Below are 421,886 nucleotides of genomic sequence, written 5' to 3' on the forward strand. Positions count from 1 at the left end.
CCCCCCCCCCCCCCACGAATACCTCGTGAAGGTGGCCGCTCAACGTCGGCTCGCCCCGCTGATATTGAAGGGCGCCAAGCTTCTGCCGGACATCTGCCCGTCGCCTCATTGGCAGCGCATCCAAGTCCGACAAATGCTCACGGATCCTCATTCACAATAAGGTCACGCTCTCGCTCGAAGATTGGATACACCGTAAGATCTCGATCATAAAATGCTTCGAAGAAGCCCGATTCTTGCCACGCTGCTGGCGCAATGCTGATCGTCCCATTCACATTTATTCTGGAACGCCAGTTCGACGGCACCGTCGTGCTTACGAACTCAAAACACTCCGCTTGGTGCGCCCCCATGTTTGGCCATTCTCCCGCCCTCTCGGACGTCACTAGCCCGTAACGACGCTTTCCATCAGCGTCAATCTCGACGCTCATTACATGGTAGATACGCCCGAGTGTCAGCCATGGAGAGGACTGTACCTCGCGACCGAACGCGTCAAGTAAGCGAATGCACTTAACTTTCATGGCTTTTTGGGTACGCCGGACATATTGTTGAAGATCGCCTTGTAGGCCACTACACACAGCATGGCGCCCGTGTTCCGGCGGGCGATTCGCAAGACCTTGCCGTTCAGCACGATCACGAAGGTGACGCCATGCTAATCGATGAAGGCCTGCTGGACTTGAGATGGCGATCGAGCTCCGCCCAGCGAAAGCGCGCGCTCGCGATCTTGAGAATCACGTTGGCACGACGCATTCCTCGAATTCTCGTTCAAGGCCGTGAGACGCACGCGCTCGCCTGCAATTGCGCCATCGCGCCCTCCAAACGGTCCCGGAGATTCCGCCGTTTATATTGACGAATTCAATCTTGCACGAACGCCTCACTAGCAGGTTATCAGACCTCTATCGTTTCTCGGTCTGATCGAGTACCGCCTGGATCTCTGCTATCAAACACTCTACTTTGGCTCGTCGGGCACCAATCCGTGTTTCGAATTCGAACACATCGATACCATTGCAAACCTCGTTAAGAGCCGCGTTGAGCACGAGTAACTCCTCGAGACTTACCTCCATCTCGACGTAGTCGGTGATCCTGTTGAGCCTCATAGTTACCTCAAGTTATTAAAATAGGACTTCCCATTCATCGGCTTAAACGCCGTTCCGCCATCAGCCGCTTTGGGGTTCCGAATCACAACCATACCGGATGCATCGTCCCAATATGCAGAACGCCCGTTGCTCAGCGGCTTCGTTGCCGAGGGGTTGTTCAGTATATTTTCGATCTGGCTAGCAAACTGCTGTTGCGTCGTAATAGTGCCACCAAACTCATTCTGCTCGATCACGTGCTTGCCAAACGCATGACCGTTAGCGATCTCCTCCGCCGCGAGTTGGTTGTTCAACCGCACGCCGTTAGCTGCATTGGCCGCGCTCTGAGTCGACATTACAAATCGATTTCACGTCGAGGCACAATGAAGGCGTCCGATCAACCCCGCTCCTCATGTCCTCTACATCGACGAACACGCCGCTCACCGTCATCCACCTGAACGGCCCGATCAACAGCGGCAAGACGACGATCGGTCGCGCACTCGCATGCGTGCTGCCCGAAGCGCGCTTCATCGACGGCGACGATCACGATGCGCCCGAAGATGCGCCGTTCGACGTGCAATGGGCCATCGCGCTGGAGCGGCTGGTCACGCAGATCGCGCAAGCGCGCGAACGCCACCTCGTGATCGCCTATCCGATCGGCGAAGCGGAATTCGAGCGGCTGCGCGCGGCATGCAACGCGCGCGATGCGCGATTGTTCGTCGTGACGCTCGCGCCACCCGAAGCGGTTGCAGCGTCGAACCGCGGCACGCGTGCACTGACGGACTGGGAACGGCGACGGATCGCCGAGATGTATCGGGAAGGATATGCGTCGCGCGCGTTCAGCGATTGCGTGATCGATACGTCGAACGCGTCGCCTGACATGTGCGCGACGGAGATCGCTCGACGCGCGGTGCTGCCCGCGCATTGACGCGGCTGCTTCGGTCGCACGCGGCCGTCAGCGCATCGCATGGACGTCCGGATGCATGACCGCGGATGCGCGCCGCTCTTAATGATGCTGCTGCACGCCCGGCACGACCTGCTCGCGCGCCGCCTTCCGGCTCAACATCAGCGTAACCACCGCCGACACCGCGAGCGTCCCTGCGACCACGTAGAGCCCCGCCGCATACCCGCCCGTCGCGTGCTTCAGCCAGCCGATCGCGAACGGTCCGACGAACCCGCCGAGATTGCCGATCGAGTTGATCATCGCGATCCCCGCGGCCGCGCCGGCGCCGGACAGGAACGCGCTCGGCATCGCCCACAACGGCGCCTTCGCGGCACTGATCCCGATGTTGACGACGACCAGCGCGAGCACGGTCAGCAGCGCGGTACTCGCCTGCCCCGCGAACACGAAGCCGATGCACGCGAGCACACACGGAATCACGACGTGCCATGTACGCTCTCCGGTGCGATCCGAATGCCGCGCCCAGACGATCATCGCGACGACGGCGGCGACGCTCGGGATGCCGGTGAGCAAGCCCGTCTGCAGCGCGGTGAAGCCGAACTGCTTGACCATCAGCGGCGCCCACAGGCCGAGCGTATACAGCCCCGCCGACGTGCCGAAGTAGATCAGCGCGAGCGCCAGCACGCGCGGATCGCGCAGCGCCTGCCACGCGCCGGCCGTGTGCCCGGCATGCGTGTGGCGCACGTCGGCTTCGACTTTCAGCTTCGCGATCAGCCAGTCGCGCTCGTCCGCCTGCAGCCACGCGGCCTTCGACGGCGAATCGGTCATGCACCTGAGCACGACGAAGCCGAGCACGACCGCCGGCAACGCTTCGACGATGTACAGCATCTGCCAGTCGGCGAGGCCGAACATCGGCGGCATCTGCATGATCGCGCCCGACAGCGGCGAACCGATCGCGGTCGAGATCGGCGCGGCCGCCATGAACCACGCGGCGGCCACCGCGCGCTGCTTCGCGGGGAACCATAGGCTCAGGTACAGGATGATGCCGGGGAAGAAGCCGGCTTCGGCCGCGCCGAGCAGAAAGCGCAGCACGTAGAAGCTGGTGGGCCCGGCCGCAAACGCGGATACGGCCGACACGATGCCCCACGTGATCATCACGCGCGCGATCCAGATGCGCGCGCCGACGCGATGGAGAATCAGGTTGCTTGGCACTTCGAATAGAAAGTAGCCGATGAAGAACAGGCCGCCGCCGAACCCGAACGCGGTCGGTGACAGGCCGATCGCCTTGTTCATCGTCATCGCCGCGAAGCCGACGTTGACGCGATCGAGAAAGCTGACGAAATAAAGCAGCATCACGAACGGAATGATGCGCCACATCAGCTTCCGTGCGACGCGGGTTTCCAGATCCGTCTGCATGTGTCTCCTCCTTCGAGGTCGGGCCTGCGCCGTCGGTCGGTGGACCTCGAGCGCCGGCCGGCGCCCGGCTCGCGTCGCATGCGCGAGTCCCGGGCTGAAAATCCGTGAGTGAAGCGAGCGAGCGGCGCTCGGCCGCGCACACGCGCGACCGTCACCGCGTCACCGCTTCGCCGCCGTCAGGCCACGACCGCCGCGTTCGCGACGCGCGCGCAGACGGCCGCCGTCACTTGCGCGGTCGTCGCGCTGCCGCCGAGGTCGCGCGTGTGCAGCGACGGGTCGGCCGTCACGGCCTCGATCGCCTGCATCACGCGCGCGGCGGCATCCGCCTCGCCGAGATGTTCGAGCAGCATCACGACCGACCAGAACGTGCCGACCGGATTCGCGAGCCCCTTGCCCATGATGTCGAATGCGGAGCCGTGGATCGGCTCGAACATCGACGGATAGCGGCGCTCGGGATCGATGTTGCCGGTCGGCGCGATGCCGAGGCTGCCCGCGAGCGCGGCGGCGAGATCGCTGAGGATGTCCGCGTGCAGGTTGGTGGCGACGATCGTGTCGAGCGACGCCGGGCGGTTGACCATGCGCGCGGTCGCCGCATCGACGAGTTCCTTGTCCCACGTCACGTCGGGAAATTCGTGCGAGACCTGCTTCGCGATCTCGTCCCACATCACCATTGCGTGACGCTGCGCGTTGCTCTTCGTGATCACGGTCAGCAGCTTGCGGGGCCGCGACTGCGCAAGTCGGAACGCGAAACGCATGATGCGTTCGACGCCGGCGCGCGTGAGGATCGACACGTCGGTCGCGGCCTCGATCGGATGGCCCTGGTGCACGCGGCCGCCGACGCCCGCGTATTCGCCTTCCGAGTTCTCGCGGACGATCACCCAGTTCAGGTCGTCCGGCCCGCAGCGCTTCAGCGGCACGTCGATGCCCGGCAGGATGCGCGTCGGGCGCACGTTCGCATACTGGTCGAAGCCCTGGCAGATCTTCAGGCGCAGCCCCCACAGCGTCACGTGGTCGGGCACGTCCGGGTCGCCCGCGGAGCCGAACAGGATCGCGTCCTTGCGGCGCAGCGCGTCGAGGCCGTCGGCCGGCATCATCGCGCCGTGCCGGCGGTAGTAGTCGGCGCCCCAGTCGAAATCCTCGAACTCGAACGCAAAGCGGTCGCTGCCGCGGGCCAGCGCTTCCAGCACCTGCTTGCCGGCCGGCACCACTTCCTTGCCGATGCCGTCGCCGGGAATCGTTGCGATACGGTAGGTCTTCATGCGGACATCCTCGATTGATCGTGAGCGTGAACGCACTTTACCGAACCAGAAGTGCAGAAGCCGTGGCTATACTCAAAGCATCTTTAACTTAAATTCATGAATCCCGTCATGACGGATACCGTCCAGCCGGCCGATCTCGGCTTTTTCTCGACGCTGGCCGCCTCGGGCAGCCTGAGCGCGGCCGCGCGCGAACTCGGACTGACCGCGGCGGCTGTCAGCAAGCGGCTCACGCAGATGGAGCGGCGCGCGGGCGTGACGCTCGTCAATCGCACGACGCGCCGGATGATGCTGACGCCCGAAGGCGACGTGTACCTCGACTACGCGCGCCGGATCCTCGACCAGATGGACGAACTCGGCGAACTGCTCGGCAGCGCGAAGCAGCGGCCGAAAGGCCTGCTGCGTGTGAACGCGACGCTCGGTTTCGGGCGCAGCCACGTCGGCCCGGCGATCTCGCGCTTCGTCGCGCGCTATCCGGAGGTGTCGGTGCAGTTGCAGTTGTCGGTGATGCCGCCGCCGCTCACCGACGACGCGTTCGACGTGTGCATCCGCTTCGGCGAACCGCCCGACACGCGCGTCGTCGCGCGGCGGCTCGCGCCGAACCGCCGGCTGCTGTGCGCGGCACCGGCGTATCTCGCGCGGCACGGGACGCCCGGCACGCCGCACGACCTGACGCGGCACAACTGCATCGGCATCCGGCAGGGCGACGAAGGTTACGGCGTGTGGCGCCTGACGAGCCGGCGCGGCGCGGCCAGCCATACGGAAGCCGTGCGGATCAACGGCAACCTGACGACGAACGACGGCGAGATCGCGGTGAAGTGGGCGCTCGACGGGCACGGCATCCTGATGCGCGCGGAATGGGACCTGCGCGACTATCTCGCCGACGGGCGGCTGGTTGTCGTGCTGCCCGGTCATGAAACGCCGAGCGCCGATATCTACGCGGTGTATGCGCAGCGCCACCAGATGTCCACGCGGATTCGCGCGTTCGTCGATTTTCTGGCTGAGGATTTCGGGCGGCTGAAGGCGACGTAGGGTGTCGCTCACCGACGCATGGCAGCGTCAGGCACGGTACGCGGGCTGCGAGCGAGCGTACCGTGTCGGCTCGCGGGGTATGGTCGCACGGATGTTCACCCGACATGCGAGGAAAATATTCCGGCAAGCTTCGTGCGAAATCGCCAAAATATTGACATTCTTCGATACGGATCGGATGGCCGGCGCATTCCGCCTCGCAACCGCTTGAGGGCTTGCCGTCGGCATTCCGCTTTCAGGCCACCGCTACCAGCCCGCCGTAGCGATCGCCGGTAGCGGCTGCACCCGGCAGCGCCGGCCGCCACCCCACCGCCCCCGCCGCCGCCAGCCCTTCCTGCTCATACCCGGCCTGCACGAAACGCTCGGCGATCCAGTCGACGAACGCGCGCACGCCGGGCGACACATGCGGTCGCTTCACGTAGACGGCCGACACGGCCAGCGCATCGGGTTGCCAGCCCGACAGCACTTCCCGCAACCGCCCCGCCTCGATCAGCGGCTGCGCGGCGACACGCGTCGGCTGGATCAGCCCGAGGCCGTGCACGCCGCATGCGAGATACGCCTGCTCGTCGTCCACGCCGACGATGCCGTCGAGCCGCACCTTGCGCACCGCGTCGCCCACCACGAACTCGAGCTCGGCCGGACGCTGGCCGAATACGTGCGACCCGCCTACCGCGCGATGCGCGCCCAGCTCGTCGGGCGTGCGCGGCACGCCGAAGCGGTCGAGATACGCGGGGCTCGCGCACGTCACGCGCTCGAGCGAGCCGAGCCGGCGCGCGACGAGCGACGAATCGGGCAACGTACCGAGCCGGATGCTGCAATCGATCGCGTCGCCGATGCGATCGACCGCGCGCCCGGCCACGGCGAGCATCAGCTCGAGATCGGGATGCCGTGCGTGAAATTCGCCGAGCGCCGGCAACACGATCGCGCCCGCCACCGACGCCGGCAATTCGACGCGCAGTGGCCCGCTCGGATGCAGCGCGGCGCCGCGGATGCTGGCTTCGAGCTCGTCGACGTCCGCCGTGATGCTGACGCAGCGCCGGTAGTACGCGTCGCCTTCGGGCGTCGCCCGCAACGCGCGCGTCGTGCGCACCAGCAACGGCATGCCGAGCGCCGCTTCGAGCTCCTGTACGGTGCGCGTCGCGGTGGCGCGCGAAATGCCGAGCGCCTGCGCCGCGCGCGTAAAGCTGTTCATTTCGACGATGCGCGTGAAGATGCGCATCGCGCGGATCGGATTGTCCACCCCACACCTCTGCGTGGTTGCGATATGCCGCGGCGCGCGTTCGCGCACCGTGCGGCGTGTCGATGTCGATGTCGACGCAAGCCGCGCGACCCGCGCGGCCGTCGCTCAGGCGTTCGCCGCCGCGACGCTGCGCGCCGGCTCGGCGAGCAGCCGTTGCGCGAGCGCCAGCGCGTCGTCGCGGCTCGCCGCCGCATTCAGCGGATACCCCCAGACCTTCTCGAAGGCGCCCGAAAAGGCATTGAGCGCCACGCGCCGCGCCGCATTGGGCTCGATCGCGATCATCCCGGGAATCCATTCGCGCGACAGCGCGCGGTTGGCCTTGCTCCACTTCGCGAGCTGCCTGCGTATCTCGTGATCGTTGTCGGCGCGATCGTCGCTGGACGGCGCATCGTCGGTCAGAAGAACGAAGCGTTCGCGGCGCGCCAGCAGCGCGTCGAGTTCGGCAATCAGGCGGGTGGGATCGGTGTGAATCGAGCCGCTGTAACGCAGCCAGACGAACGGGAATTCAGTCGTGACGATTTGCATGTCGACCTCCAGATGAGAGCGATTCTCATTTTATGGATCGACACCCAATGCGTCATTTCTCATCCCGGCCAACTGATTTTTCAATCCGGCCAAACGGTGCGCGGGCGCGCACTCCGGCCGTTCAGCGTTGCCGGTCGGTCAGGAATTGCGTCGGCGACTTGCCGGTCGCCTTGCGGAACATCGTGACGAAGCTGCTCGCGCTCTCGTAGCCGAGATCGATCGCGATCTGGTGCACGCGGCGGCCGGTCGTCAGCATCCGCAGCGACAGCGCGACGTGCAGCCGCCGGCGCCAGTCGCCGAGGCTCATCCCGAGTTCCTTCGTCGCGAGGCGCGTCAGGCTGCGCTCGCTGATGCCCGCGCGCCGGGCGAGTTCGGGCAGCGGCGACTTGTCGGCCGGATCGTCGAGCAGATGGTCGATCAGCTTGCGCAGCCGGCGGTCGGCCGGCATCGGCAGGTACAAGTCCTCGACCGGCGCCGCGACGAGTTCGTCGAGCAAGGTCGCCACCAGCCGCCCTTGCGGCCCGTCGACGTCGTACAGGTTCGGGAAGCTGGCCGCCTTCAGCAGCAGCTCGCGCAACAGCGGCGACGTGGCCAGCGTGCAACAGCGCGTAGGGAGCTCGAGCGCCGCGTCGGGTTCGACCAGTACCGCGTAGAAGGTCGCGCCGGCCGAGCCGCGCGCCGCATGCGGGACGTCGCCCGGAATCCAGACCGTGCATTGCGGCGGCGCGCTCCACACGCCGCCGTCGATCTCGCAATAGACGACGCCGCTCAGCGTGTAGAGCAGTTGCGCCTGACGATGGCTGTGCCGCTCCAGCCGCCATTCGGGCTCGACGACCGAGCCGCCGAACACCACGAGCGGACGCGGCACGTGATAGACGTCGGCGTCCGCGGCGGGATCGGTAATCGGTGGAAGGTCGCGCATGGAACGACGGGCTGTGGAAAAGGCCGGACGCCGGCGCGTCCTTTCGTGCTTATACCAGAAAGGTGCCGGCGCGGCCGCGCCATTCGACGAGGCGTCTGCGGCCGTGCGCCGAACCGAATACAATGCGCCGATCCCCTGCCGCTGCGCCAACCTGCCGGAGCCGCCATGTTCGACCTGACCACGCTGACCACCTTCACGGCCGTCGTTCTGGGCCTGTTCCTGATCCCCGGGCCCGCCGTGCTGCTCGTGCTGAGCCGCACCGTGCAGGGCGGGCGCAAGACCGGCATCCTGACCGGCCTCGGCGTTGCGAGCGGCGACTTCGTGCATACGCTGTTCGCGGCCGTCGGGTTGTCCGCGCTGCTGATGACGTCGGCGCTCGCATTCAACGTCGTGAAGCTGGCCGGCGCCGCGTACCTGATCTATCTCGGCGTGCGCGCGCTGCTGGAGAAGGCTGCCGATCCGTCGCTGCCGCAGGTGTCGCCCGTGACGCCGTTCAAGGCATACCTGCAGGCGATTCCCGCCGAAGTGCTGAATCCGAAAACCGCGCTGTTCTTTCTCGCGTTCATGCCGCAGTTCGTGCATCCGGAGCGCGGCTCGACGTTCGTGCAGTTCGCGGTGCTCGGGCTGATCTTCGTTGTGCTGAGCTCGCTCTACACGACGCTGCTCGCATGCTCGATCCGCCCGCTCGGCCGCATCGTGAAGCGGCTCACGTGGCTCACGCGCTGGCAGGGCAAGATCATCGGCTCGATCTTCATCGCGCTCGGGCTGCGCGTGGCCGTGCAGCAGCGCTGATGCGCGCGGCCGCATGACGCGCGCCGGCGCGGACCTGCTCTACACCGACCCGCGCCTCGTCGCGGTGTACGACCTGTTCAACGCGGGCGATCGGGACTTCGCGTTCTACGCCGCCGCGATCGGCGCCGCGCCGCAACGCATCCTCGATCTCGGCTGCGGCACCGGCACGTTCGCACGACGGCTCGCGGCGGCCGGGCATGACGTCGTCGCGATCGATCCCGCGCCGGCAATGATCGATTACGCGCGACTCCAGCCGGGCGCCGACGCCGTGCGCTGGTTCGCTTGCGGGCTCGGCGGCCTGCCGCCCGGTGCGCCCTTCGATGCGGTCGTGATGACCGGGCATGCGTTCCAGTGCTTGCTGAGCGACGACGACATCGACGCGACGCTGCACGGCGTGCGACACGTGCTCGCCGACCGCGGCCGCTTCCTGTTCGACACCCGCAACCCGCGCACCGAACCATGGCGAGCATGGACGCCCGCGCAGTCGGCACGCAGCGTCGAATCGCGCGCATTCAGCATCGTCGATCTCCATCACGCGGTGCGGGCGATCGACGGCGCGATCGTGACGTTCGACACGCACTACTGCTTCCGCCGCGACGATACGGAGTTGACGAATACGAGCCGGCTGCGTTTCATCGCTCAATCCGAATTGCAGGCCCGCGTGACGGCGGCCGGTTTCGCGTCGGCCGACTGGTGCGGCGACTGGCAGCATGCGCCGTTCGACGAGGCGACCAGCGCGGAGATCATCGCGATCTGCCGCGCGTGAGCGCGCCTGAATGCGCGCGCATCGATTGCGTCAGCCGGCGGCCGGCAGCGTGTCCACCGCATACGCATACCGGATCGTGCGGCGCTGCGCGGCGCGGTGCAGGTGCAGGTGCAGGTGCATCGCGCCGCTTGCGCGTCGATCGGCGGCGTGCATGCTCGCCCACCGATTCGTCACATCGATCATCCCCGCGGCAGCGGTATACTGGATGCCGTTCGCGCCACTGCACTCGACCTGCACCGCTTGCTGACGATGCGCTTGCAGTCCGGCATCTTCCGCCCGCTTTCTCCCAGTCGATCCGAACCGCCATGTCGCACCGTTTTTCGCTCGCCCTCGCCGCCCTCCTCGCCGCTTCCCCGATCATCACGCAGGCCCGTCCGCTCGCGCGGCCGCCGGTCGAGCGCGATTTCAAGAGCTGGTCGGTTGTCTGCGACAACGGCAATCGCTGTATCGCGGAAAGTCACGCCGACGATATCGACGATGCACGTCCCACCCTCATCCTGCGCGTGACGCGCGATGCCGGCCCGGACGCGCAACCGTCGCTCGACCTCTACGCATCGGCGCCGATCGACTTGCGCACCGCACGCGTCGATGGCCGGCCGTTCGATGCGATGCCGGCGCAATGGCATGCTTTCGGCGACACGGCCGACGACGAAGCGCACCCGTTCCGGGTCCGGACCAACGATCCGGCCACGGTGGCCGCGTGGCTCGCCGCGGCGCGCAATGCACAACTGCTGAGCTTTGGCGATCCGGCGTCGGCGCACACCGCGCGGACGCCGTTGGCGGGGTTGAATGCCGCGCTGCTGCTGATCGACGACACGCAGGGTCGCGTCGGCACGGTCACGGCGCTGTTGCGCCCCGGCACCCGGCCTGCGTCGTCGGTGCCGACCGCGCCCGCACTGCCGCCCGCGGTCACGCCCGCGCCGCCGGCCGCCTCGACCCTGTCGATCGCCGAACAGCGTCCGCTCGTCGACGCGGTCCTCGCGAAATTCGGCGCCGACGTTAAGCAATGTGCGGCCGATGTCGAAGACGAAATGTCGGCGAGCGACCGCAGGAAAGCGTCGAGAGCCGTCGCGATTTCGTCCGACGAGGCGCTCGTCGCGATTCCGTGCCAGACCAGCAGCCTGTATAACCACACCGACCTGTGGTATCGCGTGCGCCGCAGCGCTCCGTACATGCCGGCCGCGATGAATTTCGGCGAGAACGCGAGCGCGGGCCTCGATTCGGCGTCGTTCGCGAACGAGCTGACCGACGCCGGCTACGATTCCGCCAGCGCGACGCTGTCGAGCACGGTCCGGTTGCGCAGCGCCGGCGATTGCGGCTCGACCGCGTCGTGGGTGTTCGACGGCCGGCGCTTCGTGCTCGACGACCTCGCGACGCACGGCACCTGCAACGGTCTGTTCCAGGCTCAATGGCCGCGCCTGTATCGCCGGGCCGATGCGGCCGACAGCCCGCACTGACGCGTCACGTCACGCGGCGCCGACGATCGAGATCGAGAATCCGTCCCAGCCCTTCTGCCCGACCGTCTGCACGGCGGTCGTCATGAGCGCCGGCTCGGCCGCGAGGCGCGCGAATCCGTCGCGCACGCCGACCACGTCCGGCTCGCGATTGCCGGGATCGGCCACGCGCCCGTTCCGCACGACGTTGTCGACGACGATCACCGTGCCGGGCCGCGACAACTTCAGCGCCGCGTCGAGATAAACGGCGTTGTTGTCCTTGTCCGCATCGATGAAGATGAAATCGAACGGCGCCTCGCCGGCATCGACGAGCCGCGCGAGGCTCTCCTTCGCGCTGCCGACCACCACCGACACGACCGCCGCGAACCCCGCACGCGCGATGTTCTGCGTCGCGACCTTCGCGTGTGCGGGGTTCAGCTCGAGCGTCACGAGCGAGCCGCCCGGCGGCAACGCGCGCGCCAGCCAGATCGTGCTGTAGCCGCCGAGCGTGCCGACTTCGAGGATCCGCCGCGCGCCGCGGATCGTCGCGAGCAACTGCAACAGCTTGCCCTGGTTCGGCGCGACGTTGATCGCCGGCAGCCCGGCCGCGTCGCTCGCCGCCAGCGCGGCGTCGAGCGCGGCGTCGGACGGCACGAGCGTCGCCGAGAAATACGCATCCACCTGGTTCCACCGATCCTGATCCATCGCACACCTTTCGTCCGCGGAAAAAGGCATTCTATGCGCCGCGCCGCGATAAGCAACACACCATTCGTTCTAAGAGCAGCCATACACGTGCTCCTATAATCGCCGGACGGCAGGACCCTCGACCTTCACAACAACAAACGGAGCACCCATGACCGATCAGGCCAATCCGAACTGGCGCCTCGAAACCATCGCCGTGCACGGCGGTTATCGTCCCGATCCGACCACGCGCGCGGTCGCCGTCCCGATCTACCAGACCGTTGCGTACGCATTCGACGACACGCAGCACGGCGCCGACCTGTTCGACCTGAAGGTCCAGGGCAACATCTACACGCGGATCATGAACCCGACGACGGACGTGCTCGAGCAGCGGATCGCCGCGCTCGAGGGCGGCATCGGCGCGCTCGCGCTCGCGTCGGGGCAATCCGCCGTCACGTACGCGATCCAGACGATCGCCGAAGCCGGCGACAACATCGTGTCCGCGAGTTCGCTGTATGGCGGCACCTACAACCTGTTCGCGCATACGCTGCCGCAATACGGGATCACCACGCGCTTCGCCGATCCGCGCGATCCCGCATCGTTCGCACCGCTGATCGATTCGCGCACGAAGGCGATCTTCGCGGAATCGGTCGGCAACCCGCTCGGCAACGTCACCGACATCGCAGCGCTCGCCGAGATCGCGCATCGCCACGGCATCCCGCTGATCGTCGACAACACGGTGCCGTCGCCGTACCTGCTGCGCCCGTTCGAACACGGCGCGGACATCGTCGTGCATTCGCTGACGAAGTATCTCGGCGGGCACGGCACGAGCCTCGGCGGCGCGATCGTCGATTCGGGCAAGTTCCCGTGGGCCGAACATGCGGACCGCTTCAAGCGGCTGAACGAGCCGGACGTCAGCTATCACGGCGTCGTCTATACCGACGCATTCGGAGCGGCCGCCTATATCGGCCGCGCCCGCGTGGTGCCGCTGCGCAACATGGGCGCGGCGATCTCCCCATTCAACGCATTCCAGATCCTGCAGGGGATCGAGACGCTCGCACTGCGTATCGAGCGGATCAGCGACAACGCGCTGAAGATCGCGCAGCACCTCGCGCGCCACGAGCACGTCGAATGGGTGAACTATGCGGGCCTGCCCGATCACCCCGATCATCCGCTCGTCGCGCGCTACCTGTCGGGCCGCGCGCCGGGCATCCTGACGTTCGGCGTGAAGGGCGGCCGCGACGGCGGCGCGAAGTTCCAGGATGCGCTGAAGCTGTTCACGCGGCTCGTCAATATCGGCGACACCAAGTCGCTCGCGACGCACCCGGCGTCGACCACGCACCGCCAGCTGTCGCCGGCCGAGCTCGCGAAGGCCGGCGTGAAGGAAGAAACGGTGCGGCTGTCGATCGGCATCGAGCATATCGACGACCTGCTCGCCGATCTCGACCAGGCGCTCGCGCAGCTTTGACCGGAACGGGCGCGCCGGCATGCCGGTGCGCCCGCATCAAACCGCTTGACCCTGGAGCGGCTTCAAGGTGTTCAATCCCCGGTTGATGCCGGGGCGGCGCCCGGCGCGGACGATCGTGCCACGCAGCCTTCGCTGCGACACGCCAACCGCCGAGAGGCTATCCGCCTATTCCCCAGAATCAGGCAAGCCCTTGCTTCGCGCGCCGCCGCTGCACGAGCCAGTCGAGCAGTTGTCGCCCGTCGCGCTCGCCGAACCAGCGCGCGTGCCCGATCAGGTAGCCGTCGTACGCGATGTCGACGATCGCCGGCGCATCGATGATGCAACCGAAATACGCGACTTCCGACAGCGCGAACTCCGTATGCACGATCGGCAGCAGCGCGACCAGCGCCGCATACGCGTCGTCGCTCAGCGGTTCGAGCGATTCGTAACCGTCGAGCAGTGCGTCGATCTGGTCGTATTCGATGCGCCGCGCATCGGCCGGCGCCATCCAGTCGACCGTATTGCGCTCGATCGCGAGCGCGAGGTCCATCACCGCGCAGGTGCGGTCCGACAAGCCGAAATCGAGCACGGTCCGGACCTGCGCACCAGGCCCCGCATCGGTCCACAACAGGTTCGACGCGTGCCAGTCGCCGTGCGTCCACAGCGGCGGCAACGCGGGCAGCAGCGGCACGAGGCGAGCGTGATACGGGCCGATCGCGTCGGCCACGTCGCCACGCCAGTCGCGCGAGCCGAGCGCGCGCACGAGCAGCGGCTGCGCGTCGACCCAGCGTTCGAGCGCGCCCGCCAGATCGGCGGACGACAGCACGCGAAAGCTCGACAGCAGCGTGCGCACGGGCCGCGCGGGCGCATCGTAGCCGGCCGACGCGCGATGCAGTTCGGCGAGCGCGCGGCCCGCCGCATACGCATGCGAAGGATGCGTGAACGGCTGCCACGACATCACGCCGCGATACGGATCGACGCCGGGCGCGAGCACGTGCACCTCGTACGTCCATTCGCCGGACGCAAACGCGGTCGCACCGTTGCGATCGGCCAGCACGTCCACCACCGGAACGCCGCGTGCGCGCAGATGCGCGATGAAGCGATGCTCTTCCTCGAGCCCCGCGACATCGCGCAGGCTCGCGTGATGACGCTTGACGAACAACCCGCGCCCGTCCGCCATCCGCACCAGCACGGCCGCCGCGAACTGCCGCGGGCTGTGCCACGTCAGCCGCACCGGCTCGCCCGCGCCGTCGATCCGCGCGAGCACGGCCGCCACTTCATCGTGCGTCATCAGCGGCCAGTCGCGTTCGGCCTGCTCGCCGTCCACGCCGAATTGCGGCGGCGCGACGTCGCGCGACAGGGGGCCGTCCGGCTCGAGGGGGAATGACATGAACGGCGTTGCTCCGTAGTTGAATCAGCGCGCGCCGCCGCCCGATGCGAGCGGGCCGGCGGCGGCCGCGCGCAATGCGGTGGCCGTCCGGCTCCAGTCGCGCCAGCCGACGACAGCCAGCCCGATGAACAGCGCATAGAGTCCGGCCGTCAGATACAGTTCCTTGAACACGAACATCCCGACGTACACGACATTCACGACGATCCACAGCCCCCACGACGCGATGTAGCGCCGCGCGGTCCAGTATTGCGCGACGAGACTGAACGCGGTCAGCGACGCATCGACGAACGGCAGCGCCGCATCGGTCCAGCGGGCCATCATCCCGCCGAGCAGCGCGCTGCCGACGACGGCCGCGATCAGGTCGGGCAGCATCTGCCGTGGCCGCACGCCGGTCACGGGCGCGACATCGCCGGCTGGCGCCGCCTCGCCGTCGGCACCGCCGGCGGCCTCGCTCGCGCGCTGCGCGAGCCAGCGCTGCCAGCCGTACACCTGCAGCACCGCGAACGCGCCCTGCAGCAGCATGTCGGAATACAGCTTCGCGTCGAAGAAGATCCAGCCGTACAGCGCGACCGATGCGAGGCCGACCGGCCAGCACAGCATGCGTCGTTTCGCGGTCAGCCAGATCGCGAGCGCGCTGACGATCACGCCGGCGATTTCGAGTGGGGACATCGTCTGTGCTCTCCTGATGGGCTGCCGGGGCCGCGCGTCACGCAGCCGATTCCGGTCGGTCAGAAATCATAGGTCAACGACACGCGCGCGGTGCGCGGCGCACCCGGGAACAGGTACGCATCGCCCTGCTGCTCGCCTGCGTCGCGCCAGTAGAACTTGTTGAACAGATTGTCCACCGACACGCGCAACACCGTGCGATGGCCGCCGATCTTCGTCGTATAACGCGCCCCAAGATTGAACACGAACCACGACGGCACGCGCGCGGTGCCTTCCTCGTTCGCGTTGCGCGCCGCGCTGTATTCCACGCCGCCGAGCACGTTCAGGCCCGCGACGCCCGGCACCGCGTAGTCCGCATACAGCGACGCGCGCAGCGCGGGCACGTTGATGATCTGGTGCCCTTCGTAGGCCGGCGAGCCCGAATCGACCGCGCGGGCGCGGATCGCCGCGACGCTGGCCGTCAACCCCAGCCGCTCGGTCACGCGACCGGCCGCGCCGAGCTCGATTCCCTGGTGCCGCTGCGTGCCGCGCTGCACGAACGTGTAGGTCGTGCCCGACGCGTCCGGGTCGGCGAACTGGAACGGCTTGCTGATCGAGAACACGGCCGCCGTGAGGCTCAATCGGTCGAGCCAGTCGTATTTCGCGCCGACCTCGAACTGGTGCGATTCGACGGGCGGCAGGAACGCATACGCGTTGGTCGCGCGCACGGGCGCCTGGTCGCCGAGCGACAGCGCCTTGCTGTACGACGCATACAGCGACAGCACGTTCACCGGCTTGTAGACGAGCGCGACCTGCGGCAGGAACACCGAGCGGTCGGTATGCGTCGTGTCGCCGTCGGCGCTGCTCCAGCTGCGCTGGCGCAGCAGCACTTCCTTGCCGCCCGCGAGCACTTGCCAGTGTTCGCCGATGCTGATGCGGTCGAGCCCGAACACGCCGTACTGCCACGCGTCGAGGCGCGGATACGACGGCCCGGGCGAATTCGGCGACGGCGAGAAGGTCAGGTCGGGCCCGTAGACGTTCTCGCTGCCCACGTAGTCGTACACCGCGTCGGCCATGTGCACGACGCGGCGCTGCACGCTCACGCCGAGCGTCAGCTCGTGCCGCAGCGGCCCCGTCGCGAACTTTCCGGTCGTGACCGCGCGCAGATCGTCGTTGCGCCGGTATTCGCCGGGGCTGCGGAAATCGTATACGTCGTAGTCGCCGTTCGCGCCGAAGAAGAACGGCGACGTCGCGCCGGCCGCGCAGCTTGCCGCATACGAGCAGCCGTACGCGAACGCGCTGTTGTCGTCGATCATCGTGCGACTGCGCCCGGCGGCGACGTAGGCCTTCCAGTCGTCGTTGAACTGATAGTCGAAACGCGCGTTCAGGTTCAGCGCATCGGTCGTCACCGGTTTCGCCCACGGCTGCGTGCCGAGCGCCTTCGACGTCGTCTTGACCGACGGCACGACGGTGCCGCCGAGCAACTGATAACCGGGCGCGGAACGCTGGATCCACTGCTGGAATTCGGCATTGAGCTGCAGGCTCGCGCGCGGACCGATGTCCCAGTCGGCGGCGATCGAGCCGAACGTGCGCCGCCCGTTCGTGCCGTCGATATAGGAGTGCATGTTCTCCTTCGCCGCATTGATCCGGAACCCGAACTGATGGTCGGGACCGAAGCGGCGGCCGAGATCGACGGCCGCCGACGTCGAGCCGCGGCTGTCGACGCCGCCCGTCACGCTCGCGACGTTCGCCGAGCGCTTGGTCACGAAGTTGATCACGCCGCCCGGCGCGACGACGCCGCTGTCGATGCCCGCCAGCCCTTTCAGGATCTCGACGCGCTCCTTGTTCTCGAGCGGCACGTTCTGCTCGCCGGACACCGTCAGCCCGTCGATCCGGATCGCGCTCGCGAGATCGACCGGAAAGCCGCGAATCGCGAAGCCTTCGAAATAGCCGACCGGCGCATAGTCGTTGACGACCGATGCATCGTTGCGCACGACGTCGCTCAAGCGCTTCGCCTGCTGATCGTCGATCAGCGCGCGCGTGACGACGTTCACCGACGCCGGCGTGTCGCGCAGCGGCGCGTCGTCGAGCCCCGCGACCGACGCTTCGCGCGCCCGCAGCGGGTGGCCGCGCTCACCGCTCACCGTGATCGCGGGCAGCGTCGCGTTGCCGGTCGCGTCTGCGCCCGGTGCGGGCGTGTCGCCCGGTGCCGCCGCGGCCTGCGCCGCGAAAAGCGTGACGCCGAGGCCGACACCGAGCCCGACCTTCGCGCGCCGCCGCCGTGCGGGCGCCGCTGTTGTTCTATTCACCGTCATCGTTCTGGAAGGAAAACTCGCCACTCGACCCTGTCGAAACCCGTTGGAAGCTGCGAAGCGTACGCCCGCGGACGCTGCCGCGCTCGTCACCGCACGCGTGCGTCGACACGATATTCATCGGACGAACCGGACCATGCGGCGTGCAAGCGGGCCGACCGGTCGGAACAACGCAGGATGGGACATCGGATTCGGAGGACGCGCCGGAAACGACGCAGCGGCCGACGGGTTCGTCGGGTGCCTGTCGTGCGGCCGGCTGCCTCGCACGGTCGTGTCATGCGGGGGACGCTTCGAACGCCCCGGTGCAGGCGGCGGGCATGCGCGCCGGCCGTTCATCGGAACGGCGGCCTGCCCGGCGCGCGACATCGCGGCGTGGCGCGCATTTTACCCCGGGCGGGGCGAAGGGCCGCGGAATCGGGCGCAACGGGAAACGGAGAAGGCGGGAACGGGAACAAGCGGCGCGGGCGGCGCGACAACGGCAGCGGCAGCGATAACCACAACGGCAACGATGCGCTCACGATCCGCATCGTGCGCGCTGGCCTCCGACCCCGGCGTCATGGTGCTCCGGGCAGAACGCGTGGAACCGGAGCGAAAATAGCGGCCCGCTACCGGTTCATCGGCCGTTCGCTCAGAACCCTTGCATCGTCACGGTTGGATCGACGACCAGATGCACGACGCCGTAAATGACCGCGCCGACCGGCAGCGCGAGCAGCATCGCCACGAACGGCAGCAGCGTGAAGTTGGCGTTCGCGAGATCGGTCGCGTGCGCCTAGCTGTTGCGCACACCAAAGAAACTCCACTGGACCAGGTGGACCATGCCGAGCAGTTTCATGATGGGCACTTTTATCGAATCGGTTGACGCTATCGTCGAGCCGGACGGCATCCGAAAAAAGAAGCAGTTGCGCGCGCTTTTCGCGCAGCAGGCCAGCCGCGGCCGCATGTCGCACGCGCGTCAGCGGTCGAGCACGAGCGGCTCCGTGGCCCCTTGCACGGGCCGCGCGACGCACAGCAGCGCGCAGCCGGGTGCGACCGGCGCATCGGGCGTCTGCTCGTAGTCGAGCGCACCGGACAGCACGCGCGTCGCGCACGTGCCGCACGAACCGGAGCGGCATTCGGACGGCACGGCCACGCGCTGCCCTTCCGCGAATTCGAGCAGCGTGCCGTCGGCGGGTGTCCATGCGGCTTCGCGCCCCGTGCGCCGGAATACGACCGGCACGCTGGCCGCCGTGGGCGCGGCAGCCGCGCGGGTCGCACTGCGCGAGACGCTCGACGGCCCGAACGCCTCGAAACGGATACGCTCGTCCGGCACGTTCAGCGCGCGCAGCCCGTCGTACAGGTCGCGCATGAACGCCGCCGGCCCGCACAGGTAGAAGTCGTAGTCGTCGAACGACAGGATCCGCTTCAGTTGCGCGATGTCGATGCGGCCTGCCCGCGCTGCCGTCCCTTCTTCAGGATGACTGTCGAACCAGTGAAGCGACAGGCGCTCATCGGCGGCCGCGATGCGCGCCAGTTCCGCGGCAAACGGCCGCTCGGCTGCTTCGCGTGCGCCGTGCACGAACACGACACGACGCGATGGCGTGTCGTCGGCCAGCGCCCGGCGCAGCATCGCGACCATCGGCGTGATGCCGATGCCGGCCGACACGAGCACGGCCGGGCGCGGGCTCGCGAGATCGAACGCGAAGCGGCCGCGCGGCATCTGCGCGTCGAGCGCCATGCCCGTCCGCGCATGATCGTGCAGCCACGCCGATACACGCCCCTCGCGCTTCACGGTGATCCGGTAATGCGCGCTGCCCGGTGCATCGGACAGCGTGTAGCTGCGAATCGACGGCGCGTCGCTGCCCGGCAGCGCGATGCGCAACGTCAGGTGTTGACCGGCTTCGTACGCAGGCAATGCGCCGCCATCCGCCGGTTCGAAATGGAACGACCGGATCGCACGCGCTTCGTCGACGATCTTCGCGATGCGCAGCGGCCGCCATGCGGGCGCCGATGCCGGCGCGGCCGCGGACGGCACGGGTCCGGCCGTTGCCGCCGCGCCGCCCGACGACGCTGCCATCGCCGCGAATTGCGGTGCGCGCTCGACCGCCGACCACCGGAACGGCAGCACCGCCCGCACGCGCCGCACTTCCCGCACATGAAAGCGCACGACGCGCTGCGCGCCGTCGAACGACGCGACGACCGGCCCGTCCCACACGATCTCCGCGTGCGCGGCGACATACAGCACATCGCCGCTGTCGAAATCGACGAACAGCAGCCCCGCGCGCGGATCGTGCTGCAGGTTGCCGAGCGTATTGAAGAACCGGTTGCCGCTGAAATCGGGCGTCGTCAGCGTGCGTGCATCGTCGACGCGCACGAAGCCCGGCATCCCGCCGCGATGCGACACGTCCGCGCCGCGCGCCGCGCCCGCGTCGGGCGACGTGTTGGCACTCGCGACGAAGAACGTATCGGCCTGCGCGAGCAGTGCGCGGTCCGCGTCGCTCAGCGCGTCGGACACGTCGGGCGCGACGGATGCGTCGACGTCCCGTGCGACGAAGGTCGGCTTGCGGCCCTGGATGTATTTCGCGCAATTGCCGAAGCTCTGCTCGACCGCGATCGTCAGCGCATCACCGCCCGCCGCGCGCACGACGCCGTTCACGCGATTGCGCCGCCGCGTATCGAATTCGATCCCGAGCCCGCCGAACGGCGCGCCCGCCTGCCACGTGCCGGCCAGCGGGTCGCCCGGCAGCGCGCGCGCCGCGATGCGCAGCGTGCGGGCGTCCGGCGACGTGACGAAACCCGGCGCACCGGCCCGCAGCGTCGCCCATGGCTGGCCGTGCGCATCGACGCCGCCGAGCACGAAGAACGGCAGTTGCGCGAAAAAAGTCCGGTGCTGGTCCGGCATGAAACGCCGGATGCCGCGCCGGCCGGCCGCGCCCGCCGCGTCCATCACGCCTGCGCGCTGCTGCACGGCAAGCTCGCCCGCGTGAAACGGCGCGGTGTCGAGTTCCCAGCCCGGTACGACGGTGCTCGGCGCATTCATTGCGTTCTCCTGACAGGCGCGGTGGCCGTGAGCGTCAAGCGGCGAGCAGGCCCGCGCGCGTCGTCGGCATCGCGACGAAGCCCGGCAACGCCTCGATACGCGCCAGCCACGCGCGCACGTGCGGATACGGTTCGAGCGACACACCGCCTTCCGGTGCGTGCGCGATGTACGTGTACGCGGCGATGTCCGCGATCGTCGGCTGCGCGCCGGCCGCGAACGGCTTGCCGGCCAGCTCGCGATCGATCACGTCGAGCACCTTCGCGGCCGTGCGCTTGGCCGCTTCCGGGTCGAGCTGTGCGCCGAACACGGTCACGAGCCGTGCGGCGGCCGGGCCGGATGCGATCGGGCCGGCCGCGTACGACAGCCAGCGCTGCACGACGGCCGCGCCGACCGGATCGTCGGGCAGCCAGTGCGCGTCGCCGTAGCGCTTCGCGAGGTACACGAGGATCGCGTTCGAGTCGGCGATCACGGTGCCGCCGTCGTCGATCACCGGCACCTGCCCGAGCGGATTGAGCGCGAGAAACGCCGGTTCGCGCTGCGCGCCGGCCGCGAGATCGACGTCGATGGTCCTGGACGGCAGCCCGAGCAGCGACAGAAACAGCCGGACACGGTGCGCGTGCCCGGACAACAGGAACGAATAAACGCGGATCGGCGAAGCAGGCTTGCTGGCGACAGACATGGAAACACTCCGGAAGCTCGCGCCGCCGGGGATCGGCGACGAACGGCTCCAGCGTAGCGCTCGCCGTTCGTCGCCAGAAGACGGATAATCGAGGAAACATTATCCGCTTCCATAGGACAATCGACGATGGCCGATCTGCGCGACGTGAACCTGAACCGGCTGGCGATCTTCGTCGCGGTGGTCGAGGCCGGCTCGCTGACGGCCGCGGCCGAGCGGCTCGGCCTCGCGAAGACGGTCGTCAGCACGCACATGCAGCGCCTCGAATCGGAGGTCGGCGCGAACCTGCTGGTACGCACGACGCGGCGGCTGAGCGTAACCGATGCCGGGCGCGTGTTCTACGACGCGTGCCGCGACATCGTGCGCGCCACCGAAGCCGCGCTCGACGCGGTGTCGTCCGACGCCGGGCCGCTGCGCGGCACGCTGCGCGTGAGCGTGCCGATCGACTATGGCGCACTGGTCGTCGCGCCGGCCGTCGTCGCGCTGCGCGACCGGCATCCGGCGCTCGCCGTCGAACTCGTCGCGAACGACCGCGTCGTCGATCTCGTCGCGGACAACCTCGACGTCGCGATCCGCATCGGCCGCCTCGCCGATTCGAACCATCGCGCGGTGCAGCTCGGCACCTACGAGAAATGGCTGGTCGCCAGCCCGGCGTTCGTCGCGCGACACGGGTTGCCCCGCGATCCGGAGGCGCTCGCCGCGCTGCCGTTCGTGATGTTGTCGTCGCTGCCGCGCCCGCATACGCTCGAACTCGACGACGCGCGCGGCGGCCATGCGTCGGTGCGCTGCGTCGCGCCGGTGGTGTCGAACACCGCGACCGCCTGCCGCGCGATCGTGCTCGCGGGCGGCGGTTTCGGGCTACTGACGGATTTCTCGACCGCGGACGACGTCGCGGCCGGCCGGCTCGTGCGGCTGCTGCCCGGTTGGCGCACCGCGCCGGCCGGGATCCATGCGGTGTATCCGTCCACACGGCTGCCGTCGCCGAAGGTGCGGGCGTTCATCGATGCGATGAAGGCGCGGCTCGGGCAAACGCCGGTCGCGCCCACGACGAGGCGCTCACGTTCGAACTAGCGGAAAAATGAAGAAACGCGAAGGTCGGCGCTCAATACGCCTGCATGAGCCGTCTCATCAGCAACGACTTCAGATCCCGGCGCGTATCACACACGATATGCACATGGATCGTGTCGCCGCGCACGTCGTAAATGATGCGATTCATTCCCGCAACGACTTCGCGATACTGACTGAGGTCGATATGCGCCAGCTCGTCGGGAATCCTGCCCTGAGCCGGAAAAGCACGGATCGACGCGATGGCGTCCTTGATCTGGCGATAGCTGACTTGCCAGGTTTCCGAGCCGAAGTTCGACAGAAGATAACGCTTCAACGCCTTCAAATCTTCTTCCGCGGAGCGAAGAACGACAACGCGTAACGTCATTGATCGTCGTCCTTGTCGAGGTCGGCAAAGACCTCCTCGACGGGACGAAAGTGCCCCTGGTCGATCTCGCGATTGCCCAGCGCAAGCAGCTTCAGCAGCGCGAGTGTCTCTTCATGCTCCTCATACGACTTGACGTCCATGACCACGAGCTTCGCCTCGCCGTTCTGGGTGATGAGCATCGGCTCGCGGCTCTCCGAGATGTCCTTGACGATCTCGGCCGCGTGGCTCTTGAGATAGCTGATCGGCTTGACTTGAGTCGAGAATTTCATGGAACGCGTCCTTTGCCAGACACCGGATGAGACTGATTATAGTCTGAATTCAGTCTCGCGCGAGATGGGATAGTCGACCGCTCCCGACGTCCTTACCCGCCCGCTTCCCCCAACGTCCCCAGCAGCACCTTCCTGCAACTCGCGACCACCTGCGCCTCCGGATCGCGGTATTCGGTGAGCAGCCATGCGGCGCCGACGTTCGTCATCGCGCCCACCAGCGCGAGCCCGATCAGCCGCTGCTCGGTGCGCTCCGCCGGCGTCACGGGCTCGCGCGGCACGCCGATCGCCATGATCAGCTTGCCGAAGTCGATCAGCATGCGCTGATACGTCATGTCGGTATCCGCACTCACGCCCATCACCTCGAGCAGCAACACCCGCGCCGCGCACGGGTCGCGCAGAAACGCGAAGAACGCGGCGAGCCCCGCGTCAACGCGTTCGCGCAGCTCGCCGCCGCGCGCGGCGACTGCCTGCGCGACCGCGTCATGTAGTTGCTGCGCGTGATGCAGATAGGTGCAGCGCAACAGATCCTCGGTGCTGTCGAACGCCGCATAGAAATAGCGATCGTTCAGCTTCGCTTCCTGGCAGATCGACCGGACGGTCGCCTTGCGAAAACCCACCGTGCCGAACACGCGCGTCGCCGCGCGGATCAATGCGTCGCGCCGCTCGGCGGCCCGTACCTCGGGCGCCACGCCGCCATACGACCGGCCTCTTTTTTCCGTTTCGAGTGCTTTCTCCATTCCGCTATTTGACATCAGGACACCCGAAAACTAAAGTGGTGACGACAAACACCACAATAGACGCGCCGCCGATACAGCGCAAGCGGAACGGGAGGAACGACGGATGAAGGGGTTTTCCGGCAAGGTCGCCGCGATCACGGGCGCCGGTTCGGGCATGGGCCGCAGCCTCGCGGTCGAGCTCGCACGGCGCGGCTGCGAGGTCGCGCTCGCCGACGTCAACGATGCCGGTCTCGCCGGCACGGCGGCCGCGTGTACGTGGCACGGCGTACGCGTGAGCACGCGCCGGCTCGACGTCGCCGACCGCGACGCCGTGTTCGCGTGGGCCGACTTCGTCCGCGCCGAACACGGCAAGGTCAACCTGATCTTCAACAACGCGGGCGTGTCGCTGGCCGCCAGCGCCGAAACCGCGCGCATCGCCGATCTCGAATGGATCGTCGGCATCAATTTCTGGGGCGTCGTGCACGGCACGCAGGCGTTCCTGCCGCATCTGCGCGCGTCGGGCGACGGCCACGTGGTCAACACGTCGAGCCTGTTCGGGCTCGTCGCGATGCCGACGCAAAGCGCGTACAACGCGACCAAGTTCGCGGTGCGCGGCTTCACCGAGGCGCTGCGGATGGAACTCGAACTCGACGGCGCGCCGGTGAGCGCGACCTGCGTGCATCCGGGCGGCGTCGCGACGAACATCGTCGACGCGGGCCGCGTCGATACCAGCATCCACGCACTGACGGGGCAGGACGAAGCGACCCATCGCCGCCAGGCCAACCGCCTGATCAACGCGACGACGGCCGACGAGGCCGCCCGGCAGATCCTCGCGGGCATCGAGCGCAATGCGCGCCGCGTGCTGGTCGGCGCCGACGCGCGCCGGCTCGACAGGATCGCGCGGCTGCTCGGCGCCGGTTACCAGTGGCTGATGCTGCGCCACGTGCGCCGCGCCCGCGAACGCAACCTTCGCCCGAAGGAAGTCCCCGTGGGAGAACGCGCCCACGCCCCGGCCGCGCGCCCCACCACGCCGACCAAGGACCCCGCATGAGCTCGACGACGACCGACCGGCGCGACGCGCCGCCCGCCCCCAGCGCTCGCCGCGACCATGGTGATGGCAACGACCTCGACGTGCTGATCGTCGGCGCCGGCCTGTCCGGCATCGGCGCCGCGTATCACCTGAAGCAGCGCTGCCCGCATGCGAGCGTGGCGATCGTCGAGGCGCGCGACGCGATCGGCGGCACCTGGGACCTGTTCCGCTATCCGGGCGTTCGTTCGGATTCCGACATGTTCACGCTCGGCTACAGCTTCCGGCCGTGGCACAGCGACAAGGCGATCTCCGACGGGCAGACGATCCTCGACTACATCCGCGACACCGCGCGCACCTACGGCATCGACGAGACGATCCGCTACGGCCAGAAGGTCGTCGCGGCCGACTGGGATTCGAACCGCGCGCGCTGGACGGTGCGCATCGAACGCACGCAAAACGGCGCGACTGACACGCTCGTCTACACCTGCCGCTTCCTGTTCATGTGCAGCGGCTACTACGACTACGACGCCGGCTATCTGCCCGACTGGGCAGGCATGGACACGTTCGAGGGCCAGCTCGTGCATCCGCAGCACTGGCCGAAGGATCTGTCGTACGCGAACCGGCGCGTGGTCGTGATCGGCAGCGGCGCGACGGCCGTCACGCTCGTGCCGTCGATGGCGGCCGATGCGCGGCACGTGACGATGCTGCAGCGCTCGCCGACCTACATCGTGTCGCTGCCCGCGCGAGACAAGATCGCGAATGCGCTGCGCCGCGTGCTGCCGTCGCGGCTCGCGCACCGGCTGGTACGCGTGAAGAACGTCCTGCTGACGATGTACCTGTACAACGTGTCGCGCCGCAAGCCCGACCGGACGAAGCAATTCATCATCCGCGCGGCCAGCAGGCAGCTCGGCCCCGACTTCGACGTCGCGAAGCACCTGACGCCGCGCTACATGCCGTGGGACCAGCGCGTGTGCCTCGTGCCGAACGGCGACCTGTTCAAGGCGATTCGCGCGGGCCGTGCCTCGATCGTCACCGACGAGATCGAGCGCTTCACGCCGACCGGCCTCAAGTTGAAGAGCGGCCAGCAGCTCGACGCGGACGTGATCGTCACCGCGACTGGGCTGAAGGTTAAGATGCTCGGCGGTGCGCGGGTCACGGTCGACGGCCGCGCGGTCGATTTGCCGGAGACGGTGTCGTACAAGGGGATGATGTACAGCGACGTGCCGAACCTCGCGTCGTCGTTCGGCTACACGAATGCGTCGTGGACGCTGAAAGCCGAGCTGATCGCGCGCTACGTGTGCCGGCTGCTCAATCACATGCGCGCAAACGGGTACGACACGTGCGTGCCGCGGCTCGGCGCCGGCGATCTCGGCGACGTGCCGGCCGTCAACCTGAGTTCGGGTTACATCCAGCGCGCGGCCGGCATCCTGCCGAAGCAGGGGCACCGCAAGCCGTGGAAATTCCACCAGAACTACGTGCTCGATCTCGCGTCGCTGAAGTTCAGCGCGCTCGCCGATTCCGCGATGCATTTCGAGCGCCGCGCCAAAACCGGCCCGGCCGCCACCGCGCCGGCTGCCGAACCCGCACTCGAAACCCGCTGAGGCCGACATGACTCCTGTGCTCCATCTGATCCAGAACGTGCTGCTCGGCGTCGTCGCGGTGCTCGCCGCGCTCGCGCTGTTTTCCGGTTACGTGGCCCGTCGCGTGACGCGCGCGTTTCCGCCCGAAGGGCGCATCGTCGACATCGACGGCGACCGCATCCACTACGTCGAATACGGCAATGGCCCGCCGATCGTGTTCGTCCACGGGCTCGCGGGGCAATGGCGCAATTTCGCGTACCTGCCGCTCACACGGCTCGCGCAGCGGCATCGCGTGATCCTGCTCGACCGACCGGGAGCCGGCCGCTCGCTGCGCGGCGCGGCCTCGCAGGCGAACGTGTTCGCGCAGGCTCGCACGGTCGCCGCATTCATCGACGCGCTGAAGCTCGACAAGCCGGTGCTGGTCGGCCACTCGCTCGGCGGCGCGATCGCGCTCGCGGTCGGCCTCAACCATGCGGACCGCGTGAGCCGGCTCGCGCTGATCGCGCCGCTGTCGCACGAGCAGACCGAACCGCCCGCGCCGTTCAAGCCGCTGATGCTGCCGTCGCCGCTCGTGCGCCGTTTCGTGTCGTGGACCTTCGCGATCCCGCTGACGATCCTGACGGGCCGCAAGGCCGTGCGTCAGGTGTTCGCGCCGGAGGACGTGCCGCGCGACTTCCCGGTCAAGGGCGGCGGCCTGCTCGGGATGCGCCCGCACGTGTTCTACGCGACGGCGACGGACCTGCTGTCGGCGCCCGTCGACCTGCCCGCGATGGAGCGGCGCTATGCGGAGCTCGCGCTGCCGGTCGACGTGCTGTACGGGCGCGCCGATCCGATCCTGAACTGGCGCGAGCACGGCGACGCGCTCGCGAAGAAATCGGCGCGCGTGCGGCTGAAGGTCGTCGAGGGCGGGCACATGCTGCCGGTCACGATTCCCGAAGCGACGGCCGACTGGCTGCTCGAAATCGCCGCCGCGCCGGTCGACGTCGCCGCGCAGCCAGTACGCATCGCGTAGATCGCGGCAATGAGCCGGGCCTGATTCCGTGCCGGGCAGCCGGCGCCGCGACGGAATCAGGCTTCGTCGTCGGGGATCGACAAGCCGAGATCCGAGAGCACCTCGCGCGCGCTGCGGAATGCCTCGACCGCGGCCGGCGCGCCGGCGTACAGCGCGCTGTGCAGCAAGACCTCGCGGATCTCGACGAGGCTCGCGCCGTTGTTGAGCGCGCCGCGAATATGCCCCTTCAGCTCCGTGCCGCGGCCGAGCGCCGCCAGCATCGCGCACGTGCACAGGCTGCGCGTCTTCAGGTCGATCCCGCCGCGCTGCCACGTGCTGCCCCACGCATGTTCGTTCAGCCAGTCCTGCAGCGGACGCGAGAATCCGTCGAGGTCGCGCATCGCGCGCTCGACGAACGCCTCGCCCATCACGTCGATCCGCCGCGCCTTGCCGTATTCCCTGTCCTGTTCGCTCATGTCCATGTCCTGGTTGGGTCGGGGCCGCTTCGGCGTCGCCGGCAGCCGAGAGATGTCCTGCCATGTTCATGCGCGCGGCGGGGTTTCGTCAAAGATGCGGCGCTCGGTTCGCAGCCGTTCGCGTCGCGGACGGCCGAACGCTACGTAACATCCGGCCGCGCGTTACGGCGCCTTACGGGAACATCGCAGCCGGGACGTTCACGCACCGCGCGCGCCTGCCGCGCGAAACCGCCATTCCTCCGTTTAAATCGCATCGATATTCCCTATTTCCGCAACAAATCGCGACATCGTTTCGCGAAACCTGTCATGGCGCGGAATTTGCAGTGAAGGCTTGGACACACTTCCAATGTCGAGGCCAACATGCACACTTTCTTCAAGAAGACGACGGTAACGATGGCCGTCTCGTCACTCCTCGCGCTGTACGGCTGCGGCTCGGTCGATGGACCGACGACCCCGCCGACGATCAAGCCGAGCACGTCGGGGACGGGCGGTAGTTCGGGGACTTCGGGTACTTCGGGCAGCGGTAGTTCGGGGTCGTCGGGTACATCTGGTACGTCGGGCAGCACGTCGGGTAGTACGTCTGGCAGTACCTCCGGCAGCACCTCCGGCAGTACCTCCGGCAGCACGTCCGGCAGCACGTCGGGCAGCACCTCCGGCAGTACGTCGGGCAGTACGTCGGGCAGTACGTCCGGCAGCACCTCCGGCAGCACCTCCGGCAGTACCTCCGGCAGCACGTCCGGCAGTACCTCCGGCAGTACCTCCGGCAGTACCTCCGGCAGTACCTCCGGCAGCACCTCCGGCAGCACGTCGGGCAGCACCTCCGGCAGCACGTCGGGCAGCACCTCCGGCAGCACGTCGGGCAGCACGTCGGGCAGCACCTCCGGCAGCACGTCGGGCAGCACCTCCGGCAGCACGTCGGGCAGCACCTCCGGCAGCACGTCGGGCAGCACCTCCGGCAGTACGTCCGGCAGCACCTCGGGTACCTCGGGCACCTCCGGCACCAGCGTCACCCCCCTGGGCAATGTCCTGCAGAAATCCGGCAACCTCGTGACGGCGCTCGGCACGACGGTCGTGAACGGCGGCGCTCAGATCGGCGGCGTGCAGATTCCCGGCACGAACCCGACCACGGCCACCAGCATCGGCAACGCTGTCGGCAGCCTCGGCAGCGGCGTGCAATCGCTCGGCAACGGCGTCGCGGCCGGCCTCGGCTCGATCGGCGTGTCGGCGAACCCGCTCGGACCGACGCTGACGTCGACCACCGGCCTGCTGACCGGCGCCGGCGGTGCGGTCAACAACCTCGGCAATGCGGTGACGAGCCTCGGCACCGGTCCGCTGTCGCCGCTCGCGCCGGCGACGACCCTGGTCGGCAGCCTCGTCAACACGGTCGGCACCGCGGTCAATTCGACCGCATCGGCGCTGAACACGGCGCTGAACAGCTCGCCGGTCCAGCAGCTCGAAACGCAGCTCGGCAAGGTGATCAACCCGATCACGAACACGCTGACCGGCGGCGCCACGACGCCGGGCGTCACGCAGACGCTCGGTGGCGCGACGCTGCTCGGCACGCCGCTGAACGGCCTGCTGGGCACGCTCGGCAGCGGCCTCGCGCTCGCGGGCACGAAGGTCGGCGGCGCGACCGACAACCCGGTCGGCACGGGCCTCGGCGGCGTCGTGGGGCAACTCGGCAACACGGTGACGTCGACGGGTGGCCTCGTCAACGCCAACAACGCGGGCAGTTCCAGCAGCGGCACGGGCGGCAGCAATCCGCTCGCCCCGATCACGGGCCTGCTCGGCACGTTGACGGGTGGTCTCGGCGGCGGCAGCTCGAGCGGTTCGGGCGGCACCAGCGGAACGAGCGGCACCAGCGGCGGCCCGCTCGCGCCGATCACCGGCCTGCTCGGGACGGTGACGGGCGCACTCGGCGGCATCGGTTCGAGCGGCACCAGCGGCACGGGCGGAACGAGCGGGACCGGAGGCACCAGCGGCACCGGTGGCGCGGGCCTCGGCGGCCTGCTGGCGCCGGTCACCAACCTCGTCAACTCGCTGACGCCGCTCGGCGCGAGCCTCACCGGCACCGTCACGACGCCGGGCGGCAACCTGTCCGGCACGCTCGGCGGGTTGCTGACGAGCGGCCCGGTCGGCACGCTCACGGGTGCGCTGGGAACGCCGGCCGGCTCGGCCGGCGCCACCGGCACGGTCAGCCCCGGCGGCGCGGCCGGCACCGTGACGACGCCGAGCGGCAGCGGCTCCGTGGTGACCGGCCTGACCGGCAGCACGGGCGGCGCCACCGCAGGCGGCACCGGCAACCTGCTGTCGCCGGTGACCAACCTGCTCGGCGGTCTGCTGGGCGGCGGCACCAAGAAGTAAGCTTCAACGCATCACGTATCAGAACGACAGGCCAATGGCCGGGCGCGCATCCATAAACAGCCCGGCCGACGGCCGGCGCCACCCGCCAAGCGGGGGCGCCGGCCCTCATCCCCACGAGGATCCGATCATGAATTCCACGCTCGACGGCGTCGTCGCTGCCCCGGACCGCCCACCCCGCTCCGCCACGCCCTTGCGCGCCGGCCTGCTCGGCATCACGGCTGGACTCTTCGCGCTGTGGATCACGCGCGACCACCCGGCCCTCGACGCGGCCACCCGCGCGGTCATCGCGAGCCTCGCGATCATCGGCACGATCGCGCTGCACGAGCTCTTCATCTCGCGTGTCTACCTGCGCCCGAGCGCGGGGCTGTCGCGGCAGGCCGTCCGGCCGCTCGGCATCGCGCGCGTGGCGACACGGCTCGGCGCGCTGACGTCGATCTATGCGGGCATCGGCCTCCTCTACTGGCTGCTGCCCGAATACCACGGCGCGTTCTACCTGCCGTTCTGGTCGCTGCTGCGCTCGCTCGCGCCGTACGTGATCGTCGCCGCGCCGTTCTACTTCGCGTGGATGGACCGCCACCAGCGCGAGACGGACGACGCGTACCTGCTGTGGGGCCTCTTCCTGTTCCGCCGCGAGCAGCCCGCGAGCTGGAAGCCGGTGCGCGAAATGCTGGCCGGCTGGGGCGTGAAGGCGTTCTTCCTGCCGCTGATGACCGTCTACCTGTCGAAGGACGCCGATCACCTGAGCGCGTCGCTCGCGAACGCGATGCATGCGCCGATGACGATCGCGACCTTCGTGTTCATGTACGACCTGTCGTTCACGATGGACCTGATGTTCGGCACCGTCGGATACCTGTGCACGTTCCGCATCCTCGACAGCCACGTGCGCACCGTCGAGCCGACGACGCTCGGCTGGGTGGCTGCATTGATCTGCTATCAGCCGTTCTGGTCGCTGATCTCGAACAACTACATCCGCTACGAAGGCTCGGTGTTCTGGGACAACTGGCTGCTGTCGGCGCCGACGCTGCGCGTGATCTGGGGCGCGACGATCATCCTGCTGCTGCTGACCTACGCGCTGTGCACGATCTCGTTCGGGCTGCGGTTCTCGAACCTCACCCACCGCGGGATCATCACGTCGGGCCCGTATCGCCTCACGAAGCATCCGGCCTACATCACGAAGAACCTGTCGTACTGGATGGTGTCGGTGCCGTTCGTCGAGCCGCTCGGCTGGCAGATCGGGCTCATGCACTGCGCGGGGCTCGTCGCGGTCAACCTGATTTACTACACGCGTGCGAAGACGGAAGAGCGTCACCTGATGCGCGATCCCGACTATCGCGCGTATGCCGAATGGATCGCGCAACACGGGTTGTTCGCGCGGATCCGGCAGGCGTTCGGCGCTCGGCAGGCGGTGTGACGGAGCGAGCGGAGCGGCCATTCATGCCGCTCCGGTCCTCGCGTGGGTGTCGACCTGCCTGTCGCGGGCGTCGCACCCGCGACGACACCTTTCCGCCAACGCCTTCCGGCGCTTGACGACGCGCTTGCGCATGGACTTCCTGACGTTTCGACCCGTCCCATGCGGCCAATTGTCGCGAAACACCGCGATTCCGCGCTTTTCGTCGCCGTTCTCCGTCAGTCCGATTGCCTGCCTCCGACGCGTCGCGTATGGTGCTGGCCGTCCGCGTCCGATCCGTCGCCGGACACCCGACCGTCGTCCCGCACGACGGCCGTGCGGGCCGTGCCCGCCGCTCACCGTCTCCGCGACGCCGCCCGCCGGCGCCGCGCATTCATGAGGAAAGAGGCGTGATCCACAAAGTCCTGATCCTGTTCGCACTCTGCATCGCGGGCCTCGCCGCGATCGCCGCCGGTTTCCAGCACATCCCCAGCTGATTCGCGGCCCCGGCTCGCTTCGCCGAGCCCGGGGGCCGCACCCGCTTCCGTTCCCTTTTGCGATGAACCTCTTTCCCGAACCGCCCGGGACGGGCGGCTTTTGCCATGCGTATCGACGTACAGCATTCCCAGCACGACATCGACGACGAACTCGACACCCTTTATGAACGCCTCCACCAGCCGGGCCATCGCCTGTACGGGCTGCCGGCCGTCGCGCTCGGCCGCTCGGGCCTGATCGTCCGCCATCGCGAAGCGGACGGCGAATACTTCCTGTATGTCGAGGAGCCGGCCGCGCGCCAGCTCGCCGGTTATACGGTGTTCAACCGCCTGCCCGAAATCCCGCGTCGCGCCGACCGCTACCTGCGCGCACCGCATACGCGGCTGCGCGGCTCGGCACAACGCCAGGGTCTCGCGACGATGCTGTACCGCTGGGGACTCGACGCTGGCCTGTGCCTGATCAGCGGCGCGCGCCAGTCGGTCGGCGCCGCGCGGTTGTGGACGGCGCTCGCGCAGGATTACCGGCATGGCTTCGTCGATGTCGAAGGCCGTGCGCTGCGTTATCTCGGCGAAACCGTTGCCGACGACGTGCACGGTGCGCTGCATACGCGGCGGCTGTTGCTCGGCAGCGGGTGGGGAATCGGTGAATTCGCGCGTGCGGCCGGAATGAGCGATGCGGCCCGCACGCCGATGCGATAATCCGTCGAACCCGCGCGACGCGCCAGTTCAACCCGCCAATCGAAACGCCCTTCGATGACCATCGATCCCCGAACCGATGTCACCCGCCCACTCGACATCGTCGCGCTGTGCGGCAGCCTCCGCGCGCAGTCGTACAACGCGGCGCTCCTCGATGCGGCCGCGCTCGTCGCCCCGCGCGGCATGCGCATCGCACGCTTCGATCGTCTCGGCGAATTCCCGCTGTTCAATCCCGATGCCGAATACCCGACGCCCGCCGCGGTGCGCGATCTGATCGACCGCCTGAACGCAGCCGACGGCGTGCTGATCGCCAGCCCGGAATACGCGCACGGCGTAACCGGCGTGATGAAGAACGCGCTGGATTGGGTCGTGGGATGCGAGGCCGTCGTGTACAAGCCCGTGGCCGTGTTGAACGCGTCGCCGCGCGCGACGCATGCGGACGCGGCGCTGCGCGAAACGCTGTCGGTGATGTCGGCGCGCATCGTCGAGCCCGCATCGATCGCGCTGCCGATCCTCGGGAGCCGGCTCGACGCGGCGGGCATCGCCGCGTATCCACCGTTCTCGTCGGCGCTCGTCGAAGCATTGCACGCGCTGCGCACGGCGATCGACGATCCGGCGCCGGCGCTCGGCAACCCGCACGCCTGAGCGCACGGCGTGGCGTTATCGCGCCTTCGCGCGCGTCGCCTTCTTCGCGGGCCGGGCCGCCTTCGCGCGCGGCGCTTCCTTCTCGGGCTGCGCACCGCCGCCGGCGAGATCCTCGAGCCATGCGAGCGCATCGACGTACGACAGGAACTGCTGCAGATAGTCTGGCGACAGCTCGCGCATCGTCGCGAGCGAGCGGTGCACGAGGCTGTTCGAATTGAGCGGCCCCGCGTTGCGCGGCACCTGGTCGAGCGACTGGCGGTATTGCTGTTCCGTGCGGACTTTCGACCACATCGTGCGGAAGTAGTCGACCAGTTCGGGATCGAGACCGCGCCGATCGGCCTGCGCATCGCGCGCGAGCCCTTCGACGAGCGCGGCAAGCGCGCCGCGCGCGGGCGCACCCGCCGTGGCTTCCACCGTGTCGCGCGTGGTATCGGCGTCATCGGCGCGCGCGACGACCTCCGCAAAGCCTTCGATCAGCGTCGCCAGCCGCGCGTCGAGCAGCGCGCGTGCGGCGCCGTCGAGCACGGCCGCGCGCCGTTCGAGCGCGTCGATCCGGTGAAAGCGCACGGGATCGAGCCGATCGGCGCCCTGCTCGCGCCACGCGTCGAGCGTCGCGCGCACGTGCGTCGCGTCGCCCGTCACTTTGCCTTTCCTCCGTTCGACGCCGATTTGCGCGGCACCGGCGCGATTTCCACGCGGCGGTTCTTCGCGCGGCCTTCATCGTCCGCATTCGAGCTGACCGGCTGTTCGGAACCGAACGCGGCCGCGAACACCGACGACGCAGGCACGCCGGCATCGATCAGCGCGCGCGTGACCGTCAACGCGCGCTTGGCCGACAGTTCCCAGTTGTCCGCGAACAGGCGGTTGCCGGCGTGCACCTGCTGGTCGTCCGCGAAGCCGCTGATCATCAGGATCTCGTCGCGCGTCTTCAGGTACGTGGCCAGCGGGCTGGCCAGCGTCTTCAGCAGGTCGCGGCCCGCGGGCTGCAACTGGTCGGAGTTCAGCGCGAACAGCACGCTGCCGCTGATCCCGATGCGCCCGTTCACGAGCGTCACGCGGCCGGCCGCGAGCGGCCCGGCGAGCGCCTGTTCGAGCGACTTGCGCTGCTGCGCCTCGAGCTGGCGCGCACGCACCGCTTCCTCGAGCTTCGACGTGAGCTGAAGCTGCATGCCGATCACGCCGACGAGGATCAGCACGAACGCGCCGAGCAGCACCGACATCAGGTCGGCGAACGCGGGCCACACCGGCGCCGATTGCGCGCCGCCGTCGATTTCGTCGTGCATGCGTTACGCTCCGACGGGCGCCCGCCGGCCGGCGAGCTGCTGCAGGTCTTCGACGATCTGCTTCTGCGACATCACGCTCAGGTCGATCACTTCGCGCGCCTGCGCGACGTAGTACTCGAGCTGTTCGTCGCTGCGCGCGAGCGATTTCTCGAGCGCGGCCTCGATGCGCTGCAGATGGGTCAGCAACTTGTCGTTCGATTCGCCGAACACCTGCACGGCCATCCCGAACGCGTCGCCGAGGCTCGCCACTTCGACGGCGCCGGCCGTGACCTGCGCGGCCACCGAATCGAGCTTGCGCGTCTCGGTGTCGACGGTATCGTTGAAGCGCGCGCCGACGCGGTCGAGCAGATCGGCCGACGCGCTGACGAGCGCGTCGATCGCGGCGCGCTGTTCCGTCGACGCGTGATTGACCGCGCCGAGCAGCGTCTCCAGCGTCGCGAGCAGGCGGCTGCGTTCCTCCAGCGTCGCGGTGTCGCGCACCATGCTGTCGGACAGGCGCTGGCGCAGCTCGGCGACGACGTCGGCCGCAGCCTTCGGCGCCTCCGACGCGGCCTGCACGAGACGCGCGATTTCGTTGATCGTGTCGCTCGCGTGAACCTGCGCCTGCGCGGTGATGTCGTTCGCGGTGCGGGCCAGCGTGTCGCAGATGTCCTGCTGGCGCGCGGCGGCCTGCGCGCTCGTCTGCGCCCATTCGTCGCGCAGCGCGGCCGCCATCGCCGCGAGCGAATCGTTCCAGGCGGACAGGCGGGCTTCGTCGCGTGCGGCCAGTTGCGATTGCAGGCCGGCGTGCGACTCGCGGATCGTCGTCAGCAGATCGTTCGAGCGCTGTTCGAACGTCGACGCCTGTGCGGCGAGATCGCGCGTCGTTTGCGCCAATGCGTCGCAGACTTCCTGCTGGCGGCCGGCGCTGTGCACGCCCGCGCGCTGCCATTCTTCGCCGAGCTTCGCGGCCATCGCGGTCAGCGAACCGTTCCATGCCGACAGACGCTCTTCGTCGCGCGCAGCCAGCTGCGTTTGCAGACCGGTGTGCGAATCGCGAATCGTCGACAGCAGATCGTTCGCGCGTTGTTCGAACATCGAAGCTTGGGCGGTGAGGTCGCGCGTCGTTTGCGCGAGGGCGTCGCAGATTTCCTGCTGGCGGCCGGCGCTGTGCACGCCTGCACGCTGCCATTCTTCGCCGAGCTTCGCAGCCATCGCGGCCAGCGAGTCGTTCCACGCCGCCAGACGTTCTTCGTCGCGGGCCGCCAGTTGCGATTGCAGGCCGGTGTGCGAATCGCGGATCGTCGACAGCAATTCGTTCGAGCGTTGCTCGAACGTCGAAGCCTGTGCGGTAAGGTCGCGCGTCGTTTGCGCCAAGGCATCGCAGATTTCCTGCTGGCGGCCGGCGCTATGCACGCCCGCGCGCTGCCATTCTTCGCCGAGCTTCGCAGCCATCGCGGCGAGCGAATCGTTCCACGCCGACAAGCGTTCTTCGTCGCGGGCCGCCAGTTGCGTCTGCAAACCGGCGTGCGATTCGCGCATCGCGGCGAGCGTCGCACTCGAATGGCGTTCGAACGTCGCGGCGGCTTCGCCCAGCGCGCACGCATGCTGGCCGGCCAGCGTCTCGCCGACCTGCTCCTGGCGCGAGAGCGCATCGCGCCACGCGTCCGACAGGCGGCCTTCGGTCGATTCGAGGCGCGTCGCGACGCCGTCGAGCAGATCCGACGAACGCTGCGCGAACGTCTCGGTGAACTGGCCGAGCGTCGTCTGCAACTGCTGCGCGACGGCGTCGCCCTCGCGGCGCTGTTCGTCGAGCGCGCGGTTCCACACGGCCGTCACGTTGGCGGTGGTCTTCTCGAAGCCGTCCGTCAGCCCGTCGAGCTGACGCTGCACCGCGCCCGTCACGGTGTCGCGCAGCGCGGCCATCTCCTGCGCGAGCCCCGTCATCGTCGCGGCGACGACCGGCTGCAGCGCCGCACCGGCCACGCGCGCGCTTTCGGCGGCGCTTTCCTTCAGCGCGTCGCCGACGTTCGACGCAAGGCCCGCGTACGCCCGCTCGGTCCGATCGAAAAACGCCTGCTGACTGTCGAGCTGGCGATCGTGCAACGCGACGCTGCGCGCCTCGAGCGTCGTCATCATCGTCTGCAGCCGGTCGACCAGCGCCGGCATCACGTCGGCCTGGCGCTGCAGCAGTCGGAACGATTCGTCGCGCTGGTGCGCGGAAGAATGCACGCGCAGCGTCGTCGCGATCTTCGCGTCGAGCTGCTGGGCCGCATCGATCCGCTCGCGGCGCACGAGCGCGGACAGCAGGCCGAGCATCGCGGACGTCGCGACACCGGCGATCGACGTGCCGAACGCGAACCCGAGCCCCTTCACCGGCGCGATCAGCGACGCGCGGAGCGCATCGAGATCGGTCGCGCTCTCGAGCGCGGCGCCCGTGCCCTTCAGCGTGACGACCATCCCGAGCAGCGTGCCGAGCATGCCGAGCAGCACCAGCAGGCCGACGAGGTAAGGCGTGAGCGCCGGGCCCGGCAGCGCGACGCGCGCGCCTTCGACCCGTGCGCGCACCGCGCCGCGCAGGCCCGGATGCAGCGTATCGAGCCACGTGTCGAGCTTCGCGGGCGGCTCGGTCAGGCCGCCAACCGCGCGCGACAGCGTGGCGGTCGCCTGCCGGTAGCGCAGCAGCTCCCATGCGCCGGCGACGTAGCACGCGCCGATCAGCAGCGTGACGGCCGCCGCCAGCGGGTTCGACGCGACATAGCCGGCACCGATCCAGCCCACTGCGAGCAGACCGGCGACGAAGACAACGAGATCAAGGCGAATTCTGGACATAGCGTGTTGATTAGCAGGTGCGAAGGGCCGCGAGCAGCCCGTCTACCGTTTGAAACCGGACTTCGAGTTCGGCAAGCAGGATGCTTTGCATCTCGTCGCGAAACGTATCGAGCCATGCGCCGGGCACGAGCGCCGCGACGGTCGGGGTGTCGGCCACCGTGCCTTCGGCGGCAGGCACATCGGCAGCAGCGGCCGTCGCGGCCGAGGATTCGGCCTCGGCCAGCGCCTGCCGCTCCGCTTCGCGCAGCCGCGCGAAGCGCGTGCCGAGCAGCGCGGGCACGGCCGACAGCAGGCTGCGCTCGCGCGCGCCGAGCACGCGCTCCATGATCGTGTCGAGCGTCGCGAGCCGCGCCATCCCGGACGAGCGCGCGGCGAGCGCGACCCGCAGGCGGCCGCGCAACTGGCCGATCGCCGTTTCCATGTCCTGCTGCAGGGTCAGATAACGCTGGCGAAAGTCCGCGAAATCGGCCGTGTCGGCGGCCGGCGGCGGCAGGTCGCCCGGCCGGCGCCGCGCCCGCGGCCGGGTGGCCGTGATCGCCTGCGCGAGGTCGTGGCGCACGCGGGCGCAGTCGCGCTCCGCGTCGTAGCCGCGCACGCCGGCCGCGACGCCCGGCGGGCTCGCATTCAGCGCGGACGACAGCGTGATCGCGTCGGTCCAGCCGAGCCACTGGCTCAGCCGGTCGGACAACGTTTGCCGGGATTCCGCGACGTCGGCATCGGCCAGGCGCGCGAGCAGCCGGACGAGCGTCGGACCGCTCAACGCCGGGCGCGGAGATGCGTGCACCATGCTGCAAACCGTCAAAAAAGGCAGCAGTTTACACGTCGTCGGGCCGTCGGCCGCCAGAATCGGGGAAGCGGCGGCGCCCGGCGCGCCGTGCGACCGACGCGAACGCCCGTCGCGCAAGGCTCGACGGGCGACGACGAGGGTGGGAAACATGCCCGGAGGCGGCCCGCATGCGGCCGCGCCATCGGGAAGCCATGCGTTCGCGAGACGCCGACGCGCGCTCGGGCGAGCGTCCCGGCCGGTTCGTGCCGGCAGCCGGCGCCGATACGGATCGGAAATGAAAGCGCTCAGATCCCCGCTTTCGGCGCATTCAGGATCAGCCGCAGTCCGAGCAGCGTGATCGCGCCGGCCGCGATGCGGTCGACCCATTTCTTCGCGCGCAGGTAGAGTTCACGCGGCCGGCGCGTCGAGAAGCACAGCGCGACGAGCGTGTACCAGCCGAATTCGACCGCGAACACGAGCGGCGGCAGCACGAGGTAGCACCACAGCGGCGGATGCTGCGGAAGCAGCGCCGCGAAGATGCTGCCGTACCAGATCGCCGTCTTCGGGTTGCTGAGCTGGGTCGTGAGGCCGGTCAGGAACGACTTGCGCGCGCTGCCGCCGGCCATTGCCTGCGGATCGTCCATCGCGATCGGCCGGTCGGCGCCGCGCCAGATCTTCGACGCCATGTAGATCAGGTAAGCGCCGCCCGCGATCTTGAGGCCCACGTACAGCCATTCGACGGCCTGCAGCAGCGTGTAGAGCCCGGCCAGCGCGACGCCGCCGAACACGATGCCGCCGATGCCCATGCCGAGCGCGGTGGCGAGCCCGTCGCGACGCGACAGCCCGATCGAATTGCGGGCCACCAGTACGAAGCTCGGGCCGGGAATCATCGCGCCGAGAAACAGCGCAGCCAGGATGGCGAGTACGGCAGCCGATGCGGTCATCGAAGTCTCCTTGGTCAGCGACGCCGCTGCGCCGGCGCCTGCGTGTCGTTTCCGACGGTCGAGCCGCTGATTCTGGCACGCTTCGCGCGTAGCCGAAAGCGGTCGTGCGCTGCTATGCTGGCCCTCTTTCCCGTCACTGCGCGCCGCCCCATGATCGAGACTCGCGTCGCCCGCCATCCCGCCGCTGCAGTTGCCGTCGAAGCAATCTCGCGCGAGGACGACGCGCGCCCGACCGTCGGCATCGAATTCGACGGCGACGCGCCCGGAAATTCGACGCCCGGCACCGAGTTTCCCGGGCGCGATCGGTCACCCCGCGCGGCTCGTCCCCTTTTTCTTCCTTCGACCGAACCTCCCGCCATGCGCGCTCTTCGCCTTTCCGCCCTGCTGCTCCCGCTGCTCGCCGCACTCCCGCTCGGCGCCCGCGCCGACGGCCTGCCGAAGTCGATCGCCGCGCAATTGCCACCCGGCTACCAGCCGCTGCTCGCGCACGCCGGCCCCGATCTCGACAACGGGCGACACAGCTTTCTCGTCGTCGTGCATCGCGCGGTCGATACGCGCGAACAGCCGTCGCCGCGCCCGCTGCTGATCTACGAGGAGCAGGCCGATCGCACGTATCGGCTCGCCGCACGCAACGATCAGGTCGTGCTGCGCGCGAACGACGGCGGCCAGTGCGATCCGTTCGACCCCGACGATGCCGCCGACAACGGCTTTTCGGTGAAGGGCCGCTATTTCACCGTGCAGAATTTCGTCGCGTGCGGGCAGCACTGGACCGACTACATCACGTTCCGCTACGACCCGCGCACGCACGGCTGGCTCTTTTCGAACCAGATCGTCACCGAATCGTTTCCGCTCGAGGGCAAGCCCGACCACGTCACCGTCACGCGCGCCGACCCGCATCGGCCGGTGTCGTTCGGGCAGTGGACGCCCAAGGACTAGACGCTGCGCGCAGCGGCGCCCGCGGCGGTGCCGTTTTTCAATGCGGCGCGTCGCCCGCCCGCCGCTCGCGACAGCCGGCCAACGGGTCTACCATAGGCGCTCGTCGCCCGCGGGCGACCGCCGGCACGGCATGCGGCTTGCGCCTGCCCCTTTCCTCGTTGCACCCGCACAGGAGGACGTCATGACGCAACACTTCGATGCGATCGTCATCGGCACCGGCCAGGCCGGACCGCCGCTCGCCGCGCGGCTCGCCGGCGCCGGCATGAAAGTCGCGATCGTCGAGCGCGGCCGCTTCGGCGGCACCTGCGTGAACACCGGCTGCATCCCGACCAAGACGCTGATCGCGAGCGCGTACGCCGCGCAGCTCGCCCGGCGCGCCAGCGAATACGGCGTGTCGATCGGCGGCCCCGTCACCGTCGACATGAAGGCGGTGAAGGCCCGCAAGGACCAGATCTCCGGCCGCTCGAACCACGGCGTCGAGCAATGGGTGCGCGGCCTCGACAACACGACCGTCTTTCAGGGTCATGCCCGATTCGAACGCGCGAACGCGGTGCGCGTGGGCGATGAAGTGCTCGAAGCCGAACGCATCTTCATCAACGTCGGCGGGCGCGCGCAGGTGCCCTCGATGCCGGGCCTCGACACGGTGCCGTACCTGACCAACTCGACGATGATGGACGTCGACTTCCTGCCCGACCATCTCGTGATCGTCGGCGGCAGCTACGTCGGGCTCGAATTCGGCCAGATGTACCGCCGCTTCGGCTCGAAGGTCACGATCGTCGAGAAGGGCTCGCGCCTGATCGGCCGCGAGGACGAGGACGTGTCGCAGGCCGTGCGCGAGATCCTCGAAAACGAAGGGATCGACGTGCAGCTCGACGCGAACTGCCTGAGCGCGCGCCGCGACGGCGACGGCATCGTGGTCGGCCTCGACTGCGCGGGCGGCGGCCGCGAGGTCGCGGGCTCGCACCTGCTGCTCGCGGTCGGGCGCGTGCCGAACACCGACGATCTGGGGCTCGACCGCGCGGGCATCGACACCGACACGCGCGGCTACATCACCGTCGACGACCAGTTGCGCACCAACGTGCCCGGCATCTGGGCGCTCGGCGACTGCAACGGGCGCGGCGCGTTCACGCACACCGCGTACAACGACTACGAGATCGTCGCGGCCAACCTGCTCGACGACGATCCGCGCAAGGTGTCCGACCGTGTCACGGCCTACGCGATGTACATCGATCCGCCGCTCGGCCGCGTCGGCATGACGCTCGCGCAAGCGAAGCAGACGGGCCGCCGGCTGCTGGTCGGCACGCGCCCGATGACGCGCGTCGGCCGGGCGGTCGAGAAAGGCGAAAGCCAGGGCTTCATGAAGGTGATCGTCGACGCGGACAGCCACGCGATCCTCGGCGCGTCGATCCTCGGCGTGACCGGCGACGAAGTCGTGCACGGGATGCTCGACGTGATGACCGCCGGCGCGCCTTACACGACGATCAGCCGCGCGATGCACATCCACCCGACCGTGTCGGAGCTCGTGCCGACGCTGCTGCAGGATCTGCATCCGGTCGAATGACGCACGGCAGGCGGGCGACCGCGCACCGCGCCGCGGCGGTATGCGAAGATGGCCGCTCGCCACGCCATCCGGAAACGCCATGGACCGCCTGCAAACGATGCAGATCTACGTACAGATCGTCGAACGCGGCAACTTCACGCAGGCCGCCGACGCGCTGCAACTGCATCGGCCGGCCGTCACGAAAGCCGTGCAGCAGCTCGAACAGGAACTCGGCGTCCGGCTGCTGAACCGCAGCACGCGCCGCGTCAGCGTGACGGCCGAGGGCGAGGCGTTCCATGCGCGCTGCGTGCAGCTGCTCGGCAGCATCGACGAGGCGTTCGCGTCGTTTCCCAAGCAACGCGCGGTGCCGAAGGGCCGGCTGCGGATCGACATCGCGCTCGCGCTCGCGAAGACGGTCGTGATTCCGGCACTGCCCGACTTCCAGCAGCGTTATCCGCAGATCGAGCTCGTGCTCGGCGCGAGCGATCAGCCGGCCGACCTGATCGGCGAAGGCATCGACTGCGTGGTGCGGGTCGGGACGCTGAAGGATTCGAGCATGGTCGCGCGCACCGTCGGCGCGGTGCCGATGGCCACGTGTGCGTCGCCGGCCTATATCGCACGCCACGGTTTGCCGCGCACCCTCGACGATCTGCGTACGCATCGCGCGGTCAACTTCTTCACCGGCCGCAATCGCCGCGTGCTTGACTGGACGTTCCGCGCGCACGGCGAAACCGTCGCGGTGAAGCTCGCGAGCAGCCTGCTCACCGACAACTCGGAAGCGCTGCTGTCGTGCGGGCTCGCCGGCCTCGGCATCGTGCACGCGTTGCGGCCCGCGCTGCAGCCGAGCATCGACTCGGGTCAGTTGATCGAGCTGCTGCCCGGCGTGCCGGCCGTGCCGAAGCCGGTGTCGGTGCTGTACCCGAACCGCGCGCATCTGCCCGACAAGGTGCGCGCATTCATCGACTGGCTGACCGAGCTGTTCGCGCGGCGTTATCCGGCGTAACACGGGTCCGCGTCGATTGTTATTCGTCAAATAACAATCAATGATCGGGCCGCGCGTTTATCCGGCGCGGGCGCCCGCCTACGATGCTGCTTCATCGACACCCGTTCATCGAAGGAGCGCTCCATGACCCGCATCGTTCGTTTCCACCGCATCGGCGGCCCCGAAGTCCTGCAGATCGACACCGTCGACGTGCCCGCGCCGGGCCCCGACGACATCCAGCTACGCGTGAAGGCGCTCGGCCTCAATCGCGCGGAAGTCATGTTCCGCAGCGGCGAATACACGTTCACGCCGCGCTTTCCGGCGTCGCTCGGCTACGAGGCGTCGGGCGTGGTCGCGGCGGTCGGCCGCAACGTGACGGCGTTCGCCGAAGGCGACGCGGTGAGCGTCGTGCCCGCATTCTCGTTCGCCGACTACGGGATGTACGGCGAGGTGGTCAACGTGCCCGCGCATGCGGTGGTCAAGCATCCGGACAGCCTGTCGTTCGAGGAGGCGGCCGCGACGTGGATGATGTTCGTCACGGCCTACGGCGCGCTGATCGAACTCGGCGGCCTCGAGCGCGGCGATGCGGTGCTGGTCGGCGCCGCGTCGAGCAGCGTCGGGCAGGCCGCGATCCAGGTGGCGAACCATGTCGGCGCGATGCCGATCGCGCTGACGCGCCGCGAATCGAAGCGTCAGGCGCTGCTCGACGCGGGCGCGAAACACGTGATCGTCGGCAGCCCCGCCGACCTGGCGCAGCAGGTGGCCGAGATCACGGGCGGCACCGGCGCGCGTATCGTGTTCGACCCGGTCGGCGGCCCCGACGCGGCGAACCTGCTGCGCGCGCTGGCCACCAACGGCACGTTCTTCCAGTACGGCGCGCTCGATACGCGCGACATCCCGGTGCCGGTGATGGACCTGCTCGCGCGCCACCTGACGCTGCGCGGCTACGAGCTGTTCGAGATCACCGGCAACGCGCAACGGCTCGAACGCGCGAAGCGCTTCATCGTCGACGGGCTCGCGGCCGGCACGCTGAAGCCGCGAATCGATCGTACGTTCGCGTTCGACGACATCGTGGATGCGCACCGCTACATGGAAGCCGGCGCGCAAGTCGGAAAGATCGTCGTCACGGTCTGAGCCGCCCCCGCGGCGAGCGGCTCGCGCCGCTCGTCAGCTTTCGAAATACCGCGGCCGATCGATATCGGCCAGCAGCCGAGGCTGGGTCGGCGCCCAGTCGAGCGATGCCCGCGTGCGCTCGCTGGTTGCCGGCGCATCCATCCCGGCAAACATCGCGAACCAGCCGAAGTGCTCGCCGGCTTCGGCCGCCGACTTCGCGACCACCGGCACGTTCAGCCGGCGGCCGATCACGTCGGCGATCTCGCGAAACGGCACGCCCGTATCGTCGACCGCGTGATAGCGCGCGCCGGCCGCGCCGTGTTCGATCGCGAGCCGGTACACGCGCGCCGCGTCGAGCCGGTGCACGGCCGGCCAGCGGTTCGCGCCGTCGCCGACGAACGCCGATGCCCCCTTCTCCCTCGCAAACGCGATCAGGCGCGGCACGAAGCCGTGATCGCCGTCGCCATGCACGGACGGCGGCAGGCGGACGACCGACGCGTGCACGCCGCGCGCTTCCAGCGCGACCGCGGTCGCTTCGGACGCACGCGGATAGCTCGCCGACACCGGCACGTGCGGATCGTCCTCCGTCGCCGCGCGGCCGGGCGCGACGAGCGCGAGGCCCGACGTGACGACCAGCGGCCGCGCCGAGCCGGCGAGCACCGCGCCGATCGTCTCGATCGCGCGACGATCGAGTTCGCAGTTCTGCGCGAAGCGCGAGAAGTCGTGATTGAATCCCGTGTGGATCACCGCATCGGCGGCCTCGGCGCCGCGCGTCAGGCTGTCGAGATCCTCCAGCGACCCGCGATGGACGTCGGCGCCGGCGGCGGCAACCGACGCCGCGGCCGCATCGGACCGCGCCAGCCCGAGCACCGAGTGCCCGGCGCCCACGAGTTCGGCGACGACGGCCGAGCCGACGAATCCCGATGCTCCCGTAACAAAGACACGCATGTTCAGCACCTCCGGATGAAATGGAGGCTTACTATCTGCCGATGGCCGCTCGCGGTGAAGTCGTGACGGTTTACCGGTAAACGAACTAACAGGATATGGCTGACGCCCCCGACAACCTGCTCGGCGCGTACCTGCGGGACCGCCGCGAGAAACTCGACCCGGCCGCGCTCGGGCTGCCGGCCACGCGCCGCCGCACGCCGGGCCTGCGGCGCGAGGAAGTCGCGCAGCGCGCGCACGTGAGCGCCGCCTGGTACACGTGGCTCGAACAGGGGCGCGGCGGCGCGCCGTCGGCCGACGTGCTCAACCGGCTCGCCCGCGCGCTGATGCTCAACGAGGCCGAACGCGAGCACCTGTTCCTGATCGGCGTCGGCCATCCGCCCGAGGTGCGCTATCACGCGCCGGCCGGCGTGACGCCGCGCCTGCAGCACGTGCTCGATTCGCTCGACGCAAGCCCGGCGATCATCCGCACGGCGACGTGGGACGTCGTCGCGTGGAACGACGCGGCGGCCGCGACGCTGACCGACTACGCGACGCTGCCGCCGGCCGCGCGCAACGTCCTGCGGCTGATCTTCGTCGACTCGCGCGTGCGCGCCGCGCAGCCGAACTGGGAGCGCATCGCGCGGTTCGCGGTCGGCGCGTTTCGTGCGGACGTCGCGCGCAGCGGCGCGACGCAGGCCGTGCAGGCGTTCGTCGACGAGATGCGCGCGACGAGCGCCGAATTCGACGCGATGTGGCGGGACCACGATATCCATTCGCATCACGAAGGCACGAAGGAGATCCGCCATCCGCAGGCCGGCCGGATCGCGTTCGACTATTCGGCGTTCTCGGTCACCGGCCGCCCGGACCTGAGCCTCGTGGTCTTCACGCCGGCGACGCCGGCCGACCGCGCGCTGATCCGCGCGCTCGTCGCGGCCCGCGAAGAGGCCGGCCGGACACCGGCACCGGTGCCGACCACGTGACCACGCACGAATTTTTTGCGAGCCTAATTCAGAACGGCACGTATCGGCGGATCGCGCAGCAGTACTTGTCGTTCGATATCCATCACTGACGAACGCGGGCGGAAAACGCAAAGGGGCGCCGCGCGCGAACGCGCGACGCCCTTCGTTCATTCACGGAAAAGTGCCGACTATGCCGCGCGCTGCAGCACGTCCGTCGCGAAAGACTTCGCATGCGCGACGGCTTCCTGCGCGTCGCCGAATACGCCGAGCTGATCCCAGTGCTCTTCGGCCGCGTAGGTGCCTTTCACGGCGAGCGCCCGCTGGACACTCAACTGCGCCGCGTATCGGCCATCGTCCAGCGGCCGGGCCGTCGCGACGACCTTGTGCGGCGGGCTGGCCCGCTCCGGCTGAACCAGCTCGACAGGGCCGCTGGCCGTGCCGATATTCATCAACTCGTTTCTGGCGTTGCAGTCGGGGCAGTAGAAGCACCAGCCCGCGCCCTCCTGATGGGGCCTGACCTGCCCGCGAGCCAGCACGGCACGACATTCAACGTTTTCGCAGATGAACGGCATCGCAGTCTCCGGAGTTGTTTGACGGAAATCCTAGCATGTCCGCCGGCCGTCAACCATCGGCATCCGCATGATTGCCGTATCGGCGATTTCGGTTCGTGACGGAGCTCCGACCGGGCGAATGTCGCCGCCTTTCGCTGCACTGCAAAATCGGCGTTTTTTAACCGGGTCGGAAAATTGCATACGCGGCCACGCACCGGATCGTGCTCCGCGTATTCCCGGAGAATCGTGCAAGAAATGCGGACTCGCGAGATAACGGTCGCGCCTGCTTCCGCGCGATGCTGTCGGTTCTTCATCCCGAACCGAGGAACGGATATGACGAGCCACAACATTGAACGGAAAGTGATCCTGATCAGCGGCGCGAGCAGCGGTATCGGCGAAGCCACCGCCCGCTATCTGGGCGCGCGCGGCGCGCGGCTGATGCTCGGCGCGCGCCGCACCGAACGCCTTGCCGCGCTCGCCGACGACATTCGCGCCGATGGCGGCACCGCGGCCTGGCGTGCGCTCGACGTCACGCAGCGCGACGACAGCGTCGCCTTCGTCGACGCCGCGCTCGCCGAGTACGGGCAGATCGACGTCATCGTCAACAACGCGGGCGTCATGCCGCTGTCTCCGATGGCATCGCTGAAGGTCGACGAGTGGGACCGCATGGTCGACGTCAACATCAAGGGCGTGCTGTACGGCATCGCGGCCGCCCTGCCGGTGATGAACCGGCAGGGTTTCGGCCAGATCGTCAACGTATCGTCGATCGGCGGATTGCGGGTATCGCCGACGGCCGCCGTCTATTGCGCGACGAAGTACGCGGTACGTGCGATCTCCGACGGCTTGCGGCAGGAGAACGACAAGCTGCGCATCACGAGCATCTGCCCGGGTGTCGTCACGTCCGAGCTGGCCGACACGATTACCGACCCGGTCGCCGCCGAAGCGATGACGCGGTACCGCAGCATCGCGCTCGAACCCGACGCGATCGCGGCGGCCATTGCGTATGCGATCGCGCAGCCTGCCGATGTCGACGTGAGCGAGATCGTCGTGCGTCCGACCGCGACGGTCACGGGCTAGCGCGTGGGAATGCGTCTGCTCGATGTCCCCCGGGATAAACTGTCGGCCCGACACCGAACCGAGAGATGCTCAATGTTGATCCGCGTTGCGACACTGGCCGATGCCGTCCCGCTTGCCGAATTGAAGCGCGATACGTTTCGCGAAACCTTTCTGCACGACGGGTTTGGTATCGATTACCCGCCGGACGATCTGGCCGAGTACGAAGCCCGGACGTACTCGGTCGCAGCGATCACCGAGCAGCTAGGCGACCCGCAGTGCCGGACGTGGGTCGCGGAAGGCGACGACGGCACGCTGGTCGGATACGCGCATGCGGGGCCGTGCAAGCTTCCCCACCCGGAAGTGACGGACGGCGCGGGCGAGATCCATCAACTCTACCTTCGACGCGGCACGCAGGGAACCGGCGCCGGACGCGCGTTGTTCGACGCCGCGCTCCAGTATCTCGCCGCGACGCGCCCCGGCCCGGTATGGCTGGGCGTGTGGTCGGGCAATGCGAAGGCCATCGCGTTCTACGAAAAGGCGGGCTTCAAGCGTGTCGGCACGTACGATTTCAAGGTCGGCGAATCGACCGATCTCGAGTTCATCTACCGTCGCTGACCGTCGCTTCCTGTCGGCATCGCGTAAGCGCGGCGCAAACCGGTACAGTCGATCGATGACGGCGTAAACGTCGTTTTTCCCTCGTTTCGAGCCAATTGGCACGATCCGAGGGTTCCCGGTAAAATTCGCCATTCCGTCGTTATCGACTCATTGCTTCGTCATGCATCGAATTGGATTCTTCGTCTGCCACGGCTACGACGCGCTCGATCTTGGCGGGCCGCTGTCGGCCTTCAATCAGGTGGCCACGGCCGCCGGCCATACGCCATACGATCTTCACGTCGTCTCGCCCGCCGGCGGCCCGATTCCCGGCAATACCGGCCTTTCGATCGACACGAAACCGATCGGCAGGCGCGCGTTCGACACCGTCGTGTTCGTCGGCGGCGACATCGCGCCGATGCAGACATCGGAAAATATCGCCGCGGCCAGCAAGCTGGCCGCCAAGGCGTCGCGGGTGGCCAGCGTGTGTACGGGCGCATTTCTGCTTGCGGAAACCGGTTCGCTGGACGGTTTGAGAGCGGCGACACACTGGCGCTACGCCGCGCAATTGCAGTCGCGCTTCCCTCGCACACGGGTGGACGGCGACAGTATCTATGTCGTCGATGGCCATGTCTGGACGTCCGCGGGCATCGCCTCCGGCATCGACCTGGCGCTCGGCATGATCGAACGGGATATGAGTACGGAGATCGCGCGCGAGGTCTCCCGGCTTCTGGTCGTTCCGTATCGGCGCCCCGGCGGGCAGTCGCAATTCTCCGCGATGTCGCAAATGGAGCCGGAATCGGATCGCATCCGCATCGCGCTGAATTTCGCCCGGGAACATCTGGCCGAAGCGCTGCCGGTCGAGCGGCTCGCCGATGCCGCCCGCTTGAGTTTGCGACAGTTCGGGCGCGCGTTTCGCCGGGAAACCGGTGAAACACCGGCCCGCGCCGTCGAGCGTTTACGCGTCGAAGCAGCGAGGCTGCGCCTTCAGGGTGGCAGCGAACCGATCGAACAGATTGCGCTGGCGGTAGGGTTCACCGATCCGGAACGGATGCGCCGGGCGTTCATCAAGCTGCATGGGCACCCGCCGCAAGCGATTCGACGCGAGAGCAGGTCGAACGCAGCGCGCTGATCGACCGCCTGCCGATCGGCACGCCGCATGGTCGACGTCGCGCTAACGGATGATCGGCGCGTGGGTACGCAACGCGCCAATTCGCCGCGCGTCGATAATCGTCAATCCTTGACGGGCGGATAAGCGTTCCACATGTCGCGATGCAGCTTCCACGTGCCGCCCTGCTTCAGGAAGACGAGCGTCTGCTTGGCGCGGATCTTGAGCTTTCCGTCACCGTCGCGAACCTCCACATCCGATACCTCCGTCGCGACCCGGTCGTTACCGTAGAACTCGTCGTTGCTGAACGATACGGTGCCGGGTTTCGATCCGGCATACCCGTCGGTGAAGTACTCGGTGATCGCGCGGCGCCCGGTGACTTTGTCACCCCCGGGCGGCAAGAGCGCGCCGTCGTCGGTATAGAGACGGCCTATCGCGTCGTAGTCCCCTCGCGCAAAGGCATCCGCCCATCGCGCGTTCTCGGCCTTGATGGCCGCTTCGGGCAAACGTTGCGAACCGCCGGCGATAGCCGGCGCCGTGAATGCAAAAAAGGACAAGCATGCTGCGAGCGCAGCAGTACGAAGATGAATCTGTCGCATCGAGTGAGTTCCGAATCGGGTTTGAATTGAAGAGGTGGCGACCTGCATGCGTGGCCGGCAAGCGTGTCAGCGAACGCCGGGAACGCGAGCGAGCCCCTTTGACGCGCCGGGCAGCTTCTTGTCGACCATCGCGACGAGTTCGGGCCGCGCATCTCTCGGATGACCGGAGTGGAACGGCGGAGCGGGATCGTATTCGATCACGAGTTGCGTGAACTCGGCCGCCTGCTGGCCGCGCAGTTTCGCCGCCACGCGCAGCGCGAAGTCGATGCCGGCCGTCACACCGCCGCCGCTCATGAAGCGGCCGTTGTCGTCTTCGACGAAGCGATCGGGAACGGGAATCGCGCCGTACTCGGACAGCTTGTTGACGAAGGCCCAGTGACACGCGCTGCGCTTGCCGTTGAGCACGCCCGTCGCGGCGAGCACGAGCGAGCCGTTGCACACCGACGTCACGTGTTTGGCGCTTTCCGCGAGGCGCCGGATCTGCGCCTGATACGCCGGCCGCATCGGCGCCGACAAATCGGACCCGCCGGGCACGAGGATCAGGTCGGTCTTGTCGATGTCGGCCAGCCGTTCGGTCTTGCCGTACACGACGCCGAATTCGAGCGTCACGTTGCCGCCATCGAGGCTCGCGTAGCGAACGTTCGTATTCGGCAGCCGGTGGAAGATCTCGCTGGGGCCCGCGAAGTCGAGCAGCGTGCCGCCGTCGTAATTGACGATCAGAATGTCGAGCGGCTCGTTCGGCGCGAGCAGCCCCGCGCCGCCGGTCTCCGCACGCGCTGGCGTGGCGCGCCCGAGCAACGCGCCACCGCCCAGCACGGCGCCGAGGGTGGCGGCGCTGCCGAACTTCAGGACATCGCGGCGCGAACGGCCTGCCCGCGTGAGGTGCCCGGCCGGGACAGGGTTATCGCTACTGTCGGTCATGATGATTGCTCCTTGCACTTTGGCCCATGGGCGAGCGCAACCCCGCCGGGCCGGATGAAATAACCGCCACGGCGAACGGCGTGGCGGACGTGAAATCGGGATGGGAATGAGTCGCGATGACGTGCCGGGCTCGGAAAGCGTGAAGCGCAGGCTTTAAAGCTGCGACGCACCGCCATCGACCACCAGCTCGGTGCCGACGACGAAGGACGATTCGTCGCTGGCGAGATAGAGCGCCGCGTACGCGATGTCGTCGGCGTTGCCCATGCGACCCACCGGAATCGCTTCGGCGAATTCGGCCTTGCGATCGCGCACCCATTCGTCGGGCATGCCCCACTTGGAGAGCAGAGGCGTATCGATCGCGCCAGGCGCGATCGCGTTGAAGCGGATTTTCCGGTCGAGAAACTCGTACGACCAGCTGCGGGCCAGCGACCGCACGGCGGCCTTCGCCGCCGCGGTCAACGAGATGCCGTGCTTGCCGGTCTGCGCGACGAACGATGTATTGAGGATTACCGATGAACCTTCGCGCAAGTACGGCAGCGCTGCTTGAAGCGTGTACACCACGCCCTTGACGTTGACGTCCATGATGGCGTCATAGAGCGTCTCGTCGATGTCGTTGACGGCGGACGGGAACGCCCAGCCGGCATTGGCGAACACGACATCGAGACCGCCAAACGTCTCGTTGACTCCCGCGGCGATCGCGCGCATGTCGTCGAGCGAACGCACGTCGCCCTTGAGCACGACCGCATGCTCGCCGAGCTCCGCCTTCACGCGCTCGAATACGGTCTCGTCGCGCCCCGTCACCGCGACGCGCGCCCCTTCTGCAATGAACAGCTTCGCGGTGGCAAGACCGATACCACTGGTGCCACCCGTGATCAACGCCGATTTGTTCTCGAGTCTCATCTTCCGTTCCTTTTCATGTGGTGACTGACCAGGCCGGATACGCGACACGTGATGGCGTTCGCGTGCTTGTTCCGGCTTGATCGTTCACGTGAAGTATGGAGCGGGAGGCAGATGGCGCAAAGGTCTTATAACCCTTGAAAAACGCCATCCGATGCGAACGGGCGCCGACGAAACGGTAACGCCCGAACTGCTATACGGTTTTTGCCGATAGCCCGAGCATCGGCCGCCGCAACGCGGCGTCGAACGGATTGGTGCGCGGGCCGATCGCGTCGGCCTGGCGCCGCAGCAGTTCGACGACCATCGGCATCCGGTCGTCGCCGAGGCGGGACACGAGCGTGCCGACGCTCAGCGCGCCGACCGGATAACCGGTGCGATCGAGGATCGGCACCGCGACGCCGGCCATCCCGTCGAGCACGCCGCTGTTGCGGCCGGCGTAGCCGAGTTGCCGCACGCGTTCGATCTCGGTGCGCAGATACACCTCGTCGAGCACGCCGTAGCCGCGGATGCGCGGCACGTTGAAGCGGATCACCTCCTCGCGTTCGGCTTCGGGCAGGAACGCGAGGATCGCGAGGCTGCCCTGACCGACGCCGAGCGCGATGCGTCCGCCGATGTCGCCGGTAAACGACCGGATCGGAAACGGCCCTTCGCACAGGTCGAGACACACGGCGTCGAAGCCGCTCTTCACGAGCAGGAAGATGGTTTCGCCGAGGCTCGCGCACAGCCGCAGCAGTGCGGGACGGCACAGCGTGCGCATGCTGCTCGGGTTGCCGGCCTGCGCGGCGAGCGCGAAGAAGTCGACGCTCAGCCGGTACAGCTTCGACTGCTCGTCCTGTTCGACCATCCCTTCGGCGATCAGCGATTGCAGAATCCGGTGCGCGGTGCCCTGCGTGAGGCCGACGGCCTTCGCGAGATGCGTGACGCGCACGCCGTCCTGCTGCATGCCGGCCAGCGCGCGCAGGATCGCGAACGCACGCTGCAGCATGCCGGTGCCGGGCGCGCCGGCGGAATCGGACACGACGTCCTCGTCCGGGTGCGGCATGCGCGCGGCCGGCGACAATCCGGGCGAATGGGGTTCCTGCATGCCGGCTCTCCTCGACGATTTCATTGAACGGAATACGATAGCCGCCATTGTCGTCCGGCCGAAAATCCGCGGGCATCCGGGTGTGCACGGGATTGACGCGCGCGTTTCGCGGTTCGGCCGCGCTTCATCCACCGGAACGATTTGCGGGTGATTTATCGATTCGTTCCGCTGAACGGAATTTTTTCGAAATTCATCCCGTTCAGCAGAATTCGAAATTGACGCTCCGAAATATGGCTGGCTAGAGTCCGCGTCATCGGCGCACCGTCCATGCGGTGTGCGAACCCGGAGCTCTCCATGTCGTTTCTCACGCTTACGGATCTGACGAAAACCTTCGGCGAGCTCACCGCCGTCGCGGACGTCAACCTGTCGGTCGAGCAAGGCGAATTCGTGTCGCTGCTCGGCCCGTCCGGCTGCGGCAAGACCACCACGCTGCAGATGATCGCCGGCTTTGTCGACGTCACGCGCGGCCGCATCGCGCTCGACGGGCAGGACATCACGCACCTGAAGCCGAACCGCCGCGGACTCGGCATCGTGTTCCAGAGCTATGCGCTGTTTCCGCACATGAGCGTCGCGGAGAACGTCGGCTTCGGCCTCGACATGCGCGGCGTGGACAAGGCCGAGCGCGCCGAACGCATCCGTGCGGCGCTCGCGCTCGTACGGCTCGACGCGCTCGCGCACCGCTTTCCGCGCGAACTGTCGGGCGGCCAGCGACAGCGCGTGGCGATCGCTCGCGCGGTCGTGATCGAGCCGCCCGTGCTGCTGCTCGACGAGCCGATGTCGAATCTCGACGCGAAGCTGCGCGAGGAGATGCAGTTCGAGCTGCGCGCGATCCAGCGCAAGATCGGCACGACGACGATCATGGTCACGCACGATCAGTCGGAAGCGCTGTCGATCAGCGACCGCGTGGTCGTGATGGAAGCCGGCCGCATCACGCAAACCGATACGCCGTACCGCGCGTACGAGCGCCCGGAAAACCACTTCGTATCGCAGTTCATCGGCAAGGCGAATCTGCTGCCCGGCACGATCGTCGCGCATGACGGCGATGCGATCCGCATCGACCTCGGGCACGATCTCGCCGAGACGGGCCGCGCCGCGCAGCTGCCGCCGCGCGAGCGCGACATGCGCGTGGGCGATGCAGTATCGGTGTGCATTCGTCCGGAGAAGCTGCGGCTGTGCGCGCCCGATGCCGGCCGCTTCGCCGCCACCGTCACGAGCCGCTTCTTCCTCGGCAGTCAGTGGCTGTACCGCGTCGACAGCGCGCTCGGCGAAGTGCTCGTGTGCTGCCAGAACGAAGGCGCGGAGCCGCTCGCGGAAGGCGCGCCGGTCGGCATCGACTGGCACAGCGATGCGGTGCGCGTGATGCGCCGGGAGGCCTGAATGAGGCAGCCTTCCCGCCCGCTGTCGAGCGACGGCGCACCGGCCGGGCTCGCGCAATCGGGGGCGACCGCGCCCGCCGGGGCGGCCGCCGATGCAGTGTCGCCCCGCGCCGTCGGCGCCCACGCGCCGCGCGCGAGCTGGCGCGCCTACGCGCCGCCGTGGTTGATGTGCGCGCCCGCCTTCGCATTGTTCGCCGCGCTCGTGCTCGTGCCGCTCGCGATGACGTTCATCCTGACGTTCTATCGCTTCGACCCGGCCACCGGCTCGATCGCCGCGTTCCAGTTCGGCAACTACGCGGAAGTGCTCGGTTCGTCGTATTTCCACACGATCTTCGCGCGCACGTTCGGGATCGCCGCGCTGACGACGGCGATCTGCGTCGCGATCGGTACGCCGGAAGCGTACGTGCTGTCGAAGATGCGCGACCCGTGGCGCTCGCTGTTCCTGCTCGCGATCCTCGCGCCGCTGCTCGTGTCGGTGGTCGTACGCGCGTTCGGCTGGAGCATGCTGCTGAACACCAGCGGGCTCGTGAACCAGGCGTTCGGGCTCGTCGGCCTCGGCCCCTACAAACTCGAATACACGACCTTCGCGATCGTCATCGCGCTGGTGCATGTGATGCTGCCGTTCATGGTGATTCCCGTGTGGACCGCGCTGCAGCGGCTCGATCCGCAGACCGAACACGCGGCGCTGTCGCTCGGCGCGTCGCCGTTCACGACGCTGCACCGCATCGTCATGCCGCAACTGATGCCAGGCGTGCTGTCGGGCAGCCTGATGGTGTTCGGTCTGTCGGCGAGCGCGTTCGCGATTCCCGGCCTGCTCGGCGGACGCCGACTGAAAGTCGCGGCTACCGCCGTCTACGACGAATTCCTCGGCTCGCTGAACTGGCCGCTCGGCGCGACGATCGCGGTGCTGCTGCTCGTCGCGAACCTCGTCGTGATGCTCACCTACTACCGCGTGCTCGAACGCCGCTACGCACGCAGCCTCGGAGGCGCATCGCGATGAGAAAGAACGGCCCCTTCGCCCTCGCGTTCCACACGCTCGTGATCCTGTTCGTGCTCGCGCCGCTCGTGATCGTCGTGCTCGTCGCGTTCACACCCGACGAAACGCTGACGCTGCCGACCCACGGCGTGTCGCTGCGCTGGTTCCGCGCGATCCTGGACTATCCCGACTTCGTCACCGCATTTCTCAACAGCGTGAAGCTCGCGTTCGCGTCGGCGACGCTGTCGCTCGCGATCGCGCTGCCGGCGGGCCTCGCGATCGGCCGCGCGGCCTTTCCCGGCCGTGCGTTCCTGAACGGCTTGCTGCTGTCGCCGCTCGTGATTCCCGGCCTCGTGCTCGGCATCGCGCTGCTGCGCTTCTTCGCGCTGATCGGCGCGACCGGCTCGTTCGCGTGGCTCGTGCTCGCGCACATGATCGTCATCACGCCGTTCGTGATGCGGCTCGTGCTCGCGTCCGTCGCCGGCCTCGACCGCAGCATCGAGCAGGCCGCGTGCTCGCTCGGCGCGGACCCGTGGACGACGTTCCGCCGCATCACGCTGCCGATGATCGTGCCCGGCATCACGGGCGGCTGGCTGCTCGCGTTCATCAACAGCTTCGACGAGCTGACGATGTCGATCTTCGTCACGTCGCCGCAGACGGTCACGCTGCCCGTGCGCATGTACATGTACGCGACCGAATCGATCGACCCGATGATGGCGTCGGTGTCGGCGCTCGTCATCTTCATCACCGCCGGCGCGATGCTGCTGCTCGATCGCGTGTACGGCCTGAACCGCATCCTGATCGGCCAACATTGATGACGACTCCCGTTTCCCGTTCCACCGGCCGCGCGGAAGACGGCGCGCAGTTCGTGCGCGTCGCCGAACGCGAGCGCGCCGCCGTCGCGTTCACGCTCGACGGCCGGCCCACGCAGGCGCTGGCCGGCGACACCGTGCTCACCGCGATTCTGGTCGCGCAGCGTCGCGTGCGCGTCAGCGAATTCAGCGGGCAGCCGCGCGCGGGTTTCTGCCTGATCGGCGCATGCCAGGACTGCTGGGTGCGCACCGAAGCTGGCGCACGCGTGCGCGCGTGCTCGACGCCGATCGCCGAAGGCATGCGGATTCTCACGGCCGCCTGGCCGGCCGCGACCGGAGACGCATCGTGAGCGCCGTACTGCAACCGGTGATCGTCGGCGCGGGGCCGGCCGGCGTGCGCGCGGCCGAGGCGCTGGCCGATGCGGGGCTGCGCCCGGTCGTGATCGACGAGAACGCGCGCTGGGGCGGACAGATCTATCGTCAACCGCCCGCCGACGGCGCTTTCGCGCGCGGCAAGCGCACGCTGTACGGGTTCGAGGCCGCGAAGGCCGACGCCGTGCACCGAACGATGGCCGCCCTGCTGCCGCACGTCGACTATCGGCCAGACACGCTTGCGTGGTCGTGCGGCGCGGGCCGCGTCGACACGCTGCAGGACGGCCGCGAAGTGACGGTGCCGTACTCGCACCTGATCGTCGCGAGCGGCGCGACCGACCGCATGCTGCCCGTGCCGGGATGGACGCTCGCGGGCGTCTATACGCTCGGCGGCGCGCAGGTCGCGCTGAAGGCGCAGGGCTGCGCGATCGGCCGGCGCATCGTGTTCGCCGGCACGGGGCCGCTGCTTTACCTCGTCGCTTACCAGTATGCGAAGGCCGGCGCGAACGTCGCGGCCGTACTCGACACCAGCCCGCTGCGCCGCCAGGCGGCCGCCGCGCCCACGCTGCTGCGCATGCCGTCGATCTTCGCGAAGGGGCTCTACATGATCGGCTGGCTGCGCGCGCATGGCGTGGCAATCGAAACGGGCGTCACGCTCGAGCGCGTGCTCGGCGATCAACACGTGACGGGGCTCGCATGGCGTGCCGCAGGCGACGATGCACGGGCCGCGGCGCCGCGCCTGCTCGACTGCGATGCGCTCGGCCTCGGCTTCGGCCTGCGTTCCGAAACGCAGCTCGCCGATCTCGCCGGCTGCCGGTTCGGCTTCGACCCGCTCAATCGCGCCTGGCTGCCCGAACGCGACGCGGCCGGGCGCACGTCGGTGCGCGGCATCTACGTCGCCGGTGACGGCGCGGGCATCGCGGGCGCCGACGCGGCCGAAGCATCGGGCCGACGCGCGGCGCTCGCGTTGCTCGACGATGCCGGCATCGCGTCGCGCTCGCCGTCCGGCAAACCCGACGCGGCGGCGCTCGACCGTACGCTCGCACGCATCGGCGCATTCCGCGAGGGCCTCGAAACGGCGTTCGCACCGCCGGCCGACCAGGCTGCCCGCTGCCCCGACGACACGATCGTGTGCCGCTGCGAGGAAATCGACGCGGGCACGCTGCGCCGCTGCATCCGCGGCGGCGAAGCGACCGAGCTGAACCGACTGAAGGCGCTGACGCGCGTCGGCATGGGCCGCTGCCAGGGCCGCATGTGCGGCGACGCGGCCGCGCTCGTGCTGGCCGCCGAAACCGGTCGCCCGCTCGCCGACGGCGGCCGGTTGCGCGCGCAACCGCCGGTGAAGCCGTTCCCGATCTCGGCCGCGCTCGCGGGCGACGCCGTCGCGGCGATTCCCGACGAGGCGCGCGATGAGTGAGAGCCGGCATTACGACGTCGCGATCGTCGGCGGCGGCCTCGTCGGCGCATCGGCCGCGCTGGCGCTGACGCGCCGCGGGCTGCGCGCCGGGCTGTTCGAGCGGCGCGACTGCGGAGCGCAGGCGAGCGGCGTGAACTACGGCGGCGTGCGCTGCCAGGGCCGCCCGGCCGAGCAATTGCCGCTCGCGCTGCGGGCGCGGTGCATCTGGGATCGGCTGCCCGAGCTGATCGGCATCGACGGCGAATTCGTCGTGTCCGGCCACTTGCGGCTCGCGCGCAGCGACGCCGATCTCGACGCGCTCGACGCATACGCCGCGCTCGCCGGCGAACACGGCTTGCCGCTGCAGGTGATGCGCGGCGACGCATTCCGCCGCCGCTACCCGTGGCTCGGCCGCGCGGCGCTCGGCGGCTCGCTATGCGAGACCGACGGCCACGCCAACCCGCGCCTCGTGTCGCCCGCGTTCGCGCGCGCGGCCCGCGCGGCTGGCGCGGACGTGTTCGAGCACACGCCCATCGACGAGGCTCACCACGACGGCACGCGCTTCCACTTGCAGGCGGGCGGGCGCACGCACACCGCGACGTGGCTGATCAATTCGGCCGGCGCCTGGGCGAACACGATCGCCGAACGCTTCGGCGAAGCCGTACCGATGGAGCCGATCTACCCGAACATGTGGGTGACCGAGCCGTTGCCGCCGTTCATCGCGCACAACCTCGGCGTCTACGGCGGCGGCGTGTATGCGCGCCAGGTCGCGCGCGGCAATTGCGTGATCGGCGGCGGGCGCGGGCGCGGCGACGGCGAATTCGGCCAGCCGTCGGTCGATACGACGCGCGCGGTGATGCGCGACGCGTGCGCGCTGCTACCCGCCTTGCGCGACGCGCTGCTGATCCGCACCTGGAGCGGCGTCGAAGGCTGCACGCCCGACCACAACCCGATCATCGGCGCGAGCGGCACGACGCCGAATCTGCTGCACGCGTTCGGTTTTTCCGGCGGCGGGTTCCTGCTCGCGCCCGGTGTCGGCGACGTGCTCGCCGATCTCGTCACGATCGGCGAAACCGCCACACCACTCGATGCATTCTCGATCGGCCGCTTCGCACCGCAAACCGCGCCGACCGCCCCTGTCCGTCAAGAGGAAACCTAACGATGAAACTGCTCGGAACGATCGCGGCGGCTGCCGCCCTCTGCATCGCAGGCGCCGGTGCGCCCGCGTTCGCACAAACGAAGACGATCTACGTCGGCATGAACGGCGGCCCCATGGAAAAGGCCTATACGAGCCAGGTGCTGCCCGACTTCGAAAAGGCCAACAACGTGAAGGTGGTCGTCGTGCCCGGCACGTCGTCGGACGTGCTCGCGAAACTGCTCGCGAACCGCAACAAGCCGCAGATCCACGTCGCGTTCCTCGACGATGGCGTGATGGCGCGCGCGGTGAGCCTCGGCGTGTGCCAGAAGCTCGACGATTCGCCGGTGCTCAAGGAGCTGTATCCGTTCGCGCGGATGAAGGACGACGTCGGCGCGGGCGTGCAGCTCGGCATGACCGGCATCGCATACAACAAGAAGCTGTTCACCGAGAAAGGCTGGGCGGCGCCGACGTCGTGGATGGATTTCGCCGATCCGAAATACAAGGGCAAGGTCGTGTTCCAGTCGGCGTCGAGCAGCACGTTCGGGCTGCACGGCTTCCTCGCGATCAACCGGCTGCTCGGCGGCAGCGAGCAGAACGTCGAGCCCGGTTTCAGCAAGTGGGCGAGCACGGTCGGGCCGAACGTCGTCGAGTACATCCCGAACTCGGCGAAGATCTCCGAGATGGTGCAGACCGGCGAGGCCGGCCTGTTCCCCCTCACGCCGACCGCCGTCGGCGACCTGCAGGACAAGGGCATCCCCGTCGCCTATGCGAACCCGAAGGAAGGCCCGGTGCTGCTGCTCGTCGACCTGTGCGTGGTCGCGAACAACCCCGATCCGCAACTGGCGCAGAAGCTCGCGCAGTTCCTGCTGTCCGCGCCCGCGCAGATGAAGGCGGCCGAGGCCGGCAAGCAGATCCCGACCAACCGCCTCGCGAAGATGCCGGCCGGGATGCAGCAAAGCCTCGGCAACGTCGACGATCTGGTGCGAAAGGTCACGGTGGTCGACTGGACCGCGATCAACGCGCGCCGCGCACAGTGGGATACGCGCTGGAACCGGCAGATCGAGCGGTGACGGGCCCCGGCGCGCGCGGGCACGGCCACGCGCGCCGCGACCATCATTTGCGGGAGTGATGACACTCCCCTTTTTCTGCGGATTTGACCGGGGAGACGCGGGCCGACAACACTAGCCCGCAGTGCTGCAAAGACGGCACGCACCCGCCCCCATCAGAGCCCGCCATGTACCCGACCGACACCGTGCAATCCCCGAGCGCCGCCCGGCCGCTCGCCGACCGGCAACTGCGCCGGATCGTCATCGCCTCCGTCGCCGGCAACGCGATGGAGTGGTACGACTTCTTCGTGTACGGCACGGCCGCGGCGCTGGTGTTCGGCCACGTGTTCTTTCCGCCCGGCGCATCGCCGCTCGCCGGCAGTCTCGCCGCGTTCGCGGCATTCGCGCTCGGCTTCGTCGCGCGGCCGCTCGGCGGGATCGTGTTCGGCCACGTCGGCGACCGCTACGGGCGCAAGGCGTCGCTCGTGTGGACGCTGCTGATCATGGGCGCGTCGACCTTCGCGATCGGCCTGCTGCCGACCTACGCGCAGGCCGGCCTGTGGGCGCCGGCCGCGCTCGTCGTGCTGCGCCTGCTGCAGGGCATCGCGTCCGGCGGCGAATGGGGCGGCGGCGTGCTGATGATCAGCGAGAACGCGCCGCCCGAACAGCGCGGCTATTACGCGGCGTGGAGCCAGCTCGGCGTGGGCGGCGGCTTCGTGCTGTCGTCGGCCGCGTTTCTCGCCGCGCAGGCGCTGCCGGACGACATGTTCCGCGCGTGGGGCTGGCGGCTGCCGTTCCTCGCGAGCATCGCGATCTTCGCGATCGGCATCTATATCCGCCGCCATCTGCCGGAAAGCCGCGACTTCGAGCAGGCCGGCAAGCGCGGCGCGCACACGCATCTGCCGATCGTCGAGTGCATTCGCCGCCATCCGAAGGAAATCCTGCTCGCGATGGGGCTGCGTGTGGCCGAGAACGGCGGCGCGTACATCTTCCTCGCGTTCTCGCTCGTCTATGGCAAATACGTCGGCATCCCGAACGGCACGATGCTGACCGGCGTGATGATCGCGATGATCGTCGAGATGGGCGCGATGCTCGCATGGGGCCGGCTGTCCGACCGGATCGGCCGCAAGCCCGTGTATCTGATCGGCGCGCTGAGCCTCGTCGCGTGCGCGTTTCCGTTCTTCTGGCTGCTCGACACGCGCGCGACACCGCTCGTGTGGCTCGCGCTGACGGTCGGCACGGCGGTGAGCCACGGCGCGATGATCGGTACGCTGCCCGCGCTCGTCGGCGAGCTGTTCAGCACCGAGGTGCGTTACTCGGGCGTCGCGCTCGGCCACGAAGTCGCGTCGATCTTCGCGGGCGGGATGTCGCCGTTGATCGCGACCGCGCTGCTCGCGCGTTATCACGCGTCGTGGCCGGTGTCGCTGTTCCTCGTCGCGCTCGGCCTCGTGACCGTCGCGACGCTGTGCGTGATGCGCGAGACGCGCACCACGCCCGCCCACGCTTCGCGCGACGACCCGGCATGACCGCGCGACGCTCAGCGCCCGGCGTCGCGCCGGGCGCTCTCGAACGCCGGCGCCAGCCCGAGATGATCGAGCAGCCGCGCGAATTCGCCGAGCCGCTGCCGCATGTACGCAGGCACGTCCACCGCCGCATAGTCGTGGAAGCCGGCGCCCGTGCGGACGCCGTCGCGGCCGGCTTCCATGTTGCGCACGACGCTCGCGGCCGGTGCGAAGCGCGGGCCGATCTCGCCGGCCAGGTACGTCGACGCGTAGTACAGGATGTCGCAGCCGCCCCAGTCGATGAATTCGAGCAGCCCGAGCACCGCGAAGCGCGGGCCGAAGCCGGTGCGGATCGCCGTGTCGATGTCCGCGGCGCTCGCCACGCCTTCCTCGACCATCCGCGCCGCCTCGTTCATCGCGAGCGCCTGGATGCGCGGCACGATATAGCCGGGCGCCGGCCCGCAGATCACCGGCTTCTTGCCCACGCGTTCGAGCAGCGCCGCGAGCGCGTCGACGACGGCCTGATCGGTCGCATCGCTGCGGCTGACCTCGGCGAGCGGCATCAGCAGCGCGGGATTCAGCCAGTGCGCGTTGAGCATTCGCGCCGGGTGCGCGACATGGCGCTGCAGTTCGGTGACGACGAACGTCGACGTGGTCGACGCGATCGTTGTGTGCGCATCGACGTGTTCGCCGAGCCAGCGCAGCGCGTCGGCCTTTGCTTCGAGCACTTCGGGCAGCGCTTCGAACACGATATCGGCGTCGCGCGCCGCGGCCGCGGCGCCGTCCCGCGCCACGAGCGCGATGCGCGCGACGACGGCGTCGGCCTGCGCGGCATCGATGCGGCCCAGCGCGACCTGCGCATGCAGGGGCCGGGCGATCTCGTCGCGCGTGCGTTCGTCGAATGCGCGCGAGCCGGCCGCATCGCGCGGCTTGAAGTCAATCAGCGTCACGTCGAGGCCCGCGAACGCGAATACGAGCGCGATGCCCTGCCCCATGCGTCCCGCGCCGAGCACGTGGACGCGCGTCACATCGGCGGCCGCCTTCATGCCGCGTACCCCGCGTCGAGCAGCGCGCGCAGCGCGTCCTTCGACAGCGCCGCGAGTCCCAGCCGCTCCAGCGTACGGCCTTCCGCATACAGGTCACGCACCGCGACCGCACTCGCGATGCTCAGCAGCCCTTGCGCGACGGGCGTCGGCACGCCGGCCCAGCGCCCGCACGACACGATGAACGACAGCCCGAGCCGGGTGTCCTCGAGCATGTAGCGATGTGTGCGCAGATCGATCTTCTCGCGCCAGTCGCCGCTATCGGTCAGCTTGCCGTGCGCGCCGCGCCCGTACATCCACTCGTCGCCCTCGGCCGCGTAATGATCGGCGAGCGGGAAATGCGGCGCGCGGTAGCCGAGCGCTTCGCGCACCGCGATGCGCTCGGCGTCGAGCGCGTTCGTCACGCGGCGGATCGACGGCTGCGTGCCTTCGTTGTGGATGTCCCACGCATCGAAGTGTTCGAGCGGCCCGGCGTTCATCAGGATCAGCGGCGGGTGAATCACCGGGCCTGCGTTCATCAGCGCGCCGGACAGCGCATCCTCCACCGGCTCGACCGACGGATAGCCGGCCCGCAGCACGTCGAACGCCCAGCCGGCCGCGTTCGCGGGAAACACGCCGGTCGGCAGGCGCGTCGCGTACGCGCTGATCACGACCTCGTTGTCGCCATGCTTGCGCACCAGGTACGGCAGCGTGCCCGTTTCGGCGAACGCGACGTGCGAACGGTTGCCGGCGTCGGCCGCCGCGCGGGCGAACACGACGCTGCCGAACGTGCCGGGCGGCAGAAAGACGACCTGGCCGTCCTCCAGCAGCGGCGCGACCTGCGCGGCGAGCGCGTCGTGCGACGTGGCCGGCAGCGGCACCACGACGAGCCGTGCGCCACGCAGCGCGGCGGCGAGATCGTCGGTCGGGCGGATCGCGCCCGGCCCATCGCCGAGCGGCACCACCCGCTTGCCGCGATAGTCGGTGACGTTCAGCACGCCCAGCGCGCGCAGCCGCGCATGCGGCTCGCGATCGCGCCGCCACCACGTCACGTCGTGGCCTTTTTCGAGCAGGTCGATGGCCGCCGCATGGCAGCCGTGGCCGCCGCCCAGAACACATACCTTCATCGTCTTCTCCTGGTGATCGAGTCCGTCCGAGACTACGCGGCCGCCCGCGCCGCGTCGCTTCGAAACGCGCAACGACGCGCCCGTTCACGCAACGCATTCGCAAGGCTGCGCATGCCGTCGCGCCCCCGCATCCGCCACGAGGTCCACGAATGCACATCGCCCTTTCCCGCCATGCGCCGAACCGGCTCGGCACGCTACAGGCGCCCGACGAAGTCGAACGTGCGGTCGCGCACCGGCTCGGGCCGCACCGGATGGCCGCGTCCGGCCGCGATCCGTTTCATGCGGAGCTGTACGAGGTGCCGCTGCATCACGGCGCGCTGCTCGAACTCTGCTACGGCCGCGAAACGCGCATCGATTTCGGCGACGACGCCGATCACTTCCTGTTCCGGCTGACGCTCGCCGGTGCGTGCGAGTTGCAGGCCGGCAGCGTCGTCACGCGCGCCGGCCCCGGCGAGCTGACCGTGTCGTCGCCCGCGCTCGCGAGCCGCCTGCGCACGAGCCCCGATTGCCGCAACCTCGTGCTGCGGCTCGAACGCGGCGCGCTCGAACGCAAGTTGCAGGACATGCTGCAGGCAACGCTCACGCGGCCGCTGCAATTCGACCTCGCATCCGGCCGCGCCGGCGCCGGCGCCGGCGCGGACGCGGCGATCGTGGCGCCGACCTTCGAGTACCTGTGCCGGCTCGGCGCGCAGCCGGGCATCGGCACGGCCTCGCCGGCGTTCGGCGCCGACCTCACCGCGTGGCTGATGTCGCTGCTGCTCACGCACCTGCCGCACGCGTACAGCGACGCGCTGCTGCGTAGCACGCCGCCGCTGCCCGCCCACGTGCGGCGCGCCTGCGCTCACGTCGATGCGCACCTCGGCGAGCCGCTCGCGCTCGCCGCGCTGGCGGCCGTCGCCGGGGTCGCGCCGCGCACGCTGCAGCATGCGTTCCGCGCGTTCCTGCACACCACGCCGGCCGCATACGTCCGCGAGCGCCGGCTCGCCGCCGTGCACGCGGCGCTGCAACGCGGCGACGCGCGCAGCGTGACCGACGTGCTGATCGCGCACGGCATCCATGGCTTCGGCCATTTCGCGAAGGCGTATGCGCAGCGTTACGGCCATGCGCCTTCGGTCACCGCGAGGCAAGCTCGATGACGCACTCCGCCCCCGGCCGGCCGCCGGCCCGCTCCGACCCTGCGCCGCACGACGCGGACGCATCCGACGGCCTGCGCGTGCAGGATCTCGATCTCAACCTGTTGAAGACGTTTCGCGCGGTGTATGAAGAGCGGCACGTCGGCCGCGCGGCGTTGCGGCTCGGCGTCACGCAGCCGTCCGTCAGCTACGCGCTCGGCCGGCTGCGGCTGATGTTTCGCGACGCGCTGTTCGTGCGCACCGGTACCGGCGTCGAGCCGACCCCGCGCGCGCAACGGCTCGCGATCTCGGTCGACAAGGCGCTCGCGATCCTGCAGGACGTGCTCGACGAAGGCTCGCGCTTCACGCCCGACAGCACGCAGCGCGTGTTCCGCCTGCACATGAGCGATTTCGCGGCGAGCGCGTTCCTGCCGACGCTGCTCGCCGCGTTCGACCGGCGTGCGCCGGGCGCGGTGATCGAGACGCTGCACGTCGACGAATGCCAGCTCAACGTCGCGCTCGAATCGGGGCGCATCGACTTCGCGCTCGGGCATTTCGCCGATGCGTCGAGCCACTTCCAGCGCACCGCGCTGCTGCACGAGCGCTGCGTGCTGCTGATGCCGCGGCGCACCGCACAGCGCGCCGGGTTGCCCGACGATTTCGTACTCGACGGCGCGGCGCCCGACGCGCTGCGCTTCGTCGCGGTCTCGTCGCATCCGCAATCGATGCAGTTGCTCGAGCGGCACGAACTGATGCCGCGCGTGCGCGCGGCGCTGCCCGATTTCATGGTGGTGCCGGCGTTGCTGCAGGACGGCGATTACGCGCTGATCCTGCCGGAGACGATCGCGATCACGTTCGCCGCACGCCAGCCGTGCGTGCTGTACGAGATCGCCGGCGCCGCCGAATGGGCCGTCAACGCGTACTGGCATCGCCGCTTCGACGCGGATCCCGGCCATCGCTGGCTGCGTGCGCTGCTGCTCGAACTGTTCAATATCGGCGAGCAGGCGCCGTTCGACGCATGGCTCGCGCCGCAGCCGCCCGCCTGCGCGTAGCGGCGCAAGCGGGGCCGCCGAAACGGTCAGAACGACGTGAGGATACCCGCGACGAGCGAGCTCGCGGTCGCGCCGGGCTTCGCCACCGCGACGCCGCCGCCCGCCGCGCCGTTGACGACGAAGCGTGCATGCGCGCCGTTGCGCACCATCGCGGCGCCCGTGTACAGCACCGTGCGCTTCGACAGCGGATAGTCGAAGCGGATGCCGTACGAATCGGCGTTGCCGTCGCTGTCGGCCACCTTCCGGTAATGGCCGACGCTCAGCAACAGCGACGCGCGCCCGATCGGCACCGTCGCGCTGAGTTCCATGATGTCGCTGTGCGGATAGGCGCTCTGGCTGTCGATCGCGGTCGCCACGTCGGGGCCGCCGCGATGGCGCATGTACAGCGCGGCCACCTTCACGACGTTGAAGTCGTACGAAATCGCGCCGAGCGTGTAGTTGCCGTTCGCGGCCGGGCTCGTGTTGCCGAGCGCGGACGCCGCGACCGGGCTGAACTTCTGCTGCATGTAGTCGACGTCGACCGACAGGCCGCCGTGCACGTAGTTGAGCCCCGCGCCGTACGTGTCGCCCAACGTCGCCGGCTGCCCGGCCGCGCCGTTCGTGCCGCGCGCGGCCATCGCGCGCAGCATGAAGCCCGCGTAGCGCGGCGACGTGTAGCGCATCGAATTGCGCACGCGCAGGAACGCGGGCCCGACGAAGTTGTTGGTCGCGTTGCCCCAGGCGAGCCCCGCGCCGAGCCCGGGCAGGCTGTACGTGACGAGCGTCGTATGCACGATCGTGTAGAGCTCGCCGAACTGCACGCCGCCGAACGGCCCGGTGATGCCGACCCACGCTTCGCGGCCGAACAGCGCGCTGCTGTTCGACAGTGCACCGCTCGCCGCGTTGAAACCGTCCTCGAGCTTGAAGATCGTCGCGTAGCCGCCGCCGAGATCCTCGACCCCCTTCAGCCCCCACTGCGACGCCCACAGGTTGCCGCTGCCCATGCGGGCCACGTGGTTCGGCCCGGCGTTCGCGTATTCGATCGCGGTGTCGATGCGGCCGTAGAGCGTCACGCTCGATTGCGCGACGGCAGGCAGCGTCATGCACGCGAGCAGCGCGGCAAGCGGTACGGCAAGCCGGTCGGCCCGCCCGTTCGGTTGGTTCATGTTCGTCGTCCCGTAGAAGTGGCGGCGCCGGTCGGCCACGCGCCGCGCGGTGTGAAGCGCGTTCGCCGCGAGCGGCCAACGCTGCCGATAAAAAACCGGCCGAGTCTAGGAACGACAATTTCGGACGTCGACGCAATGCGCTCTATAACGCTTATAGATGCGCCGCATGAAGCGCAGGCTCCCCGCCGCACGCGCGCTGCGCGGCGGCCCGCGCGCACGGCCTCGGTGTTTTCTTTATCCGGGTCGGTAAATGTCCGTGTGGCGCGGCTGTCACTCCGGCTATGGCGACCGAATTTGGCCGACTACGCTGCGTCTCCGATCGTGTCACCCGCACGCTTTCGCGCCGCGACGGCGCCCGGCCCGCCGGGCCGATGCCGCGCTTTTCCACCGCCCGCTCCTGGAGAACCCGCATGTCCGCATCCACGGCCCGCGCTGCCGACGGCAAGCGCTATACGTACGAATGGTATGTCGTCGTCATCTGCATGCTCGCGTACGTCTTTTCGTTCGTCGACCGCCAGGTCCTCGTGCTGATGATCGAACCGATCAAGCGCGACCTGCACCTGTCCGATACGCAGTTCAGTCTGCTCAACGGCTTCGCGTTTTCGCTGTTCTATGCGGTGATGGGGCTGCCCGTCGCATATCTCGCCGACCGCTATGCGCGCCCGCGCATCATCTCGCTCGGCATCGCACTGTGGAGCGTCGCAACCGCCGCGTGCGGACTCAGCCAGCATTTCGTGCAGATGTTCGTCGCGCGGATGGGCGTCGGCGTCGGCGAGGCCGCGCTGTCGCCCGGCGCGTATTCGATGCTCGCCGACTACTTCCCGAAGGAGAAGCTCGGGCGCGCGGTCGCCGTGTATTCGCTCGGCTCGTTCATCGGCGGCGGCATCGCGTTCCTGATCGGCGGTTACGTGATCGCGCTGCTCAAGCATGCGAGCGCATTCACGCTGCCGGTCGTCGGACAGGTGCATGCGTGGCAGGTTACGTTCCTGATCGTCGGGCTGCCGGGGATCGTCGTTGCGCTGCTGTTCGCCGCGACCGTGCGCGACCCCCAGCGCAAGGGACTCGCGCAGGATCGCTCGGGTGCCGTGCGGCGCGTGTCGATGCGCGATTCGCTGCGCTTCGTCGGCGCCCACCGGCCGACCTTCTCGTGCCACTACCTCGGCTTCTCGTTCTACGCGATGACGCTGTACTGCCTGCTGAGCTGGACACCCGCGTTCTATATCCGCCGCTTCGGAATGACGGCCGTCGAAGCCGGCTACACGCTCGGCATCGTGCTGCTGGTCGCCAACACGGCCGGTGTGTTCTGCGGCGGCTGGCTCAACGACTGGCTGCTGCGGCGCGGCCGCGGCGATGCGCCGATGCGTGCCGGTGCGATCGGCGCCGCCTGCATGGTGATCCCCGCGACGCTTTTCACGCAGTTCGACAGCCTGCCGGCGTCGCTCGCGATGCTGGTCGTCGCGATGTTCTTCGCGTCGTTCCCGATGCCGACGTCGACCGCCGCGATGCAGACGCTCGCACCGAACCAGATGCGCGCGCAGATCTCCGCGCTGTTCCTGCTCGTGTCGAACCTGATCGCGCTCGGAATCGGCACGACCGTCGTCGCGCTGTTCACCGATCGCGTGTTCGGTGCGCCGGCCGCGGTCGGCCATTCGATGTCGATCGTCAACGTCGCGGCGGCCACGCTGGCCGCGCTGCTGCTCGCCGTCGGCTGCCGCCACTATCGCCGCAGCCTCGATCGCGAACGCGGTCACGCATCGGCCGCGGCGCCGCAGGCGGCCGACGCTAGCGCCGCGGTCGCCGTGCGCTGAGACGCCGAGCACGATAGAGCGCCCTGGAATTATCCATCCCACTGATTCCGGCATCGCTTTTTAATCGATTTGATTTATGCGAGGCCCATCCCTATTCTCGATCGCATGACGGCGCGGGGCTCTGCCGCGCCGCTTTCCTCGACCCCTCGGAATTTCCCATGCAAGCGAACCGCCACCAGGTCCGGATCGACGCGTTGATCGACGCGGCGCAGGACATCCGCTGTTTCCGGATCTCGCGCGTCGACGGCCAGCCGTTCGACGCGTACGAACCGGGCGCCCATATCGACGTCACCGCGCCGTCCGGCATCACGCGACAATACTCGCTGTGCGGCAACCCCGACGAACGCGGCAGCTATCTCTTCGCGGTGAAGAAGGAAGCGCGGTCGCGCGGCGGCTCGCGTTCGCTGCACGACGACGTGAGCGTCGGCGCCGAATTGTCGATCGGCACGCCGCGCAACCTGTTTCGTCTGACGGATGACGCGAGCGAGCACGTGCTCGTCGCGGCCGGTATCGGCATCACACCGCTGCTGTCGATGGCGTATGCGCTGAACCAACGCGGTGCGCGCTACCGGTTGCATTACTTCGCGCGCAGCCGCGACCACGCCGCCTTCGTCGACGAACTGTCGGCCGAACCGTTCGCATCGCACGTGACGTTCCACTACGGCGTCGAGCCCGACGCGCTCGCGGCCGAACTCGGCGGCTGCGTCGCGTCGATCGATGCGCACGCACATGTCTATACGTGCGGCCCGGGGCCGTTCATGGACGCGGTCGTCGCCGCGGCCGCCACACGCGTTCCCGACGAGGCGATCCATCTCGAACGCTTCGCGGCGGAACCCGCAACCGCCGATGCGAATGGAGACGTCGACGCGGGCACCGGCCCGGCCGACGGTTTCGAAGTACGCTTGCAACGCAGCGGGCAATCGGTACGCGTGACGCCCGATACGTCGATCGTTGACGCGCTCGCGCGCATCGGCATCGAGGTCGATACGTCATGCGGCGAAGGCGTGTGCGGCACCTGCATGGTGCCCGTCGTCGACGGCGAGCCCGATCATCGCGACCACTGCCTCAGCAAGGCCGAACGCGCGAGCAATGCGGTGATCTGCTGCTGCGTGTCGCGCGCGCGCTCCGCCGTGCTCGTGCTCGATCTCTGAATGACGCATCCGGCGCGCGCCGGCCACGTCACGCGTCGTCGAAACGCTCGACGATCTCGGCGAGCAGCGCGCGCATCCATGCGTTGCCCTCGTCCTCGTGAAAGTGCTCGTGCCAGTGCATCGTCACCGGCGCAGGCGGCAGCGTGACCGGCAGGTCGTACAGGCGGAATGCGTTGTCGCGGTTCAGGATCTGCGCGAGCCGCTTCGGCAGCGTCGCATAGAGATCGGTGACCGACAGTACGCTCGGCAGCGCGACGAAGTGCGGCACCTCGAGCGCGATGTTGCGGCCCACGCCCTGCGCGCGCAACGCGTCGTCGAGCGCGTGGTGGCTGTGCTCGACCGACTTCACGTTGACGTGCGCGGCGCGCACGAATTGTTCGAGATTCAGCGCGGCGGTCGTCGGCAGCCCGCGCCGGCGCCCGGTCATGCACACGTAGGTTTCCTCGAACAGCACTTGATGACGCGTGCGTGGCATCAGCTCCGGCAGGTTGCCGATCGCGAAATCGAGCCGGCTCGCGCGCAGCGCTTCCTCGATCTCTTCCACCGGCAGCGGCTGCACGCTCAGCGTCACGCGCGGCGCACGGTCGCGCAGCGCCTGGCAGATCGCCGGCAGGTACGCCATCTCGCCCGCATCCGACAGCGATAGCCGGAACGTGCGCGTGCTGGTGGCCGGATCGAAGCGCTCCGCGTAGCGCAGCGCGACGCGCACCATGTCGAGCGCCTTGCCGACGATGCCCGCGAGTTCGAGCGCCACTGGCGTCGGCTGCATGCCCGAACGCGTACGCACGAACAGCGGATCGTCGAACAGCGTGCGCAGCCGGCCGAGCGAATAGCTGACCGCCGGCTGCGACAGCGCGAGCCGCTCGCCGGCCTTCGTCAGGCTGCGTTCCTCGACGATCGCCTGGAACACACGCAACAGGTTCAGATCGAGATGATCGACCGACGTCATGACCGCCTCCACTATTCGTCGAATTGATGCGTGAACGCATTCTAAATCAGTGACGCGGATTTTTACGAACGTGCGTGCGGCCTTGCCGTCACGCTTGCGGCCGATGGAACATCTCGTGGATCACGCCACGCAGCCACGCGATGCCCGGATCCGCCGCGAACTGCACATGGGTGTGCATCTGGATCTCGATCGGCGGCAGCACGAACGGCAGCGGAAAGATCCGGAACGCGCGGCCGCGGTTGAAACGCTCGGCGACGCTGCGCGGAAAGATGATCGCCAGGTCGGTGTGCTGCACGATCTCCGGCGCGACGATGAAGTGCGGCAGGCGCAGCACGACGGTGCGCTCGACGTGCAGTTCGTCGAGCCACTTCTCGACCATCCGGTGGCCGGTCGCGTTGCTGCTCGCGTAGACGTAGCGCAGCGCGGTCAGGTCTTCCTGCGTCGGCGCGCGCTTGCGCAGCGGATGGCCCGCCCGCACCATGCACACGTGCTCGTCGGAGAACAGCGTCTCGCTCACGCACCCCGGGCCCGGGTCGGGCACATAGCCGAGCGCGAGATCGATCTCGCCGCCGCGCATCGCGGCGCCGACCGCATCGACCGCCGCGCTCGCGATGTCGACGCGAATGCCCGGCGCGGCTTGCGCGAGCTTCGCGAGCAATGGCGGCAGGAAATAGAACTCCGACATGTCGGACATCGACAGGCGGAACGTGCGGCTGGCGGTGGCCGGATCGAAATGCGCGACCTGCTGCACCGCGAGATCGATGATGCCGAACGCGCGCGTCAGCGGGCCGTGCAACTGGCGCGCCGCATCGGTCGGCGCCATGCCGGCGGGCGTGCGCACGAACAGCGGATCGTCGAACAGGTTGCGCAAGCGCCGCAATGCATGGCTGACGGCCGGCTGCGTGAGCCCGAGCCGCTCGCCGGCCGCGGTGAGGCTGCGCAACTCCGAGATCGCGAGGAACACCCGCAACAGGTTGAGGTCGGTGACGACCGGACGGGATTTGGTCATGGCGCGCTCGTGAGCCGCGGCGGGGGCACGTCGACACGACCGGCAAGCGGTCGCACGACGCGGCGCAGACTACTCGACCGATGTTATCTCAAAACTTTCGCTGGCCATCGGGAAATGCGGCGTGGCGCCGGTAAACGGCGGCAAGGCGTCGAAATCCCTGCGCATCAGCATGCGGACCGGCGACGCCAGCGCGTGCACCAGCGCGTCGGCATCGTCGAACACGACCTTGTTGCGCTGCATCGCCTTCGCACGCGGCACCCGCAGCGCGCTCCGGTAATCGACGCGCGTATAGATCTCGATCGCGCGGATGCCCGGCAACTGCGCCATCAGCGGCGGATGATGATCGAGGTAATGCGACAGCCACGCGTTCGGATCCTCGGCTTCACCCTCATAGCTGACGAGATAGGTGCAGCTTTGCGCAGCCGCGCCGGAGCCGGGCAGCGAAACCCGGCGCACGGCCATCGCCTGCTGCACGACACGCCGCCCCGCCGCCTGCCATCGCATCGCGCACGCATGCGCGGCACCGGTCGGCGCGAGCATCGCCTCGAGCGTGTCGAGTTCGCGGAAATAGCCTTGCAGCACGCACGCGGGCGATGGCGGACGCGCGATGGGGTCCGCATGGTCGGCCGCCGCCGCGACGGGCCGATGCACGACCAGCCGCTTCAGCCCGGGCGCCACACGAAGCGCCGCCACTGCATCGTCGATGCCGGGTAGCGGCCGCTCCGCATCATCGTCGCCGCCATGGTCGACGATCAGGAACAGGCAAACTTCCATCCGTCACCCCGCCTGCGCGGCCAGCGGGTGCGCGAGCCGATGGAACGCGCGGCCGAAATAGATCAGCCCGTCGGCGGCCGCATGCAGCGCGATGTGGTCTACCTCGACGAACATCACCGAATGCGAGCCGACCGACTTGCTGTCGATGATGCGCCCTTCGAGGCTGACGTTCGCATCGGCCAGCACCGGCACGCCGGTTTTGCCGTCCCGCCAGCGCGTGTCGTCGAAGCGCGCGTCGCCCGGCGCCGGCGTCATGCCGGCGAACGTCGTCGCGACTTCCTGGCACGCGGAGGGCAACAGATTGATCGCGACGCGCCCGTTGCCGCGCATGATGTCGTGCGCGCGGCTGCCGCGGTTGATGCACACCAGCATCGTCGGCGGCGTGTCCGTCACCGAGCAGACGGCGCTCGCGGTGATGCCCCAGCGGCCATGCGCGCCGTCGGTGGTAATGACGTTGACGCCGGCCGGCAGGCGCGACATCGCCTCGCGAAAATCCCGGCGGACGTCGTCGTGAAGCGTTGCATCGTTCATCTCATACTCCTGCTGCGAGGAATCGGTGTGGCGGCCGATCACGGATACGGCGTGACGGGTGCGATGCCGGCGAACACGGCGCCGGAGCCGTCGTAGGTCGCTTCGCCGAGAAACGCGTGCTGCGTGACCACGATCGAATCGCGCACCAGTTGCTGCAGACGGTTCTCGCGATAGATCGCGGCCGTCCCGGCCAGTTGGTATGCCTGCATCACGACCTTCGCGCATACCTGCGCGGCATGCGTCGCGCTCAGCCGCAACAGGTTCGCCTGCTGCGACGACACCGGCCGGCCGGCGGCCAGCGACGCCCACGCCGCCTCCGCCGTCTCGTAGAAGAACGCGCGCGCGCTGCGCCAGTCGGCCTCGGCCTTCGCGAGCCCTTCGCGGTAGTACGGGCGATCGGCGAGGCGAGGCGCGCCGGTGGTCGTCTTCGTCGCGCCCGACATCGCGGTAAGCAGGTCGAGCGCGGCCCGCGCGATGCCGACGTTCACGGCCGCATGCACCTGGGCCTGGTATGCAACGGCCGGATAGTGGTACAACGGCTCGTCGACGTTAGGCTCGCCGCCGCGCACGAAGGTCCATGCGTCGGCGACGAACCGGTCGTCCAGCGCTAGATCGTGACTGCCGGTGCCCTGCATGCCGACCACGCGCCAGTTCTCGACGATCTCGACGTCGGCGGCCCGAAACACGGCCGTGAACGGCTTGCCCGGCGCGCCGCCGTCGCCCGGCGCACCGCCGATGCCGACGCCGATCCAGTCCGCGCCCTTGCAGCCGCTCGCGAAGCGCCAGCGGCCCGTCACGCGGTAGCCGCCCGGCACGCGCCGCGCCGGTTGCAGCGGATAAAGCCCGCCCGCGAACACCTGGTCGGGGCCGTCCGCGTAGATCGTGCGCTGCGTGTCGAGCGGCAGCGCGGCGAGATAGGTATTGGCCGAGCCGAACGCCGCGACCCACGCCGCCGACCCGTCGGCGATCGCGATCCGTTCAAGCATCGCGAGGAACACGTGCGGCGGCAGCGCGTCGCCGCCGAAGCGCGCCGGTGTGCCGGCGCGGAAGATGCCCGCGCGCTTCATCATCGCGATCACGTCGCGCGGCACGTGCGACAGCCGGTCGAATTCGTCGCGCCTGCGCTCGACCTCGGCGATCACTGCATCGAGCGGCAGCGGCGAACGGTCGACCGGTTGCGGCGGAACGGGCGCGTCGCCGGACACGACGGCGCGGATGGCGGAGTTGGCTTGCATGATGACTTCCTGAAAGGACGAAGGGTCCGAAGCAAGGACGGTGCGACGCTCAGCGCGATCGGGCCGCATCGCGCATCGCCTTCGGATGGGTTTCCGGCGCGAGGCAGGTCGCGACGACCGTGATCGCGCCGAGGATCACGAGATAGATGACGATCGGCGTCGCGCTGCGGTAGTGCGCGAGCAGCGCGGTCGCGATCACCGGTGACAGTCCGCCGCCGAGCACCGACGCGATCTCGCGGCCGATGCCGAGCCCCGAGAAGCGCAGGTGCACGGGCAGCAGCTCGCTGATGAACGCCGGCTGCGCACCTTCGAGGATGCCGATCGCGACGCTGTTGGCGAGGATCAGCGCGACGATCACGTGCGAGAACGTGTGCGACTGCAGCAGCGTGAAATACGGATACGCGACCAGCACGACGGCCACGGCGCCGAGCAGATAGACGGGCTTGCGGCCGATCCGGTCTGTCAGGCGGCCCGCGAGCAGCGTCACCGGAATCATCAGCAGCATCGAGATCACGAGCCCGCTCAGCAGCCACGATGCGTCGAGGCCGATGAACTTGCCGTATGCGAGCGAGAACGCGAAGAACAGGTAGGACACCGCGCCTTCGCCGAAGCGCAGCCCGAACACGGTCAGCACTTCGCGCGGGCATTCGCGCAGCACGTCGACGAGCGGCGTCGCGCTGGCCTGCTGCGTCGAGCGCGCTTCGGCGAACGCAGCGCTTTCGCCGATCGAGCGGCGCATCCACAGGCCGAAGCCGACCAGCACGATGCTCGCGAGGAACGGGATGCGCCAGCCCCAGCGCTCGATGTCGGCCGCCGGCAACTGCTGCACGAGCAGGAACGCGGCGGTCGACAGCACGAAGCCGAACGCCGCGCCGCACGGGCTCCACGCGGCCAGCGCGCCTCGCCGGTCGGCCGGTGCGTTCTCGTGGATCAGCAGGATGCTGCCGCTCCATTCGCCGCCGGCGGCGAGCCCCTGCAGCACGCGCAGCAGCACGAGCGCAACGGGCGCGGCGACGCCGATCTCGCGATAGGTCGGCAACAGCCCCATCCCGACGGTCGCCGCGCCCATCGTCAACATGGTCAGCATCATCACGGTCTTGCGGCCGTAGCGATCGCCGATGTGCCCGCACAGCAGGCCGCCGATCGGACGCGCGACGAAGCCGACCGTGAAGCCGCCGAACGCGGCGATCGTGCCGGTCAGCGGATCGCTGCCGACCGGAAAGAACAGCTTGCCGAACAGCAGCGCGGCGGCCGTCCCGTACAGGAAGAAGTCGTACCATTCGAGTGCCTGCCCGAGCACGGCGGTCGTGACCGCACGTCGGACCGAGCTGGTGCCGCGGGAAACGGGCAACGTAACCGCTGACAGGGGCGCTGGTGAGTTCATGGGGAGCCGGGAATAAGTTCAGTTGTCCTGCCTGTCCGGTGTCGGGCGGCAGGTCCGCGATCGAATCCGTTCACTGCGTCCGAACCACGATAAGAGCGCAGCCGGATGCGGTCAAATTCCCGCCAAAAATGGCGCTCATGAATCGCATTCATGCGCACGCCACGCCGCGAGTCGCCCGTCTAATTATCCATACCGCTTATTTGATCGCCTTTTTTAGATCAATTTGACGGATGTAATCGCGACGGCGAAACTGGTTCCGCTATCCGCACGAGGTCCGCCCGACCGGGCCTTGCACTTCCTCGCGACTCTTTCCCCACGACGACGATGAGCGACATTCCCTACCAGACGATCGACACCCGCGCGTTGCATGGTCTCGCGCAGCCCGACCGCATCGCGCCCGCGATGTATCACGATCCCGCGCTGTTCGAAGCCGAGCTCGACCGCATCTTCTACCGCACCTGGATCTGGGTCGCGCACGAGAGCGAACTGCCGAACCCGGGCGACTTCATCACGACGACGATCGGCCGCCAGCCGGTGATCGTCGTGCGCGACAAGACCGGCGAGATCAACGTGCTGCAGAACCGCTGCCGCCATCGCGGCGCGACCGTGTGCGAAGCGCACAAGGGCAACGCGAAGGGCTTCACGTGTCCGTATCACAGCTGGTCGTACGCGCTCGACGGCACGCTGCGCGCGCTGCCGTACGGCGACGGCTACGAAGGCGTGTGCGAGAAAGGCGATCTGCCGCTCGTGAAGCTGCGCGTCGGCGTGTATCAGGGGCTGATTTTCGCGAGCTTCGACGATGCGATCGAGCCGCTCGAGGAATTCCTCGGCGGCGCGAAGCCGTGGATCGACCTGTTCATGAAACAGGGCGCCGGCTACCCGATCAAGGCGAACGGCGAGCACAAGTTCAAGTTCAAGGGCAACTGGAAGATCCAGCTCGAGAACACCACCGACCTCTACCACTTCCCGGTCGTGCACAAGTCGTGGATGAAGTCGATCGACGACGAGACGGCCGCCGCGATCACGAGCTTCATGACGAGCGAGGACGCGTTTTGCCGCGCGCTCGGCAACGGCCACAGCCTCGCGGTGCTGATGCCCGAGCTGATCGATCTCGACGAGGACGACGGCGCGCCGCTGCCCGAGCGCTTCGCACCGCTCGCCGCGAAGCTCGCCGAGCGCCATTCGCCGGACGAAGTGCGCCGCATCGTGCGCTCGCTGATGGGCGTCGGCTTCAATCTGAACCTGTTCCCGAACCTCGCGCTGTCGATGGCGTTCTTCCGCGTGCTGCGGCCGATCTCCGCGAACGAAACCGAGATCCGCCACGTCGCGCTCGCAATGGACGGCGGCCCGGACGAAGCGAACCGCGAGCGGCTTCGCATCCATGAACACTTCCAGGGCCCGTTCGGCTTCGGCAGCCCTGACGACGCGGAAGCCTGGGAACGCGTGCAGCGCGGCGCGCACGCGGGCCCCGACGTGCCGATCCTCGTGAATCGCGGGCTGAACCGCGAGACGACCGCCGCGAACGGCGAAAAGACCGCGCACGCGACCGACGAAACCGGCATGCGCGAGGCCTACCGGCAATGGCACAACATGATGGAGCAGCAATGATGGACGACCGCAACGCTCTCTTTTCCGAGCAGACCTTCGCCCGCGCGGTCGAATTCGTGTGGCGCGAAGCCGAGATGCTCGACCGCCGCGACTACCGCGCGTGGCTCGACCTGTGGGATCCGGCCGGGCACTACGTGGTGCCGATCGATCCCGACACGACCGATTTCGCGGCGACGCTGAACTACGTGTTCGACGACCGGGACATGCGCGAGAAGCGCGTGCAGCGGATGGTGTCCGGCTATTCGGCGTCGGCCGTCGACGCGGCGCGCACGGTGCGCACCGTGTCGCGCTTCACGCTGGAAAGCAGCGGCGCCGACACCGTCGAGCTGAAATCGGCTCAGGTCGTCGTCGCATACAAGCGCGGCGTCGCGACGCTGTTCGCGGCCGACGTCACGCACAAGCTGCATGTCGATGCCGACAGCGAGATACGGATTGCCGAGAAAGTCGTGCGCCTGATCGACTCGACCGAAGCGCTCAGCGCGATCGGCTTCCTGCTGTAAGCCGTGACCGGTTCACCGCTGCACGTGCAAAGGTGAACCGGTCACCTTCACCTTTCCGGACCCTCATGCCCACACTCGAAGTTTTCCTGCCGGCCGGTCATGACGACGCGCGCAAGGCCGAGCTGATCGCCAGGCTGACCGGTGCGACCGTCGACGCGATCGGCGCACCGGTCGAATCGGTGCGCGTGCTGCTCACCGAACTGCCCGCGACGCATATCGGCCTCGGCGGTCGCAGCGCCGCGGACGGCGCGCCGCCATCGCTGCCGGTGATCGTCGCGATCCTGATCGCCGGGCGCACCGACGAACAGAAACGCGCGCTGATCGCCGCGCTGTCCGACGCAGGCGCGAACGTGCTCGACGCGCCGCTGCACGCGACGCGCGTGATCATCAAGGACATTCCGAACACGGACTTCGGCATCGGCGGCCGGACCGCGCGGGCGCTGGGGCGCTGACCATGCGCCGCGCATCGCCGCCCCGCCGTGATGCGACGCAGCCGCTAGGCGGGTGCGTCGGCGAGCGGCAGCGTCACGCGGCAGTCGAGCCCGCCGCCCGCGGCCGGGCTCGCGGCAATTCGCCCGCCGTGGCGCGTGACGATGCTCTTGCACAGCGACAATCCGATCCCGTTGCCGCCCACCTTAGACGACGAGAAGCCGTCGAACAGCTGCTCGTGCGCACCGGCTTCGATGCCCGGTCCATCGTCGATCGCCCGCAACTCCGCATGGCCGGCCACGTTCGCGGTGCCGAGCGTCAGCGTGCGCGGCATGCGCTCGCAGCTGGCGAACGCCTCGATCGCATTGAACGCGAGATTCAGGATCACCTGCCCGATCAGCACGCGCTCGCAGCGGATCGGCAGCGGCGCATCGGCCTGCACGATCGCGACCGTCACGCCGGCCTCCTTCGCGCGCAGCTCGATGAAGTACGCGACGTCCGCGAGGATGTCGCGCAGGTCGGCCCGCGCCACGGCCGGCTCGCGCTTCACGATGAATTCGCGCACGCTCTTGATGATCAGTGCCGCATGTTCGGCCTGCCGGTCCGCGCTGCGCAGCCCCCAGATCGCGTCGTCGACGGCGCCGTTGCCGTTCAGCCGCCGCACCGCGCCTTCGATGAAATTGCGCACGGCCGCGAGCGGCTGGCTCAGTTCGTGCGCGATCACGGTCGCCATCTCGCCCATCGCGTTGTAGCGGCCCGCGTATTCGAGCATCCGCGCCTCGGCGCGCCGCGCGTCCTCGATCGCGACTTCGTCGCTCACGTCGCGGAACTGCACGAGCAGCCCGTCGAGATCGTCCTCGATCTCGACCTGCCGGCACAGGATGCGCAGCCAGCATGCCGAGCCGTCGCGCCGCACGATCCGGTAGCGCTGCGGCGCGGACGGGTGCGCCGACGGTGCATCGCGCAACTGCGCGACGAGCCGGTCGCGATCTGCCGCGCAGCAGTAGTCGAGCACCTCGCCGGGCGGATCGTCGGGCGCGAGCCCGAGCAGGCGGCGGCCCGACTCGCTGATGAACTGCACACCGCCGTGCGGCGTCACGACCGCGATGCCTTCGTCGAGATCCTGCATGAACTCGCGCAGCCGCGCCTCGTAGCGGCGCAACTGCTGGCGAACCGCCTCTTCCGCGCTGATGTCGCGGAACTGCACCATCACGACGTCGCGCCCGCGCAGCGGCACGTAGGTCGCGGTGGCCTCGGACAGCATGTCGACGCCCGTACGCGATCGATAGCACCATTCGTACACCTGCGGCCCATCCACGAGCGCACGATCCCAAGCACTGACCGCGATTTCGCGGCGGTACTTCGGCTCGGGGCGCGTCATGTCCGGCGCCTTCAGCGGCAGCAGTTCCTCGACGGAAAAGCCGAGCGCGATGCACGCGGCGCGATTCGCCCACACGATCGCCCTGGTGCGCGCGTCGTGCAGCAGCACGCAAGTGGTCAGCGCGTCGAGCAGCCGGTGGAAATCGTCTTCGTCGGGAAAACTCATGATCGGATTCGAAGGAAGGCGCGCGGCATCGCGCGGCCGGAAACCCAACATAGCACCGGCGCGCGCCGATCGCATCTGAAGATTTCTTTAGGCCGGCACGGAGCGTCACCAGTCGCGCGGCCCAACGCACCAATTGCCGCGTGTTTTCGGCGTTTCTAGACTGATTGCATCGTCTTTGCATCGTCTTGCCCCTGCAACCGACACCGACATCGCCCCATCCCCAGGAGACTTTCATGCCGCAAGCCGCCCTCGCCATCGAATCCGCGCCGACCTCGCCGCCAGCGGCAAGTCCCGCGGCCGGGCAGTTGTCGCCGCTCGACGCGGTGATCGAAACCGTCGCCGCGCGCCGCGAGGAATTCGACCGGCTGTCGCACGTGCCGCGCGACGTCGTCGCCCTGTTCAAGCAGGCCGGCATCTATCGCGCGGGCACGCCGCGCCGCTTCGGCGGCGACGCGCTCGCACCGACCGCGTTCCTCGACATGATCGAACGGATCGCGACCGCCGACGGCTCGGCCGCGTGGGTCGCGAGCTTCGGCTCCGCGAACGTCTACCTCGCTGCACTGCCGCTCGAGATCCAGGCCGAGCTGTACGCGAGCGGCCCCGATCAGGTGTTCGCGGGCGGCCTGTTCCCGGTGCAGCCCGCGCTCGCCGCACCGGGCGGCTGGCGCGTGAACGGCACATGGAAATTCGCGAGCGGCTGCAAGGGCGCCGACTGGCTCGGCGTCGGCATCGCCGTGCCGGGCGCGCAGGACGCCGCACCGAACAAGCCGCGCACGGCGGTGTTCCGCGCCGCCGACGTCGAGATCGTCGAGAACTGGAGCGTGGTCGGCATGCAGGGCACCGGCAGCCACGACCTGCGCGTGAACGACCGCTTCGTGCCCGAGGCGTGGACCTTCGTACGCGGCGGCGAGCCGACCGTCGACGAGCCGCTGTACCGCTACCCGACCGTCGCGTACGCGGCGCAGGTGCTGGCCGTCGTCAATCTCGGCCTCGCACGCGCGGCGCTCGACGTCGTGAACCGCATGTCCGGCGGCCGCCAGACGACGACCGGCGCGCCGCGTCTCGCCGATCGCGCGTATTTCCGTATCGAGCTCGCGAAGGCCGAGGCGCAACTGCGCTCGGCGCGCGCGTTCTTCTACGATGCGACCGACTCGGTCTGGCAATCGATCCTCGCGGGCAATCCGGTGACGCCTGACCAGGTGAGCCTGCTGCGGCTCGCGGCCACGCAGATCGCCCGCGAAGGCGCGAGCGTCGTCGAGCGCGCGTACCGGCTCGGCGGCACGGCGGCGATCTATCGCACGCATCCGCTGCAGCGGCTGCTGCGCGATGCGATGGTCGTCACGCAGCACGCGTTTCTCGCCGAAGGCAACTTCGACGGCGCCGGTGCGGTCTTCACCGGCGTCGCGCCGTTTCCCGGCTATCTGTAACCTGCATCGCCCGACGCTTTTGACGAACGCGCATGAAGCCGGATCCGACGCACCGTCGCCGGCCCGCTCATGCGCCCGACCGATTCCTCTGGAGAACCCGATATGTCCGATTCGAATCCGCTGCCGCTGCGCGTCCTGTTCTGCTGCGGCGTGTCGCAGAATTTCTTCGACCTGCCGCGCGAGCAGATCGGCGAAGTGTGGCAGGCGTACGGCGCGATGCTCGCGGCCGTCGAAGCGATGCCCGGCGTGCGCGTGCTCGGCGTGATGGACGACGACCGTCTCGTGGTCGGCCAGGCTGACGGCGCGCCGTGGACCTTCTACATCATGGCCGACGTCGCCGATTTCGACACGACGGTCGCCGTGTGCAACCTGTACCGCACGACGCCCGTCGGCGAATACAACCTGTGGCGCTACGGCAAGATCGAGGCACGCGTGGGCCGCGCGCTGACCGTGCCGCCGGCCGCGAAGCCTGCGGCGTGAGGCGCGCGATGACCGATCTGTCACCTGCTGCGATCGATGCGCTCGCGCAGCGCGTCGCGGCGCTCGACGCCGAGCGCGCGGTGCGTGCGACGCTCACGCGCTACATGGCGCTGTGCGACGTACCCGAAGGGGCCGGCGCCGGCCCGTCGCTGGCCGATCTGTTCACCGCCGACGCCGTGTGGGAAGGCATCGGCCCGCAATACGCCCGGAAGTTCGGCCGCCTCGAAGGCACCGCCGCGATCGTCGCGATGCTCGGCCGCTATCTGCCGCCCGATCCGCATTTCTCGGCGAACCTGCACTTCCTGACGTCGGAGTCGATCGAGATCGGCGCCGGCCATGCAAGCGCGCGCGGCCGCTGGATCATGCTGCAGGCGTCGCGCTACGCGGACGGTTCGGCCGAACTGATCGCCGCGCGGCTGACCGTCGATTTCGCGCCGGCCGCCAACGGCTGCGCGTGGCTGATCCGCCATTTCCGCACCGAACGCGTGCTCGACGGCCCGTGGCCGCTCGCCGCCGCGCCACGGTCCTGATGTTTCCCGCTGCTTTCGCACGATACCGACCATGACAGGCTTCATCGACACCTTCACGCTCGGCGGCCCCGGCCCGACGATCGCGATCAAGGACACGATCGACATCGCGGGCCATCCGACCCGCGCGGCCAGCCGCGCGCTCGCCGATGCGCCGCCGGCTATCCGACACGCGGATGTGGTCCGCCTGCTGCTCGACGCCGGCTGGCAGATCGCCGGCAAGGCGAACATGCACGAGCTCGCGTTCGGCATGACCGGCATCAACGACTACACGGGCACGCCAGTCAATCCGCAGGACGCCACGCGCATTCCGGGCGGCTCGTCGAGCGGCTCCGCGTCGCTCGTCGGGCTCGGCGCCGTCGACGCGGCGCTCGGCACCGATACCGGCGGCTCGATTCGCGGGCCGGCCGCATGCTGCGGCGTGGCCGGCCTGAAACCGACGTTCGGCCGCGTGTCGCGGCGCGGCGTCGCGCCCGTCGACACGACGCTCGATTGCGTCGGGCCGTTCGCCCGCGAGATCCGCACGCTCGTCGCGGCGATGGCCGCGATCGCGCCCGACTTCGACCGTGCGCAAGCGGCCGCTAGCGCAGCCGGCTGCACGGTCGCGCAACTCGCCGTCGAAGCCGATCCGGCGATCGCCGCCGCGCTCGACGCGGCCGTTCGCGCGTCGGGCCTGCGTTCGCACACGATCGTGCTCGATGCAATGCCGGCCGCGTTCGCGGCGGGGCTCACCGTGATCAACGCGGAAACCTCGCGCGCGTTCGGCCATCTGATCGAAACGGGCCGGCTCGGCGCCGATCTCGACGCGCGACTGCGCACGGCCGCGACGACGACACCGGCCGCGCTCGCGGAAGCCGAAGCCGTGCGCGCACGCTTCACCGCGCAGGTCGATGCCGCGCTCGAACACGCGGACGTGCTGGTGCTGCCGACGCTGCCCGCGTTGCCGATCACGCTGCAGCAGGCGCGCGACGGCGTATCGGTCATCGCGATGTCGTCGCTGATCCGGCCGTTCAACCTCAGCGGCCATCCGGCGCTCAGCCTTCCGCTGCCGCTCGCCGGTTCGCCGCTGAAGGCCGGCTTGCAGATCGTCGGGCGCAAGGGCGCGGACGAACGGGTCTGCGCGATCGCGGCACACTTCGAAGCGGCACTGGCCGCATGAACCACGATGCGGGCGCCGCTTTCACCGGCGTGCGCCCGCGAACCACGGAACTCCACACCATGTCAGACCGAGTCGTCCTCGTCACCGGCGCCGCACGCGGGCTCGGCGCCGTCATCGCCGAACGCTTCCACGCGGCCGGCTATCGCGTCGCGCTGGCCGACATCGCCGCCGACGCCATTCACGCGCATGCGGGCGAACTCGACCCGAGCGGCGAGCGCGCGATCGCGTTGCCGCTCGACGTCACGTCGAAACGCGATTTCGAAGCGGCGCGCGATGCGCTCGTCGCGCGCTGGGGCATGATCGACGTGCTCGTCAACAACGCGGGCGCATCGAAGGTCGTGCCGGCGATGGACATCACGGCCGAGCAGTTCGACCAGGTGATCGACGTGAACCTGCGCAGCGTGCTGTTCGGCTGCCAGGTGTTCGGCCAGTACTTCGCGCAGCGCGGCGCGGGCCGCATCGTCAACATCGCGTCGCTCGCCGGGCAGAACGGCGGCTCGGCGACGGGCGCGCACTATGCGGCCGCGAAAGGCGGCACGCTGACATTGACCAAGGTATTCGCGCGCGATCTCGCCGCGCAGGGCGTCACCGTCAACGCGATCTCGCCGGGGCCGCTCGATCTGCCGATCGTGTACGAAAGCGTCGCGCCCGACAAACTGCGTCAGGTGCTCGCGAGCCTGCCGGGCGGCAAGCTCGGGTCGGCCGGTTTCGTCGCGGATGCCGCCGTGCTGCTCGCGTCGGGCGACGCGCATTTCGCGAACGGCGCATGCTGGGACATCAACGGCGGGCTGTACATGCGCTGAACGCGCCGAGCCTTAGCGCGACGACTCCCCGTCGTCGCCCCACACCACCATCACGTCGCGCACCAGCGCGGCGATCGACGTCGCGCCGAGCTTCTCCTTGATGCTCGCGCGATGCACGTCGACGGTCTTCACGCTGATCGACAGATCCGACGCGATCTGCTTGCTGCCCTTGCCGTCCACGACACCGCGCAGCACTTCCTTCTCGCGCGCGGTCAGCGCATCGAGCCGCTGGCGCAGCACGCGGTGGCGCTGGCTCACCGCGTGCCGCTGCTGCGCGAGCCGCAGCGCACGCTGCACGCGTTCGAGCATCTGCTGCGAGTTGTACGGCTTCTCGACGAAATCGATCGCGCCGTTCTGCAGCGCGCGCACCGACATCGGAATGTCGCCGTGCCCGCTGACGAAGATCACCGGCAGCGTCGCGCCGCGCGCATTCAATTCGGCCTGCACGTCGAAGCCGCTTTTCTCCGGCATGCGCACGTCGAGCACGAGGCAGGCGGGCAGGTTCACGTCGAAGCGTGCGAGAAAGCCGGCGGCGTTCGCGAATCCCTCGGACGCGATGCCGACCGATTCGAGCAACCACGCGAGCGACGTCCGCATGCCGCTGTCGTCGTCGACGATGTATACGATCGGTGCGGGTGACGTCATCGCGGGTGTCTCGCTGAATATCGGTATCGGTATCGCACGCGCCGCGCGTGAAGCCGATTGCCGGCTTGTTGCGTGCGTCGTTCGCTTGGGGATGTGCGGCACATCATAACGAGCCGAAAACCCGCTGAACACCCCTTCACGTGCCGCACGAACGCGCAATCCCGGTTTTTTTCGCGCGCGGCGACGCGCATCTAGGTAGAACCTTTAGACGCGTTGGCAGGAACGCCATCCCGATCGTCAATCGTGCGAATGGTCGGCCGCATTTTCGCGACGTACGCTTGGGTCATCGTCGGCGATCCGGCGCTGCGCTCGCCGCGCTGCACCGTTCGCCGTTTTCGTCCAATCAGGAGCGCCCATGTCTTCCACGACCGATATCCAGCGACCGGCGCGCGTCGAACCGACCGACGCGCAGAAGGCCTTCCGCCAGGCGATGGCCCACCTCGGCGCGGCCGTCAACGTGATCACCACCGCCGGGCCGCACGGCCGCTGCGGGATCACCGCGAGCGCCGTGTGCTCCGTCACCGATGCGCCGCCGACGCTGCTCGTGTGCCTGAACCGGTCGAGCGCGATGCACGCGACCTTCGAGCGCAACCGTCAGGTGTGCATCAACGTGCTGCCGGCCGAGCACGAGCTGCTCGCGCGACACTTCGCGGGACTCACCGACCTGCCGATGGAGCAGCGTTTCCAGTTGCCCGTGTGGGATCGCGGCGAACAGGACGTGCCGGTGCTGCGCGATGCGCTCGCGAGCCTGCAGGGCACGATCGCGGAGATGAAGGAAGTCGGCTCGCATTCGGTGATGTTCATCGAGGCGACGTCGATTCGCGTGCGCGACGACGGCGACAGCCTCATCTACTTCAGCCGCGCGTTTCATCGCGTGGCGCGTACCGCATGTGTGCGGTGACGGGCCCTTGACTACGCGGACGTGCGCAGCGCGCGCTGCCCGGCCGCGAATGCAGCGCCCGCGAACAGCGTCAGCGCGGAATACACGAGCCCGCGCGCGAGCCCCGCACTGTCCGACACCCAGCCGATCGCGACCGGCCCCGCGATCTGCCCGAACGCGAAGACCGTCGTGAATGCGCTGATGCCCTTCGCCCAGCCGTTCGGCGGCAGGTTGTGCCGCACGAAGGCCGTCGTCGACGCGACCGCCGACAGGAACGTCGCGCCGAACAGCAGACCCGATGCGAATGCGGCGGCCGGATGCACGAACAGCGCGGGCATCAGCGTCGCGACGCCGAGCAGCGCGTTGAGCACGGCGAGCGCCTGACCGCCGCGCATCCGGTCGAGCAGCCCCGACCACAGCCGCGCCGACACCACGGTCGCGATCCCGAGCATCACGTAGAACGCGGCGACCACCGTGCCGCTCATCCCCGCACCGCGCAGCAGCGCGACGATGAACGTCATGTAGCCGATATAGCCGACGCCGAACAGGCCGTAGCCGGCCAGCGCGAGTGCGAAGCGAGCCGGGCTCGCAGTCGCCGCCGGGCTCGCGCCGCCGGCCTGTGCGACCGGCGCCGCATGCACGCGCTCGATGCGACGCGCGGCCGACACGGCCGCCGCCGAGAACAGCACGCACGCCGCTGCAAGCGCGAGCCACGCCGGCTGCCAGCCGTGCACGCGCGGCACGAGCGTGGCCGGCACGAGCAGCGACGACGCGACGATGCCCCATCCGGTGCCGCCGTAGTAAAGACCGAGCAGCAGCCCCGCATCGCGCGGCGATGCGGACGCGAGCCGCGCGGCCAGCACGCCGCCGCTGATGAAGATCAACGCGCTGCCGACACCCGTCGCCAACCGCTGCGCCAGCAACGCGTGCATGTCCGCCGTGAACCCGCCCGCGGCCATCAGCACGGCGGTCAGCACACAGCCGGCCGCGAGCAGCGTGCCTGCGCGCCAGCGCCGCGACAACAGCGGGAATGCGAGGGCGCCGATCAGGTAGCCGGCCGCGTTCGCCGTGTTCAGCGCGCCGGCCTGCGCGAAGGTCCAGCCGAGATCGGCCTTCATCGGCGGCAGCAGCAGCGCATACGAAAAGCGTGCGAGGCCGAGCGCGATCGCGCTGCCGAGCGACAGGCAGATCGCGAGCCGCCACGCGGCCATGCGACCGGGATCGGTCGCGCCGGCGTCCGGCCGCGAGCGGTCGGCACGCTCCGGTTGCGGCACTGCGCGCATCGGGGTGTCTCCATCGTTGTCATGCCACCAGGGTGGCCGCGCATACGGCCGCAGCCACCGCGCAGGATCGTCAGATGGTGCCAGAAAACCGTGCGCACCGCCGCACGGGGGCCGGCGCGCATTGGGCGGCCGCCATCGCCTTTCGTGAATCACGCGATCCGAAATAATCCCGTCAATTACATGTCCAATTCAAAAAAGTCGCCGGAATCGTTTAATCGGCCTGAATCCCGATTATTGAAAAATCCGGTCCGTCCCGTTATTCGATTTATCGACCATTTCCGGCATTCGCCTGCGAGAAGCCCGTGTTTAGCACGCTTCCGCTAAAAACCTTGCAACGCATTGCATTCGCAAATTCGTCAGACTAATATCGACGCCACTTGTCCGGTATTCACAAAATGCCGAACGAGAAGCGGCATGATTTTTTTGCCGAACTTTCATGTTGAATCACTCATGTTCATCACAGGAGAATTGACATGCAGGAAACCCAGCAAATCGAATTGCTTGACTGGATGCAGGAAGACACACACCCCGAGGCCGTCGACATGATGGTCGAAGACGCCGTGGTGCCGTTCGGCACGGCGCTCTGGCCGGTCTGAGCGGGCCACCCGTTCTCGCGGAAGGGCCGCGGCCCTTCCGCCGCTTCCGGAGATACGCATGCTGAACCTCCACCGCGCGCTCGGCTTTCACCCGGCGCTGCGCGACAAGCTGGCACGCGGCGAATCGGGAAAACTGCTGGTCGGCTATGACACCCGCAACCGCGACATCGCGTTGCGCGCCTTTTCCGCCCTGCCCGATTCGCTCGCCGCGACCACCCTCTGCCTCGAAAGCACCCCGCCCGCCGACATTGCCGCCGCGCTCGGCGACGCCGACCTGTTCGTGCTGCTGTACGACTCGTCGTGCCTGCCGACGCCGTCGCCGAGCGGGCCGCCGTTCCTCGCCGCCATCCGCCCCGCGATCGTCGAGCACTGGAGCAAGTCGGTTTTATTCAAGGATTACGGCCCGCATCTCGACGAGGCGTTCGCCGAATCGCTCGACGACATCGCCGCACGCAACGGCCGGCTGATCGAGGCCGCCGCACGCGCGTCGCAGATCCGCTTCATCGACGAAGCCGGCAACGCGCTGACGGGCTCGCTCGCGCCGGACCAGAAATGGACGAGCGTGGACGGCATGGGCAACCTCGACGTCGTGCCCGGCGAGATCGCGACGCACGTGACCGACCTCAACGGCTCGGTCGTGTTCAGTGGCACGTTTCTCGGCACCGTGCCGTTCGCGATCAAATACAAGGTGGCCGAGCGGCTCGCGACGCTGCATGTCGAACGCAGCACGATCGTCGATTTCGACACCGACGATGCGGGCTTCCGGCGTGATTTCTCGACCTATCTCGACCGGCACGCGAATCACCGGCGAATAGAGGAATTCGGCATCGGCACGAACCTCGGCATTCGCGGCCTGTACGGCCGCAACGCGGGGTTCGAGGAACGCCATCCGGGCCTGCATCTGGGGCTTGGCGGCGGCGAAAACGGCAGCCACCATCTCGACCTGATCTTCGCGCGCGGCACGCTCGCGCTCGACGAGCGGATCGTGTTCGACGGCGCGTTCGCCGTCTGACGCGGCGGCGGGTTGCTCAGGCTTCGGCGGCCGCCGCGTCGCCGAGCCACTTGAACATCACGAAGCAGTCGACGAAGCCGAGCCGCGCGTGACGGTATGCGCGCGGCAACCGGCCGACGATTTCGAATCCCAGCTTCTGCCACAGCGCGACCGCGATCTCGTTCGTCGCGACCACCGAATTGAACTGCATCGCGAGGAAGCCTCGCTCGCGCGCCACCTGCTGCGAGTGCTCGCACATCAGGCGCGCGACGCCGCGTCCGCGCGCGGCCTCGCTCACCATGTAGCCGCAGTTGCTCACGTGCTTGCCGGGCCCGCCCGCGTTCGCTTTCAGGTAATACGAGCCGAGCACCACGCCGTCCTCCTCGGCGATCCACGTGCAGAGCGGCGCGTCGAGCCACAACGCGCGTGCCGCTTCCGGCGTCGGTTCGGGATCGAATGCGTAGGTTTCCTGAGCAGCGACGATGGCGCGGTAGGTCGGCCAGAAGCGCGCGAAATCGTCCTCGGTCATCGGGCGGATGGTGATCATGCGGGGGCTCTCGTGACGGTGATGTAGGCAGGCAAGACAGGCAGACGAGCGATCGTACCGCGATTCATCGCGGGTCGCCTTCTTGCCGTGCTGCGCTGCGATACGCGCCCCGCGGCGTGTCGTACCGGCGTTTGAACGCCTGCGAGAAACTGGATGGATCGCTGAAGCCGGGCAGTGCCCCCGGGCGCGTCCCCCGCCAACACGCCATCGATACCGGCCGTTCGGCCGAATCGTCATGCGCCATACCGGATGAAAGAATGATCGTCGTCCGGGAAGCCGGCTTCACGCCCTGACATCCCGAGCCATGAAGACGCCGCATGCGCGGCGGCCGCAAATCCATTGCGACGCGAACCGCCCCCGTTCCATTTACTTTTTTGTAGCTTATAAGTTACAATGCTCTCCAAGTTCGAACTGCTTCGCTATCAACGCGACGATGGTCGCGAGCCTTTCACCGAATGGCTGAACGCCGTGCGTGACAAGCTCGCGCAGGCACGAATCCGCGAGCGCCTGCGCCGCGTGCAGACCGGCAATTTCGGCGATTGCGAGCCGGTCGGCGAAGGTGTGATCGAACTGCGCGTCCATGTCGGCGCCGGCTACCGCGTGTACTTCGGCCGGCACGGGGGCGCCTTGGTGCTGCTGCTGTCGGGCGGCGACAAGGCCAGTCAGTCCGACGACATCAGGCGCGCCAAGGAACACTGGTCGAACTGGAAACGGAGGCAAATGTGAACAAGCTCAAAGGCGCGGTATCGCACCACGACGCGGAAGTCGCCGAACTCGGTGCCGACCGCGAACTCGCGGTCGCCTATCTGCGCCTCGCGATGGAATCGCTCGACGATCCGGACAACCGCGCGGCCGGCCTGCTCGCGCTGCGCACGGTCGCGGAAGCCTACGGTGGGCTCGGCGCCGTCGCGGCCGAAGCCGGCATCAGCCGCGAATCGCTGTATCGCACGCTGTCCCCGAACGGCAATCCGACGCTGAAAACCCTGCTCGCGGTGCTCAAGACGGTCGGCCTGCGCCTGTCCGTCGTTCCCGCACAGCCATCGCACGCGTAAAGGGCGCACGTCCCGCCTGCCCCCTCACGGCGTGACCATCCAAACCAGCAGCATCGCCTCCGGCGCGGCCGTCGTCCCCGCCGGCGGATGCGCGATCGTCGGCTCGACCGCCAACGCATGCGCAATCGCCGCCGCATCGTCGATCGTCGTCGTGTGCACGATCGTCATCAGCCGCGCCGGCCGGCGCAGCGTTTCGCGATACAGCGCGCCGTACCACAGTGGCCGCGTGCCGAGCGCATCCTGCAACACGTACGGATAACGCCACAACCGCAGCACGAAGCGGCTTTCCGGGTGGGCCGGATCGACGCGGACGAACACGCGCCGCGTACTTTCGCCATGCGTGTAGCGCGGCAGCACGGGCAGCGTGTCGACGGGCGCCTGCGGCAGCAGCCAGCGCAGCGCGGTGGCCGGCGACCACGGTGTCGCGCGTTGCCAGCCGGCCTGCGCGAGATGACGGACGAGCGTGTCCGACGTCGCGCTCCATTGCAGCGGCAGATATTCCTCGCGGTCGCCGCCGATCTCGGTGCGCCGCGTCGGCACGCGCTGCCACCCGCCGCGCAGCCACTGGTCGACGGTCATCGCGACCACATCGCCGACGTGCGGACGCGCCGCGCGATCGAGCTGCCATTGCGCGGGAACCGTCCATACGCCGGCCGTCGCGAGCACGACGACGACCGCGACGAGCGCGCCTCTCGACTGCACATGCTCACGCACATGCCAGTACGCATAGGCGCCGGCGAGCAATGCGAACCACGCGAGCCCGAGGCTCCATCCGCCCAGCAGCCCCGACAACCAGGTATCGCCGACGTACAGCCGCGCAAAACCGCCGAGCACGATCCACAGCACGACCGCCGTCACGACCGGAATGCGCCACAGCGCGGGCCGGTCGCGCGTGAGCACCCAGCCGAGGCCGCTGCTCGCGAGGATCGCGAAGGCGGCATCGGCATCGGGCAGCGGCACGTGCGGCGCGCCGGGCGGCAGGCTCGCGGGCGTCGCGCCGGACACGCCCGCGCCGAACACCGGCACCAGCACGACGGCGACGCCGACCGTCGCGAGCCACCATGCAGCCGTCAGCCAGCAGCGATGGATCAGCAGCCAGACGAGAAACGCGGCCGCGACGATCAGGCCCGTGTCGTGTCCGTGCAGCACGGCGAGCGCGCTCATCGCGGCGTCGACGGGCGGCGTGCGCAGGTTCTGCAGGAACGCATACAGCGCGATGTCCGCATGCATCAGCGGATCGTTCGCGACGACGTCCTGCACGATCCCCGCGAACAGCCACACGCAGCCGATGAACAACAGCGCGAGCACGGGCACCGCGCCCGGCAACCCGCGCAGGTACGCGATCCCGTCGTGCAGCCGCGCACCGAACCGCGGCCAGCGGCGCGCGCATGCATGCACGGTTTCGGCGAGCGCGCGGCACAACAACGGCCAGCCGCGCCGCAGCGCGACGCGCACGCCGATCCACACGAGCGCGACCAGCGCGGCCACGACCAGCAGGATCGCGGCGACCCGCACGCTGATCGCCGCGGCCAGCGCGGCCGACGCGCCGAACAGGATGCCGGGCGCGACGTGGACAGGCGCCCATACGAGCGCCGAGATCACGTTGACCGGATAGAACGACCGGCGCGGCAGCGTCGCGCAGCCGACGACGACCGGCACGACCGCACGCACCGGCGCGAGAAAGCGCGCGAGCACGATGCTCTTCATGCCGTGACGCAGCACGAATTCCTCGCCGCGCGCGTAGGCGCTTCCATAGCCGAAGCGCGTCCATGCGTTGCGGATCATCCCGCGATAACGTCGCCCGACTTCGTAGCTGATCCCGTCGCCAATCACCGCGCCGACGGCCGCGACGCCGATCGTCGCCCATGCGTCGAGCGCGCCCGCGCCGATCAACGCACCGGCCGCGAACATCACGGCGCCGGCCGGCACGATCGTGCCGATCAGCGCGATCGCCTCGGCACAGGCGGCCGCGAACACGATCGCCAGCACGAGCAGCGGATGCGCGCCGATCGCGCCGATCCATGCGTGGATCGTGTCGCTCATCGCATACGCCCGAACGGTGCGGCCCGGTGCACGAACAACGAGCCGGCGGGGGAATTGGATACGTTCATCGCGACATGCGCACGCTCGCGCCGGTGTCGGGGGTCAGGGATCAATCGAACTCGTGTTGCCGTGCGTCGGCCTCGAGCGGCGCGTCGTGGTAGCCGACCGTGGCAACCTCGTGCAGATAGCGCGCAAGAAACGCGCCGATCGAGCCGGCGGCTTCGTATTGATGCACATGCCGGAATTCGTGCGTCAGCAGGCGGCGCGTGTCCTGCCCGCGCAGCACGTACACCGCGTGCCCGAGCGTGAGGCCGATCGTGCCGGGCGACAGCAGCCCCGTGTCGCGGGCGATCGCGGCAAGCGTCGGCGTGTCGGGAAACGGCATGCGGTCGACCGCCACCACGCGGATCCGCTCCGGTTGCGCGACGCCCACCGTGCGTGCGTCGTCGGCTTGGGCCAGCGTGAGCGGCGCGCCCTGCGCGAGCCCACGCGGCGCCTCCGCTTCGGCCCAGGCGACGGCGGCGGGCAGCGCGGACTGCAGGATATCGGCCAGGTCGATCATTGCAGGGCTCCTCGGTTCGCTCAGGTCGCATCGGGCACCAGTTTAGTCCCGAATCGGACCGGTTCGCGGGGTGACTCCGACGATGCCGCGCGGGCCCGCGGCGGCTGCCACGGTCACCCGGGAATACCCTGATTCGCATGACCCGCGCACGGTACGCATTCCAGGGAATTATTTCGTTTCAGTGCACATTCCGCGACCAGCCATCCCGAAAATTTCGCGAACGCGTACCGTTTTCGGGTTCGGAGGCATATATTGATCAGAAGAACGGCCGCTGCGACAACTCCGACGGCAACACGCGGCGTCATCCCGAAGAGGATCGCTGGAAGATGATCAGGGTAATTCTGGCTGACGATCACGCAGTCATGCGGGACGGACTGCGTCACATCCTGGAGAGGGCCGGCGGTTTCGAGATCGTCGGCGAGGCGAGCGACGGCGCGGGCACGCTCGCGCTGGCGGAGCGCGCCGCCGCCGACGTGCTGCTGCTCGACCTGTCGATGCCCGCGCCGACCGGCATCGAACTGATCCGGCTGGTCAAGCGCCATGTGCCGTCGCTGCGCACGCTGGTGCTGACGATGCACGCGGAAACCCAGTACGCGGCACGCGCGTTCAAGGCCGGCGCCACCGGTTACCTGACGAAGGACAGTGCGACCGCCGAGCTCGTCGCGGCCGTCGGCAAGGTGGCGGCGGGCGGCATCTACGTGAGCCCGTCCGCGGCCGAAAGCCTCGCTCATACGCTGCGCGCGCCGGCTCAGGCGCTGCCGCACGAGCGACTGTCCGCGCGCGAGCTCGACGTGATGCGCCGCATCGTCACGGGCCAGACCGTCACGCGGATCGCGTCCGACCTCGCGCTGAGCGCGAAGACGGTCAGCACGTACAAGACGCGGATCCTCGAGAAGATGGGGCTGCCGCACGAAGCCGCACTGGTCCGCTACGCGGTGCGCCACGATCTCGACTTCGGCGCCGACGACGCATGACGGCCGCCTTCCGCTTCCCGCCCGCGCCGCCGCAGGACGACGACGATCCGGACACGTCGCGCCTGTTCATGTCGTCGCTGCCGCCGGGCCGGCGCGAGCAGCGGCTCGCGTTCGCGACGGTGCTCGTATCGGCCGTGATCTTCGCCGCGCTCGCGCCGTTCGCGGCCATGCCGCTCGCGCCGGGCTGGGCGTTCATTCCCGTGTACCAGTCGGCGATCGTCGTCAACGACATGGTGACGGCCGGCCTGCTGCTCGGCCAGTACGCGATCCTGCGCGAAAAGCCGCTGCTCGTGCTGGCGGGCGGCTACCTGTTCACGGCGTTCATGGCCGGCACGCACATGCTGACCTTCCCGGGCCTGTTCGCGCCGACCGGCCTGCTCGGCGCCGGCGAACAGACCACCGCGTGGCTGTACCTGTTCTGGCATGGCGGTTTTCCGCTGTCGGTCGCCGCGTACGCGCTGCTGCGCGCGATGTCGCGCGGGCGCCCGGCCGCGGCCTCGGCCCCGCAGCGGCGCGCGGCGATCCCGGTCGTCCTCTGCATCGCGGCGGCAGTCGGCGCGACGGTCGCGCTCGCGCTGCTCGCGACCGCCGGTCACGACCTGCTGCCGCGCATCATGAGCGGCAACCGGATGACCGCGACGATGACGAACGCGATCACGGTCGTCTGGGGGCTGAACCTCGTCGCGCTGATGCTGATGTGGCGGCAGCGGCGCCGTCATTCGGTGCTGGATCTGTGGGTGATGACGGTGCTCGTCGCGTGGCTGTTCGACATCGCGCTGTCGTCGATGCTGAATCACGGTCGCTTCGATCTCGGCTTCTATGCGGGGCGCGCGTACGGTCTCGTCGCGTCGGGCGTCGTGCTGTTCGCGATGCTGTTCGAGAACGGCCGGCTGCATGCGCAAACGGTGCGCGCGCTGGCCGGCGCGCGCTACCAGCATCTGCTCGTCGTGCAGAAAAGCGCGCAGTTGAACGATATGAACGAACGGCTCGAACAGCGCGTCGCCGCGCGCACCGCGCAACTGAGCGCGTCGAACCGCGACCTGCGGCGCGAAGTCGAGGAGCGCGTGCGCGCGGAACGGGCGCTGCAGGCGTCGCGCGAGGAACTGCGCGAGATCGCCGCGATCAGCGCCAGCGCGCGCGAAGCCGAGCAGCGCCGCATCGCTCGCGAACTGCACGACGAACTGGCGCAGACGCTCGCGACGCTGAAGAACGATCTCGAATGGCTGATCGACCGCGTACCGCAGGACGACGCGTCGCTCGCGCGCAAGATCGCGGCGATGCATGCGCTTGCGCGCGGCGCGGTGGCCGCGACGCGCCGCATCGCGTCGGACCTGCGCCCGCTGATGCTCGACGATCTCGGCTTCGCGGCGGCGATGCAATGGCTCGTGGCGGATTTCCAGCACCGTCACGGGATTGCCTGTTCGCTGCACGTCGAGCCGCCCGAACTGCAACTCGACGAGCCGTATGCGACGGCCGTGTTCCGCATCGCGCAGGAAGCGCTCGCGAACGTCGCCCGGCACGCGGCCGCGTCGCACGCGAGCGTCGAACTCGTGTACGGCAGCGAAGCGATCGCGCTGACTATTCGCGACGATGGCGCGGGATTCGATCCCGGTGTGCCGCGCAAGTCGAGCTCGTTCGGGCTGGTCGGTTTGCGCGAGCGCGCGTATCTCGTCGGCGGCACGTTGCAGATCACGACGATGCTGGGCGAAGGCACGACGGTCGAGGTGGACATTCCGCTGCCGCACGCGCCTGTGGCGCTCGCGCATGGCGGAGCTGGGGTTTCGCGCGCGGATGACTGACCGATTGCGGAGACATCGGCGGACGCGGACCGCCGTATCGACGGCCGCTCAATGGTAATCGTCTTCCCGTTGATGCCGCACGGCAAGAATCGTGACTTGCTCCGCGGCTTCGACTTCGAACAGGAGAACATAGCCTGACGAGCCGAAAGACACGATCAGTTCGCGTAGAAACGGATTGCCATCGTCGATCTTGCGGCACGTGAACGGAAACATTCGAAGCATGGCCACACCTTGCTCGGTTGCCGCTGCAGCCCGCGCCGCCACGTCAACATCACGCTCGAGCAGGTATCGATACAGTCGCATCAGGTCTTCACGCGCTGCCCGCGTATATCGGACCCGGTAGATCAATCAGCCGCCTTCGCCGCGCGCGCGACTTTCAGCATGCCCTCGAGTTCGGCCTGCACGTCCGCGGCTTCGACGTATTCACCGGTACGACGCGCCTCGTCGCGCGACGCCAGACCACGGGCCACAAACTCGCGCTGCAGGCGCCGTCGCGCAATGCCATCGCGCAACGCCGACTCCATGAACGCGGACAGCGTCTCGTTTTCCGCCAGTACCGATTCCGCCTCTTCACGCAGCTTGGGATCGACCCGCAGTGCGGGCATCGTGGCTGTTTTCATCGCAATCTCCATGCATTACATATGTAATGCATGGTAGCACACCGGCGTGATCGCGGGCAGTCGGCCATTTGGCATAGCCGACGCATCAAACAGAGGGTCCGGCTTGCATTCCTCTCACGCCCGCGCCGCCACCATCCCCCGCTCCGAGCGCGTCCATGCGACCAGCGCGCCGATCCCGAGCAGCGTGAGGCACACGATCGGCACGATCATCGGCCCGAACGCGGTGCCCGTCGCCTTGCCCGCGAACGGCATCAGGTTCTGGCTGAAGAAGCCGCCGAGGTTGCCGATCGAGTTGATCGCCGCGACGCTCGCGGCCGCCCGCGCGCCGGTGAAATAGCGCGGCGGCATCGACCAGAAGCACGGATACAGCAGCGGAATGCATGCGCCGCCGAGCACGAGCGCGATGAAGCGCAACGGCGTCGACGGCAGCACGAGGCTCAGCAGGAAACCGAGCGCGCCCAGCGCCGCGACGATCGCAATCGTGCGCAGGATGCTCTTCGCCCGACGCAGCTTCGCCGGCAGCCACACCAGCAACACCACGGCGAGCGCCCACGGCAGCATGCTCAGGAACCCGTTCGTCGTGCTCGACACGCCGAACGATTTCACGAGCGTCGGCAGCCAGTACGTGACGCCGTACAGCGACGTCGACATCAGCATGTAGGTCGCCGCGAACAGCATCACGCGCGGATCGAGCAGCGCCTTCCACGGCTGACCGTGCTCGGCCTGCGCCGGCTTCTCGCGCTCCAGCGCGGCCGCGACGATCTGCTTCTCGCGCTCGTCGAGGAACGGCGCCTCGCGGAACGAAGCCGGCAGCACGCGAAACACGACGATCGCGACGATCACCGCCGGAATACCCGTCGCGACGAACACCCACTGCCAGCCCGCCAGCCCCCACACGCCATTGAGGCTCAGCAGCACGCCGCCGACCAGCGAACCGAGCATGTTCGCGAGCGCGCTGCCGAGCGTGAAGATGCCGAGCACCTTCGCGCGGTAGCTCTGCGGAAACCACAGCGTCAGGTAATAGATCACGCCCGGATAGAAGCCGGCCTCGGCGATGCCGAGCAGGAAGCGCAGCGAGCAGAACGCGGGCATCGACGTCGTGAAGCCCATCAGCACAGTGATGAGCCCCCACGTCAGCATGATCCGCGCGAGCCATACGCGTGCGCCGTAGCGATGCAGCGCGAGCGTGCTCGGCACCTCGAACAGCAGGTAGCCGATGAAGAACAGCGACGACGCGAGCCCGAACGCGGCTTCCGTCATGCCGAGGCTGTGCACCATCTGCAGTTTCGCGAAACCGACGTTCTGCCGGTCGATGAACGCGATCAGGAACATCACGACGAGGATGGGCAGCAGGCGCCGCGCCATCTTCGACATGATGCGCTGTTCTTCGGCGGACGCGGGGTCCAGGGTGTCGGTAGCGTTCACTTCAGGCTCCTTGGGTGAATCGGTTGCGTGTCGGTTGGATCGGCGCCGCGCGTGACGAACGCGCGGGCACGGGGTGTTTCGATGAATGGGGCACGGCGGCCGGCGGCGCTCAACCCGACCGGTAGTCGTCGAGCATCGGCGCGAACATCTCGTGCCACGCGCGCGGCTTCGCCTTGATCGTGCCGGCCAGGTACAGGAATTCGACGTAGTCCATCAGCTGGTTCGGCTGCACCGAGAAGCGCGTATCGGGCGCGGCGAGCATCCGCATCACGTCGTCGTGCGACACGCCGACGCCCGACGACGCCGCGTAGAGCGCCGCCGCCGCGCGCGGGTCCTGCACGATCAGGCGGTTCGCTTCGTCGAGCGCGCCGAGAAACGCGACGGCCAGCGCAGGCTCCGCATCGACGAGCCGCTTCGGCGCGAACACGACGTCGAGCGTCAGCGGGCCCAGCACGTCGACCGAGCTCACCACGCGATGGATGCCCGGCTGCTGCAACTCGAGCGTCGAGAACGGCGGCGACGTGAAATGCGCGGTCACGCCGTTCTCGCGGCGGATCAGCGCCTGCATCGCCTGCGGATGCGGCAGGTTCACGGTGATCGAATCGAGCTGCGCGAAATGCGTGGCGCCGAGCTGCCGGCTCGCGACCATCTGCAGCACGACCGCCGACAGCGACGTGCGGATGCCCGGCACCGCGATCCGGTCGGACGGCGTGAAGTCGCGCAGCGACACGAGGCCCGGACGGTTCGCGTTCAGCGACAGCGACGTGGTCGACAGCCCGCTGATGCCGATCACCTCGACGTTCGGAATGCCGCGCGCCCGCGCCCATAGTTCGATGAAACCCGGCGCGCCGGCGCCCGCGAAATCGAGCGTGCCGGCCATCATCGCGTCGTTGACGGAATTGCCGCCGTCGAGCAGCACCCATTCGACCGCGACGTCGCGCACGCCGTGGCGCGCCGCATGCCGTTCGAACAGCCGCTGCTTCTCCATGACGAGCAGCGGCAGGTACAGCACGCCATAGCCTTTCGAGATCCGCACCGTGCGCGGCTTCGCGCGCACCAGCGCCGGCGCGGCGAGCATGCCGAGCCCGGCGGCGATCAGTGCGCGGCGGCGCGGCGACGTCGTCATGCGCGTGCTGCCGTGCGGCGGACGACCGACGGCCCCGCGCAGGCCGGCGTGACGCCGCGGCGCGCGTTCGTCGTGCCCGTGACATGCTGCATGTTGCCGTCTCCTTGAATATTTCTGGTATTAATGCCGCCTTGCGTACTGCTTCCGGCTCGACACAGGTTATCGACCGAGTCTGAGAAAATGCTGACATCCCGGCCCCGGGGAAACCCCTAATCCACCTACCTGCGAACGGCACCATGCGCATTCTCGTCGTGGAGGACGATGCCGAAATCGGCGCGGCGATCCGCAGCCGTCTGGCCCGGCTCGGCCACGCCGTCGATCTCGAAACCGACGGCGCGACCGCGAACGGGCTGCTGCGCGTCGAGCGCTTCGATCTCGTCGTGCTCGATGCGAACCTGCCCGGCATGGACGGCTTCACCGTCCTGCGCAATCTGCGCGCGTCGGGCAGCACGACGCCCGTGCTGCTCGTCACCGCCCGCTCGGCGATCGATGACCGCGTGAGCGGCCTCGGCCTCGGCGCGGACGACTACCTCGTGAAGCCGTTCGACTATCGCGAACTCGACGCGCGCGTGCAAGCGCTCCTGCGCCGCAACAGCGGCCACGCGAACGACGTGCTGACGCTCGGCGGCCTCGTGATCGACCGCAGCAGCCGCCTCGCGGAACTCGACGGCCAGCCGCTGTCGCTGTCGCGCCAGGAATTCGCGCTGCTCGAAATCCTCGCGAGCCGACCGCAGCGCATCTTCTCGAAGGAAGAACTGCTGAACCAGTTGTTCAGCTTCGGCAACGAGCCGACCGCGAACGCGGTCGAGCAATACGTGACGCGCGTGCGCCGGAAGCTGCAGGGCAGCTCGGTCGAGATCCGCACCGCACGCGGGATGGGGTATCAGATTGCGGCGCATTGACTGGTTCCCGAAGACGCTGTTCGGGCGCACGCTGTTGTTCATCGCGCTCGTCGTCGCGACCGGCGCGCTCGCGCTCGCGGCGATCGCGCGCTACTACGCGGGCGTCGCGGCCGAACGCGCATACGACCAGTTGCTGGCGGGCGCATCGATCCAGGTCGCGGAAAACCTCTACGTGCAAGGCGGCGTGCTCGCGCTGAATCCGCCGGTCGCCGCGCTGTCGACGCTGTCGCGCTACGACCTCGTCTACTACAAGGTGGTCGATTCGCGCGGCGTCGTCGTGGCCGGCTACAACGATCTCGCGAGCCCCGCGACGCTCGCCGCCGCGAAGCAGGGCCCCGCGTTCGCGAATGCCGTCTATCAGGGGCACCGGGTCCGCACCGCGACGATCGCGCGCTACATGCCCGAGGAAAGCACGCCGGGCTGGGCGCTCGTGACGGTTGCGCAGACAACCAACGCGCGCCAGCAGCTGACGAACGACATGAGCATCAAGGTGTGGACGCTGATCCTGCTGATGAGCGTGCTCGCGATCGGCGCAAGCGGCCTCGCGATCCGGCGCGGCCTGCGCCCGCTCGCGCAGATCGGCACGATCATCGCCGCGCGCGACCCGGCCGACCTGCGGCCGGTGGCCGTCGATACGCCGAGCGAGATCGACGCGATCATCGGGTCGATCAACGGGCTGATGCGGCGGCTCGCCGAGCGGATCAACGCGATGCAGCGCTTCATCGCCGACGCCGCACACCAGATGCGCACGCCGCTCGCGCGGCTCGACGCGCAGATCGAGCTGCTCGACGGCGAATCCGATCCCGCGCGTCATGCGGCGCGGCTCGATGCGCTGCGCGCGACCTGTTCGGACGTCGGCCGGCTCACCGGCCAGTTGCTCAATCATGCGATGGTGATTCATCGCACCGAGGCCGTGCCGCTGCAACCCGTCGAACTCGTCGCGCTCGCGAAAGATGTCCTGGGCCGTACGATTCCGCTCGCCGGCGAGCGCGACGTCGCCGTTGCGTTCGCGAGCGACGCGCCGCTCGCATGGATCGACGGCGATGCGATCAGCCTGCAGGAAGCGCTGTCGAACGTGCTGCACAACGCGCTGCTGCACGGCCATGCGGACGACATCGTCGTGTCGGTCGCGACCATCGGCAACGCGGATCGAGCGGTGACGCTGACCATCACCGACAACGGGCACGGGATGCCGCGCGAGCACTGGGACGCGGCGTTGCAGCCGTTCGTGCGCATCGCGCCGGACGGCAGCGAGCGGCGCACGGGGTCGGGACTCGGGCTCGCGATCGTGCAGGAAGTGATGAAGGCGCACGGCGGGCGCGTCGGGTTCGCGTTTCCCGATGCGGGCGGGTTCGCGGTGGTGTTGACGTTTCCGCGGGCGGCAGGCACCACCGCGGAAAACGCGCCATGGACCGTCAGCACCTGAGCGCACGGCGTAATGCAGTTCCCTGCCCGCGTCACGCCTTGTGCGTCGACAACAAAATGCTCGTCTCGGTATTCGCGATCCCGTCGATCAACCGGATCGCGCCGAGCACGCGATCGAAGTGCTCGAGCGAATCGGCATGCAGCTCGGCGACGAGATCCCAGCGCCCGTTCGTGCTGTGGATCGACGCGACGTTCGGATGCCCGCGCAGCACCTTCACCACTTCCGCGCCGCGATTGCCCTGCACCGCGATCGACATCAGCGCGCGGATCCGGTGCCGCTCGGCCGCCGGCTTGAGCCGCACCGTATAGCCGACGATCACGCCGTTTTTCTCGAGCCGCGTGAGCCGGTTCTGCACGGTCGCGCGCGCCACGCGCAATTCCTTCGCCAAGGCGACGACAGGCAGTCGCGCGTTGTCGCGCAGCAGCGCGATGAGCTGACGGTCGACGTCGTCGAGCGTGATCATGAACGGCCTTCCTGTTGAGCGTGAACCGGCCGCGAGCGTGCCGGAGGTGGCCCGTTCCGACTAGCGCAAATTGATCAAACTGCCGGAATGGGCTGGCAATTTGCCAAGTCTACCGATGAATCTGCCACTTTTGCCGTCTTTTTGTTGGCCCGACTCCCGGAAATAATGTTTCCATCGACCGGCCGACGTGCCGCGCCGCCGCTTTTTCAGGAAGCCCGGATTCGCGCCGACGCCCCGCCCGGTCGACCAGAACGCCCGGACACCCGTACCGGCACCGAATATGGAGACAGACCGATGACTCGCTTCCTCGACGTTCCCGCCACCGCCCGCCTGATCGCCCAAACAGGCGTCACGACGTTCCTGCGCGAACTCGTCGACACGCTGCGCGCCGATTACCTGCAGTGGGCCGATTTCGACAAGTCGCCGCGCGTCGCATGCCACTCGCGCGACGGCGTGATCGAACTGATGCCCGTCGCGAACGCGTCGTTGTTCGCGTTCAAATACGTGAACGGCCACCCCGTCAATGCGGCGCGCGGCATGCACACGGTGATGGCGTTCGGCGCGCTCGCCGAAGTCGATACCGGCTACCCGCTGCTACTCGCCGAGCTCACGCTCACCACCGCGCTGCGCACGGCCGCGACGTCGGTGCTCGCCGCGCAGGCACTCGCACGGCCCGATTCGCGCACGATGGCGCTGATCGGCAACGGCGCGCAAAGCGAATTCCAGGCGATCGCGTTCCACTCGCTGCTCGGCATCGACGAAATCCGCGTGTTCGACGTCGATCCGCACGCGACCGACAAGCTCGTGCAAAATCTCGCCGCGTACCCGACGTTGCGCGTCGTGCGCGCGGCATCAACCGCCGACGCCGTGCGCGGCGCCGACATCGTGACGAGCGTCACCGCCGACAAGGCGTACGCGACGATCGTCACGGCCGACATGATCGAGCCCGGCATGCATCTGAACGCCGTCGGCGGCGATTGCCCGGGCAAGACCGAACTCGAGGCGGGCGTGCTGAACGCGGGCCGCGTCTTCGTCGAATTCGAGCCGCAGTCGCGCATCGAGGGCGAGATCCAGCAGATGCCGGCCGACTTCCCCGTCGTCGAGTTGTGGCGCGTGCTGCAGGGCGAGACGACTGGCCGCGAACGCGCGGACGAGGTCACGGTGTTCGACTCGGTCGGCTTCGCACTCGAGGATTACTCGGCGCTGCGCTACCTGTACGCACTCGCGCAGCAGCACAACGCGGGCGTCGAGATCGCCCTGATTCCGGCGGCCGTCGATCCGAAGAACCTGTTCGCGCTGATCGACGACCCGGCCGCGGTCGCGCACGGCCACGCGGCGTTCGTGACCGAAGCCGTCGCCGCGTTCGCGCGCTGACCGTCATGCGCGGGCGGCCCATGCGCCGCCCGTTTTCCTGCCCTTCGCTCCACCCTTCATGAATCTCGTATCGATCCAGGCGCCGTCCGCCGTCGTGATGATCCGGCCGCACCGCTTCCTGCCGAACCCGCAGACCGCCGCCGACAACGCGTTCCAGCGCACGGCCGGCAGCGGCGCAGGCGACACGCCGGCGGTGTCGGCCGCCGCGCGCGACGAAGTCACGGCCGCCGCGCGAACGCTCGCCGATGCGGGCGTGCGCGTGCACGTGTTCGACGACCACGGCGAGCGCGACACGCCCGATTCGGTGTTCCCGAACAACTGGTTCTCGACGCACCCGGGCGGCCATATCGCGCTGTATCCGATGCACAGCCCGAACCGCCGCCGCGAGCGGCGTGCGGACGTGATCGAGATGCTGAAGGCCGAGTACCGCGTGCAGGACGTGATCGACTACTCGGGCCTCGAATACGACGACGTGTTCCTGGAAGGCACCGGCGCGATGGTGCTCGACCACGTCGCACGGATCGCGTATACCGCGCGCTCGCGCCGTGCCGATCCGGTCGCGCTCGAACGCTTCTGCACCAACTTCAACTTCGAGCCGATCTGCTTCGACACGGCCGATGCGAACGGAAAGCCGATCTATCACACGAACGTGATGATGAGCGTCGGCACCGAATTCGCGATGGTCGGCCTCGACCTGATCGCCGATAGCCGCCGCCGCGGCGAGATCGCGCAACGCCTGACCGAAACGGGACGCGCCGTGATCGCGCTCGATCCATCGCAAATCGCGAATTTCGCGGGCAATACGCTGGAATTGTCGGGAAAGGATGGCCGCGTGCTCGCGCTGTCGCGGCGCGCGTTCGACTGTCTCACGCACGACCAGCGCACCGTGATCGAGCGCTCCGTGCGTCTGCTGCCGCTCGACGTGCCGACGATCGAGCTGGCCGGCGGGTCGGTGCGCTGCATGCTCGCGGGGATTCATCTCGCGCGGCGGGTAACCGTGCCGGACGCGATCGCCGTGGCATCGGCCGCGTCGCCACGCGAGACGGCGCCGCAGCGCTGACCGGCAGGGTTGCAAAGCGCAAACGGCTGCCGATGCGATGCGCCGGCAGCCGTTCTCGTATTCGAAGGGTGTTGAATCGACAACGTCGAGGAATGCTCCGGGATCCGAACGATACCGGAGCACACCGCGCCGCTCATCCGCCCAGCAGCTTCAATCCCGCCGGCAGCGTTTCGCCGAACACGCGCACCGTATCGGCTTCGTCGAACGCGATCGCTTCACGGACCATGTCGATCCACGCCGCCGATGCATTCGCGCCCGACAGGCGCTTGATGACTGCTTCGCGCGTGTCGTCCGGCAGGTCGCGTGAGCGGTCGCCCGTCATCCGCGCAATCTGTGCTGCCGCGAACGCAGCGGGCTCGACCTGCTTCCAGTCGAGCGCGAACAGCGCATCGAGCCAGCCGTTGACGATTTCCGCCGGCACGACGCTGTGCGCGCTGCCGTAGAACGGCCGACGCGCGCCGATCCGCCCGAGCGCCCACGCACACAACGCGCGTTCGGCCGGCTTCTGCAATTGCACGATCAGGCGCTCGGCCAGTTCGACCTTGCGCTCGACGGGCAGCCGTTCGAGCGATGCCGACAGCCGTATCATGTCGGCCGGCCCGACCTTGGCCGGATCGAACGGCAGCTTGCGTCGCTTGTCGTCGGACGGTTCGAGGAACGCGATCGCGTCGCGCACCTGCGTCTGCGCAGCGTCGTCGAGGCCGCCGGCCACGCGCCGCCACAGCGTCCACCACTCGGACCACACCTGGGCGTCGGTCACGTATTGAATGCCGTCGTCGAACAGCGGCCACAGCTGCTCGATACGCCACGCATCGAGCGGATGGCCGAAACCCGGACGCAGGCAATACCCGGCAAGGTTCAACCACGCGCGCTCGTGATCGGCCGAGCGACGCCGCCGCCGCGCCCGTGCGAGCAACGCGTCGAACAGTTCGCGTGCGAGCGCGACGTCCCAGTCTTCGCGGGCGCCGAGTACCTGTTCGAGTTGCGCGCGCAACCGGCGCGTGTCCTTCGGCGTTACGCCCGCGGCCTTGCTGCCGAACGAGCGCTCGATAAGCTCGATCGCCTGGTCGAGACGCGGATGCCGCGCGGGCACGGCATCGTCGCCGTGAACCGGCGCATCGCCGCGCAACTGGAATTCGAGCCGCCAGCGGCGCGCCGCGTCGTCGGTCGCGATGCAATGCATTTCGAGCGTGCCGACCTCGGTCAGCGACGCGGTGAGCTTCACCGGCGTTTCGCGTGCGTCGCCGGCCGCCTTCGCATCGACGACCGTCGCGATCGGCGGCAACCGCACGAAATCGCCGGCGTCGAGATCGACGAGATCGCCGGGTCGATACTTCGTCTCGGCCACCGTCGACACGAGGTGGAAACGCACCGGCTGCCCGAGTTGCAGCGCGAACGTGCGATCGTCGAGCCGGATCTCGCGGCCCTCTTCCGCGCCGCGCGGCAACAGACAGACGCCGCGCGCGGCGGAATCGTCCGCGCCGTCGTCGAGCACGAGGAAATAGCTGCGCGCGGAGCCGCCGCCGATGCGCGGCGCATGCCCGGCACGCGCGAGCCCGTAGGCCACCGCGCCGCGCGCGACGGCCACGTCGGGATGCGCGTTGTGCAGCACGTTGAGCGGTGCGCCACGCCACGCACCGAGCGTCTGAGCGAGACGGCCGGCAAGCGCGCCCGCGCGGAACACGCCGCCGTTGAGCAGCAGCGTGTCCGGCAGCGGACCTTCCGCATGACGCTTCAGGAACGCGGCGACGTGGCGCGTGACGGCCGCATCGCTCGCATACGGCAAGCCGAATTCGACGATCGCCGCGCGCGCCCGGCGCGGCAGTTCGCCGGCATCGACCTGCGGAAAGAATCCGTCGACGACGATCTGCTCGACTTCCTGCCGTGTCAGCTCGGCCGAGCGCGCGCCGCCGACGAGCTTGCTGCCCGCGCCGAGCAGCGTGACGGTCACGGATGCCGGCGCGTCGTCGCCGAGGAGCCGCTCTTTCGCCGCGCGGCAGCGCTCGACGAGTTGCGACAGGCTCGCGGCCGACAGCCGCGTACCGGGCTCGGTCAGCCGCGTCTCGACCAGGCGCGCGAGCGCAAGGTCCATGTTGTCGCCGCCGAGCATCAGATGGTTGCCGACGCCGACGCGCGTGAAGGTCGGCTCTCCGCCGTCGCCCGGCGCGACGTCGACGAGCGTGAGGTCGGTCGTGCCGCCGCCGACGTCGCAAATCAGCACGCGCCGCGCCGCGGCGAACGTCTCGCGCAACGTGTCGCGCTGGCCGTACAGCCAGTCGTAGAACGCGGCCTGCGGCTCTTCCAGCAATCGCAGCGCCGGCAGCTTCGCGCGTCGCGCGGCCTCGACGGTCAACGCGCGCGCGCCGTCGTCGAACGACGCGGGCACCGTCAGGATCACGTCCTGCTTCGCGAGCGGCGCATCGGGAAAGTGCGCGTCCCACGCGTCGCGCACATGCGCGAGATAGCTCGCGCTCGCATCGACCGGCGACACCTTGTCGACGCCGTCGGCCGCGCCCCACGGCAGGATCGCCGCGAGCCGGTCGACCGACGCGTGCGACAGCCAGCTCTTCGCGCTCGTCACGAGCCGGCCCGGCACCTGCGCGCCGAGCGTGCGTGCGTAGCGGCCGATCACGGCCGGCGGCGCGTCGCCCGCGCCGCTGTCACGACCGGCTGACCCGCCGTCGCGACCGCCGCCTGAAGGGGCGCCCGCGGCACGCGTGCCAGCCGTCTGCCACGGCAAGCGCAACGCGTCCGGCGGCAGCTCCCCCGCCGCCGGGTGATAGCGCACCGACGGCAACAGCGGCTGCGCGGCCACCGCACCGGGGCCGACCAGTTGCTCGACGTCGAACACGCGGATCGCGTCGGAACCGGCCTCGACGTATGCGACGACCGTGTTGCTCGTGCCGAGGTCGATGCCGACCGTATAACGCTTCATCGCGCTCAGGCGGCGCCGCGCACGTCGAACTCGACCTTCCAGCGCTCGTTCGTGCCGCTCGGGATCGCCTCGAGTTCGAGCGTGCCGGCTTCGGTCACGCGCGCATGCAGCTTCACCGGCACGACTTCGCCGACCGTACGCCCTTCGGCGGGCAGCGTCGCCTGGATTTCCTCCAGTTCCTGCAGCTCTTCCGGCGACCAGTAGTCGAGCAGCGTGCCGACCTGATCCTGACGGCGCACCGACGAACCGAAGAAGCGGAACTGCACCGGTTCGCCGACGACGAGGCCGAACTCCTGCGGCGGCAGCGCCGCGTCCGAACCTTCCTCCATCCCGAACGGCGCGACGCACAGCGCCTGCACCGGCGGCTCGAGCCCCGGCACCGCGGGCATGGCCGATTCGATCGCGACGTAGTACGCGCGCGCCGTGCCGCCGCGAATGCGCACGCCACGGCCGCGCTTCACGTAGCCGTAATACGCCGCGCCGCGCGCGACCGCGAGATCGAGATCGGCGCCTTCGAGCAGGCGCGCGGGCGGCGCGCCTTCGGCGGCGAGCCAGCCGTTGAGCGTGTCGAGCACGCGCTGCGTGAGCAGCGTGGACTTGAACACGCCGCCGTTGAACAGCACGGCGGTCGGATGCAGGAACGTCGCGCCCTGCGGCAGCGTGCGCTGCACGCCTTCGAGCGTGTCGAGCGCCGCGACCTGACGACCGAGGAACGCCGCGAGATGGCGCGTGATGCCGGCGTCCTGCGCATACGGCAGGCCGAGCTGCGTCAGGCCGACGCGCGCGCGGCTCACCGGGCGAGCGGCGGCATCGACTTGCGGGAAGAGGCCTTCGAGGATCGTCTGCGTGAGTTCCGCGCGCGTCAGCTCAGTGCGGATCGAGCCGCCGATGAGCTTCGAGCCGCGGCTCGGCACGACGAGCGGCACCGCGTCGGTCGTCGGGTCGGACAGCAGCGTTTCCTTGGCCGACCGGCACGCGTAGGTCAGCGCGCGCAGTTGCCACGGATCGGCCTGCGTGCCCTGCTGCGCGAGCTTGCGTGCGACCACGTGCGCGAGCGCGAGGTCCATGTTGTCGCCGCCGAGCAGGATGTGCTCGCCGACGGCCACGCGATGCAGTTCGAGATTGCCGTCGCGCTCGACCACCGCGATCAGCGACAGGTCGGTCGTGCCGCCGCCGACGTCGACGCACAGGATCAGGTCGCCGACCTGCACCTGCTTGCGCCAGCCGCCCTGGCTCTTCTGGATCCAGCTGTACAGCGCGGCCTGCGGCTCTTCCAGCAGCGTCATCCGCGAGTAGCCGGCGGCACGCGCGGCTTCCGCCGTCAGCTCGCGCGCGGCCGGGTCGAACGACGCGGGGATCGTGACCGTCACGTCCTGGTCGGCGAACGGCGCGTCGGGATGCGCGTGGTCCCACGCCTCGCGCAGGTGCGTGAGATAACGGATCGAGCTTTCCAGCGGCGACACGCGCGCCACTTCCGGCGGGGCATCGCTCGGCAGGATCGCCGCACGACGGTCGACGCCCGGGTGGCACAGCCAGCTCTTCGCGCTCGACACGAGGCGGATCGGCGTGCCGGCGCCGCGCGTGCGCGCCATTTCGCCGACCGCGAAGCCGCGCGAATCCGTCCACGGCAGCGTCAGGTCGCCCTGCGTCAGTTCGCTTTCATGCGGCAAGTAGAGGAACGACGGCAGCAGGTCGCGCGATTCCAGCGCGCCGGGCGCGGTGAGCTGCGCGATCGGCAGCACCTGCTGCACGATCTTTTCGCCATCGCTCGTGCTGCTGTCGACGTACGACAGCGCGCAATGGGTCGTCCCGAGGTCGATACCGATCGAATAACGCGGATCGCTCACAGTTCCACCTCCGCCGGTGCGATCACCGATGCGTCGTGGCTGCCCGTCAGCTTCGGCAGACGCACGTCGGACACGCGCCAGCCGCGATGGCTGACGGTGCCGGTGAACGGCGCGGAGCCGACCACGTTGCCCGTCACACGCACGGCCGTCGCGTCGAAACCGGCCGGCAGCGTCACGCGGCTGCCTTCGGCTTCGTCGCGCACCGGCACGATCGTGAAGTGTTCGCGCAGCGCGGCGCGGCAGCCGTCGTGCACGAGGCGCGCGGCCGCGCCGATGTCGGCGTCCGCGTAGCCGGCGATGTCTTCCTCGACGAAATCGATGAAGCGCGCATCGCGTTGCAGCAGGCCGAGCAGTTGCAGCGCGGCCTGCGGGCTCGCTTCGCGCAGCTCGGGCGCCGGCGCCTTCACCGGCGCGGGTGCGACCGGCGCGGCAGCCGGCGCCGGGGTCGGCGCGACCGGAGCCGGGGCGCCGTCGCGCACGCGCAGCACGTCGGCGGCGAACTCGCGGTTGCCGAGCACGGAGAAGAACGTGCCGACGGCCAGCGACAGCCGGCCGAAGAAGGACAGGTTGGATTCGGGCATGGGGTCTGGACTCCTGTGGGCTCGCGGCACGGCGAGCGATCTTGCCTGGGCGCCCGGCGAGCAGCGTGCGGAATACGCACTGCCGCCGCCCGGCGCGTGATTCGAACGCGCCCTCGCGGGTGCGGAAAACCCGTATTTTGCCCTGTGACGGGCGAACCGGTCAGAAGTTGGGGGACGGAACACGGCGGCGCGGTGGTTTCGGCCGCGCCGGATCATGCCGGATCGCACGTCAGGCGTGATCGATCGCGATGCTGCGCCGCGTCAGCGCGTGTAACCCCGCAGAGCAGCCTTCGCTTCGAAATCGCGCGACAGCATGCCGAGCGTGACTTCGCCGAAGCGCGCCAGCAACGACGCTTCGGCATCCTTAAGCGTCGCCGACAAATGCGCGTTGACCGCCTGCTCGACCAGGCATTCGGGCTCGTCCTCGGGCACGAGATCGGAAAACAGCGGTGGCTCGCCCACCGCGCGATAGACGTCAAGCAGCGTGATGTCGTCCAGCGCGACGCTCAGCACCCAGCCGCCGCCGTGCCCTTTCTCCGACTGCACGTAGCCGCAGTCGCGCAACCCGCCGAGCAGGCGCCGCACGACGACCGGGTTCGTGCACAGCATCGTCGCGATCGTCTCCGACGTCAGCGGGCCGTCGGCCTGGTCCATATGGATCAGCGCATGCAGCATGCGCGACAAACGGCTGTCGGTTCTCACAAGCGGCCCCCCCTTTCTCGAAACTTCTAAAGTTGCATGAATGATACCATCGCCCTATCATGCAACTTCTCGTGTTCCATGAGTTGGCCGCCAGCGGAGCATGGGGTCATTCACGCAGGATCAGAAAGGAGTTGATGCATGCATTCCCCTCATGAAGTGATCGTGATCGGCGGCAGCTTTGCCGGGTTGTCGGCCGCGATGCAACTGGCGCGGGCACGCCGCCGCGTGCTCGTGGTCGACGCCGGCCGGCCGCGCAACCGCTTTGCCGAACACGCGCATGGCTTCTTCGGGCAGGACGGCAAGCCGCCTGCGCAGATCGTCGCCGAGGCGAGCGCGCAGCTCGCCGCGTATCCGACCGTGCAGCGTATCGACGGCGAGGCTCGCACCGCCGAACGCGACGCGGACGGGCGCTTGCACGTGACGCTGGCCGACGGCAGCCGCGCGAGCGCCGACCGGCTGATCCTCGCGACCGGCATCCGCGACGAACTGCCGGCGCTGCCGGGGCTCGCCGAACGCTGGGGCATCAGCGTGCTGCACTGCCCGTACTGCCACGGGTACGAGGTCAGCGGCCGGCGGCTCGGCGTGCTCGCCACGCATCCGCTGTCGGTCCATCAGGCGATCCTGATTCCGGACTGGGGCCCGACGACGTGGTTCACGCAGGGCGTGGTCGACGCGAACGAGGAAGAAGCCGCATTGCTCGCTGCGCGCGGCGTGCGCATCGAGCGCTCGCCGGTCGTCGAGATCCTCGGCGAGGCGCCGCGTATCGACGCGCTGCGGCTCGCCGACGGGCAGGTCGTGCCGATCGACGCGTTGTTCATCGGCGCGCGCACCGACATGGCGAGCGACCTCGCGCAGCAGCTCGGCTGCGCGTTCGACGAAGGGCCGCTCGGCACCGCGATTCGCGTCGATACGTGGAAGCAGACCAGCGTCGCCGGCGTGTATGCGGCCGGCGACGCGTCGAGCCTGATGACCAATGCGACGTTTGCATCGGCATCGGGCGTGGCGGCCGGCGTGGGCGTACACCGGTCGCTGATTTTCGGGCTGGACGCGTAAGTGGGTGGCAGCCGGGCGTCACGATCGATTCGGAACACTCGACGTAGCGGGCGACGTTCCGGCGATCCTCGTCGCCGACGCCCCGCGCCACGTCGATGGCTTCGCCGCGCGATGTGCGGTTTAATGTTCGACATCATCCGCATTAAGAGCCATGAAATGCTCGACCTCGACGACCTCCGACTCGTCCGCGCGATCGGCACGTCGCGATCCCTTGCCGCCGCCGCCCGGCTGCTCGACCTCACGCCGCCCGCGGTCACGATTCGCCTGCAGCGAATGGAGGCACGCCTGGACGCAAGGCTCGCCGTGCGACAGCCGAAAGGCATCGCGCTGACCGACGAAGGGCAGCGGCTGTACCAGGAGGCCGTCGGCATTCTCGAGCGCGTGGAGGCGCTGCCGGTCAGCATCGCGGGCGATCACGGCGACGTGCAGGGCACGCTGCGCGTCGTCGCCCCGCTCGGCTTCGGCCGCAAGTATGTCGCCCGGATCGTGCGCGACCTGCAGCGTGCGCACCCGAAACTCGACATCTCGCTCCACCTGTCGGAAAGCCCATTGACCAGCGCGGCGGGGGCCGACGTGGTCGTCCATGTCGGCAGCCTCAAGTCGTCGTCGTGGATCGGCTATCCGCTCGCGCCCAACGAGCGCTTCCTGTGTGCGAGCCCCGCTTACGCGCGCCGCATCAAGGACCTTAACCATCCGTCCGACCTGACGCGCTACGATTGCCTGTGCCTGCGCGAGAACGACGAAGACATCCCGCGCTGGCGCTTCTCGCCCGGTAGCGGCGTCAAGGGCGAATCGCGACGGGCTGCCGTCATCCGCGTCACCGGCGCGCTGTCGTCCAACGACGGCACCGTCATCACCGAATGGGCGCTGGCCGGGCTCGGCATCGTCGAACGCTCCGAGTGGGACGTCGCGCCGCTGCTCGCGAACGGCAAGCTCGTCCGGCTGCTGCCCGGCTGGAGCCTGCCGCCCGCGCCGGTGACGGCGCTGTTGCCGTCGCGTACCGGCCGCTCCGCGCGGCAGCGCGTTTTTCTCGACGCCGCGCGACAGTTTCTCGATCCGCCGCCGTGGCGCGGCAAAGCGTGAGCCGGGGCGCAATCCGGGAGATTTGGCACATTAAATTGGGCTTAATGGCATATTAGTCCTGCATTAAACATGATGCGGGGCAACCGCCCTACAGTGTCCGCATCGGCAACCCCGCAATCGGACGCATCGTGGACCTTCACACCCTCAACACCCCGGCCGCATTGATCGATGTCGGCCGCATGCAGCGCAACATCGCGCGCATGCAGACGCATCTGGACGCACTCGGCGTCCGGTTCCGGCCGCACGTCAAGACCACCAAATGCCGGCACGTCGTCGACGCGCAGATCGCGGCGGGCGCGCAGGGCATCACGGTGTCGACGCTCAAGGAAGCCGAGCAGTTCTTCGCGGACGGCATCCGCGACATCGTCTACGCGGTCGGCATGGTGCCCGCCAGGCTCGGCCAGGCGCTGGCGCTGCGCCGGCAAGGCTGCGACCTGAAGATCGTCGCCGACAGCCTGCCGGCGGCGCACGCAATCGCCGCCTTCGGGCGCGAGCACGGCGAACGTTTCGACGTGTGGATCGAGATCGACGTCGACGGCCACCGCTCGGGCGTCCCGCCCGAGTCCGACCTGCTGATCGACGTCGGCCGCGCGCTGACCGACGGCGGCATGCTGCTCCGCGGCGTGCTGGCTCACGCGGGCTCCAGCTACGAATACGACACGCACGAAGCGCTGGTCGCGATCGCCGAACAGGAGCGCAGCCGCACCGTTCGGGCCGCGGAGCGCCTGAGGGCGGCCGGGTTGCCGTGCCCGGTCGTGAGTATCGGATCGACGCCCACCGCGCTGGCGGCGCAACGGCTCGACGGCGTGACCGAAGTGCGCGCCGGCGTGTACGTGATGTTCGACCTCGTGATGCACAACATCGGCGTGTGCGAACTGTCCGACATCGCGCTGACGGTGCTGACCACCGTCATCGGTCACCAGGAAGAAAAAGGCTGGGCGATCGTCGACGCGGGCTGGATGGCGATGAGCCGCGACCGCGGCACGCAGCGCCAGGCACGCGATTTCGGCTACGGGCAGATCTGCACCGAAGCCGGCGAAGTGCTCGGCGACTACGTGATGAGCGCCGCCAACCAGGAACACGGGATCGTGTCGCGCTCGGGCGCGCCGGATACGGGTATCGCGCAGCGGTTTCCGATCGGCACGCGCCTGCGCATCCTGCCGAATCACGCGTGCGCCACCGGCGCGCAACATCCCGACTATCAGGCCGTTGGCGACGACGGCGACACGCAGACGTGGCCGCGCTTCTACGGCTGGTGAGCGAAGCCGGCGTCCATGCCGTGTCATCCGTGAATTGACAATTCATCCAATTCTGGACAAACTTTAAACATTCTCGATTCGTCTCGTGCCCAACAGGCACCCCGACCATGCCGACCGACGCCCGCCTCCTTCTCCTCGACCGCGATGCCGTCGAGCCCGCCCTGCAGGCCGCGCAAGTGATGGCGGCCGTTCGCGAAGCCTTCGTGCTGCACAGTGAAAGGGCCGGACGCGTATTCCCGGTGGTGCGCGAGAAACTGCATACCGGCGGCGTGTTCGGCATCAAGTCGGGCGACGTCGCCGGTCAGGATCTGCTCGGCTTCAAGGCCGCCGGGTTCTGGCCGGGCAACCGGGCACGCGGCGGCGAGCCGCATCAGGCCACCGTCGCACTGTTCGACCCGGCGACGGGCAGGCCGCTGTGCATCATGGACGGCAACGCGATCACCACCGCGCGGACCGGCGCCGCGGGCGGCCTCGGGCTGCAATTGCTCGCGCGCCGCGACAGCACGCGGATATGCGTGTTCGGCACGGGCGTGCAGGCGCGCGCGCAGCTCGACTACGCGCTCAGCCTGCTGCCGCGGCGGTGCACGGTGCAGTACGTGAACGTCGACGGCGAGCCGGACCCGGCGTTCGAATCGCGCTTCGTCGAACGGTGCGAGATCGGCGCGGCGCGCGACCGGAACGATGCGGTCGCCCATAGCGACGTGGTGATCACGGCCACGCCCGGCGGCGGCGCGTTGTTCGACGCGGATGCGGTTCAGCCGGGCACCCACCTGACCTGCGTGGGCGCCGATACCGCGGGCAAGCGCGAACTTCCGGCAGGCGTGCTGGAACGCGCGCGCATCGTCGTGGACGATCACGACCAGGCGCGCAGCATCGGCGAGTGCCAGTGGGCGCCCGATTTGCCGCGTACGGAAATCGGTGACATCCTCGCGGGTGCGACATCGGTCGACCGTGCCGCGCACGAAATCACCGTCTTCGACATGACCGGGCTCGCGCTTCAGGACCTGACCGTCGCGCGCTTCCTGTATCGGCACGCCCTCGACAACGGCACCGGAACCTCCGTTCCGTGGCCCTGGTAAAACGACTTTCCGCTTTCGACCGCCATGCGTCTCGCCAATGTCTCCGCCCTCTCGTTCGACCTCGACGACACCCTGTGGCCGTTCGGGCCGTCCGTCGTCCGGGCCGAGGCGGCGCTTCGCGCATGGCTGATCGAGCACGCGCCCAATACCGCGAGCGTGCTGTCGACGCAACAGGCACTCGGTGCGCTACGTGAGGAATACGAACGTTCCTGCCCGGATCTCGCCGGCGACTATCGCGCGATGAGAATCGGGTCGATCCGGCTCGCGCTGGAACGCGCGAACGAAGACGTCTCGCTGACCGACCGTGCTTACGACGTCTTCTATGCGACGCGCAACCGCGTCGAATTCTACGAAGACGCGCTGCCGGCGCTGGCGTGGTTGAGCGCCCGCTTTCCGTTGATCGCGGTCACCAACGGCAACGCGGATCTCCGGCTGACCGGCGGCGGCGAATTCTTCCGCACGACGCTCAGCGCGCGTGCATTCGGCTTCGCAAAGCCGGAACCCGAGATCTTCCATGCGGCGGCGGACGCACTCGACGTACGTCCGGCCGAATTGCTGCATGTCGGCGACGACTTCCACCTCGATATCGTCGGCGCGTTGAATGCGGGGCTTCAGGCCGCGTGGGTCGTGCGCGAGCCGCGGGCGGAAGGAGAACAGGCTCCGCCGCATCCGGCGACGCCGCATCTTACGTTGCGCGACCTGGCGATGCTGTGCCGTGCGCTCGGCGGACCCGATACGGTGTCCTGATCATGGGCGAACGAGGCGGGTCATGCCGATGCGGCGCATGACCCATCACCCGTTTCACGCCGCCTTCCTCGTCTCCGCGATCCGCTGCGGCGCCTTCGGTCGCGCATACAGCCGTTCGAGATACGCGCGCAATTGCGGGAACGGTTCGATCAAGTGGCATTCGCTCGCCCAGTCGATCAGGTAGGCCGTCACGCAATCGGCCACCGTCAGCGCATCGCCGACGATGAACTCGCGCCCTTCGAGATGCTTGTCGAGAATCACGGCCATCGTGGCGAAATCCTCGCGCGCCAGTTCGATATCGGCCGGCGAGCGCTTCTCCGGCGGATAGAGGAACGTATGCCGCGTGATCCGCCACAGCGGCTGCTCGAGCTCCGTCACCGCGAACATGACCCACCGATAGGCCTCCGCCCGCAGCGCCGGATCGACGGGCAGCAGCGCCTTCTCCGGATACTTGTCCGCGAGATACAGCACGATCGCGGCGGATTCGGGAATCACGAGGTCGCCGTCCACCAGCACGGGCACCTTGCCGGCCGGATTGAGGCGCAGGAATTCGGGCCGCTTGTGCTCGCCCTCGAGCAGGTTGACCGACACGAATTCGAAATCCGCATCCAGCTCCTTCAGCCCCCACAGCGCCCGTTGCGAGCGGGTGCCGGCAAATCCGTAAAGCTTCATCGCCAATCTCCATCCAGAATGTCGGAAAGATGTCTGCGGCCGGGCCGCCGCGCGTCGAACGAAGCGACGTGCCGTGCCCGGCATCGCGCGTCGCTCATGCGCCGGGAATCGCCAGCACCGGCATCACGTCGATCGACACGCCCGGGAACAGCGTGAAATGCGGATGACCTTCGAACAGCGCGGCGGCCGCGTCGTGCGACGCCGCCCGCACGACGGTAAAGCCGCTCAGTGCATTGGCCGTGTCGTGGATGCCGCCTGCGTCGATGGTCTTGGTCTTGCCGAGCGGCCCGCCCAGCTCGACGATCGCGTCGCGATGGCGCTCGACCCACGCATGCCAGGCGGCAATGCCGTCGCGCTCGCGCGTGCGCCGCTCTTCCTCCGCCAGCGCGAGCCAGGCCTTCATCGCGGGGCTATCCTTGGTCCCGAGAAATACGGCGAGATACAACTGTTGTTGCGCACTCATGCCTTCTCCTCCGATGACGGACACGGCGGGTTGCCGCGCCTCGACCTTGACAAGATAGGTTGATATCAACACAATTGCAACATGGCACGAAAAGAAAAGCTTCCCTTCGAAACGACGCTGATGGTTCGCGATTGCTGCCTGTGCCTGCACATGCAGCGCGCGGCGCGCAATCTGGCGCGCATCTTCGACGATGTGCTGCGCCCGCTGGATCTCACCAACGGCCAGTTTTCGCTGCTGATGTCGTTGAACCGGCCGCAACCGGCCCCGATGAAATCGGTCGCGTCGCTGCTCGCGATGGACCGCACCACGCTCACCGCGGCGCTCAAGCCGCTCGAGCGGCGCGGCCTCGTCACGATCGCGCAGGATCCGGACGACCGGCGCAGCCGCCTGCTCGAGCTGACCCCGGCCGGACACGACCTGCTGGCCGAAGCGTTCCCGCTGTGGCGGCACGCGCATGCCGAGATCGAGCGGCCGTTCGCGCCGGGCGAAGTCGATCAGTTGCGCGGTCAGTTGCGCACGCTGTCGATCGATCCGGGTTCGCGCGACTGAGCCGGCGCACGGATCGCGCCGCGGCGGTCGCGCGCACTTCCTGCCACGCGCTGTCAGCAGACATGGCCGGCCCCCGTCGCACCGCCCGATTCGGTGGCAATATCGCTCGGCACGACAACCGATCCGGTATCCACAAGGAGACGAACATGGGCAACAACGAGAAAGGCGCGACTTTCCGGTCGCTTCACCGTGCGGGCCAGCCGCTGGCGCTGTTCAACGTGTGGGACGCCGGCAGTGCGCGCGCGGTGGCCGACGCCGGCGCCGTCGCGCTGGCGACCGGCAGCTGGTCGGTCGCGGCTGCCAACGGTTTCGCCGACGGCGAGCAGATGCCGCGCGCACTGATGATGGAGGTGCTGGAGCGGATCGTGCGCGCGACGGACTTGCCCGTCACCGTCGATCTCGAAAGCGGCTACGGCGAGCGGCCGGAGGATGTCGCCGAGACGATCGCGATGAGCATCCGGGCCGGCGCGATCGGCTGCAATCTCGAAGACAGCGTTCCGTCGACGGGCGAACTGCGCGACGTCGACGCCGCGTCGGCCCGTCTCGCGGCGGCCCGGCAGGCGGCCGATCGCGCGGGCGCCGACTACTTCATCAACGCGCGCACCGACGTGTTTTTCCTCGCGGCAGCCGATACGCACGACGAACGCTTGCTCGACGCGACGCTGGCACGCGCCCGCGCTTATGCGGCGGCCGGCGCCGATGGCTTGTTCGTGCCGGGCCTGCGCTCGCCGGCGCTCATTCGCGCACTGACGGCCGCGTCGCCGCTGCCGGTGAACGTGATGCGCGTCGCGGAAACGCCGACGCTCGCCGACCTCGCGGAATACGGCGTGGCGCGCATCAGCCACGGGCCGTATCCGTACCTGCAGGCGATGAAGACGCTGGCGGCGCTGGTCAAGCAGGGCGTCTGACGGATTCACGGGCGGGGCGGCGGGCGTCCACCGCCGCCCCGTCAAACGATTACATCGCATGTAATTGGCGCGCGACCCGCCCGCTTCTACGCTTCGGGTGTCGCGCCGCCCTTCCGGCAGCGCCCATCGCCCGGAGACATCATGTCCGCCTATCCGCTTCATACGATCGATTCCGCGCCGGCCGAATCGAAGCCCGTCCTCCAGCAACTCCGGCAAGCCTTCGGCGTGGTCCCGAACATCGCGGCGGCAATGGCCGCGTCGCCGGTGCTGATCAACGGCTTCATCGGCCTGTTCGAGCGCGTGCACGCGAGCAGTCTCACCGAGCCGCAGATCCAGATACTCCTGCTCACCAACGCGGTCACGAACGCGAGCGAGTGGCCGGTCGCGTTCCATACGGCGCTCGCGCTGAAACACGGCGTGCCGACGGCCGACGTCGACGCGATCCGGCGCGGCGAACTGCCCGCCGACGCGACACTGGCCGCGCTGTCGGCCGCGGCGCGCGCGCTGATCGACACCCGCGGCCGCCTCGCCGATACCGACCGCCGATCGTTCTTCGATGCCGGCTTTACCGCCGAGCAGTTGCTGGAAGTCATCGCCGTGGTGGCCGCGTCGACGATCACGAACTACGTCGGCAGCGTCGCGCAGCCGGCGCTCGAAGCGCCGTTCGACGCTTTCGCGTGGCATGCACACGCCGCGTGAGTTCGATATAGTCGTTCGCGTCGATCACGGAACGACCAGGGAACGCCGATGAACACTCGCCGCCGCGTCTCGAACCCACCGCCGCACGAACTGGGCCGGTTGCTGCGCGACTGGCGCGACGTGCGCGGCGTGAGCCAGCTCGACCTGTCGCTCGACGCGGGGATCTCGCAGCGTCAGATCAGCTTCATCGAAAGCGGGCGCAGCGTGCCGGGCCGCGACACGCTGCTGACGCTCGCGCAGTCGCTCGACGTGCCGCTGCGCGAGCGCAACGCGCTGCTGCTCGCGGCCGGCTATGCGCCGATGTATTCGGAAGCGCCGTGGGATGCGCAGGAGATGCACGGCGTGATCCGCGCGCTCGAACGGGTCGTGCGCCAGCACGAGCCGTTTCCGGCGATCGTGATGGACCGTCACTGGAACGTGCTGATGACCAACGATGCGGCGCCGCGCTTTTTCGGGTGCTTCATCGACATGCCGGCGCGCGACGGGCCGCGCAACCTGCTGCGTCTGATGTTCGATCCGCACGGCATGCGGCCGTTCGTGGCCGACTGGAGCACCGTGTCGCGCAGCCTGCTGCAACGCGTGCACCGCGAATCGGTGGGCCGCGTGATCGACGACGGCACGTGGCGCCTGCTCGACGACCTGCTCGCCTGCCCCGATACGCCGCGCGACTGGAACACGCCGCCGGCGCCGGCCGCCTCGCCCTCGCTGCCGGTCGTCCCGATCGGCTTCATCCACGAAGGCGTCGTGCTGCGTTACTTCTCGCTGGTCACGACGATCGGCACGCCGCAAGGCGCGGCCGCGCAGGAATTACGCATGGAATGCATGTTTCCCGTCGACGATGCGACCGACGCGCGCCACCGGCAGTTGCTCGACGCACACGCGCCGGCGCGCTGACGGTGCTCAGGATTCCTTGACGAAATCGATGAACGCGCGCAGCGCCGGCGGCACGAGACGCCGCCCGGGATAGTACAAAAACGGGCCCGAGAACGGCCGCCACCACGGTTCGAGCACAGGTTCGAGCGCGCCGCTGTCGAAATGCGGGCGCAGCCAGTCTTCGAACAGATACACGATGCCCGTACCGGCGATCGCCGCATCGACCATCAGCTCCGTCGCCCCGCCGATCTGCACCAGCAGCGGGCCGGCGGCCGGCTCGACCCGCACGACCTCGCCGTCGTGCTCGAACTCCCACGGCGGCATCGCGCCGCTGGCGAAGCGCCCGCGCAGGCACCGATGGTCGAGCAGGTCGCGCGGATGCCGCGGCCGGCCGTGCCGGTCGAGATAGCCGGGCGCCGCCGCGGTCGCGAATCGCTGGATGCGCGGGCCGATCGGCACCGCGATCATGTCCTGTTCGAGCCGTTCGTCGTAGCGGATACCCGCATCGCATCCGACCGCCAGCACGTCGACGAAATTTTCGTCGGCGATCACTTCCAGCCGGATATCCGGATACGCGTCGAGAAAGCGCGGCACGATCGCAGGCAACACGAGCCGCGATGCGCTGACCGGCACGTTGAGCTTCAGCGTGCCGGCCGGTCGGTCCCGAAATTCGTCGATACCGTCGAGCGCCGCCGCCACCTCGGTCAGTGCGGGCCCGAGGCGCGCGAGCAGGCGCTCGCCGGCTTCGGTGGGCACGACGCTGCGCGTCGTGCGGTGCAGCAGCCGCACGCCGAGCCGCGCTTCCAGCCGGCGCACGGCCTCGCTCAGCCCCGACGCGCTGAGGCCCGTCATGCGTGCGGCGTCGCGGAATCCGCTGGCGCGTGCCACGGCCATGAACGCGTTCAGATCGCCCAGATCGGTTTGCATTGTTCGCCTTTTCGTACAACCCGTGCGGATTATGCCCGCTTATCGCGCAGACGACTCATCCCTATGCTGAACGCATTCATCCCCTCGACAGGAGCACGGTCATGCCCGATATTCCCTACCCCGCCACCTTCAGGCTCGGAGATCGCCACGTCAAACGGATCGGCTACGGCGCGATGCAGCTTGCGGGCCCCGGCGTATTCGGCCCGCCGAAGGATCGCGACGCGGCATTGAACGTCTTGCGCGAAGCCGTCGAATTGGGCGTCGACCATCTCGATACCAGCGACTTCTACGGCCCGCACGTCACGAACCGGCTGATTCGCGACGCGTTGCATCCGTATCGCGACGATCTCGTGATCGTCACCAAGATCGGCGCGCGACGCGGCGACGATGCGTCGTGGCTGCCCGCATTGACGCCCGGCGAGCTCGAACAGGCCGTACACGACAACCTGCGCAACCTCGGGCTCGACGTGCTCGACATCGTCAACCTGCGCATCATGTTCGATACGCACGGGCCGGCCGAAGGATCGATCGAAGCGCCGCTGGCCGCGCTCGCGGAGCTGCAGCGGCGCGGGCTCGTACGGCACATCGGCCTGAGCAACGTCACACCCGCGCAGGTCGCACAGGGCCGGCGAATCTGCGACATCGTCTGCGTGCAGAACCACTACAACATCGCGCATCGCGGCGATGATGCCCTGATCGACACGCTTGCTCGCGACGGCATCGCCTACGTGCCGTACTTTCCGCTCGGCGGCTTCTCGCCGCTGCAGTCGTCGACGCTGTCCGGCGTCGCCGCCCGTACCGGCGCGACGCCGATGCAGGTCGCGCTGGCATGGCTGCTGCGCCGCGCGCCGAATCTCCTGCTGATTCCCGGCACGTCGTCGGTCGCGCATCTGCGCGAGAATCTCGCGGCAGCCGACGTCGATCTGCCGGCCGACGCGCTCGCGGAACTCGACCGCATCGCGGGCACCGACGCCGCCTGACGCGCGGACGATCGCCCGGCCCCGGCAGCCCGTGCAGCGCGGGCCGCCGGGCGGGTCAGGTCGCGGCCACGCCAACCCGCTTCGGCACGCCGGTCACGATCGTCGCGACCGCTACCGCCAGCACGATCGCCGCGCCGACGAACACGCCTGCCGCGCCGTTCGCGTCGAATACGACGCCGCCGACGGCCGCACCCGTCGCGATCGCGAGCTGGATCGCCGCGACGATCAGCCCGCCCGCGCTCTCGGCCTCGTCGGGCACGGTGCGCGTGACCCACGTCGACCACGCGACCGGCACGCCGCCGAACGCCATCCCCCACAACGCGACGAGCACCGCGTCGATCATCGGCGCGCGGCCGAGCACGACGAGCGCGATGCCGAGCACGACCATCAGCGCGGGCATGGCAATCAGCATCGGCCGCAGCCGGTGTTCGAGCACGCGGCCCGCGAGCGACGTGCCGACGAAGTTCGCGATGCCGTAGCCGAGCAGGATCGCCGACAGCCCGTTCACGCCGACGCCCGCCACCTGTTCGAGGAACGGCCGCAGATACGTGAAGAACGCGAAATGCCCGGTGAACACGAGGATCGTCGCGAACATTCCGAGGCCGACGGTCGGCCGGCGCAGCACGTCGATCAGCGTGCGCAGCCGCGTCGTGCCGCTCGGCGGCATCGACGGCAGCGTGACCATCTGCGACACGAACGCGATGCCGCCGAGCACGGCCGCGATCAGGAACACGTTGCGCCAGCCGATCAGGTGGCCGAAGTAGCTGCCCATCGGCGCGGACGCGATGGTCGCGACCGCCACGCCGCTGAAGATGATCGACAGCGCGCGCGGCACCATCGCCGTCGGCACGAGCCGCATCGCGGTGGCCGTCGCCATCGTCCAGAAACCGCCGAGCGCGATGCCGAGCACGACGCGGCCGAACAGCAGCACGCCCAAGTTCGGCGCGAACGCCACCGCGAGGTTCGATGCGACGAGCAGCACCGAGAACACGAGCAGCACGCGCCGCCGGTCGATCGTGCGCGTGAGCGCCGAGATCAGCAGGCTCGTGACGAGCGCGACCGTGGCGGTGGCCGTGACGGCCTGTCCGGCCACGCCTTCGGTCACACCGAGGCTTTCGGCCATCGGCGTCAGCAGGCTCGCCGGCAGGAATTCGGCCGTGACGAGCCCGAACACGCCGAGCGCCATCGCGAATACCGCGCCCCAGGCCGGTTCGCGGGTGGCCGCCGTCGAGGCGGCCGAGGAGATTCCGGGATTCATGCGTGGTTCCGTGTCGGTTAGGGAAAATACTGATAAGGGCGTATCGTAAGGAACAGCGACAGGACGGTCTATGACATACAATCCGTTCTTGTTGATCGAACGTCCGTATCTCGATATGTCCGAGCCCCTTCTTCCCCCGATTCCCGACGTGCACGACCTCGTCAGCGAGCTGCTGCTGGGGATGCGCCTGAGCGGCGTCCAGTACCGCCGCATCCAGGTCGCGCGGCCGTTCGGACTGAACTTCGGCCATGCGCCGGGCCGCGCGCAGTTCCATTTCGTCGTGCGCGGGCCGGTGCTGTTGCGCGACGCGTCGGGCGACACGATGCGGCTCGAGGGCGGCGACGCGATCCTGTTGCCGCACGGCGGCATGCACGCGCTGGTGTCCGATCCGGATGTGCCGTGCCGCGAGATCAACGGCTTCGAGGTCGCGAAGATCTGCGATACGGTCGCGTCGGTGGCGTCGGCCGGCGTCTCGCCCGCGACCTGCGCGACGTCGGAACCCGGCGCCGGCGACGCGCTGATCTTCAGCGCGTGCATGGAACTCGACCTCGGCGGCATGCAGCCGCTGGTCGGCACGATGCCCGAGTTCATGCACGTGGGCACGTTGCTCGCGCGCTACCCGGAAATCCGCCCGATGCTCGATGCGATGGAGCGCGAAGCGTGCACCGCGCGCGCGGGTTTCGCGGGCATCCTCGCCCGGCTCGCGGACGTGGTCGCGGCGTTCATCGTGCGCGGCTGGGTCGAGTGCGGATGCGGGGACGCCACGGGCTGGGTGCAGGCGCTGCGCGAGCCGAAGCTCGGCCGCGCGATCGTCGCGCTGCATCGCGACCCGGGCCGCAACTGGAGCGTCGCGGAACTCGCGACCGAAGCGGGCGTGTCGCGCTCGGTGTTCGCCGAGCGCTTCCTCGCGGCCACCGGGATGACGCCCGTGCGTTACCTGACCGAGCTGCGGATGCGGCTCGCCGCGCAGTGGATCGCGCGCGACCGCGAGACGATCGAAGCCGTCGCGTACCGGCTCGGCTACGGTTCGCTCGCCGCCTTCAGCCGTGCGTTCAAGCGCGTGGTCGGCAAGCCGCCGGGCGCCGTGCGCGCGGACGGCGACGTGCCCGCCGAAGCGTAACGCCCGACGCGCGGCGCCGACGCCTGTGGCGGTGGCGGCCCGCCGGGCGTCACTTCAGCGCGTCGAGCCGGTCGACCAGCGCCGTCGCGCACTGCACGGCGAGCGCCGCGCACTGCTGCGCATCGACTGCCGCGCCGGTCGCGACCGTCCCCTGCACGATCCGCCCCAGCAATTCCTTCGCGAGTTCGGCGATTTCGCGGTCCCGCTCCGTCATGATGTCCCTCCTGCGCGTCGGCGATTGCGGTCATTCGCCCGTCCGGAGCGAACGCCGTGCCCGCGCCGCTCAACGTGGCTTCGCCCGCACGACGATCTGCGCCTGCGTGTCGCGTTCGATGCGCTCGAGCGACGCGCGCAGCGCGGCGAACTCGTCCGGCGTGCACACCTGCCGGCCGAAATCCGCCTTCATCCGCCGCGTCACCTGCACGACCCGCGCGGCCGCATCGAACACGTAATGCGAGGTGAAGTCGACGAAACGGTCGTGCACGGCCGCATCGGCCGGCAGATCGGTCACGGCGACGCCCGCCGGCAACGCGATCTGGCCGGTCTCGTCGAACGTGCCCCCGAGGCAGCCCCACGGCTGCGTGCGCACGGGCTCGGCCAGCCAGGTCTCGACCTGCGTCGCGATGCCGCCCGTCAGACTCGACAGCGCGGGCAACGCGGTCGTGCCGTCCGGCCACACGAAATGATCGAGCGTGCCGGTAACGGTCACGTCGAACGGGCCCTCGGACACGCGCCGGTCGCTGGTCGACAGTTGCGCGCGGCCGCGCAGGCCGCTTTGCCGCAGGCGCTCGTTCGCGAGTTGCGCGATGCGGTCGCGCGACGCGCGGCGAAACAGGTTGCGTTCGAGTTCGGCCGTCCAGCCGTCGTCCTCGACGTAAGCCTGAAAACGCGCGGCGCCAGGCTGCGCGGCATCGATCGCAAGGCGCGCGGTGCGGGCGCGCGGCTGCGTGGCCGGCGTGCGCGACAGCACGCCCGTATCGACCAGCAGCGCGGGCCGATCCATCACGATCGGCGGCAGGTAGCCGAACGCGATGCCGGCCGTCGTCGTATCCGCGTAGCGCCCGAGATCGGGTAGCCACGTGATCGCATGATTGATCGCGCCGCCGCCGTAGCCGGGCACCGATGGCAGCGTGTACACGGCGCCGAGATTGATCAACACCGGTTCGCTGCGAATGCCGACCGCCGCCAGCAACGCGCCGAACAGCGCGACATGATCCTTGCAGTCGCCGTAGCGGTTGCGCAGGATGTCGGTCACGCGATGCGGCGCGGCGGCCGTTTCGCCGAGAAACAACCCGACGTAGCGCACGTTCGCCTGCACCCAGTCGTACAGCAGGCGCGCCTTGTCGCGCGGATCGGCGGCCTCCGCCGTGAGCGCACGCGCCAGTTGCACGACGGCCGGATCGTTCGCGCTCGGGTCGACGGCTGCGTCGCGGTAGCGCGCGGCGAACGCCGCGTAGTCGGGCAGCGTCGACACGACGAGCCGGTCGCCGTAGGTCGGGTAGCCGACCGCGCCGCTCTCGATGCGATCGTACGCGCCGTGCCGGTAGTCGAATTCGTAGCGCGTGCGGCCGTTCGCCGTGACCGGCGGCAACGCGACGTAGCCGCGTGCGTCCGCATACAGCGGCATGTCGGCCGGCACGTCGAAGATCAGCCGCTGGCGGTCGACCGGCTCGCGCGACGGCTCGACGTAGTAGCCGAAGTAGCCGCGATTGACCGGCTTCGTGCGGGTCTTGCGGAACGCGACGCGCGTGCTCGACCCGGCTTCGACGCCGGGAAACACGACCGTGCGCAGCAGCCCGTCCTGGAACGTCGGCGCGCCGGCCGAGCGCGGCTCCTGCACGTCGCGGATGCCGTCCGCGCCGACCGGATGCGCGACGCCGTCGCGGTCGATCGTCTCGGCCGCGAGCAGTTCCACCTTCTCGAGATTCTTGTCGAACCACACGTAGCGCTGCGCGACCGCGTCGATACCGTTCGCGTCGTTCGCGCGCAGCGTCGAATCGTCGTGCTCGTCGAGCGAACCGTCGTGCTGGATCACGAATTCGTGGACGTCGCTGACGAGCGTGACGGACGCCGTCTCGCCCGCGTCGTGCGAATCGCCCGTGTCGCGCGTATCGGCCACGGCCGTACCCGCGCCGAGCGCCACGGCGCACGCGAACAGGCAGCCGGTCCATCGGGAAGGAAAACGCACCACGTCGAAACTCTCCGCGCGTTCGTTACCGGGCGTTGGCGCCGCGCGCCGGTGCGACAGCCCGCCCCGCATGACGCACGCATGACGGCCGCCCGCGCCACCCGCAGGCGTGTGCCGTCGTGCGGCCCAGTGTGGGTGACGTACCGGCGAGCGTCAAGCCGCCGGCCGCAAGGCCTGCGCGCGACCCGGCAAGCCGTGACGGCCGGCCTCGCGGGCGCCGCGGGATGGCATGTCGCGGTGCGCAGCCTTACCCGGGCGCGGTCGATTTTTATATCATGTTGTGACATATAATTCAGTCAGGCACATCGGGCGTGCGACGTCGGCGGCACGAGCAAGACACCGCCGCACGCGACACGCCGACATGGGGAAGGAGACATCATGCTGATCAACAACGATTTCGAAATCGGTTACCTCGTGATTGCATTCGCGCTGCTGGGCGTGATCCTGTTCGGCGCGTTGCTGACGGCGCTGCATCTCGAACGGTGGCATCCGAAACTGATCGGCGCCGCGCTCGGCGCGCTGCTCGGCATCGCGTTGATCGAAGCGATGCCGATGCTGACGTGACCGCGACGCGGCAGCCGTTCGTCCGGTCAGCCGCCGCGCAGGGCCGGAACGTCCCACGCCCGCCACGGAGACGCTCATGGCATCGCCACTCCGTCTGACCTATCGCCAGTGCGAGATCCGCGCGGTCGCGTTCGTCGATCCGGTGGCCGGCGAAGGGCTCGAACTCGGCGCGCTGTACCAGCCGCTCGCCGTCGTGTGCTGGCGCGATGCGCGCGGCCGCCACGAAACGCACCTGCTCGACCCGAAGCATCACGTGTTCCGCGACGACGCGGACGCGCTCAGGGTGTCGATCGCACTGGCCAAGCGCTTCATCGACACGAAGCTCGCCAGCACCTGCCTGCCCGCCGGCTGACGGCCGGTCGCGCATCCCGCGTCCCCATTCCGCCGGAGGCGACATGGAAAACGGTATCGTCCAGACCCTCGTGCTGCTCGCGATTCTCGTGTTCGCGGTGCTGTTCTTCGCGACCCGGCGCGGCCGCGACCGCACGCGCGACAGGCTGCTGCACCGCTCGCCGCGCTCGCATACGCATCGTCATCCGTAACCGCGCAGGCAATTCCGGCGCGCAAAAAAATCGGCCGACGGCACGCGCGTCGGTCGAGACGCGAAGCCATCGGCCTTTCAGCGGAGGTTCGGTTCCGCAGGCGGCACGCGCGCGCTGCGCGCCTACACGCCCCACATCACGTGCCGGCCCTGTTCATGAGCCGCACGCATCATGTCCAGCAGCGGCCACGCGCGCTGCGCGAGCCCGTTCGCATGCGGCGACGCACCATCGCGCAACCCCAGCGTCGAATACTCGTGAGCCCGTTCGCGCGCCGCATCGTCCCTGATCGCCTGTTCGAGCCGCGCGATCGCGCCCGGCAATTCGTCGGTGGAAATCACACCGCGTATGTCGAGCCCCTTGCCGACCAGCCCGAGCAGGTACTGCGCCAGATCGCGCAACATCACGATATCGGGGGCGGCGGAGGACCGAAACGTTATCAGCATCGTCATTTTCCCTTCTCGTCGCCGCGAACCCGTACGGCGCATCGCGCCGCCGGTCGCGGCGAGGCCCGTCGGCCATCCCGCCGCGCGTGAGCGCCGCCCGGTTCTTCTGAACCGGACGTTCGCCCGGCACGAGGCGCGCGTGGCGCGGCCGGGTTCGTTGGCGGCGTCGAGGCAGGATCGCGCGAAGGCCTGCTCTTATTTTATATCACAACGTGATGCATTCAAGCGTGCAGCTCGTGAATGACTGCAATCGGGCAGCACCTCTGCCACGACGCGGCATTCGCCGGGCAACGCATCTCGCGTCGACTCATTACTTGCAGTCGCCGACGCGCTTGCAGCATCTCTCCCGGCAAGGATTTGCCGTTCGATTGATCGCGGCAATGCGTCGCGCGTCTTAGCAAAACTTGTCCGGCCGTCCGGATCGCCGGATGCGACCCGGCCGCCTACCTCGATGCCGTTGCGGCGACGGTGCGCGACGTAACCGTCGAGCGCTTCTGTAACTGCATGCCGCATGGGCGGATCAAGCACGTCGGCCGCCAACCGCCCCGCTTTCCGGCATGCAGCCGCGGCCCACGCCCGGTAGCCCGGCAGCCCGGCAGCGCTTTCGGCATGTAAGCGAACGGCGTCGGCAACCCTGCGCCGGATCGGCTGCCGGCCGGCGCCGGCAGAACCGCGCCTCTCGCCCGCCCCACCGCCCTCCCTTCCGATCCCCATCGCTCTGGCCGTCGCCCCGGGCCCGCCCGGACGCGATCCGCACCGGCATCCCGTTCGTGCGTTTTTCCCCGCAATTCGACTTTTGTGCGCGCGCAACAATGGCGATGCCTCGCGCCAGGCGCCATGCGGGCACCTCGAGTCCCGCATGGCGCTTGGCGCGGCGCGCTTTAAAAACCACATCTCACGAGGACATACCATGCAACTCCAATCCCATCCGGCATGCCGGCCGTTTTACGAAGCCGGCGAACTCTCGCAACTGACCGCCTTCTACGAAGAAGGCCGTAACGTCATGTGGATGATGCTGCGATCGGAGCCGCGGCCGTGCTTCAACCAACAACTCGTCACCGATATCATTCATCTCGCACGCGCCGCACGCGACTCGGGTCTCACGTTCGACTTCTGGGTGACGGGGTCGCTCGTCCCCGAGCTGTTCAACGTCGGCGGCGACCTGAGCTTCTTCGTCGACGCGATCCGCAGCGGCCGGCGCGACCAGCTGATGGCCTACGCGCGCTCGTGCATCGACGGCGTGTACGAGATCTACACCGGCTTCGGCACCGGCGCGATCTCGATCGCGATGGTCGAGGGCAGCGCGCTCGGCGGCGGCTTCGAGGCCGCGCTCGCCCATCACTACGTGCTCGCGCAGAAGGGCGTGAAACTCGGGTTCCCCGAGATCGCGTTCAACCTGTTCCCGGGCATGGGCGGCTATTCGCTGGTCGCGCGCAAGGCGAACCGCGGCCTCGCGGAATCGTTGATCGCGACCGGCGAAGCGCACGCGGCCGAGTGGTACGAAGATCGCGGCCTGATCGACGAGACGTTCGACGTCGGTGACGCGTATCTCGCGACGCGCACCTTCATCGACGTGACGAAGCCCAGGCTGAACGGCATCCGTGCGATGCTGCGCGCCCGCGAACGCGTGTTCCAGCTGTCGCGCTCGGAGCTGATGGACATCACGGAAGCGTGGGTGCATGCGGCGTTCACGATCGAGCCGAAGGATCTCGCGTACATGGAACGCCTGGTGATGCTGCAGAACCGGCGCGTGTCGAAACTGCGCACGGTGTAACGCGACGGGCGCCGCCGACGGCCGGCGGCGCCCGTTTCCGGGGAGCGACGCTCAAGCGATCAGCCTGAGCTTTCTCGTCTCCGCGAGCCACGCCTCGAACGCCTGCGCCGGCATCGGCCGCGCGTAGTAGTAGCCCTGCGCGTGATCGACGTCGAGCTGCTTGAGGAACTCGGCTTCCGCATGCGTTTCGACGCCTTCGGCGACCACCGCGAAATTCAGCGCCTTCGCGAGCGACACGACCGAGCGCACCAGCGCCTGCGAGCGCGGATTGCGGTCGATGGCCGTGATGAAGGTGCGGTCGAGCTTGATCGCATCGAGCGGCAGGCGCGACAACTGCGACAGCGACGAATAGCCGGTGCCGAAATCGTCGAGATGGATCTCCGCGCCGAGCTGGCGGAATTGCCGCATCAGCCCGATGGCCGCTTCCTCGTCCTCGATGAAGCAGCTCTCGGTCAGCTCGATGTCGAGCAGGCCCGGCTTCAGCCCCGCGCCGTCGAGAATCGACGCGAACTGGTGGACGATGTTCATGTCCTGCAACTGCCGCGCGGACACGTTCACCGCGATCCGGATGCCGAGCCCCTTCGCCTTCCACGCGGCGGCCTGCGCGGCCGCGGTGCGCATCACCCAGCGCCCGAGCGGCGCGATCAGCCCCGACTCTTCCGCGAAACGGATGAACTCGACCGGCGCGACGAGCCCGCGATCGGGCGATTGCCAGCGGATCAGCGCCTCGACGCCGTGCACGTCGCCCGTCGCGATATCGACCACCGGCTGGTAGTGCAGCACGAACTGCTCGTCCTCGAGCGCCTTGCGCAGGTTCGTGTCGAGCCACATGTACTTCGCGACCTTCTGGTTCATCTCCAGCGAAAACACGCGATACGTATGCTTGCCCGCTTCCTTCGCGACGTACATCGCGGTGTCGGCGCTGCGGATCAGCGTCTCGAGCGAATCGCCGTGCTGCGGATACATCGCGATGCCGATCGAGCAACTCGTGTAGACCTCCATCAGCCCGAGATGGATCGGCGTGCGCAGCCGCTCGAGAATGATCTGCGCGGTCGCTTCGAGCAGCGGGCGCGTGCCGTGTTCGAACAGCACGAGGAATTCGTCGCCGCCGAGCCGCGCGAGCGTCGCGCCGGACGGCAGGCAGCCGCTGATGATCGCCGACACGTCCTGCAGCAGGCGGTCGCCGGTGATGTGCCCGTAGTGATCGTTGACGCGCTTGAAGTTGTCGAGATCGAGAAACAGGATGCCGACCTGGCCGCGCGTCAGCTCGCTCTCCTCGGCGATCGCCGTGCGGATGCGCTCGCTGATCGCATGGCGGTTCGGCAGCCCGGTGAGCACGTCGGTGGTCGCGAGCTCGGTGAGCCGCTGCTGCGCGGTGCGCTCCTCGGTGATGTCGATGCCCGAGCAGATCAGGAACTGCTCGTCGACGCCGCTGCCGCTCTGCACGAACTTGTTGCGGAACTGGAACAGGCGCGGCCCGTTGACCGTGTTGATGTAGCGCTCGACCGCGAACGACTGGTTGCTCGCGAAGAAGCCCGTGATGTTGCTGCGCGACTGCGCGCCCTGCTCGGGGCTCATGAACAGCTCGAACGCGCTGCGGCCGATCACGTCGACCTCGCGCTTGCCCGTCACTTCCTCGCACAGGCGGTTGAAGCGCTGCACCATCCCGTTGCGATCGAGGATCACGACGAGCGAATTCACTTCGGACACAACCTGCTCGGCGAACGCGAGCCCTTGCGACAGGTCGCCGGCGACGGACGCGGTATCGGAATAGGCGGACGCCGTGCCGGCCCAGTCGACCGTATTGACCTTCCTGCCGACGAGATGGAGGCTGACCGGGTTGCCGAACAGCACGATGTCGAGCACGAGGTGCGACGTGACGCCGGTCAGCGCGCGGATGCGCGCGGCCTGCTCGACCGTCAGCGCGACAGCGACATTGGTCAGCCCGCGGACCGCGGCCAGTTCGAGCGCGTTGCTGTCGCTGCCGAGACGCCAGCAGGGGCTGCGCGTACCGACATGCGCCTCGAGCACCGCGCTATCGTTTTCGTCATCCATGGACACGCCCCGATCCAAAAAAACGCACAGTGTAGACGGAGGCGAGCAGGCCCGCCGCCTTCCCGGGCCGCGCCGTGCGCGTGCCCGGCAGGGCAGCCGTGATTGCCGTGGCGGCCGCCTCGTCCCGTACTTGTTTGCAGCTGATGCAACCGGCGTTCGCGCGTGATGCGCGCAGGTTCTGCCTTACGAATGATGGAAGCCATCTTATCAAATGACGATGAAGATTGGCACTCACATTTAGAGAAGAGTGTCAAGGAATCGGGACTCGATTGGCAAGCCGGATTTTTCGTGTTTGGTCGCTTGCGTTCGGACGGACGACGCGCCGTGCATCGAGGGGGGCGTGCCGGGCAGGAACCCATGAGGGGCGGGCGTTCGAGGCCGATTCACGGATATGGGGCCGGATCTTATGACGAGACCGTGACAGCAGGGTCGAATCGCATGCCGCGATCCGGTTTCCGCCATTTTTGATTCCGTTCGCGAGTGAATGCGCAGCTTTATTCCACAGTTCGTTGCAATGTCCTTCAACCGCCCCCGCGTATCCGGCGCGGAGGCCCGCGCCGGATGCACCGCTCAGTCCGGCGCGCCGTAGCCGCCGCCGCCCGGCGTTTCGACGACGAACACGTCGCCCGGCGCCATCTGCGCGCGGCCGATGTGATCGAGCGCCTCGACCGTGCCGTCCGCCCGCTCGATCGTGTTGCGGCCGAGCGCGCCGGCCTTCCCGCCCGCCGCGCCGAACGGCGCATGGATCCGGTTGTTCGACAGGATCGACGCGGTCATCGGCTCGAGGAAGCAGATGCGCCGCACCGCGCCGTCGCCGCCGCGCCAGCGCCCGCCGCCGCCCGAGCCGGCGCGGATCCGGTGCGAATCGAGCCGCACCGGATAGCGCCATTCGAGCACCTCCGGATCCGTGAGCCGCGAGTTCGTCATGTGCGTCTGCACCGCGCCGACGCCCGCGAAGCCGTCGCCCGCGCCGCTGCCGCCCGCGATCGTCTCGTAGTACTGGTACCGATCGTTGCCGAATGTGAAGTTATTCATCGTGCCCTGGCTCGACGCGACGCAGCCGAGCGCGCCGTACAGCGCGTTGGTGATCGCCGACGACGTCTCGACGTTGCCCGACACGACGGCCGCCGGGTATTCGGGGTTCAGCATCGAGCGGGCCGGCACGATCACGGTCAACGGCTTCAGGCAGCCGGCGTTCAGCGGGATGTCGTCGCCGACCAGCGTGCGGAACACGTACAGCACCGCCGCCATGCAGACGGCCTTCGGCGCGTTGAAGTTGTTGTCGAGCTGCGCGGACGTGCCGGTGAAGTCGATCTCCGCACACCGCGCCGCGCGGTCGACGCGAATCGCGACGCGAATCTCCGCGCCGTTGTCGAGCGGGTAGCGGTACGCGCCGTCCTGCAGCGCGCCGATCACGCGCCGCACGGCTTCTTCCGCGTTGTCCTGCACGTGCCCCATGAACGCGAGCACGACGTCGCGGCCGAACTGCGCGACCATCCGGCGCAATTCGTCGACGCCCTTCTGATTCGCGGCGACCTGCGCGCGCAGGTCGGCCATGTTCTGCTCGACGTTGCGCGCGGGGTAGCGGCCGGATGCCAGCAGCGCGCGCGTCTCGGCGTCGCGCAGCACGCCGGCCGACACGAGCTGCCAGTTGTCGATCAGCACGCCTTCCTCGTCGATATGGGTCGAATCGGGCGGCATCGAGCCCGGCGTCGTGCCGCCGATGTCCGCGTGGTGGCCGCGCGAGCCGACGTAGAACAGCGGCGCGTCCGAGCCGTCCGCGAACACCGGCGTGATGACCGTCACGTCCGGCAGGTGCGTGCCGCCGTGGTACGGGTCGTTCAGCATGAACACGTCGCCGTCGCGCATGCGGCCGCGGTTGCGCTCGATCACCGTCCGGATGCTTTCGCCCATCGAGCCGAGGTGCACGGGCATGTGCGGCGCGTTCGCGATCAGGTTGCCGTCGCCGTCGAAGATCGCGCACGAGAAGTCGAGCCGCTCCTTGATGTTCACCGAGTACGCGGTGTTCTGCAGCCGCAGCCCCATCTGCTCGGCGATCGACATGAACAGGTTGTTGAAGATCTCGAGCCGCACCGGATCGGCGTCGGTGCCGAGCGAGCGGCGCGTCGGCAGCGGCGTCGTACGCGTCAGCACGAGGTTGCCCTGGGCGGTCATCCCGGCGCGCCAGCCGGGCTCGACGACGGTCGTGCCGTTCTTCTCCGCGACGATCGCCGGGCCGTCGATCGCGTCGCCGGCGCGCAGCGTGTCGCGCACGTACAGCGCCGCGTCGTGCCAGCGGCCGCCGGAATAAAAGCGCACGGCCGTGTGTGCCTGCGGCGCCGCGCCTTCCCCGCGCGGCGCGAGCCGCGCGAGGTCGACCGGTGCGTCCGAGCGGCCGATCGCCTCGACCGACGCGAGCTCGGCGACGAGCGGCGTGCCGGGCATCAGGAACGCGTAGCGCTGCCGGTACGCGGCCTCGAACGCCTGCTGCATCGCGGCGACGCTGCCGGCCGGCACGTCGAGCGCCGAATCGGTGCCCTGGTAGCGCAAGTGCACGCGCCGCTCGGTCGCGATCCGCTCCGGCGGCACGCCCTGTTCGAGCAGCGCACCGATGGCCTCGTCGGCCAGCCGGTCGAGCGCCGCGTTCAGCGCCGGCAGCGACGCGTCGGTCAGCACGGCCTCGACCGCGCGCTCGCGCATCGCGGTCTGGTCGGCCAGCCCCATCCCGTATGCGGACAGCACGCCCGCGAGCGGATGCGCGAACACCTGCGTCATCCCGAGCGCATCGGCCACGCCGCACGCGTGCTGGCCGCCCGCGCCGCCGAACGTCGCCAGCACGTAGCGCGACACGTCGTGGCCGCGCTGCACGGAAATCTTCTTGATCGCGTTCGCCATGCTGCCGATCGCGATCTCCAGGAAACCTTCGGCAAGCGCCTCGGGCGTCTCGCGCCGCCCGGTCGCCGCGTGAATTTCATCGGCGAGCGCCGCGAACTTCGCGACCACGCCGTCGCGGTCGAGCGGCTGGTCCGCATGCGGGCCGAACACGCGCGGGAAATGATCGGGCTGGATCTTGCCGAGCATCACGTTGCAGTCGGTCACCGTCAGCGGGCCGCCGCGCCGGTACGCGGCCGGCCCCGGGTTGGCGCCGGCCGATTCGGGCCCCACGCGCAGCCGCGCGCCGTCGAAGCCGAGCACCGAGCCGCCGCCCGCGGCGACCGTATGGATGCTCATCATCGGCGCGCGCATCCGCACGCCGGCCACCTGCGTCTCGAACGCGCGCTCGAATTCGCCGTTGTAGTGCGACACGTCGGTCGACGTGCCGCCCATGTCGAAGCCGATCACGTGGCCGAAGCCGGCCGCGCGCGCCGCGCGCACCATCCCGACGATGCCGCCGGCCGGTCCCGACAGGATCGCGTCCTTGCCCTGGAACGCATCGGCGCGCGTCAGCCCGCCGCTGCTCTGCATGAACTGCAGGTTCACGCCCGGCATCTCGTGCGCGACCTGCTCGACGTAGCGGCGCAGGATCGGCGACAGGTACGCGTCGACCACGGTCGTGTCGCCGCGCGACACCATTTTCATCAGCGGCGACACCTCGTGCGACACCGACACCTGCGTGAAGCCGATGCGGCGCGCGAGTTCGGCCAGCGCGCGTTCGTGCGCGGTATGGCGGTAGCCGTGGATCAGCACGATCGCGAGCGCGCGCACGCCGTCGTCGAACACGCGGCGCAACGACGCTTCGGCACCCTGAACATCGAGCGGCACGACCACGTCGCCATGCGCGCCGACGCGCTCGTCGATCTCGACGACCGTCTCGTACAGCGCGTCGGGCAGCACGATCTCGAGATCGAACAGCCGCGGCCGGTTCTGGTACGCGATGCGCAGCACGTCGCGAAAGCCGCGCGTCGTCGCGAGCGCGGTGCGTTCGCCCTTGCGTTCGAGCAGCGCGTTGGTCGCGACCGTCGTGCCCATCTTCACCATGTCGACCCGCTCGGGCGTGATCGGCTCGCCGGCCGCGAGGCCGAGCAGGTGGCGGATGCCGGCCACGGCCGCGTCGCGGTACTGCTCGGGGTTCTCCGACAGCAGCTTGTGCGTGACGAGCGTGCCGTCGGGCCGCCGCGCGACGATGTCGGTGAACGTGCCGCCGCGGTCGATCCAGAATTGCCAGCGCGCGGTGTCGGAGGGAACGGGGGAAAGGTGTCGGTCGGTCATGATGGTCGATGCGTCGTTGAATCGAGGGACGAGCGCCGCCGCACGGCGCGCGTCGCGCGCCGCGTGGGGGTACCGGTAAAAAGGGGAAAAAGGGAGAAAGCGCCGCGCGGGCCGCTGCCGCTTACGCGGCGTCGAGTTCGCGGCCGCGGGTCTCGGGCAGCGTCAGCGCGGCGACGATCACCACGCCGTACGCGGCGACCGCGAAGATGCCGATGCTCGTGCCGAGCCCGTACTGCTTGGCCAGCGCGCCGATCAGGAACGGGAACAGCGCACCGATCGCGCGGCCCACGTTGTAACAGAAGCCCTGGCCGGAACCGCGCACGCGGGTCGGGAACAGCTCGGTGAGGAACGCGCCCATCCCCGAGAAGATGCCCGATGCGAAGAAGCCGAGCGGGAAGCCGAGCCACAGCATCGACGCGTTGGTCAGGTGCAGCGACGTGTACGCGAATGCGATCACCATCGAGCCGACCGCGAACAGGATGAAGTTCGGCTTGCGGCCGAGGCGGTCGGTCAGGTATGCGCTCGTCAGGTAGCCGACCCACGAGCCGAGGATGATCATCGCGAGATAGCCGCCGGTGCCCATCACCGTGAGGTGCCGCTCGGTCTTCAGGAAGGTCGGCAGCCACGTCGTGATCGCGTAGTAGCCGCCCTGCGCGCCGGTCGTCAAGAGCGCCGCGCGCAGCGTCGTCGTGATCAGCTTCGGCGCGAAGATCTCGGTGAGGCGCGGCGCGTCGGCCACTTTCGCCTGTGCGGCCTTCTCCTTCGCGTAGACGTCCGGCTCCTTCACGTAACGACGGATCGCGACGACCAGCAGCGCGGGCGCGAGCCCGACGAGGAACAGCGCGCGCCACGCCTGTTCGGCCGGCAGTACCGAGAACAGCAGCGCATACAGCAGCGCGCACAGCCCCCAGCCGATCGCCCAGCCCGACTGCACGAGGCCGACCGCCTTGCCGCGGTCGCGCGCGCGAATCACCTCGCCGATCAGCACCGCGCCGGCCGTCCATTCGCCGCCGAAGCCGAAGCCCATCAGCGCGCGCGCCGCGACCAGTTGATGGTAGTTCTGCGCGAGCCCGCACAGCGCGGTGAACACCGCGAACCACAGCACCGTGAGCTGCAGCGTGCGCACGCGGCCGATCCGGTCGGACAGGATGCCGGCGATCCAGCCGCCGAGCGCCGACGCGAGCAACGTGATCGTGCCGATGAAGCCCGCGTCGGCGAACGAGATGCCCCAGGTCGCGACGAGCGTCGGGATCACGAACGACAGCATCTGCGTGTCCATTCCGTCGAGCATGTAGCCGACCTTGCAGCTCCAGAACGCGCGGCGCTCGCGCGGCTGCGCCTCCGCATACCACGCGAACAGGCCGCTGCGCTCGTGGCTCGCGGGCTCGGCGGCGGGCGCCGCGAGGGTCTTGCTTTCCATGGTGATGCTCCTGTCGTGATGCGCCGTCAAATGGCGTGTGGTGCGGTGTGTCGTCGGCGTGTCGTCGGTGTGTCGCAGGTGTGTCGCGTACGGGGCGATCGGCGGGTCAGAACACGGCCAGCGACGCGTTCGTGATGTCGGTCATCAACATGTGGCCGGGCGTATGCGCGATCGCGATCGGCAGCTTTGCGTCCATCAGCGCCGTTTGCGGCGTCACGCCGCACGCCCAGAACACCGGCAGCTCGCCGTCGCGGATCGTCACCGCGTCGCCGAATTCGGGCGCGTTCAAATCCTCGATGCCCAGTTCCCGCGGGTGGCCGATATGGACCGGCGCGCCGTGCACGCCCGGGAACCGGCTCGTGATCTGCACCGCGCGGATCGCGTCGGCGCCGCGCAGCGGCCGCATCGACACGACCAGCTGACCGCCGAAGATTCCCGCGCGGCGGTTCGGGATCGACGTACGGTACATCGGCACGTTGCGCCCCTCCTCGACGTGACGCAGCCCGATTCCTTCGCGGGCGAGCATGTCCTCGAACGAGAACGAGCAGCCGATGGCAAATACGACGAAATCGTCGCGCCACAGCGCTTCCAGCGATTCGACCCGCTCGGTCAGGCGGCCGTCGCGGTAGACGTTGTAGCTCGGCACGTCGGTGCGGATGTCGAGATCCTCGCCGAGCGCGTCGATCCGGAACGCGCCCGGTTCGCCGACGCCCAGCAGCGGGCAGGCCTTCGGGTTGGCCTGACAGAAGCGCAGGAAATCGTGCGCGTACGCGTCGGGCAGGATCGCCAGGTTCGCCTGGGCAAACGGGCCGCAATGGCCGGCGGTCGGGCCGCGGAACGCGCCGCGGCGCACGGACTGGCGGAATTCGGAAGGCGTCATGATGGTCGGTCGCGGAATCGGGATGGCGTGGCGATGACGGTGGCGTGTCATCGGATACGGCGAAGAATAGAAAAGAAAAAAATTTGTCGCCAACGAGTTTTTTTGCGGCCGTTGTATAGAATTTCTTAACGAATCCGCGGGTTTTCCCCGGTCCCGTTCATTTTTCGTCGCCGGCAAGCTGCGCATCCACCGCTCGCCCGACCGCCATGAATACCCGTTTTCTCGAAACCTTCGTCACGCTCGCCAAGCTGCGCAACTTCCGCACGACCGCGGCTGCGCTGCATGCGACGCCGGCCGCGATCTCGCAGCGCCTGAAGGCGCTCGAGGACGAGCTGCACACGGTACTCGTCGATCGCGACAGTCGCGCGTTCCGGCTCACGCCGAACGGTGAATACCTGCTCGGCTACGCGAAAGCCGTGGTCGAGGCGACGCAGGAGCTGCAGGCCGCCGCGTCCGGCGAGCGCGCGCTGCGCGGCAAGCTGCGGCTCGGCGTGATCGAGACGGTCGTGCACAGCTGGCTGCCGCACTATATGCGGCGGCTCGCGGCCGACTATCCGCAGCTCGAGATCGATCTGACCGTCGACGTCAGCGTCGTGCTGCAACGCCGGCTGATGGCCGGCGAGCTCGACCTGATCATCCGCGTGGAAGGCAGCGACGAGGCGTCGGTCGTGTGCGACGCGCTCGCGAACTACCCGGTGCGCTGGATCGCGCGCGCGGGCCTGCTGCCGAACACGCGCACGGGCCTCGCGCGGCAGGTGCTGCGCCAGCCGATCCTCACCTACGGGCGCGGGACCGCACCCCATCGTGCGCTGGAAGACATCGTCCGCACGCTTGCGCATGCGCACGGCGTGCCGCTGTCGGAGACGCGCATCACCGGGTCGCCGTCGATCTCGGTGATCGTGCAACTGGTGCGCGACGGCTTCGGCGTCGCCGCGATTCCGGTGCTGTTCGTCGACGCGCTGATCGAGAGCGGCGAAGTGGTCGAACTGCCGCTGCAGCCGTCGCCGCCGTCGATCGTCGTGTCGATGTCGCGGCGGGCCGACGCGCCGCGGTTCGTGCACGGGGCGTCGATCGCGGCACGCGCGGCATGTCACGAATATTGCGAGAAGAGCACGCGGTTGCTGGTCGAAGCGCTTTGATTGTGCAGCGGTGGACGACGCGCGTTCGACATCGCGACGCGAATCGCCCACAATCGCGTTCGGCGCGTCGCCGGATCGGCGCCGCGCATCGCGAATGAAGGCCGGGCCGTCCGGCATTCGTCGCCTCGCATGACCGTGCACGACAGGAAGGCAACATGCAGATTCGCTCCGCTTCGCCCCGCCTGAACCTCGCGCGCGTCGTGATCGTCGCGCTGTATGCCGCGTCGCTGCTGCTGCCCGTCGCGGCCGAACCGCCGAATGCGGCCGGCGCGGTGAGCTGGTGGCACGGTTACACGGTGCTCGCGCTCGGCGGGCTCGCGATCCTCGACCTGCAATTCGCATGGCTCGGCAATCCGCTGCTCGTCGTCGCACTGCTCAGGCCGAGCCGTACCGTGTCGGCGCTGCTCGCCGCGGTCGTGGTCTTTGCGCTCGGGTGGCATACGATCCCGACCGACGCGAACTACGAAACGATCCGCACGTTCGGGGCCGGGTACTACTTATGGATTGCGGCGATGGCTGGCGCCGCCGCGCTGCCGTGGATCGATGGGCGCAGGTCGCAGGAGGGCGGTGCGCCGAGCCGCACCGCCGATGCCGCGGGTGCGGCCGTGCCGACCGGTACCGGCAGCCCGGTCCGGCCGAATGCCGCACCGGCAGCGGCCCGGCCGTTTAGCCGGCAGAGCGGCTGGACCGTGACGGCAAACGATACGCGCATCGCGTCGACCGACCAGACCGGGACGACGCGCGGCATCGCGCTGTCCGACCTCGGCGCGATCCTGATCGAAACCAGCGACCACGGGCCGTTCGTGTCGGATGTCTGGTGGGTCCTGTTCGATACGAACAAGCAGTTCGCGTGCGGGTTCCCTCAGGATGCACACGGCGCGAAGGCAGCGGTCGACCGGCTGCTGGACCTGCCCGGCATCGATCACCGCAAGGTCATCGACGCGCAGACGTCGATCCAGCACGCGACCTTCCCGATCTGGGAGCGCGCGGCGAGTAGGCCGGCCGCGCAGGGAGAAGCCGGGGCGGCTGCCTGAGCGGCAACCCTTACGCGGATGGCCCCGCATGCGGCGGCATCAGCTTGCCGTCGCCATACTCGCGAAGCACCTGCGAAATCACGACGCGATACCCGTCCAGCCAGCGCGCCTGCTTCGCCTTCGCTTCGAGATGCGCGGGATACCGCATCAACTGCCGCAGCGCCGCCTCTGATTCCCAATAGTAGACGTTCTGGATCAAGCCGGCTTGCGCGTTCTCCCACGTTTCCTCGCCGAGATAGCCGGGCGTCGCACGCGCCATGTCGGCGATCTGCCGGTCGAGCCGGTGGAATTCGTCGTCGTACTGCCCGGCGCGAAAAATGAAGGTCGACGCGTACATGCGCTCCATCCGAACGATTGAAGAGCGCCAAGTGTAAGGCACGCACGGCGTGCCGCGATCGTCAGGCGGCGAGCGGAGCGGCGTCGATGCCGGAACAGTTCGCGCAACGACAGCGTCCGCACGCGTTGCACGCGAGCAGGTAGGTGTCTACCACGGCCGCCGTACCGAATCCTGATAGCGCGTGAGGATGAAGCGCGCGACGTCGTCCGAGTGATACGCGGCGACGAGCCGCGCGACCCACGGCTTCGCGCGATCGGCGTCGCGCACCGTGAGCACGTTCGCGTACGGCGAGCGGGCATCCTCCAGGCTGATGCCGTCGCGCGCGGGCTGCAGCCCGGCGCGGGCCGCGTCGTCGCTGTCGATCGCGACGAACGCGGCCGTATCGAGCGCCGCGTAAAGCCGGTCGCGGCGCAGCGCGACGAATTTCAGTCCGAGCCGGTTGCCCGTGACGTCGCGCAGCGTCGCATGCAGGCCGGCCGTGTCGCGCAGCGTCACCAGCGTGTCGTTCTGCAGCAGCACGAGCGCGCGCGCCATCCCGCGCGGATCGGCCGGAAGCGCGACCGTCGCACCGGGCTGCAGTTCGTTCAGGTTCTTCAGCTTGCGCGAATAGAACGCCATCGGCAGCGTGACGGTCGGCGCGACCTCGGTCAGCGCGACGCGCTTGCGTGCGCGGGTCGCGGCAAGCTGTTGCGCATCCTCGAAGCTGGCCGCGTCGATCCGACCGTCGGCCAGCGCCGTGTCGATGCGCGACGCATCGTCGAATTCGACGACGTCGACGCCCAGCCCTCGCGCGGCGGCCACCCGCTTCACTTCGTCGAGGATCTGCGCGTGCACGCCGCGCGTGACGCCGACGCGCACGGCCGGCAACGCGGTTTCGGCAGCCAGCGCCGCTCCGTGCTGCGTCGACGCGCACGCAATCAGCAGCCACGCCGCAACGAATCGCCCGATGGCGGTCGTCATGACGCGTCCCTCAGAATCGTGCGAAACCCGATATGCGACGCACCGAGATCGGCTTCCTGCCGTTCGCGCGACGACGCACGATAGCGCACGCAGTAATCGCGCGAGCACAGGAACGAGCCGCCCTTGATGACCATCGGCGTATCGTGCGGGCGCGTCGACGGCGCGACGGCCGCCGTGTCGCCGTTCGTGTGGGATTGATGCGGGCCCGTGTACGCGTCCTTCGTCCATTCCCATGCGTTGCCGATCATGTCGTAAAGACGAAAGCCGTTCGCCGCATAGCAGCCGACGGGCGCCAGCCCGGCGTGGCCGTCCTCGGCCGAGTCGAGCACCGGAAACGCACCCTGCCAGTAATTCGCGGCCGGCTTGCCCTGCGCGTCGCGCGGCGCCGCATCGAGCGATGCGTCGTCACGGCCGGCCTTGCCCGCGTATTCCCATTCGGCCTCGGTCGGCAGGTCGCGGCCGAGCCAGTGCGCATACGCGAGTGCATCGCGCTGCGTGACGAGCGTCACCGGCAGATTGCCGAGCCCCGCCACGTCGCTGCCGGGCCCGCGCGGATGCCGCCACGATGCGCCCTTCACCCACGACCACCACGCGAGGTCGCGCGCGTTCATCTCGTCGCGTGTCGGCACATGGAACACGGCGGCGCCTCCCTGCTGCTCGGCCTCGGTCACGTAGCCGGTAGCCTGCACGAATGCGGCGAACTGCGCGATCGTCACGTCGGTCTGGTCGATCCAGAAGCCGCCGACGCGTGTGCGACCGTCGCCGACCGGGCGCTCGTCCGCATAGCCGCGCGTGCTGCCGAACACGAACGCACCGCCGCGCAAATGCACCATCCCGGCCTTCGGATCGTCGCGCCACTTCGACGGCAGCCCCGAATAGCGTGCGCACTGGCGCTCCGAACCGAGCGGCGCGAGCGCTCGGCCGCGATTCAGGTCGTCGAACGCGCCGCCAGCCGGCGCCGCCGGACTCGCATAGCCGGCCGCGAACGCGGCGGCGAACAGCGTGGCGGCCAGCGCCGCGCCGATCGTCCAGAAACGGAACCGCATCGTCTCGCCCTCCGCGCTCAGTAATAGCCGCGCGGACGCAGCGGCTCGACGCCACCGACGTTGCTCATGTAGGCCTTCCACTGGTCGACGAGCGTGCCGATCACCGACGGGTTCTGCGCGGACACGTCGGTCGTCTCGCCGCGATCCGACGCGAGGTCGTACAGCTGCCAGTGCCCGTCGAGCGGCCCGAGCGGCGGTTCGGTCCACAGCGCCTTCCAGCGGCCGTCGGCGCTGCGCAGGTACGCGCGGCCATACGCTTCGTCGCCGAACGGCGTCGTGTGCACCTCGCCCGTCGCCGAGCCCGTGAGCACCGGCAGCAGCGACTGGCCCGTGACCGGATACACGTAGCGGTTGTTGTAGACGACCTTGCCCTTGTTCTGGTCGACGCCCGTCAGCGTGTTGACGAGCGGCGGCGCTGGCTGCGACGGCGGCGTGACGCCCGCGACCGCAAGGAACGTCGCCGTGTTGTCGGTCACGTGCGTGAACGCGCGCAGCGTCGGCAACGGCTGCGACTGGCCCGGCAGGTGCACGATGGTCGGCGTCGATACGCCGCCTTCGCCCGAATAGCCCTTCGTGAGCCGGAACGGCGCCGCGCTCACTTCGGCCCAGCGCAGCCCGTACTGCAGGCGCTGCGCATTCTGCTTGCCGTTGTCGGTGCCGAGCGCCGAATAGGCCGGCTCCTGCGCGTTCGCGGTATCGGTTGCGGTCGGGTCGGCGCCGGAATCGATCGGCCAGCCTTCCGCGCCGTTGTCCGACTGGAACATGATGAACGTGTTGTCGTATTCGCCGATGTCCTTCAGGTGCTGGATCAGCAGGCCGATGTTGTAGTCGAGGTTCTCGACCATCCCCGCGTAGATTTCCATGTAGCGCGCCTGTGCCCGGCGCTCGGCCGGCGACAGGCTCGCCCACCGCTTGTCGACCTTGCCGGGGCCGTAGTCGCCGTAGCCGTCCGCGGCCGAATGCACTGCGTTGACGTACTTCGCGCCGGCCGTGCCGTCGTTTGCGGTGGCGGGCGATGCGGCCGTCGTCTCCGGCAGCCCGTCGAACGGTTTGAAATCGGCGGGAATCAGGCCGAGCGCCTTCTGCCGCGCGATCCGTGCGTTGCGGATCGCATCGTAGCCGGCGTCGTACACGCCCGCGTACTTGTGCAGCCACGGATCGGGCACCTGCAGCGGCCAGTGCGGCGACGTGTAGGCCGCGTACGCGAAGAACGGTTTGCCGTCCTGCTTGTTGGCATCGATGTACGAGATCAGCTTCTGCGTATAGAAATCGGTCGAATAGAACACGGCCGGGCTGCCGCCCGCGCCGCCCGGCTGCCCGGGTTGGCCAGGCTGCACGTAGCGGCCGTCTTCCGTGTAGTTCGACGAGCCGGCCGGCTCGTGCGCGAAGTGGTTCGTCGCCGCGCCGCCGAGCAGCACGTAGCTGCGCTCGAAGCCCCACTGGTCGGGGGTCTGCCCGCTGCCCGTCGCACTGCCGACGATCCCCGAGCCGATGTGCCACTTGCCCGCGATGTACGTGTGATAGCCGGCGTCCTTCAGCAGTTGCGCGAACGACAGCGCGCGGTCGTTCAGGTAGCCCTCGTAGCCGGGCAGCCCGCGCCGCTCGTCGGTCGGCACGCCCATCGTGCCTTCGCCGACGAGATGGTGATCGGTGCCGGACACCAGCATCGCGCGCGTGATCGCGCAGACGGTGCCCGTGTGATGGTTCGACAGGATGCGGCCCGACGCGACGAGCGCGTCGAGGTTCGGCGTGTCGATCTCGCCGCCGAATGCATGGATGTCGGAATAGCCGAGATCGTCGGCCATGATGTACAGGATGTTCGGGCGTTTTGCCGGCGGCGTCACGCTGGCCTGCGGCGGCGGATCGCTGTCGACGCCGCCGCACGACGCGAGCGACAGCGCACCGGCGATCGCGGCGCAGACGACACGGAAACGGAAGGCATGCAACGGCGACGCGGGCTTTTTCATTGTTGTGGAACGCTCGATCTACGGGATCGGCGATCTTAGCGTCGCGGGCGCGGCGCCCAAAGTCGGATTCGTCACATGCTAACGGGGTGGGGGAATATGCGATGCAGGCCCGATACGGGCCATTTCGCGCGCCCGCGCCGCGATGGGTCAGCCGCGCCCGCCGAGGCTGCCGCCGCCGTCCACGGCCAGCACCTGCCCCGTGACGAAACCGGCTTCGTCGGACAGGAAAAACGCGATCGCGGCGGCCACGTCGTCAGGCGTGCCGAGCCGGCGCGCGGGAATCGTCGCGAGCACCTTGCGCTCGGCTTCGCTGCCGACGGGCCGTGTCTGGCGGAACAGTTCCGTCTCGATCGGCCCCGGCGCGACCGCGTTGACGGTCACGCCATGTTCGGCCAGTTCGAGTGCCCACGTGCGCGTGCAGCCCACGAGCGCGCTCTTCGCGGCCGAATACGCGGTGCGATCGAGGCTGCCGAAAATCGCACGACTGCAGATGTTGACGATGCGCCCATGACCGCGCGCCTTCATCGCGTCGGCGAAATGCTGCGTGACCTGGATCGCGGCCCGCACGTTCAGATCGAACACGGCCTGCAGCGAGCCGAAGTCGATCTGCCCGAGCGGCTGCGGCAACGCGATGCCGGCGTTGTTCACGATGCCGTCGATATCGGCCGACGCACCGATGCGCGCGAGCGTCGCGGCCGTCTGATCGATATCGGCGAGATCGCATGCGAGCAATTCCCCGGGGAAATCGACGCCCTGCGCATGCCGCGCGAGGCCGATGACGCGATGGCCGCGCCGCGCGAGCATCGAGCTGACCGCGAAGCCGATGCCGCGCGACGCGCCGGTAACGAGATAGGTGCGAGATGACATGATTCGTGCCTCGTGCGAAAGAATCGAAGACGGCGCGATGCGTGCGCTGCCGCGCGGTGCATGCACGTTCCGCACGATTGTGCGTCACGCGGAAAAAACGCGTACGGTCGCCGTGATCCGCTGCGCGCGAGCGGGCCGCCCGCCGTTATCGGCAGCGCGCGTCGCGACGCAACGCGATCCGCCATGCGAGTACCTCGCTCGCCATCCACGCGAGCGCGACGAGCAGCGGCGCGAGCGCCCCGACGAGAATCGGCTGGTGCGACGTGACGAGCGCGACGGCGCCGGCCGACATGCCGAGCTTCGGGCTCAGCTACGTCCACGCGACATATGCCGCGTCAACCGACCCTGCGCGACGGGCGCGGATCGCGCTCGCCGCGATCCGGCGCACCCTGCCCGTCTGCGTCATCCGACGCCAGTATCCGCGGAATCTCGTCGACCAGCGCATCGATGACGACGCGCACCTTCGACGGCACGTGCCGCGACTTCGGCCGCACCGCGAACACCTCCGCGCCCGATACGCTGTTGCTGTCCATCACGAGCGAGAGCCGGCCGTCGCGCAGGTACGGCGCCATCAGCCAGCACGGCAGCCATGCGAGGCCCGCGCCGGCGGCGGCGGCCTCCGCGATCGCCTGCAGGTCGTCGAACCGCAGGCGCCCGGCCACGCGGTGGTCGCGCACCTCGCCGTCCGCGCCGATGATCCGCCACGGCACCGGCTGCCCGCCGCGCGAATACGCGATGCCGACGTGCGACGCGAGTTCGTCGAGCCCCGACGGCCGGCCATGACGTTCGAGATACGCGGGCGAGGCGCAGATGCCCATGCGCTGCACGCCGAGCCGCCGGCCGACCAGCGCGCTCGTGTCGGCCAGCTCGCCGATGCGCACCGCGATGTCGACGCCGTCGTCGATCAGGTCGGCCAAGCGATCGCTGAACGACACGTCGATTTCGAGTCGCGGATGACGCTCGACGAGACGCCGCATGACCGGCGCCACGCATTGCCGCCCGAACAGCACGGGCACGCTGACGCGCAGCCGCCCGGACGGCTCGCGCCGCCCCGCGTCGAGCGCGGCCTCCGTTTCGCCGAGGTCGGCCAGCAACCGCCGGCATTGCTCGTAGTAGATGTTCCCTTCGTCGGTCAGGTTGAGCTGGCGGGTCGTGCGCTGCAGCAGCCGCACGCCGAGACGAAGCTCGAGCCGCGCGACGACCTTCGCCACCGCCGAACGCGTGACGCCGAGCCGCAGCGCCGCCGCCGCGAAGCTGCCCGACTCCACGACCTCGACGAATTCCGCGACGCCTCTGAGCCGCTCGTCCATGTGATTCCGCTCCGGTTCGTTCGCAGGTTTGTGTCCCGTATGGAAACAGTTCGTGGCCAAACTCTCGTCAATGCGTCCTCATACGCAACACTATGATAGTCCGGTCCCCTTCGAACCAGGAGTCGAACATGCATGCATGGCAACTGAAACCAGGCGACGGCGTCGCCGGGCTCCGGCGCATCGACGCCGTCCGCCGGCCGGTCGGGCCGACCGACGTCGTCGTGAAGATCCACTCGGCCGGGCTGAACTATCGCGACCTGATGTTCGCGCGCGGCGATTATCTCGGCATCGGCGACGCGCCGCTGATTCCCGTGGTCGACGGAGCGGGCGAAGTCGTCGAAACCGGCCGCGACGTCACGCGCTTCAAGCCCGGCGATCGCGTGATCAACACGTATTTCCCGCGTTGGATCGACGGGCCGCCCACGCCGGCGAAAGTCTCCGGTTCGCCCGGCGCGCAATTCGACGGCGTGCTGGCCGAACACTTCGTGTCCGACGAAACCGCGCTGGTCGCGATTCCCGCGCATCTCGACTACGACGAGGCGGCGACGCTGTCGTGCGCGGGCGTCACCGCATGGAATGCGCTGTTCGCCGACGGCGGCCTGAGCCCCGGCTCGACCATCGTGCTTCTCGGCACCGGCGGCGTATCGATCGTCGCGCTGCAGCTCGCGCACGCCGCGGGGCTGCGGACGATCGTCACGTCGTCGAGCGACGCGAAGCTCGAACGCGCGCGTGCACTCGGTGCGGATGCAACGATCAACTATCGCGCGACGCCCGAATGGCAGCATGAAGTGCTGCGGCTCACCGACGGCGCGGGCGCGGATCTCGTCGTCGAGGTCGGCGGACGCGACACGCTGCCGCGCTCGGTCGCCGCGACGAAGCTGGGCGGCATCGTGTCGGTGATCGGCGGCCTCAGCAGCTTCGGCGGCCCCGAACTCGGGCTGCTGTCGCTGATCGGCGGCATCCGGCGGCTTCACGGGATCATGGTCGGCAGCCGCGCGATGCTCGACGACGTCGTTCGTCTCGTCGACGCGAAGCGGATCCGGCCCGTCGTCGATCGCGTGTTCGGCTTCGACGAAGTGCCGGACGCCTATGCGTACCTGCAGTCGGGCCAGCATTTCGGCAAGGTCGTGATTCGCGTCGCGGCGTGACGGAGGGAAAGCGGCGCGACGCACGGTCACGCACGCGCATCGGCGGCGACGGACGGCGAGCATCCGCCATCCGTCGCCGCCCGCTTTACCGCACTCCTCCGTTAAAACTTGTGACGAATCCCCGCATGCACCATCAGTTGCTTCGACGTCGAAGACAGGTCCGCCGCGCCAGGGATGAGCGCCTGATCGAGCGATGAACCCGTCGCGTCGCCGGCAACCCGCTGATACGCGCCCATCAGGTACACGTCCGTCCGCTTCGACAGGTTGTAGTCGGCCATCAGCCCGATCGAATGGATCTTCGGCTTCGCGCTGCCCGTCGTCGCGTCGTAGCGCACCGTCGTGTACACGTACTGCGCGCCGACGAAGAACGCGGGCGTGAACTGGTATTTGCCGTTCACCTCGAAGTTCTGGTACTTGATCGCCGTCACCGTGCCGCCGGCGAGCGGCCCCGTCACGGGCGCGATTGTCTCGTCGCCGAACAGGTAGCCGACGTTCGCGGTCGGACGCGTGACGTTGCTGTTCGTGTACGCGAAACCGACCGTCGCGGGCCCGGCCGTGTAGTTGATACCCGCGCCGAAGATTCGCAGCCGCGCCGACGCAAAATTCGCATCGGCGCCGACCGAGCCCGAACCCGCGACCGCGCCGCCGGACGTCGCGCCCGGGTTGTTCGCGTTCAGGAACGCAGCACCGGCCAGCAGCCCGCCGTGCTCGTACTGCGCGCCCACGCTCCACACCCGGTTGTTCGCGAAGCCCGTGTCGTTGCTGAAGCTGTAGGTGCCGCCGAACGAGAAGCCCGAGAAATCGGGGCTCGCGTACTTGAGCGTGTTGTTGACGCGGAACGTGTTGCCCGTGTTGTCGTTATCGAGCGGGTGCGCGAACGGATAGACGCCCCAGCTCCCGTTCGCGGTCGTCGGCGCGAGATAGTCGACCACCGAATCGTATTGCCGGCCGAGCGTCAGCGTGCCGTAGCGCGTGCTGCCGAGCCCGACGTAAGCCTGCCGCCCGAACATGCGGCCGCCCTGCGCGAGCGTGCCGCTGTTCACGTTGAAGCCGTTCTCGATCTGGAACAGCGCGCTGTAGCCGCCGCCGAGATCCTCGGTGCCTTTCAGCCCCCAGCGGCTGCCCTGCGCGAAGCCGCTCGCCATCTGCCATGCACTGTGGCCGCCGACGTTGTTCGTATAGTCGATACCCGCGTCGACCAGCCCGTAAAGCGTGACGCTGCCCTGCGCGAACGCGGGCGCTGCGCACAGCGCCGGAATCGCGACGAAAAAAGTTCTCCAGTTCATTCGTTATCCTTATTCATTTTTTTGGGCCTGCACACGGTTACCCGAGCGATTCGCACGCCGTGCAGGCGGTTATTCTGTGCATCCGACGCGGTCGATCGCGCGCCGTCCCCTCCTGTGCGGCGCGCCCCAAAAGCGCGCCGCGCCGCTCACTTCGCGCCGTAGATGTCGAAGTCGAAATACTTCCGGTTGATCCGCTGATACGTGCCGTTCGCGAGAATCGTCGCGAGCGCGCGATTGAACGCGTCGCGCAGGTCGGTGTCCTGCTTGCGCAGACCGAGCCCGTCGCCCTGCCCGAAGTACTTCGTGTCGTCGATCGCTCCGCCGGCGAATGCAAAGTCCTTGCCCTGCGGCTTCTTCAGGAAACCGTCGCTGGCCGCGATCGACGCCTGGAACGCCGCGTCGAGTCGCCCCGTCACGAGATCGGCGTAGACCTGGTCCTGGTTCTGGTAAGACACGATCTGCACGCCGGCCCGCTGCCAGTTCGCGATCGCATAGTCGGCCTGCGCGGAGCCCTGCTCGACGCCGACCCGCTTGCCCTTCAGCGATTCGGCCGTCGGCAGCAGCGGCGAACCCTTGCGCGCGATCAGCCGCGCTGGCGCGTTCGAGATCCGGTTCGTGAACGCGATCTGCTGCATCCGCTTCGGCGTGATCGTCATCGACGACGCGATCACGTCGAACTTGCGCGCGAGCAGCCCCGGGATCATCCCGTCGAAACTCGACTCGACCCACACGCAGCGCGCCTTCAGTTCCTCGCACAGCGCATTCGTGATGTCGATCCCGAACCCCGTCAGCGTGCCGTCCGGCAGCTTGTACTCGAGCGGCGGGTAGGTCGGATCGACCGCGAGCCGGATTTCCTTGCCCGCCCAGTCGCCTGCGTGTGCCGCCCCTGCCGCCAGCGCTATCGTGAGCGCCGCCATCCACTGCTTCATTGCCGTCTCCTTGTGTAAATCATGAATCGAATTCGTCCGGCGCATCGGGCACCGGCGCGCCGCGCCTGCGCCGCGTCACGCCAGATATCGCTCCGCCAGCGCGACCCAGTAGCTCGCGCCCGTCGCGAGGCATGCGTCGTTGAAGTCGTAGCCGGGGTGGTGCAGCCCGCATCCGGTCGCGCCATCGCCATTGCCGTCGCCGTTGCCGATCGACAGGTAGCTGCCCGGGCACACGTTCAGCATGAACGCGAAATCCTCGCTCGCCGCGATCGGCCGCAGGTGCGGAATCAGCGCGCCGTCGCCGCCCCATTCGCGCGCGACGTCGCGTGCGAACGCCGTTTCCGCCGCGTGATTGACGAGCACCGGATAGTTGTGCCGGTAGTCGATCTCGGCCGTCGCGCCATAACTCGCGGCCTGCCCGTGCACGATCTCGCGGATGCGCCGCTCGAGCAGCGCGCGCACGTCCGGCGACAGCGCGCGCACGCTCAGTTCGAGTTCCGCGTGCGGCGGAATCACGTTCGACGCGGTGCCCGCATGGATCGCGCCCGCCGTGACGATCGCCAGCTCCTGCGGATTCACGTTGCGCGACACGATCGTCTGCAGCGCCATCACGATCGATGCGCAAACCACCACCGGATCGACCGTCGTGTGCGGCGCGGCGCCATGCCCGCCGCGGCCGGCCACCCGCACGCGTACCTCGTCGGCCGACGCCATCGCCGGGCCGTCGCAGAAGCCGAGCACGCCGGCCGGCAGCCCCGGCACGTTGTGCATCGCGAACACCGCGTCGCACGGGAACCGCGTGAACAGCCCGTCGTCGAGCATGCGCTTCGCGCCGCCGAGCCCTTCCTCCGCCGGCTGGAAAATCAGGTTCAGCGTGCCGGTGAAATTCGCGCGCTCCGCGACGCAGCGCGCGGCGGCGAGCAGCATCGCCGTGTGGCCGTCGTGACCGCACGCGTGCATCACGCCGTCGTGCCGGCTCGCATGCGGCAGCCCGGTCGTCTCGCGGATCGGCAATGCGTCCATGTCCGCGCGCAGCCCGAGCCGCTTGCCGGCGCCGCGCGCCAGCGTGCCGACCACGCCGGTGCCGCCGAGGCCGCGCTCCACCCGATAACCCCATGTTGTCAGGCACTCGGCGACGAGATCGCCGGTCGCGCGCTCCTCGAAGCCGAGTTCGGGATGCGCGTGCAGCCGGCGGCGCAGCGCGATCATCTCGGCCTCGATGGCGGCTATTTCGGGAAAAATCCGTGTTTGATCCAACCCCGCTACTCCTTCGCTGCGTTCCGGTTGCCGATCGCCGGGTGGCGGATCGTGACGGGATCGTATGCAGCGAAAATCCCGGCGAACAGCCGCGGTTTCGTTATGATGACAACCTTTCGTTGTCGGGTATCGCACCATGAAGCTGCATCAGTTGCAGGCGCTCGTCGCGAGCGCGGAGGCCGGCAGCATCCGGGGCGCGGCGCGCACGCTCGGGCTGTCGCAGGCGGCCGTCACGCGCGCGTTGCGCGAGCTGGAGGCAAGCGAGCGCCTGCCGCTGCTCGTGCGCGCGCCGGAGGGTATCGGTTTTACCGAATACGGGAAAACGCTGCTCACGCATGCGAAGCTCGTGCTGAAGCAACTGGAGCACGCGCAGAGCGATCTCGAACGGATGCGCGGGCGCGTCGAGGGGCGGCTGAGCGTCGGCGTCACGCCATGGCTCACCATGACGTTCCTCGCGGAAACGGTGCTGCGTTTTCGCGAACGGATGCCCGACGTGCGTCTCGAACTCTACGAGGCGCTGATCGCCGTCGCGCAGCCGCTGCTGCGCGACGGCAGCATGGATTTCGCGCTCGGGCACGTGCAGCCCGGCAGCGCGCAGGAATTCGCGTTCGAGCCGATGCTGCGTTACGAGACCTCGGTGATGGTGCGCGCCGGCCATCCGCTCGAACGCGCGCGGTCGATCCACGATCTGCTCGACACCGACTGGGTGCTGAATTACGCGGCGGACGGCCAGGCGGCGCTCGTCGACTATCTGTTCGCGCGCCACGGCGCACAGATCGACGAGCGGCGCATCGTGCGCGCGCAGTCGGTCGCGATGCTGCAGACGATGCTCGAGCAGGCCGACATGTGCACGTGGTGCCCGACGATTCTCGCCGCCGTGCCGCCGTTCGGCGAGCGGATGCGCGCGCTGTCGCTGAAGGAGACCTTCGAGCCGCGCGAGCTCGGCATCGTCACGCGCCGCAGCAGCACGCTGAGCGATGCCGCGCGCTGCTTCATCGACTGCCTGCTGCAGGTCATCCGCCGCCACGCGCGCTCCGCGCGCAAAGAGGATCTCGCGTTGTTCAGGACGGTGTCGCTGCTGATCTGACGCGCCCACGTCGCGCGTGGCGTCCGGCGGCGGACCAAACATTCACGAAAGATTTACTTGCCCATGCTTCTGTCGATTCCGCTGCTGCTGGCCATCGCCAGCGCCAGCGCCAGCGCATGCGCAGACGCGCCTGAGCATTTCATGCACGTCGACCACGGGGAACGGGACGTGCACGGCGTCGGTCGGGAGCGCCGTGGACTAACACGTCGCTCCATTGGCAAGCAGCCGATGTCTCGATGACGATTCTCAACAACACGAGCGTCAGCTTCTCGTGCGTCACCAACTTTTCACCCGGAGCCATATTTCCGCCATGCCGAGTATTTCGGACGGGAATACCAATATCCCGACGGTCGCCACGGTTCAGTTGAGCTGTTAACGACCGACGTCGCGCCGTCGCGCGATATTGGATAGGTGACGATGCATCGGCGTCATGCCGACCGGCACGCCGATGCACGCATTCTTCAATCCATCACACCACCGGATCGACCACCGCAACCGGCACCCCACGCGCCTCGATATCGCGCCCCGCGAGCAGACACAGATCCTCGCGATGATGCGTGGCCACCACCTGCACGCCCACCGGCACGCCGTTCGCGAGCGACGTCGTGACGGCCAGCCCCGGCAGCCCCATCGCGGGCAGCGCGCGCAACGTGAGCTGCGCTTCCCACACGCGATCGAAACCGTCCGGCCCTTGCCGGTCGAAATCGTCGGGGAACGGCAGTTCCGACGAAACAGGCAGCAGCAGCACCGCATATTCGTCGAGAAACAGCCGCCACGCCCGCGTCAGCGTCGTGCGCCGGACCAGCGCGCGGCTGATCACGTCGGCCGGCAGATCGCGCACCTTGCCGCGCACGGCGGCGATCACCGCGGCTGCGCCCGGATCGCCATCTTGCTCGACCGCGTTCGCCAGCGCGCCGAACCCGTCGCCGAGCCATAGCTGCTCCTGCAACAGCGCCGCCTCGCGCATCGGCGGCGTATCGTCGATCTCGTCGACGGTCCAGCCCGCATCGACCAGCCGGCGCGCGGCATCGCGCAACGCGGCCTCGACTTCGGGCGCGACCTCCAGGCCTCGCGGACGCACGCACAGCGCTGCGCGCTTCGGCACCTCACGCCCGTCGAACGGCACCGCGACGTGCCACGGATCGCGTGGGTCCGGCGCGGAGAAGGCACGCAGCGCGAGCGAGAGATCGTCGATGGTGCGCGCGATCGGCCCGGCCGTCGACATCAGTTGCGCGCCGATCGCGCGCTCCGGCGACGACGCATTGAACGCCGGCACGCGGCCAAGCGATGGTCGGATCCCGTGTACGCCGCACGCATAGGCCGGGTAGCGCACCGAGCCGCCGATGTCGGTGCCGACCGCGAGCGGGCCGATCCCGGCGGCCACCGCCGCCGCCGCGCCGCCGCTCGATCCGCCCGGCGTCAGTGACGGATTGCGCGGATTGCGCGTATGGCCATGCACGAGATTCGACGTGAACCAGCGCAATGCGAACGTCGGCGAATTGGTGCGGCCGAGCAATACCCCGCCGGCCTTCCGAATGTTGGCGACCACCGGGCTGTCGGCGGGCGCGATCAGGTTTTCCTGCAGGCGCGTGCCGTTGGTCGTCGCAAAGCCGGCCTGATCGACGTTGATCTTCACGGTGACGGGTACGCCCGCGAGCGGCCCCGGATCGTCGCCGCGCGCGATTGCGCGATCGACTTCGTCGGCCTGCCGCCGCACGGCGTCGGGGCGGTGTTCGACCACCGCGTTGATCGCGGGATTCACTGCGTCGAGACGATCGAGCACCGCGTCCGCCACTTCGCGCGCGGATACGTCGCGCTGCCGCACGCGTTTCGCGAGTTCGGTTGCCGACAGCTGCCAGAGTTGCGTCATGACTTCTCCTGGGTGGAAAGACATCACCATCACTCACGCGCCGCGCCTTCTCACGAAAGCGCGGCGCCGCATTCGCTCACTGCGTATCGTGCTTCGCGCGCTCGGCGGCGGCGATGATCGCGTCGGCCACGGCCTTCGGCTGGCTCAGCATCGCGACGTGGCTGGCGTTCACGCGCGTGACCGTCGCGCCGATCCGCTTCGCCATCGCCTCCTGCAGCGTCGGATCGATCATCCGGTCCTGCGTCGCGACGACGAACGTCGACGGCTTCGCATGCCACGCGGCCTGCGTGACCTTCTCCGAGATGCACCCGCTATACCACGGCCCCTGGGTCGCCGCAACGATGCGTTGCTGCGCGGGCGGCAGATCCGGCGCGAAATCCTGCGCGATCGCCTTGTCCGAGAGCCGTGCGAAACCGCCTGCGTCCTTGCGCAGTTCGCCGGCCCATGACGGTGCCGGCAGCCCCTGCGTGACGTCGGCGATCGACTGGCCGTTGTCGGGTGCGAACGCCGCGACGTACACGAGCGACTTCACCTTGTCGTCGTTGCCCGCATCGCTGATCACGACGCCGGCCCACGAATGGCCGACCAGCACGACCGGCCCCTTCTGTTCGTCGATCGTGCGCTTCGCCGCGGCCGCGTCGTCGGCGAGCGAGCTCAGCGGATTCTGCACCGACACCACGTGCAGCCCGCGCGCCTCGAGCAACGGAATCACGCGGTTCCAGCTCGACCCGTCGGCGAACGCGCCGTGCACGAGCACGACGTTGGTGCCCTTCAGGTCTTCCTTCGGCGCGGCCTGCGCCGCAACCGCACCGAACAGTCCGCCGATTACCGTGGCGGATACCAGAACGCGTTTCATCAAACCGGCCATCGTCATGCTCCTTTGTTTGTCGTGTTGTCCAACTGAAGTACCGCAGCGAGGGCCGCGCCTGCATGCGGCAGGCGCGGCGCACAATCACGAATGCGCGTACAGGTCGTCGGCGGCGTTGCGGGCAGCACGCGACTGCGCGGCATCGCGATGGCCGGCCGGCGTCGACGCATCGGCCATGTTGTCGTCTTGCGACTTCGACGGGCCGTTCTGGTCCGAACGTGCGACCTGCTCGGCAGCCGCGACGGCGTTCTGTGCGGCGGCGATGTCGTCCGGGTAATGCGCTTCGCTGCCGGCCGGGTTGTAACCGGCCTTCTCGAGACGGATGAGGTCCGCGCGCACTTCGGCACGCGTGAGGCCGTGGCCGGTATCGGCGAACGACAAGGCGGGTGCGACGGCGAGGACGGCAACGGCGAGGATTCGAGCGGCTTTCATGAGGGTTCTCCTTGAACGAAGTTGAGGTGTCGATCACTTGGCATCCGGTGTGAACGTCTGGCACCGAACGTTTTCTGCATGTCGACAGTAGAACCCGCGCACGTATCCGGCATGTTTCCGAAACCGGGGCTTTCTGCATGCCAGTTTTTCAGGAGCGGCCGCAGATACAGTGCGATACAAACCCGCTTGCCGGTGCGCTCCGCCGTTCCCCCGCACCACGAAAAAGGCGTGCCTCGCAGGGCACGCCTTTTCGCTTCACACCGCCGTGTCACGTCACGGCGCGAGCCGCGTGAACACGTAGTCGTGGTTCTTCACCCGCGCCTGATGGCACGCAAAGCAGGTCTGATGCTGGCCGATGTCGGCCGGCACGCCGTTGATGAAGCGCCCGAACCCCCAGCCGCCCGTCGAGGCATAGCGGCGCGAGTCCTTCACCATCACCTGCACGGTCGTCGCCTGCCCGGGCACCGTCGCGGGCGGAAACTCGTCGGACTGCTTGCGCTTGTAGGCGAGCTTCACGAGGATCGTGCCGTCCGGGAACGGCAGCGTCGCCTGTTCGAGCGCGCGGATCGCGACCGGGTTGCCGAGCACCACGCGCAGCTCGTCGAGCGGTGCGGCCTCTTCGGCCGGCGCGACCATTTCCCACTTCCGGTAGCCGGGCGGAATCGTCACGCCGTAGATCGGCGACGCGGCCGCGGCCGGTTTCGGCTGCTCCGCGAACGCGGCCGGGCCGCTCGCCGACCACGCACCGGCCAGCAGCACGCCTGCGACGAGCACATGGCGCGCACCGCGCCGCCTCACTCCCGCGCGGGCCCGCATCACAGATGCTCCACTTGCAGGATCGCATCGGCGAATGCCTGCGGCGCTTCCTGCGGCAGGTTGTGGCCGATGCCGCCGGTGATGGTCCGGTGCTGGTACTTGCCGGTGAACTTCTTCGCGTACGCGGCCGGGTCAGGATGCGGCGCGCCGTTCGCATCGCCTTCCATCGTGATCGTCGGCACGGTGATCGCGGGCCCGGCCGCGAGACGCCGCTCGATGTCGTCGTATTGCGCTTCGCCCTTCGCGAGCCCGAGCCGCCAGCGATAGTTGTGGATCACGACGGCCACGTGATCGGGATTCCGGAACGATGCGGCCGAGCGCGCATAAGTTTCGTCGGAGAACTGCCACTTCGGCGACGCAAGTTGCCAGATCAGCTTGTTGAACGCATCGCGATTCTGCGCGTAGCCGAGCTCGCCGCGCTCGGTCGTGAAGTAGAACTGATACCACCACTGGAGTTCGGCCTGCGGCGGCAACGGCTTGGCGTTCGCCGCCTGGCTGCCGATCAGGTAACCGCTCACCGACACCAGCGCCTTCACGCGTTGCGGCCACAGCGCCGCGACGATGTCGGCCGTCCGCGCGCCCCAGTCGTAGCCGCCGAACACCGCACGGTCGATCTTCAGCGCATCCATCAGCGCAATGATGTCGACGGCCGTCACCGCCTGCTGGCCGTTACGCACCGTGTCGGCCGAGCGGAACGTCGTCGAGCCGTAGCCGCGCAGGTACGGCACGATCACGCGATAGCCGGCCGCGACGAGCAGCGGCGCGACTTCCGCGTAGCTGTAGATGTCGTACGGCCAGCCGTGCAGCAGGAACACGACCGGGCCTTGCTTCGGCCCGAGATCCGCATAACCCACGTTGAGCACGCCCGCGTCGATCTGGTGGATCGTGCCCAGCGACGCGGCGCCGGCCGCGCGCTTCGCCGTCGAGGCATCGGCCGCCGACTGCGCATGCGCCAGCGCGCCGAAGCCGAGGTCGGCCAGGCTCAGGCTCGCCAGCGTCGTGCCCAGGATCAGGCGGCGGCGGGTGTTCACGGTATCAGACATGACTCGTTCTCCATTGTCGATCGGTAAGGAAAGGCCCGCGGCACGTGCGGGCAATCGGGTATCGCCGTTCGCAGCGGCAGCGCATGGCACCGCGCCGCCGTGTGAATCGCTTCACCGGTTTTATATCCGAACCATCGGGAGGCTTTGTATCTCAACGTATCCGTGTGCGAACACGACACACGGCGATTCAAAAAACGCGAGAAAACGACGCTTCGGCACCGCCGCGCGGCACACGCGGCCCGGTGCGATGCTGCGTCAGAACAGCGTATCTGGCGCACAAGCGGTTTGCGCAGGCGTTGCAAGCCGTTACCTGAAAACGAACACGAGCCGCGCGACAGGCCGCCCCGCATTCGTCGTGCAACCCGCTTACACGCGCCGCAACGGCCGGAACCCGGCACGCACTTCACGCGCGAACAATTCCGGCTCCTCCCACGCGGCGAAGTGCCCGCCCTTGTCGACTTCGTTGAAGTAGATCAGGTTGTGATAACTGCGCTCGGCCCAACTGCGCGGCGCCTGGTAGATCTCGCCCGGAAACACCGTGATCGCCGCCGGCAGCGAGATGTCCACCGCGTTGAAGTTGTTCGAGTGATCCTCCCAGTAGATCTGCGCGGCCGACGTCGCGGTGTTCGTCAGCCAGTACAGCGAGATGTCGTCGAGAATCTCGTCGCGCGGAATCGAGCGCTCGGGCACGCCGCCGCTGTACGTCCACTGCGAGATCTTGTCGTACATCCACGCAGCCTGGCCGGACGGCGAATCCGCAAGCGCATAGCCGACCGTCTGCGGACGCGTGACCATCATCGCGGAGTAGCCGCAGTTGTCGCGATAGAACGTCGCGAGCTTCTCGTACGCGGCCTTCTCCTTCGGCGACAGCGAAGCCGGCGCGGGCGCATCGGTCGCGAGCAGCGTCGCGATGTCCGGCGGCACCGTCGCCGGCATGTTGACGTGAATCCCGGCCAGCCCCTGCACGCGCTGCATCGCCATCCGGTGCGAGATCACCGAGCCGCAGTCGCCGCCCTGCGACACGAAGCGCGTATAGCCGAGCCGCGCCATCAACTCGCCCCACGCTCGCGCGATGTGGTCGGAACCCCAGCCGGTCTTCGTCGGCTGCCCCGAAAAACCGAAACCGGGCAGCGACGGCACGACGACGTGGAACGCATCGTCCGCGCTCGCGCCGTGCGCGGTCGGGTCGGTCAGCGGGCCGATCGCCTTCACCAGCTCGAAGATCGAACCGGGCCAGCCGTGCGTCATGATCATCGGCATCGCGTTCTCGTGCCGCGACCGCACGTGAATGAAATGAATATCGAGCCCGTCGATTTCCGTGATGAACATCGGGAAACCGTTCAGGCGCGCCTCGCCCTTGCGCCAGTCGTAGTCGGTGCCCCAGTAACGCAGCAGCGCCTGCATGCGCGCGAGCCGCACGCCCTGCGATTCGTCCGCGACGGTCTCGCGGCCCGGCCAGCGCGTCGCGGCGATCCGACGGCGCAGGTCGGCCACGGCTTCATCGGGAATGTGCGCGGTGAACGGGCGTATGCCGCTCGCGCCGGTGGCCGCATGCAGCGCGGTGGGCAGCATCGCCGAGACCCCGGCGGCCACGGAAGTGGCCAGCAGGTGGCGACGCATCGGGGAAAACGGTGTGGAAGACATCGTTCGGCATCTCCTTTCGTGAAGTGGAAAGTGAACATGCCGCGCGCGGGCTCGCGCCTTGGCTTTCAATCCGGCGCGCCCCGGCCACGCGGCGTCGCCCATTTGAAAGGTTCGATGTATCCCGGATTTGTCTGATTTGTACGCGTTTGTAGCCGTTGCGCGGCGAGCCAACACGCTTTCGCCGCCGCTCGCCCGTGTGACGCTCAGAGCGCCTTGACGATCGCGCCGTCGACGCGAATGTTCTGCCCGGTGACGTAGCCCGCGCCGTCCGACAGCAGGAACGCGACCGTCTTCGCGATCTCGCCCGTCTTGCCGAAGCGGCCGGCCGGAATGCGCGCGACGATCTCCGGCGTTTCCGGCCAGCTGTCGATGAAGCCCGGCAGCACCGCGTTCATCCGGATGTTCTCGGCCGCATAGCGTTCCGCGTACAGGCGCGTCCAGGCGCTCAGCGCCGCACGCAGCGCCGACGACACGGGCATCGGCTGCTCGGGCGCGTCCGCCGCGAAGCTCGAGATGTTGACCACCGCGCCGCCGCCCTGCTTCTGGAAGATCGGCGTCACGCGGCGCATCACGCGCACCACGTTCAGCAGGATCAGGTCGAGCCCCGCGTGCCAGTTGTCGTCGGTGATCGCCAGCAGCTCGCCCTTCGGCGGATGGCCGGTGTTGTTCACGACCGCGTCGATCCGCCCGTAGCGCGCGACCGTTTCCTGCACGAGCCGGTCGATATCGGCTTCTTCCGTCACCGAGCCCTTGATGCCGAAGCCGCCCAGTTCCTCGCCGAGCGCCACCGCGCTGCCCGACGGCGACATCAGCGCGACGCGGTAGCCGGTCGCCGCCAGTTCCCGCGCGATCGCCGCGCCCATGCCCTTGCCCGCCGCCGTGATCAACGCTACTTTTTCTACAGTCACGATCCGCTCCTTGTTCCGATGCTGCCGCCGCGCAGCCGCCATTCGGCGCGCCATGGTGGTAATGTAGGCGCATCGATTCCGGCTGTCGAACCAGTATTTCTGCCGGCAGCCGATAGTTTTTCTACAGCCTGACGATGCCGCCACGCCCTTCCCGCCTGCCCCCGCTGAATGCGCTTCGTGCGTTCGAAGTGTCGGCGCGGCACCTCAATTTCCGCGCCGCCGCCGACGAGATCGGCGTCACGCAGGGCGCCGTCGCGCAGCAGGTGCGCCACCTCGAGGACGTGCTCGGCCTGAAGCTGTTCGAGCGCCTGCCGCGCGGCCTCGCGCTCACGCACGACGGCGCCGCGTATTTCTCCGACGTGCAGCGCGCGTTGCACGCGATCGCCGACGCGACCGACAAGCTCGTGAAACGGCGCGCCGCGCTGACGATCAGCACGACGCCATCATTCGCGTCGAAGTGGCTGATCCCGCGGCTCGCGCAGTTCACCGACGCGCATCCCGACTACGACGTGCGCGTGATCGCCGACCCGCAGATCGCGACGTTTCGCCACGATGGCGTCGATCTCGCGATCCGCTACGGCAAGCCGCCGTTCGGCAAGCATCTCGCCACCCATGCGCTGTTCCCGCTCGACGTGCATGCGGTATGCAGCCCTTCGGTGCTGAGCGCGCCGGCTTCGCCGCGTGCGCTCGCCGGCCAGGTACTGCTGCACGACGCGCACGACCTGTGGCACGAGTTCCTCGCGGCGATGCCCGAACCGGTCGACGTCGATCCGCACAAGGGGCTGCGCTTCAACCAGACGTCGCTCGCGATCGATGCGGCCGTCGCCGGCCAGGGCATCGCGCTCGCGACCGAGCCGCTCGTCGAGCGCGACATCGCCGCCGGACGGCTGTGCAAGCCGTTCGACTTCGCGTTTCCGCTGTCGGTGGGGTTCTATCTCGTGTATCCCGCCGAACGCCGCGACGACGACGCGATCGCGGTGATGCGCGAATGGATGATCCGGGCCGCGTCGGACGGGCGGACTTGAACGGCTCGTGCGCCGGGTTCGCGTCAGGGCGCGATCCAGCGGGCGTCGTAGCCGCTTTCGTTCAGGTCGAATACCGCTCGACGATGGCCCGCGCGCGCGAGTTCGAGCCAGTCGATGCGCGTGACCGTCATGTGGATCAGGCAGAAGTTTTCGTAGCCGTCTCCGGTGGGTGCGGCGCCGTCGACATGCGCGACTTCGGGCGACGCGACCGGCGTACCGGGCGGCAACGGAGCGCGATACAGCAGCAACGTATGCGGGCGGCTCGCTTCCCAGATCGCACGCCGTTGCGCTTCGTCTTCGCAGATCGACGCAACACCTTCCGCACGAATCTGCACGAGTGCATCGAGATCATTGGCGACGATCGAGAGACGCGGATCGCGACGCAACTCCGCGACCTTCGCCGAGCGTGCATCGGTATGAAACGACAGCACGCGCTCGGTGCGATTCACCTGACGCAACACGATCGTCCGGACCTTCGGCGCGCCATCGAGGCCGAGCGTCGCCGCCTGCAACATCGTGAACGGCGAGCGCTGCACGCGCACGCCGGATTCGAGGCAGGACCACAGGCGGTCGTAGGTTTGCGCGAGCGATTCGGAGGTCGAGTCGGACATGAGGCGGCGGCGATCGTCGGTGTTTCGATCGCGCAAGCTTAACCGTTTGTTTCGGCGACGGCTCGCATGCGATGCGCCGCCGCCCGTGCGCCGCTCAGTTGTAGCCGAGCACGACCTGCGCCGCATCGCCGGCATCGGTCGCAGGCTCCGCGCCGAAGCGGCCGAGCACGTCGGCCACATATTGCGGCCCCGCGCTGATCTGCGACGAGCGATGCTTCGCCGGCCGCTTGTCGCCGGCGCCCGATGCTGCTGCGCCCGTCGATACCGTTTCGTTGATGGTAACCGTCATGTCGATGTCTCCTTACGCGGCCAGCGCCGCACCGTACGCGCGCACGAGGCGCGCGACGCCTTCCCGGATCGCATCGACGTCCGGCGCGGCGAACGACAGGCGCAGCGACGCTGCGTCGACGTTGTCCGCGAAGAACGCCTTGCCGGGCACGAACACGATCTTGTTGGTGATCGCCCGTTGCAGGAGCACGTCCGACGGCACCGCGCCGAGCCGCGCCCACACGAACATCCCGCCTTCGGGACGATGGAATTCGATCGCATCGCCGAAACCGTCGCGCAGCGCGTCGCACATCGCGTCGCACTTGCGCCGGTACGCGGCCGTGATGCGCGGCAGATGGCGTTCGAGCGCGCCGTCGGCCAGGTATTCGGCGGCGGCGGCCTGCGTCCACGGCGCGCTGCACAGATCGACCGTCTGCTTCGCGATCACGCAGCGCCGCGCGATTTCGGCCGGCGCGATCGTCCAGCCCACGCGCAATCCCGGCGCGACGATCTTCGACAGGCTCGCGAAATGCACGAGCCAGTCGCGCGCGCCGTCCACTTCGCCGGCCAGCGCGAGCATCGACGGCACGGCTTCGCCCGCGAAACGCAGGTCGCCGTATGGATCGTCCTCGACGATCAGGAAACGGTATTGCACCGCGAGACGCAGCAGCTTCAGCCGGCGTTCGCGTGTAAGCGTCGCACCCGTGGGGTTCGCGAAGGTCGGGACCGTGTAGAGCAGCTTCGGCTGCGCGATCGCGCCGGACGCGAGCTGTTCACCGAGACGATCGACGTCGAGCCCTTCGCCGTCGACGGGGATCGTCACGATGCGCGCCTGTTGCAAACGCATCGCCTGCAGCGTGGCCGGATATGCCGGTTGTTCGGTCAGCACGACGTCGCCCGGCGACACCATCACGCGCAGCAGCAGGTCGAGCCCTTGCTGCGAGCCGGTCGTGACGAGCAGTTCGGCCGACGTGCAGGCGACGCCGCGACGCGCCATCAGCGCAATCAGTTGCTGCTTCAGTTCGGCGAGGCCATCGGTCGGGCCGTATTGCAGGCAGCGGACGGGCTGCGCGTACGCGCGTTCGGCGGCCGCATTCAGGCCGTCGACGTCGAACAGGTCGCTGGCCGGGTAACCGCCCGCGAAGGAAATCATGCCCGGTTCGGACAGGTACTTGAACAACTCGCGGATCGGCGAACCGGCGGGGTTTTGGAATGAGGGCGTGAACGCGTACATGTCGTCGTGAGCGGGTGGGCGCGGACGGCCGGGATAGCCGTCGCGTGCCGGCCACCGCGGCGCTTCTGGCGCCGCGGCGGTGAATTCGAGCCACGATTGTCGATAGTCATTAAGGGCTCGGCAAACGATATCTATGCACTAGGTCTTGCGGTTTGGTCATCAAATGGGGGAGGGGCACCGGACGCAGGGTCGATGCGGAGCGGGCGCTATCCCCGCATGCGCGACCACTCGCGACGCCTACCCGCGCAACGGGACCGTTCTCAGCGAAGCCGAATCGGAATTCTCGCCGCGACCCAATCGAGCGTATTGGGCGGCATCGGGATCGACCGCGTGCCGTCATACCGATCCGACGCATCGAAGTAGATCAACTTGCCGTCGCGGACCTCGATCGGCTCGTGGCCGGGCCGCCCGCCCCAGAAAACGAAAGAAAGCCGAGTGGCCAACGTCGATCCGCGGGCATCGGCTACGACGATTTTGACCTGCTCATTTTGATCCGCGAAAAAGCCATCGCCGTGACGACCGCTTCCGCAGATGTTCACGATGTAGGTCGCGCCGTCGATCTGTTTGATACCGCCGTTCAGCTTGGCGTTGTAATTGAAGCGCTGACAATCGGTGTCATCGGTCATGATCCCGCGAAAGCCGATCAGGTAGACGAACGTCAAAAAGCCGAGCGTGACGATCGCCAGACCTATGCGCTTCGCTCGGCTGAAACGGTTGTAATTTCTGACAAGCCGGTACAGATAGAACACGAAGATGATCGACGTGATGGCGAAGATCGCCACCTTCGCATTCAGGAGCAAGAAAAGCGTGATCGCGTTCCTCACGTCGACCGGCACGAACAACCATCCGATAGCGGCAATCAGACAGATGGCGACCACAGACGAGGCCACTTTGAAGATGGTCATGGCCGCTTTCACTTCTCGGCCGGAATGGTTCTGCATATGGCGTCAATTTTCAGAATGATCGGCTTGTCCAGCTTGATGAGTTTGGGCTTACTGTAGACCATGAAGTCGCCGCCACGATTATGCACCGACCTCCAGTCCCGGTACGTCCTGTTATGTACCGGCCAGTAGACATCCTTCGCCAAAAATTTCCGAAATAGGCCGGTCCGTTTGTCAACCGGCTTATTGACCTCTTCTCCCTTAGGGAGATAACGCCACTCCTCAACGTTCGAGTTTCCGACGTTCAAGTTGCTGCTCTTGAAAAAATCGTTGACGGCCGCGACGTAGGACAAAATCATCCCGTTCTTGTTCCAGTGACCGAGATACTGGCTCTTCGAAGGCGAATCATCGTTGAACGAGTAGCTGTCCTTGATGTAGACATAGACGTGGGTAATCTGCGCCACCGGCTCGAGACAGAATATCTTGCTCTTGCCTTCGTACTTGTAATAGCGCTCGCCATTGACGGTCGCCTTCCCGATGGCAGCGTAGAAGTTGAAGTTCGCCAGGGCGCCGGTCAGATCGGTCATCGCGATACCGTCGAGCGTATCGATGGAGGATACCGGTTGAAATTGAAATCCCCACGCGATGTGAAACTGGAGCAGATCGTTGAGAAAGGGTGAAGTGTCGACAGCGATACCTGCCGCGTTCAACTGCCCGCCCGAGAAACTCGTCTCGATCACGGGCACCAAGATTTTCGTGGCTACTCGCGCAGCGTTCGGCGTGTAAATCGCTTGCCGGACGAGTTGCTTTAATTGCCCGGATGCACCGCGAAATTTCAATGCCCAATCCAGGGTAACCGTCGTGTCGTCGAGCGGTTGTACAGAGTTGAGATCGTTGTTGTAGACATGCTTGGGGCTGGCGAACCATTCTCGCGCCAACTTGGCCGAAATGGGCCAGCCCATCTTCTCCATCGCTTTGGGAATGTCCTGCAGATCAAACCTGGGCAGTTTGTCGGCTTGCTCGGCATCTTGAGGCTGGTCGCTCGGTTGCGGCTTGGCGGGCGGCTTTGGTACTGGAGCAGAGGCTGGCGCCTTCTTCGGCGTGGCTGGAGCAGCTACCTTGGGCGGAGGCGGAGGTGGAGGTGGCTGCTCGTTTGGCGCAAGCCTGGCGAACGAGATTTTTTGCTGCGTGTCGATGGGAACGCACCCGACGACGCCCGAGTAGCATTTCCAATGCTTGCCGGAATATAAAAGTCGCGGTTCCATCTGGTAATACGGGATTTTTTTGACAACGGGCATGGGTGGATAGCGCCTCTGAATGAAACCGCGCTAACGTAATCGAAGCCCAAGCAGGCCTGCAATAGCAATGAAAACAACTGTTAAATCGACCCAAGCAGGAGATAATCATGAATCTTGGGACAATAACCAGATATCTGGATAGCAATTGATACGGGAGGCTTTGTCTCAGGTCGCTCTGACCAGCCCGATTTTTTCGAGCCACTTCAGTCTTGGAGAACGGCCTCGGTTGCTTCAGTTGAACAATACTGCTGTTTGAACTCGGCGGGCGTCAGGTACGCCAAACTCGAGTCAGAGGAACGGGCAGTGGATTCAGTATGGACGCACCATTCGACCTCCTGAACAGAGCGCGGCGCGTTCAAATTCGGTGACCGGTGCATCGAGTGAAAATCGCTGTCGGCCGGCGCACGGATATCCATGACCGGCTACAGCCTCCAGCAGCCGCTCGCATTTTATTTTTCAACGGCGGTTCATGGCCCAATGCCGACAAACGGAGGGGCGTCCGTAGCCGCCCCTCGCCTCCCAATCAATCACCCACCCACACCCCGATTAGCCTCAATCACCGTTAAAGCAGCCATATTCACGATCCGCCGCACGGTTGCGCTGGACGTCAGAATGTTCACGGGCGCGTTCACGCCCAACAGGAACGGCCCCACCGCCACATTGCTCCCCGCCTCGGTCTTGAGCAGGTTGTACGCGATGTTGCCGGCATCCACGTTCGGACAAACCAACAGATTCGCTGCCCCCTTCAACGGCGACATCGGCAGCAGCTTCGCCCGCAGCCCTTCATCGAGCGCACAGTCGCCATGCATCTCGCCATCCGCCTCGATATCCGGCGCCTGTTCCCGCACGATCTCCAGCGCCCGGCGCATCTTCACGCCCGAAGCCGCACTCCCCGACCCGAAATTCGACCGCGACAGCAGCGCAACCTTCGGCGTCAGATTCAGCCATTCCATCTGCCGCGCCGCCGCGATCGTGAATTCCGCGATCTGCTCCGCATCGGGGTTGTCGTTCACGTGCGTATCCACCAGCGCGACCGTCCGCTGATCGAGCAACAGGATGTTCATCGCCGCGTAGGTCGACGCCCCCGGCTTCTTGCCGATCACTTCGTCCACGAACCGCAGGTGATTGTGATACTCGCCCACCGTCCCGCAGATCATCCCGTCCGCATCGCCGAGCTGCACCATCATCGCGCCGATCAGCGTCAGGCGGCGGCGCATTTCCACGCGCGCCATTTCCTTCGAAATACCGTCGCGGCACCGCAGTTCCCAGTACTTCGTCCAGTACTGCGGGAAACGTTCGTCGTATTCCGGATTGGTCACTTCGACGTCCTGACCGAGACGCAAGCGCAGGCCAAATCGCTCGATGCGCGCGAGCAGCACCTCCGGACGCCCGACCAGAATCGGCCGCGCAAGCTTCTCGTCGACGATCACCTGCACCGCACGCAGCACACGCTCGTCCTCGCCTTCGGTGAACACGATCCGCGCCTTGCCGCCGTCGCGCACGAGCTGACGCGCGGTCGCGAACAGCGGCTTCATGAACGCGCCCGAGTGATAGACGAATTGCTGCAACTGCTCGACGTACGCATCGAGATTCGCGAGCGGACGCGTCGCGACGCCGCCTTCCATCGCCGCCTTCGCCACCGCCGGCGCGATCCGCACGATCAGGCGCGGGTCGAACGGCTTCGGAATCAGGTATTGCGCGCCGAACGACACGTCGTATGCCCCGTAGGCCGCCGCGACGACTTCGTTCTGCTCTTCCTCTGCCAGCCCCGCGATCGCGTGCACCGCGGCGATCTCCATCTCGCGCGTGATCGTCGTCGCACCCACGTCCAGCGCGCCGCGGAAAATGTACGGGAAACACAGGACGTTGTTGACCTGGTTCGGGTAGTCCGAGCGGCCCGTCGCGATGACGACGTCGTCGCGCGTCTCATGCGCCAGTTCCGGGAAGATTTCCGGCGTCGGGTTGGCCAGCGCGAGAATCAGCGGACGCGCCGCCATTTCCTTCAGCATCTCCGCCGTGAGAATGCCGCCCACCGACAGCCCCAGGAACACATCCGCGCCGCCGATCACTTCGGCGAGCTTGCGCGCATCGGTTTCCTGCGCGAAGCGCGACTTGGCCGGATCCATCAACGTGGTACGGCCGCGATAGACGACACCTTCAATGTCGGTCACCCAGACGTTTTCCACCGGCAGCCCGAGGTCGACCAGCAGGTCCAGGCACGCCAGCGCGGCCGCACCGGCGCCCGACGTCACGACCTTCACTTCCTTGATGGACTTCCCGACGACCTTCAGCCCGTTGATGAACGCGGCGGAAACGGTAATGGCCGTGCCGTGCTGATCGTCGTGGAAGACGGGAATCTTCATGCGTTCGCGCAGCTTCTGCTCGACCGTGAAGCATTCCGGCGCCTTGATGTCCTCGAGGTTGATGCCGCCGAACGTGGGTTCGAGGCCGGCAATGATGTCGACCAGCTTGTCCGGATCGGTCTCGTTGATCTCGATGTCGAACACGTCGATCCCGGCGAACTTCTTGAACAGGACGGCCTTGCCCTCCATCACCGGCTTCGACGCGAGCGGGCCGATGTTGCCGAGGCCAAGCACGGCGGTGCCGTTCGTGATCACGCCGACGAGGTTGCCGCGGCTCGTGAAACGGTGCGCCTGCAGCGGATCGGCGGCGATCGACTCGCACACGCTCGCCACGCCGGGCGTATAGGCCAGCGCCAGATCGCGCTGGGTCACCAGCGGCTTGCTCGCTACCACCGAGATTTTCCCGGGGGTCGGAAACTCGTGATAGTCGAACGCGGCCTGCTGCTGTGTCTCTGTCTGTTTCATGTTTTGGTCCCGGCGTGGGCGCCAGGCCAGTCCCGGCGCGATCCATGAAGGGGATTCTAGGGACCCGCCATAACGTGATGATTCTGTTTTAATATCGGTCCATCACTTTTTTCTTATGAGTACATGACCAGTCAATGAATTTTGACGCGAACGACGTCGTCAGGCGGCTCGGCGCTCGTCTGAAGATTCGGCATCTGGTGCTGTTGTTGCAGATCCAGCAGCACGGGTCGCTGACACGCGTCGCCGAGCACATGGCGAGCAGCCAGCCGGCCGTGACGAACGCGCTGTCCGAGCTGGAGAGCATGTTCGGCACGCCGCTGTTCGAGCGCTCGTCGCGCGGCATGCGGCCCACCGCGCTCGGCGCGGTCGTGCTCGAACGGGCGAAGGCGATGATCAAGGATCTCGACCACCTCGCCCGCGAGATGGAGGCCGTCGCCGCCGGGCATGCGGCCCATCTGCACATCGGCGTGATTCCGTTCATCTCCGGCCAGATGCTGTCGGCGGCGCTGAAGCGGCTGCAAGCGCGCATGGAGCGGCGCCTGACCGTGACGATTCACGAAGGCACCAGCGATCAGTTGCTGCTGCAACTCCGGGATCACAGTGTCGACATCGTGATCGGGCGCGCGTCGTCGGCGATCGATCTCGGGCAGGTTTCGTTTGAGGTGCTGTACCAGCAGCAGCCGCGCGTGATCGCGAGCCGGCGGCTGGCGGCGAAGCTCGCCCGCACGCCGCTGGACTGGCACAAGCTGCATGCGCTCGACTGGATTCTCGGCGCGCCGCATACGCCGATGCGCGAACAGGTGACCGACCTGTTCCTGTCGGCCGGCATCGCGCCGCCCGTGCCGATCGTCGAAAGCTACTCGTCGAAGCTGATCGGCGAAATGATCGCGTCGAGCGACGAGGCCGTGTCGATCGTGCCGGCCGATATCGCGGAAGAACTCGTGCGGATCGCCGGCGTGGCGATCGTGCCTTATTCGCTGGTGTGGACGCTGCCGCCCATCGCGCTGTTCACGCGCGCCGCCGATTCGCAATCGCCCGCGCGCGATCTGCTCGTCGACGCGCTACGCGGGGTGTGCAAGGAGACGTACGGGGACGCGCAGCGATAACGCGCTACTTGCCGACGGCGAGGCGACGCAGAATTTCCGGGCGCTCGGCGCTCAGCACGTGGTCGGCACCCTCGCCCCTGTCGTAGCGTTTGCTTGTACGGTAAGAAAAGCGCTTCGCGTATTGATGGGCGGCAGAGCCCTTTCATCGAATCATACGGGGCGGAATATTGCATACCGGTCGCCTTCCAGTTTCTCCATGTACCGGTAGTCATGAAGCTTCAGATCGACCGGCTGGAGCAATTTTTCATCGCCGGCTTCCTGTTCATCGTGGGCGCGCGTATTGAACAGACTCGACGCGTTGGAGGAGTTCACGAGTGCATCAAGCCCCATCGCATTCCAGTCGAGATGCCCTCGCAGCAGATAAAAATGCATGATTCCGCATTGCTGATGGGCCCAAAAATCATGCCACATGAATGAATCGGGGCGCCACACGGAATTATGACTCTCGAAATACGACGCCCCTCTCATTGGCATGCATTCAGGCGTCGAGATGATGATGTATCGCGCCCGGTAGTTCAGGAACTCCAGCAAGTCGCGGCCCTGCGAATGACGCATGTGCTCGATGACGTCCCCGAGAATCACCGTATCGTACGTATCCCCCGATCTTTCATAGAGCGTGTCGCTCACCCCGGCGATGATGTCGTCGTATCCATTCTCGATCAGGATCGGATGTGTCTCCACGTCGCATTCCAGCGCCGTGAAATGACAATTCGGCACGACCTTCTTGAGCAGGCGCCCGTATTTGCCGCCTCCGGCTCCGATATCCAGTATTTTCGCCGGGTTGATGAGCTTGATCAGATGCTGCGTGATTCGATCAAAGGTGGGCCACGAATATCCGATCTGCTCCAATTTAATCCCCTGAGGATTGCCGCGGAAAATAAATCGTCGTCACGCGACCGGCCCACGCATGCAACGTCGGTTGCCACCACCCCGGACCAACGGCTCGAAGACTGACCGCATCATCGGCGTGGCCGCACTCGCTGTCACGGACGGCGTGACATGGCTCGAACCATTGTAGGCTGCCGCAGTGTTTTGTATTGCTTGATGCGGCAGCGCCTTCATCCGTTCGCTCATATCACGTGTCCGTCATCAGCGAAGTTGCAGCGGCTGTTCAGATCAACGTAGCAAACACCGGCTGGTTCCTTACGCTCGGACGCTCCAGCATTCTCGCGTACCAGGCTCGAAGCGCATCACATTCCTCAGGCACCGGCAGTTTCACGAGCATCGCAAAAATCAAACCACCGATGACGGTGATGTCGGCCATCGAGAACGTCTCGCCCGCGACATACGGTTGGGTTTGCAGAACGGCGTCGAAGTAGCGCATCCCCCTCAGCGCCTTGTCGCGTTGACGGAACCCCCACTCCGGGTTTTGATACGTCTCGACATCAGGGCCCAGCCCCGGCGTGCCGTGATGGAAATAAACGCTGATCGCGTCGAGCAGCTCCAGCTCGGCCCGCTTGCTCATCATGTGGATGATGCCCTTTTCGCGTGGCGTGCCGCCGGTGAGCACGGGTACGCCATCGAGCGTATCGAGGTACTCGGTAATGGCCGTACATTCGGCAATGCAGGTTCCATCATCGAGTTCCAGCACCGGCAACGTACCCGAATAATTCTTGCCGGCGATGAACTCGGGTTTTTTATGCTCACCCTTGTAAAGATCGACCATCACGAACTGGACGCGCGATTGCAGCCCCTTTTCGGCCAACGCGATGCGCACGCGTGTCGGATAAGGCCCCGTCGGGAAATCGTGGATCTTCATCACGGGAAGTCGGGCTGTGTCGTAATCGCTGTTACTGGAAGTCATTGCAGGGGCGCTCCGTAGTCGGTTGCACTGGATCGGACGACGTGAAAACACGTCGTCCATGAATCTACCTAACGTTTGTTAGGTTAACCATATAAGGTACAATCCGGGGTGTCAACACCCATTTCCTGTGCGCGGAGGCTGAAGCGGTGACGAACGACGCGAGTTCGAACTCGAGAGAAAGAATTCTGGCAGCCGCCACGAGGCTCGCGCAGACGCACGGCTACGGCGGGTTGAACTATCGGGACCTCGCCAACGAGGTGGGGATCCGGGCCGCGAGCATCTACCACCACTTCGAAAGCAAGGCCGATCTCGGCGCAGCGGTAGCGAAGCGTTATCGGGAGGATTCGGCGGCGGCGCTGGACGACATGCTGGCCGGATCGCGCAATCCGCTGGACTGCCTGCGTCGCTATCCGGACACTTTCCGCAAGGCGCTCGAGACCGGCAACCGTCTGTGCCTTTGCAGCTTCATGGCCGCCGAAACCGACGATCTGCCGGAAGTCGTGATGAAAGAAGTCCTGGCTTTCGCCGACGTGAACGTGGCGTGGCTCAGCAAGGTTCTGTCCGCAGCAGCGGTGGTCAGCGCTCGGGAGAGCAAACAGCGGGCGCGGGCAATCTTCGCCGCCATCGCTGGCGCGCAGCTCATCGCGAGGAGTCGCGGCGATCTCTCGCTCTATGACGCGCTGATCGACAATTATCGTAAAGCGGGCCTTTTGCCTGCGTAGCAGCGCAACGGTGACGCGACTTCGAACGATGAAGAATAATTCGCGAACGCGCGACGTTCAATCGCGCGATCCACGCGCTACGGATGAAAAGTCTCGCCCCGCTTCAGCATGTCGATGAATTCCGCGATCTTGCGCGCCCTCGTTTCGGGCTTCTTCGCGTTCTGTATCCGGAACAGGATCGCGTAGCGATTACGGCTGTTCAGCGTCGCGAAAAACTTCCCGGCTTTCGGATTGGCGTCCAAAGCCGCCTGCAGGTCGTCCGGCACGATCGAGTTGCTCGCCGACGTATAAGCAGCCTCCCAGCGGCCGTCCTTCCTCGCCTTCTCGATTTCGCCCATGCCGGCCGCGCGCATTCTGCCCGCGGCAATCAGCGCTTCGGCCTTGTCCTTGTTGAGTTTGGACCAGATGCTTTTCGCCGAGCGCGGGGTGAAACGTTGCAACCAGTATTGCTCGCTCTCGGCCTTCTTTTGGCCATCGATCCAGCCGTGGCAGAGCGCGCTTTCCACCGCCTCTTCATAGGTGACGGTTCGCTGCCCCGCGCCTTTTTTCGCGAGCCGCAGCCATGCTCCGGTCGACGTGCCGCCGTTTTGCCCCAACCAGCTTTCCCATTCGGCCTGACTGGCAAATGTCAGCGCGCATTCGGTCATGTCACGATCCTGAATCGTTGAGTTTGCAACGATTCGGAAGCCACCGATCGACAAACGAGCGGCGGCCACCGAAGCAACTCATTCCGCACGACCGCGTCAAAGAATCCGGTTCAACGCATCGGCAAACCGCTTCACCGCGCCATCGACATCGTTCAGTTTGTCGAGACCGAACAACCCGAGCCGGAAGGTCTTGAAATCCGCCGGCTCGTCGCATTGCAACGGCACCCCCGCCGCGATCTGCAAACCGACGTCGGCAAACTTCTTTCCGGTGCGAATACCGTCATCGTCCGTGTAACTGACCACGACACCCGGCGCCTCGAACCCTGGCGCGGCCACGCTCCTGAACCCCTTCTCCGTCAGCAGCGCACGAATGCGCTCGCCGAGTTCGAGCTGTTCCGCCTTCACCTTGTCGAAACCGTATGCGTCGGTTTCCTTCATCACGTCGCGCAGCGTCGTGAGGCTGTCCGTGGGCATCGTCGCGTGATACGCGAAGCCGCCGCCCTCGTATGCTTCCATGATCTGCAGCCACTTGCGCAGGTCGCACGCGAAGCTGGTGCTGGTCGTCGAATCGATGCGCTCGCGCGCGAGCGGGCTCAACATGACCATCGCGCAACACGGCGATGCACTCCAGCCCTTTTGCGGCGCGCTGATCAGGATATCGATGCCGCTCGCCTGCATGTCGACCCACACGGTGCCCGACGCGATGCAATCCAGCACGAACATGCCGCCGACCGCATGCACGGCATCGGCCACCGCGCGCAGGTACGCATCGGGCAGCATCATGCCGGAGGCGGTTTCGACGTGCGGCGCGAACACGAGATCGGGTTTGTTTTCCCTGATCGCGGCGACCACTTCGTCGATCGGCGCCGGCGCGTAGGCGGCCTGCCTGCCGGCCTCGACCGGACGCGCCTTCAGCACCGTCGTTCCGGACGGAATACTGCCCATGTCGAAAATCTGCGACCAGCGGAAGCTGAACCAGCCGTTGCGGATGACGAGGCACTTCCTGTTCGTCGCGAACTGTCGCGCCACGGCTTCCATGCCGAACGTCCCGCTGCCCGGGACGATCGCGACCGCCTTCGCGTTGTAGACTTTTTTCAGCGTGGCGGAGATGTCGCGCATGACGCCCTGGAAGCGCTGCGACATATGGTTGACCGAGCGATCGGTGTACACCACCGAATATTCGAGGAGCCCCTCGCGGTCAACATCGGGAAGTAAACCTGGCATGCTCGCCTCCGGTGAAAGATGAACGATGGAATCAGGACGAGCAGCGTCTTCGATTCGATACTGCTCTGCACCCATGCAAATGCGTCATTTCCTCGACGAAAGCAGATTCTAACGAACGGCGCCGGCCGATTGGCGCATATTTTGTCTGCTGCCGGGCTCGGTGTTCGTCGACGCCAGCCCATGCCGCGTACATCGCCCCTTTTCCGTGTAAGGGTTAACGACGCATGCGGCAAGCGTCCCATAACATGTCGACCAGGCCCTTTCACGACGGAAATTTCGATGACCTCCTCTCCCGCATCGTCACTGCAGTCGTCAACCGATCCCGCGCTCGCCGAGCGCATCGACGCGGTCCTGTCCCGCCAGCTCGACACGGAGCGCCTCGTCGGCGCGGTCGTCCTCGTCGCCCGCGACGGCGAACTCGTCTATCGCCGCGCCGCCGGGCTCGCGGACCGCGAATCGGGTACGCCGATGCGCGAGGACACGCTGTTCCGGCTCGCGTCGGTGACGAAGCCGATCGTCTCGGCGGCCGCGATGGCGCTCGTCGCACAACGCAAGCTGTCGCTCGACGAAGATGTCGCGCGCTGGCTGCCCGCGTTCCGTCCGGCACTGCCCGACGGCCGCGTGCCGACGATCACGGTGCGCCAGTTGCTCGTGCATACCGCCGGTCTCGACTATCGCTTCAACGAAACCGACGCAAACGGTCCCTATGCGCGCGCAGGTGTCTCCGACGGGCTCGATGGCGCATCGATCACGCTCGCCGAAAACCTGCGCCGGATCGCCAGTGTGCCGCTGCTGTTCGCGCCCGGCACCGGCTGGAACTATTCGCTGTCGATCGACGTCATCGGCGCGCTGATCGAAGCCGTCTGCGGCGTGCCGCTCGCCGACGCGATCGATGCGCTCGTGCTGCGCCCGCTCGGTGCACGCGACACGGGCTTCGTCGCACGCGATCCGGCGAGGCTCGCCACGCCGTACGTCAACGACACGCCGCGGCCGCACCGGCTCGTCGAGAACGAGACGGTGCCCATCGTCGACGGGTTCGTCGGCGTCACGTACTCGCCGTCGCGCGCGCTGAATGCACACGCGTTCGCATCGGGCGGCGCCGGGATGGTGGGCAGCGCCGGCGACGTGCTGACGGTGCTGGACACGCTGCGCGCGGGCGGCGGCGCGATCCTGCCCGCCGAACTGGTCGACGAGATGGGCCGCGTACAGACCGGCGATCTCGAATTGCCGGACCTGCCGGGCGCGGGCTTCGGAATCGGCTTCTCGGTGCTGCACGATCCGCAGGCGGCCGCGTCGCCGGAATCGGTCGGCACCTGGCGCTGGGGCGGCGTCTACGGTCATTCGTGGTTCGTCGACCGCGCACGCGGGCTCACCGTCGTGTCGCTGTCGAACACGCTCTACGAAGGCATGAACGGGCAGTACACGCTCGATCTGCGGGACGCCGTCTACGGCGCGGGGTAACCGGCCCGTGCGACAAAAAAAGGCCCGACGAAGTCGGGCCAACGGGTTTGAGACACAAGGAGAATCCCGCCCACCCCATACCGGGCGGTCACGCCGCGCTACACGACGTTCTTTTCGACGATCGGCCGGTTTTCGAGCACGCGCGCCCAGCCGAGCGACGACAGGTCGAGCGTGTCGTAACACCCGCCCAGAATGAGTTCACTGACGCCACGCCCCGTCGCCGGCCCTTGCTGCAGCCCGTGGCCGCTGTAGCCGTTCGCGAACACGACGTTGTCGAGTTCGGGGTGGTAGCCGATGATCGCGTTGTGATCGAACACGTTGTACTCGTAGTAACCGGACCAGCAATTCTCGACGCGCAGCGCCTCGAATTCCGGCACGCGGTGCGCGAGCGTCGGCCAGATCACGTCGTCGAACAGGTCGTGATCGACTTCGTCGAGCGGCAGGTCGTCCGGGTCGCGATCCGGGCTCGGCGACGTGCCGCAGATATACGTACGCCCTTCCGGCCGGAAATACACGCCGGTCGGGTCGATCAGCAGCGGACAATCGGCGAGCTTCGCCGGCGACGATACGTTGAAGATGCTGCGCCGCCGTGCATACACGGGAATGTCGATGCCCATCATCGACGACAGCGTGCGCGTCCATGCGCCGGCCGCGTTGACCAGCGTGTCGCACGCGTAGCGCTCGCCGTCGCCCGTCACGACATGCGTGATCCGGCGCCCGTCGCGCACGACGTCCTTCACGTCGGCCGGCACGTAGCGCGCACCGAGCGCCTGCGCCTTCTTGCGCAGCGCCTGCACGAGCCCGTAACCGTCGAACCAGCCTTCGCCGCTCACGCCGTACGCGCCCGACACGAGATCGTCGACGTTGAGCCACGGAAACCTCGCGCGCAGCGCGTCGCCGTCCATCAGCCGGATATCGGCGCCGAGGCTCGTCTGCAGCGCATGGTTCTCGCGCAGCGTCGCGTCGCCGGCCGGCGTCGCGAGGAACAGGTAACCGCCTTCGTGCAGATCGATCGAAGGCCGGTTGCCGTCCACTTCGAGCCGTTCGCCGATCGTGCGCAGGAAGTCGATGCCGAACAGCGACATCTCGATCGACAGCGGCGTGGAGAACTGCTGGCGAATCGACGCAGCCGACAGCGCCGACGACGATCTTGCATAGGTGGGATCGCGTTCGATGACGGTCACGGCGACCGTGGGATCGGTGGCGCGCAAGAAATACGCGATCGAGCTGCCGATCACACCACCGCCGACGATGACGACTTGAGAACTCACGACTGACTCCGGTTGCTCGCAACAGGCTCAGGGCCTGTTCACGCTGATAACGGGCTTGCGCTGGCTCTCGCCAGCCGGCCGCGCCCGTGGGTGGTTCGTGCCGCGACTCGCACGGCGTCGCGCGGGCAGGCTTACTCGACGATCGCTTCGGCTATTTCAGCACGTCCGGCATCGCCGCGAAAGCCCGCTCGCGCGTGTTGCGTTCAGTCCGCCGATTTGGTCGTGACAGGCTGCCACGCGGCGTTCTTCACTTCATACAGCGTCGAGCTCGGGTTCTTCAGGTCGCCCGTGTTCGTGAATGCGATCGTGCCCGTGATGCCGTCGTAGCGCGTACCCTTCAGCGCGCCGTTGAAATCGGCCGGCTTCGTCGAGTTCGCCTTCTGCATCGCGTTGATCGCGATCCACGTCGCGTCGTACGCGAACGGCGCATACGCGAGCATGTCGACGCCGTACTTCTGCTTGAATTTCGTTTCGAACAGCTTGCCCTTCGCGAGACGCGACAGCGGCTGCCCGTACTCCCACACCGACGCGCCTTCGGCCGCGTTGCCGGCCAGCCTGATGAAGTTCGCGTTCATCACGCCGCCGCCCGCGAGGAACTGCGCGCGAATGCCGAGCTGGCGCATGCGCTTCACCAGCATCGCGGCCTGCGCGTCGAGGCCGCCGAAGAATACGAGGTCGGCATTCGTGCTCTTGATCTTCGTGAGCTGCGCGCTGAAGTCGACGGCCTTGTCGTTCGTGAATTCGCGCGCGACGATCGCGCCGCCGTTCGCCTTCACCGCCTTCTCGAACTCGTCGGCTTCGCCCTGGCCGAACGCGGTGCGATCGTCGATGATCGCGATGCGCTTCGCCTTCGTCACGCTCGCCGCATACGCGCCGGCGTTGCCGGCGTTCTGCGTGTCGGTCGCGATCACGCGGTATACGGTATCGAGCCCGGCGCGCGTGATGTCGGGATTGGTCGCCGACGGCGTGATCATCGGAATGCCGGCCTTCGCATAGATCTTCGATGCGGGCAGCGTCGTACCCGAATTGAAGTGGCCGATCACGACGGCGACCTGCGCATCGGCGAGCTGCTGCGCGGCCTGTACGCCGGTGCGCGGATCGCTCTGGTCGTCCTGCGACGCGATGACGAATTTCACCGGCTTGCCGCCGACCGTCGTGCGCGCGGCATTCGCTTCGTCGACCGCCATGCGTACGCCGTTCTCGATGTCCTTGCCGTATGCGGCGCCGCCGCCCGTCAGCGGGCCGGCCACGCCGACCTTGACGATCGTCTCCTGCGCCTGGGCCGCGCCCGTCTGGAACGCGAGAAGCGCGGCGGTCACTGCTACGCCGGAAAGCGAACGAATGCGGAACGTCATGGCAGTCCTTCTTCTGGGGGTCGGGATGCAACGCGCGAGCGCCGCGCGTCGGCAACCTCCTGCGCGCCGGTAATGCCTTTCCGTGCCGAGGCGCGTGCGACGCACCGATCCGCCGGACGATTACCGCGACTCCGTCTCCGAAGAGCCTTTCATCGCGAAAGAGGTGAATGGATTGTGGGTAGCCAATACCCGTGCAGCAAACGAAATATCGGAACTACGTTGTGAGGATTTATCATCAAGTTCCGCTGTCATGGCCGATCCGCGGCCCGTCCGGCGGTGGACCGTGGAGGGAGGTATTCGGTGGAGAATGGCGGCCGCGCCGCTGGATAAAGGCCGGCCGTGGTCATGCTGACAACGCATCATCGTTACGACGCCGGCCCGGCCGGCGTGGGCACCGCCGGCGGGGTGCGCCGCATCATCGATCAGTGCCGATCGGTGCCCTTGTGGTTGCGCACCGCATCGGCCGCCTCGCCGGCCTTCTCCTGAAGCTTGCCGGCCTGCTGCTCGGCCACGCCTTCCGCTTCGGTTTCGCGGTCGCCCGTTACCTTGCCGAGCGCTTCCTTGACCGAACCCTTGACCTGCTTGAGCTTGCCCTCGATGCGATTCCTGTCCATGGTCGTCTCCTGCGATGGTTGAGGAAAGCCGACGATGCCGCGCCCCCGCGCCGCACCGCCGAGTGGACAGGATCGCAAGCGGGCGCCGTGGGCGGCAGATGCGGATGCACCAGTGCGCATGGTGCATTCGTACCGGCGCCGTCAGTCCTGGCCCTTCGCCGCGCCCTTGTCGCCACGCGCGCCGTTGCCCTCGGCCGCACCGACGACCCCGCGCTCGCGCGCCCATACGATCGCCTCGCCGCGGCTGTGCACGTCGAGCTTCGCGTAGATCGTCGCGACGTGATTGCGCACGGTGTTCGGCGCAAGCCCGAGGCGGCCGGCGATCTCCTTGTCGGCCAGGCCGTGGCACAGCAGGTCGAACACGTCGCGCTCGCGCGCGGTCAGGTCGGACAGCTGCGCGCCCGCATCCGGCGCATTCGCGCGCCGCACGTTCGCGAGCTTCTCGATCAGCGTGCGGCTGAACCATGACGCATCCTGCATCGCGGTCTCGATCGCATAGACGAGCTCCATCTCGGTACGCTTGCGGTCGCTGATGTCGAGCAGCGCGACGAGCAGGCAGTCGCGTCCGTGGATCGCGACGGGGTCGGCCGACACGACGCAATCGCGTACGTCGCCGTCGCGCGTGCGGATCTGCACGTCCGCGTTGCGCACGTTGCCGTCGCGCGCGAGCCGGCCTTCGATGCGCGGCCACACGCCGCGCTCGGCCCATAGCCCGATCTCGTCGGCGGATTTGCCGAGCAGGTCGCCCTGCGCATGGCCCGTCATCGCGGCGAACGCGTCGTTCACGTCGAGCAGCTCGAAACGGTCGGCCGTGACGATCGCGGTCGCGACCGGCGCCATCCGGAATGCCGTCGCGAAGCGCTCCTCGCTTTGCATCAGCGCGCGCTCGGCCTGCTTGCGCGGCTCGAGATCCATGAACGTGAACAGCATGCACGCCTCGCCGTTCATGTCGATCGGCTGCCCGGCGACGACCACCGCCTTGGTGCTGCCGTCGGCCAGTTTCAGCACGGCTTCCATCTGCGGGATCGTCGCGCCTTCGCCGAGCCGCTCGATCGCAAGCTCGCGCCGCTCGGCCTGCTCGAGCACGTCGACCTCATACACCGAACGGCCGAGCACGTCGTCGCGCGCGTGACCCGTCATGTCGAGAAAGCCCTGGTTGACCTTCACGTAGCGCAGGTCGTCGAGCCGGCAGATCACGGCAGGCGCCGGATTCGCGTTGAAGGTGCGCTCGAAGCGCTCCTCGGCGCTCGCCCATTCGGTCGCGTCGTGCAGCACCAGCGCGAGGCAGTCGGGTGCGCCGGCCGCGTTCGTCAGCACCAGGCTGCGGATGCGATGAACCCAGCTCACCGATTCGTCGGCCGCCGATTCGACTTCGACCGTCACGTCGCTGAACTCCTCGCCGGCGATCACGCGATCCATCGGATAGTGGCCGTCGCGCACCGGATGGTTGTTCCGGTAGCGCAGCCGGAAACGCTCGCGGTATTCGGTGACGTCCGCGCCGAGCGCCTTCAGCTCGGTCACGCCGTGCATTGCGAGCGCGGCCTCGTTCGCCCAGACGATCCGCTGGTCGGGCTCGATCAGGATCACGCCCTCGGTGAGCCCCGCGATGATCTGGTGCAGTTGACGCCGGTCGGTATGCGACTTGAGCGCCTGTTCGTCTATTTGTTCGTTCATCGAATCGTTGTCCCTGTCGTCGACATGAGCGCCGGCCGAGCGCCCGTTGCAGTGCCACGCGCCGGCTGGCGCGTGCGGCGATGATCGCGTGCCACGCCGAGGCGCGACAGGCGCGGATGCACTATCTCGAATAGTACATTCGCACGCCGCTCGCGATCGTGCGGTGCCCCGCCGAACGGCGCAGCACGGCCCGGGCGGCCGTCGCGCCGCGTTGCCCGGACTAGGGTGCACGTCGCGTGCCCGCCCGTTCCGTTTCGTCCCCGGTGCAAACGCACTAGCCAATCAGGTGAATTTGCGCGATGTCCACTCGCGTTCGCGTCGGTACGCTGGTACTGCATCGGCGCTTATGCGCTGCCCTTTCATCCCGCAGAGGAGGACACCAGGATGAAATTGCATCAGACACCCGATCCGACACGGCCGGAACCGTCCCCGGACCATCCGCCCGAACCGTCGCCCGGCACCGACCCGCCGGTGCCGCTGCCGCCCGACGTGCCGCGTCCGGACATGCCGCCGCGCGAGCCCGGCTACGACACGCCGATCGCCCGCTAAGGCCGGGAAATGCACGGGAACGACCCGTGCTCCCGATGGATTCACCCGCCAATCGAAGGAGAACATCAATGAACAAGACCTCGCACCTTTCGACACTGCTCGCCGTCAGCGCGGCCTTCCTGCTTTCCGCCGCCCCGCTCACGAACGCGCACGCCCAGGCCTCGTCGACCGACAGCGGCATGGCGACCGAATCGAATCAGCCCGTGACCGACACCTGGATCACGACCAAGGTGAAGAGTGAGCTCGCGACCACCGACGGCGTGAAGAGCACGGACATCAGCGTGAAGACGGTCGACGGCGTCGTCACGCTCACGGGCGTGCTGCCGACCAGGACCGCCGTGAAGAAGGCCGTCGCCGTGACGCGCGCGATCAAGGGCGTGAAGCACGTCGACTCATCCGGCCTGAAGGCGAAGGCCTGAACTATCACGCGGCCGCGTGCCGCACTTTTCTCCCCTTACGAAAGGAGCACACCATGAACGAAGACAAGATCAAGGGCCAGTGGAAGCAGCTCACCGGCAAGCTGAAGGCCAAGTGGGGCAAGTTGACCGACGACGATCTCTCGGTCGCGGAAGGCAATCGCGATTATCTGGCCGGCAAGATCCAGGAGCGTTACGGAATCGCCCGCGACGAAGCCGAGAAGCAGTTGAAGGAATTCGACCGCGAGCTGTAACGCGCAAGTCGTCTCACCCCGCCGCGACGCCACCCGCGTCGCGGCCACGAGGAGGACAACGACATGGGCAAATATCTGATCGCATGGCTGCTCGGCGTACCGATCGGGCTGCTGGTGCTGTTTTATCTGGTCACGCACCTCTTCTGACGCACGCGACGCCCCGTCGACGAACGAAAACGGGCCGGCGGCTGAAACCAGCCGCCGGCCCATCTGTTTTCTTACGCGTCGCGCTTACTTCGCCGCGTTCGCCGTCATCTTGAAGATGCCTTGCGCGTTGCCCGCGTCGAAGCGCAGGTCGGTCACCCAGCGGCGCGCCGTCTGGTCGAACGTGCGCTTGCGCGTAATGAACTCGTAGAACGAGCCCGGCACGTTGCGCTTCACCGTGCCGCCGTCGCGGGTGCGGAACTCGCGCTCGACGGTATCCGCGCGATACGCGGTCTGGAACACACGGCCCGAGCGCGAACGTTCGACTTCCGGCTTCATCGGCCGGCCTTTCGCCTTCTCGTCGTCGGACAGCTTGAACACGTCGGCGACGCGGTCGGTCGCGTGGTTGAACGCATTGCCTTCGGTCGCGATCCACGCCATTTCCGCCGATTCCATCAGCAGCGTTTCATAGTCGAGCTCGTTCGGCAGATCGTGCTGGCGCGCGAACGCACCGACGATTTCCGGCAGCAGCGCGTGCGCGGCTTCCAGCGACAGCCAGCCTTCGCGCTCCACTTCCCACAGCAGCGCGACGGCCGCCGGCGACAGCGGGTCGCGCGACGTGCTCACGACATTCGTCACGGCCTGCTGGAATTCCTTCGAGAAACGCTCCGGATGCAGTTCGCTGACGAAGAACTGCGCGATTTCGTCCGGCGCGTCTTCATGCGCGTACGCGCGGCCGGTCATGCCGAGCTTGTCGAGCGGGTAACGACCGTTCAGGCGGAAGCCGAGCGGACGCAAGATGCGCGTGAACGCGGCCTCGCCCGGCGGCAGCGCGCCCGTGTGCGGCCAGCGCACCGTGCGCAGCGCGCCATGGTCGAAATAGACCGAGCCGCCGCTTTCGATCGCGTCGGCCGTGTATGCGCGGCCGTTCGCCGAACGCTCGAGCAGCCCTTCGAACAGCGCCATGTTCATCGCCTGCGCGATTTCCGCGCGCGTCACGATGCCGTCTTCCCATTCTTCGAGGATGGCCGGCATGTTCAGGGTCGAGAACAGGGCGTCGGTCTTCGCCTGTCCCAGCAGCTTCGTCAGCAAGCTGTCGATATTCGGATTGCGCATCAGGATTCTCGTCTCGGGGGACCCGCCGGCAAACGTGCCGGCAACTCGTCGGCCGGCCGCCCAGCGGGCGCCTGGCCTTGCGTGGGGAGCATTATTCAAAGGGTTGCAGCGGGGCGTAAAGCGAGATTAAATTGATACGTGATGAGTTTTTGGAATTATCAGCCGTTCTTCGCCTGCGCTTTACCCCGACGCCGCGAGGTTCGTTCGTCAGACAAATCAAGGGTCCGTTTGGAGATGGAATACCCCGTTCCCATGGCGTTCCATCTCTAAACGGGCCCCGACATCATGCGCAAATTCAAGATCCCCAACATGGGCGCGCTCGTGGCTTTCGAAGCCGCCGCCCGTCACGAGAGCTTCACGCACGCGGCCAAGGAGCTGTTCCTGACCGAAAGCGCGGTGTCGCGGCAGATCGCGACGCTGGAGGCGAGCCTCGGCGTGCGGCTGTTCGCACGCGTGAAGCAGCGCGTCGTGCTGACGCGGGCCGGCAAGCTGTACGGCACGCAGGTGCGGCGCGCGCTGGAAACGCTCGACCGCGACACGCTGTCGATCATCGCGCACGGCAGCGGCGGCGGTTACCTGGAGCTCGCGGTGCTGCCGACCTTCGCGTCGCACTGGCTGATCCCGCGCATCAAGAGCTTCTACGACCGCACGCCCGACGTGCGCGTGAACATGGGCAGCCGCACCGACCTGTTCTCGTTCGAGGACACGCACTTCGAAGCCGCGATCCACTACGGCAAGCCGACCTGGCCCGGCACGTCGTCCGACTACCTGTTCGGTGAGGAGGTCGTGCCGATCTGCTCGCCGTCGCTGCTGAACGGGCCCGTCGAGCGCGTCGAGGATCTGCTCGCGTATCCGCTGCTGCACTCGACGACGCGCCCCGGCGCGTGGGCCCAGTGGTTCGAGACGCACGGCGTCGAGGACATCCGCACGATGCAGGGCGTGCGCTACGAACTGCACACGATGCTGATCAGCGCGGCCGCGGCCGGGCTCGGCGTCGCGCTCGTGCCGAAGTTCTTCGTCGAGGAACAGTTGCAGCAGCTCGGGCTCGTCGTGCCGTGCGACGCGACGACCGTCGGCGATTCGGCGTACTACCTCGTGTATCCGACCGAGTTCAGCCACAGCAAGCCGCTGGAATCGTTCCGCGGCTGGCTGCTCGAACAGGCGAGCGCATATGCGGCGCCGGAGCGCGACGCGCACGACGCCGCCGAGGAGGACGACGAGGACGTCGAGTAACGGCGCCATCGCGCCGGCGTCATCGCGCGGCGGCGCCGCATGCGTGCCGCGCCGGCGCGGCCGGCCATGCCGGACACATCAAGCGCGAGGCGGATCATGGGCGGTCAGGTGCGGGTCATCGTGACGAAGACCCGCATTGTCGCGCACCGCATGCGTCACATGTGCCACTTCACCGTGGCGGTCAGCGTGCGCGGATCGCCCGGCATGTTGTACAGGTCCGCGTTGCCGTGAGCGGCAATGAAGTAGCGGCGATTGAACAGGTTGTCGAGCGTGAGCGTCACGTCGACCTTCTTGCTGCGATAGCCGGCGCCCAGGTTGAACACCGTGAACGACGGCAGCGTGACGAGATCGCTCGCCGACGTGTAGCGCGCCGACTGGAACTGCATGCCGGCCGCCGCATAGAAGCCGTACGGCAGCTCGCGCTTGAGCCACAGGTTCGCGCTGTGACGCGGCATCAGCCCCGGCGTGTTGCTCGACACCGCGAGGCCGGCCGCCGTCGATTGCGCGGAACCGTCCACCGTGCCGTTCAGGTACGCGTAACCCGCATACACCGACCACTTCGGCGCGATCTCGCCGGTGAAGCCGAGCTCCATCCCGCGCACGTGCTGCGTGCCGATCGGCAGCGCATAGCCGGGATTCGCCGGGTCGCCGATCTGCTGGTTGGTCTGGCGCATGTCGAACAGCGCGACGCTGGCCGTCGCCTTGCCGCCGAGGTCGAAGCGCGAGCCGACTTCATACGCGGTGGTCTTCTGCGGCGCGAGCGCGGCGCCGTTCGAGAACGCGCCGGAACTGATCAGCGTGTCGGCCAGCGGCGAGAACGACTGGCTGAACGACCCATACAGCGTGAGCCAGTCGAGCGGTTCGTAGATCAGGCCGACGCGCGGGCTCCACGCATGATCGGTGCGGTCGAGATTGACGTTCGACGACGTGTAGTCGTGGCGGATCTGGTTCAGGTAATCGAAGCGCAGGCCGGCCAGCACCTTCCAGTGTTCGGTCAGCGAGATCAGGTCCTGCGCGTAGACGCCCGCGAGCCCGACGACGGTCGACGCGTTCGTCTTCGCGCGCGCGCCGGTCGGCACGCCGGGCAGGACGACCGGCTGCGGATCGAAGAGATCGTAGGTCGCGACCTTCGACACGCTGTAGATCGTATCGAACTTCTGCTGCTGCGACAGTTCCAGCCCGTACAGCAGCTCGTGGCGCATGCCGAACAGCGACGTCTTCTGCGTGAGTTCGAACAGGCCGTCGATGCCGTGATCGGTACGCTGGCGCGTCGACTGGTCGAGCGTGACGACCGGGTGCGCGGCGGTCTTGATCGGCTCGTACGTCACGTAGTTCTTCCGCTCGAGCGAGAAGTCGTACGCGCGGATCGCGCCGTGGAACGACAGAGAATCGTCGAAGCGGTGATCGAGCGACACCGTCGCGCTTTTCGCGGAGATGTCGTTGTAGGAACTGTTCCCGCCGTCGGCCGACCCGTAATACGTGTTGATCGGCACGTCGACCGGCCGGCCGCGATACGCGGGCAGGCCCTGATCCGACGTGCGGCGGTCGTGCAGGTAGTCGAATTCGACGTTCAGCACCGTGTCGCGGTCGAGCTTGAACTGCGCGGACGGCGCGATCGCCTGCCGGTTGAGTTGGAACTGGTCGCGAAAGCTGTTCGAATTCTCGGCCGCGCCGGTCATGCGAAAGCGCGCCGCGTCGTTCGGGTTCCAGCCGAGGTCGAATTCGCCGCGCCGCTCGCCTCGCGTGCCGAGCGTCACGCCCACGTCGTTCACGGGGGTCGCCAGCGGCCGCTTCAGCACGCGATTCACGATGCCGCCCGCCGAGCCGCGCCCGTACAGCACGGCCGCCGGCCCCTTCAGCACCTCGACACGCTCGACGTTCGACAGGTCGCGGTAGTACAGCGCATCGTCGCGAATGCCGTCGACGTACTGGTCCGTGATGCTGTTGAAGCCGCGGATCGTGATCTGGTCGCGCTGGCCGTCACCGACCGAGAAGCCGACGCCCGGCACGTTGCGCAATGCGTCCTGCAGCGACGTCGCGTTCTGATCCTCGATCACTGCGTGCGGCACGACGTTCACGGTCTGCGGCACGTCCATCAGCGACATGTCGGTCTTGGTCGCCGCGCGCGAACGGCCGCCGTCGTACGACGCATGTTCGGCGGCCGCGTTGACGGAAATCGCGGGCAGGGTCGCCGCGGCGGCGGCCGCCTGTGCAAACGAAGTGCGGGCGCCGGCCAGCGACGTGGCGATCAGAAGCGCATGGCACGCGCTCGTGTTGAGTTTCATCGTGAACGTAGAAGGTGGTGAAGAAAACGGCGAACGAGAACACGCCGGCCCGCGCACACGTCACGCGGCGAATCGGCCGGCGAAACCCTTTCCGTGAAGACGACGACGCGCGTGGAGGATCGCCCCGTCGCGCAGGCCGGCGATCGAATAGCCGGCACGGATCGATGCCGGCCGGCTCTACCGGCACGAAAAAAGCCGTGACGTTCGGTCACGGCTCGTAATGCGGCGAAATAATAAACGAGAATGATTCGTGTTTTTAGTTAATTTTTTATGTGTCGCCTGCCCGCAACGTGAACGCGCATGACGCCCCGCATTCCTGACGAATACCTTTCTATTTCAGGTCATCAAGCGGCTTGATTCGTAACGAAGACGAAAGTATCGAATCGGTGGCCTCATGCGGCAAACGATCGGTAAAAGACGGGAGTGGGGATACGACGACGGAGAAGCTGGAGAGGAACACGAAGGATCGGGTGAAGCAGACGGACGGACGGATTCACCGGTCCGGTGCGCGCCGGACCGGGCAACCCCGACCCGGCGCTCCGGGCAGCCGACCTCGTATCGGCAGCGCGGCGGATCTTCTTCTGTTATTCACTACGTCTGCTCTCAGGTTCACTGCATTTTTTTCCTCGCCGCGCCGCGTCATTATCCGCTCAATTCGGCCGAAGTAAAACGTTTGCGGTTGCACCCAAGTTGTTATTCCGGCGATTCGGAAACATTCTTTCCAAATGCCTTCGGTCATTGCGACATGTTTCGCCTCATGTTGCATTCGGTGCGGCGTTCCTTTTAAATGGAACTGGTTCCATTCGCTCAATCGGCGCGATTCGCGCGTGACGCGTCGTCGCGTGCGCGTCATGATGCCGATTCAGGATCGAGGATCATTCAGCTCAGGATTCGCATCGCCCGTCCTTCCCGGACACCCCGTCAAACGAGACCGTCATGCCCGATTCCGCCTCCCTGCAGCACCTGTTTCCCGCCTTACAGGACATCCCCGCCGAATTCCGGCTGGCTTCGCCGATTCACCAGCGCGTATCGCTCGTCGACGGCGAATTGCGACCGTGGGACGGCGCGACCAAGACCGTGCTGTCGCCCGTGTGCGTGCGGCAGGCGGACGGCAGCGTCGAGCAGGTCGAGATCGGCAGCTACCCGGTGATGGGCGAAACGGAAAGCGACGCGGCGCTCGACGCCGCGGTGCGCGCGTACGACGCCGGCCGCGGCGAGTGGCCGACGATGAAGGTCGAGCAGCGCATCGCGTGCATGCAGGACTTCATCAAGCGGATGGTCGCGCAGCGCGAACTCGTCGTGAACCTGATCATGTGGGAAATCGGCAAGAGCCTCGCCGATTCGCAGAAGGAATTCGACCGCACCGTCACCTACATGACGCAGACGATCGACGCGCTGAAGGAGCTCGACAACGCGAACTCGCGCTTCGTGATCGCGGAAGGCACGATCGGCCAGATCCGCCGCACGCCGCTGGGCGTCGTGCTGTGCATGGGCCCGTACAACTATCCGCTGAACGAGACGTTCGCGACGCTGATTCCCGCGCTGCTGATGGGCAACACCGTGGTGTTCAAGCCGCCGCAGTACGGCACGCTGCTGTTCGAGCCGCTGCTCGAGGCGTTCCGCGGCGCGTTCCCGAAGGGTGTGATCAACACGATCTACGCGCCGGGCGCGGTGGTGGTGCCGCACATGCTCGCGTCGGGCAAGATCAACGTGCTCGCGCTGATCGGGTCGAGCAAGGTGGCCGATCACCTGAAGAAGCAGCACCCGAAGTCGCACCGGCTGCGCGCGATCCTCGGCCTCGACGCGAAGAACGCGGCGATCGTGCTGCCCGACGCCGATCTCGACCTCACCGTGAAGGAGTGCCTGCTCGGCGCGCTGTCGTTCAACGGCCAGCGCTGTACCGCGCTGAAGATGCTGCTCGTGCATCGCTCGATCGTCGACGAATTCCTGAAGCGCTTCACCGCCGCGCTCGAACAGCTGAAGATCGGCATGCCGTGGGAAAAAGGCGTCAGCATCACGCCGCTGCCCGGCATGCATCGCACCGCCTACATGACCGATGCAATCGACGACGCGAAGGCGAAGGGCGCTCACGTCGTCAATCAATCGGGCGGGGAATTCAGCAAGACGCTGTTCTACCCGGCCGTCGTGTATCCGGTGTCCGAAGGGATGAAGCTGTACCGCGAGGAGCAGTTCGGGCCGATCATTCCGGTCGCACCGTTCGACGACGTGGAAACCGCGCTCGATTACGTGACGACGTCGGATCACGGCCAGCAGGTCAGCATCTTCGGTTCCGATCCGGCGCAGATCGGCGCGCTCGTCGATCCGCTCGTGAACCAGGTGTGCCGTGTGAACATCAACTGCCAGTGCCAGCGCGGGCCCGACGTGTTCCCGTTCGCGGGGCGCAAGGATTCGGCCGAGGGCACGCTGTCGGTGAGCGACGCGCTGCGTGCGTTCTCGATCCGCTCGATGGTCGCGGCAAAGCAGACCGACAGCAGCAAGCAGTTGCTCGACTCGATCGTGTCGGATCACCACTCGAAGTTCATCAATACGGGCTTCATTTTCTGAAGCCATCCTGATCGATGCCGGAGCCTGCGCCGCCCATCGGTGCGGCGGGGGCTTCCGGCACGCATCGCGCGGCTAGACGTTCGTCACCAGCAGCCGGATCCCCGCCACGCCGAACACGACGGCCAGGCACGCTTCCATCGCGCGACGGCCGCGCACGTACAGCCGCCGCGCACCGTCCATCGAGAACACCAGCGCATAGCCGCCGAACACCATGCAGCCGATCGCGAGGCAGCCCGGGACGACGGCGCCGTGCGCCCCGCCCCCGTTCGACGACAGCGCGACGATCGACACCCACACGAGAATCGCCTTCGGATTGGTCAGGTGCAGCATCGCGCCGCGCACGTAGAAGCGCGACAGCCGCTGCTCGCGCGCCGCGTTCGCCGATGCCGCCGGCGGCCCCGACAGTGCCGTGCGCGCCGACTTGAACGCGAGCCACAGCAGGTACAGCCCGCCGAAGACCTTGATCGCGACCAGCAGCTTCGACCACGCGAGCAGCGCGGCCGATACGCCGAGCGCCGCCACCGTCGCCCAGAACATCGACCCTGAAATCACGCCGAGCGCGAACGCGAGCGCGGCCTTGCGGCCCTGGTTCGCGGCGACCGACATGATCGCGAGATTGCTCGGCCCGGGGCTGGCCGTGCCGATGAAATAGGCCGTGTAGGCAAGCAGCAGGTTGGCCGAGAAGAAAGTGTGGACGCTCATGTCGAATCTCGCGGGGATGATCCGTAGATTGTTGGCAAACCTGCGCCGTCTGCCCATGGACAATTGCGCGGCCGATCGCTGGGCCAGTTGGGTGACCACGCAACCGATCGCCCCTCGCCGGACCGTCTCTGTTTTGAAACAACCGGCGTGCTCGCCGCCGGTTCGCGCGATGCAACCGCGCACGTTGCGCGCAGCGGCTTCCCGTCGGCGGACGCACGGCGGGCGCGGCCGAACCGCCCGGCGCGCGCCGTTCCGGCCGTTCGCCGGCGCAAACGCGCGGCGCACCCGGTGCCCGCGTTACGTTACATCCGTGAAGCATTTCGCGTCGCCGCGCCGCTTCGGGCGCCCGACGCCGCCCGCCTTGCGCCCGTAGATGCCCGCCTCGACCGCCCGCGCGATCCAGTCCCGGCGGGACTCGCCGACCGATGGCGGATCGCGGCTCAACATTGCTCAACAATCGTCCGGCGGCGCTGGTACGGAATCTGCATTCCGTTCGGGCAGAAGCCGCGTGCGGGACCGCGCGGAGAGGAATTCACCCTCGGGCGCGTCAACGGATACGCCCGTACGATATGCATACGCAACGAGGCTCTTCATGGATGCGCAGCCCAACTCGTCCGATTCGTCGTTCCAGCTCTTCCTCGCAAAGGTGCTCGAACAGCCGCTGCCCGACTGGACCGAAAAACAGCAGATGGAACTCGAGATGGCGCGCACGCTGTCGACGCACATGGTCACGCTCGCCGAAGACATGCGCGGCCGCACGCCCGATCTCGCGCGCTGCCTCGTGCTGCTCCGCTACGCGAAGGTGCTCGACTTCATGCTCACGTCGCTCGCCGCGCACCGCGACATTCATCCGCAAACGCTGCGCACGCTGTTCCGGCTCGCGAACCTGAAGGTCGACGATGCCTATCCGGTGTGAGCCGGCGCAACGGATCGTGCGTCGCGCACGGCCATAGCGGCAACCCAGCCCACCCCGCCCACGCGCGGCCCGCCTGCCCCTCCGCGTAAACGGAGGTACAATCGCGCGCCATGAACGCACTTCGCCGCTTCCTGCTCCGGCCAGGCGTCGCGCGACAGTTGCTGTGGGGGCTCCTCCTCGTGATGCTGCTGTCCCGCGCGCTGATGTCGGGCGCCGTGATGCTCGATCCGGACGGCCCGGATGCGGGCTCGGTGGTGCTGTGCTCGGGCCGCGGCCCGCTGATCGTCACCGGCGCCGCGCTGGCCGCCCGCTTCGACGCGAGCGCGCCGATCACGCCGGCCAACGATGCGCTCGCGCTCGTCGATGCACTGAAGCATGACGCGCACGCCGACAAGGCGGCGTCCTCCGGCAACGGCGACACCCTGTGCGCATTCGGCGCCACGCTGTTCACAGCGCTCGCGTCGTTCGTGCTGCTGGTGCTGCTGTTTCCCGCGGCGGTGCCGCGGCGCTTCCGCATTCACTTCGACAGTCTTCCTTTCGTGCGATCGATATTCGACGATCGCCCGCCCTCCCGCGCGCCTCCTCTGTTCTGCTGAACGTTTCGCCCCGTGGCGCATGCACGTCGACGTGCATGCCCGTTCACGCCGTTCGTTTCACCCGACCTGATTCACGCGTTCACCCGAATGCCCGCATCGCGCGGGCGACGCCGCCCTGCACACCGTTTGCGCAGCGTGCCGCGCCGCCTGCCGCGGCGATGCAGGCACGCGGGTGCGACGCACGTTGACGGCAGCCGGCCCGCGCCGGTCGCGCCGCTCGACGAACCCGAGGAGTTCATACCATGTCGACCACCGTCGATCGGGCCATCTCGCCCGCCCGTTCCGCCAGCGCCGGTTACCGGACGCTCTGGCGCTGGCATTTCTATGCCGGCCTGTTCGTGATGCCGTTTCTCGTGATCCTCGCGATCACGGGCACGCTCTACTGCTTCCAGCCGCAGATCGAACCGCTGCTGTATCCGCACCGGCTGATCGTCGAACCGCGCGCGACGCCGCGGCTCGATGCCGACACGCTGCTCGCCCGCGCACGCACCGCGATGCCGGCCGGCGCAACGCCGGTGTCCCTGCAGGTCGTCACCGCCCCGGACCGCAGCGCCGAGTACGTATTCCGGCTGCGCGACGGCAGCCGCGAGAGCGTGTACGTGAACCCGTACGACGGCAGCGTGCTCGGCACGCTGAGCGTCGAGAACCGCTTCATGCAGGTCGACCGGATGCTGCATCGCAAGCTGCTGCTCGGCAAGACCGGCGAGTTGCTGATGGAGCTCGCCGCCTGCTGGACCTTCGTGATGATCGGCACCGGCATCGCGCTGTGGTGGCCGCGCGGTACGGCACGCGTCGGGCACGCGCTGCGGCCCGACCTGTCGCTGCGCGGCCGGCCGCTGTGGAAAAGCATTCACGCGACAGCCGGCATCTGGCTCGCGGCCGGCACGGTCGCGTTCATCCTGACGGGGCTGCCGTGGTCGGGCTCGTGGGGCAAGAATTTCAAGGCGCTCGCCGCGACCGTGAACCTCGGCGCGCCGGAAGGCGCGTGGGGCGGCGCATCGGTACGCTCGACGCGCCCCGGCGCCGCGGCGATGCCCGGCCATGCGCCTGTGCAGGCCGCCGCACCGTCCGGCCATCACCACGATTCCGGCGAATCGATGCCGGGCATGGTGATGGACGACCTGCCGTTACCGCAAACGCCGTGGGCGGTCGGCAACGTGCCCGTGCCGCATTCGCCGTCGGCGCCGACACCGGCACCGCTGCCGCTGGCCCGCGCGATCGCGATCGTCGCCGGGCTCGGCGTGACGAGCGGCTACACGCTCGCGTTGCCGTCCGGCGCGGATGGCGTGTTCACCGCGTCGTACTTTCCGGCCGATCCGAAGGCCGAACGCACGATCTACGTCGACCAGTACAGCGGCGCCGTCTTGAAGGACATCCGCTATGGCGACTACGGCGCGGTATCGAAAGCCGTGTCGTACGGCACGTCGCTGCACATGGGCCGTTATTTCGGGTTCGCGAACCAGCTCATTTGCGCGGTGTTGTCGCTCGGGCTGGCTGCGATGGCCGTCACGGGCACCGTGATGTGGTGGAAGCGCCGCCCGGCCGGGACGCTGGGCGCACCGTCGCGCGAACGCGGCATGCCGCCGATGCGCGGCTGGGTCGCCGGGCTCGTGCTGCTCGGCATCGTCTTCCCGCTGATGGGGCTGACGATCGTCGCGGTCTGGTTGCTCGACCGGCTGCTGTTCGGCCGCGCGGCGCCCGCCGCAGCGTGATCGACGCAAGCGCTTCCTCCATTCGAAGGAAACCGCAACGATGAAGTTCAGATCGACGCTGCCCGCTGCCGTTCTTGCCGCGCTCTCGCCGGCCGGGCATGCACAAGCACTGGAAAGCGGCGTCGACGGCACCGGCGCCACGCTCGCGCCGATTGACCTCGACGCGCCACACACCCGCCGGCGCGTGCGTGGCGGCGAACCGGTCAGTCTCCGGTATCGCCGCGGCCGAACCGGAAGCATCGATCAAGTACGCGCGCCCGCCATCCATTTCCGGTAGCGCCGCGTCTGGCACTGCGCGGCCAGTTGTTGCCGCACCAGCGCGCGCAGCGGCGACACCCGCGGGTCCGTGCGACGCCCTTCACTGAGCCGCGTGAGCTGGAACTTGACGACGGCCATGTTCGCCAGCGCGCCCAGCGCCTTGTTCTTCCAGCGGATCGGCTCCAGCACCGGCACGCTGTCCTTGCCGGCGCGCCAGTCGCGCGGCAGGTTCGGGTCGATCGACAGTGCGGTCGCGATGCCGACCATCGCCACGCCGCTGTTCACCACCTGCTCGGCCACCGCACGACGCCGGATCCCGCCCGTGACCATCAGCGGCATCCGCGCGACGGCGGTGATGTCGCGCGCGAATTCGAGGAAATACGCTTCGCGCGCGAGCGTGCGCCCGTCGCGCGCCTCGCCCTGCATCGCCGGCACTTCATAGCTGCCGCCCGACAGTTCGACGAGATCGACGCCCAGCGGATTCAGCAGTTCGACCACGCGCTTCGCGTCGTCCGCGCTGAAACCGCCGCGCTGGAAATCGGCCGAATTCAGCTTCACCGCGACGACGAATCCCGGCGACACCGTCGCGCGCACCGCTTTCACGATATCGAGCAGCAGGCGTGCGCGATTCTCGATGCTGCCGCCCCATTGATCCTGCCGCCGGTTCGTCAGCGGCGACAGGAACTGGCTCAGCAGATAACCGTGCGCCGCGTGCACCTGCACGCCGGTGAAGCCGCCTTGCTCCGCGAGCTGCGCGGCACGCACGAAGCGCTGCTGCACGTCGGCGATATCGGCTGCCGTCATCTCCTTCGGCACCGGAAACTGCTTCGACAGCGCGCCGAGCGCGAGCGGCACGGCCGACGGCGCGAGCGTCGTCTGGCCGAGCGCCGCCTGCATCTGGCGCCCCGGGTGATTGATCTGCATCCACACGTGCGCGCCGCCCGAGCGGGCGATCCGCGCCCAACGGCGGAAACGGTCGAGATGCGCGTCGCTTTCGAGCACGACGCCGTTCGGCCCCGTCATCGCGCGACCGTCCACCATCACGTTGCCGGTCAGGATCAGGCCGGCCTGGCCGTCGGCCCACGCCTGGTACAGGCGCAGCAACGCGTCGGACGGCGCGTGGTCCGCATCGGCCATGTTTTCTTCCATCGCGGCCTTGGCCAGACGGTTTGGAATCACCGCCCCGTTGGGCAGTGTCAGCGGCGCAAACAGATTCATGGTGGGCACCCTCGATTGACGATGCCCAACGATAACTTTAAAGTCAACTTTAAGGTCAAGCCCCTTTGGAGCACACCATGAAAATCGGCGAACTGGCGAAGGCGAGCGGCCTCGCGGCGTCGCGCATCCGCTTCTACGAGGCGAGCGGCCTGCTCGAACCGGCCCGCCGGCAGGCGAACGGCTATCGGGAATACGGGGCGGAAGCGTTGACGCGGCTCGCGATCATCGATCGCGCCCAGAGCGCGGGCTTCTCGCTCGAGGAGATCCGTGCGGTGCTGCCGCCGGATCTCGGCGCATGGCCGCGCGATGAGTTGCTGGTCGCGCTGCGGCACAGGGTGGGCGAAATCGCGCTGCTCGAACGGCGGCTCGCGCAGAACCGGCAGCATCTGGAGACACTGATCGTCGAGATCGAGAACAAGCCGGCAGGCGAGGATTGCGCGGGCGCCGCGCAACGCATGCTCGATCGGCTGCGCGAGCAGGCCGGCGAGCCGCTGGAGCCGGCGCCCGTCGTGCGGCCGGCGCGCAAGCGGGCGTGATGGATTGTGCCGTGGGATTGCGCTGCGTCGTCCATCTATTCATCCGTTCGCGCCGTGGCCTGGAGTACGGCGCGGCGAGATTGTCCCGATTTGCTTACGTCGCAGGTAATCGACGCACATCACTCGCGCCGCGATCATGGCCCCATCGACTCACGCGCCGCACCCCGCCAAGGAGCCTGCCATGACCGCCTACGCCATCGCCCACCTGCACGACGTCGAGATGTGCGACGACATCGTCGAATACCTCGAGCGCATCGACGGCACGCTCGCGCCGTACGACGGACATTTCGTGATTCACGGCGCGCGGCCGGAAGTGCGCGAGGGCGTGTGGCGCGGTGACCTGATCGCGATCGCGTTTCCCGATCTCGACACGGCGCGCGAATGGTACGAATCGGATGCGTACCGGCAGATTCAGCCGCTGCGCGCACGGCACGCGAGCGGCCCGCTGATCCTGATCGACGGCGTCGACGAACGGCACAAGGCGACCGACATCCTGCGTTGAGGCTTGACGCAGCCGATGCCGGCGACGCTTACGACGCCTTCCGCTCCATCGGCTCGCCGACGACGAAGCCGCCGCCCTGGAACCGCTGCGCGGGATCGTCGTACTCGGCGGTCGGCGCCGTCACCGGAAACAGTCCGGCGAACTGTTCGGAGCTGTCGCGCGGGCGGAAGCCGAGGAAGCCGGCCTTCGTGTTGTCCCACCACTTGACCGGGTTGTCCGACGCGCCGTAGACGATCGCGTGCCCGACGCGGTTCGTCAGCAGCGAGCAGCGCACGAGTTCGATGAAGTCGCGATAGCTGAGGAACGTGACGAGCATGCGCGGATTCTTCGGCACCTCGAACGACGAGCCGATCCGCAGGCATACGGTTTCGATCCCGAAGCGGTCGAAGTAGTAGCGCGACAGCGATTCGCCGAAGCACTTCGTCACGCCGTACAGGCTGTCGGGGCGCAGCGGCGAATCGGCGTCGAGCACTTCGGTGACCGGATGGAAACCGATCGCGTGGTTCGAACTCGCGAACACGACGCGCTTCACGCCGTGCTTGCGCGCGGCTTCGTACAGGTTGTACGTGCCGGTGATGTTCGCGCCGACCAGATCATCGAACGGCGCATCGACCGAAATGCCGCCGAGGTGAACGATCGCGTCCACGCCGTCGACGAGCTGCATCACGGCCGGCCGGTCGGCCAGGTCGACCACGCGGATTTCTTCATGCGCGGCCGCGTCGTCCAGCGCCGCGATGTCGCTGACGCGCACGACATCGGCCCAGTCGGCGAGCGCGCCGCGCAACTGGCGGCCGAGGTTGCCGGCCGCGCCCGTCAGCAGCAGGCGGCCGAACGGTTTGCGCGCGGCGGTGGAAGAGGCGTTCATCGAATCTCCTTGAATCTACTCAAATCGGAAAACGTTTTCCAACTATACGCGGACGCGGCGTCGAACGTCAATGGCCGAACCCGTTCGCGGCCATCCGCACTTTCCCGATATCGGCAGCCGGCCGCGCGCCGGCTTTTTCTGCCACAATCCGGCGTTATCGAACGAAAACGTTACCCTTCGGATGAAAAAAGTTTCCTCGACGATCCGCGACGTGGCCGCGCAAGCCGGCGTGTCGGTCGCGACGGTATCGAAATACGTGAACGGCACGCAGCGCTTCTCGCCGACCGTCGAGGCACGGCTGAAGGAGGCCATCGAGCGGCTCGGCTACCGTTCGAACCCGCTCGCGCGCTCGATGATCACCGGCCGCACGCGCACCATCGGCCTCGTGATCCTCGACATCAGCAACCCGCACTTCACGAACGTGGTGAAAGGCGCGAACCGCGTCGCGCTGCAGCACGACTACACGCTGCTGCTCGTCGATACCGAGGAGAGCCAGGCGCGCGAACGTTCGCTGATCGAGGCACTCGCGCAGCGCGTCGACGGGCTGATCGTCAGCACGCGGATGCCCGACGAGGAAGCCGGCTGGATGCTCGACCTCAACAAGCCGCTCGTGCTGCTGCGTCGCAGCCCCGGCCTGCCGATTCCGAGCGTCGGCATCGACAACCGGCTGTCGACCTACATGCTCGCGCGCCACCTGCTCAATCTCGGCCATACGCGCATCGCGTATCTCGGTTTCGGCACGGCTCGCGTGAACGACGAGCGGATCCAGGGCGCGCGCGACTGCCTCGCCGAAGCGGGGCTCACGCTCGACGTGCACGATGCGCATGCGCCGACCGCCGAAGCCGGCGAGCGCGCGTGCTCGCGCGTGATGCTCGGGCCGCAGCGCCCGCAGGCCGTGATCTGCTACAACGACCTGATCGCGCTCGGCTTCATGAAGGAGGCCGCGTCGCTCGGCTTCCGGCTGCCGCAGGACGTGTCCGTCGCCGGCATCGACAACGTGCCGTACGGCGAATACGCGGCGCCCGCGCTGACGACCGTCGACATCCAGAGCGAGAACATGGGCGAGCTCGCGATGCAGAAGCTGATCGACGCGCTCGCCGGGCGCACCGACGCGAGCTATTCGACGTTCGAGCCGCGGCTGATCATGCGCGCGTCGACGGCGTCGGCCGGCTGACGCGGTCGCGACACGTCACTGTCCCGAACGCAAAAAAACGCGCCGTCCGAGGAGGCGCGTTCGTTTGCAGGGACGCGATTCACGCGTCGAGTTTCGCGGGCTTCATCTTCGGCGTGAGCACGTGCATCACGGCCAGCGCGATCAGGTAGGCCGACGCGCCGATCGCGAACAGCACCCAATAGTGGCCCGTGCGCTGCAGCACCTGGCCGATCACTTCCGAGAACAGCACGCCGCCGATCGAGCCGGCCATCCCGCCGATGCCGACCACCGACGCGACCGCGCGGCGCGGGAACAGGTCGGACGCGGTCGTGAACAGGTTCGCCGACCAGCCCTGGTGCGCGGCGGCGGCGAGACCGACGATCAGTACTGCGATCCACAGGCTCTGCACCTGCGACACGAACGCGATCGGCAGCACGCAGCATGCGCAGATCAGCATCGCCGTCTTGCGCGCACGGTTCACGCTCCAGCCCGCACGCAGCAGCATCGACGACAGCCAGCCGCCGCCGATGCTGCCGACCGTCGTCAGCGCATAGATGCAGACGAGCGGCAAACCGATGTGCTGCATGTCCATCCCGCGCGACTCGTTGAGCCACTTCGGCAGCCAGAACAGGTAGAACCACCACACCGGGTCGGTCAGGAACTTGCCGACCAGGAACGCCCACGTCTCGCGCTTGCGGATCAGTTCGCCCCAGCGCGGCGCCCCGGCGTTCGCATTCGCCGCGTCGAGCGCTTCGGCTTCGTCGCGCGGCTCGTCGTACTCCGCGGCGAGTGCGCGCGTGTCGGCCGTGCGATACATCACCAGCCACACCGCGAGCCACACGAGGCCGATCGCGCCGATGATCACGAACGCCGCGCGCCAGCCGTAGGCCACCGCGATCGCCGGGATGATCGCCGGCGCGAACACCGCGCCGATGTTCGCGCCCGAGTTGAAGATGCCGGTGGCGAGCGCGCGTTCGCGGCGCGGGAACCATTCGGCCGTCGTCTTGATCGCGGCCGGGAAGTTGCCGCCCTCGCCGATGCCGAGCAGCGCGCGCACGAACGCGAAGCCCGTCACCGAGCCGACCGCCGCGTGCAGCATCGCGGCGATGCTCCACACCAGCATCGCCACCGCGTACGACACGCGCGTGCCGAGCCAGTCGACGATGCGCCCGAAGCCGAGCAGGCCCAGCGCATAGAACGCCGAAAATGCCATCACGATGCGGCCGTACTGCACCTGGCTCCAGCCGATGTCGTGCTGGAGCATCGGCGCGAGCAGGCCGAGGATCTGCCGATCCATGTAGTTGATGACGGTCGCGAAAAACAGCAGTGCACAGACGGTCCAGCGATAGCGGCTGGCGGCCGCGCGCACGGCGCCGACGACGGCAGTGGGCATGAATGTCTCCGATGCGCGGTCGCGCCCGTCGCGCCGCACGCAGTTCGTTGACCGGCGACCGGCGCCGGGGCGAACGCCGGCGCGCTGCTGCGCACGACGCGTTTCGCCGATCCGTCTGGAAAACGTTTTTCAAAGGATAGGGTGTCTGCCGGGGCCGTGTCAGTCGGGGATTTCGATGAGTCATCTCAAATTCATCGCGGGAAAAGAGACGACTGTTTCGCAGAGTGGTATTAATCGTTTTTCCTCTGATTTTCCCGCTGCGGCCCGGCCGGCGCGCGGATGCGGAGACACATGTCCGATTCCAGCCAGAATCGACGGCGGGGATGGTTTACAGTCGTCTCATGCGCCTCGATCCCGACACCTGCTACGACGCCCTGCTTTCGCGGAACCGCCGCTTCGACGGCTGGTTCTTCGTCGGCGTGGCGACGACCGGGGTGTACTGCCGCCCCGTCTGCCCGGTGAAGCCGCCGAAGGCGCGCAACTGCAGCTACTACCCGACCGCCGCGGCCGCCGAGAAAGCCGGCTTCCGGCCCTGCATGCGCTGCCGCCCCGAGCTCGCGCCCGGCCACGGGCTGCTCGACCTGTCCGGCAATCTCGCCGACGCGGCCGCGACGCTGATCGACGACGGTTTCCTGAACGCTCATTCCGTCGATGCGCTCGCACGGCGCGTCGGCGTGACCGAGCGCCATCTGCGCCGCATCTTCGGTGCGCAGTTCGGCGTGTCGCCGGTCGAGTTCGCGCAGACGCAGCGGCTGCTGATGGCCAAGCGGCTGCTGACCGATACCGCGCTGCCGGTGGCCGTCGTCGCGTCGACGGCCGGGTTCGGCAGCGTGCGGCGCTTCAACGACCTGTTCCGCCAGCGCTACGGCCTCAATCCGCTGCGGCTGCGCAAAGGAAAAGGGGCCGGCGCATCGGCCGACGGCGACATGACCTTCCCGCTGCCGTACCGGCCGCCGTTCGCGTGGGCCGACCTGATGCGGTTTCTCGCGCAGCGGCAGATCGATGGCGTCGAGCGGATCGACGCGCAGCGTTATGCGCGCATCGTCGACCTGCCGGACCGGAACGGCGGCGGCCGCGTGGCCGGCTGGCTGTCCGTCGCGCACGTGCCGCAGCGCTTCGCGCTGGCCGTGACCGTGTCGCACGCGCTGACGCCGGTCGTGCCGGCCGTGCTCGCACGCGTGCGCCGGCTGTTCGATCTCGACAGCCGCCCCGACGTGATCGATGCGCATCTCGGCGATCTCGCGAGCGGTTCGCCGGGCCTGCGCGTGCCCGGCGCGTTCGACGGTCTCGAGATTGCGATCCGTGCCCTCGCGGGCGAGCAGCTTGCGGCGGCGCAGGTCGATACGCCGTTGCTCGCACGCGTCGCGAAACGCTTCGGCACGCCGGTCGACGGCGCGCCGCCGGGCCTCACGCACGCACTGCCCTGCGCCGCGACGCTGACCACACTGCCGCCTTCGGCCCTCGAGACGATCGGCATCGAGCGCGACACGGCATGCGCGATCGTGTCGCTCGCCCGCGCCGTCGACGACGGCACGCTCGCGCTCGAACCGATGGCGCCGCTCGACGCGACGCTCGCCGCGCTGCGCGCGCTGCCCGGTTTTGATGAACGCGCGGTGCAGTACGTCGCGATGCGTGCGATGGCGTGGCCGAACGCCTTCCCCGCCGACGACGCGTGGCTGCCCGCCCGCACCGAACCCGCGGGCGCGCCGCCCAGCGCGCCGCATGCCGCGCGCTGGGCGCCGTGGCGCGCGTATGCCGCATTGCATGTGTGGCGCCTTCATGGAGATGTGTTGCGATGACTCCCGCTTACCTGATTCCGAGCCCGCTGGGCGACATCGCCGTGCGCATCGAGGACGATGCGCTGACCGGCCTCTACTTCGTCGGCCAGAAATACTTCCCGTCGCTTGCGATCGTGCGCGAAGCGGACGCGCTCGCCATGTCGCCGCTCGCACGCCGGGTCGCAAAAGAAATCGCCGAGTACTTCACCGGCGCGCGCGACACGTTCTCGGTGCCGATTCACCTGCGCGGCACCGCGTTTCAGCGACGGGTATGGAAGGAACTGCTTGCGATTCCGTTCGGCGAACTCGTGTCGTACGGCGACATCACCGAGCGCGTCGGGCTGCCGATGAGCGGCGCGCGCGCCGTGGGCGGCGCGGTCGGCCGCAATCCGGTGTCGATCATCGTGCCGTGCCATCGCGTGGTCGGCGCATCGGGCAGCCTGACCGGCTATGCGGGCGGCATCGACCGCAAACGTGCGCTGCTGTCGCTCGAAGACGCCGGGTTCTCGCGCGGCGCGCACCATCCGGTGCAGCAGGCGCTGGCGTTTTGATATGCCGGGTTTCGCATTCGGCGCAGGTTGTGCGACCTAGCCGCCGCCGCGCTTGCGCATCGCATGCGCGACCCGCGCGTTCGCTTCGAATTTCGCGCGATGCGTCGAGAAAAACGTCCGCACGTTGCGGACGTTCGACGCGCCGGTGAACAGCCGCCGCGCGAATTCGTCGTATTCGGCGACGTCGGCCAGATCGGCGATCACGACGAAATCCGGCCCCGGCGACACGCGATAGCACTGCGTGACGGCCGGCTCCGCGCACACGTACGCTTCGAACGCGTCGTAGTCTTCGGCCGTCTGCCGGTCGAGGCTGATCTCGATCAGCGCGGTGACGGCCGTGCCGATCGCGACCGGGTCCAGCACCGCGACCTGCCGACGGATTACGCCGGCCTCCGTCAGCCGCCGCACGCGACGCATGCAGGTGGGCGGCGACGACAGCGCGCGCTCGGCCAGTTGCAGGTTCGAGACCGATGCATCCTCCTGCAGGATTGCGAGGATGCGCAGGTCGAGATCGTCGAGGGTGATGCCGGCCATCGGCCTCTCCTTCCCGTCAGACAGTGAAATTTAATTTCAACATAATATACGATATTCCATTAAGTTCATATTCGATCGCTTTTTGAAATTTAATTCCATTTCGCTAGCTCTACCATCGCTCTCACTGATCCAGACAGGACATTTACGGAGCGCGATATGTGTGGAATTGTCGGGGCGGTTGCCCAGCGGGACATCCTGCCGAACCTGGTCGACGGCCTGAAGCGACTCGAATACCGCGGCTACGATTCGTGCGGCGTCGTGGTCTACCGCGACCGCACGCTGGCACGCGCCCGCAGCGTCGATCGTGTCGCGAACCTGCAGCGCGAGATTGCCGCACAGGCGCTGTCCGGCTACACGGGCATCGCGCATACGCGCTGGGCCACGCATGGCGCGCCCGTCACGCTCAACGCGCATCCGCACTTCTCGCCGAGCGACGCCGACGCGCGCATCGCGCTGTCGCACAACGGGATCATCGAAAACTGCGACCAACTGCGCACGGAACTACAGGCGCACGGCTATGTGTTCGCGAGCCAGACCGACAGCGAGGCGATCGCACACCTGATCGACCACCTGTACGACGGCGACCTGTTCGATGCGGTACGGCGTGCGGTCGCGCGACTGCGCGGCAGCTATGCGATCGCGGTGATGTGCCGCGACGAGCCGCATCGGATCGTCGGCGCGCGCGACGGGATGCCGCTCGTGGTCGGGGTCGGCGAAGGCGAGAATTTTCTGGCGTCCGATGCGATTGCGCTGTCCGGCATCACCGATCGCATTGCCTACCTGGAGAACGGCGACGTCGCCGATATTCAACTGCATCGCTACTGGATCGTCGACGCGGCCGGCCAGCGCGTCGAGCGCGCGGTGCAACGCGTCGCCGCGCATAGCGGCGCGGCCGATCTCGGATCGTATCGTTACTACATGCAGAAGGAGATCTTCGAGCAGCCGCAGGCCGTGGCCGATACGCTGCTCGACGTTTCGTCGATCATGCCCGAGCTGTTCGGCGACGGCGCGTGGCGTGTATTCAACGACGTCGATTCGGTGCTGCTGCTCGCGTGCGGCGGCAGCTATCACGCGGCACTGACCGCGAAATACTGGATCGAGAGCATCGCGAAGCTGCCGGCCAGCGTCGAGATTGCCAGCGAGTTTCGTTATCGCGACAGCGTGCCGAATCCGCGCACGCTCGTCGTCGCCGTGTCGCAAAGTGGTGAAACGGCCGATGTGCTCGGGGCCGTGCATGTCGCGAAGCGCAGCGGGATGATGCATACGCTCGCGATCTGCAACGTCGCGACGAGTGCGCTGATGCGCGAATGTGCGCTGCAGTTCGTGACGCGTGCGGGGATCGAGATCGGCGTGGCTTCGACGAAGGCGTTTACGACGCAGCTCGTGGCGTTGTTCCTGCTGGCGTTGTCACTGGCACAGGTGCGCGGGCGGTTGAGTGACGATGAAGAAAAGGAACATCTGCGGGCGCTGCGGCACCTGCCCGACGCGATGTCGAAGGTGCTCGCGCTGGAACCGCAGATCATGGCGTGGTCGGAGTTGCTCGCGCGACGCGACAACATGCTGTTTCTCGGGCGCGGCATGCATTATCCGATCGCGCTCGAAGGGGCGCTGAAGATGAAGGAGATTTCCTATATTCATGCGGAGGCTTATCCGGCGGGGGAGTTGAAGCATGGGCCGCTGGCGCTCGTCAGCAATGAAATGCCGGTGATCGCGGTTGCGCCGAATGACATGCTGCTCGAGAAGCTCAGGTCGAACATGCATGAAGTCAGTGCGCGGAATGGGCGGCTGTTCGTGTTCGCGGATGTGGACTGCGGGATCGTGCCGAGTGAGGGGATCGAGGTGATTCGGCTCAACGAGTATTACGGGCCGTTGTCGCCGATCTTGCATACGGTGCCGATGCAACTGCTCGCGTATCACGCGGCGCTGGCGCGGGGGACGGATATTGATAAGCCGAGGAATTTGGCGAAGTCGGTGACGGTGGAGTGAGGGGGAATCGTGCCGAAGGCAGATGGCAGTTTCGAATAATTCCACGCGACGTCCCCGCTGAAATCCCCACGAAGGATCACTTGGCGAGGACTATTGTAAATTGCTCCGTCGACATTTTTTGCGCGACCAAAATGCGCAACATCTCCGAAAAGCAATGTACGAAGCATCTAAAATTTTGGATGATGGCGGCCGAAATTTATCCAGGATCATAGGTTGGGTGAAAAACTGCGATCACTCATCGAAAAATATTAGCCATTCGACGGATGGTTAAATTCTCCCGTCGCGCCGTATTTTTGTCAATTTTATATTATATAATTCGTTGTTTATTTTTCAACTAAAGAGTCTCCGTATGGCATTGTTTGAAATAGCAGGCAATGGCTTGCAACCTATTCCGCTCGGCACCTTCGGAAATCTTGGTCTGCGAGAAAGAGCCGATATTCAGAGAGCAGTGCGCGCACACATTGAAGCCATCACTCCCGGAGTGAAGACGAAAGTTATCGCGGAAGAGTTCGGTGACTGGAACGGAGCGAATCGCCGAATTGACCTGCTGTGCGTGGACGAGGACGCAAATCTGGTCGTCGTTGAGTTGAAACGTGACGAAGGTGCCCATATGGACCTGCAAGCGTTGCGATACGCAGCGATGATTTCAACCATGCGGTTCGAGCAAGCGATCGCAGCCCATCGCAAGTACCTCACCGACACTGGTTCCAGTGAGGATCCCGAACAGGCGCTTCGTGATTTCTTGGAGGTAGACGAGGGCCCCGTCGTCTTCACCGATACGGTGCGAATCGTGTTGGCATCTGCGAATTTTTCCTCTGAATTGACGACAGCTGTTCTCTGGCTGAATAAACAGGGAAACATGGACATTCGATGTGTCCAAATTCGCCCGCATGCGGTCGACTCTCATGTATTGCTCGACATCCAGCAAGTCATCCCTCTTCCGCAGGCCACTCAATATACGGTCGCGCTACGTGAAAAGTCGAACGAACAAGCAAGTGCGCGGACGACGACCCGAGACACGACTCGATACGATCTGACCATCGGGGATGCCTTCTATCCCAATCTGCCGAAGCGCCGACTGATGCTTGGGCTTGTACGCGAAGCCATAACACAGGGGCGTTCGCCTGACGAGATTCGAGAGGCAATCACTTGGCGAAAGCGCGATCTCTTCATCTCCAAACCAGGCCACGCAGATGAAGCTGAGTTCCAAGCCCTGTTTCCCGGAAAAAAGCTTCGATATTTCTTCGGTGCAAACGAGAGGTTCTTCCTCGATGGCACAACCTATGTTCTGACTCTAGCGTGGGCCGACCGTACCCTTGAGGCCGCCGACAAGGTCAAGCAGCTTCTGCGCAATCCGGAAGAAGCCTTTTGGGAACCGACGTCTTCGACAAGCGAACAGGACGAGGAAGAATTCTACGATGGGTACGTTATCAGACGGCTCGCGAGCGGCATCATTGAGCTCGAGCGGGATGGCCTGCCAGTGTCCCCCGCACGACCAGTTCTGCACAAATTCGCCGAGCAACTAGGTATCTCGACGCAATATGAAAGCGGCACCGAGGCGAATACTCAACAACTCGGCAAGCGAATCATCAGTGCCCTTCGGTCAGCGTAAGGCTCTGGCCGCGCGCCAGCAATCGCAGTAGCTGATGCAGCTTTAAGTCAAACGTCCATGTCGAACGCGACGATGGCTGGTACGCGATCATCGACCAGCTATCGCGCTGGCTCGAAGCGCATGCGCACAAATCGTTGCTGATCGTGCTTGGGGTCAAGGGGAGGCTCGGCGGCCTACGATTCCGCATGCGCGGGAACGTGCGCGGCGAATCGGGCGGCTGGCTCATATCCGCGGCGGAGCTGAGCCAAACGAATTTGCGAAGGTCGCAGCCATCCGACCCTGCTGCGCGGGCATGCAGACGCCGATTTACGAACCGACAACACCTGTAGTCGCAATTTCGCTTAGCGCATTCTTTTGGTCAGCGTACCATCGTACGAGACATTCTCTGTCATGGCATGTCTTCTCCCGATAATTCCATTGCTCGCGCGTTCGTTCACGAAATGCAGCTTGGTTCGTTACGGCAGCGTTAGCTTTCGTATGCTGAGACTCCGACGCATTTCCGGCCGTCGCCGAACCACCCCGAACGAAATGATGCCCCACCCGCGCCCGAAGCACCCCCTCCAGCGCGGCAAGCCTTTCACGCAGCCGCACCGCTTGCCCTTCCGTCATTTCGCCGAGCACGATCTTTTGTTCGAGAACGTCGCCACAGCGAGTAATGGCCCACCGATCGACCGTAGCCGTTTCACCTTCGAGTACGGCCTCCGCGGTCGAAACGATGCCCGGAATCCGTCTCGAAACGAGATGAACCGTATGCGTCAACGTAAAACCGGGAAGGAAGTGCGACCAGTCTTCACAGACGGTCGGGCGGGAAGCGGAGGAAACTTGGCTCATGGTTGCTCCGGATGAATGGTTATCGAACCGGTGCCAGCCATGCTGCTCCCGCTTCGTTGCCGTCAATCGGCCGCATCGCCTCGAGGGCGTCCACCTTGCCCGGGAGGGCAGGTTGGCGTCGGATGACCCGACTCTGGATGCTTGAATTCTCGCGTTCGTCATTCCGAACGCAGTTCCATTATAGCGAAAATCCGACGTCGAACAAGGCCCTCAGGAAAAACCACGCTGCGACCGGACGTCTCTCCGATCCGGCCCCTGTACCGAGGGGAACCCGGTCACACACGACCTTCCGCGCCAACTAAAACCAGACACTGAACCGCGCGCCCGTTGCCAGCACATCGACCGTCAGCTTCCATTGATGAGCGTCGGCGATCTCCTTGCAGATCGCCAGCCCGAGGCCCGCACCGTCATACCGCGAATCCGGCGCCCGCCAGTATCGGTCGAAGAGCAGCGGAAGATGCTCCCGCCGAATGCCCGGCCCTTCATCGTCGACATGAATCGCCGTCTCGAGAACGGTCAGCACGACGACACCGCCCGACGGCGACGCGTTGATCGCATTCTCGAGAAAGTTCTTGAGCAGGATGAAAAGCGCCCCGCCATCCGCGCGTATCGGCGACGCGGAATCGCGCGCTTCGATATGGAGCTTCACCTGCTTCGCATCGGCCTTGCCGGCCAGCAAGCTCACGGCGTCTCGCGCGACTTCGTCGCCGTTCACGTCGCCGAAGCTGAAGTTCTGCGCTTCGCTGACTTCAGCCAGATGCAGCAGTTGCTTCACTTGCCGGGCCATCAGGTCGATCTCGCGAAGCAACAGCGCCTTCTGGCTGATGTCGGGCTGCAGCTCGATCTGCCCTCTGACCAGCGTGAGCGGTGTCTGCAACTCGTGCGCGGCGTCGGCCAGAAACTGCTGCTGAACGGCGAAGCCATTCTCGAGCCGGCTCAGTGCGTCGTTGAACGCATCGATCAGCGGCTTGATCTCGCTGGGAATCCCGGCCGACGACAGCCGCGTTTTCAGGTTGCGCGGCTCGATTTCCCGCGCGGCACGCGATACCTCCCGCAACGGCTTCAGCACGTGACCAATCGTCAACGGCAACGTCAGTCCAAAAATGATGGTCGCAATGACCAGCACATAAGCGACGGTCTTCGGTATCGGATCGACCCTCGTCATGACGAGCGCATCGACGAGTTGCCTGCTTTGCGCCACCTGCACGTAATGGACGACGCTACCGTTCGACGCGCGCTGCGTCGCGATCGCATACGCCTTGCCGTCGATCGTGACGGGCAATACCTTGCCGGCCGCCGTCGCGAGATCCTCCGCCAGCCACGGCCGATCCCCGTTCGACGGCGCCGACGCCAGCAACACCTTCCCCGTCGCATCGAGCACGCGGTACATCGCGTCGGTTGGCAAGAGCCGGAACATCGCCGCCGGACGCTCGCCCAATCGCACCGATACCGGCCGCCCGATCGCGTCGAAGCGCATGCCGGCCTCGATATGACGGATGCTCTCCATCTGCTGGCGCCGCCCGAGGAGTTCCGGATATCGAGCGAGAAAATACATGGAAAGCGCGGACAGCAGCGCCAGGCTGACGGCGAACGCGACGACGTTGGTCACCCATAGACGCGTCGACAGGCGCAGGATCCAATGACGGAACATGGCGGTTTTCTTACGAGGGAGTGGCAACGGGCGACGCGCGGCGAAGCATCGTCACGCGCCCCGCAGCGCGAAGCCGGCGCCGCGGATGTTGGTGAGCCGCATCGTTGCCCCGATCGCCGTCAGTTTCTTGCGCAAGCGGTGCACGGTCACCTCGAGCGCGTTCGGCGTGACCGCCTCCGCGAGCCCCCATGCGGCATGCTCGAGTATCGAATGCCGGACGGTCCGCCCCGCGGCTTCGATCAGGCAGAGCATGACCTGCAGCTCGGCCGGCGCCAGCAGTACCGTCCGATCGCCACAGCGCATCGCGCGCTGGGCCGGGTCCACGGTCACGTCCGCGAACGATGCGACGAGGGTCGTGAGCAGCGCCGGGCGCCGCATCAGCGTGCGCACGCGGGCGACGAGTTCGCTCATTTCGAACGGCTTGGTCACATAGTCGTCGGCGCCGCTTTCGAGTCCGTCGATGCGGTCATGCAACGCATCGCGTGCCGTCAGCATCAGGCAAGGCATCATGCGCCCCGCCGCACGCAGCGTCCGCAAGAACGCCAGGCCGTCTCCGTCGGGCAATCCGCGGTCGACGATCAGCAGTGCATAGTCGGCCCGCTCGACACCGTAGGCGGCTTCCCGAGCATTACCGAACCGATCGGATTCGATCCCGGCCGCAGCCAGGGCCTGTGCCAACAGGCCGGCCAGGCGCTCGTGATCCTCGACAATCGCCACTCTTGGCATACTCGCACTCACTTGAACCGATACATGTAGCCGATTCTGGCCTCGGGAACGAACCGCCGTCCGACGAGCGGACTGTCGGTGATGCCGTCGCCGAGACGCGACACGCCCACGTCCACAAAAATCGTCTGCTGCTTCGTCAGCCGGTAGTCGACACGGGTGCCGGCCGATACGTTCACGGTCGAACCCGCACTGTATGCGGCACGCCAGGCACGCGCCTCGGATGGTCGCACGCCGTAATAGTAGTCGACGTATTTGTCGCTCAGCCATTCCACGCCGACATGTGGCGCGATCGAGAACGCGCCGAGGGCGAACGCCTTCTCGAAGCCGATCTTCGCGCGCTCGCCCTTGTTGCCGCCGAGCAGGAAACTGCTCGACAAGGTGCCGAAGCTCGTGCTCCATGACAGTGCAGGGCCGTACCATAACGCGCCCTTGCGATTTTCCATGCCGTTCAGGATCGGCGCGTCCGAGCCCTTGTATCCGTCGAACAGCGAGAACTGGCCACGAAGCGCGACACTGACGCCGCTCCAGCTGCCGATTTTCAGATCGACCGTGGTGCCGATGGCCTGCACCCATTTATTGTCGAAGTAGACCAGCGGAAAAGGCAATACGCGGGTGCCGTCGCCCCTGTAAACCGACGGCTCGATGCCGACGCCGGCGCCGAGTCCCCAATGCGTGACGTTCGTCGCGTGGTCGAGGATGGTCAGCCCCGTATTGTCGGGGTCGGGTGGGTTCGTGCCCTCGTCCGCCCACGCGGAAACAGATGAAAGTGCAAATGAAGCAGCAAGCAGCAATAACGGGCGTTCGCGGCGGGAGGCAATTTTCACAATCGTTTTCCTGGAGTCGGCGGTCAAAACGGGGGCTACTGTAGGACCAGTCGACTTACCGCTCACTTACCAGGAAAAATATCGTCTCCTTGCGGACTATGCGGGAAACTCAAATGGTGGGAAATATCGGCGCAGGGCGATCTCGTGCCGCCCTGCGCGCTTGAAGAACGCGGCAAATGCGCGTCGTCAAAATACCGTATGCAGCCCCACCCGCGCGACCGCCTGACTCGCGGAGCTCGACACCCCGTTCGGATCCAGCACCCCGTTCACCTGCGCATTCGCGCCGCTATTCGCCCGCTGATAATCCGCCGATACATACACCATCGTCCGCTTCGACAACAGGTATTGAAGGGCGACGCTGACCTGATGCGCATGGTTGTCGTTCACCGCTTCATTGCCCTTCATGTACATGTATTTCGCGCCCAGCACGACGTCCGGCCGGATCCGCCACAGGCCGCCGGCTTCGGCCATCCACACGCCCGCACCGTTGAACGCGTTGCGCACGCTGGTCACCAGCGCCTTCGCGGCAACCACGCCAAAGTCGTAGTGCATCCCGACACCCCAGTTGCGCACGCTGGTCGACGGCACGCCCGGCGCCGGGCCGTATTTCTCGTTCGTATAGGCCGCGCCCACGCCGAAGGGCCCGAGCTCATAGTTCACGCCGGCGCTGACGGCGTTGTCCGCGCCGACCGAGCCGGCCACGCCGCCGAACGCATACATCACGCCACCGGAAAAGCCAGCGACGGTCGGCGAGCTGTACTTGACCGAATTCGCGATCGGCTTGCTGCCGGCCGTGCGGTCCCAGTCGAACGCGCCGGTCGGATTACCGGGAAGCGCAAGACGCTGGAACGGGCCATTCCGAAAGCCGTACAGGCCGGAGATGTCCCGCGAAATCGCGTTGCCCTTTGAAAAGAGCGAATCCACCATGAAGTCGTACTGATTGCCCAGCGTGAGGCTGCCGAACCGGTCGCTCTCGAGGCCCACGTAGGCATTGCGCCCGAAAATCCCGGTGCCGACGATGCTGCCGTTCGCCATCGAGAACTGATTCACGAGCGCGAAGATCGCACGATATCCGCCGCCGAGATCCTCGGTGCCGCGCAGGCCGAACAGGTTGGGCGCGAATATGCCGTCGTCGAACTTGACGTTCTTTCCGCCGCCTTCGTTGCTGACATACGAGATGCCGGAATCGATCAATCCGAACATCGTCACGCTGCTTTGCGCCCATGCGCCCTGCGCCACGGCAAGCACCGCCAATACACCAAACCTGAGTTTCATGTTGTCTCCGTCTTTTTTATGAAAATACGCGTTCGTCACCTGCTTCGAGGCGGGTGTTCGCTCATTGCTTCGTGGAAAATCGCCTTGAATCAGGCAGTCATAACAACACCTGAATTTAGTTTTACTGATTAATTAATTCGAAAAATCTCCGGTGAAGCCATATCGACCTGAACGATGCAAAATCCGCGAAATCAAGCGCCCCGAAAGACGACCCACGCGGAGGCATCCACCTCGACGGCCACGGTGTCCAGCCCGGCCCCCGTGCAAGGCCCGTCGATACACACGCCGTCGTCGAACCGGAACAACGCACTGTGATGCGCACACATCAACACCTGCGACCGGTAGCACGACACACGCCCCGGCACAAAATCGAGCGGCACCGAGAAGTGCGGGCAACGATTCACGTACGCCCACACCTGCTCGCCACGCCGCACCACGACGACGGGCCGTCCGATGCAGGCTTCATCGACGACCCGCGCGCCGCCGTCGGGCACATCGGACACGCGGCACAGCCGTTTCGCTTCCATCGCTCACACCCTTTGCTCGGGGTTGCCGAGGCTCCAGTCCCACGGACGCACCTCGACGTGCGAGAACAGGCCCTCCTTCACATACGGGTCGTTGCCGACGAACCGCATCACCGCATGGATATCGTCCGCCTCGACGACGAGCAGCGTGCCGTTCATCGCATCGCCCTGCGGGTCCAGCGTCGGGCCGCCGAGCCGCACGTACACCCCGTGCTCGGCCGCCGAGCGCAGATACGTCCGGTGAATCGGCCGCATGCGGTCGCGCACGTCGCGCATACCCGGCTGGTCGGTGGCAAACACTGCAAAAAAATGCGCCATGGCGATCAGCTCCGATCAAGGGCAAAGCCGAACATCGCTTCGCGGGACAAGCCGTGCAGGCCGATCTGGTCATTCATCACGTCGTTCTCCGTTCGCGCATCCTGCTGCTCAATGCGGCGCGCACCCTTCCCATGCATGCTGAAGCAACGCGCGAATCGCGGTGCGTTCGATCGGCCGCGGGTTCGCATACGGGTTCCTGCACGCGAGATCGGCCGCTTCATCGAGCCCTTGCTCCGGCATCCCGATATCAGCCAGCGCCGGTGCGATGCCGAGCTGCGCGTTCAGCGCGAACAGCAGCGGCCCGGCGTCGGCCGCGTCGCGCCCGCCCAGCGCCCGGGCGACGCGCCGCAGTGCGTCGGGCGCAGCGGCGTGGTTGTAATGCGCGGTATGCGGCAACATCGCCGCGTGCGTCTGCGCGTGCGGCAGGTTGAACGTGCCGCCCAGCGTATGGCAGAGCTTGTGGTGCAACGCCATGCCGACCGCACCGAGGCACGTGCCGGCCAGCCATGCGCCATACAACGCGCGGCTGCGCATCGCGCGATCTTGCGGATCGCGCACCACGCCGGGCAACGCTTCGCCGAGCGCACGAATCGATTCTTCCGCCATCAGGCTGATGACCGGATTCGCGTCTTCCGCGTAGAGCGCCTCGACGGCATGCGCCATCGCATTGACACCGGACGCCGCCGAAATACCGGGCGGCAGCGACAACGTCAGCGAAGGGTCGTAAATCACGGTACGCGGCAGCACGCGCGCATCGCGCCCGGTGCGCTTCAACCGGCCTTCGGTGAGCCCGTAGATCGGCGTCATCTCCGAGCCGGCGTAGGTCGTCGGCACGGCGAGGATCGGCAGCGACGATTCGAGTGCGATCGCCTTGCCGAGCCCGATCGTCGAGCCGCCGCCGATCGCGATGCAGCAGTCCGCGCCCAGCTCGGCGGCCATCTCGCGCGCGGCACGCGCGACTTCGACCGGTACGTGCATCACGGCCTGCGCGCACACGCCCGCCGCACGCTCGCCGAGCACGTCCTTCACGCGGTCGGCGAGCGGCTGCTGTTCGGGCGTCGACAGAATCAGCGCCCGCTGCGCGCCGAGCGCGGACAGCTCGTCCGGCAGCCGTTCGAGCGCGCCCCATTCGAACACGACGCGGGACGGCGTTCCCTGATAGACGAAGCGTTCCATACGAGCCTCAGCGCTTGAAATGCGGCGGTACATTGCCGTCGACGTTGACCCACACCGAGCGCGCTTCCGTGTAGTCGTGCATGGCCTCGAAGCCCATCTCGCGGCCGTAGCCCGACTTGCCCACCCCGCCGAACGGGCTGCCCGGATTGACGCGCTTGTAGCAGTTGATCCAGCACATGCCCGCGTCGATCCGCGCCGCCATCCGGTGGGCACGCGAGAGGTCGTTGGTCCACAGGCCGCTGCCGAGCCCGTATTCCGTCGCGTTGGCGATCGCCAACGCTTCTTCGTCGCTGCCGAAGCGCAGCACGGTGACGAACGGCCCGAACACTTCCTCCTGCGCGACGCGGTCGGTCGCATGCTTCGCCTCGACGATCGTCGGGCGCACGTAATAGCCATTGGCGAGCGCCGGATCCTGCGGTGCGCTGCCGCCCGTCAGCACGCGGCCGCCCTGCTCACGCGCGACGTCGACGTATGACAGCACGCGATCGAGGTGCTGCTTCGACGTGAGCGGCCCCATTTCGGTATTCGGATCGAGCGGGTTGCCGATCCGGATCGACGATGCGAGCGCGACGAAGCGCTCGAGGAATGCGTCCGCGATGCGTTCGTGCAGCACCAGACGCGACCCCGCGATACACGCCTGCCCCTGGTTGTGGAAGATCGCCCACGCGGCGCCGTTGATGGCCGCGTCGAGGTTGGCATCGTCGAACACGATGTTGGCGCCCTTGCCGCCCAGTTCCAGTTGCACGCGCTTCAGGTTGCCCTGCGACGCTTCGACGATTCGCCGGCCCGTCGCCGTCGATCCGGTGAACGCGATCTTGCCGACGCCGGGATGTTCCGCGAGCCGCTGGCCGGCCGTATGGCCGTAGCCGGGCACGATGTTGACGACGCCGGCAGGAAACCCGACCTCGGCCATCAGCTCGACGATGCGCAGCGTCGACAGCGGTGTGATTTCCGACGGCTTGAGCACCACCGTATTGCCGGCCGCCAGCGCCGGGCCCATTTTCCAGCTCGTGAACATCAGCGGAAAATTCCACGGCACGATCTGGCCGACCACGCCGATCGGCGCGCGCTGCACGTAGTTCAGGAAACCGGTCTCGACCGGTATCACCGAGCCTTGCGGCTTGTCGGCCATGCCGCCGAAATAGCGGAAGCAGGCCGCCGTGCGCGGCACGTCGAGCGCACGCGAATCGCGAATCGGGTGGCCGGTGTCCAGCGATTCGAGCTGCGCCAGCTCCTCCGCGTTGGCTTCGATCGCATCGGCCAGACGCAGCAGCAGGCGGCCGCGCTCGGCGGCCGGCATCGCGGACCAGGTCGGGAACGCGCGCGTCGCGGCTTCGACGGCGAGGTCGACGTCCGCCGCGGTGGCCGCGGCGATCTTCGTGATGACGGAACCGTCGTGCGGGTTCAGCACGTCGATCGTGCCGCGATCGACGGCGTCGACGAAGCGCCCGCCGATGAAGAGTTGGGTTTGCATGAATCGTCCTCGGTGTAATGCGGAAGCGGAAGCTGGAACTGAAAACTGAAGCGCGGCCTAGAACGCGATCGGATACGGCGCGAGCTCGCCGCTCTCGTAGCGTTGCGGCAGATCCGGCGTCGCGTTCTCCCAGACCAGCAGCATCGAGCGCTTCGTCGAATAGCCCTGGTGCCGGATATCGGCCGGCATCGCGCAGATGTCGCCGGCTCGCATCGTGATGCGTGCGCGCGGCGCGCCGGTGTTCTTGTCGCCGATGTCCCACACGATTTCGTCGGACAGTTGCAGGAACCATTCGACGCGGTCGTTGCCGTGGAATACCGGCAGGATGAATTCCTCCGTGGTGGGGCAGAACAGGCTGCGCCCGCACACCGACGTCACCGACGGATTCCACGTCACGTCCGAGCGCGACAGGTACTTGAACAGGTTGAACGCGTGCAGCTCGCCTTCGAAGCCCGGCTCGACGTGCACTTCCGGTTCGTCCTGCGCCACGTCGAGAAACGCGCGGTTGACCGGCAGCTCGTCGCGCAGCGGCGAGTCGCCTTCGAGGCCCGGCATGCGACGCGTCGCGATACGCGTACGCTCGATCGCCGAGCCGTTGTCGCCGTACTTGCGCCCGAACGCCGTGCCCGTTTCCTCGGGCGCCGCGAACGGATCGAAGCCCTCGTTGGTCCAGTCGTGCAGCATCGCCTTGAAGGTCGCCATGATCGTCGGCGTGTCGAAGGTCTCGGTGTAGTCGACGCCGGCGTCCTTCAGGATGCCGTTGAAGGTTCCCGCATACATGTCGACCTTGCCGTAGTGATTGCGCGTGCCGAATACGTGATCGAAATTCACCCAGCCGTAGAAGAAGCCCCACGCGACGTCGCGCATCATCGCGCGCAGGAACGCGTCGGCCGGCATCGCATGCGTGCGGGTCTGGCCTTTCGCGGGCCAGCTGATCTTCACGAAATATTCGTCGCGCCGGAAGGCGAATTCACCGAGCTGAAAGCCGCGGTAGCCGGTGACGGCATCGGCTTCGGTCGATCGCACCAGATCGGCGGCGAAGCCCGTGGAAAGGTCGAGGGTCTCGAGGGTGGCCATAACGTGTCTCCTGGAATAGTCGAATGCGGTCGGAAGGTCAGTGCAGGCAGATCTCGGCCCACTTCTCGACGGACAGCTCGCCGAGCACGGTCTGGACGAGCGCGACGCCCGGCCGGCTCGCGGTGAAGCGATACGCGCAGCCGGCCGGCAGCAGCGCCTGATGCCCCTGGCGTAACACGACGTACCCCATGTTCCGGCCGGCCGGGTGCGCGCCCGCGCTCACGGTGCCGCGGCCCGATTGCGGCGGGTCGTCGAGCTTGATGAAGTCGATCCGGACCTCGCCGTCCATCTGGATCGTGAACTCGTCGTGCGCACACGCGAACCACGGCGACTGGCCGTCGGTCCGCAACACTTCGATCACGTATTCGAGGTTCTTGCCGGCGACGACCTTTTCGTAAGGGGCCGACTTCGATGCCACCTCGAAGACGTTCGAGAAGGCGTAGTGCTGCGCGCTGCCGCTGGTGATTTCGATCTCGCCCTTCCGGTAACCATCGAGCGAACCGAAGACGGTGTGGAATGCCGTGCTGGTCATGACTGTCTCCTGAGTTGAACCGCTTGTTGGATTCCACTCTAGGGGCAACGAACAGCCGCAACAAGGCGACGGACGGCGATTACGGCATTTGCGTTTCGCGAATAATCCGCGCGGCTCAACGCACCCAGCCGCGCGCCAGCAGCGGGATATCCCACGGGGATTCGTCGCCGATGTATTCGGCGAGGAATTCGACCAGAGCCTTCACCTTCAACGCCTGCCGCTGCGTGGCGGGATAAACGGCGGCGAAGCTCAGCGGCGCGAGCTGGTAGTCGGTCAGGATCGGCACCAGGCGGCCCGCGACGAGCGCGTCGCTTGCCACGAGCGTCGGCAGGCAGACGACGCCGCCGCCGGTCAGCGCGTACTCGCGCAACAGATGAACGGAGTTCGAGCGGATCATGCCCGGCAACTCCATTTCGACGACCTCGTCGCCGCGCGTCATCGTCCAGCGGTTGCGCGACGGATAGCCCGAATACAGCGCCGTGGTGTGCTGCAGCAGATCGCGCGGATGTTGTGGTGCACCATGCGCGTCGACGTACGCGGGCGAGGCACAGAAGAGGCGCCGGACCGTGAACAGCCGTCGCTCGATCAGCGACTCGGAAATCGGCGGGAAGATCTGGAACGCGATGTCGAATCCTTCCTCGACAGGATCGACGACGCGATCGTTGACGATGATGTCGAGCTGGATGCCCGGATAGCGCTGATTGAATGCGGCGAGCGGCGTGCCGAAGTGATCGAGCGCGAAACCGGGCAGCATCTGGATGCGAAGCCGCCCGGTCGGCGTCGCGCGCAGCTCGCGCATCTGGTCCGTCAGCTCGTTGACGCGGCTCACCACGTCGGCGCACTCGCGATAGAACGTCTCGCCGACTTCGGACAGCCGCACGTGACGCGTGCTGCGGTGAAACAGCGGCGCGTTGACGAACTTCTCGAGCTGCTGAATGCGGTTCGTCACGACCGAACTCGTCACACCCAGCTGCCGCGCCGCCTCGGCGAAGCTGCTCGCCTCCGCGACCCTCACGAATGCCTCGATGCTCAGAAACCGGTCCATACCGCGCCCTTTTTCGACGGCGAAACCGGCAGTCTACCCGTGCGGATAAAGTGCTGTGTCATGCGAAAGACGTCACTGTGTCGCCAAATCGATGTCAATCGCCGGGCGCGCCGACACCGGCAACCGACGGGATGCCCGCGCCGGTATGCCCGCGCCCGCATTTACCGCGACTGCTCGCCGGCGGCCAGCCCCGGCTGCACGAGCGCGCGGCGCTGCAGCACGGCCGGCGCGGTTTCCTTCAGCAGCAGGCTGACCACGATGCCGAGCAACACCGAGCCCATCGGCAGCCACAGAATGTTCTGGATGCCGAAGTGTGCGGCAACGTAGCCGCCCATCGCCGGCGCGATGCCGCCGCCGAAGATCTCGCCGACGCCGACCACCACGCCGATGGACGTCGACACGAGGCCGACCGGCGCGGCCTCGGTCGCCACCGGGCCGGACAGCAGCGACACCAGCCCGAGCGTGAAGAACGACGCGACGAACAGCACGCCGAACAGCGCGAGCGGCTGCGGGCCGAGACCGCGGAAGACGTAGAGCATCACGGCCGTGCCCGCGAAGCCGACGATGCTGGCGACACGGCGGCCGACCAGGTCGGACAGGCCGGGCAATCCGAACTGGCCGAGAAAGCCGCCGAAGCCGATCGCGGACACGACGAGGCCCATCTTCTGCGTACCGAGCGACAGGTAATCGGTCAGGTACAGCGGCAGCAGCGCGCCGAGCACGAAGACGCCGGTCATCGCGCAGCACAGCGCGGCCATCGCCACGAGGATGTTGCGGCTCTTGAGCACATGGCCGAGCGACGCGGGCGCATGCTCCGACGCGACGTCCTTCGCAACCTTCGGCTCGCGGATCACGAAGAACATGAACGCGCCGAGGATCAGGCCGGGAATCGCCACGAGCGCAAAGACCCAGCGCCACGACATAACGCCGAGTAGTTGCGTGGCGATGATCGGCGACAGCGCGAGCCCGAACAGCGCGAAGCCGCTTTGCTGCAGGCCGAGGTTCAGGCCGCGCCGCCGCGGATGCGACGCATCGGCCGTCGCCGCGAAACTCGTCGGACAGAACGAACCTTCCGCGACGCCCATCAGGCCGCGAATCGCCATCAGGCCGAGCAGCCCGCCCGCGAGCCCCGAGAAGCCCGACAGCAGCGAAAACGCGACGATGGCCGGAATCAGCACCTTCCGGCGGCCGATCTTGTCCGAGATGCCGCCCATCAGCGCCGCGAAGATGCCCCACGACAGGCCGAGCACGCCGATGCAGTTGCCGACGTCCTGCGCGTTCAGGTTGAGGTCCTTCATGATCGAAGGAAACAGCGGCGCGATGAGCCAGCGGTCGAGGCCGACCAGCCCGAAACCGAGCGCCAGCAGCGTGACCGCCTTCCACTCGTATGAGGTATCCCACTCGTTTGCTTTCATGTCCGTCTCCGTGGACGCCGGTTCGCCCGCCCGCGCCGCAGCGCCTGCGCATGGTCGGCTCCGATGGTTTTTGTGTGCGACGCGAATCGCGAGGAAGTGCCGGCTGGCGCCCGGATTCGACGCGTCGAACGGGCTCAGCCGACGCCACCACGATAGGTGCACGGCCGCCGATCGGGTATGGAACAACCGGCGAACGCGCCATTCGCGAAACGCAAATAATCGGGAACGGCGGCCCGGAACGGGCGGCGGGAAAGCGTCGGGCGGAGGCACGCGAGGGCGACGTGGCGCTCGCTCGTGCGTGACGGGGAAATCCCGCATGGACATCGGTGCATCGGCGCTCCGCTTCGCGCGCGAGGACGATGCGGCCGTGTCGAGCGAGGTAACGGGTTCGCCGCTTTTCAGGTACGACGAACGACCTGCCGGCTCGCCCCCCGGCGACATGCCCGTCACGCGCTTGAACGCGCGGCTGAACGCAGCCGGCGACGCATAGCCGGGCTTCAGCGTCACCGTCTCGATCGGCAGCCGGCGTGGTTCAGCCACTGGCCAGCCGGCGCTGCACGTTTGACGGGCGGGCGGCCGCGCGTGCTCATCCCGCGCTTGCCGCCATTCGGTCGTGACGCGGCAAGCCGCCGGCCGCCGGCGCCGGCCGGCCCGTATCCAAATGCACTTAACGCGACTCGCCTCGCGCAACGTAGCGGTCGCCCCAGTTCTTCATCGCATCGAGCACGGGCGTGAGGGTGCGCCCCACGTCCGTCAACGAATATTCGACACGGGGCGGGACCTCCGCGAATACTTTGCGGGACACGATACCGTGCGCTTCAAGCTCGCGAAGCTGCAGCGTCAGCGAGCGTTGCGTGACACCGCCGATGACGGAACGCAGCTCGCCGAAGCGCTTCGTGCCGCCGAGCAGGTAGTAGATGATCAACGGCTTCCACTTCCCGCCGATCACGTCGACGGTCGCCTCCACCGTGCATCGGTATCCGTTCGTATCGGTTTTTTCCATCGACCGATAGTATAAAAATTTGCCCTATATATCAAAGTCGTACTTACTTGCCATCGATATCCCTGCAACCCAGAATTTTCCCGGGCTGCAGTCGACACCTCGCTGCATGCCCCTTTTGCCAAACCAATCGGAGCACGACAGATGAAAGCAGCGTTCTACGAGCGCCAGGGTGCCGCCCGCGATGTCCTGAGCGTCGGGGAATTGCCGATGCCGCAGCCCGGGCCGAACGAGGTGCGCGTTCGCATCGCGGTCTCGGGACTGAATCCGACCGACGTGAAAGCGCGTGCCGGATTCTCGTCCGCGATGCCCTACCCGCGCATCACGCCGCATCAGGATGGCGCCGGCGTGATCGATGCCGTCGGCATCGACGTATCGCCCGACCGGCTCGGCGAGCGGGTCTGGATCTACGAAGCGCAATATGGCCGCGCCGCGGGCACGGCGGCGGAGTTCGTCGTGGTGCCGTCGAGTCATGCGGTGCGCCTGCCCGACCCCGTATCGTTCGACGTCGGTGCGTCACTGGGCATTCCGGCGTTGACCGCGCATCACTGCCTGTTCGCCGACGGCAGCTTGGCGGGGCGGCACGTGCTGGTGCACGGTGGTGCGGGCGTGGTCGGCAGCGCGGCGATTCAGTTGGCGAAATGGGCGGGCGCATGGGTCTCGGCATCGGTCAGAACCGCCGAACAGGCCACCATCGCGACAGCGAACGGCGCCGATCTGGTGCTCGACCGAAACGACGCGGACATGGCGCGCGCCGTTCGCGACGCAACCGGCGGGCTCGGTGTCGACCGTATCGTCGACGTCGACCTGAAATCCAACCTCGACATCGACCTCGCGTGCCTGTCGCAAGGCGGCGTGATCAGCGCCTACGCAACGGCCCGTGCAACGGACGAACTGTCGGTGCCGCTGCTGAAGGCCATGACGCACGGTTGCGTGTTGCGTTTCGTCTATATCTATCACGTGCCCGCGGAAGCCAAACGGGCCGCCATCGCGGACATCAACACATGCGTCGCCGCCGGCGCTTACGCGCCGCGCATCGGCATGAAGGTGCCGCTGGATCAGGTGATCGACGCGCACGAGGCGCTGGAATCCGGGCAGGTTATCGGGAAGGTGCTGCTGCACAACTGATTCGATTCACCTTCACGCGCCATCGCCGACGCGGCCCGCCACACCAGGAAATAAATTCCCCCATTCCATATATGGAGAAAACGTTATTCCACATCGAGCTGAATCGTCAGCCACATTTGGATCCTTTTTCCCTTCCGCCCGCCGTATCATTTCCGTCACCACGCAATGAGCAAGAGACGGACATGAGCGAACCCACCCCGCTGCACTACCTCGACTACGCAGCCACGACCCCCGCCGATCCCCGCGTGATCGAGGCGATGACGGCCTGCCTCGGCTTCGACGGCATCTTCGGCAACCCCGCATCCAGTTCGCACGCCGCCGGCCGGCTGGCGAAAGACAAGGTCGAGCACGCTCGGGCGCAGGTCGCCGCGCTCATCGGCGCCCACGCCGACGAGATCGTCTGGACGTCGGGCGCCACCGAATCGAACAACCTCGCGCTGAAGGGCTATGCGGAAAACGCGACCGGCAAGCGCCATCTGATCACGAGCCGCCTCGAGCACAAGGCCGTTCTCGACACGATGGCGAACCTGTCGAGGCACGGCATGCAGGTCACCTTCCTGACGCCCGACGCCGACGGCGAAATCACCGCCGACGCGGTGGCGGCCGCGATCGGCCCCGACACCGGCCTCGTATCGCTGATGCTCGTGAACAACGAGATCGGCACGCTGACCGACATCGGTGCGATCGCCCGCATCGTGCACGCCGCCGGCGCGCTGCTCCACGTCGACGCCGCGCAGGCGCTCGGCAAGACGCCGATCGACGTGCGCGCGCTCGGCATCGACATGATGTCGATGTCCGCCCACAAGGTGTACGGCCCCAAGGGCATCGGCGCACTGTTCGTCCGCCGCGAGATCGCGAGCCGGATCGCGCCGCAGATCCACGGCGGCGGCCATGAGCGCGGGCTGCGCTCGGGCACGCTCGCGACGCATCAGATCGTCGGCATGGGCGTCGCGTGCGAACTCGCCGCCGAAAAACTCGACGGCGAAGCCGCGCGGATCGCCGCGCTCGGCGCGCGGCTCACCGACGCGCTGTTCGCGCTCGGCGACGTCACGCAGAATGCGGCCGCCGCCCGCCGCATCCCGCACACGCTGAGCCTGACGGTCAACGCACCGGGCTTCTTCCCGTTCATGCTCGGCGAAGCGCTCGCCGTGTCGTCCACCTCCGCCTGCAATTCGACCAGCGGCGCGCCGTCCCACGTGCTGACCGCGATCGGCCTCGACGCGGAAACGGCCGGGCGTACCGTGCGCATCAGTTTCGGGCGTTTCACGACGGAGCAGGACGTCGACTTCGCGATCGGCTGTTTCGCGCGGGCGATCGAGCAATGCCGGGCGGCCGCGGCGACCGGCTTCACCGCGTCGCGGCAGATCACGCCCGCCGACCTGAAGGCGATCCGCAATGCGGGCTTTCGTGCGGTGATCTGCAACCGGCCGGATGGCGAAGGCGCGGATCAACCGCCGTTCGAGGAGATCGCCGCTGCCGCGCGCGAACTGGGGATGGACGCGCGCTACCTGCCGGTCGAGCGCGACCGCATCGGCGACGCGGAAGTCGACGCGTTCGGCGCACTGGTCGACACGCTGCCGAAGCCGGTGCTCGCGTATTGCCGCAGCGGCAGCCGCTCCGGCATGCTGTGGAATCGACTGTCCGCTCGACGGGCGGCCTGAGCCGCTCCCCACCATTACGCCTGACCATCCGCGGTCGCGCATGAAGCCGATGCTTCGCCGCGTGGCCGCCTGGCGGCGCCGGTCACGCCCGCATCAGGTCTGTTCGTCGCCGTTCACCGGCGTATAGATCGCCAGCTTCAGCGCGGGATCGTCGTTCGCCTGGAACGTCGCGTACTCGTAGCGCTGCGTGCCGCGTTGCGCATGCACGAGCACCTTCTCGCCCGACACGCCGCTGCGCACGTCATGCGCATCCCACCACCGCGCGAACTCGCCGCTGCCGGCGCGCAATCGCGCGATCAGTGCGACGAACGCCGGATCGCTCGCGTAGAGATCGTGGTTCGTGCGAAACAGCGCGATCATCCGCCGCGCCTCGTCGGCCCAGCTCGCGGCGAACAGCGCACGCGCGTGCGGCGTCTCGAACATGTAGACGAGGATGTTGCGATCGGCCGGCGCCAGCCGGTCGAAGCCGAGCACGTCGGCCGCGGCGGCATTCCACGCGAGGATGTCCCAGCGCCGGCCGGTCACGTACGCAGGCTGCTGAAGATGCGCGACGAGCCGCGCCAGAGTCGGCGGCACGCGTTCCGGCACGAACGCACGGGCCCCATCGCGCCGTGCGAGCGTGCGCAGATGAGCAGCTTCGGCCTTGTCGAGCCGCAACGCGCGCGCCAGTGCGTCGAGCGTCGCATCCGACGGGTTGACGTCGCGCCCCTGCTCGAGCCGTACGTACCAGTCGACGCCGATGCCGGCCAGTTCCGCGACTTCCTCGCGCCGCAGGCCGGGCGTGCGCCGGCGCGGGCCGTCGTGCAGGCCGACGGCCTCCGGGCGCAGCTTCTTGCGCCGCGAGCGCAGGAAATCGCCGAACGGGGTTCGCGTGGTGACGGTCATCGGGTTCGCTCCGAGCAGGGTGGTATCGGCCGATCCTGGGCTCGCGCCGGGCCTTGTTGCGGATTCTAAGCCTGCCAGAATCGACGCATCCCCACCGTCAGGAAGCGTCATGAAAGCTGCGATTCTGAAGTCGTTCGGCAGGCCGCTCGCGATCGAAACGATGCCGGACCCCGTGCTCGGCACCGGCGAAGTCATCGTGGACGTCGTCGCGACGCCGGTTCTGTCCTATGCGCGGGAAGTGTTCAGCGGCGAGCGCCGCTATCCGATCGAGCTGCCGATCGTGCCCGGCTGCGGCGCAATCGGCCGAGTCCGGCAAACCGGCCCCGACGCGACGCAGTTGCAGCCGGGCGACTGGGTCTTCTGCGACCCGACCGTACGCTCGCGCGACGACGCACGGATGCCCGACATCGTGCTGCAGGGCTGGAGCACGCGCGGCGAAGGCGGCAAGCAGTTGCAGCGCTACTTTCACGACGGTCCGTTCGCCGAACGGCTGCGCGTGCCGACCGAGAACGCGGTGCGCATCGGCGCGATCGCGTCGGCCGACGCCGCACGCTGGTGCGCGCTCAATACGCTGCTCGTGCCTTACGGCGGGCTGCTGGCGTCCGACCTGCGCGCCGGCGAAATCCTGCTCGTCAGCGGCGCGACCGGCAATTTCGGCAGCGCCTGCGTCGCGGTGGCGCTGGCGATGGGCGCGCGCTGCGTGGTCGCGCCCGGCCGCAACGTGCGCGTGCTCTCGGATCTCGAACGCCGCTTCGGCGACCGCGTGCGCACGGTCGAGCTGAGCGGCGACGAAACCGGAGACCGTATCCGCATGCAGCAGGCGGCGCCGGGGCCGATCGACTGCGTGATCGACCTGATGCCGCCGTCGGTGCCCGCGACGACGGTGCGGGCGGCCGTGATGGCGGTTCGCCCGTACGGGCGCGTGGTGCTGATGGGCGGTGTCGGCATGCTCGGCGGGGCCGGGCTCGAGCTGCCGTATCCGTGGATCATGCGCAACGACATCACGCTGCGCGGCAAATGGATGTACCCGACGCAAGCCGTGACGCTGATGACCGGGCTCGTTCGCGGCGGGCTGCTCGACCTCGGACAATTCGACGTGACGGCCTTCGCGCTCGACGACGCGAACGACGCGGTCGCGCATGCGGCGGAGCATGGCGGGCCGTTCAGGATGACGGTGATCGCGCCTTAGCCCGCGCCCGCCGACGATTCGGCGGCCGGTACGCTGGAAAGCCGCACCGGCCGCCGCCCTGCCTGCTACGTCACTCGTCCTGCTGTTCCTGCTGCGCCTGCACCTGCCGCTGCCGGATGAACTGCCGTACGTCGCTCATCGTCACGCGGCCGGTGTGCTTCGCATCGATCTCGTCGAAGTGCTTCGACACGAAGCCGAGCCCGCTGCTCTGCGCCTGCGCCTTCGTCACGGCTGCGCCGTTGCTCAGCACGGTATTGCCGCCGAGCCTCGCGTCGACGCGCTGCTGCGCCTGCTGCTGCAACGCCGCGCCGGTCGACGGCAACACCGGCGCCGCCCGCGTGGCCGGAAAGAACGGACCGTCGACACCGCGCCCGCCGTGCGGCAGCTTCACCGGCGCCACCGCCTGCGGCGGCAACGCGTAGGCACTGCTCATCACGGCACCGAGCACGATCAACGGGGACATACGCCGCATCAATTGGATTAGGGACATGATCGCTCGCATTCAATGGATGAATAGAGGGTTCCGATGACCAGGCATCCGTCGCTCACGGGGCTGCCGCCAGCGTCGTCGCGGCCGTCGCGCCCGGGACGCTGCCGGTCGGTACGCTGGGCGGGTTTTCATCCGGCCACGGCGGCGGCAGCGTGTGCAGCGTCAGCGCCGTCGGAATCCGCGCGCCCTTGTAGAACGTCTGCAGGTCCCGCTTCATCAGCGGACGGGCGACGTCGTCCAGGTAGGTCATGTGACCGCCCTGGAAGAAGTTCACCTGCAGCTTCGGATTCAGGCCCTTCACCGTCTGCAGCCGCGCGAGTTGCTTCTCCGTGTTGAAGAACGGCGTCGCGAGATCGTGGTAGCCGTTCTCCGCCAGCACGCGAAGCTTCGGGTTGAGCTGCAGCGCACCGAGCAGATCGGGGATCGTGTCGGGCATCGGCTGGCCGTCGTGCGAGAAGTCCCAGACGCCGATGATGTTGTCGTTCAGCGGCAGGTACGTCGCGTTCGGGGCCGTGTAGCCGAGGTAGTCCGGCATCTGCGTCGCGAGCGCGTTCGTGAACGGCTGCGAGATCAGGATGTCGGACGGATCGCCGTCGGTCTGCAGCCGCGGGTCGGAATTCGGCAACGACACGCGCCCGTCATACCGGCCGATCGTCGTGCCGGGCAGCAGGCTCGTGCCGAACGGATTCGCGTTGAAGTAGCCGCGCAGCGCCTGCTGCGTGAGGCTCGACGGGATCGACCACAGCCTGAGCGTCGCATCGCTCGGGAACACCGGCGTGCCGAGCGCATCCGGAATGCCGAGCTGGCTCAACACCCACGACTGCGAGTACTTCTGCAGCTGGTTGTAGATCAGCGTCGTGAACAGCTCCGTCTGAAATGCGTACAGATCCTGGTTCACCGGCGCCGGCGACACCTGGTTGAAGTACGCCGCGACCGCCGCGTAGCCGGGCAGATAGCCGGCCACCGTATCGGTATCGAGCAGCAGCCCTTCGGTCGACTGCGTGATCGCCACCGCTTCCACCGCATCCGCGAAGTAGTTCAGGATCGACGACTGCAGCACGATGCCCGTCAGGTGCACGCCGGCCGATTCGAGCGCGAGCGCGAGCATGTCGGTACGCGGCGTGCCGTACGATTCGCCGTACAGGTAGATCGGCGACGTGCCGCGGCTGTTGACGTTCAGATAGCGCTGGATGAAGTCGCGCATGATGTTCACGTCGACGTCGGAACCCCAGTACTTCTGGTTGGTGTTCGGCAACACGGCTTCCGACAGCCCGGTGCCGGGCGGGTCGATGAACACGAGATCGGTGGTATCGATCAGGCTCTCCGCATTGTCGACGAGCGGATAGTTCGGCCAGTTGTTGCCGAACAGCGGATCGGGCGTGGCCACGCGGGTCGGCGCGAACGAGCCGAGCCGCAGCCAGATCGACGACGAGCCGGGGCCGCCGTTATAGACGAACGTGACCGGGCGCGGCTTGCCGTTCGTGCTGGGCGCGGTGTACGCGACATACGACATCGACGCTTCCGCATTGCCGCTCGCGTCCTGCGCGGTCAGGTGGCCGGTGGTCGTCGTGTAGTCGATCGTCTTGCCGCCGCCTTTCCACTGGTAATGCATGACGGCCGCTTTCTCGGACACCTGCGACGGCGCGAGGCCGTCGGTCGCGTTCATCGAGTACGCGACCGGGTCGACGTACGGCTGGTTGGCCGTCGGCGCCGGATTGCCGGCCGCCTGCGCGCTGGCTTGCTGGCTCGCCGTGGCCTGCGCGAGGCTCGATGCGCCGACGGACGACGAATCGTCGCCGCCGCATGCCGCGAGCGCCAGTGTCATGGCGGTCAATGCGCCTAGCCCGGCCAGCCGGCCACGACGAACACGGCGGCTGCCGGTACTGCTCCTGTCTGGTTTCATCTCTGCCCTTTGATTTCGGATACCGCGTCACAAAGGCCGCCAACGCCCGCGAAACGCGCAGGCCTACCCGCCACTCGCGTTGCACGGTCGGCAGTCGGCGGTTGGGGATCGGACTTCCAAGAGACTGAACGTGATACAGACACAGCAAACTGCTTGGCGAGAATGATGCCGGACGCGCCCCCTGCAGTTTGGACAACTTTTGTATAACTGAAACTTAAGCCATGACAAAAATAGGCGGTGCTGCGCCGCGTTGTCAAAGATCATTCGGATATTAAAAATCCCGCAATGATGCGAAGGGCGGATAGTGTCTGGTATTTGAAAGAAAACAGGATTATTCGTGAAAGGTGCGCTTTATCGGCAATGCCGCATCGAATATTTTACTTTTCCCGCACAACGCAGAAGCCTTTCCTGCATCGGCGCAGCGCATTCAAAGCCTTCGGATCGACAGGATTATTCTTTCATTTTTATTATCGTCAATCGATTGGGACGATGCAGCGGCATACGCACGTCATTCTGCAATTCGATTCACTTCCATCATTCTTCAATTACAGAATCGATGTGCACTGCGTCATCCATAAAATACCGGTTCGATTAATTCTTCGCGGCATTATTTACCCGATATTCGAATGGATTTCCCGGACAGGCGCGACGTACGGCATTGCCGCGCGTCGCGCCTGTCGCAAAAACTCAAACCCTCGTCACTTCCCGCCGCCCGGCAGCGCGATATCGATCAGCACCGGATCGTGATCGGACGAACGATACGCATCGGCCGCATAGAACGTCTTCTGCTGCTCGGCCGACTTGTACGCGAGCGTGTACTGCAGCGCAAGCGGCTCGTCCGCGTTGATGTGCCATTCGTGCACGGCCTTCACGTGCGACGCGAGCGGCAGCGTCGCGAGCGCATGGTCGAGATAGCCGGCTTCGCCGTTGTACACGTAGCTGTAGGCGTTCGTGCCGATCCAGCGCGCGACGAGGTTGCGGTAGCCGCGCGATTCGAGCGTGCGGATCGGGTCCTCGTACGTGTAGCTGTTGAAGTCGCCGATCAGCAGCACGCCCTGGCTCTTGACGCCCGTCGGATTGCCGGCCAGCCAGTCGGCCACCTTCGCCGCCGCGCGCGTGCGCGTCGGGTTCCAGCAGCCCTGGCCATCGCCCTGGTCGAGATCGTCGTTCGCGGCGTCCGGGCAGTTTTTCGACTTCAGGTGGTTCACGGCCACCGTCAGCGCCTGCTTGTTGCCGCCGGCCAGCCGGAACGACTGCGCGAGCGGCTGGCGGTTCTTGTCGTCGATCGCGAGCGTCGCCGCGCGGCCGACCGGTTCGACCTTGCGGCTGTCGTAGATCAGCGCGACCGCGATCGCGTCGCCGCCGAGCCGCGACGTGCCCGGATCGACCACGCGCCACTGGTTGCCGAGCTTTGCCGCGAGCTGGCGCACCGCGCTCAGTTCGCCGTAACCGTTGTTCTGGATTTCCATCAGGCCGATCACGTCGGCGTCGATCGCCTTCAGCGCGCTGACGATCTTCGCTTCCTGGCGCTGGAATTCCTGGAACGTCTTCGCGCCGCGGTTGTTCGGATCGTCGAAGCCGCCGCCGAGACCGTTGCCGTTGAAATAGTTCAGCACGTTGAAGGAGGCTACGCGCAGGTTCGATTTCGGATCGCGCGCCGGTGCGTTGGTGCGCGGGTTCGCACGTGTGTCGAACGCCGGCACGGTCGCGCCGGGCAGCGGCTGCACGCGCCATGCGCCGTAACGCACTTCGAGCACGCCTTCGACGTCGCGCACGGTGTAGCCCGCGCGCAGCGTGTTCGCGGCCGACAGGCCCGGCGCCGGATACGGTACGGTCGCGGGGTTCTGCTTGTTCAAGCCGTCGTCGAGGATCAGGCGGTTGCGCGCGTTCGCGTCGATCTGCGTCTGCGCCTGCGCGGGCGGCACGACGCTCGTCGGCGTGCGCAGGCGGCCGTTGCTGAGCATCACGCTGCCGTATCGGCCGAGCTCGTAGTTGTCGGTGACGCTCAGCGTCTGCGGCAGGCGCACGAGCATCCCTTCGTATGCGGCGAACGCGTTCGGGCTGTCGACCGGCAGCGTGAGCGTCGCGGGCGTGACCGTCTGGCCGTTCGCGCACACCGCGATCGCGCCCGACAGCGTGAGTTGCGTCTGCCCGTATTTCTCCTCGACCTTGCCCGTCACGTGCACCAGATCGCCGGCCTTCGCGCGCGCTTTCGGCGCATAGACGAACAGGCCTTCGGACACGCCCGGCTGGTTGCGGCGCTGCGCGTCGGCCTGCTGGACGAAGAAGCCGCCGAAGCCGTCCGTGCCGCCGAAATCGGCGGTGACGACGGCTTCGATCGACGCGTTCTGGCCGGCGAGCGGCGACGGCGCGCCCGGCCCCTGGATCTCGGCGATCGGCGTCGTGCTGCCGCCGCAGTTCGGGCTGACGGGCGCGGCAGTGGCGGCGAATGCCGGCGCGGCGAGCGTCGGGAGCAGCAATAGCGGGGCAAACAGGCGGATTGTGGAGCGCATGGCGGGAATCCCGGTTGTGAGGGTGGCGAAAGCTTAGCGGCGCTCAATGACAGTTTTTGGTAATCGGTAGACAGGCCGATGTAATTGTCGTCATCACGCCGCGATCGCCATGCGCCGTACGATCGAGCAGATAAAATGTAGCGAATCTTCCGACGAAAACCGCCGCGCCAGACCATCCCCCGCAGCGCGCTCGAGACGAGTACGGCCGCCACTCGCGATCGTGAAGTCGATCAGGGAACGGCATCGCGGCAAGGTGGAGGTCGCAAGCCGCGACGGGCGCACGACGTTCGCGCTGTACTTTCCGCGCGGCACGGGCAGTCAGGTCATGCGCCACCGCGTGCGGCGCTAGCGATCCCGCACCGTACCGAACGACGTGCGAACGCACACGAGCAGCGCGATGGTCGCCGCGCTGAATACGGCCCCCGCGTAGAACGTCGCGGCAGCACCCGCCCGATCCCACAGGACGCCCGCGACGACGCTCGAGACGAGCGTCACGATGCCGCTGATCAGGTTGAATACGCCGAACGCCGTCCCTCTCAATTCGGCCGGCGCGGCATGCGCGACCATCGTCGCGAGCAACCCTTGCGTCATCCCCATATGGAGCCCCCATAGCGCGACGCCGACGAGCACGGTCGGCCAGTACGCGCCGTGCGCCAACACGATATCGGCGGCGATCAGCAGGACGAGCCCGACCACCATCAGCTTCGTGTGGCTCGTCGTATCGGCGAGCTTGCCGAACGGGTAAGCGGACAACGCATACACGACGTTCATCGCGACCATCACGAGCGGCACGAGCGCGACGGGCACGCCGCTGCTCATCGCGCGCAGCACCAGAAACGCCTCGCTGAAACGCGCCAGCGCGAACACGCCGCCGACGGTCACCACCCACCAGTAGCGGGCGCCGAGTTGCGCGACGACCTCGCGGCGGATCGGGTTCACGCGCTTCTCGCCCGGCGCACGTGCCGGCTCGTCGATGCCGAACGCGAGCAGCGCCACGGCCAGCACGCCGGGAATCACGGCCAGCCAGAACGCGAGGCGGAAATTGTCGCGCCACGCCAGCATGATGACGACGGCCAGCAGCGGCCCGAGGAACGCGCCCACCGTGTCGAGCGACTGGCGCAACCCGTACGCTGCGCCGCGCAGGTGAACGGGCGTGACGTCGGCGACGAGCGCATCGCGCGGCGCACCGCGAATCCCCTTGCCGACGCGGTCGACGATCCGCGCGGTCACCACGACGCCGATCGTCGGCGCGATCGCGAACAGCGGCTTGCTGAGGGCACCGAGCGCATAACCGGTCACCGCGAGCCATTTGCGATTGCGCAGGTAGTCGCTCAGCGTGCCGGAGAACACCTTGACGACCGGCGACGTCGCTTCGGCGATCCCCTCGATCAGGCCGATCGTCGTCGCACTCGCGCCAAGACCCGCCATGAGGAACATCGGCAACAGGCTGTGGATGATTTCGGACGACACGTCCATCAACAGGCTGACGCAGCCGAGCACCCACACGCTGCGCGGAATCTGGCGAAGAATGCCGGTCGATGAGTCGGTCTGCATGGGGCGCTCCCGGTTCAGGAATCCTGGCACTGGATGCCAGCGATACTACCGCAGGCCCGTGACACCGATCGCAGGCTTCGGGAGCGCGGGCGCCCTTGCTATTGCGCGTCGTCGCGCCGGAGTTTCGCTTGCCGGCGCGTACGGTCGTTGAGTATCTGGTGGCGGCGATGGTCGGTCAGCTTCTTCCAGTCGCGCGCCTCGTCGCGCGTGCGCAGGCAGCCGACACAAAAACCCGTGCGGCCGTCGAACGCGCACAGGTCGATACACGGCGATTTCACGGCCACGATCAGGCCGCCTTCGCAGGTGTCATCACTTCGACGGTCACGTGCGACACGCCGTCGAAGCCCGCGAGCAGCGCATGATAGAAACGCGCATCGCGTGCGGTGTCACCCGATTCGACCGACACGATCGCGCTCATGTGCCCGGGGCCCACGCGCCACACATGGAGATCGTTGACCTTGTCGCCGAGCGCCTCGATCGCGCGGCGGACGTTGTCCGTCAGCTTGCGATCGACGTTGACGTCGAGCAGGACACCGCCCGTATCACGTATCAGCCCGTACGCCCAGTTGGCGATCACCAGCGCGCCGACGATGCCCGCGAGCGGGTCCATCCAGACCCATCCGAACGCGCGCGCGAGCAGCAGGCCGACGATCGCCAGCACCGACACGGCCGCGTCGGCGATCACGTGAACGTAGGCCGACCGGATGTTGTGGTCGCGATGCGCCGCCGAGTGCGAACCGTGACCATGATGCGCGTGGTGCGCGTGGTCGTGGTCGTGGTCGTGGTCGTGGTCGTGGTCGTGGTCGTGGTCGTGGTCGTGGTCGTGGTCGTGGTCGTGCGGATGATCGTGCCCATGACCGTGATGATGCCCGTGATGGTGATCGCCGCTCAGCAGCCACACGCTGGCGAGGTTCACGGCGAGCCCCAGCACGGCGATCGGAATCGCTTCGTCGAAGTGAATCGGCACCGGCGCCAGCAGCCGCGCGATCGCCTCGTAGCCGATCAGCAATGCAATCATCGCCAGCACGATCGCGCTCGTGAAGCCGGCCAGGTCGCCGAGCTTGCCGGTGCCGAACACGAAACGCGGATCGTCGGCGTACCGGCGCGCATAGGTATAGGCCAGCGCCGCGATCAGCATCGCGCCCGCGTGCGTCGACATGTGCAGTCCGTCGGCGACCAGCGCGAGCGAGCCGAACAGCGTGCCGCCGACGATCTCGGCGATCATCATCGCCGTGCACAGGCCGATGACCATCCACGTCTTCCGCTCGTTCTGCGCGTGTGCGGCGCCCAGAAATGCGTGGCTGTGCATGCCGCCTGTTGCCGGGCCCTTGAATTCGTTCATGTTCGATCCGCTTACTTGAAATAGCTGTGCACGACGTCGATGAGCTGCTCGGTCGCGCTGCCTTCGTGTGCATCGGGCGTGTCCGCATCGACGAGATGCGACCGGATGTGGTCTTCCAGCACGACGGCCAGCAGGCCGTTCATCGCGCCGCGACAACTCGTGATCAGTTGCAGCACGTCGTTGCAGCCGCGCTCGTCTTCCAGCGCCCGCTCGATCGCTTCGACCTGTCCCTTGATACGGCGCACGCGGTTCAGCAGCTTCTGTTTTTCGCGAACGGTATGGCTCATCGATGGCTCCTGTATAGGGTAGGGGAGTATATCTCCTGACGGCTACCCTCACCGGGCGAAGGGATATATTTTTTCGAGACGAAGGCTTGTCGAAAGAAAACCGCTCGGCTAGACTGCTTCCCGTCTTTGGGGAGTAGCCTGCTTTCCGTCCCCGGAAAGCGAACGCGTCAACACACTCGGCCTGCGGCCGTGGCGCGTTCGGCCTGATCGGCTTGGCGAGACCATGGGCACATCGCGTCGTTCCTGGTCGGACGGCGGCGGATGTGTCATGGTTCGTCAGCGTCCGACCACGGAGTCCCCATGTTCCTTCCCGCTCGCTTCCCTCACGCCACCGCTGCCCGCGGAGGTGCCGCATGACCTTCATGTTTGTCGAACTGGCGTTCATGCTGATCGTCATCCTCGTCGCGGCCGAGGTCTTCACCAATGCGCTCGAACATCTCGGCGAACGCCTGAAGATTTCCGAAGGCGTGACCGGCTCGCTGTTCGCGGCCGTCGGCACCGCACTGCCCGAAACGATGGTGCCGCTGCTCGCGCTGGCCGGCGGCACGTCGAACCAGGCCGTGAACGAGGAGATCGGCGTCGGCGCGATTCTCGGCGCGCCGCTGATGCTCGCGACGCTCACCACGTTCCTGATGACGCTCGCCGTGATCCGCTCGCGCGGGCCGCGCGGCACGATCGCACCCGAACGGACGGGCTTCGTGCGCGACATGAACACCTTCCTCGCCGCATTCTCGCTGGCGACCGTCGCGATGTTCGTCCCGCATCACAACTGGGCCGTGCGCGCGCTGCTCGCCGCGATGCTGGTCGGCCTCTACGTGATGTACGTCGTGATGACGTTCCGCGCGTCGACCGGGCTCGTCGATGCCGGGCACGGCACCGAGGCGCCGCACGCGATGTTCCTGTCGCGCGTCGGCCTGCCGATCAACCTGGCGACGATCGTGCTGCAACTGCTGATCGGCGTCGCGCTGCTGGTCGGTGGGGCGAAGGGCTTCATTCACGGCGTGGAAGGCGTATCGCACGTGCTCGGCGTGTCGGCGCTGCTGCTGTCGCTGATCATCGTGCCGATCGCGACGGAACTGCCCGAGAAGGTCAACAGCGTGCTGTGGATCCGCCGCGGCAAGGACACGCTCGCGTTCGGCAACATCACCGGCGCGATGGTGTTCCAGGGCACGCTGCTGCCGGCGATCGGCATCATGCTGACGCCGTGGGAGCCGCGCCCCGAGGTGCTGACCGGCGTGATCGTCACGCTCGCGGCGGCGGCCTGGCTGCGCGTCAATGCGCGCACGCGCGGGCTCGCGCTGTGGGCGTTGCTCGCGAACGGCGCGGGTTATGCGGGGTATCTGGCGTTGACGCTGACGCGCTGAGCGTACATCGGGCGCGCCGGCCGGCGGACACGCCGGCGCGACGCGCTTCACGGCGCCGGATGCGGGCGGCAGCGAACGCCCGCATCCGGACGATCAGGAGCCCTTGACGAGCCTGACGATCGTCAGCGTGCCGTCGACCTTCTCGATCCGCACCTTGACCTTGTCGCCGGCATGCGCGTGCGCGAGCATCGCCGCATCCTTCGCCTTGAACGCCATCGTCATCGGCGGCATCCCGACGTTCTCCAGCGCGCCGTGCTTCAGCGTGATCCGGCCGCTCGCGGCATCGACCTTCTTCACTTCGGCGTCGGTCAGCGCGGCGTTCGATTCCGCCGCGCCGTCCGACGACATCTTCATGCCGGACATGTCCATGCCCGACATGTCGCCGGCGGCAACGGCCGGGACGGCGAAAGCGCCGCACGCGAGAACGGCGGCGGCGGTGGCGATCAATTGATTCATCTTCATCGTGATTCTCCGGTGGGAATGGATGGCACGTTCGTGCCGGAAGGAACTGCATCGGAATGCCGCGGGCGGCCCGCGCTTCGCGCACGACGGCGCTGAAGCAGAAGCCAGGCGGCGGGAATGACGAACATCGACAGCAGCGGCGCCGTGACCATGCCGCCGACCATCGGCGCGGCGATGCGCTGCATGACTTCGGAACCGGCGCCGTGGCCGATCATGATCGGCACGAGCCCGGCGAGCACGACGGCGACCGTCATCGCCTTCGGGCGTACACGCAGCACCGCGCCTTCGCGAATCGCGTCGAGCAGCAACGCATCGGTCAGCGGTTCGCCGGCATCGAGCCGGCGTTGCAGCGCGCCCTTCAGGTACAGCAGCATCACGACGCCGAATTCGGCGGCCACGCCCGCGAGCGCGATGAAGCCGACCGACGTCGCGACGGACACCGCATGACCGAGCGCCCACACGAGCCAGAATCCGCCGACCAGCGCGAATGGCACCGTCGACATCAGCAGCAACGCATCGGCTGCCGAATCGAACGTGACGAACAGCAGCACGAAGATCACGACGAGCGTGACGGGCACGACGGTGCGCAGCGTCGCCGCCGCCCGTTCGAGATACTCGAACTGCCCCGACCATGCGATCGAATAGCCGGGCGGCAACGCGACCTGCTGCGCGACGGCCTGCTGCATCGCACGGACGGCCGTGCCGACGTCGGTACCGCGAAGATCGACGTACACGTAGCCGGACAGCCGTGCGTTCTCGCTGCGGATCATCGGCGGCCCGTCGGCGATCGCGACATGCGCGACGTCGCCGAGGCGAATCTGCGCGCCGCGCGCGGTCACGATCGGCAGTTGCCGCAGGTTCTCGAGCGAATCGCGGATCTCGCGTGGATAGCGGATGTTGATCGGGAAGCGCTCGCGCCCCGCGATCACTTCGCCGACATCCTCGCCGCCGATCGCCGACGACACGACCGACTGGATATCGGCCACCGACAGCCCGTAACGCGCGGCGGCAAGCCGATCGATGTCGACGTCGATGTAGCGGCCGCCGTTCAGCCGCTCCGCGAGCGCCGACGTCACGCCCCGGACGTGCTTCACGGCCGCCTCGACCTGCGTCGCGATCGCGTCGATCCCCGCCAGGTCCGGCCCCGAGATCTTCACGCCGACCGGCGTCTTGATCCCGGTGGACAGCATGTCGAGCCGGTTGCGGATCGGCGGCACCCATACGTTCGACAGGCCCGGCACCTTCACCGTCCGGTCGAGTTCGTCGACGAGCTTCTCCGGCGTCATGCCGGGCCGCCACGCGCTGCGCGGCTTGAACCGGATCGTCGTCTCGAACATTTCGAGCGGCGCCGGGTCGGTCGCCGTATCGGCGCGGCCCGACTTGCCGAACACCGTGTCGACCTCGGGCACGGTCTTGATCAGCCGGTCGGTCTGCTGCAGCAGTTCGCTCGCCTTGTCCGCCGAGATGCCCGGCAGCGCGGTCGGCATGTACAGCAAATCGCCTTCGTCGAGCGGCGGCATGAATTCGCCGCCGAGCCGCGACAACGGCACGGCAGTCAGCACGAGCGCGACGGCCGCGATGCCGATCGCCGCCCACGGGCGCCGCAGCGTCGCTTCGAGCCACGGCCGGTACAGGCGGATCAGCACGCGGTTGATCGGGTTCGCGTGCTCGTGCGGAATGCGGCCGCGCACGAGATAGCCCATCAGCACGGGCACCAGCGTCACCGACAGCCCCGCGGCGGCGGCAATCGTGTAGGTCTTCGTGAACGCGAGCGGCGCGAACAGCTTGCCCTCCTGCCCTTCCAGCGAAAACACCGGAACGAACGACAGCGTGATGATCAGCAGCGAGAAGAACAGCGCGGGGCCCACTTCCGCGGCAGACGCCGCCACGAGTTCCCAGCGCCGTGCGGTCGTGATCGGCTCGCGGGGGTGCGCGCGGTCGTACGCTTCCAGATGCTTGTGCGCGTTCTCGATCATCACGATCGCGGCGTCGATCATCGCGCCGATCGCGATCGCAATCCCGCCGAGCGACATCAGGTTTGCGTTCACGCCCTGGTAGTGCATCACGATGAACGCGGCCAGCACGCCGAGCGGCAGAGACAGGATCGCGACCAGCGCGCTGCGCAGATGGAACAGGAACACCGCGCAGACGATCCCTACGATCACGAACTCCTCGATCAGCTTGTCCGTCAGGTTGTCGACCGCGCGCGCGATCAGTTGCGAACGGTCGTAGGTCGTGACGATCTCGACGCCGGCCGGCAGCGAACGCTTCAGGTCGGCGAGCTTCGCCTTCACCGCGTCGATCGTCGTCAGCGCGTTCTTGCCCGAGCGCATCACGACGACGCCGCCCGTCACCTCGCCCTGCCCGTTCAATTCCGCGATGCCGCGCCGCATCGCCGGGCCGACCTGGATGCGTGCGACGTCGCCGAGCAGGACCGGCGTGCCGGCGGCGTCGGTGCGCAGCACGACGCGACGGAAATCGTCGAGCGTGCGCAGGTAGCCCGACGACCGCACCATGTACTCCGACTCGGCCAGCTCGACGACAGAGCCGCCGGATGCCTGGTTGGCCTTGCCGAGGGCCTCCGCGACCGCCGCCTGCGGGACCCCGTATGCGCGCAGCTTGTCCGGATCCAGCACGACCTGGTACTGGCGCACCATGCCGCCAATGCTCGCGACTTCCGATACGTCCGGCACGCCCTTCAGCTCGAACTTCAGGAACCAGTCGTTGAGCGCGCGCAGTTGCCCGGGATCGTGATGGCCGGTGCGATCGACGAGCGCGTACTCGTATACCCAGCCGACGCCCGTCGCATCCGGGCCGAGCGACACGGTCGCGCCCGCAGGCAGGCGGCTCTGCACCTGACTCAGGTATTCGAGCACACGCGAACGCGCCCAGTACGGATCCGTATGGTCGTCGAACAGCACATAGACGAACGCGTCGCCGAACGACGAGTACGCGCGCACGGTTTTCGCGCCCGGCACGCCGAGCAGCGTCGTCGTGAGCGGATAGGTCACCTGGTCCTCGACGACCTGCGGCGCCTTGCCCGGATACGACGCCTTCACGATCACCTGCGTGTCCGACAGATCGGGCAACGCATCGAGCGGCGTCTGCCGCAGCGAATGCACGCCCCATGCCGCGAGCAGCACGGTAGCCAGCAGCACCAGAAACCGGTGATGGACGGACCAGTGAATGATGCGCGCGATCATCGCCCCCCTCCCTGCGGCTCGACCTTCGTCAGCCGGTAGCCGTCGTCGGTCTGCATGAACGCGAAACGCACGGTCTGGCCCGGCTTCACGTCCGCGAACGCCTGCGCCGACGGCTTGCCGAACGCCATCGTCATCGCACCCCAGCCGAGCGCCGGCACCGGCTGATGCGAGAACGTGATGTCGTCGGCCGTGACCTTCTCCACCTTGCCGGTGGTTTCGTAGACCGGCGCGGTTGCCGTCGCGGACGATGCGGCCGCGGTTGTCCCTGCCGCGCGCTCCAGCCGCGGCAGCACGCTTTTCAGGCTGGCTTCCGAATCGATCAGGAACTGCCCCGACGCGACGACCGTATCGCCTTCGTTCAATCCGCCGAGCACTTCCGTGTCGCCGCCGACGTCGTTGCCGACCGTCACCGACGCCGGCTGAAACCGGCCGTCGCCGTTCTTCACGATGACCATCGTGCGCTGGCCGGTCGCGATCACGGCCTCGGACGGCACAAGCAGGCGCGACACCGTCGCCTTATCGGCGACCCGTACGCGCATCAGCATGCCGGGCGTGAGCTTCAGCGATGCGTTGTCGATCTCCACCCGCGCCTGCAGCGTGCGGCTGTCCGTGCTGATGCCGGGCAGCACTTCGCGGATGCGTCCACTGAAATGCCGGGCCGGATCGCCCGCGAACGTCGCGTCGACCGACATTCCCGGCTGCACGTTCAAAGCAAGCGCTTCCGGCACCTCGACGATCAGCCACAGCGTGGACAACCCGGCGATCTTCGCGAGCGTCTGGCCGGGCGCGACCATCGCGCCGTCGCGCACATTGAGCTCGCTGACGACGCCGGCCTCCGGCGCACTCAACACGACGTGCGTCTGCGGGCGGCCGGTACGCTCGAGATTCGCGATCATGCCGTCCGGAATCGACAGCGCCCGCATCCGCGCGCGCGCCGCATCGAGCAGGCTGTCGTCCATCCCGCCTCGCTTCAGCGCGAGATATTCCTCCTGCGGCGCGAGCCAGTCGGGCACGAACAGCGATGCGACCGGCGCTCCCTTCGCGATGCGCTGCATCGGCGCGCGTGCATACAGATGGTCGATGTAGCCCGTGACGCGCGACTGCACGACTTCCGTGCGCGCTTCGTCGAACTGCGTGGTGCCCACCGCGTCGAAACCGGCCGCCGTTTGCTGCCGGCGCACGGTCGCATAGCGGATGCCGAGGTTCTGCTGCAGGCCCGGATCGATCCGGATACCCGCCGCGGCGTCGCCTTCATCCGCATAGACGGGCTGTAACTGCATGTCCATGAACGGCGATTTGCCCGGTTTGTCGAAGTGCTGGTTCGGCACCATCGGGTCGTGCCAGTACAGCACCTTGCGTGCGGGCTGCCGAGCCTGCATGCCCGACGGTGCGGCGGCAGCCGTGGCGGCCGTCGCCGCATCGCCCGTGGCATGGCGGAGGCCCGCGAAGTAACCGGCGCCGACGAGCGCCGCGCCGGCGAACGCGATCGGCACCGCACGCGTCAGTAATTGCTTGGTCATGGCGGTCTCCTTCACTGCGCGGCGGCCATCGCCGACGGCACGACTTGATATTCGAGCTGCGCCCAGGTCTGCGACACGTCGCGCCTGAGATCGAGCACCTGCAACTGGGCTTCGAGTTGCGCCCGCCGCGCGGCGAACGTGTCGGCGAGCGACCCCGTGCCCGCCCGGTACGCGGCCGTCGCGAGCCGCACACGCTGGTCGGCGGCCGGCAACAGCGCGGCGCCCAGGTTCGCGATGCGTTCACGACCGCTCGCCAGCGTGTCGGATTGCGTGCGGATATCGGCCTGTACCTGACGCAGCGTGTCCTCGTACATCAGGCGCGCCTTCGTTGCGAGCGCAGCCTTTTCGGCCACGTCGCGGTTCTGGCGATTCTTGCGATTGAGCGGCAGCGGGATCGAGACGCCGACCGACACCATGTTCGAGTACGCGCCGCCGCGCTGCTGGTACGCGATTTCCCACGTCCAGTTGGGGCTGCGCTCGCTGTTCGCGACCGCCGCGTCGGCTTCGGCCACCGCGATATCGTCCGCGGCGGCGACGAGCGCCGGCTGCGACAGGCGCAGCTCGTCCGGCGGCAACGACGAAACGAAGGATTCAGGCGCGGGCGGCGTACCCGTCACGTCCGTCACGGGCGCCGCCGTCCAGCGCGCCAGCGCGACGAGCGCGGTGCGGTACGCCTGCTGTGCCTTGAGCACCTGGTCCTGCGTCTGTGCGAGCATCGAGCGGGCCTGCACGACGTCGCCCGCGCTCGCCTTCGCGCCGCGATACGACGCCTGCGTCGCATCGAATTCATGGTTCATGTGACCGAGCAGCGCCTGCTGAAGCGCGAGTGCCTGCTTCGCATAGACGGCATCGAGCCAAGCCGTCGCGGTCTGTCGGCGTACGGCCGCCAGCTGCGCGAGATAGCCGGCGCGCTCGCGGCCGACCTGTTCGTCGGCCAGCGCGGTACGCAGCCGCCGCTTGTCGCCGGACACCCATTCCTGCTCGATGCCGATGCGGCGCATCGTCATGAAATCCTGGCCGACGGTGAAGCGCTGCCCGCCGTTGACCGGCAGGTTGTCGATGCCGGCCTTGAGCATCGGGTCCGGCAATTGGCCGGCCTTGACGGCCGCTTCGGCGCGCGCGAGCACGGAAGCTTGCGCGGCCTGCATCGACGCGGAACGATCGGTGGCGGACTGCAGCGCGGCGTCCAGCGTAAGCGGCGACTGCTGCGCGTGAACGGCGCCCGCCACCAGCAGCGCGGCCCACGGTACGGGCGCGCGCCGACATGCACGCGGCATGCGCAGCGTGCGAAAAGCGAATGACATGGTGTAACCCCAAATCGGAACCCAACGGGATTCCCCGTCCTGCGCGCAGGACGAACCTCACCGCGTGCGCGGTGAACCGGTCAAATCGGGATCAGCTGATGCGTGGAGGGCGCCACAACCCGTTCGGGTCGCGGGCCGGGACGGACCGCGTGTAGTGGAAGACGATCGTGCTGGCGAATGCAGCGGGACGGCTGACGTCGGCGCGGGCGGCCGGGTGGTAGAGACTGCCGAACTGGCATTGGGCCGTCACCTTGCAGGCCATGCCCTTGGCTTTGGCCTTCGCGTGATCGGCGGATGACGGCTGCATCGAATCGCAGCCGCTCATGTCGGCGGACATGGCCATGTTCATGCCCGTGCCCGCCTCCATCGACTTCGTGTGCTGCATCGGACATTCACCGGTCAGGCCGCTGGCTGCCAGCCCGCTGATGGGCAGCACCGCGCACAGCAACAGCAGGATGAAGGTCCGAAGCCATTTCATGGCGGCGATTATAGCGCGGCCCGTTTCAGCATGGCGCGGCGTCGCTACGGCAAAACGACGCGCGTTCCCTGCCGCGGCCGCCGCGCGTCATCGCAGCAGGTTGTCTGCCGCCAGCACGGCTTGCACGGCCGGCCGCCCGCGCACCCGCTCGTACCACGCACGCAGATGCGCATGCCGGCTCAGATCGATGTCCGCGTTGTACACCGAGCGCAACCAGTCGGCCTTGCCCCAGCCGGTCAGCGCGAACAGGTACGCATCGGCGACCGTGAACGTGTCGCCGGTGACGAACGTCCTGCCGTCGAGCTGGCGGTCGATCCACGCGAAGCGGCTGTCGAGCTTCTGCCGCACGGGCTCTACGTACTTCCCCGCCTGCACCGCATACAGCAGCGGGATGAAGCCCTTGTGGATCTCGGTGCCGAGAAAGTTGAGCCACTCCATCAGCCGGTAGCGCGCGAGCGTGCCGTAAGCGGGCGCGAGCGCGGCTTGCGGGCGCTGGTCCGCGAGATACTGGGCGATCACCGGCCCTTCGCGCAGCATCGTGCCGTCGTCGAGTTCGAGCAGCGGCACGTAGCCGAGTTCGGTCACGTCGTAGTAGTCGCGGCCGCCTTCGACGACATGCTTGCGCGCGTCGACCCTGACGATCTCCGCGTCGAACCCGCCTTCGCGCAGCACGATGCAGATCGCCTGCGAACAGCTGCCGGGAGCGTGATAGAGCTTCATGCGTTTCCTTCGTGAGTTGTCCATGTATCGATTCGCCGCGACGCGGGCGCTAATATCTCGCATCGGCGCAGCGCTGAGAAGACGGCAGTCGTTTGTGCCGTAGTCACAAAAAATTTACCGACCAGGATTCGGCACGATGAAAACGAGTGCGACAGGATGTTCCGTTGAAGAAGCGATGCGCCTGCTCGGCGGCCGCTGGCGGCTGCTGCTGGTGTCGTACCTGCTCGACGGGCCGCGTCGCTTCAGCGACCTGCGGCGCGACATGCCGGGCATCTCGCAGCGCATGCTGACGCTCGACCTGCGCGCACTGGAAGACGCGGGGCTCGTGCAGCGGACCGTCTATCCGGAAGTGCCGGTGCGCGTCGAGTACGATCTCACCGCGGACGGCGACCGGCTGCGGCCGGTGGTCGACGTCATGCGCGAATTCGGGCTCTGGTTGAAGGCGCGCGACGTGCAGCCCGACACGATGCCCGACAGCGCGGCTGCGATCGACACGACGATGCACGCCCACGAATAACCCTTCAGCAGGAACCCCATTCATGGAACTTCACGCTACCGTCGGCGCGGCCACGTCCGATCTCGACGACGACGAAAGCTTCGCCAACATCTATTGTCACGATGCGGAGCAGGACTATTGCTTCGCGCTGTCGCGCTTTCCGGACGACACGCTGATCGAAGTGATGGTGCGCGACCAGCTCAACCTGCGCGTCAAGGATCTGTCGGTGCGGCTGACCGACGACACGATCGATGTCGAGATCGAGCCGGGCATCGCCGCGCGTCTCGACGGCCAGACGCGTTACGTGATTCACCTCGCGCCCGGCCAGTACGATCCGGTCACGCTGCGCGCCGCGTTGAAGGAAATCTTCATCGGCAAGAACGGCTATCGCGACGACAGCACGCGCGGCTGAACGCCCGCCTGCGCCCTCTCCTTCGTGACGACGCCGACACACGCCGGCCGGCATTCATTCCCACATATTGAGCGTCGAACGTCCCATTAATAGGGATGCCTGCCCAAATGTTGACGCACGCCGCGCCACGGCTCTAACGTTCGCTCCAACGCCATTCGATTCGGCCGCCTCGTTCGCGAGCGCCGGCCGGCGCATAGAACACAGGAGACGACCGTGGCCCAATCCGCGTCACGCACCCATGCCAACCCGCCGGAGCGGCCGTCCGCCCACACCGGAGCCTCGTCCGAATCCGCCGCCCGCGCAACCGCGGCTGCAACCCCCGCCACGCCACCGAGCCGCAAGCGACTGCTGATCCTCGCGCTGCTGTTCGTCACCGTCGTGATCAACTATCTCGACCGCAGCAACCTGTCGATCGCGGCGCCCGAGCTGTTCAAGGAACTGAACATCGATCCGGTCCGCGCGGGCCTCGTGTTCTCCGCGTTCGGCTGGACCTATGCGCTGATGCAGATTCCGGGCGGCTGGCTCGTCGACAAGGTGTCGCCGCGCGTGCTGTATGCGGGTGCGCTCGCATTGTGGTCGGCCGCGACGCTGCTGCTCGGTTTCGCCGGCTCGTTCGTCGGGCTGATCGTGCTGCGCCTCGCGGTCGGCGCGCTCGAGGCGCCGGCCTACCCGATCAACAACCGCGTGGTGACGACGTGGTTCCCGACCCGCGAGCGCGCCAGCGCGATCGGCGGCTACACGTCGGGCCAGTTCGTCGGCCTCGCGTTCCTCACGCCGGTGCTCGCGTGGCTACAGGTGCATCTCGGCTGGCACATGGTGTTCGTCGCGACCGGTCTCGCCGGCATCGCATGGGCCGCGATCTGGTATGCGGTGTATCGCGAGCCGCGCGCGTTTCGCGGCGTCAATGCGGCCGAAATCGCGCTGATCCGCGACGGCGGCGGCCTCGTCGATCTCGAGGACCGCGTCGCGGCGCGCAGCGAACGCGCACCGTCGACGTGGCGCGACCTCGGCGTCGTGCTCGGCCGGCGCAAGCTGTGGGGCATCTACCTCGGCCAGTTCGCGTTGAACTCGACGCTGTGGTTCTTTCTCACGTGGTTCCCGACCTACCTCGTCAAGTATCGCGGGATGGACTTCATCAAGTCGGGCTTCCTCGCGTCGCTGCCGTTCCTCGCCGCGTTCGTCGGCGTGCTGTGCTCGGGCGTGCTGTCGGACTGGCTGATGCGGCGCGGCGCGTCGCAAGGCTTCGCGCGCAAGCTGCCGATCATCTCGGGGCTGCTGATCTCGACCTGCATCATCGGCGCGAACTACGTGAGCTCCACCGGCTGGGTGATCGCGTTCATGACGATCGCGTTCTTTGGCAACGGCTTCGCGTCGATCACGTGGTCGCTCGTGTCGGGACTCGCGCCCGCGCGGCTGCTCGGCCTCACGGGCGGCGTATTCAACCTGATCGGCAACCTGTCCGCGATCGCGACGCCGATCGTGATCGGGCTGCTCGTCGACGGCGCGGACTTCTCGCGCGCGATCACCTACATCGCCGCGATGGCGCTTGCGGGCAGCCTGTCGTATGGGCTGCTCGTCGGCAAGGTGGAGCGCATCGACGCATGAACGCACAAGGGCGGCACGTTTGCGCCGCCCTGCTCGATCGCTGCTCCCTTGCGGTGTCACGACCGCCGCAACGCGTCACGCGCGAGGTCGTGAGGATGGCCGGCCGCGCAATCGGGCGCACATGTATCGGTATCGATTCCGACGGTGCGCAGATCGGCCGCCAGTCGCTTTCGTCTCTCCCAATGTCGAGCGTCTTGAATTCACCCATGCGTGCGCGTGGCGGCAGGATGTCCGTGATCACGGTAGTCATCGGAATCGTTTGCTGTTCGATTGAAAAAGGCCCAGACGCGGCGACTCGTCTACACTGCCCCGGTATGCCCTCTTCGGAATGACACGCGACGTTTTACGGGGCGAACGGATCGGCGGGACGCCTGCCGGTATTTCCCCCTGATGACGTCCCTCGCGGCAAGCGCTAGAATCCAACCGCTTCAAGGGCCTGCTCCCGCTGACGATGGACTTGCGGTCGGCCGCTCCGATGGCCGGCCCCACCCATGCTTTTTTTCGTATCGGCGGAACGCGCGCGATGGGCGAAACAGCCCCTTGGTAACCGCATGCTGCTCAACGTGAACTCCTTGCACCGCAACAACGATCGCTTCGACGTATCGTTCAAGGCATTGGGCGAGCTGATCGAGACGGTCGGCACGCCGCACTTCGTGCCGCGCCTCACGCAACTGCTGAACCACATCGTGCCGCTCGACGTCGCGCACGTCGAACGTTCGCGCGTCGACGGCACGATGCCCACCGGCTACCGTTGCGAATGGATCGGCAGCAGCGGCATCGGCGCCGCATCCGCCGAAATCTCCGACGTGATGATGCTCTACTACGAGCGCTTTCTCGACAGCGACCCGTTGTTCGCGGGGCTGCGCGGCAAGACGGGCACGATGCTGGTGGTGCGCGACATCGCGGCGATCCCGCCCGGCGAATTCCGCCAGCGGCTATTCGACGACGTGCATATCGGGCATGAATGCGTGCTCGCGCGGGGCACGCGCTATTCGCAACATTCGATCGCACTGGAGCGCGGCCGCGGCCGGCCACCGTTCACGCTCGCCGAGATGAACCGCTTCCGCGACATCAGCGACATGCTGTTTCCGCTGCTCGAACTGCATGCGTCGACCACCGCCGCGCGGCGCATCGCGCACGCGACGCCCGACGTCCATCCGCTCGCGCAATTCGATGCGCGGCTCGCGGCCGACGGCGTGAAGCTGTCGAAGCGCGAATACGAAACCTGCAAGCACCTGCTCTCCGGCAAGACCGTGCCGGAAACCGCCGGAATTCTCGGCGTACGCGTGGCATCGGCCGAGTCGTACGTGAAGCGCGCATTCGCGAAGCTCGGCGTGCGCACGAAGCGCGAACTCGCCGCGTGGGGCTCGGCCGCGACGTCATTCCCTTCCGCCGGATCGCACGACGGCGCGCTGCGGCCCGGTCAGCCCGCCGTCTCCGGCTGACCTGAGCCTTCGGCTGCGCCGCGTCGGTGCCGCGGCGACACTCGCATCGAGACCCACCGATGCAAACGTTGCGACTTCAGAATCTTCGCGCGGCCGTTCTCCTCTACCATCGGCCGATAGCTTCCCTCGGAAAATGGAGACGGCCCTTTTTTGCCTTATCGATATATACCGTAGAATATATCGATACCTGCACACCGGAGAAACGACATGACCCGCATGCCGACGGATCTCGCCCCGCTGCGCGCCGCACGGGAACAGCCGCTTGCGCGCAAGATCAGTGCGCTCAAGCCGTTGTCGAGCGACGCGCGTGCGCAGCAGGTCACGGATGTCGTCGACGCATTTCGGCGCCTGCGCGGCAGCGTCGTGCGCTTTATCCGGATGTTCTCGGCCGCGCGCAACGCAACCGCGCCTGAGGATGCACTGTCCGCGATGGGTTTTCGCGAGTTGCTGTCGACGCTCGAAGCTGACGCACGCGCCGCACGCTTCACGCACCTGCCCGATCTCGAACGGGCGATCGGACACGCGCACCGCCTTGAACGCACGCGCGACGACGTGTTCTCCGATTCATTCAGCAACGACCCGGCCGCGATGCGCGACGCGGTCGCCGCGCTGGAGCATGTCGACGTGCTGTTCGTCGGGCTGTGCGTCGAGTCCGTGATGGAACACCACGCGCCGGCGTCACTCCCCGTTTCACCCGCAGCGCCGCTGCCGGCCCCGGCCGCACTGCCGCGCACCGACCGTTCAACCGCATTCTGCTGAGCGCGCCACCGTGCCTTTCTCCGCGATTTCCCCGGAATTTCTCTCGTTATATTCCGTGGTATATTTCGCAAATCTTTCGCGCATCCGTCTCCGGTCCGACCGCGCCGGATAGAGGTCAACATGCACGCTCCGCCCTTTCGCCTTGCCCGCATGACGGACCTCCCGTCGTCCGCCGGCCATCCGTCCGCGGGAACCGGCGCGCGGATCGACGCATGCTGCGCGCCGTCCCGTGCGCAACAGGCTGAGCTGAGGCGCCGCACGCGCCTGTTCGAGCTCGATTCGCATCTGCACTGCTCGATCATCGGCACCTGCCTGACCACGCACGAACTGCGCAAGCTCGTGCCGAAATTCACCGATCTCGACCGCCGGCGCGCGACCGACCTGGAAATCCACCACGCGGCCGTCGAGCTCGCGATCGAAGGCGCGGCCGGCGGCAAGGCGCTGCACAAGGCGCTCGACGAGCGCTATGCAGGCGCGATACGCGCGTTCGACAGCGCGAAGGATGCGGACGAACTCCTCGCGCGCTGGAAGGAAGCCCTCAAGAACGGCGACATTCCGCCCGCGTACTGGGCGCTGATGACGCATCCGCGCACGACGATGAGCGTGCGCCAGGCCGCGTTCGGCGATCTGCACATGCTGTCGCACCTGGTCGGCGCGGCCAATCGCGCCGATATCCGGCGGCTGGTCGCGCTGGAGGAAGAGAATGCCGCGCTGCACGCGAAGATCGAAAGGCAGCAGGCGCGCCTGCACGAGATGAGCACGCAGCGCGACGCGGCGCAGCAGGAACTGGATGCGATCCACGCGCGCCGGAACGCCCAGCCGCTGGCCGACGACGCCGTGTTGCGCGACGAAGTGCGTGAATTGCGCGAAGCGCTGGCCGCGCGCGACGAACGGCTCGCGCTGCACACGAGCCGCCGCGAGGCGGCCGAGCAGCGGGTTGCCGCGGAACAGGCAAGCGCCCGCGCGATGCGCGCGCGGCTCGACGACCTGATGGCGAGGGTGAAAACGCTGCGCGCCGAAGCGAGCGCGCTCGAACAGGCGGTGCTGGCGTCGACGGACGATCCGGCCGAACCGGCCATGGACACGCTGTCGATTCTTCGGCGCAAACGCATCGTCTATGTCGGCGGGCGGCCCGGTTCGAACCGCGCGATCCGGCGGATCGTCGAGGCGTCGGGCGGCGACGTGACGATGCACGACGGCGGCATCGAGGATCGCAAGGGCCTGCTGGCCGCCGCGCTACCGGGCGCGCACCTGGTCGTGTTCCCGGTCGACTGCGTCGACCACGATTCGATGAACCTGCTCAAGCGCATCTGCGAACGCCACCGGATCGCGTACTACCCGCTGCGGACCGCCAGTGTCGCCAGCTTCGTCGAACTGATCGGGCGGCTCGATGCGCAAGCGCGTGACGTCATGTCGCCGGATGCGTCCACGGGCGGCACGCCGCGCTTCTGCCTGCGGCACGGGTAGGCAAGACCCGACCGGACGCATCCTTCAGCGGCGCACCATCTTCGTGAGCGCGGCGATCTCGTCCGCGCAGGCCGCGTACGCGCGCGCCTCGATCCCGCGATAGAGGCGAATGATCTCCTCGCCGACCGGTGTGAGCACGCTGCCGCCCCCGCTCTGCCCGCCATGCTCTGAAATCGTGGCGGGCGATTTCAGCGAGCGGTTCAGCTCGTCCATCAGCAGCCACGCGCGCCGGTACGACATCTTCAGGCTGCGCGCCGCCGCCGAAATCGAGCCGTGCTCGTGCACGGCCTCGAGCAGCGCGACCTTGCCCGGACCGAGCGCGATCGTGTCGGCCTGCTGGATGCGCATCCTGAATCGCACCTCTGGCTTGGGGTGTGCCGAAGTCTTCATGTTGTCCCGCCGTTTAAACGATGCGGGCAAGCATACACGATGGCCGACGCGGCAAACGCCGCCGGCACGCGTGCCGGCTCAGACCTCGAGCACGCGCGCGACGATGCCGGCCAGCCGCTTCACGTGACGCGGCGCGGGCAGCAAGTCGGCGCCGGAGAACAGCAGCGGCGCGCCATCGTCGATCGATAGCGGCGCATCGCCGCATTCGAACGCGACGACCACGTGCTCGCCGACCGGCGTATTGAACAGTTCATGCCACGAAAACGTGACCGCATAACCGTCGTGCGCATGTGCGATGAACACCGTGCGCTTGAAGTCGCCCGGCTCGTCGTTGCGCAGGCCGGCCGCGTCGAGCAGGTCCTTCAGCCGCGCACCTCGATACGGCGCGACCGAGCGGATGAAGCGGTTCGTCGTGAAGCAGCGCAGGTCGAACGGTTCGGCCATTGCGCTCGCGTGCCGACGCAGATCGTCGAGCGTCACCGTCATCGGCCGCACGAATGCGCCCGTCAGCGCGATCGAGCCCGCCGCCGTCTGATGCGCCGAAGGCGCCGCCGTCCCTGCCATCTCCATCGCCCGCCTCCGTCACGGCCCGCCGGACGGCGCGCCTTCGATGTATCGGCGGATATATTACGCCAGGAAAAAACCGGTGGGCGGAATGCGCGCCGCATGGAGGGCATAACGGCAGCCGATCGTGCCGCGCGCCTTCCGGCGCTATGACAGCACGATATTCTTGATGACCTTCCTGATGCTTTTGAAGCCGCTAACCGATTCCGCCTTCTGGTCCGTCACCAGTGTGCCGATCCGCGCCGGCTCGCAGAAGCTGATCCGGCTGTTCGTGCCCAGTTTGCTGAAATCGGCCAGGATCGCCACGTCCGCCGCGTTGCTCACCATCGCGCGCGCCACTTCGGTTTCCATCCGGTCGTAGTTCGTCGCGCCTCTGACGTGATCGACGCCGACCGGCGACAGCAACGCGAGGTCGGCACGATAGCGGAAGATTTCGGCGACCGTGCCGTCGCCGACCGTCGCGGCCGCACGGCTGCCGATCATCCCGCCGAGCAGGATCGTTTCGTTCTTCGCCTGCCCCGGGTCGCTCGAACGCATCTTCAGCGCGACATCGATCGAGTTCGTGACGATCGTGAGGCCCGACAGTTTCGACAACTCCTCGGCCAGCAGCGTGGTGGTCGTGCCTGCATCGATGAACAGCGTCTGCGAGCCCGTGACCAGCCTGGCCGCCGCGCGGGCGATCGCCAGCTTCGCCTTGACGTGCGTTTGCGCGCGTTCGGCGATCGGCGCTTCGTCGCCCACCTGCACCGCGCCGCCGTGCACGCGCTTCAGTTCCCCCAGCGCCTCGAGATCGACGAGATCACGGCGCACGGTTTCCCGCGACACGTTCAGGTCGGCCATGATCCGGTCGGTGGAGACGCGCTGCATCTTCGATAACAGAAGCCGGATCCTCTGATATCGCTCTTCTTGCCACATGAAATGTCCTCGGAGTGAACGTCAATGTTATTCGAACGGCGATCTATGCTGCGCTCTCCTCCATCTTTTTGATGCCGACGAGGGTCTGCAGGGATTGACGGACGGCCTGGAACTCGGCGTTCGTCATCCGTGAAAAAACCACGTGGATGCGGTCGTCGTCCGGCTCGGCGTCATCCTGTTCGATGATGAACTGGACGATGCGCGCCTGATCGATGCCGGGCATCGCCTGCAGCGACGTCAGCTTCACGGCGCCGCGGCTCGCGAGGATGCGCACGCCCCAACGCTGCCGCGCGGCGAAGAAGCGTTTCTCGATCGGCTTCAGGCCGGCCAGGATCGCCAGCACGATCGCCGTCGCGGCGATCGCGGCCACGTACATGCCACCGCCGACGGCCAGCCCGACCGCCGCCACGACCCACAGGCTCGCCGCGGTCGTCAGGCCGCGGATGATCTCGCCGCGCAGCATGATCGAGCCGGCGCCGAGAAAGCCGATGCCCGACACGACCTGCGCGGCGACCCGCGACGGGTCCAGCGATACGTTCTTCGCGTCCTGGATATCGGCGAAGCCGAACGCCGAGACGACCATCACGAGCGCGGCACCCACCGCCACCAGCATGTGCGTGCGCAAGCCGGCCGCCCACGACAGCCGCTCGCGTTCGATACCGACGATGCTGCCGAGCAATGCCGCCAGCAGCAGGCGGGCAATGATTTCCAGCTGACTGATCATTCGAAATCTCCCTGCTTTGCCTATCCACTTGATGAAGCACGGCCCGTCCGGACCGCCGCCCGACTTTTCCTGCCTTCGCTCACTTGCCGTCGCATCCACGACCGGCAAGTTGTATTTTTGTGCGATCTTGCGATTTTGTGCTTTCTAATATACGGTACGAAAATCAACATGGCTAGACCGAAGTTCGTTCGTTTCATCCGATCAATACGATCGATCGTCGGATCCATCAGGCAATCCGATCCGAAACTCTTGCTTAGGAGACCAACATGATGAAAAAGGCATGGATACTGGCCGCAACGCTGCTGGCAACGCTTGCGACGGCCCCCGTTCACGCATCCGGGGGCGACGTCTGCAAGAAGGTGACGCTCGGCGATGTCGGCTGGAGCGACATCGCGGCCACCACCGGCGTCGCGATGATGCTGCTGGACGGCCTCGGCTACGAGGCCAGCAAGACGATCGCATCGCCGCCGATCGTGCTGGCCGGCGTGAAGAAGGCGCAGATCGACGCGTTCCTCGGCTACTGGGATCCGAGCATGACGCCGACGGTGAAGCCGTTCGTGGACGCCGGCGCCGTGCACCAGCTGCCGCAGCCCAACCTGATCGGCGCGCGCTACACGCTGGCCGTGCCGCAATACGCGTCCGACAAGGGTCTCAAGAACTTCGCCGACATCGCCAAATTCCGCGACCAGCTCGACGGCAAGATCTACGGGATCGGCGCCGGCAACAATGGCAACGCGCTGATCCAGCGAATGATCGACAAGAACGAATTCGGGCTCGGCGGCTTCAAGCTGATCGAATCGAGCGAGGCAGGGATGCTCGTTCAGGTCACGCGCGCCGTGCAGGAGCACCGGATGATCGTGTTCCTCGCGTGGGAACCGCACCCGATGAACCTCAACTACAAGATTTCGTATCTCGACGGCGGCGACAGCGTGTTCGGCCCGAACTACGGATCGGCGAAGGTTTACACGCTCGTCACGCCCGGCTATCTCGAACGCTGCCCGAACGTCGGCCGGCTGCTGACCAATCTGAAATTCACGACCGACGAAGAGAACCAGCTGATGGTGCCGATCATGAATCACGCGGATCCGGTCGCGGTCGCGAAGGAATGGGCGAAGAAGAATCCCGGCGTGCTGTCGAAGTGGCTCGACGGCGTCACGACCATCGACGGGAAAAACGCCAGGGACGCGATCGAGAAACTCATCGGCGCGTAAGCACGCAATACCAGGAACCCCACATGCACAAGAATCTCGCGCTGTTCGACCTCGACCACACGCTGTTGCCGCTCGACAGCGACCAGGCCTGGAGCCGCTTCATTACCCGGGTCGGCTGGCAGGAAGACGACGAGCATGCGGCGCTGATCGACGAGCACTACGGCCATTACGCGGCCGGCACGCTCGACATGGACGCGTATCTCGCGGTGACGCTGGCGCCGCTCACGCGTTATCCGCGTGCGCAGCTCGAACGCTGGCATGCGCAGTTCATGGACGAAGTGATCCGGCCGGCGATCACGCCGCAGGCGCGTGCGCTGGTCGACTGGCATCGCGAAAACGGCGATCTCTGCTGCATCGTCACGGCGACCAACGTCTTCGTGACCGGGCCGATCGCGGCCGAATTCGGGATCGAGCATCTGCTCGGCATCGAGCTCGATACCGACGACGGCACGCCCGGCGGGCAATTCACCGGGCGCAGCATCGGCGTGCCGAGTTTCCGCGAAGGGAAGATCGTGCGCACGACCGCATGGCTGGATTCGCTCGGCTACGCGCCGTCTGATTTCGAACGGACCTACTTCTACAGCGATTCGATCAACGACGTGCCGCTGCTGGACTACGTCACGCATCCGGTCGCCACCAATCCCGACGCGCGGCTTTCGCACGTTGCAGGCACGCGCGGGTGGCCTGTCATGAAGTTGTTCTGATTCGGGCGATATTCTCTGCTGTCCATTTCATATCTGGAGGGGTAATGAAATTCGGAGCACACAGCACCAGTCTCGATCAATCAGTAATCCGATTCGAAATGGATCGGAAGCATGTCGTACCGCCTCGCCCGTCGGAAAGCCGCTTTCCGCACTGGCGCGGCATTTTCATGATCGCGCTCCTGTGCACGCTGGCCGGCTGCGGCGACGGCGACTCGGGTGCAGCGGGCAACGTAGCCGCCGTCCGCGCATCGGCACCAGGTTCGGCATCCGCGCCGGTCCTGCACTGCGCGAGCGCGTGTCACTGACCGACGCAGGCCCCATGGCCGGGTAGCGGAAAACGGGCAAAAGCCCGCGCACCGCGCGGCGAACGGCCGCATCCGGCGAGTCCGACCGGCAATTCACGACAAAGAGCGATCATGCAAAACAAATCCACGACACGACGCCAGTTCCTGGCCGATGCGCTGAAACTCGCGGGCGCCACCGCGGTCACCGGCATGCTGCCCGAGAGCATCCTGCGCGCGCAGTCGATTCCGGCGGCGACCGTCACCGGCACCCTTCAGGACGTCAAGCACGTCGTCATCCTGATGCAGGAAAACCGGTCGTTCGACCACTATCTCGGCACGCTGCGCGGCGCGCGCGGCTTCGGCGATCCTCGGCCGGTCGTGATTTCGAGCGGCTATCCGGTGTGGCGCCAGCCCTGGATGCTGTCCTACGTGTTCCCGTTCAACCCGACCCCGCCCGCCGGCGTGGCGAACGGCGACACCTATTACGGCGATCTCGATCACAGCTGGAACGGTACGCACAGTGCCTGGAACAGCGGCCGCTATGACAACTGGGTCGCGGCGAAGACCACCGGCACGATGTACTACTTCACGCAGAACGACATTCCGTTCTACTACGCGCTGGCGAGCGCATTCACCGTGTGCGACGGCTACCACTGCTCGATGCTCGGCCCGACCGACCCGAACCGCCTGTATCTGTGGACCGGATGCTGCGGCAACGTCGCCGGCTATTCGCCGTACACGACGAACACGATGACCGGCACCGGGTGGACCACCGTGCCGGAACGATTGAACGCGGCCGGCGTCACGTGGAAGTTCTACCAGGACAAGGGCAACGGACTGGATTCCGGCCACGGCTACGGCGAATACAACGGCTCCAGCAAGGATCTGTGGTGGAACGGCAACTACGGCGACAACGTCATCCTGAACTTCAAGCAGTACCAGAACCTCGGCGCAAACGATCCGCTCGCGCCGGCGCTCAACGGCACGCAGATCGATCCAGCCGGGGGCGGTAAGGAATACGACACGAATCTTTTCAGCCAGTTACAGGCCGACGTCGCGAACGACACGCTGCCGCAGGTGTCCTGGATCGCCGCGCCTTACGCATATTGCGAACATCCGTCGTGGGCCGCGAGCGGCGGCGAATGGTACGTGAGCAACGTCCTCAACGCGCTGACGTCGAATCCGAAGGTATGGGCCAGCACGGTGCTGCTCGTGATGTATGACGAGAACGACGGCCTGTTCGATCACGTGCCGCCGGCCGTCCCGTCGAGCGCCTACGCCGGCACCGGCCAGTCGACCGTATCGACGGCGGCGGAATTCGTCGCCAGCGGCGGTGGCGCATCGGACGGATCGGCCAGCGGCGACGTGCCGATCGGACTCGGCCCGCGTGTGCCGATGTTCGTGATCTCGCCATGGTCGAAGGGCGGCAAGGTCAATTCGCAGGTCTTCGACCACACGTCGGTAATCCGCTTTCTGGAAGCGCGCTTCGGACTGCAGGAAACCAACATCACGCCGTGGCGGCGCACGGTATGCGGCGATCTCACGTCGGCATTCGATTTCGCGAATCCCGACCAGACGATTCCGGCGATCCCGGGGCCCGCCAGCAACATGGATCCGAACGGCTCGACGGTCCTGATCCCCTACCCCACCACGACGGCGGTGCCGGCCCAGACGGCCGGCCGCAACGGCGCCTGCCGGCTGCCATACGAGTTCTTCGTCCAGGGCAAGGTCAACCGGTCCGGCAAGACGCTCGCGCTGACGATGACCAACACCGGCGCGGCCGGCGTGCATCTGCAGGCGTGGGTCGACGGTACCAGCACGATCCCGCGTCAATACACGATCGGTGCCGGCACGAGTGCGTGCGCTGCCCTGTCGGACGCGCTCGCACTGAATTCGGGTGGCGGCTACGACTATTCGATCTACGGCCCGAACGGGTTCCTGCAAACGTTCCGCGGCAACATCGGCGCGTCGGGAAACACGGGATCGAGAGCCGAAGTCAGCCTTTGCTACGACGTGCAGAACGGCAACGTGCAGATCACGCTCGACAACTCCACCGGTTCGAGCGCGACGACGTTCCAGCTCGTCGACAACGCGTACGGAATGAATACGGCGCAGTCCGTGAGCGTGCCCGCCGGTGCGACCCGAGCCGTCACGTGGTATGGGGATGCCGGCTGGTACGACGCGAGCATACGCGACGCGAACGACCCGAATTTCCTGCGCCGCGTGGCCGGCTGCGTGCAAGCGCAATCCGGTGCGTTGCTGACGGATTCGGCCATCGGCAATACGAACGGGAAATTCGTCGCGACGCTGGCGTCGCAGGGGGCGTCGTACGGCACGCTGCGATTCGACTACCTCGTGCCGCCGTGGCGCCACAGCCCGAAGAACTGGGTTGGCATCTATGCGCGCGGCGCGCAGCCGACCAAGGGCAACTACAAGTCGTGGGCGTACCTGCCCAAAAGCACGGGCTCGCTGCTGTTCTCGTCCACTGCGAACAGCACGCTGGCGTCGGGCCAGTACGACGCGTGGTATCTGTTCGACGACGGCTACACGCCGCTCGCGGGCCCCGTCGCGATCAGCATCTGAGCGCGCGGCGGTACCGCCATTGTCCAAGGCCCCCGGCCGGCGCGCGTTCATGGCGCGCGTCGCCGGGCGCCGCGCTTATACGAGCAGGTCTTCGTAAAACGCGCCGAACGGCCGCGTCGGGTGGGCGATCTGGATTTCAAGGATCCACAGGCCGGCGGCCGGCGCGGCATCGAAATCGCCGAGATTGCCGGCCTTGTAGATGTCGCGAACAAACCCGTTGCCCGGAAAACGCGCTCAAAGCACCTTGACCATGAACACGCGCGCCGCGCCTTCCGGCTCGCACGGCACTTCGCCGAACGTCTCGTAACCGTGCTTCCGATAGAAATCCGGCGCCTGGAACGAGATCGTGTACAGCACCGCACGTGCGCAACCGCGCCGCTTCGCTTCCGCTTCGGCCTCGCGCAGCAGCCGGCTGCCGAAGCCGCCGCCGCGCAGCGACTCGGGCAGATAGAACAGGTCGATGAAGAACAGGCCGAGCGACGTCCGGCCGGCGAGACCGCCCAATACCTCGCCGGTCGCGCGGTCGGTCACGTAGACGTCGAGCGCGGCCTCATCGGTGCGCCCCGCCATCGCATGGTTGAATTCGCCGAGCTTGCGGCTGATGAAGTCTCGGGCGGCCGGCTGGCCGGTGTCGGTCAGTCGAAGGGTGACGTCGGGATCGGGCGTCATCGGGCGAACGCGTGCGTGAATAGGCCGCCGGGCGTGCAGCACCCGCTGCGGGCGTCGCACGACTATAGCGCGCGTCATGCGCTCACGCCATCGCAAACGCCGCCGTGAGGCCGCGACGACCACGCCGTTTCACTCGAACGAAACGCCCGCGTCACGTCGATACGACGCGAACGGAACGCGCGTCAGTTGTACCCGAGAATCGCCACCGCCGCGACATCCGGCCGATCGAGCGTACCGCCGACGAGCGACGTCATCGGCTCCTGCAGCACGGCCTGATACGAGGTCACGCGTACGTCTTCCGGTGCGCCGGTTTCGTCCTGGACCGGTTCGTCGAAGGCATCGATGCCGCTGAAGCGTGCGAATCGCGTTTGCATGAAAGTCATCTCCACTCCTTTGCTTTGATATGTCGTTGATGTTCTAGCTTGCCCGCTTCAACGCCACCGCATGCGCGGGCTCACCGTCATGCGCCGACTCGGACCGCGCAAGCTGCGCACGTGTGCGTCGCGTGACGTGGATCACCGCGAACACGACCGGCGCGATCAGCAGCCCTTCCGCCAGTTCGGGATCGATCGGCAGGTTCATCACGTGCAGCGCCTTGAACACCGCCGTCGCGAGCGACAGCACGTAGTACGAAATGGCGGCCACCGACAGCCCTTCGACCGCGTGCTGCAAATGAAGCTGGTTGCGCGCGGTGCGCTCCATGCCGGCCAGCAGCCGCGTGACGTCCTTTTCCTGCGCGAGATTCACGCGGGTGCGCAGCAGGTCGACCGCACGCGCGATCCGCGCGGCGATCTGTTCGTGGCGCGCCCATACGCTGCGGCACGTTTCCATTGCCGGCGCGAAGCGTCGCTCCATGAATTCGGCGATCGTCGGCATCCCTTCGATACGCTCCTCGCGCAATTCCTGGATGCGCGCCAGCACGAGCTTTTCGTACGCGCGCGACGCGCTGAAGCGCGCCCCCGATCCCGACAACGATTCGACCCGCACCGCGAGATGCGTGAGCTTGACCAGCAGCGCCGCGTCGTCGCCGTCGGCGCCGCTCGCGTCCATCCGCTGCATCGACGCATGCAGCGCCGCGTGAATTTCGTCGAGCTCGCAACTCATCCGGCGCGCGACCGGCAGCGCAAGCAGCGCCATCATCCGGTACGTTTCGATTTCGTACAGACGCTGCAACAGGCGGCCGCCCTGCTCCTCGCGAAAATCCTCGTCGACGACGAGAAAACGCATGAAGCCGTCGTCGCGCACGTGCCAGTCGCAAAACACCTTGCCGCCGCCGAGCACGCTGCTGCCGACGAGCGCGGGGCCGTCGATCCAACGGCGCAGGTCGCCGCACACGAGCCGCGCGGCGTCGCCCGACAGCAGTTCCATCCGCACCGCGACGAAGCGGATGCCGGCCAGCCGCGCGAACCACGCGGCCGGGATGCCCTCGATCGCGAGATCGTCGAAATAACCGGTGTCGCGACGCGGCGCGACGAACGTGAAGGTCGAGAATTCGGTGTGGCGCTCCCACTTCAGGTGCCAGCCGGACGGCGACTGCACCGCATGGTGCGTCGCGCCTTCGTGCGGCGCGTCGATGCCCGTGTCGCGGCACAGCGCGTGCAGCAGCGTTTCGTGGATGTCGGGCCGACCGTCCGCATAGATCGCGTAATGCGTGAGCGACACGGCTTCGGCGAGCCGCAGGAACGGCCGCGCATGCAATTCCGCGGCCAGCGCGGCGCGCAACGGATGGTCCATCATCGATTCACCACGCTTTCCTGTTCAGTCCCGCGCGCCGGATCGTCCGGCCCGACCGCCGCGCCACCCTCGGGTGAAGCGCCAGCGTGATCGCACTATGGCAGACACATAGCAACAATAAAAACGCATAATGCTGATCGTTACGTTCAGTTTTCCTGATACCCATGAAGATGCTCGATCACGACGTGCTGGCCACCGTCGTCGCCGTCGCGGAAACCGGCAACATGACCCGCGCGGCCGAGGCCGTGAACCGCTCGCAGTCGGCGGTGAGCATGCAGATCAAGAGCCTGGAAGACGCGATCGGCCGGCCGCTGTTCGTGCGCAAGCCGCGCAGCATCGTGCTGACGCGCGAGGGCGAGGTGCTGCTGGGATTCGCCAGACGAATGCTGGCGCTGCGCGACGAGGCATGGGCGGCCGTGGTGCGGCCGGAAGTGACCGGCAAGGTCGTGATCGGCGTGCCGGACGACTATGCATCGTCGCTGCTGCCGTCGGTGCTGAAGAAATTCTCCGCGACCTACCCGAAGGTCGAGATTCAGGTGATGGGGCTGCCGAGCAGCGCGCTCGCGCCGCTGATCAAGGAGGGCACCGTCGATCTCGTCTGCGGGACGCGCATCAAGGGGCTCACCGGCGACTTCATCCGCCACGAGCCGATGGCGTGGGCCGCGATGACGAACGGGCCGCGCGTCTGGGAGGAACGGCCGTTGCCGATCGCGGTGTTCATGCCAGGCAGCGTCGCGCGCGAGAACGCGATCCGCAGCCTCGAACGTGCGAAAGTGCCGTACCGCACGTCGTATGAAAGCCCGAGCCTGCTCGGGCTGCTCAGCATGGTCGAAGCCGGCCTCGCGGTCGCGCCGCTCGCCCGCTGCGCGATTCCCGCGCAACTGTCGATGCTCGGCCGCTCGCACGGGTTGCCCGACCTGCCGCCGCTCGAGCTGATCCTCGCGCGCAGCACCAAGTCGAAACGGCCGCCGTGCGACTTTCTCGCGGAACAATTGATGGAAGACCTGCAACGGCAGACCGGACAGACCGGCGACGCCTGAGCCCGTCGGCGCCCGCTCGCCGCGGCGTCATCCGTGGCCGCTCGCGCCATGCCCGACCGCACCCAACGCCGCATTGACGATGCCGGCCACCGTATCGACGAGCGCTTCCAGCGTGTCGCCGTGCACGTGCCGCCCTGCCGGCGGAACGCGCTCGCTGCGCCGGCCGCCCCACTGCGAACCTGCCGTGACCGACAGCGTCGCGCTGAATCGTTGGCCGTGCCGTCGGCCGAAGATGCCGATGCGCCGCTCGGCGACGTAAGCCTGTTCGGGCAGAAACAATCTGATTTCGACCGCCACTTGATCGGGGTCGGCCGCGCCCGCGTGCGCATCGAACGCCGGCGCGAATACTTTGACGATGCGGAACGTCACGTGGGAATCCCACGCGGCGAGTGGCCCGCCGGCCGCATCGACGCGCTCGGCGTCGACCGACCATTGATGGCGATCGGGCACGCGAATCGCCTGGCGCAGCAGCACGTCCGCCGCGCGAACCGTCACCGTCAACTGCCGGGCAAGCTGCCCGCCCGACGGCAACGCCGCGGCGTGCGCGCGACGGGCAGCCGGGCGCGCGATACGCACTTCTTCCGTAAGGTACATGGGCCCTCCCTGTTCAGGGTAGCGCCGCGTTCGACGCAGCGCACAAACGGCCACCGTCGATGGCCGCCGGACAGCACGGCGGCCGGCGACTCGGCGGCGGATTAGCCGAGCAATCGCCGTTCCCGGCTTGGCGGGCGCCGACCGCGAGCCGCAGCCGGCACGCACCTGCGACCGGCGACCTCGAAGCGGGAAAGGTATGAATGAAGGTCATGGCGCGGACGGAAGCCGTCCCGGCTGCTCGACACGTCCCCAGCTTGGAAGAAACCGTATCAACGCCGTGCAAAAAAACGGGGCAGCCGTGCAAAAAACGGCATGCGCGCCGGGATCGCGCCCCGCACGCCATGCTGGCGGCGTCGCCTGCGCCGCGGGCGCCGCGTTACGCGAACGCCGCGAGCGACGCGCGCCGCCGCTCGTCGACCATCGATTCGATCAGCGAGACGAGATCGTCGGTCAGCGGATCGCAGATGCCGGGCGAGCGATGCAGTTCGAGATCGGCCGCCGGCAGCGGCGGCAGCCCGTCCGCCTCGTCGAGCACGCGCCAGTTCTCTGGCAGCGTGCAGCGATCGATCATCGTCACGGCCGCGCCGTGGTTCACCGCGATCTTGATACCGGTCGGGCTCTGGCTCGTATAGACGACGTGATACGGCCGCTCGGCCGTCGCGAGCGCCTGCAGCCCGCGTTGCCGGTAGCAGCACGTCTCGGGAAACAGCGCGAGCGGCACCGACGCATCCGGGTCGAGCGCGAAATCGTGATGCGCGGCCCACACGACGTCGTGACGGCCGAGCAGCCGCCCACCCGCGTTCGGTCCGTGCCGCACGACGAGCGCGACGTCGAGCTCGCCGGCGTGCAGCCGCTCGATCAGTTCGAGCGACGTGCGGCAATGCACGTGCAGGCGTGCACCCGGCCGTAGCGCATAGAACGACTTCAGCAGGTCGGGCAGCCACAGCTCCGCGTAGTCCTCCGGCAGCCCGAAGCGCACGATGCCGCGATCGCTGCTCGCCTGCTTCAGCGCGCGGATCGCGTCGTTCTGCACCTGGATGATCCGCCGCGCGTGAATCAGGAAATTCTCGCCGTCCCGCGACAGTTCGAGCCGCCGGCTGTTGCGCATGAACAGGTGCGTGTCGAGCCGCTCCTCCAGCGTGCGGATGCGCAGGCTGATCGTCGATTGCGTGCGATGCAGTTGCCGGGCCGCCGCGGTGAAGCCGCCGCTTTCGACGACCGCGACGAACGCGCGGATCAGCTCCGGGTCGAGCGACGTCAGCTTGGACCAGTCGGGCTTCGAGAAAACGCCGGGCCGCCCCGGGCTCTCCGCCCTGGACGAGCCCCCCGGGAGCGCGGGCTCCACCTGGGGGGACTGGCGCAGCGCGCCAGATTTCTCAATGGCAGCCATCGGAATTACTCGCTTTCGAAAATGGAAGGGAACACGAAAGATAGGGCTCGGAGTACGCCGATTGTTGTCCGGATGCACGCGGCCCTCCAACCCCTGGCCGGGTATGACAAACCCGGAGCCGGTATGCGAACGCCCCTTCGCCGCCCGCACGCCGCCGCTCGTCGAGACGGCCGCTGCGGGCCGCCCGGCGGGCGGCCGCGCGCCGGGCTCGGGGCTTTCCCGGAGACGACGAAAACTCATACCTCGATCAGGAAACATCGATTCACCGGCCGCATCGCGGCCCACCACAATCGCCTCACACCCAACCTCATCGACGAGACATTGCAATGACCGCATCCCAACCCAGGCAGCTTTACATCGGCGAAGGCTTCGAAGGCCCCGGCGTCAACCTCGCGCACATCAACGTGCTGGTCGGCCCGCGCAACGGCCCGGCGGGCCAGGCGTTCGCGACCGCGCTCGCGACGCCGTCGGCCGGCCATGCGCCGTTCGTCGTGATCGCGCAGCCGGGCATACCGACCAAGCCGCTCACGCTATACGTGAACAAGGCGCAGATCGCCGGCGACTTCCACGGCAATGCCACGTGGGGCGCGTCGCAGGCCGGCATCGCGAAGGCCGTGGCCGAAGCGCTCGAGAACGGCACGCTGCCGCCCGAAGCGGAGAACGACTGGGTCGTCGTGTCGGCGAACTGGGTGAACCCGCAGACCGACGATCTCGATGCCGTGTTCGAGAACAACTACCGCGCGTGCCGCAACGCGATCGTCGCGGCGATGGAAGGATTGCCGCATCGCGACGCAGTGTTCGCCGCCGCACGCGACGTGTCGAACCCGTTCTACACGCCGAAAAAGAACTGACGGAACTGACCGACAACGCGCGGCCGGCCAGGCCGCATCAGGAGGAAGCATGGAATACGTCCGCCTCGGCCAGTCCGGCCTGAAGGTGTCCCGCCTGTGTCTCGGCACGATGAACATGGGCACGCCCGAGTGGAAGCCGTGGATCTTCGACGAAGCGCAGAGCGAGCCGATCGTGCGCCGCGCGCTCGATGCCGGCGTCAACTTCATCGATCTCGCGGATTTCTATTCGACGGGGGTCGGCGAGGAAGTGGTCGGCCGCATCCTGAAGCGCAACGCGCGCCGCGAGGAGCTCGTCGTGACGACCAAGGTCGGCTACGACATGGGCAGCGATCCGAATGCGGGCGGCCATTCGCGCAAGCACGTGCTCGACGGCATCGACGGGTCGCTCAAGCGTCTCGGGATGGATTACGTCGACATCTTCATGCTGCATTTCTTCGACGTGAACACACCCGTCGAGGAAACGATGAGCACGCTGCACGACATCGTGCGCGCGGGCAAGGCGCGCTACATCGGCGTGTCGACGATGTACACGTGGCAGTTCGCGAAGATCATGCAGGCCTGCGAACGAAACGGCTGGGACAAGCCGGTCAACATGCAGCTGCAGCTCAATCTCGCCTATCGCGAGGAAGAGCGCGAGATGGTGCCGTACTGCATCGACCAGGGTGTCGGCGTCTCGGTGTTCAGCCCGCTTGCGCGCGGCCTGCTGACCTGCGAGCCGCAATCGACGCGCAACCAGACCGACTTCTTCACCGCGCAGATGTACGGCGACGCGTCGTCGCTCGCGATCGCCGCGTCGGTCGCGAAGGTCGCGAAGCGGCGCGGCGTGCCGCCCGCGCAGATCGCGCAGGCGTGGGTGCTGAGCCGCCCCGGCGTCGCGAGCATGCTGGTCGGCGCGGATTCCGTCGCGCAGTTCGACAGCGCGCTCGGCGCGCTCGAAACGCGGCTCACCGAGGAAGAACTGCACGAACTGGAGCGCAACTACACGCCGTGCGACCTGATCAACGATTACACGGCCGGCAAGCGCATCGCGCGCGAGTCGCGCCCGGCGCAGGGCAGTTTCGCGGCAGACTGAAACACTGAAGGAACGACATACGATGAACGAATTTCTGAGGACCGGCCATTACATCGGCGGGGAATGGCACGAATCGCATGGCGCGAGCGATGCGACCTATCCGGTGCTGAACCCGGCGACCGGCGAGACGATCGCGAAGGTCGCGAAAGGCGGCGCCGACGACACGCAGCGCGCGATCGACGCGGCCGCCCACGCACTTCCCGCATGGCGCGCGCTGACCGCGAAGGAGCGCGGCGCCCGCGTGAAGCGCTGGGGCGAACTGATGCTCGAACACCGCGACGCGCTCGCCGAGCTGCTGACGCGCGAACAGGGCAAGCCGCTCGCGGAGGCGCGCGGCGAAGTGGCCTACGCGGCCAGCTTTCTCGAATGGTTCGCCGAAGAAGCGAAGCGCATGTACGGCGACGTGATCCCGAGCCCGAAGCCGAATGCGCAAATCGTCGTCACGCGCGAGCCGGTCGGTGTCGTCGCGGCGATCACGCCGTGGAATTTCCCGCTCGCGATGATCACGCGCAAGGCCGGCCCGGCACTCGCGGCCGGCTGCACGATGGTGCTCAAGCCGTCCGAGGAAACGCCTCTGTCGGCGTTCGCGCTCGCGGTGCTCGCCGAGCGCGCCGGCGTGCCGGCCGGCGTGTTCAACGTGGTGTCGGGTGACGCGATCGCGATCGGCGAGACGCTGACGAGCTCGCCCGTCGTGCGCAAGCTGTCGTTCACGGGCTCGACGCGGGTCGGCAAGCTGCTCGCGAAGCAGTCGGCCGATACGCTGAAGAAGCTGTCGCTCGAACTCGGCGGCAACGCGCCGTTCATCGTGTTCGACGACGCCGATCTCGATGCGGCGGTCGACGGCGCGATCGCGTCGAAGTTCCGCAACACCGGCCAGACCTGCGTGTGCGTGAACCGCTTCCTCGTGCAGGACGGCGTGTACGACGCGTTCACGCGCAAGCTCGCGGACGCCGTGCGCACGCTGCGGGTCGGCAACGCGCTCGCGGGTGAAGTCGACCAGGGCCCGCTGATCAACGAAGCGGCGCTCGGCAAGGTCGAGCGACACGTGGCGGACGCCACCGCGAAGGGTGCGCATGCGTTGACCGGCGGCAAGCGTCACGCGCTCGGCGGCACCTTCTACGAACCGACCGTGCTGACCGGCATGACGCCCGACATGCTGATCGCCGAAGAGGAAACGTTCGGCCCCGTCGCCGGCTGCTTCCGCTTCACGACTGAAGAAGAAGCCATCGCCGCGGCGAACGACACGCCGTTCGGGCTGTCCGCGTATTTCTACACGCGCGACCTCGGCCGCGCATGGCGCGTGTCCGGCGCACTGGAGAGCGGGATGGTCGGCGTCAACGACGGGATCATCTCGACCGAAGTCGCGCCGTTCGGCGGCGTCAAGCAATCGGGGCTCGGGCGCGAAGGCTCGAAGTACGGCCTCGACGAGTACGTGGAGCTCAAGTACACGCTGATGGCCGGCCTCGGCCGCTGACCGTTCCCCGCGGTCGATCCGCGCCGCGTGCCGCCCGGCCGCGCGGCGCTCGCGCGGCTGTCGCGGCGTCGTCCGACGCCCGCGCGCCGCATGCATAACAATTCCGGAGGCAGCTTGACCCAAGCCAACGTTCAATCCGGCACCGCGCGCGCGTTGCCGCTGTCGCGCGACGCCGACGCACCGCGCCGCCCCGTCGCGCTCGACGACGTGCCGCTCAACCGTTTCCACGTGAAGATCGCCGGCCTGACGTTCGGCGCGCATTTCACCGAGGGCTACACGCTCGGCACGATCGGCTATGCGCTCGCCGCGCTCGGCAAGCAGATGCCGATCGACGCGTTCTGGATGGGGATGATCGGCAGCTCGGCGCTGATCGGCATCTTCTTCGGCAGCCTCGTGTTCGGCTGGCTGTCCGACCGCATGGGCCGGCAGAAGATCTTCCTGACGAGCTTCGTGATCATCACCGCGGCCGCGTTCGCGCAATTCTTCGTGAGCTCGCCGCTCGAACTGTGCATGCTGCGCGTGCTGATCGGCTTCGGGATGGGCGGCGACTTCACGGTCGGCCACGCGATCCTCGCCGAATTCTCGCCGCGCAAGCATCGCGGCGCGTTGCTCGGCTCGTTCAGCGTGATCTGGACGATCGGCTATGTCGCCGCGAACGTGCTCGGCCTCGCGTACAGCGACGCCGCGCCCGATGCATGGCGCTGGCTGCTCGCGTCGGCCGCGCTGCCGGCGCTGATCGTGCTGGTGCTGCGGATCGGCACGCCCGAGTCGCCGCGCTGGCTACTCGGCAAGGGCCGCGTGCAGGAGGCACGCGCGATCGTCGCGAAGCATTTCGGGCCGCATGTGATGCTCGACGGTTCGGCCGAACCGCATGCAAATACGGGCTTTGCGCGCTTGTTCCGGCGCGACCTGATCCGCCGGACGGTCTTCAATTGCGCGTTCTTCGTGTGTCTCGTGATTCCGTACTTCGCGATCTATACGTTCCTGCCGACGATCCTGAAGACGATCGGCCTCGCAGAAGGCTTCGGCGCCGACCTGCTGCTGAACGGCTTCCTCGTGCTCGGCGCGCTGATCGGCATCTGGCTGACGATCCGGCTGTCGCGGCGCGGCTTCCTGATCGGCTCGTTCGCTGTGACGTGCGCGTCGCTCGTCGCGCTGGCGGTGCTGCCGTCGTCGGCGGCCGTCGCGATGATCGTCGCGTTCGCGATCTTCACGCTGACGATGTCGGCGTTCAGCAATCTCGTCGGCGTGTTTCCGCCCGAGTGCTTTCCGACCGAAGTGCGCGCAAGCGGGGTCGGGCTGGCGATCGCGTGCAGCCGGCTCGGCTCGGCGATCGGCACGTTCCTGCTGCCGGTCGGTATCGCGACGCTCGGGTTTCACGCGACGATGTTCGCGCTGGCGGGCGTGCTGCTGGCGGGGATGATCGTGTCGATCGCGTGGGCGCCGGAGACGAAGCATCTGACGCTGGAGGAGGCGGCGGGGCATTGAAGCGTGCGCGGTGTCGACGGCAGGAGGTGCGGCATCACGCTCGCAACGAAGGAACCCGGCCATGGCCGGGTTCCTTCGTTTGTAACGCATACTTAGCCACTGACGAAAAAGCTGGAACCCGCCGCTCGGCTTAGAACAGAATGCTAGTGTAGTCCCGCGCGCCGTGCAGCACGTGAAGCACGTCGATCTGCACGGGGGGATCGCCTTTGACCCGATAGAAAATCTGAAAATTGCCGTATCCGCGATGCCGCACACCGTGAGCTTCGAAGCGCGGCACCAGCGGGAACGCGAACGGCATCTCGGCGAGGCTCAGGCATTTTTCGCGAAGTTCCCGCACGAACGTGATCGCACGTTGCGGATTCTCGCGTGCGATGTAATCGGCGATCAGCTCGAGTTCGGTTATCGCAAAACCGGACAGGTGCATGATCACGCCTGACGATCCGCCTGCGCCCGATACTTCGCTTCCAGACGATCGAACACGTCCGCCAAGTCTGCTCCGCGTCCCGCGTCCGCATCGGCAAGGCTGCGCGCGATCACGGCATCGAGTGCGGTCAGTTGCGCTTCGCGGTCCTGAATCAAGCGCACCCCTTCCCGAAGCACTTCGCTTTTGGATCCGTAACGGCCGGAATCGACCAGCTTCGCGACGTAGCTTTCCAGTTGCGGGCCAAGGTCGGCACTGATCATGTTGCCCTCCAGACGGCATGAATTCCGATGCAGGCAGGTTAGCCGGATTATCAACTATTATCAAGAACGGAACTCCTGATTAACGGGGTGTCGCCGTCGCTCGTCGACGGGGTGAATGGTGCGGTACACGTATCGGGTACGTTTGCGCGATCCGTAACGGCGCTGCGCGTTCGTTCGCGCGGCCCTTCTCGATCTCGCGCTCCGAACACCGATCATGCTCGACGGCGCCGTCACGCCACAACTCGGCCCGACGGGATATCCGACCGACCACGTTGCTTGCGAACTGGTCGTTCGGCCGACTCGGCGAACGAGCGGCGCGTCGATATGCTGAACGCGTTCCGTTTTTCGTCCGCCGCCATGCCCGCCCAGCCCGTCGATCTCAGCCATGTTCTCCCGTACGAAGCGACGTACTTCGACGATCGGCTGACGATCGAGCGGAACGATCTGGACATTCCTGCGTTGCTCGGTGTGGGACAGGAAGTCGGCGACGAACTGCTCGTGTCGCTGTGCGGCGCACCGGCGCAATCGGATGTTCAGTCCTATCTCGATAGTTCGGGCAGGCTGACCTTCGCCGTCACTCACCCGACATTGATCCGGTCCGAAAACCGGATATCCGTCATTCGAAACACGGACGCGTCCGTACTCGAACTCGGAATCATCGATCTTTCCGACAGCGCAGTCGCCGGGCTCGGCGCGGCCATGCTGTGGAGAATCGCTCGAGCGTGCGATACCTTGGGAATCGCCAGGATCATCGCGCTCGCGGTGGGCGGCCGAAAGACTGCGCCCGAACCCGGTGGCCCCCGGCTCCACGGGTACTACGCGTGGCCGAGATTCGGATTCGATGCGCCCATTCCGGGTGAGCACGACGACGAAGCGGCGCTGTTCCGGTATTTCCCCGGATACCCGATCGGATTGGCCGACGGAAGCCTTCGATCGTTGCGTGCGCTCTATGCGACGAGAATCGGCCGCGACTTCTGGCGAGTGGGCGGCTCCCATCGATGGATGACGTTCGACGTCGATCCGTGTCGGGAATCCCTGCGGGCGTTACGCGAATACCTGATTGAAAAGGATATCTACGAATGACGATAAGACACGGTTCCATCAGCGGATTCCGGATGGCGCGCACTGCCGTGAAGCGCGATCGCTCGACCAACGAACATCGTGCCATTCGTCTGGCGGAAGCCCGGAAGCTCATCGACACGTTCGTCGCGAATGCGCTGCATCGCGGCCTCGCGCGCATCATGCGCGATTCGGCCACCGAGTATGGCGTGCGACCGTCCACCGAGCCGACATCACGGCCGCAACGAAAGGTATTCAACGTAGGGCGGATCGATCATGCGAAGAGTCAGTTGCCGATCATTTCGAAAGAGGAGGCAAGGGCCATCGGCCGACGGGAAACGCTCCTCCATTTCGGCCAGGACCCCGATCAATGACACGGTGACCGATAGCCGGTACCGTGACAGTCGTTGACGGATAGTGAAGCGGGGCGGAACGCGTGCCGGGCCCGGACGGGACCATCCTTTCGCAACCGCCCGTCAGCCACGTCCGAGAGGCGACATCGTCTCCTACCCCCGCCTCACCACCTGCCCCCGCAACCACGCGGCGAACGCGACCACATGCTCGACCGCGACGCTCTCCGGCTCGACGTCGAGCCAATAACCGAACGGCCCGATCGGCTGTACTGGCGACAGCCGCACGAGACTGCCCTCGCCGATCTCTTCCTCGATCATGTTCAGGTCGACCACCGCGAGCCCCGCGCCCTTGCGCGCCGCGCGAATCGCCTGTTCGAGCGTGGAAAACTCGATGCCGTCGCCGATCCGCTCGACCGGCACGCCCGCCTGCTCGCACCAGTCGGCCCACAGCGCCAGGCGCTTGCCTTCGTGCAGCACGTGCAGCGACGGCAGCCGGCCGAGCAGCACGTCGAGCGCGTCGCCGCGATAGCGCGGCGCGCCAACCAGCGCGTGCCGCTCCATCATCAGCAGCTCCGATTGCATCCCGGTGCGTGCCGCGCGCCCGAAGCGGATGTGGCAATGACAATCGTCGGCAGGCTCGGTCCGGATCGACAGTTCGACGTCGGGCAGCGCCTCCGCGAGCGTGCCGAGCCGCGGCGAAAACCACTGCGTGGCGAACGTCGGGGGCAGCGATATCGTCAGGCGCCGCTTCGCGCCTGGCCGCGCGGCGGCGATTTCGCCGACGCCGCGCTCGATCGTGTCGAACGCCTGCCCGATGAACGGCAGCAACCGCTGGCCGGCGTCGGTCAGGCGCACGCCCTTGTGATCGCGCTCGAACAGGCGTGCGCCGAGCGCTTCCTCGAGCAGCCGGATCTGCCGGCTCACCGCGCCTTGCGTCACGCACAGCGACACCGCCGCGCGATTGAAGCTCAGGTGACGCGCGGTCTCCTCGAAAAATCGCAGCGCGATCAACGATGGCAGGCGTCGCATGATGTGTGTCCCCTTCGTTCGTATCGTTAGTATGGTTGCGGCCGGCGCCGCCGGCCATTCCGCGGGCAGCTTTATCGCAGAAAAGCGCGCCGCCCGTCATGCCGTGAAAACCCCGAGGCCCGGCGCCGTCCACCCCGTCATTCATCGCCCCCCCGTGCCGGCCTCCCGCCTACAATAAGCATCCCGCACCAAACACGACACTGCCCCGTGAGACGCAAGATGCCGGCGCTGAATGCGCTGAAAGCCTTCGAGATGGCCGGCCGCACCGGCAGCTTCACACGCGCGGCCGAACTGCTCAACGTGACGCAGAGCGCGGTGAGCCGGCAGGTCCGCCAGCTCGAAGGCCAGCTCGGCGAAACCCTGCTCGAGCGCCGCCATCACCAGCTCGAACTGACGGCGGCCGGCCGCGTGCTGCTGCGCGCGCTGCAGCAATCGTTCGACAAGATCGAGTTGACCGTGCGCAGCCTGCAGGAAAAAACCCACCTGAACCGCCTGCGCGCGAACGTGCCGCCCACCTTCGCCGCGCGCTGGCTGATGCCGCGCCTCGGCAGGCTGCGCGATGCGCATCCCGAATTCGAACTGAGCCTCACGACGCGCATCCACGACAGCCTCGGCGAATCCCGCGTGCTCGACTGCGCGATCCGGTTCGGCGACGGCGAATGGGACGGCTTCGACAACGCGCTGCTGATGCAGGAGCAGCATATCGCCGTCTGTGCGCCCGCGCTGTATGCGCGGCTACGGCAGGACGGCGCGCCGATCGACCTGAACCGCTTCACGCTGCTGCACGTGCTCGCCACCGACGACCAGCGCTACCTGACCTGGCAGCACTGGCTGAAGGCCGCCGGCATCGCCGACGTCGACACGCGCGGCGGCTACGAATTCGACCTGCTCGACCATGCGATCCGCGCGGCGATCGACGGCCTCGGGATCACCATCGCCGACCGCCACATGGTCGCGCGCGAACTCGCGGCCGGGCAGTTGATGCAGGTGCTCAACGTACACGTCGACGGCCACCAGTCGTACTGGTTCGTCACGCGACCCGAACAGACGAACCTGCCGCACATCGTGCAGTTCCGCGACTGGCTGCAGCAGGAAGTGTGGCTCGCGAAACGCCACCTCGAACCATCGTCGCCGCTGCCGCAAGTGCCGCTGGCCTGAGACCTGCCCTGGCTCGGCCCGCTGTCTGCCGTCTGCCGTCTGCCGTCTGCCGTCCGCCGTCTGCCGTCCGCCGTCCGCCGTCCGCCCTCCGCCCTCCGCCCTCCGCCCTCCGTCCTCCGTCCTCCGCGGGCGACACCTTACCCGCTCCCGCGCCCGTCGGCACTCGGACCCGTCGGAAAATACCCGAAGGCCCGCACCTGCGCCACGCGCGCCGCCAGCCGTCATTGCCTTGCCCGACGGGCGATTCCGGCCGATCCACCGAGTAACGTGCGTTTTTCTCATGGCCGACGCAAAAATAAGTCGTTTGTCGTGCGTTAAACGCATGAACAGAATGACTCCGTCCCGTGCCACGCGTGTCGCCCTCCGAAGCGATGCGCCAGCATCCATCGGAGGAGTCACTTCATGCGCACCGAACGCAACTACGTGAACGGCCGTTTCGTCGCCCCGGAAAGCGACACGTTCATCGTCGTCCACAACCCCGCCACCGAAGCGCCGTTCGCGCGCGTGCCGGCCGCGACGCCGGCCGACGCGCTCGCCGCCGTCGATGCCGCGGCGGCCGCGCACAAGGCGTGGCGCACGCTGCCGAGCGCCGAGCGCGCCGCGTACCTGCACCGCTTCGCCGACGCGCTGACCGCACGCGCGCCCGAGATCGGCGCGGCGCTCGCGCAGGAATCCGGAAAGAGCGTCGAGGACGCATCGAACGAAGCCGTCTACGCCGGGCAGATCACGCGTTACCACGCCGAGTGGGCGCGCCGGATCGAGGGCGAGATCATTCCGAGCGATACGCCCGACGAGAACCTGTTCCTGCAGCGCGAGCCGATCGGCGTCGTCGCATGCCTGATTCCGTTCAACTACCCCGTGTACACGCTGCTGCGCAAGGTCGCGCCCGCGCTGATCGCCGGCAACACCGTGGTCGTGCGGCCGAGCAACCACACGCCGGTGTCGGCGTTCGAGATCGCGAAGGCCGTCGACGAGGCGGGCTTCCCGCCGGGCGTCGTCAACATCCTGACGATGGACCATGCGACGGCCGAAGCGCTGTGCACGCATCCGGCGGTCGGGATGATCACGCTGACCGGCAGCGTGAACGCGGGCCGCAAGGTGCTCGACTACTGCAAGGCGAACATCGCGAAGCCGTCGCTCGAACTCGGCGGCAAGACGCCCGCGATCATCGAGCCCGACGCCGATCTCGAACGCGCGGCCGCCGCGCTCGTCGCATCGAAGACGACGCATTGCGGCCAGCTGTGCACGGCGATCGAACGCGTGTACGTGCACGACAGCGTGCACGACCGTTTCGTCGCGTTGCTGAAGGACAAGATGGCCGCCGTGCGCAGCGGCGACCGCGCGGAAGACGCCACGCGGATGGGCCCGCTCGTCAGCGCGGCAGCGCGCGCGCACATCCACGGGATGGTCGAACGCGCGGTCGCGGCAGGTGCGACGCTCGAAACCGGCGGCACGATTCCCGACGGGCCCGGTTTCTTCTACCCGGCCACGCTGCTGACGAATTGCCGCCAGGACATGGAGATCGTGCAGGAGGAAACCTTCGGCCCGATCATGCCGGTGCTGCGCTACACGACGATCGACGAAGCGATCGCGCTCGCGAACGATCACCAGTTCGGGCTGTCGTCGGTGCTCTACACCGAGCGCTACCGCACCGCGATGACCGTCGCGAACGCGATCGAGGCGGGCGAACTGTACGTCAACCGCACGCCGGCCGATCCGTATCAGGGCTTCCACGCCGGCTGGAAGCGCTCGGGCCTCGGCGGCGACGACGGCAAGCACGGAATGCTCGAATTCACGCAGACGCGCCTCGTCGTCATGAAGTACTGACACAGCAAGGCCCACGCACCGTTTCCGGCGCGCGCACCCCGACACCGCGCCGCGCGCGCCGCCCCTGATCCGATCAAACACAAAACAAATCTGCAGACTTCCGAACCACGGAAGTCTGATGGAGGAAGACATCATGCCGACCCAACCGTCTACACCCGCCGCGTCGCTCGCGTTGCACGACGACGCCCACGCGTCGCCGCATTCGCGCTCGCAACGCTACCTGCAACTGCTGCTGCTCGTGATTGCCGCGGGCGCGATCTATCCGATGCTGTATCTGCGGCAGGTGTACCAGCCGACGATGCTGCAGTTCTTCCGGATCGACGACGTGCAGCTCGGCTACCTGTATTCGTCGCTCGGCACGATCTTTCTCGTCAGCTACCTGCCGAGCGGCTGGCTCGCCGACCGCCTGTCGCCGCGCTGGCTGATCTGCTTCTCGCTGCTCGCGACGGGCGCGCTCGGGCTGGTCTACGCGACCGGGCCGTCGTTCAACACGCTCGTGCTGATCTTCGCCGGCTGGGGGCTGACCACCGGCCTCACGTTCTGGGCGGCCGTGATCAAGCGCGTGAACATGATCGCGGGCCGCGACGAACAGGGCCGCTTCTTCGGCCTGCTCGACGGCGGCCGTGGCCTCGTCGAGGCGCTGCTCGCGACGATCGCGATCACGCTGTTCGCATACGTGACGCAAACGCACGGCGGCACCGACGCGGCCGGCTTCAAGCTCGTGGTGCACCTGTACGCGTTCTGCTGCATCGCGCTCGGCGTGGTGCTCGCGCTGGTGAAGGATCCGTCGCGCGCGGACGACCGCACGGCCGCCATCAAGCGCGCCAAGGGCAACGTCCTGAGCGACCTGAAAACGCTCGCGGCGATCCCCGAACTATGGCTCGTCGCCGCGATCGTGTTCTGCGGCTATCAGGTGTTCTGGGCGACCTACAGCTTCTCGGCGTACCTGCACGAAGGCAATTTCGGACTCAGCGCGACGGCGGCCGGCTTCATCACGACGCTCAAGCTGTGGATGCGCCCCGTCGGCGGCATCGGCGGCGGCTTCCTCGGCGACCGCGTGTCGAAAGTGTCCGTGCTGTTCTGGGCGCTCGTGCTCGCCGCGCTGTCGCTGGTCGGGCTGATCGCGGCGCCCGCGCACAGCCCGCAGGCGATGCTCGTCGTGCTCGTGCTGTTCATCGGCATCCTCACGTACGCGATCCGCGGCCTGTACTGGTCGCTGCTCGACGACTGCAAGGTGCCGACGCATTGCGCGGGCCTCGCGATCGGCCTGATCTCGGTGCTCGGCTATTCGCCCGACGTGTTCGTGCCGCTGATCAACGGCTACGTGACGCAGACCTGGCCGGGCGCGCACGGCTACCAGCTCTATTTCGGCTATATCGCGGCCGTGGCGCTCTGCGGAGCAGGCGCCGCCGCGTTCCTCAAAATCCGCCTCAACCGCATCCAGGAGTCCGCATGAAGATCGTTTCGCTCGAAACCCACATCGTCGCCGTGCCGCCGCCGCACATCGGCGGGATGTACTGGATCTTCGTGAAGCTGAAGACCGACGACGGCATCGAAGGCGTCGGCGAGATCTATTCGGCGACGTTCCACCCGAAGGCGATGGGCCCGATCATCGACGACGTGTTCGACCGCTACCTGCTGAACCACGACCCGCACCACGTCGAGCGGCTGTTCCGCCAGGCGTATTCGAGCGGCTTCACGCAGCGGCCGGACCTGACGATGATGGGCGTGGTCAGCGGCCTCGAGATGGCGTGCTGGGACATCATCGGCAAGGCGGCCGGCAAGCCCGTGTACGAACTGCTCGGCGGGAAAATCCACGAGCGGCTGCGCTCGTACACGTATCTGTATCCGAAGAACGCGCACGGCGAATACGACTACGACGATCCCGATCTCGCCGCCGAATGCGCGGCCGAGAACGTGAAGCTCGGCTTCACGGCCGTCAAGTTCGACCCAGCCGGCCCGTACACCGCCTATTCCGGCCACCAGTTGTCGCTCGAAGTCCTCGACCGCTGCGAACTGTTCTGCCGGCGCGTACGCGAAGCCGTCGGCAGCAAGGCCGACCTGCTGTTCGGCACGCACGGGCAGACGGTGCCGTCGTCGGCGATCCGGCTCGCGAAGCGGCTCGAAAAGTACGATCCGCTGTGGTTCGAGGAGCCCGTGCCGCCCGGGCAGGAAGAAGCGATCGCCGAAGTCGCGAAGCACACGTCGATTCCGATCGCGACCGGCGAGCGCCTGACGACCAAGTACGAATTCCACAAGTTGCTGCAGGCGGGCGGCGCATCGATCCTGCAACTGAACGTCGCGCGCGTGGGTGGCCTGCTCGAAGCGAAGAAGATCGCGACGCTCGCCGAAGTGCACTACGCGCAGATCGCGCCGCACCTGTACAACGGGCCGGTGGGGGCGGCCGCGAGCATCCAGCTCGCGACCTGCACGCCGAACTTCCTGATCCAGGAAAGCATCATGACGTGGGGCGGTTTCCATTCGGAAGTCGTGAAGACGCCGATCCGCTGGGAAGACGGCTACATCGTTCCGTCGAACGAACCGGGCCTCGGGATCGAACTGAACATGGACGTCGTGAAGCGCCACACACCGTACACGGGCGAGCGACTGCACCTGCAGATGGGGCAGCAGCCCGTCGACGTGAAGGACCTCGCCCCCGCGAAGGGCTGAGCGCAAAGGAAGCGAGATGACCTACGACTACATCATCGTCGGCGCGGGCTCGGCCGGCTGCATCCTTGCGAATCGCCTGAGCGCATCGGGCCGGCACTCGGTGCTGCTGCTCGAAGCGGGCGAGCGCGACGCGTCGTTCTGGTTCAAGGTACCGGTCGGCTTCACGAAGACCTACTACAACCGCCGCTACAACTGGATGTACTACAGCGAGCCCGAAGCGCAGCTCGCCGGGCGCAAGCTGTACTGCCCGCGCGGCAAGGTGGTCGGCGGATCGGGCTCGATCAATGCGATGGTCTACGTGCGCGGCCAGCGCAGCGACTACGACGACTGGGCGAAGGCCGGCAATCCGGGCTGGGCATACGACGACGTACTGCCGTACTTCCGCAAGCTCGAAACCCACGCGGCCGGCACGACCGATCCGCAGCATCATGGCGCGACGGGGCCGATCCACATCACGTCGATGAAGGCCGACGTGCATCCGATCGTCCACGAGTTCCTGAAGGGCTGCGGGCAACTGAACCTGCCGCGCACCGACGATTTCAACGGCGCGCAGTTCGAAGGCGCGGGCATCTACGACCTGAACACGAAGCACGGCGAGCGCTGCTCGAGCAGCTTCGCGTACCTGCGGCCCGCGCTGGGTCGTGCGAACCTCACGCTGCGCTCGGGCGTCCTCGTGCAGCGCGTAACGTTCGACGGCACGCGTGCGACCGGCGTGGTCGTCGCGGGAAAGCACGGCGACGAAGCGATCGTCGCCGCGCGCGAGGTGATTCTCGCCGCCGGCGCGGTCGATACGCCGAAGCTGCTGCAACTGTCGGGCGTCGGCGATCCGGCGCTGCTCGCGCGGCATCGCGTGCCGCTCGTGCACGCATTGCCGGCCGTCGGCCGCAACCTGCAGGATCACCTGTGCGTGAGCTTCTACTTCAAGGCGAACCGGCCGACGCTGAACGACGAGATGGGCACGCTTCTCGGCAAGATGAAGATCGGGCTGCGCTACCTGCTGACGAAGCGCGGCCCGCTCGCGATGAGCGTGAACCAGGCCGGCGGTTTCTTCCGCGGCTCGGACGACGCGCACGAACCGAACCTGCAGCTCTACTTCAACCCGTTGTCGTACCGGATCCCGAAGAGCGACCGCGCGAGCATCAAGCCCGAGCCGTATTCAGGCTTTCTGATCGCGTTCAACCCGTGCCGGCCGACGAGCCGCGGCACGATCGAGATCGCGTCGAACCGCGCGGAGGATGCCGCGAAGATCCACATCAACGCGCTGACCACGCGGAAGGATCTCGAAGAAGCCGTGCAGGGCAGCAAGGTGATCCGTGCGCTGATGCGCGCGCCGGCGTTGAAATCGATGACCGTCGAGGAAATTTCGCCGGGCCCGCAAGTCGATTCCGATGAAGCGATGCTGCAATACTTCCGCGAGCAGTCGGGTTCGATCTACCACCTGTGCGGCTCGTGCGCGATGGGGCCCGACGCGGCGACATCCGTCGTCGATGCGTCGCTGCGCGTGCACGGGCTGCATGCGTTGCGGATCGTCGATGCGTCGGTGTTTCCGAACATCACGTCGGGCAACATCAACGCGCCGACGATGATGGTCGCGGAGAAAGGGGCCGACCTGATTCTGGCCGACGCGCTGCGCGGCGAGATGGCCGGCGCGCGCGAAGGCGAACCGGAAACCGCCGCGCACTGATTCCGCGAGCGGGGCCCGCGCGGCCCCTGTTCTCCCCGGCTGCCACATCGGCCATGCCGGCGGCACGCCGCTTGCTCGCCCGGGCCGGAAAGGAGGGCACATCATGGCGACTCATCTCGGGCAACCCGGCCGGCCGCGCGGCCTCGCCGGACGCATCGCCGGCCGCATCATGCGCCGGCACAACCGGCTGGACAACGTGTGGACCCTGTCGCTGCTGTCGATCGGCGACAGCGACCGGGTACTCGAAGTCGGGTTCGGCCCCGGCGACGCGATCCGGCTCGCGACCGAAGCGGCGCCGTCCTGCCACGTGGCGGGCGTCGATCACTCGCTGACCATGCTGGCCGCCGCGAAGCGCTTGAACCGCGTGCCCATCGAACAAGGGCGCGTGCACCTCGGCCTCGGCTCCGTCGACGCGCTGCCGTTTCCTGACGACGCGTTCGACAAGGCGTTCTCGATCAACTGCATCTACTTCTGGCCGGCGCCTGAACGCGGCCTGGGCGAATTGCGCCGGGTCGTCCGGCGCGGCGGGATCGTCGCGATCACCGTCCGCGACATCGACCGCGCGCCCTACGATGCCCATCGGCCCGACAAGCTCGCGCGGCTGATGAGCGACGCGAATTTCGAGTCGGTCGCCGTGCAGCGCAACGGCACGGCGTCGCATCCGCTTGCCTGCGTGCTTGGCACCAAGTAGGCGGGCGTGGCGTGAAGACACGTGCCGACGAGTCCGCTGCGTCGACCGGAAACACCTGCTCGTCGCACGAATCCCGTCGGCGGAATCCTGTAAAAAACGGCGCACCGCTCATCGCGATGCGCCGTTTTTCATTCACGCTGCGATCCGGCCGCTCAAGCCATGCTCGCGCGCTTCTCCACGAACCGCCTCACATACTCGTCCGCCGGCCGCGACAGGATGTCGTCCGGCGTCCCGACCTGCACGAGCGTGCCGTCGCGCAGGATCGCGATCCGGTCGCCGATGCGCAACGCCTCGTCGAGATCGTGCGTGATGAACACGATCGTCTTGGAAAGCGTCGCCTGCAGTTCGAGCAACTGATCCTGCATCTCGGTGCGAATCAGCGGATCGAGCGCGGAGAATGCCTCGTCCATCAGCAGCACGTCGGTGTCGGCGGCCAGCGCGCGCGCGAGGCCGACGCGCTGCCGCATCCCGCCCGACAGCTCGTCCGGATAGTGGTCGCCGTAGCCGTCGAGCCCGACCTTCGTCAGCCAGTTGCGCGCCGCGTCGGCCGCATCGTGCCGCTTCTCGCCGCGCGTGCGCAGCGCATACGCGGCGTTGTCGAGCACGGTCTGGTGCGGCAGCAGTCCGAAGTTCTGGAACACCATGCTGACCTTGAATCGGCGCAACTCGCGCAACCCGTGCGCGTCGAGCTTGATCACGTCGCGACCGTCGATCACGATCTCGCCGGCGGTCGGCTCGATCAGCCGGTTGAAGTGCCGCACGAGCGTCGATTTCCCGGAACCCGACAGCCCCATGATCACGAAGATCTCGCCCGACTCGATGCCGAGGCTCACGTCGTTGAGCCCGACGTTGCAGCCCGTTTCGGCCAGTACGTCGGCCTTGCGCTTGCCGCCCCGCAGCAGGTCGAGCACGCGCGCATGCGCGGCCTGCGGCCCGAACAGCTTGTATACGTGTTTGACGTCGATGGTCGCCATGTTCGCCTCCGTTCCTATGCGCGCGACGATTGCGTCGCCTGATTCGAATCGACGCCCGCGGCCGGCGCCTTGCCCGGCAGCCGGTACGGCACGCGCGACGCGCCCCGCTGCCGGCGCTGCTGCGCGAGCCGCCGCCGGGCGCGCCGCTCCTGGCCGAAGCCCTGGCTGATCCGGTCGATCACGATCGCGAGAATCACGATCGCGAGGCCGGCCTGCGTACCCTTGCCGACGTCGAGCGTCTGGATGCCGGCGAGCACGTCCTCGCCGAGCCCGCGCGAGCCGATCATCGATGCGATCACGACCATCGACAGCGCCATCATCGTCGTCTGGTTGATGCCGGCCATGATGCTCGGCCGCGCCAGCGGCAACTGCACGTTGACGAGCAGTTGCCAGCGCGTGGTGCCGAACGCGCGCGCGGCTTCCGTCACGTCCGGATCGACCTGGCGGATGCCGAGATCGGTCAGGCGAATCAGCGGCGGCAGCGCGTAGATGATCGTCGCGAGGATCGCGGGCACCTTGCCGAGACCGAACAGCATCAGCACCGGAATCAGGTACACGAAGCTCGGCAGCGTCTGCATCACGTCGAGCACCGGCAACAGCATCCGGCGCAGCCAGGCGCTGCGCGACGCGAGGATGCCGAGCGGCACGCCGACCGCGACCGACAGCACCGTCGCGACGAGCATCAGCGCGAGCGTCTGCATCAGCTTGTCCCACAGGCCGAAGCAGCCGATCGCATAGAGCAGCAGCATGAAGAGCGCGCCGAGCCCGATGCGGCGCGTCGCGTTCCAGGCGATCGCGCCGACGACCAGCAGCACGAGCCACGGCGGCGCCGCGCGCAGCGCGCCTTCGAGCGGCACGAGCAGGTAGCGCAGGAGCAGCACGCTGAAATGATGGAAGCCGTCGCCGTATTGCGCGACGAACGTCTCGAGCGCGCTGTTGACCCAGTCGGCGATCGACAGGTGCAGAAAGAAACCGTCCATGTTGATTCTCCGTCGCGCCGCGAAGGCGCGTGACGGCGGCGGCAGGCGCGGGCCCGCCGCCGCGCGCGGGTTACGCGCCCTTCAGGCTGCCGGCGATCTTCTGCGCGACGTCGGCCGGCACCCACTGCTTCCACATGTCCGGGTGGGTCTTCAGGAACTGCGTGGCCATCGCCGCGCCGTCGATCTTCTTCGTCGTCATCTCGAGGATCGTCTGGTTCAGGAAATCCATCGGAAAACGCACCTTGCCGAATACGCCGACGAGATCGGGGTTCGCATCGGCGAACGGCTTCGACACGCCGACCGTCAACCGCGACACCATGTACGACGACGCGCACTGGCGCGTGCTGCTCTCGTCGCGCAACGTCTTCCAGCATGCTTCGTTATAGGCCGGCATCTTCAGCGCGGTGAACTTGTACTTCGCCATCAGTGCGGCCGGACCCCAGTAATAGAACACGATCGGCGCGCCGCGCTGGTACGCGGACGCGATCGCCGCGTCCAGCGCCGCGCCCGTGCCCGGATGGAAGTTCGTATAGGACTGGTCGAGCTTCAGCACGCGCAGCAGACGCGTGTTCACGCGCTCGCAGTCCCAGCCGGTCGGGCAATTCAGGAAGCGGCCCTTGTCCGGCTCCTCCTCGTCGGCGAACACCTGCTTGTACTTCGGCAGATCGTCGACCGACACGAGCCCCGGTGCGACCGGCTTGATGTGGCGCGCCGGATCGCCCTTCACCACGTAGTCGGGCACGAACCAGCCTTCCGTCGTACCGCCCGGCAGCGTGTCGCCGATCAGCTTCACGGCGCCCGACGCGACGGCCTTCTCGGTGATCTCGCTGCGGCCCGTCCACTGCTCGGCCCAGATCTGCAGGTCGTTACGTGCGAGCGCCGTTTCGGTGGCGGCCGTGCTGCCCGGCACGACGTCCGTCTTGCAGCCGTAACCCTTCTCCATGATCTGCCGCAGCACCTCGGTCGCGAACGATCCGCTCTCCCACGTGATGCTCGCGAAATGGACCGTCTTGCCGTCGGTGCACGCGCCGCCGGCCGCGTGGGCCGCGGGCGCGGACAGGATCGCCGCGGCGGCGAGAAGGACCGTTTTCAGTCGTCGAATCTGCATGGTGGGTCGTCTCCAAATCGAATCTGTTGTTTGTGCGTCGCGGCAGGCGCGGCGACCGGCGCATCGCGAATGCATCCACGTCCGGTCAGCCTGCATGTTTGAGCCGCCAATTTGTTTAGGGAAACGAGTAATTCCGATCATTGCAATCGGCAGCGCCAATCGATCGCCCGACGCGCTGCGAGGCCCGTGCGGCGGGCCTCCCGGCTGTTTTCAGGTGGGGCGGCCGCGGCCCGGCGCGGGCGGCATTGCGCGCGGTTCGCCCGTTGCCCGGCCGGCATCGAACCGTGACGCCGGGCCGCCCGTTTCCACTGTCGAAATCGCCGTCGCGCCCCCATTGGCGAACCCGATCCCATCCATCGAAATTACTCGCTTTCGATTCCGTTTCGGCTTCGCAAGAATGCGCGGTGTCATCGGAGGAGACACGACCCGACGTTGCCGGGTGCCGCGCCGCCGCGCATCGCGCGATCCGGCGCCGCACGCGCTGCGCCGGATCGCCCCGGATGACGGGGCGCGCCTTGCCGGACGCGCTCACGACAACCGATACAAGCTGGATATCCCGGAGATCTCATCAATGAAAAAGACCCTGACGGCGCTCGCCGTAACGGCAACCTTCGCCGCGCCCGCGTTCGCGCAAAGCAGCGTCACGCTGTACGGCGTGATCGACGAAGGCCTGAACTACACCAACAACGTCGGCACCGGCCACGTCTACGAGATGGCCAGCGGCTACGCGCAGGGCAGCCGATGGGGCCTGAAGGGCAGCGAGGATCTCGGCGGCGGCATGAAGGCGATCTTCCAGCTCGAAAACGGCTTCGACGTGAACAGCGGCCGGCTCGGCCAGGGCGGCCGCATGTTCGGCCGCCAGGCATACGTGGGCCTGAGCCAGACGCAGTACGGCACGCTGACGTTCGGCCGCCAGTACGATTCCGTCGTGGACTATCTCGCGCCGACCACCGCCAACGGCAACTGGGGCGGCTATCTGCTCGCGCACCCGTTCGACAACGACAACACCGACAACTCGTTCCGCCTCGACAACACAGTGAAATACGCGAGCCCGAACTTCGGCGGCTTCCAGTTCGGCGGCGCATACAGCTTCAGCAACAGCACCGGTTTCTCCGACAACCGCGCGTACAGCTTCGGCGCGCAGTACCAGCACGACGGGCTGCTGATCGGCGCCGCGTACCTGCAGGCGAACCATCCGGGCAACGGCTCGGCCGGCGCGATCACCGCGAACGACGCGAGCTACATCGCCGAGCGCATGCGCGTGTTCGGCGCGGGCATCAACTACACGTTCGGGCCGGCGACGGTCGGCCTCGCGTACACGAACTCGAACTACAAGAACCCGACCGGCAACGGCTACCTCGGCACGCCGGGCGCGATCATCGCGCCGGGGGCGACGGTCAGCGCGATCAAGTACCAGAACTTCGAGGTGAACGGTTCGTACCAGATCACGCCGGCGTTCATGGTCGGCGCGCAGTACGTGCTGTCGCTCGAAAAGTACGACGCCTCGAGCGGCGACGCGAAGCCGAAGATCCATTCGGTCGGGCTGATGGCCGACTACAACCTGTCGAAGCGCACCGACGTGTACGTGCAGGCCGCGTACCAGCACATCGCCGGCGACCGGACGAACTCGATCCTCGACAACGCATTCATCCTCGGCACGGACGCGCCGTCGTCGACGTCGAACCAGGTGGCCGTACGGCTCGCGTTGCGCCACAAGTTCTGACGCAAGCCGGTTCTCCGTTCTTCACGCGACACCCGCGCCGGTCTGCGCGAGGTGTCTTTGCCCGCCCGCAGGCACAGGTCTGCCGGTGGGCTTTTTCATCGGCGCGGCAATCGGTGCGTGCACGACATGACCCGCCGGAACCGGTGAAGGCCGCGCGCGTGCCCCGTCAACCATGACAGCTCGACAGCCGGCGATCCGCCGATACACTGTGAGCCATCCCGACGCTCGCGATCGACCTCGTCACCGATGCCGGCCGTCGCCTCGATTGCGCACGGCCCTTCCGCGTCCCGTCCACCCCGCACACCTTCCGCACGCTTTCCAAGGAGCCGCACTTGAAGCACTGGCGTTATGCGCTGTTCGCCTTCGCCGGCCTCGCGGCCGCCGCGTCGTCTCACGCCCATCCCGTTTGCACCGTCGTCGCCGATGCCGCCACCGGTAAGGTGCTGGTGCAGCAGGGCGACTGCACCAACCGCGTGACGCCGGCCTCGACGTTCAAGGTCGCGATCGGCCTGATGGGCTTCGACGCCGGCGTGCTGAAGGACGAGCACACACCCACGCTCGACTTCCACGCCGGCTACCCCGACTGGGGCGGTGCGCCGTGGCGCGAGCCGACCGACCCGGCGCGCTGGATGAAGCTGTCGATCTTCTGGTATTCGGAGCAGGTCGCGCAGGCGCTCGGACAGGCACGCTTCCAGCAGTACACGAGTGCGTTCGGCTACGGCAACGCCGACGTCACCAGCAAGCAGGGCGAACTCCCCGGCGTGCGGGGCGCGTGGGTCAACTCGTCGCTACGGATCTCGCCGCTCGAACAGGTCGCGTTCATGCGCAAGATCGTGCAGCGGACGCTGCCCGTCAGCGCACATGCATACGACATGACCGCGCGCATCACGCTGATCGACGCGCAACCGAGCGGCTGGACGGTGCACGGCAAGACCGGCACCGGCTCGCCGGGCCTCAAGTACGACGCTGCACGCGCGTACGGCTGGTTCGTCGGCTGGGCGACGAAGGGGCCGCGCACGCTGGTGTTCGCGAACCTGATCCAGGACGACGAGCGGCAAGCGCCGAATGCCGGCCTGCGCTCGCGCGACACGTTCCTCGCGACGCTGCCGACCCTCGCTGAACCGGCCCGGCCACAATGAGCGCCCCCCCTCACAACGCCCGCATCGACCTGCTGCGCGGCGTATCGATCCTGCTCGTCCTGCTGCATCACTTCAACATCGCGTATCCGCTGCGCGACACCGCGCTCGCCCGCGCGCTCGGCTGGGACACGATCCATGCGATCGTGCGCAACGGCAATTACGGCGTCACGATGTTCTTCGCGATCTCGGGCTACCTGATCACGTCGAACGCGCGCCGCCGCTGGGGCAGCCTCGGCGCGCTCGACGTGCGCGCGTTCTACGTGTCGCGCATCGCGCGGATCGTCCCGTGCCTGCTTCTGCTGCTCGCGCTCGTCAACGGCCTCGCGGCGGCCGGCGTGCCGATCTTCATGAACCATGCGCCGCAGGGCGTCGCCGTGTCGTACTGGCTCGTGAATCTGGCATCGCTCACGTTCTGGATGAACGTGCTGATCGGCGCGTACGGATGGGTCAACTATGCGCTCGGCGTACTGTGGTCGCTGTCGGTCGAAGAAGTGTTCTACCTGTCGTTCCCGCTGCTGTGCATCGCACTGCGCCGCGACACGCGGCTGTTCGCGTTCTGGCTGCTGATTGCCGCGATCGGCCCGGTGTACCGCTACACGCATTCGGGCGACGAAGGCGGCTTCCTGTACGCGTACTTCGCATGCTTCGACGGCATCGCGATCGGCTGCTGCACCGCGCTGCTCGCCGAACGCGCGCGCTGGCAGAGGCTTGCGGCCGCGCCCGTGCAATGGCTCGTCGCAGCATTGATGACCGCGCTCTATCTCGCTTGGCCGATCGCCGAAAGCGATGTGTTCGGCGTGTCCGCAATGGCGCTCGGCACGGCCGTGCTGCTGATCGGCGCGCATGCGGAACGCACATCCGCTCACGGCCTCGTGCTCGCGCCACTGCGCTGGAGCGGCCGGCTCAGCTACGAGCTGTATCTGTTCCACCTGATCGTGCTCGGCGCGCTTCGCACGTGCTGGCCGCCGTCCGCCACGCATGGCGACGGCAAGCTGGCGCTGCTCGCCGCGTATCTGGTGCTGTCGGCAGGATTGAGTGCAGTCATCGCGCGCGGCTATGCGACGCCGCTCGACCGCTTCATCAAGCGCGTCGCGTCGCGGCCTGCGGTGCGGGTGACGGACAGCGCGCGTGTCTAGCTTCCGGCGCGTGGTGCGGAGCAAAGAAGAAACCGGCCACGGCTCGGCCGTATCGCCAACACGATACCGGCCGGCCTGACCGCAAGCGCCGTCTACGACGCGTCGATCAATCGAGATAGTCCGCGTATCTTCCTCGGCGCCCGATTCGATTTGGCCTGTCCGCTATCCGGAAGTCCCCGTTCCGGCTGCGCTTCCATTCTCGTGCCGCACAAGTGCCTGCTTTATCTGCGGGACTGTGAACGTCAGAACCGGATCAAGATATACCGAGATTTCATCTGCACCATAAATCCCGCCGGCAAATGCCTCGAAAACCGCCCAAGAAAATGGAGACAAGTGCGTCTTCGAAACGACGATAAGATTTCCCATCGCACGAAGCCCGGTGTCACAGGCGACCTCCCCCTTGAGAAACGCCACGGCCAGCCGACTGGTCAGCATGTCGCACATCAGGCTTCGATCGTTGGCCGTACTTCCGCCAGCTTTCTCGATATCGCCATTGACGAGCCCTGCAGCAACCCAGCGATTGAACAGATACTCGCCCATACGTCTTCCGTGGCACTGTTGAATTCGGCTCATTCGTTTCCTCTCGACAAGTGCGCTCACATGAACGATTGCATTCGTCTCTCGATGAACCGGCTACGACCGACCACGGTTCGCAGCGCAGATGTCGCGCAGCGATCGCAGCGTTCGGGCATATTCGGCGTCGTACGCAGGCTGAATGGACAACGGTGCCGTCGCATGCGCCTGCGTCGGTGCAGGCGCAGCCGCGACCCGCGTGACGGAATCGGGCTCGGTGCCCGCGACGTAGTACAGGTCATGCCGGCGGTGAGTTCCACCGCCCGTTTTCTTGATCACCCGCCCTTCCCGGAGCAACAGGGATAGCAGCGTCGTCGCCCGGTGTAGTGGCAGCACGTGCCGCGTCGCGATTTCCCGGACACGATAGCCGAGACCCGGCTTCATCGCCTCGAGTACGTCATGCGCGCACACCTCGACCACACGCCGGGCTTCGTTGTGAGAGCACAACGGCGCATTGCCCGAAGGAAGAAAGAAGCACGTCCCGCGGCCGCCGTCGGCGTTCTGAAACATGCCTTGTTCAAGCTTGCCAGCAGCGACCCAGTGTTCCAGCCATGCCCGAACCGCCGAGGTTCTCAAGCCGAGCTGGCTGGCCAACCTGGTCGGCTCGTAAGCTCGGCCCGGCTCGATGATGTCGAGGATGCGTTGTCCGTCCGACATCACCGACGTCGAATAGCGATGCGTATTAGTCACCGATTTTCTCCAGGCTTCCGATCGATCATTACCTTGAGGATGCAGTTCCAGTACTGTTTAGGAACATCGACACATGGCTTCATACCGGTTCTCCAAATACGCTCGATGCATCCGTTGCCGTCCGTCACTCGCTTCCTACGCAAGTCTGTCGAAACCGGCATCGCCGTTCCATCACCTACTTTTCCCAACGGAACAGACTGAACTGAAGCGAATTCGCCAGCGATAGCGCACCGGTCGGATGCGCTTTGGTCGAGTCGAGATTCGCATCGACGCTTAACTGGACGCTCGCCTGGCTGAACGGCGTAACGTTCGGCTCGCCCAGCACCAGCGTCTTCCCCGGCAGCCACTTCACTTCGTCCTGCCAGATCTGCGGAACCTGTCCGGGCGTGTCGACCAGACCGATGCGAATCGTCCGCCCGTCGGCTTGCGCCGAACGTGCCGTAACGGTCACATCCCCCGACGGCCCGAACGCGTATCGGGCCCCGTCGGGACGCGTCTGCCCATGCGACGTGATCGCGACATACCCAGGCTGGGGGCAGGTAATCTGCAGATTCGTCACCCGGGTGCCGATCTGGATCGGCGTGCCGGGTGCAGCGTTTGCCACTGCTCCGCTGTTGTAGCGCCCGAAATCGATCTTCGCGCTGCCCAACGTCATCACGCATTCGGACGGCGCATTGCCGAGCAATCCCGGCATTGCACCGATGTGCCCTAACGGTCCCCGGTTGAACTGCGACGTGACGTTCCTGTCCGGCACGGCAGCCTGCCCGGGCGCCGGCGGCTGGTCAGGTACGACAGGCACGCCCGGATTGAATGGCTGACCCGGCAACGGCGAACCGGCGTACGCCGACATCGTGCAACACGCCACGGCTGCCGCCGCCAGAATTCGACACGTACTCGATAAATTCGACATGAATCAATTCCCCGCGCACACGGTCGATGCGGTCTCGTAGATCGCGTCGTCATCCGGATGCGCATTCGGCTTGAAGTGAATGAAGCACGCAGGCCCGGACTCGGGCTTGACTTGAAGCGCGCCTTTTTCGAGCTGCTCGGCGTCGATGAACAACTTGCTGTCGGGGCCGACGATCGTCAGGAACCGGCCATCCGGCGCCAGCACACTCGCCCCTTCAAGCGACTTGTCAGGAGCGTCGCGCACCGTTAGCAGGAGATGGCGAATCCGTACCGCCTTGAACGCCACACGTCCGATTGAACCGCGCCCCGCGTCGAGCACGTTGACGGCGTCCTTTACCTCGACGTTGCGCGGCAGTCCGTCGATGCCCAGCTCGAGGCGGCTGTTGCGATACGGCATCAGGTTGGGCGCGACAGCACGGCCGGAATAGTCCGTCCATACAGGGCCGGCCGGCGTCGTGATGCGCGCGCCCGACAGGTCTGCTGCCTGCATGACCGCGTAGGTGTCGCCGATCGGATAAGGCGAGAACAGCGGATGCATGCCGTCGAATGCGACACCGCCGGTCAGGCTTGCGGAATAGGACTGCGCGTTGTCGCTCGTGCCAGTGGCCGTCGCGCCGAACTGTGCATATTTGGGCAGCACGCGAACGCTCGCGGTGTAGTTCTGGTGACCGCCGGGTGCCTGAGTGGCGGCCGCCACGTTGTAGCCGAAGTAGTCGTTGACCTGCTGGTCGTAGGTGACACCGGCCTGCGTCTGGTCCCCACTTCGGAACGCGTTGGCCGAAACGTAGCCAGCGTTGTCGCCAATCGGGAAGCTGATGTTCGCGTAATACAGATTCGACATTCCGCGCCCGGAGCCGATATCCGCGCTCAACGATATCGACATCTTCTTGAAATTCTTGTTCCAGCTGAGCAGCGCCCGATTGCTGTCCGACCCGTCGAAACTGGCAATGCGCGTGTAACCTGCGCTGAACCCGCCGAAATGCTGCGTCGAATAGGAGATCGTCGTATTGAACGTGTCCTTCGTATTCGCGTAGTACAGGTCGAGATAGCTTGGCGAGTCGGCCAGTTCCCGGTAGCCGCGCGTCTGATGCGTCACCGAGGCGCTGAGCGACATCGCCTCGGTCAGGATCGCACTGATCCCCGATTGCCCCTTAAAGCCTTTGTGATCGATTCGGGCATCGTCTGCGAATACCGAGCGCACATACGCGCGAATGCGCCGCGTCGGCGATCCGTCCACTGCCACCCCAATCGACCGGTAATCCTGCCCCACCAGCAGGCCGGTGGTCAGGTTTGCGTGGACGCGCGGCAGCGGCATCACATCGGTCGCCGTAACGAACCAGTTGCTCTGGAGATAGGAGATGTCGCCACCGATCGTGCGTGGTTTGCCCATCGCAAACGACACCCCCTTTTCCGGCGACACGAAGTTGTTGGCAAACGATGCGGCGGGAACGATGAATCCGTGCCGAGAGTCGTTGGCCTCGATTACGGTAACCTGCAGATCCGAGCTGCCGTTGATCAGCGGCAGCCGGTTCAGCGTAAACGGCCCGGACGGAACCAGCGTCGAATAGATCAGCACGCCGGCTTGCCGCACCTCGACTCGAGACGGTGTCTGCGCGATTCCCGAGACGCTCGTGCTGCTGTCTTCGCCGAGCTGCATCTCCGGGAAAACCTGCACGCCAGTAAACAGCGGCGCGGAAAACAGGTTACTGCGCAGACTCAGCTGGCCGGCCTGCAACGTCGACTTGTATTGCGTGAACGTGCGCTGGATATAGGCTTCCTGATGCTGGAACTGGCTTCTGCCGTCCTGCCCCGAGTAGATTTCGTGGCTTCGAAACAGCCAGTCGCCCGCGTTGAAGCCGAACGTCGTGTCTGCGTAATACGTGTTGCCATGCGAGCCCGGTGCCTGCGTGCGAACCGTGAACAGGTTGTAATTGAGCATCGCGCCCCGGCCGCCTTGCCCGTAGACGGGTGCGGGGTCCCGCGAGCGCACCGCTTCCGGCGGCACGAGCAACTCAAGAATGTTCTGCGACGGTTTCGGGGTCGTCACCGCATCCGGATAAGCCGATTTGAGGTTCACGCAGGCCGTCGCCGCGTCGCGCCCCGACCATTCCACGTTGGCGCGATCGAGTACCTCGTGCGTCAGGCACGGTGCGCCGTTCTGATCGAACTGCACCGTTGTCGTCGCCATCCTCACCCCGTTGACGACCAGCACCACCGAGTTCGCCCCGGACGGAAACCTCGGCTCGGCGCTATAGTAGTCCGCCACGGCCGGCGAGATCCCCATCGACTTGAGCGTATCCACGTCGAATTTCGTGTCGGCCGCATGCGCTGCCGACACGGCGCCAAGACCAAGCAGGATGCAGCGCGTCAGCGTCCGCATCGGGAAGCATTCTGGGTATTGCATGTGGGTGAAGGGCCGCCGGTTTGTTATTGGGGAGTGCTCGTGGCCATGGAGGCGGCAGCGCCGGTCGACGAGGTCGCCGCGCCAGACGCGGACGGACCGATCTTTGCCGGGTACTTGCCAACGATGTAGCCGTACAGCGAAGCCGGACTGATTTCGATGTCCGTATCCGTTGCGCTCGGGGCTTTCGTCTTGATGTCGAGCATCTCTCCCGGCAGGATGTAAGTCCGGGGCAATGCAACCGCGGTCTTGCTTGGCAGAAGCGTCGCCGCTTGCGCCATGCGCACGACGTACGGACCGGGATTCTTCACCGAAAATCCGGATGGAGTGCGCGACCATGTCAAGAGCTTCCACGGCTCGTCGTTCCGGGCCAGACTCCTGGGCCGAATGATCACGGGAATGTTCTGCCTGATCGCGATGTGAACGGAGTTGTCATCTTTGGGTGGCACGCCCTCGAAGCTCACGCGTTCGAGGTGTTCGACCTTGATGTCATCCTTGCTGACCAGGAAGAACCGCACGACCTGCGTATCGCCCGGTTCAACCCGTGCAACCGGCGGCGTAACTGTCAGACGCTGTACTGGTTCCTCCGGGATCTTCTCCAGACGCGTCACCATCAGCAACGGGCCTTTATCGTTATTCAGCACGCCAAGCGACGCTTCTCCCTTACTCGCATCGACGACGACGACCGACGACTCGAGCTTGAGGTTATCCGCGCGGGCCGCCGCGCTAAGCAGCCCGAGGCCGGCTAGAATCAGCACGCAATATTTTTTAGTAATCCTGTTTTTCATGATGAGCGCAAGATAAGCATCGCGGAAGACGAGGCGCCGGCGAAACGGCGCCTCGAAGCCCTTACAGGTAATACACCGTGAACGTCGCGTTGCCGTCGAACGTGATGTTGCCGCTCGTCGGCAGTGCGCTCGACTGATTCACTGTCGGCGTCACGACGATGTTCGCGGTGAAGGTTGAACCGGTCGATGCCGCCGTCGACGACGTGCTGTCCGCCCACGTGAGCAGGTTGGCGGCGTCGTTGGGGTTCACGACCAGGCCCGCAGACGTCGATGCCGCCGGCGCCAGCGTCTCGTTCGCCAACGTGATCGTGGCCGGAGTCTTGGCCGTGCCGCCCACCGCGAACGTGTTGGCCGTCAGCGTGTACGCACCGATGTTCTTCGAGCTCGACTGGCCGAGACCGAACGAGTTCGTCGCACTCGTCGTACCCGCTGCGAGACCCGATGCCCAATTGGCCGTCAGACCACTTACCACGGTGCTGGCACGGTTGTCCTTGACACCGAATGCGACCTGCGTGTTGCCGGTACAGGTGATCGTCAGCGGAACCGTTTGCGGATTCGACAGCACGGTGCCTGTCGCGTTGTTGGAGATGCTGCTCAGCTGCGTCGTGCCGAATGCCGCCGTGCCGTTCGCACCGAGCGACAGCGTGCACGCCGGCGGGGTGATCGTGCCCGTCACCGTCAGCGTCGCAGTCGGACCGGGAACGGGTTGGCCGGCAAACGATGCGCCGGCCAAGGTCAGTGCGGCGCCGGCGAGTGCCACTTCAATCAATCGCTTATTCATGTCGTCCTCAAGCTAATTTGCAAAACCCCGAACATCAGATATAGAAGATCGTGACGGTCGCGTTGCCGTCGAGCGGGATATTTGTGTTCAACGGAAGGGCGCTCGTGTTGTTGATCGTCGGCGTGACGTACAGATTCGCCGTGAACACCTTGCCCATCGTCGGTGCGGTAGCGCTGACGCTTGGAATCCAGGTCCAGTAACCGCTCGGATTCGAATACATCTGAACTGCGTTGGCTTGCGAGTAAATACCGAAGCTGCCCTTGCCGTCCGCGCCGTAGGTCGCCCCCACCGCACCTGCCGTCCCGTCGACGGCAAACGTGTCCGCGGTGATCGAATACACGCCCACGGCATTGTTGTTCGATGCCGTACCGAGACCGTAGGCCAGGTAGGTCGGGCAGGCGGACGCACATTTCGCGACGGTGCCGCTGTTCAACTGCAACGTCACGTTGCTGCCGGACTTGATGCTCGCCAGGCTCGCGGCACGATTGTCCGCAACCCGGATCGCGATCTGCGTCGGCGCGGTACAGGACACGGTCATCGGAATGGCAGGCGACGTATTCAGTGCGGTGCCCGTTGTCGAGTCAGCATTCAGCGAAGCGCTGCTGATGGTGCCGAAATCCGCTTTCCCGCCACCTTGCAGGGTGACGCTGCAGGTTCCGGGAACGAGCGCCCCGGTCACGGCGAGCGTGCCCGTTGCCGTCGATGCAACCGGCGCCCCCGAAGATGCGGCGAAAGCCGTCGATGCGCTTGCAAGCAAGGAGATCGCTGCAAGCAGGGTAAATTTCTTGTTGAGTTTCATTTCAACCGTCCACATGTCGATCAAATTTGTTCATTCAGAAAAAACCACCAATGAAATCCGGCCACCTCCTTGAAATAATCAGTTTCATGTCACGACGACGGATTCGATGCGTCGCCATTTAGACCAAGTCGATTCAGCAAGTCCTCCGTGGATGTCGATCTCCGATTGACAATCGATATCTTTGCGGCCAACGTCACGTTGTCGAGCTTGACGATCACGCTTTCCGCCACTTCGTTGTCGATCCAAAATCCACTCGCTTCGTCCATCAACGCCCGCTGTAAAGCCTGGATTCTGACTTCCCGAAATGTACTCACGTCTCATTCCTCAATAGCGTCCGCCACCAATCTCCGTCTTTCAGAATAAAAAATGCGCATTCGGGGTAATGATGCGCAAAAGTGTCCGGTTACGAGGATTACCGGACACGGCCAAAGTGGTATAAACCTCGAAGTCTCAATGCACGAGGAACTGCGGCGGCATTATTCACACCTTCCTTCTGCTACGCCGTTCCACGTCACGTCCGTCGACTCGAGTTCGAAATCTCGCCTATTCTTGCCTTTCAACCAGAGCGGCTCACGCCCTCGGCCACTCCACACCGCCCCGCTTTGTGGATCGAAGTATTTCGGTTTGATTTTTCGCTTCTTCCCACTAGGAAAAAGCTCCTCCGAATCGAAGTTAAATTCTTCGATCGCAAGCATGATTTCGATGAGGATCTCGTCACGGACCAGCGCACGGTCCCGGGCGATCTGCGCCTCCAGCTCACTTTTCCTTTGTATATATCTGGTGAATTTATCCATCACACGTCCGACGATATGAATCTGCTCCGATCTTCAGCGCTTAACCAAATCCTTAACAGAATGACGATCTGAATCACCGACATGTCGTCGCCACCCCGTACAATCAGGAATCCATATCGATTTCCATGGAGTTCAAGCTTTGAATCGATGCACCGCCTCCTCACTGCCCTGCCGAGTCCGCCACGGGGACACTCAATCTTGATCAGACATACGCCGGTGCTGTACGAACGTCCAGCCGGCGTGACGAGCCAACTGTCGATTGCCATACGAGGTCGTTTCGTCGTCTCTATATGCAAAGGCGAATGACGGAGGAAAACGGACCAGTCGATTCGGATCAATAATTCCTATCGAGTTGCCGCCGTTGATTATATTTTTGGTTTCAGTGACTGCATCTTCCTTGGTCCGAACCGAGACTGTGCTGCTAGCGGTGGCATTCGGCATCCATGCCGTGCGACACGGTACCGTTGCGGCCCCTTGCTGGTATGAAATCCGATCTAGATATCGCGGCGTGCCGTCAGATAGACCAGTCTACCTGGCTGCAGAAACGCTTGATTGTCCGTTGCACCAGACTGGTAGAGCACGCGATCAAATACGTTCTTGATGCTGAGCGTGGCGGACCAGTGCTTCGCCCGATACCAGATGCCGAAGTCGGTTTGAGCCTGCCCCGGCAAGCGATTGCCGCTGTCTTCCCTGACGAATGTTTCGGTACGCGCCAGCACACCGACGCCCCCGCCCCATCCCGTCAACCGTTCGCCCTGAAGATCGTAGGTCAGCCACAACGAACCCGTGTGACGTGGCAGACCTGGGCCGCTTTGCACCGCATTGTAGGCGTAGCTCGCATTGAGGTTGAGACCGGGCAATAACCGCCCGGTGGCGCTTGCCTCGACACCTCGGGTCACCTGTCCACCTTGCAGATCGACGAGGCCGGTACCCGGGATTTGCTGAACGACGGTTGCCGACTCGGTTCGAAACACGTCCGCGGTCAGCGCCAGGTGATCATCGAGCAGATTCGCCTTCACGCCCGCCTCGACGGAATGTCCCGAATACGGCGGCGGCGTCCTTCCTGTTGTCAACGTATAGCCGCGTCGCGGATAGAAGCTGCGCATCGAGCTCGCGTAGACGGACAAGGTGTCCGTCAGTTCGTAAAGCACGCCGAAATTGGGTAGCCACGCATGCTGGGATGCCGTTCCGGGCGTCTGCGACTTGCCATAGGCGAGGCTGGCCGTAACATGCAACCGCCCCCAGGACAATTGATCTTGCAGATACGTGTTGCTGAAGTAATTTTTCCCGGGATCGTCGTAGACGAACGATCCGTTATATGGAGGCAATACAGGGCTCGGAAACGGTGCGGCTAGCAAACTGTTTCCACCGGCTGGGATACTTGAACTTTCCCAGTTCACCGAATACTGAAACCCGGCAAGTACCACATGTTTGACGGGTCCAATCGAGAATCGCGCATTCAAGTTGTTGTCGGTCAATACATTGAATGCATGGTGATCGCCGGCCAGCGCATTGAAGTAGGCCGAGTCAGGAGTCGCAGCAAAAGACACCGGCCAGTATCCGGTATTCGAGTATTTCTCGATATAGCGCGAATAAACGGTGCGGCTTTCGATCGAAAAGATCTCGTTGAATCGATGCTTGAAATCGACGTCGACGTCGTCCGACTGGACGAGTGTCCCGCCAGGCTGCGTTGTCGGCAAGGACACTTTCGCCGGAGACCCGTCAGGGCCGAACAGCGTCGTCGCATTGAGCGGGACGTCCTGCACCTGATGACGGTAGCCGATTACGATCGACGTGCCAGCGGATTTCCAGCTCACTGACGGTGCGACGTAGAGGGATTTGGAGCCATCGTAACCATACGCGCTTTCGCCGATTCTCTCGGCCGCCAGGACAAAGCGATAAGTCAGGCGCTTATCGCCGCCGACCGGGCCACCCAAGTCGATCGCCTGTTTCCAGTCCCCGAACGAGCCGACCTGTATCGTCACCTCGCGAACCGGCTTTTCGGTCGGCTGCTTGGTCACGACGTTGACGATCCCGCCCGGATCCATCGCGCCGGCCAGAATGGAGTCCGCCCCCCTGAGCACCTCGACCTTCTCGATGCCGTCGATCGGGATGCTCAATGCGCCGGCGACCTGCGAACTCAGCCCGAGCGCGGTCGGCAGACCGTTGACCGTCACCGGCGCATTGAATCCGCGGATGGTCGCCTGGGCCTGGACGCCGCCATAATTGCTCGTCGTCACGCCGCCGAGATAAGCGAGCGCATCAGATACCGACTGTGTACCCTGACTCTCGAGCAACTTCTGGTTCAGAATCTGAATCGACTGCGGAAGTAGTACGATCGGTGTATCGGTGCGAGTCGCCGCGCTCGATGATTCGCTCACGAAGCCCAGCTCGTCGGAAATCGCGCGCGCGTTGACCTCGATGGTCGGCAACACGGAATCAGCCGACTCCGGCAGCGCCGGTTGTGCCACCGAAGACGACGCCTCGATCACATAGGTCTTGTCGCCGCGTGCCACGGCTTTCAGTCCGGTGCCGGCCAACAGGCGATCGAGCGCGTCTCGCAATGACATTTGCCCCGATACGGCCGGCGCTTGCCGGCCCGCAACGAGCTTGTCGGGCGCGAGAATGTTGACTCCCATGGTGCTCGCTAGACGCACCAGTGCGCTACTCAGCGGCTGTGCGGGCAGTTCGACGGCCGATTGAGCATAGAGCGGCGAACTGAACAGTATCCACAGTGCGGCAGCGACGCGCGCCGGCAACTCCATCCTGTTGACCGCTCCTGTTTTTCCCATGCTCGCCCGCCCCACTTCGTACCTTTGCACCTGATCGACGCGACACTCGCGCCGCGCACCTCCTTTATCAATGAGGCGAACGAGACGCAGAAAGGGACCAGTCGGCAGCCTGCAATTATTTTTACCAATAGCCGCCGTCGATAGCGGCGGCAGTTCGCACACGGGCGGTCACCCAACGCATACCGTCGAGCGTATCAACGACGCGGCGCAATCACGGCCGTACCCGTCGGCTGAATTTCAACGGTCACCGACACGACGCTCGATAATGTCTTCAGCAGCAAGTCCGGGTCCGCACTGGAAAACCCGCCCGTCACGCGATAGTCGCCCACCCGTGCATCGGCGAGCACGATCGGCTGCTTTCGATAGCGCTGCACTTCCTGGACGACATCCCGCAACGGCGTCCCGTTGAATTGCAGGCGGTTGTCCTTCCAGCCGACCATCGCATCGAACTGTTGTTGGCCCTGAAGTTCGACGTTCCCCACGCGATCGGCGCGTGCGGCCTGGCCGGCCTGCAACGGTACCGGCGCGGCGCCTGCCGACGCAGTCAGCTCGACCCGGCCTTCCAGCACGGCAACGTCCACGCCATCGGTCATTTTCCGTACCGTGAATCGCGTACCGATATCCCGGACGTTAGCCGCGCCCACCGACACGTCGAACGACCGCACCAGGCTATGGGCAACCGAGAACAGCGCCTCGCCCCGCTGAATCGTCGCATCACGCGAGCGCAGGCGGTTCACGAAGATCAATTCCGTGTCGGTATTGAGCGTAACGTGACTACCGTCGTCGAGTGCGACATCGACGTGCTCGCCGATCGAGGTTCGCAAGTGCTGGCTCGTCAGGATCGGGTTGACGATCCAGAGCGTCGACATTGCGCCAAACAATACGAGCGCGGCGCCGTAGGTCGCCACGCGAACGCCCGTGCGCCGGCCGCTCGGCGCGGGCCGGGAGATTCGCTCTTCAGCAGGGGTAGGAGGGTGAACGGCGGGACCTACGTGCCGCTTGTACAGTCGGCCGAGGTCGTCGCTCAGCGCATCGACGACGCGCTCCGCCGCATGATGATCAGACAGGTACTGGCGCCGTTCCGGAATATTGCCCGCCCACGATTCAAGCTCGATTTGCGCGCGCGACTTCTCCGCCTCGCTACCGAACATCAGCGAAACGAGCAAGTCATCGGCTTTGTCTATCTCGGCCTGGGTAAGTGGCATGTCGACTGTCAACGGCGGCCCCGTGCAACGCACGCGATTGTGCACTTATAGCACAGCGTCCCGACACGCTTTCATTGCCTGAACCAGGTACTTCTTGATGACGGTCGGACTGATGTCCATTTCCTGCGCTGCCTCTTCGTACGAGAGGCCATGCAGCTTGCAAAGCACAAATGCTTCGCGGCACCGGGGCGGCAATCCGTCCAGCGCACGCGTGACCTGCTCGAGAGACTCGCGCGCGATGCATTCGCGCTCCGGCGTCACATCGGAACGCACGAGCCGGTCAAGGCCTTCGTCACCGACGTCTTCGCACAATTGCTGTGGGAAAAATCGTCGGCGTCGCGCTGCGTCGATCTGCAAATTATTCGAAACATGGAACATCAGCGCAGCCGGCGACCGCACTTCGTTCTGCTGGGCGTACCGAAGCGCCACCTCGAACGAAGCCTGCGCAAGATCGGCAGCATCGTCGCTGCTCAGCCGCCTGGAAAGGTAGCGGCGCAGGTCGCTGTAACCTCGCAGAAGCTCGTCCAGCACGCCAGACATTTATCGCCCCGTTCGTCGATCGATTGTCATGGGGCGCCGAAAATCCCTAGCGACCCCGCCCCTTTTTAACCGCAAGTACACCCTTTTGTTCAGAGTGCCTGTACCTGAACGCGCTCATCATCGCGCGGCGGCAGAATCGTCCCTGCACGGAGATCAACGATCCCTTGTCTCGTATGGAGAATATCGCGTAAAAACCTTACACCATGCATACTGGATTCTCTCACAAGACTAATCCATCACTGTCAACAATTGAAAATTGGCTTTGACGATTCAAGTCGAGACAGTCCAGTCAATACAGAGAACATTTAAATCGACGCCGGCTCTGACCGCGCACGACCAAACGTACAACATCATCTGCCGGGAAAACACGGCACCGTCGCAGAAAGCATCGTACGCGCTCGGAATCCAAGCCGACGGAGCCGTGGCCGCAGAAATGCATGCCGCAACTCCCACGATCTAGGCGTTCGCTGCGCAGCGCGTTGTCACAGCATGACAACACGGTCGCATGATGTCACTGCTCAGCGAATCTCGACATTTCGGTCGCAGCATTGCGCACGGTCACGATGCGCGCCGGCGGAAAATTTGCCCAGACGATCCGGCTATTGCAGGCAACAAATGCCGAATCGCCGAGCGGATGACGGCCGGGCGGGCGCAGATCATACGTAAATTGAATCATCACGCCGTCGGCCGACAGCACGCGGTGACATTGACCGACGATCGCCGCCACGTCCTCACGCGGCAGCGTGCGCAGCGGCAGGCACGACACGATCGCGTCGACCGTGGCGCCCGGCGGTAGCAGCCGCTCGAGCTGCCGCGCGTCGCCCGACACGATCGAGATTCCGGGAAAGCGTCGCCACAGATGCTGCACGAACGCAGGCGAGCGTTCGACTACCACGAGACGCCGCGGCGCGACGCCGCGTTCCAGCAGCGCCGCGGTGATCGCGCCGGTGCCGCCGCCGAGTTCGACGACCAGCCCCTCGCCGTCCGGCACCGCGTCGGCCATCTCGCGTGCCAGATGCCGCGAACTCGGGCACAACGCGCCCACCGCGGCCGGCCGGCCGACCCACTCGCGCACGAACAGTGCCGAGACACGCCATGCGTTCGGCCACATCATAGGCGAGCCTCCGGCGCTTGCGCGGTCAGCGGCGGCATGCCGATGACTGCGCGGGACTGGGCTACGGCGATACGGGCAAGGTTCATGCGCATCCTCCTGGGCAAATCGGTCCGCCGCGGGACACGCGGCGATCAATCGATTCTAGGAAACGCAAACTTAAGGTGACGTGAAGATTGTCCCTGATTCCCCTGACAAATTCGTGCCAGATCAGCCGCCGAGCGCCGATCAGCGATCGACGCGCTGCTGCAAGTGCGCGGGATAACGCTCGGCTCGCCGCACGCCCCCGACACACCGTCACCGCAGGTTGGTTCTCGCGAGTTCGACGATCTCGTCGCCGCGCCCGCTGAGGATCGCGCGCAGCATGAACAGGCTGAAGCCCTTCGCATGCGCGAGCTCGATCTTCGGCGGCATCGCGAGCTCGTACTTCGACGTGACGACGTCGACCACCGCCGGCCCGTCATGCTCGAACGCCGTGCGCAACGCGTGCTCGACGTTCTCCGAATGCTCGACGCGCACGCTGAAAATACCGGCGCCCTTCGCGATCGCCGCGAAGTCGGTCGGGCTCAGGTCGACGTTCGTGTCGAGATAGCCGGCCGCCTTCAGCTCCATCGACACGAAGCCGAGCAGGCTGTTGTTGTACACGACGATCTTGATCGGCAGGTTGAGCTGGCGCGCGCTCAGCAGATCGCCGAGCAGCATCGACAGCCCGCCGTCGCCGGACAGCGACACGACCTGCCGCCCCGGGTGCGCGCCCTGCGCGCCGAGCGCCTGCGGCATCGCATTCGCCATCGACCCGTGGTTGAATGAGCCGTGCAGCTGCCGCTTGCCGTTCATCGTCAGGTAGCGTGCGGCCCACAGTGTCGGCGTGCCGACGTCGGCCGTGAAGATCGCGTCGTCGGCCGCGACTTCGTCGACGATCTTCGTCAGGTACTGCGGATGGATCGCGCGGCCCGGCGGCTCGGCCACCGCGAGATCGTCGAGCCCCTTGCGCGCGGCCGCGTAGTGCTTCAGCGCATTCTCGAGGAAGCGCCGCTGGGTCTTGCGCGTGAGCCGCGGCAACAGCGCCGCGATCGTTTCCTTCACGGTGCCGACGAGCCCGAGCGCGAGCGGCGCGCGATGGCCGAGCTGCGAGCCCTTCCAGTCGATCTGCGCGACCTTCGCGTTCGACGGATAGAACGGTCGGTACGGGAAATCCGTGCCGAGCATCAGCAGCGTGTCGCACGATTCCATCGCGTGATAACCGGAGCTGAAGCCGATCAGCCCCGTCATCCCGACGTCGAACGGGTTGTCCCATTCGACGAACTGCTTGCCGCGCAACGCGTGCACGACCGGCGCGCCGAGCGTGTCGGCCAGCGCGACCACTTCGTCGTGCGCGCCCTGCGTGCCGCTGCCGCACAGCAGCGTGACCGCGTCGGAGCCGTTCAGCAATGCCGCGAGCCGGTCGAGATCGGCATCGGCCGGCAGGATCGACGGCGGCGCCGATTCGCTCCACGCCGGCACTTCGTCCGGGCCGTCGCCGAGCGCGATGTCGCCCGGCAGCACGATCACCGCCACGCCGCGTTCCTCGATCGCGGTGCGCATCGCGCGCGCGAGCACGCGCGGAAACTGCGACGCGTTCGTGACAAGTTCGGCGAAGTGGCTGCACTCGCGGAACAGTTCCTGCGGATGGGTTTCCTGGAAGTAGCCGAGCCCGATTTCGGTCGACGGGATGTGCGCGGCGATCGCGAGCACCGGCTGGTGGTTGCGGTGGCAGTCGTACAGCCCGTTGATCAGGTGCAGGTTGCCGGGGCCGCAACTGCCCGCGCACACCGCGAGCCGCCCGGTCGACGCGGCATCGGCGCCGGCCGCGAACGCGGCGCTTTCCTCGTGCCGCGTATGCATCCAGCGGATCGCCCCGATCTGGGCCAGGCTGAACGACAGGCCGTTCAGGCTGTCGCCCGTCACGCCCCAGATGCGCTCGACGCCCGCCGCAGCCAGCGTTTTCGCCAGGTATTCCGCCATCGTCTGTCTTGCCATCACGCCCTCACTCGTTGATTGATCGAGACATGCATCAACCGGCCGTGCGCTCGTGCGCATCGCCGACCGGACGAGCATACGCGACTGGCCCGCGCCGCGTCGCGACGGTGCAAGCGGGCCGACTCCCGTAGGAGGGGCACGCACGCGATTGGTTCGATCCGACGCCGCGCCGCGCGGCCGGTGTCATCGTTTCGTCACCGTCGCGCAGGCGAACGGACAGGCTGGCTGGCGCCGCGCTCAGCTCCAGTCGGACGCCGACTCGTCCGGATCGACGAGCGTGAGTCCCGCCGCCGGCAGCGGCAACGCGGTCTTGTAGCGCACCTGCTTCAACGCGAAGCTCGACCGGATGTTCGATACGCCGGGAATGGTCGTGAGACGCTCGATGATGAAACGCTCGAGCGTGCGCATGTCGGGCATCACGACGCGCAGCAGATAGTCGGCGTCGCCCGACATCAAATAGCACTCCATCACCTCGGGCCGCTGCGAGATCGCTTCCTCGAAACGCTGCAGCGCGTCCTCGACCTGTTTCTCGAGGCTGACCTGGATGAACACGTTGATCCGCAGCCCGAGCGGCTCCGGATCGAGCAGCGTGACCTGCTGCCGGAACAGCCCGAGCTTCTCCAGCGCACGCACGCGGTTGAAGCACGGCGTGGTCGACAGGTTCACCGCGCGCGCCAGTTCCGCGTTCGTGATCCGCGCGTTCTGCTGAAGCTGGTTCAGGATGCCGATGTCGATGCGGTCGAGCCGCTTGGGGGACGCGCTCATGGTTTGAATATTCCTTCCATCATGACGATGACAGAATATTTACACTATTCCGCAGCAAATTCCCAATGAAATCAGACGCCTATTCTGTCGATCGACGCGTAGCATGAGTCCCATTGATGCGCGCCTCCGCCGGCGCGCGGGAGACTCACATGACGGATCTGTCGAACGGTATCGAACACGCGCAGCGCGCGGCCCTCGCGCGCGTCGACGCGGACCCGGAAGAAACCGCCGAATGGCTCGACGCACTCGATGCGGTGGTCGCGCACGTCGGCCGCGACCGCGCGCAGTACCTGTTCGACCGGCTCGCCGAGCATGCGCGCGCGAGCGGCCTCGCGTCGCCGCGCACGCCCGTCACGCGCTACCTGAACACGATTGCGCTCGCCGAGCAGCCGCCGTATCCGGGCGACCTCGATCTCGAGGAACGGCTGTCGGCCGCGCTGCGCTGGAACGCGCTCGCGATGGTGGTGCGCGCGAACCGCGCGTACGGCGAACTCGGCGGCCACATCGCGAGCTATGCGTCGGCGTCCGACCTGTTCGAAACCGGCTTCAACCATTTCTTCCGCGCGGCGGCGCCCGCGGGCGGCGACGCATCCGGCACGGCCGGCGGCGATCTCGTGTACTTTCAGCCGCATTCGTCGCCGGGCGTCTATGCGCGCGCGTATCTCGAAGGCTTCCTCACCGAGGAGCACCTGAAGCATTACCGCCGCGAAATCGCCGGCCCGGGCCTGTGCTCGTATCCGCACCCGTGGCTGATGCCCGATTTCTGGCAGTTCCCGACCGGCTCGATGGGCATCGGCCCGATCAACGCGATCTACCAGGCGCGCTTCATGCGCTACCTGCGCGATCGCGGACTCGCGAATACGGCGGGCCGCACCGTGTGGGGCTTCTTCGGCGACGGCGAGATGGACGAACCCGAATCGCTCGGCGCGCTGTCGCTCGCCGCGCGCGAAGGGCTCGACAATCTCGTGTTCGTGATCAACTGCAACCTGCAGCGGCTCGACGGCCCCGTGCGCGGCAACGGCCGCGTGATCGACGAACTCGAAGCGCAGTTCGCGGGCGCCGGCTGGAACACGATCAAGGTGCTGTGGGGTTCCGACTGGGATCCGCTGTTCGCACGCGACCACGCGGGCGCGCTCGCCCGTGCGTTCGCCGAGACGGTCGACGGCCAGTTCCAGACCTTCTCCACGAACGACGGCGCATACAACCGCGCGCGCTTCTTCAGCCAGGACCCCGCGCTCGAAGCGCTCGCCGCACAGCTCACCGACGCGGAAATCGACCGCCTGCGCCGCGGCGGCCACGACGCGCGCAAGCTGCACGCGGCGTATGCACGCGCACTCGCGCACCGCGGCCAGCCGACCGTGATTCTCGCGAAGACGATGAAGGGTTACGGGATGGGCGCCGCCGGCCAGGGCCGGATGACGACCCATCAGCAGAAGAAGCTCGACGTCGACGATCTGAAGGCGTTTCGCGACCGCTTCCGGTTGCCGCTGTCGGACAGCGACGTCGAACAGTTGAAGTTTTACAAGCCAGCGGAAGACAGTCCGGAAATGCGCTACCTGCATGCACGCCGGGCTGCCCTGGGAGGCTATCTGCCCAGAAGGCGGAGAGCGGCGTCGAAGGGGCTGACCGTCCCTTCGATGCCGGCCTGGGGAGCGTTCGCGCTGGACGCGGCCGGCCGCGAGATGTCGACGACGATGGCGCTCGTGCGCATGCTCGCCGCGCTGATCAAGGATCGCGACATCGGTGCGCGCGTCGTGCCGATCGTCGCCGACGAGGCGCGCACGTTCGGCATGGCCAGCCTGTTCCGGCAAGTCGGCATCTACTCGCCGTTCGGCCAGCGCTACGAGCCTGAGGATCTCGGCTCGATGCTCTATTACCGCGAGGACACGCGCGGCCAGATCCTCGAGGAAGGCATTTCGGAAGCGGGCGCGATCTCGTCGTGGATCGCGGCCGCGACGTCGTACAGCGTGCACGACCTGCCGATGCTGCCGTTCTACATCTACTACTCGATGTTCGGTTTCCAGCGCATCGGCGACCTGATCTGGGCCGCCGCCGACCAGCGCTCGCGCGGCTTCCTCGTCGGCGCGACGTCGGGGCGCACGACGCTCGGCGGCGAGGGGCTGCAGCACCAGGACGGCAGCAGCCATCTCGCCGCGTCGACGATTCCGAACTGCCGAGCGTACGATCCGGCGTTCGCGTATGAAGTCGCGATGATCATCGATGCCGGCATGCGCGAGATGGTCGAAGCGCAGCGCGACGTGTTCTATTACGTGACGGTCACGAACGAAAACTACGCGCAGCCGTCCGCGCCGGCCGGCGATCCGCACGCACTGCGCGAATGCATCCTGAAGGGCATCCATCTGCTGCCGGCCGATTCGAATGCGGGAGCGCGCGTGCAGTTGCTCGGCGCGGGCGCGATCCTCGGTGAGGTCATCGCCGCGCAACGGATGCTGAAGGACGACTGGGGAATCGACGCGGCCGTGTGGAGCGTCACGAGCTTCACCGAACTGCAACGCGACGGGATGGAGGCCGAACGGCTGTCCCGCCTCGACGACGCGCCTGTCGTGCCGTACGTCGCGCAGGTGCTCGCCGCATCGCGCGGGCCGGTGATCGCCGCGACCGATTACGTGCGCGCGGTGCCCGAACTGATCCGCGCGTACATACCGCGCCGCTACGTGACGCTCGGCACCGACGGGTTCGGACGCAGCGACACGCGCGATGCGTTGCGCACGTTCTTCGAGGTCGATCGCGCGAGCATCGTGCTCGCCGCGTTGAAGGCGCTGGCGGATGAAGGCGAGATCGACGATGCCGTCGTGTGCACCGCGCGCGAACGGCTCGGCAAGGCTCCGCGGTCGGACCTCGCGCCATGGCAATGCTGACCGGGCGATACGAACGGGCGGCGGCCGACGGTTGTTCGTCGACCAGCGCGATACGACCGCCTAGCCGAAGAGACGAGGGTCCAGCAAGAACGCTTCTTTGTTGACGACTTTCACACTCGATGCAAAATCCGCATGCATCGGGTTCAGCAGCAAATTGAAGTCGGTCGGGCAGACGACTGACGGCACGCGCATCGCCAACTGCTCGCCCGCTTCAAGCCAGGCCTGCCCGATCCGGGCAGTCGACTCCGGATCCTGTGACAATGCCGCCCAATCGCCCGGCAGGTTCGGCTGGTACGCGTCGTCGTGAACGGTGTCGGGCACTTCTAGCGTCACCAGGAAAAATCCGCCTGCGGGAAGCAAGCCGGACATATGGACGAGCGCCTCCAGCAACGACGTCGACGCATGGCAGCAGGTGTACAGCACGCGCATGCCACGAGGATTCCAGCGGCCCCCCGTGATCGCCGCACCGTTCCCGCTCAGGTCGTCCGCCAGATAGCGGCCCTTTCGTTCTTTCGCGAGACGGTACAGCCTCACGCAGCGACCCCGAACTGTGCACGGTTCAGAATATCCCGCACACGGTCGTAGCCAGGCTGCACGTCGAGCACTTCAATCGGCCTCAAACCGTCGAGCTCCGCGTTCGCCCGGCTCATCCATTCCGCTGCCCGCTTGCCATCCTCGAACAGATCGGTGGCGAGATCCAGCACATAGAGCACGCGCGCCACGCGATCGGACTCGCCTTGCGACAGCCGATCATGCTTGGCAATTTTTCGCAGAATGGTCGAGCTGGGCAGGCTCAGTGCATTCAAGAGGGTTTGAACCGGCACACCGAGCAACTCGCGCGCCACGCGCTCGATGATGGCCGCGTCGAAGCCATCGGCGATCGCGCGCCGCTGCGACATCGGCGCCATCCGGCGAAAGGTGTCGAAGTCGCCCGTGCCGGTACCCAGCCCGTTCGCGCTGCCCGTTGCCTTTGCGGCGCGGGACGCGGCCGCCCGCTTGGCCGGCTGGCGGCCCGCAGATGAGGTTGCCGTCATGGCGACTCCCGAATGGGTCAATTAATTCTCCCATTGTATACTCTCAATCGGGAGTTTTCCATTATCCAAATGGCATAGCCGTCGTCACCGGACATCGACGGCGCGCCGCGCTACACCGGCAGCACATGCGTCGACAGAATCTCCTTCAGCACCATGAATGACCGCACCTGACGCACGCCCGGCAGATAGATCAGTTGCTCCGCGTGCAGCCGGTTGAAGCTCTCGTTGTCGCGCGTGCGCACCAGCATGAAGTAGTCGAACTCGCCGGTCACGACGTGGCATTCGACACACCCCGATACCTTCTGCGCGGCCTTCTCGAACGCGGCGAACGCCTCCGGCGTCGAGCGGTCGAGCACGAAGCCGATCACGACGAGCATGCCGGCCCCGAGCGGCTTCGGGTCGAGCAGCGCGACGATCCCGCGAATCATCCCCATCTCCTTGAGCCGTTCGACGCGCCGCAGGCACGCCGGCGCGCTCAGCTTCACCTTGGCCGCGAGGCTCACGTTCGAGATCGACGCGTCCTGCTGAAGCTGCCTGAGGATCGCGCGATCGATGCGATCGAGCGCGGGCGCGGCATCGGCCGACGTCGCCGCCCGTCCACTTAATTTCATTGCGTCACCCTCCAGTTTTTTGAATCCGAATTGCTCGATTGATGTTCGATTCGTTATCAACGTAGGCCGACGATATTTATTTCGCAAGCTCATTTCTCGCCTGCATGCCTATCATTTTTCATCGGGAGACGGCATGCCGGCTCCTCCCGAGCGCACCGATTCCCGGGCACCCCCCGCCTTTCCGGAGACAGATTCGATGAACCTGCAACGCTTCCCCCGTTATCCGCTGACGTTCGGCCCCACCCCGATTCAGCCGCTCAAGCGCCTGAGCGCACACCTCGGCGGCAAGGTCGAGCTGTATGCGAAGCGCGAGGACTGCAACAGCGGCCTCGCGTTCGGCGGCAACAAGACCCGCAAGCTCGAATACCTGATCCCCGACGCGCTCGCGCAGGGCGCGGACACGCTCGTGTCGATCGGCGGCGTCCAGTCGAACCAGACGCGGCAGGTCGCAGCCGTCGCCGCGCATCTCGGGATGAAATGCGTGCTCGTGCAGGAGCATTGGGTCAATTTCGACGATTCCGTGTACGACCGCGTCGGCAATATCCAGTTGTCGAGGATGATGGGCGCCGACGTGCGGCTCGTGGCGGACGGTTTCGACATCGGGATTCGCCGAAGCTGGGAAGAAGCGATGGAAAGCGTGCGCCAGGCAGGCGGCAAGCCGTATCCGATTCCGGCCGGATGCTCCGAGCACCCGCTCGGCGGGCTCGGGTTCGTCGGGTTCGCCGAAGAAGTGCGGCAACAGGAAGCCGAACTCGGCTTCAAGTTCGACTACGTCGTCGTGTGCTCGGTGACGGGCAGCACGCAAGCGGGCATGGTGGTCGGCTTCGCGGCCGACGGGCGCGCCGATCGCGTGATCGGGATCGACGCGTCGGCGACGCCCGAACGCACGCGCGAACAGATCACGCGCATCGCGCGGCATACGGCCGAGCTGGTCAGTCTCGGCCGCGATATCGTCGAACAAGATGTCGTGCTCGATACGCGGTATGGCGGCCCCGAGTATGGCTTGCCGAGCGATGGCACGCTGGAAGCGATTCGCCTATGCGCACGACTCGAAGGCATGCTGACCGACCCCGTCTACGAAGGGAAATCGATGCACGGGATGATCGATAAGGTGAGGCTTAGGGAATTCGAGCCGGGGTCGAAGGTGCTGTATGCGCATCTGGGCGGGGCGCCGGCGTTGAGCGCGTATAGCGAAATTTTTCGTAACGGGTGACGGTACTTTTCGAGACAGTTCGCACTCAATGCCCTCGGTGCCCCACACCGACACGCATACAAATTGAAATGCCGCCGGTGAGCCGGCGGCAAAAGATGCGTCCACGGATGCGGTGCACCTGAGGCACTCGATTCAACGCATGCGGATCATGCTCGACGGAACGACCCGCGCGATGCAGCAGTGCGCAACGCGCCCGCTCAGTTCTGTGTGAGCGGATTTAGCGTCGTGCACAGGAAGCCCGTGCAGTTCTTGGGCGTGAAATAGAACGACGCCATCACCGGCGAGGAAACGCCGAGCGCGATATCGCTCAGATACGCAGCGCCCTGCGCACCGAACGTATTGGCTTGCTGCACGAAGCTCGCGCCGGTCGACTGGATCGCGGCCGACTGGTATGAGAAGGTCGGCGACTGCGTCTGGTCCTTCACGTAGATCCACGAGATCGCCGTACCGAATGCCATCCCGCCCTTCGCGCGATAACCCTTCGTCCCTTCGCTGTTGGCCTGTGCGATGAAGTCGCTGACGCTCGACGTCGGCGCCAGCGCGTCGTACGTGTAGGTCGCATTCGACGCATTGTTCTTCATGTACACGTTCGCCTGCACGGCGCCCACCATCATCGGGCCGAGGAACCAGTAGCCCGACTGGCCCTGCCCGTTCGCCTGTGTGAGGAACGCGTTCGCATCGGCCGGCAGGCCCGTCGTCGTATACGTGTAGGTGGCGGACGAACCGCCATCCTTGCGATAGAGATCGCCGTAAGTGAGCGGTCCTTCGTAGCGGTAGCCGCTCGCCCCTTGTGCGTTGGCCGCATTGACGAAGGACGTCATGTCGGCCGGCGCCGTCTGCAGCTGGTACGTGTAGGTCTGCACGGTGCCGTCGTTCACGAAGATCGACTGCGTGCCGCCGTTGCCCGAAGCGTAGAAGTAGTCACCCAGATACCGATAGCCCTTCGCGCCTTCACTGTTGACCAGCGCCAGGAAGCTCGCCCTGTCGGCCGCAACAGGCTGCGCCTCATAGCGCCAGGTCAGCGTGTTGCCGCCCGAACCGCCGGTGCCGCCGGAACCCGTCCCGCCCGTCCCGCCACTACCGCCGTTGTTGGTCGTGCCCGAACCGCCGGACGCGGCGGGCGAGGAATTGTCGTCGCCACCGCCGCAAGCGGTCAGCGCGAGGCAGGTCAATGCAATCAGTGCAGCGGCTTTCATCGGGATCACCTTTCAAACGAACGGGACGAACGCAGCCAGTGCGCGCGAATCACGCCGCGCGCACCGACCACCATGAATCGGGAATCGAGACTCGGAAATCGGCCGGCGGCCCGGCGACGTCAGTTAACCTGGAGTTGGCCGCCTCGGCCAAGGCCGCCCTTGACGTCCTGCGCCTTGTAGCTGCGCAGCGCGACGACCATCTTGTTGTACGCATCGATGAACGCGACGACCGTCGCCTTGCCTTCCGGCGTCGACGAAAAGCCCGCGAGCGCACCGCCCACGCCGCCGCCGAAGCCGCCCAGCGCCGCGCCGTAGTTGGTCGCCGTCGAGCTGCCTTCCGACGCCGCGATCTGCACCGCCGAGCGCACGTCGAACAGCGTCAGCGTCACGACCGACGCCTTCGTCTGCAGGTGGCCCGCTACAGCCGCGATCGCGCTGTTGCCGATCAGCCCGCCGATCATGCTGCCGATCCCGCCGATCGGCGAGTCGTTGATCACGATCTGCGGCTCCATGTAGTAGTCGGCCGCAACCCGCTGCCCCTTCTGCTGCTTCGAGCCCGCGCGGTATTCGCCCGAGTTGCGCTGCAACTGCGTGATGCGCGACAGGCGCGCGTCGCTCTTCTGGTTGCCGATCGACGTGATCACGAAGCAATTCGACTGCTGCACGGCCAGGCGCAGCAGCGGGTCGATCGTCGTCATCTTGGTCGCGCTGCCGAACGGGCCCCACCAGTCGGCGTTGCGGCCGTCGTCGACCGCGATCGTGCCCAGCGGCGACGTGCAGCGCTGCAGTTGCGAATCGGCCCCGGCGCTCGCGCCGCCTGCCGCGGCACCGGTCACGCCGGCGTTCTGCCCGCCGGGCGTCACCACGCCGCCGCACCCCGCGACGGACGCGCCAAGCGCTGCAGCCAGCGCACCTTGAATGAGACGTTGGGAAAGGTTGGTCTTCATGTTGTTGTCGCTCGATTAGAGTCGTTGTTCGGCTTATGCGTCCGTGCGAACTTCGATAAGCCCCCCCGGCGTGGCGCGCGATGGTGGTCTCCCCGCGGCTGCCCCCCGTTGCTTCAGGCTCGGTCAGTAGTACCAGTACGTCTGATTCCAGACGCCGTAGTACGGATAGCCCGAATACCAGTAGCCGTAATAGACATCACGCCATTGCGTGCGCCATTTCCAGTCGTCTTCGTCTTCCTTCTTCGCCTTGCGCGCGAGCTCGAGCAGCTTTTTCGATTCCTTGTCGCCGCGAGCCGCCGCGATCGACAGCCACTTCTCCGCTTCGCGCGCATCCGAGCCCATTTCCTCGAGGCCGAACAGGTAGAAACTGCCGAGCGCCTTCTGCGCGTTCAGGTCGCCGCGTTCGGCGGCCTCGCGCATCCACTTGAGCGCCTGGTAGCTGTCCTGGCGTACGCCGTCGCCGCGGAAATAGCGCAGGCCGAGGTCGTAGGCGGCCTTCGGCTGGGTTTTCGCGGTTTGCTTGAGCGCGGCGATGCGCGGATCGTCGCGGTCTTCCGCATCGTCCTTCTTTTGATAGGAGACCTGATCTTTAGGGCGATCGGAACAGCCCGTGTCGTCGCAGATCCGCACGGTCCTGCTCGTGACGGACGGATCCTGCGCACACGCGGCCAACAGCAACAGCAGCCCCGGTGCGAGTAAACGGCGAATCATTTGTGCTTTCCCCACTTCTTATTTGCGCCGTATTGCTTCGCGCTATCCCACCCCCGCGAGCGCGTACCCGGTTTGCGCGCGGCGAGGCGAATACAATTCACCCACGCCGACACGCACTCCAAGGCTCTCTCAGGCTCTCTTCGAATCGTTCGGTCACTTCGCCGGCGTCGTTCATCACGGGTCGACTGCGGGCGACCTCGATCTCCAAACATGACGCGCCAAACAATAGTGACGTGGTGAGCAATGATAATCTAGAAATATGGCATGTCAAGGTCAATCGCGATTTCACAGTTTGCGTATCGCGTCACTTTTGAATATGCTCTTCGTCGCCAAAACCCAGGAGAGCCCTTCGAGATGCCCAATAGCGAGCAGGCCAACGCCGACCTCATCACCGCCACCAAGGTACGCGATCTGCTGACGCGCAACGGCATTCCGCCGCGCAGTCACAACACGACGATCGCGAATGTGCTGGGGCTCAGTTTCTCGGTCGTCACGCGCAAGATGAAAGGGCTGATCCCGTGGAACCTGTCGCAACTGCAGGACATCGCGACGCACTTCGGCGTGCCGCCCGCGATCCTGCTCGACGACAAGGGCACGCAGCGGGCCGCCGCCGAGATGATCGACGCGACGCTCGTGATCGAATCGCGCCGCTTTCGCTGCCGCGCGGCGATCTCGGCGAAGGCCACCAGCCAGATCGAAACGGATTTCGTCGCGCTGCAGTGGCAGGGTGAATGGATCGTCACCGAACGCCAGCAGGCGCGCGAGGGCCGCATCTATCCGGTCGACGTCATCGAGCTGCGTTCGAGCCAGCCGAACGTGTACGCGGCGCGGATCGCGGTGGTCGACGATTCGCAGGACGTCGCCGAAACCGTGTGCGAATACTTCCTCGAAAAAGGCGTGAACGCGATTCCGTACTACGACGGCGCGTCGTTCCGCAAGGCGCTGGAGGTCGAGGATTTCGACGGCTACATCCTCGACTGGATGCTCGGCGACCAGACCGCGGCTGAACTCGTGCGCGGCATCCGGTCGAGCGAAAACGGCGGCGCGCCGATCTTCCTGCTGACCGGCAAGATCTCCACCGGCGAAGCGAGCGAGGACGAAATCGCGCACATCGTGTCGCACTACAACGCGCGCTGCGAGGAGAAACCGGTGCGCCTGCCGATCCTGTTCGCCGAAGTTGCCCGCGAACTGAAGCTCGCGCAGCCGGCGCCCCCCGGGAATTGAGTCCCCCGACAATCCATCACCACGCGCACCCGAACGAAGGGATCGACATGCGAATTTCGACCATCTGGATCAAGAGCCTGCTCACTGCCGGCCTGCTCGGCCTCGCCGCCGCGAGCTGGGCCGCGTCGTTCACGTTCACCGTCGACGGCAAGATCGGCCGCGGCAACCAGCCCGGCAAGACGGCGTTCGTCTTTTCCGAGCAGGCGCTGATGGCGCTGCCGCAGCACACGATCGTCACGTCGACGAGCTGGACGCCGAAGGCGACCTTCACCGGCCCGCGCCTGTCCGATGTGCTGAAGACCGTCGACGCGCACGGCACGCAGATCGAATTCCGCTGCATCGACGAATACACGTTCACGATCCCCGTGTCGGATGCCGACAAGTACGGCGTGATCCTCGCGCGCACGATGAACGGCAAGGTGCTCGGCAACGACAACTACGGCCCGTTGTGGGTCATGTATCCGCGCGATCAGTATCCGGACGAGCTGAAGACGCCCATCGGCGAAGCGAAGTTCGCGTGGCAGATCATCGGCCTGACCGTGAAGTAAGTGCGCGGCATCATGCGCGGGCGATGGAAGAACAGAAAGATCATCGTGGTCCTGGGGTCGCTGTGGATCCTGGGATTCGCCGCGTGGGCGTTCCTGCTGTGGGACCTGCTCGCGACGTCGGTCAACGAGGGCGTGCTCGAAGGCCCGCGTGAGGGCGTGTTCTGGACCGCGTCGCAATACCGGAACGTCTACACGCGCTTCGATCGCCAGTTGATCCTCTACGCCACGCACGTGGACGGCGACTACGATCACGTGCAAATGCAGCTCGACAGCCTGTCGGTGTCGTTCGGGTTCCTGCAGCGGCCGTCCGAGGTCTCCGAATACTGGCTGCGCATCCCGCGCGCGCGCTCCGAGATCGCGGCGCTTGGCGAATTCATGACGCGCCTGAAACAGGAAGTGCCGTTGCTGCGCACCGCCCCGGACGGCGCGCAGCGCGTGATCGACGAAGTCAATGCGCACTGGCCGAAGGTCAACGGCCTCGCGAACTACTTCCGCGCGATCGAAATGGCGCAGCGCGACTTCACGTTCCATCAGCTGAAGGAACGGCAGCGGGCGATTCTCGCGCTCGGCACCATCCTCGGCGTGATCCTGTGCGCGCTGTTCCTGCTGCTGTTCTATACGATGCGCACGCGCGACGATCTGCTCGAACGGCAGAACGCGGCGCTGGACGCGGAACGCAAGGCGTCCGATCGCGCGTTCGAAATGATCGAGGCGAAGAACGCATTTCTCGGGATGGTCAGCCATGAACTGCGCACGCCGCTGCAGGCGATCTGCGGATCGATCGAGATCCTGCTCGCGCGGCCGCAGTCCGACGCGAACCTGAAGACGATCCGGCGGCTGCAGAATTCCGCGTCGTCGCTCGAGGCGCTGGTCAAGGACCTCACCGACTACATCAAGTTGCGCTCGACCAAGCGTCTCGCCGAAGCCGAGACGGTCGGGATGGCATCGCTGCTCGCCGAGGTGCTCGATCCGCTGCGCGACAAGATCGCGGCGAAGCGGATCGCCGTCGCGCAGCGGGTCGAGCCGCGCGACCTCGCGATCCGCTCCGATCGCAAGCTGCTGCGACAGGTACTGTCGAACCTCATCGAGAATTCGGTGAAGTACACGGTCGGCGGATCGATCGACGTGTCCGTCACGCTCGTCGACGCGCCGGCCGGCCGGCAGCTGAAACTCGCCGTTCGGGATACCGGCGCCGGCATCGCGAAGCAGCATCTGCCGAAGATTTTCGAGCCGTTCTATCGCGCGAACGACGCGGTCGGCCTGCACGTCGACGGTATCGGCATGGGGCTCGCCGTCGTGCGCGAAATCGTGACGACGCTGCGCGGCCACGTGGACGTGCTCAGTACGGTCGGCGAAGGGAGCGAGTTCGTCGTCACGCTGCCGGCCGAAGCGCCGGATGCCGGCGACACGGCCGCCGACGCGCCCGCATGGCCGGCCGCTCCCGTGCATCGCAACCGCCGCGCGCTCGTCGTCGACGACAACGACAACGCGCGCGAAACGCTCGGCGCGATGCTGTCGGCACTCGGCCTCGACGCGGATCTGTGCGGCACCGGGCACGAAGGCGTCGCGCGCTTCAACGACGCGCACTACGACCTGGTCGTGCTCGATCTCGAACTGCCGGACCTGAGCGGCTTCGAAGTCGCGCGCCGCATCCGCACGGTCGCGCAGCCGAATGACGACGGCAAGTTTCCGTCGATTCTCGGCGTCAGCGCGTACGAATCGGCCGCGCTCCGCGAAAACCAGCGCGTATTCGACGCGTTCCTGCCGAAGCCCGTTCACCTGCGTGAACTCGGCGCGCTCGTCGAGAAGCTGCTTGGCTGAACGCGGCGGCGATGCGTGCCGCGTGCGGCCGCGCGGCGGCGCCTGCTCGGGCCCGCCTCGCCTACTCGCCTACTCGCCTACTCGCCTACTCGCCTACTCGCCTACTCGCCTACTCGCCTACTCGCCGATCAGATGCAGCACGATGTCGCGCCGGTGCGCGGCACGACGATGCTCGAACAGGTAGATGCCCTGCCAGGTGCCGAGCACCATGCGCCCATGCTCGACCGGAATCGACAGCTGCACCTGCGTGAGCGCGGTGCGCAGATGCGCGGGCATGTCGTCGGGCCCTTCGGTGTCGTGCTCGTAGCGCGTTTCGTCCTCGGGCGCGAGCGTCGCGAAATAGCGTTCGAGATCGCGCTGCACGGATGGATCGGCATTCTCCTGGATCAGCAGCGACGCGGACGTGTGGCGGCAGAACACGGTCAGGAGCCCGGTGCGAATCGCCTGTTGATCGACGAACGCGCGCACCTGCGACGTGAACTCGACGAGGCCGCTCCCGCGCGTTTCGACGGCGATGTGCGTGATGGCCTGTTGCATCGCCATGACCTCAGGCCAGTGCGGCGAAGCCGTCGGCTTCGATCTGCTTCGCGTCGGCGGGGCGCACGACACGTGCGACTTCGACCCCGTCGCGCAGGAACACCAGTGTCGGCCACAGCTTCACGCCGAACGAACGGCCGAGCGGACGGCCCGGGCCATCCTCGATCTTCAGGTGCCGCACGGCGGGATGCGCGGAGAACGACGCGGCGATCGCGGGCTGCGCGCCCGCGCAGATTCCGCACCAGTTCGCGCCGAATTCGATGACGGTTGCACCGGCCAGTGCATCGACTTCCGCGCGCGTCGGCGCATTGGCGGTGTAGCGTTGTTCAGTGTCCATCGGGCCCTCGTGTACGTTGGCGGAACGTGGCCGCGCATACCCGCGTGGTACGGCATGCACGACCTGCGATTTCCTACTCTAGCGGAAAAGCGCCCGCGATGCCGACGGGGCCATCCCGGCGCAAACGCCGTCTGCACGCACCGCCGGAATGACACGACAAGAATCGGAGCGCCGCGCGGCCGCGACGGGATCAGCATGCGAACTGATCCCTCGACGAAACGAAGGCCCCGACCATGAACGCTCCGCATCGCGTCACCGAACCGAACATCCTCTATTTCGGCACGCCCGTCGTGCTGGTCAGCACGCTGAACGACGACGGCACGGCCAATCTCGCGCCGATCTCGTCCGCGTTCTGGCTGGGTTGGCGCGGCGTGTTCGGCATCGCCGCCAGCTCGCAAACCACCCGCAACCTGTTGCGCACCGGCGAATGCGTGCTGAACTTGCCGTCGTCGGCGCAGGCGCATGCGGTCGACCGGATCGCGCGCACGACGGGCACGTACCCGGTACCCGACGGGAAGCGGGCGAAAGGCTACGTGTACGAGCCCGACAAGTTCGGCACGGCCGGGCTCACCGAAGCGGCGTCGCAAACCGTGTCGCCACCGCGCGCGCTCGAATGCCCGGTGCACATGGAAGCGGTCGTCGCGGCCACGCACGGGATCGGCGACGAAGCGCCCGACCTGCGCGGCCACATCCGTGTATTCGAAGTGCGCATCCAGCGCGTGCACGTACACCCCGACCTGCTGATGGACGGTCATCCGGACCGCATCGATCCGGACAAGTGGTCGCCGCTGATCATGAGCTTCCAGAAGTTCTATGGGCTCGCGCCGCAGCAGGTGCATGCGTCGCGGCTCGCCGAGATTCCGGAGCGCGCGTATCGCAGCCCCGACATCGAGCGCTCGCGCGATGCGGGCGTGCCGGCCGGCGTCGGGCGGTAACGAACGCGATGGCCAGCCCGATGCGGCCCTCGATCGTGGCGCCCTTCCGCATGGCGACGCTTGACCTAGAGTGTGCTCTACGGTGTTCACTGGTCGACAGGGCCGCAAGGAGCGCACATGACGAACCGATCGCGCCGCGTCGGCGCGGACGACGCAAGCGAGCAGTCACTCACGTTGCTGATCGGCGAGATCGCACAGGCGACGGGACGCAGCATCCATGCGATCCGCTGGTACGAGTCGCAGGGGCTGCTGCCCGGCGTGCAGCGCGACGCGGCCGGCCGGCGGCGCTACAGCCGGCATCACGTCGGCTGGCTCGACCTGATGGACCGGCTGCGCTGCACGGGGATGTCGATCGCGCAGTTGCGCACGTATACGGCGCTGGTGAAGCAAGGCCCGCCGTCGCTGCGCGAACGGCGTGCGCTGCTGGCCGCGCACCGTGCGCGCGTGCAGGACAACATCCGCCGCTGGACCGACGCGCTCGAATTGATCGACGCGAAGGTCGAGTTCTACGACGAGTGGGTCGCGAGCGGCGCGCGTCCGGTCGTGTCGCCGCACCAGCGCGTCCGCGCGACGCGCGGCGGTGCGCCCGCCGCATTGCGGCACGGGCCGTCGGCTGCCGGCGCGGCGAACGAACAGGAGAACACCGATGAACCCGACGATCCGTAACGCTTCATCCGGCGCGGCCGAGGCGGCCGCGCCTGCCCGCCACCGCCTCGTGCTGCCGGCGCTGTGCATCGCGGTGCTGATCGCGCAGATCGATACCGCGATCGTCAATCTCGCGACCGAACCGATCGGCGCCGCGTTCGACGCACGTGTCGGCGCGTTGCAATGGGTCATCGACGCATACAACCTCGCTTATGCGGTGCTGCTGCTCACGGGCGGCGTCGTCGGCGACCTGTACGGCAGGCGGCGCGCGTTCGTCCTCGGCGCAACGGTGCTGAGCGGCGCATCGATCATGTGCGCGCTCGCGCCGACGCTCGGCATGCTGATCGCGGGACGCGCGCTCGCCGGCGCCGGCGCTGCATTGCTGATCCCCGCTTCGCTCGCGATTGTCCGCGTGATCTGGCGCGACCCTGCAGAACGCGCACGCGCACTCGGCATCTGGGCCGCGTGCGGCGGCATCGCGATGATCGTCGGCCCGACGCTCGGCGGCGTGCTGATCCACGCGTTCGGCTGGCGCAGCATCTTCTGGGTCGTGATCCCGTTCGGCGTCGCGGCGATCGGATTGGCCTCCATCGTCGTACCCGAATCGGCCGACCCGCGCGGTCGCCGTTTCGATCCGGCCGCGCAAGTGCTCGGTGCGATCGCGATCGGCTGCGTCGTGTTCGCGACGATTGACGCGCGCCACGATACGCTGCGCGCGGCACTGCTGGTCGCGACGAGTACCATCGCCATCGCGCTGTTCATCCGCATCGAACGGCGCCTCGGCATGGCCGCGCTCGTACCGCTCGACCTGTTCGCGAACCGTGCGTTCCGCGGGATGCTGATCGCCAACGGCGCGATGACGTTCGGTGGCTACGGGATGCTGTTCGTGCTGCCGCTCGCGTGGCAGAGCCACCGTGTGCTCGACGCGACCGGCGCGGGCCTTGCGCTGCTGCCGATGTCGGTGCTGTTCGCGCTCGTGTCGTTCGGCTCCGGCGCGTTCGCCGCGCGCTTCGGCGGGCGCACGGCCGGCGCGGGCGGCGTCGCGCTGATGGGGCTCGGGCTCGCCGCGATCGGCATCGGCGCCGCCGGATCGACGGATGCGCATGCGCCGATGCTCGGCTGGGCCGAAGCAGGGCTCGCGCTGACGGGCACGGGGCTCGGCCTCGCCGTGGGGTCGCTGGCCGCGACGGCCGTCGGCGCGGTCGATGCCGCACGGGCGGGCACGGCCGCGTCGCTGATGAACGTGATGCGGATGATCGGCGCGGTGTTCGGCGTGGCCGTGCTGGGCGCGCTGTACGACGCGTGCGGCGGCGGCGCGGCCGGACTGCGGGTCGCGATGCTGACGGGCAGCGCCGTGCAGCTCGCGGGCGCGGCACTGGCCTGGCGCACGGCCGGGTCCGGCGCGCCGGCCGGAGCGCCGAGGCCGATCGGATAAGATACGGCCGGCCACGCTCTTTGGCCCATGACCGAACCGACGGAGTGTTTTCAGTGATTCAACCGACCCAAGTATTCAAGGACAACCTCGCGCAACTGCCGGCCATCGACGGCATCGCGCGCATCGATCTCGTCGGCGCGAACGGCGACGTGGTCGCCAGCATCGAGAACCAGCCGGGCAAGCAAGGTTCGCTCGCCGTGTACCACTACCTGAAGCAGGCATTCGGCGCGCTCGACGCAAAGGCCGCCGAGCACGGCCTCGCGGTGTTCGCCGAGCATACGGCCGACGCGCGCAACCGTCCCGGCGCACATCCGAACGTCGATCGTCTGCTGGCGATCGTCGCCGGCGGCGAAGCGCTGCGGATCGACGTCGTCGCGAAGGGCTGAGCGCGACGAGCCGGACAGTTGGCGTGGGCACACGCATCGCGGAAGCCCGTTTCGATACCCGCGGTGCGTGCCTCGCCACCGTACTGCCGGCCCCGCCGCGCGGCAGCCATTGCAGCGGAGCGTGGTCCGATTTCACGCCTCGATCGACTTTGGCACGGCGCCACCCAGCCGTTCGACCGGCGCACGCTCCGACGCAGTCACGCTCGGCCGCCGGGGATTCACCCGGTCCAATCCTTGCACCGGTCGATAGCACCGCTCCTTCAATCTGACGACCGCAAAGGCCGGACCGAGCCAAGATTCAACGGCAACGCGACCACGCCCCGGGCGGCTCCCTGCCCGCCCGGCCCGACCGTCGATTGCGTGCCCGAATCGAGCACCTTCGCCCCGCAAGCGACGAAATCCGGAATCGTCGCTGTGCATCGCCGCACCAGCATCGCGCCGCGCGCACGCTGACAGTGCCACCATCGGCGCCGCAACGATCGTCGCGAATCTTCCGCGCACCGCGCCGAAAAAGGCCAGGCGCCGCATCCGTCGGAATCCGAACGAGCTGGCATACAACTTGCCAACAATGACCCAGCGCCGCAACGCGGCGCGTGGCGATGTTCCGCCCCGACTCCGCCGGTATCCGACCGGCAATCCGCAGAGGTCTTCACCATGACGCGTTTGCGCACCTCCCTGCAGAGCGGCAACTGGCGCTCGCTGCTAGCATGCTTTCTGTATTTCGACACCGGCTTCACCGTCTGGGTGCTGTACGGCCCGCTCGCGCCGTTCATCGGCAAGGACATCGCGATGTCCGCCGCGCAGCAGGGCTTTCTCGTCGCGGTGCCGGTGCTTGCCGCCGCGATCCTGCGCGTGACGCTCGGCAACCTGTACCAGTCGGCGAACGGCCGCACGATCGCGCTGACGGGTATCGTGCTGTCCGCGCTGCCGGCCATCGTGTTGCCGTGCGTGCCCGGTACGCCGTCGTACGCGCTGCTGCTCGTGCTCGGCGTGTTCCTCGGCATGGGCGGCGCAAGTTTCGCCGTCGCGCTGCCGATGGCGGGCAGCAGCTATCCGCCGAAAGTACAGGGGCTCGTGCTCGGCCTCGCCGCGGCCGGCAACATCGGCGCGGTGCTGGACGGCTTCATGTTTCCGCATATCGCGGCCGCCGTCGGCTGGAAGCTGTCCACCGCCGCCGCGCTGCCGCTGCTCGCGATCGCGGGCGTCGCGGTCGCCGCGTGGGCCGACGACCGCAGCGAGAAATCCGGCAGCGTGCCGCGTGCGATCGGCGCGTTCGCCGTCACGCTCGCGGGTCTCGTCGCGCTCGTGCTGGCCGTGCACGGCGGGCTGTTCGGCGCCGGCAAGACCGGCGTGCTGCTGCTGCCGGTGATGGGCGCGCTGCTCGCGATCGCGATCCTGCCCGCGCGCTACCGCACGGTGCTCGCCGAGCGCGACACGTGGGTGATCATGCTGATCTACAGCATCACGTTCGGCGGCTTCGTCGGGATGTCGTCGTATGTGACGCTGCTGCTGACGTCGCTGTATCAGATGCCGAAGATCGACGCGGGCCTGTTCATGTCGCTGCTCGCGTTCCTCGGCGCGATCGTGCGGCCGCTCGGCGGCTTCATCGCCGACCGCGTCAGCGGCGTACGCGCGCTGATCGTGCTGCTCGCGGCGATCGCCGTCGCCGATTTCGCGTTCGCCGCGTGGATGCCGCCACTGGCCGGCGGCATTGCGTTGCTGATCTGTCTGTACGTCGCGTTCGGGCTCGGCAACGGCGCAACCTTCCAGCTCGTGCCGCATCGCTGGCAGGGCAAGACGGGGCTGCTGTCCGGGATCGTCGGCGCCGCGGGCGGCATCGGCGGCTTCTACCTGCCCGTGGTGATGGGCATCGCGAAGGAGGGCACCGGCAGCTATCAGCTCGGCTTCGTGACGTTCGGCGTGCTCGCGACCGGTGCATGCGGCGCGCTCGTGTTGCTGCGCACGCAATGGCTCGCGTGGGCGATGCCCGCCGATGCGCGCGCGGCCGGCGTACCGACCGGGCCGGCGCCCGGCATGACGCATGTGGCCGAGTGACCGCCGCGGCCGGCGCGACCGCAGAGCCATGGCCAAGCCATATCGCGCCGGGCGGCAGACGCGGCGTGAACGCCGATCCGGCGGCGCGCGCTGCTAAACGACTGACGAATCGCGCGTGAGCGCCTTCGTGCACCGACTTGTATTGCAATGCACCAAGGTAGCCCTGCGATGCATGGGTGCGGTGCGCCCTCATGTGCCCACCGCGCACCGGGCCAAGGCACGCAGCCATTGGCATGCCGTTTGCTTTTTGTCTCCTTGACAGGGGGGCGACCCGCATGGGGCGACCCGCACGCTGAACGCCAAGGAGACGCCGGAATGCGGAAAATGAAGCTGGTGATGGTCGGCAACGGGATGGCGGGCGTACGCACGCTCGAGGAACTGTTCAAGCTGGCCCCCGATCTGTACGACGTCACGGTGTTCGGTGCGGAGCCGCATCCGAACTACAACCGGATCCTGCTGTCGCCGGTGCTGGCCGGCGAGCAGACGCTCGAGCAGATCGTCCTGAACGACTACGCCTGGTACGAGCAGCACGGCGTGACGCTGCTGACCGGCCGCAAGGTCGTGAAGATCGACCGCGTGCGCCGCGTCGTGATCGCCGACGACGGCACCGAGGCGGCGTACGACCGCCTGCTGCTCGCCACCGGCTCGAACCCGTTCATGCTGCCGATTCCGGGGATCGGGCTCGACGGCGTGCTCGGCTATCGCGACATCGCCGATACGCAGGCGATGATCGATGCGTCGTCGCAGTATCGCCGTGCGGTCGTGATCGGCGGCGGGCTGCTCGGCCTCGAAGCCGCGAACGGCCTGAAGCTGCGCGGAATGGACGTCACGGTCGTGCACCTCGCCCCGACGCTGCTCGAGCGACAGCTCGACGCCACCGCCGGCGAACTGCTACGCAAGTCGCTGGAAGCACGCGGCCTGAAGTTCCTGATGTCGAAGCAGACCGCCGCGCTCGAAAGCGACGGCCCCGATGGCACGCGCGTGCGCGCGGTCCGCTTTGCCGACGGCGACTCGCTCGACGCCGATCTCGTCGTGATGGCGATCGGCATCCGGCCGAACACCGAACTCGCCGAACGCACGGGCCTCTACTGCAATCGCGGGATCGTCGTGAGCGACACGATGCAAACCTACGACCCGCGCATCTACGCGGTCGGCGAATGTGCGAGCCACCGCGGCGTCGCGTACGGGCTCGTGGCGCCGCTGTTCGAGCAGGCCAAGGTCGCGGCGAACCATCTTGCGGAATTCGGCATCGGCCGCTACGTCGGCTCGGTCACGTCGACCAAGCTGAAGGTCACCGGCATCGATCTCTATTCGGCGGGCGACTTCCTCGGCGGAGAAGGCACCGAGGACATCACGCTGTCCGACCCGCTCGCGGGTGTCTACAAGAAGATCGTCGTCAAGGAAGATCGGATCGTCGGCGCGTGCCTGTACGGCGACACCGCCGACGGCGCGTGGTACTTCAAGCTGCTGCGCGAAGGCCGCAACATCGCGGACATCCGCGAGACGCTGATGTTCGGCGAGACGAGCCTCGGCGACACCGGGCACAGCGGCGTCACGCACGCGGCAGCGATGCCCGACACCGCCGAGGTGTGCGGCTGCAACGGCGTGTGCAAGGGCGCCATCGTCGGCGCGATCAAGGAGAAGGGACTTTTCACGCTCGAGGACGTACGCAAGCACACGAAGGCGTCCGCGTCGTGCGGCTCGTGCACGGGCCTCGTCGAGCAGATCCTGATGTCGACGCTCGGCGGCGACTATTCCGCATCGCCGAAAGCGAAGCCGGTATGCGGCTGTACCGACCGCACGCACGCGGAAGTGCGCAACGCGATTCGCGAGCACAAGCTGCTGTCGGTGCCGGCCGCGATGCACTTCCTCGAATGGCGTACGCCGAACGGTTGCTCGACCTGCCGCCCGGCACTCAACTATTACTGCATCAGCACCTGGCCGCACGAGGCGAAGGACGATCCGCAATCGCGCTTCATCAACGAACGCGCGCACGCGAACATCCAGAAGGACGGCACCTATTCGGTCGTGCCGCGCATGTGGGGCGGCGTGACGACGGCCGACGAGCTGCGCCGCATCGCCGACGTCGTCGACAAGTATGCGATTCCGACCGTCAAGGTGACGGGCGGGCAGCGCATCGACCTGCTCGGCGTGAAGAAGGAAGACCTGCCCGGCGTGTGGCACGACCTCGGGATGCCGAGCGGCCACGCGTACGCGAAGGCGCTGCGCACCGTGAAGACCTGCGTCGGCTCCGAATGGTGCCGCTTCGGCACGCAGGATTCGACGCTGATGGGCCAGCAGCTCGAACGCGCGCTGTGGCGGATGTATGCGCCGCACAAGGTCAAGCTCGCGGTGTCCGGCTGCCCGCGCAACTGCGCGGAATCGGGGATCAAGGACGTCGGCGTGATCGGCGTCGATTCCGGCTGGGAACTCTACGTCGGCGGCAACGGCGGCATCAAGACCGAGGTCGCGCAGTTCTTCTGCAAGGTGAAGACGCACGAGGAAGTGCTCGAGTACGCGGGTGCGTTCCTGCAGCTCTATCGTGAGGAAGGCTGGTATCTGGAGCGCACGGTGCATTACCTCGAACGCGTCGGCCTCGACTACGTGAAGGCGCGCGTGGTCGACGATGCCGGCAACCGCGCGGCGCTGTGGGAACGCCTGCAGTTCGCGCTGAAGGACGAGCCCGATCCGTGGCACGACACCGACGATGCGCAGGTCGACCTGCGCCAGTTCACCCCGATCGCCGTCGAGACGGCCGGCCGCTGACCGCGCCGCCACTGCCACCGCCAGGAACCCTACGATGACCACTTTCGACCCCGACTGGATCACGGTCTGCCGGATCGACGACATTCCCCCGCTCGGCGCACGCGTCGTCAAGCGGCCCGAGGGCGCGCCCGTCGCGCTGTTTCGCACTGCCGGCGATCGCGTGTTCGCGCTGCTCGATCGTTGCCCGCATCGCGGCGGCCCGCTGTCGCAAGGCATCGTGCACGGCGAACAGGTGACGTGCCCGCTGCACGGCTTCAACATCGCGTTCGGCAACGGTTGCGCGCTGCCGCCCGACGACGGCGGCACGCCCGTGTTCAGCGTCGCGTGCGACGGCGACGCGGTGCAGCTCAGGCGCAGCGAACTCGCGTCGCTCGCGACGGATGACGACGCATCCGGCGCATCCGCGTGCACCGAACCGGGACACGCTGCATGACGGAGCTGGCGGCAGCACCCGATCGCGACGCGCGTGCCGACGCGGACCTGCGCGAAACGCGTTCGACCTGCTGCTATTGCGGTGTCGGCTGTGGCGTGATCATCCAGACGCGTGCCGATGCCGACGGACAGCGCAAGATCGTCGGCGTGCGCGGCGACCCCGATCATCCGGCGAATTTCGGCCGGCTGTGTTCGAAGGGCAGCACGCTGCACCTGACCGCCACGGCCGAACGCTATGCACAGACCCGTGCGACGCACCCCGAATTGCGACACACGCGCGACGCTGCCCGAACGCGCGTGTCGTGGGACGACGCGCTCGACCATGTCGCCGCGCGCTTCGCGCGGATCGTCGAGCGGCATGGCCGCGATGCGATCGGCTTCTATGTGTCGGGCCAGTTGCTGACCGAGGACTATTACGTCTTCAACAAGCTCGCGAAAGGACTGATCGGCACCAACAACATCGATTCGAATTCGCGGCTGTGCATGAGCTCGGCCGTGGTCGGCTACAAGAAATCGCTCGGCGCGGACGCGCCACCGTGCAGCTACGACGATCTCGATCACGCAGGCACCGTGCTGATCGCCGGCGCGAACCCGGCGTTCGCGCATCCGATCCTGTACCGCCGGCTCGAAGCCGCGCGCGAGCGCAATCCGGCGATGAAGGTGATCGTCGCCGATCCGCGCCGCACCGATTCCGCGAGCGATGCGACGCTGCACCTCGCGCTGCAGCCGGGCACCGACGTCGCGCTGTTCAACGCGATGCTGCACGTCCTCGTGTGGGACGGTACGCTCGACCGCGCCTTCATCGACGCCCACACGAACGGCTTCGACGCGGTACGCGACGGCGTGCGCGAATGGTCGCCGGCCGTCGCGGCGCAAGTCTGCGGGCTGCGCGCGGACGACATCGTCAAAGCCGCGCGCTGGTTCGCCGACGGCCCGTCGCTGTCGCTGTACTGCCAGGGGCTGAACCAGTCCGCGGACGGCACGCACAAGAACGTCGCGCTGATCAACCTGCACCTCGCCACCGGGCAGATCGGCAAGCCCGGCGCGGGGCCGTTCTCGCTGACCGGGCAGCCGAACGCGATGGGCGGCCGCGAGGTGGGCGGGATGGCGACGCTCTCCTCCGCGCATCGCGATCTCGCGAATCCCGCGGATCGGGCCGAAATCGCGCGACTGTGGGGCGTCGACGACGTGCCGGCCCAGCCCGGCCTGACCGCGGTCGAGATGTTCGACCGGCTCGCCTCGGGCGAACTGAAAGCCGTGTGGATCGTCTGCACGAACCCGGCGCACTCGCTGCCCGACCAGGCGACCGTGCGCGCGGGGCTCGCCCGCGCGGAATTCGTCGTGCTGCAGGAAGCGTACGCGCACACCGGTACCGCACCATACGCCGACGTGCTGCTGCCCGCGGCGACGTGGGGCGAGAAGGACGGCACCGTCACCAATTCGGAGCGGCGCATCTCGCGCGTGCGGGCCGCCGTCGAACCGTACGGCGATGCACGCGCGGACTGGCAAATCGCCGCCGAGGTCGGCCGACGGCTGGAAGCACGGCTCGCGACGGGCCGGGCCACGCTGTTTCCGTACGCGGACACCGAAGCGATCTGGAACGAGCATCGCGCGACGACGCTCGGGCGCGATTGCGACATCGGCGGGCTGTCGTGGTCGCGGCTCGAGTCGGACGGCCCGCAGCAATGGCCCTTTCCCGCCGGCGCGGCGAGCGGCGCCGCCCGCCTTTACGCCGACGGGCGGTTCCCGACCGCCGACGGCCGCGCACGCTTCATCGCGACGCCGTATCAGCCGGTCGCGGAGCCGGTCGATTCGCGCTTCCGCTTCGCGCTGACGACCGGCCGGCTGCGCGACCAGTGGCACGGTTGCAGCCGCACGGGCAGCGTGCCGAAGCTGTTCTCGCATGCACCGGGGCCGACCGTCGATCTGAACACCGCGGACTGCGCGCGTCTCGGCATCGGCCCGCACGACTTCGTGCACCTGACGTCGCGCCGCGGCAGCATGCTGCTGCCCGCGCGCGCCGATGACGCCATCGCGCCCGGCCAGGCGTTCACGCCGATGCACTGGGGCGACGAGTTCGTGTCCGGCGTGGCCGGCAACCGCGTCGGCGCGGGCGTCAATACCGTGACCTCGCCCGCGCTGGACCCGCACTCGCGCCAGCCGGAACTGAAGCACGCGGCGATCAAGCTGCTGAAGGCCGACCTGCCGTGGCGCTGGCTGATCGCCGCGCGGTTGCCCGCCGACGAACTGCTGGCCCGGCAGCGCCAGTTGCGTGCACTGTTCGCGCGCTTCCCGTACGCGAGCTGCACGCCGTTCGGCACCGACGCCGGCGGCGGGCTGGCCTGGCGCGCGGCGGCCTACGAGCCGGTGCCCATCGAGCTGCAGCGCGAAGTCGAGGCGTTGCTCGGCTTGCCCGACCCGGCGCCCGACGTGATGAGCTACGGCGACGCGCGGCGCGGCACCGCCCGACGCGTGCGCGTCGTCGACGGCGCGCTGACGGCGTTCTCCGTGTCGGGCGCGGCCAACGCGACCGAAGACAGTGCCGCCGTGCTGCGCGACTACGTCGACAGCGGCACGAGCGTCGGCGCGATCGGCCGGATGTTGTTGTTCGCCGGGCGCGTGCCGTTGCAGGCGGCGCCCGCACGCGGCCGCGCGATCTGCAATTGCGTCGGCGTGGGCGAGCGCGAGATTCGCGCGACGCTGTCGGCCTGTCCCGCGAACGCGACGGCGGCGGAGCGGTTGGCCGGCTTGCAGGCACAACTCAAATGCGGCACGCAGTGCGGCTCCTGCGTGCCCGAACTGCGGCGGATGATCGCCGAGCCGGCTCTGCCGTAGCACGCGGTTCCGGCACGACGGGCGCGCCGTCGTCCGGGCCGCGTCGCCTGCGCGCGGTTGACTGCCGGCGACGGCCTTCCTAAACTGATCTCCCTTTTACGCCTCATCGGCGAAAGGGGTTCCCGTGATCGACTTCTCCACGCTCGCACTGTTCTCCGGCGCCTGTCTCGCGCTGACCGCCACGCCCGGCCCCGACATGCTGCTGATCGCGTCCCGCAGCGTGAGCCAGGGCCGGCGCGCGGGCTTCGCGACGCTGGCGGGCATTCAGGCCGGCACCTACTGCCACGCGCTCGCGGCGGCGCTCGGGCTGTCGCAGCTCTTTGTCGCGGTGCCGATCGCCTACGACGCCGTGCGCTTCGCCGGCGCCGCGTATCTGCTGTATCTCGCGTGGAAGACGTTCCGCTCGGACGCGACCGCGCTGTCGCCCGTCGCATCGCAGCGCCGCCACTCGAGCACCGCGATCTTCCGTCAGGGCCTGACGACGAACCTGCTGAATCCGAAGATGGCGCTGTTCGTGCTCGCGCTGTTTCCGCAGTTCGTGCGGCCCGAACACGGCTCGATCGCCGTGCAGATCCTCGTGCTCGCGACGGTGCTCAACCTGATCGGGCTCGTCGTGAACGGCGCGGTGATTCTCTCCGCGAGCCGGCTGAGCCGGCGGATCGGCGCGTGCCGCCGTCCGTCGAAGCTGCCGCAATATCTGCTCGGCACTGTGTTCGTCGGTCTCGCCGCGCGGCTCGCGGTGGCGGGGCGGAACTGATCCTCTCCCCCTCCGACGTGCACGGACACGCCTGATACCCATTCGGACAACTGGTCGAATCAGCGGCGACGGCAAACAATCAGGCTCGTACACGATCAACGAAGCACCGGAGCAACGTCCCGCATTCCGGTGCATCCCGGTGCATCCCCTCCATCTGCCACGCTGCCCGCGCCACCGACGCGACGGCACTTCTTCTTGCATGGAGATAACATATTTGTTACTGTTCGGACCAGCGCCATGAAATCCGGTTCTTCAACGAGCGTGTCGAGGCAGGCATTTTTGCGTTGCCGAAGACGCTGACCGCCAGGTTCTTCGCACTCGCCGACCGTATGGAGCAATACGGCCCGAATCTGGGCGAGCCCCACACCAAGGCGATGGGCGACGGTTTGTTTGAAATGCGCCTCAAGGGCGCGAAGGGTATCGCTCGCGTGTTTTACTGCGCGGTCGTCAACCGGCAGATCGTCATGCGTCATTGCTTCGTGAAGAAAGCCCGGCAAACGCCGCAGAAAGAGCTGGATACCGCGCACCGCCGATTGAAGGAGGTTCGAGATGGCAACCTATAAGGCACTGCGCGAACGCGCATTGGCCGATCCGAAGGTTCGCGCCGAGTACGAACGGTTGAACCGGGAAGAATTCGCGTTGCTCGACGCGATGCTTGCCGCCCGGCGAGCCGCCGGTCTTTCGCAAGCCGATATTGCAGAGCGCATGGGAACGAAAGCGCCTGCCATCACGCGGCTCGAACGGTCCCTTGCAACCGGCCAGCATTCCCCGTCGATCGAAACGCTGCGCAAGTACGCCGCCGCTTGCGGCAAAAAACTCGTGATCTCTTTCGCCTGAATCGCCCGAAACCCGGACACGCATCAGCCGGCCTTCGGCGGCACTTCAGCGCGTCGCGCCCAGCGCCACGCGCAGCCGTTCCATCAGTTGCGTGTAATGCCGCAGCACGTCGTCCCTGGGCACGACATTCGCGGTCGCGAAACGCTCGGACCACGCCGGCTTCCATTCATACGAACCGTGCACGCTCCGGTCGCCGTCGGGCGCCTGGATCAGCGAGCGGATCCGCGCGTCGCGGCCCGGGCCCGTGTGCATGTCGAACAACGCGTGGATGTACGTGTGATACGCGTCGTACACGTCGTCGTCGAACAGGTAGCGATAGATGTGGAACGTGCGGTCGAGCTCGCGCTTCGCGCGGATCACGTCGTCCGGCGAGATGTCCTTCCAGTAGCCGATCCACGTGTAGAAGCACAGCAGCGCATTGAGCTGCGGCGCGACCGCATCGTACAGCGCGAGCCGCTTCTCGATCAGCCGCTGGTTGGTCCACTGCACGAGTTCGAGCCGCTTCAGCCGGCGCGCGACGAGCCAGCCGAGGCAGGCCACCGACAACGGCGTCAGCACGCCCAGCGTGAGCTTGACGATTTCCAGCGAATTCCACGGATCGTTGAATGGCTGCATGATTGGCCCGACAAGAAGAAATGCATCCGCACCGGCGCACACCGCCCGCGCGATCAGCCGATATTGACCGTTAGTTGCTTGCGCATCGAACGTCACACGACGAAACGGACAATACGTTCGAAGCGGCATGATTCGTCAGTTTAGCGGGCGATCGTCACCGGGTCGTGACCGTTCGTCGACCCGCCATCGCGCGCCCGTGCCGCGTCAGGTCGGCAGCGCCGACGTGAGCTTGACCTTCTGCATCGGAATGTCGGTCTTCACGCTGAGCACGCCTGGAATGCGCGTGAGGTATTCCATCTGGAAGCGCCGGTAATCGTCGATGTCGGCCGCGACGACGCGCAGCAGGAAATCGCAGTCGCCCGCCATCAGATGACACTCGACGACTTCCGGCATCTGCTGGACGGCCTCGGCGAAGCGATTCACGGATTCCGCGTCCTGCCCCTTCAGCCATACGCGCGTGAAGATCGTCAGCCCCTTGCCGACTTTCGCCGGGTTCAGCACGGCCACGTATTTCTCGATCACGCCCGCTTCCTCGAGCAGCCGCACGCGCCGCAGGCACGGCGACGGCGACAACCCGACCTCGTGCGCGAGTTCCACGTTCTGCATGCGGCCGTCGCGCTGGAGTGCGCTCAGGATCCGCCGGTCGATGGCGTCAAGTTTCATTTGGCATTGAATTCCAAAAAATCAGCAAATCACGCGTTCAATGCCAAATTCTCCGAAAGTTCTGGCCACAACGCAACCCGATTCGAGTCAAAAAAGCAGACAATCCCTCCCCCGAAGGAGGAGTAATGAGCAGTAGCGTTTCAACGTCGTCCGGGCTTCGCGACAAGCCCGCCCATATCGCCGAGATGGGTCGCGGATTGCGCGCGGCGCTGCCCGTCATGCTGGGTTTCGTGCCGTTCGCGTTGCTGCTGGGCGCGCAGGCCGCGCAAAAGGGGCTGAGCCTGTTCGAGGTGCCGATGATGACGGGCCTGAACTTCGGCGGCGGCTCCGAGTTCGCGGCGATCCATCTGTGGACGTCGCCGCCGCACATCGCGCTGATCGTCGCGATGTCGTTCCTCGTGAATTCGCGCCACATCCTGATGGGCGCCGCATTCGCGCCCTACCTCCGGCGCTTGCCGCGCCGCCGCGCGTTCGCCGCGCTGTTCTTCATGTGCGACGAAAGCTGGGCCATGGCGCTCGCCGATGCGCGCTCGCGCTCGGCCACGTACATCAGCGTCCCCTATTACGCGGGCATCTGTTCCGGGCTGTACCTGACGTGGATCTCGATGACGACGCTCGGCGCGGCAATCGGCCCAACGATCGGCAGCGTCGAGCAGTACGGCTTCGACATGGCGTTTACGGCCGTGTTTCTGGTGCTGCTGCGCGGCATGTGGAAAGGCATGCGCGCGAGCCGTCCGTGGTTTGTGAGCCTCGTCGTCGCGGCGGCCACGCACCTGGCCGTGCCGGGCGCGTGGTACGTCGCGGCCGGCGCATGCGCGGGACTGGTCGCCGCGCTGCTGTGGGAGCCGCGCGATGCTGCCTGATGTCGCGACGGTCGCGACCATCGTGCTGATGGCATCGACGACCTACCTGTCGCGCGTGCTCGGCTACGTGCTGCTGCGCAACCGCACGCTGAGCCCGCGAATGGCGTCGGTAATGGAGAACGTGCCGGGTTGCGTGCTGATTTCGGTGATCGCGCCGGCGTTCGTGTCGACGCGCCCGGCCGATCTGCTCGCGCTCACCGTCACGCTGATCGCGGCGACGCGCCTGTCGATCCTGCCGACCGTCATCGTCGGCGTCGTGTCGGCCGGCTTGCTGCGGCATCTGCTCGGCTGAACGGTTCCGGCCGGCCATACCGGCAACACACTCCCCCACACGACGAACGGGCGCGCGATGCGCCCGCTTCATGCTCGCGCCGACCGGCATCACGGGCGCGACACGACGATCCTCGCGCCGGAGTGCTAGCCTTGTGGCTTGCGCCATGCCGCACTCCCCTCTCATTGCCCCTTCGCGAGGATCGTCCCGATGCAAGCAACCCGCCCGCTGTTCGACCGTGTCCTGCTCACCAACGACGACGGATTCGACGCTCCCGGCTTTGAAATACTCGAACAGGTCGCCACGCAACTCGCGCGCGAAGTGTGGATCGTCGCGCCCGCGGAAGACCAGAGCGGCACGTCGCATTCGCTGAGCCTGCACGAACCGCTGCGCGTGCATCGCAAGGGCGAACGCCGCTTCGCGGTGCGCGGCACGCCCGGCGATTGCGTCGCGATCGCGGTCAGCCACCTGATGAAGGGCGCGCGGCCCGACGTCGTGCTGTCCGGCGTGAATCGCGGCGCGAACCTCGGCACCGAAACGGTGTTTTCCGGCACGGTCGGCGCCGCGATGACGAGCATGCTGGTCGGCGTGCCGGCCATCGCGCTGAGCCAGGCATTCGCCGATCGCAACGCGGTGCCGTGGAACACGGCGCTCGCGCATGCGCCGGACGTCATCCGCCAGCTCGTCGCCGCCGGCTGGGACAGCGATGCATGCCTCAACGTGAATTTCCCGGCGCGGCCGGCCGAGGACGTACGCGGCCTGAAAGTGACGAGCCAGGGCGCCGGCACGCTGCAGGGCGTCGAGATCGTATCGGGACGCGATCCGCGCGACATCGAGTATCACTGGCTGAAGCTCGCGCGCGCGCCGCGCGACGACGATGCGAATTCGGAAACGGTTGCGCTGGCCGAAGGGTATATCGCGGTCACGCCGCTGAAGTTCGAGCGCACGCACGATCAGGCGCTCGCGCGGCTGCGGTCGAACCTTGGCTGATCGCGCATGCCGGAACGCGGCCTCGGCGGTTGCGCGTGTGATGGCTGCGCGCCGCTGCCCGGCTGCATCGCCGCATCACGGTGCCAAGCCGCCCAGCGGCGTCACGTCAGGTTCACTCCCCCGTCGAGCATCACGATCTCGCCCGTCACGTAATCGGACGCGACGAGCATCGCGACCATGTGCGCGATATCGTCCGGCGTCGCCGCGCGGCGCATCGGCGCGCGCTCGCGCCAGAGCTGCTGCGCCTCCGTCCAGTCGGCGGTCAGCGGCGTATCGACGAGCCCCGGCGCGACCGCGTTGACGCGAATCGCCGGCGCGAGCGTGCGCGCCAGCAGCCGCGTCGTGTGATTGAGCGCGGCCTTCGCGGCCGCATACGGAATCGACGCGCCCTTGGGCCGCACGCCGGCGTGCGAGCTGACGTTCACGACGCAACCGGGCCGCCCGTGCGATGCTGCTTCGCGCAGCGCGGCCTCCGCTTCGGCGACGAGCCGGAACGGCGCGATCACGTTGATCTCGTGCATCTCGCGCCACACGTCGGGCGTAGCCGCCGCGAGGTCGTCATGCGGAATCACGCGGCTGACGCCCGCGTTGTTGACGAGCACGTCGAGGCGCCCGTACGCCGCAAGCGCATCGCGGATCAGCCGCGCGCGCTCCGCATCGTCCGCGAGATCGGCCTGCACATAAGCCCCGCCGAGTTCGCTCGCCATTGCGCGCCCGGTGTCGGCCGAACTGCGCGAATGCAGGATCACCGCGTAGCCGTCGGCCGCCAGACGACGTGCGACCGCCGCGCCGATTCCCGACGTCGAGCCGGTGACGAGCGCGACCGGTCGGTGCACGCGCGACGCGCGCGGCTCGGCGACGGCTTCGGTTTCGGGGGCCGTTTCGGCAATCGGGGAAGACATCGGCGGGAGCGGCGCGTCCATGGCGTGGAACCCAGTTAGTGGCGTTCCCGCATCATAAGCGCGACGACGCAACTGGACACGAACGTGATGGCGACAACGACAAGATCACATCCACGAAGGACCTCAAAGGACGCTCTAGTAGAACCGCTCTGCCTATTGCGACTCTAAGCGACGTACAGCCGACATCATCGCAATCCTGCAAGACTCACAGCAACTGCGCTCGCCCCGCACCAAGAATTTCGGCGCCAGGCAACCGTGCAGCACGCTCGTCGAACGTGAGTAGAGGTGCCCGACCAGCTGCACTAGCCTGACCGACGTGCAGGCAGTCTGCGAAATCCCCGCCATGCTCGCGATACATGTGCAGCGCACGTTCAAGCGCCCACTCCGCTTCAAAACTCAGTTCCCGCGTCTCGAGCAGTGCCGCGAGTGCAGTCAGGATCTGCTGGCGGTCGAATTTATAGCGCGATCGCAGAACCAATTCGAGTTCGAGCATTACGGCTACCGGTATGTAGAATGCGTCCGCTTGTCCAGCCGAAGCGGCAAACAGCTCACGGACACGCGACTTGGTCAACGTCGTCATTAGTCAACCAACGCACCAGAATGTTTGTAGCAAGACTGGGCATCAAGCGTCGCCGATCCGCATGGCATCCATTGGCACACTTGTGATCGACGGTAGGGCACCCTGCAAATCAAGCAGGCTGCGGGTTTTGGCGCGCAAAATGACCGTACCGTCATCCCGTGGTGTAAAGACAATCCGCACGCCTGCGGCGAGACTAAGCGCACGCCGGATGCCGGCCGGCAATGTAAGTTGTCCCTTGCTGGTAAGTGTGGCTTCGAACATGGCATCTCCTTACTTTTCAATTAATTGTAAGGCATTGCCTCTATCCGCAATACGCGGTAGTGGCGAGCGACAGGCAAACCGGCCAAGGCGTGAAGCCGCTGCTGACCGCCCCGCTCGGAGCCCGCGTGACGGCGAGTCAGTCAGCTTGATACGCCCCCAAATAGCGAAGCCGCATAGTTGAGCGCGAGCGGCGCGATGGTGTCGACACTTGGCCTGCGGCCAGTTGCGGTGAACGTTCCCCGTACAGGTAGCGGCCGCCTTGTTCTGCTGCCCGTCATCTCGCCTGGCTCGGCGTACTGCCGGAATCAAGGCGACCTTGTTACGGCGTCTCTGCCGACTAGTTGGTCAACGCCAGCGCCGGCGCGAGCGCACTGTTGGGATCCTGGCCGTTCCACTGGCCGACCCATGCATCGTTCGGCGTCGAGCCCATCACGAAATCGAGCTTGCCGCCGGCCTTCATCTCGTCATAGGTGATGTAGGGCCGGTGCAGCGGCGTGCCGTTCAGGCTGACCGACTGAACATAGCGATTGACCGACGACGGTGCGCCGCCGCTGGCCGTATGCGCGGTCACCGTGAAGCGCCGCGACGCGCCGAACTTCATTGCATTGCCGCCCCCGCCGCCGGACGCGACCGGAATGTCGACCGTCGCTTCCTCGAACAGCGGCGTGCCGAGGTAAAACACGCCGCCCACCGGATTGAGCGAATAGATGCCGAGCGCGGACAGCACGTACCACGCGGACAACTGGCCGCAATCGTCGTTGCCGGGAATCGCCGCGTTCCGCACGCGCCGCGGATCGTTCAGCGCGGCCTTCAGGCTGTCGCCGCTCAGCAATGCACGGTCGCCGGCCGTCAGCGTCAGCGAGTACATGTCGTCCATCACCGTGCGAACCCGGTCCTGCGTCTTCGACGGCATGCCCGCGACGTCGTACAGGTACGGCAGGTGGTTCGCCGGCTCGTTCCCCGCGAAGAACTGGCCGCTGCGGCCGGTCAGGTCCGGAAAGCCCTGGTTGTCGAGAAAGGTCAGCGGGTTGGCCGGATCGAACGTGCGGTCGAGTTGCGCGATGAACTGGCTCTTGCCGCCCAGCAACGCAACGAGCCCCGGAAAGTCGTGGAAGATGTTCCACGTATCGACCCATGAGTTCGATTCGGAGAAGTCCGTTTTCTCGGCGGCCGTCGGATCGAAGCCGGCCACCCAGTTGCCCTGCCCGTCCTTCGGCTGCGCGAACTTCCAGCCGTTGTTCGGCGCCGGGTTGAAGACGTTCCGGTAATTCCGGCTCCGTTGCAGGTAAGGCCGGTAGTCGGCCGTGCTCTTGCCGGCCGCCTTGCCGACCGCGGCCGTCGCCCAGTCGTCGAACGAATAGTCCTGCGTGGTCGACACGGACGCGTTGTCGCCGGCGAACACGTATCCGCTCTGCCGGTACTGGTCGAAGCCGTGCGCACTCGCGCTTTGCGTGGCCGTCAATGCGGTCCAGATGTCGTCGATGCCCGCGCTCGTCAGGTGCTTCAGATACGCATCCGCGATCATCGGGATCGACGGGTGGCCGGCCATCGTAAAGGTTTCGGTTTGCGCGAGCGGCCACACCGGCAGTTCGCCCTTGCCGTTCTGCCTGAACTGCGTCAGCAGCGACTTGACCCAGCCGTCGACGCGCTCGGGCTGCACCAGCGTCATCAACGGCGACTCGGCGCGGAAGGTATCCCACAGCGAGAACGTCGACGAATAGTCGAAACCCGGATTCGCATGCTTGCTCGTCGTGGGCGGCGACGTCGCGCCGTCGTTGGTCGAATCCGTGCCGACGTAGCTGCCGTCCGCGTTGTTGTAGACCGTCGGCGCGAGCATCGTGCGATACAGCGACGTGTAGAACATCGTCCGCTGGTCGGCGCTGCCGCCCTTGATCCGCACCCGGTCGAGCGCGGCGGTCCACACGCGCTCGGCCGAGCCGCGCACCTGATCGAACGTCTTCGCGCCGACTTCCGACGCGAGATTCGCTTGCGCATCCGCGACGCTCGACGGCGAGATGCCGACCTTCACCGTGACCGCGCCGCCGGCATCGTTCCCGTCGGCGGCGAACGTCAGGTAGGCCGTGTAGCCGTCCGCGCTGAACGCGACGTTCTTCGTATCGAACGGCTTCGAGAAACGCGCGACGAAATACGTCGGTTTGTTGTTCGCCCAGTTGTTCGTGATCTCCCATCCGGCGATCGTCTGCGCATCGACGATCTGGATCTTGCCGCTGGCGGTCGAGCCGCCGATCGGCTTGTCGATGCTCACGATCATGCTGCGCTGCTGGCCCGCCGCGCTCGGGAAATACGTGTAGCGGTGCACGCCCGCGTGCGTGGTGGCCGTCATTTCGGCGAGGATTTTCGCGCCCTGCACGTTCCACGGCGTGTTGCCGCTGCCGGTGGGCGACATCCGCACGCGGTAGTAGCCGGGGCTCGCGCTTTCGTCGTCGTGGCTGAACGATGCGTCGTACGTGATCGACGCGTCGGCGGCGACCTTGGCCAGCGTTGCCTTGTCCACGGGCGCAAGCGTCGGCAGGAACCGCACTTCGCCGCCGGAGCCGATGCCGGTGCCCGACAGGTGCGTATGCGTGAAGCCGGTGATGAACGGATCGTCGTACTGATAGCCCGACGTGCGATCCCAGTTCCACGGCAGTGTATGCGCGCCGCCGGTCGTGTCCGGCCCGAGCTGGACCATGCCGAACGGCACGGTCGCCCCGGGGTAGACGTGGCCGTGGCCGCGCACGCCGCTGCTCCAGTCCGCGTTGATGTCGAGATTCGCCGTGCCGATCATCGGATCGACGCTGCGCAGCACCGACCGCTTGCCCGAGCCGCCGTTGCCGCCCTGATCGTTCTGATCGCCCTGGTCATTCTGGTCGCCTTGCGACGATCCCGCTCCGGCCGCGCCCGACACCTGCGCCAGCGCGCTCGCATCCGTCGAACCCTGATCGCCCCCGCAACCCGACAGCACGGCAAGGCACCCGATACCCACCACATGACGTAGCTTCATTCGTTCGTCCCCCTCTCTCCGCGTCGATCCTGTTGGCAAGAACCGCTCGTTGAACTGCCTCCGTCCGTCACCACCGTTTCGATGTGTTTCGCCTCTTATCAACGGCTTTGGGTCGCTACCGGGAACGACGGCATCGCGGACGCGTCGGTGCCCCATGTCGTCGCGGCCGCATCGGCCGTCATCGCGTACGACAGCGCGCCGCCCTTCGCGATCCTGTCGAGCGGCAACCAGGCGGTCGGCCAGGATGCGCCGTTCAGCTTCAGCGACTTGACGTAGAACGACGCGGTGTCGGCAGAGCCCGCGCCCGGTGCGGCGATCCGCAGCAGACGGTAGCTGCCGTCCATTTGCCCGACGCGCACGTCGATCTTCTCGAACTGCGGGCTCGACACCGCAACGCCGCTCACGCCCGGCACGACCGGATACAGGCCGAGCGCGGCCCACACGTACCACCCCGAGATCGCGCCGAGATCGTCGTTGCCGGGCAGCCCCGCCGCGCCGGTGCCGAACTCGTTCGCGAGCGACGCGTGCAGCACCTGCTGCGTACGGGACGGCGCACCGGCCCACGCATAGGTCCACGGCACGGCCATCGTCACTTCGTTGCCGACATAGAAATACGGCTGCACGGTGCCGATGTTCAGATGCGTGAAGAACGTATCGAGCCGCTTGACGACCGACGCGGCGCCGCCCGCCTGCGCGATCACACCGGCGAGATCGTGCGGCACGTACCACGTGTACTGCTCGGAATTGCCTTCCATGAAACCGGAGCCGTCGACGACCCACGCACCGGCCGACGTCTTCGGCTGAATCGCGCCCTGATCGAACAGGTTCCGCCAGTTGCCGCTCGACTTCAGCAGCGTGCCGGCCGTCGCGGTATCGCCAAGCGCCGTCGCAAAGCGCGACACCGCGAAATCGCGCAGCGCGTATTCGAGCGTGTTCGATGCGGTCTGGTTGTCGCCGTTGCCCGACGACGGCACATAGCCGAGCCGGTCGTAGTCCGCGCGGCTGCTCATCACCGGCGTGCCTGCGCACGCGGCGCCCGGCGCCGTGCCGTGCTTCATGATCGACAGCGCGCGCTGCGTGTCGAAGTTCGTCGCGCCGAACGCATACGCGTTCGCGGCGACGATCGAACCCGCATCGCCCGGCATCACGGCCGTCTCCGTATTGAAGTACGCCCAGCGCGGGAACGCACCGCACGCGGTCGCATCGAGCACGAGCGACTGCACGATGTCGCTGGTCCGCACCGGATCGAGCAGGGCCTGAAGCTGCATGAACGAGCGGTCGATGTCCCAGCCGGAGAAGTTCGCGTACATCGTGCGGCCCCGTTCGACCTGACGCGTCGGCGCGGTCGATGTGCCGTTCGACGTGTAGAAATCCGGATACTGGCCGTTCACGTCGTTGAACACGTTCGGGTGCAGCGACGCGTGATACAGCGCGGTGTAGAACTTCGTCTTGTCGGCGTCGCTGCCGCCCGTCACCTGGATCGCGTTCAGGCGCGCGTTCCATGCGGCGCTCGCCGCGTGGCGCACCTTGTCGAAATTCCAGCCGGCGCGGCCATGCGCGGCGGCGCCCGGATTTTCCGCATCGAGGTTCGCCTTCGCATTCGCTTCGCTGACGAACGAGATGCCGAGCTTCATCATCACCGCCGGGTGCTGCTTGTCGACCGCGAACGTGACGGCGAGCGGACGATTGGCGGCCAGCGTCGGCTTCGCCGCGAACGGCTGGCTGAATTCCGCGTAGTAGTAGACGGGCACCGCATGCCCGGCCCAGCAGAAGCCGCTGCCCGCGATCGTGCCGGACAGCGCGCGGTCGCCGACCTGCGTCACCGTATCCGCGGTCACGCCCTGCGAGCGATTGTTCTGCACGGTCGGATCGATCGCGATCGTCGCCTGCTGGCCCTGTGCGAGCGCCGGATACGTAAAGCGGGCGAAGCCGGTGCGCAGCGTGGTGGTCAGCTCGGCCCTGATGCCGTTGCCGAGCGTGACGCCGTAATAGCCGGCCTGCGCGGTTTCGTTTGCGTGGCTGAAGCTGGCCGGCGTGCCGGCGTCGCCGGGCGCAAGCTGCGGCATCACGTTCAGGTAGCCGCCGTTCGCCCAGCAGCCCGTGCCGCTCAGATGCAGGATGCTGAATGCGTCGATCGACGTGTCGCCGTACCAGTAGCCGCCGGAGAAACCGGAGCCGTCGCCCTTGCGGCTGTCGTATTGCGCGGTCGGCGTCATCGGGCTCCATTGCATCATCCCGAACGGGACCGTCGGCCCCGGGAACGTGCCGCCGCCCAGCCCCGAGCCGACCGGGTCGGCCGGCTGGTCGGTGGCGTAGTCGGTGCCGATCAACGGATTGACGTACTGGACGACGCGGATGTCCGCGTTCTTCCTCGGTGCGCCGTTGCCATCGCTGTTGTCGTTACCGCTGCTGTTGCCGTTGCCCTGCGCCTGCGCGGCGGCGGACATGTTTGCGGCCGCGGCCGATGGCGATGGCGAATCCGCATCGCCGCCGCACGACGTCACGGCCACGCACAACGCCAGCAGCGCCGTTCCCAACCCCCAGTTTCTCGACATTGCCTGTCTCCGTATCGTTCTTCAATCAAGCCATTGATTCGAACTACTGAGTTTTAAATCAGGAACCTTTTCGCGCCTTGCCGCTTGCCCGGTCCATCGGTCGAAAATCCCGGGTGCGTGTATTTATTTCCGCATTCGGCTACCTGGAAAAAGTCGCGCCGGCATGTCGAAATACCGGTGCCCAGGAACGGACAATGAGCACAAGCGTGCCCAAATAAACGCGATTTCTCTACCCCGTGTTTTTACGAATTTTTATTTTGTTTATCTAAACAAATAACGTTATAACGAGTTTTACGCGATTTTTAGAGAATCCAGTCCGGCTCATGGCTGTTTCGGCAGATCGACAAACTCCTCGAGTTCCCCGGCCACGTAAAGCCGCTTGCCGATTCTCGGGTATTCGCACACGTCGTGCTCGAGCCGCTGCCCGACGACGATCAGTTCGAGCGGCACGTTGCCCGTGTTCTGCAGCGTGTGCGCTTCGCCGCCGCGCGCGAAGCCCAGGAAATCGCCGGGCCCGACGTCGTAAGGGCATTCGCCGATCGTCACCGTGCCCGTGCCGGACAGCACGTACACGCACTCTTCCTCGTACAGGTGACGGTGGTATTCGGCCGATTCGTGGCCGGGCATCAGCGTGAGCAGGTGGAAGCCGAACTGCGTCAGGCCGGTCAGGTCGCTGAGCGGTCTTTTGAGTCGGACGGCATTGGGATTCAGCGAATGCACCGCGCGCGTCGGTTCCATCTTCGCGATATCGGCAGCCTTCAGCAATTCCCGGGGAGGAGTAATCGACATGGGGGCTCTCGTTGGCGTGACTGCATCGGTTGAACGCGCCGCCCGCGCGGCGCGCGTAGCGGCTATTGTCCGACATTTTCACGCCTGCAACGGTGCGCCGGGTACCGCCATGCGGCGCGGCTAGCGCGCGCAATCGGCCAGCAGGTTCGCGAACACCGACGCGCCTTGCGCGAGGTGCACCGGATCGGCATCTTCCGCCTCGTTGTGGCTCAGTCCGGCCTTGCACGGCACGAACACCATCGCAGCCGGCGCGACATACGACAGGTTCACCGCATCGTGCCCCGCGCCGCTGCACATTTCCAGATACGGATAGCCGGCGGCGGCCGTCGCCTGCCGCACGCGCGCGACGCACTCGGCATCGAACACCACCGGCTCGTATTCGGCGATGGTCTGCACCTGCACGCTGGTGCCGCGCAATGCGGTGCGTTGCAGGCAGATCGCCTCGATGTCGGCGACGAGCTGCCGCAGCGCCGGCCGCGACGGGTGGCGCACGTCGACGCTGAACCTGACCTTGCCGGGTATCGTGCTCGGCGAGTTCGGCTGGCACGCGACATGCCCCACGGTGACACGCGCATCGGCATCGGACCCGTGACCGTGCTCGACGATCGCGGCGATCATCGCGGCCGCCGCGCCCATCGCGTCGCGGCGCACGCTCATCGGCGTCGTGCCGGCATGCGATTCGAAGCCCGTCACCGTGACGTCGAGTTCGTAGATGCCCTGCACGCCGGTCACGACACCGATCGGCACGCCGGCCTGCTCCAGCACCGGCCCCTGTTCGATATGCGCTTCGAAATAGGCTTTCGGCATCTGTCGTTCGCGCTCGCGGCCGGCGAAGCCGGTGCGCTCGAGTTCGTGGCCGAGCAGCACGCCCGTCTGCATGCACGGCCGGGCCAGTGCGGTTTCCAGTTCCAGCGTGCCGGCATAGACGGCCGAGCCCATCATGCCCGGCGTGAAGCGCGAACCCTCTTCATTGGTCCATGCCACGACGTCGATCGGGTGGCGGGTCGCGATGCCGTGCTCGTTCAGCGTGCGAATCGCCTCGAGGCCCGCGAGCACGCCATAGACGCCGTCGAAACGACCGCCGAGCGGCTGCGTATCGAGATGACTGCCGCACATCACGGCCGGCGCGTCGGGCTGCGTGCCCGGCCGGCGCGCGAACACGTTGCCGATCGGATCGATGCGGATGGTGCAACCGGCTTCCTCGCACCAGCGGATGAAACGGCGCCGGCCCAGCACGTCGTCGTCGCTCAGCGCGAGCCGGCAGCTGCCGCCGTGCGCGGTCGCGCCGATCGCCGCCATGTCCATCAGCGAATCCCACAGCCTTTGCTGGTTAACGAGAATCATTGTGGCCGCTCCGGAAAAGCACCGAGCATATACACTCAATCCGACAAGAAAAATCCAATATTTCGTTGCAGACGATAAATTTTCCTTGTCATCCGGTGTTCCGCCCGGAACCCGGCGCTGCCCTCCCGATCGGTCGTTCGCCCATGAAACTCAAGCAGCTCGATGCCTTTCTCGCGGTCGCCGAGCATCGAACCATCCGTGGCGCGGCCCGCGCGCTCGGCGTCACGCAACCGGCCGTCAGCAGCATCGTGCGCGAACTCGAACTCGAGTTGGACGTGCCGCTCGTCATGCGCAGCGTCAAGGGGATCGCCCTGACCGACTACGGCAGTGCGTTTGCGATTCGCGCTCGCCTGATCGTCGAGGAAATCCAGCGCACGCGCGACGAGATCGAGCAGTTGCGGCTGGGCACGACCGGATCGGTATCGATCGCGGTCAGCCCGACCGTCGCGCTGACCATCCTGCCGCGTGCGTTCGATGCATTCGCGCACGATCTGCCCGGCGCGACCGTGAACGTCGACGATGCGCTGACCGCGACGGATCTCGCGCGGCTGCGCGACGGCTCGCTCGATTTCATTGTCACGCATCAACTGTCGAACGCGATGCCGGACACCGACGAATTCGCCAGCATTCCGTTGTTCCGGACGGCGTTCGCGGTCGTGGCAAGAAACCGGCATCGGCTCGCACGCGCCCGCTCGTTGCGCGAGCTGACCGAGGCTCGATGGTGCGTGCCGCGCTACGGAGAAGGCGGCGACGATCTGATCCGCTCGATCTTCACGCCGTTCGGCATCGACATGCCGAAGCGAGTGATCCACTGCCCGTCGTTTGCCGCGACGCTGGGGCTCGTATCGCAGACGGATGCGCTCGGCGTATTCGCCCGGCCGCTCGCCGACGTCGAGCACAAGTCGCGCGGAATCGTCGCATTGAATCTCGTCGAGCCGCTGCCGGCCTTGACGGTCGCGATCGTGATGCGGCGGCATGCGTTGCTGACGCCGGCCGCGCTGCATTTCATCGAATGCCTGAAGACGGCATCCGCAACCGTCGCCGGCAAGGACGACGGTGAATGTTGATCGTCAGCGCACGTGCACGCCGCGCAACGCCGTCAGCAACGCGACGAGGCGATCGATGTGCACGTCTTCCGTGCGCCACGACGACACGCTGATCCGGAACGCCGGTCGCCCCTGCCACACGGTCGTGCCGAACCACACGTCGCCCGACGCCTGTGCCGCTTCGACGATCGCCGCCGTTTCCTCGTCGGTGCCGGCGCGCACGAGCACCTGGTTCAGCACGACACGGTTCAGCACGTCGTAGCCGGCCGCACGCAGGCCGTCCGCGACGCGCGCCGCCTGTGCGCAATGCCGCTCGACCATCGTCGCCACGCCGGCGCGGCCGAGCGAGCGCAGCGCGGCCCACACGGGAATGCCGCGCGCGCGTCGCGAGAATTCGAGGTTCAGGTTCTTCTGCGCGTCGTGCGCGCCGCTCAGGTAGACGGCGTCGCTGTTCATCGCGGTCGCGAGCGCGGCGGCGTCGCGGCAGATCACCATCGCGCCGTCGTACGGCGTGTTGAGCCACTTGTGGCCGTCGGTCGTCCAGCTGTCAGCGCCGTCGATGCCGTCCGTCAGCGCGCGCTTCGACGACGCGCGTGCCCACAGGCCGAACGCGCCGTCCACGTGCACCCACGCGCCGGCCGCCTTCGCGGGCGGAATCAATGCCGCGAACGGATCGAATTCGCCGGTGTTCACTTCGCCGGCCTGCACGCAGAAGATGGTCATGTCGTCGAGCGGCGGCAACTGCGCCGGGTCGATCCGGCCATGCGTATCGACCGGCGCGACGACGATGCGCTTCATCCCGAAGCCGAGCACGCGCAGCGCCTTCTTCACCGTGATGTGTGCGAGCGCGGAGATCACGACTTTCACTTCCGGCGCGCCGATCAGCCCATCCTCGTCGATATCCCAGCCCTTGCGCGCGAGCAGCGCGCGCCGCGCGGCCACCAGCGCGACGAGCGTACACGCCGTCGCGCTCGTGCCGAACCCGACCGCGCTGCCTTCGGGCAGCCCGAGCGCATCGACGACCCAACGCGCGGCCTGGCGCTCGAGCGTCGCCGCCACCGGCGAATTCGCATACGACGACGCGCACTGGTCCCACGCGAGCATCAGCCGCTCGGCCGCCGCCGCGGCCGGCAGCGTCGCGCCGATCACGAAGCCGAAGTAGTTCGGGCCGTTCGATGCGACCGTCGCGGGCGTGCCGCGCTCGTCCAGCAGGCGCAGCACGTCGTCGGCCGGGCGGCCCGCATCGGGCAGCGGTTCGTCGAACGCGGCGAGACCGGCCAGCGCGGCCGCGTCGGGAAACGCGCGCCGCTCGTTCGTTGCGGCCAGATACGCATGCGCGCGTCGGTCGGCGTCGGCCAGCAGTGCAAGTTCGTCCATGTCGGTTGCCTCGGTGGGAGTCAGAGTTGCGAGAGATCGCGGCCGAGCCGCTGCAGCGCGCCGTCGATCCGTTTGTAGTACGTGAACTTGCCGACGCGGGTAGCCTGCACGAGCCCGGCATCCGCGAGGATGCGCATGTGGCGCGTGGTCGTGGCCGGCGCGATGCCGAGCTTCTCGGTGATGTACGTGCAGCACACGCCGAGTTCATCGACGTCGCCGTGCGGCTGCGGCGGGAAATGCTTGCGCGGCTGCTTGAGCCAGCGCATCACGGCCAGACGGCTTTCGTTGGCCAGTGCGCTGATGCGGATGACGTCGTCCATGGGTGCCGGTTTCGTTTGACGTTTTGAATATTAGCTAAATGACGAAATGTGGGCAACGGGTTTGAACGGCGGTTTCGGCCCGCAATGCCGCGCGCCGTTGCGCACCATCGCGCATTCGATGCAATCGCAGTGGGGCCGGCGTCGCAACGTCTCGCAGCCGCGCGCGGGCAACGCGCTTTTACGCCAGCGCCTGCACGAGGCTATCGATCAACGCCCGCACGCGCCGCGGCTGCGCGACACTCGCCGGATAGACGATCTGCAGATCCACGTCGCCCGGCGAGAACGCGCCGAGCACCTCGACGAGCGCGCCCGACGCCAGATCCCGCTCGACGTCGACCAGCGACTTCAGCGCGACGCCGTGCCCCGCGATGCACCACGCACGCACGAGCGCGCCGTCGTTGGCGACGCGCCGCCCGCGCACCACCACGCGCTTCAACGTGCCATCGATGCTGAACGGCCATTCGGCATACAGCTCCTGGCCGAAGCGCATCACGATGCAGTCGTGCACGGCGAGATCGTCCGGATGCATTGGCCTGCCATGCGCGGCGAGATACGCAGGCGACGCACACACCACGCGCCGCGCCCGACCGAGCGAACGGCTGCGCAGCGAACTGTCGGCCAGCGTGCCGCGGCGGATCGCGAAATCGAGCCCTTGTCCGACGAGATCGACGTAGCCGTCGCCGAGATGCAGGTCGACCGTGACGCCCGGATGTTCGGCCAGGAACGCGTCGACAACGGGCACGACACGCTCGCGCCCGAGATCGGCCGGCGCACTGAGCCGCACCGGCCCCGACAGCGTCTGTACGCCCAGCCGCACCCGGCTTTCGAGTTCGTCGGCCTCGGCCAGCAGGCGTCGCGCACCGTCCGCGAGCGTGCGCCCCTCGTCGGTCAGGCTGATCGCGCGCGTCGTACGCGTGAGCAGCGCCGCGCCGTAGTGGCGTTCGAGCGCCGTCAGCCGCTCGGACACCGTGGCCGGCGACAGGCCGACCTCGCGGCCCGCCGCGGCCAGCCCGCCCTTCTCCACGATGCGCAGGAACAGCGCGAGGTTGTCGAGCAGCATTGTTCGCCCTTACCGAAGGATATTTTCGACATCTTCCTGATTATCAGGAAAAGTCGCAAACGGTACATTGGCTGCCTGACGATCGACATGCGGTCCCGCACCGGTCACACGACGAAAGGAAACGCACATGGAATACCGTACGCTCGGCCGCTCCGGCCTCAAGGTTCCCGTCCTGAGCTTCGGCGCCGGTACCTTCGGCGGCACCGGGCCGCTGTTCGGCGCATGGGGCAATACCGGCGTCGACGAAGCGCGCCGCCTGATCGATATCTGCCTCGAAGCCGGCGTCAACCTGTTCGACACGGCGGACGTATATTCCGACGGCGCGTCCGAGCGCGTGCTCGGCGCCGCGCTCAAGGGGCGCCGCGACCGGGTGCTGATCTCGACGAAGACCGGCCTGCCGACCGGCGACGGCCCGAACGACGCGGGCACGTCGCGCGCGCGGCTGGTGCGCGCCGTCGACGATGCGCTGCGCCGCCTCGACACCGACTACATCGACCTGCTGCAACTGCACGCGTTCGACGCCGGCACGCCGGTCGAGGAAGTGATGTCGACGCTCGACGATCTGGTGCGCGCGGGCAAGCTCCGCTATATCGGCGTGTCGAACTTCGCCGGCTGGCAGATCATGAAGTCGCTCGCGGCGGCCGACCGGCACGGCTGGTCGCGCTACGTGGCGAATCAGGTCTACTACTCGCTCGTCGGCCGCGACTACGAGTGGGACCTGATGCCGCTCGGCGCCGACCAGGGCCTCGGGGCACTCGTGTGGAGCCCGTTAGGGTGGGGCCGGCTCACCGGCAAGATCCGGCGCAATGCGCCGCTGCCCGAAGGCAGCCGCCTGCATGAAACGGCCAGCTACGGGCCGCCGGTCGACGACGAACGCCTGTACGACGTGGTCGATGCGCTCGACGCGATCGCGGAGGAAACGGGCAAGATGGTGCCGCAGATCGCGCTGAACTGGCTGCTGCAGCGACCGACCGTATCGTCGGTGATCGTCGGCGCGCGCAACGAGGAACAGTTGCGGCAGAACCTCGGCGCGGTGGGTTGGGCGCTGACCGATGCGCAGGTCGCGAAGCTCGATGCGGCGAGCGCGGTGGCAGCGCCTTATCCGTACTTTCCGTATCGCCGACAGGAGGCGTTCGCGCGGCTCAATCCGCCGATGCGGGGCTGACGCCGGCGGAGCGCCCCATGCGTTGATGGAAAACGGGGGCTCGCACCGCAAACGAGTTCAGTCGCGTGCCTTTAAGCGATGCGCATCGATCATCAATCGATGCATCAATCCCATGGATTTACGATGACGACGCCCGTTTGGACAAAGTCGGCCACATTGCGCGTCACGACAGTCATACCGTGCACGAGCGCCGTCGCGGCAATGAGTGCGTCCCGCTCGGACCGTCGATCCGGCACATGGAGTCGCGCACATCGTTGGGCGACTGCCGTATCGACCGGCAGCACGCGACCTGTGAATTCAGGCAGGACATGCCCGTCAAGCCAGGCCCTGAGCAGCGCGCCTTGGACCGGGTCCCGGCGTTCGATCTGCAAGACACCGGTTTCCAACTCCATGATCGTGATGGCCGAGACAAAAAGTGCCGGCGCGTCGACTGTCGAACTCCAGGCCACCAGGTTCTTGTCCGCCTTCCCCGCCCTTACCTTCCGAAGCTCCGAAACAACATTGGTATCGAGTACGAACATCATCGGAAATCAACCGGTTTGATCCTGACATCCGCGCGCGGCGGATCGAATTCGATGTCTTCGACACCAGGCATGGCCAGCGAGTCGGCAATGTTGCGACGCTGCTGCGTGAGACGCTGGTATTCCTCGAAACTCAACAACACATGGGCCGGCCTGCCGCGGTCAGTAATGAACACGGGACCGTCCTTGGTCGCTTTCTTTGCTTTGGTCACGTCCTGGTTTAGTTCGCGACTCGAGAGCGTGGTGATGGTCATCGTAGACTCCTCAAACACATCAATGTAGGTATGTTACTACAATCATCGACGCCGTGCGATACGAGTCCTGCGCCGAACAACCTACATTGCCGCTCAACAGGTCGACGCTCAACCCACTGCTCGCGCTCGAAATAGCCGCCCTTCAACGCGAACGGCGCGTCGGTTTGCGGCTCCGCGAAGCCAACGCGATCAAGGAACGGGCGCACCAGCGAGACGAACGGCAGCGCGGCCGGCCTCGGCACGCTGCATGTCGTCGAGATCCATCAGCACGTTGTACGCCATCGCAGCCTTGGTAGCCCGGGGGACACAAAATCGTCCTTTTTATCGATTTTTGTATCCCCGAGGCTACAGCTGTCGAGGCCGCCGGTTTCCCGGATGCAGATCGGGCCGATAGGGCGAGAACGGTCATTGGCCGCTCGGAATTGCTGGCAAATCACGACAAGGGAAACTGACAACCGCCCAGGATCAGCCAACACGAGCAAGTCCGGGCTTTTCTCAACCCACCGGCCGCGCCTTGATCCACAAAAACAACGGCACACGTGCCCACTGCTTCAGTTGATCCGTATCGGCATGATCGGGCGGCGGCTCGCGCAGCGACACGATCGCGAACCCGGCCGCTTCCAGTGCTTCCATATACGCCTGCAACGGCAGCGACCAGCCTGCGAAGTGCATCGACAGCCCGTCGCGCGTTTCCACGCCGTCGAAGCGCTCGCGCCCGAAATAGCTGCCCTTCAACACGAACGGCGCATCGGGCTGCGGCCCGGCGAAGCCGCCGCGATCGCGGAATGGATGCACGAGCGAGATGAACAGCGTACCGTCGCGCTTCAGCACGCGACGCGCCTCGTTCAACGCGCGCTGCATGTCGTCGAGATCCATCAGCACGTTGTACGCCATCACGAAATCGAAGCTGGCCGCGTCGAACGGCAGCGCGGCCGCGTCGGCCAGTTGATAGCGATGCGCGGAATCCGCGTGACGCGCGGCGTCGAGCATCGCGGGCACCGCGTCGCTCGCGGTCACGTCGTAGCCGAGTGCCTTCAGTTCGCGGCTCACGCGGCCTTCACCGCAGCCGATCTCCAGCGCGGCGCCCGTGCCCCGACCGATGTAGGCCGCGAGCCCCGCGCGATATTTCCAGAATGCATCGTGGCCCGGCTTGCCGGCCCAGCCGATCCATTGGTCGGCCACCTGCGTCCAGTGTTCGGTAATGGCTTTCGTGTCGGTCATGCGTGCTCCCGCCCGATATGCGTCGTTGGCTCAGGATGCGCATGGTAAGCCGAAGCGGCGCGCAACGTGCACCGACTACCCGTTTGGCCAGTTTCCGTTTCAGGTCACGACGTTCTACAGTTACGAGAACACCACCCATGCCGCCGCGCATCGCCCACGCTCGACGATGCATACCCGATTCCGAGGAAAGCCCATGCCGAGTATCTTCGCCGCGCCCGCCGATGCCCCGCCAAGCCCCGTCGCGGCGCAAACGCGCATGGTGCACGACGTGGCGACGCTGAAGCTGTCCGACTACCGCTCGCCGGACGGCGCGTCGTGGGTCATCTCCACCATCACGCCGGCCGCGGACAGCGGCGCGAACGTCACCGGCACGACGTATTTCGACACAGCGAAAGGCAAGACCGTCGCGGTACCCGACGCGCGCCGCCGCTATGCGAATCGCGGCACGTGGCAGGTCGTCGCGAGTTCGAGCCCTGCCGTACCTGCGACGGGCCACTACGACTGGCTCACGCTCGCGTGGCTGCCGATCAATCGGCGCCCGCTTCCGCAGACGCCCGAGCACCTGTATTCGCCGTTCATTCGCGGCGGCACGATCGTCTACCGGTGGAATCCGGCGGCGGAAGGCGGAGAACAGTTCGGCGCCGTGCGGATGATCTTTCCGGAATGGACGCAGCAGGTGGCCGACGTGTTGCGGTCGGCGCCAGCTGCGGTGCAGGACGACGCGTCGTCGGCCCCGACATCGGCGCTCGATCGCCTGAAAGCAGACACGAATCCGATGGCCGCCGTGCTCGATTTCCGCGATGCGCTGCGCGAAGCACCCGTGGAACAGATCGTCGCGCGGCTGCCGGTGCTGCTGCGGGTGAGCGAGCTGCACGAACTGTCGGCCATCGTGTTCCTGTGCTTGTCCGAATCGCGCGCCGAAGACCGGCCGCGCTTCGCCGAAGCGATCAACGGATCGATTGCCGCGACCGACGACCGCGCGCGTCTGCTCGCGATCGCGTATGGCGCATTCGCGGCCGGCCGGTCGCGGCCTTATCCGTTCAACGACGCCGGGCAGACGGCGCGCATCAACGACGTGTTCGGTGCGCTGAAGCGGCGTACGTCGGCGCTCGGCGTACCGGTCGCGGAAGGTTCGCCTTGGTACGAGTTCTTCACGGCCTATCGACTCGGCGGTGCGGTACCCAGCAGCGGCAGCGGCAGCGGCAGCGGCAGCGGCAGCGGCAGCGGCAGCGGCAGCGGCAGCGGCCAATGATCGTATGCAGCAAAGCCGACGCCGCGACAGTGGATGCCCTTTCCCGGCGTCCGCATCGCAGCGTCTCCTCGTTCGGACTCCACTGACCATCAGGCCAGCCCGATTCGCTGCACGTCGGCACGAAAGCGATGCAGTCCTGATCCAACCGGCCCCGTCGAACTCGCAACACGCCGTTACGTTCGCGAAGGGAACCCGCGTGCGGCACAACGAGTCGAATCGCCGCACACCCGTCGACGGCTTCATCGCCGCGGCCGACAATCCCGTCTCCTGCCCCGCTCGATCACGTCCCACCTTCTCTTTTCATGCTGAGCATCGGTCCCTTCTCGATCCGCGTCGTCGCGGTAGCCGTCGCCGCGCTGCTGGCGTGGCTCGTCGCGCGTTTCATCCAGCGCCGCCCGCCTGACGGACATCACAAGACGGCGTCGAGCCTGATCCTCGACGTGCTGCTGCTCGGGCTGATCGCCGCGCGCATCGGTTATGTCGCGCAATGGTGGCCCGACTACGCGGCCGCGCCTCGCTCGATCGTCGCGCTCGGCGACGGTGGCTTCGACTGGCGCATCGGCCTCGCGGCCGCGCTCGTGTTCGCCGGCTGGCGGCTGCGCCGGTTGCCCGCGCTGCGTCGCCCCGTGCTGGCCGGCATGGTCGCGGGCGTCGCCGCATGGGGCATCGCGCAGGGCACGCTGGCGACGTTGCAACGCACCGCGCCGCCGCTCGCCGCGATGCAGCTCGAAGCGCTCGATTCGACGCCGGTGTTGCCGCAAGGTTTTGCCGGCAAGCCGGTGGTCGTGAACCTGTGGGCGACGTGGTGCGCGCCGTGCCGCCGCGAGATGCCGATCCTCGAACAGGCGCAGCGCGATCATCCGGACATCACGGTGCTGATGCTCAACCAGGGCGAAAACGCGCAGGCAGTGCGCGCATTCCTCGAACAGCAGGGCCTGCGCTTCGATCACGTGCTGCTCGATCCTTCGCTGCATGCAATGCACGCGTACGGTTCGCGCGGGCTGCCGACCACGCTGTTCTTCAACGCGAAAGGCGAACTCGTCGAATCTCACATGGGCGAATTGACTGCCGCGCGGCTGAAGGACACCGTGACGCAACGCTTCGGTCGGTAACGCGCGGCAGCGTGCACGTCGGCCGGGATCGGATACGGTCACGCCCTGCCGGCGAACCGTGCTCGGGATGATGGACATCGCGGGCGCCGGATTTGTCCATCCGAAAGAAGGCCCCGACATGAAGCCGCACGGCATCGGAACCGGACTGGACAACGCCCGCCGGCAGGTGGAAGCGCTGCGCGCGTAACCCGGGGCCGGCACGGCGGCGCGCGCGGCGCCGGAATCAGACACGTCCGATAGTCCCTGCGGCGCGCCGTCCGTAAACTCGGGCGCATGATTTCGCTGATCCAAACCTCCTTCGACGCCGCGCGCGATGCCGTCACGCAGCGCGCGCGCCGCCCTTCGTTCCTCCGCAAGCTCGACATCGCGGTGCTGGCGCTCATCGTCGCCAGCGTCTTCGTCGTGATGGCGGACAGCGTCCAGGAATTGCACGCGCATTACGGAAAGGCGCTGTACGCGGCCGAATGGGCGTTTACGCTGCTGTTCACCGTCGAATACGCAGTGCGGCTGTTCACGGCGCGCAAGCCGGCCGCCTACGCGCGCAGCTTCTTCGGCATCGTCGATCTCGTGTCGATCCTGCCGACCTATCTCGCGTTCTTCTTTCCGGGCCTGCATGCGCTGATCGACGTGCGCCTGCTCAGGCTGCTGCGCGTGTTCCGCATCCTCGGGCTGGCGATCTACCTGGAAGAAGGCCAGATGCTGATCCGCGCGCTCACACGCGCCCGGCGCAAGATCTTCGTGTTCATCGGCGGCATGTTCGTGATCGTCGTGATTCTCGGCACGGTCATCTTTCTCGTCGAAGGGCCGGAGCACGGCATCACGAGTATTCCGGTCGGCGTCTACTGGGCAGCCGTCACGATGAGCACGACCGGCTACGGCGACCTCACGCCCGTCACGCCGCTCGGCCGGCTGATCACGTCGTGTGCGATCCTGCTCGGTTACGGCATCATCGCGTTTCCGACCGGCATCATGGGCGCCGAACTCGTGGCGTCCGCGCTCGAACGCGGACGGTCGCAACAAGCGGCAGCCGGCGGCGGCGACTCCGATGCGGCGTTCTGCCCGCATTGCGGCGCACGCGCAGTGAAACACGGCGAATCGGCCGCCACGTCCGCCCAGCACGCACCGGAGCGGTAACCGCCGCCGCATCCGGATTTCGTCAACGACAACGAACGCGGTCCCGGCGTGCGCCGCGCGAGCGCCGGCATCCCGGCGTCCGATTCACTTCGGACGACCGCATCGACAGGATGTCCCACCTCGCTCATCGCACGCCGCGTCGCATCGCTTCGTCCCCGCGCACGCCGCCGTTCCCCCATGAAGATCTCCGCTCGCCTCGTGGCGCTATTAAGCTGGCTCGTGTTGAGCCTCTCGGGCACCGCATTCGTCCTGTCGCGCGCCGTGTCGGACATACACGACCGTTTTTTTCAGGACACCAGTATCGCGATCCGCGTGCTCGGCCAGAAAGCGGCCCAGCAGGAGGCGATCCTCGCCACGCTCGGCGCGACGCCGTTGACCGCCGTGCCGCCGCACATGCTCGACAGCCTGCGCGAGCGCATGCCGCAACTCGCGGGGCTCGCACGCCGGCAGCCCGGCAACGGCTGGCGATCCGCCAACGGCGCGGCGCCCGACGCGCCGCCGCCGCTGCTCGTGGCGGCAACGCCCTATGCGCTCGCATTCGAACCCGACGGTCACTACTGGCTCGCCGCCGCAACGGGATGGGCCGTGCGGATCGACCCGCGCACGATGCTCCAGCCCGGCGACTGGCCCGCGTCGCTGTCGTCCGTCACGCTGCAGTTGCAGGGGCGCCGGTTCGAGGTGCTACGTCGGCCGCCGGCAGCCACGCCGCTCGGCTGGCCGATGACGCTCGACAAGCGCCTGCCGACCCAGCCCCAGACGCTGATGCTGCATGCGACGCGCACGCTGACCGTCGACGATCTGCCGTGGCTGCCGATCGCGCTGTGGAACGCGGTCGCGATCCTGCTCGCCGCCGGCGCGCTCGGCGCATGGCGGCTGCGCGACGCGCAGCGCCGCGAACGGGCGCGCGCGCGGCTCGACCGCTTCGGCCGGCTGGATACGCTCGGCGAAATGGCGGCCGGCATCGCGCACGAACTGAATCAACCGCTGATGGCGATCGTCACGCACACGCGTGCCGCCGAGCGGCTGCTCGACCTCCCCACCGAACGCGACAGCGTGCGCCGAGCGCTGCAGACGAGCGTCGCGCAGGCCAAGCGCGCGGCCGCTATCCTCGACCGGCTGCGCACCGCCGCGACGTCGGCACACGGCGGTGAACGCAACGCGCTCGATCCGGACGCCGTCGTGTCCGCGCTTCAGTTGCTGTATCGCGACGAGCTGGCTCGCGAACAGATTGCGCTGAACTGGCATAACGCGACGCCCAACGCACGGCCCGTCGCCGATCCCGTCGCGGTCGAGCAGATCCTGCACAACCTGATCCAGAACGCCCGCGACGCCCTCACGGGCACGCCGCACGGCGAAATCCGCGTGCGCGGCGAACGGGCCGGGCAGCAATACCGCTTCAGCGTGACCGACAACGGCCCCGGCATCCCGGCCGACACGCTGTCGCGCCTGTTCGAGCCGTTCTTCACGACCCGCGGCCAGGGGCTCGGCCTCGGGCTGCCGCTGTGCGACACGCTCGCGCAGCGGCAGAACGGCACGCTGGCGGTGCGCAACCGGCCGTCGGGCGGCGTCGAGGCCACCCTGTCGCTACCGCTCGCGGAGGCCCGCGCATGACGGCACCGCTCGAATCGACCGTGGTCGCGATCGTCGACGATGACGAGGCCGTGCGCGACGGCCTCGCGCTGCTGCTGCGCACGGTCGGCCTGCCGACCCGCTGCTATGCGGACGCGCATGCGTTCCTAGGCGATGCGCTCGACGAAGCGCTCGGCTGCGTGCTGCTCGACATCCGCATGCCGGGCATGAGCGGGCTCGACGCGCTCGACCGCCTGCGCGAACAACGCGACCTGCCCGTCGTCGTGCTGACCGGGCACGGCAACGTCGACGCGTGTCGGCGCGCGTTCAAGCGCGGCGCGGTCGACTTCCTGCGCAAGCCGACCGACGACGACGAACTGATCGACGTCGTGCAGCAGGCGATTCGCCGGCATGCGGACCAGCGCGCGCGCCACGAAGCCGAACGCCATCGCGCGGAGCGCATCGCCGCACTGAGCGGCCGGGAGCGGCAGGTGCTCGAAGGCATCGTGCGCGGCCTGAGCAACAAGGAAATCGCGCGCGAACTCGCGCTGTCGCCGCGCACCGTCGAAACCTATCGCGCGATCGCGTTCGACAAGCTGGGCGCGACGTCGCTCGTCGAATTCGTGCGCGACTACGCGGCACTGCTCGACGCGACGCCTCCGTAACGCTACGGAGGCGCCATCCGTACGCGAGCGGGTACTGGCGGCACGGCGCAATTCCTACGATGACGGGTCTCGCCGATACATCCACAAGGAAACGCTTTCATGTCCCGATTCTTCGTTATCCCGTCGTCGCTCGCGATGCTGTTCTCCGGCGCCGCGCTGGCCGACGCCGCCGACTCGACGCCCCGCACCTCCACCAACAGCGATGCCGGCTACTACGCGACGGCTCGCATCGTCGGCGCGTTCGACAATGCCGCCAACATGGAACTCACCAGCCCGCGCGTGACGAGCCGCATCGGCGGCCCGGATGGCCAGTCGCGCGTCACCGGCGCGGTGGGCCTGGGCTACCAGTTCGGCAACGGCTGGCGCGCGGAAGGCGAATACACGTTCAAGCGCACCGGCAATTTCGTCAGCTACTGGGCGCCGTTCGACGCCAACGCGAACGAATTCCACGTCTCGTCGCAGCGGCTGATGCTCAACGGCTATCGCGATTTCGATCTGGGCCGCGGCTTCTCGGTGTACGGCACGGCCGGCGTCGGTGTCGCGATCGTGTCGGCGGACGGCTGGCAGGGCAACGACACGCGCCAGTTCGCGTCGCGCACGCAAACCAATTTCGCGTATTCGGCGGGCGCGGGCGTCAGCTATGCGATCAACAAGCGCTTCACGCTCGACGTCGGCTATCGCTTCGTCGACATGGGCAACGTCGAATCGGGCTACAACACGTTCGTGAACCGCGTGTCGGCGCGCGACGAGCAATTGAAGGCGTCGCTTCGATCGAATGAAGTGTTCATCGGTTTGCGCGGCAGGTTCTGAGCGTTCGTCGGTCAACGCGTGGTGCCCGCGCCGGGTGCCGGGCGCACGTCGCAGCCACCGTTCGGCCTTCGGCGTGCGATGCCTGTCATGCATCGCGCGCGACAGGCCGCCGGCCCCACGTCGCCGGCCGCGAGCATTCCCTCCCCCGCTTGCGAACCGACCATCGGTTAGCGTCGGATGGCGCATGATCCGCATCAAACTTCGATATTCATTCGCATACCGAATCAACCAGACACACTTTTTTTATCGCATCGATTCAGCCTGGTCTGATTGGCCAGCGTCTCGTCGGCTTGTATGCTTTCTCGGCGCGGTATCGGAACGGTTCGTCGATAGCGGTCTGGTGAAGCCAGCATGTCGGGAGGAGCGAACCGCTCCGCTTACCGCGCGCCGCTACGCGGCGACGGCTTGGACGCGGGCATTCGATGGTGGTCGGTGGGCGCGGCCACATGTAGTCAGACGGTATGTTGCGCACCTCTAGAGATACGCTGCCTTATGCGAGCATCGAGTGCCCGCATCCAAGCCGCCTTCCGTTCCCCTTTCCATTCGGCAACTCGCGAATCGCACACCGGCTCGATGCGAGATTCGCGAGCGTCGAGCACTACCGCTCGACGCCCCTTCCAAGCATGCGTTTCAGCAGCAGGCACGCGCCGCCGCCGATCGCGCTCATGCACGCGACATAGCCGAAATAGAGCTGATAGCCGTGCATGCCCGGATATTCGGTGGTCAGCCAGCCGTTCAGCAACGGCAGGAACACGTCCGGCGAATAGCCGAGCAACGAGATCACGCCGATCGCGAGCCCCGTGATCCGAGGCGGCACATCGCAGCGTTCCAGCACGCTCCAGTAGAGGCCGCGCACCGCGTAAGTCAGCAGACCGATGAAAATCACGACGCCCGCCAGCAACACGACCTGGTTGAACGACGGAAACACGATCAGCGCGACGAATGCGAGCGCGGCAAGGAACAGTGCGGCGCTCAGCACGTTCAGCGTGCCGATGCGATCGCCGACGAAGCCGCCGCCGATCCCGCCGATCGGGCGCATCCACAGCTTCAGCGACGCGATGAAGCCGGCCGCGACGATCGACATGCCGACGCCCTTCTGCTGCAAGTACGGCGAAATGCTGTACGTGGCCCACGACAGGTGATACCCGCAGAACACGATGACGGCGAACACCCACAGAAAACGGTTGCGTGCGAGTATCGCCAGATCATGCAGCAGGCTGCCCTGCCCGCGCTGCGCCGCTCTCGCGGCGTCAGGCCGCGAAGCGCTCGCGTCCTTGACCGTCAGCAGCACGACGCCGAGCGCGACGCAGGCGATCGAGTAGAAAAATACGACTTGCTGGAACGCGCCGCCATGCGACGCGCCGCGCGCATCGACGAGCCACGCGAACAGCGCGAGCGACGCCGTGGCGAGCAGCGCCTCGATCAGCCCGCGTCCGCCGTCGAGAAAACCGAAGAAACGGCCCTGCTCCCGCGGCAACGCGATCGTGTTCACGCGCTTGATGACGGAGGCCCAGAAGGTCAGCCCGGTCGTCACGCCCCAGCCGCAGAAGATCACCATCAGCACGGGGTAGGACGGCGCACTCGCATACGCGACGCCGAGCGCGCCGGTCGCCACCAGCGAGAAGCTGATCAGCCAGCGTGGCGGCAAGCGATCGGCGAGCCAGCCGCTCGGCAAATAGCAAACGAGGAACGTCGTGCCGAGCGCCGAATACAGATAGCCGAGCTGTGCGCGCGAAATCTGGAACAGCTCCAGCATCGTGTCCTGGTAGAACTGGCGTAGATACAGCATCGGATAGATCGCGCCGGCCGCGCACACGAGCAACGCGAGCTGGAAATAGCGGCCGGCCGCCGCCGGGGCGGCCGATGCGTCAGGCATCGCGGCGTTCGATGCCGCGTCTTGATCCGACATGTGCTCCTCCATTTGGATATTCAATTTCTTTTTTGTCGGTGCGCACGCGATGCGCTCGCACCGGATGGCGTACCTCTCTCCGCGTTTGCGTCGATATCGGCCGCACTATCGCCACGTCATTGCAACGCTCGCTGTAATACCGACGGCTCCAATAAAAAAGACCGCTCCGGGAAGAGCGGTCGTAAAGGAGAGGTCTCCGTATCGAGGAGACACCGGCGAGGACACCACGCCAAACCGGCATAAGTATTGTTGACGAAGGTCCGTCGGCTGAGAATCGGATTGGTCTGATTCTGGTGACGTCTTTCAGGAGTCTTCCGGTTTCCGAACCAATACGCACCGCGTCACCGGCGAACCCTTGCGGCGCCGGTCGCGCCGCGCGGCTCACTGATCCGTCAGGCGCGTATGACTCGGCAGATCGACGCGCAGCGCGTCCGGGTTCGACGGCGCAGCCGCCTCGTGCGCCGGCGCGCGCGTCGACGCGAGCCAGTGCGAAAACTCGGCAGCGCTCATGCCGACGGCTTCGGAAGTGCCCGGTGCGGATTCGGTCGACGAAGCAGCGGCTTTCGGTGCCGCGGCATGCGTTGAAACACTGTCGGACGCCACGGCCGGACGCTCGGGTATCGCGGCCGTGCGCGCTGCCTTCTTGCGGCGCGGCGCGATGGCTTTCGTTACCGAAGCCTGCACGGGAGACGCATCGCCTGCACGACTGTCCTGCAACGCGTCGAGTAACGCTGCGTCGTCCGCGACGGGCCGCTCGATCTCGAGGGCAGCGACGGTGGCGACCGGCATCACGGTGGGCGCCATCCGCGGCGCGACCGTAATCGTCGATTCGTACACGGTATCTTGCGGACGCGCGCGGACCCGCGCGCGATGGCCGGCATCGAACAGATGCGCGCCCGCGATGCCCACCGACCCGAACGCGAGACCGGCCACCAGCGCCAGCATCGTCGGCCGCCAGCGGCGGCGCGGTGGCTTCGGCTTCACCCACGAGCGGTTGTCCGAACCGAAATCCGCCGCGCGAACCGCCGCGGCACGCGGTGCATCGGCCGCGTCGCGCATCGCGCGCAGGTCGAACACCGCCGCCCGCGGCCGCTTGCTCTTCACGAACGGCGTGCGGCGCCGGCCATACGGCGGAGGCACGTCGGAATAAGGACGTGCGAGCGGTAGTGCGAAGTGTCCGGTGATGTCCTGCATGCCCATGATGTCGACGACGAATCGCCCCGCGTGTGCCGCGCCGATCCGTTCTCCCGTGATGTGGATGAGTGGCTCCGAGTATCGCCGTGCACCCCGGCCCGAGTAAATCGGACTGGGCCTATTCGAGCGCAGCGGCGTGCACGCCGCTTACTTCACGTCGTAACGCAGCAGCGGCCGCCCGTTCAGCGGCTGCACCACGCGTGCGTTGTGCGAGTAGCGCATCCGGAACGCGGTGATGTCTTCCACCGACAACTCGACCGGCTCGGCCAGCACGTACCATTCGACGTTTTCGGTCAACGGCGGCGTCGTCAGCGAACCGAGATAGTGATAGTAGGTATTCGCGTTGGTCGGCATCAGCGTGGCCGCGCGGAACGCCAGCAGGCTTGCGGTATCGCTCAACCTGAGTGCATCCATCGCGGCCGCGAACTGCACGTTCTCGGCGCCGGTGCGATAGAGCACAGCGACAACCGCCAGCCGGCCGTCCTGCGCGCGAAATACGAAATGCCCTTCGACCGGATAGGTGCGGCCATCGAACGTGTGTTCGGCCGGCGCGTGAAAGTGAATCTGCTGAAGTCTGAAATGACGCCCGCGTATCGTCGCGCTGCCGCTGGCCGGCACGATCTGGATCGTATGGCCGTTGTCGATCACCTTCGCGGGCGTCGTGGCGATATGAATAGCGATCGCGTTGTTGTCGTCGGCGTATCGTGTCGCCTGCCTGACCGTGTTCGAATCGATCGCGACCGGCGACTGTGCATCGCCGGATTCCAGGTGCCAGTCGCGCTGGCGGTCGTAATCGAAGTCTTGGTCGGCCGATGCAGCTGCGGCCGATGCGATTGCATCGGCCGCATGCGCGGGCGCCATCAGTGCGGTCATTGCGCATAGCGCGGCGGCGGCGAGCCGGCTCGCCGCGGTTCGGGTCATATTCATGTTGGGTGTTCTTTGGTGGAAAAGGACAAGGCGGCGCCGAGCGGCACATCGCCAATCGTCGGCAGGCCGCACTGTGCGGCCCGCAGCCGCTCACGCGCGTCGCGGAACGGTTCGGGCAGATCCAGCGTGCAGGACAAAGCCATCGAACGTACGTCGCGCCCTGTTCTGCAAATTGTCCGCAAAATGCCCGTGCGCGTGGTCCGATACTGCGTCGCGGATCGGTAGGCCGGGTCCGATATACGCGATCTCGCACGCGACGCACGGCCCGCTCCGTGTGCAAAGCAACAGCAGCAACAACAACGCGGAAGTAGAACACCCGCATCCGGCCAGGCTCGCTCGATATTCAAGCATCCACGCGTGCATTTTCAGACTGGGCCGATTCACGCGAGGCGCCGCCGACACGACAATCGTCTTGCGATATGCCCCGTTCTCCCGAATGCGGGCATGTCGTGAATCCAGAGATAGATAGTCGATATTCATCCCGCCTTCGGGCGGGATCTTTTTCGCGTCATTCCCGAGCGTCACGCGCATCCGGTCCGGTAACGGTCGGAATTCCGTTCATGTTCATCCGAACGGCGTCACGGCCGCCCGCTTCCGCCGCACACGAACGACACGCGATCGACCAATCCCGCGCGCCGACCGCGACCGGCGCACGCGGTGCATTGACGTCCGGCGCCGCGCACCCGTTCGCTCGCCACGGGCTTGCCCGACGAAACCATGCAGGCATCACATACACCACCCCCCGCCGAAGTCTCGTCGGTCTACATCGCAATCCTGACGATCGACCATCCGAGCCGGCACGCGTTCGACGACCGCTTGCGGCGCGCCGGATACGGCTACGACCGCCTCCGGATCGACGATCTGCTCCGCAAGGCGCTGTACCGCCCGGTCCGCTTCGAGTTCGTGCCCGACCTGCTGGCGGCCGGCGACGCGCAGCCGTTCGACCTGCTGATCGTGCAGTGCGAGACACCGTGCGTCCGCACGCTCGACGCGATCCGCACGCTGCGCGCGCGCTTCTCCGATTCGGTGCCGATCATCATGGTCAGCCAGCGCGACGACGGTACCTCGCAGGTGCTGTCGTTCCAGGCCGGCGCCAACGAATACCTGCCTTACACGTCGACCGCCGACAAGATCGTCATGGCCGTGTCGACCTGGCTGCGCTGGGCGCATTTCCGGACCACGCACCGCCGGCACTGGCGCGTCGGCGGCGTCGAGGTGGACGCGGCCAATCGCTGCATCCGCATCGGGGGCGCGGAACACTTCCTGACCGAGAAGCATTTTCAGATCGCAACGGCGCTCCTCATGAATCTCGGGCGCAGTCTCGGGCGTGCGCATCTGAGCCAGATGGTGTGGGGCTCGCTCGTCGCGACGTCGAGCCGCCGGATCGACACGCACGTCGCGAACCTGCGCGACCGGCTCGGGCTCGACGGCCGGCACGGCTTGCGGCTGATGACCGTCTATGGATTCGGCTATCGGCTGGTGGAATGCGAGCCGGGCGAACCATCCGGCGAAGCACGCCCATGACCCGACGGCGGCACGCCAGGCGACGCTGACGGCACGACAATGGATGGACTGGCGGCGCTACCCGGCGGATACTGCCGTCAGTCCGACGGCCCCGCGGCCGGCGACGGCGGGAAACCCTCGGCATATTGCTCCGCGCTGGCGATCCGTCTCCATTATCATGTCGGAACCCTCGCCGACCGCACCGTGCCACGATGGATCATCGCGCCGAATCCGACCGCACCTGCACTACCCCCGACCTCGCCCCTCGCCGTTCGGCTCGCGCGCTGATCGGGCGCCATCAGCGCACGCTGCTTTACGCGGGCGGCATCGCGGTCACCCTTGCGGCGCTCGTCGCGAGCGGCCTGCTGCTGTATGCGCTGGCCAAGGATTACGTGCAGGAGCATTACACGGAATTCGCGGTGCGGCAGTTTCTCGTCCAGTTCGAGTTCAGGCTGCGCGCGACCGGCATGGACACGCTCGTCACGCACGAGGAAGCCGTGTGGAACATGCGCGTGACCGACCCTGCGCTCGTGCAGCGACTGGCCGACGAGCACGGCCGGATCGTGCTGCAAGCGACCCCGCGCTTCCCGCCGGTGCTCGCACTCGCCGACTTGTCGCCAGCGCAACCAGCCGCGGCGTATGCCCGCGATCTCGCAATGGCCAGCGACATGAGCTATCGTGTCGGCGCGTACGTCGCGAACCATGAAATCGCCGGCTACGCATACCGCCCCGATCGCCGCTTCGTGCTGATCATCCCGCAGCCGACCCTCGCCGATCCGCTCGCCGCCACCGGCGCCGCCGATGTCGCCGCGCTGCTCGCGAAGGTCGCGACGGATGCCGGCCCGGTGCCCGCCGGGCGCTACGTGTGGCGCGCGCCCGCATACGATCCCGTGCAGCGGCGCGACGTGTTCCGGCTCGTGGGCACCGCGTACGAAGCCGGCACCGTGCGCGCGGTGTTCATCTCGACGCTGCCCGTCGACGTGCTGCGCCAGCGTCTTGTCAGCAACGATCACCGTGACGCGGCGATCATCGCCAGCGCGACCGGCGGCACGGTGCTGCGCGCCGGCACGGCCGCCGACGGCGAGGACGCCCCCGCAACGATCGCGCAACTCACGGCCGATGCGCGCGCGGTGCAGACCGCGGCGCCCCGCACCGCCTACCACGCAGGCTCGTTTACGCTGAGCCAGCGCATCCCCGATACGGACTGGACACTGGTGCAATCGTTCTCGCTGCGCTCGCTGTTCGCGGCGCTCGGCGAGCGCATCGGCTGGTACGTGGCGATCATGACCGCCGCCATCGGCTTCGCGTGGTTCATGCTCGTGCGGTTCGACCGGCGCGTGCTGAAACCTGAAGCCGCCCGCACGCGGCGCATCGTCGACAGCGAGAACCTGAACCGGACCATCGTCGAAGCCGCGCCCGCCGGCATCGCGCTGCTGGCGCTCGCCGATGGCGCCGTGCTGCTGCAGAACGACACGATGCGCGCATACGACGCGCGCGTGAGCACCGAGCCGCCGCTCGCCGCACGCCTCTACGCATGCTTCGACCGCTCGCCCGATGCGAACGCATGGCAACCCGATCATCATGTGAGCCTGCCGACCGTCGACGGCGAAACGGTCGATCTGCTCGTCACGCTGGTGCGCACGCGCTACCAGGACGCCGACGTCCTGCTCTGCAACTTCTCCGACATCACGTCGCAGAAGGCCGTCGAGCGCAATCTCGCCGACGCGCGCCGCGCGGCCGACGCGGCCAACGACGCGAAATCGGCGTTCCTCGCGACGATGAGCCACGAGATCCGCACGCCGCTGAACGCGATCCTCGGCAACCTCGAGCTGATCGGCCGCGAGCCGCTCACGGCAACGCAAGACGAGCGCCTGCACATCGTCGAAGGCGCATCGTCGACGCTGCTCGATCTGATCAACGACATCCTCGATCTGTCGAAGATCGAAGCCGGCCAGATGACGATCGAGGCGATCCCGTTCGATCTCGCGGAAACGATCCGACAGACCGGCGCGATGTTCGAGCCGCTCGCCACCGCGAAGGGGCTGCAGTACGACGTCGTGGTCGACGATGCGCTCGCCGCGCGCTACATCGGCGACCCGACCCGCATCCGTCAGATCGCCGCGAACCTCGTCGCCAATGCGATCAAGTTCACGCGCGACGGCGACGTGACGCTCGAGGTCTATCTGCGCGACGACACCGACCCGGCATCGCCCGTCGTGATCGGCGTGAGCGATACGGGCATCGGGATGACCGAAGCCCAGCGCGCGACGCTGTTCCGGCCGTTCACGCAGGCCGACACGTCGATCTCGCGCCACTACGGCGGCACGGGGCTCGGGCTCGCGCTGACGAAGCGGCTCACGCTGATGATGGAAGGCGCGATCGACGTGAAGAGCGAGCCGGGCCTCGGCAGCACGTTCGTCGTGACGCTGCCGCTGCGCGCGGCGACCGACGCGGAGATAGCGCGCCACGACGTGGCGGACAACGAAGCGGCGCTACCAGCGCTCGCCGCCCGCGTGCTGGTAGTCGACGATCATCCGGTGAACCGCAAGCTCCAGCAAGGGCAGCTCGTCACGCTCGGCTATGCGGCCGACGCGGCCAAGGACGGCGCCGCCGCGTTGCGCCGCTGCGCCGACGCGCGCTACGACCTCGTGATGACCGACCTCAACATGCCGGGCATGGACGGCTACACGCTCGCGCGCGTGCTGCGCGCGCAGTATCCGGAGTTGCCCGTGGTCGCGATCACCGCGCATGCGAGCGCGGCCGAGCATGCGCGCTGCGCGGAAGCCGGGATCGTCGCGGTGCTCGTGAAGCCGGTGCTGCTCGATACGATCGACCGCACCGTGCGACGCTTCGCGCATTCCGCGCCTACTAGCGAGCTCGGGAGACGGCCCGCGCTCGCCGAGCTCGCGACGGGCCCGTTGCCGCCCGACGTGCATACGCTGCTCACCGAGAGCCTTGAACGATCCGTTGCGAAGATTCGCACGGCGATCGCGCAGAACGATGTCGCCACGCTGCGCGACGAACTGCATACGCTGCGCGGCGCGTTCGCGACGGTCCACGAGCACGCGGTGGCCGATGCGGTGCGCGACATGCAGGAGGCCGTGCATTCCGGTGCGACCGCGTCGCTCGACGCGCTGCTCGCGCAGGCGGAAAGCCTCGCACGCGAAGCGCTCGCACGGCGTGCGGCGCAGGCGCCGTCGAACTGAACGCGCCGCGCGCGACGCGCCTTCGCTGCACACGCCGCCATCCCCTCGCCGACACGCCCCGGCACACCTTCTGGCTTGTAGGACTGGGCCTACGATTTTGACACCCTGAATCAGCTTCGGACGACTGATTCAGACGAGGCCGATCCCTACCATTCATTCGTCACCCAAACGAACTGAATGGAGTAGGGAAATGAACAAGACATACCGCAACATCTGGAACGCCGCGACGGGCACGTGGACGGCTGTCGCCGAAACGGCGAAGTCGCATTCGAAGGGCTCGGCGCGCGCGGCGCGTCAAGCGGTGGTTGCGCTCGCGCTGGGCAGCGCGGGTATCGGCGGCGCATTCGCGGCCGATGCGTGTACGACCGCTGATGGCGAGAACGGCACGGTCGATACCGCTGGCGTCTGCATGGTCGAGAGTGCCAAAGGTGCACGCTCGATCGGCACGATGGCGGGTGTGAACTCGTACGAAGCCGGTATCAATGCATCCGCTTCGGGTGTCAATGCAGTCGCAGTCGGCAACAACGCGTTGGCAAGCGACCAGAACACGACAGCGATCGGCCAAGGTGCAACATCTAGTGGCGCAGCCTCCACTGCGCTCGGCATGGGCGCAACAGCAAGTGCCTCGCATGGCGTGGCACTCGGCGTCGCCTCGACTGCCTCCGGCGCCGACGCGATCGCGCTCGGCGTCAGCTCGAATGCCGCCGGTGTCAACGGTCTCGCCTTAGGGTCCGGTGCGGCGGTACGCCAGACGACTAACAACATGCCCGCGAACGGCATCGCAATCGGCCATAACGCATTGGTGAGTGATGGCGGGGTCGCCAATTCGACGGGATCCATTGCGATCGGCGACTCCGCGAACGCGGCGGGTTCCAACACGATCTCTATCGGTACGAATGCCAGGCACTCGGGCTCCGGTACAACGGTGATCGGTGGCAACGCCAGCGCGATGGGCGCGGGCGGCGCAGTCGCGGTGGGTAACGGCGCCACCTCGGCCGGCAGCAGCGGTGCTTCGCTGGGTGTCAACGCATCGGCTACCACGGCCTCTTCGGTGGCACTGGGCGCAAACAGCGTGGCGAATCGCGGCAACGCGGTATCGATCGGCAGCAACGCAGTGACAGGCGGTTTCACCCGTCAGTTGATCAATGTGTCTGCCGGCACGCAAGACACCGACGCCGTGAACCTCGGCCAGATGAACACCGCGCTTTCGACGAAGGTCGACGACACCTACATCAAGATTCAGTCCACTGCGGCAGGTGCCTCGACATCGGCGCTCAATGCCATCGCGATTGGTTCCGCTACGTCGGCCTCCGGTGCCGGCGACGTCGCGCTCGGCGTTAATGCGACCGCAGCCGGTGCCGGCGTCAGCGCGACAGCGCTTGGCGCCAATGCGAATGCGCAAGGTGGTGGTGCCGTGGCTGTCGGCGGCAATACTCGCGCCACGGGCACGGGATCGGTCGGCATGGGCCTCAACGCAAACGCCGGCGAAGCCGGATCCATTGCGATCGGTCAAAGGGCCGTCGTCAATACGGGAGCAACCAATTCGATCGCGTTCGGTAACGGCGCAACCATTGGCGCCAACGTAACGAACAGCGTTGCACTCGGGGCAAACTCGACCACGACACGTAACGATGCGGTCGCAGTGGGTTCGACCACCGGTGCTCGGCAGATCGTCAACATGGCAGCCGGCACGCAAGCTACCGACGCCGTGAACGTGTCGCAGCTCACCCCCGTCGTGGAAGCACTCGGCGGCGGCGCATTGATCAATTCGACGACGGGCGCCGTCACGGGCCCGACGTACAACCTCGTGAACGGCGGCCCGCAAACGACCGTGGGCGACGCGCTCGATGGTCTCGACCAGGCACTGACGACCGCAAACGGCAACATCGCGAAGAACACGAGCGACATCTCGGACATCAACGATCAGTTGGGTGACCTGTCGAGCGGCAAGCTCGGTCTCGTCCAGCAATCGGCGCCGGGCGCGGACATCACGGTCGGCGCGAACACCGACGGCGCGGCCGTCAACTTCGCCGGCACGGCGGGCGCACGCAAGCTCACCGGCGTGGCGGCAGGCGACGTCTCGGCCACCAGCGCGGATGCCGTGAACGGTTCGCAACTGCATGGCGTGTCGGGAAGCGTCGCATCGGCGATCGGTGCCGGCTCGACGGTGAACCCGGACGGTTCGATCTCGGCACCGAGCTTCACGGTCGGCGACGGTAACGGTGGCACGACCACGGTCCACAACGTCGGCGACGTGGTGACGAACCTCGACGGCCGCGTGACGACCAACGAAGGCGACATCAAGCAACTCGCGGACCAGATCGGCAACGGCACGGTCGGCCTCGTTCAGCAGGATGCGACGACGCGCGACATTACGGTCGCGAAGAACACGGACGGCGCAGCCGTCGACTTCAGCGGCACGGCAGGCGCACGCAAACTGACCGGCGTGGCCGCAGGCGACGTCTCGGCCACCAGCGCGGACGCCGTGAACGGCTCGCAACTGCATGGCGTGTCGGAAAGCGTCGCATCGGCAATCGGCGGCGGCTCGGCGGTGAACCCGGACGGTTCGATTTCGGCACCGAGCTTCACGGTCGGTGACGGCAATGGCGGCTCGACCACGGTCCACAACGTTGGCGACGCGGTGACCAACCTCGACGGCCGCGTGACGACCAACGAAGGCTCGATCACGACCATCAACCAACAGCTCGCATCGGGCCAGATCGGTCTCGTTCAGCAAGACCAGACGACGGGCGCAATCACGGTTGCCGCGAACACGGGCGGCACGTCGGTGAGCTTCGCCGGCATCGGCGACTCGCCGCGCACGCTGACCGGCGTCGCGAACGGCGTGAAAGACGACGATGCCGTGACGATCGCGCAGTTGAAGGCAACGGGCCTGATCGACTACACGGGCAAGGAACTCGGCGCCGTGGTGTATGACGGCATCGACCTCGCTAGCGTGACGTTCGGCGGCGTGGCAGGCACGACGCTGCACAACGTCGCACCGGGCCTGATCGCGTCGGGCAGCATGGACGCGGTGAACGGCGGCCAGCTTTACGCGCTGCAACAGGACTTCGCGAACCAGTTCTCCGGCCTGGGCGATCGCGTGTCCAACCTGGAAGCGGGTGGCGGTTCCGGCGGCCCCGGTAACGGCTCGGGCAACGGCATGGGCCCCAGCACGGGCACGGGTGGCGACGGCTCGCTCGTGGTCGGCAACGGCTCGGACGCGTCGGGCGAGAACAGCTCGGCAGTCGGTCAAGGCGCGGTCGCATCGGGTGACAACGGTTCGGCGTTCGGCCAGGGTTCGGTCGCATCGGGCTCGGGCGGCTCGGCCATCGGCCAAGGCTCCATCGCGTGGGGTGAGAACAGCACGGCAATCGGCCAGGGTGCAAACGCAGGCGCCAATAACTCGGTCGCACTGGGCGCAGGCTCGGTGGCGGATCGTGAAGGCACCGTGTCGGTCGGTTCGGCGGATCAGCAACGCCAGATCACCAACGTCGCGGAAGGTACCGCGCAGACCGATGCCGTGAACGTGGGGCAGCTCGAACGACGCATCGGCGACACGAACCGCATGATCAACGACGTCGCGAAGAACGCGTACGCCGGTGTCGCGGCAGCAATGGCGATGCCGAACATGACGCCGTCGCAGCCGGGCAAGACCGTCGTCGCAGCAGGCGCCGCGAACTACAAGAGCGGCTCGGCCGTGGCAGCCGGCGCGACCTACCGGTCCCGCAACGGCAAGTGGCTGGTGAACGGCGCGGTGTCCGTCACGTCGACGGGCGACGCGGGGGTTCGCACCCAGGTCGGCTACGAGTTCTGACCCGCGGCTCCGCCTCCGGGCGGAGCTTCGCAGCGAAAGCGGGGGGAGCGATCTCCCCGCTTTTTCGCCCGACGGCCAGTGGTGGTTTCCATCGAGCCGCCACTGGCCGTCGGTACGGCGACACATGCCCGTGCCGGCTTACCGGCCGCCAACGGGCATGCGCGCCACTCCTTTTCCTATCTGAAACGGCGTGACAACCGACAACCCCATCATGAAAAGCTTCCCCATCCGCGTATTGATCGCCGACGATCATCCGGCCGTCGTGATCGGCGCGAAGTACGAGCTCTCGACGACGAACACCATCGCGGTCGTCGCGACCGCGCACGATTCGACGGCCTTGATGGACGCGCTCGCGAACCATCCGTGCGACGTGCTCGTGTCCGACTATGCGATGCCTGGCACCGAATACGGCGACGGCTTCACGCTGTTCGGCGCGATCCTGAAGCGTCATCCGAACCTGAAGATCGTCGTGATGACGATGCTGGAAAACGCGGTGGCGCTGCGCGGGCTCGTCGATCTTGGCATCCACTGCCTCGTCAGCAAATCCGACATGACGAGCCACCTGACGATGGCGATTCATGCCGCCTATACGAGCGGCCGCTATCTGTCGCCGTCGATGGACAAGATCCTGCGCCAGATCGGCGCTCCGGACGGCAAGGCGCCCGCGCTGTCGGTACGGGAAGCGGAAGTCGTGCGGCTGTTCGCGTCGGGCCTGAGCGTCAACGAGATCGCCGACAAGCTGAGCCGCAGCAAGAAAACCATCAGTACCCAGAAAAGCTCGGCCATGCAGAAGCTCGGCCTCGAGCGTGATGTGGACGTGGTGCGCTACGCGATCTCGTGCGGGCTGGTCGCCGATCCGGGCTCGGCGGTGCTGCCGCCCGACGACACGCACTGACCCCTTCCTCGCCGGCGCGCCGTTGCAGCGCGCCGCATCGCGTCCCGCTCGCCATCCATCGACGGGCGGAGCGCCTCCTCATTCAGGCATCGTCCGCCTGATTCCCATCCGTATCTTCCGTGCCCTTGCCTTCGCTGCCCGACGCGGCCACGATCCCGTGCTCGATCGCGTAGCGCAGCAGGTCGATGTCCTTGTCGACGCCGAGCTTCTGCATCGCCCGCGCCTTCTGCGTGCTGATGGTTTTCTTGCTGCGGCTCAACTTCTCGGCGATTTCGTTGACGGTCATGCCCGACGCGTACATCCGGACGACTTCGATCTCGCGGCTGCTCAGCGCCGGCGCCTGATCGACGAAGCGTGAACTCGAATGCGTGGACAGCGTCAGCACGACCTTCTCAACGGACGGCGAATAATAGGTGCCGCCCGTCGCGGCCGCGTGAATCGCCGGAATCAGGTGATCGATCGTGTCGGATTTGCTGACAATGCACGCGATGCCGAGGCGCAGCAGCGCGCCAACGACGGCCGCATTGTCGAGCATGGTCAGCACGACCAGCTTGACGGCCGGATAGCGGCGCTGGAGATAAGAGAACAACGCGATGCCGTCGCCGTGGGTGCTATCGGGCATCGCGTAATCGGATACGACGACGTCGCATGCGCCGGCATCAAGCAGCTTGACCAGCTCGGTCGAGTTGACGGCCTTGCCGGTGAGCTGGATCGTCGGCACCGCCGACAGCCCGTGCTCGACGCCGACGAGCATCGCCGGGTGATCGTCGGCCAGCACCACGCGTATCTGATAGCTTCCCATAATCGTCCGAGTGACCGCCTCATGCGTGGGCATGGGGGTCGTTGTTTGCCTGCGCGTTCGCCGTGGCACCGGCGCATGGCCGCAGATCGTAGATGGGCGCTATATTCGCACGAAACGCGGGCGCATTCCATGAATGGGCCGGGCGGCCGGCGCCGCCGCAAAAAGACAGCCCGCCGGCTCTGGATGAGCCGGCGGGCTGACAGAAGATCGACGATTCGGGAAGCGGTCGCTCCGCGCGGCATTGCACCGCGATCGGTCAGGCCGACCGTGCGCCGCTTGCCGCCTCCGTGGCTGCGCCACGGCACGTCGGCGGAGCGGCGTCTGACGCCCGCGAACGGGCGCCCCGACCCCGCCTTACTGCGCGTCGATGCGAACTTCGACGCGGCGGTTCTGCGCGCGGCCTTCCGCGGTCGCGTTGGACGCCACCGGGCTTGCCGCGCCCAGGCCTTCCGATGCGAACGACCGGGCCTGCAGGCCGTTCTCGCGCAGGTAGACCATCGCCGAACGCGCACGCGCCCTCGACAGCGTCAGGTTGTGCGATGCGTTACCCGTCGAATCGGTGAAGCCCGTGACGGACACCTGGCGGAATTCGACGCCGCGATTGACGTCGATGAAGCGATCGAGCTCGCCGCGCGCCTGCGACGTCAGCGCGGCGCTGTCGGTCGCGAAGTTCGCATCGCCCTGCAACAGCACGCGGCGCTGCGGCACCGGCTGCGGCGCGGGCTGGGGTTGCGGCTGCGGCGCGGCCTGGACGACCGGCTGCGGCTTGCCGCACATAAACGTGATTTCTCGCGGATCCTTCATCGGCGCGCGGCTGTACACGCGGTCGATCATCTGCAGCGGCGTGAAGCCCTGGCCCTGGCAGAACGCTTCGGCCGCGCGGGCGCAGGTGTTCGCGCTGCCGAGCAGCCCGTCGCAGCTTACGCGGAACACGTTGTCCGGCTTGCCCGGCGTCGCCACGCTGCGGATATCGTAGGTCAGGCCCGATTGGGTCGTGCAGGCGCCGAGCGCCATCGCGATCGCGCCGATCGACGCGGTGCGCACCAACAGTGAAGTCATTTTCATGATGAGAAACGTCCGCCCGGAGGCGGACGCCTGATTTGAATGGGAATAAATGGAATGCGGGAAGCGGTGCCGCGCGGGCGGAGCGGCGCGAACCGCCCCGCCCTGCGCGATTACCACTGGTACGCAGCGCCCACGCCGACCGTGTTGCCGCCGCTCGACAGACCCACGCCGGCCTTCATCTTCAGGTTCTGCGTGATGCGGGCTTCGCCGCCGAACGCCACGGCCTGATAGCCCTTGTAGGTCGCGCCGCCGACGCCGAACGACAGCGTCTTGCCCGGATCGACACCCGGGATCATCGTCAGCGCGGTGGCTGCGGCGATACCCGAGTACGCGTTCTTCGACACGTCGTTGATCTGGCCTTGCAGACCGCCGACCGCGCGGTCGAGCTGGCCCTTCGTCGCCGCGTCGGACGCATTGAAGCCGTCCTTCACGTTCGACAGCGTGCGCTCGTTGCCGAGCGAACCGATCGACACGGTGTTGTCGTCCGACGCCACGGAGCCTGCGCCCAGCGCCACCGAATTCGAACCCGTTGCGCTCGCGCCCTGGCCGATTGCAACCGCGCCTTCGGCGCCGCTCTTCGAACCCGAGCCGATCGCCACGCCGTCGTCCTTCGTCGCATTCGCACCCGAACCGATGACCGTGGCGTTGTTCGCGCCCGTGCCGATCGTCGCGCCCGAACCGGCCGCCGTGTTGCCCGTGCCGTTGCCGGCGTTGGCTGCGGCGGAGCTCGCGTCGCCGGTACCGGCGAAGTACGGGTTATCGCCCGAACCGCCGCCACCACCGCCACCGTTGCCGGTCTCGAGTGCGCCGACACGATTGCCGAGGTCGTCGAACTTGTCACTGAGGTCGCTCAACTGGCCGTAGTTCACGGCGTCGTACGTGCTCGTGCCGGCCGCGACGTTCGTCAGCACCACCGGCGCCGCCGCCCCCACACCACCCAGCGTCACCTGGTTCTTCGCAATGGTGTCGTATGACACGCCGAGTGGGTTTGCACCGGCCGTCACGTCGCGGATCGCTGTCGACAGCTGGTCGACGTTCACCGCATCGGTACCCGCAACGCCTTGTGCGACGTTCGCCAGCACCACCGGATTCGACGCGCCTGCGCCGCCCAGCGTCACGTGGTCCTTCGCTGCGCTGTCATAGACCACCGCAAGCGAATCGCCCGTTGTCGGATCGAACAGACCGCTCTTGCCGAGCGTATCTTCCAGCGAACCGACACGCGTGTTCGTCGCGAACAACTGCGAGCCGTTGACCGCGTCCGTGCTCGTCGCCGACAGATCGCCTTCCGCCACGTTCGTGATCGTCGTGCCGTTCGCGCCCTTCAACTCGATCTTGTCGAAGTTCGCCGATCCGTCGGTGTTCTTGCCGTAGGTCACCGCAAGCGACGTGAGGCCCGCACCCGGGTTGGTCGGATCGACCGGTGCGACGAGGCCCGCGTTCTGCAGCTGGCTGACGTTCACCGCGTCGTGCGCATCCACGCCGTCCGCCACGTTCTTCAGCGCCACCGGGCCGGTCGCCTTGCCACCGCCCAGCGTCACCGAGTTGTAGTCCGTCGCGCCGTTCTTGTTGTCGTACGTCACCGCGGCGAACGACTGACCCGTCGTCGGATCCACCAGGCCCGAATCGGCCAACTGATTCTGGATCACCGTGATGTTGTTCGTGTTGGTCACGACACGGCCATCGAGGTTACCGAGCGCCGCGCCCACGTCGTGGTAGTCGATCGCCGGCTTCGATACATCCGTCGGATCGGCCAGCGAGTAGGTCGGCGCCGTCACGTTGCCGTTCGCGTCGACGATCGAGCCGCCACCCAGCGAATCCGCCACGCTCTGCGACACGCCATGCAGTTGCGCGCCGTTCACCGCGTCCGTGCTGGCGCCGTTCACCGCGCCTGCCTTCACGTTCGTCAGCGTCGTGCCATTCGCACCGGCCAGCGTCACCGATTCCTGCGATACATCGTCGTATGCCACAGCCAGCGACTTCAGCCCCGCGCCCGGGTTCGCCGGATCGATCGGTGCAACCAGACCCGCGTCCTGCAATTGACCGACGTTCACCGCGTCATGACGATCCGCACCATTCGCCACATTCTTCACCGCCACCGGATCCACGCCGTTACCCAACGTCACCGCGTTCTTCGATACGTCGTCGTACGTCACCGCCAGCGATTGACCCGTCACCGGGTCGATCAGGCCGCTGCCCGTCAGGGTGTCTTTCAGGCCCGTCACGCGACCGTCCAGGTTCGTCAGCGCATCGCCGACGTTGTGGTAGTCGGTCCGGCCGTTGCCCGCCGCATCCGCGAGGTCGTAAGCCGGCGCCGAGATCGTGCCGTCCGGGTTCACCGACGAACCGCCGCCCAGGTTGTCCGCCACGCTCTGCGCAACGCCATGCAACTGCGCACCGTTGATCGCGTCCGTGCTCGCCGCGCCGACATCGCCCGCCGCCACGTTCGTGATCTTCGTGCCCGTCGCCGGGTCGCCGCCCAGCGTGATCGTGCCCTTCGATGCGTCGTCGTAAGCGACGGCGAGCGGGTTGCCGGGGCCGCCAGGGTTATTGGCCACGTAATCCTTCAACTGGTCGACGTTCACCGCATCGGTGCCAGCCGTACCCGCCGCCACGTTCGTGATCTGACGTTCACCGCCCATGACACCGACCGACACCGAGTTGATGCGAGTCGCCTGGGAATTCGCGCCCAGCGCCACCGAGTTACCGGCGCTCGCCTGCGCGTTATAGCCCATCGCGGTCGCGTTCGTGCCGGTCGCCCCTGCGTTCGTGCCGATCGCCAGGCCTTGGCTAGCCGCGTTTGCACCGTTGCCGATCGCAACCGCGCTCGCTCCGGCCGCACTAGCCAGCGAACCGATCGCCGTCGCGAAGTCGGCGCCCGGCGCGGTCACCGCGCCGGAACCGATCGCCACGCTCGAACTGCCGTTCGCAGTCGCGCCGCCGCCGATGGCCGTGGCATTGCCGTTCAGCGCCTGCGCACCGGTACCGAGCGCCGTGGCTTGCGTGCCGGTCGCTTTTGCGGCCGTACCCACTGCGACACCGCCGATGCCGCTCGAGATTGCACCCGCACCCGCGGCAAGACCACCCTGCCCGGCCGCCACCGTCGACGCATCGCTGCCGTCGCCAGCCCCGTCCGCCACGAAGTAGTCGCTGCTCGCCGCGGTCTGCGGCATTGCTTTCAGCGTCGACTGGATCTGCGCCATCTGGTCGTTCACCTGATTCAGCGTCGCGGTCGAGTTGCTGGTGAGCTTTGCGTCCAGCGTGCGCAGGTTGACCGCATCGGTCCCGCTCTGTGCGTCGCCGACGTTGATGATCCGGCGCTCGGCGCCCGCCTGGCCCACCGACACCACGCCAACCTGATTCGCGATCGAGTTCGCGCCCAGCGCCACCGAGTTGATCGCCGATGCGCTTGCACCCGTACCCAGCGCAAGCGCCGAGGTCCCGCTCGCCAATGTGTTCGCACCCAACGCCACCGAACTGCCCGACACGGCATTCGCGTTCGCGCCGATCGCCACCGCGCGGCTGCCCGTTGCCGACGCGTCGTCCGTGCCGTCGTTCAGGCCGTTCGCCTTGAAGTAGCGCGTCGCCGTCGTGATCTGCTCGCCCGTCGACGCTTGCAGCGCGTCCAGTTGCGACACGTTGACCGCGTCGTTGGCGTCCACACCGTTGGCGACGTTCTTGATCTGCGTACCCGTCGCCGGGTCGCCGCCGAGCGTGATCGTGCTCTTCGACGCGTCGTCGTACGTTACCGCCGTGATCGGCTGGCCCGTCGTCGGATCGATCAGGCCCGCTGCCTTCAACTGACTCACGTTCACCGCATCGGTATCTTCGTTGCCGGCGGCCACGTTCGTCAGCGTCACCGGCGTGCTTGCGTTGCCCAGCGTCACCAGGTTCTTCGCCGTGCTGTCATACACCACCGCCAGCGATTCGCCCGTCGTCGGATCGATCACGCCACCCTGCGACAGCGAATCCTCGAGGTCGCCCACGCGGGTGTTCGTCGCGAACAGTTGCGAACCGTTCACCGCGTCCTTGCTCGTTGCTGACAAGTTGCCCGCCGCCACGTTCGACAGCGTCGTACCGTTCGCGCCGCCCTTCAGCGCGACCTCATCGAAATTCGCCGAACCGTCGGGGTTCGTGCCGTACGTCACCGCCGCGATCGGCTTGCCCGTCGCCGGATCGATCAGGCCGCTGCCCGTCAGGTTGTCCTTCAGGTCAGCGATGTCGCCCGTGTTCTGCGTCACGCGACCGTCCAGGTTCGTCAGCGCATCGCCGACGTTGTGGTAGTCGGTCCGGCCGTTGCCGCTCGCATCCGCGAGATCGTACGTCGGCGCCGAGATCGTGCCGTCCTGGTTCACGGACGCACCGCCGCCCAGGTTGTCCGCCACGCTCTGCGACACGCCATGCAACTGCGCACCGTTGATCGCGTCCGTGCTCGTCGTGCCGACATCGCCCGCCGCCACGTTCGTGATCTTCGTGCCCGTCGCCGGAGCGCCGCCCAGCGTGATCGTGCCCTTCGTCGCGTCGTCGTACGTCACCGCCGTGATCGGCTGGCCCGTCGTCGGATCGATCAGGCCCGCTGCCTTCAACTGGCTCACGTTCACCGCGTCCTTGTCGGCCACACCCGCCGCCACGTTCGACAGCGTCGTGCCGTTCGCGCCGCCCTTCAGCGCAACCTCGTCGAAGTTCGCCGAACCGTCGGGGTTCGTGCCGTACGTCACCGCCAGCGAGGCCAGGCCTGCGCCGGGGTTCGTCGGATCGATCGGCGCAACGAGGCCGGCGTCCTGCAGCTGACCAAGGTTCACCGCGTCATGACGATCCGTGCCGTTGGCGACGTTCTTGATCTGCGTACCCGTCGCCGGGTCGCCGCCGAGCGTGATCGTGCTCTTCGACGCGTCGTCGTACGTTACCGCCGTGATCGGCTGGCCCGTCGTCGGATCGATCAGGCCCGCTGCCTTTAACTGGCTCACGTTCACCGCATCGGTATCTTCGTTGCCGGCGGCCACGTTCGTCAGCGTCACCGGCGTGCTTGCGTTGCCCAGCGTCACCAGGTTCTTCGCCGTGCTGTCATACACCACCGCCAGCGATTCGCCCGTCGTCGGATCGATCACGCCACCCTGCGACAGCGAATCCTCGAGGTCGCCCACGCGGGTGTTCGTCGCGAACAGTTGCGAACCGTTCACCGCGTCCTTGCTCGTCGCCGACAGGTTGCCCGCCGCCACGTTCGACAGCGTCGTACCGTTCGCGCCGCCCTTCAGCACGACCTCGTCGAAGTTCGCCGAACCGTCGGGATTCGTGCCGTACGTCACCGCCAGCGAGGCCAGACCTGCGCCGGGGTTCGTCGGATCGATCGGCGCGACGAGGCCTGCGTCCTGCAGCTGACCGAGGTTTACCGCGTCATGGCGATCCGCGCCGTTGGCGACGTTCTTGATCTGCGTACCCGTCGCCGGGTCGCCGCCGAGCGTGATCGTGCTCTTCGATGCGTCGTCGTACGTTACCGCCGTGATCGGCTGGCCCGTCGTCGGATCGATCAGGCCCGCTGCCTTCAACTGGCTCACGTTCACCGCGTCCTTGTCGGCCACACCCGCCGCCACGTTCGACAGCGTCGTGCCGTTCGCGCCGCCCTTCAGCACGACCTCATCGAAATTCGCCGAACCGTCGGGGTTCGTGCCGTACGTCACCGCCGCGATCGGCTTGCCCGTCGCCGGATCGATCAGGCCGCTGCCCGTCAGGTTGTCCTTCAGGTCAGCGATGTCGCCCGTGTTCTGCGTCACGCGACCGTCCAGGTTCGTCAGCGCATCGCCGACGTTGTGGTAGTCGGTCCGGCCGTTGCCGCTCGCATCCGCGAGATCGTACGTCGGCGCCGAGATCGTGCCGTCCTGGTTCACGGACGCACCGCCGCCCAGGTTGTCCGCCACGCTCTGCGACACGCCATGCAACTGCGCACCGTTGATCGCGTCCGTGCTCGTCGTGCCGACATCGCCCGCCGCCACGTTCGTGATCTTCGTGCCCGTCGCCGGAGCGCCGCCCAGCGTGATCGTGCCCTTCGTCGCGTCGTCGTACGTCACCGCCAGCGACGTCAGGTCGCCCGTGCCCGGATCGATGCCCACAAGGCCCACATCCTTCAACTGCTTCACGTTCACCGCATCGGTATCCGCCGTGCCTGCCGCCACGTTCGTGATCTGACGCTCACCACCCACGACACCGACCGACACCGAGTTGACGCGATTCGTCTGCGAACCCACACCCAGCGCCACCGAGTTCTTGTCGGTCGCCTTCGCGTTAAAGCCCATCGCCACCGAATTGGCGCCGGTCGCCCCCGAGTTCGTACCGATCGCCAAACTCTGGCTAGCCGCCGTCGCGCCATTGCCGATCGCAACCGCGCTTCCGCCTGCCGCGCTCGCCAGCGCACCGATCGCCGTCGCGAAGTTGGCGCCCGGTGCGGTCACCGCACCGGAGCCAATGGCCACGCTCGAACTGCCGTTCGCAATCGCGCCGCCACCGATGGCCGTGGCATTGCCGTTCAGCGCCTCTGCACCGGTACCGAGCGCCGTGGCTTGCGTGCCGGTCGCTTTCGCGGCCGTACCCACTGCGACACCGCCGATGCCGCTCGAGACTGCATCCGCACCCGCGGCAAGACCGCCCTGCCCAGCCGCCACCGTCGACGCATCGCTGCCGTCGCCAGCCCCGTCCGCCACGAAGTAGTCGCTGCTCGCCGCGGCCTGCGGCATTGCATTCAGCGTCGACTTGATCTCCGCCACCTGATCGTTTACCTGATTCAGCGTCGCGGTCGAACCGGCGCCGATCTTTTCCTCCAGCGTGCGCAGGTTGACCGCATCGGTCCCGCTCTGCGCGTCGCCGACGTTGACGATCCGGCGCTCACTGCCCACCTGCCCCACCGACACCACGCCAATCTGATTCGCCACCGAGTTCGCGCCCAGCGCCACCGAGTTGATCGCCGATGCACTTGCACCCGTACCCAGCGCGAGTGCCGAGGTGCCGCTCGCCGATGCGTTCACACCCAGCGCCACCGAATTGCCCGACACGGCATTCGCGTTTGCGCCGATCGCCACTGCACGGGTGCCCGTCGCCAACGCGTCGTCCGTGCCGTCGTTCAGGCCGTTCGCCTTGAAGTAGCGCGTCGCCGTCGTGATCTGCTCGCCCGTCGACGCTTGCAGCGCGTCCAGTTGCGACACGTTGACCGCGTCGTTGGCGTCCACACCGTTGGCGACGTTCTTGATCTGCGTACCCGTCGCCGGGTCGCCGCCCAGCGTGATCGTGCTCTTCGATGCGTCGTCGTACGTCACCGCCAGCGATTGACCCGTCACCGGATCGATCAGGCCGCTGCCCGTCAGCGCATCCTCCAGATCGCCCACACGATTGTTCGTCGCGAACAGCTGCGAGCCGTTCACCGCGTCCTTGCTCGTCGCGGACAGGTCGCCCGCCGCTACGTTCGTGATCTTCGTGCCCGTCAGCGGATCGCCGCCCAGCGTGATCGAATCCTTCGCCTGGCCGTCGTACGTCACTGCGTTCGGGTTGCCACCGCTCGCCGCGAGCGCATCGAGCGCGTCGCCGACATTGTGGTAATCCGTGCCGCCCACGTTATAGGTCGGCTGCGTGATGCTGCCGTCCGCGCCGACTGCCGCCTGACCGCCGAGCGCGCTCGTCACGCCGGCCAACTGGCCGACGTTGACTGCATCGGTCGCACCTGTACCTGCCGAAAGATTGACGATCCGACGCTCGGAGCCCGTGTTGCCGACCGAAATGACGTTGTTCGCGGCCGCGACCGAACCGTTGCCTAGCGCAACCGAGTTGTTGCCATTCGCGACCGTATTCGCGCCGATCGCCATCGCGTTCGACGAAGATTTCGCGTTGAAGCCGAGCGACATGGCATTGTCGGCGGCCGACGACTGAGCACCGATCGAAATCGAGTTCAGATTCTCGGCCTTCGCACCATGGCCGAGCGCCACGGCGTCCTGCGAAGCGGCTGCGGAATCGCCGATCGCGACGCTGCCATCCATCCCGCCCTTCGCATTGCTGCCGATCGCGATCGAACCGGTGCCGGTCGCCAAGGCATCGTCGGTGCCGTTGTTTGCGCCGTTTGCCTTGAAGTACGGATTAGCGCCCGCGCTTACCCCTGCAATCGCATCATTCAACTGGGTGACGTTGACGGCGTCCGTACCTTGAGTGCCGGCGGCCAGGTTCGTGATTTGGCGTTGCTGCGTCGACGAGCCAACCGAAACCGTATTGTTGCGAGTCGCGGCTGCACCTGCGCCCAGCGCAACGGAATTGGTCACGTTCGCAGCGACACTGGCCTGGGAACCGAGCGCGACGGAGTTGGTTGCCCCCGCCGCCACGCTAGAACGGTCGCCGATGGCAGTAGCGCTTCCTGCGAGTGCCGCCGTACCGTTGCCCAATGCAGTGGCAAATTGACCACTCGCATTGCTTAAGCGGCCAAAGGAAGCCGAGCCGGTGCCGCTTGCTGACGCACCGGAGCCGATCGCCGTTGCGGATGTTCCTTGCGCGTTTGATGAACTGCCGATTGCGATCTGATTAGACGCACCGGACGGTGCTGTGGCGCCGCCCCCAATAGCGATGGATTCTGTACCGGCGGCGGTCGCGGCCGCCGCCGTGCTATTCACCTTGACATATGCGTTGTCGACCTTCGTCGCGAGCGCGGTGTTCATCTGGCCGAGGTTCACGGCGTCGGTGTTCTGCGTGCCGGCGGCCAGATTCGTGATCTGGCGCTGCGCCGTCGACGTGCCGACGGATACGCTGTTGGCTCGATCCGCCCGTGAGCCGAAACCCAGCGCAACGGAACTGCCGGCAGTCGAAGTTGCGCCACGCCCCACCGCCGTCGAATTCGCTCCCTGCGCGTTGGCGCCCACGCCGACAGCCACTGTCTCCCAGCCGGTTGCTTGCGCCAGCGTACCGATAGCCACCCCGTTCACTCCGCTGGCAACGGTGTTGCCACCAAGCGCGACTGCCGAGAGACCCGAAGCATTCGCATTGGCACCGATCGCCGTTGCGCTGCTGCCAGCCTGCGCCGGCGTCGCAGCCGCGTAGGTACCCGTGTTCGTCACCACATAGGGGTTATCCGATCCCGCCGCCGCAACCGCCGCGTTCAACTGATTGAGGTTGACCGCATCCGTGCCCGCGACGCCCGCGGCCAGATTGTTGATGCGGTGGCTCGTCATGTTGACGTTGTTGTCGAAATCCGCCGGGCCGGTGATATGCACACCGGAACCGCCGAGCAGCACGAGGTGGCCGTCCGAGCTCCCCATGATGCCGGCTTCGGTCGCAGCAGACGCCACGCCCGCACCGCTACCGGCTGGCGTGGTGTTGTTATAGAGCATGAACGACGGACGATGATTCTGGGTCAACTTGTTGTTGCCCCCTGCGCACGCTTGGGTAAACGCAGAACCGTAAGGGCCGCCCGATCCATAGGCCATCCCGTTTACGCCGCCCGTCGGGCCACAAAGGGCCAACCCGCCCGCGCCGTTCGCAGCGGATTGCGCATCCGCTTCGAACGGAACCGCCGTACCGCCGACACCCGCCATCATCGCCACCGCGGCCGTCACCGCCGAGCGCACGGTCGACGTCGATTTCGCATGCACGCGTGCCGTTTCCGGGGCTGCCATCCAGGTGCCCGTCGTCGCGTTCCAGACGGAACGATATGTTTTGTTCACGTTACTTCCCCTGCGTATAAAAAGATGGGAGGACGAAATTCCAGTTACATGCAGGAGGGTAATTTTTTAACTTCGCTTCGATAATCGGACGGTGGGACGCCCTACCACATATCTTCTAGGACTGGTCCGACCATGACCTTGCTTGACAATCACAGGGATATTTAAGCCGGTTTGGTTCGCTCGCCCGATAACGGATTTCGTTTGACAAACTTCTCGCACGGGCCTTATATACGCATCGCGCAGGCGACCCAGCAAATAGGACTTGTCCTAGCGATCCGAACACAATACTTCGGACTGCCCTACATACGGACAGGCAGGCTATCCCGATAATTGGCTCGTTCTCCGAGCCCGCGGCATGCATGCCGCCATCCCACACGGCCTACGGATATCGCCACCGCCGGACGGTTTCGCCCTGTTCGCAGGTCGAATCGCTCGCGGCGCCTGACATGCGCTTTGTTAAAACGGTATTCGTTTCATGCCCATCCGAAAACTCTTCAAGCCGCCGAACGGCGCGAACGCGCCGTTCGCGTCGATCGACGACGACACGCGCGACCTGAGCCTGCTGAACCGTTACCAGCGCTTCACGCTCTACGGCGGCGCCGTCGTGCTGTCGATCGTGATCGTGTTCGCGACGACCGTGCTGCTCATCGGTACCGCGCGCGACTACATTGCGAAGCGGCACGAGCTTTTTACGACGCACAAGGCACTCGTGCAACTCGAGATCGACACCAAGCAGGCATCGTTGCGGCGCTCGGTGCTCAATGCCGAGCTGTTATGGCATGGCCATCCGCCGCACCGCGACGCGCCGAGCGACGCGCTGGTGCGCGACGGGCACGTGGTCGTCGCGCCGATGCCCGGCGTGGCGCCGATCTTCGTGGCCGAGGCTGACCCGGGTCACGCGCCGTCGCGTGAAATCACCCGCTACGTCGAGCTGATGGAACGGCAGACGATCTCCGTGACCGCGGCGGCGCGGCAAACTGGCCGCCCCGTCACCGGCTACGCGTACAACCCCGACCGGACCATCATCGCGATCGCGCCGCCGCCATCGGTGCCGTACCGCGACGTGCTCGCGCGCTTCGGCGTGCCCGACACCCGCGCGTTGATCGACCGGCTCGCATTCGACGTCGCGAACTGGTCCGATCCGGCCATCGCACACGACTGGCGCAAAACACGCCGGATCTACTGGCAGGGGCCGCTCGTCGATCCGTTCACGGGCAAGTATGTGTTCCGGCTCGTAGAGCCTGCGTTTGACGGCGACCACCTGTTCATGAACTTCGTCAGCGACCTCGACGCCGGCGTGATCGACGATCGCCTCAAGCACGCGCCCGAAGACGCCGTCGTGATGCTCGTCGACCGCGACGGCCGCGTGCTGCTGAGCGAGGACCGCACGCGCGCGTCGATCGACGGCGGCGCGCTGATGCGCCGCGCGCTCGAACAGGGCGCGTGGCGCCGTGGCTTCGAACGCGCCGAGGACGGCTATCGCGACGGCGTCTTTACGATCAGCGACCGCGTGTCCGACACGGGCTTCGCGATCGTCTACGCGTATTCGTGGCGCACGATCGCGATCGGAATCTGGCCCGCGATCGCGCGGGAATTCGGCGTGACCGCGCTGATGCTGTTCGTGCTGTGGGGGCTCGTGATAGCGTTCGACCTGAAGGTGTTCGCGCCGCTGTTTCGCCGCTCGCGCCGTGTGTTCGAAAGCGAACGGATGAACCACGCGATCATCGCGACATCGCCGTTCGGCATCGGTCTCGTATCGCTCGATACGCAAACGGTGTTGCTCCGCAATCAGATGATGGAGCTTTACGAGCAGGCCGCGGGCGATCCGCCGCTGCATGCGCGCCTGCTCGCGCACCATGCCGCGCACGGCGACGGCTCGCACGCGCAGCTCGACGTCGAGCTTCCGATAACGCTCGACGACGGCCGCAAACGCGATCTGCTCGTGAACTACGTGCGGCTGCGCTACAAGGGCCGCGACACGATGCTGCTCAACTTCTCGGACATCACGACGCGCGCCGACGCCGAGCGCGCGCTCGATAGCGCGAACCGTGCGAAATCGACGTTCCTCGCGACGATCAGCCACGAGATCCGCACACCGCTCAACGCGATGCTCGGCAACCTCGAACTGCTCGATCGTGCGCCCGATCCGAGCCGCCAGAAAAACCGCCTGCACGCGGTCACGTCCGCCGCGCGCCTGCTGCTCGACATGCTGAACAACGTGCTCGACATGACCAAGATCGAGGCGGACCGGATGACGCTCGAGGCCGGCAGCTTCCGGATCGACGAACTCGCGCGCGAGGTGGTCGATCTGTTCGAGCCGATCGCCGCCGCGAAGGGCGTCGTGCTGCATGCCGATATCGATTCGCGCGTCGCGCGCCACTACATCGGCGATCCGCTGCGCGTACGCCAGATCGTCGTCAATCTCGTCAGCAATGCGATCAAGTTCACCGATCGCGGGATGGTCGCACTGTCGGTATCCGCACCGGGCGCCGATGCGACGCCGGTGACGATCCGCGTCAGCGATTCGGGCATCGGCATGACGGCCGCGCAACTCGAAACCCTGTTCGAGCCGTTCGCACAGGCCGACGCGTCGATCGCGCGCCGTTTCGGCGGCACCGGCATCGGCCTCGCGCTGAGCCGCCGGCTCGCCGAATCGATGGACGGCGGCATCACGGCCGACAGCGTGCCGAACGTCGGCTCGACGTTCGTCGTCACGCTGCCGCTGCCGCTCGACGATCGCCCCGGTGCGGCGACCGACGAACCGGGTGCCGACGCGCCGGATGCGCGCGTACTGTTCGTCGACGACAATCCCGTCAACCGCTCGCTCGTGCACGATCAGCTCGACGTGCTCGGCTATCGCGCGGACGTCGCCGCGAGCGTCATGGAAGCGCTCGAACTGGTCGAGCGCAACGACTACGCGCTCGTGATGACCGATCTCAACATGCCGGGCCTCGACGGTTACACGTTCGCGCGGGTGCTGCGCGAACGCGGCCACGTGCTGCCGATCCTGGCCGTGACCGCCCATGCGGATGCCGGCGAGCAGCGCCTGTCGCGCGAAGCCGGCATCGATGAAATCGTCACGAAGCCGACGTCGCTGAAGTCGCTCGAACTGGTGATCGCCCGCTATACGGGCACGCAACGTCAGCACCGTCCGATGCAGAACCTGCCGTCGTCCACCGGCGGACCGCTGCCTCACGAGTTGCACGCGGCGCTGTCCGACGCGACGCAACGCGCCAACGCCGCGGTCCTGCGCGCACTCGAACAGGGCGACCTGAAAGCGGCGCGCGCCGAGATCCACAGCATGCGCGGCGCGTTCGCGATGGTCGGCGAACGCGGCGTGTCGGATATCTGCGCGACGTTGGAAACGCTGGCCCAGGCCGGTGATGCGGTCGCGTTCGCACGCGGGTTCGATCAATACCGGCGCAGCGCGGATGAAGCGCTGGGCCGACGCCGCGCGACCGGCGGAAAATCGTCATGCTCGCCGGTGCCGGCCGATACCGAAGCCGGACGATAAGCACCGGCCCGCTTGCCGCACGGCAGCGGGCACGGATGGACTCCATCTACCAGATCTCGACGCCGGCCCGTCACTCGGGCGCGGCGCTTTCTCTTTGATACGTAGCGGATGTGTGATTCCTTCGTCGCTGCGCGGTGCACGATCATGGCGGCCGGCTTCGCGGCCATGCATGGCCGAGCGCCCGCGCATGACGATGCGTGCGGGATAAAGGGAGTAAAGGGAGAACAGGGAGAGTAAAGAGAGGTGCGTGGCTACCGAACGCTGAGGTTCGACGCTCGCATGAGGCAGCGTTAGGAGTAGTGCTACAAAGTAGCGTGAACCACGACCGAGCCCACCGGCCGCCGTCGAACTTGCCTCGGCGCCACGCACGACCAGCATAGCGCCGCTGCGTGCTTCAACCAATCGGACCAGGCTGATTTTCCGGTCACATTTACGTGCTCGGGTTTGACGGTCATGCTGCCGCCATTTGGCGGTGCCGCGCGGAGCCGCCTGCGTTTCCGCCTGCCGCCCGCGCGAAACCAGCGTTACTGGCGAATCGTTGCTTGCGACGCCAGTTTGTCGACCAGCGCGTTCATGGCCTGGCTCGTCGCATGCGCTTCCATTTGCTGGCGCAACACGGTCTTCGCCTGATCGAACGTCGGCACGACGGTCGGCCGCTTCTCGGCGAGCTTCGCGAGCACGAACGCATTGCCGACCTGAACCGGGCCGACGGTCGCGCCCGGCTGCGCCGATGCGATCGCCTGCGCGACGGGCAACGGCAGGCCGCCCGTGTTGCCTTCGGTCACAGGCGTCTTCAGCGAGAACCACGGGGCGACGCCCGCATTGTCGACGGTGTTGTACTTCTTCGCGACCGCGTCGAATGCGGCGCCCTGCTTCAGCTCCGCGAGCGCGGCATTGGCCGTGGCGGCGTCGGCAACGCCGATCACTTCCGTGTGGTAGTCGAACTTCCCGGCGGACGCGACGATCGCGTCGTAGCGCGCCTTCACCTGTGCGTCGGTCACGGGCTGCACGCGGGTCGTATCGCGCAGATAGAGGTTCGCGGCGGCTTCCGTGCGGGCGCGCGCCACGATGCCGAGCACTTCCGGACGGCTGCCGTAGTTCGCCTTGTCGGCGGCCTGCTCGACCAACTGACGGACGATCAGGTCGCGCTTGATCTGCGCGCGCAGCGCCGGCGTGTCGGGCTGGCCCGATGCCTTGACGATGCTGTCGACATCGGCTTGCGCGATCGGCTGGTTGTTGACGAGCGCCGCGACGCCCTTCGGTAGTGCCGATGCGGCTGCTTGCGGCTCGGCGGCCGATACGTGCGTGATACCGGCCGCGCCGACGAGCGCGACGATGGCGGAAATGGCGTGGAGGCGATTCTTCTTCATGAGGGTGTCCTTCCTTGGTAAGTGAAATCGAATATCGCGCTCGGCATGACGATGAACGCGTGTTCCCGCGATGCCATCGCGGCTGGTCTGCCGACGCCACGGTGCAGCGAGGCGGTCGTCACGCAGAAGGGTGATGCATGCACTTGCGCAACGTTTCGTGTCGCGGCACCGGCAATCAGGGCTCGCGCCGCGATTGCGCGCCCGCGTCATGCGTGTTTGCGAACGCCGGCACGAAAGAATGTCCTGCGCTCGCATCTGGCAGCGTTGTTCCGACAATCAACCGTGGAGGTCAATTAACGCGACCGAGCCCACCGGCCGCCGCAGGGCACTCATTCGTGTCGGTTCCACAAGCGGTTCGCTGCGCGCCCGGGAAAAAGACGCCGCCCGAACCCGAGCGGCGCATCGAACGAAGACGAGCTTCGGATACGAGGTATCGAACGGTCACCATGCATCCGTTCGATTCGATCATTGTCAAGGGGTCGCAAGTATTCGCACAATCGGCCCAGTCCGATTCGGGGTGTCCGTGCGAACGCCGATCCATTGAATCAGACAGGTCTGATTCCCTCTCCTACCGGCGTTGGACACAATGGCCGTGCTGGATGACACCCCCTGTCACCCCGGCACATCGCCGTAGTTGTCTCCGTTCGACACCGCCCGCTCCGGGCGGTGCTTTTTTGCGCACGGTCGCGATGGCAATCGCCGTTTCGATCGAAACAGGCGGGTTCAGGCGTGGGCGCTCGGTGGTGGTCGGTGGGCGCGGCCACGACAGAGGTGTTGGAGTTGAAACAGATACGCTGCCATATGCGGACATCGAACGCTTACGCCTGAGCCCGACCGCTTCCCCGTGCCACGTCGGCACGACACAGGCGAGGTCTCGCACGATGCACACCCATCACGCCACGCACCACGATCCGGCCTATCTTGCCCGGCTCCGATACGACCTGCTGCGCTTCGCCCGTATGCAGCTACGCGACGCCGATGCAGCGGAAGACGCGGTTCAGGAATCGCTTGCTTCTGCATGGATGCATGCCGATCAATTCGATGGTCAATCCGAACACAAGACCTGGGTGTTCGGCATCCTGCGGAACAAGCTGATCGACACGATGCGTGCACGCAGGCGAACGATCAATGCATCCGCGCTCGAATCCGGGCTCGACGGGGAATCGCTGTTCGATCGGGAACTCTTCGACGCGTCGGGTCACTGGGCGCCACATGCGGCACCGCGCCCGTGGCCCAGGCCCGACACCCTGTTGCAGCGGCAACAATTCTGGACGCTGTTCGAATCTTGCCTGAACCGGCTGCCGGAACGGCTCGGGCAGGTCTTCATGATGCGGGAATTCCTCGAGTTGGAGATGCCCGCCATTTGCGACGAGCTCGCGCTCACCGCCAATCACTGCAGCGTCCTGCTCTATCGGGCACGAACGCATCTGCGCACTTGCCTCACCGAACAAGGACTGACGACTCAAGATGCTGCCGGGGAAGTGTAAAGACATCGCGCGCCTGCTGTCGGACGCGCTGGATCGCCCGTTGACCGCAAGCGAACGGTTGCGCGTACGCGTGCATTTGCCGTTGTGCGGCAGCTGTCGGCAGTTTCGCGAACAGATTGCGGTACTGCGCGACGCGGCGCACGCCGCGAGCCGGATCAAGCATTCCGCATAGGGAATGCTGCGCCTCTGCGGCGCAGCGTCGCCGGATCATCGCCCGCGATAGATCGGCAGTTCGTGCCCGAGCGGCTCGACCCGACCGCCAGATTCCGACACGGCACCCATCCGCACCCCGTATCCGCTTGCATCCGCCGGGACTGCTTCCGCCATCCGGGTCTTCATCAGCGCCGCCTGCAATTTGACGGGATAGCTCGGATCCTCGCCCGACGACCGGTAGCCCGTGGCCTGCAACGCGACCAGTCCAGCTCTGACCTGCGCGCGCGTCACGGCTTCCCGAGCAGCGGCGAATGCGGGGATCGACGTGACGGCAACGGCAATCGCAACAACCGGAACGAAGAGTTTGTTCATGTGACTTCTCCTGATCGTAAAAAGGTGGATGTCGGCCACGATCGTCATGGCCGACACCGAATCTGTCGATCCGGAATCACGGATATGACAGCGCAATCGTGGGGCTCGCGCCGCCCGATGAAATCCGTCGCGCCACGCTCCAGCGAATTCCGGCCTTCCAATCATTTTTCCACCTAAGTCCAGTCCTACAAAATATCCGTCAGGACTGCATCGAGTCCGATGGTTTTGAGATGCCATCGCCCATAGACTCGTTTCATTCCCGGATCCGCGAGACGAATTTCCGGGCGAAACGCCGCGCATGCGGCCGCGGGTACGAAGCGCGATCACCGCGAAGATCCAGCATGCGCGCGACAGGCATGAATGGGTGAATCACATGAAAAAGAAACACGCTCCGCGCAGCGAGATCGTCGTATGCACGGTCGACGTCGTCGTAATCGTCTTGGTCGCGGCGCTGGCACACCAGGGATCGCTCAGCGATTTCGCCACGCTCAGGCTCGAAGCAATTCTGGCCGGCGTCAGTGCGCTGCTCGCCGCGTTCCTGCTGCGGCTTGCGGGCCTCGGTCTTGACGGCCGCAAGCTGCCCGCGACGCGTCATGCGTTGCGCACGCTCGCGCTGTGGCTCGTCGTGCAGGGCTTCGTCTTCGTGAAGATGGTCGCGCTGACGACCGTCACGGTCGTGCTGCTGACCTGGTTCCTCGACTGGACGATCGGCGTGGCCGCCGTGCTGATCGTGTTCCGGATCGCGCTCAGCGTGGCGCGCCGCCGCAGCCTGCGCGCGCCGGTCGCACCGGCCAGGGTTGCGATCGTCGGCAGCGGCGCACGCATCGTGCAGATCGCGGCGGAACTCCGCTCGAGCGCGGCGGCCCGCTACCGGATTGTCGGCGTGTATCGCACGTCTGGCGAAACGGTCGGGCTCGGCGACGATGCGCCCGTGCTGAACGATCTTGCATCGTTCGCCTCGTGCGCACGTCGCGAGCATGCGGAGGAAATCTGGATCGCACTGCCGCTCGACGACGACGCAACGGCTCGCGCAGTCGACGAGTTCCGGAGCGATTTCGTCGAACTGCGCCTGATGCCAGACGTCAGCAAGCATGCGCTATTCGGCAGCCGCGTCGACGAGATTCTCGGCGGGCCGGCCATTTCGCTGGCCGCACCGCCGCTGTCGCGCGGCGCGCTGGTACTGAAGGCGGTGTTTGATCGCATGTTCGCCGCCGTCGTACTGATCGTGCTGATGCCGGCACTGCTAGCGATCGCGCTGGTGATCAAGCTGTCGTCGCCGGGGCCGGTACTGTTCACGCAGCAGCGGCGCGGCGCCGACGGTCGCACGTTCGACATCTACAAGTTCCGCACGATGCGCGCGCATGCGGAACAGCCGGGCACGGTCGTGCAGGCGTCGCGTGGCGACCCGCGCGTCACGCGGATCGGCGCGCTGCTGCGCCGCACGAGCCTCGACGAGCTGCCGCAGTTCGTCAACGTGCTGCTCGGCGACATGTCGGTGGTCGGCCCACGGCCGCATGCGGTGGAGCACGATGCGCAATACCGGACGCTCGTGGACGGCTATATCCACCGCTACCGGATCAAGCCGGGCATCACCGGCTGGGCGCAGGTCAACGGCCTGCGTGGCGCGACCGAGCGGGTCGAAAGCATGCAGTCGCGTGTCGAGTATGACCTGTACTACCTGCGCAACTGGTCGTTCGCGCTCGACCTGCGAATCATCGGCGCGACGGTGCTGAAAGGGATCGTGCACCCGAACGCGTACTGAGCGGCGCGGTCGCTCGCCTGTGCGGCGGGACGGCTGCCGCCTTTTTTTGATTGCCCCATCCGGCCTCGCGCGAGCGAGGCCACCGCGCGCCGTCGCCTCGTGGCACGCCGCGCAACAGGAAAGAAACCCATGAACCTCCCGATCGCATCGGCGGACGCGAGCCGTCGCCGTGCGCTCGCGCTCGTTCTGACGGCCTGCGTGTGGCTGTCCGGATGCGTGCTGGCGCCCGGCATGAAAATGAACCCGCCGTCCTCCGGGCCGCTCGACGTTGCCCCGGGCAACGCGCTGGGCAATGTCACGACGCCGGCCGCCCACACTCGCCTGATCGCGACGCCGGGCACCGCACCGGCGAACGCCGGCGGCAACGTCGCCGCATCGCCTGCGTCGCGCACGCCCGTCGCGATGCCGCCGTTCGTCACGATCGATCCCGCGCTCATCGCCCGCCAGAACACCGCACGCGATGCCTCTGCCGCGTCGTTCGACGTACCGGCCGCGCCGCGCGCGCCGTCCTATCGGATCGGCCCCGGCGACGTGCTGCAGATCACCGTATGGGATCACCCCGAACTCGCCGCCGCGCAAACCGGCGCGCAGCAGACCCCGCCGCGCGCAGCCGATCCCATCGCCGGCTTCGTCGTCGACGATCGCGGCAACCTCACGTTCCCCTATGCGGGCTCGCTGAAAGTCGCCGGGTTGACCGTGGCCGACGCGCAGGCACGCGTGAAGCGCGCGCTCGGCGCGATCTATCGCGATCCGCAGGTGACGCTGCGCGTCGCGTCGTTCCGTTCGCAGCAGGTCTACGTCGACGGCGAAGTCCACACGCCGGGCGCGCTGCCCGTCAACGACGTGCCGATGACGCTCGCCGACGCGATCGCGCGTGCGGGCGGCTTCACGGCCGCCGCCGACCAGAGCGATCTGACGATCGTGCGCGGCGGCGTGCCCGTGCGTGTGGATTTGGCGCGCCTGCTCGAACGGCATCGCGATCCGTCCGGCATCGTGCTGCGCGGCGGCGACCTGCTGCGCATCGGCGCGCGCGACGACAACGGCGTGTACGTGATGGGCGAGGTGAACCGCCCGCTGCGCGCACTGCCGAAACGCAACGGCCGCCTGTCGCTCAGCGACGCGCTGCTGCAGGCCGGCAGCATCAATTCGAACACGGCCGACGCGGCGCAGATGTTCGTGATCCGAGACGCGCATGGTCGCACACCGACGGTATTCCATCTCGACGCGCGTTCGCCGGTCGCGATGGTGCTCGCGAACCAGTTCGAGCTGGAGCCGAAGGACATCGTCTACGTGGACGGCGACGGCCTCGTCCGCTTCAGCCGCGTGCTGAGCCTGCTGCTGCCGAGTGTCAATACGGGCGTCGCCGCCGGGATCGCGGCGAAATGAGCGCGCATCCGTTTCTGCTCGTCGTGTGCGAAGGCAATATTTGCCGCAGCCCGCTCGCGGCCGCGCTGTTCGCCGCGCGGCTGCCGCACGTCGGCGTCTGCTCCGCCGGCCTCGCGCCGCTGACGGGCCACGCCGCCGATCCACTCGCGCGCGACATGGCAGAAACGCGCGGGCTGACGCTCGACGCGCACGTCGCCCGGCCCGTCACGCGCGAGCTGGGCACGCGCGCCGATCTGATCTTCGTGATGGACGGCGAGCAGCGGCGCACGCTCGAATCCCGCTACCTGTTCCTGCGCGGCCGTGTGTTCCGGATCGGCGAACACGCGCGCGGGCCGGGTAGTGCATCGCCCGGCTTCGATATTCCCGATCCGTACCGCGGCACGCGTGCCGATTTCATTCATTGCGCGACGTTGCTCGACCTCGCGGTCGAGGGCTGGCTGCCGCGCATCGCGGCGCGCTGGCCTGCAGCCGGCACGCCTTTCCCGATTTCCTCGTCATGACCACTTCCCCTCTCCCGGAGCGCGAGATCGACCTGATCCACGTGCTCGACGTGCTGCGCGGCGCGCGCTGGACGGTCGCCGCGATCGCGGCCGCCTGTATCGCCGCCGGCACGCTCTACGCGTTCGTCGCGCCGCCGACCTACCAGGCCGACCTGATGATCCAGACCGACAGCGCGACCGACACCGCGTCGAAGAACCTGCTCGGCGACGCCGCGTCGTTCTTCAACGTCGCGTCGCCCGCATCGGCCGAAGCGCAGGTGCTGTCGTCCCGGCTCGTCGTCACGCGTGCGGTCGACGACCTGCGCAGCTACATCGTCGCGAAGCCGGCGCGCGTGCCGCTGCTCGGCGCGTTCGTCGCGCGCTTCAACGACGGTGTCGCCACGCCGGGCATCCTCGGCTTCGGCGGCTATGCATGGGCGCAGGAGCGCGTCGACGTGACGCGTTTCGACGTGCCGCCGCGCGTTGAGGGCGACACGTTCCGCGTGGTGCGCGTCGATGCGACCCGCTACCGGCTGTCGGGCTCCAGCCTGACGGCCGATGCCGTCGGCACCGTCGGCAAGACCGAAACGTTCTCGACCAACCATGGGCCGCTGACCCTTCTCGTCGCCGGCTTCGACGCGCAGCCGGGCACCGCCTTCAAGCTGATCCGGCAATCGCGCGCCGAGACGATCGACACGCTGCGCAAGACACTCGACGTCCAGGAAAAGGTCAAGCAATCGGGCGTGCTCGTCGCGACGTTGCGCGGCAAGAATCCCGATACGATCAGCGCGACGCTCAACGCGCTCGCGCACCGTTATGTCGAACAGAACACCGAGCGGCGGACCGCCGATGCAACCCTGTCGCTCGCTTTCCTGAACGGCCAGTTGCCGCTCGTCAAGCGGCAGCTCGAACAATCGGAGCAGCGCTATGCGACGCTGCGCAGCGGCATGCACTCGGTCGATCTGGCAGAAGAAAGCAAGCTTGCGCTCCAGCAGGGCGCGGATGTGCAGACACGCATGCTCGAACTGCAGCAGAAGCGCGACGAACTGTCGAAACGCTTCCTGCCGACACACCCCGACATGGCCGCGCTCGACGCGCAACTCGCCACGCTGAAACGCGAGCAGGGCAGGTTCGACGCACGCATCGCGCGGCTGCCGGCACAGCAGAGCGAGGAAGTGCGCGCGCAGCTCAACGTAAAGGTCAACACCGACCTGTACACCGCGCTGCTGAACAACATCCAGCAGCTCGAACTCGTGCAGGCCGGCAAGACCGCCAGCGTGCGCGTGGTCGACACGGCCGTTTCGCCCGTCGACTCGGTGCGGCCGAACCGCCCGGTCGTGATCGCGGCCGCCGCGCTGGCCGGGCTCGCGCTAGGCTTGATCGCCGCATTCGCGCGTGACTTCCTGTACGGCGGCCTGACGGCGGTCGACGAGATCGAGCGCTACACGTCCCTGCCGGTGCGCGCGATCCTGCCCGCCGCGGCGCGCCAGCGCGGCCTGACGCGCGCGATGGAGCGCCGCGACGGCGGATTGCACGTACTCGCGTACGACGATCCGTTCGAACCCGCGATCGAGGGCCTGCGCAGCCTGCAGACGACGCTGCATTTCTCGCTCTCCGGCGTCGCCCATCCGCTCGTGCTGATCACCGGCCCCGCACCCGGCACCGGCAAGTCGTTCGTATCGGCCAACCTCGCCGCGGTCTGCGCGTCCAGCGGCCAGCGCGTGCTGCTGATCGACGCCGACCTGCGCAGGGGTTACCTGCACCAATGCTTCGGCCTCGAACGCGGCGCCGGCTTCGCCGACGTGCTCGCGGGTCACGCGAACCTCGACGACACGCTGCATCGCGGCATCGCGCCGAACCTCGACTTCCTGTCGACCGGCACCCTCCCCGATGCGCCGTCCGTGCTGCTGCAACACGAACGCACCGGCGCGCTGCTCGCCCGGTTGCGCGAACGCTACGACCTCGTCGTCGTCGATACGGCGCCGATCCTCGCCGCCGCCGATGCGACCTGGCTCGCCACGCACGCGAACACGACGCTACTCGTCGCCCGCGCGGGCGCGACGCGGGCCGGCGAACTGATCGAATCGGCCCGCCGGCTGCCGCAGCGGGCGGAAAGCGCGGTGAACGTCGTGCTAAACGCGCTTGACCCGCGCGCCGGCGCATCGGCGTTCGGTTCGAAGTACGGCGGCTACCGCTATGAAGCGTATCGCTACACCTGCGACACGCGTTGCACGCACGTGGCCCGCCTGCGCGCCACCCTTCGACGGCTGCTCCGGAGGTCCGCATGACCGAACTCGATCTGATCGAACCGCCCGTCGTGCGTCCGCCCTCGCCGACCCACACGCCCGAGCCGCCAGCGCGCGCCGACGCGCCGCTGCGCATCGCGCTCGTCGTCGAAGCGGCGGGCGGCGGCGTCGCCGTGCATCTGACCGACCTGATCGCGGGCCTGCGCGCCCGTTCGAACGTCGAGCTGCATTTGATCGCCCCGCTCGGCGACCGCTTCGACGACGCGATGCTGTCGCACGCCGCCGCGCAATGCACGTCGTTTCACCGCCTGCCGTTGCGGCGCGCGGTCAGTCCGCACGACCTGCGCGGCGTGCTCGCGTTGCGCGCGCTGCTGCGCCGGCTGCAGCCCGACATCGTGCACAGTCACAGCTCGAAAGCCGGCGCGCTCGCGCGCTTGTGCCGCGGGCCGTGGAAGCAGGTCTATACGCCGCATGCGGTCTATACGCTGAATCCGACGCTGCCGCCGATGAAACGCGCGTTCTACGGCGGCATCGAACGCCTGCTCGGCAACCTGTGTTCCGATGCGGTGATCGCGGTGTCGCGCGACGAAGCGGACCATCTGCATACGCTCGGCATCTCACAACGCCGGATCCGCCTCGTCGAGAACGGCGTGACGCCGCCGGCATTGCTGCCGCGCCCCGCCGCGCGCGCGGCGCTCGGGCTCGCGAAAGACACGTTCGTCGTCGGCTTCGTCGGGCGCTTCGATCACCAGAAGGGCGTCGACCGCCTCGTGCGCATCGCGCGCCTGCTGGAGCGGCGTTACGACACGCGCCTGCAAGTCGTCGCGATCGGCTCCGGCGATTTCGATCGGGCCGCCGGCGCCGAGACGCACGACCTGCCGATGAATCTGCACGTCGCCGGCCGCATCGACGACGCGCGCCGCTATTTCTCCGCGTTCGACCTGCTCGCGTTGCCGAGCCGCTACGAAGGCTTCCCGTACGTCTGCCTCGAAGCCGTCGCCGCGCACGTGCCGATGGTCGCGACGCGGGTCGCGGGTGCGGCCGAACTGATCGGCGAGTACCACGTCGGCATGGCCGTGCCGAACGACGACGATCCGGCGGAATTCGCCGCGATGGTCGCGCGGCTCGTCGACCACCCGACCGCCCGCGCGACGATGCGCACGCAATGCGCGCAGGCCTACCGGTATTTCTCGGCCGACGCGATGGTCGACCGTACGTTCGCCGTCTATCTCGACCTCCTCAAGGACAACGCATCATGACCCGCCCCGTTCACGTCGCGCTGCTGCATGCGTACAGCGCGCGCAATTCCGGCGACGGGCTGCTCGTCGAGCTGTCGGTCGCGTTGTTGCACGATGCATTCGGTCCCGACACCCGGGTGTCGATCGTCGCGGCCGATCCCGCATCGTTTCCCGATCATCCCGACGTGCGCCCGGCGCCGGTGCTCGCCGCGACCGGCAGCCGGCGCGTCGTGCAAGCCGCTGCCGCCGCACTGCCCGTCGCGCTCAACCCGTCGCTCACAGACCTGCGCGCACTGTTGAGCAACGTCGACGTGATCGTCGGCGTCGGCGGCGGCTATCTGCGTGCGCGCAACGCAATCGAGGCCCTGAAGCTGGAAGCTGGCCACCTGGTGCAGATGCGCGCCGCTCGTGCATCCCGCAAGCCGGCCGTCTATCTGTCGCAAAGCATCGGGCCGGCGGCCGGCAATCCGGTGCTCGCCAGGCATCTGACGTCGCTGCTCGCAGGCTTCGATACCGTGTTCGTGCGCGACGGCCGGTCGGCCGCGCTGCTCGCCGCGAATTCGAACACCCGCCGTGCGCCCGATCTCGCGGTACTCGCGTTCGGCCAGCGTGCGGGCGGCCTGCCCGAGCGAGCGAACGCCGCCGCCGCGACGCCAGCCCATGTCGCGCTCGTGCTGCGCCGTCCGCCGGCCTGGAGCGATGCGCAATGCGCGTGCTACCACGCGTCGACCGCCGCGCTGATCGAGCGGCTGCGGGAGTCCTGCCGGGTCACGTTCGCGGTGCAAAGCACCGGACGCGGCAACGACGACGGCGCGTACTACCGCGAACGCGGCTTCAACGCGTCCCGCTCGCTGAAAGAAGTGCTTGCCGTCGACACGCCGGACGCCGTCGTTTCGGTGCGCCTGCACGGCGCACTCGAATCGGTGCTGCACGGCGTGCCGGCCTATCACCTCAGCTATGAGCGCAAGGGATTCGGCGCCTATGCCGATCTCGGCGTCGGCGACTGGGTCGCGAATGCGGCGGATTTCGACGCGGACGCCGTCTGCGACACGCTGTTCGCACTCGATGCACTGCGCCGCTTCTGGTCACAGACCGAAACCGGGATCGTGCGTCTCGGACTCCAGCGCGAGTGGATCGTCACGGCACTGCGCGATGCGCTCTGCAACGGGGCGACGCCATGAGTGCCGCCTGGTCGCGTCTCGCGCTGCGCGTGAGCGCCCTCGGCCTGAAGTTCATGCTGACCATCGCCGTCGCGCGCATGCTCGGCTTCGACGCGGTGGCCGTATACGGCTTCGCGCTGGCCGTGTCGGTTGTCGCGTCGAAGGTGCTCGGGCTCGGTTTCAGCACCGAGATCAATCGCCGGCTGTCCGGCCGCGAGCCGCGCGAGGCGATCCGAACCTGCGTCCGCCTGTTCGGGCTCTACGGGGGCGTCTATGCGATGCTGTGCGGATTGGCCGCACTGCCGGGCTGGGCCTCCGGTGCGTGGCGCGTCGCGGCGCTGCCGGGTATGCCGCTGGTGCTGGTCGCACTGATCGCGTGCGCCGAGCATGCGGCGCTCGAAGTCAATACGTGGCTGTTTTCGCTGCATCGCACGCGCGCCGCGTCGTGGCTCCTGTTCGTCCGCGCCGGCGCATGGGCCGGCGTCGCGATCGCCGCGCTGGCGGCCGGCGCGATCGATTCGATCAACGGGCTGTTCGCGATCTGGCTCGTCGCTAACGTAGGCGTCGTCGCAATCGGCTGGGCGCTGATCGTGCGCGTCGCGCGCAGCCTGCCCGCGCCATCGGCCGGTTTCGCCGCGCCCTCGGGACTCGCCAGGGTCTGGCGCGACGGGCTGCCGTTCTTCGTCGCGCTGCTGCTGCTGTCGGTGCTCCAGTATCTCGAGCGCTTCGTCGGGTCCGCGATGCTCGATGCGAACGAACTCGGCCGCTACGTGTTCGTGTGGTCGATCGCGAACGCGATCCAGACCATCGCGTCGGCCACCGTCGTCGCGGTCGCCGCGCCGCGCCTCGTGCGTACGCTCGACGGCACGCACGGTGCGGCGCAGGCGTTCCGCCGCGAGCTCGCGCAGTCGCTGCGCGCATCGCTCGCGTTGACCGGTGCGGCAGCGATCGCGATTGCCGTCGCGCACGGCTGGATCTTCCGGCTGGCGCATGCCGGCGGCGGCGCGGCGCCGACCGCGATCTTCATGGTGCTGCTGCTGTCGTTCATGCTGCGCGCGGCCGCCGACGTACTGTGGGCAGCCGCCGTCGCGCTGCGCGCGGGGCGCGTCGTGGCCGGCGTGATGGCCGCGCTGACGATCGTCTGCGTGCCGATGTCGATCTCGCTGGTTCACGAGCAGCGCGCGCTCGGCGCGGCCGGCGCGCATCTCGTCGCCAGCATTGCCGTGACCGCGTGGCTCGCGTGGATCGTCATGTCGCGCCTGCCCGTCGCTCGCCGCGCGCGCCCCGGATCCGCCGATGCTGCGTAGCCTGATCGCCGGCGGGCCCCAGCTGAGCCGCGGATTGCGCGATGCCGTCGCAGCGGCCGTCGCGCTGCTGTATCTCGCCGTCTATGCGAACGCGCGCGCGCTGCTGCCCGAGTTCATCTTCCGCGATGCGGACAAGATCCAGACGCAGATCGGCGGCGGCTCGACCTACGACGGTTCGTCGTTCGACGCGGTCGGCAAGCTGTACCAGGCGCTCGGCGACCCCGGCACTTGGGTATTCGTGGCGACGCTCGGCGTCGCCACGATCGTGATCGCGCTGCGCAGCACACGGCGGCTCGGCGGCTTGCTCGCCTGTCTCGCGCTGCTCGCGCCGTGCCTGTTCTTCAACCTGTTCGTCGCCAGCAAGGACACGATCGTCGTCGCGATGTCGATCGCATTGTTCGCAGCAGCCCGTCTGCGCGGCACCGCGCGGCCGATGCTGGTCGCCGTGTTGCTCTATGTCGGCTATGCGGCAACGATCCGCAGCTATTTCGCGCTGATTCTCGCGATCGCGCTCGCGGCTTGGGCGTTCCGGCGCATGTCGGCGCTGCCTAGGATCGCCGGCGCGCTGCTGGCCGCCGCCATGCTCGTCGCGCTGCCGAACGCCGTCTATATGCTGCTTCAGCGGCCGCGCGATCTCGCGGTCGACTATCTCGTCTATGCGTCGCCATTCGGCGCCCGGACGAGCTTCTACAACCCGTTCCCGCCCGATTCGTTCGTGCATTTCGCGGGCAACTACGCGTACTCGCTCGTCCGACTCAATCTGCCGGTGCTGTTCTCGTTCGATCCGAAGGGATTCGCGATGCAAGGATTGATCGCGTTGTTTCTCGGCGCCGCGTGGCGCCGCGTGCCCGCCGGGCGTGCGCATGACGGCAGAACCACCCCCGCACGCGCCGGCGAGCTGCTCGCCTGCCTCGTGCTCGGCCACGTGGCCGTGTCGATGCTGTTCGAACCCGATCTCGGCAGCTACCTTCGGCACCTGTCGAGCGTGTCGCTGTTCGCGATCGCACTGTGGTCGATCCGCACGCGGCCGTTGTCCCCGGCCTGATCAGCGGCCGGCAGGCACCGCGCGCAGCGACGATTCGACCGCGTCCAGCGCGGGCTTCGGCGTACGGTCGTCCCGGACGATGCCGTAGCTGCGCTGCGCGGCATCGGTCGCATGGGCCGTATCGGCCCATTCGTAGAGCGAGATCAACGGCGTGGCAAGGTGGCCGCGCGCATCGAACAGCGCCCGCAGGCGCTTCGCCTGGCGCTGCTCGCCAGCCGCGCCCGCGCTCGGCACGCCGACTTCGGTGACGATCGCGGGCAAGCCGTAGCGTGCGCCGATATCGTGCGCGGCATCGCGGATTTGCGCCGGCGTCATCCCGTATGCGTGATACGCCACGGCATCGAGACAATGCGGCGCCGCGCCGTGCGTCTGCATCAGCAGGCGGTCCGGCACGCTGCCCGGCAGCGGCGCACGCGCGAACGCGAAGCCGACGATCGGCACTGCCGTCCGCCGCTCGGTCAGTCGGCGGCAGAGCGCATTCGCGAACAGCGGGAACGTGTGGACGACATCGCCCGTCGACCAGTAGCGGCCCAGATCGGGTTCGTTCCACAACTCGACGGCGACCAGCGCGCGGGCGTGCTGGTCGGCAAGCTGCACGATCGCGTCGGCCGTCCGCTCGCCCGCATTCGCGAGCGTCGCGGCGAACGCGTCGCCGCTCGATGCGGCCGGCGCAAGCGGCTTGAGTGCCCGCACGGTAAGCAGCACAGGCAGACGGGCCGACCGCGCGGCCGCGAATGCATTGTCGATCTGCCGGCGATAAGCCGCGCGATCGAGGTGATCGGTCCATACGCCGAAACGCACGAATTCAAACCCGGCCTGCCGGACCTGGCGCGCATCGTCGGGTGTGAACGACTGGATTTTGACCTGAATGCCGACGAGCGGCTTGTCTGCGGTGGCGCCAGGCCAGGGCTGGCGATCGGCGGCGAGCGCCGCGAGCATCGACAGGCAACCGAGCACGGCGACGACAAGCTTGCGGATGACAGGGAACATGGTGTGAACGGAGAATCGACGATGTTGAGGGCATCGCGACGCGACGGCGGATATGCCGGCCGCGTTCGGCCCACGTGCAACGGCGCTTGTTCGCGACCGCGTACGACGACTTGAGATCGGTTGCGGAAACGGGATGACCACTGCATCGGTGGCCGATTGAACCGACGCACCTTATCGATGGAATGTGGCCGCAACGTTTTCTACCGGCATCGGCATTGTTCCAGACCACTGCACGATTCACCATCGGACTGGTCCCAGGCACCCGATGTTCCTGCCGAACCGCGACGGAGCAGGAGCCGGCATGGGATACGCAGGACTTCCATCCATGCAAAACGCAAAAGCCCTTGACCGGCACGCATACACCGATCAAGGGCATCCGTCACGTTACGCCATGACGGCAGACCGCTTACCAGTAGAAACCGCCACCCACGACGGCGCCGACTTCGCCGCGACTGCTCGTGTTCGCCGATGCCTTGATCGTCCACTTGCCGTCACGGGTCATGTACGACACGCCCAGCGCCGAACCGTACTCACCGCCGTACGTGCTGCCGGCCATCGCGACGAACGTCCGACCGGGCAGCGTCGACTGCGGCAAGCCCGCCACCGCCATCGCCGCGGCCACGCCGCCCATCGCGTCCTGACGTGCGCTGCGAGCTGCATTGTTCATCTGCTGCACGTTGACCGCATCGGTCGGCGCGGTGCCGGCCGCGACGTTCGTGATTTGCCGCTCAGCGCCCGCACTACCGACCGACACCGCGTTGTCGCGATCCGCGACCGAACCGGCGCCCAGCGCGACCGAGTTGTTGCCCGATGCGTTCGCGTTCTGGCCGACTGCCGTGCTGCCGCTGCCGGACGAATTCGAACCCTGGCCCAGCGCCGTGCTGCCGGCGCCCGACGCGTTCGAGCCGTGCCCGATCGCCGTGCCGTTGTTGCCGGAAGCCAGCGAACCCTGACCGATTGCCGTGCTGCCGCCGGCCGATGCGCTCGCGCCGTTGCCGATCGCCGTGCTGTTGCTGCCCGCCGCATCGGCTTCAGGGCCGAGCTGCACGCTGCCTTCGCCACTACCGGACGGATCGAAGTCGCCCGAGCCGTTACCCGGTCCGCCGGGGCCACCGGAACCCCCACCCGCCTCCAGGTCGGACACACGGTCGCCGAGGCCGGAGAACCGATTCTCGAAGTCCTGCTGCATCGCGAACAACTGGCCGCCATTCACCGCATCCATGCTGCCCGACGCGATCAGGCCCGGTGCGACGTTGTGCAGCCAAGTACCACCCGAGCCACCGAATGTCACGTGGTCGAGATCGACACCGTCGTACACCACGGCACCGAGTTCCTTGCCCGTGTAGTCGATCAGGCCGGTTGCCTTCAACTGCGCGATCGTCACCGCATCGTCGTCTTTCACACCGTTCGCGACACCCGACAGCGTGCGCGCACCGCCCGTTCCGGCGAAGTTCACCGACGTGCCGCCCGTGCTCGCGGCGACCGTGATCGCGCCCGTCGTCCGGTCCTGCTGGACGAGACCGATCTGGCCCGACGCGAGCTGGCTGTTGATGTTCGTGATCTCGGTACGGTTGTCCGAGATATCCGATGCGTTCTGCGCGACGGCCTGGTTCGTGGCATACAGTTGATCGCCCGTGACCGCATCCACGCTGCCTGCCGCGACGTCGCCGTTTGCGATGCCCGTCAGCTTGCGCTCACCCGCCGTGCCGGCAAAGTTCACCGCCGCGCCGTCCGTGTTCGCGCCGACCATCAGGTCCGCGCCCGCCGCCGATTGCTGCACCAGACCGATCGAACCGCTGTTCATGTCGCTGCGGATCTGCGTGATCGACGTTTCGTTGTTCGTCACACGTTGATCGAGGTTGCTTACGTTCACGCCGACCGTATGCAACTGATCGCCCGTGACGGCATCGGTGCTGCCTGCCGCGACATCGCCGTTCGCGAGGCCCGTGAGCTTGCGCTCGCCCGCCGTGCCGGCAAAGTTCACCGCCGCACCATCCGTGTTCGCGCCCACCGTCAGATCCGCACCCGCGGCCGTTTGCTGCACCAGGCCGATCGTGCCGCTCGACAGATCGGCGAGTTGATCGTTGATCGTCGTGATGTCCGTCGTGTTCTTTGCGATATTCGTCGTGTTCTGCGTCACACGACCGTCGATGTTCGTCACTTGCGTGTTCAGATTCGACACGTCGCTGCCGAGCTGGGTCACGTTGCTGCCCAGATCCGCGATGTCGGACGTGTTCTTTGCGACATCCTGATTCGTGGCATGCAGTTGATCGCCCGTGACGGCATCGGTACTGCCAGCCGCGACGTCGCCGTTCGCAAGACCCGTGAGCTTGCGCTCGCCTGCCGTCCCGGCGAAGTCGACGGTCGCGCCATCGGTGCCCTTCGCAACCGTGATGTCGCGGGTCGTCGCATCCTGCTGCACGAGGCCCGTTGTACCACTGCCGATCTGGTCTGCGAGCGCCTTGATGTCGCCTTCGTTGATCGCCACACGACCATCGATGCTCGTCACTTGCGTACCGAGGTTCATTACGTCGCTGCCGAGTTGGGTCACGTTGCTACCCAGGTTCGCGATGTCGGACGCGTTCTTCGCAACGTCCTGATTCGTGGCATGCAATTGATCGCCCGTGACGGCATCCGTGCTGCCTGCCGCAACGTCGCCGTTCGCGAGACCCGTGAGCTTGCGCTCGCCTGCCGTGCCGGTGAAATTCACCGCCGCACCATCCGTGTTCGCACCCACCGTCAGGTCCGCGCCTGCGCCAGCCTGCTGGACGAGGCCCGTCGTGCCGCTACCGATCTGGTCCGCGAGCGCCTTGATGTCACCTTCGTTGACCGTCACACGGCCATCGATGTTCGTTACTTGCGTGCCGAGGTTCGCCACGTCGCTGCCGAGCTGGGTCACGTTATCGCCCAGGTTCGCGATATTCGTCTCGTTCTGCGTCACACGGCCATCGATACTCGTCACCTGCGTGCCGAGGTTTGTCACGTCGCTGCCGAGCTGGGTCACGTTGCTGCCCAGGTTCGCGATATCGGACGTGTTCTTCGCGATGTTGCCGTTCGCGGTCGTCAGCGCTTGGTCGAGCCCGTCGAGCGCTTCACCCACGGTCGTTTTCGTGCCACCGTTCGCGAGGTTGTACGTCGGGCCCGTAACGGCACCCGTCACCAGATCGATCGATGCGCCGCCGCCGAGCGCTTCCACCACCGGCGACAGCTGCGACACGTTCACCGCATCCGTGGCCTCCGTGCCGGCTGCCATGTTGGTGATCTGGCGTTGCAGTGCCGAGGAGCCGACGGACACCGTGCTGTCCCGATCCGCGACCGAGTTGGCGCCAAGCGCGACCGAATCGTGACCGGACGCCGTTGCAGATACGCCGACGGCCGACGAGCGCAGCCCCGTTGCAATCGTCCCCTTGCCCAGTGCCGTACTCGACTCACCCGATGCCGTAGCACTCACACCCAGCGCGATAGCGTTCGTGCCGCTCACGGTTGCGCTGTGACCGATGGCGACCGCGTAGGTACTCGTGGCTTCCGCGGCGCCGCCGATCGCAATCGAACCGGCTGCAGCCTTCGCGGGGGCGGCCACCGTATTGATCTTCACGTAATCGTCCGTGATTGCGCTACCCAGCTTGCTATTGATCGTCGTGATGTCGGCCGCGTTCTGTGCGATGTTGGTTTCGTTCTGCGTCACGCGGCCGTCGATGTTCGTCACGTCGCTGCCGAGCTGGGTCACGTTATCGCCCAGCTTCGCAATGTCGGACGTGTTCTTCGCGACGTCCTGGTTCGTTGCATACAGTTGATCGCCCGTGATGGCATCGGTGCTGCCAGCCTCGACGTCGCCGTTCGCGATGCCCGTCAGCCGGCGCTCGCCCGCCGTCCCGGCGAAATTCACCATCGCCCCGTCCAAGCCTGCGGCCACGGTGATGATGCGGGTGGTCGCATCCTGTTGCACCAGCCCCACCGTACCCTCGCCGATCTGCGTCTGCAGCTCGGTGATGCTGGTCCCGTTAGCCGTGACGCGTCCATCCATATGAGTGATGTCGGCGGTGTTCTGCGCGATCTGCTGATTGGTGGCATACAGTTGCGAACCGTTCACCACGTCAGTGCTTGACGCCGACACATCGCCAGCCTCCACATTCACGATCTTGCGTTGAACTGCGGTCGATCCAACGGAAATCGTGTCCGCTTTATCGGCAACGGAGTTGGTGCCGATGGCCACTGCGTTGGATGCACTCGCATTTGCGTTGTAGCCGAGCGCCACAGCACCCGCAACGGACGCCTTGGCCGTGTTACCCACCACCGTGGTGTAATTACCCGTTGCAGACACAGCGTTACCCAGGGCCAGCGCGCCGGTGCCACTCGCGGTGGCAAGACGTCCAACGGCAACCGCCCCACTACCCGATGCGGTCGCCGAGCTACCGAATGCGGACGCCGAAATTCCAGAGGCCGTCGCACTCGTGCCAACGGCGGTCGCATAGGTAGTGCCGGCCAACGCGCTATTACCCAAGGCCGTCGTGTAGTCGCCGTTCGCATTGGCGTAACGTCCCGTGGCAACCGACCCGAGGCCCGATGCGGTCGAAAAACTGCCAAAGGCAGACGACGACGTACCGGTGGCCGACGCCGAGGCGCCAAAGGCGGCCGACGACGTACCCGAGGCCGACGCAAAGGCGCCAAAGGCGGCCGACGACGTACCAGTGGCCAGTGTGCCGCTGCCCACAGCCGTCGCATCCTTGGTGAGAGCCTGAGCACTGTTGCCGATGGCGACGCTATTCTCGCCGGACCCGATGGCCGCGGTCGTGCCGCTCACCTTGACGTAGGTGTCGTCCAATGCGGCCATGGTGCCGATCGAGCCGATACTCGAAGCGTTGCATGCGCCTGTTTCTCCAAGCGTGCCGTTCCGCCCATCGACGGTCGTGCAGGCGCCTGCATCCGTCGAATCGGCGAAGGCCTGCGGCGCCCCCAGCCCGAGCAGCATGGCTGCCAGTGCAATTGCGCTACGCACCAGCGCGCGCTGGCCACCGGACTTCTTCCGGCTCGTGGCAAATTCCGAAGCCGCCACCCAAGTACCCGTGACCGTATTGAAGATGGTGCGATGCGTCTTGTTCATGGCGACTCCTGAGATAGGGGTTCATCTGTCAGGCGTCACTTTATTTCTGGGGCGCTCCCCATTCGATCGGACCAGTCCTAAAAACGACCGCACCTCGCACTTGGGCACTGGCCCCAAATAGATTGATCAATGTCCGCACAATAAGAGACACATCGCATTGCGGCTTCTGGTGGTGCGCTTGAATGAACGAGCGCCCGTCGCTCCGCACCGCAGTTTCCGACTAGTCCGATTGCCCCGTCTCCCAATTGTTGCGAGCATCGTCTACCCGCCTCGATCGGCGCTCAAATCGGCGACCGATCGGGCACGCACCGCGGGCGCATTTGCGCCAATGCGGCATTCCTGTTTCGAGCAACGCGCAATACCTGCTCGCAATCCCGTGCGGCAGCCACGTATTTCAGGCCGCCTCGCAGCGACAGGAAGCCGGTTGCCGCGATATCCGGACCCGCATCTCTCCGGCATGCGTGATCGTTGCACTCATTCACGGTGTGCTCGCTTCTCGCCACGTCGCGCCCGCATGGTTCAACCCGATTCCCGATTCCGGTATGTCGACGCTCGCCAGTCATCCTCTGCGATCGTCCTCGACACCGCATCACGGCTCCGGAATCCCAACAGGATTATTTCGATGAGCGAAGTAGAACTGCCTACACTTGGCACCGGCCCCGCCACGCGCGAGGCTCCGAATGATGCCGATACCGGCGGCCATACGCTGCAGCGCGGCCTGACCTGGAAAGATGGCTTCTGGGTCACGAGCGGCGTGCCGGCCGGCGTGTTGTTCACGATCGGCGGCGTGTCCGCGACGATCGGCCACCCTGCATGGGCGATCTGGATCGCCGCGATCACGATGGGGTTGATTCAAAGCGCGACCTACGCGGAAATCTCCGGGCTGTTCCCGCATAAATCAGGCGGCGCGTCGGTGTACGGCGCGATGGGTTGGGTGCGTTACAGCAAGCTGATTGCGCCTTTTTCCGTGTGGTGCAACTGGCTCGCATGGTCGCCGATGCTCGCGCTCGGTTGCGGCCTCGCGGCGAGCTATGCGCTCACGAGCCTGTTTCCCGCCGATGCGGCCATCGTGCAATGGAAGCTGACGCTGGCTGACCTGAGCTTCATCAAGCCGGGGCTCTCGCTGCGGATCAACGCGACCTTCGTCATCGCGGCGATCCTGCTTTTGATCACGTTCCGGCTTCAGCACAGCGGCGCATCGAAGGCAGCAAAGACGCAGCGCATTCTCGGCATCGCATCGCTCACGCCGCTCTTGATCGTCGGCATCGTGCCGTTCGTCACCGGCGACGTGCCGATGTCGAACCTGCTCCCGCTGCTGCCGCTCGGTCACGATGCGCAAGGCAATCTCACGGCCGCGACGCTTGGCACGTGGAACGGGCAAGGCGTGACGATGGCGCTCGGCGCGATGTTCATGGCCGGCTGGGCCTCGTACGGCTTCGAGACGGCCGTCTGCTACACGCGCGAATTCCGCGATCCGCGCCGCGATACCGCCAAGGCGATCTTCTGGTCGGGTGCGCTGTGCCTCGTCGTGATGACGCTCGTGCCGATGGCGTTCCAGGGCGCGCTCGGCACGCAGGCGATGCTCGATCCCGCGATTCGCGACGGCACGGGCGTGGCGGCCGCGATGGCGAAGATCGTCGGCGGCGGCGCGTGGGTCGCGAATGCGATCGTCGTGATGCTGATGCTGTCGATCCTGCTGATCGTGATGACGTCGATGATGGGCTCGTCGCGCACGCTGTACCAGGCGTCGGTGGACGGCTGGCTGCCGAAATACCTGTCGCGCGTGAACGAGCACGGTGCGCCCACCAGCGCAATGTGGACCGATCTCGGCTTCAACCTCGTGCTGCTGATGATGTCGGACTACATGACGGTGCTGTCGATCTCGAACGTCTGCTACATGCTGTTCGTGTTCCTGAATTTGCAGTCGGGCTGGATTCACCGGATGGATCGCGGCAACTGGGAGCGTCCGTTCCGCTGCCCGACGTGGCTGCTGGTTGCGGGTGCGATTTGCGGGTACGCGAACCTCGTCTATGTCGGCGCGGGCGCGGACCTGCAAGGCGAAGGCACGCTGCGCAACGGGCTGATCGCGATGCTGCTGATCGTGCCGGTGTTCGTCTATCGCCACTACTGGCAGGATCGCGGCCGTTTCCCCGCGCAGATGCAGCACGACATGGAACTGGAAGTGCCGAAGCGCGACAAGTTGCTGAATCTCGCGCCGTATGCGGCGCTGATCGGGGCGGTGCTGACGGTCTGGCTGTCGTATCACTTCGCCTGGGTGCATTGAGCATCGATTGCCCGCCGCGTCGAATCAGCCTGGTCTGATGGGCGCGCGCGGCTTTCGATGATAAGCTTGTTTTGCGCGGGTCCGGATTCGCAGGACTAATCGGTCCTCACCCAGCTACGCTCCGGCGATTCCGGATACCGCGCGCCGTTCGCTTGCGACGGCTTCGATGCGGGTGCTCGATGGTGGCCGGTGGGCGCGGCCACGTTTTGAAGGGCGCTGATCCTGCTGCAACTCGATAACGCTGCCATATGCGAGCGTCGAGTGCCCGCATCGAAGCCCTGTCGCGTGGATGCGATACCGATCGCGATCGGAGTTCATATGAATCAACGACAGACGACACTGCAAGACGGCGAATACTGGGCCGCCTGCAAGGAGCGCAACGATCTCGCCGCAGCCGTCAACGGACATGGCGCCGTGTATCCGCGCACGAGGATGACCGTGCGCGATGGCGTCGCGGTTTTCCATCGCGGCGGCGATACGCTCTGGACGTGTCGCGCGCACTACGCGCTCAAGAATTTCACGATCGATCCCGCGTAGCGCGTCGCGTCGGTCGGACTCGGCAGGTTCGGCGAAACGCGCGATCTGCATTGCGCGAATCGCCCGATTGCGCATCGAAGCGCTCTTCCCAACGTACATTGGCCGAACGGCTAACGATCACAAAACGCACATAACGAGCACCTGCTCGGCCGTCGATTCCGCTAGAGTGGATACCAGTTTTCGCGCGCGGATGAATTTCCTTCAAAAGCATCCGGCATCCGATGAATCGGGTTGCAAGATTCTGCGGCGTAAACGAGCGCGGGCCGTGAGCGTTGGAGCACCGACGACCCGCTGACCACCACCAACTCAACCAAGGAGTTGATCATGGCTGACGCGAATCATAACGCACCCGTGGGCCGGATTCGACCCGGCTTTGAAAGGGACCGCAATTCCCGCGCAAAAATGGAGGATGAATTGCTTCCGCATATTTACTTTGCCAATACTCGAAGAGCCGCCTAAGCTAATTTAGCTACCCTGATCGGTATAACGGTCCCACATGGCAGAAGTGATTATTTAGGGCTGGCTCACGACGAGGAGGCAATCATGGGGATACCGGGCGGTTTATCGGATATGAGTCTGGACGCAAGCACTGTTTCCGAAATACGTAACGTTATCGACTCGGTCAGATCCGATATCGCGCAAAGCCTGAATGCAAAGCTCACAGACTATGAGGTGACCGCAGCAAGGCAACAAATTGTTGCTGGCGTCAATTACACCGTTTCCTTTTCCTCAGGCGGCAAGAGCTACAGAGCGACGATATACGTTCCAACGCCCGGGTCCGGTCAGCCGAATAAACTAACTAGCGCCGAAGAGGTTTAGAGAGGGCGGCCTTGAGTCACAAAGGCCGGCGCGCCGGCCTGACGCCCGCGCACACCCCGCTCAACCAGCCTGCGCCCCCACGGTACGAACGAACTCCGACACGCCCGTCAGCATGATCTGCACGCCGACACACAGCAGCAGGAACGCCGACACGCGCATCGCCACCTTCGTGCCGTCCGCGCCGAGATAACGCGCCAGCGTCGTCGCGCGGCTGTAGATCTGCCAGATCGCGAGCGCGACCAGCGCGGCGACGGCCAGCGAAATCACGCCCGACATCAGATAATCCGACACACCGCGCGAGCGATTCGCATGCAGCGCGATACCGGCCGCGATCGACCCCGGCCCGATCGTGAGCGGCACCGTCAGCGGAAAGAACGCGCGCGACATCAGGCTCTGGAGATCACCACCCTGCGCCGGCGTGGAGCCGCCCGGCACGTCGGGCGCGTTGAGCATCGACCAGCCGGCGACCGCCACCGCGAACCCGCCGCCGATCCGCAGCGCCTCCATCGAGATACCGAAGAAGTTCAGCACCGGCGCGCCGACGAAGAAAATCACGAGCAGCGTGCCGAACACGTTGATCGCGAGCTTCTTCGTCAGCTGCGCGCGCTCGGCTTCCGTCAGCGACTGCGTGCGCTCGAGAAACACGAAGGCCATCGCGATCGGATTGATGATGCCGACCAGGCCCGTGAAGCCGAACAGGATTTCAGGAATCAGTCGTTCAACCGACATCGCCACAATGGTTCTCCGTTGATGGTGCGTCACATGACGCAAAAAAACGGCCGCTCGACAGGAGCGGCCGCAATCGCAGATCGTTTTATGCGAAGCGGCAGAGCAGATGCCCGGCACCTCGCACAACGGAGATTGTCATGGAGCGCAACACGCAACGGAATCAGTCGTGTCCGATTTTGCGGCACCGAAACATTCTGTTGCAGATCGGGGAACAGTATGAAACCGGCACGGCGCGAATCGAACGCAGCGCATTCCACGCATCATTCACGCTTGCCGATACCGCTCGACGTCGAGCGCGCCCTCCGACTGCGCGACGACGACGGCTGTCACCGAATCGCCGGTCACGTTGGCCGACGTGCAGCCCATGTCGATCAAGCGGTCCACCGCCGCGATCACGCCGATCACTTCGAGCGGCAGCCCGACCGACGCCAGCACGAGACTCATCACGACGAGCCCCGCGCCCGGCACGCCGGCCGCGCCGATCGAGGCGAGCGTCGTCGTCGCGACGACGGTGGCGAGCTGCATCGCCGACAGCTCGATGCCGTACGCGTTGCTCGCGAACACGGCCACCGTGCCGAGATAGCACGCGAGGCCCGCCATGTTGACCGTCGAGCCGAGCGGAAGCACGAAGCTCGCCACCCCTTCGCCGACGCCGAGTCGCGCGCGGCAGGTGTCGAGATTCAGCGGCAGCGTGGCCGCGCTGCTCGCCGACGAATACGCGAACAACTGGACCGGCATCATCTTGCGCAGGAACGGCAGCGGCGGCAGGCCCACGAGCCTCAGCAGCGCCGCGCAGAACACGGTCATCACAACCGCCATCACGACGTAGTTCACTGCGACGAGCGAGCCGAGATGGCCGAGCGCCGAGAACCCGTGGTCGGCCGTCACATACGCCATCAGCCCGAACACGCCGAGCGGCGCGAACTTCAGCACCATCCCGATCAGCCGGAACACGACGGCCGCGAGGCTCTCGAACAGCTTGCGTACCGGCGCGCCGTGTTCGCCCGACAGGTTGACCGCCAGCCCGAAGAAGATCGCGAACACGATCGTCGGCAGCAGCGCGCCGTCGGCGAACGCCTTGAACGGATTCGACGGAATCGCGGACAGCAGCGCGTCGACGAGGCCGACCGGCTCGACGGCCGCCGCGCCGATCTGCGCGGGCAGGCCGAAGCCGCTGCCGACACCGAACAGCGTGGCCACGGCCATCGCGAGGGCGGCCGTCGACGCCATCAGCAGCGCGTAGATCGCAAGCGATTTCCACGCGATCCGCCGCATCGTCGCGAGATCGGACAGCGACATGATCCCGCACACGAGCGATACGAATACGACGGGAATCACGCACATCCGGATCAGCGAGATGAACACGTCGCCAAGCGGCTGCAGCATCCGGGCCGGCTCGCCGACGAGCTGGCCGACGGCGACGCCGGCGATCATCGCGATCAGGATCTGCTGCCACATCGCCAGCGGCGAAAGTTTGAAGCGGGTAAGCACGCGCATGTCGCCTCCAGGATTCGGTCGGCGGCGGCGCTCCGTCGAGAAGGTGACGGTGATGAAGCCGCGATGCCGACAAGATTGAGATGCAATCGATTGTCGGCATGCACGACGGTCCGGACTATAGGACCAGGCTGATTATTCCGGCGGTGGAACGCGCGCGCATCAGCAAGAAGGCTGGCCCGCGCTCGATACGGCGCAGCGCGTGCAGCGCTGACCGCCCACCCGTTCCGATCACGCAGCGACACGCATGGCGGCACGCCGCCGGTCGACGAAGCGGGTCGCGAGCAGCGTCGCGATGCCTGCGCACACCATGCCGAATACATTGACAGCCAGTTGCGCAAGCGAGCCGCCGATCTCGGTCGGAATCGTATCGCGGCCGAACGTCCATCCGACGTAGCCGCCCGTCACGAGGAAATCGTGAAGACCGATGCCGATCGCCAGCGCCAGATTGCCGGCGGCCGGCACGGTCGTGACCGCGATGAAGACGCCGACGAGCGCGTTCGACCACGACGGCGACGTCAACGCCAGCACACCGGCGGCGCCGGCGAGCAGCGCGACGACGAACGACCAGCGATCGGGGGTCCAGATGAAGTCGGTTTGCGGGCGCGGCGCGAGCAGGTCGTGCATGTCGAACCAGCCCGCCCAGGCACCGACGAACGCGGCGATCGCGACGATCCCGACCGACAGCGCAAAGCCGGTCCCGAGCAGCGCGGCACCTTGCAGGACCAGGTAGCGCTTGCCGCGCCGGATCGTGCCGACACAGGCGGCCGCGACGGGGCCGAAGTCCGGGCTGACGACCATCGCGGCGATCACGACGATCGCGGAGTCGAGCTTCACCGCGATCGCCGCGAGCGCCACCGCCAACGTGAGAAACGCATGAAACATCCAGTGATTCGCGACGCTCTGCTCGGCCTGGGTCTCGACCCCGCGCCAGAACACGGCATCGGCGTCGTCGCGGGTGGACGCGCCGCCCGACGCCGTCCGTTGCGCCAGTTGAGACTCCATCATGCCGATCTCGATCGAGCCGCCGACGTCGTGCGCATCGAGCCCGGCGAGCAAGTCGTCGGCCGTCTCGCGGGCCACGTCGCACAGCACGACATCGCCCGCCGGACGCAGCGCGGCGCCCGGCAGGTGCATCAGATTGGTGACGTCATCGCGAGCGATCAGCATGGCCGTGACGACCGCGACGCGTTCCGGTGGAACAACCAGGCGCAGGTGGATCATGAGCGTTGAGTGGGATCGATGAGCCGCGTGCGATAGGCGCACGCGCAAAAAAAAAGCCCGGCAAGGACGGCGAATACGAGGACACGCTGGGTCAAGCGCGTCGAACAAACCTTCGTCGTTGGTTCGAGCGATCATTATTTTCTAACCGTCCGGTCGAAGCCATCGGCCCAGTCCGATAATCGGTCGTGCCCTCGCCTCTCAAGAAAGAACCGCTCCGTGCCCTACGGGGAAACTCAAAGAAACAGCAACGCCGCACTCGCCACAATCGTCGGCACGATCGCCGCGGCAAGCAACCCGCCGACACTCACCGATTCGTCATGAAAGCCCTTCCGAACGATCGCAAGCCCGGCCGGATTCGGCGCGTTGGCGATCACGGTCAGGCCCCCACCCGCCACCGCACCCGCAACGAGCATGTACTTCGCCTCGTCCGGGATACCCGCGATCAGCGAGCCGAGATAAGTGATCGCGGCGTTGTCCATGATCGCGGTGAGGCCGAGCGCACCCGCATACAGTGCATACGCGTCCATCGACTCGACCACCGGCTGCAGCCACCACTGCTGGAGCCCACCCAGTACAACAAGACCGCCCAGGAAGAATGCGACGAGCAGGCTCTCGCGCAGCATCAGCGGCGACTGATAGCGCTCATACGCATGCGTGAAGCCGAGGAAGAACAGCAGCAGGCCGATGAAGATCACCGGATGATGCGCGCTCAGCACGACGCCGATCAGAAAGCCGATATGGATCAGCGTGACGCTGACCGGCACGCGCACGGCGTCGGGTTTGGCAGCCTGCGCCGGCAAGCCCGCGAGTGGGCCGCGCATCAGTGCCGTCAGCACGGTGGCGTTGATCAGCACCGCGACGAGTGCCTTCCAGCCGAACTGCGCAGCCATGAACGCGCTGTCCCAGCCCCACGCGGAAGCGACCATCAGCACGGGCGGCGCCGCGTAAGCCGTCAGCGTGCCGCCGACCGACACGTTGACGAACAGCACGCCGAGCGCGAGGTATTTCCAGCGCTCCTGGATCGGCGCGCAGAACAGCCGGTCGCGCAGGATCAGCGCGGCGAGCGTCATCGCGGCCGGCTCGGTGATGAACGAGCCGAGCAGCGGGATCAGCGCGAGCGACAGCCACACGACGGCCACTTCGGTGTTGACGGGCAGCATGCGCGCGATGCGCAGCACGAGCCCGGTGACCGCGTCGAGGATCGGCTTGCTCGCGGCGATCACCATGATCGTGAACACGAACAGCGGCTCGGTGAACACACGCGACTCGGCGTAATCGAGTGCAATTTTCGGGCCCGCGAGCGCCGTCATCGTGACGAGCAGCACGAGCGCCCAGAAGCCGAACACGACCTCAACCTCGCCGAGAAAATGGAACAGCCCCGCGTGGCGCGGATGGCGATGCGCGAGCACTTCGAAGCGCTTCGCGAGGAAGGTGTGCAACAGCGCGAAGCCGAAGATGATCGCGCCGGCGAGTTCGACGATGTGGGGCATGTCGGTATTCCTTGAAATCCGGCACGCGACGGGTCGCGGCTAGGGCCGGGTGAAGCACGATGGACCGCGCAACGCAGGGTCCCGTCAAGGTGACCGCATTGCTGCGAACGCGGAGGCAGACGGGTGACCGGTACGGGCCACCCGTTTGAATCTGGCATCCGAAGGGTATCGCTATCGTGGATTCACCCCAATCGGACCAGTCCTATAAATAACGGGACGGATCCGATTGTACAAAATATTGACGCCCGGAAAGCAGCGACGACGCCCCCTACTCGCGCGCCCTCCCCGCTTCGCCCTCGCTACCCTCCCGCAGCGCCGTGCGCTCCGGCGCCATCCTCGGCATCGGCCCTTTCGTCACTTCGCCCCACGGCAAGTTAGGAATCTCGTTGAACATCGACCGTTGCCGTTCCGCCCACGTCGTATTCAGCATCCGGTAGTACGGATCGCGTTCGTCGAACGTCGTGAACTTTGTCGCGCTCAGCGTATCGCGTTCGTACACCAGCAAATCGACCGGCAGCCCGACCGACATGTTCGAGCGAATCGTCGAGTTCATCGAAATCAGTGCGCACTTCGTCGCGTCCGCGAGCGGCATCGATTCGCCCAGCATCCGCTCGATGATCGGCTTGCCGTACTTCGCCTCGCCGATCTGCACATATGGGCTCAACGTCGACGCCTCGATGAAATTGCCCGCTGCATAGATCTGGAACAGCCGCGGCGCCTCGCCACGCACCTGCCCGCCGACGATGAAGCTGCAGTTGAAGTCGACCCCGAACTCGCGCAGCGACTGCGCATCGCGCGCATGCACTGCCCGCACCGCGTCGCCGACGAGCCGCGCCGCATCATGCATCGAGCGCACGCGCCAGATCGATTGCGGATCGGTCCTCAGCTGCGACGCGAGACGTTGCGTAACCGCCTGCGTGATCGCCAGATTGCCGGAGGACAGCAGCACGACGACCTGCTCGTCCGGCACCTCGAACAGCACCATCTTGCGGAACGTGCTCACGTGATCAATGCCCGCATTGGTACGCGAATCGGACAGGAACACGAGCCCCTCGTCCACGCGCATCGCCACACAATACGTCATTGCACGCCTCCCGCCTGCACGTCCACCTGCACGTCGAGCGACTCGTCGCCGCCGCCGATGCGCATGCCGCGCACGGGCGCGGCCGCTTCATAGTCGCGGCCGGTCGCGACGCGGCAATACGCTTCGCCCGCGAAGCGCGCGTGTGTGACGTCGATCGACACCCAGCCGATCTCGCGCACCCACACGTCGGCCCACGCGTGACTCGCGGCATGCTGCACATCGCCCGCGTCGAAATACCCGCTCACGTAGCGTGCGGGCACGCCGCTGGCGCGACAGCACGCGAGCATCAGGTGCGCATGGTCCTGGCATACGCCGTGCCGCAGCGCGAGCGCGTCGGCCGCCGTGCTGGTCGCGACCGTGATTCCCTGCCGGTACGCAACCGTGCCCGCGATCCGCTCTGCCAGCGCGATGAACGCGCCCGGGCCGTCGCCCGCGCCGAGCGGTGCGGCGAGTTCGAGGATTGCGCCGTCGGCCTCGGTCAGCCCCGTCGCGCACGTGTAATGCTCGACCGGCACGGGCCCCGGGTCGAGCCCGAGCCGGCCCTCGTCGAGCGGTTGAGTATCGATCGCGCCGTGCGCGTGCAGCGCGATCTCGGTCAGCGGACGCGTGACGACCAGCGAATGCAGCGCGTTGCCGTATGCATCCGTCGACGCGTCGAGCGCGCCGGGCGCGGTGATCCGCCAGCCCGCGACATACTGCGACGGCAGCGCCGGCGGCGTCATCCGGATCTGCTGGATCGAATAGGTGAGCGGCGCCGAATAGCGATAGATCGTGTCGTGTCGAATGGTCAGATACATGGGAACCTCGATTCAGCTCGCGGACATCATGAAGGTGCGCGAGACCATGTTGCCGAGCGCATACACGCGCTCGAGCGATTCGTTCAGGAACGCGTGCAGCCCCTGCGCGCGAAGCTTGCGGATGTCCGCGTAGTGCAGCTCCGCCCGCAGCCGGCCGGCCTCGCGCTCGCACTCGGCCGATGCGCCGTTCTTCAGCTTGTCGAGCGTCATGCAGAAATCGTCGATCGCCGCGCGCAGCGAGCGTGGCATGGCCGGGTTCAGCAGCAGCAGTTCGGCCACGCGGTCGGGCGTCACGACGTCGCGATAGACCTTGTGATAGATCTCCATCCCCGATACCGACGTGAGAATCGACGTCCAGTAGTAGAACTCGTCGATCTCGTCCGGTGCGTCGGCGGTGGCCTGCTCGATGTCGAGAAAACGCACGTCGAGCATCCGCGCGACGTTGTCCGCGCGTTCGAGAAACGTGCCGAGCCGCGAGAAGTGATAGGCGTCGTCGCGCATCGCGGTGCCGATCGACACGCCGCGCGCAAGGTGCACGCGCGACTTCACCCATTCGAGGAATTCATGCGGATCGGACGCGAGCGCATCCGAGGCGAGCTGTTCGGTGCATTCGATCCACGTATGGTTGATCGTCTCCCACCACTCCGTCGTCAGCAGGCCGCGCACCGCGCGCGCGTTCTCCCGCGCGCTGCGCAAGCAGGAGCGGATGCTCGACGGATTGTCGCGATCGGCGACGAGAAACGCGATGACCGTGTCCGGCGCGGGTTCGCCATGCTTCGCCGAGAACGCCGGTTCGAGCTCGACCGAGCGCAGCAGCGCACGCAGCGTGCGGCCCTGCCGTTCGTCGTCCTGCGGCAGCAGCAGCGATTTCAGGTTGATGTCGACGATGCGCGCGGTGTTCTCGGCCCGCTCCAGATAACGCGCCATCCAGTAGATATGATCCGCGGTGCGGCTCAGCATGCTGCCTCCTGTGTCTTGTGATTCCGGCCGTCGCCTCGCCCGGCGGGCCGCCGTGCCGCGCTCATCCAGCGACCCACGTATCCTTCGTGCCGCCGCCCTGCGACGAATTCACCACCAGCGAGCCCTGCTTCAGCGCGACGCGCGTGAGGCCGCCCGCGACCATCTTCACGGTGCGGCCCGACAGCACGAACGGACGCAGGTCGATGTGGCGCGGCGCGATGCCGGCTTCGACGAAGGTCGGGCAGGTGGACAGCGCGAGCGTCGGCTGTGCGATGTAGTTGTCCGGCTGCGCGACCAGCCGCGCGCGAAACACATCGATCTCGGCCTTCGTCGCGGCCGGCCCGACGAGCATCCCGTAACCGCCCGCGCCGTGCACTTCCTTCACGACGAGTTCGGGCAGATGCGCGAGCGTGTATGCGAGATCGTCAGGCTTGCGGCACTGGTAGGTCGGCACGTTGTTCAGGATCGGCTGCTCGCCGAGATAGAACTCGATCATGTCGGGGACGAACGGGTAGATCGACTTGTCGTCGGCGATGCCGGTGCCGATCGCGTTCGCGATCGTCACGCGCCCCGCGCGATACGCGCCGAGGAGCCCCGGCACGCCGAGCGCCGAATCGCTGCGGAACGCGAGCGGATCCAGAAAATCGTCGTCGAGCCGGCGATAGACCACGTCGACGCGCTTCGGCCCGTGAGTCGTGCGCATATACACGTGCCCGCCGTCGACGAACAGGTCCTTGCCCTCGACGAGTTCGACGCCCATCTGCTGCGCGAGAAACGTGTGCTCGAAATACGCGGAGTTGTACATGCCGGGCGTCATCACGACGACGACCGGATCGTCGACGCCGTCCGGCGCGCTCGCGCGCAGCGTGTCGAGCAGCAGGTCCGGGTAATGCGCGACAGGCGCGATGCGGTTGCGCACGAACAGGTCGGGAAAGAGCCGCATCATCATCTTGCGGTTCTCCAGCATGTACGACACGCCCGACGGCACGCGCAGGTTGTCCTCAAGCACGTAGAATACGCCGTCGTCGCCGGCCCGCACGATGTCGACGCCCGCGATGTGCGCGCGGATGTCGCGGGGCACCTCGACGTTCTGCATCTCCGGCCGATACTGCGCGTTCGCGTAGATCTGCGCGGCCGGCACGATGCCGGCGCGCACGATGTCGCCGCGATGGTAGACGTCGTGCAGGAACCGGTTCAACGCCTCTACGCGCTGCCGCAGGCCGGCCTCGAGCGTGCCCCACGCGTCGGCCGGCACGATGCGGGGAATCTGGTCGAACGGGATCAGCCGCTCGCCGCCCGATTCGTCGCCGTTGACGGCGAACGTGATGCCGACCCGCCGGAACATCAGATCCGCTTCCGCGCGCTTGCGGCGCATCGTGTCGTCGGTCTGCTGGCTCAGCCAGTGATCGAACGCTTCGTAGTGACGCCGGACGGCGCCGCCTTCGAGATGCATCTCGTCGTAGAACTGCATGCGGGTCTCCGTTTGCTGGTTTCTGGTTGGATGGTCCGCCATCGGCATGTGGCGGTGCTTGCGCCGGGAACGGGCGATGAATGCGACCGACGGCCCCGCCGGTCGTCGGAAACCGCGCCGTTCGGCAGGGTCAGGAATCGGTCGGGCGTGCCGGATGCATGGGGTGAAGCTGAGCCTCACCGCGTCTCTGCGGCCGAAGGATCGGCGCGGACGCCTGTTGGCGGATGTCGGTGAGCCACGATGCCAGTTCAGCGTCGGTCATGCCGAGCGCCTTCGCGGTATCGGACGACGCGGCAGGCTTGTACGGATAGCGCGCCTTCGCGTGCGCGGCCGATTCGCGTGCCTTGCGGTTCGATTCGCCGAGGCCGTCGTGCGTGACGCCAGTGGGTGCGGCGGCCGGGCGCGCGATGAAACCGGGGTGCGGGTGGTTCGCGCTGTCGTGCATCCCGATCGCGGCCGGCTGCCGCGTCTCATGCGAGTGCGGCGCCGCGACACAGGCAGCGCCGAACATCCATCCCGCCATCGCCATGACAATGACCGGGTGCCGGGCGCGCCGCCCAGGCGTTGACCGCCCATCCGTGAACGGATGCGCAACCCGTGTCGCCAGCCGTCCGATGATGTGTCGATGGCCCATGATGTTCATAGGGGTCCGTCCTCGGCAGTACCGCACCGCGCTCGTTTGAATGGAAAGTTGCCGATACAAGTATCGCGTTCGGTTCGCGGGCAAGTAAATCGGACTGGGCTGATTTCGCTGACGAGCGATGACGATCGACGATCGAACCTGCCCCATCGCAGGACACGTTGACGGATAATCGTGTCAACAAAACGACCGGATAACCCATCGTGCAAATCGATACCTTCGGCACGCTCGTCGCAGCATCGCTCGTTCTTCTGCTCGGTCAGTTGCTGGTCTCGCGCATCGGCGTGCTGCGCGCATACACGATCCCCGAGCCCGTCGCGGGGGCCTCGTGGTCGCGCTGGCCCTGACCTCGCTGCGCGGCTTCGCCGGCACCGAGATCCGTTTCGACACGTCGATGCAGGCGCCGCTGATGCTCGCGTTCTTCGCATCGATCGGCCTGAACGCGAAGCTGTCGAGCCTCAAGGCCGGCGGCCCGATGCTCGTGCGCTTCCTGCTCGTTGTGCTCGGCCTGCTGATCCTGCAGGATGCGATCGGCATCGGCCTAGCGAAGGCCATTGGGCTCGACCCGCTGCTCGGCCTGCTGGCGGGCTCGATTACGCTGTCGGGCGGGCACGGCACCGGCGCCGCCTGGAGCAAGGTGTTCGCGGAGCGCCACGGGATCGAATCGGCGACCGAGGCCGCGATCGCATGCGCGACGTTCGGCCTCGTGCTGGGCGGCCTGCTCGGCGGCCCGATCGCGCGCTTCCTGACGCGCAACCTGAAGACACCCGGTCTCGCCGAACCTCACGCGCCGCAGGGCGCCGCTGGCGACACCGGCGGTCTCGAACATCCGAAGGAGCAGCAGGCAATGACGCCGTCCGCGTTCATCAATACGCTCGCGCTATTCGCGATCGCGCTGTCGGGCGGCACTGCGATCGAATCGCTGATCCGCGGCACCGCGTTCGAACTGCCGACGTTCGTGTGCGTGCTGTTCGTCGGCGTGGTGCTTAGCAACGGGCTGTCGCTGTTCGGCTGGCGGCCGTCCGAGCATGCGGTGTCGCTGCTCGGCAATGTGAGCCTCGCGCTGTTCCTCGCGATGGCGCTGATGACGCTGCGCCTGTGGGAACTCGCCTCGCTCGCGCTGCCGATCCTCGTGCTGCTCGTCGCGCAAACCGTGCTGATGGTCGCGTACTCGGTGTTCGTCACATATCGGTTGATGGGCCGCAACTACGACGCGGCGGTGCTCGCCTCCGGCCATTGCGGCTTCGGCCTCGGCGCAACGCCCACGGCGATCGCGAACATGCAGGCCGTGACCGCGCGTTTCGGCCCGTCGCACATGGCGTTCCTGATCGTGCCGATGGTCAGCGCGTTCTTCATCGACATCGCAAACGCGATCGTCATCAAGCTGTTTCTGGCGTTGCCGATTTACGGATGAAGGCCGCGCGCCGGAATTCGTCGGCTCGCTGGTATGTCCGGCCCACGTACGATCGCGATCAATCCCTTTCCAATGGCGGATCGAACTCGTGGTACTCAGCGCCCCGACGACGCCGTCGTTCTAGGTCATACGAACTGCGCGGCCGTTCGGGCGATTGGGCACGCCGCGACTGCGCGGCAGCGCTATCCCGCAGCAGCGCTTCGGGATCCAGTCGCCGCACCGGCATGCGCCGCACAAAGTCCACAACACCCATCGCCATGGCACGGTCTTCAGGCTCGATAGAGTTGGCCAATGCGTGCGCAAGCTCGCGCCACACGCTCAATGATTCGATATGCGCGCGCCACAACGAGCTTTGTGCCCTCTCGCTAATCACGGGCTGGTAAAAACGCGGAGCAACGCCGCGAGAGGCCATCCGAACAACAGCCTGTTTCGGCAAGCGCTGCGTCTGGCCGCGCACCAGTCTCGGCGTCGCGTTAGCCTCGACGCCCTGTTCGCGCAACTGTCGAGCGAACTCGTCTCGCCAATGCCGTAGATCCTGCCTACGCGGATTCAGACGCCGCCCGTCAGGACCGCGCACCTGAACGCAAAGATGCACATGAGGATGTGCTTCATCATCATGCTGGGCAAACACATACGGTCGTCCATCTCCAAAAATCTCCCGCGCAAACGCTCGGGCCGCATTGCCTACCGCCTCGCGGCTCGTACCGGGCGGCATCGACAGCATCACATTGAACGTTTCACGATGTCGGCTTTGTTCCGGTAGTCCCACGCCACCCCATTTCCATTCCTCGCACAGATCCTGCAATGCGGCATCCCCGGCAATGATGCGTGCGTCCTGATCCTCCAATCCGACACGACCGTGGCGAGAAATATATTGCAAGTGGCGACGTACCGCACCCATGCCCTGAGCGCCCGAAGCCCGATTTGTAATCTTTACCATCACTTCGGGTGCGCGCCGAAGCATCAAGGCTAACCGCTCACGCAAGCGCCGTGCGTCGGATGGTAGCGCCCCGTGCGACAAATACAGGGCGCGTGAGTGCCGCAGTGGCTCAGGGAACAATCGATCTCCCCAATTGACCAGAAGCGAATCGACATAGGCTTTAGGAAACGGCATATCAGCAACTCCATCGGTCCAGATTGCTTTGTAGATGTTTCACCACTGTGCGCAAGTGCGCGTCGATCTTGCCGCGAAGCTGCTCCCAATCGAATCCTTCCATGCGCTCGCTAGCATCTGTGTGCCTTGCCAGTTCGTTCAGTCGCGTACGAATTGCGGCGAGTTGCCGATTCGACTCCGCGAGCAGCATTAATTCACGGTTTCCGAACTGTGGTTGATTTGTCAGGTGTGCCCGAACCAACGCGGCAATCCATCGATTCGGCGTAAAGCCGTTCAGATAGGCCTGTCCTTTGACGCATTCCAGTTCGGCACGCGCGAGCCCTACTCCGATTCGCACTTCGCGCTCGCTCATAGGTTCGAGCAACCGCGCTATGTCCGGCGGCTCGACGGTAATTCCCACCGCCTCGGCCACGAGCCGGCGCAACCCTTCGCCCGGTAGCACGCCACGCTGCGCACACCAGGCCGCCCAGATGGGCTTGAGCGTGCCCAGTTCGACGGCAACGCGTGCTCGAGTTCGCGATCCCATGTTCGTCGACCTTTCAGATACCGCAGGCAACGCAAACGCATGCTCGACCGAACAGAGGTCTGCCGGTCGCACTGTGTCGATCGGGCTTAATCTCCAGTGATAAATCCGGCTCGATCACGTTCGTGACGGGATCAGTGCCAGTCTCGTGTAGTGACAACCATTCACGTTCATCCATGACGAACCTCGCCTATCGTCCGGTCTGTAAGGGTGATCTATGTGGTGACAATCCAAATATTGCGTATCACGCTATCGACTACCGCGGTGGGTCATCGGTGTCGCCCCGACCTTGCGTGCGCGTCTTCGCTTGTACGAGCGCAGTCGCACGCGCTGCTTTTACACGCTCCCATGATGCAGTCTGCAATGCGTCGAGCTTCGCGTCCATGTCTTCGCCCAGTCCCATTTCCCGCGCCGATTTTTTTAGCGACGCCACCGCACGCTCGAGCTGATCGCGCGCGCGGTCCCACGGATAGACTTTCGCTCGTTCGCCGTCGTAGCCAATCTGTACATCCGCGCCGTTTAAGCGATGATTTTCGTTCATCCATCGCAACCGATCCGAGACAAATGTCATCTGCGCCTTGGCGTGAAATACCACGCTTCGCGGCGCGACCTCTTGAACGAGATAATGCTCGGTATTGAACACCTCTCCTCGATAGGGGCCGCCGTGTTCTCGTGGTGTCGCCATCCTTAACGTGACACCAAACCGATGCTGGGCCAACGCCTTGGCTTCCGCCGGCACCACGTCGAGCCCATAAAGCAACGCCCCGGGCGGCCGACGTGATGGCTCGATCGTGCTCTCGCCCGCAATAGATTCACCCTGCAGGCCGATCCACGCAGCAGAAGGTCTTGCCGTGTGCCCATTGTCTGGCGTTCGCACCGGTGTTTCCTCGTCACTTGAACCGTTCGGCATGGTGCGTTGTCCCGCCTCGGGCGCACCTTCGCCCTTGTCTGCCCTCGCGCGCGCCATATCCTGACCTCCTGCTAGGTTAAATGACATGCTGTTCGCCACCATGTTGCCGCCCATACCTGCGTCAAGCGGCGCAGGTATGGGGCTGCCACGAGTAGCGCTTCGCAAAAGTTCACCAAGAGCACCGATTCCGCTGAGCACTGCCATATCGTTGAAGTCCGTCGGTACCTGATTGTCGATACGCGATCCTCGCGTGAACTGGGGAGCCACCAATCTCGCCCGAGCATCGCGCGCCGCATGCACGGCATGCGCGTAGCCCGCACCGAGGTCAGCAAGAACAACGAGTTCGGCTTGCGGATATCGCGCGCGCCAGGCAAGCGCCACTTTGAGCAGATTGCCGCTCGATAAGGCGGCAAGCGTGTACCATCCGGTTGCTTGCCATGCCGACACAGCCGTCGCTACGCCTTCGGCGATCGCAATCGGCAGGCGTACCTCGCCATGACTTCGCATCGGTACGACTTCCCAGCAGCCCCCAGCTTTTGCGCCACCCGCCAGTGCGGATTTACGTCCATCACGATCAATCAGTTCGAGCGTCGAGATTCGGTCCCCGATGCTGACCGGCACGATCAACACGCGACCACAAAGTGGCTCGTCGGTGCATTTGGGCACGTAGCCGAGCAACACGTGCAACTCCTCCGCTTCGAGCTCGCGTAGCCCGGGCACTGACTGGATCTGCTTGCGCGTCAGATAGGGATGGTCGGGCGCGAGCGGGCGCGCCCATCGCCAGATCGCTCGCGCTTCACGCGCGACGGCAGCTCGCCTTGCCTGGCTTTTTCGCGTGCGTTCGGCCCCGCCGTCGACCATGGGGGCGGAACGAGTCGCGGTGGAACTCGTACGATTGCCAAGCACACGCGAGTCGGCAAGGTCGAACCCATGCCGACTAGCTAGCCAAAACAGCGACGCGAGCGTCTTCCCCCCATTTTGACTCGCCGAACGCCACGTCACACGTGCGGCTCGCGCATCGTAATTGGATGCCGTTTGGCTCCACGCGTCCCACAGATCGAAGCCCGCGTCGCCAAACCCTTGCTTCACCGCAAACGCCATGTCGACCCAGGTCGTATAGTCGTCGGCCGGGATCGTGGACAAAGCGGCGCGCACCCGCTCTGCCTCGCTCACGAAGGGGCCGTTCATGAGTTCGCTCCACCCGCAGACACCTCGCTGGTACGGGCAGATGTCCGGGTACGGCGCGCACTTTGACACGAGTGTCCTGTGGCCGGTGCAGCCCCGGCCGTACCGGCTTTGTTATCCGACAAATGGTCTCGGGCGCGCGCTGTGTCATCGGCTGGCGCGCCAAACAACGCAAATTGCTGTTCCACGTATGCATGAGCGTCCTCGCAACTGATATCGTCCGGCGGTTGCGACAAGTCCTGCGGATCCCATGCCTGAGCACCTTCCAGATAATCAGGTAAAACGTGTGCAAGACTCGAGGTATGGGCGTTGACTTCGTCGTCTGCTAAGTCCACTACCCGGTGCTCGATTTGAGCAGTAAATCCAGCGATATCTAGTGCCGGCACCGTGGGCGCGTCCATCAGACGTGACGTGAAGACCGGATCACGCCAGTAGCAAATCCGATCGGCCAGAATCGGCCGGGTATTTTCAAGAAGGATGATCTCCTTGTCACGACCGAGTTCTTTGAGTTCCTGCGGCAACATCAACGGCCGGCGCTGTTCGGAGAAGCTCTCACTTGTGCCACCTCGGCCCGCGAAGATGCCCCCTGAGCGGCTCGTTGTGCGCGAATGTGCCGTACGCGTGCCCAGCATCTCCGAGTACGCGTTGGCATCTGCCTGCTCGCGCGGCGCAAACAGGATCTGCATCGCATGATTCGTCACGATGCTTCTCGCGTCGGCACGGCCGTAAACCGATTCGAGTTGGGAAACAGATTGCACAATCGAGAGCAAGCGCAGATCGTAGCCGGCCATGTAGGCCACTGCTCGCGCGAGGATCTGAATTTTCCCGATTGATGTCATCTCATCTAGCAACAGCAGACACTGATATTTTAGATCGGGATTGTTCTGCGGCAGCTCCTTGGTATTCAGATTCACGAGCTGAGAAAAGACCAGATTCATCAGCAGCGCTGCTTCACTCAGATGGTCTGGCGTTACACCGAGATACACGGACATTCGGCGCTTTCTCACGTCTCTCAAATCGAAGTCGCTCGCACTCGTTGCAGCATCGACGATCGGGTTGGCCCAGATTGTAAGGGGCGCATTAAATGTCGCCAGGATGCTGGCCAGCACCTTGTCGTCGTTGGAGAGAAAGCGATTCAGCGCGTCAACACAGGCTCGGCTCAAACACTGTCGATCTCGCGCCAACACCCGTTGCAAGTAGACCTTAAGCGGCATCCCGTTTCCCGAGGACTGACGTAGTACCTCACCCATTGTCACCGGATAGTCCGGCGCATCGGCCACCTCCGCGAGGCAAGCATCGCGCCATTCGCACAGCAACAATACGAGCGCGAGGAACAGATTGCGGGCCTGGTCTTTCCAGAATTCGTCGTGTCCACCCGCCGGGTACAACACGTGGCTAATGGCCAGGATGTCGCCCACACGAAACAACCCGTCGCCGATTACGGATAGCGGGTTATACCGGTGCGTTCGGCCATCCTCCGCAAAGGGATTAAAGAGATACACCGCGTGCCCGTGTGCGTGCCGAAAGCCGGCAGTTAGCTGAAAATTCTCCTGTTTAATGTCGAGCACCACGACAGAATCGGGATAGCTCAGCAGGTTCGGCACGACGACGCCAACACCCTTTCCCGAACGCGCGGGTGCAGCAAGCAACACGAACTGCTGCCCCGTAAAGCGCAGATAGCGACTACGCCAGCGGCCGACGACAAGCGCTGGGTGTGGTGGTGTCGTGAGCAAGCCCTGCCTCATCACAATCCCGCCTTGCGAATATCCGCATCGGTGGCAAAACGCGCGTCGCCGTAAAGCGAGCGGCGCGCTGCCCGCTCAAACCATGCGTAGACGGCAAGCGCAGGACCGCCAAAGGCAATGGCCAGTCCGATGAAACCTGCACCGGCCAAACGCCTGCCCATATTCGGCAGACCGCCGTCGGACCACGCAAGAAGTGCATCGATCCATGCCGACCAATGCGCGCGAAGCGGATTGAGGTGCAAGCTCACGTATAGCGTGCAGGTAGCTAACCACACTGCAACACCAAGCGCAGCCAACATCCCGATGACGACGCAAAGCGTGACAATCGTCGCGCGCCACGAAAATGAATACCAGTCAGAGATTGGACGCGGCTGTCGCATCACGATTCCCTCCACTCTGATTGTCCACCTGCCCGATTCTGCGCAGCGGATCGAACCACACTTCAGTCATCGCCCAGCGTTTGCCGATCTGAGCGCCGTGCGAGTCGAGCACCGCCCGCGCCTGCATGTGCGCAACCACGTCGATCGTGAGAAATAGCAAGCGTTTAAGCGATGCAACATCCCACGCCGCGGCCTCCGGATGCTCTTTGGCCATCAACGCGAAGCGTTCGATGGCAACGAGCGCACTGGAGGCATGAAAGCTCGTCATCGACCCCGCGTGTCCGGTTGTCAGCAGCTTCAAAAAATCGTACGCTTCCGAGCCGCGCAGCTCGGCGAGCAATACCCGATCGGGGCGCATGCGCATGGCGCTGGCAATCAAGTCTGCGGGCATGACGCGGGCGCGGCCCTGGTCGCCTTTGCTGTACAGAAGGTGCACGCAGTTATCCAGATGCCCGATGAATAGTTCGCGCACGTCTTCGATCGTCACAATGCGTTCGTTCGAGGGCAAGTATCGACACAAACTGCGCATAAAGCTCGTTTTGCCAGATCCTGTGTTACCGACAACGACGATGTTCCTGCGCGCCTGCACGGCGTGCTCAAAGAAGGCGGCAAACTCGCGTGCATCCAGCCGTTCGATGAGCAACCGCTCTTCTGCATGCAAAGCCGATGTCGCCGTATCGAGGCCGCCCGGGCGGTGCCACTGCGTCATCTCAAAAAGCCCCTCGTCGCGATAGCACTCGAGCGTCTTCCCCTCGGCGGACGGTCGCCTAATCGTTACCGAAACCGAGCCCGGAGGAACCGCCGGCGGTACAGCAATCTGGATGCGCGCGTTGCCCGGCAGCAGTGCTGAGAGCAATGGACGTTCGGCTGAAATGCCCTGATTCGTCAGGGTCGCAATCGCGACGGAAAACGCCATCAGTCGCTCGAAGTCGAGCTCCAAGCACTCGTGCGCTTGCCAGCCTAGACGAGTTTCAGTTAGTACGCGCTGTGGGCGATTGATGACGAGCTCGGTGACTTCTGCATCTTCGAGCAATGGTGCAAACGGACGCATCAACTCCCTCACCGACGCGTCGTCGGGTAACACGGATAGTGCATCGGCTAGAGGAGCGGGCGCCACCGATGGCGTATGCGCATAAGCGTTCATCGCACGCCCTCCGGTTCAAGGGTGTAGACGGAACTGAAATCGAGATCACGCGCGAGAACAATCGTGAATTCCGCGCCCTGATTCTGTTTGAGCGTGGGTGCAATATTGATGGTCTGATCGAGCACGCGCGTAGCCATGTCGTAAGCGCTTCGCCAGCACCGTCTGTTCATGAAGGTTCATAGGCGGCAATCTGGTTCCCATCAGAATGTAGTGGGAACCAGAAAAAATGGAAATCAAGGCGCA

At 67.0% G+C, this 421,886-nt stretch carries 376 protein-coding genes, 6 pseudogenes and 2 riboswitches; of the genes and pseudogenes, 169 read left to right on the top strand and 213 right to left on the bottom strand.

What is annotated here, in order from left to right; all coding sequences use genetic code 11:
* Positions 1–1,093: 1,093 nt before the first annotated feature.
* Positions 1,094–1,423: a hypothetical protein gene (locus HWX09_RS23505; RefSeq protein ID WP_034185266.1), complete on the bottom strand. Its 330-nt coding sequence runs from the start codon at positions 1,421–1,423 to the stop codon at positions 1,094–1,096.
* A gap of 56 nt (positions 1,424–1,479) precedes the next feature.
* Between HWX09_RS23505 and HWX09_RS23510 the strand changes: the two genes are divergently transcribed.
* Positions 1,480–1,995, top strand: coding sequence for a shikimate kinase (locus HWX09_RS23510; protein ID WP_027782401.1), 516 nt, complete (start codon positions 1,480–1,482; stop codon positions 1,993–1,995).
* A gap of 78 nt (positions 1,996–2,073) precedes the next feature.
* Here HWX09_RS23510 and HWX09_RS23515 read toward each other — a convergent pair whose 3' ends face one another.
* Both HWX09_RS23515 and HWX09_RS23520 read right to left on the bottom strand, forming a co-directional pair.
* The gene (locus tag HWX09_RS23515) at positions 2,074–3,384 is read right to left on the bottom strand and encodes an MFS transporter (protein ID WP_027782400.1); all 1,311 of its coding nucleotides are present in this window, start codon (positions 3,382–3,384) and stop codon (positions 2,074–2,076) included.
* A gap of 176 nt (positions 3,385–3,560) precedes the next feature.
* Positions 3,561–4,643, bottom strand: a complete 1,083-nt coding sequence (locus tag HWX09_RS23520; protein WP_027782399.1) for a tartrate dehydrogenase — start codon at positions 4,641–4,643, stop codon at positions 3,561–3,563.
* A 108-nt stretch (positions 4,644–4,751) separates the two neighbouring features.
* On the opposite strand from HWX09_RS23520, the gene HWX09_RS23525 reads away from it, so the two are divergent.
* Positions 4,752–5,672, top strand: a complete 921-nt coding sequence (locus tag HWX09_RS23525; RefSeq protein ID WP_027782398.1) for a LysR substrate-binding domain-containing protein — start codon at positions 4,752–4,754, stop codon at positions 5,670–5,672.
* A gap of 232 nt (positions 5,673–5,904) precedes the next feature.
* Here HWX09_RS23525 and HWX09_RS23530 read toward each other — a convergent pair whose 3' ends face one another.
* From HWX09_RS23530 to HWX09_RS23540, 3 genes are all read right to left on the bottom strand, one after another.
* Positions 5,905–6,909: a LysR family transcriptional regulator gene (locus HWX09_RS23530; RefSeq protein WP_027782397.1), complete on the bottom strand. Its 1,005-nt coding sequence runs from the start codon at positions 6,907–6,909 to the stop codon at positions 5,905–5,907.
* 105 nt (positions 6,910–7,014) lie between these two features.
* Entirely contained in the window at positions 7,015–7,434 is a 420-nt protein-coding gene (locus tag HWX09_RS23535; RefSeq protein ID WP_027782396.1) for an ATP--cob(I)alamin adenosyltransferase, read from the bottom strand.
* Between the two features lie 121 nt (positions 7,435–7,555).
* Positions 7,556–8,356, bottom strand: coding sequence for a helix-turn-helix transcriptional regulator (locus tag HWX09_RS23540; protein ID WP_027782395.1), 801 nt, complete (start codon positions 8,354–8,356; stop codon positions 7,556–7,558).
* A gap of 165 nt (positions 8,357–8,521) precedes the next feature.
* Here HWX09_RS23540 and HWX09_RS23545 point away from each other — a divergent pair, with 165 nt between their 5' ends.
* Both HWX09_RS23545 and HWX09_RS23550 read left to right on the top strand, forming a co-directional pair.
* Positions 8,522–9,148: a LysE family translocator gene (locus tag HWX09_RS23545; protein WP_027782394.1), complete on the top strand. Its 627-nt coding sequence runs from the start codon at positions 8,522–8,524 to the stop codon at positions 9,146–9,148.
* Positions 9,149–9,161: 13 nt separating this feature from the next.
* Positions 9,162–9,914, top strand: a complete 753-nt coding sequence (locus HWX09_RS23550; RefSeq protein ID WP_027782393.1) for a class I SAM-dependent methyltransferase — start codon at positions 9,162–9,164, stop codon at positions 9,912–9,914.
* A gap of 30 nt (positions 9,915–9,944) precedes the next feature.
* Here the strand turns inward: HWX09_RS23550 and HWX09_RS33890 are convergent, their stop codons facing one another.
* Positions 9,945–10,067 carry a hypothetical protein gene (locus HWX09_RS33890; RefSeq protein ID WP_268907346.1) on the bottom strand — a complete coding sequence of 41 codons (123 nt, stop codon included), beginning with the start codon at positions 10,065–10,067 and terminating at the stop codon, positions 9,945–9,947.
* A gap of 152 nt (positions 10,068–10,219) precedes the next feature.
* Here HWX09_RS33890 and HWX09_RS23555 point away from each other — a divergent pair, with 152 nt between their 5' ends.
* Positions 10,220–11,371, top strand: a complete 1,152-nt coding sequence (locus HWX09_RS23555; protein ID WP_027782391.1) for a DUF1176 domain-containing protein — start codon at positions 10,220–10,222, stop codon at positions 11,369–11,371.
* Positions 11,372–11,380: 9 nt separating this feature from the next.
* Here HWX09_RS23555 and HWX09_RS23560 read toward each other — a convergent pair whose 3' ends face one another.
* Positions 11,381–12,052: an O-methyltransferase gene (locus tag HWX09_RS23560; protein ID WP_027782390.1), complete on the bottom strand. Its 672-nt coding sequence runs from the start codon at positions 12,050–12,052 to the stop codon at positions 11,381–11,383.
* 148 nt (positions 12,053–12,200) lie between these two features.
* Here HWX09_RS23560 and HWX09_RS23565 point away from each other — a divergent pair, with 148 nt between their 5' ends.
* Positions 12,201–13,496, top strand: a complete 1,296-nt coding sequence (locus tag HWX09_RS23565) for an aminotransferase class I/II-fold pyridoxal phosphate-dependent enzyme (RefSeq protein WP_027782389.1) — start codon at positions 12,201–12,203, stop codon at positions 13,494–13,496.
* A 178-nt stretch (positions 13,497–13,674) separates the two neighbouring features.
* Here the strand turns inward: HWX09_RS23565 and HWX09_RS23570 are convergent, their stop codons facing one another.
* The 6 genes and pseudogenes from HWX09_RS23570 to HWX09_RS23595 all read right to left on the bottom strand — a co-directional run bounded on the left by HWX09_RS23570 (position 13,675) and on the right by HWX09_RS23595 (position 21,517).
* Positions 13,675–14,865: a phosphotransferase gene (locus HWX09_RS23570; protein ID WP_027782388.1), complete on the bottom strand. Its 1,191-nt coding sequence runs from the start codon at positions 14,863–14,865 to the stop codon at positions 13,675–13,677.
* Between the two features lie 24 nt (positions 14,866–14,889).
* A complete protein-coding gene (gene pnuC / locus HWX09_RS23575) occupies positions 14,890–15,534 on the bottom strand; it encodes a nicotinamide riboside transporter PnuC (RefSeq protein WP_027782387.1) in 645 nt (214 codons plus the stop codon).
* A 59-nt stretch (positions 15,535–15,593) separates the two neighbouring features.
* Positions 15,594–17,825 (bottom strand): TonB-dependent siderophore receptor, encoded by a 2,232-nt coding sequence (locus tag HWX09_RS23580; protein ID WP_027782386.1) that lies wholly within the window; start codon positions 17,823–17,825, stop codon positions 15,594–15,596.
* 625 nt (positions 17,826–18,450) lie between these two features.
* Positions 18,451–18,654, bottom strand: a pseudogene (locus HWX09_RS34005) (DUF2970 domain-containing protein).
* A gap of 120 nt (positions 18,655–18,774) precedes the next feature.
* Positions 18,775–20,838 (bottom strand): pyridoxamine 5'-phosphate oxidase family protein, encoded by a 2,064-nt coding sequence (locus HWX09_RS23590; protein ID WP_027782385.1) that lies wholly within the window; start codon positions 20,836–20,838, stop codon positions 18,775–18,777.
* Positions 20,839–20,872: 34 nt separating this feature from the next.
* Positions 20,873–21,517, bottom strand: coding sequence for a glutathione S-transferase (locus tag HWX09_RS23595; protein ID WP_027782384.1), 645 nt, complete (start codon positions 21,515–21,517; stop codon positions 20,873–20,875).
* Between the two features lie 126 nt (positions 21,518–21,643).
* On the opposite strand from HWX09_RS23595, the gene HWX09_RS23600 reads away from it, so the two are divergent.
* Complete coding sequence (locus HWX09_RS23600; protein ID WP_027782383.1) at positions 21,644–22,585, top strand: LysR family transcriptional regulator; 942 nt, start codon at positions 21,644–21,646, stop codon at positions 22,583–22,585.
* Positions 22,586–22,616: 31 nt separating this feature from the next.
* On the opposite strand, the gene HWX09_RS23605 is transcribed toward HWX09_RS23600, so the two are convergent.
* From HWX09_RS23605 to HWX09_RS23615, 3 genes are all read right to left on the bottom strand, one after another.
* A complete protein-coding gene (locus HWX09_RS23605; RefSeq protein ID WP_027782382.1) occupies positions 22,617–22,946 on the bottom strand; it encodes a type II toxin-antitoxin system RelE/ParE family toxin in 330 nt (109 codons plus the stop codon).
* Entirely contained in the window at positions 22,943–23,215 is a 273-nt protein-coding gene (locus tag HWX09_RS23610) for a type II toxin-antitoxin system Phd/YefM family antitoxin (protein ID WP_027782381.1), read from the bottom strand. The genes HWX09_RS23605 and HWX09_RS23610 overlap by 4 nt, the downstream gene beginning before the upstream one ends.
* A gap of 92 nt (positions 23,216–23,307) precedes the next feature.
* Positions 23,308–23,952, bottom strand: coding sequence for a TetR/AcrR family transcriptional regulator (locus HWX09_RS23615; protein ID WP_230469067.1), 645 nt, complete (start codon positions 23,950–23,952; stop codon positions 23,308–23,310).
* A gap of 103 nt (positions 23,953–24,055) precedes the next feature.
* On the opposite strand from HWX09_RS23615, the gene HWX09_RS23620 reads away from it, so the two are divergent.
* Genes HWX09_RS23620 through HWX09_RS23630 form a run of 3 tightly spaced genes read left to right on the top strand, consistent with a single transcriptional unit; the run spans position 24,056 to position 27,553 of the window.
* Positions 24,056–24,982: an SDR family NAD(P)-dependent oxidoreductase gene (locus HWX09_RS23620; protein WP_027782379.1), complete on the top strand. Its 927-nt coding sequence runs from the start codon at positions 24,056–24,058 to the stop codon at positions 24,980–24,982.
* Positions 24,979–26,562: an NAD(P)/FAD-dependent oxidoreductase gene (locus tag HWX09_RS23625; RefSeq protein WP_027782378.1), complete on the top strand. Its 1,584-nt coding sequence runs from the start codon at positions 24,979–24,981 to the stop codon at positions 26,560–26,562. Before HWX09_RS23620 ends, HWX09_RS23625 begins: the two co-directional genes overlap by 4 nt.
* Positions 26,563–26,569: 7 nt before the next feature.
* Positions 26,570–27,553, top strand: a complete 984-nt coding sequence (locus HWX09_RS23630) for an alpha/beta hydrolase (RefSeq protein ID WP_027782377.1) — start codon at positions 26,570–26,572, stop codon at positions 27,551–27,553.
* A 56-nt stretch (positions 27,554–27,609) separates the two neighbouring features.
* Here HWX09_RS23630 and HWX09_RS23635 read toward each other — a convergent pair whose 3' ends face one another.
* Complete coding sequence (locus HWX09_RS23635) at positions 27,610–28,008, bottom strand: carboxymuconolactone decarboxylase family protein (protein ID WP_027782376.1); 399 nt, start codon at positions 28,006–28,008, stop codon at positions 27,610–27,612.
* A gap of 263 nt (positions 28,009–28,271) precedes the next feature.
* Entirely contained in the window at positions 28,272–29,072 is an 801-nt protein-coding gene (locus HWX09_RS23640; RefSeq protein ID WP_244135818.1) for a hypothetical protein, read from the bottom strand.
* Here HWX09_RS23640 and HWX09_RS23645 point away from each other — a divergent pair.
* The 5 genes from HWX09_RS23645 (at position 29,056) to HWX09_RS23665 (ending at position 33,594) form a co-directional block, all read left to right on the top strand.
* Positions 29,056–30,372, top strand: coding sequence for a collagen-like triple helix repeat-containing protein (locus HWX09_RS23645; protein WP_027782374.1), 1,317 nt, complete (start codon positions 29,056–29,058; stop codon positions 30,370–30,372). The two genes, HWX09_RS23640 and HWX09_RS23645, sit on opposite strands and share 17 nt — an antisense overlap.
* 127 nt (positions 30,373–30,499) lie before the next feature.
* Positions 30,500–31,783, top strand: coding sequence for an isoprenylcysteine carboxylmethyltransferase family protein (locus HWX09_RS23650; protein ID WP_027782373.1), 1,284 nt, complete (start codon positions 30,500–30,502; stop codon positions 31,781–31,783).
* Positions 31,784–32,031: 248 nt separating this feature from the next.
* A complete protein-coding gene (locus tag HWX09_RS23655) occupies positions 32,032–32,256 on the top strand; it encodes a hypothetical protein (RefSeq protein ID WP_143751648.1) in 225 nt (74 codons plus the stop codon).
* A gap of 105 nt (positions 32,257–32,361) precedes the next feature.
* Positions 32,362–32,952 carry a hypothetical protein gene (locus HWX09_RS23660; RefSeq protein ID WP_027782372.1) on the top strand — a complete coding sequence of 197 codons (591 nt, stop codon included), beginning with the start codon at positions 32,362–32,364 and terminating at the stop codon, positions 32,950–32,952.
* Between the two features lie 54 nt (positions 32,953–33,006).
* The gene (locus tag HWX09_RS23665; protein WP_027782371.1) at positions 33,007–33,594 is read left to right on the top strand and encodes an NADPH-dependent FMN reductase; all 588 of its coding nucleotides are present in this window, start codon (positions 33,007–33,009) and stop codon (positions 33,592–33,594) included.
* Positions 33,595–33,609: 15 nt separating this feature from the next.
* Here the strand turns inward: HWX09_RS23665 and HWX09_RS23670 are convergent, their stop codons facing one another.
* The 5 genes from HWX09_RS23670 to HWX09_RS23690 all read right to left on the bottom strand — a co-directional run bounded on the left by HWX09_RS23670 (position 33,610) and on the right by HWX09_RS23690 (position 39,398).
* Positions 33,610–34,236 (bottom strand): DUF2894 domain-containing protein, encoded by a 627-nt coding sequence (locus HWX09_RS23670; RefSeq protein ID WP_027782370.1) that lies wholly within the window; start codon positions 34,234–34,236, stop codon positions 33,610–33,612.
* The gene (locus HWX09_RS23675) at positions 34,233–34,877 is read right to left on the bottom strand and encodes an OmpA family protein (protein ID WP_027782369.1); all 645 of its coding nucleotides are present in this window, start codon (positions 34,875–34,877) and stop codon (positions 34,233–34,235) included. Before HWX09_RS23675 ends, HWX09_RS23670 begins: the two co-directional genes overlap by 4 nt.
* Positions 34,878–34,880: 3 nt before the next feature.
* A complete protein-coding gene (locus HWX09_RS23680) occupies positions 34,881–37,688 on the bottom strand; it encodes a DUF802 domain-containing protein (RefSeq protein ID WP_027782368.1) in 2,808 nt (935 codons plus the stop codon).
* Positions 37,689–37,698: 10 nt separating this feature from the next.
* Positions 37,699–38,475 (bottom strand): DUF3348 domain-containing protein, encoded by a 777-nt coding sequence (locus HWX09_RS23685; protein ID WP_027782367.1) that lies wholly within the window; start codon positions 38,473–38,475, stop codon positions 37,699–37,701.
* Between the two features lie 284 nt (positions 38,476–38,759).
* Positions 38,760–39,398 carry a LysE family transporter gene (locus tag HWX09_RS23690; protein ID WP_027782366.1) on the bottom strand — a complete coding sequence of 213 codons (639 nt, stop codon included), beginning with the start codon at positions 39,396–39,398 and terminating at the stop codon, positions 38,760–38,762.
* 357 nt (positions 39,399–39,755) lie between these two features.
* On the opposite strand from HWX09_RS23690, the gene HWX09_RS23695 reads away from it, so the two are divergent.
* The 4 genes from HWX09_RS23695 to HWX09_RS23710 all read left to right on the top strand — a co-directional run bounded on the left by HWX09_RS23695 (position 39,756) and on the right by HWX09_RS23710 (position 43,990).
* The gene (locus HWX09_RS23695) at positions 39,756–40,334 is read left to right on the top strand and encodes a hypothetical protein (protein ID WP_027782365.1); all 579 of its coding nucleotides are present in this window, start codon (positions 39,756–39,758) and stop codon (positions 40,332–40,334) included.
* Between the two features lie 181 nt (positions 40,335–40,515).
* Complete coding sequence (locus HWX09_RS23700) at positions 40,516–41,895, top strand: FAD-containing oxidoreductase (RefSeq protein ID WP_027782364.1); 1,380 nt, start codon at positions 40,516–40,518, stop codon at positions 41,893–41,895.
* A gap of 79 nt (positions 41,896–41,974) precedes the next feature.
* Positions 41,975–42,877 (top strand): LysR family transcriptional regulator, encoded by a 903-nt coding sequence (locus HWX09_RS23705; protein ID WP_027782363.1) that lies wholly within the window; start codon positions 41,975–41,977, stop codon positions 42,875–42,877.
* Positions 42,878–43,000: 123 nt separating this feature from the next.
* Positions 43,001–43,990 (top strand): zinc-dependent alcohol dehydrogenase family protein, encoded by a 990-nt coding sequence (locus HWX09_RS23710; protein WP_027782362.1) that lies wholly within the window; start codon positions 43,001–43,003, stop codon positions 43,988–43,990.
* A gap of 33 nt (positions 43,991–44,023) precedes the next feature.
* Here the strand turns inward: HWX09_RS23710 and HWX09_RS23715 are convergent, their stop codons facing one another.
* The gene (locus HWX09_RS23715) at positions 44,024–44,917 is read right to left on the bottom strand and encodes an SDR family oxidoreductase (protein ID WP_027782361.1); all 894 of its coding nucleotides are present in this window, start codon (positions 44,915–44,917) and stop codon (positions 44,024–44,026) included.
* Between the two features lie 95 nt (positions 44,918–45,012).
* Between HWX09_RS23715 and HWX09_RS23720 the strand changes: the two genes are divergently transcribed.
* Positions 45,013–45,876 (top strand): helix-turn-helix transcriptional regulator, encoded by an 864-nt coding sequence (locus HWX09_RS23720; RefSeq protein WP_027782360.1) that lies wholly within the window; start codon positions 45,013–45,015, stop codon positions 45,874–45,876.
* A gap of 167 nt (positions 45,877–46,043) precedes the next feature.
* On the opposite strand, the gene HWX09_RS23725 is transcribed toward HWX09_RS23720, so the two are convergent.
* Positions 46,044–46,427 carry a hypothetical protein gene (locus HWX09_RS23725; protein ID WP_027782359.1) on the bottom strand — a complete coding sequence of 128 codons (384 nt, stop codon included), beginning with the start codon at positions 46,425–46,427 and terminating at the stop codon, positions 46,044–46,046.
* A 312-nt stretch (positions 46,428–46,739) separates the two neighbouring features.
* Between HWX09_RS23725 and HWX09_RS23730 the strand changes: the two genes are divergently transcribed.
* The 3 genes from HWX09_RS23730 to HWX09_RS23740 all read left to right on the top strand — a co-directional run bounded on the left by HWX09_RS23730 (position 46,740) and on the right by HWX09_RS23740 (position 49,185).
* Positions 46,740–47,483: an SDR family oxidoreductase gene (locus HWX09_RS23730; RefSeq protein WP_027782358.1), complete on the top strand. Its 744-nt coding sequence runs from the start codon at positions 46,740–46,742 to the stop codon at positions 47,481–47,483.
* Between the two features lie 72 nt (positions 47,484–47,555).
* The gene (locus HWX09_RS23735) at positions 47,556–48,077 is read left to right on the top strand and encodes a GNAT family N-acetyltransferase (RefSeq protein ID WP_027782357.1); all 522 of its coding nucleotides are present in this window, start codon (positions 47,556–47,558) and stop codon (positions 48,075–48,077) included.
* 160 nt (positions 48,078–48,237) lie between these two features.
* Positions 48,238–49,185: a helix-turn-helix domain-containing protein gene (locus HWX09_RS23740; protein ID WP_027782356.1), complete on the top strand. Its 948-nt coding sequence runs from the start codon at positions 48,238–48,240 to the stop codon at positions 49,183–49,185.
* A gap of 101 nt (positions 49,186–49,286) precedes the next feature.
* On the opposite strand, the gene HWX09_RS23745 is transcribed toward HWX09_RS23740, so the two are convergent.
* The 4 genes from HWX09_RS23745 to HWX09_RS23760 form a co-directional block, all read right to left on the bottom strand.
* The gene (locus tag HWX09_RS23745; protein ID WP_027782355.1) at positions 49,287–49,760 is read right to left on the bottom strand and encodes an SgcJ/EcaC family oxidoreductase; all 474 of its coding nucleotides are present in this window, start codon (positions 49,758–49,760) and stop codon (positions 49,287–49,289) included.
* A 66-nt stretch (positions 49,761–49,826) separates the two neighbouring features.
* Positions 49,827–50,681: a DJ-1/PfpI family protein gene (locus HWX09_RS23750; RefSeq protein WP_027782354.1), complete on the bottom strand. Its 855-nt coding sequence runs from the start codon at positions 50,679–50,681 to the stop codon at positions 49,827–49,829.
* A 153-nt stretch (positions 50,682–50,834) separates the two neighbouring features.
* Positions 50,835–51,581: an SDR family oxidoreductase gene (locus tag HWX09_RS23755; RefSeq protein WP_027782353.1), complete on the bottom strand. Its 747-nt coding sequence runs from the start codon at positions 51,579–51,581 to the stop codon at positions 50,835–50,837.
* Between the two features lie 190 nt (positions 51,582–51,771).
* The gene (locus HWX09_RS23760) at positions 51,772–52,662 is read right to left on the bottom strand and encodes an IclR family transcriptional regulator (RefSeq protein WP_027782352.1); all 891 of its coding nucleotides are present in this window, start codon (positions 52,660–52,662) and stop codon (positions 51,772–51,774) included.
* Positions 52,663–52,956: 294 nt separating this feature from the next.
* On the opposite strand from HWX09_RS23760, the gene HWX09_RS23765 reads away from it, so the two are divergent.
* The 8 genes from HWX09_RS23765 (at position 52,957) to HWX09_RS23800 (ending at position 61,304) form a co-directional block, all read left to right on the top strand.
* Complete coding sequence (locus HWX09_RS23765; protein ID WP_027782351.1) at positions 52,957–54,039, top strand: ABC transporter ATP-binding protein; 1,083 nt, start codon at positions 52,957–52,959, stop codon at positions 54,037–54,039.
* On the top strand, positions 54,040–55,038 hold the full coding sequence (locus HWX09_RS23770; protein ID WP_027782350.1) for an ABC transporter permease: 999 nt from the start codon (positions 54,040–54,042) through the stop codon (positions 55,036–55,038). It abuts the gene before it with no gap.
* Positions 55,035–55,829 (top strand): ABC transporter permease, encoded by a 795-nt coding sequence (locus tag HWX09_RS23775; RefSeq protein WP_027782349.1) that lies wholly within the window; start codon positions 55,035–55,037, stop codon positions 55,827–55,829. The genes HWX09_RS23770 and HWX09_RS23775 overlap by 4 nt, the downstream gene beginning before the upstream one ends.
* Positions 55,829–56,176 (top strand): (2Fe-2S)-binding protein, encoded by a 348-nt coding sequence (locus tag HWX09_RS23780; protein WP_027782348.1) that lies wholly within the window; start codon positions 55,829–55,831, stop codon positions 56,174–56,176. Before HWX09_RS23775 ends, HWX09_RS23780 begins: the two co-directional genes overlap by 1 nt.
* The gene (locus HWX09_RS23785) at positions 56,173–57,615 is read left to right on the top strand and encodes an NAD(P)/FAD-dependent oxidoreductase (protein WP_027782347.1); all 1,443 of its coding nucleotides are present in this window, start codon (positions 56,173–56,175) and stop codon (positions 57,613–57,615) included. The genes HWX09_RS23780 and HWX09_RS23785 overlap by 4 nt, the downstream gene beginning before the upstream one ends.
* Positions 57,608–58,753, top strand: coding sequence for an FAD-binding oxidoreductase (locus HWX09_RS23790; RefSeq protein WP_027782346.1), 1,146 nt, complete (start codon positions 57,608–57,610; stop codon positions 58,751–58,753). Before HWX09_RS23785 ends, HWX09_RS23790 begins: the two co-directional genes overlap by 8 nt.
* Before the next feature lie 2 nt (positions 58,754–58,755).
* Positions 58,756–59,802 (top strand): ABC transporter substrate-binding protein, encoded by a 1,047-nt coding sequence (locus HWX09_RS23795; RefSeq protein ID WP_027782345.1) that lies wholly within the window; start codon positions 58,756–58,758, stop codon positions 59,800–59,802.
* A 164-nt stretch (positions 59,803–59,966) separates the two neighbouring features.
* Positions 59,967–61,304, top strand: coding sequence for an MFS transporter (locus tag HWX09_RS23800; protein WP_027782344.1), 1,338 nt, complete (start codon positions 59,967–59,969; stop codon positions 61,302–61,304).
* Positions 61,305–61,315: 11 nt separating this feature from the next.
* Here the strand turns inward: HWX09_RS23800 and HWX09_RS23805 are convergent, their stop codons facing one another.
* Positions 61,316–62,326, bottom strand: coding sequence for a 3-hydroxybutyryl-CoA dehydrogenase (locus HWX09_RS23805; RefSeq protein ID WP_027782343.1), 1,011 nt, complete (start codon positions 62,324–62,326; stop codon positions 61,316–61,318).
* Positions 62,323–63,429, bottom strand: a complete 1,107-nt coding sequence (locus HWX09_RS23810) for an NAD/NADP-dependent octopine/nopaline dehydrogenase family protein (protein ID WP_027782342.1) — start codon at positions 63,427–63,429, stop codon at positions 62,323–62,325. The genes HWX09_RS23805 and HWX09_RS23810 overlap by 4 nt, the downstream gene beginning before the upstream one ends.
* Before the next feature lie 149 nt (positions 63,430–63,578).
* On the opposite strand from HWX09_RS23810, the gene HWX09_RS23815 reads away from it, so the two are divergent.
* Together HWX09_RS23815 and HWX09_RS23820 are read left to right on the top strand one after the other, a co-directional pair.
* Positions 63,579–64,565, top strand: coding sequence for an AraC family transcriptional regulator (locus HWX09_RS23815; protein WP_027782341.1), 987 nt, complete (start codon positions 63,579–63,581; stop codon positions 64,563–64,565).
* Positions 64,562–65,593 carry a LysR family transcriptional regulator gene (locus HWX09_RS23820; RefSeq protein ID WP_027782340.1) on the top strand — a complete coding sequence of 344 codons (1,032 nt, stop codon included), beginning with the start codon at positions 64,562–64,564 and terminating at the stop codon, positions 65,591–65,593. The genes HWX09_RS23815 and HWX09_RS23820 overlap by 4 nt, the downstream gene beginning before the upstream one ends.
* A 26-nt stretch (positions 65,594–65,619) precedes the next feature.
* Here HWX09_RS23820 and HWX09_RS23825 read toward each other — a convergent pair whose 3' ends face one another.
* Entirely contained in the window at positions 65,620–66,738 is a 1,119-nt protein-coding gene (locus HWX09_RS23825) for a porin (protein ID WP_027782339.1), read from the bottom strand.
* A gap of 410 nt (positions 66,739–67,148) precedes the next feature.
* Between HWX09_RS23825 and HWX09_RS23830 the strand changes: the two genes are divergently transcribed.
* Positions 67,149–68,546, top strand: coding sequence for an MFS transporter (locus HWX09_RS23830; RefSeq protein ID WP_027782338.1), 1,398 nt, complete (start codon positions 67,149–67,151; stop codon positions 68,544–68,546).
* A 158-nt stretch (positions 68,547–68,704) separates the two neighbouring features.
* Positions 68,705–69,697, top strand: a complete 993-nt coding sequence (locus tag HWX09_RS23835) for a PDR/VanB family oxidoreductase (RefSeq protein WP_027782337.1) — start codon at positions 68,705–68,707, stop codon at positions 69,695–69,697.
* Positions 69,698–69,725: 28 nt separating this feature from the next.
* Here HWX09_RS23835 and HWX09_RS23840 read toward each other — a convergent pair whose 3' ends face one another.
* From HWX09_RS23840 to HWX09_RS23865, 6 genes are all read right to left on the bottom strand, one after another.
* The gene (locus HWX09_RS23840) at positions 69,726–70,646 is read right to left on the bottom strand and encodes a LysR family transcriptional regulator (RefSeq protein ID WP_027782336.1); all 921 of its coding nucleotides are present in this window, start codon (positions 70,644–70,646) and stop codon (positions 69,726–69,728) included.
* An 88-nt stretch (positions 70,647–70,734) separates the two neighbouring features.
* A complete protein-coding gene (locus HWX09_RS23845; protein WP_027782335.1) occupies positions 70,735–71,655 on the bottom strand; it encodes a LysR family transcriptional regulator in 921 nt (306 codons plus the stop codon).
* A gap of 69 nt (positions 71,656–71,724) precedes the next feature.
* Complete coding sequence (locus HWX09_RS23850; RefSeq protein ID WP_027782334.1) at positions 71,725–72,429, bottom strand: hypothetical protein; 705 nt, start codon at positions 72,427–72,429, stop codon at positions 71,725–71,727.
* 3 nt (positions 72,430–72,432) lie between these two features.
* Positions 72,433–72,960 carry a flavin reductase gene (locus tag HWX09_RS23855; RefSeq protein ID WP_027782333.1) on the bottom strand — a complete coding sequence of 176 codons (528 nt, stop codon included), beginning with the start codon at positions 72,958–72,960 and terminating at the stop codon, positions 72,433–72,435.
* A gap of 38 nt (positions 72,961–72,998) precedes the next feature.
* Positions 72,999–74,195 (bottom strand): acyl-CoA dehydrogenase family protein, encoded by a 1,197-nt coding sequence (locus HWX09_RS23860; RefSeq protein ID WP_027782332.1) that lies wholly within the window; start codon positions 74,193–74,195, stop codon positions 72,999–73,001.
* 49 nt (positions 74,196–74,244) lie between these two features.
* Positions 74,245–75,579, bottom strand: coding sequence for an MFS transporter (locus HWX09_RS23865; protein ID WP_027782331.1), 1,335 nt, complete (start codon positions 75,577–75,579; stop codon positions 74,245–74,247).
* Positions 75,580–75,903: 324 nt separating this feature from the next.
* Here HWX09_RS23865 and HWX09_RS23870 point away from each other — a divergent pair, with 324 nt between their 5' ends.
* The 3 genes from HWX09_RS23870 to HWX09_RS23880 all read left to right on the top strand — a co-directional run bounded on the left by HWX09_RS23870 (position 75,904) and on the right by HWX09_RS23880 (position 78,139).
* Entirely contained in the window at positions 75,904–77,187 is a 1,284-nt protein-coding gene (locus tag HWX09_RS23870) for an aromatic ring-hydroxylating dioxygenase subunit alpha (RefSeq protein WP_027782330.1), read from the top strand.
* A complete protein-coding gene (locus HWX09_RS23875; RefSeq protein WP_027782329.1) occupies positions 77,184–77,687 on the top strand; it encodes an aromatic-ring-hydroxylating dioxygenase subunit beta in 504 nt (167 codons plus the stop codon). Before HWX09_RS23870 ends, HWX09_RS23875 begins: the two co-directional genes overlap by 4 nt.
* A 65-nt stretch (positions 77,688–77,752) precedes the next feature.
* Positions 77,753–78,139 (top strand): tautomerase family protein, encoded by a 387-nt coding sequence (locus HWX09_RS23880; RefSeq protein ID WP_027782328.1) that lies wholly within the window; start codon positions 77,753–77,755, stop codon positions 78,137–78,139.
* Between the two features lie 44 nt (positions 78,140–78,183).
* On the opposite strand, the gene HWX09_RS23885 is transcribed toward HWX09_RS23880, so the two are convergent.
* The gene (locus HWX09_RS23885; protein ID WP_027782327.1) at positions 78,184–79,737 is read right to left on the bottom strand and encodes a PAS domain-containing sensor histidine kinase; all 1,554 of its coding nucleotides are present in this window, start codon (positions 79,735–79,737) and stop codon (positions 78,184–78,186) included.
* A gap of 158 nt (positions 79,738–79,895) precedes the next feature.
* Between HWX09_RS23885 and HWX09_RS23890 the strand changes: the two genes are divergently transcribed.
* The 5 genes from HWX09_RS23890 (at position 79,896) to HWX09_RS23910 (ending at position 84,058) form a co-directional block, all read left to right on the top strand.
* Positions 79,896–81,089 carry an acyl-CoA dehydrogenase family protein gene (locus HWX09_RS23890; RefSeq protein ID WP_027782326.1) on the top strand — a complete coding sequence of 398 codons (1,194 nt, stop codon included), beginning with the start codon at positions 79,896–79,898 and terminating at the stop codon, positions 81,087–81,089.
* Positions 81,090–81,191: 102 nt separating this feature from the next.
* Positions 81,192–81,569, top strand: a complete 378-nt coding sequence (locus HWX09_RS23895) for a hypothetical protein (protein WP_006490490.1) — start codon at positions 81,192–81,194, stop codon at positions 81,567–81,569.
* A gap of 8 nt (positions 81,570–81,577) precedes the next feature.
* Complete coding sequence (locus HWX09_RS23900; protein ID WP_027782325.1) at positions 81,578–82,099, top strand: nuclear transport factor 2 family protein; 522 nt, start codon at positions 81,578–81,580, stop codon at positions 82,097–82,099.
* Positions 82,100–82,130: 31 nt separating this feature from the next.
* Positions 82,131–83,255 carry an amidase gene (locus HWX09_RS23905; RefSeq protein WP_027782324.1) on the top strand — a complete coding sequence of 375 codons (1,125 nt, stop codon included), beginning with the start codon at positions 82,131–82,133 and terminating at the stop codon, positions 83,253–83,255.
* A 59-nt stretch (positions 83,256–83,314) separates the two neighbouring features.
* On the top strand, positions 83,315–84,058 hold the full coding sequence (locus tag HWX09_RS23910) for an SDR family NAD(P)-dependent oxidoreductase (protein ID WP_027782323.1): 744 nt from the start codon (positions 83,315–83,317) through the stop codon (positions 84,056–84,058).
* Positions 84,059–84,070: 12 nt separating this feature from the next.
* Here HWX09_RS23910 and HWX09_RS23915 read toward each other — a convergent pair whose 3' ends face one another.
* Positions 84,071–84,703, bottom strand: a complete 633-nt coding sequence (locus tag HWX09_RS23915; RefSeq protein WP_027782322.1) for a response regulator — start codon at positions 84,701–84,703, stop codon at positions 84,071–84,073.
* Between the two features lie 355 nt (positions 84,704–85,058).
* Between HWX09_RS23915 and hpaC the strand changes: the two genes are divergently transcribed.
* Complete coding sequence (hpaC, locus tag HWX09_RS23920; protein WP_027782321.1) at positions 85,059–85,604, top strand: 4-hydroxyphenylacetate 3-monooxygenase, reductase component; 546 nt, start codon at positions 85,059–85,061, stop codon at positions 85,602–85,604.
* An 11-nt stretch (positions 85,605–85,615) separates the two neighbouring features.
* Here the strand turns inward: hpaC and HWX09_RS23925 are convergent, their stop codons facing one another.
* Entirely contained in the window at positions 85,616–86,866 is a 1,251-nt protein-coding gene (locus HWX09_RS23925; RefSeq protein ID WP_027782320.1) for a YbfB/YjiJ family MFS transporter, read from the bottom strand.
* 473 nt (positions 86,867–87,339) lie between these two features.
* Here HWX09_RS23925 and HWX09_RS33895 point away from each other — a divergent pair, with 473 nt between their 5' ends.
* Together HWX09_RS33895 and HWX09_RS23930 are read left to right on the top strand one after the other, a co-directional pair.
* Positions 87,340–87,462, top strand: a complete 123-nt coding sequence (locus HWX09_RS33895; protein WP_006479692.1) for a hypothetical protein — start codon at positions 87,340–87,342, stop codon at positions 87,460–87,462.
* 58 nt (positions 87,463–87,520) lie between these two features.
* Positions 87,521–88,474 (top strand): leucyl aminopeptidase (aminopeptidase T), encoded by a 954-nt coding sequence (locus HWX09_RS23930; protein ID WP_027782319.1) that lies wholly within the window; start codon positions 87,521–87,523, stop codon positions 88,472–88,474.
* Between the two features lie 16 nt (positions 88,475–88,490).
* Here the strand turns inward: HWX09_RS23930 and HWX09_RS23935 are convergent, their stop codons facing one another.
* A complete protein-coding gene (locus HWX09_RS23935; RefSeq protein WP_027782318.1) occupies positions 88,491–89,000 on the bottom strand; it encodes an N-acetyltransferase in 510 nt (169 codons plus the stop codon).
* 393 nt (positions 89,001–89,393) lie between these two features.
* On the opposite strand from HWX09_RS23935, the gene HWX09_RS23940 reads away from it, so the two are divergent.
* Complete coding sequence (locus tag HWX09_RS23940) at positions 89,394–89,726, top strand: type II toxin-antitoxin system RelE/ParE family toxin (RefSeq protein ID WP_027782317.1); 333 nt, start codon at positions 89,394–89,396, stop codon at positions 89,724–89,726.
* A complete protein-coding gene (locus HWX09_RS23945; RefSeq protein ID WP_027782316.1) occupies positions 89,723–90,052 on the top strand; it encodes a transcriptional regulator in 330 nt (109 codons plus the stop codon). Before HWX09_RS23940 ends, HWX09_RS23945 begins: the two co-directional genes overlap by 4 nt.
* A 24-nt stretch (positions 90,053–90,076) precedes the next feature.
* Here HWX09_RS23945 and HWX09_RS23950 read toward each other — a convergent pair whose 3' ends face one another.
* Together HWX09_RS23950 and HWX09_RS23955 are read right to left on the bottom strand one after the other, a co-directional pair.
* Entirely contained in the window at positions 90,077–92,095 is a 2,019-nt protein-coding gene (locus tag HWX09_RS23950) for an LssY C-terminal domain-containing protein (protein WP_027782315.1), read from the bottom strand.
* A gap of 109 nt (positions 92,096–92,204) precedes the next feature.
* Positions 92,205–92,657 carry a hypothetical protein gene (locus HWX09_RS23955; RefSeq protein WP_027782314.1) on the bottom strand — a complete coding sequence of 151 codons (453 nt, stop codon included), beginning with the start codon at positions 92,655–92,657 and terminating at the stop codon, positions 92,205–92,207.
* Positions 92,658–92,983: 326 nt separating this feature from the next.
* On the opposite strand from HWX09_RS23955, the gene HWX09_RS23960 reads away from it, so the two are divergent.
* Both HWX09_RS23960 and HWX09_RS23965 read left to right on the top strand, forming a co-directional pair.
* Complete coding sequence (locus HWX09_RS23960; protein ID WP_027782313.1) at positions 92,984–93,631, top strand: response regulator transcription factor; 648 nt, start codon at positions 92,984–92,986, stop codon at positions 93,629–93,631.
* Positions 93,628–95,430, top strand: a complete 1,803-nt coding sequence (locus HWX09_RS23965; protein ID WP_027782312.1) for a sensor histidine kinase — start codon at positions 93,628–93,630, stop codon at positions 95,428–95,430. Before HWX09_RS23960 ends, HWX09_RS23965 begins: the two co-directional genes overlap by 4 nt.
* A gap of 48 nt (positions 95,431–95,478) precedes the next feature.
* On the opposite strand, the gene HWX09_RS23970 is transcribed toward HWX09_RS23965, so the two are convergent.
* From HWX09_RS23970 to HWX09_RS23985, 4 genes are all read right to left on the bottom strand, one after another.
* Positions 95,479–95,778 carry a type II toxin-antitoxin system RelE/ParE family toxin gene (locus HWX09_RS23970; RefSeq protein WP_027782311.1) on the bottom strand — a complete coding sequence of 100 codons (300 nt, stop codon included), beginning with the start codon at positions 95,776–95,778 and terminating at the stop codon, positions 95,479–95,481.
* Positions 95,775–96,050, bottom strand: a complete 276-nt coding sequence (locus tag HWX09_RS23975) for a YlcI/YnfO family protein (RefSeq protein WP_027782310.1) — start codon at positions 96,048–96,050, stop codon at positions 95,775–95,777. The genes HWX09_RS23970 and HWX09_RS23975 overlap by 4 nt, the downstream gene beginning before the upstream one ends.
* 114 nt (positions 96,051–96,164) lie before the next feature.
* Positions 96,165–97,475 carry an MFS transporter gene (locus tag HWX09_RS23980; protein ID WP_027782309.1) on the bottom strand — a complete coding sequence of 437 codons (1,311 nt, stop codon included), beginning with the start codon at positions 97,473–97,475 and terminating at the stop codon, positions 96,165–96,167.
* A gap of 109 nt (positions 97,476–97,584) precedes the next feature.
* Positions 97,585–98,601, bottom strand: coding sequence for an ABC transporter substrate-binding protein (locus tag HWX09_RS23985; RefSeq protein WP_027782308.1), 1,017 nt, complete (start codon positions 98,599–98,601; stop codon positions 97,585–97,587).
* Positions 98,602–98,837: 236 nt separating this feature from the next.
* Between HWX09_RS23985 and HWX09_RS23990 the strand changes: the two genes are divergently transcribed.
* Positions 98,838–99,503: a response regulator transcription factor gene (locus tag HWX09_RS23990; protein WP_027782307.1), complete on the top strand. Its 666-nt coding sequence runs from the start codon at positions 98,838–98,840 to the stop codon at positions 99,501–99,503.
* Positions 99,490–100,929 (top strand): sensor histidine kinase, encoded by a 1,440-nt coding sequence (locus tag HWX09_RS23995; protein WP_027782306.1) that lies wholly within the window; start codon positions 99,490–99,492, stop codon positions 100,927–100,929. The genes HWX09_RS23990 and HWX09_RS23995 overlap by 14 nt, the downstream gene beginning before the upstream one ends.
* A gap of 31 nt (positions 100,930–100,960) precedes the next feature.
* Here HWX09_RS23995 and HWX09_RS24000 read toward each other — a convergent pair whose 3' ends face one another.
* A complete protein-coding gene (locus HWX09_RS24000; protein ID WP_006479718.1) occupies positions 100,961–101,392 on the bottom strand; it encodes an Lrp/AsnC family transcriptional regulator in 432 nt (143 codons plus the stop codon).
* Positions 101,393–101,686: 294 nt separating this feature from the next.
* Between HWX09_RS24000 and HWX09_RS24005 the strand changes: the two genes are divergently transcribed.
* Both HWX09_RS24005 and HWX09_RS24010 read left to right on the top strand, forming a co-directional pair.
* Positions 101,687–102,766 carry an ornithine cyclodeaminase gene (locus tag HWX09_RS24005; protein ID WP_027782305.1) on the top strand — a complete coding sequence of 360 codons (1,080 nt, stop codon included), beginning with the start codon at positions 101,687–101,689 and terminating at the stop codon, positions 102,764–102,766.
* 58 nt (positions 102,767–102,824) lie between these two features.
* Positions 102,825–103,826: an arginine deiminase-related protein gene (locus HWX09_RS24010; protein WP_051421339.1), complete on the top strand. Its 1,002-nt coding sequence runs from the start codon at positions 102,825–102,827 to the stop codon at positions 103,824–103,826.
* 133 nt (positions 103,827–103,959) lie between these two features.
* On the opposite strand, the gene HWX09_RS24015 is transcribed toward HWX09_RS24010, so the two are convergent.
* The 4 genes from HWX09_RS24015 to HWX09_RS24030 form a co-directional block, all read right to left on the bottom strand.
* Complete coding sequence (locus tag HWX09_RS24015; RefSeq protein WP_027782304.1) at positions 103,960–106,761, bottom strand: Hsp70 family protein; 2,802 nt, start codon at positions 106,759–106,761, stop codon at positions 103,960–103,962.
* Positions 106,762–106,766: 5 nt separating this feature from the next.
* On the bottom strand, positions 106,767–108,608 hold the full coding sequence (locus HWX09_RS24020) for an Hsp70 family protein (protein WP_027782303.1): 1,842 nt from the start codon (positions 108,606–108,608) through the stop codon (positions 106,767–106,769).
* Positions 108,605–109,189, bottom strand: coding sequence for a DUF2760 domain-containing protein (locus HWX09_RS24025; RefSeq protein ID WP_027782302.1), 585 nt, complete (start codon positions 109,187–109,189; stop codon positions 108,605–108,607). The genes HWX09_RS24020 and HWX09_RS24025 overlap by 4 nt, the downstream gene beginning before the upstream one ends.
* Positions 109,190–109,450: 261 nt before the next feature.
* Positions 109,451–109,891, bottom strand: a complete 441-nt coding sequence (locus tag HWX09_RS24030) for an Rrf2 family transcriptional regulator (RefSeq protein WP_027782301.1) — start codon at positions 109,889–109,891, stop codon at positions 109,451–109,453.
* Between the two features lie 138 nt (positions 109,892–110,029).
* Between HWX09_RS24030 and HWX09_RS24035 the strand changes: the two genes are divergently transcribed.
* The 5 genes from HWX09_RS24035 to HWX09_RS24055 all read left to right on the top strand — a co-directional run bounded on the left by HWX09_RS24035 (position 110,030) and on the right by HWX09_RS24055 (position 115,112).
* Positions 110,030–110,944: an NAD(P)/FAD-dependent oxidoreductase gene (locus tag HWX09_RS24035; protein WP_027782300.1), complete on the top strand. Its 915-nt coding sequence runs from the start codon at positions 110,030–110,032 to the stop codon at positions 110,942–110,944.
* A 123-nt stretch (positions 110,945–111,067) separates the two neighbouring features.
* On the top strand, positions 111,068–112,027 hold the full coding sequence (locus HWX09_RS24040) for a LysR substrate-binding domain-containing protein (RefSeq protein ID WP_027782299.1): 960 nt from the start codon (positions 111,068–111,070) through the stop codon (positions 112,025–112,027).
* A 128-nt stretch (positions 112,028–112,155) separates the two neighbouring features.
* On the top strand, positions 112,156–113,286 hold the full coding sequence (locus HWX09_RS24045; RefSeq protein ID WP_027782298.1) for a DSD1 family PLP-dependent enzyme: 1,131 nt from the start codon (positions 112,156–112,158) through the stop codon (positions 113,284–113,286).
* A gap of 107 nt (positions 113,287–113,393) precedes the next feature.
* On the top strand, positions 113,394–114,365 hold the full coding sequence (locus HWX09_RS24050) for an ornithine cyclodeaminase family protein (RefSeq protein ID WP_027782297.1): 972 nt from the start codon (positions 113,394–113,396) through the stop codon (positions 114,363–114,365).
* 24 nt (positions 114,366–114,389) lie between these two features.
* Positions 114,390–115,112 (top strand): HAD-IA family hydrolase, encoded by a 723-nt coding sequence (locus HWX09_RS24055; protein WP_027782296.1) that lies wholly within the window; start codon positions 114,390–114,392, stop codon positions 115,110–115,112.
* A 54-nt stretch (positions 115,113–115,166) separates the two neighbouring features.
* Here HWX09_RS24055 and HWX09_RS24060 read toward each other — a convergent pair whose 3' ends face one another.
* Complete coding sequence (locus HWX09_RS24060; RefSeq protein WP_027782295.1) at positions 115,167–115,784, bottom strand: glutathione S-transferase family protein; 618 nt, start codon at positions 115,782–115,784, stop codon at positions 115,167–115,169.
* A 94-nt stretch (positions 115,785–115,878) separates the two neighbouring features.
* Positions 115,879–116,247, bottom strand: a complete 369-nt coding sequence (locus HWX09_RS24065) for a YciI family protein (protein WP_027782294.1) — start codon at positions 116,245–116,247, stop codon at positions 115,879–115,881.
* A gap of 81 nt (positions 116,248–116,328) precedes the next feature.
* Between HWX09_RS24065 and HWX09_RS24070 the strand changes: the two genes are divergently transcribed.
* The 4 genes from HWX09_RS24070 (at position 116,329) to HWX09_RS24085 (ending at position 119,297) form a co-directional block, all read left to right on the top strand.
* A complete protein-coding gene (locus HWX09_RS24070) occupies positions 116,329–116,796 on the top strand; it encodes a MarR family transcriptional regulator (RefSeq protein WP_027782293.1) in 468 nt (155 codons plus the stop codon).
* Between the two features lie 146 nt (positions 116,797–116,942).
* Positions 116,943–117,704 carry an isocitrate lyase/phosphoenolpyruvate mutase family protein gene (locus tag HWX09_RS24075; RefSeq protein WP_027782292.1) on the top strand — a complete coding sequence of 254 codons (762 nt, stop codon included), beginning with the start codon at positions 116,943–116,945 and terminating at the stop codon, positions 117,702–117,704.
* 141 nt (positions 117,705–117,845) lie between these two features.
* On the top strand, positions 117,846–118,403 hold the full coding sequence (locus tag HWX09_RS24080; protein ID WP_027782291.1) for a carboxymuconolactone decarboxylase: 558 nt from the start codon (positions 117,846–117,848) through the stop codon (positions 118,401–118,403).
* A 48-nt stretch (positions 118,404–118,451) separates the two neighbouring features.
* Complete coding sequence (locus tag HWX09_RS24085; protein ID WP_027782290.1) at positions 118,452–119,297, top strand: helix-turn-helix transcriptional regulator; 846 nt, start codon at positions 118,452–118,454, stop codon at positions 119,295–119,297.
* 6 nt (positions 119,298–119,303) lie between these two features.
* On the opposite strand, the gene HWX09_RS24090 is transcribed toward HWX09_RS24085, so the two are convergent.
* The gene (locus HWX09_RS24090; protein ID WP_027782289.1) at positions 119,304–120,203 is read right to left on the bottom strand and encodes a LysR family transcriptional regulator; all 900 of its coding nucleotides are present in this window, start codon (positions 120,201–120,203) and stop codon (positions 119,304–119,306) included.
* A 101-nt stretch (positions 120,204–120,304) separates the two neighbouring features.
* Here HWX09_RS24090 and HWX09_RS24095 point away from each other — a divergent pair, with 101 nt between their 5' ends.
* The gene (locus HWX09_RS24095) at positions 120,305–121,183 is read left to right on the top strand and encodes an aldo/keto reductase family oxidoreductase (protein ID WP_027782288.1); all 879 of its coding nucleotides are present in this window, start codon (positions 120,305–120,307) and stop codon (positions 121,181–121,183) included.
* 55 nt (positions 121,184–121,238) lie between these two features.
* Here the strand turns inward: HWX09_RS24095 and HWX09_RS24100 are convergent, their stop codons facing one another.
* Positions 121,239–122,441: an MFS transporter gene (locus HWX09_RS24100; protein ID WP_027782287.1), complete on the bottom strand. Its 1,203-nt coding sequence runs from the start codon at positions 122,439–122,441 to the stop codon at positions 121,239–121,241.
* Between the two features lie 70 nt (positions 122,442–122,511).
* On the opposite strand from HWX09_RS24100, the gene HWX09_RS24105 reads away from it, so the two are divergent.
* Positions 122,512–123,561, top strand: a complete 1,050-nt coding sequence (locus HWX09_RS24105; protein WP_027782286.1) for an AraC family transcriptional regulator — start codon at positions 122,512–122,514, stop codon at positions 123,559–123,561.
* Positions 123,562–123,610: 49 nt separating this feature from the next.
* Here the strand turns inward: HWX09_RS24105 and HWX09_RS24110 are convergent, their stop codons facing one another.
* Both HWX09_RS24110 and HWX09_RS24115 read right to left on the bottom strand, forming a co-directional pair.
* Positions 123,611–123,775 carry a hypothetical protein gene (locus tag HWX09_RS24110; protein ID WP_175888597.1) on the bottom strand — a complete coding sequence of 55 codons (165 nt, stop codon included), beginning with the start codon at positions 123,773–123,775 and terminating at the stop codon, positions 123,611–123,613.
* A gap of 69 nt (positions 123,776–123,844) precedes the next feature.
* Positions 123,845–125,752, bottom strand: a complete 1,908-nt coding sequence (locus HWX09_RS24115; protein WP_027782285.1) for a DUF3857 and transglutaminase domain-containing protein — start codon at positions 125,750–125,752, stop codon at positions 123,845–123,847.
* Positions 125,753–126,127: 375 nt separating this feature from the next.
* Here HWX09_RS24115 and HWX09_RS24120 point away from each other — a divergent pair, with 375 nt between their 5' ends.
* The 3 genes from HWX09_RS24120 (at position 126,128) to HWX09_RS24130 (ending at position 126,855) form a co-directional block, all read left to right on the top strand.
* Positions 126,128–126,313 carry a hypothetical protein gene (locus HWX09_RS24120; RefSeq protein WP_027782284.1) on the top strand — a complete coding sequence of 62 codons (186 nt, stop codon included), beginning with the start codon at positions 126,128–126,130 and terminating at the stop codon, positions 126,311–126,313.
* Between the two features lie 76 nt (positions 126,314–126,389).
* The gene (locus HWX09_RS24125; RefSeq protein WP_027782283.1) at positions 126,390–126,665 is read left to right on the top strand and encodes a hypothetical protein; all 276 of its coding nucleotides are present in this window, start codon (positions 126,390–126,392) and stop codon (positions 126,663–126,665) included.
* A gap of 43 nt (positions 126,666–126,708) precedes the next feature.
* On the top strand, positions 126,709–126,855 hold the full coding sequence (locus tag HWX09_RS24130) for a hypothetical protein (RefSeq protein WP_175888598.1): 147 nt from the start codon (positions 126,709–126,711) through the stop codon (positions 126,853–126,855).
* A 122-nt stretch (positions 126,856–126,977) separates the two neighbouring features.
* Here the strand turns inward: HWX09_RS24130 and HWX09_RS24135 are convergent, their stop codons facing one another.
* Complete coding sequence (locus tag HWX09_RS24135; RefSeq protein ID WP_027782282.1) at positions 126,978–127,298, bottom strand: DUF1840 domain-containing protein; 321 nt, start codon at positions 127,296–127,298, stop codon at positions 126,978–126,980.
* Positions 127,299–128,208: 910 nt separating this feature from the next.
* On the opposite strand from HWX09_RS24135, the gene HWX09_RS24140 reads away from it, so the two are divergent.
* Positions 128,209–129,072: a crotonase/enoyl-CoA hydratase family protein gene (locus tag HWX09_RS24140; protein ID WP_027782281.1), complete on the top strand. Its 864-nt coding sequence runs from the start codon at positions 128,209–128,211 to the stop codon at positions 129,070–129,072.
* Positions 129,073–129,123: 51 nt separating this feature from the next.
* Here the strand turns inward: HWX09_RS24140 and pdeR are convergent, their stop codons facing one another.
* The 4 genes from pdeR to HWX09_RS24160 form a co-directional block, all read right to left on the bottom strand.
* A complete protein-coding gene (gene pdeR / locus HWX09_RS24145; protein ID WP_027782280.1) occupies positions 129,124–131,127 on the bottom strand; it encodes a cyclic di-GMP phosphodiesterase in 2,004 nt (667 codons plus the stop codon).
* A gap of 570 nt (positions 131,128–131,697) precedes the next feature.
* Positions 131,698–135,336, bottom strand: coding sequence for a hydantoinase B/oxoprolinase family protein (locus HWX09_RS24150; protein ID WP_027782279.1), 3,639 nt, complete (start codon positions 135,334–135,336; stop codon positions 131,698–131,700).
* 121 nt (positions 135,337–135,457) lie between these two features.
* Entirely contained in the window at positions 135,458–136,756 is a 1,299-nt protein-coding gene (locus tag HWX09_RS24155; RefSeq protein ID WP_027782278.1) for an MFS transporter, read from the bottom strand.
* A gap of 106 nt (positions 136,757–136,862) precedes the next feature.
* Positions 136,863–137,636 (bottom strand): putative hydro-lyase, encoded by a 774-nt coding sequence (locus tag HWX09_RS24160; protein ID WP_027782277.1) that lies wholly within the window; start codon positions 137,634–137,636, stop codon positions 136,863–136,865.
* Between the two features lie 206 nt (positions 137,637–137,842).
* Here HWX09_RS24160 and HWX09_RS24170 point away from each other — a divergent pair, with 206 nt between their 5' ends.
* Together HWX09_RS24170 and HWX09_RS24175 are read left to right on the top strand one after the other, a co-directional pair.
* Positions 137,843–138,775 carry a LysR family transcriptional regulator gene (locus HWX09_RS24170; protein WP_027782276.1) on the top strand — a complete coding sequence of 311 codons (933 nt, stop codon included), beginning with the start codon at positions 137,843–137,845 and terminating at the stop codon, positions 138,773–138,775.
* Positions 138,776–138,930: 155 nt separating this feature from the next.
* Positions 138,931–139,809, top strand: a complete 879-nt coding sequence (locus HWX09_RS24175) for a hypothetical protein (protein ID WP_027782275.1) — start codon at positions 138,931–138,933, stop codon at positions 139,807–139,809.
* A gap of 10 nt (positions 139,810–139,819) precedes the next feature.
* On the opposite strand, the gene HWX09_RS24180 is transcribed toward HWX09_RS24175, so the two are convergent.
* The 7 genes and pseudogenes from HWX09_RS24180 to HWX09_RS24210 all read right to left on the bottom strand — a co-directional run bounded on the left by HWX09_RS24180 (position 139,820) and on the right by HWX09_RS24210 (position 146,296).
* Positions 139,820–140,146, bottom strand: a complete 327-nt coding sequence (locus HWX09_RS24180; protein WP_027782274.1) for an antibiotic biosynthesis monooxygenase — start codon at positions 140,144–140,146, stop codon at positions 139,820–139,822.
* 147 nt (positions 140,147–140,293) lie between these two features.
* The gene (locus tag HWX09_RS24185) at positions 140,294–141,106 is read right to left on the bottom strand and encodes a MetQ/NlpA family lipoprotein (protein WP_027782273.1); all 813 of its coding nucleotides are present in this window, start codon (positions 141,104–141,106) and stop codon (positions 140,294–140,296) included.
* The gene (locus tag HWX09_RS24190; RefSeq protein WP_027782272.1) at positions 141,103–142,152 is read right to left on the bottom strand and encodes a formylglycine-generating enzyme family protein; all 1,050 of its coding nucleotides are present in this window, start codon (positions 142,150–142,152) and stop codon (positions 141,103–141,105) included. Before HWX09_RS24190 ends, HWX09_RS24185 begins: the two co-directional genes overlap by 4 nt.
* A 17-nt stretch (positions 142,153–142,169) precedes the next feature.
* Complete coding sequence (locus HWX09_RS24195) at positions 142,170–144,119, bottom strand: arylsulfatase (protein ID WP_027782271.1); 1,950 nt, start codon at positions 144,117–144,119, stop codon at positions 142,170–142,172.
* A gap of 147 nt (positions 144,120–144,266) precedes the next feature.
* On the bottom strand, positions 144,267–144,986 hold the full coding sequence (locus HWX09_RS24200) for an SDR family oxidoreductase (RefSeq protein ID WP_027782270.1): 720 nt from the start codon (positions 144,984–144,986) through the stop codon (positions 144,267–144,269).
* A gap of 226 nt (positions 144,987–145,212) precedes the next feature.
* Positions 145,213–145,326: pseudogene (locus HWX09_RS24205) on the bottom strand (EamA family transporter); the annotation flags it as partial.
* The gene (locus tag HWX09_RS24210; RefSeq protein WP_051421338.1) at positions 145,322–146,296 is read right to left on the bottom strand and encodes a LysR family transcriptional regulator; all 975 of its coding nucleotides are present in this window, start codon (positions 146,294–146,296) and stop codon (positions 145,322–145,324) included. The pseudogene HWX09_RS24205 and the gene HWX09_RS24210, both read right to left, overlap by 5 nt.
* Positions 146,297–146,424: 128 nt before the next feature.
* Between HWX09_RS24210 and HWX09_RS24215 the strand changes: the two genes are divergently transcribed.
* Positions 146,425–147,444 carry an NAD(P)-dependent alcohol dehydrogenase gene (locus HWX09_RS24215; protein WP_027782269.1) on the top strand — a complete coding sequence of 340 codons (1,020 nt, stop codon included), beginning with the start codon at positions 146,425–146,427 and terminating at the stop codon, positions 147,442–147,444.
* 101 nt (positions 147,445–147,545) lie between these two features.
* Here the strand turns inward: HWX09_RS24215 and HWX09_RS24220 are convergent, their stop codons facing one another.
* From HWX09_RS24220 to HWX09_RS24230, 3 genes are all read right to left on the bottom strand, one after another.
* Entirely contained in the window at positions 147,546–148,730 is a 1,185-nt protein-coding gene (locus HWX09_RS24220) for a porin (RefSeq protein ID WP_027782268.1), read from the bottom strand.
* A 146-nt stretch (positions 148,731–148,876) separates the two neighbouring features.
* Positions 148,877–149,659: an ABC transporter substrate-binding protein gene (locus HWX09_RS24225; RefSeq protein WP_027782267.1), complete on the bottom strand. Its 783-nt coding sequence runs from the start codon at positions 149,657–149,659 to the stop codon at positions 148,877–148,879.
* A 75-nt stretch (positions 149,660–149,734) separates the two neighbouring features.
* Positions 149,735–150,916: a M20 aminoacylase family protein gene (locus tag HWX09_RS24230; RefSeq protein WP_027782266.1), complete on the bottom strand. Its 1,182-nt coding sequence runs from the start codon at positions 150,914–150,916 to the stop codon at positions 149,735–149,737.
* A 136-nt stretch (positions 150,917–151,052) separates the two neighbouring features.
* On the opposite strand from HWX09_RS24230, the gene HWX09_RS24235 reads away from it, so the two are divergent.
* Positions 151,053–152,003 carry a LysR substrate-binding domain-containing protein gene (locus HWX09_RS24235; protein WP_027782265.1) on the top strand — a complete coding sequence of 317 codons (951 nt, stop codon included), beginning with the start codon at positions 151,053–151,055 and terminating at the stop codon, positions 152,001–152,003.
* Between the two features lie 469 nt (positions 152,004–152,472).
* On the opposite strand, the gene HWX09_RS24240 is transcribed toward HWX09_RS24235, so the two are convergent.
* The 7 genes from HWX09_RS24240 to HWX09_RS24270 form a co-directional block, all read right to left on the bottom strand.
* A complete protein-coding gene (locus HWX09_RS24240; RefSeq protein ID WP_027782264.1) occupies positions 152,473–153,873 on the bottom strand; it encodes an amidase family protein in 1,401 nt (466 codons plus the stop codon).
* A gap of 76 nt (positions 153,874–153,949) precedes the next feature.
* Complete coding sequence (locus HWX09_RS24245) at positions 153,950–154,741, bottom strand: alpha/beta hydrolase (RefSeq protein WP_027782263.1); 792 nt, start codon at positions 154,739–154,741, stop codon at positions 153,950–153,952.
* Between the two features lie 84 nt (positions 154,742–154,825).
* Positions 154,826–155,173: a DUF4148 domain-containing protein gene (locus HWX09_RS24250; RefSeq protein ID WP_027782262.1), complete on the bottom strand. Its 348-nt coding sequence runs from the start codon at positions 155,171–155,173 to the stop codon at positions 154,826–154,828.
* 273 nt (positions 155,174–155,446) lie between these two features.
* Positions 155,447–155,989: a cytochrome P460 family protein gene (locus HWX09_RS24255; protein ID WP_027782261.1), complete on the bottom strand. Its 543-nt coding sequence runs from the start codon at positions 155,987–155,989 to the stop codon at positions 155,447–155,449.
* A complete protein-coding gene (locus tag HWX09_RS24260) occupies positions 155,989–157,032 on the bottom strand; it encodes an alpha/beta hydrolase (RefSeq protein ID WP_027782260.1) in 1,044 nt (347 codons plus the stop codon). The genes HWX09_RS24255 and HWX09_RS24260 overlap by 1 nt, the downstream gene beginning before the upstream one ends.
* 366 nt (positions 157,033–157,398) lie before the next feature.
* The gene (locus HWX09_RS24265; protein ID WP_027782259.1) at positions 157,399–158,676 is read right to left on the bottom strand and encodes an epoxide hydrolase; all 1,278 of its coding nucleotides are present in this window, start codon (positions 158,674–158,676) and stop codon (positions 157,399–157,401) included.
* A 203-nt stretch (positions 158,677–158,879) separates the two neighbouring features.
* Entirely contained in the window at positions 158,880–159,584 is a 705-nt protein-coding gene (locus HWX09_RS24270) for an SDR family oxidoreductase (protein ID WP_027782258.1), read from the bottom strand.
* A 134-nt stretch (positions 159,585–159,718) separates the two neighbouring features.
* On the opposite strand from HWX09_RS24270, the gene gcvA reads away from it, so the two are divergent.
* The gene (gene gcvA, locus HWX09_RS24275; RefSeq protein WP_027782257.1) at positions 159,719–160,609 is read left to right on the top strand and encodes a transcriptional regulator GcvA; all 891 of its coding nucleotides are present in this window, start codon (positions 159,719–159,721) and stop codon (positions 160,607–160,609) included.
* 23 nt (positions 160,610–160,632) lie between these two features.
* Here the strand turns inward: gcvA and HWX09_RS24280 are convergent, their stop codons facing one another.
* The 6 genes from HWX09_RS24280 to HWX09_RS24305 form a co-directional block, all read right to left on the bottom strand.
* Positions 160,633–161,220, bottom strand: a complete 588-nt coding sequence (locus HWX09_RS24280; RefSeq protein WP_027782256.1) for a pyridoxamine 5'-phosphate oxidase family protein — start codon at positions 161,218–161,220, stop codon at positions 160,633–160,635.
* A 94-nt stretch (positions 161,221–161,314) separates the two neighbouring features.
* Positions 161,315–161,509 (bottom strand): hypothetical protein, encoded by a 195-nt coding sequence (locus tag HWX09_RS24285; protein WP_027782255.1) that lies wholly within the window; start codon positions 161,507–161,509, stop codon positions 161,315–161,317.
* 12 nt (positions 161,510–161,521) lie between these two features.
* Positions 161,522–162,721, bottom strand: a complete 1,200-nt coding sequence (locus HWX09_RS24290; protein WP_027782254.1) for a PLP-dependent aminotransferase family protein — start codon at positions 162,719–162,721, stop codon at positions 161,522–161,524.
* 260 nt (positions 162,722–162,981) lie between these two features.
* Positions 162,982–163,626: a hypothetical protein gene (locus HWX09_RS24295; protein ID WP_230469064.1), complete on the bottom strand. Its 645-nt coding sequence runs from the start codon at positions 163,624–163,626 to the stop codon at positions 162,982–162,984.
* Between the two features lie 8 nt (positions 163,627–163,634).
* Positions 163,635–164,900: a DUF6402 family protein gene (locus HWX09_RS24300; protein WP_027782252.1), complete on the bottom strand. Its 1,266-nt coding sequence runs from the start codon at positions 164,898–164,900 to the stop codon at positions 163,635–163,637.
* A gap of 527 nt (positions 164,901–165,427) precedes the next feature.
* Positions 165,428–167,728 (bottom strand): NADP-dependent malic enzyme, encoded by a 2,301-nt coding sequence (locus HWX09_RS24305; RefSeq protein ID WP_027782251.1) that lies wholly within the window; start codon positions 167,726–167,728, stop codon positions 165,428–165,430.
* A gap of 134 nt (positions 167,729–167,862) precedes the next feature.
* Between HWX09_RS24305 and HWX09_RS24310 the strand changes: the two genes are divergently transcribed.
* Positions 167,863–168,834, top strand: coding sequence for a LysR substrate-binding domain-containing protein (locus tag HWX09_RS24310; protein ID WP_027782250.1), 972 nt, complete (start codon positions 167,863–167,865; stop codon positions 168,832–168,834).
* Positions 168,835–168,984: 150 nt separating this feature from the next.
* Here HWX09_RS24310 and HWX09_RS24315 read toward each other — a convergent pair whose 3' ends face one another.
* Both HWX09_RS24315 and HWX09_RS24320 read right to left on the bottom strand, forming a co-directional pair.
* Positions 168,985–169,683 (bottom strand): class I SAM-dependent methyltransferase, encoded by a 699-nt coding sequence (locus tag HWX09_RS24315; RefSeq protein ID WP_027782249.1) that lies wholly within the window; start codon positions 169,681–169,683, stop codon positions 168,985–168,987.
* 262 nt (positions 169,684–169,945) lie between these two features.
* On the bottom strand, positions 169,946–170,638 hold the full coding sequence (locus HWX09_RS24320; protein ID WP_027782248.1) for a glutathione S-transferase: 693 nt from the start codon (positions 170,636–170,638) through the stop codon (positions 169,946–169,948).
* 146 nt (positions 170,639–170,784) lie between these two features.
* Between HWX09_RS24320 and HWX09_RS24325 the strand changes: the two genes are divergently transcribed.
* Positions 170,785–171,360 carry a TetR/AcrR family transcriptional regulator gene (locus tag HWX09_RS24325; protein ID WP_027782247.1) on the top strand — a complete coding sequence of 192 codons (576 nt, stop codon included), beginning with the start codon at positions 170,785–170,787 and terminating at the stop codon, positions 171,358–171,360.
* Positions 171,361–171,437: 77 nt separating this feature from the next.
* Here HWX09_RS24325 and HWX09_RS24330 read toward each other — a convergent pair whose 3' ends face one another.
* Entirely contained in the window at positions 171,438–172,007 is a 570-nt protein-coding gene (locus HWX09_RS24330) for a YdeI/OmpD-associated family protein (RefSeq protein ID WP_027782246.1), read from the bottom strand.
* Positions 172,008–172,103: 96 nt separating this feature from the next.
* Positions 172,104–173,231, bottom strand: coding sequence for an aminotransferase class V-fold PLP-dependent enzyme (locus HWX09_RS24335; RefSeq protein ID WP_027782245.1), 1,128 nt, complete (start codon positions 173,229–173,231; stop codon positions 172,104–172,106).
* A gap of 279 nt (positions 173,232–173,510) precedes the next feature.
* On the opposite strand from HWX09_RS24335, the gene HWX09_RS24340 reads away from it, so the two are divergent.
* Positions 173,511–174,692 (top strand): serine hydrolase domain-containing protein, encoded by a 1,182-nt coding sequence (locus HWX09_RS24340; protein ID WP_027782244.1) that lies wholly within the window; start codon positions 173,511–173,513, stop codon positions 174,690–174,692.
* A gap of 98 nt (positions 174,693–174,790) precedes the next feature.
* Here HWX09_RS24340 and HWX09_RS24345 read toward each other — a convergent pair whose 3' ends face one another.
* The 4 genes from HWX09_RS24345 to HWX09_RS24360 all read right to left on the bottom strand — a co-directional run bounded on the left by HWX09_RS24345 (position 174,791) and on the right by HWX09_RS24360 (position 179,606).
* On the bottom strand, positions 174,791–175,963 hold the full coding sequence (locus HWX09_RS24345; RefSeq protein WP_027782243.1) for an FAD-binding oxidoreductase: 1,173 nt from the start codon (positions 175,961–175,963) through the stop codon (positions 174,791–174,793).
* Between the two features lie 203 nt (positions 175,964–176,166).
* The gene (locus tag HWX09_RS24350; protein ID WP_027782242.1) at positions 176,167–177,318 is read right to left on the bottom strand and encodes a branched-chain amino acid ABC transporter substrate-binding protein; all 1,152 of its coding nucleotides are present in this window, start codon (positions 177,316–177,318) and stop codon (positions 176,167–176,169) included.
* 422 nt (positions 177,319–177,740) lie between these two features.
* Complete coding sequence (locus tag HWX09_RS24355; protein WP_027782241.1) at positions 177,741–177,932, bottom strand: CsbD family protein; 192 nt, start codon at positions 177,930–177,932, stop codon at positions 177,741–177,743.
* 141 nt (positions 177,933–178,073) lie between these two features.
* Positions 178,074–179,606 carry a helix-turn-helix transcriptional regulator gene (locus tag HWX09_RS24360; protein WP_027782240.1) on the bottom strand — a complete coding sequence of 511 codons (1,533 nt, stop codon included), beginning with the start codon at positions 179,604–179,606 and terminating at the stop codon, positions 178,074–178,076.
* 384 nt (positions 179,607–179,990) lie between these two features.
* On the opposite strand from HWX09_RS24360, the gene HWX09_RS24365 reads away from it, so the two are divergent.
* The 3 genes from HWX09_RS24365 to HWX09_RS24375 all read left to right on the top strand — a co-directional run bounded on the left by HWX09_RS24365 (position 179,991) and on the right by HWX09_RS24375 (position 180,825).
* Complete coding sequence (locus HWX09_RS24365; protein WP_175888599.1) at positions 179,991–180,155, top strand: hypothetical protein; 165 nt, start codon at positions 179,991–179,993, stop codon at positions 180,153–180,155.
* Between the two features lie 68 nt (positions 180,156–180,223).
* Positions 180,224–180,574, top strand: coding sequence for a BON domain-containing protein (locus HWX09_RS24370; RefSeq protein ID WP_027782239.1), 351 nt, complete (start codon positions 180,224–180,226; stop codon positions 180,572–180,574).
* A gap of 53 nt (positions 180,575–180,627) precedes the next feature.
* Positions 180,628–180,825, top strand: coding sequence for a CsbD family protein (locus HWX09_RS24375; protein WP_027782238.1), 198 nt, complete (start codon positions 180,628–180,630; stop codon positions 180,823–180,825).
* 231 nt (positions 180,826–181,056) lie between these two features.
* Here HWX09_RS24375 and HWX09_RS24380 read toward each other — a convergent pair whose 3' ends face one another.
* Positions 181,057–182,085, bottom strand: a complete 1,029-nt coding sequence (locus tag HWX09_RS24380) for a DUF1338 domain-containing protein (RefSeq protein WP_027782237.1) — start codon at positions 182,083–182,085, stop codon at positions 181,057–181,059.
* A 285-nt stretch (positions 182,086–182,370) separates the two neighbouring features.
* Here HWX09_RS24380 and HWX09_RS24385 point away from each other — a divergent pair, with 285 nt between their 5' ends.
* Positions 182,371–183,318: a LysR family transcriptional regulator gene (locus HWX09_RS24385; protein WP_027782236.1), complete on the top strand. Its 948-nt coding sequence runs from the start codon at positions 182,371–182,373 to the stop codon at positions 183,316–183,318.
* A 155-nt stretch (positions 183,319–183,473) separates the two neighbouring features.
* Here the strand turns inward: HWX09_RS24385 and HWX09_RS24390 are convergent, their stop codons facing one another.
* Positions 183,474–185,603, bottom strand: a complete 2,130-nt coding sequence (locus HWX09_RS24390) for a TonB-dependent siderophore receptor (protein WP_027782235.1) — start codon at positions 185,601–185,603, stop codon at positions 183,474–183,476.
* Between the two features lie 936 nt (positions 185,604–186,539).
* Here HWX09_RS24390 and HWX09_RS24395 point away from each other — a divergent pair.
* Positions 186,540–188,168: an NADP-dependent glyceraldehyde-3-phosphate dehydrogenase gene (locus tag HWX09_RS24395; RefSeq protein ID WP_027782234.1), complete on the top strand. Its 1,629-nt coding sequence runs from the start codon at positions 186,540–186,542 to the stop codon at positions 188,166–188,168.
* Between the two features lie 72 nt (positions 188,169–188,240).
* On the opposite strand, the gene HWX09_RS24400 is transcribed toward HWX09_RS24395, so the two are convergent.
* The gene (locus tag HWX09_RS24400) at positions 188,241–188,870 is read right to left on the bottom strand and encodes a LysE family translocator (protein ID WP_027782233.1); all 630 of its coding nucleotides are present in this window, start codon (positions 188,868–188,870) and stop codon (positions 188,241–188,243) included.
* 592 nt (positions 188,871–189,462) lie between these two features.
* Here HWX09_RS24400 and HWX09_RS24405 point away from each other — a divergent pair.
* The 4 genes from HWX09_RS24405 to HWX09_RS24420 all read left to right on the top strand — a co-directional run bounded on the left by HWX09_RS24405 (position 189,463) and on the right by HWX09_RS24420 (position 192,371).
* Positions 189,463–189,786 carry a hypothetical protein gene (locus HWX09_RS24405; RefSeq protein WP_027782232.1) on the top strand — a complete coding sequence of 108 codons (324 nt, stop codon included), beginning with the start codon at positions 189,463–189,465 and terminating at the stop codon, positions 189,784–189,786.
* Positions 189,787–189,896: 110 nt separating this feature from the next.
* A complete protein-coding gene (locus HWX09_RS24410) occupies positions 189,897–190,382 on the top strand; it encodes a hypothetical protein (protein WP_027782231.1) in 486 nt (161 codons plus the stop codon).
* A 242-nt stretch (positions 190,383–190,624) separates the two neighbouring features.
* Positions 190,625–192,094 carry a PepSY domain-containing protein gene (locus HWX09_RS24415; RefSeq protein ID WP_027782230.1) on the top strand — a complete coding sequence of 490 codons (1,470 nt, stop codon included), beginning with the start codon at positions 190,625–190,627 and terminating at the stop codon, positions 192,092–192,094.
* Positions 192,095–192,134: 40 nt separating this feature from the next.
* Positions 192,135–192,371, top strand: coding sequence for a hypothetical protein (locus HWX09_RS24420; RefSeq protein WP_080681231.1), 237 nt, complete (start codon positions 192,135–192,137; stop codon positions 192,369–192,371).
* Here HWX09_RS24420 and HWX09_RS24425 read toward each other — a convergent pair.
* Entirely contained in the window at positions 192,338–193,570 is a 1,233-nt protein-coding gene (locus tag HWX09_RS24425; RefSeq protein ID WP_027782229.1) for an NADH:flavin oxidoreductase/NADH oxidase family protein, read from the bottom strand. The genes HWX09_RS24420 and HWX09_RS24425 overlap by 34 nt on opposite strands.
* Before the next feature lie 77 nt (positions 193,571–193,647).
* On the opposite strand from HWX09_RS24425, the gene HWX09_RS24430 reads away from it, so the two are divergent.
* A complete protein-coding gene (locus HWX09_RS24430) occupies positions 193,648–194,106 on the top strand; it encodes a MerR family transcriptional regulator (RefSeq protein ID WP_027782228.1) in 459 nt (152 codons plus the stop codon).
* Positions 194,107–194,287: 181 nt separating this feature from the next.
* Positions 194,288–194,608 (top strand): DUF1330 domain-containing protein, encoded by a 321-nt coding sequence (locus HWX09_RS24435; protein WP_027782227.1) that lies wholly within the window; start codon positions 194,288–194,290, stop codon positions 194,606–194,608.
* A 28-nt stretch (positions 194,609–194,636) separates the two neighbouring features.
* On the opposite strand, the gene HWX09_RS24440 is transcribed toward HWX09_RS24435, so the two are convergent.
* Positions 194,637–195,473 (bottom strand): NAD(P)-dependent oxidoreductase, encoded by an 837-nt coding sequence (locus HWX09_RS24440; protein ID WP_027782226.1) that lies wholly within the window; start codon positions 195,471–195,473, stop codon positions 194,637–194,639.
* A 70-nt stretch (positions 195,474–195,543) separates the two neighbouring features.
* Here HWX09_RS24440 and HWX09_RS24445 point away from each other — a divergent pair, with 70 nt between their 5' ends.
* A complete protein-coding gene (locus HWX09_RS24445) occupies positions 195,544–196,647 on the top strand; it encodes a LacI family DNA-binding transcriptional regulator (protein ID WP_027782225.1) in 1,104 nt (367 codons plus the stop codon).
* A 79-nt stretch (positions 196,648–196,726) separates the two neighbouring features.
* On the opposite strand, the gene HWX09_RS24450 is transcribed toward HWX09_RS24445, so the two are convergent.
* The gene (locus HWX09_RS24450; RefSeq protein ID WP_027782224.1) at positions 196,727–198,019 is read right to left on the bottom strand and encodes an MFS transporter; all 1,293 of its coding nucleotides are present in this window, start codon (positions 198,017–198,019) and stop codon (positions 196,727–196,729) included.
* Between the two features lie 323 nt (positions 198,020–198,342).
* Here HWX09_RS24450 and HWX09_RS24455 point away from each other — a divergent pair, with 323 nt between their 5' ends.
* Positions 198,343–199,818 (top strand): DNA-3-methyladenine glycosylase 2 family protein, encoded by a 1,476-nt coding sequence (locus HWX09_RS24455; protein ID WP_027782223.1) that lies wholly within the window; start codon positions 198,343–198,345, stop codon positions 199,816–199,818.
* Positions 199,815–200,348 carry a methylated-DNA--[protein]-cysteine S-methyltransferase gene (locus HWX09_RS24460; RefSeq protein ID WP_027782222.1) on the top strand — a complete coding sequence of 178 codons (534 nt, stop codon included), beginning with the start codon at positions 199,815–199,817 and terminating at the stop codon, positions 200,346–200,348. Before HWX09_RS24455 ends, HWX09_RS24460 begins: the two co-directional genes overlap by 4 nt.
* Before the next feature lie 36 nt (positions 200,349–200,384).
* Here HWX09_RS24460 and HWX09_RS24465 read toward each other — a convergent pair whose 3' ends face one another.
* Positions 200,385–200,882 (bottom strand): Lrp/AsnC family transcriptional regulator, encoded by a 498-nt coding sequence (locus tag HWX09_RS24465; RefSeq protein WP_027782221.1) that lies wholly within the window; start codon positions 200,880–200,882, stop codon positions 200,385–200,387.
* 156 nt (positions 200,883–201,038) lie between these two features.
* Between HWX09_RS24465 and glmS the strand changes: the two genes are divergently transcribed.
* The gene (gene glmS / locus HWX09_RS24470) at positions 201,039–202,868 is read left to right on the top strand and encodes a glutamine--fructose-6-phosphate transaminase (isomerizing) (protein WP_027782220.1); all 1,830 of its coding nucleotides are present in this window, start codon (positions 201,039–201,041) and stop codon (positions 202,866–202,868) included.
* A 349-nt stretch (positions 202,869–203,217) separates the two neighbouring features.
* Positions 203,218–204,480, top strand: coding sequence for a hypothetical protein (locus tag HWX09_RS24475; protein WP_034185265.1), 1,263 nt, complete (start codon positions 203,218–203,220; stop codon positions 204,478–204,480).
* A 306-nt stretch (positions 204,481–204,786) separates the two neighbouring features.
* Here HWX09_RS24475 and HWX09_RS24480 read toward each other — a convergent pair whose 3' ends face one another.
* The 13 genes from HWX09_RS24480 to HWX09_RS24540 form a co-directional block, all read right to left on the bottom strand.
* Positions 204,787–205,311, bottom strand: a complete 525-nt coding sequence (locus HWX09_RS24480) for a hypothetical protein (RefSeq protein WP_155257304.1) — start codon at positions 205,309–205,311, stop codon at positions 204,787–204,789.
* Positions 205,312–205,353: 42 nt separating this feature from the next.
* Positions 205,354–205,457: riboswitch (SAM-I-IV-variant riboswitch) on the bottom strand.
* A gap of 152 nt (positions 205,458–205,609) precedes the next feature.
* Positions 205,610–206,962 (bottom strand): ATP-binding protein, encoded by a 1,353-nt coding sequence (locus HWX09_RS24485; RefSeq protein WP_027782218.1) that lies wholly within the window; start codon positions 206,960–206,962, stop codon positions 205,610–205,612.
* A gap of 51 nt (positions 206,963–207,013) precedes the next feature.
* Complete coding sequence (locus HWX09_RS24490; RefSeq protein ID WP_027782217.1) at positions 207,014–207,688, bottom strand: response regulator transcription factor; 675 nt, start codon at positions 207,686–207,688, stop codon at positions 207,014–207,016.
* 8 nt (positions 207,689–207,696) lie between these two features.
* Positions 207,697–208,512, bottom strand: a complete 816-nt coding sequence (locus HWX09_RS24495) for a MipA/OmpV family protein (protein ID WP_027782216.1) — start codon at positions 208,510–208,512, stop codon at positions 207,697–207,699.
* Positions 208,513–208,698: 186 nt separating this feature from the next.
* The gene (locus HWX09_RS24500; protein ID WP_027782215.1) at positions 208,699–209,787 is read right to left on the bottom strand and encodes a porin; all 1,089 of its coding nucleotides are present in this window, start codon (positions 209,785–209,787) and stop codon (positions 208,699–208,701) included.
* A gap of 191 nt (positions 209,788–209,978) precedes the next feature.
* Complete coding sequence (locus HWX09_RS24505) at positions 209,979–210,314, bottom strand: Rieske 2Fe-2S domain-containing protein (RefSeq protein ID WP_027782214.1); 336 nt, start codon at positions 210,312–210,314, stop codon at positions 209,979–209,981.
* A 3-nt stretch (positions 210,315–210,317) separates the two neighbouring features.
* A complete protein-coding gene (locus HWX09_RS24510; protein WP_027782213.1) occupies positions 210,318–210,629 on the bottom strand; it encodes a YciI family protein in 312 nt (103 codons plus the stop codon).
* Between the two features lie 108 nt (positions 210,630–210,737).
* Positions 210,738–211,805: a maleylacetate reductase gene (locus tag HWX09_RS24515; RefSeq protein WP_027782212.1), complete on the bottom strand. Its 1,068-nt coding sequence runs from the start codon at positions 211,803–211,805 to the stop codon at positions 210,738–210,740.
* 7 nt (positions 211,806–211,812) lie between these two features.
* Complete coding sequence (locus HWX09_RS24520) at positions 211,813–213,279, bottom strand: aldehyde dehydrogenase family protein (RefSeq protein ID WP_027782211.1); 1,467 nt, start codon at positions 213,277–213,279, stop codon at positions 211,813–211,815.
* Between the two features lie 57 nt (positions 213,280–213,336).
* Complete coding sequence (locus HWX09_RS24525; RefSeq protein ID WP_027782210.1) at positions 213,337–214,356, bottom strand: hydroxyquinol 1,2-dioxygenase; 1,020 nt, start codon at positions 214,354–214,356, stop codon at positions 213,337–213,339.
* Between the two features lie 37 nt (positions 214,357–214,393).
* The gene (locus HWX09_RS24530) at positions 214,394–214,888 is read right to left on the bottom strand and encodes a hypothetical protein (RefSeq protein WP_027782209.1); all 495 of its coding nucleotides are present in this window, start codon (positions 214,886–214,888) and stop codon (positions 214,394–214,396) included.
* Positions 214,889–215,003: 115 nt separating this feature from the next.
* The gene (locus tag HWX09_RS24535) at positions 215,004–215,933 is read right to left on the bottom strand and encodes a LysR family transcriptional regulator (RefSeq protein WP_027782208.1); all 930 of its coding nucleotides are present in this window, start codon (positions 215,931–215,933) and stop codon (positions 215,004–215,006) included.
* Positions 215,934–216,094: 161 nt separating this feature from the next.
* Positions 216,095–217,348 (bottom strand): MFS transporter, encoded by a 1,254-nt coding sequence (locus tag HWX09_RS24540; protein ID WP_027782207.1) that lies wholly within the window; start codon positions 217,346–217,348, stop codon positions 216,095–216,097.
* Between the two features lie 316 nt (positions 217,349–217,664).
* Here HWX09_RS24540 and HWX09_RS24545 point away from each other — a divergent pair, with 316 nt between their 5' ends.
* Positions 217,665–217,838 carry a hypothetical protein gene (locus tag HWX09_RS24545; protein WP_155257303.1) on the top strand — a complete coding sequence of 58 codons (174 nt, stop codon included), beginning with the start codon at positions 217,665–217,667 and terminating at the stop codon, positions 217,836–217,838.
* 177 nt (positions 217,839–218,015) lie between these two features.
* Here the strand turns inward: HWX09_RS24545 and HWX09_RS24550 are convergent, their stop codons facing one another.
* Entirely contained in the window at positions 218,016–218,315 is a 300-nt protein-coding gene (locus tag HWX09_RS24550; protein ID WP_279610193.1) for a helix-turn-helix domain-containing protein, read from the bottom strand.
* A 177-nt stretch (positions 218,316–218,492) separates the two neighbouring features.
* On the opposite strand from HWX09_RS24550, the gene HWX09_RS24555 reads away from it, so the two are divergent.
* The gene (locus HWX09_RS24555) at positions 218,493–219,476 is read left to right on the top strand and encodes an NADPH:quinone reductase (RefSeq protein ID WP_027782205.1); all 984 of its coding nucleotides are present in this window, start codon (positions 218,493–218,495) and stop codon (positions 219,474–219,476) included.
* A 182-nt stretch (positions 219,477–219,658) separates the two neighbouring features.
* Positions 219,659–221,137: an aminotransferase class V-fold PLP-dependent enzyme gene (locus tag HWX09_RS24560; protein WP_027782204.1), complete on the top strand. Its 1,479-nt coding sequence runs from the start codon at positions 219,659–219,661 to the stop codon at positions 221,135–221,137.
* Positions 221,138–221,230: 93 nt separating this feature from the next.
* Here HWX09_RS24560 and HWX09_RS24565 read toward each other — a convergent pair whose 3' ends face one another.
* Entirely contained in the window at positions 221,231–222,022 is a 792-nt protein-coding gene (locus HWX09_RS24565; protein WP_027782203.1) for a helix-turn-helix transcriptional regulator, read from the bottom strand.
* 109 nt (positions 222,023–222,131) lie between these two features.
* On the opposite strand from HWX09_RS24565, the gene HWX09_RS24570 reads away from it, so the two are divergent.
* Entirely contained in the window at positions 222,132–223,211 is a 1,080-nt protein-coding gene (locus tag HWX09_RS24570) for a zinc-binding alcohol dehydrogenase family protein (protein WP_027782202.1), read from the top strand.
* Between the two features lie 70 nt (positions 223,212–223,281).
* On the opposite strand, the gene HWX09_RS24575 is transcribed toward HWX09_RS24570, so the two are convergent.
* Both HWX09_RS24575 and HWX09_RS24580 read right to left on the bottom strand, forming a co-directional pair.
* On the bottom strand, positions 223,282–223,674 hold the full coding sequence (locus HWX09_RS24575) for a 2-oxoglutarate dehydrogenase (RefSeq protein WP_227789689.1): 393 nt from the start codon (positions 223,672–223,674) through the stop codon (positions 223,282–223,284).
* Between the two features lie 82 nt (positions 223,675–223,756).
* The gene (locus HWX09_RS24580; protein WP_027782200.1) at positions 223,757–225,604 is read right to left on the bottom strand and encodes a peptidase S10; all 1,848 of its coding nucleotides are present in this window, start codon (positions 225,602–225,604) and stop codon (positions 223,757–223,759) included.
* Between the two features lie 237 nt (positions 225,605–225,841).
* Between HWX09_RS24580 and HWX09_RS33705 the strand changes: the two genes are divergently transcribed.
* Positions 225,842–226,351 (top strand): hypothetical protein, encoded by a 510-nt coding sequence (locus HWX09_RS33705; RefSeq protein WP_230469063.1) that lies wholly within the window; start codon positions 225,842–225,844, stop codon positions 226,349–226,351.
* Here the strand turns inward: HWX09_RS33705 and HWX09_RS24590 are convergent.
* The 5 genes from HWX09_RS24590 to HWX09_RS24610 all read right to left on the bottom strand — a co-directional run bounded on the left by HWX09_RS24590 (position 226,303) and on the right by HWX09_RS24610 (position 231,300).
* Positions 226,303–228,117, bottom strand: coding sequence for an ExeM/NucH family extracellular endonuclease (locus tag HWX09_RS24590; protein WP_027782199.1), 1,815 nt, complete (start codon positions 228,115–228,117; stop codon positions 226,303–226,305). The genes HWX09_RS33705 and HWX09_RS24590 overlap by 49 nt on opposite strands.
* A gap of 345 nt (positions 228,118–228,462) precedes the next feature.
* Positions 228,463–229,671, bottom strand: coding sequence for an MFS transporter (locus tag HWX09_RS24595; RefSeq protein ID WP_027782198.1), 1,209 nt, complete (start codon positions 229,669–229,671; stop codon positions 228,463–228,465).
* Between the two features lie 98 nt (positions 229,672–229,769).
* Positions 229,770–229,955, bottom strand: a complete 186-nt coding sequence (locus HWX09_RS24600) for a DUF1289 domain-containing protein (protein WP_027782197.1) — start codon at positions 229,953–229,955, stop codon at positions 229,770–229,772.
* A 2-nt stretch (positions 229,956–229,957) separates the two neighbouring features.
* Positions 229,958–231,013 (bottom strand): CDF family Co(II)/Ni(II) efflux transporter DmeF, encoded by a 1,056-nt coding sequence (gene dmeF, locus HWX09_RS24605; protein ID WP_027782196.1) that lies wholly within the window; start codon positions 231,011–231,013, stop codon positions 229,958–229,960.
* Between the two features lie 11 nt (positions 231,014–231,024).
* Positions 231,025–231,300 carry a metal/formaldehyde-sensitive transcriptional repressor gene (locus tag HWX09_RS24610; protein ID WP_012338822.1) on the bottom strand — a complete coding sequence of 92 codons (276 nt, stop codon included), beginning with the start codon at positions 231,298–231,300 and terminating at the stop codon, positions 231,025–231,027.
* Positions 231,301–231,416: 116 nt separating this feature from the next.
* A riboswitch (yybP-ykoY riboswitch) is annotated at positions 231,417–231,584 on the top strand.
* Between the two features lie 69 nt (positions 231,585–231,653).
* Between HWX09_RS24610 and HWX09_RS24615 the strand changes: the two genes are divergently transcribed.
* Positions 231,654–232,664 carry a sodium:calcium antiporter gene (locus HWX09_RS24615; protein ID WP_027782195.1) on the top strand — a complete coding sequence of 337 codons (1,011 nt, stop codon included), beginning with the start codon at positions 231,654–231,656 and terminating at the stop codon, positions 232,662–232,664.
* Between the two features lie 93 nt (positions 232,665–232,757).
* Here HWX09_RS24615 and HWX09_RS24620 read toward each other — a convergent pair whose 3' ends face one another.
* The 6 genes from HWX09_RS24620 to gstA all read right to left on the bottom strand — a co-directional run bounded on the left by HWX09_RS24620 (position 232,758) and on the right by gstA (position 240,351).
* On the bottom strand, positions 232,758–233,126 hold the full coding sequence (locus tag HWX09_RS24620; protein ID WP_027782194.1) for a copper-binding protein: 369 nt from the start codon (positions 233,124–233,126) through the stop codon (positions 232,758–232,760).
* Positions 233,123–236,329 carry an efflux RND transporter permease subunit gene (locus HWX09_RS24625; protein ID WP_027782193.1) on the bottom strand — a complete coding sequence of 1,069 codons (3,207 nt, stop codon included), beginning with the start codon at positions 236,327–236,329 and terminating at the stop codon, positions 233,123–233,125. Before HWX09_RS24625 ends, HWX09_RS24620 begins: the two co-directional genes overlap by 4 nt.
* A complete protein-coding gene (locus tag HWX09_RS24630) occupies positions 236,326–237,849 on the bottom strand; it encodes an efflux RND transporter periplasmic adaptor subunit (RefSeq protein ID WP_027782192.1) in 1,524 nt (507 codons plus the stop codon). Before HWX09_RS24630 ends, HWX09_RS24625 begins: the two co-directional genes overlap by 4 nt.
* Positions 237,850–237,860: 11 nt before the next feature.
* Complete coding sequence (locus HWX09_RS24635; RefSeq protein ID WP_027782191.1) at positions 237,861–239,153, bottom strand: TolC family protein; 1,293 nt, start codon at positions 239,151–239,153, stop codon at positions 237,861–237,863.
* A 91-nt stretch (positions 239,154–239,244) separates the two neighbouring features.
* Positions 239,245–239,631, bottom strand: a complete 387-nt coding sequence (locus tag HWX09_RS24640; protein ID WP_027782190.1) for a hypothetical protein — start codon at positions 239,629–239,631, stop codon at positions 239,245–239,247.
* Positions 239,632–239,718: 87 nt separating this feature from the next.
* Positions 239,719–240,351 carry a glutathione transferase GstA gene (gene gstA / locus HWX09_RS24645; protein ID WP_027782189.1) on the bottom strand — a complete coding sequence of 211 codons (633 nt, stop codon included), beginning with the start codon at positions 240,349–240,351 and terminating at the stop codon, positions 239,719–239,721.
* Between the two features lie 136 nt (positions 240,352–240,487).
* Between gstA and HWX09_RS24650 the strand changes: the two genes are divergently transcribed.
* From HWX09_RS24650 to HWX09_RS24675, 6 genes are all read left to right on the top strand, one after another.
* Positions 240,488–240,868 carry a helix-turn-helix domain-containing protein gene (locus HWX09_RS24650; protein WP_027782188.1) on the top strand — a complete coding sequence of 127 codons (381 nt, stop codon included), beginning with the start codon at positions 240,488–240,490 and terminating at the stop codon, positions 240,866–240,868.
* Positions 240,869–240,890: 22 nt separating this feature from the next.
* On the top strand, positions 240,891–241,259 hold the full coding sequence (locus tag HWX09_RS24655; RefSeq protein ID WP_027782187.1) for a hypothetical protein: 369 nt from the start codon (positions 240,891–240,893) through the stop codon (positions 241,257–241,259).
* Between the two features lie 213 nt (positions 241,260–241,472).
* The gene (locus HWX09_RS24660; RefSeq protein ID WP_027782186.1) at positions 241,473–242,864 is read left to right on the top strand and encodes an MFS transporter; all 1,392 of its coding nucleotides are present in this window, start codon (positions 241,473–241,475) and stop codon (positions 242,862–242,864) included.
* 551 nt (positions 242,865–243,415) lie between these two features.
* Complete coding sequence (locus tag HWX09_RS24665) at positions 243,416–244,309, top strand: helix-turn-helix transcriptional regulator (RefSeq protein WP_027782185.1); 894 nt, start codon at positions 243,416–243,418, stop codon at positions 244,307–244,309.
* 207 nt (positions 244,310–244,516) lie between these two features.
* On the top strand, positions 244,517–245,068 hold the full coding sequence (locus HWX09_RS24670) for a hypothetical protein (RefSeq protein WP_027782184.1): 552 nt from the start codon (positions 244,517–244,519) through the stop codon (positions 245,066–245,068).
* A 120-nt stretch (positions 245,069–245,188) separates the two neighbouring features.
* On the top strand, positions 245,189–246,535 hold the full coding sequence (locus tag HWX09_RS24675) for a DUF2325 domain-containing protein (RefSeq protein WP_027782183.1): 1,347 nt from the start codon (positions 245,189–245,191) through the stop codon (positions 246,533–246,535).
* Positions 246,536–246,559: 24 nt separating this feature from the next.
* Here the strand turns inward: HWX09_RS24675 and HWX09_RS24680 are convergent, their stop codons facing one another.
* The 4 genes from HWX09_RS24680 to HWX09_RS24695 form a co-directional block, all read right to left on the bottom strand.
* Positions 246,560–246,883 carry a LysR family transcriptional regulator gene (locus HWX09_RS24680; RefSeq protein ID WP_027782182.1) on the bottom strand — a complete coding sequence of 108 codons (324 nt, stop codon included), beginning with the start codon at positions 246,881–246,883 and terminating at the stop codon, positions 246,560–246,562.
* A 120-nt stretch (positions 246,884–247,003) separates the two neighbouring features.
* Entirely contained in the window at positions 247,004–247,495 is a 492-nt protein-coding gene (locus tag HWX09_RS24685; protein ID WP_027782181.1) for a molybdopterin-dependent oxidoreductase, read from the bottom strand.
* Between the two features lie 141 nt (positions 247,496–247,636).
* A complete protein-coding gene (locus HWX09_RS24690) occupies positions 247,637–248,404 on the bottom strand; it encodes a DeoR/GlpR family DNA-binding transcription regulator (RefSeq protein ID WP_027782180.1) in 768 nt (255 codons plus the stop codon).
* Between the two features lie 43 nt (positions 248,405–248,447).
* Positions 248,448–249,128: an MgtC/SapB family protein gene (locus HWX09_RS24695; RefSeq protein ID WP_027782179.1), complete on the bottom strand. Its 681-nt coding sequence runs from the start codon at positions 249,126–249,128 to the stop codon at positions 248,448–248,450.
* 269 nt (positions 249,129–249,397) lie between these two features.
* Here HWX09_RS24695 and HWX09_RS24700 point away from each other — a divergent pair, with 269 nt between their 5' ends.
* From HWX09_RS24700 to HWX09_RS24710, 3 genes are all read left to right on the top strand, one after another.
* Positions 249,398–250,339: a choline ABC transporter substrate-binding protein gene (locus HWX09_RS24700; protein WP_027782178.1), complete on the top strand. Its 942-nt coding sequence runs from the start codon at positions 249,398–249,400 to the stop codon at positions 250,337–250,339.
* Positions 250,340–250,362: 23 nt separating this feature from the next.
* Positions 250,363–251,043: an HAD family hydrolase gene (locus tag HWX09_RS24705; RefSeq protein ID WP_027782177.1), complete on the top strand. Its 681-nt coding sequence runs from the start codon at positions 250,363–250,365 to the stop codon at positions 251,041–251,043.
* Positions 251,044–251,459: 416 nt separating this feature from the next.
* Positions 251,460–253,910: a phospholipase C, phosphocholine-specific gene (locus HWX09_RS24710; RefSeq protein ID WP_027782175.1), complete on the top strand. Its 2,451-nt coding sequence runs from the start codon at positions 251,460–251,462 to the stop codon at positions 253,908–253,910.
* Positions 253,911–253,985: 75 nt separating this feature from the next.
* Here the strand turns inward: HWX09_RS24710 and HWX09_RS34010 are convergent.
* From HWX09_RS34010 to HWX09_RS24725, 4 genes and pseudogenes are all read right to left on the bottom strand, one after another.
* Positions 253,986–254,111 (bottom strand): annotated as a pseudogene (locus HWX09_RS34010) ((Fe-S)-binding protein); the annotation flags it as partial.
* Positions 254,112–254,144: 33 nt separating this feature from the next.
* Entirely contained in the window at positions 254,145–254,579 is a 435-nt protein-coding gene (locus tag HWX09_RS24715) for a GNAT family N-acetyltransferase (protein ID WP_027782174.1), read from the bottom strand.
* Positions 254,580–254,761: 182 nt separating this feature from the next.
* Positions 254,762–254,962 (bottom strand): hypothetical protein, encoded by a 201-nt coding sequence (locus tag HWX09_RS24720; protein WP_027782173.1) that lies wholly within the window; start codon positions 254,960–254,962, stop codon positions 254,762–254,764.
* 34 nt (positions 254,963–254,996) lie between these two features.
* On the bottom strand, positions 254,997–256,316 hold the full coding sequence (locus HWX09_RS24725; protein ID WP_027782172.1) for a DUF3422 domain-containing protein: 1,320 nt from the start codon (positions 256,314–256,316) through the stop codon (positions 254,997–254,999).
* A gap of 161 nt (positions 256,317–256,477) precedes the next feature.
* Between HWX09_RS24725 and HWX09_RS24730 the strand changes: the two genes are divergently transcribed.
* The gene (locus tag HWX09_RS24730) at positions 256,478–257,353 is read left to right on the top strand and encodes a LysR family transcriptional regulator (protein WP_027782171.1); all 876 of its coding nucleotides are present in this window, start codon (positions 256,478–256,480) and stop codon (positions 257,351–257,353) included.
* A 27-nt stretch (positions 257,354–257,380) separates the two neighbouring features.
* Here the strand turns inward: HWX09_RS24730 and HWX09_RS24735 are convergent, their stop codons facing one another.
* Together HWX09_RS24735 and HWX09_RS24740 are read right to left on the bottom strand one after the other, a co-directional pair.
* The gene (locus tag HWX09_RS24735; RefSeq protein ID WP_027782170.1) at positions 257,381–257,947 is read right to left on the bottom strand and encodes a hypothetical protein; all 567 of its coding nucleotides are present in this window, start codon (positions 257,945–257,947) and stop codon (positions 257,381–257,383) included.
* 376 nt (positions 257,948–258,323) lie between these two features.
* Positions 258,324–259,337, bottom strand: coding sequence for a LysR family transcriptional regulator (locus tag HWX09_RS24740; RefSeq protein WP_230469061.1), 1,014 nt, complete (start codon positions 259,335–259,337; stop codon positions 258,324–258,326).
* A gap of 326 nt (positions 259,338–259,663) precedes the next feature.
* Between HWX09_RS24740 and fae the strand changes: the two genes are divergently transcribed.
* The 4 genes from fae to HWX09_RS24760 all read left to right on the top strand — a co-directional run bounded on the left by fae (position 259,664) and on the right by HWX09_RS24760 (position 264,222).
* Positions 259,664–260,188 (top strand): formaldehyde-activating enzyme, encoded by a 525-nt coding sequence (gene fae, locus HWX09_RS24745; RefSeq protein WP_027782168.1) that lies wholly within the window; start codon positions 259,664–259,666, stop codon positions 260,186–260,188.
* A 49-nt stretch (positions 260,189–260,237) separates the two neighbouring features.
* Positions 260,238–261,260, top strand: coding sequence for an aldo/keto reductase (locus tag HWX09_RS24750; RefSeq protein ID WP_027782167.1), 1,023 nt, complete (start codon positions 260,238–260,240; stop codon positions 261,258–261,260).
* A gap of 22 nt (positions 261,261–261,282) precedes the next feature.
* Positions 261,283–262,734 carry an NAD-dependent succinate-semialdehyde dehydrogenase gene (locus HWX09_RS24755; protein ID WP_027782166.1) on the top strand — a complete coding sequence of 484 codons (1,452 nt, stop codon included), beginning with the start codon at positions 261,283–261,285 and terminating at the stop codon, positions 262,732–262,734.
* Between the two features lie 114 nt (positions 262,735–262,848).
* Entirely contained in the window at positions 262,849–264,222 is a 1,374-nt protein-coding gene (locus tag HWX09_RS24760) for an MFS transporter (protein ID WP_027782165.1), read from the top strand.
* A 130-nt stretch (positions 264,223–264,352) separates the two neighbouring features.
* Here the strand turns inward: HWX09_RS24760 and HWX09_RS24765 are convergent, their stop codons facing one another.
* Both HWX09_RS24765 and HWX09_RS24770 read right to left on the bottom strand, forming a co-directional pair.
* Entirely contained in the window at positions 264,353–264,646 is a 294-nt protein-coding gene (locus HWX09_RS24765) for a type II toxin-antitoxin system RelE/ParE family toxin (RefSeq protein ID WP_155257330.1), read from the bottom strand.
* A 2-nt stretch (positions 264,647–264,648) separates the two neighbouring features.
* Positions 264,649–264,906 (bottom strand): type II toxin-antitoxin system ParD family antitoxin, encoded by a 258-nt coding sequence (locus HWX09_RS24770; RefSeq protein ID WP_027782163.1) that lies wholly within the window; start codon positions 264,904–264,906, stop codon positions 264,649–264,651.
* A gap of 324 nt (positions 264,907–265,230) precedes the next feature.
* Here HWX09_RS24770 and HWX09_RS24775 point away from each other — a divergent pair, with 324 nt between their 5' ends.
* Positions 265,231–265,989 (top strand): hypothetical protein, encoded by a 759-nt coding sequence (locus HWX09_RS24775; protein WP_027782162.1) that lies wholly within the window; start codon positions 265,231–265,233, stop codon positions 265,987–265,989.
* On the top strand, positions 265,986–266,339 hold the full coding sequence (locus tag HWX09_RS24780) for a hypothetical protein (protein WP_155257302.1): 354 nt from the start codon (positions 265,986–265,988) through the stop codon (positions 266,337–266,339). The genes HWX09_RS24775 and HWX09_RS24780 overlap by 4 nt, the downstream gene beginning before the upstream one ends.
* Positions 266,340–266,471: 132 nt before the next feature.
* Here the strand turns inward: HWX09_RS24780 and HWX09_RS24785 are convergent, their stop codons facing one another.
* Positions 266,472–267,347, bottom strand: coding sequence for a LysR family transcriptional regulator (locus HWX09_RS24785; RefSeq protein WP_027782160.1), 876 nt, complete (start codon positions 267,345–267,347; stop codon positions 266,472–266,474).
* A gap of 219 nt (positions 267,348–267,566) precedes the next feature.
* Here HWX09_RS24785 and HWX09_RS24790 point away from each other — a divergent pair, with 219 nt between their 5' ends.
* From HWX09_RS24790 to HWX09_RS24815, 6 genes are all read left to right on the top strand, one after another.
* Entirely contained in the window at positions 267,567–268,505 is a 939-nt protein-coding gene (locus HWX09_RS24790; protein ID WP_027782159.1) for a LysR substrate-binding domain-containing protein, read from the top strand.
* A gap of 402 nt (positions 268,506–268,907) precedes the next feature.
* A complete protein-coding gene (gene aldA, locus HWX09_RS24795; protein WP_027782158.1) occupies positions 268,908–270,332 on the top strand; it encodes an aldehyde dehydrogenase in 1,425 nt (474 codons plus the stop codon).
* A 133-nt stretch (positions 270,333–270,465) separates the two neighbouring features.
* Complete coding sequence (locus HWX09_RS24800) at positions 270,466–271,788, top strand: MFS transporter (RefSeq protein WP_034185355.1); 1,323 nt, start codon at positions 270,466–270,468, stop codon at positions 271,786–271,788.
* The gene (locus tag HWX09_RS24805) at positions 271,785–273,002 is read left to right on the top strand and encodes a mandelate racemase/muconate lactonizing enzyme family protein (protein ID WP_027782156.1); all 1,218 of its coding nucleotides are present in this window, start codon (positions 271,785–271,787) and stop codon (positions 273,000–273,002) included. Before HWX09_RS24800 ends, HWX09_RS24805 begins: the two co-directional genes overlap by 4 nt.
* 16 nt (positions 273,003–273,018) lie before the next feature.
* Complete coding sequence (locus HWX09_RS24810) at positions 273,019–274,686, top strand: GMC family oxidoreductase N-terminal domain-containing protein (RefSeq protein ID WP_027782155.1); 1,668 nt, start codon at positions 273,019–273,021, stop codon at positions 274,684–274,686.
* A gap of 103 nt (positions 274,687–274,789) precedes the next feature.
* Positions 274,790–275,377, top strand: coding sequence for a methyltransferase domain-containing protein (locus tag HWX09_RS24815; RefSeq protein ID WP_027782154.1), 588 nt, complete (start codon positions 274,790–274,792; stop codon positions 275,375–275,377).
* Between the two features lie 152 nt (positions 275,378–275,529).
* Here the strand turns inward: HWX09_RS24815 and HWX09_RS24820 are convergent, their stop codons facing one another.
* The 3 genes from HWX09_RS24820 to HWX09_RS24830 all read right to left on the bottom strand — a co-directional run bounded on the left by HWX09_RS24820 (position 275,530) and on the right by HWX09_RS24830 (position 278,439).
* Entirely contained in the window at positions 275,530–276,351 is an 822-nt protein-coding gene (locus HWX09_RS24820; protein WP_051421336.1) for a betaine/proline/choline family ABC transporter ATP-binding protein, read from the bottom strand.
* Between the two features lie 14 nt (positions 276,352–276,365).
* The gene (locus HWX09_RS24825) at positions 276,366–277,331 is read right to left on the bottom strand and encodes a proline/glycine betaine ABC transporter permease (RefSeq protein WP_027782153.1); all 966 of its coding nucleotides are present in this window, start codon (positions 277,329–277,331) and stop codon (positions 276,366–276,368) included.
* A gap of 70 nt (positions 277,332–277,401) precedes the next feature.
* Positions 277,402–278,439, bottom strand: coding sequence for an ABC transporter substrate-binding protein (locus HWX09_RS24830; protein WP_027782152.1), 1,038 nt, complete (start codon positions 278,437–278,439; stop codon positions 277,402–277,404).
* A 571-nt stretch (positions 278,440–279,010) separates the two neighbouring features.
* On the opposite strand from HWX09_RS24830, the gene HWX09_RS24835 reads away from it, so the two are divergent.
* The 3 genes from HWX09_RS24835 to HWX09_RS24845 all read left to right on the top strand — a co-directional run bounded on the left by HWX09_RS24835 (position 279,011) and on the right by HWX09_RS24845 (position 282,437).
* The gene (locus HWX09_RS24835) at positions 279,011–280,162 is read left to right on the top strand and encodes a porin (RefSeq protein ID WP_027782151.1); all 1,152 of its coding nucleotides are present in this window, start codon (positions 279,011–279,013) and stop codon (positions 280,160–280,162) included.
* A gap of 332 nt (positions 280,163–280,494) precedes the next feature.
* Positions 280,495–281,301 (top strand): OXA-1043 family class D beta-lactamase, encoded by an 807-nt coding sequence (blaOXA, locus tag HWX09_RS24840; protein ID WP_027782150.1) that lies wholly within the window; start codon positions 280,495–280,497, stop codon positions 281,299–281,301.
* Positions 281,298–282,437 (top strand): acyltransferase, encoded by a 1,140-nt coding sequence (locus HWX09_RS24845; protein ID WP_027782149.1) that lies wholly within the window; start codon positions 281,298–281,300, stop codon positions 282,435–282,437. Before blaOXA ends, HWX09_RS24845 begins: the two co-directional genes overlap by 4 nt.
* Positions 282,438–282,599: 162 nt before the next feature.
* Here the strand turns inward: HWX09_RS24845 and HWX09_RS24850 are convergent, their stop codons facing one another.
* The 15 genes from HWX09_RS24850 to HWX09_RS24920 all read right to left on the bottom strand — a co-directional run bounded on the left by HWX09_RS24850 (position 282,600) and on the right by HWX09_RS24920 (position 298,604).
* A complete protein-coding gene (locus HWX09_RS24850) occupies positions 282,600–282,977 on the bottom strand; it encodes a hypothetical protein (protein ID WP_027782148.1) in 378 nt (125 codons plus the stop codon).
* A 93-nt stretch (positions 282,978–283,070) separates the two neighbouring features.
* Positions 283,071–283,700: a hypothetical protein gene (locus tag HWX09_RS24855; protein ID WP_155257301.1), complete on the bottom strand. Its 630-nt coding sequence runs from the start codon at positions 283,698–283,700 to the stop codon at positions 283,071–283,073.
* 175 nt (positions 283,701–283,875) lie between these two features.
* Positions 283,876–284,610 (bottom strand): hypothetical protein, encoded by a 735-nt coding sequence (locus HWX09_RS24860; RefSeq protein WP_155257300.1) that lies wholly within the window; start codon positions 284,608–284,610, stop codon positions 283,876–283,878.
* Positions 284,611–284,613: 3 nt separating this feature from the next.
* Entirely contained in the window at positions 284,614–286,989 is a 2,376-nt protein-coding gene (locus tag HWX09_RS24865) for a fimbria/pilus outer membrane usher protein (RefSeq protein ID WP_027782145.1), read from the bottom strand.
* Positions 286,990–287,036: 47 nt separating this feature from the next.
* Positions 287,037–287,798 carry a fimbria/pilus chaperone family protein gene (locus HWX09_RS24870; RefSeq protein WP_063831195.1) on the bottom strand — a complete coding sequence of 254 codons (762 nt, stop codon included), beginning with the start codon at positions 287,796–287,798 and terminating at the stop codon, positions 287,037–287,039.
* 61 nt (positions 287,799–287,859) lie between these two features.
* On the bottom strand, positions 287,860–288,579 hold the full coding sequence (locus HWX09_RS24875) for a DUF1120 domain-containing protein (RefSeq protein ID WP_080681226.1): 720 nt from the start codon (positions 288,577–288,579) through the stop codon (positions 287,860–287,862).
* A 34-nt stretch (positions 288,580–288,613) separates the two neighbouring features.
* The gene (locus HWX09_RS24880; RefSeq protein WP_034185264.1) at positions 288,614–289,378 is read right to left on the bottom strand and encodes a DUF1120 domain-containing protein; all 765 of its coding nucleotides are present in this window, start codon (positions 289,376–289,378) and stop codon (positions 288,614–288,616) included.
* Positions 289,379–289,467: 89 nt separating this feature from the next.
* Positions 289,468–289,692: a hypothetical protein gene (locus tag HWX09_RS24885; protein WP_155257299.1), complete on the bottom strand. Its 225-nt coding sequence runs from the start codon at positions 289,690–289,692 to the stop codon at positions 289,468–289,470.
* Between the two features lie 162 nt (positions 289,693–289,854).
* Positions 289,855–290,172 (bottom strand): H-NS histone family protein, encoded by a 318-nt coding sequence (locus tag HWX09_RS24890; RefSeq protein WP_051421334.1) that lies wholly within the window; start codon positions 290,170–290,172, stop codon positions 289,855–289,857.
* Positions 290,173–290,666: 494 nt separating this feature from the next.
* Complete coding sequence (locus HWX09_RS24895; protein WP_155257298.1) at positions 290,667–293,126, bottom strand: TonB-dependent receptor; 2,460 nt, start codon at positions 293,124–293,126, stop codon at positions 290,667–290,669.
* 32 nt (positions 293,127–293,158) lie between these two features.
* Positions 293,159–294,169, bottom strand: a complete 1,011-nt coding sequence (locus HWX09_RS24900; protein ID WP_080681224.1) for a FecR domain-containing protein — start codon at positions 294,167–294,169, stop codon at positions 293,159–293,161.
* Between the two features lie 45 nt (positions 294,170–294,214).
* Positions 294,215–294,709 (bottom strand): RNA polymerase sigma factor, encoded by a 495-nt coding sequence (locus HWX09_RS24905; RefSeq protein ID WP_027782140.1) that lies wholly within the window; start codon positions 294,707–294,709, stop codon positions 294,215–294,217.
* A gap of 511 nt (positions 294,710–295,220) precedes the next feature.
* On the bottom strand, positions 295,221–295,823 hold the full coding sequence (locus HWX09_RS24910; protein ID WP_027782139.1) for a methyltransferase domain-containing protein: 603 nt from the start codon (positions 295,821–295,823) through the stop codon (positions 295,221–295,223).
* Positions 295,824–296,117: 294 nt separating this feature from the next.
* Positions 296,118–297,839, bottom strand: a complete 1,722-nt coding sequence (gene poxB / locus HWX09_RS24915) for a ubiquinone-dependent pyruvate dehydrogenase (RefSeq protein ID WP_027782138.1) — start codon at positions 297,837–297,839, stop codon at positions 296,118–296,120.
* Between the two features lie 237 nt (positions 297,840–298,076).
* Positions 298,077–298,604 (bottom strand): Lrp/AsnC family transcriptional regulator, encoded by a 528-nt coding sequence (locus tag HWX09_RS24920; RefSeq protein WP_027782137.1) that lies wholly within the window; start codon positions 298,602–298,604, stop codon positions 298,077–298,079.
* A 149-nt stretch (positions 298,605–298,753) separates the two neighbouring features.
* On the opposite strand from HWX09_RS24920, the gene mdeB reads away from it, so the two are divergent.
* A complete protein-coding gene (mdeB, locus tag HWX09_RS24925; RefSeq protein ID WP_027782136.1) occupies positions 298,754–301,483 on the top strand; it encodes an alpha-ketoglutarate dehydrogenase in 2,730 nt (909 codons plus the stop codon).
* A 60-nt stretch (positions 301,484–301,543) separates the two neighbouring features.
* Here mdeB and HWX09_RS24930 read toward each other — a convergent pair whose 3' ends face one another.
* From HWX09_RS24930 to HWX09_RS24940, 3 genes are all read right to left on the bottom strand, one after another.
* Entirely contained in the window at positions 301,544–302,017 is a 474-nt protein-coding gene (locus HWX09_RS24930) for an RES family NAD+ phosphorylase (RefSeq protein WP_027782135.1), read from the bottom strand.
* The gene (locus HWX09_RS24935) at positions 302,014–302,517 is read right to left on the bottom strand and encodes an antitoxin Xre/MbcA/ParS toxin-binding domain-containing protein (RefSeq protein ID WP_027782134.1); all 504 of its coding nucleotides are present in this window, start codon (positions 302,515–302,517) and stop codon (positions 302,014–302,016) included. The genes HWX09_RS24930 and HWX09_RS24935 overlap by 4 nt, the downstream gene beginning before the upstream one ends.
* A gap of 110 nt (positions 302,518–302,627) precedes the next feature.
* Positions 302,628–303,128, bottom strand: coding sequence for an Lrp/AsnC ligand binding domain-containing protein (locus tag HWX09_RS24940; RefSeq protein WP_027782133.1), 501 nt, complete (start codon positions 303,126–303,128; stop codon positions 302,628–302,630).
* Between the two features lie 196 nt (positions 303,129–303,324).
* Here HWX09_RS24940 and HWX09_RS24945 point away from each other — a divergent pair, with 196 nt between their 5' ends.
* Positions 303,325–304,341 (top strand): 1-aminocyclopropane-1-carboxylate deaminase, encoded by a 1,017-nt coding sequence (locus HWX09_RS24945; RefSeq protein ID WP_027782132.1) that lies wholly within the window; start codon positions 303,325–303,327, stop codon positions 304,339–304,341.
* A 197-nt stretch (positions 304,342–304,538) separates the two neighbouring features.
* Here the strand turns inward: HWX09_RS24945 and HWX09_RS24950 are convergent, their stop codons facing one another.
* From HWX09_RS24950 to HWX09_RS24960, 3 genes are all read right to left on the bottom strand, one after another.
* On the bottom strand, positions 304,539–305,537 hold the full coding sequence (locus HWX09_RS24950) for a hypothetical protein (protein ID WP_027782131.1): 999 nt from the start codon (positions 305,535–305,537) through the stop codon (positions 304,539–304,541).
* Between the two features lie 119 nt (positions 305,538–305,656).
* On the bottom strand, positions 305,657–306,484 hold the full coding sequence (locus tag HWX09_RS24955) for a hypothetical protein (protein ID WP_027782130.1): 828 nt from the start codon (positions 306,482–306,484) through the stop codon (positions 305,657–305,659).
* Between the two features lie 123 nt (positions 306,485–306,607).
* A complete protein-coding gene (locus HWX09_RS24960; protein ID WP_027782129.1) occupies positions 306,608–307,195 on the bottom strand; it encodes a tetratricopeptide repeat protein in 588 nt (195 codons plus the stop codon).
* Positions 307,196–307,549: 354 nt separating this feature from the next.
* Between HWX09_RS24960 and HWX09_RS24965 the strand changes: the two genes are divergently transcribed.
* The 3 genes from HWX09_RS24965 to atsR are packed head-to-tail and all read left to right on the top strand — an operon-like array spanning position 307,550 to position 310,788.
* The gene (locus HWX09_RS24965; RefSeq protein WP_027782128.1) at positions 307,550–308,419 is read left to right on the top strand and encodes a helix-turn-helix domain-containing protein; all 870 of its coding nucleotides are present in this window, start codon (positions 307,550–307,552) and stop codon (positions 308,417–308,419) included.
* 47 nt (positions 308,420–308,466) lie between these two features.
* Positions 308,467–308,967, top strand: coding sequence for a molybdopterin-dependent oxidoreductase (locus HWX09_RS24970; protein WP_027782127.1), 501 nt, complete (start codon positions 308,467–308,469; stop codon positions 308,965–308,967).
* Positions 308,968–308,976: 9 nt separating this feature from the next.
* A complete protein-coding gene (atsR, locus tag HWX09_RS24975) occupies positions 308,977–310,788 on the top strand; it encodes a hybrid sensor histidine kinase/response regulator AtsR (protein WP_027782126.1) in 1,812 nt (603 codons plus the stop codon).
* A 117-nt stretch (positions 310,789–310,905) separates the two neighbouring features.
* Here atsR and HWX09_RS24980 read toward each other — a convergent pair whose 3' ends face one another.
* Entirely contained in the window at positions 310,906–311,325 is a 420-nt protein-coding gene (locus HWX09_RS24980) for a secondary thiamine-phosphate synthase enzyme YjbQ (RefSeq protein ID WP_027782125.1), read from the bottom strand.
* 10 nt (positions 311,326–311,335) lie between these two features.
* Complete coding sequence (locus tag HWX09_RS24985; protein ID WP_027782124.1) at positions 311,336–311,662, bottom strand: thioredoxin family protein; 327 nt, start codon at positions 311,660–311,662, stop codon at positions 311,336–311,338.
* A 233-nt stretch (positions 311,663–311,895) separates the two neighbouring features.
* Between HWX09_RS24985 and HWX09_RS24990 the strand changes: the two genes are divergently transcribed.
* The 11 genes from HWX09_RS24990 (at position 311,896) to HWX09_RS25040 (ending at position 324,745) form a co-directional block, all read left to right on the top strand.
* On the top strand, positions 311,896–312,597 hold the full coding sequence (locus HWX09_RS24990; RefSeq protein WP_027782123.1) for a flavin reductase family protein: 702 nt from the start codon (positions 311,896–311,898) through the stop codon (positions 312,595–312,597).
* Between the two features lie 117 nt (positions 312,598–312,714).
* Positions 312,715–313,263 carry a MerR family transcriptional regulator gene (locus tag HWX09_RS24995; RefSeq protein ID WP_063831194.1) on the top strand — a complete coding sequence of 183 codons (549 nt, stop codon included), beginning with the start codon at positions 312,715–312,717 and terminating at the stop codon, positions 313,261–313,263.
* The gene (locus HWX09_RS25000; protein WP_027782122.1) at positions 313,244–314,677 is read left to right on the top strand and encodes an MFS transporter; all 1,434 of its coding nucleotides are present in this window, start codon (positions 313,244–313,246) and stop codon (positions 314,675–314,677) included. The genes HWX09_RS24995 and HWX09_RS25000 overlap by 20 nt, the downstream gene beginning before the upstream one ends.
* 53 nt (positions 314,678–314,730) lie before the next feature.
* Positions 314,731–315,063 carry a DUF2322 family protein gene (locus tag HWX09_RS25005; protein ID WP_027782121.1) on the top strand — a complete coding sequence of 111 codons (333 nt, stop codon included), beginning with the start codon at positions 314,731–314,733 and terminating at the stop codon, positions 315,061–315,063.
* 654 nt (positions 315,064–315,717) lie between these two features.
* A complete protein-coding gene (locus HWX09_RS25010) occupies positions 315,718–317,118 on the top strand; it encodes an MFS transporter (protein ID WP_027782120.1) in 1,401 nt (466 codons plus the stop codon).
* A 315-nt stretch (positions 317,119–317,433) separates the two neighbouring features.
* Positions 317,434–319,884, top strand: coding sequence for a nitrite reductase large subunit NirB (gene nirB / locus HWX09_RS25015; RefSeq protein WP_027782119.1), 2,451 nt, complete (start codon positions 317,434–317,436; stop codon positions 319,882–319,884).
* A 34-nt stretch (positions 319,885–319,918) separates the two neighbouring features.
* The gene (locus HWX09_RS25020; protein ID WP_027782118.1) at positions 319,919–320,317 is read left to right on the top strand and encodes a nitrite reductase (NAD(P)H) small subunit; all 399 of its coding nucleotides are present in this window, start codon (positions 319,919–319,921) and stop codon (positions 320,315–320,317) included.
* Positions 320,314–323,151, top strand: coding sequence for a nitrate reductase (locus tag HWX09_RS25025; RefSeq protein WP_027782117.1), 2,838 nt, complete (start codon positions 320,314–320,316; stop codon positions 323,149–323,151). The genes HWX09_RS25020 and HWX09_RS25025 overlap by 4 nt, the downstream gene beginning before the upstream one ends.
* Positions 323,152–323,275: 124 nt before the next feature.
* Complete coding sequence (locus HWX09_RS25030) at positions 323,276–323,908, top strand: LysE family translocator (protein ID WP_027782116.1); 633 nt, start codon at positions 323,276–323,278, stop codon at positions 323,906–323,908.
* Between the two features lie 284 nt (positions 323,909–324,192).
* Positions 324,193–324,471: a type II toxin-antitoxin system RelE/ParE family toxin gene (locus HWX09_RS25035; protein ID WP_329601526.1), complete on the top strand. Its 279-nt coding sequence runs from the start codon at positions 324,193–324,195 to the stop codon at positions 324,469–324,471.
* Complete coding sequence (locus HWX09_RS25040; protein WP_027782114.1) at positions 324,458–324,745, top strand: helix-turn-helix transcriptional regulator; 288 nt, start codon at positions 324,458–324,460, stop codon at positions 324,743–324,745. The genes HWX09_RS25035 and HWX09_RS25040 overlap by 14 nt, the downstream gene beginning before the upstream one ends.
* Before the next feature lie 45 nt (positions 324,746–324,790).
* Here HWX09_RS25040 and HWX09_RS25045 read toward each other — a convergent pair whose 3' ends face one another.
* Positions 324,791–325,360: a hypothetical protein gene (locus HWX09_RS25045; RefSeq protein WP_027782113.1), complete on the bottom strand. Its 570-nt coding sequence runs from the start codon at positions 325,358–325,360 to the stop codon at positions 324,791–324,793.
* A gap of 204 nt (positions 325,361–325,564) precedes the next feature.
* Entirely contained in the window at positions 325,565–326,023 is a 459-nt protein-coding gene (locus HWX09_RS25050; RefSeq protein ID WP_006486309.1) for an Lrp/AsnC family transcriptional regulator, read from the bottom strand.
* Positions 326,024–326,148: 125 nt separating this feature from the next.
* Here HWX09_RS25050 and HWX09_RS25055 point away from each other — a divergent pair, with 125 nt between their 5' ends.
* The 3 genes from HWX09_RS25055 to surE all read left to right on the top strand — a co-directional run bounded on the left by HWX09_RS25055 (position 326,149) and on the right by surE (position 328,147).
* Positions 326,149–326,886: an AzlC family ABC transporter permease gene (locus tag HWX09_RS25055; RefSeq protein ID WP_027782112.1), complete on the top strand. Its 738-nt coding sequence runs from the start codon at positions 326,149–326,151 to the stop codon at positions 326,884–326,886.
* Positions 326,879–327,178 carry an AzlD family protein gene (locus tag HWX09_RS25060; protein ID WP_027782111.1) on the top strand — a complete coding sequence of 100 codons (300 nt, stop codon included), beginning with the start codon at positions 326,879–326,881 and terminating at the stop codon, positions 327,176–327,178. Before HWX09_RS25055 ends, HWX09_RS25060 begins: the two co-directional genes overlap by 8 nt.
* 189 nt (positions 327,179–327,367) lie before the next feature.
* Positions 327,368–328,147 carry a 5'/3'-nucleotidase SurE gene (gene surE / locus HWX09_RS25065; RefSeq protein ID WP_027782110.1) on the top strand — a complete coding sequence of 260 codons (780 nt, stop codon included), beginning with the start codon at positions 327,368–327,370 and terminating at the stop codon, positions 328,145–328,147.
* A 101-nt stretch (positions 328,148–328,248) separates the two neighbouring features.
* Here surE and HWX09_RS25070 read toward each other — a convergent pair whose 3' ends face one another.
* The 7 genes from HWX09_RS25070 to HWX09_RS25100 all read right to left on the bottom strand — a co-directional run bounded on the left by HWX09_RS25070 (position 328,249) and on the right by HWX09_RS25100 (position 337,582).
* Positions 328,249–329,070, bottom strand: coding sequence for an SDR family oxidoreductase (locus tag HWX09_RS25070; RefSeq protein WP_027782109.1), 822 nt, complete (start codon positions 329,068–329,070; stop codon positions 328,249–328,251).
* Between the two features lie 184 nt (positions 329,071–329,254).
* Complete coding sequence (locus HWX09_RS25075; protein WP_244135819.1) at positions 329,255–329,542, bottom strand: PIN domain-containing protein; 288 nt, start codon at positions 329,540–329,542, stop codon at positions 329,255–329,257.
* Between the two features lie 129 nt (positions 329,543–329,671).
* Positions 329,672–329,890: a type II toxin-antitoxin system PrlF family antitoxin gene (locus HWX09_RS25080; protein ID WP_027782108.1), complete on the bottom strand. Its 219-nt coding sequence runs from the start codon at positions 329,888–329,890 to the stop codon at positions 329,672–329,674.
* A 337-nt stretch (positions 329,891–330,227) separates the two neighbouring features.
* A complete protein-coding gene (locus HWX09_RS25085; protein WP_027782107.1) occupies positions 330,228–332,894 on the bottom strand; it encodes a GH92 family glycosyl hydrolase in 2,667 nt (888 codons plus the stop codon).
* Between the two features lie 98 nt (positions 332,895–332,992).
* Positions 332,993–335,449: a GH92 family glycosyl hydrolase gene (locus HWX09_RS25090; protein WP_027782106.1), complete on the bottom strand. Its 2,457-nt coding sequence runs from the start codon at positions 335,447–335,449 to the stop codon at positions 332,993–332,995.
* Between the two features lie 321 nt (positions 335,450–335,770).
* Positions 335,771–336,238 carry a cupin domain-containing protein gene (locus HWX09_RS25095; RefSeq protein WP_027782105.1) on the bottom strand — a complete coding sequence of 156 codons (468 nt, stop codon included), beginning with the start codon at positions 336,236–336,238 and terminating at the stop codon, positions 335,771–335,773.
* 120 nt (positions 336,239–336,358) lie between these two features.
* Positions 336,359–337,582 carry a Zn-dependent hydrolase gene (locus HWX09_RS25100; RefSeq protein ID WP_027782104.1) on the bottom strand — a complete coding sequence of 408 codons (1,224 nt, stop codon included), beginning with the start codon at positions 337,580–337,582 and terminating at the stop codon, positions 336,359–336,361.
* Between the two features lie 143 nt (positions 337,583–337,725).
* Between HWX09_RS25100 and HWX09_RS25105 the strand changes: the two genes are divergently transcribed.
* Positions 337,726–338,649, top strand: a complete 924-nt coding sequence (locus HWX09_RS25105) for a LysR substrate-binding domain-containing protein (protein ID WP_027782103.1) — start codon at positions 337,726–337,728, stop codon at positions 338,647–338,649.
* Positions 338,650–338,652: 3 nt separating this feature from the next.
* Here the strand turns inward: HWX09_RS25105 and HWX09_RS25110 are convergent, their stop codons facing one another.
* The 3 genes from HWX09_RS25110 to HWX09_RS25120 all read right to left on the bottom strand — a co-directional run bounded on the left by HWX09_RS25110 (position 338,653) and on the right by HWX09_RS25120 (position 341,385).
* Positions 338,653–340,005, bottom strand: coding sequence for a pyridoxal-dependent decarboxylase (locus HWX09_RS25110; protein WP_027782102.1), 1,353 nt, complete (start codon positions 340,003–340,005; stop codon positions 338,653–338,655).
* 20 nt (positions 340,006–340,025) lie between these two features.
* Entirely contained in the window at positions 340,026–340,325 is a 300-nt protein-coding gene (locus HWX09_RS25115) for a helix-turn-helix domain-containing protein (RefSeq protein ID WP_027782101.1), read from the bottom strand.
* A 178-nt stretch (positions 340,326–340,503) separates the two neighbouring features.
* Entirely contained in the window at positions 340,504–341,385 is an 882-nt protein-coding gene (locus tag HWX09_RS25120) for a LysR family transcriptional regulator (protein WP_027782100.1), read from the bottom strand.
* 127 nt (positions 341,386–341,512) lie between these two features.
* Here HWX09_RS25120 and HWX09_RS25125 point away from each other — a divergent pair, with 127 nt between their 5' ends.
* On the top strand, positions 341,513–342,550 hold the full coding sequence (locus tag HWX09_RS25125; RefSeq protein WP_027782099.1) for an aldo/keto reductase: 1,038 nt from the start codon (positions 341,513–341,515) through the stop codon (positions 342,548–342,550).
* Between the two features lie 104 nt (positions 342,551–342,654).
* Here HWX09_RS25125 and HWX09_RS25130 read toward each other — a convergent pair whose 3' ends face one another.
* The 4 genes and pseudogenes from HWX09_RS25130 to HWX09_RS25140 all read right to left on the bottom strand — a co-directional run bounded on the left by HWX09_RS25130 (position 342,655) and on the right by HWX09_RS25140 (position 344,546).
* Positions 342,655–343,074: a type II toxin-antitoxin system VapC family toxin gene (locus HWX09_RS25130; RefSeq protein ID WP_027782098.1), complete on the bottom strand. Its 420-nt coding sequence runs from the start codon at positions 343,072–343,074 to the stop codon at positions 342,655–342,657.
* Positions 343,071–343,325, bottom strand: coding sequence for a type II toxin-antitoxin system Phd/YefM family antitoxin (locus HWX09_RS25135; protein ID WP_027782097.1), 255 nt, complete (start codon positions 343,323–343,325; stop codon positions 343,071–343,073). The genes HWX09_RS25130 and HWX09_RS25135 overlap by 4 nt, the downstream gene beginning before the upstream one ends.
* Before the next feature lie 113 nt (positions 343,326–343,438).
* Positions 343,439–343,607: pseudogene (locus tag HWX09_RS33710) on the bottom strand (class I SAM-dependent methyltransferase); the annotation flags it as partial.
* Positions 343,608–343,820: 213 nt separating this feature from the next.
* Positions 343,821–344,546 (bottom strand): class I SAM-dependent methyltransferase, encoded by a 726-nt coding sequence (locus HWX09_RS25140; protein ID WP_027782096.1) that lies wholly within the window; start codon positions 344,544–344,546, stop codon positions 343,821–343,823.
* Positions 344,547–344,739: 193 nt separating this feature from the next.
* Here HWX09_RS25140 and HWX09_RS25145 point away from each other — a divergent pair, with 193 nt between their 5' ends.
* The 6 genes from HWX09_RS25145 (at position 344,740) to HWX09_RS25170 (ending at position 351,088) form a co-directional block, all read left to right on the top strand.
* The gene (locus tag HWX09_RS25145; protein WP_051421332.1) at positions 344,740–345,798 is read left to right on the top strand and encodes a hypothetical protein; all 1,059 of its coding nucleotides are present in this window, start codon (positions 344,740–344,742) and stop codon (positions 345,796–345,798) included.
* Positions 345,799–346,100: 302 nt separating this feature from the next.
* Positions 346,101–346,910, top strand: a complete 810-nt coding sequence (locus HWX09_RS25150) for a TlpA disulfide reductase family protein (RefSeq protein WP_027782095.1) — start codon at positions 346,101–346,103, stop codon at positions 346,908–346,910.
* Between the two features lie 273 nt (positions 346,911–347,183).
* A complete protein-coding gene (locus tag HWX09_RS25155) occupies positions 347,184–348,044 on the top strand; it encodes an ion transporter (RefSeq protein ID WP_027782094.1) in 861 nt (286 codons plus the stop codon).
* A 177-nt stretch (positions 348,045–348,221) separates the two neighbouring features.
* Positions 348,222–349,655 (top strand): ATP-binding protein, encoded by a 1,434-nt coding sequence (locus tag HWX09_RS25160; RefSeq protein ID WP_027782093.1) that lies wholly within the window; start codon positions 348,222–348,224, stop codon positions 349,653–349,655.
* Positions 349,652–350,278, top strand: coding sequence for a response regulator (locus HWX09_RS25165; RefSeq protein WP_027782092.1), 627 nt, complete (start codon positions 349,652–349,654; stop codon positions 350,276–350,278). The genes HWX09_RS25160 and HWX09_RS25165 overlap by 4 nt, the downstream gene beginning before the upstream one ends.
* Before the next feature lie 99 nt (positions 350,279–350,377).
* Complete coding sequence (locus HWX09_RS25170; protein WP_027782091.1) at positions 350,378–351,088, top strand: outer membrane beta-barrel protein; 711 nt, start codon at positions 350,378–350,380, stop codon at positions 351,086–351,088.
* Between the two features lie 598 nt (positions 351,089–351,686).
* Here the strand turns inward: HWX09_RS25170 and HWX09_RS25175 are convergent.
* The 4 genes from HWX09_RS25175 to HWX09_RS25190 all read right to left on the bottom strand — a co-directional run bounded on the left by HWX09_RS25175 (position 351,687) and on the right by HWX09_RS25190 (position 355,261).
* On the bottom strand, positions 351,687–352,997 hold the full coding sequence (locus HWX09_RS25175) for an MFS transporter (protein ID WP_051421361.1): 1,311 nt from the start codon (positions 352,995–352,997) through the stop codon (positions 351,687–351,689).
* Positions 352,998–353,378: 381 nt separating this feature from the next.
* Entirely contained in the window at positions 353,379–354,191 is an 813-nt protein-coding gene (locus HWX09_RS25180; protein WP_230469059.1) for a hypothetical protein, read from the bottom strand.
* Between the two features lie 147 nt (positions 354,192–354,338).
* The gene (locus HWX09_RS25185; RefSeq protein ID WP_027782088.1) at positions 354,339–355,118 is read right to left on the bottom strand and encodes a carbonic anhydrase family protein; all 780 of its coding nucleotides are present in this window, start codon (positions 355,116–355,118) and stop codon (positions 354,339–354,341) included.
* Positions 355,115–355,261: a hypothetical protein gene (locus HWX09_RS25190; RefSeq protein WP_155257296.1), complete on the bottom strand. Its 147-nt coding sequence runs from the start codon at positions 355,259–355,261 to the stop codon at positions 355,115–355,117. Before HWX09_RS25190 ends, HWX09_RS25185 begins: the two co-directional genes overlap by 4 nt.
* Before the next feature lie 574 nt (positions 355,262–355,835).
* On the opposite strand from HWX09_RS25190, the gene HWX09_RS25195 reads away from it, so the two are divergent.
* The 4 genes from HWX09_RS25195 to HWX09_RS25210 all read left to right on the top strand — a co-directional run bounded on the left by HWX09_RS25195 (position 355,836) and on the right by HWX09_RS25210 (position 364,539).
* On the top strand, positions 355,836–356,642 hold the full coding sequence (locus HWX09_RS25195; RefSeq protein WP_034185261.1) for a response regulator transcription factor: 807 nt from the start codon (positions 355,836–355,838) through the stop codon (positions 356,640–356,642).
* A 191-nt stretch (positions 356,643–356,833) separates the two neighbouring features.
* Complete coding sequence (locus HWX09_RS25200; protein WP_027782087.1) at positions 356,834–359,827, top strand: ATP-binding protein; 2,994 nt, start codon at positions 356,834–356,836, stop codon at positions 359,825–359,827.
* 190 nt (positions 359,828–360,017) lie between these two features.
* Positions 360,018–363,644 carry an ESPR-type extended signal peptide-containing protein gene (locus tag HWX09_RS25205; protein WP_027782086.1) on the top strand — a complete coding sequence of 1,209 codons (3,627 nt, stop codon included), beginning with the start codon at positions 360,018–360,020 and terminating at the stop codon, positions 363,642–363,644.
* A gap of 208 nt (positions 363,645–363,852) precedes the next feature.
* Positions 363,853–364,539 (top strand): response regulator, encoded by a 687-nt coding sequence (locus HWX09_RS25210; RefSeq protein ID WP_027782085.1) that lies wholly within the window; start codon positions 363,853–363,855, stop codon positions 364,537–364,539.
* A gap of 82 nt (positions 364,540–364,621) precedes the next feature.
* Here the strand turns inward: HWX09_RS25210 and HWX09_RS25215 are convergent, their stop codons facing one another.
* The 3 genes from HWX09_RS25215 to HWX09_RS25225 all read right to left on the bottom strand — a co-directional run bounded on the left by HWX09_RS25215 (position 364,622) and on the right by HWX09_RS25225 (position 376,089).
* Positions 364,622–365,341: a response regulator transcription factor gene (locus tag HWX09_RS25215; protein WP_027782084.1), complete on the bottom strand. Its 720-nt coding sequence runs from the start codon at positions 365,339–365,341 to the stop codon at positions 364,622–364,624.
* Positions 365,342–365,695: 354 nt separating this feature from the next.
* On the bottom strand, positions 365,696–366,406 hold the full coding sequence (locus tag HWX09_RS25220; RefSeq protein WP_027782083.1) for an OmpA family protein: 711 nt from the start codon (positions 366,404–366,406) through the stop codon (positions 365,696–365,698).
* A gap of 110 nt (positions 366,407–366,516) precedes the next feature.
* On the bottom strand, positions 366,517–376,089 hold the full coding sequence (locus HWX09_RS25225; protein WP_230469058.1) for a YadA-like family protein: 9,573 nt from the start codon (positions 376,087–376,089) through the stop codon (positions 366,517–366,519).
* A gap of 475 nt (positions 376,090–376,564) precedes the next feature.
* On the opposite strand from HWX09_RS25225, the gene HWX09_RS25230 reads away from it, so the two are divergent.
* Complete coding sequence (locus HWX09_RS25230; protein ID WP_027782081.1) at positions 376,565–379,603, top strand: ATP-binding protein; 3,039 nt, start codon at positions 376,565–376,567, stop codon at positions 379,601–379,603.
* Between the two features lie 524 nt (positions 379,604–380,127).
* On the opposite strand, the gene HWX09_RS25235 is transcribed toward HWX09_RS25230, so the two are convergent.
* On the bottom strand, positions 380,128–380,973 hold the full coding sequence (locus HWX09_RS25235) for a peptidyl-prolyl cis-trans isomerase (RefSeq protein ID WP_027782080.1): 846 nt from the start codon (positions 380,971–380,973) through the stop codon (positions 380,128–380,130).
* 881 nt (positions 380,974–381,854) lie between these two features.
* Here HWX09_RS25235 and HWX09_RS25240 point away from each other — a divergent pair.
* Together HWX09_RS25240 and HWX09_RS25245 are read left to right on the top strand one after the other, a co-directional pair.
* Positions 381,855–382,460, top strand: a complete 606-nt coding sequence (locus tag HWX09_RS25240) for an RNA polymerase factor sigma-70 (RefSeq protein ID WP_027782079.1) — start codon at positions 381,855–381,857, stop codon at positions 382,458–382,460.
* A complete protein-coding gene (locus tag HWX09_RS25245) occupies positions 382,441–382,632 on the top strand; it encodes a zf-HC2 domain-containing protein (protein ID WP_027782078.1) in 192 nt (63 codons plus the stop codon). The genes HWX09_RS25240 and HWX09_RS25245 overlap by 20 nt, the downstream gene beginning before the upstream one ends.
* A gap of 35 nt (positions 382,633–382,667) precedes the next feature.
* Here the strand turns inward: HWX09_RS25245 and HWX09_RS25250 are convergent, their stop codons facing one another.
* Positions 382,668–382,985 (bottom strand): DUF4148 domain-containing protein, encoded by a 318-nt coding sequence (locus HWX09_RS25250; RefSeq protein WP_034185347.1) that lies wholly within the window; start codon positions 382,983–382,985, stop codon positions 382,668–382,670.
* Positions 382,986–383,358: 373 nt separating this feature from the next.
* On the opposite strand from HWX09_RS25250, the gene HWX09_RS25255 reads away from it, so the two are divergent.
* The 8 genes from HWX09_RS25255 to HWX09_RS25290 all read left to right on the top strand — a co-directional run bounded on the left by HWX09_RS25255 (position 383,359) and on the right by HWX09_RS25290 (position 393,608).
* A complete protein-coding gene (locus HWX09_RS25255) occupies positions 383,359–384,747 on the top strand; it encodes an undecaprenyl-phosphate glucose phosphotransferase (protein ID WP_027782077.1) in 1,389 nt (462 codons plus the stop codon).
* Positions 384,748–384,876: 129 nt separating this feature from the next.
* Entirely contained in the window at positions 384,877–386,133 is a 1,257-nt protein-coding gene (locus tag HWX09_RS25260; protein WP_034185258.1) for a polysaccharide biosynthesis/export family protein, read from the top strand.
* A complete protein-coding gene (locus tag HWX09_RS25265; RefSeq protein ID WP_027782075.1) occupies positions 386,130–386,633 on the top strand; it encodes a low molecular weight protein-tyrosine-phosphatase in 504 nt (167 codons plus the stop codon). Before HWX09_RS25260 ends, HWX09_RS25265 begins: the two co-directional genes overlap by 4 nt.
* Positions 386,630–388,900 carry a polysaccharide biosynthesis tyrosine autokinase gene (locus tag HWX09_RS25270; protein WP_027782074.1) on the top strand — a complete coding sequence of 757 codons (2,271 nt, stop codon included), beginning with the start codon at positions 386,630–386,632 and terminating at the stop codon, positions 388,898–388,900. The genes HWX09_RS25265 and HWX09_RS25270 overlap by 4 nt, the downstream gene beginning before the upstream one ends.
* Positions 388,897–390,117 carry a glycosyltransferase gene (locus HWX09_RS25275; protein ID WP_027782073.1) on the top strand — a complete coding sequence of 407 codons (1,221 nt, stop codon included), beginning with the start codon at positions 388,897–388,899 and terminating at the stop codon, positions 390,115–390,117. Before HWX09_RS25270 ends, HWX09_RS25275 begins: the two co-directional genes overlap by 4 nt.
* Positions 390,114–391,277 carry a polysaccharide pyruvyl transferase family protein gene (locus HWX09_RS25280; RefSeq protein ID WP_027782072.1) on the top strand — a complete coding sequence of 388 codons (1,164 nt, stop codon included), beginning with the start codon at positions 390,114–390,116 and terminating at the stop codon, positions 391,275–391,277. The genes HWX09_RS25275 and HWX09_RS25280 overlap by 4 nt, the downstream gene beginning before the upstream one ends.
* Positions 391,274–392,563, top strand: a complete 1,290-nt coding sequence (locus tag HWX09_RS25285) for an oligosaccharide flippase family protein (RefSeq protein ID WP_027782071.1) — start codon at positions 391,274–391,276, stop codon at positions 392,561–392,563. The genes HWX09_RS25280 and HWX09_RS25285 overlap by 4 nt, the downstream gene beginning before the upstream one ends.
* Positions 392,553–393,608 (top strand): hypothetical protein, encoded by a 1,056-nt coding sequence (locus HWX09_RS25290; RefSeq protein ID WP_027782070.1) that lies wholly within the window; start codon positions 392,553–392,555, stop codon positions 393,606–393,608. Before HWX09_RS25285 ends, HWX09_RS25290 begins: the two co-directional genes overlap by 11 nt.
* Here the strand turns inward: HWX09_RS25290 and HWX09_RS25295 are convergent, their stop codons facing one another.
* Both HWX09_RS25295 and HWX09_RS25300 read right to left on the bottom strand, forming a co-directional pair.
* Positions 393,609–394,598, bottom strand: coding sequence for a hypothetical protein (locus tag HWX09_RS25295; protein WP_051421330.1), 990 nt, complete (start codon positions 394,596–394,598; stop codon positions 393,609–393,611).
* Positions 394,599–395,004: 406 nt separating this feature from the next.
* On the bottom strand, positions 395,005–399,699 hold the full coding sequence (locus tag HWX09_RS25300; RefSeq protein WP_027782068.1) for an ESPR-type extended signal peptide-containing protein: 4,695 nt from the start codon (positions 399,697–399,699) through the stop codon (positions 395,005–395,007).
* Between the two features lie 637 nt (positions 399,700–400,336).
* On the opposite strand from HWX09_RS25300, the gene HWX09_RS25305 reads away from it, so the two are divergent.
* Both HWX09_RS25305 and HWX09_RS25310 read left to right on the top strand, forming a co-directional pair.
* Positions 400,337–401,983 (top strand): APC family permease, encoded by a 1,647-nt coding sequence (locus HWX09_RS25305; RefSeq protein ID WP_051421359.1) that lies wholly within the window; start codon positions 400,337–400,339, stop codon positions 401,981–401,983.
* Positions 401,984–402,301: 318 nt separating this feature from the next.
* A complete protein-coding gene (locus HWX09_RS25310; RefSeq protein WP_034185346.1) occupies positions 402,302–402,520 on the top strand; it encodes a hypothetical protein in 219 nt (72 codons plus the stop codon).
* Positions 402,521–403,399: 879 nt separating this feature from the next.
* On the opposite strand, the gene HWX09_RS25320 is transcribed toward HWX09_RS25310, so the two are convergent.
* The 9 genes from HWX09_RS25320 to HWX09_RS25360 form a co-directional block, all read right to left on the bottom strand.
* On the bottom strand, positions 403,400–404,068 hold the full coding sequence (locus tag HWX09_RS25320) for an NAAT family transporter (RefSeq protein ID WP_027782065.1): 669 nt from the start codon (positions 404,066–404,068) through the stop codon (positions 403,400–403,402).
* Between the two features lie 264 nt (positions 404,069–404,332).
* The gene (locus HWX09_RS25325) at positions 404,333–405,565 is read right to left on the bottom strand and encodes a dicarboxylate/amino acid:cation symporter (RefSeq protein WP_027782064.1); all 1,233 of its coding nucleotides are present in this window, start codon (positions 405,563–405,565) and stop codon (positions 404,333–404,335) included.
* 228 nt (positions 405,566–405,793) lie between these two features.
* Complete coding sequence (locus tag HWX09_RS25330) at positions 405,794–406,786, bottom strand: DUF389 domain-containing protein (RefSeq protein ID WP_027782063.1); 993 nt, start codon at positions 406,784–406,786, stop codon at positions 405,794–405,796.
* 233 nt (positions 406,787–407,019) lie between these two features.
* Positions 407,020–408,276, bottom strand: a complete 1,257-nt coding sequence (locus HWX09_RS25335; protein ID WP_027782062.1) for a putative Na+/H+ antiporter — start codon at positions 408,274–408,276, stop codon at positions 407,020–407,022.
* Between the two features lie 268 nt (positions 408,277–408,544).
* Positions 408,545–409,360 carry a peptidase gene (locus HWX09_RS25340; protein ID WP_080681223.1) on the bottom strand — a complete coding sequence of 272 codons (816 nt, stop codon included), beginning with the start codon at positions 409,358–409,360 and terminating at the stop codon, positions 408,545–408,547.
* Positions 409,357–410,157: a transglutaminase family protein gene (locus HWX09_RS25345; protein ID WP_027782061.1), complete on the bottom strand. Its 801-nt coding sequence runs from the start codon at positions 410,155–410,157 to the stop codon at positions 409,357–409,359. Before HWX09_RS25345 ends, HWX09_RS25340 begins: the two co-directional genes overlap by 4 nt.
* A 12-nt stretch (positions 410,158–410,169) precedes the next feature.
* On the bottom strand, positions 410,170–411,117 hold the full coding sequence (locus tag HWX09_RS25350; RefSeq protein WP_027782060.1) for an alpha-E domain-containing protein: 948 nt from the start codon (positions 411,115–411,117) through the stop codon (positions 410,170–410,172).
* Between the two features lie 61 nt (positions 411,118–411,178).
* Positions 411,179–412,588: a circularly permuted type 2 ATP-grasp protein gene (locus HWX09_RS25355; protein ID WP_027782059.1), complete on the bottom strand. Its 1,410-nt coding sequence runs from the start codon at positions 412,586–412,588 to the stop codon at positions 411,179–411,181.
* Between the two features lie 130 nt (positions 412,589–412,718).
* Positions 412,719–413,231 (bottom strand): hypothetical protein, encoded by a 513-nt coding sequence (locus tag HWX09_RS25360; RefSeq protein ID WP_155257294.1) that lies wholly within the window; start codon positions 413,229–413,231, stop codon positions 412,719–412,721.
* Between the two features lie 200 nt (positions 413,232–413,431).
* Here HWX09_RS25360 and gltS point away from each other — a divergent pair.
* Positions 413,432–414,642: pseudogene (gene gltS / locus HWX09_RS25365) on the top strand (sodium/glutamate symporter).
* A gap of 58 nt (positions 414,643–414,700) precedes the next feature.
* Here the strand turns inward: gltS and HWX09_RS25370 are convergent.
* From HWX09_RS25370 to HWX09_RS25400, 7 genes and pseudogenes are all read right to left on the bottom strand, one after another.
* Entirely contained in the window at positions 414,701–415,756 is a 1,056-nt protein-coding gene (locus tag HWX09_RS25370; RefSeq protein WP_080681222.1) for a relaxase/mobilization nuclease domain-containing protein, read from the bottom strand.
* 1 nt (position 415,757) lies between these two features.
* The gene (locus HWX09_RS25375; protein WP_080681221.1) at positions 415,758–416,282 is read right to left on the bottom strand and encodes a hypothetical protein; all 525 of its coding nucleotides are present in this window, start codon (positions 416,280–416,282) and stop codon (positions 415,758–415,760) included.
* Positions 416,283–416,535: 253 nt separating this feature from the next.
* Complete coding sequence (locus tag HWX09_RS25380) at positions 416,536–418,377, bottom strand: PriCT-2 domain-containing protein (protein ID WP_080681220.1); 1,842 nt, start codon at positions 418,375–418,377, stop codon at positions 416,536–416,538.
* On the bottom strand, positions 418,374–420,119 hold the full coding sequence (locus HWX09_RS25385; RefSeq protein ID WP_080681219.1) for a type IV secretory system conjugative DNA transfer family protein: 1,746 nt from the start codon (positions 420,117–420,119) through the stop codon (positions 418,374–418,376). Before HWX09_RS25385 ends, HWX09_RS25380 begins: the two co-directional genes overlap by 4 nt.
* Positions 420,119–420,499 (bottom strand): hypothetical protein, encoded by a 381-nt coding sequence (locus tag HWX09_RS25390; RefSeq protein WP_080681218.1) that lies wholly within the window; start codon positions 420,497–420,499, stop codon positions 420,119–420,121. The genes HWX09_RS25385 and HWX09_RS25390 overlap by 1 nt, the downstream gene beginning before the upstream one ends.
* Positions 420,474–421,643 carry a P-type DNA transfer ATPase VirB11 gene (gene virB11, locus HWX09_RS25395; protein WP_051421327.1) on the bottom strand — a complete coding sequence of 390 codons (1,170 nt, stop codon included), beginning with the start codon at positions 421,641–421,643 and terminating at the stop codon, positions 420,474–420,476. The genes HWX09_RS25390 and virB11 overlap by 26 nt, the downstream gene beginning before the upstream one ends.
* Positions 421,640–421,783: pseudogene (locus HWX09_RS25400) on the bottom strand (type IV secretion system protein VirB10); the annotation flags it as partial. The pseudogene HWX09_RS25400 and the gene virB11, both read right to left, overlap by 4 nt.
* Positions 421,784–421,886 lie beyond the last annotated feature (103 nt).

It is taken from the genome of Burkholderia sp. BCC1208, from assembly GCF_902833095.1.
In the GTDB taxonomy this organism is placed as follows: domain Bacteria; phylum Pseudomonadota; class Gammaproteobacteria; order Burkholderiales; family Burkholderiaceae; genus Burkholderia.

Excerpts from the sequence above, each read along its gene's own strand:
- HWX09_RS23505 (WP_034185266.1), bottom strand. The coding sequence starts at position 1,423 with ATGTCGACTCAGAGCGCGGCCAATGCAGCTAACGGCGTGCGGTTGAAC.
- HWX09_RS23510 (WP_027782401.1), top strand. The coding sequence starts at position 1,480 with ATGTCCTCTACATCGACGAACACGCCGCTCACCGTCATCCACCTGAAC.
- HWX09_RS23515 (WP_027782400.1), bottom strand. The coding sequence starts at position 3,384 with ATGCAGACGGATCTGGAAACCCGCGTCGCACGGAAGCTGATGTGGCGC.
- HWX09_RS23520 (WP_027782399.1), bottom strand. The coding sequence starts at position 4,643 with ATGAAGACCTACCGTATCGCAACGATTCCCGGCGACGGCATCGGCAAG.
- HWX09_RS23525 (WP_027782398.1), top strand. The coding sequence starts at position 4,752 with ATGACGGATACCGTCCAGCCGGCCGATCTCGGCTTTTTCTCGACGCTG.
- HWX09_RS23535 (WP_027782396.1), bottom strand. The coding sequence starts at position 7,434 with ATGCAAATCGTCACGACTGAATTCCCGTTCGTCTGGCTGCGTTACAGC.
- HWX09_RS23540 (WP_027782395.1), bottom strand. The coding sequence starts at position 8,356 with ATGCGCGACCTTCCACCGATTACCGATCCCGCCGCGGACGCCGACGTC.
- HWX09_RS23545 (WP_027782394.1), top strand. The coding sequence starts at position 8,522 with ATGTTCGACCTGACCACGCTGACCACCTTCACGGCCGTCGTTCTGGGC.
- HWX09_RS23550 (WP_027782393.1), top strand. The coding sequence starts at position 9,162 with ATGACGCGCGCCGGCGCGGACCTGCTCTACACCGACCCGCGCCTCGTC.
- HWX09_RS33890 (WP_268907346.1), bottom strand. The coding sequence starts at position 10,067 with ATGCACGCCGCCGATCGACGCGCAAGCGGCGCGATGCACCTGCACCTG.
- HWX09_RS23555 (WP_027782391.1), top strand. The coding sequence starts at position 10,220 with ATGTCGCACCGTTTTTCGCTCGCCCTCGCCGCCCTCCTCGCCGCTTCC.
- HWX09_RS23560 (WP_027782390.1), bottom strand. The coding sequence starts at position 12,052 with ATGGATCAGGATCGGTGGAACCAGGTGGATGCGTATTTCTCGGCGACG.
- HWX09_RS23565 (WP_027782389.1), top strand. The coding sequence starts at position 12,201 with ATGACCGATCAGGCCAATCCGAACTGGCGCCTCGAAACCATCGCCGTG.
- HWX09_RS23570 (WP_027782388.1), bottom strand. The coding sequence starts at position 14,865 with ATGTCATTCCCCCTCGAGCCGGACGGCCCCCTGTCGCGCGACGTCGCG.
- pnuC (WP_027782387.1), bottom strand. The coding sequence starts at position 15,534 with ATGTCCCCACTCGAAATCGCCGGCGTGATCGTCAGCGCGCTCGCGATC.
- HWX09_RS23580 (WP_027782386.1), bottom strand. The coding sequence starts at position 17,825 with ATGACGGTGAATAGAACAACAGCGGCGCCCGCACGGCGGCGGCGCGCG.
- HWX09_RS23590 (WP_027782385.1), bottom strand. The coding sequence starts at position 20,838 with ATGAATGCGCCGAGCACCGTCGTACCGGGCTGGGAACTCGACACCGCG.
- HWX09_RS23595 (WP_027782384.1), bottom strand. The coding sequence starts at position 21,517 with ATGTCTGTCGCCAGCAAGCCTGCTTCGCCGATCCGCGTTTATTCGTTC.
- HWX09_RS23600 (WP_027782383.1), top strand. The coding sequence starts at position 21,644 with ATGGCCGATCTGCGCGACGTGAACCTGAACCGGCTGGCGATCTTCGTC.
- HWX09_RS23605 (WP_027782382.1), bottom strand. The coding sequence starts at position 22,946 with ATGACGTTACGCGTTGTCGTTCTTCGCTCCGCGGAAGAAGATTTGAAG.
- HWX09_RS23610 (WP_027782381.1), bottom strand. The coding sequence starts at position 23,215 with ATGAAATTCTCGACTCAAGTCAAGCCGATCAGCTATCTCAAGAGCCAC.
- HWX09_RS23615 (WP_230469067.1), bottom strand. The coding sequence starts at position 23,952 with ATGGAGAAAGCACTCGAAACGGAAAAAAGAGGCCGGTCGTATGGCGGC.
- HWX09_RS23620 (WP_027782379.1), top strand. The coding sequence starts at position 24,056 with ATGAAGGGGTTTTCCGGCAAGGTCGCCGCGATCACGGGCGCCGGTTCG.
- HWX09_RS23625 (WP_027782378.1), top strand. The coding sequence starts at position 24,979 with ATGAGCTCGACGACGACCGACCGGCGCGACGCGCCGCCCGCCCCCAGC.
- HWX09_RS23630 (WP_027782377.1), top strand. The coding sequence starts at position 26,570 with ATGACTCCTGTGCTCCATCTGATCCAGAACGTGCTGCTCGGCGTCGTC.
- HWX09_RS23635 (WP_027782376.1), bottom strand. The coding sequence starts at position 28,008 with ATGAGCGAACAGGACAGGGAATACGGCAAGGCGCGGCGGATCGACGTG.
- HWX09_RS23650 (WP_027782373.1), top strand. The coding sequence starts at position 30,500 with ATGAATTCCACGCTCGACGGCGTCGTCGCTGCCCCGGACCGCCCACCC.
- HWX09_RS23655 (WP_143751648.1), top strand. The coding sequence starts at position 32,032 with ATGGTGCTGGCCGTCCGCGTCCGATCCGTCGCCGGACACCCGACCGTC.
- HWX09_RS23660 (WP_027782372.1), top strand. The coding sequence starts at position 32,362 with ATGCGTATCGACGTACAGCATTCCCAGCACGACATCGACGACGAACTC.
- HWX09_RS23665 (WP_027782371.1), top strand. The coding sequence starts at position 33,007 with ATGACCATCGATCCCCGAACCGATGTCACCCGCCCACTCGACATCGTC.
- HWX09_RS23675 (WP_027782369.1), bottom strand. The coding sequence starts at position 34,877 with ATGCACGACGAAATCGACGGCGGCGCGCAATCGGCGCCGGTGTGGCCC.
- HWX09_RS23680 (WP_027782368.1), bottom strand. The coding sequence starts at position 37,688 with ATGTCCAGAATTCGCCTTGATCTCGTTGTCTTCGTCGCCGGTCTGCTC.
- HWX09_RS23685 (WP_027782367.1), bottom strand. The coding sequence starts at position 38,475 with ATGGTGCACGCATCTCCGCGCCCGGCGTTGAGCGGTCCGACGCTCGTC.
- HWX09_RS23690 (WP_027782366.1), bottom strand. The coding sequence starts at position 39,398 with ATGACCGCATCGGCTGCCGTACTCGCCATCCTGGCTGCGCTGTTTCTC.
- HWX09_RS23695 (WP_027782365.1), top strand. The coding sequence starts at position 39,756 with ATGCGCGCTCTTCGCCTTTCCGCCCTGCTGCTCCCGCTGCTCGCCGCA.
- HWX09_RS23700 (WP_027782364.1), top strand. The coding sequence starts at position 40,516 with ATGACGCAACACTTCGATGCGATCGTCATCGGCACCGGCCAGGCCGGA.
- HWX09_RS23705 (WP_027782363.1), top strand. The coding sequence starts at position 41,975 with ATGGACCGCCTGCAAACGATGCAGATCTACGTACAGATCGTCGAACGC.
- HWX09_RS23710 (WP_027782362.1), top strand. The coding sequence starts at position 43,001 with ATGACCCGCATCGTTCGTTTCCACCGCATCGGCGGCCCCGAAGTCCTG.
- HWX09_RS23715 (WP_027782361.1), bottom strand. The coding sequence starts at position 44,917 with ATGCGTGTCTTTGTTACGGGAGCATCGGGATTCGTCGGCTCGGCCGTC.
- HWX09_RS23720 (WP_027782360.1), top strand. The coding sequence starts at position 45,013 with ATGGCTGACGCCCCCGACAACCTGCTCGGCGCGTACCTGCGGGACCGC.
- HWX09_RS23725 (WP_027782359.1), bottom strand. The coding sequence starts at position 46,427 with ATGCCGTTCATCTGCGAAAACGTTGAATGTCGTGCCGTGCTGGCTCGC.
- HWX09_RS23730 (WP_027782358.1), top strand. The coding sequence starts at position 46,740 with ATGACGAGCCACAACATTGAACGGAAAGTGATCCTGATCAGCGGCGCG.
- HWX09_RS23735 (WP_027782357.1), top strand. The coding sequence starts at position 47,556 with ATGTTGATCCGCGTTGCGACACTGGCCGATGCCGTCCCGCTTGCCGAA.
- HWX09_RS23740 (WP_027782356.1), top strand. The coding sequence starts at position 48,238 with ATGCATCGAATTGGATTCTTCGTCTGCCACGGCTACGACGCGCTCGAT.
- HWX09_RS23745 (WP_027782355.1), bottom strand. The coding sequence starts at position 49,760 with ATGCGACAGATTCATCTTCGTACTGCTGCGCTCGCAGCATGCTTGTCC.
- HWX09_RS23750 (WP_027782354.1), bottom strand. The coding sequence starts at position 50,681 with ATGACCGACAGTAGCGATAACCCTGTCCCGGCCGGGCACCTCACGCGG.
- HWX09_RS23755 (WP_027782353.1), bottom strand. The coding sequence starts at position 51,581 with ATGAGACTCGAGAACAAATCGGCGTTGATCACGGGTGGCACCAGTGGT.
- HWX09_RS23760 (WP_027782352.1), bottom strand. The coding sequence starts at position 52,662 with ATGCAGGAACCCCATTCGCCCGGATTGTCGCCGGCCGCGCGCATGCCG.
- HWX09_RS23765 (WP_027782351.1), top strand. The coding sequence starts at position 52,957 with ATGTCGTTTCTCACGCTTACGGATCTGACGAAAACCTTCGGCGAGCTC.
- HWX09_RS23770 (WP_027782350.1), top strand. The coding sequence starts at position 54,040 with ATGAGGCAGCCTTCCCGCCCGCTGTCGAGCGACGGCGCACCGGCCGGG.
- HWX09_RS23775 (WP_027782349.1), top strand. The coding sequence starts at position 55,035 with ATGAGAAAGAACGGCCCCTTCGCCCTCGCGTTCCACACGCTCGTGATC.
- HWX09_RS23780 (WP_027782348.1), top strand. The coding sequence starts at position 55,829 with ATGACGACTCCCGTTTCCCGTTCCACCGGCCGCGCGGAAGACGGCGCG.
- HWX09_RS23790 (WP_027782346.1), top strand. The coding sequence starts at position 57,608 with ATGAGTGAGAGCCGGCATTACGACGTCGCGATCGTCGGCGGCGGCCTC.
- HWX09_RS23795 (WP_027782345.1), top strand. The coding sequence starts at position 58,756 with ATGAAACTGCTCGGAACGATCGCGGCGGCTGCCGCCCTCTGCATCGCA.
- HWX09_RS23800 (WP_027782344.1), top strand. The coding sequence starts at position 59,967 with ATGTACCCGACCGACACCGTGCAATCCCCGAGCGCCGCCCGGCCGCTC.
- HWX09_RS23805 (WP_027782343.1), bottom strand. The coding sequence starts at position 62,326 with ATGAAGGCGGCCGCCGATGTGACGCGCGTCCACGTGCTCGGCGCGGGA.
- HWX09_RS23810 (WP_027782342.1), bottom strand. The coding sequence starts at position 63,429 with ATGAAGGTATGTGTTCTGGGCGGCGGCCACGGCTGCCATGCGGCGGCC.
- HWX09_RS23815 (WP_027782341.1), top strand. The coding sequence starts at position 63,579 with ATGCACATCGCCCTTTCCCGCCATGCGCCGAACCGGCTCGGCACGCTA.
- HWX09_RS23820 (WP_027782340.1), top strand. The coding sequence starts at position 64,562 with ATGACGCACTCCGCCCCCGGCCGGCCGCCGGCCCGCTCCGACCCTGCG.
- HWX09_RS23825 (WP_027782339.1), bottom strand. The coding sequence starts at position 66,738 with ATGAACCAACCGAACGGGCGGGCCGACCGGCTTGCCGTACCGCTTGCC.
- HWX09_RS23830 (WP_027782338.1), top strand. The coding sequence starts at position 67,149 with ATGTCCGCATCCACGGCCCGCGCTGCCGACGGCAAGCGCTATACGTAC.
- HWX09_RS23835 (WP_027782337.1), top strand. The coding sequence starts at position 68,705 with ATGCAAGCGAACCGCCACCAGGTCCGGATCGACGCGTTGATCGACGCG.
- HWX09_RS23840 (WP_027782336.1), bottom strand. The coding sequence starts at position 70,646 with ATGACGTCGGTCGATCATCTCGATCTGAACCTGTTGCGTGTGTTCCAG.
- HWX09_RS23845 (WP_027782335.1), bottom strand. The coding sequence starts at position 71,655 with ATGACCAAATCCCGTCCGGTCGTCACCGACCTCAACCTGTTGCGGGTG.
- HWX09_RS23850 (WP_027782334.1), bottom strand. The coding sequence starts at position 72,429 with ATGGAAGTTTGCCTGTTCCTGATCGTCGACCATGGCGGCGACGATGAT.
- HWX09_RS23855 (WP_027782333.1), bottom strand. The coding sequence starts at position 72,960 with ATGAACGATGCAACGCTTCACGACGACGTCCGCCGGGATTTTCGCGAG.
- HWX09_RS23860 (WP_027782332.1), bottom strand. The coding sequence starts at position 74,195 with ATGCAAGCCAACTCCGCCATCCGCGCCGTCGTGTCCGGCGACGCGCCC.
- HWX09_RS23865 (WP_027782331.1), bottom strand. The coding sequence starts at position 75,579 with ATGAACTCACCAGCGCCCCTGTCAGCGGTTACGTTGCCCGTTTCCCGC.
- HWX09_RS23870 (WP_027782330.1), top strand. The coding sequence starts at position 75,904 with ATGAGCGACATTCCCTACCAGACGATCGACACCCGCGCGTTGCATGGT.
- HWX09_RS23875 (WP_027782329.1), top strand. The coding sequence starts at position 77,184 with ATGATGGACGACCGCAACGCTCTCTTTTCCGAGCAGACCTTCGCCCGC.
- HWX09_RS23880 (WP_027782328.1), top strand. The coding sequence starts at position 77,753 with ATGCCCACACTCGAAGTTTTCCTGCCGGCCGGTCATGACGACGCGCGC.
- HWX09_RS23885 (WP_027782327.1), bottom strand. The coding sequence starts at position 79,737 with ATGCGATCGGCGCGCGCCGGTGCTATGTTGGGTTTCCGGCCGCGCGAT.
- HWX09_RS23890 (WP_027782326.1), top strand. The coding sequence starts at position 79,896 with ATGCCGCAAGCCGCCCTCGCCATCGAATCCGCGCCGACCTCGCCGCCA.
- HWX09_RS23895 (WP_006490490.1), top strand. The coding sequence starts at position 81,192 with ATGTCCGATTCGAATCCGCTGCCGCTGCGCGTCCTGTTCTGCTGCGGC.
- HWX09_RS23900 (WP_027782325.1), top strand. The coding sequence starts at position 81,578 with ATGACCGATCTGTCACCTGCTGCGATCGATGCGCTCGCGCAGCGCGTC.
- HWX09_RS23905 (WP_027782324.1), top strand. The coding sequence starts at position 82,131 with ATGACAGGCTTCATCGACACCTTCACGCTCGGCGGCCCCGGCCCGACG.
- HWX09_RS23910 (WP_027782323.1), top strand. The coding sequence starts at position 83,315 with ATGTCAGACCGAGTCGTCCTCGTCACCGGCGCCGCACGCGGGCTCGGC.
- HWX09_RS23915 (WP_027782322.1), bottom strand. The coding sequence starts at position 84,703 with ATGACGTCACCCGCACCGATCGTATACATCGTCGACGACGACAGCGGC.
- hpaC (WP_027782321.1), top strand. The coding sequence starts at position 85,059 with ATGTCTTCCACGACCGATATCCAGCGACCGGCGCGCGTCGAACCGACC.
- HWX09_RS23925 (WP_027782320.1), bottom strand. The coding sequence starts at position 86,866 with ATGCGCGCAGTGCCGCAACCGGAGCGTGCCGACCGCTCGCGGCCGGAC.
- HWX09_RS33895 (WP_006479692.1), top strand. The coding sequence starts at position 87,340 with ATGCAGGAAACCCAGCAAATCGAATTGCTTGACTGGATGCAGGAAGAC.
- HWX09_RS23930 (WP_027782319.1), top strand. The coding sequence starts at position 87,521 with ATGCTGAACCTCCACCGCGCGCTCGGCTTTCACCCGGCGCTGCGCGAC.
- HWX09_RS23935 (WP_027782318.1), bottom strand. The coding sequence starts at position 89,000 with ATGATCACCATCCGCCCGATGACCGAGGACGATTTCGCGCGCTTCTGG.
- HWX09_RS23940 (WP_027782317.1), top strand. The coding sequence starts at position 89,394 with ATGCTCTCCAAGTTCGAACTGCTTCGCTATCAACGCGACGATGGTCGC.
- HWX09_RS23950 (WP_027782315.1), bottom strand. The coding sequence starts at position 92,095 with ATGAGCGACACGATCCACGCATGGATCGGCGCGATCGGCGCGCATCCG.
- HWX09_RS23955 (WP_027782314.1), bottom strand. The coding sequence starts at position 92,657 with ATGATCGACCTGGCCGATATCCTGCAGTCCGCGCTGCCCGCCGCCGTC.
- HWX09_RS23960 (WP_027782313.1), top strand. The coding sequence starts at position 92,984 with ATGATCAGGGTAATTCTGGCTGACGATCACGCAGTCATGCGGGACGGA.
- HWX09_RS23965 (WP_027782312.1), top strand. The coding sequence starts at position 93,628 with ATGACGGCCGCCTTCCGCTTCCCGCCCGCGCCGCCGCAGGACGACGAC.
- HWX09_RS23975 (WP_027782310.1), bottom strand. The coding sequence starts at position 96,050 with ATGAAAACAGCCACGATGCCCGCACTGCGGGTCGATCCCAAGCTGCGT.
- HWX09_RS23985 (WP_027782308.1), bottom strand. The coding sequence starts at position 98,601 with ATGACGACGTCGCCGCGCCGCCGCGCACTGATCGCCGCCGGGCTCGGC.
- HWX09_RS23990 (WP_027782307.1), top strand. The coding sequence starts at position 98,838 with ATGCGCATTCTCGTCGTGGAGGACGATGCCGAAATCGGCGCGGCGATC.
- HWX09_RS24000 (WP_006479718.1), bottom strand. The coding sequence starts at position 101,392 with ATGATCACGCTCGACGACGTCGACCGTCAGCTCATCGCGCTGCTGCGC.
- HWX09_RS24005 (WP_027782305.1), top strand. The coding sequence starts at position 101,687 with ATGACTCGCTTCCTCGACGTTCCCGCCACCGCCCGCCTGATCGCCCAA.
- HWX09_RS24010 (WP_051421339.1), top strand. The coding sequence starts at position 102,825 with ATGAATCTCGTATCGATCCAGGCGCCGTCCGCCGTCGTGATGATCCGG.
- HWX09_RS24015 (WP_027782304.1), bottom strand. The coding sequence starts at position 106,761 with ATGAAGCGTTATACGGTCGGCATCGACCTCGGCACGAGCAACACGGTC.
- HWX09_RS24025 (WP_027782302.1), bottom strand. The coding sequence starts at position 109,189 with ATGCCCGAATCCAACCTGTCCTTCTTCGGCCGGCTGTCGCTGGCCGTC.
- HWX09_RS24035 (WP_027782300.1), top strand. The coding sequence starts at position 110,030 with ATGCATTCCCCTCATGAAGTGATCGTGATCGGCGGCAGCTTTGCCGGG.
- HWX09_RS24040 (WP_027782299.1), top strand. The coding sequence starts at position 111,068 with ATGTTCGACATCATCCGCATTAAGAGCCATGAAATGCTCGACCTCGAC.
- HWX09_RS24050 (WP_027782297.1), top strand. The coding sequence starts at position 113,394 with ATGCCGACCGACGCCCGCCTCCTTCTCCTCGACCGCGATGCCGTCGAG.
- HWX09_RS24055 (WP_027782296.1), top strand. The coding sequence starts at position 114,390 with ATGCGTCTCGCCAATGTCTCCGCCCTCTCGTTCGACCTCGACGACACC.
- HWX09_RS24060 (WP_027782295.1), bottom strand. The coding sequence starts at position 115,784 with ATGAAGCTTTACGGATTTGCCGGCACCCGCTCGCAACGGGCGCTGTGG.
- HWX09_RS24065 (WP_027782294.1), bottom strand. The coding sequence starts at position 116,247 with ATGAGTGCGCAACAACAGTTGTATCTCGCCGTATTTCTCGGGACCAAG.
- HWX09_RS24070 (WP_027782293.1), top strand. The coding sequence starts at position 116,329 with ATGGCACGAAAAGAAAAGCTTCCCTTCGAAACGACGCTGATGGTTCGC.
- HWX09_RS24075 (WP_027782292.1), top strand. The coding sequence starts at position 116,943 with ATGGGCAACAACGAGAAAGGCGCGACTTTCCGGTCGCTTCACCGTGCG.
- HWX09_RS24080 (WP_027782291.1), top strand. The coding sequence starts at position 117,846 with ATGTCCGCCTATCCGCTTCATACGATCGATTCCGCGCCGGCCGAATCG.
- HWX09_RS24085 (WP_027782290.1), top strand. The coding sequence starts at position 118,452 with ATGAACACTCGCCGCCGCGTCTCGAACCCACCGCCGCACGAACTGGGC.
- HWX09_RS24090 (WP_027782289.1), bottom strand. The coding sequence starts at position 120,203 with ATGCAAACCGATCTGGGCGATCTGAACGCGTTCATGGCCGTGGCACGC.
- HWX09_RS24095 (WP_027782288.1), top strand. The coding sequence starts at position 120,305 with ATGCCCGATATTCCCTACCCCGCCACCTTCAGGCTCGGAGATCGCCAC.
- HWX09_RS24100 (WP_027782287.1), bottom strand. The coding sequence starts at position 122,441 with ATGAATCCCGGAATCTCCTCGGCCGCCTCGACGGCGGCCACCCGCGAA.
- HWX09_RS24105 (WP_027782286.1), top strand. The coding sequence starts at position 122,512 with ATGACATACAATCCGTTCTTGTTGATCGAACGTCCGTATCTCGATATG.
- HWX09_RS24110 (WP_175888597.1), bottom strand. The coding sequence starts at position 123,775 with ATGACGGAGCGGGACCGCGAAATCGCCGAACTCGCGAAGGAATTGCTG.
- HWX09_RS24120 (WP_027782284.1), top strand. The coding sequence starts at position 126,128 with ATGCTGATCAACAACGATTTCGAAATCGGTTACCTCGTGATTGCATTC.
- HWX09_RS24125 (WP_027782283.1), top strand. The coding sequence starts at position 126,390 with ATGGCATCGCCACTCCGTCTGACCTATCGCCAGTGCGAGATCCGCGCG.
- HWX09_RS24130 (WP_175888598.1), top strand. The coding sequence starts at position 126,709 with ATGGAAAACGGTATCGTCCAGACCCTCGTGCTGCTCGCGATTCTCGTG.
- HWX09_RS24135 (WP_027782282.1), bottom strand. The coding sequence starts at position 127,298 with ATGCTGATAACGTTTCGGTCCTCCGCCGCCCCCGATATCGTGATGTTG.
- HWX09_RS24140 (WP_027782281.1), top strand. The coding sequence starts at position 128,209 with ATGCAACTCCAATCCCATCCGGCATGCCGGCCGTTTTACGAAGCCGGC.
- pdeR (WP_027782280.1), bottom strand. The coding sequence starts at position 131,127 with ATGGATGACGAAAACGATAGCGCGGTGCTCGAGGCGCATGTCGGTACG.
- HWX09_RS24150 (WP_027782279.1), bottom strand. The coding sequence starts at position 135,336 with ATGACCGACCGACACCTTTCCCCCGTTCCCTCCGACACCGCGCGCTGG.
- HWX09_RS24155 (WP_027782278.1), bottom strand. The coding sequence starts at position 136,756 with ATGGAAAGCAAGACCCTCGCGGCGCCCGCCGCCGAGCCCGCGAGCCAC.
- HWX09_RS24160 (WP_027782277.1), bottom strand. The coding sequence starts at position 137,636 with ATGACGCCTTCCGAATTCCGCCAGTCCGTGCGCCGCGGCGCGTTCCGC.
- HWX09_RS24170 (WP_027782276.1), top strand. The coding sequence starts at position 137,843 with ATGAATACCCGTTTTCTCGAAACCTTCGTCACGCTCGCCAAGCTGCGC.
- HWX09_RS24175 (WP_027782275.1), top strand. The coding sequence starts at position 138,931 with ATGCAGATTCGCTCCGCTTCGCCCCGCCTGAACCTCGCGCGCGTCGTG.
- HWX09_RS24180 (WP_027782274.1), bottom strand. The coding sequence starts at position 140,146 with ATGTACGCGTCGACCTTCATTTTTCGCGCCGGGCAGTACGACGACGAA.
- HWX09_RS24185 (WP_027782273.1), bottom strand. The coding sequence starts at position 141,106 with ATGACGACCGCCATCGGGCGATTCGTTGCGGCGTGGCTGCTGATTGCG.
- HWX09_RS24190 (WP_027782272.1), bottom strand. The coding sequence starts at position 142,152 with ATGCGGTTCCGTTTCTGGACGATCGGCGCGGCGCTGGCCGCCACGCTG.
- HWX09_RS24195 (WP_027782271.1), bottom strand. The coding sequence starts at position 144,119 with ATGAAAAAGCCCGCGTCGCCGTTGCATGCCTTCCGTTTCCGTGTCGTC.
- HWX09_RS24200 (WP_027782270.1), bottom strand. The coding sequence starts at position 144,986 with ATGTCATCTCGCACCTATCTCGTTACCGGCGCGTCGCGCGGCATCGGC.
- HWX09_RS24210 (WP_051421338.1), bottom strand. The coding sequence starts at position 146,296 with ATGGACGAGCGGCTCAGAGGCGTCGCGGAATTCGTCGAGGTCGTGGAG.
- HWX09_RS24215 (WP_027782269.1), top strand. The coding sequence starts at position 146,425 with ATGCATGCATGGCAACTGAAACCAGGCGACGGCGTCGCCGGGCTCCGG.
- HWX09_RS24220 (WP_027782268.1), bottom strand. The coding sequence starts at position 148,730 with ATGAACTGGAGAACTTTTTTCGTCGCGATTCCGGCGCTGTGCGCAGCG.
- HWX09_RS24225 (WP_027782267.1), bottom strand. The coding sequence starts at position 149,659 with ATGAAGCAGTGGATGGCGGCGCTCACGATAGCGCTGGCGGCAGGGGCG.
- HWX09_RS24235 (WP_027782265.1), top strand. The coding sequence starts at position 151,053 with ATGAAGCTGCATCAGTTGCAGGCGCTCGTCGCGAGCGCGGAGGCCGGC.
- HWX09_RS24240 (WP_027782264.1), bottom strand. The coding sequence starts at position 153,873 with ATGACGCAACTCTGGCAGCTGTCGGCAACCGAACTCGCGAAACGCGTG.
- HWX09_RS24245 (WP_027782263.1), bottom strand. The coding sequence starts at position 154,741 with ATGGCCGGTTTGATGAAACGCGTTCTGGTATCCGCCACGGTAATCGGC.
- HWX09_RS24250 (WP_027782262.1), bottom strand. The coding sequence starts at position 155,173 with ATGAAAGCCGCTCGAATCCTCGCCGTTGCCGTCCTCGCCGTCGCACCC.
- HWX09_RS24255 (WP_027782261.1), bottom strand. The coding sequence starts at position 155,989 with ATGCGGGCCCGCGCGGGAGTGAGGCGGCGCGGTGCGCGCCATGTGCTC.
- HWX09_RS24260 (WP_027782260.1), bottom strand. The coding sequence starts at position 157,032 with ATGTCTGATACCGTGAACACCCGCCGCCGCCTGATCCTGGGCACGACG.
- HWX09_RS24265 (WP_027782259.1), bottom strand. The coding sequence starts at position 158,676 with ATGTCTTCCACACCGTTTTCCCCGATGCGTCGCCACCTGCTGGCCACT.
- gcvA (WP_027782257.1), top strand. The coding sequence starts at position 159,719 with ATGCCGCCACGCCCTTCCCGCCTGCCCCCGCTGAATGCGCTTCGTGCG.
- HWX09_RS24280 (WP_027782256.1), bottom strand. The coding sequence starts at position 161,220 with ATGTCCGACTCGACCTCCGAATCGCTCGCGCAAACCTACGACCGCCTG.
- HWX09_RS24285 (WP_027782255.1), bottom strand. The coding sequence starts at position 161,509 with ATGACGGTTACCATCAACGAAACGGTATCGACGGGCGCAGCAGCATCG.
- HWX09_RS24290 (WP_027782254.1), bottom strand. The coding sequence starts at position 162,721 with ATGTACGCGTTCACGCCCTCATTCCAAAACCCCGCCGGTTCGCCGATC.
- HWX09_RS24295 (WP_230469064.1), bottom strand. The coding sequence starts at position 163,626 with ATGACCATCTTCAAAGTGGCCTCGTCTGTGGTCGCCATCTGTCTGATT.
- HWX09_RS24300 (WP_027782252.1), bottom strand. The coding sequence starts at position 164,900 with ATGCCCGTTGTCAAAAAAATCCCGTATTACCAGATGGAACCGCGACTT.
- HWX09_RS24305 (WP_027782251.1), bottom strand. The coding sequence starts at position 167,728 with ATGAAACAGACAGAGACACAGCAGCAGGCCGCGTTCGACTATCACGAG.
- HWX09_RS24310 (WP_027782250.1), top strand. The coding sequence starts at position 167,863 with ATGAATTTTGACGCGAACGACGTCGTCAGGCGGCTCGGCGCTCGTCTG.
- HWX09_RS24320 (WP_027782248.1), bottom strand. The coding sequence starts at position 170,638 with ATGACTTCCAGTAACAGCGATTACGACACAGCCCGACTTCCCGTGATG.
- HWX09_RS24330 (WP_027782246.1), bottom strand. The coding sequence starts at position 172,007 with ATGACCGAATGCGCGCTGACATTTGCCAGTCAGGCCGAATGGGAAAGC.
- HWX09_RS24335 (WP_027782245.1), bottom strand. The coding sequence starts at position 173,231 with ATGCCAGGTTTACTTCCCGATGTTGACCGCGAGGGGCTCCTCGAATAT.
- HWX09_RS24340 (WP_027782244.1), top strand. The coding sequence starts at position 173,511 with ATGACCTCCTCTCCCGCATCGTCACTGCAGTCGTCAACCGATCCCGCG.
- HWX09_RS24350 (WP_027782242.1), bottom strand. The coding sequence starts at position 177,318 with ATGACGTTCCGCATTCGTTCGCTTTCCGGCGTAGCAGTGACCGCCGCG.
- HWX09_RS24355 (WP_027782241.1), bottom strand. The coding sequence starts at position 177,932 with ATGGACAGGAATCGCATCGAGGGCAAGCTCAAGCAGGTCAAGGGTTCG.
- HWX09_RS24360 (WP_027782240.1), bottom strand. The coding sequence starts at position 179,606 with ATGAACGAACAAATAGACGAACAGGCGCTCAAGTCGCATACCGACCGG.
- HWX09_RS24365 (WP_175888599.1), top strand. The coding sequence starts at position 179,991 with ATGAAATTGCATCAGACACCCGATCCGACACGGCCGGAACCGTCCCCG.
- HWX09_RS24370 (WP_027782239.1), top strand. The coding sequence starts at position 180,224 with ATGAACAAGACCTCGCACCTTTCGACACTGCTCGCCGTCAGCGCGGCC.
- HWX09_RS24375 (WP_027782238.1), top strand. The coding sequence starts at position 180,628 with ATGAACGAAGACAAGATCAAGGGCCAGTGGAAGCAGCTCACCGGCAAG.
- HWX09_RS24380 (WP_027782237.1), bottom strand. The coding sequence starts at position 182,085 with ATGCGCAATCCGAATATCGACAGCTTGCTGACGAAGCTGCTGGGACAG.
- HWX09_RS24385 (WP_027782236.1), top strand. The coding sequence starts at position 182,371 with ATGCGCAAATTCAAGATCCCCAACATGGGCGCGCTCGTGGCTTTCGAA.
- HWX09_RS24390 (WP_027782235.1), bottom strand. The coding sequence starts at position 185,603 with ATGAAACTCAACACGAGCGCGTGCCATGCGCTTCTGATCGCCACGTCG.
- HWX09_RS24395 (WP_027782234.1), top strand. The coding sequence starts at position 186,540 with ATGCCCGATTCCGCCTCCCTGCAGCACCTGTTTCCCGCCTTACAGGAC.
- HWX09_RS24400 (WP_027782233.1), bottom strand. The coding sequence starts at position 188,870 with ATGAGCGTCCACACTTTCTTCTCGGCCAACCTGCTGCTTGCCTACACG.
- HWX09_RS24405 (WP_027782232.1), top strand. The coding sequence starts at position 189,463 with ATGGATGCGCAGCCCAACTCGTCCGATTCGTCGTTCCAGCTCTTCCTC.
- HWX09_RS24410 (WP_027782231.1), top strand. The coding sequence starts at position 189,897 with ATGAACGCACTTCGCCGCTTCCTGCTCCGGCCAGGCGTCGCGCGACAG.
- HWX09_RS24415 (WP_027782230.1), top strand. The coding sequence starts at position 190,625 with ATGTCGACCACCGTCGATCGGGCCATCTCGCCCGCCCGTTCCGCCAGC.
- HWX09_RS24420 (WP_080681231.1), top strand. The coding sequence starts at position 192,135 with ATGAAGTTCAGATCGACGCTGCCCGCTGCCGTTCTTGCCGCGCTCTCG.
- HWX09_RS24425 (WP_027782229.1), bottom strand. The coding sequence starts at position 193,570 with ATGAATCTGTTTGCGCCGCTGACACTGCCCAACGGGGCGGTGATTCCA.
- HWX09_RS24430 (WP_027782228.1), top strand. The coding sequence starts at position 193,648 with ATGAAAATCGGCGAACTGGCGAAGGCGAGCGGCCTCGCGGCGTCGCGC.
- HWX09_RS24435 (WP_027782227.1), top strand. The coding sequence starts at position 194,288 with ATGACCGCCTACGCCATCGCCCACCTGCACGACGTCGAGATGTGCGAC.
- HWX09_RS24440 (WP_027782226.1), bottom strand. The coding sequence starts at position 195,473 with ATGAACGCCTCTTCCACCGCCGCGCGCAAACCGTTCGGCCGCCTGCTG.
- HWX09_RS24445 (WP_027782225.1), top strand. The coding sequence starts at position 195,544 with ATGGCCGAACCCGTTCGCGGCCATCCGCACTTTCCCGATATCGGCAGC.
- HWX09_RS24450 (WP_027782224.1), bottom strand. The coding sequence starts at position 198,019 with ATGCCCACTGCCGTCGTCGGCGCCGTGCGCGCGGCCGCCAGCCGCTAT.
- HWX09_RS24455 (WP_027782223.1), top strand. The coding sequence starts at position 198,343 with ATGGTTTACAGTCGTCTCATGCGCCTCGATCCCGACACCTGCTACGAC.
- HWX09_RS24460 (WP_027782222.1), top strand. The coding sequence starts at position 199,815 with ATGACTCCCGCTTACCTGATTCCGAGCCCGCTGGGCGACATCGCCGTG.
- HWX09_RS24465 (WP_027782221.1), bottom strand. The coding sequence starts at position 200,882 with ATGGCCGGCATCACCCTCGACGATCTCGACCTGCGCATCCTCGCAATC.
- glmS (WP_027782220.1), top strand. The coding sequence starts at position 201,039 with ATGTGTGGAATTGTCGGGGCGGTTGCCCAGCGGGACATCCTGCCGAAC.
- HWX09_RS24475 (WP_034185265.1), top strand. The coding sequence starts at position 203,218 with ATGGCATTGTTTGAAATAGCAGGCAATGGCTTGCAACCTATTCCGCTC.
- HWX09_RS24480 (WP_155257304.1), bottom strand. The coding sequence starts at position 205,311 with ATGAGCCAAGTTTCCTCCGCTTCCCGCCCGACCGTCTGTGAAGACTGG.
- HWX09_RS24485 (WP_027782218.1), bottom strand. The coding sequence starts at position 206,962 with ATGTTCCGTCATTGGATCCTGCGCCTGTCGACGCGTCTATGGGTGACC.
- HWX09_RS24490 (WP_027782217.1), bottom strand. The coding sequence starts at position 207,688 with ATGCCAAGAGTGGCGATTGTCGAGGATCACGAGCGCCTGGCCGGCCTG.
- HWX09_RS24500 (WP_027782215.1), bottom strand. The coding sequence starts at position 209,787 with ATGAAACTCAGGTTTGGTGTATTGGCGGTGCTTGCCGTGGCGCAGGGC.
- HWX09_RS24505 (WP_027782214.1), bottom strand. The coding sequence starts at position 210,314 with ATGGAAGCGAAACGGCTGTGCCGCGTGTCCGATGTGCCCGACGGCGGC.
- HWX09_RS24510 (WP_027782213.1), bottom strand. The coding sequence starts at position 210,629 with ATGGCGCATTTTTTTGCAGTGTTTGCCACCGACCAGCCGGGTATGCGC.
- HWX09_RS24515 (WP_027782212.1), bottom strand. The coding sequence starts at position 211,805 with ATGGAACGCTTCGTCTATCAGGGAACGCCGTCCCGCGTCGTGTTCGAA.
- HWX09_RS24520 (WP_027782211.1), bottom strand. The coding sequence starts at position 213,279 with ATGCAAACCCAACTCTTCATCGGCGGGCGCTTCGTCGACGCCGTCGAT.
- HWX09_RS24525 (WP_027782210.1), bottom strand. The coding sequence starts at position 214,356 with ATGGCCACCCTCGAGACCCTCGACCTTTCCACGGGCTTCGCCGCCGAT.
- HWX09_RS24530 (WP_027782209.1), bottom strand. The coding sequence starts at position 214,888 with ATGACCAGCACGGCATTCCACACCGTCTTCGGTTCGCTCGATGGTTAC.
- HWX09_RS24535 (WP_027782208.1), bottom strand. The coding sequence starts at position 215,933 with ATGGACCGGTTTCTGAGCATCGAGGCATTCGTGAGGGTCGCGGAGGCG.
- HWX09_RS24540 (WP_027782207.1), bottom strand. The coding sequence starts at position 217,348 with ATGAAAGCAAACGAGTGGGATACCTCATACGAGTGGAAGGCGGTCACG.
- HWX09_RS24545 (WP_155257303.1), top strand. The coding sequence starts at position 217,665 with ATGGACATCGGTGCATCGGCGCTCCGCTTCGCGCGCGAGGACGATGCG.
- HWX09_RS24555 (WP_027782205.1), top strand. The coding sequence starts at position 218,493 with ATGAAAGCAGCGTTCTACGAGCGCCAGGGTGCCGCCCGCGATGTCCTG.
- HWX09_RS24560 (WP_027782204.1), top strand. The coding sequence starts at position 219,659 with ATGAGCGAACCCACCCCGCTGCACTACCTCGACTACGCAGCCACGACC.
- HWX09_RS24565 (WP_027782203.1), bottom strand. The coding sequence starts at position 222,022 with ATGACCGTCACCACGCGAACCCCGTTCGGCGATTTCCTGCGCTCGCGG.
- HWX09_RS24570 (WP_027782202.1), top strand. The coding sequence starts at position 222,132 with ATGAAAGCTGCGATTCTGAAGTCGTTCGGCAGGCCGCTCGCGATCGAA.
- HWX09_RS24575 (WP_227789689.1), bottom strand. The coding sequence starts at position 223,674 with ATGTCCCCGTTGATCGTGCTCGGTGCCGTGATGAGCAGTGCCTACGCG.
- HWX09_RS24580 (WP_027782200.1), bottom strand. The coding sequence starts at position 225,604 with ATGAAACCAGACAGGAGCAGTACCGGCAGCCGCCGTGTTCGTCGTGGC.
- HWX09_RS24590 (WP_027782199.1), bottom strand. The coding sequence starts at position 228,117 with ATGCGCTCCACAATCCGCCTGTTTGCCCCGCTATTGCTGCTCCCGACG.
- HWX09_RS24595 (WP_027782198.1), bottom strand. The coding sequence starts at position 229,671 with ATGCAGACCGACTCATCGACCGGCATTCTTCGCCAGATTCCGCGCAGC.
- dmeF (WP_027782196.1), bottom strand. The coding sequence starts at position 231,013 with ATGAACGAATTCAAGGGCCCGGCAACAGGCGGCATGCACAGCCACGCA.
- HWX09_RS24610 (WP_012338822.1), bottom strand. The coding sequence starts at position 231,300 with ATGAGCCATACCGTTCGCGAAAAACAGAAGCTGCTGAACCGCGTGCGC.
- HWX09_RS24615 (WP_027782195.1), top strand. The coding sequence starts at position 231,654 with ATGACCTTCATGTTTGTCGAACTGGCGTTCATGCTGATCGTCATCCTC.
- HWX09_RS24620 (WP_027782194.1), bottom strand. The coding sequence starts at position 233,126 with ATGAAGATGAATCAATTGATCGCCACCGCCGCCGCCGTTCTCGCGTGC.
- HWX09_RS24625 (WP_027782193.1), bottom strand. The coding sequence starts at position 236,329 with ATGATCGCGCGCATCATTCACTGGTCCGTCCATCACCGGTTTCTGGTG.
- HWX09_RS24630 (WP_027782192.1), bottom strand. The coding sequence starts at position 237,849 with ATGACCAAGCAATTACTGACGCGTGCGGTGCCGATCGCGTTCGCCGGC.
- HWX09_RS24635 (WP_027782191.1), bottom strand. The coding sequence starts at position 239,153 with ATGTCATTCGCTTTTCGCACGCTGCGCATGCCGCGTGCATGTCGGCGC.
- HWX09_RS24640 (WP_027782190.1), bottom strand. The coding sequence starts at position 239,631 with ATGAAATGGCTTCGGACCTTCATCCTGCTGTTGCTGTGCGCGGTGCTG.
- gstA (WP_027782189.1), bottom strand. The coding sequence starts at position 240,351 with ATGAAGCTCTATCACGCTCCCGGCAGCTGTTCGCAGGCGATCTGCATC.
- HWX09_RS24650 (WP_027782188.1), top strand. The coding sequence starts at position 240,488 with ATGAAAACGAGTGCGACAGGATGTTCCGTTGAAGAAGCGATGCGCCTG.
- HWX09_RS24655 (WP_027782187.1), top strand. The coding sequence starts at position 240,891 with ATGGAACTTCACGCTACCGTCGGCGCGGCCACGTCCGATCTCGACGAC.
- HWX09_RS24665 (WP_027782185.1), top strand. The coding sequence starts at position 243,416 with ATGCTGCTCAACGTGAACTCCTTGCACCGCAACAACGATCGCTTCGAC.
- HWX09_RS24670 (WP_027782184.1), top strand. The coding sequence starts at position 244,517 with ATGACCCGCATGCCGACGGATCTCGCCCCGCTGCGCGCCGCACGGGAA.
- HWX09_RS24675 (WP_027782183.1), top strand. The coding sequence starts at position 245,189 with ATGCACGCTCCGCCCTTTCGCCTTGCCCGCATGACGGACCTCCCGTCG.
- HWX09_RS24680 (WP_027782182.1), bottom strand. The coding sequence starts at position 246,883 with ATGCGCATCCAGCAGGCCGACACGATCGCGCTCGGTCCGGGCAAGGTC.
- HWX09_RS24685 (WP_027782181.1), bottom strand. The coding sequence starts at position 247,495 with ATGGAGATGGCAGGGACGGCGGCGCCTTCGGCGCATCAGACGGCGGCG.
- HWX09_RS24690 (WP_027782180.1), bottom strand. The coding sequence starts at position 248,404 with ATGTGGCAAGAAGAGCGATATCAGAGGATCCGGCTTCTGTTATCGAAG.
- HWX09_RS24695 (WP_027782179.1), bottom strand. The coding sequence starts at position 249,128 with ATGATCAGTCAGCTGGAAATCATTGCCCGCCTGCTGCTGGCGGCATTG.
- HWX09_RS24700 (WP_027782178.1), top strand. The coding sequence starts at position 249,398 with ATGAAAAAGGCATGGATACTGGCCGCAACGCTGCTGGCAACGCTTGCG.
- HWX09_RS24705 (WP_027782177.1), top strand. The coding sequence starts at position 250,363 with ATGCACAAGAATCTCGCGCTGTTCGACCTCGACCACACGCTGTTGCCG.
- HWX09_RS24710 (WP_027782175.1), top strand. The coding sequence starts at position 251,460 with ATGCAAAACAAATCCACGACACGACGCCAGTTCCTGGCCGATGCGCTG.
- HWX09_RS24715 (WP_027782174.1), bottom strand. The coding sequence starts at position 254,579 with ATGACGCCCGATCCCGACGTCACCCTTCGACTGACCGACACCGGCCAG.
- HWX09_RS24720 (WP_027782173.1), bottom strand. The coding sequence starts at position 254,962 with ATGACTTTCATGCAAACGCGATTCGCACGCTTCAGCGGCATCGATGCC.
- HWX09_RS24725 (WP_027782172.1), bottom strand. The coding sequence starts at position 256,316 with ATGATGGACCATCCGTTGCGCGCCGCGCTGGCCGCGGAATTGCATGCG.
- HWX09_RS24730 (WP_027782171.1), top strand. The coding sequence starts at position 256,478 with ATGAAGATGCTCGATCACGACGTGCTGGCCACCGTCGTCGCCGTCGCG.
- HWX09_RS24735 (WP_027782170.1), bottom strand. The coding sequence starts at position 257,947 with ATGTACCTTACGGAAGAAGTGCGTATCGCGCGCCCGGCTGCCCGTCGC.
- HWX09_RS24740 (WP_230469061.1), bottom strand. The coding sequence starts at position 259,337 with ATGGCTGCCATTGAGAAATCTGGCGCGCTGCGCCAGTCCCCCCAGGTG.
- fae (WP_027782168.1), top strand. The coding sequence starts at position 259,664 with ATGACCGCATCCCAACCCAGGCAGCTTTACATCGGCGAAGGCTTCGAA.
- HWX09_RS24750 (WP_027782167.1), top strand. The coding sequence starts at position 260,238 with ATGGAATACGTCCGCCTCGGCCAGTCCGGCCTGAAGGTGTCCCGCCTG.
- HWX09_RS24755 (WP_027782166.1), top strand. The coding sequence starts at position 261,283 with ATGAACGAATTTCTGAGGACCGGCCATTACATCGGCGGGGAATGGCAC.
- HWX09_RS24765 (WP_155257330.1), bottom strand. The coding sequence starts at position 264,646 with ATGCACCTGTCCGGTTTTGCGATAACCGAACTCGAGCTGATCGCCGAT.
- HWX09_RS24770 (WP_027782163.1), bottom strand. The coding sequence starts at position 264,906 with ATGATCAGTGCCGACCTTGGCCCGCAACTGGAAAGCTACGTCGCGAAG.
- HWX09_RS24775 (WP_027782162.1), top strand. The coding sequence starts at position 265,231 with ATGCTGAACGCGTTCCGTTTTTCGTCCGCCGCCATGCCCGCCCAGCCC.
- HWX09_RS24780 (WP_155257302.1), top strand. The coding sequence starts at position 265,986 with ATGACGATAAGACACGGTTCCATCAGCGGATTCCGGATGGCGCGCACT.
- HWX09_RS24785 (WP_027782160.1), bottom strand. The coding sequence starts at position 267,347 with ATGCGACGCCTGCCATCGTTGATCGCGCTGCGATTTTTCGAGGAGACC.
- HWX09_RS24790 (WP_027782159.1), top strand. The coding sequence starts at position 267,567 with ATGCCGGCGCTGAATGCGCTGAAAGCCTTCGAGATGGCCGGCCGCACC.
- aldA (WP_027782158.1), top strand. The coding sequence starts at position 268,908 with ATGCGCACCGAACGCAACTACGTGAACGGCCGTTTCGTCGCCCCGGAA.
- HWX09_RS24800 (WP_034185355.1), top strand. The coding sequence starts at position 270,466 with ATGCCGACCCAACCGTCTACACCCGCCGCGTCGCTCGCGTTGCACGAC.
- HWX09_RS24805 (WP_027782156.1), top strand. The coding sequence starts at position 271,785 with ATGAAGATCGTTTCGCTCGAAACCCACATCGTCGCCGTGCCGCCGCCG.
- HWX09_RS24810 (WP_027782155.1), top strand. The coding sequence starts at position 273,019 with ATGACCTACGACTACATCATCGTCGGCGCGGGCTCGGCCGGCTGCATC.
- HWX09_RS24815 (WP_027782154.1), top strand. The coding sequence starts at position 274,790 with ATGGCGACTCATCTCGGGCAACCCGGCCGGCCGCGCGGCCTCGCCGGA.
- HWX09_RS24820 (WP_051421336.1), bottom strand. The coding sequence starts at position 276,351 with ATGGCGACCATCGACGTCAAACACGTATACAAGCTGTTCGGGCCGCAG.
- HWX09_RS24825 (WP_027782153.1), bottom strand. The coding sequence starts at position 277,331 with ATGGACGGTTTCTTTCTGCACCTGTCGATCGCCGACTGGGTCAACAGC.
- HWX09_RS24830 (WP_027782152.1), bottom strand. The coding sequence starts at position 278,439 with ATGCAGATTCGACGACTGAAAACGGTCCTTCTCGCCGCCGCGGCGATC.
- HWX09_RS24835 (WP_027782151.1), top strand. The coding sequence starts at position 279,011 with ATGAAAAAGACCCTGACGGCGCTCGCCGTAACGGCAACCTTCGCCGCG.
- HWX09_RS24845 (WP_027782149.1), top strand. The coding sequence starts at position 281,298 with ATGAGCGCCCCCCCTCACAACGCCCGCATCGACCTGCTGCGCGGCGTA.
- HWX09_RS24850 (WP_027782148.1), bottom strand. The coding sequence starts at position 282,977 with ATGGGCGAGTATCTGTTCAATCGCTGGGTTGCTGCAGGGCTCGTCAAT.
- HWX09_RS24860 (WP_155257300.1), bottom strand. The coding sequence starts at position 284,610 with ATGTCGAATTTATCGAGTACGTGTCGAATTCTGGCGGCGGCAGCCGTG.
- HWX09_RS24865 (WP_027782145.1), bottom strand. The coding sequence starts at position 286,989 with ATGCGGACGCTGACGCGCTGCATCCTGCTTGGTCTTGGCGCCGTGTCG.
- HWX09_RS24870 (WP_063831195.1), bottom strand. The coding sequence starts at position 287,798 with ATGAAAAACAGGATTACTAAAAAATATTGCGTGCTGATTCTAGCCGGC.
- HWX09_RS24875 (WP_080681226.1), bottom strand. The coding sequence starts at position 288,579 with ATGAATAAGCGATTGATTGAAGTGGCACTCGCCGGCGCCGCACTGACC.
- HWX09_RS24880 (WP_034185264.1), bottom strand. The coding sequence starts at position 289,378 with ATGAAACTCAACAAGAAATTTACCCTGCTTGCAGCGATCTCCTTGCTT.
- HWX09_RS24890 (WP_051421334.1), bottom strand. The coding sequence starts at position 290,172 with ATGGATAAATTCACCAGATATATACAAAGGAAAAGTGAGCTGGAGGCG.
- HWX09_RS24900 (WP_080681224.1), bottom strand. The coding sequence starts at position 294,169 with ATGCCACTTACCCAGGCCGAGATAGACAAAGCCGATGACTTGCTCGTT.
- HWX09_RS24905 (WP_027782140.1), bottom strand. The coding sequence starts at position 294,709 with ATGTCTGGCGTGCTGGACGAGCTTCTGCGAGGTTACAGCGACCTGCGC.
- HWX09_RS24910 (WP_027782139.1), bottom strand. The coding sequence starts at position 295,823 with ATGATGTGGCCGAACGCATGGCGTGTCTCGGCACTGTTCGTGCGCGAG.
- poxB (WP_027782138.1), bottom strand. The coding sequence starts at position 297,839 with ATGGCAAGACAGACGATGGCGGAATACCTGGCGAAAACGCTGGCTGCG.
- HWX09_RS24920 (WP_027782137.1), bottom strand. The coding sequence starts at position 298,604 with ATGAGCGCGTCCCCCAAGCGGCTCGACCGCATCGACATCGGCATCCTG.
- mdeB (WP_027782136.1), top strand. The coding sequence starts at position 298,754 with ATGACGGATCTGTCGAACGGTATCGAACACGCGCAGCGCGCGGCCCTC.
- HWX09_RS24935 (WP_027782134.1), bottom strand. The coding sequence starts at position 302,517 with ATGACGGCAACCTCATCTGCGGGCCGCCAGCCGGCCAAGCGGGCGGCC.
- HWX09_RS24940 (WP_027782133.1), bottom strand. The coding sequence starts at position 303,128 with ATGAAATTAAGTGGACGGGCGGCGACGTCGGCCGATGCCGCGCCCGCG.
- HWX09_RS24945 (WP_027782132.1), top strand. The coding sequence starts at position 303,325 with ATGAACCTGCAACGCTTCCCCCGTTATCCGCTGACGTTCGGCCCCACC.
- HWX09_RS24950 (WP_027782131.1), bottom strand. The coding sequence starts at position 305,537 with ATGAAAGCCGCTGCACTGATTGCATTGACCTGCCTCGCGCTGACCGCT.
- HWX09_RS24955 (WP_027782130.1), bottom strand. The coding sequence starts at position 306,484 with ATGAAGACCAACCTTTCCCAACGTCTCATTCAAGGTGCGCTGGCTGCA.
- HWX09_RS24960 (WP_027782129.1), bottom strand. The coding sequence starts at position 307,195 with ATGATTCGCCGTTTACTCGCACCGGGGCTGCTGTTGCTGTTGGCCGCG.
- HWX09_RS24965 (WP_027782128.1), top strand. The coding sequence starts at position 307,550 with ATGCCCAATAGCGAGCAGGCCAACGCCGACCTCATCACCGCCACCAAG.
- HWX09_RS24970 (WP_027782127.1), top strand. The coding sequence starts at position 308,467 with ATGCGAATTTCGACCATCTGGATCAAGAGCCTGCTCACTGCCGGCCTG.
- HWX09_RS24980 (WP_027782125.1), bottom strand. The coding sequence starts at position 311,325 with ATGCAACAGGCCATCACGCACATCGCCGTCGAAACGCGCGGGAGCGGC.
- HWX09_RS24985 (WP_027782124.1), bottom strand. The coding sequence starts at position 311,662 with ATGGACACTGAACAACGCTACACCGCCAATGCGCCGACGCGCGCGGAA.
- HWX09_RS24990 (WP_027782123.1), top strand. The coding sequence starts at position 311,896 with ATGAACGCTCCGCATCGCGTCACCGAACCGAACATCCTCTATTTCGGC.
- HWX09_RS24995 (WP_063831194.1), top strand. The coding sequence starts at position 312,715 with ATGACGAACCGATCGCGCCGCGTCGGCGCGGACGACGCAAGCGAGCAG.
- HWX09_RS25000 (WP_027782122.1), top strand. The coding sequence starts at position 313,244 with ATGAACCCGACGATCCGTAACGCTTCATCCGGCGCGGCCGAGGCGGCC.
- HWX09_RS25010 (WP_027782120.1), top strand. The coding sequence starts at position 315,718 with ATGACGCGTTTGCGCACCTCCCTGCAGAGCGGCAACTGGCGCTCGCTG.
- nirB (WP_027782119.1), top strand. The coding sequence starts at position 317,434 with ATGCGGAAAATGAAGCTGGTGATGGTCGGCAACGGGATGGCGGGCGTA.
- HWX09_RS25020 (WP_027782118.1), top strand. The coding sequence starts at position 319,919 with ATGACCACTTTCGACCCCGACTGGATCACGGTCTGCCGGATCGACGAC.
- HWX09_RS25025 (WP_027782117.1), top strand. The coding sequence starts at position 320,314 with ATGACGGAGCTGGCGGCAGCACCCGATCGCGACGCGCGTGCCGACGCG.
- HWX09_RS25040 (WP_027782114.1), top strand. The coding sequence starts at position 324,458 with ATGGCAACCTATAAGGCACTGCGCGAACGCGCATTGGCCGATCCGAAG.
- HWX09_RS25045 (WP_027782113.1), bottom strand. The coding sequence starts at position 325,360 with ATGCAGCCATTCAACGATCCGTGGAATTCGCTGGAAATCGTCAAGCTC.
- HWX09_RS25050 (WP_006486309.1), bottom strand. The coding sequence starts at position 326,023 with ATGAAACTTGACGCCATCGACCGGCGGATCCTGAGCGCACTCCAGCGC.
- HWX09_RS25055 (WP_027782112.1), top strand. The coding sequence starts at position 326,149 with ATGAGCAGTAGCGTTTCAACGTCGTCCGGGCTTCGCGACAAGCCCGCC.
- surE (WP_027782110.1), top strand. The coding sequence starts at position 327,368 with ATGCAAGCAACCCGCCCGCTGTTCGACCGTGTCCTGCTCACCAACGAC.
- HWX09_RS25070 (WP_027782109.1), bottom strand. The coding sequence starts at position 329,070 with ATGGACGCGCCGCTCCCGCCGATGTCTTCCCCGATTGCCGAAACGGCC.
- HWX09_RS25075 (WP_244135819.1), bottom strand. The coding sequence starts at position 329,542 with ATGCTCGAACTCGAATTGGTTCTGCGATCGCGCTATAAATTCGACCGC.
- HWX09_RS25080 (WP_027782108.1), bottom strand. The coding sequence starts at position 329,890 with ATGTTCGAAGCCACACTTACCAGCAAGGGACAACTTACATTGCCGGCC.
- HWX09_RS25085 (WP_027782107.1), bottom strand. The coding sequence starts at position 332,894 with ATGAAGCTACGTCATGTGGTGGGTATCGGGTGCCTTGCCGTGCTGTCG.
- HWX09_RS25090 (WP_027782106.1), bottom strand. The coding sequence starts at position 335,449 with ATGTCGAGAAACTGGGGGTTGGGAACGGCGCTGCTGGCGTTGTGCGTG.
- HWX09_RS25095 (WP_027782105.1), bottom strand. The coding sequence starts at position 336,238 with ATGTCGATTACTCCTCCCCGGGAATTGCTGAAGGCTGCCGATATCGCG.
- HWX09_RS25100 (WP_027782104.1), bottom strand. The coding sequence starts at position 337,582 with ATGATTCTCGTTAACCAGCAAAGGCTGTGGGATTCGCTGATGGACATG.
- HWX09_RS25105 (WP_027782103.1), top strand. The coding sequence starts at position 337,726 with ATGAAACTCAAGCAGCTCGATGCCTTTCTCGCGGTCGCCGAGCATCGA.
- HWX09_RS25110 (WP_027782102.1), bottom strand. The coding sequence starts at position 340,005 with ATGGACGAACTTGCACTGCTGGCCGACGCCGACCGACGCGCGCATGCG.
- HWX09_RS25115 (WP_027782101.1), bottom strand. The coding sequence starts at position 340,325 with ATGGACGACGTCATCCGCATCAGCGCACTGGCCAACGAAAGCCGTCTG.
- HWX09_RS25120 (WP_027782100.1), bottom strand. The coding sequence starts at position 341,385 with ATGCTGCTCGACAACCTCGCGCTGTTCCTGCGCATCGTGGAGAAGGGC.
- HWX09_RS25125 (WP_027782099.1), top strand. The coding sequence starts at position 341,513 with ATGGAATACCGTACGCTCGGCCGCTCCGGCCTCAAGGTTCCCGTCCTG.
- HWX09_RS25130 (WP_027782098.1), bottom strand. The coding sequence starts at position 343,074 with ATGATGTTCGTACTCGATACCAATGTTGTTTCGGAGCTTCGGAAGGTA.
- HWX09_RS25135 (WP_027782097.1), bottom strand. The coding sequence starts at position 343,325 with ATGACCATCACCACGCTCTCGAGTCGCGAACTAAACCAGGACGTGACC.
- HWX09_RS25140 (WP_027782096.1), bottom strand. The coding sequence starts at position 344,546 with ATGACCGACACGAAAGCCATTACCGAACACTGGACGCAGGTGGCCGAC.
- HWX09_RS25145 (WP_051421332.1), top strand. The coding sequence starts at position 344,740 with ATGCCGAGTATCTTCGCCGCGCCCGCCGATGCCCCGCCAAGCCCCGTC.
- HWX09_RS25150 (WP_027782095.1), top strand. The coding sequence starts at position 346,101 with ATGCTGAGCATCGGTCCCTTCTCGATCCGCGTCGTCGCGGTAGCCGTC.
- HWX09_RS25155 (WP_027782094.1), top strand. The coding sequence starts at position 347,184 with ATGATTTCGCTGATCCAAACCTCCTTCGACGCCGCGCGCGATGCCGTC.
- HWX09_RS25160 (WP_027782093.1), top strand. The coding sequence starts at position 348,222 with ATGAAGATCTCCGCTCGCCTCGTGGCGCTATTAAGCTGGCTCGTGTTG.
- HWX09_RS25165 (WP_027782092.1), top strand. The coding sequence starts at position 349,652 with ATGACGGCACCGCTCGAATCGACCGTGGTCGCGATCGTCGACGATGAC.
- HWX09_RS25170 (WP_027782091.1), top strand. The coding sequence starts at position 350,378 with ATGTCCCGATTCTTCGTTATCCCGTCGTCGCTCGCGATGCTGTTCTCC.
- HWX09_RS25175 (WP_051421361.1), bottom strand. The coding sequence starts at position 352,997 with ATGTCGGATCAAGACGCGGCATCGAACGCCGCGATGCCTGACGCATCG.
- HWX09_RS25180 (WP_230469059.1), bottom strand. The coding sequence starts at position 354,191 with ATGCAGGACATCACCGGACACTTCGCACTACCGCTCGCACGTCCTTAT.
- HWX09_RS25185 (WP_027782088.1), bottom strand. The coding sequence starts at position 355,118 with ATGAATATGACCCGAACCGCGGCGAGCCGGCTCGCCGCCGCCGCGCTA.
- HWX09_RS25190 (WP_155257296.1), bottom strand. The coding sequence starts at position 355,261 with ATGGCTTTGTCCTGCACGCTGGATCTGCCCGAACCGTTCCGCGACGCG.
- HWX09_RS25195 (WP_034185261.1), top strand. The coding sequence starts at position 355,836 with ATGCAGGCATCACATACACCACCCCCCGCCGAAGTCTCGTCGGTCTAC.
- HWX09_RS25200 (WP_027782087.1), top strand. The coding sequence starts at position 356,834 with ATGGATCATCGCGCCGAATCCGACCGCACCTGCACTACCCCCGACCTC.
- HWX09_RS25205 (WP_027782086.1), top strand. The coding sequence starts at position 360,018 with ATGAACAAGACATACCGCAACATCTGGAACGCCGCGACGGGCACGTGG.
- HWX09_RS25215 (WP_027782084.1), bottom strand. The coding sequence starts at position 365,341 with ATGGGAAGCTATCAGATACGCGTGGTGCTGGCCGACGATCACCCGGCG.
- HWX09_RS25220 (WP_027782083.1), bottom strand. The coding sequence starts at position 366,406 with ATGAAAATGACTTCACTGTTGGTGCGCACCGCGTCGATCGGCGCGATC.
- HWX09_RS25230 (WP_027782081.1), top strand. The coding sequence starts at position 376,565 with ATGCCCATCCGAAAACTCTTCAAGCCGCCGAACGGCGCGAACGCGCCG.
- HWX09_RS25235 (WP_027782080.1), bottom strand. The coding sequence starts at position 380,973 with ATGAAGAAGAATCGCCTCCACGCCATTTCCGCCATCGTCGCGCTCGTC.
- HWX09_RS25240 (WP_027782079.1), top strand. The coding sequence starts at position 381,855 with ATGCACACCCATCACGCCACGCACCACGATCCGGCCTATCTTGCCCGG.
- HWX09_RS25245 (WP_027782078.1), top strand. The coding sequence starts at position 382,441 with ATGCTGCCGGGGAAGTGTAAAGACATCGCGCGCCTGCTGTCGGACGCG.
- HWX09_RS25250 (WP_034185347.1), bottom strand. The coding sequence starts at position 382,985 with ATGAACAAACTCTTCGTTCCGGTTGTTGCGATTGCCGTTGCCGTCACG.
- HWX09_RS25255 (WP_027782077.1), top strand. The coding sequence starts at position 383,359 with ATGAAAAAGAAACACGCTCCGCGCAGCGAGATCGTCGTATGCACGGTC.
- HWX09_RS25260 (WP_034185258.1), top strand. The coding sequence starts at position 384,877 with ATGAACCTCCCGATCGCATCGGCGGACGCGAGCCGTCGCCGTGCGCTC.
- HWX09_RS25265 (WP_027782075.1), top strand. The coding sequence starts at position 386,130 with ATGAGCGCGCATCCGTTTCTGCTCGTCGTGTGCGAAGGCAATATTTGC.
- HWX09_RS25270 (WP_027782074.1), top strand. The coding sequence starts at position 386,630 with ATGACCACTTCCCCTCTCCCGGAGCGCGAGATCGACCTGATCCACGTG.
- HWX09_RS25275 (WP_027782073.1), top strand. The coding sequence starts at position 388,897 with ATGACCGAACTCGATCTGATCGAACCGCCCGTCGTGCGTCCGCCCTCG.
- HWX09_RS25280 (WP_027782072.1), top strand. The coding sequence starts at position 390,114 with ATGACCCGCCCCGTTCACGTCGCGCTGCTGCATGCGTACAGCGCGCGC.
- HWX09_RS25285 (WP_027782071.1), top strand. The coding sequence starts at position 391,274 with ATGAGTGCCGCCTGGTCGCGTCTCGCGCTGCGCGTGAGCGCCCTCGGC.
- HWX09_RS25290 (WP_027782070.1), top strand. The coding sequence starts at position 392,553 with ATGCTGCGTAGCCTGATCGCCGGCGGGCCCCAGCTGAGCCGCGGATTG.
- HWX09_RS25295 (WP_051421330.1), bottom strand. The coding sequence starts at position 394,598 with ATGTTCCCTGTCATCCGCAAGCTTGTCGTCGCCGTGCTCGGTTGCCTG.
- HWX09_RS25300 (WP_027782068.1), bottom strand. The coding sequence starts at position 399,699 with ATGAACAAGACGCATCGCACCATCTTCAATACGGTCACGGGTACTTGG.
- HWX09_RS25310 (WP_034185346.1), top strand. The coding sequence starts at position 402,302 with ATGAATCAACGACAGACGACACTGCAAGACGGCGAATACTGGGCCGCC.
- HWX09_RS25320 (WP_027782065.1), bottom strand. The coding sequence starts at position 404,068 with ATGTCGGTTGAACGACTGATTCCTGAAATCCTGTTCGGCTTCACGGGC.
- HWX09_RS25325 (WP_027782064.1), bottom strand. The coding sequence starts at position 405,565 with ATGCGCGTGCTTACCCGCTTCAAACTTTCGCCGCTGGCGATGTGGCAG.
- HWX09_RS25330 (WP_027782063.1), bottom strand. The coding sequence starts at position 406,786 with ATGATCCACCTGCGCCTGGTTGTTCCACCGGAACGCGTCGCGGTCGTC.
- HWX09_RS25335 (WP_027782062.1), bottom strand. The coding sequence starts at position 408,276 with ATGCCCCACATCGTCGAACTCGCCGGCGCGATCATCTTCGGCTTCGCG.
- HWX09_RS25340 (WP_080681223.1), bottom strand. The coding sequence starts at position 409,360 with ATGACGTATTGTGTGGCGATGCGCGTGGACGAGGGGCTCGTGTTCCTG.
- HWX09_RS25345 (WP_027782061.1), bottom strand. The coding sequence starts at position 410,157 with ATGTATCTGACCATTCGACACGACACGATCTATCGCTATTCGGCGCCG.
- HWX09_RS25350 (WP_027782060.1), bottom strand. The coding sequence starts at position 411,117 with ATGCTGAGCCGCACCGCGGATCATATCTACTGGATGGCGCGTTATCTG.
- HWX09_RS25355 (WP_027782059.1), bottom strand. The coding sequence starts at position 412,588 with ATGCAGTTCTACGACGAGATGCATCTCGAAGGCGGCGCCGTCCGGCGT.
- HWX09_RS25360 (WP_155257294.1), bottom strand. The coding sequence starts at position 413,231 with ATGAACATCATGGGCCATCGACACATCATCGGACGGCTGGCGACACGG.
- HWX09_RS25370 (WP_080681222.1), bottom strand. The coding sequence starts at position 415,756 with ATGCCGTTTCCTAAAGCCTATGTCGATTCGCTTCTGGTCAATTGGGGA.
- HWX09_RS25375 (WP_080681221.1), bottom strand. The coding sequence starts at position 416,282 with ATGGGATCGCGAACTCGAGCACGCGTTGCCGTCGAACTGGGCACGCTC.
- HWX09_RS25380 (WP_080681220.1), bottom strand. The coding sequence starts at position 418,377 with ATGAACGGCCCCTTCGTGAGCGAGGCAGAGCGGGTGCGCGCCGCTTTG.
- HWX09_RS25385 (WP_080681219.1), bottom strand. The coding sequence starts at position 420,119 with ATGAGGCAGGGCTTGCTCACGACACCACCACACCCAGCGCTTGTCGTC.
- HWX09_RS25390 (WP_080681218.1), bottom strand. The coding sequence starts at position 420,499 with ATGCGACAGCCGCGTCCAATCTCTGACTGGTATTCATTTTCGTGGCGC.
- virB11 (WP_051421327.1), bottom strand. The coding sequence starts at position 421,643 with ATGAACGCTTATGCGCATACGCCATCGGTGGCGCCCGCTCCTCTAGCC.